Genomic DNA, 455047 nt, shown 5'->3' on the forward strand with positions numbered 1-455047 from the left:
CCCCACGTGAAGAACATCGGATTCCTCTCGTTCGGGCACTGGAACCCCTCGCCGCACTCGGGCACGCGGTCGGCCTCGGACGCCCTGCTCCAGTCCATCGACCTCGCGGTCGCGGTCGAGGAGCTCGGCGCCGACGGCGCGTACTTCCGGATCCACCACTTCGCCCGGCAGCTCGCGTCGCCGTTCCCGCTGCTCGCCGCGGTCGGGGCACGCACGAGCCGGATCGAGATCGGGACCGGCGTCATCGACATGCGCTACGAGAACCCGCTCTACATGGCCGAGGACGCGGGCGCGGCCGACCTCATCTCCGGAGGCCGGCTCCAGCTCGGCATCAGCCGTGGGTCACCCGAGCAGGTCGTCGACGGCTTCCGCTACTTCGGCTACGAGCCGACCGACGGCGACCACGCCGCGATGGCCCGGCAGCACACCGAGGTCTTCCTCGACGTCCTGTCCGGCCGGGGCTTCGCCGAGCCGAACCCACGGCCGATGTTCCCCAACCCGCCGGGCCTGCTGCGCATCGAGCCGCACGCGCCGGGGCTCCGCGCCCGCATCTGGTGGGGTGCCGGCAGCCGGGCCACCGCCGAGTGGACGGCCGAGCAGGGGATGAACCTCATGAGCTCGACCCTCCTCACCGAGGACACCGGCGTGCCCTTCCACCAGCTCCAGGCCGAGCAGATCCAGCGCTTCCGCGACGCGTGGACGGCGGCCGGGCACGAGCGGGAGCCGCGGGTCTCGGTGAGCCGCAGCGTGTTCCCGATCGTCGACGAGCGGGACCGCGCGTACTTCGGTCGCGAGTCGGCCAGCCAGGACCAGGTCGGCCACATCGACGGCGGGACGGCGCGCTTCGGCAAGACGTATGCCGGTGAGCCCGACCAGCTCGTCCGTGACCTTGCGGAGGACGAGGCGATCGCGGCCGCGGACACGCTGCTCCTCACCGTGCCCAACCAGCTCGGCGTCGACTACAACGCCCACGTCGTCGAGAGCCTCCTGACGCACGTCGCGCCCGCGCTCGGCTGGCGCTGAGCCGCCCAGGCCCGGCGGCGGCCGGTCAGCCGCGGGCGAGCAGCCGGCGGATCGTCGAGCCGTAGGCCGCGCCGGCGACCTTCGCGACGACCGGGTCGAGGAGCGCTGGCACGCCGCGCACCCCGATGCGCTGTGACCACTCGACGGTCGAGCCGGATGCCGTGGGGGTCACGAGCAGATCGATGTCTCCACGGACGACCTTGCCCTCCTTGCGGATCCGCGCGCGGCCCGCGGTGGTGGCGGCCGGGGCCTCGATGGACTCGACCACCATGACGTCGTCGAAGCCCACCGGGCCGAGCGCCGTGCGGGCGACGAAGCGCGACCCGTCGACGAGGTCGCGCGCGGCCAGCGCGTCGCCCGTCACGGTCGTCAGCGGGATGACCGCGGTGTGCGCGTCCAGGTCGAGCAGGCGCCGCCACGCCTCGGGCGCCGGGAGGTCCGAGGGGACCGTGACGGAGAAGCGTGCCATGTCCGACAGTCTGGACCACGGACTCCCGGTTGAGCAGTGACGCCCGGTCCGTTTGGGTGGATGCGTGACCGACCACACCGACAGCCCGACGCCCACTCACGAGGTCTGCACGGCCGACCTCGTGCTGCCCGACGGCCGCCCGCTCCGGGGCGGAGACCGTCGACCTGCCGCGCGAGCTGCTCGGCGACGCGCCGGGCGCCCCTGACGGGCGGCCCCGCCGCGTCTCGGTCGTCGTGGCGTCCCTGGACTCCCGGTGATCGTGACACCTGTCACGGGCAGGACGTGACGCCTGCTGCTGACGCGGTGCGCCCCGGAGCGGGAGAGTTGACTCATGACCACCACCTCTCGCCCGCTCGACGGCGCCTCGGGGGCGCCGGCGATCGAGCTGCGTTCGCTCGTCAAGAGCTTCCCTCCCCGACGCGGGTCCCAGGACACTGAGGTCCGAGCCGTCGACGGCATCGACCTGCACATCGAGCCCGGTGAGGTCGTCGCCTTCCTCGGCCCGAACGGCGCCGGCAAGACGACGACCCTCGACATGGTGCTCGGGCTGACCGAGCCGACGAGCGGCACGGCCGAGGTCTTCGGCCGCCGCCCGCGTGAGGCCGTCGTCGGCGGTCACGTGTCCGCCGTCCTCCAGACGGGGGGACTGCTGCGCGACCTCACCGTCCGCGAGACCGTCCGCATGATCGCGTCGACGTATGTCGCCCACGCCCCCGTCGACGAGGTCATCGACCGTGCCGGGCTGACGTTGCTCGCGGGCCGCCGTGTCTCCAAGTGCTCCGGCGGTGAGCAGCAGCGGCTGCGCTTCGCCCTGGCCCTGCTGCCCGACCCGCGCCTGCTCGTGCTCGACGAGCCGACGGCCGGCATGGACGTCACGGCCCGGCGCGACTTCTGGGACACGATGCACGAGGACGCGAGCGCCGGGCGCACCGTCGTCTTCGCGACGCACTACCTCGAGGAGGCCGACGCCTTCGCCGACCGGATCGTCCTCATCGCGGGCGGACGCATCGTCGCCGACGGCACGACCGCCGAGATCCGGTCGCAGGCGAGCGGGCGCACCGTCTCCGCGACGCTGCCGCCCGGCTCGGTGGCCGAGTCCGTCGCCAGGCTGCGGACGGTCGAGGGAGTGCACGACGTCGTCGAGCGCGGGAGCCGGGTGGTCGTCACGGCCGCCGACTCCGACGCGGTCGCGCGGCTGCTGCTGCTCGACCTCGGGGGCACCGACCTCGAGATCGTCACGGCCGGCCTCGAGCAGGCCTTCATGACCCTGACCGGTGACGGCCGGGACCTCGACGCCGAGAAGGAGCTCGTCCGATGAACGCCACCTTCACGCTGCTCGAGATGCGCCGGATCACCCGCGACTGGGCAGGCATGTTCTTCACCGCCGTCCTGCCCGCCTTCTTCTACCTGATCTTCGGCGCGACCGTCGACGCCAAGGACGCCACCATCGGCAACGGCAACGTCGCGATGTACGTCATGATCAGCATGGCCGCCTACGGCGCCGTCACCGCGACGACGAGCATCGGCGGCAACGCGGCCGTCGAGCGCCAGCAGGGCTGGGGCCGGCAGCTGGGACTCACGCCCCTCGCCGACTCGTCCTACATCGCCATGAAGGCGCTCATCGCGATGACCGTCGCGGCCGTGCCGATCCTGCTCACCTTCGCCCTCGGCGCCGCGACCGGCGCCCGCGGGTCCGCGCAGGCGTGGGCGCTGAGCGCGGTCCTCTGCCTCGTCGGCTCGGCCGTCTTCGCGGTCTACGGCCTGCTCGTCGGCACCGCCTTCCGCTCCGAGGCCGCCGTCGGCGCCGCGAGCGGCACCATGGTGATCTTCGCCTTCCTCGGCAACCTCTTCATCCCGCTGTCCGGCGCGCTGCTCACCTTCGCGAAGTTCACGCCGCTCTACGGGTATGCCGCCCTGGCCCGCTACCCGCTCACCGAGGGCTACCTGCCCGACGGGTCGCGCGACCCGCTGTGGCTGCCGATCGTCAACGTGCTCGCGTGGCTCGCGGTCTTCGGGGTGTCCGCCGTGCTCCTCGTGCGCCGCGGGCGGGAGCGCCAGTGACGGAGCGGACGGAAACGGAGCGGACGGAACCCGTGCCGTCCGGTCGGCCCGGCCCGCACGGGCGCAACCCGTGGGAGCGCTTCGGTTGGGTCGTCCAGTCGGTGTGGCTGGTCTTCCTCGTCTTCCCGGCCATCGCCATCGTGTCGAGCGGGCTACCGCTCTGGCAGGTCGTGCTCGGCCTGGCCCTCGTGGTGACCTTCGCCGTCGTCTACGGCCTGGGCGCCCAGCACCTCCAGCGCCTCCACCGGGACTGCGAGCCGGCCCGGCCCCGGGGCGTCGTCTACCTGCTCGTGCTCGTCGGATGCGCGGCCGCCCTGACCCCGCTGATCGGCGCCGGCAGCCTCAGCTTCCTGCCCTTCGTCGTGTCGTTCGGGATGTTCGCGCTGCCGCTCGCATGGTCGATCGCGCTGGGCATCGCGTGCGTCGCGATCGCGACGGCCGTCGCGGTTTTCGTCGACCGCGACGAGGGCACCTGGGTCGTGGCCATCATCGTCTTCGCCGTGGGCGCGATGACGGGCGCGGTCCGGCTCATGACCGACCGCGGCGAGGACTACGAGCAGATGTCCCGCGACCTCGCCGTCGTCGAGGAGCGCGAGCGCGTGGCCCGCGACGTCCACGACGTGCTCGGTCACTCGCTCACCGTCGTCACGGTCAAGGCGGAGCTGGCCGAGCGCCTCGTCGACCTCGACCCCGAGCGGGCCAAGGGCGAGCTCGCCGAGATCCAGGCCCTGAGCCGCCAGGCCCTGGCCGAGATCCGGGCGACCGTCGGGGGGCTCCGGGTGGCGCGCCTCGGCGACGAGCTCGCGTCCGCGCGCACGGCGCTCGCGGGTGCCGGGATCGAGGGCCACGTGCCCGACGACCCGGGCGCCGTCGACCCGCGTCACCGCACCGTGCTCGCCTGGGTGCTGCGCGAGGCGACGACCAACGTCGTGCGCCACAGCGACGCCGACGCCTGCTGGGTCGAGCTCGCGACGAACGGCCTGACGGTTCGTGACGACGGACGCGGCCTCGACGCGCGGCCCGAGGGAAACGGCATACGCGGGCTGCGTGAGAGGGTCGCGGCCGCGGGGGGTCGGCTCTCGATCGAGACGGGCCCGCAGGGCCACGGGACCGTGCTGGAGGTGACGCTGTGAGCGCGACCATCAAGGTGCTGCTGGCCGACGACCAGGCCCTCGTGCGTGGGGCGCTCGCCGCGCTGCTCGCGCTCGAGCCCGACCTCGAGGTCGTGGCCGAGGTGGGCCGTGGCGACGAGGTCGTCGAGGCCGCGCGGGCCTCGGCCGCCGACGTGTGCCTGCTCGACATCGAGATGCCGGGCATCGACGGCATCGCCGCGGCAGCCGCGGTGCGCGATGCGCTCCCGGGCGTGCGCACCCTCGTCGTCACGACGTTCGGCCGCCCCGGCTACCTGCGCCGCGCGCTCGAGGCGGGCGCGTCGGGCTTCGTCGTCAAGGACACCCCGGCCCGCCAGCTCGCCGAGGCGGTGCGCCGGGTGCACGCCGGGCTGCGGGTCGTCGACCCGTCGCTCGCCACCGAGTCGCTCGTCGACGGCGCCAACCCGCTCACCGAGCGGGAGCGCGAGGTGCTCGCCGTGGCGCTGCGCGGTGGCACGGTCGCCGCCGTCGCCGGGGTCGTGCACCTCTCTCCCGGCACGGTGCGCAACCACCTCAGCTCGGCCATCGGCAAGACCGGGACGTCGACCCGCGCCGAGGCCGCCCGGGTCGCCCAGGAGCGCGGCTGGCTCTAGGCCGCCGACGTTTCGGGAATCGAAGTGTCGAGCGAGGCTGCCGCTGATCGACGTCGTGGTGGAGGCTGGGACCGACCCGGCACGCAGTCGAAGGAGAGAACCGTGCGCTACCTCATGATCCACAAGATCGACGAGTCCCGCCCCGAGGCGTGGAACCCCAGCCAGGAGTTCCAGGACGCGATGGGCGCGCTCATGGGCGAGTACGCCGAGTCGGGCGTCCTGCTCGCCGCCGAAGGCGTGACGCAGAGCAAGGACGGCGCGATCGTCCGCAAGACCGAGGGCGCTGGTGTCACCGTGACCGACGGCCCGTTCAGCGAGGCACGCGAGGTCATCGGTGGCTTCGCCCTCGTCAACGTCGAGAGCAAGGAGCAGGCGCTCGAGCTCGCGGGCAGGTTCGCCTCGCTCTTCGACGAGGTCTCGGTCGAGGTGCGCCGCGTCTACGAGTTCGAGGACCTGCCGCAGCCGTCCTGACGTCGCACGTCGTGGAGGTTCGCACCCCTCGGGCGGGGTGCGAACCTCCACGCTGTCGTATGCCGTCCGGTGACCTGACGCGGTCAGGCGGTGGCGGGCGCCGTCGTGCTGCCGCTGCCGCTGCTGCTGTTGCCGGCGGCTCGGCGGGCCATGACGGCCGTGACGAGCTCGACGATGCCGATGACGATGAGCGCGATGCCGGCGATGCGGGTCAGCACCATGAGCGAGGAGCCGGGGAAGATCGCGACGATGAGGCCGCCGAGGATCGAGACGACGCCGCTGACGATGAGGAAGACCCGCGTGCCGGTCGTCCGGTCGGAGCCGAAGCCCTGGACGAGCGCGGCGATGCCCTCGGCGACCCAGCCGATCGCGATGAAGAGCGCGATGACGAAGAGGGACGCGTTGGGGCGGAACAGGCAGATGATGCCGGCGACGATGGAGAGCGCCCCGAGCCCGATCGAGACGGGCTTGAGCCAGCCCGGGTCGCTCGGGAGGTCGCGGACCATCCCGAGGCGGAGGGCCCCGGCGATGATGAGCTGGAGCCCGAACAGGATCGCGACGATGAGCAGCGTTGCCTTCGGCCAGACGAGCACGAGGATGCCGAGGACGATCGAGAGGATGCCCATGACGACCAGGGCCGTCGACCACCCGGACGGGCTCAACGGCGCCTCCCACGTGGCCGCAGCCTCGCGTCGCGTCCTCGGCGGCTCGGGAGTCGGGTCGGTCGGATCGGGTGACGCTGGGTTCGGGACGGTGCTCGACATGGCTTCCTCCTGAGGGGTGAGGTGCTGCCCGAGATGCGACACCCCCAGTCTCGTCCCGATTCCGCTCCGACGTCCGCTTTTGCCCCGCGACCCGCGCGGCGGCACACGGCGGTCCGTGGCGGTGCTCCCGGTGGACCGATAGCGTCGAGGCCGTGAACATCATCTTCGTGGAGCCGTCGTTCCCGGCGAACCAGCGTCGCTTCGTGCACGCGCTCGCCTCGGTGGGCGCGAACGTCTACGGCATCGGAGAGTCCGATGAGGCCCACCTCGGCGAGGAGCTGCTCGGCGCGCTCCGTGGCTACTACCGCGTCGGCTCGGTGACCAACGTCGACCAGATGGTCGAGGCGGTCCGCTACTTCCAGGACAAGGTCTGGATCGACGCGCTCGAGGCGACCGTCGAGGCGCACACGATGCCGGCCGCCCAGGTGCGCGAGGCCTGCGGCATCCCCGGCACGAGCGTCCGCACGACGTGGCTGTGCCGCGACAAGCCGTCGATGAAGGAGGCGCTGCGCCAAGCCGGCGTCCCCACGGCTGCCAGCGCCGCCGTCGACTCGGGCGCCGAGGCACGGGCCTTCGCCGAGCGCGAGGGCTACCCGCTCATCCTCAAGCCGCGCGCGGGCGCCGGCGCCCAGGGCACGGTGCGCGTCGACAGCGACCACGAGCTCGAGCAGGCCCTGCAGGGCTACGCCCGCGAGGGCGCGAGCTCGATCGCCATCGAGGAGTTCGTCGAGGGCCACGAGGGCTTCTACGACACGATCAGCCTCGACGGGCAGGTCGTGCACGACTGGGCGACGCACTACTACCCCAACGTCCTCGAGGCGATGCGCCACCGCTGGATCTCGCCGCAGTTCATCACGACCAACCGCATCGACGAGCCGGGCAACGCCTTCTACGCCGAGGTCCGCGAGCTGGGGCGTCGCGTCATCGAGGCGCTCGGCATCGAGACGTCGGCGACGCACATGGAGTGGTTCTACGGCCCGAAGGGCCTGAAGTTCAGCGAGATCGGCTGCCGCCCGCCGGGCGTCGGCGCGTGGGACGTCTACTCCTCGGCCAACGAGGTCGACGTCTACCGCGAGTGGGCGCACGTCATCACCCACCGCGCCCCGGAGCAGCGGATGCAGCGCACGTATGCCGCCGGCATCGTCGCGCTCCGCCCCGACCACGACGGGTCCATCGCGGGCTACACCGGCATCGACGACATCCAGTCCCGCTACGGCGAGTGGGTCATCGACGGCCACTTCCCGCCGGTCGGCCACGGCACGCAGGGAGTGGAGGCCGGCTACATGGCCAACGCGTGGGTGCGGCTGCGTCACCCCGACTTCGACACGGCGCGCGCCATGCTCGACGACGTCGGTCGCACGATCCACGTGCACGCAGGCTGAGTGCGGCTGAGCTCTCTCTCGATGTCGACGACGATCCTGCTCGGGCCCCAACGGTTCACGACGACCGTGGGCCCCACCGTGCGTTCCCTCGGGGTGACCGGGCGCATCGCCATGGTCAACTCCGGGTGGGAGGAGCGCGAGTCCGACGACGCCGAGCTCGCCGGCCACCTCGACGGGCGCGGCGTCAACCTCCGCCTGCACCACCGGATGATGGACGTGCTGGCCAAGGACGAGCACTTCGCAGCCGCCGCGCTCGCCTTCCGCGACCGGATGGACGAGCTGCGCGCGTTCTACGGCATCCGGCTCCAGGCCGCCATCGACGCCGTGCACGCCGTCGCGCACCGCACCTCGATCCACGCCGTGGGCCCGATCGCCGAGGAGTCCGCCATGGAGGCGGTCCGCGAGGTCGACCGGTGGTATGCCGCCGAGCTCGACGAGCTGTACGGCGCCGTCCGTGCCACGGCGCCCACCGACGAGAGCGGCACCATCGGCTGGCACAAGGGCGAGATCGGGGCGATCCTCGACGAGTGCGAGGCCGTCGTCATCGCGGGCGGCAACGTGCGCACGCTGCTGCGGACGATGCGCGTCTTCGACGTCGTGCTCCGGCCCGACCAGTCGGTCGTCGCGTGGTCGGCCGGTGCGATGGCGCTGACCGACGAGGTGGTCCTCTTCCACGACTTCACGCCCCACGGCGTGACGGCGGCCGAGCTGCACGACCGGGGGCTCGGGCGCCTGCCCGGGATCGTCGCGCTGCCGCACGCCAAGCGCCGACTGCTGCTCGACGACCACGAGCGCATGTCGGTCCTCGCCCGGCGCTTCGCCGAGCACCGGCTGCTCCTGCTCGACGACGGCGCCGTCGTGCGATTCCCTGACGGCGCCACCGACCTGCCCGCCGGCGCGCGCGTCATCGACCGCACCGGTCACGTCTCGGTGGTGGGGGTCGCGTGAGTGCCATGGAACGTCTTGCCGTCAACCGACTGCGTGAGCGCCTGCCGCTCGACGGGCCGACGATCGACGGCTTCGTCGAGCGCTTCGGCTGCCCGATCATCGAGGGCGAGCGCGCGACCTTCCTCTACCGGGGCGACGTCGACGAGGTCTGGGTGCGGCACCGTGTGGTCGGGCTCCCGGATCCGTTGCCGCTCAAGCGGATCGGTGAGTCCGACCTCTGGGCCGTGACGACCGTGCTGCCCGAGGGCTCGCGGGTCGAGTACCAGATCGAGATCCGCAAGGGCGATCACTACGAGCGCTTCAACGACCCGCTCAACCCGCGCCTGGCGCACAGCCCCATGGGGTCGTCGTCGGTGTGCGCGGCGATCGGCTACCGCGTGCCCGAGTGGGTGGCGTACGACCCTGAGGCCCGCCCGGGCACCCTCGTCGAGGAGCACATCCGGAGCAAGGCCCTCCGGCGCGAACAGCCCGTGCAGATCTACCTGCCGGCCCGCTTCAACAGCGCGCAGCGCTACCCGCTCCTCGTCGTCCACGACGGCACCGACTACCTCCAGTTCGCGGCGATGAAGACCGTGCTCGACAACCTCATCCACCGTCTCGACGTCGACCCGCTCGTCGCGGTCTTCGTCCCGCCGCGCGACCGGCTCAAGGAGTACCCCAACCACGCGCCGCACGCCCGCTTCATCGCGCGCGAGCTCGTGCCGCTGCTCACCGAACGCCTGCCCCTCATCGACACGCCCGAGGCCCGCTGTCTCATGGGCAGCTCCTTCGGCGGCATCGCCTCGGTGTCGACGGCGGTGCGCTACCCGGGCTTCTTCGGCTCGCTCATGCTCCAGTCGGCCTCGCTCGTCTTCACCGACATCGGCTTCGACCACGGCGGGGGGCCGGCGTTCGACCCCGTCGTGAAGTTCGTCAACCGCTTCCGCGAGAAGCCGTCCGCGGTCGTCGACCGGCTCTTCATGTCGTGCGGCGTCTACGAGCCGCTCATCACCCCGAACCGGTCGATGGTCCCGGTCTTCCGCCAGACGGGGATGACGGTGCGCTACACCGAGTCGCGCGACGGCCACAACTGGGAGAACTGGCGCGACCGTCTCGGCGACGGTCTCGCGTGGCTCTTCCCCGGACCCCAGAAGTTCGTCTACGAGTGACGAGCGCGAGAGAGGCAGGTAACCCATGAAGGTGACCGACCGGTGGTACTCCGACCGACTGGGCCAGGACATCACCGTCGCACGATGGGGCACCTACGGCGTGCCGGTGCTGCTCTTCCCGACCGCGGGCGGTGACGCGGAGGAGGTCGAGCGACACAAGATGGTCGCCCACCTCCAGCCGCTCATCGACGCCGGACGGGCCAAGATCTACTCGTGCGACAGCGTCGCCGGTAAGGCGATGGCCGAGGGGGTCGGGTCGACGGACTACCGCATGGCGCTCTTCAACGCCTTCCACGAGACCGTGGCGCAGGAGATCATCCCCGCGATCCACTCCGACGTGGGCGGCCCGATCCCCGTCGTCGTCGCCGGTGCCTCCATCGGGGCGTTCAACGCCCTCGCGATCACGTGCCGCTACCCACACCTCGTCGACGCCGCCGTGTGCATGAGCGGGACGTATGCCGTCGACAAGTTCATCGGCGGCCGGTTCACCGACGACCTGTACTTCAGCTCGCCGCTGCACTTCCTGCCCGACCTCGAGGGAGAGACGCTCGACCTGCTGCGCCGTCGGATGATCGTGCTCGCCTCCGGCAGTGGCCGGTGGGAGGACCCGAGCGAGGCGTGGGCCGTGGCCGAGGTGCTCGGCCGCAAGGGGATCCCCAACCGGGTCGACGACTGGGGCCCGGCCTACGACCACGACTGGCCGACGTGGTGGCAGATGCTGCCGACCTACCTCGACGACCTCCTCCCCTGATCGCCGGCGCCGTCCACCCCGGCGAGTGGGCGGTTCGTCGCGGGTGAGGTCGTCGGGAATCGGGAGGCCGGGGGTGGGCGCGGGGCCGTAGCGTACGTCGCATGGAGTCGAAGAGCACCGCTGCGAAGACCGCGTCGCGCCCCTCCGGTGGACACCACCCGGCCGACGTCCACGACATGATCCGCGTCCAGGGCGCGCGCGAGAACAACCTCAAGGACGTCAGCCTCGACCTGCCGAAGCGGCGGCTGACCGCGTTCACCGGCGTGTCCGGCTCGGGCAAGAGCTCGCTCGTCTTCGCGACGATCGCGGCGGAGTCGCAGCGGATGATCAACGAGACCTACAGCGCCTTCGTCCAGGGCTTCATGCCGTCGCTGGCGCGCCCGGACGTCGACTACCTCGACGGGCTGACGACGGCGATCATCGTCGACCAGGAGCGGATGGGCGCCAACCCACGCTCGACGGTCGGCACCGCCACCGACGCCAACGCGATGCTGCGGATCCTCTTCTCCCGCATCGGCACCCCGCACATCGGGCCACCCACGGCGTTCGCCTTCAACGTCCCGACGCGGGTCGCGAGCGGCGTCATGAAGACCGACAAGGGCAACCGCCAGGAGACGTCGATCGTCCGCGAGGCGGTCTACCAGGGCGGCATGTGCGCGCGGTGCGAGGGGATGGGGTCGGTCAACGACTTCGACCTGACCGCGATCTACGACGAGTCCAAGTCGCTGTCCGAGGGTGCCCTGCTCGTGCCCGGCTACAGCATGGACGGGTGGTACGGCCGCATCTTCAGCGGCGCCGGACTGCCCATGGACAAGCCGGTCGGGACGTTCACCGACAAGCAGTTCCAGAAGCTGCTCTACGGCCAGCCCGAGAAGATCAAGGTCGAGGGCGTCAACCTCACCTACGAGGGCGTCCTGTCCAAGGTGCAGAAGTCGATGCTCTCCAAGGACCTCGACGCCATGCAGCCGCACGTGCGCCGCTTCGTCGAGCGCGCGGTCACCTTCACGACCTGCCCGGAGTGCAAGGGCACCCGCCTGTCGCAGGAGGCCCTGAGCTCGAAGATCAAGGGCAGGAACATCGCCGAGCTGTGTGCGATGCAGATCAGCGACCTCGCCGAGTGGCTGCGCGACCTCGACGACCCGTCGGTCGCACCGCTGCTGCGCGGACTGCAGCACCTGCTCGACTCCTTCGCCGAGATCGGTCTCGGCTACCTCTCGCTCGACCGTCCCGCCGGCACGCTCTCCGGTGGCGAGGCGCAGCGCACCAAGATGATCCGCCACCTCGGCTCGTCGCTCACCGACATCACGTACGTCTTCGACGAGCCGACGATCGGCCTGCACCCGCACGACATCGACCGGATGAACCTGCTGCTGCTCCAGCTGCGCGACAAGGGCAACACGGTCCTCGTCGTCGAGCACAAGCCCGAGACGATCGCCATCGCCGACCACGTCGTCGACCTCGGCCCGGGGGCCGGCACGGCGGGCGGCGAGGTGGTCTTCGAGGGCACCGTCGAGGCGCTGCGCAAGAGCGACACGATCACGGGCCACCACCTCGACGACCGGGTCAGCCTCAAGGACTCGCTGCGTGAGGCGGCGGGCGCGATGGAGGTCCGCGGGGCGTCGACGAACAACCTCCGCGACGTCGACGTCGACATCCCGCTGGGGGTGCTCTGCGTCGTCACCGGCGTCGCGGGGTCGGGCAAGAGCTCGCTGATCCACGGGTCGGTCGCCAAGCGCGACGGTGTCGTCGTCGTCGACCAGGGCGCGATCCGCGGGTCGCGGCGGAGCAACCCCGCGACCTACACGGGACTGCTCGAGCCGATCCGCAAGGCTTTCGCCAAGGTCAACGACGTCAAGCCCGCCCTCTTCAGCTCCAACTCCGAGGGCGCCTGCCCGGCCTGCAACGGCGCCGGCGTCATCTACACCGAGCTCGGCGTCATGGCGACCGTCGAGTCGACGTGCGAGGAGTGCGAGGGCCGGCGCTTCCAGGCGGCCGTGCTCGAGTACCGGCTCGGTGGGCGCAACATCGCCGAGGTGCTCGCCATGCCGGTGGCCGAGGCGCTCGGCTTCTTCGACGAGGGCGAGGCGCGCACGCCGGCCGCGCACAAGGTCCTCGAGCGGCTCGCCGACGTCGGCCTCGGCTACCTCACGCTCGGCCAGCCCCTCACGACGCTGTCCGGCGGGGAGCGCCAGCGCCTCAAGCTGGCCGCGCAGATGGCCGAGAAGGGCGATGTCTACGTGCTCGACGAGCCGACGACCGGCCTGCACCTCGCCGACGTCGAGAACCTCCTCGGGCTGCTCGACCGCCTCGTCGAGTCGGGCAAGTCGGTGCTCGTCATCGAGCACCACCAGGCAGTCATGGCGCACGCCGACTGGATCATCGACCTCGGACCGGGGGCCGGTCACGACGGCGGCAACGTCGTCTTCGAGGGGACGCCCGCCGAGCTCGTCGCCGGCCGGTCGACCCTGACCGGCGAGCACCTCGCGACCTACGTCGGCGCCTGACGGCGGCGGGCCGACAGGGCGACGGGGCGACGGGCAGTGGGCGCCGTGGCGGACCTCGACCAGGAGGTCGCGGCGGTGGTCCACGAGCACGGCTTCTCCGGCGTGGTCCGGGTCGACCTCGCAGGCAGCACCGTCCACGCGTCGGCGCACGGTCTCGCCGACCGGGCCCACGGCCTGCCCAACGCCCTCGACACGCAGTTCGGGACGGCCAGCATCTGCAAGGGCCTGACCGCGCTCGCCGTGGTCGGCCTCGTGGCCGAAGGTCGCCTCGGTCTCGATACCCCGGTGCGCTCCGTCGTCGGCGACGACCTGCCCGACATCGGCGACGACGTGACGATCGAGCACCTGCTCAGCCACCGGTCGGGCATCGGCGACTACCTCGACGAGGAGGAGGGACTCGACGCCTCGTCCTACGTCATGACCGTGCCCGTCCACCGGCTCGCCACGACCGAGGGCTACCTCCCGGCACTGCGCGGGCGACCCACGAAGTTCCCTGCGGGAGAGCGTTTCTCCTACTGCAACAGCGGCTTCGTCGTGCTCGCCCTCGTCGTCGAGCGGGTGACCGGCACGGCGTTCCACGAGGTGGTGGAGCAGCGGGTGTGCGCTCGCGCCGGGATGGTCGACACGGCATACCTCCGCTCCGACGAGCTGCCGGCCCGAGCGGCACTCGGCTACCTCGAGGCCGACGGCCTGCGCACCAACGTGCTGCACCTGCCGGTCCGTGGCAGTGGGGACGGCGGGATCTACACGACGGCCGCCGACCTCCACGCGTTCTGGGACGCGTTCCTCGCCGGGCGCATCGTCGACGAGCGCTGGGTCGCCGAGATGCTGCGCCCGCGCACCGATGTCATGGACGACGGCCGGCGCTACGGCCTCGGCCTGTGGCTCGACGGGACGGGTGACGGCGTCGTGCTCAACGGCTACGACGCGGGCGTCTCGGCGGTCACCCGGCACGAGCCGTCGCGGGCCCTGACGTGGTCGGTCCTGGCCAACCGGAGCGACGTTGCCTGGCCGGTCTCGCAGCGGCTGCGTGAGGTCCTCGCAGGCTGACCGGCAGCCCGACGGCGGGCTGGTCTGCGGGCGCCTCCCGTCCGCATCGCGGGACGGTCGAACGGGTGCCCGCCCCCTGGACCGAGGGCTTCCGGGCAGCACACAGGGACCCGTGGCGGCCTGCTGCGCAGGCCCGTCCCGAGCCCCTCTCGACCCTGTTCGACGGATTGACACGTGATCGAATGTGCTCGATTGTAGTGCCGCCCAAGCACAAACGAGCGATCAGGCTTGGGTTGCCCGATGACGTGCACCGGACCGCAGCGGCGACCAGCCGTCCGCGGGCCCCCCACCCAAGGAGTCGCGAATGCGCAGAACGTCCACACTGGCCGCCACGGCCGTGCTCACCCCGTTGCTCGTGCTCGGCCTCGCCGCGTGCGGCCAGTCCACCGGTGGCGCGACCGCCGACGCCCAGCCGGAGAACGGGCCGGTCACGATCTCCTACGGCATCTGGGACAAGAACCAGGTCCCGGCCATGCAGAAGATCGCCGACGAGTTCCACACCGCGAACCCCGATGTCACCGTCAAGATCCAGGTGACGCCGTTCAAGCAGTACTTCACGACCCTCCAGACGGCCGCGGCCGGCGGCGGCGCCCCCGACGTCTTCTGGATGAACGGCCCGAACGTCAAGCTGTATGCCGCCAACCAGCAGCTGCTGCCGCTCGACCAGACGATCAGCCGCGCCAAGCTCGACCTCGGCAACTACCCCGAGGCGCTCGTCGACCTCTACACCTACGAGGGCAAGACGTACGGCATCCCGAAGGACTTCGACACCGTCGGCGTCTGGTACAACAAAGCGCTCTTCGACGCCAAGAAGCTGGCCTACCCCAAGGACGACTGGACCTGGGCCGACTTCCAGTCCGCCGCCCGCGCGCTCACCGACAAGACCAAGGGCGTCTACGGCGCCGCGGCCCCGGTCGAGGACCAGGCCGGCTTCTACGACACGATCCCGTCGGCCGGCGGTCAGGTCATCGACGCCGCCGGGACCAAGAGCGGCTTCGACTCCCCCGAGGCGCTCAAGGGCATCGAGTTCTGGACCTCGCTCGTCAAGGACGGCGCGTCGCCGACGGTGCAGCAGATGACCGACACGAGCCCGGGCGACCTCTTCAAGGCCGGCAAGGTCGCGATGTACTGGAACGGATCGTGGGCCGCGGTCGAGTACAACGGCGTCCCCGAGCTCAAGGACGCCGTCAACGTCGCCCCGGTCCCCGCCGGCCCGAAGGGCCAGGTCTCGGTCATCCACGGCCTCGGCAACGTCATCTACGCCAGGACGAAGCACCAGGACGCTGCGCAGAAGTTCGTCGGCTTCCTCGGTGGCGAGCGCGCCGCGCAGATCCAGGCCGAGGCCGGCGCCGTCATCCCCGCCTACGAGGGCACCCAGGAGGCGTGGGTGACGTCGATGCCGCAGTTCAACCTCAAGGCCTACGTCGACGAGGTGGCGACGGCCGTGCCCTACCCCGCCTCGAAGAACACCAAGGCCTGGACGACCCTCCAGACCGACATCCTCACGAAGGTGTGGAACGGCGAGGTCGACGCGGCGACGGGCCTGAAGGACCTCGCCACGCAGATGAACGCAGCGCTCGCCAAGGAGAAGTGACCGTGGCAGGCGTGCTCAGCGACACGCAGCAGGCGCAGGGGGCCGATGGCGCGACCGCGCCGGGCGGCGTCCCGTCGGGGTCGGGGAGCCGGGGCGACACCCCGGCCCCCTGCCGCCGGCGCGGTCGGCCCGGTCGGCCCGGTCGGCGCGGTCGGCCCGGTCGATCCGGTCGCGGCCTGTCGCGGATGCGGCGCAACGACCTCTTCTGGGCGGCGGTCTTCATCCTCCCGACGCTGCTCGGTCTCGTCGTCTTCTACCTGTGGCCGGTGGTGCGCACGCTGCTCATCTCCTTCACCGAGACCGGCCCGTTCGGCGGCTCGGAGTTCGTCGGGCTCGCCAACTACCGCGAGCTGTTCGGCGACGCGCGGCTCTGGGAGACGATGCTGAACACCCTGAAGTTCACCGTCGTCGCGCTGCTCGGCATCCCGGTGGCGCTCGTCATCGCGGCGCTGCTCAGCACCGAGGGCCTGCGCGGGGTGCGGATCTACCGGGTGCTCTACTTCCTGCCCGTCGTGACGATGCCCGCGGCCGTCGGGCTCATCTGGCGCACGCTCTACAACGGCGACGTCGGCGTCATCAACGCGCTGCTCGGGCTCGTGGGCATCGAGGGCACGAACTGGCTCTCCAACCCGGCCACGGCGCTGTATGCCATTGCGGGAGTGGGCATCTGGCTCGGCCTCGGCACGCAGATCGTCATCTTCCTCGCCGCGATCCAGGGCGTGCCCAAGGACCTCTACGAGGCGGCCGCCCTCGACGGCGCGGGCCGTATCCGCCAGTTCTGGTCGATCACCCTCCCGCAGATCAGCCCGAGCGTCTTCTTCATCTCGGTGCTCGCCGTCATCGGCGCGCTGCAGACGTTCGACCTGATCTTCGTCATGACGGGGCCGACGAACCCGGCCTACCCGCAGACCGAGACGATCGTCGCGCAGTTCTACCAGCGGGGCTTCGTCGAGAACCAGCAGGGGTATGCCGCCGCGATCGCCCTCGTCATCCTCGTCGTCATCGTCGCGGTGACGGCCCTGCAGTTCCGGCTCCAGAAGAAGTGGGTGCACTATGTCTGAGCTCGCGACCCGCACGCCCGCCCGGATCCGCGTGCCGCGGCGCAACCGCCTGCGCCGCAACCACCTCGGCGTGCACGCCGTCCTCATCCTCGGTTCCGTCGTCATGGTCGGCCCGTTCTTCTGGGAGGTCATGACCTCCCTCAAGACGCTCGGCGAGACGCTCACCGTGCCGCCGACGGTGCTGCCCGCGTCGCCCCAGTGGTCCAACTACGGCGACGTCTTCGACACGCTCCCCTTCGGCCAGATGTTCTGGAACAGCACGATCCAGACGATCGGCCGGGTGCTCGGCCAGCTCGTGCTCTGCTCGATGGCGGGCTACGCCTTCGCGCGGTTCGAGTTCCGCGGTCGGGGCCTGCTCTTCGGCCTCTTCCTCTCGGTCCTCATGGTGCCGAGCCAGCTCTTCCTGCTGCCGCAGTACGAGATCGTGTCGGGCCTCGGCTGGCTCAACTCGCTCCAGGCGCTCATCGTCCCCGGCCTCTTCAGCGCGTTCGGCACCTTCCTGCTGCGGCAGTTCTTCCTCAGCCTGCCGCGCGAGCTCGAGGAGGCGGCCAAGCTCGACGGCGCCAACCACTGGCAGATCTTCACCCGGATCATGCTGCCGCTGGCCAAGCCCGGGCTCATCGCGCTCGCCGTCCTCGACGTCCTGTGGTCGTGGAACGACCTCATGTGGCCGCTCGTGGTCAACAACGACCCGTCGAAGATGCCGCTGTCGGTGGGGCTCGCCTCGCTCATCGGCCAGTTCTCGGTCGACACGACGACGCTGATGGCCGGCTCGGTGCTCGCGACGCTGCCCGTGCTCGTCCTGTTCATCGTGCTCCAGAAGCAGTTCATCCAGGGGATCGCGTTCAGCGGCTCCAAGGGCTGAGACCCTCGAACCACCACCACACGGAAGGTGCCCCCGCACTCATGACCGACCAGCCCGACCAGCCCGACCAGCCCGACCTCCGGATCGCCATCATCGGCTTCGGCCTGCGGGCCAGCCTCGCGGCGTACGCCCACCGTCCCGGCGAGGGCAGCCGGGTCACCGTCGTCTGCGACCCGGCCGAGCGGGGCCGCGCCGACGCCGCCAACCGCATCGACGGCGTACGCCTCGTCGACTCCCTCGACGAGCTGCTCGCTCCCGACGTGCGCGCCGACATCGACGCGGTGCTCGTCCTGACCCCCGACCACGCGCACGCCGAGCACGCCGTGCGCACCCTGGAGGCCGGCATACCGACGTTCGCCGAGAAGCCGCTCGCCACGAGCGTCGCCGACGCCGACCGGGTGCTCGAGGCTGCGCACCGCACGGGGACGCGGCTCTATGTCGGCCACAACATGCGGCACATGCCGGTGGTCAGGGCGATGCGCGACGTCATCGAGGCGGGCACGATCGGCGAGGTCAAGGCGGTCTGGTGCCGGCACTTCGTCTCGGCGGGCGGGGACTACTACTTCAAGGACTGGCACGCCGACCGCCGCAACACGACGGGCCTGCTCCTGCAGAAGGGCGCCCACGACATCGACGTCATCCACTGGCTCGCCGGCGCCTACACGCGCAGGGTCAGCGCGGTCGGCGCCCTCGCGGTCTACGGGGACGTCACCGACCACCGCGACAACTCCGACCGGCGGATGGCCGACTGGTACTCCCTCGACAACTGGCCGCCCACCGAGCAGCGCGAGCTCAACCCGGTCGTCGACATCGAGGACATCTCGATGGCCAACCTCGTGCTCGAGGGCGGCGTGCTCGCGTCCTACCAGCAGTGCCACTTCACACCGGACTACTGGCGCAACTACACCGTCATCGGCACCAAGGGCCGGCTCGAGAACTTCGGCGACGGACCCGGCGCCCTCGTCAAGGTCTGGACCCGCCGTACCGACACGTACCGCGACGACGCCGACGAGGTCATCGAGATCCCGCCGGCCGACACGACCGGTCACGGCGGCGCCGACCCGCTGCTCGTCGCGGAGTTCGTCCGGTTCGCCCGGGACGGCGGCCCGACGATGACCTCGCCGGTCGCGGCTCGTGAGGCGGTGGCGGCCGGGGCGTCGGCGACGACCTCGCTGCGCACCGGCGGCGGCGCGGTCGACGTGCCGGCGCTCGACCCGGCCCTCGTCGCGTGGTTCGAGGGTGGCCAGGCCTGACACGCGTCGGCCGACACGCGTCGGCTGGGGGTATCACCGGCGGCTGCGGCGTGCTCTGAGGTGAAGGGCCCCGTCGTCGAGCGGGCCCGTTCCCCCTTCAAGGACGTGCCCACCATGAGCGTCACCGACGTCTTCCCGCTGATCAAGGCGCCCGAGGCCTGGCCGGTGCCGGTCGTCGCGACGATCGCGATGGTGTGCCTCGCCGGGCTCGACCTGCTCGGGGCGCTCTTCGCCAAGGAGTGGGCCGACAACGGCAGCGTCCGCGCGCTCGTGCTCGGCGCGGGCGCCTTCCTCGTCCTCTTCTGGGTGTATGCGTCGTCGCTGAGGTACGCCGAGCTGGCCCTCGTGACGATGGGCTGGGTCGTCATGCTCCAGGTCGGGCTGGTCCTCATCGACCGCTGGCGCTACGGGGTGGAGCTGCCCACCGGCAAGTGGGTCGCCATCGGGATCGTGCTCGTCGCGCAGGCGTACCTCGTGCTCGCGCCGAGCGCTGAGCGGGCCGCGTCGGTGGCGGGCGCCGGCGGCTAGACTTCGGACCACGGACAGGGGTGCTCCGGGTCGCCGTCGGTGCCACCTGCCGTCGTGCTCTCCGTGCCCGCCGCAGTCCCGTGTCCGCCTCTGGACCGGGCGCCCCCGAAGGAAGTCCATGCGCCGACGTCTCGTCCGCCCCACCGTGGTGGCGGCCCTCGGCGTGCTCGCGCTGGCCTCGGGTGCCGCGTGCACGGCCAGCACGGCGACGCCGGGCCCGACGCCGGCCACGACACCGGGCGCCACGCCCACGGCGGCGCCGACCACGGCCGTCGAGCCGCTCGTCGTCGGCGCGGTCTTCGACCACACGACGCTCGACCCGACCCGGCAGTTCGACCGCAGCGGGGCGATGCTGACGCACGCGCTCTACCAGACGTTGACGACCCTCGACCCCGACGACCCGACGAAGGTCGTGCCCGGGATGGCCGAGTACACCCTCTCCCCCGAGGGCCGGTGGCTGACGTTGCGGCTGCGCAAGGGCCTCGTCTTCTCCGACGGCACTCCCGTCACGACCGACGACGTCCTCTTCACCCTCCAGCGCGCGCGGGGGCTGTCCGGCCCCGCCTCCTCGATCCTCGGCACGGTCTCGGCGGTCAAGGTCGACGACCGCACCTTCACGCTCAGCTCGCCCGGCTCGAACTTCGCCCTCCCCGCGATCCTCGCCAACCCCGCCTTCGGCATCCTCAACGCGACGGCGGTCAAGGCGCACGGCGGCACCATCGGCCCCGGCGACGAGGCGAGCGGCTACCTCTCGCAGCACTCGGCGGGCTCGGGCCCCTACGTCATCGAGAGTGTCCGCGGCACCTCGGAGGTCCGGCTCGCGGCCAACCCGATGTGGTCGGGAGCGACTCCCGCCTTCCCCGAGATCGTCGTCCGCAACCTCGATGCGCGCCAGCAGCTCGCCGCCATCGGGTCCGGCAGCGCCGACCTCGTGCTCGACCTCTCGCCGAGCCAGGCCAACGCCGCGACCGGGCGGCCGCAGACCTCGGCCGTCACGGTGACGACGATGCGCTCGAGCTCACTCGTCTACCTCGCGCTCGCGCGCACCAAGGCCCTCAACGCGTGGACCGCCGACCCCGACTTCGCCGAGGCGGTGCGTCGCGGCCTCGACCGTGAGGCGCTCGGCAGGGCGGCCCCGGGGTCCATGCCCGCCGCGGGCCTCATCCCTGCCGGCATCGTCGGCGCGCTCGAGGACCTCGCGCCGGCGCCCGCGCCGACCCCGACCGACGGCACCGGGACCGACGGCACGGGGACCGACGGCACCGGGACGCCGGCACCCACCACGTCGTCACCGGCGGCGCCCCTCTCCACCCCGTCGGCCGGCGGCACCACGGCGACACCCGACGGCATCCTCACGACGGGAGCGGACGGCATACCCACTCCCGTGGTGACGCTGCCGGTCGTGCCCCAACGCGACCTCGTGGCCGCGCGGGCGGCGCTGCGCCGCTCGGGCTACAAGGGTCAGCCGATCCCCCTGTCGTATGCCGCCGACCTGCCGATCCAGGGCATCCCGGCGACGGCGCTCGCGGTGGCCGTGCGCAGCCAGCTCGCCCAGGTCGGGATCAAGGTGCAGCTCAACCCGGCGCCCGCGGCCGAGGCGCTCGCCGCCTACCGCGACGGGCGCAGCGCGTTCAGCCTGTGGAGCTGGAACCCCGACTACCCGGACCCCGAGAACTACCTCGCGTTCGCGCCCGGCGAGCTCGTCGGGTCCCGGGCCGGCTGGATGCGCGGCTCCGACACGCTCATCGACGACCTCACCGAGACCGCGCGCGCCTCCGTCGGTGACAACCGGGCGGGGGCGTATGCCGCGTGGCAGCTCGCGATGAACGAGCGGAGCCCGTTCGTGCCCCTCATCCAGCCGTCGACGCGCTTCGCGAGCGGCGACCGGGTCAAGGTCCTGCCGGGCAACCCGGTCTGGACCGTCGACCTCGCCCGCCTCAGCTGAGGTGCGCGACCGGGTCGCTGACGACCCGGTCGAGGGCGAGCAGCGCCGCTCCGGTGGCGCCGGGCGCGGGGTCGACGTCGGCGATGACGACCCGCGGCGTGACCCAGCGGGCCGACAGCACGCGGCGGCCGAGGATCTCCTCGACCTCGGGGGCGAGGAGGTCGCCGACCATCGCCAGGTGTCCGCCGAGCACGACGGTCGGGATGTCGAGGACGTTGACGACGCCGGACAGGGCGACGCCGAGGGCTCGCCCGGCGGATCGCGTTGCGGCACGGGCCTGCTCGTCGCCATCGCGGGCTCGGCGCGCGAGCTCGGCGGGTGACGTGGAGGGGTCGAGTCCGGCAGCGTCGAGCAGGGCGAGCCGGCCGGCGTACTGCTCGAGGCAGCCGGTGGAGCCGCAGCGACAGGGGGGCCCGTCGGGGTCGACGCAGACGTGGCCGATCTCGCCCGCCCAGCCGTGGCGTCCGGCCATGACCTCCCCGTCCACGACGACCGCGCCGCCGATGCCGACCTCGCCGCTGAGATAGAGGAAGTCGCGCGGCTCGCGGTCGCGTCCGGGGGCCGGGTGAGCGTACGCGTGGGCTGCCAGGTCGGCCTCGTTGCCGACGCGGAGGGCAAGGTCACCGAGCGCTGCGGCGAGGCCGGGAGCCGGGGTGACGTCCTCCCAGCCGAGGTTGGGGGCGCTGAGCAGGCGGCCGGCGGCGACGTCGACGATGCCGGGGAGGGCGAGGCCGGCACCGACGACGCGGCAGCCGTCCGGGGTCGCGTCGAGCACCCGGGTCGCGAGCGTGCGCAGGCGGCGGAGCACGGGGCCGGGGCGTGAGCCGGCGAGGTCGGCGGTGACGAGGCGCTCGGCCAGCACCGCGCCCGAGAGGTCGACGAGGCGGGCGGCGAGCTGGCCGACGCCGACCTGGAGGCCGAGCGCGGCGACGCGCGCCCGTGACGCCCGGAGCGGGGTGGCCGGGCGGCCCGGGCGGCCGGGCCCGCCGACGACCGACTCGACCTCGTCGAGGATGCCGCCGGCGACGAGCTCGTCCACGAGGCGCGACACGGTCGACCGGGTCAGCGAGGTGGCCGCGGCGACGTCGGCCCGCGACGGCGGGGTGTCGGCGGCGAGGACGGTGCGCGCGACGAGGGCGAGGTTCGCGTGGCGCAGGCTCGCCTGGCGCAGGTTGGCCATGCCTTGACCCTAGCCGGTCCGCGACGTAAGTTGTATGACAAAACTAATCCCCTCTAGAGGAGTCGCAATGACGCGCCAGCCCACCCCCGACGACAAGTTCTCCTTCGGCCTGTGGACCGTCGGCTGGACCGGCACCGACCCCTTCGGCGGCCCGACGCGCCCCGTCCTCGACCCGTGGGAGTACTCCGACAAGCTCGCCGAGATCGGCGCCTGGGGCATCACCTTCCACGACAACGACGTCTACCCCTTCGACGCGGACGACGCGACGCGCGCGCGCATCACCGCCCAGCTCAAGGACGCGACCGACCGCGCGGGCCTCACCATCGAGATGGTCACGACCAACACGTTCAGCCACCCCGTCTTCAAGGACGGCGGCCTCACCGCCAACGACCGCGGCGTGCGCCGCTTCGGCCTGCGCAAGGTGCTGCGCGCCGTCGACCTCGCCGCCGAGATGGGTGCCGCGACCTTCGTCATGTGGGGCGGCCGCGAGGGCAGCGAGTACGACGGGTCGAAGGACGTCCACGCCGCCTTCGACCGCTACAAGGAGGGCCTCGACACCGTCGCCGGCTACATCAAGTCACAGGGCTACGACCTGCGGATCGCCTTGGAGCCCAAGCCGAACGAGCCGCGCGGAGACATCTTCCTGCCGACCGTCGGGCACGCGCTCGCCCTCATCGCCGAGCTCGACCACGGCGACATCGTCGGCCTCAACCCCGAGACGGGGCACGAGCAGATGGCGGGGCTCAACTACACGCACGCGCTCGGGCAGGCGCTGTGGAGCGACAAGCTCTTCCACATCGACCTCAACGGCCAGCGCGGCATCAAGTTCGACCAGGACCTCGTCTTCGGCCACGGCGACCTCGTCTCGGCGTTCTTCACCGTCGACCTGCTCGAGAACGGCTTCCCGGGCCTGCCCGACGGGCCGCGCTACACGGGGCCGCGACACTTCGACTACAAGCCGTCCCGAACCGAGTACATGGACGGCGTGTGGGAGTCGGCGAAGGCGTGCATGGAGATGTACCTCCTGCTCGCCGACAAGGCGTCCGCCTTCCGCGCCGACCCGCGCACCGCCGAGGCGTGGGCGTATGCCGGAGTGCTCGACCTCGCCGAGCCGACCCTGGGCGCCGACGAGTCGCTCGACGACTTCCTCGCGACCGACGACGGCTTCGACCCGGAGAAGGCGGCCGTGCGCGACTACGGCTTCGTGCGCCTCAACCAGCTCGCGCTCGAGCACCTCGTCGGCTGAGGAGTCAGTCGACGCACAGGCAGAAGGGGTGGCCGGCCGGGTCGAGGAAGACGCGGAACGACGTGCCGGGCTGGTGCTCGTGCTTGGTCGCACCGAGTGCGAGCACCTCGGGCTCTGCCGCGTCGAGGTCCTCGACCATGACGTCGAGGTGCATCTGCTGCGGCACCTGCTGGGCCGGCCACCTCGGCGCGGTGAAGTCCTCGACCTGCTGGAAGCAGATGCACTGGCCCGTCTCGGCGTCGCGGATCTCGCCCCACCCGTCGGACGCCTTGGTGGTCCAGCCGAGCAGGGTGCCGTAGAAGGTCGTGAGTGCCTCCGCGTCGGGGCAGTCGATGACGAAGCTGGGGTAGCGAGCGATAGCCATGGCGAGAACGCTAGGCCGTCTCCCGGACGATCGGCGTCCGTATGCCGTGGGCTCCTGCTCGCGCCGCGGTCGATGCCCGCGTCCGCGGGCGTCGCTACCCTCGGAGGATGGCGCACCGCATCTTCACCACGTCCGTCGCGTCGGTCTATCCGCACTACGTCACCAAGGTGGAGCGGAAGGGTCGCACCAAGGCCGAGCTCGACGAGGTCATCGAGTGGCTGACCGGCTTCGACGAGAAGGCTCTCGACCGCCACCTCGCCGCCGAGACGACCTTCGAGGACTTCTTCGGCCAGGCCCACCTCAACCCGAACGTCTCGGCGATCACGGGCACGGTCTGCGGAGTGCGGGTCGAGGACGTCGAGGACCCGCTCATGCAGAAGATCCGCTACCTCGACAAGCTCGTCGACGAGCTCGCCAAGGGCAGGACGATGGACAAGGTCCTCCGCGCCTGACGCTGCCGCGGCTCCCCTGGGGCCACGGCTCCCCCGGGGGCCTGGGTGCCATGGGGCGTGCCCCGCGACCGACGAAGGTGGCCCCGCTGGTGCGGAGCCACCTCCCTGACGCCCCTCGTGGCGTCGTCGCCCTCGGTCAGGCGGCATCCCGGGCCTCGAGCGCGGCGACGGCCTCGGGGCGGAAGCCCTTGAACGTCATCCAGAGGCCGACGCTGAGCTCCCAGGCCGCGATCGGCAGGGTGAGGAAGAACGAGCCCGTCGACACCTGGTCGAAGATGCCGAAGAGGTTGGCGACGAACGCCGCGAACAGCAGGGGCGCGCCGACGAGGCCGATGCTCGGGATGAGGCGGGGCACGAGCCGCGAGCGGTAGAGCAGGGTGCCGAAGAGCAGCGCGTTGAAGACGGGCATCAGGCCGGGGCCGAAGAGGAAGGTCCAGTCCCGGACGCTGACGAGCGCGTTGGCCGTGACCGTGAGGGAGGCGGGGTCGGCGCCGGACCCGGCGTAGTCCTGGCGCATCGTGACGACGGCGAGCAGGCTGACGACGCCGATCATGACGACGGCCCCCTCGACGAGGCGGGAGGTCACGAAGCCGAGGGCCATCCCCCCGTTCTGGCGCTTGACCACCGAGTAGACGGCCACGGCGGAGGCGATCGCGGTGAGGGCGTTGACGGTGTCGAGCAGGCAGCCCCACAGGACGCGGGTGTCCTGGCCGGCGCCGGTGACGTAGGCCGCGTCGTTGAGGACCGGCGCGAGCAGGATGAGGGCCGGGATGGAGGACGCGAACGTCAGCAGGTAGAAGATGCCGGCGGCGCGGGAGTGGGCGCGGGTGGAACGGCGGCTGGGGACGCCGGCGGTCGTGGTGACGGTGGGTGCGGTGATGGTCATGTCAGGCTCCTGGGGTCGAGTCGGTGTGGTGGGGTGTGCGGGGCTCGTCGTCGGTCCCGACCTGTCGGACGGAGACCAGCGGGAGGCCGATGTCGCGCAGCCGGTGCAGCAGGCCGTGCAGTGCGGCCTGGTCGGTGACGGGACCCGCGAGCAGGGTGAAGCCGTCACCGGTGGTCAGGGTGAGGCCCTCGAAGCAGGCTGCCCATCGGGCGTCGAGCCGGCCCTGGAGAAGGATCTCGTAGAACCCGGATCCGTCCGGGTCGGTGGCTGCGGTGTTCATGTCCCGCACGCTAGGGACCGAGGTGGTGAGCGGGGATCACCTCATGTGGTGAGCGAGGTGGTGATCCTCAGCAGGGGTCCGGCGGGTCCGGCGGGCTGGCGGGGTCCGCGGGCCTCCCGGAGGGTCAGAGCAGGCCGAGCTCGCGCGCCCGCGTGACGGCCGCCCGGCGCCCGCCCACGCCGAGCTTGGCGTAGACGTTCTTCGTGTGCGTGCGCACGGTGTTGAGCGAGAGGTAGAGCTCGCCCGCGATCGCCGGCCCGCTGAGGTCGGTGGCGAGGAGGCGGAGCACGTCGAGCTCGCGTGCGCTCAGCGGGTCGACGAGGCCCTGGTGCCTCGGGCCGGTCGTGGCGCCCTCGAACGCCCGGAGGAGGCGGCGCGGGTAGCGCCACGAGGGGTCCTGCCGGACGAGAGCCCCGAGCAGGTCGGCCATCGGCGCGCCCTCGCCGACGAAGGTCCGCACGTAGCCCTCCGGCTCTGCCAGCCGGAGCGCGCGCTCCAGGGTGTCGAGGGCGCGCCGGAGGCCGTGCGGCCCGCGCCCACCGCCGGTCGCGGGCGCCTGCAGGGCGAGGACCTCGATGAGTGTCCCGGTCCTCCCGCCCTGCTCGGCCGCGACCCGCAACCGGTCGAGGAGGCCGTATGCCGCAGCCCGCGCCGTCCCGTCGGCGTCCTTCTGGTGCAGCAGGATCCGCGCGAGCGTGAGGTGCTCGAACTCGCGGACGTAGCTCAGGTCGTCGTCGGCCGTGAGCTCGCGCCCCCGCGCCCAGTCGAGAGCGTCGTCGGTGCGGCCCAGTGCCACGAGCACCCTCGCCCGCCGGGCTGCGACGGGGCACACGTCCGGCGAGAAGTCGCCGACGTAGACGCGCTCGGCCTCGTCGAGCAGGTCCACGGCACCGGTCAGGTCCCCCTGGGCCTCGCGCAGCCGCGCACGGGCGACCCGCCACCGATAGGGGTTCTGCGGCAGACCGAGCCCCTCGCCCAGCGCGGCGACACGCTCGAGGTCGTCCGTCGCCGCAGCGATCTCGTTGCGCTCCAGTGCGATCTGGCTCAGACCGACGAGCATGTCGGCCTCCCCGCGCAGCGGTCCGTCGGTCTCGTGGGCCTCGGCGAGCCGGAGCGCGTCCTCGTAGGTCCGCTTGGCGTCCCCGAGGCGGCCCTGGGTGACCCGGAGGTCGCCGAGCGTGATGGAGCAGCCGAGCACGTCCGCGATGTTGCCGGCCCGCTCGAGCCCTTTCACGGCAAGGGAGTACGCGCGGTGGGCCGACTCGAGGTCACCGCCGGCCCACGAGGCGAGCCCCGAGAGCGCGGAGGCCGCCGCGACGGTCAGGTCGTCGCCGGGCGCGGCCCGGGCGATCGCCAGGTCGGCATGGGCGACGGTGCCGGCCGGGTCACCGGCGACGAGCCAGAGGGCTGCCCGGTAGGTCTCCATCGCCCCGGGCACGCGGGCCAGCTCGTGCTCCTCCAGCACCACCCGGTCCGCCGGCGGGTCGGCGAGCACCTGCTCGAGCTCGTCGAGCCGGGTCGGGACCGTCTGGAACTCGCCCCTCGACATCAGGGCCCCGATGAAGCCGACCGCGAGCACCGGCCGGCGGTGCACCACCTCGTCGGGGATCGCGTCGACCCACCCGCGGACCGTCGCCTCGTCCCGCCGGCGCAGCATCCCGATGACCGAGCGCTCCATGACGTCGGCGGCCAGCTCGACGTCCCCGGCAGCGAGCGCGTGCCGGACGGCGGGCACCGGCTCGGCCGACACGGCATACGACTCGGCGGCCCGCCGGTGCAGTCCGGCGACCTCGCCCGGCCGCTCCTCGAGGAGGTGGGCGCGGAGGACGTCGGCGAAGAGGTGGTGGTAGCGGTACCACTGGCGGCTGTCGTCGAGGGGGATGACGAAGAGGCTCGAGCGCTCGAGCGACTCGAGCATCGCCTTGCCGTTGCCCGCACCGGTCACGGCGTCGCAGAGGGAGGCGCTGAGCCGGTCGAGGATCGAGGTGTCGAGGAGGAATCGGCGGACGGCGTCGGGCTGGCGGCCGAGCACCTCCTCGACGAGGTAGTCGACGACGTAGCGGTCGTCCCCGGCGAAGCCGGCGATGAAGTGGGCGGCGTCGTCACGGCCCTGGAGCGAGAGCGCGGCCAGCTGCAGCGCGGCGATCCACCCCTCGGTGCGGCCCTCGAGCATGGCGATCTCGGGGTCGTCCAGGTCGAGCCCGACGACGTCGTTGAGGTATGCCGTCGCCTCCTCGACCGTGAAGCGCAGGTCCGCGGCGCGGACCTCGACGAGCTCTCCCCGCGCTCGCAGCCGGGCCAGGGGCAGGGCAGGGTCGGCGCGGGTGCTGATGACGAGGTGCACCTGAGGGGGCAGGTGCTCGACGAGGAAGGCGACGTCGCCGGCGATCGCGGGCCCGTCGGCGAGGTGGTAGTCGTCGAGGACGAGGTCGACGCCGTCGGGCAGGGCCTCGAGCCCGTTGAGCAGGGTCGCGAGGACCGACTCCATGGGCGGGTGCGGGGCCTGCAGCAGGGGCAGCACGCCGGCGCCCACGCCCGGCGCGGCGTTGTCGAGGGCGGTGACGACGTAGGTCCAGAACGACGCGGGCTGCTGCTCGCTCTCCTCGAGCGACACCCACGCCACGGGGCGGCCCGACGCCCCGGCCCACGCCGCCACGAGGGTCGTCTTGCCGAACCCGGCGGGTCCGGCGACGAGCGTGAGCCGGGGCGGCCACTCGCGCGTGAGGTGGTCGGTCAGGCGCGAGCGCGGCACCACGACGTGGCGCGCGCGGGGGACGTAGAGCTTGGTGCGGACCAGGGGACTCGGCACGTCTGCTCCCCTCGGTGGCCTCCGCTGCGGGTCGCTCCGACCCTAGGGCACGAGCCGGAGGTCGTTCAGGTCTCTCGACGCCCGGATGTCACATCCGGGGCGCGGCCGGTGTCTTCATGTCGACGCAACCCTGACGATCCCGCGAGGAGAGATGATGACCACCAGGATCCCCCCGAAGGAGATCACCGGCCTGTACGGCGCGGTGGTGAAGAAGTTCAGCGCCCGGATGTTCGGCCAGGTGCCCGAGTCGCTGGGCGTCATGTGGCACCACGTCCCGGTGCTCAAGGCCAGCATGCGCTTCGGACAGCAGCTGCAGAAGTGGGACGAGTGCGACGAGGGCCTCAAGTCGTTCGCACACATGGCCGTGGCCTCGCTCGTCGGCTGCTCGTGGTGCCTCGACTTCAACTACTTCATGGCCAACAACCACGGGCTCGACGTGGAGCGGGCGCGGGAGATCCCGCGGTGGCGCGAGTCCGAGGTGTTCACGCCGCTCGAGCGCGAGGTGCTGGAGTACGCCGAGGCGATGAGCCAGACGCCGCCGACCGTGACCGACGAGCTCGTCGAGAGCCTGTCGGAGCAGCTCGGCGCCGCCGGGCTCGTCGAGCTGACGAGCGTCATCGGCTACGCCAACCTGACCACGCGCTCGAACGTCGCCCTGGGGATCGAGTCGGAGGGCTTCGCCGCCGCCTGCGGCCTCAAGCCGATGGCGGAGCGTGCCGCCGTACGCTCGTCGGCATGAGCCGGGACCCGTTCCTCGTCCACCGCAGCCTGCTCTTCACCGTCGCCTACGAGATGCTCGGCTCGGCCGCCGACGCCGAGGACGTCGTACAGGAGACCTGGCTGCGGTGGGCGGACCTCGACGACGACAAGCGCGCCGAGGTGCGGGACCCGCGCGCCTATCTCGTGCGGGTCGTCACCCGGCAGGCGCTCAACCGGCTGCGGACCCTCGCCCGCCGGCGGGAGGACTACGTCGGTGAGTGGCTGCCGGAGCCGCTGCTCACGAGCCCGGACGTCGCCGAGGACGTCGAGCTCGCCGAGAGCGTCTCGATCGCGATGCTGACGGTGCTCGAGACGCTGACCCCGACCGAGCGGGCGGTCTTCGTGCTGCGCGAGGTGTTCGACGTGCCGTACGACGAGATCGCGGAGGCCCTCGGCAAGGGGACGGCGGCCGTGCGCCAGGTGGCGCATCGGGCGCGGGAGCACGTGGCGGCCCGCCGCCCCCGGGTGCAGGTCGACCGGTCGGAGCAGGAGCAGGTGCTCGAGCGCTTCATGGCCGCGGTGACGACCGGCGACGTGCAGGCGCTGATGGACGTGCTCGCCCCGGACGTCGTCCTCGTGGCCGACGGCGGCGGGATCGCGCGCGCCGCGCGGCATCCGGTCCACGGGGCCGACCGGGTGGCGGCGTTCCTCTCGGCCTTCCCCAAGGTCGCCAGCGGGGCGCAGATCGCCACCCTCTCGCTCAACGGCGGGCGGGCGGTCCGGATCGACCTGCCGGCCTTCGGCACGACCGTGGTGAGCGTGGACGTCGAGGACGGCCGGATCACCCACGTCTACGCGATGCGCAACCCCACCAAGCTGGAGCGACTCGTCGAGGAGGCGGAACTCACCCGCTGACCACGGACGCGGTGGCCGCGGCTCAGGGCACGGTGCGGCGCATGACGCAGTTGGTCATGCCCTTCGGGCGGACGTAGTCGAAGCCGGTGCGTTCGAAAAGGGTGCGGGTGCCGCTGTAGAGCACGGCCTCCCGCTTGCCGCCCTTGTCGTGGGGGTAGCCCTCGACGGTGCCGCCGCCGGACGCCGCGATGAGGTCGACCACACCCTGCAGGGCGAGGTCCGACACGTGCTTCCGGCGGTGGAGCCTGTCGACGAAGATGCACGTCACGCGGTAGTCGGGCAGGACGTCGGTCTCCGCCTCGTACTGCTTGCGGTGGCGGATGTTGGGCAGCTCGGCCGGTGACCCGAACTGGGCCCACGCCACGGCCTCGTCGCCGTCGAAGACGAGCGCGGCGTGGGCCCGGCCCTCCTCGACGAGGCGCTTCTTGAGGTCCCGGTTGGCCTCGTACTCGCGCTCCTTCTCCCAGCTCATCGTGTGGAACCACGTGCACCAGCACCCACCGAAGACGCCGCCGTGCCGCTCGATCATCGCGGCGTAGGCGTCCCAGGTGTCCGGCCCCAGCGCCCTGACCTCGTAGTCCGTCAACGTCCCCTCCTCGATCGGTCCCTAGTCGTCCATGGCTTCTATGCCGAGCTCGGCCAGCTCGCCCATGCGCGAGCGGATGTGCTCGACCATCGCCGCCGGCGGAGGCTCCCAGCCGACGATCTCCTCGACGACGCGCAACGCCTCGGTGGTGCGGTAGGAGCGGGTGGGGTTGCCGGGGAAGCGCTTGTCGGTGACGTTGGGGTCGTCCTCGATCGTGCCGACCGGCTCGACCCGGTAGACCCGCGGGGGCCCGTCGCCGCGTGCGAGCTCGGCTGCGAGCGGCGCGCCCTCGCGGGTGGCCGTGAGGTAGATGTGCCTCGACTGCCGTCCTGAGCCGTAGTTGGAGCGCCAGCCCGGCGTGAGGAGCTCGCCGACAGCCACGTCGGCCCTCGTCCCGTGGAAGAAGGGGCCCGGGTCGTCGACGACGCGCGGCGTGGGTGGCGGGTCGCGGAGCAGGCTGTCGAGCCGGGTCATGAGGGACGCGACCCGGGTGCGGCCCTGCGGCGCTCGCGGGTAGCGGGAGAGCACGTCGAGGACGACGGGGGTGGCCCGCTTGGCGGCGGCGGTGACGACGTACTCGGCCACCACAGGGTCATCGCCACGGGCGAGCTCGGCCGCCCGAGCGGCATGGGCCGCCGAACCGAGGATGTGACGCACCTGCGTCGCCTTGGCCAGCGGATGGAGGTATGCCGCCGCGGCCGCATCGCCGGCAGCGGTCGCCGCGTGCCGGGCGGGCTCGGTCGACGCGTCCTTCGCGGCGCGGTGGGCGTCGGTGGCGGCAGTGCGTTGGAGGCGGGAGCGGGGCGCGCCATCGGCGAAGGCGCGCGCCGCCTCGAGCGCGGCGGCCGGGCGCGGGTCGTCGGGCTGGGCCCTCTCGAAGAGGACGAAGGAGGGCTCGGCGCACGACACGGCATACGCAACGACGGAGCGCAGCTCGTCGATCGTCAGCTCGAAGTCCCCCGAGCGTGTCGGCATCCCCCCACGGTACGACCCGCGCATCGCGCGGCGGCAACTTCACCGATCACGAATGCCTCGGCAGGCCGTCGTGAGACTCTGGGACCTCGGGAGCGTCCGCACGGACGCACGATGACCGAGGAGCACCATGCTGTTCCACATCAAGCAATCGCATGCACCGGCGGACTGTCCGTTCGGCGCCGGAGGCTCACGCTCGCTGTTCGACGGCGACCATCCTGATGTCACGGTCCACGGCTTCTGGCTCGCCTTCCCGCAGCACACCACCTACCTCGTCGTGGAGACCGACGACATCGCTCACCTGCAGGCGTTCCTCAAACCGGGCGCTGGTGTCACGGTCTGCGAGATCACCCCGGTCAGCGACAGGCCGGTCTCCCCCAACAAGTAGCTGCCGGCCCACGCGTTGCGCACCGGGTCGTGGACCGGGCTGCCGGTCAGGCGTGATGCTGTCCTTGGCGACGGCGATGGCTTTCGATGGCGACCAAGGCGATGCCGACGGTGATCACGGCTATCCACAGACCCGATGCGCCGACGTCCGCGACCAGCAGGACCGCGCCGACGAGCAACAGGGCCACGGCGACCCAGATCAAGGGCTGTCGCATGGCGATACCTCCTTCACTCCTCCCCCTTCCATCGTGTCGCTCTGGGGTGTGGAGACCAGAGACCTTCGTCCCCTGGAAGGTCCCGTCCATCCACCACGCCGGAACGCGCAGACCGGATCGGTCATGAGTCCGCCAGGCGGTGGTGCGACACACCTGTTGGGCCCACGAGGGCGGCCGGTGTCAGGCGTGGATGAGGGAGAGGGCCCGGTCCACGGTCTCCCGCACCGACGTGGGTTCGCCGGCCGCGGTGACCACGACGCCGTATGCCATTCGCTGGGCCAGCAGGACGTCGGCGGGGGTGAGGCGTGGGCTGGCGAGTCCCGCTTCCTGAGCGGGTGGGAGGGTCGCCTCCACGAGGCGCAGGAGCCGCTCGCCGCCGTCGTAGTCGGGCAGGTTGCGTCGGGCATCGACGACCATCTCCACGAACGCCGACGCATCGACGGTCAGGTCCAGCAGCCGTGACCAGAGCCATGATCCGCGGCATCGAGAAGGACAAGCTGCACATCTACGTCGGCCCGGACTCCAGGCTGATGAGCCTGGCGATCAAGGTTGCACCACGACCCGCGATCCGCTTCGTGCAGAAGCAGATGAGCAAGCGGCTCCCGGCCCCGTCCACCCCGCCCATCCCGTCGAAGCGCTGACCGCAGGCAGATCCCACGGTGCCAGGGTCGTGTCTCGCGGAAGGTCGCGATGCGAGGCGGGCCACCGGCCGGGTCGACGTCGGCAGGGTCCTAGGAGGGGTCGCGCAGCTTGCCGCTCCTGGCGAGGTCCGGGTCGGTGCACGAGGCCAGGTCGAAGCAGCACGGCCGCCGCTTCCCGCCGTCCATCTTCGAGATGCTGACCTCGACCCTCCGTTGCCGGGTCTCGGGGCTGCTCGTCGCCTGCACCCAGCGGACCCACTCCCATCGGGCCATCGGCGTGATGTCCTGCCACACCTCGCGGATCCTCGGGGGTGCCTCGGCGAGCGCGGCGGCGAGGTCCTCAGGGACGTCGGGCTCCGGCCACTCCGGAACCACCTCAAGGGTCAGCTCGGCCGTGTCGCCGGGTCCGACTCGGGCGGCCCGTCGGAGGGTCTCGTCGACGCGGATCCAGTGACCACGTCGGCCGTCAGGCTCGACGACGGTCTCGAAGTCGTGGCCGCCGATGGATGCGTGCACGGCGACCTGCCCACGCGACGGGAGCTGCTCGCTGGCATCCTCCGGCAGGCGGACGAGGGTCGTGTCCTCGATGGCCAGCAGCTCGGCGGCGAAGGTGATCGGCGCCTGCTCGGACGATCGGGGTTCGGTTGGCATGACAAACCTCCAGCGGTGTCCGGGCTCGCCGCCCCGTGCTCTGATGCCTGCTCGGACCATCGTCCGTGCCGACGAGCTCACGGGTCAACAGCTCGTCGGCGGCACCGCTGAACGCACGGAGGCAGCCCGTTGGGCGCCGTGTGACGTATCGACGAGGTCACGGGTTGATCGTCACGACGTCGTCACTGGCTGGCGGCCCGCCACTAGTCTCGTGGTGTGCCCGAGTTCAGCTGGCGACCGGCCAACGACGCGACGACCGCGGACGTCGAGGCCGTGTTCGACACCGGCGGTGCCGGCAAGTGCCGCTGCCAGGCGCTCAAGGTCCCGGGCTGGATCTGGCGCGACACGACCCAGGAGGAGCGCGACGCCGCGCTCCTGGAGCAGGCCGGCTGTGGCACGAGCGGCCCCACCTCCGGCCTGGTCGGTTACGTCGACGGTGAGCCGGCCGGCTGGGTCGCGGTCGAGCCGCGGGAGAACTACCCGAGGATCTGGGCCCGGCAGAAGGCCTGGATGCGGATGGACCCCGACCTCGAGGGCGTCTGGTCGGTCACCTGCTTCGTCGTGCGCAAGGGCTTCCGTCGACAGGGGTTGATGTACGAGCTCGCCGCCGCGACCGTCGAGTACGGCCAGCAGGTCGGCGCTCGCGTCCTCGAGGGCTACCCCACGGAGCCGCCGCCGGGGAAGACCGTGATCTGGGACGAGGCGTCGGTCGGGCTGCTCCAGGTCTTCCTCGACGCCGGCTACGAGGTCGAGGCGTCGCCCACTCTGCGCCGGAGGGTGGTGCGCCACCGACTCGGTGCGTCGTCCTGACAGTCGGTCGCGTCAACGGTTGCGAGGGAAGAGCGTCCAGTGCCCTTCTGACACGACCTCAACGGTGCCGTCGACGACCGTGATGGCGGTCTGGTCGTCCATCGCGTACGCCGGACCCGAGATGCCCGCCGCCCACTGCACCGCCTCGGCCATGGAGTTGCCCGGCATGCCGTCGGGAGCCAGATGGGGGCAGATCGAGAAGTCGACGATGCCCAGGGTGCTGTCGTCCCCGGTCGGCGGTCTCCACTGGATGAAGTCGTCCCCGACCTCGGGGGTCATCACCATGCTTCCGGCACTCAGTCCGACCCAGACCGTCTCGCTCAGCGACGGAAGCAGGTCCGCCAGCCCCGACTGCCGCATCCAATGGCACAGGTAGAGAACATCGCCCCCGGCCACCACGAGCGCGTCGGTCTCCCGGACCAGGGGCACCCAGCGCTCTTCGTCGATGCTGGGGAGCGCGGTCAGCTCCAGCACGCCGACGGACTTCCAGCCCAGGTCGACCATGGGGTTCCCGGAGTTCCCACTGATGAACTGCCACGCCTTGACCCCAGGGCCGACCCAGGGGTGTCCGTACTGGGCGGTCGGGATGCACAGGGAGCTCGAGTCGGCGATCGGCTTGCCGAGCAGATCGACCAACGCGTCGCGGATGCTCGGGTTCGTGACGCCGCCAGACGTGAGGAGAAGCTTCATCGCTTGCCTCCAGTGTGAGCGGTCCACGGAGCCGGGTTGGTCGATCCGAGGCGGGGACCGCCCGGAATGTGTTCACACCGTACACTTTCGTCGATCGCGAGGGGGCGGCGCTGATGCGGATCACGGAAGGGCTCCTCGGTCACCCGTTCACCGTCGATGTCCGGCTGCGGGTAGCACCGTGCGAGCCGCACGAGCCGTCCAGCCCGTCGATGGGCCCCACGGCTCCGCATCGTTCGTGTCCCACGCATAGGTGGGCACACCGTCTTGGACCAGACCGAACAGCTCAGGGATCGACAGCTCTGATGCGGACCACTGGTAGAGCACGCGCAGCCGTGGCTGGATCATGCCGAGGTCGAGGATGCGCCCGAACCCGCGCTCGTTCTCGAGGTACCAGGGGAACTCTTCCTTCAGCGGGCACCGGTCGGGCATCACCCGCGAGAGCGACACGAAGATGCCGGTGATACGACCATCTCGCACAGCATCCTGCTGAGCGGTCGCAGGCATTGCTACGTTGCCGTCATGACCAGGTGTGCCGGGAGACGGACGTGAAGGCGGTCGTCTACGACCGGTACGGATCCCCTGATGTCCTGGGCGTCGAGGACGTCCCGATCCCGGTGCCCGGTGACGGGCAGGTGCGGGTGAAGGTCGTGGCGGTGTCGGTGAACCTCAGCGACTGGGAGTGCCTGCGCGGGTCGCCCTCGTATGCGCGGATCGGCGGCCTGCGCTCTCCGGCACGTCGGACGCTGGGCTCGGACATCGCGGGGGTGGTCGATGCGGTCGGGGCGGGGGTCGCCCGGTTCCAGGCGGGAGACCGCGTGTACGGCGACAACCTCGCGTTGAAGGGCGGGTTCGCGGAGTACGCGGTCGCGCCGGAGTCAGCACTGGCCCACGTGCCGGCGCAGCTCACGTTCGCCGAGGCATCGACCATCCCGCAGGCGGGCGCGATCGCGCTGCAGGGCACCGATGGCGCCATGGCGGGACGACGAGTGCTCGTCAACGGTGCCGGCGGCGGGTCCGGATCCTTCGCGATCCAGCTGGCCAAGCGGCTCGGCGCTCACGTCACCGGTGTCGACAACGCCGGCAAGCTGGACTTCATGTCCGCTGTCGGCGCGGACGAGGTCATCGACTACGACCGCGACGACTTCACCCGGCAGACCAGCGCCTACGACCTCATCCTGGATCTGGTCGCACATCTCTCGGTGTTCGCGTATCGGCGGGCGCTGGCACCTGGGGGCAGGTATCGGTGCGTCGGCGGGTCGGTGCCCACGCTGCTGCGAGTGCTGACCCTCGGCACCGTCATGGGGCGGCTCACCCATCGCCGGATCGGGGTGCTCGCCGTCAAGGAGGGGCCGGTCCACTTCGAGCCGCTGGCCGCGCTGTGCGTGGCGGGCGAGGTGAGCATCCACATCGACCGCACCTTCACGCTCGACGAGGTCCCTGCCGCGCTGGCCCATGTCGGGGAAGGGCGCGCCCTGGGAAAGGTCGTGGTCAGGGTCTCCTGAGACCTGGGTCGCGGCACCACCGGCGGCCCTTCCTTTGCCACACTGAGCTCATGGGTGAGCAGAAGACGGTGCCGACGGATGCGAGTGTTGACGACTTCCTCGACGCCGCCACACCCGCTCGCCGACGTGAGGACGGTCTGCGTCTCGCCGGGATCTTCCACGAGGTCACCGGTGCTGACCCGGTCCTCTGGGGTCCGTCGATCGTCGGCTACGGCAGCTATCACTATGTGTCGCAAGCCAACCCGCGCACGCAGGGCGAATGGATGAAGACCGGCTTCTCCCCGCGCAAGGCACAGCTGTCGCTGTACGGGCTGAAGGACCTGCCCGAGGGAGCGGCGCTGCTGCCCTCGTTGGGGAGGTACACCGAAGGCGCAGGCTGTGTCTACGTCAAGAAGCTCGACGACATCGATCTCGACGTGCTGCGCCGACTGATCGCGATCGCCTGGTCGCGGGCAGCCGACCCGCGACCGGAGCCGTGAGGACGACCCCCGTTGGACTCGCACGTATGCCACTGGGACGGGTCGGGCGACCCGTCCCAGTGGCACACGGCGTCCTCTCAGACGGACCGCTGGTAGGCGGCGAAGGCCTTCGTCGCGAGCCAGCTCATGACGATCGCGAGGGCGGTGAGCGCGCCGAGTCGCGGCCAGATAGCGGCCCAGTCCGGTGCGGCGGCCAGCCCCTCGCGGCTGACGACGACGGCCCAGTCGAGGGGGTTGTACGTCGCCGCGGTCTGGATCCAGTCGGGCGCGAGCTGCGGATCCATGATCGCCGACGACAGGAAGGCGAGCGGCAGCGAGAGCAGCTGGCTGATCCCGATGAGGGCGTTCTGGTCCCGGGACAGCAGGGCCACCGCGTTGGACAGCGCGGCGAAGACGACGGTGAGCAGGACTGCGGCGGTGAAGGTGAGCACGATGCCGGGGAAGGGGCGGTCGAAGCGGGCCCCGGCGGCATACGCGATGCCGATGATGACCGCCGTCTGGACGATCGCCGTGATGCTCTGGTAGGCGATCGTGCCGCTCATCATCGCCCCGCGCCGGACCGGCGAGGCGAGCATCCGGTCCATCACGCCGAGCGTCATGTCCTCGATGTAGACGGTGCCCGCCCAGGCCGCGGAGAACAGCGCCGTCATGGCGACGACGCCGGGGGTGAGGTACTCGAGATAGGAGCGGCCGTCGGCGCCGAAGCCGGGGATCTGGACCGCCGTCTCGAAGAGTGCGCCGAAGAGGAGCAGCCAGATGGCGGGCTGGACGAGGGTGATGGCGACGAACGCCGGCTGGCGGACGAGCGCCGTCACGGACCGCCGGGTCAGCAGTGCCGAGTGCAGGGCGAGCGTGGTCACGACGCCACCGCCTCGAACGCGCGGCCGGCATGGCGCAGGTAGACGTCGTCGAGGGAGGGCCGGGCCACCGTCGCCGACGCGACCTCCACCCCGCCCTGCTCGAGGGCGGCGAGCGCGGCTGGGATCACGGTGGCCCCGCGGTCGGTCCGGCCCCGGACCGTCCGGCCCTCGTGGACGACGTCGACGAGGGCCGGGACCCGCGACAGGCGCTGTGCGGCATCGGCGCCCGCGGCCGAGTCGGTGAGCTCGATGACGATGCTGTCGCCATGGAGCTCGCTCTTGAGCGAGTCAGGTGTCCCTTCGGCGACCACGCGCCCGTGGTCGACGATGGCGAGGCGGTCGGAGAGGTGGTCGGCCTCGTCGAGGTAGTGGGTGGTGAGGAGCACGGTCGTGCGCTCCACCGTTGCCATCCGGGCGATCTCGGCCCACATCTCGGCCCGCGCCTCGGGGTCGAGCCCGGTCGTCGGCTCGTCGAGGAAGAGGACGGCGGGCCGGTTGACGAGGCCGATCGCGACGTCGAGCTTGCGGTTCATGCCTCCGCTCCACGTGCGCGTCAGCCGGTCGGCGGCGTCGGCGAGGCCGAAACGGTCGAGCAGCTCGCCCGTCCTGCGCCGAGCCGCGTCGCGGCCGAGGCCCTGGATGCGGGCAGCCATCTCGAGGCTCTCGCGTCCGGTCATCAACGGGGCCGCGCTCGGCTTCTGGGAGACGAGCCCGATGCTGTGCCGGACGGCTGCGGGCTCCCGGAGGACGTCGTGGCCGGCGACCCGGACCGCGCCCGAGTCGGGACGGGACAAGGTCGACAGGATGCGCACGGTGGTCGACTTCCCGGCCCCGTTGGGTCCGAGGAGGCCGAAGATCTCGCCCGGACGCACCTGGAGCGTCAGCCCGTCGAGGGCCCGGACGGGCGGCTTCGAGCGCCCCACGGGGTAGGTCTTGACGAGGTCGCGGGCCTCGACGGCCCACGGGGAGTGGTCTGTTCGTGCATCTGCGACGAGGGTCGCAGGGCGGTGCGTCATGGTGACTCCTTCGATGACGACCCGGACCGGGTGGTCCGGGATGGCGGGCTCTCGCCCGGATCGTTGGGGAGTCGGTCGGTGCGGCTGCCGTAGGCTCGTGGTGTGCCTTGAGTGCCGTCAGGCAGGTCGTTCGCGACCGACTCGAGGAATGGCCCCCGTGCCCGGCGTTGCCGCGCCGGGCCGGGGGTTCTCGTCAGGCCCCGTCGGGGGCCGGACCGCTCTGGGTGGCTTGGTTCGCCAGGATGCGTCCCTCCTCCCCGAGGTGGTGGACCGGGTCGGCGAGGACCTGCTCCATCGGTATGCCGGCCGCGCGCAGCTCGTGCAGCCGGCGCCAGGTCGTGGTGCCCCCGAGGGCCCCGGAGCGGATGTCGGCCGCCAGCCCGGCGGCATACGTCCGCTCGGCGCTCAGCATCGCCTCGCGGTAGGTGCTCTCCACGAGGAAGACCTCGGGGAGGCCCTGTTCCCGAGCCCATTCGTTGCCCGCGGCGATGGAGCGCAGCTCGACATCGAGCCTGGCCACGCGCTCGTCGAGCAGGCGGGCCGCCTCGTCCGGGTGGAGGCCCGCGATGAGGGAGAGCGCGGACTCGAGGGACGACGGGTCGGTCGACGGGGTGCTGAGCAGCTCGGAGAGCCAGTCCTCGAACTCGTCCATCCCGGCCGCGGTGATCTCGTAGACGGTCCGTTCGGGGCGGTTGCCCTCGCGGAGCTTCTCGCGCTCCGCGATGAGGCCGTGCTTCTCGAGGGAGGCCACGACCGAGTAGAGCGACCCGTAGTTGAGCCGGATGCTCTTCTCCTTGCCGCGGTGCCGCAGCGTCTGGCTGACCTCGTAGGGGTGCATCGGCCGCTCCCCGAGGCAGCCGAGCACGGCCAGGGCGAGGGGGTTGCTGACGCGTCGACGTGTCATGGCGAATCCTCCGGTTGGAATACTTCACTCATAGTATTCGAGGACGGGGATGCTGCGTCAAGCGTGTATCGAGACGGGAGGAGGCCCGTCGTTAATCCGGTGTCGGCCAGGCGATCGCCGGCTGGCAGGAGTGCCTACGGAGCGGTGAGGGGCCCCAGGGCGGGCCACGGTGGGCCGTCGCGGAGGATGGCCAGGATGTCTCGCCCGTGTCGGGGCCCGTGCGGGAACTCGTCGCGGACGTCCCAGCGCCAGGCGGCGACCATCGCCAGGACCAGCCGTCGACACTCTGCGAGCAGGACGCGGTCGAGATCCGGATAGTGCGCGCTGACGTCGTCCGGCACGTGCGCGACGTCGAACTCGACGGGTCCACGGCAGCACGTCTCGAAGTCGATGAAGAGCGGGCCGTCCGTGGTGTGAAGGACGTTGCCCGGGTGCGGTTCGCCGTGCAGCAGCTGCTCGTCGGCGCCGCGGCTACGGATCCGTTCCCGGGCGTCCTGCAACGTGCTCAGGAGCAGGCGCCGGTCGGCCGCAGCGAGTGTGGGGGTCTGCTGCTGGTCGGCGACCAGCCGTTCAGCCTCGGCCACGCGGTCCAGGAAGTGCGGCGTCTCGATGTCGACGCCTCGAAGGCCGGCGTGCAGGCGGTGGAGCGCGTCAGCGTAGGTGGCTGCTGCATCCAGGCCAGGCACCACCGACTCGTAGAAGGTCCAGAACGTCACGGTGAAGCCGTCGCGTTCGTGGAGGCGCGGCTCGACCCCGGGTGCGAGTGCCGCGACGGGGCTGGCTGCGGCAGCGAGCTGTCGGGCGAGCTCGACCTCGAGCGCGGCGACCGCGTGCCCACCGACGGCGACCCGCGCGACGACGTCACACGGCAACAGACGGAGGGCGAGCTTGTTCGAGCTGTGGAGCACGACGACGTCGTCGACCGGCAGCCCCAGCGCTTGGGCCAGGCCTGTGGCCGCGGTCATCGCGCGGGAAACGAGCCCCACCTCCATACCGACGATTGTCACACTCGCTCGCGTACGGCAGCCGACCTCGGCCCACCCGCCCTGCACGTGGCGTCATGACGCGCGTCGGCCGTCGGACCCGCCGCTCAGGGTCGGCTCAGCGTGGACTTCAGGGTGATCCCGGATGTGGGACCTGGTCGCGGAAAGACATCCTGTGGCAAGCCAAGGAGGTCAGCATGTCCCAGTCGTACGCGCCGGCGGTCGCCCCGAGCCGGACACCCGCCACGGGGGCGGAGCCGCGCCAGTACAGCCCGCGGGGAATCCTGGGGGTGTGGGCTGCCGCAGCTCTGCCGATGGCAGGGCTGTCCTGGCTGGTGGCCCCGGCACTGGCGGGGCGGCTGGACGGCGCGAACGCCTGGCCGCGGGCTCTGCTGGCGTGCCTGACCGTTGGCCTCATCTGGCAGGGCGTGCTGGTGCTGGTGCTGGTGCGACGCGAGACCGGGACGCTCCGGTGGCACGCGCTTGCCGACGCGCTCTGGCTGCACCGTCCCCGAAGCCCGCGCACCGGTCGCGTCGGTGGTCGGGTGTGGTGGATCCTGCTCCCGGCGGTGCTCGTCGTCGGTCTCGGGCAGCTCCTTCCTTCGGTGCCTGCCCCTGCTGACCGGGATCTGGGCGCGTTCATGCGGTCGACGAACGGACACGACTTCCTGTCCGGGAACTGGCCCTGGTTCGCGGTGATCGTGGTCATGGCCGTGTTCAACACGGTGCTCGGCGAGGAGCTGCTGTTCCGCGGGTTGCTGCTGCCCCGGATGCGTGGCGTCTTCGGGCGGGCCGACTGGCTGGCGAACGGGGTCCTCTTCGCGCTGTACCACCTGCACATGCCGTGGGCGATCCCGAAGGCCCTGCTGGACACGCTGGCGCTGGCCTACCCCACCCGCCGCTACCGCAGCGTCTGGCTCGGAATCATCGTGCACAGCCTCCAGTCGGTCCTGATCGTCGGCGGATCCCTGGCACTCGTGCTGAAGTGACCAGCCGGTGCCGACGAGACCTCCGGAGGATGCCGTCCGACCGGCGTAGGTGAAAGCCCATCGTTCAAGGGAGTTGCCGTGTCGAACCTCGTCGTGCACTTCGAGATCCATGCGACTGAGCCGCAGGCGCTCATCGACTTCTACGGGCAGTTGCTCGGGTGGACGTTCACGCCGCCGTGTCAGGGGAGCGTGACACCGCCCGTGAAGTGCAAGATCTCGCGGACCTGGCGCGGCTCGCGACCGGAGTCCGGCCCTTGGCACTGGCCGGCGACTCGGTCGCCGGAGATGTGGCGCAGCGCCCCGAACTCCCCTGAGCCCTCGGCGCCGACGTAGGCGCCGGTGCCCGATATGACGGTCCAGCGGCCGGCGACGTCGACACTCGCCTTGCAGGTGGTGAAGTCGATCCCGAGCAGGACCTCGCTGGTGATCGTGGCCCTCATCGTGACCTTCCCGGAGCGGAAGTCCAGCGTCACGACGGCGGTGTCCTGCACGATCGGCTCCGCTGTCATCCAGCCCACTCCGGTGATCGGGCCGTGGGCGACGGCGAGTGACGGGCCCTCCACGTTCGAGTTGTAGTGCACGGTCACCCTCTCTGTCCCGTCCGCCGCCTGCGCGGGAGCGGCCGTGCCCGTGAGGGCGACGGAGAGTGCCGTGATGCCGAGTCCTGCCAGCGTCTTGTTCATGATGTCCCCAACCCTTCGTCAGACGTGTCTTGGTGGCTCCCTCAGGGAGACCCTCCCCAACGATCGGGCCGCGGGCGGTCGCGCCGAATCGGCCCACGGGTGTGGGGTGCCGCACCCGGGGTTGAACCTCGCGGCACGAGCCGCAGCCCCAGGGTTGATCGGCCTCCACCCTGAAGTTGATGCGCGACGCGCGAACTGGCGGGACGATGGGCAGGTGGAGCTCCGAACGAGGCCGAACGGGCTGGACATCGCGATCGCCGCGGCGCTCTTGATCTTCGCCGCAGCCGAGGTCGCCATGATCCCGGAGATCCGCACTCGCGGGCTGGCCATCGCCGCAGAGCTCCTCATGGCCGCAGTCCTCGTCTGGCGCCGTGTCCATCCGATGGCCGTATGCGTCGCGCTCGGGATCCTCGGCATCATCGAGGCCGCCGCAGGAGTGCCCCTTCAGGCCCCCATGGTCCCGCTCATGTCCATGGTGGCGGCCCTCTACGCAGCGGTGTCCTACGGCAGTTTCAGAGTGGCCATCGCTGCGACTGCGACGATCTTCGCCTCGCTTGCGGTCCAGACCTGGATGGTCGGCGCCTCCCCCGGCAACCTCCTCTTCGGTGCCGTCTTCTGCAGCGTGGCCCTCGCGTTCGGCTGGACGGTCCGGCACCGCACGGAGGAGGCAGCCCGCCTGCGAGGTGCGGCCGTGCGGCTCGAGGCCGAGCGTGCCCAGGCCCAGCGCGATGCGGCCGCGCAGGAACGGACGCGCATCGCCCACGAGCTGCACGACGTCATCTCCCACTCGGTGAGTGTCATGGTCGTCCAGGCCGCCGCTGCCGAACGCGTTCTGCAGGCGAGTCCCGATCGGGCGCGTGAGTCGATCACGGCCATCCAGACCGTCGGACGCCAGGCACTGACCGAACTGGCCGGACTCCTCGGAGTGCTTCGGGACGGAGACACCACGGTTGGCCTGGTCCCCCAGCCCGGGGTGGCCGACCTGGGATCGCTGGCCGCGAACGTCGATCGGGCTGGCGTGCAGGTCGACCTCGACGTCGACGCCGCCGGACGCGAGCTGCCGCCCGGTGTCCAGCTCACCCTCTATCGCCTCGCGCAGGAGGCACTGACCAACGTTCGCAAACACTCCTGCGCGACGCGGGCATCCGTCACAGTCAAGGTCGACCACGGCGCCGTCGTGGCCGCCGTGGAGGACCCGGGCCCTCGCCGCACCGACGGACTTTCGCATCACGGAGGAGGCAACGGCCTCAACGGAATTCGTGAGCGGGTCCAGGTCTACGGCGGGGAGACGACCGCTTCCAGGACCGCGGCCGGCGGCTACCGTGTCGAAGCCCGTATCCCCGTCAGCTCCGTGCGATGACCCCTGCGCCGGGCCCAGCCAGCCCCATTCGGGTCGTCGTCGCCGACGACCAGTCCCTCGTGCGCGCCGGCCTCCGGCTCATCCTCGAAAGCGAGCCGGGAATAGCCGTCGTCGGTGAGGCCGAAGATGGGGACGAGGCGGTCTCCTCCTGCCTGGAGACGGACCCGGACGTGGTCCTCATGGACATCAGGATGCCTGGGCTCGACGGGATCGGGGCGACCCGCCGGCTCTACGACACCGGGGCACGAGCCCGGGTCCTCGTGCTGACGACCTTCGATGCGGACGCCTACGTCTACGCGGCTCTCCGGGCCGGGGCATCCGGGTTCCTGCTCAAGACGGCTCCCCCCGACCGGCTGGTGGACGCCATCCGGCAGGTTCACGCCGGCGATTCGCTTCTGGCCCCGAGCATCACTCGCCGTCTCATCGAGGACTTCGTACACCGTCCCGCACCAGGTGAGGCGTCTCGGGCGATGCTGGCCGCCCTGACCGAGCGCGAGGTCGACGTGCTTCGACGAATCGCGTGCGGTCTGACCAACCAGCAGATCGCCGCCGACCTCTTCGTCAGCGAGGCGACCGTCAAAACCCACGTCAACCGGATTCGTTCCAAGCTCCGGGTCCGGGACCGCGCCCAGGCGGTCATCGCGGCCTACGAGTCCGGCCTCGTCCGACCCGGTGCCCACTGAAACGATCTGCTGAGCCTCGCAGCAAACCTGCAGTGCGCAGACATGTCCCGGTTTCGTCGATGTTGATGGAAATGCCCATGGGGCAACGACTCCGGTAGTGCCATTGAGGCACGTACGACGCCACCCGGACTGGGTGAAGCCGTCTCGCGATCCACACCACATCCGTTACCGCGCGGGGGGACATGGATGGGTTGCATTTCGCCATGACGCACGACGGGCGCGGAGCCTCGTGAGCGTCCCGCGCGAGAGTCCCCTCTGACCGCCCGGCTTCCGGACGGCACCGTCACCCACGCCTGCAGTCGCTGCGGCGCTGACACCCAACGGCCCGGCCGGCCAACGACCGGGCGTTCGGCATCGCGTCTGCCTGCTCACCGGTCGAGGCGCATGCGCTGACGCGGGGGCAGTGATCGGATCGCGTCGACGAGCGCCGGGTCTGGCAGCTGGGACACATCGGCGATGCCTCGTGGTGGCGCGTCCCGCTCCGCCGCGCGGCGATCGAGCCTGCGCCGTCGTAGGGTCCGGCCGAGCTCACGTCGTGCCTTGCGAAGTACAACGCGACGCACCCACAGGTCGGGGTGGTCGAACTGCGACACCCTCGGCCATTGCCGGTACAGCTCCGCGAACGCCTCCTGAGCGATCTCCTGCGCGACCTCGTGGTCGGAGACCACGAACCACAGGCTGAGGACGAGCCTGCCGTACGACGCCTCGAACACCGCGCGGAACTCCTCATCGGTTCCGCGAAGAGGTGACTGAACGCCGAAGGCAGGCAGGCGCGCCACGTTGCTCATGATCGTCGGCTGCGGGCCGCTAAAGACCGAAATAGCACCTCCCGCTATTCACTGCCGCGGGATCGGCGGAACCTTTACCTGACCCCACGCGGGGCGTTTCGGGGTCCGTCCCGGCGTAGTCTGCGGGCATGAAGGCCGCGGTCAGCGTGCGGTACGGGCCACCCGAGGTCGTGCGCGTCGTGGACGACGAGCCCGCTCCCACGGTCGAGGACGACGACGTCCTCGTGCGGGTGCACGCGACGACCGTCAACCGGACGGACTGCGGATATCGGGGCGCGTCACCGTTCTTCATCCGCGGCATCTCCGGGCTGCGTCGACCCCGGGTCCGCGTGTGGGGGACGGAGTACGCCGGAGTCGTCGAGCGGGTTGGCCGCGAGGTCACCCGGTTCGTGCCGGGTGACCGCGTCTTCGGGTATGCGGAGGGGCGCTTCGGCGCGCACGCCGAGGTCGTGGCGGTGTCGGTGACCTCGATGATCGCGCCAGTTCCTGACGGGGTCGACCTGCCGAGCGCCGCCGCGGCGACCGAGGGCGGCCACTACGCGCTGTCGGCGATCCGACGTGCCGGCATCGAGCCCGGGCAGCGGGTGCTGGTGCACGGCGCGACCGGCGCGATCGGGTCGGCGGCGGTCCAGCTGCTCGTCGACCTCGGAGTGCACGTGGTCGCGACGGCGCCGACCGCGTACGTCGACCTGGTCACAGGGCTCGGAGCCGAAGAGGTCCTCGACCACCAGAAGGAGGACTTCACCCGTACGGGGCTGGAGATGGATGCCGTCCTCGACCTCGTCGGGAAGAGCACGTTCGGGGCCTGCCGGCGGATCCTGCGACCGGGTGGCGTCTACGTGTCCTCCGACCTCGGGCCGTACGCGCAGAACGTCGCGCTCCCCCTCGTGACCAGGCTCGGGCGCGGTCGCCGGGTCGTCTTCCCGTTCCCGATGGAGACGCCCGAGGTGATCGACTACCTCCGGGTGCGGCTCGAGAGCGGGGCGTTCCGGCCCGTCCTGGACCGCACGTATCCGCTGGCGCGGATCGTCGAGGCCTACCGCTACGTCGAGAGCGGCCAGAAGGTCGGCAACGTCGTCATCCAGCTCGCGGAGGCTGACGGCCACGAGGCGTCATCCGCGCCCGGCAGGGCGTGAACCGCGCGCCCGGTAGGACGTGAGCCGGTCACGTATGCCTTCAGGCGTGGCCGCTCAGCTGGCCCAGGCGGTCGGCGAGGGCGTCGACCATGGCGCCGGCGCGCTTCTCGGGGAGGGCTGACTTGCGGTCGCCGCCCTGGCTGGAGACCGGGAGCACGTCGATCGACAGCTTCGCGCCGCCGGCGAGGGCGCGCAGGGCGTCGACCTTGTCGCCGAAGGGCGTGCCGCTGCCGGGCGAGTAGTAGCGGACGGCCTCGTCGACGTCGTCGGGGTAGAGGTCGGTCTTCGTCACGGCGATGATGAGCCAGATCGGCTTGTGGCGGCGTACGGCCAGCGAGGCGATGCGGTGCGAGGTGATGGTCCAGTCCTCGAGCTCGGCGGCCAGCTGCTCCTCGCGGGTCGCGGTGGCGACTCCGCTCGTGCCTCCGGCGCGCCGCGGGGTCGCGTGGCCGTTGGCGACGACGTGGATGAGCCCGTCGACGGGCTCATCGTGGAAGACCTCGTCGAGAGCCGCGAGGCGGGTGGCCGCGTTGTCGCCCGGCACGACGAGGAAGCGGAAGCCGTGCAGCTTGGCGCCCTTGCGGGTCCGGCGCTCCATGACCGCGGAGCCGACCGCGGCGACGGCCTCGTCGGTGGAGCGGCGGGTCAGCCGGTCGACGAGCTGGCTCTTGCCGACGCCGGTCATGCCGGTCACGGCGACCATCGGGTAGCGGTCGCGCAGGAGCCGGCTCAGACGCTCGGGAGCCGAGGCGAGGGCGGTCAGCACACCGGTGGCGACGGTCGCACCCAACGCGGTGCGGCTCGACGTCGGCAGGATCGTCCTGATCCGGGATGAAGTCTGAGACACGGTGCCTCCTCGGCGTGCTGGTCTGGGGCCAGTTGACCCTAGAGCCTACGTTCCGTACCCATGCCGGTGGTGTGCCCACCGGTGGGCAACGAACAACACCCCGTCCTGGCGAGAGGACAGGGTGTTGCGTCTCCGACTCTAGCGGGGTGTCCGCTGAGCGAGGACGGCGAGGGCAACCTCCTCTGCGTCGACTCCGCTTCCCGGAGCGCTGAGCCGCCACGCCTGAGCCGACGCCGACTCCGCGAGGTTGCGACTTTCTCGACCGCGCGCCGTCCGACGGGAGGAAACTGCAGGTTGGAGCGCATCGAGGCACCAAGGATGGGAAGCCGCGCATGGTCAGGTCCGAAGAGGCCCCGGAGGACAGCATCGCCGTGATGTCGCGGCAGGCGCTCGTGGGGCGTCTCGCGCAGGTCAAGGAGCAGTTCCGGGCCACGAGCGACATCCTCAAGGTGTTGACGAGCTCGTCGGGCGACCCCGACAAGGTCTTCGACGCGGTCGTCGAGAACGCCCGGACGCTGCTCAACGCGGCCGTCGCGCAGATCTACCTCGTCAAGGGCGCGACGTACGTCATCGCGCGCCAGAGCGGCATGTCGGAGGAACACCGCCGACTCCTCGAGCAACACCCCATCAAGCGCGACCGCGGCACCCTCGTCGGCCGTGTGACCATCGACCGCCAGATCCACCACATCACCGACGCCGTCGCCGACCCGGACTACAACCGGTCCGACCTCCAACGGATGGCCGGCTTCCGGTCGATGATCGGCGCGCCGCTCATCGTGGGAGACGAGGTGGTGGGCGCGCTCAACGTGATGCGCAACCGGGTGGCTCCCTTCGACGACGTCGACGAACGCGTGCTCGCGACGTTCGCCGAACAGGCGGCGCTCGCGCTACGCCACGTCGACCTGTTCGCTGCGCTCGAGAGCAGGTCCGCCGCGCTCGAGAGCAGGTCGGCCGAGCTGGCACGAAAGGTCGAGCAGCTGGAGGGTCTCGCCGACGTCGGTGCCGCGATCAGCTCGACGCTCGTGCCGGACGAGATGCTCGCCACGATCGTGTCGCACGCCGTCGAGCTGTCCGGCACCGACGGCGGTTCGCTGATGGAGTACGACGAGGCGACCGGGCTCTTCCGGGTGCGCACCGTGTATGGCACGAGCGACGACACGGTCGCCGCCCTTCGGGCCGCGGAGATCCACATCGACCGGACGTGGGTCGGCAAGGCGGCTCGGACCCGCCGGGTCCTGCAGATTCCCGACCTGGACGAGGCCCGGCTCGACGACCACCTGGGCGTCCTGCACGCGGCCGGCTGGAAGTCGCTCGTCGCCGTCCCGCTCGCCAGCCCTGACCGGGTCGTCGGCGTCCTGGTCGTCCGGCGAAAGAGGACCGGTTCCTTCAGTGGTGAGACGTGCGACCTTCTCGACACGTTCGCCAGCCAGTCGGCGGTGGCACTGACGAACGCCCGCCTCTACCAGCAGCTCGAGCTGCAGAGCGCCGACCTGGCCGAGGCGAGCAGGCACAAGTCCGAGTTCCTCGCGAGCATGTCGCACGAGCTGCGCACCCCGCTCAACGCCGTGATCGGCTTCTCCGAGGTGCTCCTCGAGCGGATGTTCGGTGACCTCAACGAGCGGCAGGAGGACTACCTCAAGGACATCCATGCGGCCGGCCGCCACCTGCTCGCGCTGCTCGGCGACATCCTCGACCTGTCGAAGATCGAGGCGGGGCGGATGGAGCTCGACCTCACCACGTTCCTGGTGGACGACGTCATCGGCCAGGCCCTCTCGCTGGTGCGCGAGCGGGCGGCACTGCACGGCATCGAGCTCACGCTCGAAGCCCAGGAGAGCCTCGGGCTCGTCACCGCCGACGAGCTGCGCCTCAAGCAGGTGCTGCTCAACCTGCTCAGCAACGCCGTCAAGTTCACGCCGGACGGGGGCACCGTCGAGGTGCACGCGCGGCGCGACGCAGGCGACCTCGTCGTGACGGTCACCGACACGGGCATCGGCATCGCGCCCGCGGACCAGGAGCGCATCTTCGACTCGTTCCAGCAGGGTGAGCGGTCGGCGTCGTCGAGCGAGGGCACGGGGCTACGGTGGCGCGATGTGGGTGCGGAGCGTGCTGGGGGAAGGCAGCACGTTCGGCCTCAGGATCCCTCAGGCGGCGGTGACCGCGAAGGCGCGAGACGAGCAGTGGCCGGCCGACGACCTGTCGAGCGCCGGACCGACCGTCGTGGTCATCGAGGACGACCCGAGGTCGGCCGAGCTCGTCGCGCTGCACCTTCGGGCCGCCGGACTGAACCCGGTGACCGTCGGCACCGGTGAGGCGGGCCTCGAGGCCGTCGGCAGTTTGTCGCCGGCTGCGGTCGTGCTCGACATCCACCTGCCCGGAATGACGGGATGGGACGTGCTGGAGACCCTGAAGGCGGACCCCTCCACGGCGTCCGTACCCGTCGTGGTCGTCAGTGTCGAACCCGAGCGTGGCCGCGGATTCGCCCTGGGCGCAACGGAGTACCTCGTCAAGCCGGTCGCCGGGGAGCACCTGCTCGCAGCCGTGAGCCGGGCACTGCAACACACGCGGGCACCCGTCCCCGGGGGGACCCTTCCCGAAGGTCGTAGCGTCGTCGTCGTCGACGACGACCCGCTCGCACTCAAGCTCGTGCGAAGCACGCTGGAGCCGCTCGGCTGGACGGTGCACACGTGCTCCCGCGGCCTCGACGCCGCGGACCTGGTCCGCGCGGTGAACCCGTCGGTCGTCATCATGGACCTGCTCATGCCGGAGGTGGACGGGTTCGCGGTCATCGACGAGCTGCGGGCCGGCGACACAGACAGCGGTCCACCCATCGTCGTCCTCACAGCGAAGTCGCTGACGTCAGAGGACCTGGGCCGCCTCGAGGGCCGGATCGCCTTCGTCGCGGAGAAGGCAGGGCTCGACCTGGCGAGCCTGGCACGGCGGCTGGCCCAGGTCGCCGCTGCCGGCGAGGCCGAGACCGCGAGCGGGACCAGCCACGAGACCGGCGACGGAGGGGCGCCATGAGCGACCAGCCACTGGTCCTCCTCGTGGAGGACAATCCTCACAACCTCAAGCTCGCCCGAGACGTCCTCGAGTTCGCCGGCTTCACGGTGGCCATCGCCGACTGCGGTGAGGAGGGCGTGGCCCTCGCCGCCTCCACGCTCCCTGACCTCATCCTCATGGACATCCAGCTGCCCGGGATCGACGGGTATGCCGCGCTGGAGCAGATCCGGGGTAACCGCGCCACGACCCACATCCCCGTCATCGCCCTGACGGCCTTCGCGATGGACGGCGACCGCGATCGGGTGCTGTCGTTCGGATTCGACGGGTACATGGAGAAGCCGATCAGCGTGCGCGACTTCCCGACCGAGGTGCGCCGTCATCTCCACGAGGCTGAGCGGCGGCCCTGATCCCGGCCGCAGGCTCCTGGGCCCGACCGCCTCAGGAGCCCGCGAGGCTGGCGGCGACGGCGAGCTCGTCGACGAGGTCGTTCATCTCGTGACCGGAGTGTCCCTTCACCCACTGGAAGGCGACGTCCTCGCGCTGCCTGACCGCGTGGACGAGTGGCTCCCACAGGTCACGGTTGGCGACCGGCTTCTTCTGCGAGTTGGTCCAGCCGCGCTCCAGCCACCCGGCCCACCACTGGTCGCGGAAGCAGTTGACGACATACGTCGAGTCACTCACCACGACCAGCGGGCCCGTGAGGGCAGTGACGGCTTCGAGGGCGGCACGGACCTCCATGCGCTGGTTCGTGCTCGGTCTCTCGGACCCTGACGCGAAACGCTCCCGGTCGATCGCCCACGCCCAGCCACCGGGTCCGGGGTTCCCTGAGCAGGCGCCGTCCGTGTAGACGAAGGTCGCCCCGTCCGGGATTGTCATGGGCGCCTTGGGAGTTCGAGGCTTGCCGGCCTTGCCGCGGGTGGGTGCCGCCGACGTCCGCGTCGGCGTCAAGCCAGGGAGGGCCAGCTCCGTGCCGCAGTCCGCGTGCGCCCACGCGGTGGCGTCACGGCCGGCGCTGACGATCTCATCCCCTGGTCCGATGGGCGCCTGGCAGAGGGCACAGCGCCCCGGGTACTTGGCCAGCACGGCTCTCCTCGTGGCTCGGTCGACGTGAGGCGCGGACGGCATGCACCGGCGCCACCGATCTTCAGTTGCGAGCCTACTGACGCTGGCAGACGGCGACGCACCGCCGTCGTCCCGAGGTCCTCGCGGGGGCGGCAGGACGAATGGGCGCCGTGCGACGATGAGCCATGGCGAGTGCGTCCAGCCCGTCGGGGCGATCCCCCAGATGACGTACGTCTGGGGCGGGGTCGGCGTGATGCTCGTGCTCGGCCTCGGGCTGATCGTGTGGGGTTCGATGTCGGGGCCGGGACGGTCGGGCGGCGACGTGTCGGCGCGGCGGTCCCGGCAGATGCAGGTCGGCGCGGTGCTGGTCGCGGTCTCGCTGGGCGCGTTGGTGATCGCCTACCTCACGGCGGACTGGCCCTAGGTCGCGAGCCCCGCCGGAGTCGGTGCCCTCAGGGATGACCCGCCCGGAAGAAAGTCGTCCGTGCTGCATCCGGACGCATCCCTCGCGCGGAAGTGATGTTGATGGGTGACTCGCACCCACCAACAGAAAGGGATGTCTCATGAAGCGCATTCTCGCCACGGGGTCCATCGCCGTTCTCGCCATGGTCGGCTTCGCCGGCAGCGCCAACGCAGCACCGTCCGACTCGGCGTGCTTCGGCCAGGTGCACAAGGTCGTGAACAGCGGCGGGGTCCCCGGCGTGGACAACGTGGGGCAGCTCGTTCGGGCCGTCGGCGGGGGCCAGGCCAAGAACGCAGTCGCGGAGTCTCTCTGCTGAGGCCGGCTCCTCACCACGTGAAGCGAAGCGGCGGCTCGGCTCCTGACCCCCTCGGACCCGAGCCGCCGCTTCGCGTGCCCTGATCGGGCGGCCTGCGATCACGCGAGCCGGTCCCAGAATCGGCGGATGTGGGAGGCCAGCGCCTCAGGCTGCTCGAGCGGAACCAAGGTGCGGGCCCGCTCAACCGTCACCGCCGTGGCGCAGGGTGCCACGGCTGCAGAACCCTTCGCATCCTGCGGGCTCCAGTCGCCGCGGTCGTCGGACGCCACGAAGAGGCTCGGGACCGTGAGGTCTGCGAGCTCAGCAGTGACATCGACCCGGTTGAGGATGAAGGACCGGACGGCGAGGGCCATGCTGCGGCGGGTGGGCCGCGCCAAGGACTCCTCCACCATCCGACGCAGGGGTGCGCGGCCTCGGGAGGCGTCGGTGAGCATGGCCGTGAGGATCGCTGTGCGCACCGGCCCCACGGGACCCGCTGTCCGAAGGATCGGGAGCAGGAGCGTGATCTGCCGACGCAGTGGGGCGTCGACCGGTTGGGCCGGTGAGCTGACGGCCACGAGACTGCGGAGCAACGCGGGTCGCGCGGCGAGCTTGAACCCGACGTGCCCGCCGAAGGCGTTGCCGACCCAGTCGACCGGGCCGTCGACGCCGAGCCCGGCGAGCAGGTCGGTGGCCGCGTCTGCGGCACCGCCGATGTCGCTGGCTTCACGCAGGGGCTCGCTGAGGCCCAGTCCGGGCGGGTCGACGAGCGCGTACCGGCGGCCCTGAGGCAGTAGCGGCAGCACCGGGTCCCAGGTGTGGCTGTCGACGAACATCGACGACCACAGGACGGTCGTGAGGCCGTCACCGACGAGACGGACGTGAAGCCGGCCGAGCCGGGTGGGCACGAGGGCGGTGCTCTCGGCGAGCGTTTGGTCCCTGCCGGAGGCGGAGGTGTGGTGGTCCATCGAGTGCTCCTCGGATGAGTTGATCTTAGTGAGACTGACATGAATATATTGAGGTTAGCATTGATCGCATGAAAGATGGGGCGGCACGGGCCTACCGGATGACGGCCCGTGCAGAAGCGGCCGAGCGGACCGGCCAGCGGATCATCGACACGATGCTCGGCCTCTACGCCGACGTCCCGTACGACCGCATCCGGCTCGAGGACGTCGCCGCGAAGGCCGACGTCACGGTGCAGACGGTGATCCGGCGCTTCGGCACGAAGCACGGTCTCCTGGCCGCCACGGTCGAGCGCGAGCTCTCCCGGCTCGCCGCCGACCGCGAGGCCGCCGTGGGGGAGAGTCCCGAGGGCACGCTGCACTCGCTGGTCCGCTACTACGAGGACCACGGCGCGCTGATCCTCAAGCTCTACGCCGAGGCGGGCCAGGCGCCCGGTGTGCCGGAGCTCGCCGCCCGCAGCCGCAGCTACCACGTGAGCTGGTGTCGAGAGGCCTTCGCCGAGCGCCTCGACGGCATTGACGACACAGCGACTCGAAGGCGCCGGCTGGCCCAGGTCGTCGCCGTCTGCGACGCCACCACGTGGCGGATCCTCCGGTTCGACGGCGGGCTCTCCGCCCGGCAGACCGAGGAGGCGCTCCGCGAGATGCTGCTCCCCCTTCTCCCACCAGTCGGGGCGTGACCGGCGAACGCGCAGTCGCCGGCGAGTTGTGCTCGGCGCTCGCCGGGCTGACGCGCTTCGACGAGCTGGACCTGGTGGCCAAGCCGGCACGGGTCGTGCGCGAGGATGGGACGGTGACCTCGGCCGCGGATCGCATCCGCGTTCTCATCGTTGACGACCACGGCCTCTACCGCCGGGGGCTGCAGACCGTGCTCGCCGTCGAGGACGACATCGAGGTCGTGGCGCAGGCCGCCGACGGGGTCGAGGCGGTGCACCAGGCCGAGGAGTTCCTGCCCGACGTCATCGTCATGGACGTCGGTATGCCGAAACGCGGAGGGATCGAGGCGTGCCGGATCATCAAGCAGCGCGTCCCCTCGGTGCTGATCCTGATGCTCACCGGCTCCGATGATGACGCCGACCTCTTCGAGGCGATTCGGGCCGGCGCGGACGGCTACCTCCTGAAAAGCGTGATCGAGGACATCGGGGCCGGCATTCGGGGCGTGGCCAACGGGGAGTCCCAGCTCTCACCCGCAATGGCCACCAAGCTGCTCCTCGAGTTCAAGCAGATCAGCACGGCCCCACCGGCCCAGCCATCTTCACCTGAGCCCGAGATGCGGCCGAGCCTGACGCCCCGGGAGGTCGACGTCCTCCAGCGCGTCGCGCAGGGGCGGCTCAACCGCGAGATCGCCGTCGATCTGGGCATCTCGGAGTTCACCGTCTGCAGCCACATCCGCAACATCCTCGACAAGCTGCAGATGCACTCGCGGATGGAGGCGGCCATGTATGCCGTGCGCCAGCGGCTCATCGAGCCCGGCGCCGACTGACCAGCTGCTCCCGACCGCTCCCCAGCTGTCCTGCAGCCCGGATGGCCAGCGTCCGTGCGCTCTCGAGGTGTCCGGGGGATCGGTGGTTGGATCGAGGCATGCGCATCTTCTTCACGGGCGGCAGCGGCAAGGCCGGCAAGCACGTCGCGACGTTCCTCGCCGAGCTGGGTCACCAGGTCACGAACGCCGACCTCGTCCCGCTGCGGCATCCGGGCGTCGCGGATCTGAAGGTCGACCTGACGGACGCGGGCGAGACGTACTCGGCGCTCGCGGGTCTGGCGCGCTTCGACGAGCTGGACCTGCCGGCCAAGCCGGCCTACGACGCCGTCGTGCACTTCGCCGCCGTCCCGGCGATCCTGCTCATGTCGGAGGCGAAGACGTACGCGACGAACGTGCTCAGCACATACAACGTGCTCGAGGCCGCGACCCGGCTCGGCGTGCGCAAGGTGATCTTCGCGTCGTCGGAGACGACGTACGGCGTGTGCTTCGCCCAGGGCGAGCGGCGGCCGCTCTACGTGCCGGTCGACGAGGAGCACCCGACGGTGCCGGAGGACTCCTACGCGATGTCCAAGGTGGCCAACGAGGTGACGGCGCGCTCGTTCCAGGCCCGCACCGGCTTCGACATCTACGGCCTGCGCATCAACAACGTCATCGAGCCGCACGAGTACGCCGAGATGTTCCCGCCGTTCCTGCAGGACCCGGCGCTCCGGCGGCGCAACATCTTCGCCTACATCGACACCCGCGACCTCGGCCAGATGGTGGAGCGCTGCCTCGAGACCGACGGGCTGGGCTACGAGGTCTTCAACGTCGCCAACGCCGACATGTCCGTCGCCGCCACGACCGACGAGGTGCGTGAGCGCTTCTACGACGGGGTGGAGCTGCGGCGGCCGATGGGGCGCAACGAGACCTTCTACTCCATCGACAAGGCCCGCGACCTGGTCGGCTACTCGCCGCAGCACTCGTGGCGCGACGTCCTGACGGACCCGCACGCGTCGTGAAGGCTGTCGTCTACGACGACTACGGGCGTATGCCGGAGCTGCGGGACGTGCCCGAGCCGTCGTGTCCGGCTCGCGGGGTCGTCGTCGCTGTGAAGGCGACGGGCGTATGCCGTTCGGACTGGCACGCGTGGAAGGGGCACGACCCCGTGTCGTTGCCGCACATCCCCGGCCACGAGCTGGCCGGTGTCGTGGCTTCGGTGGGGTCTGGCGTGCGCGACTGGGTCGTCGGCGACCGGGTGACGGTGCCGTTCGTGTGCGGGTGTGGCCGGTGCTCCTGGTGCCTGACGGGTGAGGCGCAGGTGTGTCCGGACCAGACGCAGCCCGGCTTCACGGGGCCGGGGTCGTTCGCCGAGCTCGTGGCGATCCACGGCGCGGACACGAACCTCGTGCGGCTGTCGGACTCGGTCGACTTCGTGACGGCGGCGTCGCTGGGGTGCCGGTTCGCGACGGCGTTCCGGGCTCTGACGACGCACGGCCGGCTTGGTGCCGGTGAGTGGCTGGCGGTGCATGGGTGCGGCGGGGTCGGGCTGTCGGCGGTGATGATCGGTGTGGCGCTCGGTGCGCAGGTGGTCGCCGTTGACGTGAATCCCGCTGCGCTGGAACGAGCTTCGTCGCTGGGTGCTTCGGTGGTCGTCGATGCTCGGACTGTTGAGGACGTGGCTGCCGCGATCCAGGAGGTCACGGATGGCGGCGCGCACGTCTCCATCGACGCGTTCGGCTCGCCCGAGCTGGCGGTGGCGTCGGTGCGCAGCTTGCGCCGCCGCGGCCGGCACGTCCAGGCAGGACTGCTGCTCGGGCCCAACTCGACCCCGCCGCTCCCGATGGACCTCGTCATCTCCCAAGAGCTGGAGATCTACGGCTCCCACGGCATGCCCGCCCGCGACTACCCGGCAATGCTCAGCCTGATCGAGGACGGCACCCTGCGCCCAGCCGACCTCGTCGGCCACGTCATCGGCCTCGACGGAGCCGGTGCGGCCCTGGCCTCCGTGGATCGGGCGTCAGCCGCCGGGATGACGGTCGTGAGTCTTGACGACAGCCGCCCCGGGGAGGGGTAGGGCTGTGGACGTTCGGGTCGGCCTGTGCGGGTGGACGGTCTCGCAGGCGGCGTATGTGCGGCGCTTCCCCGTCGTCGAGGTCCAGAACACGTTCTACGACCCGCCCGCGGACGCCGTCCTGACGCGCTGGCGGACCCAGGTGCCGACCGACTTCGAGTTCACGATGAAGGCGTGGCAGATCGTCACCCATGAGTCCAACAGCCCGACCTACCGCCGGTTGAAACAGCCTCTGCCGGACAGCGCCCATGGCCAGGTGGGAGGGTTTCGGACGACGCCTGAGGTCCTTGCGGGGTGGGAGCGGACTCTGGAGTGCGCCCGCGTCCTGCGGGCCAGCGCCGTGCTTCTCCAGTGCCCGAAAAGCTTCCGCCCGACGACCGAGAACGTCCAGCGGATGCGAAGCTTCGTGTCGCAGGTGGAGCGGCCGGACGGTCGGCTGCTGTGGGAGCCCCGCGGTGAGTGGCCCGCGCAGCTGCTCGAGGAGCTCTGTGCCGAGCTGGACCTCGTGCACGTCGTGGACCCCATGCAGACCGAGACGGTGACACCGGAGCAGACCTACTACCGCCTGCACGGCACCACGGGCTCGCGGCACGTCCACACGGACGACGAGCTCTGTCGGCTGCGAGACCTGGTCGACGGCCGCCCGACGCCGTACGTGATGTTCAACAACCTGCCCCGCACAGGCGACGCAGAGCGTTTCCTCTCCCTGCTCTCCGGCGAAGGACGGTGAGCAGGCGGTGAAGGCGGATTCGCCGATTCGCGGCGGAAGGACACTGCCGCTTCGCGGCGAAAGGACGCAGGTGGCTCACACCGGCGCGGGGAGCGGGATCAGATCGTGGCGTCAGACAGTCTGGACCAGCGTGCCGGGCCAGAGGATGCTTGTTGCGGGAGCAAGGAGGCCGTCATGACTCGATCTGCCACCAGAGCAGCTGCAGCCTTGGCCATCGCCGGGTTAGCCGCTTTCACCGTCGCCGCGCCTGGTGCCCGGGCCGACCACCGCGAGTTCACCATTACCTTGCCGGGTGCCACCTCGGCCGAGGGCATCGCGAGTGGCGCGGGGTCCACCTTCTATGCCGGCGACCTCTTCTCTGGCGACATCTATCGGGGTGATGTTCAGCAGGGCACCGCTGAGAAGTTCATCGACAACCCTCCGGGCCGCAACGCGCTGGGGCTCCGGGTCGATCTGGCAGACCGACTGCTCTTCGTCGCCGGTGGCTTCGACGGCCGAGGCTATGTCTACGACCTGGACACGGGTGCCACTCTCGCGAGCTACCAGTTCTCTACGGGACCCTCGGTGATCAACGACGTCGCCCTTACCCCCACCGGCGCCTGGTTCACCAATTCGCTGCAGCCCGTGCTCTACTTCGTACCGATCCGTGACGGCCGGGCCGGGCCGTTCGCCACGCTGCAGCTCAGCGGACCTGCTGCTGAGGTGACCGCCGGATTCAACAACAACGGGATCCAGGCGACTGCCGACGGGTCCACCCTGCTCGTGGCGCACACCAACCAAGGTGCCATCAACGCCGTCGACCCCGCATCCGGGGCCAGTCGGGCGGTAGAAGGCGTCAGCGTGCCGAACGTGGACGGCATACTCCTCGAGGGCCGCAGCTTGTATGCCGTGCAGAACTTCTCCAACCAGATCACTGAGGTGCAGCTCAGCGGCGACCTTGCATCCGGGACGGTCAGCAAGGTCGTCACGAGCAGCAGTTTTGAGGTGCCGACCACCGTCGCCCGATTCGGCGACCGCCTCGCGACGGTCAACGCCAAGTTTGATACCGGGTTCCCACCGACGGCGAGCAGCTACGAGGTCGTGGTGGTCGACCGCTGAGCTCTCGTCGCTAAGGCTCACCTGGGCGAACGCCGACGAAGTGGGTACCCCCAGCACGTTCGAGCATGGAATCGGCCGCGACCCCGCTTCGTCGTCGCCCTCAATGCCCGGCGGCAGCCACGCCGGCTGAGCCGAACACTCGGGCCTCGAGCCACGCGCCGTGGTGGAGAGCGAGACCCTCGACTTGCGAGTTGGGGACATCATCGACAGGGACCGTCCAGCGATCGGCGCCAGCTCCTCGGGATGCATCGAGGGACACGCGGGCGGTATGACGCGGCCACGACCATCCCTTTGACGAGCGGGTGGGGGGCACTTCTGGATGTCCTTCAGTCCCGATCCGCGCTGACGCGTCTCGGTGTTACGTTGCTCGGGTGGGCGAGTCCCTGGAAGTGCCGGTGCTGGTCGTTGGCGGGGGCCCCGTTGGCCTCTTGATGGCGGTGGGTCTGCGCCACTTCGGTGTCGACTCTCTGGTGGTTGAGAAGCACGCGTCGACGTTGGACTTCCCCAAGGGCCGCCGGGTGACCACCCGCACGGTGGAGATCTTGCGCCAGTGGGGTCTGGACGAGCAGGTAAGGACCAGGTCGCTTCCTGCGGCGGCGAGCCTGTTCAGCTTCGAGGGTCACACCTTGCTCGGGGATGACTACGAGCGCCGGGCCCTGCCCTTCACGCAGTTCAAGCCCACGAGCCCCACCCGCGAGCTGATCTGCTCCCAGGAGCACTTGGAGCCGGTGCTGCGGGCACGGGCGATCGGCGACGCTGACGTGCGTTTCTCGGCCGAGCTCGTCGACTTCTCCCAGGACGACCACGGCGTCGTTGCCAGCATCGACATGGCCGGTCAACGTGTGTCGGTGCACGCCTCCTACCTGGTGGCCGCCGACGGGTCGCACGGTCACACCCGCGACAGGCTCGGGATCAGCCGGAGCGGTCCAGGCGTCCTGGGGCACCGGCTCAGCGTCCTCTTCGGCGCAGACCTCGGCGACAGGATGGCGTCACGCGCGAGCGCCGTCTACTGGCTGCGGGCGGGCCCGGCGCCGGCGGGATCCCTGTTCGTCGCGGTCGACAACAAGGATCGGTGGCTGATGTCCGTTCCGTACGACCCGGACGTCCAAGCGAGGGAGTCGATGACGGAGAGTCGTTGTCTGGAGCTGGTCCGTGCTGGCCTCGGGGACGGCAGCGTGGACGTGAGCTACCTCGGACACCGGTTCTGGGACCCCACGGCGCTGGTTGCCGATCGCTACCGGGCCGGGCGGGTGTTCCTGGCCGGAGACGCCGCGCACCTGACCACCCCCGAAGGCGGGCTCGGCATGAACTGTGGCATCGCCGACGTGCACAACCTGGCCTGGAAGCTAGCCGGGGTGATCGCCGGATGGGCTGCCCCTGCCCTGCTCGACACCTACGAACCCGAACGGCGCCCACACGCAGTAGCCTGCGCCGAGGCAAGCCTGGGCCCGGCGCGGCCGCCGAACCCGGTCGACGGTCTGGTGCTGGGACACGCCTTCGCGTCCGCCGCGATCATCGACGACGGCACGCCGGCGCCGACGCCTCGGAACCCAGTCGGTGAGTACATCCCGATGGCCAGGCCAGGACATCGCGCCCCGCACCTCTGGCTCGGCACGAGCACGTCAACCCTGGACCTCTTCGGCAGTGACTTCGTCGCCCTGACCGACCCCGCCGGCAAGCCAGCACTCGACCACGCTGTCGAGCTCGCTCGAACCACAGGCGTTCCCCTCTCAGCCCACGCCGTCGAGGCCGCCGGCTGGCACGAGCTCTACGGGGTGGGAGCAGGCGGCGTCGTTCTGGTTCGTCCAGACGGTTACGTGGCATGGCGGACCAGCACGCCACCTCAGACACCACACCTGCTCGCAGCGGCGGTGCGAACGGGCGCCGGCCACGCCGCCAGCAGCACCGCAGGCTGACCTGCTGTTGCTGCGTCTCCTGGACGCGACGGCGGTCACCCCCGCACGTGAGCCAGTCGCAGGCTCCGCGAGCGCTAACCCGAGGCATAGCACGGTCTGGTGACAGCAGGCACTACGAATCAACGCACAACTCTTGGCACGACCCGTCAACAACGTCCGAGTGCAGCGCCCGCTTGCGGCGGAATGGGCTTCGCACCTTCAACGTCGAAGTTGGAGTCAGCACGGCCCTTGGGGTGCGCATCTGCCTCGGTGTCTTGATCTGACGACGGAGCGAAATTCGCTGACTGCTGCACGAGAGGCACGGATACTCGTGACATGTCTATGCCGCCACTGGAGCTGCCTGAGGCCGTCGTCGACCGTCTTCGGATTGCCACTGCGGTGCTCCGAGACATTCGCTATCTAACTCTGGCGACCGCCGACCCCAACGGTCGGCCGTGGGCATCGACCGTCTGGTTCGGCGCCTCCCTGCGCTCACCGTCGACGCAGCGGCTCGACGTAGAGCTCCTCTGGCTCTCGAGACCCGAGGCGCAGCATTCGACCAATCTCCTCGAGCGGCCCGAGGTGGCCATCAGCGTCTTCGACAGCAGGCAGCCCGCCGACACCGGGGTCGGACTCCAGCTTGCGGCCCGCGCCGAGCCGGTGCCAGCCGACGAGCTCGAAGCGGCACTGGCTGCCTTCTCAGCGGCATCGGTGGCAGCCGGCGGCAACGCTTGGACACTGCGCCAGGTGCAGGAGCCAGCCCCTCTGCGCGTCTACCGGGCTCACCTCGACCGCGCGTTGCTCCTCGTTGACGACTCCAGAGCCGAACTGCCCCTGAGCTGAACGGAGCAGAGCGCTGACGGTGCGACGTAGCGTGTCGATGTGATGTTCAGTCGCGAACTGCGAGACGCGGTCGCCCGCGGAGAGATCACCGTGACGATCCGCCGGTGGGACCGTCCGCAGGTCAAGGTCGGGGGCCGATACCGGACCGCGGGGGTCGTCATAGAGCTCGACTCCATGGAGGTTGTGCCCTTCTCCGCCGTGACGGACGAGGACGTGCGGGCCTCAGGCGAGTCCGACCTCGAGGCACTTCGTGACCGAGCCGCCCACTCGGGGCCGATCCACGACGACACCCTGGTCTATCGGATCGAGTTCCACGTCGTGTGACCGCGGCGGGTCGCCACCGCTCCGTGATGACGGGTATGGCTCTGCCGCAGGCGGCCACCCCTCCTCGCGTGCCCCGCCACGTTCTGGTCAGTGTGTTTCCGTGCGCACAGACATGGCGCCGTGGACGGCCCACATTGGGGGATCGGAAGTTCTCGTAGGACTGGAGGTGGACTCCGATGGCCACCACGTTTCGAAGCCAAAGCGCCTGTGGCACAGAGTCCTTCACCGCAGGCACCATGCCCGCAGTGGTGAGGCAGCATGGTCCGAGGCGATTCCGACGCCGTGCATCGATCGCACTGTTCGTCGCCGTGGCGGCTCTGGCAGTGCCGCACCAGGCCGCTGCGCTCGTGCCCATCCCACCCGCGCCGGTCAGGTTCCCGATCGCGGACATCGGGCACACCATCCTGACGCTCGCCGAGCAGTACGCGCAGGTGCCGCTCACCGACAAGCGCCGACTCCACAACGAGATGGTGCTGCTGATCAACACGGGCCACGTGGCGATCTGAGCCACTGCGCAGCAGCGATGAGGGGCACCTCGACGGGTAGGTTCCGGGTGTGACCGAGAGCGACACCGCACCTCACCCGGCTGCCGTGCATGGAAGGGCGGCCCACGTCCGCGGGCTGGTCCTCGCAGCCGGCGCCGGGAGACGCATGGGTGGGCCGAAGGCCCTCGTTCGCCGGCACCCGGACGAGCCGACGCTCGTCGAGCGCGCTGTCTCGCTGCTTCACGCAGGCGGCTGCTCCGGCATCACCGTCGTCGTCGGTGCCGCAGCCGAAGAAGTCACCGCCATCGTCACGGCGCTCGGACGTGACGTCGATGTCGTCACCTGCCCCGACTGGGACGAGGGGATGGGTGCCTCCCTCCGCGCCGGACTCACGGCCCTCACCCGCTCCACCCATGAGGGGGAGGGGTGCGTCGACGCCGTGCTCGTCACCCTCGTCGATCTCCCCGACCTGACGCCCGAGGTCGTCGCCCGCGTCCTCGACGCCCCCGGACACGTCGACAACGCGCACTCGCCGCACCCCGACCCGGACGAGCACGCCGTCGAGCTCCACCGGACGAGCGGCCCCACGATCCCCGAGCTCCGCGCCACACTGCGGCGGGCGGCATACCAAAGCGTGCCGGGGCACCCGGCGCTCATCGGCCGCGACCACTGGGAGCAGGTCATCGCTTCGGCGACCGGAGACCACGGCGCCCGCCACTACTTCCGCACCACCCCGCACGAGCTCGTCGAGTGCGGCGACCTCGCGACCGGCCACGACGTCGACACCCGCGAAGAGCTCGACTCGTCCCGCTAGACGCACTTCCGCTTCCCCCAGCCCGGCCGATGAGTGATGCTCAGGGAATGGATCACCTGTTCACCAGTGCCGACGACGTCACAACCGCCCTGGGCGGCACGGGCTACCTCGCCGACGAGGCGCTCGCGACGGTGACCTTCCTCGCGACCCGGCTGAACCGGCCGATCCTGCTCGAGGGCGAGCCTGGCACCGGCAAGACCGCCCTCGCCGAGGCGCTCGCCCAGTCCCTCGACCTCAAGCTCATCCGCCTCCAGTGCTACGAGGGCATCGACGCGACGCAGGCCCTCTACGACTGGGACTTCCCGCGCCAGATCCTGCACCTGCGCACCGTCGAGGCCCTGAGCCGCGAGGAGCACCACGACGCCAAGGCCCTCGAGGCCGAGCTCTTCGACGAGCGCTTCCTCCTCGCCCGCCCCGTGCTCCAGGCCCTCCGCGAAGCCCCGTGCGTGCTGCTCATCGACGAGATCGACCGCGCCGACGACGAGTTCGAGGCCTTCCTCCTCGAGGTCCTGAGCACGTGGCAGGTGACGATCCCCGAGCTCGGCACCGTCAGCGCCGCCACCCCGCCGATCGTCGTCCTCACCTCCAACCGCACCCGCGAGCTGCACGACGCGCTCAAGCGCCGCTGCCTCTACCACTGGATCGACCACCCCGGCCTGGCCCGCGAGCTCGAGATCGTGCGCACCCGGCTTCCCGAGGTCAGCGCCGCGCTCGCCGAGCAGGTCGTCACCCTCGTCCAGCGCCTCCGCTCCTCGGGCGAGCTCATCAAGCCCCCGGGTGTCGCCGAGACGCTCGACTGGGCGCGCGCCCTCGAGACCGTCGGCGCCACCCGCCTCGACGCCGAGGTCGCCGCCGCCACCCTCGGCGCCGCCCTGAAGTACCGCGAGGACTCCGAGAGGATCCGCGCCTCGCTCGACAAGCTGCTCACCGCATGACCCTGCCCACCGCCGACACCACCCAGCCCCCGGCCGAGCCCGACGTCGACGAGCTGCTCCTCGGCTTCGCCCGCGCCCTGCGCGCCGCCGGCGTCAACGTCACCGCCGACCGCGAGCGCACCTTCCTCATCGCGGCGGCCACGGTTGGCATGGGGGAGCGCGCCGGCGTCTACTGGGCCGGCCGCTCGACGATGACGAGCACCCCCGCCGACTTCCCGGCATACGACGAGATCTTCGAGCGCTGGTTCGGCGGCGAGTCCATCACCCGGGGACGCCGCGTCGACATCCAGCGCCCGCCCGTGCGCCAGGCGACGCTCGACAGCGGCGAGGGCGAGGCCGGCGACGGCGACACCGACAGCGTCCAGGCCCGCGCGAGCGCGCAGGAGGTGCTGCGCCACCGCGACATCGCGACCCTCAGCGCCGCTGACCGCGCCGCCGCCGCACGCCTCTTCGCCTCCCTCGACCCGCGCTCGCCCCTGCGCCGCGCCCGTCGCCACGTCCGCGCTAGGAGCGGCACCGTCGACGGCCCGGCCACCCTCCGGGAGCAGCTGCGGCGGATGGGCGAGCCCGGTCGCATCCACCACCGCCGCCGCGGCACCCGCCCACGCCGCATCGTCCTGCTCATCGACGTCTCCGGCTCCATGAGCCCGTATGCCGACAGCCTCCTCCGCCTCGCCCACGTCTTCGTGCGCACGGTGCCCCACGTCGAGGTCTTCACCATGGGCACCCGCCTGACCCACGTGACCCGGGCGCTCGCCGAGCGCGACCCCGACCGCGCGCTAGCCGCCGCCGGACGCGTCGTCCCCGACTGGTCCGGCGGCACCCGCCTCGGCGAGGCGATCGGCGCCTTCCTCGACCGCTGGGGTCGGCGCGGTATGGCCCGGGGCTCCGTCGTCGTTGTCTTCTCCGACGGCTGGGAACGTGAGGGTCCGGAGGTGCTCGGTGAGCAGATGCGCCGGCTCGCCGCCCTCTCGCACCGGGTCGTGTGGGCCAACCCGCACCGCGGGAAGGCCGGCTACGAGCCGGTGCAGCAGGGGATCGTCGCGGCCCTGCCGCACATCGACGACTTCGTCGCGGGGCACTCGCTCGCGGCGTTCGAGGAGCTGATCGAGGTGGTGGCCCGTGCGTGAGGTGATGGACGAGCTGATGCAGTGGTGGTCGGCCGGCGAGACCGTCGGCGTCGGCACCGTCGTCGGCACGTGGCGCTCGGCGCCGCGCCAGGCAGGCGCCTCGATGCTCGTCGGCCCCGGCGGCGAGGCTGTCGGCTCCGTCTCCGGCGGCTGCGTCGAGGGCGCCGTCTACGAGCTGAGCCAGGAGGTCGTCGAGACCGGCAGGCCCGTGCTCCAGCGCTACGGCGTCAGCGACGACGACGCGTATGCCGTCGGGCTGACCTGCGGGGGCATCCTCGACGTCTTCGTCGAGAAGGTCTCCCGCGAGACGTTTCCCGAGCTCGGCGACGTCGCCGCCGAAATCGCGGCGGGCCGGCCCGTCGCCGTCGTCACCGTCATCGAGCACCCCGAGCCCTCGTGGGTGGGGCGCCGCGTCGTCGTGCACCCCGAGGCCGACGGCGACGACGAGGACACCTCCGTGCTCGGTTCGCTCGGCAGCGGGCGCGCGGACGATGCCGTACGCGACGACGCCCGAGGCCTGCTCGCCCAGGGCCGCTCGGCCATCCTCACCTACGGCCCCGACGGGGAGCGTCGCGGTGAGGGGATGCGGGTCTTCGTCGCCGCGCACGCGCCGAAGCCGCGGATGCTCGTCTTCGGCGCCATCGACTTCGCCGCCGCCGTCGCGCGGGTGGGGAGCTTCCTCGGCTACTACGTGACGGTGTGCGACGCCCGGCCCGTTTTCGCGACGAAGACGCGTTTCCCCGGCGCCGACGAGGTCGTCGTCAAGTGGCCGCACGACTACCTCCAGAACGAGGTCGACGAGGGCCGCATCGACAGCCGCACCGTCATCGCCGTGCTCACCCATGACCCGAAGTTCGACGTGCCGCTGCTCGAGGTCGCGCTCCGTCTGCCCGAGGTCGCCTACATCGGCGCCATGGGCTCGCGCCGCACCCACGAGGACCGGCTCGAGCGGCTGCGCGAGGCCGGCCTCACCGACGACGAGCTGGCCCGGATGAGCTCACCGATCGGGCTCGACCTCGGCGCCCGCACGCCCGAGGAGACTGCCGTCTCGATCGCCGCCGAGATCATCGCGCTGCGGTGGGGCGGCGCCGGCGAGCGGCTCGCCGCCACCGAGGGCCCGATCCACCACCACCATCCCGCGCACGACTCAGAGCCCTGAGGCGAAGCCCTCGCGCCAGGTGGGGTACCGCAGCTCCCAGCCGAGCTCGGCCTTCGCCTTGGCGTTCGACGACCCGCGTGCGGCGGTCATGAGGTTGACGCCGTGCCGTCCGATGAGCGGCCGCGCCAGCCAGACGGGGATCCGCCGCGGCGGCTTGGCTCCGAGCGCCTCGGCCAGTGCGGGGAGCCACTCCGCGACGGGAGCCGGCTCGTCGTCGACGATGTTGTAGAGGCCGGGACGGCCCCGCTCGACCGCGGCCACGGTGGCCGAGGCGGCGTCCACGACGTGCACGAAGCCCCACTGCCCCTCGCCACGACCGACGATGGGGAGCTTGCGCTTCAGGACGATGTCGATGAGCCCCTCCTCCCCACGGGCGACGCCGGTGCCCGGCCCGTAGAGCCCGCCGTAGCGCAGCACGAGCCCGTCGAGGTCGGTCGCCCCGCCCACCGCCTCCTCCACGTGGCGGATCGCCGCGAGTGTCTCGACGGCCTCGGGCGCCGGGTCCGGGTCGAGGCCGGCCTGCTCGTCGGCGAGCGGCCCGTCCACCCGGGCATTGGTCCAGCCGGTGAAGCTCTGGGCGACCACCCGTCCGACGCCGTGCTCGCGCGCGGCCTCGAGGAGGTGGTCGGTCCCCTCGGTGCGCAGCCGGTTCGTCACGGCGAAGTCGCGGTCGAAGTGCTTGGGGTCGATGCCTCCGCCGAGCGAGGTCAGCTGGTGCACGATGACGTCGGGCTTGGCCTGCTCGACCGCGGCCAGCACCGAGTCACGGTCGAGGCCGTCCATCCGCAGCGGGGCGACGCCCCGTGCCTCTAGGGTGGCGAACTGTGCTTCGTGGCGGGTCGTGCCGACGACCGTGTGGCCGGCCTCGACGAGCTGCGGCCCGAGCGTCGTGCCGATCGCTCCGGTGGCGCCGCACAGAAGTACGCGCATGGTCCTGCTCCTGTCCTGGGAAGGTGTTTCCTGCTGTTGCCCCCTCCGACGAGGCAGCCGGTCCGGTTGTGACAGCCCCGCACCGCCACGGGCCCTCCGGCGGTGGAATCCTTGGCAGGTGACCGACCTGGCCCAAGCGCACGACGACCTGCGGCCGCTGATGTTCTCCATCGCGTACCGGATGCTCGGGAGCGTCGCGGAGGCGGAGGACGTCGTGCAGGACGCCTTCCTCAAGATGCACCGCGCCCTCGCCGAGGGCACCGAGCTCGACTCGCCCGACGCGTACGCGACGACGGTGACGACGCGCCTCGCCATCGACACGCTCCGCTCCGCCCGGGTGCGCCGCGAGGAGTACGTCGGGCCCTGGCTGCCGGAGCCGCTCGTCCCCGAGCGCGCGCCCGACCCCGCGTCCCGGTTCGAGCTCGAGGACTCCGTGTCCGTGGCGATGCTCGTGCTGATGGAGTCGCTGTCGCCCGTGGAGCGGGCTGTCTTCATCCTCCGCGAGACCCTCGGCTACGACTACGCCGAGATCGCGGCCGTCGTCGGCCAGTCGGAGGCCACCTGCCGCCAGCACTTCTCGCGCGCCCACAAACGTCTCGGCGCCGGCCCGCGGTTCGAGGCGTCGCAGGAGCGACGTGACGAGCTCGCGGCCGCCTTCCTCGGGGCCGTCCAGGGCGGCGGGCTCGAGGACCTCGAGCAGCTGCTCGCGGACGACGTCGTCTTCTACGGCGACGGCGGGGGCAAGGCCCCGGCCATCCGCACACCGATGCACGGCTCGGTCGCCGTCGCCCGGTTCCTGCTCGGCCTGGTCCGCCGCGGCGGCCCGGCGGGCGTGTCCCTCCAGCCCGCCCATGCGAACGGTGGCCCGGCAGCGCTGACCATCGGCCCCGACGGCGCGCTGCTCGGGGTCCTCACCATCGAGGTCGCCGACGGACGGATCATCGCGCTGCACAACCAGATCAACCCCGACAAGCTCCAGCACCTCGGTCGCGTCGGCGACCTGAACGCCCTGATGCGCGAGGGGACGACGCCCGCCTGACGGCGCCGGATCACACGGGCGTGCGGACCGTGCGGCCCGGCTCCTGGCGGCGCCGGCCTCCGCTGTCAGGGACGCGGGCGCCAGCGCTTCCAGACGGCGGTGGCCTGCGCGCGCACCTTGCCGTCGAAGCGGAGCTCCACCTCGACCCTCATCTGCGGCTCGTCCGACTCGACGACGGTGCCGAAGAGCTCGACCTGGTCGTGCAACGGCGCCGGACGCAGGTAGCGCACGTCGAGCCCGGCCGTGACGTAGGAGAGGTCGGCCCCCGGCAGCGGCGGCCAGCCCCGGCGCTGGGCCTCGAGCATGACGGCGGCCGCGCTGTGGCAGTCGAGGACCGTGCCGATGATGCCGCCGTTGAGGTAGCCGAGCCCGTTGTCGTGCTCGGGCCACGGCATGAACGCCGCGACGACGCCCTCACCCGCGCCGTCGCCGACCGGGTAGCTCTTGAGCTGCAGGCCCTTCGTGTTGCCCGGCCCGCAGCCGAAGCACGGGAGGTTCGGGTAGAGCCGCTCCTGGATGCTGAGCGCGGCGGTGTCTGCATCGGCGGCGACGTCGGTGTCCGGCATGCGCCCAACCTACAAGCGAGCCCGTGGCACCAAATTGGTCCAACCTCTTGATGAGTTGATGTCTCCGGTGTCATCCTCGTCCCCATGAGTCAGAGTGGGTTCACCCCGGTCGCGCGTCGGTCGGTGTCCGACGAGGTCTTCGCCGAGCTGCGCGACGCCGTGCTCACGGGCCGCTTCCAGCCCGGCGACGCGCTGCCGCCCGAGCGCGAGCTCGCCGCCTCCTTCGCCGTCAACCGGCACGCGGTGCGCGAGGCCCTCCAGCGGCTCCAGGTCGCCGGCTTCGTCCGCGTCGTCCACGGCGGCGGCACCACGGTGCTCGACGTGCGCAGCAGCGCCGGCCTCGACCTGCTCGCCCACCTCGCCCGCTCGGGCGAGGGGCTCGACCCGATGATCCTGCGCGACGGGCTCGAGATGCGCCGCTGCATCGGCATCGAGGCGGCCCGCATCGCGGCCTCCCGCGCGACGGACGAGGCGCGGGCGCGCGTGGTGGCGGCAGCGGCGGCATACGGCTGTCCCGACATCGACGACGCCGACCGCGACTTCTGGCTCGCCGTCGTCGAGGCGAGCGGCAACCTCACCTTCCGGCTCGCGCTCAACTCGCTCGTCCACGCCATCGACGGCAGCCCCGAGGTCATGGACGCGCTGCTCGCCGCCGACCGCGCCGACCTGCTCCCGCACGCGCCGCTCGCCGCCGCCATCGCCGCCGGTGACGCCGCCGGTGCCGCGCGGCTCGCCGACACGATCCTCACCCAGGCCGTCGACGTGTGGGCCTCGCTCACCGACGACGGACGCACGCTCGGCCCGATGACCAAGGGGGCGTGATGGTCGACATCATCCTCACGGCGATCCCCTTCTTCATCGCCTTCATCGTCATCGAGGTGCTCTCGCTGTGGCTGGCGCCCGACGACGACGAGGTGGGCTACGAGGTCCGCGACACCGTCACCAGCCTGACCATGGGCATCGGGAGCGTCGGCGTCGGCATCGTCTACAAGGCAGCCCAGCTCGTCGTCTACGCCGCGTTGTATGCCGTGACGCCGCTCCGCCTCGACACCTCGCTCTGGTGGGTGTGGGTCGTCATCTTCTTCGCCGAGGACCTCGCGTACTACTGGTACCACCGCGCCCACCACGAGGTGCGCATCCTCTGGGCGAGCCACGTCGTGCACCACTCGAGCCAGCGCTACAACTTCTCGACGGCGCTGCGCCAGACGTGGACGCCCTTCGGGGGCATCCCGTTCTGGGCGCCGCTGGCGCTCCTCGGCGTGCCGGTCTGGGCGATCTTCCTCCAGCAGTCGATCTCGCTGCTCTACCAGTTCTTCCTCCACACCGAACGCGTCGGGAAGCTCTGGCGCCCAGTGGAACTCGTCATGAATACGCCCTCGCACCACCGCGTGCACCACGGCATGAACAACGCCTACCTCGACCGCAACTACGGCGGCATCCTCGTCATCTGGGACCGCCTCTTCCGCTCGTTCGAGCCCGAGGGCGAGCGGGTCGTCTACGGCCTGACGAAGCAGCTGCGCACCTACAACCCGCTCGTCGTCGCCACCCACGAGTACGCGTCGATCTGGGCCGATGTGCGCGCCGCCCGCCGGTGGCGCGACCGCTGGGGCTTCGTCTTCCGCGGCCCCGGCTGGCAGCCCCGCACCTGACCGAGCCGACGGCGGCGGCAGGCGCGGGGCCGCCACGGGCGGACGGGCTGCGCTGGCCGTCGCGGGTCGAGGGAGGCGACACTGGAGGTCCCCGAGCGAGGAGGACCATCGTGAGCACGTACCAGGTCGGCTACTTCGTGGGCAGCCTGTCATCGACCTCGATCAACCGGACGCTGAGCCAGGCGTTGATCCGGCTCGCGCCGTCGGACCTCGAGTTCACGGAGATCCCGATCGGCAACCTGCCGCTCTACAGCCCGGACTTCGACAGCGACTACCCCGCCGAGGCCACGGCCCTCAAGGAGGCCATCGCCGCCTCGAGCGCCGTCCTCTTCGTGACGCCCGAGTACAACCGCTCGATCCCCGGCGCCCTGAAGAACGCCATCGACTGGGCGTCACGCCCCTGGGGCCAGAACTCCTTCAACCACGTGCCGGCCGCCGTCATCGGGGCCTCTCCCGGCCAGATCGGCACGGCGCTCGCCCAGCAGAGCCTGCGTGGCGTGCTGAGCTTCTGCAACGCCCGCCAGATGACCGCGCCCGAGGCCTACCTCAGGCTCGCGCCGGGGGCGATCACCGACGACGGCGACGTCACCGACGAGTCGATGAGGACGTTCCTCACCGACTTCATGCGGGAGTTCCGCGACCACGTCGAACGCGTCCTCGCGGTGCTGCCCCGCTCCTGAGCCCCGTTCCCGGCCGGGGCCCGTTCCCGGCCGCGGCCCGTGCGGACCGCACGCGCGCCCGGTGGCACCCGGCGGCATACGGCCTCGGGTCCGTCGGGCGAAGCGGCCCACGCGGCCGGTGCGGCGGGTTACCGTGGCCAGACCTCGGGGAAAGTGCCGCGCCATGAGCGCGCCCGCCCTCGAAAGGTCACTCCATGAAGAAGATCTGGTTCGCGCTCGTCGCGGCCCTCGCCCTCGTGCTCGGCGCCTCGGCCCCGGCCGGCGCCGTCACCGACGGGACGCTCGACGGCAACGGCCACCCGTACGTCGGGCTCATGGTCGCCCAGGACGCCGCCGGCAACCCGCTGTGGCGCTGCTCCGGCACCCTCCTCAGCTCGACGGTCTTCCTCACGGCGGGCCACTGCACCGAGGCGCCCGCCGCCCACGTCGAGATCTGGTTCCAGGCCGACGTCGAGAACGGCCGTCCCGGCAACGGCTACCCGAACACGGGCCAGGTCGGCGGCACGCCGCACACCATCCCGTCCTACGACCCCGACGCGTTCTTCCTCCACGACGCCGGAGTCGTCGTCCTCGACACGCCGATGGCCATGCCGGCCTACGGCGCCCTCCCCACGGCGAACCAGCTCGACGCCCTCAAGCCGCGCCGGTCGACGACGTTCACGTCGGTCGGCTACGGCCTGCAGAAGGCCTTCCCCGACGCCGCCGCGTCGAAGGAGCTGGCGCTGCGCATCCGGATGGTCGCACACCCGCACCTGCTCCAGATCAACACCGGCTTCACCGGACCCCAGTCGCTGCTGCTGTCGAACAACGCCAACACCGGAGGCACGTGCTTCGGTGACTCCGGCGGCCCGAACTTCCTCGGCGACAGCAACGTCGTCGCAGGCGTGACCTCGTTCGGCATCAACTCGACGTGCGGCGGCACCGGCGGCGTCTTCCGCGTCGACCGTCCCGACGTCCTCGAGTTCGTCCAGGGCTACCTCGGCGACTGAGGTCCCCAGGTGGGCGACCGCTGCTGCGGAACCACCTGCGTATGCCGTGACGCCGGCTTCGCTCGGAAGCTGCTCCGTTCTCGGGAGCAGCTTCCGAGCGCGCATGGCGCGTCGGCCTACGACAGTGCTGCACGTGGTGCAGCAGTGACGTAGCGGTCGGTGGCGGGACCGCGGCGACCCGCGGTCCCGGCCACACGGCATACGCCGTCGGTCAGTGCGTGCTCGACGTCTTCCAGAGGTTGATGCCGCCCTCGACCGCGTGCTGGTCGATCCGGTCGAGCTCCTCGGTGCTGAAGTCGAGGTTGTCGAGCGAGCCGAGGCTGTCCTCGAGCTGGGCGACCGACGAGGCGCCGATGAGCACCGACGTGACGCGCTGGTCCCGCAGGATCCACGCGAGCGCCATCTGGGCGAGCGACTGACCGCGCGCCTGCGCCATCTCGTTGAGGGCACGGATGTGCGTGAGGTTCTGCTCGGTCAGCAGGTCGGTCGAGAGCGACTTGTCCTGCGAGGCGCGCGAGCCCGCGGGGACCCCGTTGAGGTACTTGTCGGTGAGCATCCCCTGCGCGAGCGGGCTGAAGGCGATGCAGCCGACGCCCTCCTCGCCGAGCACGTCGAGCAGGTCCTCCTCGACCCAGCGGTTGAGCATCGAGTAGCTCGGCTGGTGGATGAGCAGCGGCGTGCCCATGGCGCGCAGGATCTCGACGGCCTCCTTGGTGCGGGGACCCGAGTAGGAGGAGATGCCGGCATACAGCGCCTTGCCCTGGCGGACGGCCGTGTCGAGCGCGCCCATCGTCTCCTCGAGCGGCGTCGTCTCGTCGAAACGGTGGGAGTAGAAGATGTCGACGTAGTCGACGCCCATCCGCGCCAGCGACTGGTCGAGCGAGGACAGGACGTACTTGCGGTTGCCGCCGCCCTGGCCGTACGGGCCCGGCCACATGTCGTATCCGGCCTTCGTCGACAGGATCAGCTCGTCGCGGTAGCGCTTGAAGTCCTGCGCGTAGATCGCGCCGAAGTTGCGTTCGGCACTGCCGTAGGGCGGCCCGTAGTTGTTGGCGAGGTCGAAGTGCGTGACGCCGAGGTCGAAGGCGCGACGGAGCGTCGCGCGCTGGCGGTCGAGGGGGACGTCGTCGCCGAAGTTGTGCCACATCCCGAGCGAGACGGCCGGCAGGTCGAGCCCCGAACGGCCCGTGCGGCGGTAGGTCATCGAGTCGTAGCGGCTGCGGAGGGCCTGGTAGTCGTCGGCGTGAAGAGTCATGCCGACAGTCTCGTCCGTGGCCCGCGCGACGCCAAAGTGGCGCCCGTCGCGGCGCCCTTCGTCGAGCCCTTCGGGGGACCCCGCTGGGGATCGGCTGCGGGATGTTGAGGGTTCTCCCGGTTGCCCTTGTGAAGTAGTTGAACCCGAGTAAGACTCAGCCTGGGGAAGTCAACGATGTCAACTGCAGCGTGGCAGGAGGACCGACAGCATGACCCGTATCAATGTGACCGTCGACGGGGTGAGCTACTCCGACGAGGTCGAGCCCAGGACCCTTCTGGTCCAGTACCTTCGCGAAAGCCTCGGTAAGACCGGAACCGTCATCGGATGCGACACGAGCAACTGCGGTGCCTGCACCGTGCACCTCGACGGGACGAGCGTGAAGTCCTGCAACGTCCTCGCCGTCCAGGCGGACGGCCACGAGGTGACGACGATCGAGGGGCTCGCCGTGGACGGCGAGCTCCACCCGGTTCAGCAGGCCTTCCACGAGTGCCACGCCCTCCAGTGCGGCTACTGCACCCCCGGCATGATCATGCAGGCGTGTGACGTCCTCAAGAACAACCCCGACCCCAGCGAGCAGGAGATCCGCGAGGGTCTCGAGGGCAACCTCTGCCGCTGCACCGGCTACCACAACATCGTCAAGGCCGTGCAGCAGGCGGCGACCTCGATGAGCTCGCAGGCGGTGTCGTCATGACCATCACCGAGGACCGCGCGGCCGACGCCCCGACACCCGAGATCGGCAGGGCACGCACCCGCAAGGAGGACCAGCGCCTCATCACCGGCCGCACCCGCTGGACCGACAACATCCAGCTGCCCGGCATGCTGCACCTCGCGATGGTGCGCAGCCCCTTCGCCCACGCCACCATCAGCGCGATCAACACCGACGAGGCGAAGGCCGCGTCTGGTGTCCTCGCGGTGTTCACGGGGGAGGACCTCAAGGACATCCAGGGCGTCAACATCACGGCGTGGCCGATCAGTGCCGACCAGAAGACGCCCGACCACCTGCCGGTGGCCGTGTCCCACGTCGCGCACGCCGGCGAGATCGTCGCCGTCGTCGCGGCCCGCAGCTCCGCCGAGGCGCGTGATGCCGCCGAGCTCGTCGACGTCGACTACGACGAGCTGCCGGCGGTCCTCGACCTCAAGCAGGCGGCCACCGACTCGGTCCTGGCCCACCCCGGCCTCGGCACGAACACGAGTGCCACGTGGCAGCTCGACTCGGCCTCCGGCGGCACCGGCGGCGACATCGAGGCGGCCATCGCCACGGCCCGCGAGGGCGGAATCGTCATCGAGCGCGAGTACCGCCAGCAGCGCCTCATCCCGGCCTTCATGGAGCCCCGTTCCACGGTGGTCGACCCCACGGGCGAGCAGGTGACGATGTGGTCGGCGACCCAGGTGCCGCACGTCCTCCGCTTCTGCATCGCAGCCACCACCGGACTGCAGGAGTCGAAGATCCGCGTCATCGCCCCCGACGTCGGTGGTGGGTTCGGCGGCAAGCTGCAGACCACCCCGGAGGAGTTCGCCACGCTCGCCGTGGCGCGCAAGCTCGGCAAGCCCTGCAAGTACACCGAGACCCGTTCCGAGACGATGGTCTCCGGCCACCACGGCCGGGACCAGTGGCAGAAGCTCACCCTCGCCGCGGAGAAGGACGGCACGGTCACCGGGCTCAAGGTGGAGCTCATGGCCGACCTCGGGGCCTACGCGGCCCTCGTCGGCGGCGGCGTGCCGGTGCTCGGCGCGTGGATGTTCAACTCGATCTACAAGTTCGCCGCCTACCAGTTCAACGTCACCACGTACTACACGAACAAGACGTGGGTCGATGCCTATCGCGGTGCCGGTAGGCCCGAGGCGACGTACGGCATCGAGCGCCTCATGGACGAGCTCGCCGTCGAGGTGGGGGTCGACCCGCTCGAGATCCGCGAGAAGAACTGGATCAAGCACGAGGAGTTCCCCTTCACCACGGTGGCGGGCATGACCTACGACTCGGGCAACTACGAGGCCGCGACCGCCAAGGCGAAGGAGCTCTTCGGCTACGACGAGCTGCGCGCCGAGCAGCGGCGTCGCCGCGAGAGCAACGACCCGGTCCAGCTCGGCATCGGCATCTCGACGTTCACCGAGATGTGCGGTCTCGCCCCGTCCCGCATCCTCGGCGTCCTCAGCTACGGGGCCGGCGGCTGGGAGAGCGCGAGCATCCGCATGCTCGCCACCGGCACGGTCGAGGTCGTCACGGGCTCGTCCGCTCACGGGCAGGGCCACGAGACGGCGTGGAGCCAGATCGTCGCCGACCGGCTCGGCGTCCCGTTCGAGGACATCGAGGTGCTCCACGGCGACACGCAGATCGCGCCCAGGGGCATGGACACGTACGGCTCACGCTCGCTCGTCGTCGGGGCCGAGGCGGTCATCCGCGCAGCCGACAAGGTCATCGAGAAGGCAAAGCCGATCGCGGCCCACATGCTCGAGGCCAGCGTCGACGACATCGAGTTCTCGGCAGGGCGCTTCGGTGTCAAGGGCACCGACAAGAGCGTCAGCATGCCCGAGGTGGCCCTCGAGACGTGGACGTGCCACAACCTCCCCGACGGCATCGAGCCCACGATCGACGCCGACGCGACGTTCGACCCCAACACGTTCTCCTTCCCGCACGGCACCCACCTGTGCGCGATGGAGGTCGACACCGAGACCGGGGCGACGACGATGCGCAAGTACGTCTGCGTCGACGACATCGGCAACATCGTCAACCCGCTCATCGTCGAGGGTCAGGTCCACGGCGGCCTCGTCCAGGGCATCGCGCAGGCCCTCTGGGAGGGTGCCGAGTACGACGACCAGGGCACGCTCGTCACGGGCTCGTTCGTCGACTACACCCTGCCGACGTCCGCCGACACGATCAGCTTCATCACCGACCACACGACGTCACCGTCGACGACGAACACGTTGGGCACCAAGGGAGTCGGCGAGGCGGGCACGATCGCCTCGACACCAGCCGTCGTCAACGCGATCGTTGATGCGGTGCGCAGCTTCGGCGTCAACGACATCCTCATGCCGTGCACCCCCGAGCGGGTGTGGAAGGCCATCCAGAAGGGGGGGGCCGTCCCGGTCGAAGGTGAGCGCGACGCGCAGCCGCACTTCGACGAGGGTGCGCCCAACCAGGACCCCGGGGCCGCGAGTCCCGAGTCCGCGAGCGAGGGGAGCCAGTCATGATCCCGGCCCAGTTCGACTACCTGGCCCCCTCGACCGTCCAGGAGGCCATCGCGGCGCTCGCCGAGCACGGCGACGACGCCAAGGTCCTCGCGGGTGGGCAGTCGCTGCTGCCCATCCTGCGCATGCGGCTCAACGCCCCAGGGGTCGTCATCGACCTCGGGCGCATCGCCGAGCTCCAGGGCGTCTCCGAGGACGGTGACCACCTCGTCATCGGAGCCATGACGACGTATGCCGCCGTGCTCGCCTCCGGGGCCGTGTCCACCCACGCGGCCCTGCTGTCCAAGGCGATCGCGACCGTGGCCGACCCGCAGATCCGCCACCGCGGCACCATCGGCGGCGCGCTCGTGCACGCCGACCCGGCGGGCGACGTCGGGGCGCCGGCGCTCGCGCTCGAGGCCGAGCTCGTCATCGCGGGCGCGGACGGCTCGACCCGCACCGTCGCGGCGGAGGACTTCTTCGAGGACCTCTTCACGACGGCCGTCGGCGAGGGCGAGCTGCTGACACAGATCCGCGTGCCGAAGCACACCGGCTGGGGCGCGCACTACGAGAAGTTCGTCCGGGTCAGCCACCAGTGGTCGATCGTCGGCGTCGCGGCCACGGTGCGCAGCGAGGGCGGCTCGATCGCCGAGGCCCGCGTCGGGCTGACCAACATGGGCTCGACGCCCCTGCGGGCCCGCTCGGTCGAGGAGGCCCTCGTCGGGCAGCCCGCGACCGACGAGGCGGTCCGTGCGGCCGTCGCGTCTGTAGCCGACGGCACCAACCCGCCCTCCGACCTCAACGGTGACTCCGACTACCGCAAGCACCTCGCCACCGTGCTGACGCGGCGCGCGGTCCTCGCCGCGGCAGGAGCGTGATCGCCGGATGGACCTGACGCACTCCTTCACCGTCCCGACCTCGGTCGACGACGCGTGGGCCCTCTTCATGGACCTCGAGCGCGTCGGCGGCTGCTTCCCCGGGGCGACCGTGACGGAGGTGACCGACGACGGCTTCTCCGGCACGGTCAAGGTCAAGCTCGGGCCGATCGCGCTCGTCTACTCCGGGTCGGGCTCGTTCGTCGAGCGCGACGACGCGACGCACCACGCCGTCATCGAGGCCAAGGGCAAGGACAAGCGGGGCAACGGCACGGCCGGCGCCACCGTGACGATCACCCTGAGCCCCGACGGTGACGGCACCCGCGCCGACGTCGTCACCGACCTCGCCGTCACCGGCAAGCCGGCCCAGTTCGGCCGGGGCGTCATGCAGGACGTGTCCGACAAGCTCCTGGGCGCCTTCGTGGCCTGCATCGAGAAGCAGCTGACCGGTCCGGCGGACGAGCCGGAGGCCGCCCCGGCGGCGGCCGGCGCGGCGGCCGGCTCGTCGGCCGGCTCGTCGGCTGGGGCTTCGGCCGGCGCTTCGGCGGGCTACGTCGAGACGGGGTCCGACGCGCTCGCCGCAGACACCGGTCCGCAGGTGGGTGTCACGACGGCGGCGCCGGCACCCGCTGCGGCGGCACACACGCCGCCGCCCCCGCGCCGGGTCCCGGCCTCTGTCGAGGAGGACGCCCCCCTCGACCTCGGGTCGGCCGTCATGCCCGTGCTGATCCAGCGGTATGCCGGTTACGCAGCGGCTGCCGCCATCGGGGTCGTCATCGGTTGGCTCATCGGTCACCGGGGCGACTGACGCAGCACGTGCAGCAGGCCCGGTCGCGCTCCCGACCGGGCCTGCGGCGCGTTCCGGGCGGCCCGTCACCCACCGTCAGTCGTGGAGCGGCGAAGCGACCAGGACGGTGATGTCGTCGTAGTCCTCGCGGGTCGCGTCCCACAGGCCGCCGCACGTGGCGAGGAAGAGACGCTCCGGTCCGCTGCGGTCGTAGAGGTGCTCGGACGCGACGATGCGGGGGTAGTCGCGCTGGGCGTCGACGGCGGGCCACACCCGGTCGACCCGGTACGAGCAGACCGAGCCGTCCTGCTGCACGGTCTGCACGAGCTGCCCGGCCTGCGCTCGCGACGGGAAGTCCTCGCCGAAGACGGCCGACCCGTCACGGTAGGTGTGGCCGTCGAGCAGGACGGTGCCGGCGCCGCTGCCCGGTTGAGGACCGTCCGCGTACCAGCCGATCCGGCTGATGTCGGTGGGGTTGCCGAGTCGCAGTGTCCCTGCGGTCCCGGCGGCTCCGGCCGCGGCGTCGGTCTCGAGCCCGATCCGCTCGACCGCCGCGTCCACGCCGAGGTCGGGATAGACGACGCGGTGGGGCGGCCCGGGTCGGCACGTCGGCCCCGTGGCCCGGGCGATGGGCGTACGCGGCGGTGGCGGCGCGGAGCGCGCGGCCAGGTCGGCGGCAGCGAGCGGTCTGGCGAGCAGGAACCACACCGCTACGCAGGCCAGTGCCGCCGCGACGAGCGGGACGACCGCGCGGCCACCGGGCGCGCGGTCGTGCGCCCGGTGACGCCCGGTGATCAGTCGGCCTCGACGACGCGGCGTCGGCGGCGGCTGCGGGCACCGAGCAGGCCGCCGGCCACGGCCAGCAGACCGACACCGACGAGCACGTCGGCCGAGCCGGAACGCTGCGCGACCTGACCCATCCCGCCGGTGTCGGGTGCGGCGTCGCCCATCGCGGGGACGGGTGCGAGCGCGAGGGTCGTGGCGGGCGAGGCCGCTCCGAGCCCGGTCGCGGCCGTCCCCGTCGGGGTGGGGGTGCCCGTGCCCACCGCCGTCGACGTGGCGCGCGGGTCGCCGGGGACGGTGGTCGCGGGTGCGGTCGGGGTGGCCGGAGTGGTTGGGGTGGTCGTGGTCGCCGGGGTCGTCGGCGTCACGGTGCCCGGTCGGCTCACGCCACCGAACCCGCCCACCTCGTCGGCTGCAGGGCAGTCCGTCGCGGGTGCCTGTGCGTCGAGCGAGACCACGACAGAACGGAACTGGCCGTCCGAGAACGCGTCGCCCAGCTGGGGCGCGACGCCCCGGTCGTTCGTGAGTGACGCAGCATCCACGTGGATCGGGTTCTTGCCGCGCTTGAGGACCTCGTCCACACCGGGCTTCTGGACGTACTTGCAGACCCACACCTGGTGCGGGTCCCCGGGCGTCGCCGACGCGGCCTGGACGCCGAGGGTGGCGGCGCCGGCCGTGGCGAAGGCTGCGACGAGGAGGAGGGTGACGGCGCGTGACGGCGCGACGACATGGGTGGATCGGGTCATCAGTGAGAGTGCTCTCGTGGAGGGCGGCGTGACCGGGTCGGGTCACGAGCCGCGAGTTGTGGAGGGTGTTGTGACACAGAGGAACTCGGTGACCGTGAGGGTGGTCGGTGAACCATGGCGAGGGCGTGTGGCGCCTCAGCCGTGGGAGAACATACACGACCTCGCCGCCGTGGCGGGGGTGGAGGATTGTCACCTTTTGCACCGGCGCCCGACGCACCATCGCCGCCACTCTGCGATGGTGGATGCATGTCCCACGTCATCATCGTCGGCGGCCACGGCAAGGTCGCCCTGCTCGCCGCCCCGCTCCTCGTCTCCGACGGCCACGACGTCACCTCCGTGGTCCGCAACCCGGAGCACGTCGCCGCCGTCGAGGCGACCGGTGCCACGGCGGCCGTGCTCGACGTCGAGCACGCCACGACCGAGCAGATCGCGGAACTCGTGCGCGGGAGCGACGTCGTCGTGTGGTCGGCCGGCGCCGGCGGCGGCAGCCCCGAGCGGACGTATGCCGTCGACCGCGACGCCGCGATCCGCTCGATGGACGCCGCCGCACAGGCCGGGGTCGAGCGCTACGTCATGGTGTCCTACTTCGGCGCCGGGCCCGACCACGGCGTGCCCGAGGACAGCTCCTTCTACCCGTACGCCGAGGCCAAGACCGCGGCCGACGAGCACCTCCAGGGCACCGCCCTCGCATGGACCATCCTGCGCCCGAGCGGACTGACCACCGACGCGGCCACCGGCCACATCGCCGCCGGTCAGGACATCGTCGCTGGCACGGTGTCGCGCGACAACGTCGCCCACGTGATCCGTGCGGTCGTCGAGCACCCCGAGTCGACCGCCCGCCGCATCCTGCCCTTCAACGACGGCTTCCAGCCCATCGGCGACGTCGTCGCCGCCACCCCCTCCGCCTGACCCCCACTCCCACTCGAGTGCGGTGGCGGGCCTACTCGAGTGTCAGGGGCGGGCGAGGTGTTCGGCGATGACGAGGTCCTGCCACGCCATGCCGACGCTCTTGAAGACGTTGGGCCGGTCGCTCGCCCGCTCGACCCGGCCGAGCACGAGGTCCGCGAGCGTGTGGACGTCGGCCCAGTCGAGGGCGCCCTGCGCGGCTGCGAGGATGACGTCGCCGGCCTCACGGTGCGCCGTCCCGATGTCCTCGACGACGACGAGCGAGCGGCCGAGCAGCCCCGACCCGAGCTCACGACGGTGCGGCTCGTGCGAGCCGATGGCAACGACGCACGCCCCGTCGGCCACCCAGTCGTCGTCGAGCACCGGCGTCGCCGCCGACGTGGCCGTCACGACGACCTGCGCCTCGCGCACGGCCGCCTCGACCTGTGGGTCGTCGACCGTGATGCCGCGCGTGCTGAGCCGGTGCGTCGTCGCGAGCCCGGAGATCCGTTGCGCGGTCGCGCGGGCGGCGTCGCCCCGCCGACCGACGACCGTCACCGACGACGTCTCCCGGATGGCGAGCAGCGCCTCCGCGTGACCGAGCGCCTGGGGCCCGCTCCCGAAGATGACCGCGGACCCGACCTCGGCCGGGGCGAGCGCGTCCATGGCCACGGCGGACACGGCAGGGGTGCGCAGCGACGTGACCGCCGTGCCGTCGATGAGGACCGACGGCGTCAGGGTGTCGGCGTCGAGCAGGATGTAGAGCGCCTGGATGCGCTCGAGGCCGCGGGCCGGGTTGCCCGGCGCGACCGAGACGACCTTGACGCCGGCCACGCGGCCCTTTGTAGCGGGCATGACGAGGAGCTGGCCGTCGGCGACGCCCGCGACCATCCGGGCCGGGTCCGACGCTGGATCGAGACCGTCGGCGAGCTCGCAACGGATGAGACGCCGGGCACGGTCGGGCGAGACGATCCGACGGACCGCGGCGGCGTCGACCCAGCGCGGCTGCTGCATCAGCCCTCGCCCGCGCCGGCCCGGGCGCGTGCGACCCGCTCGGGGTCGCCGGCCGCCTCGACGACGGTCGCGAGGTGGGCGCGCAGCTGCTTGGCGAGAGACCACTGGGTGACCTCGTGGGTGATCGAACGCACCCAGCCCGGGTCGACGGCATACGCCAGCGTCAGCACGACGAGGGTGCCGTCGTCCTCGGCGTCGAAGCGCCACGTGAAGGGTTCCGGGGTCAGGTGCGGGGCCAGCCGGAGCGTCGGCTCGCCCACCGACCCGGCCAGCGCGCGGGCGACGGGCGGCGGGAGGGGGACGTGGACGTCGGCACTGACCTGGGGCACTCCTCGACTGTAGGGGCCGACCCTGCGAGCCGCTCGCGCGGGCTGCGCGCCGGGGCGCCGTTCCACGCATGTGCGTGCGGGCACTCCCGGGACGTAGGCTCAAGCGGATCGCCCACCACCCCGGGCGGCAGCCGTCAACGACGACACGAAGTCAGGACTCCATGGCGCTCAGCGTTTTCGACCTCTTCTCGATCGGTATCGGGCCGTCGAGCTCGCACACCGTCGGTCCGATGCGCGCCGCGGTGCTCTTCGCGGAGCGGCTGCGCGACGAGGGCCGCCTCCCTCAGGTCGCGCGGGTGCGTTCGGAGCTCTTCGGCTCGCTCGGCGCGACCGGTCACGGGCACGGCAGCGACAAGGCGGTCCTGCTCGGTCTCACGGGTGAGCGTCCCGAGCTGTGCGACCCGCGCGCCGTCGAGGGCCGCCTCGCCGAGATCCGGTCCACCCGGCGACTGCCCGTCCTGGGCGAGCACGAGATCGACTTCAACGAGGACGAGGACCTCGTGCTGCACCGGCGCAAGACGCTGCCGGTGCACCCGAACGGCATGACCTTCACGGCCCTCGACGCGACGGGGACGACGGTCGCGGCCCACACGTACTACTCCGTCGGCGGCGGTTTCGTCGTCGGCGAGGACGCCGACGGCTCGACGATGGTCGTCCAGGACACCACGCCGGTCGCGCACCCCTACCAGACCGGCGACCAGCTGCTCGCCCACTGCCGCGAGACCGGCAAGTCGATCGCGCAGATCATGCTCGAGAACGAGCTGTCATGGCGCACCGAGGCGGAGGTCCGTGACGGGCTGCTCAAGATCTGGGACGTCATGAAGGAGTGCGTCCAGAACGGCATCCGCAACGAAGGCGTCCTGCCGGGTGGCCTGCGCGTGCGCCGCCGGGCGCCTGAGCTGGCGCGCCGCCTGCGCGTCGAGGGCACGAGTGACGACCCGCTGCGCGGCATGGACTGGATCACGCTCTACGCCCTGGCCGTCAACGAGGAGAACGCGTCGGGCGGCCGCGTCGTCACCGCCCCGACCAACGGCGCGGCCGGCATCATCCCCGCCGTGCTGCACTACTACGCGAACTTCGTGCCCGGGGCGAACCGCGACGGGATCGTCCGCTTCCTGCTGACCGCGGGAGCCATCGGCGTCATCTACCTGGAGACCGCTTCGGTCTCCGGCGCCGAGGTCGGCTGCCAGGGCGAGGTCGGGTCGGCCTGCTCGATGGCGGCCGGCGCCATGGCCGCCGTCATGGGTGGCACCCCCGAGCAGGTGGAGAACGCCGCCGAGATCGGCATGGAGCACAACCTCGGCCTGACCTGCGACCCCGTGGGTGGCCTCGTCCAGATCCCGTGCATCGAGCGCAACGCGATCGCCTCGGTCAAGGCCATCACCGCCGCCCGAACGGCGCTGCGCGGCGACGGCTCGCACGTCGTCAGCCTCGACAAGGTCATCAAGACGATGCGTGAGACCGGCCGCGACATGAAGGTGAAGTACAAGGAGACCGCGCGCGGCGGGCTCGCCGTCAACGTCATCGAGTGCTGAGCCCCCTCCCGGCCCCTTCCCCCGGCGGCTCCCCCGCAGCGCCAGTAACGTCTGGTTTGCGTGCAGCAATCTCCCAGACGAGGCGCACTTCCTGCGAATATGCTGACAGTTGTGCCTTTTTCGTCTCTGGCCGCCTCGGTCGGAGCACCTTGGAGGGTGGCGCCGATCGGCGCCGCCCGACGACCTCGGGGGTCTGGCGCCGGTTGGTCAACAAGGGGAAAGGGGAGACACATGCGTTCACTGCGCAGTCGTGCCGTCATGGCCGGCATCACCGCACTGGGCACGATCGGACTCGCGGCCGGAGCCGCGGGCGCTGCACCGTCGAACGGAGGGACCGAGCACTCGTCGTTCCCTGCGGCCGGTGCCGTCTTCGAGTGCAGTGCGCCGACGGGGGACATCACGGCGGTCAGCGGCACGGTCTACATGGTCGACCACTGGACGGTCGACGGCCAGGGTGTGTTTCACGAGACGGGGACCGTGAACACGCACGGCGTCACGCTCGTCGGTGAGAACGGCGATCTCTACACGGTGTCGGGGGCTTCGTGGTTCGGCGGGAAGGTCGACGCCACGGGCACACCGCTCGTCTTCACCGACACGGAGCACTGGGTGCTGCACGACACCACCACGGGCGGCAACGTCAAGGTGCAGATCGTCAGCCACTGGTCGTCCGGTTCGGGCTTCACGTGGGACAAGGGCAGCTGCTCCGCTCCGGAGGGGTGAGCGGAGAGCCGGCCCGGTCGCCGCCCCGTCCCGCGAGGAGCGGGGCGGCGTTTCCTGTCAGGGCCCTGGTCCGGATGCGCGTCAGGGCAGCTCCACGTCAGGCAGGGGCAGCTCGACCTCGCACTCGTAGTAGCGCATCGCCAGCCGGGCGTGCTCGACGTCGATGCTGCCCTCGCCCACGGCGATGACGTCGTTGAGCCACCGGTGGGCCGGCGCCTCGGTCTGGAAGGTGAGGACGTGGACGCCTCGCCCGTCCGCCAGCGACGACAGGCCGGTCAGGGTGAACAGGACGATGCCGTCGTCGACGTGGATGACGCCGCGGGCGTCCGGTGAGGCGTAGCCCTCGCGGAGTCGCGGGAAGTTCGACCACGACGCCGTGCCGGACAGCCGACCCGTCAGGGTGCCGGTGCCCTGACCGTAGACGCGGCCGTCGCGTCTGCCTGAAGGCTCGACCTCGTGGATGAGGTCATAGGTCCAGGTCGCGTCGCAGAGCGGGTTGAGACGCATGGCAGCCTCCTCGGAAGGTCCGACACCGTCGACGGTACTCCTGCCCCTGCCTCGACGCAGCCGTCCGGGAGACCGCCGTCAGCGGTGGTGGGCCTCGGCCGAGCTCATCGGATAGGTCTGTCCCGCAACGTATCTCGCGTGCATCTCCGCCGTCGCTCCGCCCTCGCGCGTGACCTCTGCGAAGAACCGACCCGAGTCGCGGACCGTGCGTTCCTGCGTCTCGTAGTCGAGGGCGACGAGGCCGAAGCGCGGACCCTCACCCTCGTTCCACTCCCAGTTGTCGACGAAGCACCAGTGGTAGTAGCGCTCGACCGGAACCCCTTGTGCCCGAACGCTGCTCAGGACCGAGAGGTGCTCCCACAGGTAGCGCGACCGGAAGGCGTCGGCGGCGTCGCACGTCCCGTTCTCGGTGACCCAGACGGGAAGCCCGTAGGTCTCCCAGGCCCACCGCGCCGTCTCACCCAGCCCCGCGGCATACACCTCCCAGCCGAGGTCGTTGACGGGGACGCCCGGCGGGGTGCCGTCGTCGAAGCGCGTCACCGTCGTGCGCGAGTAGTAGTTGAGCCCGAAGAAGTCGGCGTAGCGCCCGGGTGCGATCCCTTCGGGCCGGCGCAGGGGCAGCGTGAACTCGCCGGTCGTCATGGCTCGCACGATCGCGCCCTGGAAGAGGTGGCGCATGGCCGGCGTCAGCACGCGGTGCCACGGGTTGCGCGGGTTGCCCGGCCGGAAGGGCCGCAGGTGGTGGGCGACCCCGACCATCGTGTCCGGCGCGGGCCGCAGCGCGTGGATGAGGACGTATGCCCTGATGTGTGCCGCCGCGAGCACGCCGTAGACGCGCATCCCCTCTCGGAGGCTGCGGTGGCCGGGCGGGAAGTCGCCGAAGACGTGCGCGCCGGTGACGTAGACGTTGGGCTCGTTGATCGTCACCCACTCCGCCACGAGGTCGCCGAGTCGTGTCACGACCTCGCTGACGAAGCGCTCCCACACCCAGAGGGCGCCGGGCGCGAGCCAGCCGCCGTCGCGCTCGAACCACAGCGGGTGGCTGAAGTGGTGCAGCGTCACGAGGGGCCGGATCCCCTTGTCGCGCAACAGCTCTAGCTCCTCCCGGTAGCGGGCGAACGCGGCGTCGTGCCAGACCCCCGGGCGCGGCTCGAGGCGCGCCCACTCGACACTCATCCGGTACACCTGCACCCCGAGCGAGGCCATCAGCTCGGTGTCCTCACGCCACCGGCGCCAGTGGTCGGTCGCACGTCGCGGCGTGGAGCCGTCGGCGATGGTCCCCGGGCGGTCGGCCCAGTCGCTCCAGCTGCTCTGGACGTCGCCGCCCTCGACCTGCGTGGCCGCGGTCGCGACGCCGAGCAGCATCCCGTCGAGCCGGAACCTGTCAGTGGTCGCCATGCGCCTCAACGTACCGGGGCCCGATGCGCCAGACTGGCGCCCGTGGGTCACGTGTCCGTCACCGATCACCGGGCCGCCGTCGAGCGGCTCCTCGGCGACGGGTCCACCGAGCGGGTGCCGCTCGACCGGCACGCGGCCGGACGCCGCCTCGCCGCCGACCTCGTCGCGGCCGACGACCTCCCGCGCTTCGACGCCTCCGCGATGGACGGGTATGCCGTGTGCCCCGGTTCGCCGGACCAGCGCGCCTACCCCGTGGTCGGGGACGTGCCCGCCGGGTCCGCTCCGGACTTCGTGCTGGCCCCGGGTGAGGCTGCCCGGGTCATGACAGGAGCCCGGGTGCCGGAGGGCACGGTCGCCGTCGTCCCCGTCGAGCGCACCGACGCGAGCCCGACCGGTCCGGCGCCGCAGCGGGTCACGGTCGAGGTCGACCCGATCCCCGGGCAGCACGTGCGCCCCCGTGGCGAGGACGTGACGGCCGGCACGGTCCTGGCGACCGCCGGCTCGGCCGTGACGGCCGCGCTCATCGCCCTCGGCCGCTCGGCCGGGTGCACCACGGTCGAGGTCCACGTGCCGACGCGGGTCGCGGTCATCGCGACGGGGGCCGAGCTCGCGCCACCCGAGGCAGACCCCGGCGCGGGCGGCATCCACGAGTCCAACTCCGACATGGTGGCCGCGCTCGCCGAGGCCGCCGGTTGCGTCGTGCACCGGGTCGAGGTCTGCTCCGACGAGCCCGACGACCTGCGGGCGCTGCTCGACGCCCTCGACGCCGACTCCGAGGTCGACCTCGTCGTCACGACCGGCGGCGTGAGCGCGGGCGCCTACGAGGTCGTGCGGCAGGTGTGCGAGCCCTTGCCGAGCTTCGACTTCGTCCACCTCGCGATGCAGCCGGGTGGCCCTCAGGGGCTCGGGCGCTACGGCTCCACGCCGGTCGTCTGCCTGCCGGGGACGCCGGTCGGCGCGTTCGTCGCCTTCCACGTGCTCGTGCGTCCCGCCCTCGACCGACGCCACGGGGTGCCGGCGACGCGACCGGGCCGGGCGGCATACGTCGGCAGGGCCCGGCGCACGCGCACCGGACGCGTCCAGTTCGTCACGAGCGTGCTCCGCGACGACGGCACCGTCACCGCACCGGACGCGCGCCACCTCACGGCGCTCGCCGCCGCGAACTGCCTCGTCGAGGTGCCCGAGGGCGTCGACCAGCTCATCGAGGGTGACGTCGTCGTCGTCCACCCGGTGTGAACGGGGCACCCGCCGGGCGCCCGTAGGCTGGTGGGCGTGAGCGCGACCCTGGTGGCCAAGGACCTCGCCGGGGGCCACGCCCACCGGACCCTCTTCGAGCACCTCGACCTCACGGTCGCCCCCGGTGACGTCGTCGGGGTCGTCGGCGCCAACGGCGCGGGCAAGTCGACGCTGCTCCGCCTCCTCGCGGGCGAGGACCTGCCGCTCGGCGGCACCGTGACGACGGCCCCCTCGGACGCCTTCGTCGGCTGGCTGCCGCAGGAGCACGAGCGCGTGCCGGGCGAGACCGTCGCCGACCACATCGGCCGACGCACCGGCGCCACCGCCGCCACGGTCGCCATGGAGGAGGCCGCCGCCGGCCTCGGTGGCGACCACCCGAAGGCCGACGAGGCGTATGCCGTGGCGCTCGACCACTGGCTCGTCAGCGGTGCGCCCGACCTCGACGACCGGATCCCGCCGATGCTCGCCGAGCTCGGGCTCGACGTCGGCCCCGATGCGCTCATGACCTCGCTCTCGGGCGGACAGGCCGCCCGTGCGGCGCTCGCCGCGCTGCTGCTGAGCCGCTTCGACCTCGTGCTCCTCGACGAGCCCAGCAACGACCTCGACCTCGCCGGGCTCGACCGGCTCGAGGCCTTCGTCCACGGCCAGCGCGGCGGCGTCGTGCTCGTCTCGCACGACCGCGAGTTCCTCGCCCGCTGCGTCACGCGCATCGTCGAGCTCGACCTGGCGCAGAACTCCGTCGCCGTCCACGACGGGGGCTATGAGTCGTACCTCGACGAGCGGGAGGTCGCGCGCCGTCATGCGCGCGAGGCGTACGAGGCGTATGCCGGCACGAAGGCCGACCTGGAGGCGCGGGCCCGCACGCAGCGGGAATGGTCGTCCAAGGGCGTGCGCAACGCGATGAAGAAGAGCCCGGACAACGACAAGATCCGGCGCTCGGCCCAGCAGGACTCGGCCGAGAAGCAGGCGCGCAAGGTGCGGCAGATGGAGTCGCGGATCGCGCGGCTCGACGAGGTGGCCGAGCCGCGCAAGGAGTGGGTGCTGCAGTTCAGCATCGCCGCGGCGCCGCGTTCGAGCTCGGTCGTCGCCACGCTCAACGAGGCCGTCGTGCGTCGGGGTGACTGGACCTTCGGCCCGGCGTCGCTGCAGGTCGAGGCGCGCCGGCGCATCGGCATCACCGGACCCAACGGCGCGGGCAAGACCACCCTGCTGTCGCTGCTGCTCGGGCGGGTCGAGCCGGACGATGGGAGCGCCTCGCTCGGCGCGAGCGTCGCCGTCGGGGAGATCGACCAGGCCCGCACCGGGCTGCGCGACGACCTGCCGCTCGGCGACGCGTTCGGCGAGGCCGTGCCCGACCTCAACCCCGCCGACCGGCGCACGCTGCTCGCGAAGTTCGGGCTCAAGGCCGACCAGGTCGGCAGTGCCGTCGGGCGGCTCTCACCCGGCGAGCGCACCCGGGCGGCGATGGCGCTGCTGCAGGCCCGCGGCGTCAACCTCCTCGTCCTCGACGAGCCGACGAACCACCTCGACCTGCCCGCCATCGAGCAGCTCGAGGAGGCCCTCGACTCCTACGACGGCGCCCTGCTGCTCGTCTCGCACGACCGGCGGCTGCTCGAGAACGTCCGCCTCGACGAGCGCTGGCACGTCGAGTCCGGCGCCGTCACCGCGAGCTGACCGCCCGCCAACCCCGCACCGGCGACACCAGCCGCACACATCGGGGTGACACGCACACTGTCTCCGAGGTGCGCCTGACCCCGAGGTGTGCGTCTCGGTGGTGTCGACGAAGGGAGCCGCATGGGGCCGTCACCCCGACGTACCCACCTGTCGATTCCGGGGACGCTCGTTCGTCATCGAGTGAGCGGCCACCAGCCCGGTGCCCGTGAACCCACGGAGGGCATCATCATGAGTCACCCCATCGTCCACGCCGAGATCCGCTCCGCCGACCCCGACGCGACCCGCGCCTTCTTCGGCGACCTGTTCGGATGGACCTACCCCACGGAGGGAGCCTTCCCCGGCTACACCTTCGTCGAGACCGGCGTCCCGGGCGCGCTCTACACGGCGATCAGCCCCCTGCAGGGCGACACCGACCTCGTCACCTTCTTCGTCGGCGTCGACGACATGGCCGACTCCATCGCGACCGCGACCCGGCTCGGGGGCCGCGTCGTGCAGGAACCGGTCACCGTCCCGGGCGTCTCGTTCGCCCTCATCGCCGACCCCCAAGGACACGTGGTCGGCCTGGCCCAGCAGTTCTGACCCGCAGACCCCAGCAACACACCGAGAAGGTCGCAACACACCCGGATCCGATCCCGGTGTGTCGCGACCTGCACGGTGTGTTGCCGACGCGTGGGCTCGGGCCGTCAGCCGGGGGAGTTGGTCGGGTCGGCGACCCACGGCCCGAGCGGTGGGTCCCACTGCCGCACGACACGTCGCAGGATGTAGCCACCGAGCCAGTAGGGGTCCTGGTCGAACGTCTCGGTGACGGACTCCAGGGACTCACCGGAGACGACGATGAGCCCGGCGTTGACGGGCTCCTGGTCGGTCGGCTCGCCCTCGCTCACCTCGTCGACCCCGTCCTGGTACATCCCGGCGACGAGCAGCCCCGACAGCCCGCTCAGCCACTCGCGGTGCTCGGGTCGGATCGTCAGCATCTCGGTCGCGTCGTCGGGGTAGGTGTAGTGGATCGCGAAGATCGCCACGGGCGGGGCTCCAGTCACTCGGGTGGTCAGGTGGTCGTGATCCGGTGCGCGCCGGCATACACGTTGAGACGGGTGCCGCGCACGAAGCCGAGCAGGCTCATCCCGGCGTCCTCCGCACACTCGACCGCCAACGACGAAGGCGCCGAAACCGCGGCCAGACAGGGGATCCCGGCCATGATCGCCTTCTGGGTCAGCTCGAACGACGCGCGGCCCGAGACCACGAGCACGCACCCGACGCCCGGCACGCGCCCGTGCTGGAGCGCCCACCCGACGACCTTGTCGACGGCGTTGTGCCGGCCGACGTCCTCGCGCACGACGAGCAGCTCGCCGTCGGCGGTGAAGAGGCCGGCGGCGTGCAGCCCGCCCGTCTTGTCGAACGACCGCTGCTCGACGCGCAGGGCGTCGGGCAGCTCGGCGACGATCTTGGCCGCGAACTCGGTCGGGTCGGACCGCACGTCGAAGGCCGACTGTGCCCGGAGCTGCTCGATGCTCGCCTTGCCGCAGACCCCGCACGACGAGTTCGTGAAGAAGGCACGGGTCGCCGAGGCGGCCGGCGCGGCGACGCCGGGGGCCAGCGTCACGTCGATGACGTTGTAGGTGTTCTCGTCGAACCCGCTCTCGCCCGAGACCACGGCGCCCTCGCAGTAGCGCGCGAGCGCGATGTCGTCGGCGGACCGGACGAGCCCCTCGGACATGAGGAAGCCGTGGACGAGCTCGATGTCGTGACCAGGCGTGCGCATCGTGACCGTGAGGGGCGACCCGTTGACCCGCAGCTCGAGGGGCTCCTCGACGGTGAGCGTGTCGGGGCGCGTGGTCGTCGACGGGGTCGCGAGGTCGATCGTCGTGACCTTGCGTCGCACCGTGACCCGTCCCATGGGGCCAGCCTGCCAGACTCCGTGCCAGACTCCGAGGGTGCTGTCGAGCCAACCCGAAGCGCCCCCGGTCGTCGTCGTCCTGACGGGCGGAGCCTCCCGGCGCATGGGCTCGCACAAGCCCGTCCTCGACGTGGGTGGCCGCCCCCTCGTCGCGCGCGTGCTCGACGCCGCGGGAGAGCGACCCGCGCTCGTCGTCGGTCCCGGGCAGGGGGTCCCCGAGGGCGTACGCGTCGTGTGGGAGCGCGTGCCCGGTGGCGGTCCCGTGGCCGGGTTGTCCACGGCCGTCGAGACACTCGTCGACGACGCCACCGTCGGCGCCGCTCCGCTGCCGTATGCCGTCGTGCTCCTGGCCGCGGACCTGCCGTTCGTCACCTCCGCCCACGTCGACCGGCTGCTCACGGCGCTCGGGTCGGCCGACCTCGCCGTCACGGTCGACCGCGGTGGACGCACCAACTGGCTCTGCTCTGCCTGGCGCCTGACCGCCCTGCGGGCGCGGCTCGACGACGTCGGCGACGCCTACGGCCGGAGCATGCGCGAGCTCGCCGACGGCCTCCGCACCCAGCCCGTCGACGACCCCGCCGAGGTGGCCCTGGACGTCGACACGCCGGCCGACCTCGAGCGGGCTCGCGACCGCGCTCGCGACGGCGCTCGAGGCCGCGCACGAGGCCCTGCCCGCGACCGCGCACGCGACCGCTCAGCGGACGCGTCGAGCCCCGACTGAGCGTTCCCGCGAGCGACTCTGGGAGATCGCCCAAGTCGGGCCCTGCAGCGAATCCCCCTGCAGCCAAGCGTTACTCAGGAGTTGGAACGCATTTGGCAAAGACTTGGTAAGCCCCGTTGACCCGTGTTCTCGGCTGCTGCGAACGTCGCGCTCGTTCCGGCCCGATCTCAAGTCGTGAGATGGCGGAACTCCCTCCAAGCGGCCCACGAGCCGCATCTCGACAAGGAGCAACCAGTGAATCGACTGAAGTCTGGGCTGGCGACCGGAGGGCTGCTCGCCCTCGCCCTCGCCATCTCGCCGGCGATCCCGGCGGGCGCAGCGGCCGGTGCAGGACGCGACAAGGCGCCCGCCCCCGAGTCGCAGAGCCTCAAGGCGACCGAGCAGTCCCGAGCCGCATCGTCCGCGAGTGCCCTCGGCCTCGCCTCGGGTGAGAAGCTCACCGTCAAGTCCGCCATCGCGGACGCCAACGGCGCGACCCACGTCCGCTACGAGCGCACCCTCGACGGCCTCCGCGTCATCGGCGGCGACTTCGTCAGCCACAAGGACTCCTCGGGTGCCGTCAAGAGCGTCACCTGGAACGTCCGCAAGAACGTCACCCCCTCGACGATGACCCCGACGGTCTCCAAGAGCGAGGCGCACCAGGCCGGCCTCGCCGCGTCGAAGGCGAACAAGGAGACCGCCACCCCCGGTGAGCTCGTCGTCTTCCAGTCGGCCACCGGCCCGAAGCTCGCCTACGAGGTCATCACGGAGGGCATCAAGGCCGACCAGACCCCGACCCGCCTGCACACCATCGTCGACGCCACCACGGGCAAGACCCTGACGAGCTGGGACGACATCAAGCACGGCACGGGCAACGGCATCTTCGTCGGTTCGGTGACCATCGGCACGACCGCCGGCACGAGCTACACGATGCGCGACACGCACGGCAACTACACGACCGACCTCAACCAGGCCACGAGCGGCACGGGCACGACGTTCACCGACGCCGACGACGTCTGGGGCAACGGCCTCCAGAGCAACCGCCAGTCGGCCGCCGTCGACGCGCACTACGGCGCCGGCAAGACGTACGACTACTACAACACCCAGCTCGGCCGCGCCGGCATCTGGAACAACGGCACCGGCGCCCGCAGCCGCGTGCACTACGGCCAGAACTACGTCAACGCCTTCTGGGACGGCACGCAGATGACGTACGGCGACGGCGCGGGCAACGCCGCCCCGCTCGTCGAGCTCGACGTCGCCGGCCACGAGATGAGCCACGGCGTCACCGAGAACACGGCCGGCCTCAACTACACCGGCGACGCGGGCGGCCTCAACGAGGCGACGTCCGACATCTTCGGCACGGGTGTCGAGTGGTACACGAACAACCCGAGCGACACCCCCGACTACCTCATCGGCGAAGAGATCAACATCAACGGCAACGGCACGCCGCTGCGCTACATGGACAAGCCGAGCAAGGACGGCGGCTCCAAGGACTGCTGGAGCAGCTCCGTCGGTGGCCTCGACCCGCACTACTCGTCCGGCCCGCTGAACCACTGGTACTACCTGGCCTCCGAGGGCACCGGCGCCAAGACGATCAACGGCGTCAGCTACAACAGCACCGCGTGCAACGGCACGACGTTCACCGGCATCAGCCACCTCAAGGTCGAGAAGATCTGGTACCGCACGCTGTCGACCTACCTCACCTCGTCGAGCAACTACGCGGCGGCCCGCACCGGAGCGATCAAGGCGGCCAAGGACCTCTACGGCGCCGGCTCCGCTGAGTGCACGGGTGTCGAGAAGGCCTTCAGCGGCATCTCGGTCCCGGCCGGCACCGAGACGTGCGGCGGCACGACGCCCCCGCCCACCGGCGGCGCGCTGACCAACGGCGGCTTCGAGTCCGGCCAGACCGGCTGGACCGGCACCTCGGGCCCGATCACGAACAACACGGGTCGCCCCGCGCGCACCGGTTCCTGGAAGCTGTGGCTCGGCGGCAACGGCACGACGGCCTCCGAGAACGAGTCGCAGACCTTCGCCGTCCCGTCCACGGCCACCTCGCCGACGCTGACGTACTACATCCGCATCGACACGGCCGAGACCACGACGACGACGGCATACGACACCGCCACCGTCCAGATCAACGGCGTCACGAAGCAGAGCTACTCCAACCTGTCCACGCCGAAGGCGTCGTACGTCGCCAAGACGATCGACCTCACGTCCTACAAGGGCACGAACGTCACGCTGAAGTTCGCGTCGTCCGAGGACTCGTCGCTCCAGACGAGCTTCGTCATCGACGACGTGTCGACGAACTTCTGACGGACCGAGCACTGTGGGCCGCGTGAGCTGCCCAGAAGGACACGCACCACAGAGGTCGGTATGCCGCCGGGTCAGCCCCGCGCATACCGACCTCGTGCGTGTGGTGGGGGCGCCGGCCGCGCGGCCGCTCAGGGAGCGGCCGTGACCGGAAGCGTGGTCGGCGTCGTGCACCGGGTCGTCGCGGGCACCGAGAGGGTGACGTCGCTGACGAGGACGCCGACGAGGCCCGAGATCTCGCCGAGCGACGGGTCGCTGAGGTCGATCGCGCGGGCCTGGTGGTCGGTGACGGAGATCGTGATCGGGTCGCTCTCGGGGACGGCGTCGGGGTCGAGCACCGTGGACCCGTCGATCGGCGGCCCGGTGGTCGAGGAGCCGAGGCGCAGCGTCGCGAGCAGCGAGACGAGCTGGCGCTGCAGCGGCGCGCTGAGCGTGCAGACGCGCCCGTGGACCGAGAGCGTGTCGACGCGGACCCGGCCGTTGGCCTCGAGGACGATCTGGTCGTCGAAGCCGGCGATGCCACCCGTGCGGCGCAGGGTGAGCGGGAACGCCGGCCCGTAGGAGGGCGGGATCGAGTCGTCGCCCCCGGCACCGAAGCGCAGCGGCGCGGTGGTCGAGGACGTGGCCGACGTCGGCGTCGAGCCCGCACCGTCGGTGGACCTGTCGTCGGGCGTGGCGACGCCGCACCCCCCGACGAAGGATGCTGCGATGGCCAACCCCACGCACAGGCCTGCGCGCCCCATGGAGACCATGCTGCCCCCCTGCGGCGGACGATGCACGCGCGACATGGTGGATCGGGGGCAACGCTTCGGTGACGGTTTCAAGTGGCGGGCCTCGGGGTGCGCGGGAATGCTCGGTGTCAGAGGTGTGTGTCGGGCTCGGGGCCGGACGCACCCATCCGCAGGGGCGCGACGCCGACGGACCCACGTCGGCGCTCAGCGGTCTGCGGTCACCAGGGATACGAAAGGGACGATCGAGTGATACCCAACTCCACACCACACCGAACTCCAGGGGCCCGCCGGGTGCGTCGGTCCGTGGCGGCGCTCGGCGCCGTCGCCGCGGTCGCCGCAGGCCTGGCCCTGACGAGCCCGACGGCACGGGCCGCGGACCCGTCGGCGGCGGCCACGGGCAGCGACCCGGCGAGTCGTGAGCGCGCCTTCGCCGCGGCCGCGTCCGAGTACGGCGTGCCCCGCAGCCTGCTCGAGGCGGTGTCCTACGCGCAGACCCGCTGGGACTTCCACCCGGGCCACAGCACGTCGGGCGGCTACGGACCGATGCACCTCGTCGACGCCGACCTCGGCGACGTCGACGGCAAGGGCCTCGGCGAGGCCTCGACGCAGCCCGAGGGCGTCACCGACACGCTCGCGGAGGCGGCCCGGCTGACCGGTCTGTCCGAGGAGGCGCTGCGCACCGACGAGCTCGCCAACATCCGTGGCGGCGCCGCGCTGCTGGCCGCCGAGCAGGAGAAGCTCGGCCTGCCCGTGGGCGCGGGCTCCGACCCGGGGCAGTGGTATGCCGCCGTGGCCGCCGGGTCCGGGTCGGGCGAGGAGCGCTCGGCCGCGGTCTTCGCCGACGACGCGTTCACCGCGCTGACGACCGGGGCCTCGCGTCGCACCGTCGACGGCAAGGAGGTCACCCTCACGGCGACGTCGACGACGCCGCAGAAGGGCCAGCTCGCCCGTCTCGGCCTCGAGAAGGCCCGGCCCGGCGTGGCCGAGTGCCCGCCGAGCGTCGACTGCGAGTGGATCCCGGCGACGTACCGCCAGACGGGACCCAGCCCCACGGCATACGTCAACCACGACCTCGCCGACCGGCCGCGCTCGCCCGAGATCACGAGCATCGTCATCCACAACACCGAGGGCACCTACTCCTCGACGATCGCCTCGGTGCAGGACCCGACGCGCGCCGTGTCGTGGCAGTACACCCTGCGGTCGTCCGACGGGCACATCGCCCAGCACGTGCTCGGCAAGGACATCGCCTGGCAGGCCGGCAACTGGTACGTCAACACCCACTCGATCGGCCTCGAGCACGAGGGCTTCGCGGCCACCGGTGCCGAGTGGTTCAGCGAGCCGATGTACCGCTCGTCCGCGCGCCTCGTGACGTACCTCGCCGACACGTACGACATCCCCGTCGACCGTCAGCACGTCTTCGGCCACGACCAGGTGCCGGGCACGATCCCGGGCACGGTCGCCGGCATGCACTGGGACCCGGGCCCCTACTGGGACTGGGAGCACTACTTCCAGCTGCTCGGCGCTCCGCTCAACGGTCACCGCTCGCCGACCTCGACCGACCTCGTGCGCATCCTGCCGGGCTTCGAGGACAACCAGCAGCAGGTGACCGGCTGCGCGACCGCCGGGGTCGCCTGCACGCCGCAGGGCACGAACTTCGTCTACCTGCACCAGGCTCCCGACGCGGCGTCACCGCTCATCCCCGACGTCGGTCTGCGTTCCAGCGGCGCGGCGTCGACCACGGGTGTCAGTGACATCGGCGCCCGGGCCGCGGCTGGCGTCGAGTACGCCGTCGCCGAGCGCCAGGGCGACTGGACGGCGATCTGGTTCAACGGCACGAAGGGCTGGTTCCTCAACCCCGCGACCGACCCGACCGCGATCTCCGTCACGGGCTCCTACGTCGTGCCCAAGGCGGGGCGCACCTCGGTGCCGGTCTACGGGCGCGCCTACCCGGAGGCCGCCGCCTACCCGACCGGCATCCCGGTGCAGGCCGTGACGCCGCTGCAGTACTCCTTCGCCGCCGGTCAGCGGTATGCCGTCGCGGACCTCACGGTGCCGACGGACTACTACCGCGCGTCGACGTTCTCGCTCGACACCCCGAACGACCACACCGACGTCGTCGGGCAGGACCGCTACTACCAGGTGTCGCTCGGCCACCGCTTCGCCTACGTGCGCGCAGCCGACGTCGACGTCGTCCAGGCCCAGTAGCCAACGGCCACCCCCAACCGTCGAAGGGCCACAAACCGGAAGGTCTGCGGCCCTTCGACGGTGCTCGGGGCCCGGTTCGTGGCCCTTCGACGGGTGTCAGCGGAGGTCGTACGCCTTGAGGAAGCTGACGATGAAGGGTGCGGCGCCCGTCACACCGTTGTCGCCGACCTCGTTGTAGGCCGCGACGGCGATGTCGCCCCGGCCGGCGACCATCCACACGTGGGTGTCGGGCGGGCTCTTCGTGCCGAACTCGGCGGTGCCGGTCTTGGCGTACTCCACGCCGAGCGGCTTGAGGACCTGGCCGGAGCCCTCGTCGACGACGGCGCGCATCTCCTGGCGCAGCACGCCCGCCTCCGAGGGGTCGAGCGGCGTGGCCGGGTTGGGCAGCGCGGTCGTGCCGGCGACGAGCTGCGGCCGCACCGTCTGGCCCTTCATGACGGAGGCGACCACGACCGCCATCGTCAGGGGCGAGGCCTCGACGCGACCCTGGCCGATGAACGAGGCCGCGTGTTCGACGACGTCGTCGGTGCTCGGCACCGAGCCGAGGAAGCCGGTGAAGGGCAGGTCGAGCTTCTCGCCCATGCCGAGGGACTGCGCGGCCGTCACGAGGTCGGCCTGGCTCACCTTCTTGTACTGGCTGATGAAGGCCGTGTTGCACGAGAAGGCGAGGGCGGTCCGCATCGGGATGTCGCCGAGCTTGTCCTTGGGGTAGGTGGTGTAGTTGCTGAACCGGCGGCCGTTGACGGTCAGCGTCTCGGTGCAGGGCAGCGTGGTGTCGGCCGTGGCGCCCTTGCGCACGTTGGCGAGCGAGCTGACGATCTTGAAGGTCGAGCCGGGCGCCTCCTTGCCGGCGAGGGCGAGCGTCGTCCCGGCAGCGGCGGGTCCCACGGCGGCGGCGAGCACCTCACCCGTCGACACGCGGACGGCGACGAGCGCGGTGGGGTGCTTCGTCTGCTTGGCGAGGGCGGCCTCGGCCGCCGACTGCGCCTTGGGGTCGAGCGTGATGGTCAGCGGCTCGCCCTCGGTCGACTGCTCGGCGAAGAGCTCGCGCTTGTCGAGGACGCTGCCGTCGGCGCCGCGCTTGACGGCGTGCACCGCCAGGCCGGGCGTGCCGCGCAGCCGGGCGTCGTAGCGGTACTGGAGGCCGTTCTTGCCGACGGTGTCGCCGGCCTCGAGGGTGTCCTTCGAGGCCTCGATCTGCTCGGCGGTGGCCTCGCCGACGGTGCCGAGGATCGGGGCGGCCCAGGTGCGGCTCGGGCCGAGCACCTGCATCGTCGGCACCGTGAGCGCGCCCTTGACCTTCTCGATCGCGGCGCCCTGCTTCTCGATGATCGGGTCGGTCGCGCGCAGGGTCACGCCCTCGACGAAGGCCTTCGAGCCAGCCGCCTCGACCTTGGCCGCGAACGTGGCGGGGTCGATGTCGAGGAGCCCAGCGAGCTTCTTCGCCGAGACCGTGGCCTGGGTCCCGGACACCTTCGTCTTGTCGATGCCGACGGCGGCGACCTCGCGCTCGGTCATGATCTTGGCGCCGGAGCCGTCGACGATGTCGGCGCGCTGGGGCCACTTGCGGGCGAGGTCGAGGGTCTCGTCGGAGGTGAGCCGGGGCGCCACGACGCCGGGCGTCCAGGACACCCGCCACTGGTCGTCGACGAGGGTCATGTCGACCTGCGTCTCGTAGGTCCAGTCCGTGGCGGACGTCGAGACGTCCCAGCGGCTGAAGAGCGTGGCCGTGGCGTGGTCGGAGCCCTCGTTGTGGCTCATCTCGCTCAGCGACACCTGCGGACGCAGCGTGCCGAGGTCCTGGTAGGCCGCCTTGACGAAGGCGGTCGCCCTGGCCGGCGTCGTGCCCTTGAAGGTGACCGTACCGAGGTCCCCCGTGGCCAGGCCGGTCGCGAGGGCGCGTGCGGTGTCGTCGGGCTTCGGCGGCGACTGGAAGAGCGAGCAGCCCGCACCGAGCGTGCCGACGAGCACCCCCGACAGCGAGACGGCGACGAGAGTCCTGGCGCGAGATCCCCTGAGCATGGCTCCACGGTACGTGCCGGGTCGCAGCGCCCGGGTCATGGGACTGTGGCGTCGGCGTGACGGTCGTCTGCAGGAACGGTCGTACGCCGGGGGTGGGCCTCGGCGGCCGACCCCGGACCGGACGGGCGGGACGGGCGCGGGGGGCGGCCCGGACGGCGCCACAGCACGAGCGACCCGAGCAGGCCGACGACGATCGCGACGAGGTGCACGCCCCAGGCCTGGTTGGCGGGCGAGAGGGCGGCGACGAGGACGTCGCGGCTCGCCTCGACGTGGTCGCGCAGCCCGTTGGGCAGGCCCGAGCGCGGCCGGAGGTAGGACGCGAGGTAGGAGAAGGCGGTCTGTCCGGCGGCGCAGACCGACAGGAGCACGAGCACGGCCGCCCACGCGACGAGGCGCCGGGCCGGGCGCAGCCCCAGACCGGCCAGGGCGAGACCCGCCGCCACGCCCACGACGACCGCGGCCCACTGCAGCAGGCCCTGCGACCGCTCGAGGCCGAGCAGCGCGACGACGACGGCGCTGACCCAGCTGCCGAGGGCCACCGCGAGCGGGGCCGCGGCCAGCGCGCGCAGCACCGGGCCACCGAGCGCGACGAGCAGGCCGAGCGCGAGCCCGAGGACCGTGCCCACGACCGCGACGGCGAGGACGCCGAGGATGACGCGGTCGTCGCGGTCGAAGTCGCTGCCGAGCTGTCGGGTGGCGCCCGCCGACTGGGCGACCGTGTAGGCCGCGGTCGTCAGGGCGCCGAGCGTCGCGAGGGCGACCAGGGCGAGCCGCCGCCCGGTGCGCCGTCGCACCCACAGGGTCGCGAGCGCAGCCGCGGCCCCGCCCACGAGCGTGATGGTCAGGAGCAGCCCGAGGCGCGCCGTGGTGAAGGGGAGCAGGCTGATGTAGCCGTCGGTCGCCGAGCCGGTGGCGACGTCGTAGGGCCAGTTGCGCGGTGACCGTGCGCCGAGGCCGTCGATGGTCCAGGGCAGCGCGCCGACCACCCACCAGGCCGCCGCCGCGAGGGGAAGGACCGGCCAGAGACGGTCGCGGGCAGGCCGATGGTGCGCCCCACTGCCCACGTCAACGCCGGTGTCCACGCGCAGATCCGATCATGACTGACCGACATCCGCCAATCGTCGGCTGGCCTGGAGCCCGCCCGCCCCGGCTAGCGCTCGGGTCGCCAGAGCTGCACGGAGGCCACCGGTTCGAAGCCGGCGGCGAGGAACGCGCGCAGCGCCCGGGCGTTGCCGGGGGCGCACGCCGCGACGACGACGTCGCCCTCCTCGATGAGCGTCAGGGCGTCGCGCACCACGTCGGTGCCCACGTGGTCCCTGGACGGGTCGGTCTCGAGGCCCAGCTCGGGCAGCCCGCCCAGCCCCGTCGAGATGGTCACGAGCGTGTGGTCGTCGGGGGCGGCATACCCGAACGTCGTGACCTCGCTGCGCGCGGAGGTGGCGTGCTCGGCGCGGGGGTGGTTGCGGAGGTCGCTGCGCGGCACGAGGGCGGGCTCGCCGCCCGTGCCGCGCGCCACGAGGATGATGTCGAGGGCGTCGATCCAGCCGGTGCCGGCGAGGCGCGAGACGAGGCGCGGGTTGCTCGCGCCGCCGAAGCCGTCGGGGCTCAGCGAGTCCAGGGTGCCGTCGGAGACGTCGTCGTCGACGGCGAGGTAGGCGTGGCCGGTGAAGGCCACGACGCCCTCGACCCCGGGACGCCACGGCTCGACACGCTGCCAGGCGCCGTCCACGGCAGGGAAGTCGCCGCCTGCGGCCTTGCTGAGGACTTCGGCAATGGGGTGCACGGCGTCCATCAAACCCGCCGCGTCGGCCGGGCGCCCGCCGGGGTCCACCTGTTGGCACCCGCCCGCTGCTCTCCCAGCGCCCCCGCCGGGTAGGTTGTGGCCATGTCCCGACCGCACGCGGCCGCCATCGTGGAGGACACCGTCCACGAGCAGATCGAGCGCGTGCTCCGCAGCCGCGGCTGGGGCAACCGGGTCATCACCCACGTCGGCTACGGCTCGTCCTCCTTCGTCCGCGTCTACGCGCGGATCCTCCTCGGGCGCAAGGGCCGCGAGGACGTCGAGGGCCCCGAGTCACGGCAGGACGCGACCGGCGCCCTCAGCCCGGCCCGCTACGACCGGGGCTGGCGCGCCTTCATCACCTCGCCCGCCACGGGGGTCCCGGTCAAGGTCACGGCGGGCGACCGCGAGGTCTACGGCCGGTCCGACCGTGGGGGTCACGTCGACATCGTCGCGCGCGACCACGGGTTGGCCCCCGGGTGGCAGCAGGTGGTGGTCGAGGTGCAGGGCACCGCCCCGGTCGCGGCCGACGTCTTCATCGTCGCCGACGGCGTGACGCGCGGCATCGTCAGCGACATCGACGACACCGTCATCACGACGATGCTGCCCCGCCCGATGATCGCGGCGTTCAACACGTTCGTGCGCCGCGGCAAGGCCCGTCACGCGGTGTCGGGCATGGCCCCGATGTACCGCCGCATCCTGTCGGCGCACCCCGGCGCGCCCATCGTCTACGTGTCGACGGGCGCCTGGAACGCCGCAGCCACCCTCAACCGGTTCCTCGTCGAGAACGGCTTCCCCCTCGGCCCGCTCATGCTCACCGACTGGGGCCCGACCAACACGGGGTGGTTCCGCAGCGGCCAGGCGCACAAGCGCACCTGCCTCGACCGGCTGGCCCGCGACTTCCCCGACATCACGTGGCTGCTCATCGGCGACGACGGCCAGCACGACCCCCAGATCTACGCCGACTTCGCCGAGGCGCGGCCCGACCGTGTCGACGCCATCTGCATCCGGCACCTGTCGCCGACCGAGCAGGTGCTGTCCAACCCGATGAAGATCGACTCGCCCATCCGCCCCTGGGCGTCGCGCTCGGTCCCGACCTTCTCGGCAGCCGACGGGCACGGGATGCTCCGCGTCCTCGAGCGTGCCGGCAAGGTGGGCGAGGCCGTCGCGACCGATGAGCAGCCCTCGCGTCCGGGCCGTCCCGTCGGCTCCGGGTGACAGACTGGGCCCATGCCTGAGCTGCCGGAGGTGCAGGCGCTCGTCGACTTCCTCGCCGAGCGGACGGACGGCCTCGCCATCACGAAGGTCGAGCTCGCGTCGTTCAGCGTGCTCAAGACGTTCAACCCGCCGCCGCAGGCCCTGGAGGGTGCGCCCATCGACGGCGTCCACCGCCACGGCAAGTTCCTCGACATCGACGCCGACGGTACCCACCTCGTCTTCCACCTCGCGCGGGCCGGCTGGCTGCGCTGGTCCGACCAGCTGCCGTCCACCGTCGTGCGGCCGGGCAAGTCGCCGATCGCCCTGCGGGTGCGCCTGTCCGACGGCTCGGGCTTCGACCTGACCGAGGCCGGCACGAAGAAGTCGCTCGCGGCCTACATCGTCACCGACCCCGCCCAGGTGCCCGGCATCGCGCGCCTCGGGCCCGACCCGATGGCCGACGACTTCACGCTCGAGCAGTTCCGGTCGATGCTCGAGGGGCGGCGCACCCAGATCAAGGGGTTGCTGCGCGACCAGGAGTTCATCGCGGGCGTCGGCAACGCCTACTCCGACGAGATCCTCCACGTCGCCAAGATCAGCCCGTTCGCCATCGCCGGCACGCTCGCCCCCGAGGTGGTCGACCGGTTGTACGCCGCCCTGCGCGACACGCTCGAGGGCGCGGTCACGACGGCGTCGGGCAAGCCGGCCAAGGAGCTCAAGGACGCCAAGCGCGCGGGCATGCGCGTCCACGCCCGCACCGGGCAGACGTGCCCGGAGTGCGGCGACATCGTGCGCGAGGTGTCCTTCGCCGACACGTCGCTGCAGTACTGCGCCACCTGCCAGACCGGCGGCAAGCCCCTGGCCGACCGGCGGATGTCCAAGCTGCTCAAGTGAGCGCCGACGGCTTCGTCCGGAATGCAACGGTTCCGTCGTCGTGGTTGTCTTCACCGTCATGAAGCCGTCCACGCCCCGCGCCCTGCGCGGCCCCCTCCACCCGGTCCGTCCCGTCGTCGCGCTCGTCCTCGGAGCCGTGCTCGTCACGAGTGCCTGCGGGCAGGCGACGCCGTCTCCCGGCGCGCCCACGCCTGCCGGTGACGGCGGGACGGCTGCCTCATCGGCCCCCGCGTCGTCCGCAGGCGATGCCGGTGCCGGTGGCGAGACGGTCACGGCGGGCGGTGTGCGCCTCGAGGCGACGATGGCGCCGGGCGGCCCGGAGGCCGGGTCGACGGGTGCCGGGATCGCGGCGGCTCCCGGCCTCGTCGTGGACTACACGCTGACCAACACCGGCACGAAGCCCGTCCTCGCCTCCGACGTCGTGCCCGCCGACCTCGGCAGCGCCACGCTCCCCGCGGACGTCGACCTCAAGCACGCCTGGGTCTACGAGCAGTCCGGCGTGCTGCGCCTCGGCAAGCAGGGCTTCGCGCCCGGCCCGAACGTCCGCTTCGCCGCCGCCCCCGTCATGGGCGGCCACACGATCGCCCCCGGCGCCAGCATCACCGGGAAGGCGTATGCCGTGTCGCCCCCGACGCTCGACGTGCCGAGTGAGTCGTTCGAGGCCCCGCGCACCCCCGTCGACCCGGGCGTGAAGCAGTGGCAGCTCTGCGTCCAGGTCGACGACCGCACGGCGCAGGCCCGTCCGTCCGCGGTCGGAGGTGGCGTGGTCGAGGCCCCCTCGAAGGCGCCGCAGGGCGACGAGCTGGTCTGCACCCCGCCGGCAACGATCCCGGTCGCCTGACCGGCCCGTCAGTCGGAGGCGTCGACGCTCGCGACGGCGGCTCGGCTGCTCGCGAGATGGTCGCTGAAGACCGCCGCCGCGCGGTCGGCCTCGCGGGAGCGCAGCGCCGCCACGATCGCCCGGTGCTCGGCGACCATGGCGCCCGGCTCCGTGTGCTGGTTGAGCAGCCAGGCCATGCGACCGGCGACCGGCTCGATGATCGAGCTGAGCACGCGGCTGTGGGCGAGGTCGACGAGGGCGGCGTGGAAGGCGGCGTTGGCGCCCACGGCGTCGGCGTGGCGTCCCGCGCGGGCATGGCCGTCGGCCTCGGCGACGAGGTCGTCGAGGGTCGCGAGACCGTCGTCGTCGAGCACGTCGACGAGCCGGTGGGAGAGCACGACCTCGAGGGACTCGCGCACCGCGAAGAGCATGGCGACGTCCTCGGGGTCGAGGCGGCGTACGACCATGCCCCGGGTGGCGCGCTCCTCGAGGAAGCCCTCGCGCTCGAGGGCGCGCAGCGCCTCGCGCACCGGCACCCGGGAGACGCCCAGCTGCTCGGCGACCTGCCGCTCGACGACGCGGGTGCCGGGGGCGAGCTCGCCCGACACGATGCGCTGGCGCAGCGCCCCGGTGACGGAGTCGCGCAGCGATCCCGGATGTTCCTCACGAGTAGGCATTGACCACCCATCCTCAGTTGGTATACCAAATTGGTATACCAAAAATGGCTCGGCCCGAGCCTAACCCCTGGAGGTCCCGAATGTGCCTGCACGACCACGACGCCGCGCCGTCCCTGCCGCCCGCGTCCCTCTCGCGCCGCAACGTCCTCGCCGGGGCCGCGGTCCTCGCGGGCGTCACGGCCGCCGGGGTCGCCTCGGCCTCGTCCGCCACGGCCGCTGGTTCGGCGACGCCCCGCGGTGCGGGATCGGTCCGGTCGACGACGGCGGTCCCGCTCGTCGTCGAGGGCGGCTGGGTCGTCGACCCGCTGACGGGCCACGTCGTCGAGGACGGCGTCGTCGTCATCCGGGACGGTCTGGTGCTCGCCGTCGGCTCGCGCGACGCGACCCGACGGGCCGTGGCCTCCGTCGGCTCCGCGGCCCGCCGCATCGACGCCTCGGGGCGCTGGGTGGTGCCCGGGCTCGTCGACGTGCACGTCCACGCCAACGCGCTCGCCGACGCCCGCGCCCTGCTCCGGGCCGGCGCCACGTCGGTGCGCAGCGGCTCGTCGTCCTTCTACCAGGACGTCGCGATGCGCTCGCTGCCCGACACCGTCCCCGGCCTCGCGCCGCGCATGCGGGCAGCCGGCATCTTCGTCTCGCCGCAGCTCGGGGACTCGCTGCTCGCCGACCCCGAGCTCGCACCGCTCGCCTCGCTTCCGGGCGGCGTCACCTCGACCGACGACATCGCCCACGTGACGCGGGTCAACGTCTCCCGCGGCGTCGACGTCGTGAAGACCCGGGCCAACCCGCGAGCCGGCCTCGCCGAGCAGGACCCGCGTGAGCTCGTCTACGACCGTGAGCAGCTCACGGCCGTCGTCCGCGCGGCGAGCGGGCGTCCGGTGCTCTGCCACGCCTACAGCGCCGAGGGCATCGACGGCGCCGTGCGGGCGGGCGTCCGGAGCATCGAGCACGGCGTCTTCGTCAGCGACGCGACGATCTCCGAGATGGCCCGGCGCGACACGCACTTCACGCCGACGCTCGCCGCCATCAGCGGCATGATCGGCTCGAGCGACCCCGTCCTCGACGCCCGTGGCCGGGAGTACACCCCGGTCCTCATGAAGGCCGTCCGCGAGGCCCACGAGCGCGGGGTCACCGTCGTGGCCGGCACCGACTCCTTCGGCACCGACGTCGACCCCATCGGCTCGGAGGTGCGCCTGCTCGTCGAGGCCGGACTGACCCCGCTCGACGCCCTGCGGGCCGCGACGACCAGCGCCGCCCGACTGCTCGGGTGGTCGCGTCAGGGCGGGCGGCTCGTGCCGGGTGGCTTCGGGGACCTGCTCGTCGTCGACGGCAACCCGATCGACGACGGCGGCGCGGTCGAGCGTGTCCGGGTCGTCGTCGCCCAGGGGGCCGTGGTCCGTCAGGACTGAGCTACAGGGAGTTGGCCACGTGCGCGACCGCGGAGCACGCGAACAGCAGCACCGAGCTCCCGGGTGAGATGAGAGCCGCGAGCAGGCACCAGGTCTTGACCGACCTGGAGGCAGCCCGTGCCCCGTCCCAGTCGCCGAGGGCCCACTTCGGGTTGACCTGGGTGGACTTGACGATCGCGACGATCCCGAACGGCATGAAGCAGAAGAGGGTGCACACGATCGCCCAGCCGAGGCGGGTCGGGGGTGGCGGTGCCTGGCCACTGCGGGGGCCGACCCACTCGGGGATGGGGGTGGCGGCATACGGCAGCGGGTCGACCCGGTTCGCGGGCGGCGGCAGCGGCACGCGCGGGGGGATCGAGGGCGCGGGGGCGCCGTCCGCTCGGGACGGCGCCGTCACTGCGGTCATCGGGGTGCTGCTGTCCGGCGAGTCGAGGTCGGGCAGCCACCCCGACCAGGTGTCCTGCGTGGGATCGGGTCGACGGTCGTCCATGGTCGGCGTGCTCCTGGCTCGGCGGGCCGGTCACTGGTGAGACCCGTCAGGAGCGACAGCGTTCCATGCAGAGTGCGGTTGCGGGCGCGAACCGGACGAATCGGGGATCAGATGATGCTGGGATCACCGTCCGCCGCGAGCTGCTTGCCGGCGCGCTCCCACTCGAGCATCCCGCCCTCGACGTTGGCGACGTCGTAGCCCTGGTGCACGAGCCACTGGACCGCCCGTGCCGACCGGCCGCCCATGCGGCAGACGATGGCGACGGTGTCGTCCGTCTCGGGCAGCTCGTCGATGCGCGCCGGCAGCTCCGCGAGCGGGATGTGGATGGCGTTGGGGGCGTGGCCCGCGGCCCACTCGTCGGCCTCGCGGACGTCGACGAGGACGGCGTCGTCGGGCAGCTCGGACACGGTCGTGGTGGGAATGCTCATGCCTTCCATCGTGACACGACCGCATCCGACCGACGACCGTTGGTCAGCGCCCGCCGGCGACACGCGGTGGGACACGCCGGGGTGGGCGTCGCGCGGCGACCAACGGTCGTCCGTCGGTCAGGACGCCCGGGCGGCGAGGGTGTTGAGCACGGCCGCGGCCTCGTCGGCGTCGTCGACGGTGACGACGACGTCGGGCTCACCGATGCGGTGCACGACGAGGGCCTCGCCGGCACGCGTGACGTAGCCGCGGCGGCCGTCGACCCCGATCCGCCAGCCCCATCCGCCGAACTCGCGCAGCGGCGAGACCGTCGTCGTGGCGGCCGAGGCCACGCGCTCCAGGGGCACGCGGGACCACGAGAGGCCCGCGCTCGACACCCGCAGCCCGGAGGCGTCGACCGTCACGCGGGCGGAGAGGGTGACGGCGAGCAGGGTGCCGAGGCCGAGCGCCAGCACCCACACCCAGGGCAGCCCGGCGAGCGCCACCCAGACGAGCGGCAGGCCCGCGACGACCGCCAGCACCGCCGTCGGACCCACGGGCAGGCTCGCGCGACCGGTCCACGCCAGCCGCGTGGTCGGCGCGACGTCGAGCCGGCGTGCATCGGGGGGCAGGGGTGGGCGGGTGCCGGTGACGTCGGGCGGCGTCGTGCGACCCCAGCGCCAGAGCCCGACGGCGACGATGGCGGTCAGCGCGAGGGTGGGCACCACCCACTGGGGTGGGAACGCCTGCGGCACCTGGCCCGGTCGCTGCGCGACGAGGCCACCGAAGAGCAGACCCCCGAGGAACACCGCGAGACCGCCGGCCACGGCAGCGAGGGGGCCGCGGGCCGAGCGGTACATGACCGCGGCGAGAGCGACGAGGGCGAGCGGCATCACGATGGTGATGACGGCCGCCGTGACGACCGCGGACGGGTAGGACTGCCAGCGGTCCGGCTCGCCGTCCAGGCCCCAGTGGACGGCCACCTGGTCCGGCACGAGGTCGCGGACGGCATACGCCAGCCCCGTGCCGACCGCGGCCACGACGGGAGCCAGCACGGCGCTCGCGACGAGGGCGTGGGTGGGGCGGCGGTCGGTGGTCATCGCTGGAACTCGCTCTCGATGAGTCGGGTGAGGTCGGTCGTGGTGGCGCCGACGCGTCGCGCCTCGGCGACGAGCTCGGCGGCGAGCGTGCGCAGGCGGGCGTCGCTCCCGGGGTCGGTCGCGCTGACGACGGCCCCGCGGCCCCGGCGCAGGTCGATGAGCCCCTCGTCGCGCAGGGACTGGTAGGCGCGCAGCACGGTGTGGAGGTTCACGTCGAGCACGGCGGCGACCTCCTTCGCCGGGGGCAGGCGGTCGCCCCTCGCGAGCCTGCCTGAGGCCATCTCGCGCCGTACGCAGGCGGCCACCTGCACGTGCAGCGCCGTGCTCGACGTGGGGTCCACCTGCCACAACATAGTTCTATTATGACTAGAACTAACTTTTAAAGCCAGACGGCTAGGGTGGGGCCGTGAAGATCCTGTCGATCCAGTCCCACGTCGCCTACGGCCACGCCGGCAACTCGGCCGCGGTCTTCCCGCTCCAGCGGCTCGGCCACGACGTCTATCCCGTCCTCACGGTGACCTTCTCCAACCACACCGGCTACGGCTCGACGAAGGGCCCGCTCATCGCGCCCGCCGACGTCGCAGCCGTCATCGACGGTGTCGAGGAGCGGGGTGCCTTCCCGGCGATCGACGCCGTGCTCTCGGGCTACCAGGGCGCCGAGTCGGTCGGCGAGGTCGTGCTCGACGCCGTCGCGCGGGTCAAGGCGGCCAACCCGTCCGCGGTCTACTGCTGCGACCCGGTCATGGGCGACGTCGGCCGTGGCTTCTTCGTGCGCGAGGGCATCCCCGAGTACATGCGCGACCACGTCGTGCCGAAGGCCGACATCGTCACGCCCAACCAGTTCGAGCTCGAGTTCCTCGTCGGCCGCGCGGTCGCGACGCAGGCCGACCTCGTCGCGGCGTCCCGCGAGCTCGTCGCGCAGGGGCCGTCCGTCGTGCTCGTCACGAGCGCCCTGACCTCCGACACCCCCGAGGGCTCGATCCAGATGGCCTGTGTCACGGCCGACGACGCCTGGGTCGTGACGACCCCGATGCTGCCGATGACGGTGCGCGGCGGGGGCGACGTGACCGCTGCGGTCTTCCTCGCGCACTACCTGACCGACGGCCCGGAGGTGGCCCTCCGCCGCACGGCGGCGACGATGTATGCCGTGCTGGAGCGCACCCACGCGAGCGGCTCCGACGAGATGCTCCTCGTCGCGGAGCAGGACGCGATCGCGCACCCCGACGAAGTTTTTGAAATCTCTTCGATCACTTGACCGTTTCGCCCCAGAGAGCGTTATAGTCGCAACGCGCCGTTCCGCATGACCACCCCTGACCGTGCGGAACGGCGCTTTTCCATGCCCTTATTCACTGGAATCCGAATCAAACGAGTTCGGATGCCATCGAGTCGGTGCCTGCGGTGGTGCCGGTGCCCGGGCTGACGACGCCCGCCGCGACGCGCCGATCGCGGTCGATCGGGACGTCTCAGGTTTTCGGTAGAGATGCGTATAGCCTCCGAGCGTGGACCCGATCACGAACCCGTACGCCCCGGGCGCGGGCCAGCGCCCGCCCGAGCTCGCCGGTCGTGACGAGCAGCTGCACACCTTCGACGTCGTGCTCGAGCGGATCGCCAGGGGTCGTGCCGAGCGCTCCATCGTGCTGACCGGCCTGCGCGGCGTCGGCAAGACCGTCCTGCTCAACGCGCTGCGCAGCTCGGCCGTGCGGGCCGACTGGGGCACCGGCAAGTTCGAGGCGCGCCCCGACCAGCGCCTGCGCCGCCCCCTGGCCGCGGCCGCCCACCAGGCCGTGCGCGAGCTGGGGCACCCGCGGGGCGAGGACGTCGACCAGGTGCTCGGCATCATCAAGGCCTTCGCGCTGCGTGACGCGCCGACCGGGGCGAAGCTCCGTGACCGGTGGCAGCCCGGCATCGACGTCCCGGCCCTCACCGGGAGGGCCGACTCGGGCGACATCGAGATCGACCTCGTCGAGCTGTTCACCGACATCGGTGGTCTCGCCGCCGACGTCGGCAAGGGCGTCGCCTTCTTCATCGACGAGATGCAGGACCTCGACCCCGACGACGTGTCGGCCCTCTGTGCGGCCTGCCACGAGATCTCGCAGTCGGGCCTGCCCGTCATCGTCGTCGGTGCCGGCCTGCCGCACCTGCCGGCCGTGCTCTCGGCCTCGAAGTCCTACTCCGAGCGACTCTTCCGCTACTCACGCATCGACCGGCTGCCCCGCGACTCCGCCGACCAGGCCCTCGTCGGGCCCGCCACGGAGGAGGGCTGCGAGTTCACGCCCGAGGCGCTCGACGAGATGTACGCCGTGACCGCCGGCTACCCCTACTTCATCCAGGCCTACGGCAAGGTCGTGTGGGACGTCGCGCCCTCCTCGCCGGTCACCGCCCAGGACATCCGCGTCGCCGTGCCCGAGGCGGAGTCCGAGCTCGCGGTCGGCTTCTTCGGCTCCCGCTTCGAGCGCGCGACGCCCGCCGAGCGCGAGTACCTCCGGGCCATGGCCGAGGCCGCCCTCGTGAACCCGTCTGCGGCGGAGGCCGGCCCCGACGGCGACGGGTCAGCGGGTGGCGACGCCACGGCATACGTCCGGGACGGGGTGACCGAGCGCGAGGCGGTGCCGACGTCGGCCGTGGCGGACGTGCTGGGACGCAAGCCGCAGTCGCTCTCGCCCGCACGCGACGCCCTCATCAAGAAGGGCCTCATCTACTCCGGCGAGCGCGGGCTCATCGCCTTCACCGTCCCGCACTTCGGGCGCTACCTGCGCACCCAGTCCTGAGGTCAGGGGCGGTCCCAGGTCTCGACGCGGCCGTCCCGGTGGGCGAAGGCGCGCAGCGCGTCGAGGTCCGACGGCGCTGACAGCACGTAGTCCTCGACCCACTGGGCGACGTCGGGGAATTCGCTCTGCTCGACGACCGACCGGGCCACCCGGTCGGGGTCGATGGCGGTCGTGCGCAGGTGGACGCCGTACGCGTCGAGCAGCGTCCACGGGGCCCCGCTGCTGCCGTAGGGCATGCCGATGCTGCCGCTGTTGACCACCCAGCGCCGGTCGACGAGACGGGCGAACGGCATGTGGGTGTGCCCGCAGCAGACGACGCGCACCGTGTCGGGGACCTCGGCGAGGACCCTCGCCCACTGCGCCGGGCGGGTGTCGACGAGCACGACCTCGTCGTCGTCGCGAGGGGTGCCGTGACAGAACAGCACGTCACCGACGCCCTCCAGAGCCACCGTGACCGGGTGCCGGAGCCCGTCGAGCAGATCGACGTGGGCGTCGGTGAGCCGGCCGGCCGCCCACAGGTCGACGGCCGGGGTGCCCTCCGGCAGCTGCCCTCCGCGGGCGGCCGTGACGAGGTCCCGGTCGGCGTTGCCGCGCACGAGCACGACGCGGTCACCGAGCTCGAGGAGCCGGTCGAGGACCTGCGTCGGCTGCGGTCCGGCGGCGAGGTCACCCGTGACGACCACGAGGTCGGTCACCTTCGTCTCGGCCGGCAACGGCCAGGGACAGTGCGTCAAGAACAACGCCGCGTCGGTCTGGAACCGCGAGAGCGCCGTCGCGACCGTCTTCTACCGGAGTGGCTACTCCGGGGCCATCGACTCCGTCGAGCCCGGCACCAAGGCGGACCTGCGTGCCGAGCTGAAGAACGAGAACGCCGGCCACATCGTCGGTGACGCCGCCGATGACACGTTCGAGTACGGCGTCTACCACGCGGCCGGTGCCCGCGTGACGGCGTGGTTCGACGGCTACCTCAACACGCCCGGACGGCACGAGGGCATCGACGTCGCCTACGCGTCCGGTGCCGACGTCTTCGCCGTCCTCGGCGGCACGGTGACCCGCGTGACGGAGGGGAGCGACTCGACGGACGCGCTGTCCACGCTCGCGGTCTACAACGCGACCTACGCCAAGACCGTCGTCTACCTCCACCTCAACCCGCTGGGTTTCGCCGTAGGACAGTCGATCTCGAAGGGCCAGAAGATCGGCGACGAGGCGGCCCGTGGGGCGCCCGCCACGCACACCCATGTCGAGATGCGCCCCGGCCGGCAGACCGCCGCGACGTTCAGCAGCGACACGACGCTCGTGAACCCGGTGCCCACCCAGTTCTGGATGGACCGCGGCTACAACGCCTGCTGCCAGTGACGCGTGGGGGTGTGGCCGACGCCCTCGGCCACACCCCTGGACGTGGACCTCAGCCCGGGACGACCAGCTGGACCGTGTGCCACGTGGTCCGCAGGGCCGGACCGAGGACGTCGACCCCGCCGGCCATCGTCACGACGAGCCAGGCAGCGGCGAGGGTGAGCGCGGGCCCGACGACGTGGCGCTCGACGGCGTGGTCCGTGCTGAGAGCCAGGTAGTTGTAGCGGTGGCCGTGCACCGGCCAGAACAGCGGGCAGCCCTGCACCGTGGCCATGTCACCGAGCAGGTGCACGGTGACCCCGATCGCCACGGCCCAGGGCACAACCCCGGCGGGGAAGGAGTCGAGCACGGCGCCTCGGGTCAGCATCGCGCCCATGAGCAGGCAGAGCAGGGTGTGGCCCACTGTCGCGCGGACCATGGTGACGCGCAGGGCCGCCGCCGCGAGGGCGAAGAGGAACGACAGGAACAGTCCGAGGGGCAGTCCGCCGACGTTCGTCAGGTGGGCGGCCAGGCCGGTGAACGCGGCGAGGCCGACGAACGAGTGCGTCCCGTTGCGGTGTCCTCCGCTGACCAGGCCCACGCACCAGGCGAGTCCGGCCGTGAGAGGACCGAGGGAGCGGGCCGGCGTCGCGTCGGCGTGGTCGAAGTCCGGCAGCACGGCGGCGCCCGCCGCCGTGACGGCCGCGACGGGGACCGCCCACGAATCGACCGTGACGCCGTGGTCGCGGAGCAGTGGCGTCAGGGCGAGGACTGCGACCGCGCCCGACAGGGCATGGGTCCTACCGAGCACCGCGGGCCACCGATCGCACGAGCGGAGACTCTAGCCAGCCGTGGCGAACTCCCGGACACCGGGGTCGAGTCGACGGCGCGTCTGGTGTGCGCGAATTCCATTGTGTGGCAGGGTTTCCGATCGTGTCTGCTCGCTACCTCCCCAGGCTTCTGCCCCCTCTCGCCGCGGTGGTCGCGGCGGTTGCCGTGCTCGCGGGCTGCGGACTCCCGCTCCCGTCGCCCGGGGCCGGTGTCACCTACGACTCGACGCGGGTCCCCGGGCCGTCGTCCGTCCCCGGGTCGTCGCCCGTCCCGTCGCTGACTCCCGCGCAGGTGCGTGACGCCGTCACGGCGGTCGCGGCCCTCCCGATCAAGGGTCGGGCACCCCGGACCGGCTACGACCGTGAGGCCTTCGGGCCGGCGTGGACCGACGACGTCGACGTCAGCGGCGGCCACAACGGCTGCGACACGCGCAACGACGTCCTCCGGCGCGACCTCACCGCCGAGCGACTCAAGCCGGGCACGCACGGATGCGTCGTGCTCTCAGGCACGCTCGCCGACCCCTACACGGGCCGCACCATCGTCTTCACCCGCGGGCGGTCCACCTCGTCACGGGTGCAGATCGACCACGTCGTGGCGCTCGGCGACGCCTGGGTCACCGGAGCGCAGCAGCTGACGCCGACCCAGCGCACGACCCTCGCGAACGACCCGCTCAACCTGCTGGCCGTCGACGGGCCGACCAACAGCGCCAAGCGCGACGCCGACGCCGCGTCGTGGCTGCCGCCGAACAAGGTGTACCGCTGCACCTACGTGGCGCGCCAGGTCGCCGTGAAGTCGCGCTACCACCTGTGGGTCACGGCGGCAGAGGCGGTGCAGATCGCCCGTGTCCTCGCCGGGTGCTCGCGCGCGCGTTGAGCGGGCCACGCCGACCGGCGGGCATGGGGGAAGGGCCGGGCCCCACCTGACTGCCAAGCCGTGAGGGAGGGGTGGAGTGGCAGCCAATCCCGGCCCTTCCAGTAGGACACGGTACGGGACGAGGCGCGCTCGTTGGGCAGAATCGCCGGACGATTCGTGCCGATTCGCCGTCATCGGGCCTGACCGGCCTGCTCACCGCGCGAGCGGGCCCGCTGCTGCGCCATCTGCTCGTCGAACTCCTCGCGCCAGCTCTCGCTCAGTGACATGCGCTGCGTCAGCGCCACCTCCGTCGACAGCTCGACGGGGAAGCCGTAGGTGTCGTGGAGCACGAAGAGGTCCGCGCCGGTGATGCCGGTGTCGCGGTGGCTCTCCAGCCGCTCGAGCCCGCGGCGCAGCGTCCTTCGGAAAGCGTGCTCCTCCCGTGCGAGCACCGCGACGACGTCGTCGGCGGCAGCGGCCACCTCGGGGTAGGCGGCGGCGTAGACCTCGGCGACCGTGGGGACGACGTGCGGGAAGAAGTTGTCGTCGATGCCCAGGTCGACGGCGAACCGGACGGCCCGGCGCACGAGCCGGCGCATGACGTAGCCCTGGGCCTTGTTGCTCGGCCGCACGCCGTCGACGGCGAGGAACGTCGCGCCGCGGAGGTGGTCGGCGATGACCCGCATCGCGAGGGTCTCGTCGTCGTAGGCGCGCCCCGACAGCTCCTCGAGCCGCTCGACGATGGGCCGCAGCAGGCTGATGCGGAAGACGTCGGGCGAGTCGATGGCCGCGGCGGCGATGCGCTCGAGCCCGCCGCCGTAGTCGACGTTGCGGCGCGGCAGCGGCTCGAAGCCGGTCTCGGTGCGGCGGTACTCCATGAAGACGGAGTTGCCGAGCTCGATGAACCGGCCACAGTCGCAGTTCTGGTGGCAGTGCGCGCCGTAGGCAGGGTCGTGCTCGACGTGCGGGAAGAGGTAGAAGACCTCGGTGTCGGGTCCACCGGGCTCACCGACCGGCATGTCATCGGCCGATCCCTCGCGACACCACCAGTTCTTCTTGCCGTAGAAGGCGATCCGTGCGCCGCCGGTGCCGACCTCTGCGGCGTGCTCCTCGGTGTCGACCTCGACCTGGTCGGCACTCACCCCGGCCTCGGCGAAGAGCCGCGTCCACACCGCGGCCGACTCGTCGTCCTTGGGTATGCCGTTCGCCGCGTCCCCGATGAAGCACGACACGTAGAGCCGGGCCGGGTCCAGGCCGACCGTGTCGGTGAGGAAACCCCAGAACTGGGGGAGCTGCTCGTCCTTGAAGTAGTCCCCGAGGCTCCAGTTGCCGAGCATCTCGAAGAAGGTCGTGTGCCGGTTGTCGCCGACCTCCTCGATGTCCTGGACGCGCAGGCAGGTCTGGCTGTCGACGAGCCGGCGCCCGCCCGGGTGCTCGGCGCCGAGCAGGTAGGGGAGCAGCGGCTGCATGCCGCTGCCGGTGAAGAGGGTGGTCGGGTCGTCGTCCGGGACGAGCCGCGCACGCGGGATGACCGCGTGGCCGTGCCGGGCCAGGTGGTCGAGGAACGCGCTGCGGATCTCGTCTGCGTCCATGTCCTGATTCGACACCCGGGACGCTCGGTCCACCAGTCGGTTTCGCGACGGGCCACTCGGGCAGGCATGCTCGTCGCATGCGCCCGCTCGTCGACCTCGTCCTCGTCGTGGCGCTCCTGGGTCTCGCGATCCACGCCGCACGCACCGATCCCCGCCGCTGGCGCACCGGGGTCCTCCTCCTCGGAGCGATCTGGGCCGCGCTCTCGGCGGTGGGGGTGGGCGTGCTCGTCCTGCCGTGGGCCGCGTCGGTCGTGCTGGGGCTCCTCTTCGTCGGCAACGGTCTGCGACTGGTGCGTCCCGAGGGCCGCGGCCCGACCAACGTCGTGGCGCTCGTCCTCGGCCTGGCGATGCTTGCCGCGACCGTCGCCGCCATCGGGCTCGTCGGGTCCGGCACGTCCGGCACGGCGGGCACGTCGGGTCCGGCCGTCGTCGGCGCGGTCGTCCTGCTGCTGCCGGGCTACCCGGCGCTCGCGTTCGCCGGCTACGCGCTCTACTGCCTGACGTACCGCCGCCACAGCGTGCGGCCCGATCCCGCGGCGGTCGTCGTGCTCGGGTCGGGGCTCGTGGGTGGCACGGTGCCGCAGCTGCTCGCCCACCGGCTCGACGCGGCCGCCGACGCCTGGCGCGCGGAGCGCGACCGTGGTCACGACCCGCTGCTCGTCCCGAGCGGTGGGCAGGGCGACGACGAGCCCATGGCGGAGGGCGTGGCCATGACCGCCTACCTCGTGGCCCACGGCATACCTCCCCAGTCGGTCGCGACGGAGGACCGGGCGACGACGACCGAGGAGAACCTGCTGCTGTCGCGCGAGATCCTGCGGTCGCGGGGGCTCTGGGCCGCCGGCCACCTCCGCGTGGTCACGAGCAACTACCACGTCGGGCGTGCAGCCCTGCTGACCCGGCGCCTCGGCATCGACGCCGACGTCACGGGTGGCCCGACGGCGTGGTACTTCCTGCCGAGCGCCTTCCTGCGTGAGTTCCTCGCGGCGCTCACGCTCCACCCGCGCACCAACCTCGCGGGGCTCGGCCTCTGGGCCGCGTTCACGGCCTACCTCTCGTATGCCGTCCTGCCCGGTTGACGTCGCGCCGCCCGGTCAGGGCGTGGCGGGCTGCTGCTGCGCCAGGTCGTCGCGCAGCACGCGCTTGAGCAGCTTGCCGCTCTGGTTGCGGGGCAGCTCGTCGACGAAGTGGATCGCCTTGGGCAGCTTGAACGGTGCGAGGGTCGCGCGGGCGTGGTCGACGAGCTCGGTCTCGGTCACCGTCCGGCCGTCGCGGAGGACGACGACGGCCGTGACGGCCTCGACCCAGCGCTCGTGGGGGGTGGCGATGACGGCCACCTCGGCGACGGCCGGGTGGGTGTAGAGCGCGTCCTCGACCTCGCGTGAGGCGACCATGACGCCGCCGGTGTTGATGACGTCCTTGATGCGGTCGACGACGGTGAGGTAGCCCGCGTCGTCGCGGGTCACGAGGTCGCCGGAGTGGAACCACCCGTCCCGGAAGGCCTCCGTCGTCGCGTCCTGCTTGTTCCAGTAGCCGGTGCACAGCTGGGGTGAGCGGTAGAGCAGCTCGCCCGGTTCGCCCGCCGGGACGTCGCCGCCCTCCGGGTCGACGACGCGCGCCTCGACGAAGAGGACGGTGCGGCCGCACGCCTCGGGTCGCTCGGCGTGCTCCTCGGGCCGCAGCACCGTCGCCAGGGGACCGATCTCGGACTGGCCGAAGCAGTTCCAGAAGCCGAGCGCGGGCAGTCGCTCCTGGAGCCGGTCGCGCACCGGGACCGGCATGATCGAGGCGCCGTAGTACGCCTTGCGCAGCGAGCCGAGGTCGGCCGTGTCGAGGGCCGGGTGGTTCGACAGCGGCACCCAGACGGTCGGCGCGAGGAAGAGCGACCCGATGCCCTGCGAGGCGACCCGCTCGAGGATCGTCGCGACGTCGGGGCGCGGCAGCAGGTGGTTCGTCGCGCCCACCGCGAGGTAGGGCAGGAGGAAGACGTGCATCTGCGCCGAGTGGTAGAGCGGCATCGAGTGGAGCGGGGCGTCGTCCTCGCGCAGGTCGAGACCGACGATGCACGAGACGTACTCGTGGACGAGCGCGCGGTGCGTCATCATCGCGCCCTTCGGCTGCGAGGTCGTGCCGGACGTGTAGAGCAGCTGGACGATGTCGGTGTCACGCGTCCCGACGTCGAGCACGGGCACGTCGCCCTCGCTCCAGCCCGGCAGCACCGCGTCGTCGCCGCCGTGGAGCAGCAGCACCTGCTCGAGGTCGGTGTCGCCGCGCACGGCCTCGACGGAGGGCCGCAGCGCCACGTCGACGAGCGCCACCCGGGCGCCCGAGTCGCGCAGCAGGTAGGTCAGCTCGGGTCCGGTGAGGGCGTAGTTGATCGGGACGTGCACGAGACCCGCCCGGGCGCAGCCGAGGTAGGCGAGCAGGTAGGCGTCGGAGTTGACCCCCACCGTCGCGACGCGGTCACCGGCGGCGAGCCCGAGACCCAGCAGGTGCGCGGCAGCGCGGCTCACGGCGTCGTCGAGGGCGGCATACGTCCACGAGCGGTCGTCGAAGACGAGCGCCACGCGCTCGGGGTGACGCGACGCGCTGCGGCGGACGATGTCGTCGACGGTGCTCGAGGTGATGGCGCTCATGGGGTGTCTCCGTGGGTCGGGCGGTCGGGATGCGGGGCGGCGAAGGCGGCGAGCAGGGCGCCGGCCTCGGCGCCCGCCGAGAGGCGCGCGATGGTCGCGGCCTCGTCGGCGAGCTGGGCGGCATACGTCCGCTCGCCCGACCGGCGCAGCAGGCGGGCCGCCTCACCGACGGCCTCGCGCGGAAGGGCGGCGATGGCGGCGACCACCTCACCGGCCCGGGCGTCGAGCGTGTCGGCGGGGCACACCTCGGTGACGAGCCCCCAGTCGAGCGCCGTCGCCGCGTCGATCGGCGTGCCGGTGAGCAGGAAGAGAGCGGCCCGCCGCGCGCCCACCGCGGCGGGCAGGAGAGCGCTCACCCCGCAGTCGGGTGACAGGCCGACGGAGGGGTAGGCCGCCACGAACGTCGCGTGGTCGGCGGCGAGCACCACGTCGGAGGCGAGGACGAGACCCACGCCCGCGCCGGCGGCCGCACCCTGGACGACGGCGACGACAGGAGTCGGCAGCGCCCGCAGCGCCGAGAGCACCTCGTGCAGGACCCCGGCCAGCTCGGCGACGAACGCCCGGCGCTCGGGGGCCGCGGCCATGGCGCGCACGTCTCCCCCGGCGCAGAAGAGCCGGCCGTCAGCACGGATGACGACCACGTGCACCCGCTCCGAGACGCTCGCGATCCCGGCGACCGCGTCGCGCAGCGCGAGTGCGGTGGGCAGGTCCACGGCGTTGCCGGCGTCGGGTCGCGCGAGCCGGATCGTGGCCACGCCGCCGGACACCGACAGCATCGGCACCGTCGTCGTCACGGGTTCATCCTGCCTCCCGCGGCGCCGGTTGGGGAGGCCCGGCCCACCCGAAGGACAGATGGCGTATGCCGTCCGGCGCGGCCCCGGGGCCCGTACAGTGACTGGGCATGGACTTCGTGACGCGAGGCTTCCAGGGGCGCCCACGTGGCCGCGACGAGCGGTTGCCCCCGGGGCAGTACCTCACCGGCGACTTCCCGGTGCTGTCGGCCGGACCGACGCCCGGCGTCGACCACGACGAGTGGGAGCTCTGGGTCGCGACCGAGGACGGCACCCGCCACACGTGGTCGTGGCAGGAGCTCATGGCGCTCCCGGCCGAGACGGTCACCGTCGACATCCACTGCGTCACGAGCTGGTCCAAGCTCGACACCGAGTGGCGCGGCGTCTCGCTCGACACGCTCCTCGCCGACGTCGAGACCGCTGCCGACTTCGCCCTGGTGCACAGCTACGGCGGCTACACGACGAACCTGCCGCTCGAGGACCTCCTCGACGGGCAGGCCTGGGTCGCCTACGCCTACGACGGCGACGACCTCCGCCCCGAGCACGGCGGCCCGGCAAGGCTGCTCGTGCCCCACCTCTACTTCTGGAAGTCGGCGAAGTGGGTGCGCGGCATCGAGCTGATGCTCGAGGACTCGCCCGGCTTCTGGGAGCAGCTCGGCTACCACGACTACGGCGACCCATGGCGCGAGCAGCGGTACCAGGGGGACTGAGCGCCCGGCGCGCGTGGCGGGACGCCGCGCTCGTCGAGCGCCGGCCCGAGACGAGGAGCGCCGTGACGCTCGTCCTCGACGTCGACGGCTGGCCCGGACACCTGCCCGGGCAGCACGTCGACGTGCGGCTCACGGCCCCCGACGGCTACACCGCGACGCGGAGCTACTCCGTCTCGGCCCCCGAGCGGGCGAACCGGGTCGAGCTGACGGTCCAGCGGGTCCCGGACGGCGAGGTGTCGGGCTTCCTCGCCGACGGGCTCGCCGTCGGCGACGCGGTGCGCCTGCGCGGCCCCGTCGGCGGCTGGTTCGTCTGGCGCCCAGGGCAACCCGGGCCGGTGCTGCTCGTGGCCGGCGGCTCGGGGGTCGTGCCCGTCATGGCGATGCTCCGGGCGCGCGACGTCGGGTCACCGCCGTTCCGGCTCGTCTACTCGGTCCGCGACCCCGACGACGTCATCTACCGCGACGAGCTCGCGGCGATCGCCGCCACGGACGGCGCCGACGTCCACCTCGTCCACACGCGCCGGGCACCCGACGGTGACGCGCGGCCGACCGGGCGCCTGCGGGAGACCGACCTCGTGGCGGCCGGCTGGGGCGGTGACGACCCGCCCACCTGCTACGTGTGCGGCCCGACGGGCTTCGTCGAGAGTGCCGCCGACCTGCTCGTCGGCCTCGGCCATGCGGCCGACCGCATCAGGACAGAGAGATTCGGGCCGAGCGGCCCGTGAAGGAGGACCTCCCATGACGATCCCGGGGCACCCAGGCGCGGAGGCGGCATACGACGGCAACCTCATGGCCGGTCCGCTGTCCGAGCTCTTCGCTCTCGACGTCACCGTGGCGGTGGTCCGGTGCCGCGGCTGCGGCTCGTCGACGGAGGTCGCGACGCTCCGCGTCTACGGGCCCGACCCCGGTCTCGTCGGCCGGTGCCCCGGCTGCGACGACGTGCTGCTCCGCGTCGTCCGCACCCCAGACGCGGTGTGGCTCGACCTCGGGGGCGTCACCTCGCTCCGCGTGCCTGCTCCTCGCGTTGCGCCCGCCGGGGACGGGGACGAGTCGGCTCGAACCTGACATCCCGACGAAACCGGGTCAGCGGACCCGTCTGGGTCCAGACTGGTGTGGTGATCGGCGCGGAGTTCGAGACCGTCCTCGCCGGCGCACGGAACGGTGACGAGGTCGCGTTCGCACGCTTGTGGCGCGACCTCAACCCACCGTTGCTGCGCTACCTGAGTCTGGGGGGAGACACCGCTGACGAGGTCGCCGCGGAGACGTGGTTGACCGTCGTCAGGGGACTCGACACCTTCACGGGTGACGAGACGGCTTGGCGTGCCTGGGTCTTCACGACCGCACGCCGCAGGGCGGTCGATGCTGCCCGCAGACGAGGGCGGGAGGCCCGGTTCGGCCGACAGCACGCCGAGTGGGTGGCGACGGTCCGGGACTGTGCTGACGACGTCGTCGACGCGCTGACGACGCAGGAGGCCGTGGCCCTCGTGCGCCGGCTCCCTCCCCTGCAGGCCGAGGTCGTGCTGCTACGGGTCGTGGCGGGGCTGCCCGTGAGCGAGGTGGCGGACGTGCTGGGACGCACGCCCGGGGCGGTCCGCGTCGCCGCACACCGCGGACTGCGTGCGCTCGCCGACCTCGTCGCTCCGGCCGGTGTAACGCTGGCCGAGGCTGCGACGCTTCGTGAGTGACATGGGCACGACCTGGTGGCACGAGAGGAACCGAGGGCGTCGCGACGACGTTCCCGCGTCTCCTGCTGGACTTCACCGGGGCGAGCCGGGACGCGACCGGATGCGCGACCCGTCGCTCGCCCCGGTGATCCGGGCGCTGACCGCCGAGCCGAGTGAGCGTGAACTCGACGGCATCGGGCCGGCTCTCGCCGAGCTCCGGGCGCGGGTCGCGCAGGCGTCGCCCGGAGCTCGGCGACGCCGGATGCTCGCGACCGCCTTCGGCGCCAAGCTGGGAGCCACCCTCGGCGGAGTGGCGGCCGGCCTCGTCGGGGTGGGCACCGTGCTGCTCGTCTCCACGCACCTGCCGAGCGGCGCCCAGCTCCCCGCGGGCCTCGACGGACCCGCCCAGCCGCACCCGGCTGTCGTCAGCGCGACGGCACCTCCTCGAGGCCCTGACGCGAACGGGCCCGCCAAGCACGGCCTGTGCACGGCCTGGACGGCCCGGTCCACCCACGGCTCCCAGGGCAAGGTCGACGGGTCTGTCGCCTTCGCCAACCTCGTCGAGGCCGCGGGTGGTGCGGACAAGGTCGCCGCGTTCTGCGCCGACGTGCTGAAACCGCGGGCGTCGGGCGGCCCCGGCAACGGCAACGGGGCGGGTAAGGCGAACGGCAACGCCAAGGGCAAGCCGAACGGCACGGCAGCGGACAAGGGGAAGGACAAGGCGGAGAAGCAGCCGGACGGCACGCCGACCGACGAGCCGACCGGCACGACGACGCCGACGACGCCTGCGCCGACGACAGCGCCGACGACAGCGCCGACGACGCCTGCGACCACGCCGACGACAACGCCGACGACGCCTGCGACGACGCCCACGACGACGCCGGCCACCACCACGGGCACGCCGGTGCCGCGGGGATCCGCGACCGTGGAGCCGGGCCAGACCGTCGGGCCCTGAGGGCGGGGAGGGGGTGGGCGTGTGCCGAGGGGTTTCGGCACACGCCCACTCGGTGGGGGTGCGCGCGGGACCCGCGCGCACCCACCCGGTCAGCCCTGCAGGCCCGCCTCGATGGCGGCGATGATGCGCGGACGCATCTCGTGCGCGTCGATGACGGCGTCGACCGAGCCGACCGAGACGGCGCGGTGGATGCTGTGCACCGCGTCGAACTCGGAGGCGACCTGGCCGAGCTTCTCGGCGCGCACCGATGTGCGCAGCTCGGCGACCTCGGTGGCCAGACGCGCGCGCTCGACGCCGGAGGCCGAGGCGAGACGTCCCTCGAGCTCGGTGACGCGCGGGTCGGACGCCGTGCGGGCGTCGACGTCGCGGGAGAAGACGACGGCCGCGGCGGGGGCGCCACCGAGCACCGACGCGAACGACCCCTCGACGGCGAGCACCGTCATGCGCGGGTTGAGCGTCTTGGAGAAGACGACGAACGCGCCACCGTGGTAGCGGGAGACCACGGTGAAGACGATCGGGCCGTCGAAGTTGACAATGGCCCGGCCGATCTCGGCGCCGTACTCGAGCTGGAGGCTGCGCATCGACTCGGGTGAGCCGTCGAAGCCCGAGAGGTTGGCGAGGACGACGACCGGTCGGTTGCCGCTCGCGGCGTTGACCGCGCGCGCCACCTTCTTGCTCGAGCGCGGGAAGAGCGTGCCGGCCGTGTAGGTGTCGGGGCCGTCGGTGGGCGGGAAGCCGCGGCGCGGCACCGACTTGGACTCGATGCCGATGAGGGTGACCGGGATGCCGCCGAGGTGGGCGTCCTGCACCACAGCCGTCTCGGCGTCGGCCATGCCGGCCCAGCGCTCGAGCGGCTCGTGGTCCTGGTCGCTGACCGCCCGCATCAGGGTGCGGATGTCGAAGGGCTTCTTGCGGTCCGGGTTGGTGAGCGAGCTGAAGATGTCGCCGACCGTCTTGAAGCCGGAGTCGGCCAGCTCGTGCGGGAAGAGCGTCACGTCGCGGTGCGAGGGGTCGCTCGTGCTGACCCGCCGGGGACCCGACTCGCCGGGGCTGACGTACGCGTGGTCGTAGTGCGCCATGAGGATGGCGCGGGCGCCCGCGAGGTCCTTGGCCCAGTACTGCGCCTGGCCGTTCGGGCCCATGACGCGGTCGTAGCCGCCGATGCCGAAGTTGTCCTCGGCCGAGACGCCACCGGAGAAGTCGAGCGACTGCTTGCCCGTGAGGACCATGGCGCTGTCGGGCGTCATGACGAGGATGCCCTTGGTGTGCATGAGCATCGTCGCCTCGGCGTTCCAGTAGGGCTGGGCTCCGACGTTGATGCCGGCGACGACGATGTTGATCTCGCCGCCCGCCTGGGTGAACTCGATGATCCGCTTGAGGGCGCGGGCCACCCAGTCCATGTTCTCGGTGCCGGAGTCCATCGAGATGCGGGCGCCGGCGGACAGGGAGTACCACTCGAGCGGCACCTGGAGGCGCTCGGCGAGGTCGATGGCCGCGATGACGCGGGCGCACTCGGCCTCGGCGACCGAGCCGAGCGAGCGGAGGGGGTCGCCGGAGAGGACGACGCGGGTGACGCCCTCGGGGTGGCGGACCGTCGGCGAGCTGACGACGGCGACGATGATGCCGGCCTTGTTGAGCCCCTGCGGGCGGTCGACCGGCACGAGCGTGCCCGAGTCGTCGAGGTCGTGCTCGACGACGGTGCCGCCGTCGCCGGCGATCATCGACTGGAGCTCGTAGGGGTAGACGAGACCGCGGCGCCGGGCGCGGACGACCTTGGAGGCGTAGTCGTCGAGCGGCTTGAGCGGCTCGGTGGGCGGCGCGCCGAGGGTGCCGGTGACGCCGGAGCCGGGCTGGTAGAAGAAGCGACCTGCGATGGGGAGCGGGGCCTCGCCGGGCGCGCCCGCGACGTTGGCCTGGACGAGCACCTCCTCGATGCCGGCGCCGGCCGTGACGGGCGCGATCCTGCTCTGCAGCGCCGTCAGCTGGCCGAGGTCGGCCTCGATGGTCGGCCAGATCTGGACCCACACGTGGTTCATGTCGAGCCTGGAGCCCTTGGCGCCGCGGCTCGCGCGGACCCGGCGGATCGCCTCGAGGCAGTTGGCGATGGCGCGCTCGACGTGCGGCAGGCCGGAGACCTGCCCCGACTCGTCGCGCACGACGACGATCTGGCGCACCTGCGCCAGCGCCACGAGGCGGTGGTCGTCGGAGTTGTCCCTGGCGACGCACTCGTAGAGCAGGACGTCCTCGGGCGCCTCGAGCCGCGTCACGTCGAACGAGGTGAGGCGCCACAGGTTGAGGCGCCGCCCGACCATCGGGTGCACGCCCCGCACGAGGCGGTCCTCGGCGAGCGTGCCGTCGACGGGGCGGAAGGTGAAGTAGCCGACGGGGCCTCCCCGGCCCGCGCTCACGGCGACGGCCACGCGACGTACGTCCTGGGCGAAGGGCAGCTGCTGGAGCAGCGTGGCGAGCTGCTCGCTCGCGGCGTCGGGGGACTCGGGCTCCTGCGGCCAGCGCAGGTAGAGGTCGACGACCGACTGGAGCCCCGTGGCGCGCGACCACACGTCGTTGGAGACGGCCGCGTCGAGCGCGCTGCCCGGCACGAGCTCGTCGACCCCGCCGATCGTCGACGTCAGGTGGGTCGGTCGGTCGTCGAGGGTGTAGTCGGCCACGGCGAAGGGCCGGCCGCCCTCGGAGAAGGTGCGCAGGCCGTGCAGCTCGTGCTCGCGGTAGTGACGCTTGATGAGCACCTCGAGCATCGGCTCGTGCTCGGGCAGCCGCTCCGGCGACTCCTCGTGGAGGCGCTCGGTGAGGAAGCGCACGATCTGCTCGGGGATCGCCGCGAGCTCGTCGATGCGGGCCGTGTGGTCGGGCGCGTCGGGCTCGGCCGCGAGCGTCGCGAGCTTGTCGCGGACGCCGGCGAGCACGCTCTGGCGCTCCTCGTCGACGAGCGGCTGGTCGAACCAGCGGAAGCGGACGCTGCGGGCGAGGTCGCCGATGACGGGGAAGCGCAGCTGGGTCGCGACGACGAGGCGGTCGAGCGCCTCCCGGGCGGCGACGTCGAGCGGCGCGGCCGGGATCGGCTCGGCGAGCCAGCGCTGGAGGATCGACGTCGCGAGCTGGACCTCGGGCGCCGAGCGCTGCTGGGCGAGGAAGACGCGGAAGACGGCCTCCTCGAGGTCGGGTGTGCGCTCGAAGTCGGTGACGCCGTAGTGGAGCAGCACGCGGGCGAGCTTGTCGCGGAAGTCAGCCGAGAGGCCGGCGCGGTCGACGTCGAGGCTCTGGAGGTAGGAGTGGAAGTGCTCGCGCGGGCTGTGCACGAGCAGCTCGGTGTGCCGCTCCTCGGCCGCGGGGCGGTTGCGGCTCAGTTCGGCGAAGTCGGTGAGCAGGTCGAGGACCGCGATCTCCTCGGCGAGCGGGATGGTGCCGCTGGCGGCGAGCTCGTCGCGAGCCGTGAGGTAGCCGGCGAGCACCCTGCGGTCACCGCTGGGGTCTCCGTCGAAGCCGAGGACGCTCGCCGAGAGGTCCTCGATACCGCGGTCGACGCGCTCGCGCACGCTCGCGTGACCCGCGCTCGAGTCGGGCAGGTCGAGGTCGACGGTCTCGGTGGCCGCTGTCTCGGCGACCTCGGCCTCGTCGCCGGTGGGCTCGAGGCGCACGAGCGGCGCGCCGGTCTCGACCTGGCTGCCGACGCTGACGAGGAGCTCGCGGACGCGCGCCGCGAAGGGCGCCGGCAGCACCGTCTCCATCTTCATCGACTCGAGGACGAGCACCGGAGCACCGGCGGCCACCTCGTCGCCGACGGCGGCCGGGGTCGCGACGACCAGCGCGGGCGCGGGCGACCGCACGACGCCGCCCTCGTCACGCGAGACGCGGTGGGTGACCCCGTCGACCTCGACGAGGTGGACGGGTCCGTGGGTGGCGGTGACGAGGCGGTGCGCGCGTCCCTCGACGACGATGCGGCCGGCATACTCGTCGATGCGGTCGAGCGTCGCGTCGACGACGTGCTCGTCGGCGCCGTTGGTGATGGAGACGCGGTAGCGGTGCGACGCCGTGCGCAGCACCATGACCTTGTATGCCGTGCCGCGCAGCTTGAGGTCGATGGCGCGGCCGACCGTGTGCTGCACCTGCGGGCGGCCACCGCGGGCCGACGCGAGCAGGCGGGCCCGCTCGATGGCCTCGGCGTCCTCGTAGGCCTCGATGCCGGCGGCGACGAGCGCGACACCGGAGTGGCGGTGCGAGACGAGGCGGCCCTCGGCGCGGACGCGGTCGATCCAGCCGGTGTCGGCCGAGCCGTCGATGATCTCGGGCTGGTCGAGCAGGTCGAGGATGAAGCTCTTGTTCGTCGAGCCGCCGTCGATGACGACGGTCGTCTCGGCCATGGCGCGGCGCAGGCGGGCGAGGGCCTCGTCGCGGTCGCGGCCGTGGGCGATGATCTTGGCGATCATCGAGTCGAAGTCGGCGGGGATCGAGTCGCCTTCTCCCACACCGGTGTCGACGCGGATGCCGGGGCCGGCGGGGAACTGGAGCAGGCTGATGTGGCCGGGGCTCGGCGCGAAGTCGCGGTCGGGATCCTCGGCGTTGAGGCGGGCCTCGACGGCGTGGCCGCGCTGGGTGGGTCGCCCGCCGGGGAGGTCGTCGAGGCGGCCGCCGTTCGCGACGTGGATCTGGAGCTTGACGAGGTCGGTGTCGGTGACGACCTCGGTGATGGGGTGCTCGACCTGGAGGCGGGTGTTGACCTCGAGGAAGGCGAAGAAGCGCTCGCCCGGGTGGTAGAGGAACTCGACCGTGCCGGCGCCGGCGTAGCCCACGGCGATGGCGAGGCGCTCGGCGCTCGTGCGGACCTCGTCCTCCTGCTCGGGGCGCAGCACCGGCGACGAGGACTCCTCGATGACCTTCTGGTTGCGGCGCTGCACCGAGCAGTCGCGCACGCCCACGGCCCACGCCGAGCCCTGGCCGTCGGCGATGACCTGCACCTCGATGTGGCGGGCGCCGGTCACGAGCTTCTCGAGGAAGACGACGCCCGAGCCGAATGCGCGCTGCGCCTCGTCGCGGGTGCGCTCGTAGGCGTCGGTGAGGTCGGCGTCGGAGTCGACGCGACGGATGCCGCGGCCACCGCCACCGGCGGTCGCCTTGAGCATGAGCGGGTAGCCGATGCGCGCGGCCGCGGCCTTCGCGTCCTCGAGGGTGTCGACGCCGCCGCGGCTCCACGGAGCGACCGGCACGCCGACCTCCTCGGCGATGAGCTTGCTGCCGATCTTGTCGCCGAGCTTGCGCATCGCGTCGGGGCTGGGGCCGATGAAGGTGACGCCGACGCGCTCGCACAGGTCGGCGAACGCGGGGTCCTCGGCGACGAAGCCCCAGCCGACCCACGCCGCGTCGGCGTTCGTCGCGCGCAGGGCGCGCTCGAGGACGGCGTGGTCGAGGTAGGGGCGCGCCGAGGCCGGCCCGAGGTCGTACGCGTGGTCGCTCTCGCGGACGAACATCGCCCGCCGCTCGCCCTCGGTGTGAAGCGCGATCGTCTCGATGCGGTGCCCGTCGCGGCCTGCCGCGGCGTTGAGGTCCCGCACCGCGTGGATGAGCCGCATGGCGGCCTCGCCGCGGTTCACGATGGCGATGCGCGAGATCATCGGTGCTCCTTCAGACGGGGGTGGTGTCGCACCCTGCAGCCTTCCACGCCTGCCGGGTGACCGGCGAGTAGACAGGCAGAGTCGTCGGGTCGCCGTGAACCGCGCGTGGGTCAGGCGAGGGTGCCGGGGACTGACACCGGAGGCCGATAGCGTTCTCGCCCGTGACCACGATCGACGACGTCAGGCAGGCCGTCCGCACCGCGTCCGAGGTGTCGCTCGACGTCGTGCTCGGGCCGATGAAGTCGGGCAAGAGCCTCGCGCTCATCTCGCTGCTGTCACCCCTGCAGTTCACGCGGGTGCGGCACCGCGTCTACCAGTCGGAGCGGCACGTCCGCGACAGCGGCGTGACGTCCCGCAGCGGCGGCGTGCTCGCGACGACGAAGGTCGAGAGCCTGCACGAGGCCCTCGACGAGCAGCTCGACGTCGTGGCCGTCGACGAGGTGCACATGTTCGACCTCGACGACGTCGCGGTCGTCGACCAGCTGTTGCGTCGCGGCACCCGCGTCGTCGTCGCCGGCATCGACCTCGACCACCGCGGCGAGCTCTTCGCGCCGGTCCGGGCGCTGCTCGAGCTCGGGCCCGACACCGTGACCTACCGGCGCGCGGTGTGCGACCAGTGCCGCGACTTCAGCGCCACGCACACGCAGGTGCTGCGCTCGGGTGAGCCGTTCCTCGACCACCTCGGCGGCTCCGAGGCGCTGCCCGACGACGGCACCTTCACCTACGAGGCCCGCTGCCGGTCCTGCTTCGTCCGACCTGCATCGTCCTGACGCGCCGGCTCGAGCCGCCGGGTCCGGCCAACGTCTCCGCGTCTGCCGCTGCCCGGGGTCACCGCTTCCGGGCGATGGTCAGGCCATCGAAGGCGGTCAGGACGACGGACTCGACGCGATCGTCGGAGACCACCAGGTCGTTGAAGGCGCGCAGCGCGACGGTGTTCGCGTCGTCGGTCTCGGGATCGGCGATCCGGCCGCTCCACAGGACGTTGTCCGCGAGCAACAGGCCCCCCGGACGAACCCGCGGCACCAGCTCGGCCCAGTAGGCGGCATACGCCGGCTTGTCCGCATCGATGAAGACCAGGTCGATGTCCGCCGCCGTCGGCAGTGCCCGCAGCGTGTCCAGCGCCGGCGCTATACGCAGCTCGATCCGGTCAGCCAGGCCGGCGGAGGCCCACGCCCGTCGGCCGATCTCGGTCCACTCTGCGCTGACGTCGCAACACAGCAGTGAGCCTCCCTCGGCCAGCCCCCGGGCGATGCACATGCTCGAGTAGCCCGTGAACGTCCCCACCTCGACGGCCCGGCGCGCGCCGATCAGTCGGGCGAGCAGGGTGAGCAGCTGTCCCTGGTCGTCGCCGATCTGCATCCCGGCCGCGTCCCCGAGCCCGGCCGTCTCCGCCTGGAGCCCCCGGACCACGGGATCGGGGCGCCAGGTGCCGTGAGCGACGGCGTAGGAGCGGATCGCGTCCGTCACCGGGAAGCTGCGCATCCTCGAACGCTACGCCCAAGGTCAGGGCCGCGCCCGGGTGATGGTCCCAGGCCGTTCGGCGACACACTGGCTGCATGGTCGAGGTCGATCCCGAGCGCTTCGAGGTGATGGTGGGCGAAGCGCTCGACGGCATACCCGGAGAGCTGGGTGAGCTCATGAGCAACGTGGCCGTCACCGTGCAGCACGACAGCGGGCCGCCAGGTCTTCTGGGGCTGTACCAGGGGGTGCCGTTGACGCGTCGGTCGGCGTTCTACGCCGGCGTCCTGCCTGACCGGATCACGATCTTCCGGCGTGCCATCTGTGCCGTGTGCACCAGCGACTCCGAGGTGGTCGACCAGGTTCGGCGGACGGTCATCCACGAGGTGGGCCATCACTTCGGGATCGGGGACGCCCGGCTGCGCGAGCTCGGGTACTGAGTCGGCAGGGATTCCCGGAAAGCAGCCATCGAGGCCCGGTCGCCGTCCTAACCTCGAATGGTCCACGATGACACCCAGGGGGTGGCGAGGATGTTCGGACGAAGGAAGCATGCGCTGGTCGCCGCGTCGGCGCTGGTCCTGGTCACCGCCGGCCCGGCGGGGGCGGTCGCCTTCTCGCCGGGAGCCCCCGGAGCCGGGGACCCGTACTTCCCCCAAGCCGGAAACGGCGGGTACGACGTCTCCAACTACTCGCTGAGCCTCGGCTACGAACCCAGCTCGAGGCAGCTCACCGGTACGGCTGTCATCACGGCGACCGCGACACAGAACCTCTCCCGGTTCGACCTCGACCTGCGGGGCTTCACGATCTCCGGACTGCAGGTGAACGGCGCTGCCGCAGCCTTCGAGCGAGTGGGCGACCAGGAGCTCGTGGTCACCCCCAGCGACGGCCTTCGCGCCGGTCGGTCGTTCACGGTGTCGGTCACCTACGCCGGCACACCTCAAGCGGTGACCGACCCCGACGGGTCGATCGAGGGGTGGGTCCCGACGGATGACGGCGCCTTCGTCGTCGGAGAGCCGCAAGGCTCGCCGAGCTGGTACCCCGTGAACGACAACCCGCAGGACAAGGCGACCTTCGACTTCGGGGTCACCGTCCCCGAGGGCCTCACCGTGATGGCGAACGGCGTGCTCGTGTCGAGCCGGTCCACCGGGGGACGCACGACCTGGGTCTGGCGTGAGAGCGACCCGATGGCTCCCTACCTCGCCACGGCGACCCTCGGTCGGTTCGACCTCACGGTCTCGCAGGTCGGAAGCATCCCTTCCTACGTTGCCATCGACCCGACCCTCCCCTCGGGGAACGTCTTCCGGAAGCTCCCGCAGATCGTCCAGTTCTACGAGTCGATCTACGGGCCCTATCCGTTCAATGCCGTCGGCTCGGTCGCGGACAACGCTCCGGAGGTGGGCTACTCGCTCGAGACCCAGACCAAACCGGTCTACGACCGGATGCCGGACGAGGCGACGGTGGCCCACGAGCTCTCGCACATGTGGCTCGGAGACTCGGTCACCCTCAGCCGGTGGCCGGACATCTGGCTCCATGAGGGTTTCGCGACGTGGTCGGAGTGGATCTGGAGCGAGCACAACGGCCAGAAGAGTGCCCAGGCCTACTTCGACACCCTCTACAACACGCCCGCCTCGAAGACCTCGTTCTGGACACCGACGCCCGGCAACCCCGGAGACGCGGCCCACCTCTTCGACGGGACGATCTACAACCGTGGCGCGATGACGGTGCAGGCGTTGCGGCAGAAGGTCGGTGACGACGCCTTCTTCCAGATCATGCGCACGTGGGTGAGGGACAACCGCTACGGCAACGTCACGACGTCCCAGTTCATCGCACTGGCCGAGCAGACCTCGGGGATGGACCTCGGTCACTTCTTCGACGTGTGGCTCTACCAGCCCCAGAAGCCCACGTCCTGGTGAGCCGTCCGTCCTCTCCGACCCCGGGGGCCGATGCCCTCACGACCCAGCCGGCCCGGTGGTGTCGCGCGGCTCGAGGACGACGACGGCCGTCTCGTGAGGGCGCCTGGCGGCGAACGCGTCGAGGTTTGTGTCGATCTCGGCCCAGCGGGCCCACAGCCGCTCGCGCTCCTCGCCCTGCGCGCGGCGTGCGCGGACCGGTCGCGCTCCGTCGCGGGTCCGGACGACGGCGTCCGGATGCGCCTGCAGGTTGAGCCACCACGCGGGCTCGGCCGGACCCCATCCGTTCATCGCCATCGTCACCAGGCTGTGCCCGTCGTCGACGTAGCCGAGGACGACCCGTCGCGGCTTCCCACTGCGTCGGCCGGTCGTCGTGAGCCACAGCGTCCCCCACCCGCCCGGTTTGGGTCTCCACAGACCGAACCGGCCGCCGGTCACGCGCAACACCGCGCGATGACCGTGCCAGAAGGCCACGATGAACCAGCGCGGCTGGAGCCGCGCGGGCCGACGACGCGTCATCGCCGCCTGAGCTTCACGTTCGCTGGACATGGTCACAGCGTGACCGCGCGGCCCCGGTCCGCGCCAGGGCCAGAAGTCCGCACTTCGGACCCTTTCTCGGTGGCCTGGTTGTCACCGGCTGTCGGTCATCGGGTCCTCGTCGGGCCTCATCGCCACGGTCGTGCGCCCCGGTGCCCAGTCGGCCTCACGTGAGCTCACGACGAGGTCGGCTCGCTCCCACGGTCGATCGCCGGCCAGGAAGGGTTCCTCGGCCGACATCCACTCGTCCCAGAAGCGCTCCGCCTCCTCGGGCGTCCGACCGAGCTCGACGTCGCGGCGCAGGCCGCGCTCACGCGCCTCGACGCGGTCCGACTGCACCCAGACGACCGCGTTCGCGTGGGTGGCCAGCGACGCGCGTCCCGCGCCGACCCCCTCGAGGACGAGCACGCGTACGTCCGCGGGCACCCTCACCGAGCCGTGGCGGTCGCGGGCGACCCAGCCCGGCGGGCGGTAGTCGACGTCCTCACCGCGTCGCCACGGCTCGATGACGTGCGGGACGGCGAGGTCGTCCCATGCGATCGCGTCGTGGTGCCACGCGAGGTCGTCGCTGTGCACGGTCACCCCACCGAGCAACGCGGCCGCGCGCTCGGCGAAGGTGGACTTGCCACTGCCGGAACGCCCGTCGACGAGCAGGACGCCCCGCCCTTCCGGGAGCAGGCGCGTCAGCAGCGCGGCGAGAGCGTCGTCACCGACGGGACGCCACGGCCCCGACTCGGTCTCCTCGGGGTGCAGCAGCATGCGGTCGAGTATGCCGTCGCGCCACCGTCCCGACCCGCGCACACTCCCGCTACCGTCCTGAGCATGAGCCGATCAGACAGCGCCGTCCACCTCGTCCGCACCGGCGCGCTCACCGACACCGCGCCGTACGCGTATGCCGCGGCGACCGACGCGGGCGCGCGGCTCGTCTTCGCAGCCGGGGCCTGCCCGCTCGACGACACCGGTGCGACTGTCGCTCCCGGTGACATCGCGGCGCAGGCCAGGCAGTGCGTCGCCAACCTCCTGACCGCCCTCGACGCTGCTGGCGCGAGGATCGAGGACGTCGCCTACACGCGGGTCCTCGTGGCCACGACGGTCCGCGAGGACCTCGTCACGGCGTGGACGGTCGTCCACGACGCCTTCGGCGAGCACGAGGTGCCGAGCACCCTGCACGGGGTCACCGTCCTCGGCTACCCCGACCAGCTCGTCGAGATCGAGGCCGTCGCCGCCCTCAGGTGACCGGTCCGGGCATCTCGGGCTCGTGGGTGGTGACGATGTCGTTGGCGGCGGCCCAGGCGGTGATGTCGCGCTTCTCGATGGCGGTCGCCATGAGGTCGGGGAAGCGGTCGGGCGTGCACGCGAACGCCGGGACCCCGACGGCCGCGAGGGCCGCGGCATGGCCCGCGTCGAAGCTGGGCCGACCCGAGTCGCTGAGTGCGAGGAGCGCGACCATGGTCGCGCCCGACGCGACGATCGCGGACGCCCGTCGCACCATCTCCTCGGCGATGCCGCCCTCGTAGAGGTCGCTGATGAGCACGAGGATCGTCTCGCCCGGCTGCTCGATGAGCCCCTCGCAGTAGGCGAGCGCCTGGTTGATGTCGGTGCCACCCCCGAGCTGCACGCCGAAGAGCACGTCGACGGGGTCGTCGAGCTCGTCGGTGAGGTCGACGACGGCGGTGTCGAAGACGACGAGGCGCGTCTCGACCGACCGCAGCGAGGCGAGCACCGCGCCGAAGACGCTGGAGTAGACGACGGACTCGGCCATCGAGCCGGACTGGTCGATGCAGAGGATGATCCGCCGCTCGACGCGGTGCGCCCGCCGGGCGTGCCCGACGAGGCGCTCCGGCACGACCGTGCCGTGCTCGGGCTGGTAGTGCTTGAGGTTGGCCGCGATGGTGCGGTTCCAGTCGATGTCGGACGCCTTGGGCCGGCGGGTGCGGGACGCCCGGTTGAGGGCGCCGGTGACGGCCTGGACCGTCTCGGAGCGCAGCCGCTCCTCGAGCTCGTCGGTGACGACGCGGACGACGGCCCGCGCCGTGGCCCGTGACCGCTCGGGGATGACGCGGCCCAGCCCGACGAGCGTCGTGACGAGGTTGATGTCGGGCTGCACGGCCTCCATGAGCTCGGGCTCGAGCAGCAGCTGGGTCAGGCCGAGGCGGTCCATCGCGTCGTGCTGCATGACCTGCACGACCGACGACGGGAAGTAGCCACGGATGTCGCCGAGCCAGCGCGCGACGCGCGGCGCCGACGCCCCCAGGCCGCTGCGGCGCTCGCCGTCGTAGAGCTCGCGCAGGGCCTCGTCGCGCTTGAGGTCGTCGGCGTCGAGGCTCGCGCCCTCGCCGATGCCGTCGGACTGCTCGCCCCCGAGGACGAGCCGCCAGCGGGTGAGCCGGTCGCGGGTGAGCCGGTCGCGGTCGGTCACGACGCCACCTCCATGCCAAGCAGGCGGGCGACGGCGGCGATCGCCGGTGCCGCCCGGTCGAGGTCGAGCGAGTCGGTCGACGACGTGGTCGTACGCGTGCCGCTCGCGAGATCCCGAAGGTGCGTCCCGATGAGGCGGCGTTCCGCGGGCTGGTAGCGCGAGAAGGTGCGGCGCACGAGGGGCAGGAGGTCCTCGAAGGCCTCCTCGGACGCGTCGACGAGCCACTCGTCGATGATCGAGAGGAGGTCGTCACCGTGGACGAGGAGCAGCGCCTCTCCGGTGAGGAAGCCGTCGAGCCAGGCAGCCGCTGCGGGCGCGGGGGTGCCGGGTGAGAGCCGGCGGCTCAGGCGCGCCGCTGCCTCGTCGTGGGCGAGGTGACCGCCGTCGAGCAGCAGCCGGTTGACGCGTCCGGCGACGGCGCCGTGGATGGTCTCGTCGCGGCCGACGGCCACGAGCGCCTCGGTCCACGGGTCGCGCAGGTCGTCGCGGTCGACGAGGGCCACGCCGCGGTGCGCTGCCTCGACGGCCGTGCGCATCGCGGCCGCGCTGTCGTCGTCGAGGCTGGAGCACGCGGCGCGGAGCCCGACGGACGTGCGCACGACGACGGTCTGGAGCACGTGGGCCACGTCGGCGACGTCGACCCCGCGCACGTCGCCGTAGCGGCACGTGCGGGCGAGCGGCTCGATCGTGCGGAGCAGGGCCTCGGTGTCGTGCTGCCGGGCCGTGCGCTCGGCCAGGGCGGCGACGACGGCGCGCAGTCCCTCGGGCAGGTCGGCGAGCAGGCACTCCTCGATGAGGCGGCCGAGCACGCCGAGGTCGGCCGCCTCGCGCGCCTCCTCGGCGATGCGGGACTCGGCGGCACTGCGCACCGTGGTGCCGTGGAGGCTCGCCTCGATGACGGCCACGGCCAGCTCGGGTGTCCACTCGAGCTGCCAGGCCTCCTTGAAGGTGCCCGTCGTGCGGCCGGCGTCGACCTGGGTGCCCCAGGGGACGTCGAGGACCGCGAGGCGGTGCAGCAGCACGGACCGGGCGAGCTGGGACTCCCGGCGCAGGTCGAGCTGCACGACCGTCGAGGTGGCGGACGCCTTGAGCCGCAAGGTCTTCTGCTGCTTGGCGAGGTCGCCGGCGAGCGGCACCATCGGGGTCGACTCCGGCACCCGGCCCAGCAGCTCACCGATGACCAGGGTGCGGTCGACGAGCCGGAGCGGCAGGTCGGAGCCGTCGGTGAGCACGGCGCGCGCGGCGTCCGTGAGCTCGGCGAGACCGACCGAGGGCCGGCCCCGCACGGCGGCCAGCGCACCCGCGAGACGGGTCGCCTCGACGACCGACGCCGTCGACGCGTCGAGGTTCTCGCCGCGCAGCGCTCGCGCGACGCGGACGAACCACGACGGCACGACCTCGTCGTCGGGGGTCACGAAGAGGTGGTGGTACCAGCCCGGCGAGCGGACCCCGGCGCCGTAGCCACTGGCGTACGACAGCCGCTCGGAGCTCCAGGGCGCCCACGTCGCGGCGACCTTGACCTTGGGCAGCTTGCTCAGCAGGGCGTTGTCGCGGCTGACCGGCGGGAAGGAGGACGGGTCCAGGGCGGGTGCGTGGTAGGCGCCGCACACGACGGCGACGCGCTCGCGGCCACCTCGCATCTCTGCGCGGATCACCTTGCGCATGAACGCCTCCCGTCGGGCGTCGTCGTCGACCTCGAGGTCACCCCGGACGCCCTCCATCGCCTCGCGCAGGTGGGCGAAGTGGGCGAGCGAGGACGTGCGGCGGTGCTCGACGGCGTCCTCCCACCAACGCTCGGGGTCATCGTAGCCCGCGGCCGACGCCAGGGCCGAGATGGGGTCGACCCGCCGGCCCGGACGGCGGGGTGTGTCGTCCTCCGGGTCGCCGCCGGCGAGGTGGTGCGTCGCGGGCAGGTCGGCGAAACGGACGTCGACCCCGTGCTCGAGCGCCCACCGCAGCGCGACCCACTCGGGGGAGAACACGGCGAACGGGTAGAACGCCGCCCTCCGCGGCTCGTCGACGGCGTAGACGAGCCCGGCCACGGGGGGCACGAGGTCGGGGTCGGCGGCGAGCGGGACGAGGGCGTCGAGCTCGGGAGGGCCCTCGATGACGACGACGTCGGGCAGCAGCTCGTCGAGGGCACGCGCCACCGACCGCGCGGAGCCCGGCCCGTGGTGCCGGACGCCGAGCACCTCGACGCGGGGATCGCTCACGGGCTCAGCCGAGCTCGCGGCACGCGCGGTAGAGGTCGGTCCACTCGGTGCGGTCCTTGACGACGGTCTCGAGGTACTCATGCCAGACGATGCGGTCCTGGACCGGGTCCTTGACGACCGCCCCGACGAGGCCGGCCGCGACGTCGTCGGCGCGGACGACGCCGTCGCCGAAGTGGGCGGCGAGCGACAGCCCGTTGGTCATGACCGAGATGGCCTCGGCCGTCGACAGCGTCGCCGAGGGTGACTTCACGGTCGTGCGCTGGTCGGCGGTCACGCCGGAGCGCAGCTCGCGGAAGATCGTGACGACGCGCTCGATCTCGGCGAGGGACTCGAGCCCCGGGGGCAGCTCGAGGGACCGGCCGAGGGAGTCGACCCGGGTGCGCACGATCTCGACCTCCTGCGCCAGGGTGTCGGGGAGGGGCAGCACGAGGGTGTTGAAGCGGCGCTTGAGGGCCGACGACAGGTCGTTGACGCCCTTGTCGCGGCTGTTGGCCGTCGCGATGACGTTGAAGCCCTGCTGTGCCTGCACCTCGGAGTCGAGCTCGGGGATCGGCAGGTGCTTCTCCGAGAGGATCGTGATGAGGGCGTCCTGGACGTCGGCCGGGATGCGCGTCAGCTCCTCGATGCGCACGAGCGTGCCCATCTCCATGGCCCGCATGACCGGGCTCGGGACGAGCGCACCGCGGGTCGGCCCCTCGGCGAGCAGCCGCGCGTAGTTCCAGCCGTAGCGCAGCGACTCCTCGGGCGTGCCCGCCGTGCCCTGGACGACGAGCGTCGACGACCCGCTCACCGCGGCGGCGAGGTGCTCGCTGACCCACGTCTTGGCCGTGCCCGGGACGCCGAGGAGCAGCAGCGCCCGGTCGGTGGCGAGGGAGGCCACGGCGACCTCCATGAGCCGTCGCGACCCGAGGTACTTCGGCGTGATCTCCGTGCCGTCGTCGAGCGTGCCGCCGAGGAGGTAGGTCGTCACCGCCCACGGCGACAGCCGCCAGCGCGGCGGCCGCGGCCGGTCGTCCGACGCGGCGAGGGCAGCGAGCTCGGCGGCGTACTCGTCCTCCGCGTGTGCCCGCAGGACCGTGGTGGGAGAGGGGGATTCGCTCATCTGAAGGCCTCGGTGATCGATCGCTTGACGGAGTGGAACTGGAGCAGGTTACGGAGGTTGGTCAGCAGGATCTGGTCGGCCCCGGTCGACTCGATCCAGCGCTCGAGGGGGTCGAGGGCAGCGGGGTGCAGCCCGGCGAGCAGGTGCGGCATCGACGCGACGACCATCGTCGACCCGACCTTCGACGCACGCAGGCGGGACACGAGCGCGACGCTGAAGTCGGCCGACCAGGGCGGGTCGACCGAGCCGACGACCGCCCCGATCTCGTGGGCGCGTTCGGACGTGGCGTCGACACGCCTCAGCACGACGCGTTCGCGCGGCTCGCGGGGCAGCGCGGGCACGAGCGCGGCGTCCCAGCCGCGCTCGAGCAGCGCGGCCGCCCACTCGGGGTCGCGGCGGGAGCGCGCCGCACGGCGTATGCCGGCCAGCACGTCCGTCGCCTGCGCGTCGGTGAGCCGCTTGAGGGTCGCTGACGGGTCGGCGCCGGCCAGCTCGACCCAGATGTCGAGCGGGGCACCCGCGCAGATCTGCTCGAGCCACCACCCACGTGCAGAGCGTCGGGGCGGGGGCTTGCCGAGACCGTCGCGCAGTGCAGCCGGGTCGGGCTCGTCGGGCAGCGTCACCTCGACGCCGCGGCCGAGCAGACCGGTGCGTCGGACGAGGGGACGCAGCCGGGCGGCCATGCGGGCGGCCCGGGCCGAGTCCGGCAGGGCGTCGAGCAGCTCGGCCGCGGCCTCGCGCACGGTGCCCGCACGGTCGTCGAGGCCGACCTCGAGGAGGGACTCGTCGTCGGGGCCGAGCCCGATGCGCAGCGCCTCGAGGTGTGCGCGACGGTCCCGCGCCGAGTCCGTGGACCACGTGAGGCGGACCAGCTCGCGGGCCGCTCCCGGGTCGTGGGCGCGGACCCCGGCGAGCACCGCGATGCGATCGGGCGAGGGCAGTCGCGCCCACTCGTCCGGGTCGGGCGGCGTGCCCTCGGTGCGAGAGGCGGTGCGCGCCTCGGCGCCCGCCGCCGCCCCTTCGACCCACGACCACTCGTCGCGCAGACCCGCCAGCCAGCGTCCACGCTCGTCGAGCACCGCGGCCGTCGGGCGGCGCAGCTCGCGCGCCCCGGTCGCCAGGGCGAGCAGCGTCGGCAACAGGGCGTGCGGCACGCGGCAGCCGGAGTCGTCGGCGGCCTGCAGCCAGTGGACGAGCAGACCGGTGCGCTGCGCCGCCCCGGCCGGCGGCTGGGTCATGACGAGCTCGAGGAGCTGCACGGCCAGTCGAGGGGCGACGGGACGCCGGTCGTCGGGCGCCGCGTCGGGTGGGTCGGCGTGCTCGAGGCGGCGCCCGGCCCGCAGGGCCGCACCTCCGAGCGCGGCGGCGTCGAGGAGGGCCTCCTCGCGGGGCCTCCCTTCAGCGGAGGCCAGCACCCCGGCCCGGCCGAGATCGGGCAGCGGTGGCACCGGTCGCCGCGCCGTGCCGAGGAGCGCCGCGTTGCCGACGTCGCGCCACCACGTGTCGAGGTCGCTCACAGGCCCACCACCTCGCCGTCGACGACGACCGTGAGCGGCCGCAGCCGCGACTCCTCGAGCTCGCCGAAGAGGCGCGCCGGACCGCCCCCGGTCAGGGCGAGCAGCGACCACACGTCGGCGTCGTCGGTGAGCGCCACGCTCGCCCCGTCCCCGTCGACGACCCGGTCGACGCCGACCCGCACGTCGGAGAGGACCACGGGGATGCGGCGCGCCCACGGGTTGAGGCCCCAGGCCTCGGCCGCCGCCGACCGCGCGTCCTCGAGCGACGCACCGGACGGCATACCGACGCCGCTGTCGGCGACGGCGGGCTCGTCGACGAAGAGGGCCCGGCGCACCGCGGCGCCCGGGTAGCGGGCGAGGGTCGCGTCGAGGCTCGAGCCGACGACGCGCGCGACCGGAAGCACCTGACCCCCCGCCGCGAAGTCGAGCACCTGCACCGTCTCGCGGGTCGCGGCGCCGCGCAACCAGGTCCGCTGCTGCTGGAGGCGGCCGTCGTCGGTGCGGTGGGCACCGAGGACGAGCCAGCGGTCGGTCACGGCGTCGGCCCGGCGCACCGACTCGGTGGTCGTCGACCAGCCGAGGTAGGCCCGCAGGTCGCCCAGCTGCGCCTCGTCGAGTGACGCGCGGGCGGACCAGGCCCGGGTGGCGGTCCACCACCGGCCGAGGGCGACGAGCAGGCGCTCGGCCCAGTCGGGTCGCCCGCTCACGGCGCCGCCGACGGAGCGCACGTCGTCGGCCAGCCCGGGCAGCTGCGCGTCGACGAGGCGCGCGGCCGTGCCGTCCCACCACGCGTAGGACTGGTGGCGCGCGGCCGCCGTGCCGCTGCGGGCGAGGTCGGTGAGCCAGCGCGCGAAGTCGTCCATGCCGTCGTCCATGAGGGCGAGCCGCTCCTCGAGCCGCTTCGCCGCCGCCACGGGGTCAGGCGTCCGCGTCGGGCGCGCGGCGTCCCCCGCGGCCTTCGCCCCTGCACGCGCCGACCGCTCGGCCGCCCACTCCAGCGCGAACCCCGCCGCCTCGGCGGCATCCGCGACCGAGCCCGACCCGTCGACCCACAGCAGCAGGAGCGCGAGCCCGTGCTTGCACGGGAACTTGCGACTCGGGCACGAGCACCGGAAGGCAGGGCCCGTGAGGTCGATGCTCACCTGGTAGGGCGTCTTGCCGGAGCCCTGGCACTTGCCCCAGAGCAGCGTCTCGGTGGACCCGGTGTCGGACCACGGGCCCGGGCGCGCCAGTCTGCGGGCAGCGGCCAGCGACGATGCGTCGGGAGCCAGGCCGGCCACCTGCTGGGAAGTCCATCGCGTCATGACTCGCACATCATGACCGACACCTCCCACACCCGGGTGGACGGGCGTATGCCGTGTCGACGGGTGCGCGTGTCCGGTGCCCAGCGCCCGCTGCCCGGGGTCAGGCCTCGCCCCCCGAGCTGCGGGTGCGGTCGGCGTCACCCTCGCGGACGAGCCGCTCGAGGTGCGCCAGCACGTTGGCCCGCTCGAAGCGCCGGTGGCCGCCGGGCGTCCGGGTCGACGGCAGGAGGCCGACGCGCGCCCAGCGCGTGATGGTGGCCGGGGATACCCGGAAGATGCGAGCGACCTCGTGCGGTGCCATGAGCTCGCGGTCGTCGTCGGACCCGTGCCGTCTCGTCATGCTGTTCGTCTCCCCCGTGTCGCGCGCCCCCCGGCACGATGGTGACGAACTTACCCACAATGGGTCCTCTTTCGGGCAGTTGGCCGCATTCTCGAGCGGAGCGCGCGTCCGGAGGCCATCGCACCGACGACGAGCGCGACCTGCCCGTCACGGCGTTCACAGCCTGACGCCGGACGCCCTGAGGAGGTAGGCGAGGTCGGGGGCGAGCTGGCGCGCGTACTGCACCGACGTGTGGAGGTAGTCGCCCTTGAGCACCGTCCCCGTCGTCGTCGTGAAGATGGGGCAGCGCCCGTCGACGCAGTACCAGTGGGTCGTGTCGACGAAGACCGCCCCCTGCACCTTCTTCTCCACGTCGCGCGTCCGTGCCCACCACGTCGGGATGCCGGTGACGCACCGTCCCGGCGACGCACCCGGCCGGTAGCAGTCGAGGAAGGCGACACCGGGCATCGACGGCGCGACGATGACGACGGTGCCGACGCTGCCGCGCACCGAGTCGACGAAGGCCTGGTCGGCGGCGAGCCACTCCTTCGCCGACGCCGTGCCCTTCGCCCTGGACTTGAGCCGCACCGCCCACGAGTAGGTCTCGGTCATGATGAGGACCTTCGGCTTCACTCGCCGCACGTAGTCGAGGACCATCTTGCGGTGGTTGACGCAGGGGACCGCCCACTCGTCCTTGCCGTAGTTGGCGTCGACGCCGTTGACGGCACACGCGATCTTCGTCATCCCGCGCACCTTGTAGGTCTTGCCGTAGGCCTTCTCGACGGTCGCGAGGAGCGGGAAGCCGATGGAGTCGCCGTAGACGATGATCTCGGGACCGGAGCGGTTGCCGAAGGTGCACGACTCGGGGTCCTCGGCGTCGGTGGCGACGCAGGCGCTCATCGCGGCGCGCTGGTCGGCGGTCGTCTGCCACTGGTCCGGCGAGGGGTTGAGGTCGGCCGGCCACGAGCCCGAGGCGAGGGCCCCACGCAGACCGTTCTCGATGCGGGTTCCCGTCCTGCCCGGAGGGATCGGCTGCCAGCCCGTAGGCGTGGGCCTCGGTGATGCGGTGGCCTTGGCGGAGGTCGTCGGCGACGGGGCGGGCGTGGTCGCAGAGGGCGACGGCGCCTCGGTCGTCGCCGTCGCGTCGGGCACCTCGCCGGCCGGGGGCGGCACCGCGCCGTCCGGGTCGTCGGCCGCGACGACGGTCCCACCCCCGAAGAGGTCCGGGCGGGCCGATGCCGCGCCGCCGACCCCGACGACGAGCAGCACGAGCGCCAGGGCGGCACCGAGCATGCCGCGCCGCCGTACCCGCGGCGCGTCGAGGACCGGGCGCTCGACGAGGTGGTGCGAGATGACGGCCAGCGCCAGCGTCCCGGCGAGGACGATCGCCGCGCTCGTCGCCCCCGCGGTCGCGAGCACGACCGGGGCGAGCACGACGAGTGGGAAGTGCCAGAGGTAGAGCCCGTAGGAGATGTCGCCGAGGTAGCCGCTCACCGGGTTCGTGAGCAGCACCGCAGCGGGTGCCGCCGCGCCGATCCCCGCGACGAGCACGAGCGCCGTCCCCAGCGCGACCCCGAGCGCTGCCGGCCAGGGGACGCCGGTCTCCGGCGTCACGAGGAGGTATGCCGTCACGACCGTCGCGAGGCCCGCCCAGGACAGCGCGGTGCGGGCTGCGGGAGCCAGCCGCACGGCCCGCGCAGGCACCGTGGCGAGCGCGGCGCCGAGCGCGAGCTCCCACGCGCGGGTCAGCGTCGAGAAGTAGGCGGTGGTCGGGTCGGACGTGGTCTGCACGATCGCCCACACGAGAGAGGCCCCGCCGACGAGCGCTGCGAGCACGGCGACCGCGGTCCGGTGCCGGCGGATGCCGCCCGCGACGGCGACGGCGAGCACGACGAGCAGGGGCCACACGACGTAGAACTGCTCCTCGACCCCGAGGGACCAGTAGTGCAGCAGCGGCGACGGCGCCGAGCCGGCGTCGAAGTAGGTGTCGGCGCGGGCGGCGTAGTGCCAGTTCGCGGCGAAGAGCATCGCCCACAGTGCATCTGTGTGGATCGACGCGACCTTGGCGCCGGCCCACGCCCACGGCGCGATCGCGACGACCGCGGCGATGACGAGCAGCGCGAGGGGCAGGATGCGCCGCGCCCGGCGGATCCAGAAGGCACGCAGGGAGATCCGTCCCGATCGCTCCCGTTCGCGGACGAGGACCCCGGTGATGACGAATCCGGACACGACGAAGAAGGCGTCGACCCCGAGGTAGCCGCCGCTCGGCCAGCCGAAGAGGTGGAAGGCGATCACGGCGGTCACGGCCACGGCCCGGAGGCCTTGGATGTCCGCCCTACGTGGTCCCCCCACCGGACCGTCGTTCATGCGGGACAGCATGCACCGTGCGAGCCTCCGGGGAGGCGGTAACGCCGGTGCCGATGCGCTCCGGGCCGGACGTCGGGCCGGGCAGGACGGTGACCGCGAGGGCCAGGGCGGCGACGGCGAGCACGACCACGGCGCCGACGACGGCCGCCCACCCGCGACCCGACCAGGCGTAGCCGAGCAGCCAGCCGACGAGGGCCGACCCGCTGTAGTAGGCGACGTTGTAGAGCGCCGTCGCCTGGGCCCGGCCGGTCGCGGCGCGGGCGCCCACCCACGCGGAGGCCGTGGCGTGGGCGGCGAAGAAGCCGGCCGTGAGGACGAGCAGGCCGACGACGACGACCGGCAGCGCGCCCGAGAGCGTGAGCAGCGCGCCGCCGACCATGGTCACGGTGCCCCCGACGAGCACGCGGCGCCGTCCGAGACGCGGCACCCAGCGGCCGGTGAGGCGCGAGCTGACGGTGCCCGCGGCATACGCGGCGAAGATGAGCGACCCGACCGTCGCCGGCAGCGCGAACTCCGGGCCCTCGAGGCGGAAGGCGAGGTAGTTGTAGACCCCCACGAAGCCGCCCATGAGGAGGGCGCCCTGGGCATAGAGCGCGAGGAGCGCCGGGTCGCGCAGGCTCGTGCGTATGCCGTCGGCGACGGTGCGCGCGGTGGCGGCGGTCGTCGGCCGGTAGCCGCGCGGACGCGGCATGAGGCGCAGGAAGACGACGGACGCGGCGGCACACACCGCGGCGACGGTGAGCAGGGCCGGGCGCCACCCGACGACTCCCGCGAGGGGTCCGGCGATGAGCCGTCCGGCCGCGCCGCCGATGGTCGTGCCAGAGATGTAGGCAGCCGCCGCGGCCGCCGTGTGGCGGGCGTGCACCTCGTCGTGGAGGTAGGTGACGGCGAGTGCCGGGAGCCCGCCGAGCGCCATGCCCTCGACGAGCCGCAGGACGAGGAGGGCCTCGATCCCGGGCGCGAGCGCGACGGCGACGCCGAGCACGGTCGAGGCGACGATGGCGACCTGCATGGCCCGCAGCCGGCCGACCCGGTCGGCGACCCACGACCACGGCAGCACGGCGACGGCGACGCCCAGGGTCGCGAGGGAGACGGACAGTGCGGCGTCGGCGGGGCTGACCTGGAGGCCGCGGGCAAGGGTGGGGAGCAGGCCCTGCGGGGAGTAGAGCTGCGCGAAGGTCGCGATGCCCGCGGCGCCGAGCCCGACGAGGATGCGGCGGTACTCGCGGCTCGCGGGGAGGTGTCCGGCCCAGGTCATGCGCTCGACGCTAGGTCGCGGCTGGCGGGCCGCACCAATGCATACCACCGGCTCGACTCATACGCTCTGGGCATGAGATCTGCCGAGTTCCGCGCCGTCGTCAGGCTGCTGCCCGTCTTCGTCGTCGTCGCCGAGGTGGGGCAGGTGACGACCGCGGCGGCCGTCCTCGGTATGCCGCAGCCCACCGTCAGCAGGGCCCTCGCCCGGCTCGGCGACCTCCTCGGCACGCCCGTGGTCGAGCGCGACGGCCGTGGGATCGCGTTGACCGCGGCCGGCCGCGCGCTGCTGCCCTTCGCCCAGGAGGGTGTCGGGGCGCTCGAGCGCGGCGTCGACGTCGTGACCCGGTCGAGCGTCGTCGGCCACGGCACCGTCGGCCTGTCCTTCCAGACCCTGCTCGGCGAGGCCGTCGTCCCGGCGCTCATCCGACGCTTCCGCGACCGCTTCCCGGGGGTCCGGTTCGAGCTCGCTCAGGGCTCACGGCGCAAGGCCCTCGACGACGTCGAGGCCGGACGCTGCACGGTCGCGCTCGTCGCGTCGCCCCCGGAGCTGCCCGGTGCGTCGACGACGGTGCTCTACGACGAGCCGCTCGTCGTCGCGGTCCACCGCTCGCACCCGGCCGCTGGTGCCGGCTCGGTCTCGGTCGAGCGTCTCGCCGCCGACGGACGCGACGAGCTCATCGTCCTCAAGACCGGCTTCGGCCTGCGCGGACGCGTCGAGGAGATCTACGCCGGTGTGGGCGTGCCGCTACGCGTGGCCTTCGAGGCCGAAGACGTCCACACCGCAAGGGGACTCGTCGGCGCGGGCCTCGGTGTCGCGATCCTGCCCGACTTCGCCCCGGAGGGTGACGTCGTGCCCGTCCGGCTCGACCACCCCCAGGCGCAGCGGACCATCGGCGTGATCGTGCGCAACCCCGCCCACGACCCGACGGTCGGGGCCTTCGAGGAGTTCGTCGCCCGGTCGGGGCGGCCGGTCGCGCTCGCCGCGCTCAGCCGGCCATCCTGAGGACCACGGCGATGAGGCCGCCGACGAGGAGGGCAGCCGCCGCGATACCGGCGAAGACGAGCCCGATCCGCTGGTCGCGGCCCCGGCGCCCCTCGCCCTCCGTGGGCTCCGAACCGACCTGCTCGACGAGGTCCTGGGGGCCGGTCGGTCCTGCGTTCATGGGAGCTCCATCGGTCGGGTCCTGCGGATCACGGTGGCTGGGCACGGCAAACGAGCCTATCGCCGTGCAGGTCACGCGAGCCGTGGACGGGTGCGTCGGTGCGACACCGGCGCGCGATCAGACTGCCGTGGACTCGTCGATGAGGGAGCGGGGCACGCCGAGGTCCTCGTGCAGGGTGCGGGCACCCCGGACGGGATCGCCGTCGAGACGGCTGGCGTGGCACAGCTCGGCGACGTCGGCGGTGGCGCCGGGGGCCGCGAGGTGGACCGTCGTGGACTTCGCGACGCGGCGCAGGGCCGGCGCGTTGGCGGCGAAGGCGGTGGCCCGGTGTGCCGCGACGACGACGGCTGCCGGCCGGAGGGTGCGACAGGTCATGGCGAGCTCGGCGGTGGGCGTGTTGGCACCGAGGTAGCAGGTGCGCCAGCCGAGGCGCGAGAGCACGATCGAGGTCGCCATGAGACCGAACTCGTGGTGCTCGCCCGGCATGCACGCGAGCACGGCGAGCGGCCCCTCGGGACGCTCGCCGGCACCCATGAGCACGGAGAGCCGCGAGCGCAGGACGTTGCTCGCGACGTGCTCCTGGGCGACGCCGATCGACCCGGTCGACCAGCGCTCGCCGACCTCGTGGAGATAGGGCAGGACGACGTGCGAGAGGGCGTCCTCGACGCCGAGCTCGTCGAAGACCTGGCTGAGGACGCGGTGGCCACCCGTCTCGTCGAAGGCCTCGAGCGTCGCCTCGAGGCGGTTCATCCACTCTCGGGGCGTGGTGCGGCGCGGCGTCGTCATGGCGTGCTCCTCGCGGGGGTCGGCGACCCGGCTCGCGGCTCGGGTCAGAACTGACGCGACGTACCCAGTGCGAGCTCGTCCCCCACGGCCGTGACCGAATCGTGCCCTGTCGTCGCAAAGTCGCTTGGCCGCGCCCCCGCGCGCCCACAGGATGGGGGTATGCCGTCCTCCGCGCCGACGCGCCCCACCACCCTCCTCGAGGTGGCGTGCGACGAGTCCGGCTCGGAGGGGGAGAAGCTCGTCCACGGCAGCACCGACACCTTCGCTCACGCGAGCGTCGACGTGACGACCGAGGCCGCGCTCGCCACGATCGAGCGGGTGCGCGTCGAGGCCCGTTCACCCGCGACGGAGGTGAAGGCCAGCGTCGTCCTGCGGCCGCAGAACCGCCGGTTGCTCGACTGGCTGCTCGGGGAGGACGGCCCGCTGCTCGGTCACGCCCACGTCCACCTCACCGACAAGGCGCTGCACCTGACCGGACGCATGGTGCTCCTGCTCGACGGGGAGTCCGCTGCGGGTCCCGACCTCGCCCGGCGGGCCGAGGTGCTGCACCGGACGGCGATGCGTCGGCTGGGAAGGGACGGCTGGGAGGCCGTGCTCGCCGACTTCAACGACGTCGTGCGGGCCCGCTCGCTCGACGAGGCTGCGGCGAGTGCGTGCGCCCTCCGGACCGGCCTCGCCGACCTCGTCGACGTCGCGCCGGACCTGCCCGCCGGCGTCCCCGCCGACCCCGAGAGCCTGCTCGTGCTCGTGGCGCGCGGACGTGGGGCGCTCGACCCGATCGTGCCGGCGCTCGCCGAGGTCCTGCGCCACTGGGGTGCGGCGGGTCGCCCCCTCTGGGTGGTCCACGACGTGCAGGCGACGCTCACCGACGCGGCGATCCGCGCGGCCGTCGGAGCGACCGCCGACGGGTCCTCGGACGCGCTCGAGGGCATCAGCTTCGTCGACTCGCAGCACGACCCGCGGGTGCAGATGGCCGACTTCCTCGCCGGCGCCGCCCGACGGATCGCCTCGCACGTGCTTGCGGGACAGGCGGATCCGGGACTCGTGCACCTCATCGCACCGTACGTGAGCGCACGCTCGACCTGGCCCGACGCCTGGCCGTGAAGCCGGGCTGTCAGGGCCTCAGAGGTCGCTCATCATCGAGACGCTGCACGACCCGGCCCGGGTGGCCACCTGGTGCGGGGTCGACGCGGACGGCAGGCGCACGTCCGCGAATGACGTCGTGACGACAGGGGCGGCAGGGGTCACCGCCCGAGGTGCGGCGGCGGCCGTCGATCCGGCCAGAGCCGTGAGGGCGACGAGTGCCGAGCCCGCGACGGCGGTCAGGGCGCTCCGACGGGTCAGCCTGCTGCGGCGCGTGTCCATCCATCCAGTGTGCGCCTGCACTGCCGCCGGGTCCATGGTCCTGTGCACCCTCGCGCGCAGGGGGACCCGACGGCATACGCAGTCGTCAAGCGGTGGGGAGGCGCGTGACCCAGAAGGGCGCGGTGTCGGGCGAGGGGATCCCGAAGCGCGCGTTGACGACCCACAGCGACCCGAGGGCGGCCGTCGCGGTCGACGGGACGTCGAGCGCGGCGTCGGTGAGCGTGGCGACCCACCGGGCCCGCCATCCGCCGCCGTCGCGGCGCAGCCGCACGACGCTGACGTCCTGCGGTCCGCTCCCGCGCACGTTGTAGAGCGTCCGGCCCACGAGCTCCAGCCCGTCGCCGCTCGTGATCGGGGGTCCTCCGGTGACGGGGATGGGACGGGCCACGCCCGACCCCGGGTCGACCTGCCAGAGCCCGCCCACCCGGCTGTGGTTGAGCACGACGGGTCCATGGGGGAGGGCGCGGATACCGTTGGCGTTGAAGGTGTTCGGAGGGCTGGTCGGCCAGTCGCCGGTGAGGGCCACGAACTCGGCCGGGGCGCCGGAGGGACGGCCTTGGCGGGTGAGCCGGACGACGGTGAGGCGGTCGACGTTCGAGTCGGTGGCCCACACGGCCTGGCGGGTGACGACGAGGTCGTTGAGGAAGCCCGCACCCGGGACGACCGTGTCGCCGACGACGGCACCCGACCGGGCGTCCACGGCCCAGACGTGTCCGACGGTGCCGAGGGAGCCGACCGCCCAGACGAGCCCGGTCCGGTGGTCGAAGTAGAGGCCGCGCAGCGACCTGCCGGCCTCCGGGGCGAGCAGGGTGCGGACCGCACCGGTGCGGAGGTCGCCGGTGACGATGCGCCCGTCGGCGACCGACCCGACGTAGAAGGAGGGACCCGGACCGGACGTGATGCCCTCGGGGCGGGTCCCGACCGGGAGGTCGATGCTCGACGGGAGGCCGCCCCCGCGGCGCTCTTCGGCGGAGGCGACGGGAGTGGTCAGGGCGGTGACGGCGACGGCAGCGGCCGAGCCGAGGACGAGGCGACGCGAAGGAGTGCCATGGTGCACGGCGTTGTGGTTGTCCATCCTCCATGCTGGGCGCACGGCCGCCCAGAAATCGAGGGTCGGGCGGTGAACCTTTGACGCGGGTGTGTCGTTGCAGTGGCCGCGGCACACCCGCGCCCGCACGGGTCGCGAACCTCGGTCAGCGGAAGAGGTCGAGCTTCCCGTACTTCTCGGCCAGCAGGTAGTAGACGGTGACGCGGTTCTTCGTGTGGTCGCCCTTGAGCACCTGACCGACCTCTGCCAGTGAGGCGTCGAGGTCGGCGTCGGAGTCGGTGAGTGCGAGCTTCTTCTTCATGAAGCCGTCGCGGACGCGGTCGGTCTCGGCCTTGTCGGTGAACGCCACGAGTGCCGAGTCGCGCTTCTGCAGTGCGATGCCGCAGTGCCGGACGATGCCCTTGATCGCGGCGTCGTCGGCGTCGGGTGCGTACTTCCTGACGTCTGCTGCCCAGTCTTCTGCCATGTGCCGTGCCCCTCTTCGTTGAATGGCTGGAACACGAGCGACGCTAAACCCGCGGCGGTCGCCTGAGAAGAGCCCCGGGGTGAATGTTCACCCCGAGGCTCCTGCACGCCGGCTCCCAGGCCGGTCGGACGCGTCAGGCGGTGAGCCTGGCCCAGGTGCGGACCCCCACGACCCCATCGGCCGTGAGGCCGCGGGACTGCTGGAAGGCCTGGGTCTTCGTCGCCGTCATCGCGCCGAAGACGCCGTCGGCCGTGAGCGTGTAGCCGCGGTGCGTCAGCAGCTTCTGCGCCGCGACGACGGACTGCCCGGTGGAGCCGCGCTTGACGGACACGACGAGCGCCGACCACGTCTTCGGGCCGACGACGCCGTCGGCGGCGAGGCCCTTGGAGCGCTGGAAGGAGATGACGCGGCTCTGCGTGGTCGGGCCGAACGAGCCGTCCACGGTGAGGCTGAAGCCGCGCTGGCGCAGCAGGTGCTGGATGGCCGTCACGCGGAAGCCGCTCGCGCCGCGCCTGACCGTCGTCCAGGCGATCGGCGCGGGTGTCGGCGTGCCGACCCCACCGCCGATGCGCTGGGCGAGGGCCGCGAGCCGGGCGTCGCCGGGGCGCACGTTGATCTCGAAGTGCATCTCGTCCTTGCGGCCCGAGTAGTCGCCGCCCCAGCGGACCACTCCGTTGCAGGAGCTGAGGATCGAGCGGATGTGCGAGCGCTGCGTCGCCGTGAAGGTGCCGGACGTGCCGAGCGGGTGGCGCGGCGCGTTGAGGTCGATGGCCGTGCCGCTCGAGTGGTTCGACAGCGACGTGCTGCCCGAGATGACGCGGTAGCTGTGGCCCCAGCACCAGCCCTTGACGAGCGCCTCGACCTCGCTGTTGAACCGACGCGCGACGTAGCCGAGCACGACGTGCACGTCGCCCCGGCGGACGCCGGCGGGGAAGGTCGCGGCCCCGACCGACAGGGTGCTGAGTGGCACGACGGACGACGATCCGGCCGGCCAGCCGTTCTGCGACGTCGCGGCCTGAGCGGCGGTCGCCGTGGCGGCGACGAGCCCGCCCCCGATGAGGAGGCCGCCCGCGCCGCGGATCAGCGTGCGGCGGCCGACGGCGGGACCGGTGGTTTCGTGGAGCTCACACATGACTACCCCTGAGCGTGTGTCGGTGGCGTGGACGCGGGCGCGTCCGCAGCGCCGACGCTAGGGGCGGGCGGCGTTGCGGTACATGGGGAGGACTCCCCGGCCGGACGCCACCAGGGCGTCGCCGAGGGAGGTGCGCCAGTAGAGCACCTCGCGTCCAGACCGTCGGCGCAGCACCGTGCCGGACGCGAGCAGCACCTTGAGGTGGTCGCCGACCGAGCCGAGCGGCATACCCGTGCGGGCGACGAGCGCGCTCGTGCTCGAGGGTCCGTCCAGGCTGCGCAGCAGCCGGGCGCGGGCGACACCGACGAGCCGCTCGAGCCCGTCGTCGGCCTGGCCGTCCACCTCGGCGAGCGCTCCGGTCACGGGGTAGTAGATGGCGTAGCGGCGTGGGAGGTCCCAGCCGACCCACGTCGCGGTCCCGTGCGCGGGCACGAAGTAGAGGTCGGCGTCGTCGTCGAGCACGCGTGAGGGCAGGTCGTAGCGGTTGATCCGCAGCTGCCCGTCGCCGAGCCACTCGCGGTCGCGGCCGAGGTCGCGCAGCACGGCTGCCCAGCCGTGGGTCGCGAGGCGAGCCGTGCGCGAGACGATGTCGGCGCGCAGGATGCGCTCCCGACGCGCCCAGTCGGTGGCGAGCGCGTGGGTCCACACCCACTCGAGCAGCTGGGCTGCGTGCTCGGCCGTGCCCGGTCGGCTCAGGCTGCGTGGCAGGGACGTCTCGGGGCTGCTCTCGCGCAGGTGAGCGCGAACTCGCTTGTCCCCCAAGGCTCGCACGTCGTCGACCTCGTCGGCGAAACTGCGGCCCGGACCGTCGGGCGGGAGTGCGAGCCAGTCGGAGATCCACCCCCGGCGCCAGCTGTGCTCGAGGACGGCCCGCCGCACCGGGTGCTCGTCGAGCATCGCCTCGAAGGACTCGCGGTGGGCTGCCGCGAAGGCCCGGCCCGCGGCGTCACTCGGACGCACGAGGTCGTTGAGGGCGGCGACCGTCTCGATGCGTGGGGACACGACGAAGCGGCTCCGCGCCAGCAGGTCGGCCGAGATCCGCCACGTTCCCATGTTTCGCCTCCGTCCGAAAGATTAGTGGGCGACGGCCCGAGCCGTCAGGGTGGAGCAAGTGAAGACCTACCGCCAGCTGTTCGCCATCCGTGAGTTCCGGGTCCTCTTCCTCGTCCAGTGCATCAACATCGGGTCGTATGCCGTCGCGTCCCTCGCGCTCGGCACCATCACCTTCGCCGCCACGGGGTCGCCGGTCCTCACGGCCCTCGCGATGTTCGGCGCGCCCCTCATGCGGATCGTCGGCCAGACCCTCTTCGGCTCCGGCTCCGACCTGGTCCGCCCGCGCACCGCGCTGCTGCTCGTCTTCACGACGACGATGGTCACCGACCTGCTCCAGGCGCTCCCCGGTCTCGCGTGGGGCTGGCGCTTCGCGCTGCTCGCCGTCGGCCCGCTCATCACCTCGGCCCTCGGCGGCAGCATGATGGCGCTCGTCTCCGACATCCTCCCGCCCGACGGCTTCATCCTCGGCCGGGCGACGATGAACATCGCGGTGGGCGGCATGCAGATCGTCGGCTACGGCATCGGTGGATTGCTCCTCATCACCTTCACGACGACCGAGCTCTTCCTCGGCTCGGCGGCGGCCCTCTTCGTCGCCGTGGTGCTGCTCCGCCTCGGCCTCTCCGACCACCCGCCGCGGCATGCAGGCGCGTCCCTCGTGCGCCGGACCCGCGAGGTGAACCGGGCGCTGCTCGGGTCGCGCGTCATCCGCCCGATCTACCTGACGTTGTGGGTCCCCAACGGCCTGATCGTCGGGTGCGAGGCGCTCTTCGTGCCGTTCGCGGGCGAGCGCGCGGGCTACCTCTTCGCCGTCACCGCCGCCGGCATGCTGCTCGGCGACGTCGTCGTCGGCCGCTTCCTCGCCGTCGCGGTCCGCGACCGCCTCATCGGCCCGTTGCGCCTGCTGCTCGCCGTGCCCTACCTCGCGTTCTTCGCCGTCCCGTCGCTGCCGTATGCCGCCGCGCTCGCCTTCGTGGCGTCGGTGGGCTACTCCGCGAGCCTGCCCCTGCAGGAGCGGCTGGTGACCCACACCGACGGTCAGGCTCGGGGGCAGGTCTTCGGGCTCCAGGGCACGGGCCTCATGGTCGGTCAGGCCCTCGGGGCGTTGCTCGGGGGTGCGGTGGCGAGCGCCCTGGGGATGGGACCGGTCGCCGCCGCGCACGCGATGGGGGTCATGGCGGTCGCCTCGGTGGTCGTCTCGCTCGCCCTCACACCGGGTCTGCGCCGGTCGCGGCCGGGGGCCGAGGTCCTCCAGGGCGCCGCCGCCTGAGGGGTCGCACCGGAGGGGCCGCCACGCTGAACCGCGCGGCGCGGCGCCGGACGAACCGGGTGCCGAGGTCGGTGGGAGCGCCGGTCGGCGGGGTCGCGGCGGCGCGGTAGAACCACCGCTTGCCGAGCTCGACGAGCACGAGGTGGCCGATGACCATGACGACGAGTGCGGCGAAGAAGCCGCCGGGAAGCGGGGCGAAGCCGAGGGGTGCCGCGAGCGGACTGGCCGGCAGCACCGCGCCGACGAGGACGACGCCGAGGGCGGCCAGCGTCAGCGGCAGGCTCGGGTGGCTCCGGAAGAAGGGGACCGTCCGCGTCCGGATGGCGAAGATGACAAGACTCTGGGTGGCGAGCGACTCGACGAACCAGCCGGATCGGGACAGCTGTGCGACCCGATGGCCACGACGACGCCCCGGCCGCTGCCGGCGTGGACGACCGTGCCCATGAGCGCGCAGCCGGAGAGCTCGGCGAGCGTGGCCGTCTCGGCCACGGGCTCGGTGGACTTCGGGACGGGCTGGGACTCCCCGGTCAGCACCGACTCGTCGCACTCGAGCCGGACGACCGAGACGAGGCGGATGTCGGCCGGCACGACCTCCCCGAGGCTGAGCTCGACCACGTGCCCCGGCACGAGCGTCGTCACGTCGACGCGGCCGAACGCCCCTCCGCGCAGCACGACGGCCTCGTGGGTGCCTGCGCGTGGAGCGAGGCGGCCGCCTTCTCGGCGCGGTACTCGTTGACGAACCCGAGCCCCACGGAGGCGATGACGATGATGCCGATGATGACGGCGTCCCCCTGCTCGCCGACGAAGGACGACGCCGTCGCGGCGACGAGCAGGCCGAGCAGGGGCGAGTTCAGCTGGTGCCACAGGACCGTGAGGACGCGCGCGTGGTGGGTCGCGATCGCGTTCGGGCCGAAGGCGATCCGTCGCTGCTCGACCTCGCCGGCCCCCAGCCCGAGTGACGGGTCCACGCCGAGCGACTCGAGCACGTCGGGTGCGGCCCGTCCCGCGGCGGCGCGGATCGACGCCGTCGCGCTGCTGGGTGCCAGCAGCCCGGAGGTCACCTCCCGGGGGTCAGGAGACGAGTCCGCGTCGTCGCGCGATGGCGGCCGCCTCGGTGCGGCCGGAGGCACCGAGCTTGGCGAGCAGGTTGGAGACGTGGACGCTCACGGTCTTGGTGCTGATGTAGAGCTGCTTGCCGATCTGGCCGTTGGTCAGGCCCTGCGCGAGCAGCGCCAGCACCTCGACCTCGCGCGGTGTGAGGTCGGGTGTGGCACCACCTGGGCGCACTGCGTCGAGCTCGGCGAGCAGCGGCTTGGCCTCGAGCCGGACCGCGACCTCCCGGGCCTGCTCGGCGACCGCGCGGTAGCCGGCGTCGTCGCCCGCCGCCCGCAGCGCCTCGGAGAGTCGCGCCCGTGAGCGGGCGGTCTCGAAGACGTGCCCGTAGCGCTCGAACGCCGCGACGCTCTCGCGCCACGCCTCGACGAGCTCGTCGACCGGCGGCGGGTCCTCGACCCCGGCGACCCGTTGCAGCCGGAGCACCTCGGCCTCGAGCCGGGCGGTCCAGGCCCAGGTCTCGCGGCTCGTGTCCTCGAGCGACTCGACCGCCGCACGCTCGAACTTCGGGCGGCTCGCCTTCTCGACCGCGGGACGCAGCTCGCTGATGAGCCGTGCGCGGTCGGCGAGCTCGTCGACGAGGGCGACGGCCCGAGCCCGCAGCGCGGGGTCGGCGCGCGGCACGAGCGCCGCGGCCTGCCCCGCCACGAGCGCGGCCAGCCGCACGACGGCGTGGTACTCGCCCCATGCCGCGTCGAGGAAGCGGACCGCCTCGTCGGTCAGGTCGAGCATCCCGGCGAGGTCGCCCGCCTCGCCGAGCACGTCGACCGCCGGCATCGTCGTCAGGACGACGCAGAGTCCGTCGACCGGCCACCACTCCCGCAGCGCGCCGATGAGGTCGGGGTCGACCGGCTCACCCCGACCGGCGTGCACGAGCAGGGCGGCAGCGGTGAAGATCGTGCGCCCCGGCTGCGGTGCCGGGCGGCCCGCGAGGTCGAGGCGCCGGGTCGCGCCGTCCCAGTCGCCGAGCTCGTATGCCGTGAGCCCGCCGAGGAGGCGGCACTCCTGTCCCCACGGTGCCCACTCGCGGTGCATCCGCCGCGCGACGTCGGCGCCGCGGTCGTAGAGCGCGAGCGACCCGGGCAGGTCACCGCGCCGGTGCGCGAGCGAGGCCAGCTGGTGCAGGGCGCGCAGCAGGAGGGGGTCGTCGGGGTCGATGTCGGCCACGACCGACCGCAGGTGCGTCTCGACCGAGTCGAGGTCCTCCTGCGCCTCGAGGACGCGGGCCATGATCGTGCGCACCTCGGCGAGCGCGCCGCCCATGCCGAGCCGCTCCGCGAGCAGCGACACCTCGTTGCCGACCACGGCGGCCTCGACGAACGAGCCGTGGTCGACGAGCGCCTGCACGCGGGCGACGAGCACGCGAACCCGGCGCTCGTCGGCCTCCTCACCGATCAGCGACAGGGCCTCGTCGGTCAGCGCGACGGAGTCGATCGGCAGGTCGAGGACGCGCGACCGGATGACGAGCGCCCCGAGCAGGTCGGCGCGCGCACCCGGCTCCTGGGCCGTGCCCGGGTGGTCGAGGCGGTCGCGGAGGAGGTCCATGGCCCGGATCGGCTCGCCGGCGACCATCGCCGCGCGCGAGGCCCGGAGGGTCACCTCGTCGCGCTCGGGGTCGTCCTCGTCGATCCAGGAGAGGGCTCGCTCGAGGAGGAGCAGCGCCTCCTGCGGGCCGCCGACGGCCATGGCCGACTCGGCCGCCGCCCGGCTCGCCCGGACCGCCGTCGGCAGGTCACCCACCGCGGCGGCGTGGCGGGCGAGCTCGGACGCGGGGGCGAGCTCGGGGCGCTCGGCCAGCACGGCGGCATACGCCCGGTGGAGCCGGAGGCGCTCACCCGGGAGGAGGCTGTCGGCGACGGCCTCGCCGAGAAGGGCGTGGCGGAAGGTGTAGGCCGGCGGCCACCTGGCCTCGAGCACGTGGTGCTCGACGGCTGCGGCGAGCGCCGCCTCGAGCGTCTCGTCGGGGAGGGCGACGACCCGCGAGAGGAGGTCGTGGCCGATGAACTGGCCGCCCTTGAGGGCGATCGCCCTGAGCACGTGCTGCGCGGTGTCGTCGAGCTGCTCGACGCGGGCTCGGAGCACCCGGCTCAGGCCGCCGGTCAGGGCCTGCCCTGCGGCGGCGCTCGCGACGAGCTCTTCGGCGAAGAACGGGTTGCCCGCGGACCGGCGGGCGATCTCGGCGTTCGTCTCGTCGTCGGTGGGGGCTCCCTCGATGCCGGAGACGAGCTCTCGGACGGCGTCGTCGGGGAGCGGGGCGAGCTCGACGTGCTCGAGCCCCGCGATGCGCGCCCACACGGCGAGCGTCTCGTGGAGGGGGTGGCGGCGATAGAGGTCGTCGGAGCGGTAGGTCACGACGAGCCCGACCGCGTGGGCGAAGCCGCGGGTGAGCAGGAGGGTGATGAGGTCACGCGAGGAGTGGTCGGCCCAGTGGACGTCCTCGACGACGACGAGCGACGGCTGCGCGTCGCCGAGCGTCGACAGCAGGGCGTGGACGGCCTCGGCGACCTGGCCGGGGTCGGTGGCCCGACCGGCGCGCTCCAGGTCGTGGGCCTCGGCGCGCCCCGGGAGCAGGTGGCCGAGGCTGGGGTGCGTGTCGAGCACGCGCTCGACGACCTCGGGGTGGCCCGCGTCGATGGCGCCGACGAGCTCGACGAACGGGAGGTAGGCGAGGCTGCTGCCGGCCTGGCCGACGCAGTGGCCGACCGCGGTGAACCAGTCGGCCGCGGTGGCGTCGGCGACGAGCTGGCCGACGATCCGCGACTTGCCGATGCCGGCGTCGCCCGACAGCACGACGACGCCACCGGGCTGGCCACCCGGGGTCGGGCGCAGTCCGATGGCGTCGGCGAGGTGGGACAGGTCGGTGTCCCGCCCGATGAGGGGGCCGGTGCTGAGCGGCATACGCGGAATCATCGCGTACTCCGCCGACAGCAGCGGGACGGTTGGCGACACGGGTCGCGTCGCCGTTGTCACCGCGTGCGGCCCGGGTTGTTCTCCTCTCGGGAGATCCGCGCCAGGGTGCGGCGCATGATCTCGAGCGACGAGTCGCGGCGGACGCGACGACGCTGCGGGTAGCGGGACTCGATCTCGACCTGGACGGTGCGGAAGTCGATGTACTGGGTGATCATGGTCTTTCCTCTGCTCGTGCCGTTTCTGGACTCCTCCAGACTCGGCCGCTGAGGTAGACCCCCACATCGGACGACCTCCCTATCCCTGCCGTCCTCCTACCTCAGGATCCGATGCCGGACTACCTCAGCCGAGGAGGAGGGTGACGGCGATGGTGAACATGACGACGGCGATCACGACGTCGAGGACGCGCCACGTGGCGGGACGCGCGAAGAGGGGCGCGAGCAGGCGCGCGCCGTAGCCGAGCGACGTGAACCACGCGACGCTGGCCACGGCGGCCCCGGCGGCGAACCACCACCGTCCGTCGGGGCCGTGCTGGTTGGCGAGCGACCCGACGAGCAGCACGGTGTCGAGGTAGACGTGCGGGTTGAGCCAGGTCAGCGCGAGCACGGTCGCGAGCACCCCGCTCCGCGACCGCTGGGTGCCGCCGACCTCCAGACCTCTGGGGTGGCGCGCCTTGCGCAGGCACAGCACGCCGTAGCCGACGAGGTATGCCGCCCCGACCCATCGCACGACGGTCAGCAGTCCCGGGTGGGCCGTGACGAGACCGCCGACGCCGAGCACCCCGGCGGCGACGAGCACCGCGTCGCTCAGCGCGCAGACGGCGACGACGAGCCCGACGTGGTGGCGCGCGAGACCGGTGCGGAGCACATAGGCGTTCTGCGCGCCGATGGCCACGATGAGCGAGGCCATGGTCAGGAAGCCGGGCAGGAAGGAGGTCACGCCCTCGACGGTAGGCCGATGGGAGACTTCAGTGAAGCGACAGTTCCTACAGCATCATTAGCATGGCTTCATGAGGCTCCAGCCCGAGCACCTCGCGACCCTGCTCGCCATCGTTGACACGGGGACCTTCGACGCCGCCGCTCGTCGGCTGCACGTGACGCCCTCCGCCGTGAGCCAGCGGGTCAAGGCGCTCGAGGCGGAGCTCGGCCAGGTCGTCGTCGTGCGCACCACCCCGTGCCGACCCACGTCGGCCGGGGAGGCCCTCGTCCGGCTCGCGCGGCAGCAGAGCCTGCTCGAGTCGGAGGCGCTCGCGTCTCTCGCCACCGACGGCCGGCCCCGCATCGACCTGCCGATCGTCGTCAACGCTGACTCGATGTCGACGTGGTTATGCGCCGTGCTGGCGGAGGCGGCCGCCTGGGACGACGTCGTGCTGCGGCTGCGGGTCGAGGACCAGGACCACTCGGCCCGGCTGCTGCGTTCGGGTGAGGTGCTCGGCGCCGTGACCTCCGACCCGACGCCGGTGCAGGGCTGCTCGACCGAGCCACTCGTGAGGATGCGCTACCTGCCCGCCGCGACACCTCGGCTCCTCGAGCGGCATCGTGGCGGACGCGGGATCGACTGGGCTGCAATGCCACTCGTGCGATTCAACGAGAAGGACGACATCCAGCAGCGCATCCTCGACCGGCACGGCGTCACCGGTGCGCCGCCGACGCACGAGGTGCCCGACGGTGGCGGCTTCGTGGCGGCGGTCCGATCCGGGCTCGGCTGGGGCGCGCTCCTCACGACGCAGCTGGCACCTCTGCTCGACTCCGGCGAGCTCGTGCGCCTCGGCGCGCGTGACCACGTCGACGTCCAGCTCTACTGGCAGCGGTGGCGGCTGCCGTCGGCTCAGCTCGAGCGGCTGAGCGACACGGTGCGGCGCGAGGCGGCGCGTGCCGGCATCCTTCCGGATCGCGGCAGCGCGCGGTTGCGCCGGCAGCCCGGCCCGCGCGGTCCTGGCTGATCATCGGCGCCGGGCCTGGAGCCGGGCTATGTTGGGCGGGACGGACGTCCCGCACGTCCCGCCCGAGCGCGGGACCCCGCGCGAGGAGGCAGACCGAGTGACTGACGCGGCCGTGCCACCCGGCTCCCCGACGGACGTCGATCCGGCGAGCATCGTCCGATCCAGGGCCTATCTGTCCGCCCTGCTGCTCGCGGCGCTGCTCGGTGTCCCGATCTCGGCCGTCGCCTACGGCTTCCTGGCGCTGACAGGGGCGCTCCAGGCGTACCTCTTCGACGACCTTCCGTCGGGCCTCTTCGAGGGTGGCACCCCGGCCTGGTGGCCGCTGCCCTGGCTGATGCTCAGCGGACTGCTGGTGTCCCTGACGATCCGCCATCTGCCGGGCACGGCGGGTCACTCACCGGCGCTCGGCTTCACGACCGGATCCGGCCCGGCCGCGAGCCGTGACCTCCCTGGCATCGTGCTCGCGGCGCTGGCCACGCTCAGCCTCGGCGCGGTGCTCGGCCCGGAGGCGCCGCTCATCGCGATCGGCGGTGGGTTGGCGGCCCTCGCGGTGCGACTGGCGAAGAAGGATGCCCCACCGATGGCGGTCACGGTCATGGCGTCGGCCGGCAGCTTCGCCGCCGTGAGCACGTTGCTCGGCTCACCCCTCCTGGGTGCCTTCCTCATCATGGAGGCGGCCGGCATCGCCGGGGCGACCCTCAGCCTGGTCGCCCTGCCCGGCCTTCTCGCGTCCGGCATCGGAGCCCTGGTGTTCGTGGGGCTGGACGTCTGGACGGGGCTCGGCACCTTCTCGTTCGCGCTGACGACCGTGCCTCCGGCGGTCACGCCCACGCTCGCGTCTCTGCTGTGGGCGGGGCCGGTCGGCATCCTCGGGGCCCTGCTCGGCTGGGCCATCCGACGGCTCGGGCTGACCGTGCGGCCCCTCGTGCACCGCAACCGGGTGCCGGTGACCGTGGGCCTGGGCCTGCTCATCGGCCTCTGTGCCACCGCCTACCAGGTCACCACCGGACACGAGTTCAGCCAGGTGCTGTTCTCCGGGCAGGACGCCCTGCCCGAGCTCGTCGCGAATGCCGGGGGCTACTCGCTGGGCGTGCTCCTGCTGCTCGGGCTGTTCAAGGCGCTTGCCTACGGTCTGTCGCTCAGCGCCTTCCGCGGTGGCCCCGTGTTCCCGTCGATGTTCCTCGGGGCCGTGCTGGGCATCGTCCTGAGCGGCCTGCCCGGCATGGACCTGGCCCCCGCCATCGGCATGGGTATCGGCGCGATGTGCTGTGCCATGCTCCGGCTGCCCCTCACCTCCGTGCTCCTCGCGACCGTGCTGATGGGCACCGACGGACTCACCATCACGCCCCAGGTGGTCGTCGCGGTGGTCGTGGCGTTCGTCGTCACCGCAGTGCTGCCGGCGTCGGGGGCACCAGAGGCAGGGGTGTCGGCGCGACCAGCGGCCCCGGACGCCGGCTCCGGACGAGCCACCGACCCGTCGACGGGGGCGAGCCGAGGATGAGGGTGCGACCAGCACGCCTGAACGCGGCGATCGCCGGGCTCTTCATGGCCGGCTCGGCGTGTTTCGTGCTGGGCTCCGTGCCTGCCTATCTGAATGCCGTCGGGGGATGGGTCGATGGCGTCACCTATGTCGTCGGCTCGGTCTTCTTCACCAGCGCCTCGTACTGCCAGCTCGTGCAGTCGCAGAGCCCCTCGACGACCGCCGTCGACGAGGTCACCCAGCACCAGCCCGTCCGGGTGCGTCTGTGGGGCTGGCTGCCGCACGACCGCAACTGGCTCGCCGCGGTCGTCCAGTTCCCCGGCACGCTGTTCTTCAACATCAGCACCATCGCCGCCCTGGCCCACAATGCGACAGCGGCCGAGTCCGACCGCTACGTGTGGCGCCCGGACCTCTACGGGTCGGTGCTCTTCCTCGTGTCGAGCGCCTGCGCCGTGCTCGCGGTCTCGGACCGGTTCCTCAGCCTCCAGCCCCAGTCGTTCCCGTGGCGGATCGCCTGGCTCAACATGCTCGGCTCCGTGCTCTTCATGGCCTCGGCGCTCGCCAGCTTCGTCGTGCCGAGCACCGACGCGCTGCTGGGCGCGCATGTCGCCGTTGCCGGGACCTTCTGGGGCGCCGCCTGCTTCCTCGTCGGCGCGGCACTCATGCTCCCGGCCTGGCGTCGTGCCGTCGCCATCGCCACGGCCGCGAGTCCCTAGACCACGCCCCTGTCCAACCGAAGGAGAACGCGCATGTCCACACCGTCCGAGATCAACGCCATCGCAGCCCTCTACGGCAACCGGTTCGCGACCGAGGAGGTGCCCAGCCGCGAGTTCCCGGCCACGGGGATGAGTGCAGTGGACGCGATGCGCCTCGTCGCCGAGGACCTCGCCCTCGAAGGAGATCCGGGGCGCAACCTCGCGACTTTCGTCACCACGTGGATGGAGCCCGAGGCGCAGCAGATCATCGCGGAGAACCTGCACCGCAACTTCATCGACCACGCCGAGTACCCGCGCACGGCCGAGATCGAGCAGCGCTGCATCCGGATGCTCGCCGATCTGTTCCACGCGCCGGGAGAGACCACCGGGGCACGCACCCAGGGCTCGTCCGAGGCGATCATGCTGGGCGGCCTTTCGCTCAAGTGGAACTGGCGCACCCGTCGCCAGGCGGAGGGAGGCTCCACCGAGAGCCCGAACCTGGTCTTCGGAGGCGACGTCCACGTCGTCTGGGAGAAGTTCTGCCGCTACTTCGACGTCGAGCCGCGGATCGTGCCGCTCCAGCCCGGGAAGTACACGATCGGTCCGGAGGACGTCGCGCCGCACGTGGACGAGAACACGATCGGAGTCGCCGCCGTACTCGGCACGACCTTCACCGGCCACAAGGACGACGTCGTCGGCATCAACGATCTCCTCGTGCAGATCAAGCAGGAGCGTGGCCTCGACGTGCCGCTGCACATCGACGGGGCCAGCGGTGGCTTCGTGTGGCCGTTCCTCTACCCGGACTCACGATGGGACTTCCGGCTCGAGCAGGTGCGGTCGATCAACGTCTCGGGACACAAGTTCGGCCTGGTCTATCCGGGCATCGGCTGGCTGATCTTCCGGGAGGTCGCCGACCTGGCACCGGATCTGGTCTTCAAGGAGAACTACCTCGGCAAGACCGACTCGACCTTCACCCTGAACTTCTCGACGGGGTCGGCGATGGTGCTGGCGCAGTACTACAACCTCGTGCGCTACGGCCGTGAGGGCTACACCTACATCATGCGCAACATGCAGGCGAACGCCCGGATGCTCGGCGACCAGCTCGAGGCGATGGGGCGTTTCGAGCTGATCGGCCGGCACGAGGAGCAGCTCCCGCTCGTCGCCTTCCTCCTGTCCGGCGAACACGAGTACGACGAGTTCGACATCGCCTGGCAGCTGTCTGCCGAGCGCGGCTGGATGGTGCCCGCCTACACGCTGCCGCCCGACGCCCAGGACATCACGATCATGCGTGCCCTGGTCAAGGAGACGATGAGTCGCGAGCACGTCGACACCCTGGCCCGTGACATCGAGGACGCCTGCACGACGCTTGCGGCCAAGGGTGGGGCACACGAGTCGGAGCGAGCCAAGATGGTCATCGGTTCGGGCCACTGACCGGCAGCTGCGTCATCGACCGCCCGCGGCGCCGGCCCGCGCCGCGGAGGCCTGCCACGCCCGCCACGCGGCATACCCCCCGATGACGTCGGTGGCGCGGTGGATGCCGAGGTCCTGGAGGGCGGCGGCTGCGAGACTGGACGTGTAGCCCTCCTGGCAGAGCACGATCACCTCGAGGTCGTGGCTGGCGATCGGCAGCGACGCGTCGCTCGCGGGATCGAACCGCCACTCGAGGACGTTGCGCTCGATGACGACCGCGAAGGGGAGCTCGCCCTCGGCCTCGCGCTGCGCCGCGGGTCGGATGTCGACGATGACCGCTCCTCGCTCGCGCGCGGCATCGGCCTCGGCCGGGGTCACGCGCGTGAGGCGGGCACGGGCCTCGGCGAGGATCTCGTCGATCGTGCGGGGGCGTGGCGGGCTCACCAGTCGATCCCGACCTCGGCCTGCTCCTCGACCTCGAGCACTCCGTCGACGGCCCGGTAGTTCGTCATGGAGGTCAGCTTGGGCCCGTACACGTGCAGGCTGACGGCCGGGTCGGACCCGGCGTTCGTCACCCGGTGCAGGTGGCGGGTGCCGAACGTCCGCTGGTCGCCGGGCGTGAGCCTGACTCCCGGGCCGGTCACCCGTCGGACGTCGTCGAGGGCGGCTGCCGAGCGGTAGCCGGCGACCTCCTCGGTCAGGACGCCCTGGAGCACGACGAACGACCCGGCGCTGCCACCGTGGTCGTGCCACGGCGTCCCCTGACCGGGCAGCCAGGTGAGCAGCCAGGCCTCGTGGTCGTGGTCGGCGAGGAGCCGTGCGTAGAAGCGGCTGATGGGGTCGAAGTCGACGAGCCCCTGCCACAGGGTGCGTTGACGGGCGAGTCGACGGGCGGTGTCGGCGAGGTCGACGGAGATGCGCTGGGCGCCGCGGGACATGGTCGTGCCTTTCGGGATGGGGGGAGTGGGCGGGGCGCTCGGGAGCGGGTGCGGCGGCGGGCTCTCGGCCTCAGCGCGCGGCTCGGCTCCCGAGCGGGCGACAGCAGGCCCGCATCTCTATATAACCAATCCTTGCCATAAGAGAAACGTTAACTTATGTATGCGTCGGGCTGCAAGGTGCCCACGGTCTGGCGGGATGTCGCCGACTCCTGACCGGAAAGCAGGCGGCGCGCTGTCGGTGCCGACGCCTACGGTCTGGGGGTGACCGTGGACTCCCGCACCGCATCCGAGGCCCCGACCGGCAGTCGCCGCGCGAGGTGGCTCGTGCTCGGCGCCGTGGCCGTGACCCTCCTGCTCTGGGCCTCGGCGTTCGTCGCGATCCGGCACCTCGGCCGCGACGTCCCGCCGGGCGCGCTCTCACTGGGGCGCCTCCTCGTCGCGTCGGTCGCGCTCGGGGTGCTCGTCTTCCGCCGACCGCGCACGTGGCCGGCCGCGCGCGACTGGCCACTGCTCCTGCTCTGCGGAGTCGGCTGGTTCGGCATCTACAACCTCGCCCTCAACGAGGCCGAGCGGCGCATCGACGCCGGCACGTCTGCTCTCATCGTGCAGATCGGACCGATCATCGTGGCACTGCTCGCCACCGTCTTCCTCGGCGAGAGGATGTCCCGCTGGCTGCTCATCGGCATGGCCGTCGGCTTCGCCGGCGTCGTCGTCATCGCGCGCGGGTTCTCCTCAGGGGACTCCGGCGACATGGTTGGCGTCTGGCTCGCCGTCCTCGCCGCGGTGACGTATGCCGTGGGGGTCCTCGCGCAGAAGCCCCTCCTCGGGCGGCTGCCGGGCCCGGAGGTCACGTGGCTCGCCTGCATCATCGGCGCGGTCGTCTGCCTGCCGTGGACCGGCGAGCTCGTCACGGTGGTCCGCGACAGCGATGCCAGCACCCTGTGGTGGATCGCCTACCTCGGGATCTTCCCGACCGCCATCGCCTTCTCGACGTGGGCCTACGTCCTGGCGCGCAGCGATGCCGGCACGCTGACCCTGACCACCTTCCTCGTGCCCTTCATCGCGACGCTCATCGCCTGGGCGCTGCTCTCCGAGGTGCCCCCACCCCTGACCTTCGTCGGTGGCGCCCTGTGCATCGCGGGCGTCCTGCTGACGCGACGCAAGCCTCGGTCCACGCCCGTCGTCGACGGCTGAGGTCGTCGAATCAGGCTGCGCTGCAAGTGGATCGGGCGACATCGGGCTGTGGGTAGCCCTTCCCAAAGTGTCGAACATGTGTTCTAATTGAGGAGTCGGCGACCCGAGTGGGAGGAGTGAGTTCGTGCCTTTCCTCGACACCGGGCGTCCGGCGCCTGACGCGACTGCCGGTGGCAGCACCCTCAATCCCCGAGTGGTCTGGCTCCTCGGTCAGGCGAAGGCCCGCGCCGAGCGTGCGCAGGCGTCCAGCACGACGGTCTCGCTGGACGACGAAGCCGACGCGGTGCTGTCGCAGATCGAGCGTCTCGAGGTCCGGAAGGCTCTTCTCGAGGGCCGGATCGTCGACGCGTACGCTGCGCTGCACTCGATCGAAGAGCAGGCGCTCGCGCGGCTGACGACGAGCTCGCCGGTCCCGATCACGTCCGAGCAGGTCGCCGTCCAGGAGATCACCTGTGCGACCGGCGTGGGTGCGACGGAGGTCGCCCGCCGACTCGAGCTCGCCCTGGCGCCGCGCCGGCATCGGGTGCTGCGCGAGCGGTTGCGGTCCGGGGCCGTCAGCCTCCAGCGGGCGCTGCGGATCGTCGTCGAGACGCGGGCTCTGGACGACGATGTCGTCCCCGACCTCGAGGCCACGGTGCTCGCTCCGGCGCCCGATGGCTCGGTGGCCTCGCAGCGACTCTTCGCGACGCGGTTGCAGCGATGCGTCCGCTCGGCGGACTCCCGTGCGGCGGAGGAGCGCCGCCGCTCGTCGGCCGTCCGTCGCACCGCCTACGGCCGCATCGTCGAGGACGGCATGGGGACGTTCACCGTCGTCGCGCCGGCCGAGCGCGTCGTCGGCGTGCTCGACCGGGTCGATGCCCTGGCCCGGGCGGCGCGCGCCGCCGGCGACGACCGCAGCCTCGACCAGCTGCGCAGCGACCTGCTCTGCGACCTCGCCCTCTTCGGAGTCGTCCCCTCCGGCGGCGACCTTGGCGTCGGGGACGGGCCCACGTGCTCGGGCGTGCTGTCCGACGCCGCGCCCGCCACCGTCCGCATCGTCGTGCCCTTCGAGGTCGCGGTCGGTCTGTCCGACGCCGCGTGCGAGCTGCCGGGCCACGGGTGGGTCACTGCCGCCCATGCCCGCCAGATCATGACCGCTCCGGGCTCCGTGTGGCAGCGCCTCGCGGTCGACGTCGACACCGGCCGCACCCTCGAGCTCTCCACCGATTGCTACACCCCGACCCGCGAGATGGTCGAGCACGTCAGGGCGGTCGACGGCGTCTGCCGCGGGCCCGGCTGCCAGGTCACCGCCGACCGTTGCGACGTCGACCACCTCGTGCCCTGGCCGGTGGGGGCGACGCACATCTCAAACGTCGACTCCCTGAGTCGGGGCTGCCACAACGGCAAGACGGCCCGGGTCTGGCAGGTCCGGCGGGTCGATGACGACGGCATCTCGTGGACCTCGCCCGCAGGCCGGGACTACATCACCTACCCGAAGGACTGGCGTGAGGCACTCCGCGACCCCGGCTCGGGACCACCCCACCGCCGCCCCGCACCACGTACGGGCCCGGCGCCTCGTCCACGTGACGATCCACCACCCTTCTGACGCCTCTCCGTCCCTCTACGTGCCTGTGTTGCGACAGGTGGGACGCCGGTGACCCGCACCGGGCTCGCCGGGTGCCCTAGCGTGGCGTGATGTCGCTTCCCGCGGACAGCCACGTGCACACCGAGTGGTCCTGGGACGCTGCGCGCGGGTCGATGGACCGCACCTGCGCGCGGGCGCTCGAGCTGGGTCTGCCCGCGGTCGCCTTCACCGAGCACGTCGACCACACCGTCTGGTCCCTCGACCGGTCGCACGTCGAGGCGGGTGCGCACCTGCTGTCGTTCACGTCGTCGGACGGCCTGGTCACGCCGCCGCCCTTCGATGCCGCGGGCTACCTCGAGGCGGTCGCCGACTGTCGGGAGCGCTACCCGGCCCTGCGCATCCTCAGCGGGCTCGAGCTCGGCGAACCGCACCTGCATGCCGCGGCGGTCGCCCGGGTGCTCGCGGCCGGCACCTTCGACCGGGTCCTCGGCTCGCTGCACTGCCTGTCCGACGGGGACGGCTGGACCGAGCCCGGCGAGCTCTTCGGGCGCAGACCCGCGGCGGAGATCGTCCGGACCTACCTGCGCGACGTCGCGACCATGGTGGCGGCGGACGACACCTTCGAGGTCCTCGCCCACATCGACTACCCCGTCCGCTCCTGGGACGAGGCGACGGACGGCCCCTTCGAGCCGGCTGACTTCGAGGTCGAGTTCCGCCACGTGCTCGCGGCCGTGGCGGACGCCGGCAAGGCCCTCGAGATCAACACGGTGCTGCCGCTGCACCCGACGGTCGTCCGCTGGTGGCACGAGGCCGGCGGTGATGCGGTCACCTTCGGCAGTGACGCGCACGAGCCGGCGGAGCTGGCCCGCCGCTTCCGCGAGGCCTCGGACCTGGCCGAGGCCGGCGGGTTTCGCGCCGGCGCCGACCTGCACGCCCTCTGGCGACGCGTCGGCTGAGACCGGGTGCCGATGTGCCGCAGTCGAACTCAGCGGATGACGGGCACGTCGTGCAGCACGCGCTCGATGTCGCGGTCGACCTCGGCGTCTGCACCGAAGGGGGCCCGGGGCAGTGAGAACGTGCGACGGTGGTGCGGCTCGAGGGCCGCGACGATGGCGATGATCATGAGGATGAAGAAGATGATGTCCATGGCAGAAAGTCTGCGCTCATCAGGATCCCGCCACGAGTGGCAGAACTGTCGTTGATCGACAAGATCCTGCCAAACGTGCCATGCTGGCCGGATGCTGCGCACCATCGCCGTCATCGCCCAGGAGCCCGTGGCCATGTTCGAGCTCGGCGTCCTCTGCGAGGTCTTCGGCATCGACCGCACCGACGACGGCGTCCCGGCGTTCGACTTCCGGGTCTGCTCGTCGCGTCCCGGCGAGGTGCTGCGCACGACGAGCGGCATGAGCATCGTCGCGCCCTTCCCGCTCGAGGCGGCCCGCGGCGCCGACCTCGTCGCGATCCCGGGCGGGGCGGTCGACGGCCCCTACGACCCCGAGGTCCTCGACATCCTGCGCGAGACCGCGGACGGGGGCGGGCGCGTCCTGTCCGTGTGCTCGGGCGCCTTCCAGCTCGCGGCCGCCGGCCTGCTCGACGGTCGTGAGTGCACGACCCACTGGAGGTATGCCGCCCGGCTGGCCGACGAGCACCCGCGCGCCTGCGTGGACCTCGACGTCCTCTATGTCGAGGACGGTCCGGTCCTGACGAGTGCCGGCACGGCAGCAGGCATCGACGCGTGCCTCCACATCGTGCGCACCGAGCTCGGCTCCGAGGTGGCGACCCGCATCGCGCGGCGCATGGTGGTCCCGCCGCACCGCTCCGGCGGTCAGCGCCAGTTCGTCGAGACCCCACTCCCGTCCGAGCCGTGCGAGGGCCTCCAGGACGTCATGGAGTGGGTGGCCGAGCGCCTCGACGAGGAGCACTCGATCCCGTCGCTCGCCAGGCGGGCGGCCATGTCCGAGCGCACCTTCGCGCGCCGCTTCACCGCCGAGGTCGGCACGACCCCGCACAAGTGGCTCACGAGCCAGCGGGTACTCCGGGCCCGCCACCTGCTCGAGTCGACGGACCTCGACGTCGAGCGGATCGCGCGCGAGAGCGGCTTCGCCACTGCTGCGGTGTTGCGCCACCACTTCCAGCGGGAGATCGGCATCCCGCCCGTCGCCTACCGCCGCGCCTTCACGAAGCAGCCGGCCTCGGCCTGACCACGCGAGCGTCGTATCACGGACTATCGACGCGACGCTAGACGACCGCAGACGACGACAGAACGCCGCGGAGCCCCGCGCCGTCTCGGCGCGACATGCATGGTTACCGCCAGTAGGTTACTGGTGAGTGGACGCCACCGACGTCGTCCCGCCGCCTGAGGAGCACGCCGCCATGCCTCGTTCGACGCTTCGCCTGTCCCGCACCCGCCGTGTCGTCGGTGTCGTCGTGCTCGCCGTCGCCGCCGCGCTCATGTCCCCGGTCACCACGGCCCGGGCTGCAGGCTTCTACGACCCGCCGAACCCCGTCACGGCGTCCCCCGGCGCGGTGCTCAAGGCGGAGCCGATGACGTTCTACGTCGACCCGCTCGGGGCCGTGCCCTCGACCGCGCGCGCCACCCGCGTCATGTACGCCACGCGCGACCGCAGAGGCGCCCCGATCGCCGTCACGGGCACCGTCCTCGTGCCCCCGGTCCCGTGGGTCGGTGCGGGCCAGCGTCCGGTCATCGGCTACGCCGCCGGCACCCAGGGCATGGGTGACCAGTGCGCCCCGAGCCGTCAGCTCGCCGCCGGGTCGGAGTACGAAGGCGCCTTCATCTCCGGTCTGCTGACCCGCGGCTATGCCGTGGCGATGACCGACTACCAGGGCCTCGGCACGCCAGGCACCCACACCTACATGGTCCGCGAGGCCCAGGCGCACGCCGTCCTCGACATGGTCCGTGCCACCCAGCGACTCCCCGGCACCGGCCTGCCGACGAACGGCCCGGTCATGCTCGCCGGCTACAGCCAGGGTGGTGGTGCCACGGCAGCCGCCGTCGAGCTGGCGCCGAGCTACGCGCCCGAGCTCCGGCTCGAGGGTGCCGTCGCCGGCGCCGTGCCCGCCGAGCTCGGGGCCGTCGCCGACCATGTCGACGGCAGCCTCTACTCGGCCTTCGCGCTCTATGCCGTCGCCGGCCAGTCCGCCGCCTACGGGGTCGACCTCGACAGCTTCCTCAACGCCCGGGGCACCTCGGTCATCGCAGCCGTCAAGGGCGAGTGTGTCGCCGAGTCGATCGCGCTGCACGCGTTCATCCGCTCGAGCGACCTGACCAGGGACGGCCGCTCCCTCACCGAGCTCGCCGCGTCGGAGCCGTTCCGTTCGATCATCGCCGACCAGCGCATCGGGCGGCTCAAGCCCGCCGTCCCGGTGCTCGTCACGCACTCGGTCCTCGACGACGTCATCCCGTACGCCGTCGGGCGCGGTCTCGCGCGCGACTGGTGCGACCGCGGCGCGAATGTCGCCTTCTCGGCCAACATCACCCCGACCCACGTCGGCGGGGCCGTGCCGTCGTTCGCCAAGCAGTATGCCTTCCTCGAGGCGCGCGTCTCCGGGCTCCCGCAGGTCTCCGACTGCTGGTGGCTCTGACCGGTCAGGTTGCCGGCAGCAAGCACCAGGGTCTCCCTGGTCCGCCGTGCGGTCGACCGCGCCACGCCATCGCCGATGTCCGCGTCAGCGGTTGCGGCGGGCGATCGCGGTCGAGAGCGCGGTCGCGAACCCGCACCACACGGCATACGGCGACAGGGCGATCCCGGCGCCCTTGCTGACGGTGCCGGCGCGCCGGGCGAGGTCGGCCGAGCTCGCGGTGAGCAGCGCGGCCTCGGCGGCGGCGACCCACGGCTTGCGCACGCGCCAGAAGACCACGCTCCACGCCGTGTTGAGGGCCAGGTTGGTGCCGAAGGCCTTGAGGTAGGCGTTGCGACCCTCGGTGTCACCGGCCTTGTCGTACGCGTTGAGCGCCGTCGCCGAGGTCGCCGCGATGTCGGCGTAGAGCGCGGTCCACACGACGGGGAAGGCGAGCGTCGGCGGCTGCCAGTCGGGCAGGTCGAGCGAGCGGTACCACGCCGAGTCCGGTTGCGTCGCAAGGGAACCCACGACCGCGCTCGCAACCGTCGCGGCACTCGTCAGGGCGAGGTTGCGCATCGCGGTGTCGGGCTGGGCCGTGCGCATGGCCGAGCGGACGGCGGTGTCGAAGTCGGTGAAGCCGCCGGGCACGTCCACGTGCTCGAGCAGGTCGTTCTCCTTGGCGACGACCTCGTGGACGAGGCTGCCGACGAGCGGTTTGGCCAAGCCCGCCGAGATGGGGGTGACGAGGCCGACCCAGTGGCTCGCGAGACGCGGGGTCAGCACGGGCACGGTCACGACGACCGGTCGGCGCCGTCCCGTCGCGTCGGAGAAGCGCGCGATCATCTCGCGGTAGGTCAGGACCTCGGGACCGCCGATGTCGAAGGTGCGGTTGACCTCCGGCGGCAGGCTCCCGGCGCCGACGAGCAGCGTCACGACGTCGTCGATGGCGATCGGCTGGATCTTGTTGTCGAGCCACTTCGGCGCGACCATCGCCGGCAGCCGGGTCGTGAGGTAGCGCAGCATGTCGAACGACGCCGAGCCGTCACCGAGCACGACGGCAGCCTGGAGCACCGCGGTCGGCACGCCCGAGCCGAGCAGGATGCGGCCGACCTCGACGCGTGAGGCGAGGTGCGGCGAGAGGACCTCGTCGTCGGGGTGCAGGCCGCCGAGGTAGACGATGCGCGAGACCCCGGCCTCCTTGGCCGCCTCCGCGAAGTGCGTCGCCGCCTCGCGGTCGCGCTCCTGGAAGTCGGGCTGGTCGTCCATCGAGTGCACGAGGTACCACGCCGCGTCGACGCCCTCGAGCGCTCGGCGCATGTCGTCGGCGGACCCGACGTCGCCCTCGGCGACCTCGACCCGGTCGACCCACGGCTTGTCGTCCATCGAGCCCCGGCGTCGGGTGAGCACCCGCACGGTCCAGCCCCCGTCGAGCAGTCGCGGGACCACCTGTCCGCCGACGTAGCCGGAGGCACCGGTCACGAGGGCCCGGCGCGCGGTGGTGTCGGGGGTGGTGTCGTTCGGGGTGGCAGTCATGGGGTCACCTGGTCAGCTCGAGGGCGGGTGGGAGGAGGAGGAGCATCCCGGTCGACCACACGACGTGCGTGATGATCGGCCCGAGGAAGCCCCCGGTGACGCGGCGCTGCAGGGCCGTCACGAGGCCGATGACGGCGGCTGCCAGGACGAGCAGCGGGATGCCGCTGCCCACGGTGGTCAGGGCGTAGAGCACGGTCGTCAGGGTCACCTGGTGGCGCGGGAGGGCGGCGTAGAGCGCGCCGCGGAAGTAGAGCTCCTCGACGACGCCGTTGACGAAGGTGATGGCGAGGACGGCCGCGAACGCCCCGAACCGCGCATGGTCGAGCAGCTGGTCGACCGGCTCGCGCAGCACCGGGATGCGTGCCACGACCAGCGCGCCGACGAGGAAGAGGAGGAGCAGGAGCACGCCGAGCACGAGGGACTGCACGATCGGCCGCGCCCTCTCACCCCGGCGCGTGTGACCCATGCCGGCGTGCAGGGGACCCGACAGCAGGGCACCGACGAGCCACACTCCCGCGAGGGTGAGCGTCGCGACGTAGAAGAGCGGGTCGCCCGGCGTGATCCGCAGCGCCCAGGCCAGCACCACGGTCCCGACGACGAAGGTGAGCGCCACGACGACCTGACGGCGCCGGAAGACGTCGTCGGGATCGCGGTGGTCGCGGTCGACCTTCTCGATGAGCGCGGCGTTGACGAACGCACGCAGCTCGGTCACGGGGCCCCGCATCTCGCCTCCTAGCCTCGGGCGCGCTCGTAGCGGGCCAGGGTCTCCCTGCGCTCGTCGTCGTGGTCGACGACCGGCCGGGGGTAGTCCTGGTCGTACCCGTTGTCATGCTTCCACGGCTCGTGGGCCGCGGCACCCGGCAGGTGCGCCAGCTCGGGGACCCAGCGCCGGACGTAGTCGCCGTCGGGGTCGAACTTCCTCCCCTGCGTCACCGGGTTGAAGACCCTGAAGTAGGGCGACGCGTCGGTGCCGGTGCCCGCGACCCACTGCCAGCCGTGGTTGTTGGAGGCGATGTCGCCGTCGACGAGGTGGTCGAGGAAGTGCTGCGCGCCGACGGGCCACCACACGTGGAGGTCCTTGGTGAGGAAGCTCGCCGTGATCATCCGGACCCGGTTGTGCATCCAGCCCTCCTCGAGCAGCTGGCGCATCCCGGCGTCCACGACCGGGTAGCCGGTGCGCCCCTCGCGCCACGCGTCGACGAGCCGGTCGGTCTCGGCGCCGGAGTCGTAGGGCAGCCTCGCCAGCTCGGGCCGCAGGTCGTGCCACGCCGAGTCGGGGTGGTGCCAGAGCACGTCGGCGTAGAACTCGCGCCAGATCAGCTCGGTGACGAAGGTGCTCGCGGCCTGCGAGCGCCCCGCGGAGTGCGCCGCGATGTCGGCGAGCAGGGTGCGCGGGTGGATCTCGCCGTACTTCAGAGGTGCCGACAGCCTGCTCGTGGTGTCGAGGTCGGGTCGGTCGCGTTCCTTGTCGTACGCCGTCAGCCCGTCGTGGAGGAAGCGGTCCCACCGCTTGAGCGCGGCGGCCTCGCCGGCCTCCAGGTGGGGAGCCTCCGGCAGGGTGTCGCTGCGCACGTCGTCGCGCAGCCACGGGATGCGCTTCGGGCGGCCGGCCGGCGCAGGCCGCCCGTGCTGGTGCCACGCCTTGGAGAAGGGGGTGAAGACCTTGTACGGCGAGCCCGACTGGTTGACGATGCGACCCGGTCCGACGGCATACGGCGTGCCGGTGGCGACGAGCCGGCGTCCCTCGTCGGCCAGTGCCTTCTCGACGGCCTCGTCACGGCGGCGGCCGTAGGGCGTCGTCTCGCGGGAGACGTGCACCTGCTGCGCACCGACCTCCGCGGCGAGCGCGGGGATGACGTCGACGGGGTCACCGCGCCGGACGACGAGGGCGCCACGGGTGTCCTTCGACAGCGACGCGAGGGAGGCCAGCAGCCGCCGGGTGCGGGGCGTGTCGGTCTCGAGCAGACGCGGGTCGAGGACGAACACGGGCAGCACGTGGCTCGCCGCGTCGACGGCCGCGAGCAGCGCCGGGTGGTCGTTCAGGCGCAGGTCGCGCCGGAACCACAGGATCGACGTCGTCGCCAGTGCCATCACGAGGCCGCGGCCGCGGCGCCCTCGCGCTCGAAGCGCACCTGGGCGACGTCGAGGTAGCCCGTCGCGAAGCCCGCCTCGCAGTAGGCGAGGTAGAACTCCCACTTGCGGCGGAAGGTCTCGTCGAAGCCGAGGGCGTGGACCTCGGGCCAGCGGGCGAGGAACGTCTCGCGCCAGCGCCGCAGGGTCTCGGCGTAGTCGGTGCCGAAGGCCTCGACGGCCGACATCCGCAGCGTCGTCGCGGCGTCGGTCGTCTCGCTCATCGCCTGGAGGCTCGGGATGAGCCCGCCGGGGAAGATGTGCTTCTGGATCCAGCCGTAGGAGTGCTTCGTCGCCATGAGCCGTTCGTGCGACATGAGGATCGCCTGGACGGCGGCGATGCCCCCCGGGGCGAGGCGCTCGTCGATGGTGCGGAAGTAGGTCTCCCAGTACTCCTCGCCGACGGCCTCGATCATCTCCACGCTGACGACGGCGTCGTAGACGCCCTCGACCTCGCGGTAGTCCTGGATCCGGATGTCGACGCTGTCGGCGAAGCCGGCTTCGGCGACACGCCGGCGGGCGAGCGCCGCCTGCTCCTTGGAGAGCGTCACGCTCGTCACCGTCGCCCCGCGGCGCGCTGCCTCGAGGGCGAGCGTGCCCCAGCCGGTGCCGATCTCGAGCACCCGCGTGTCCTGGCCGACCTTGGCCATGTCGAGGATCGCGTGCACCTTGCGCAGCTGGGCCTGCTCGAAGGACTGCGTGCGCAGCGGCTCGTCCTCGTCGAAGATCGCCGAGCTGTAGCTCATCGTCTCGTCGAGGAAGGTCGCGAAGAGGTCGTTGGACAGGTCGTAGTGCGCCTCGATGTTGCGGCGCGAGCCGAGCAGCGAGTTGTTCTGGATGCTCGGGATCCGGCGGTCGACGAAGCCCCGCAGCCGCAGCCAGCCCCCCGGGACCGCCGTCGTCATGCGCTCGGCGAAGGGCATGAGCAGCTCGGCGAGGTCGGTGCCCTCGGCCGCCTTCCAGTCGCCGGCCATGTAGGCCTCGCCGATGCCGATCTTCGGGTGGTGGGCCAGCCGCTCGAAGACCGCGGTGGGGCGCACGATCTCGAGCCCGGGGCGGTCGGCGCGGCGCGTGCAGCCGCCGAGCAGCGAGCCGTCGGGCATGACGACGTCCACCGGCACGCGCTTGGCGACCTGGGCGAGGATGCTGCGGGCGAGGCGGGCGCGCACGCACAGCACACGCAGGGTGGGTCGGCGCAGGCACAGCGGTTGGGCCATGGTGGGGGACAGGGCGGTCATCGGACAGCCTCCTTGGGGTGGCGGGGGCGGGGCACGACGGGCAGGCGGCGCAGCCACAGGCGGATGCCGTGGACCCGGATGAGGGCGGTCACCCTCTGGGTGACGAGGCCGTGACGGCGGACGAGGCGGAGCAGTGCGCGGGGCGTGGCCGGCTCCGGGGTGCCGCGGGTGACGGCGGTCATGACGCGCTCGCCGTCGCGGTCGAGGGCCACGGTCACGCTGACGGCATCGGGCTCGAGGACGAGGCGGACGGCATACTCCCCGCGGGTGTCGTTGAAGGGGGAGACGTAGAACGCCTTGTCGACGGTCGCCGTGCCGTCGTCGTGGACGTCGAGGAGGTATGCGTGGCGCTCGCCGTACGTGTTGTGCACCTCGAAGACGACGGCGAGGAGCGAGCCGTCGGGGCGCAGGCACCAGAAGACCGAGAGCGGGTCGAAGGTGTGGCCGAGGACCCGCGCGTTGGCGAGCATGAGCACGCGGTCGTCAGCGGCCAGTGTCACGCCCCGTGCCGTCAGGAAGCGCTCGACGTCACCGCGGATGCCGCCCCCGAGCCGACCCCCGTCGAGGTGGTCGCGGACGTCGAAGCGGGCGAGGAGCCTTGTCGGCCAAGGGAGTCGCGGCAGGTCGTCCACGTCGACCAGCCACTGGTAGTGGCCGTGGGTGAAGCTGTGGTGGAGCGGCGTGCGGCGCGAGTGAGCCACGGTGCCGTCGACGAGGGCAGGCACCGTGGGTGGCGTCAGGACGGCCGTCACCAGCGCACCCCGAAGGACTCGGCGGCTTCAACGCCGGAGCGGCAGCCGTCCTCGTGGAAGCCCCAGCCGAGGTGCGCGCCGGCGAAGGCCAGGCGCTCGCCGCCGCCCTCGCGCAGGCGCGACGCGGCCTCGACGGCCTCGCGGGTGAAGATCGGGTGGTCGTAGGACATCCGCGCCGTCACGAGCGACTCGTCGATGCTGCGGGCGGGGTTGAGCGTCACGACGTGGTCGTCGGCGTCGGTGATGCCGTGGAGGCGGTTCATCCAGTAGCTGACGGTGACGTCGGGGGCCGGCGCGTCGCACGCGTGCATGCGGTAGTTCCACGAGGCCTTCGCCTGGCGCGGCTTCGGCAGGACCGAGGAGTCACGGTGCAGCCAGGTCTCGTTGCGGGAGTAGCGGATCGCGGAGAGGTCACCCTTCTCGTCGGGTGTCGCGTCGGCGAGCAGGTCGAGGGCCTGGTCGGCGTGGGTGGCGACCACGACGCGGTCGAAGGTCGTCGTGTGCCCGTCGCGCACCAGCACGTCGACGCCGTCGTCGTGCCTCGTCACGGCGGTCACCGGGCTCTCCTTGCGGACGTCAGGCAGACGCTCGACGAGCCGGTCGACGTAGGTCGCCGACCCGCCGGTGACGGTGCGCCACGTGGGCGACCCCTTCACCGTCAGCATGCCGTGGTGGTCGAGGAACCGGAAGAGGTGACGCGCCGGGTAGGAGGTCGCGTCGAGGTCGCCGCACGACCAGACGCAGGCCACGAGCGGGATGGCGAAGTGGCGCACGAAGTAGTCGGAGAAGCCTTGCGCTGCAAGGAACTCGCCCCATGTCGGGTCCTGCGACTCGTCGGCCAGCAGGGCGCGCGCGGCGGCGTGGAAGCGCGGCACGTCACGCAGCATCCGGATGAAGCGCGGGTCGGCGAGGCGGCGCTTCTGGGCGAACATCCCCCGGGGTCCGCGCCCACCGGCATACGACAGCCCGCAGCCCTCGCACGTGATGCTCATGCTCATCTCGGTGGGCTGGGTCGGCACGTCGAGCTCGCGGAAGAGGCGGAGCAGGTGCGGGTAGGTCTTCTCGTTGTGGACGATGAAGCCGCTGTCGATGCGCAGGCTGCCGTCGCGACCGGGGACGTCGTGGGTGTGCGCGTGGCCGCCGAGCCGCGAGTCGCCCTCGAAGAGGGTGACGTCGTGGGTGGCGCCGAGCACGTGCGCGGCGGTCAGGCCGGACACTCCGGCCCCGATCACCGCTGCGGTCGGTCGGGTGTTGCGGTTCGGTCGAGTCACCGAGGCCTCCTGGCTGATGTGGTCCCGTGTGGTTCGGCGCGACGCCCCGACCGGATGGTTCGACTGTTCAGAGGGATGGTTCTCGAGAGGTTGCGTTGTCCATCCTTCGTCCACACCGTAGAGTGGCTGTTCAAGGTCTGTCAAAGGTTGGAGAAGGCATGGACATCGAGCGCAGCGTCACCGTCGGACATCCGGTCGACCGCGTCTTCGCCTACCTCAGCGACTTCACCAACACCACCGAATGGGACCCCGGAACCGTCCGCACCGAGCGGGTGGCGGGCGAGGGCGGGGTCGGCACGCGCTACCACAACGTGTCGAAGTTCCTCGGTCGCGAGACCCAGCTCGACTACCTCGTCGTCGAGTGCGTGCCCGGCGAGCGGTTCGCGCTCCGAGGCGAGAACGCGACGGTCGTCGCGAAGGACACCATGACCTTCGTGCGCACGGTGACGGGGTCGGGCGCCACCCTCGGTGAGGGCACGACCGTCACCTACCGGGCCGACTTCGAGTTCAAGGGCCTGGCGAAGTTCATCGCCCCGCTGTTCGCGCCGGCCTTCAAGAAGCTCGGCGACGAGGCCGAACAGGGGATGCGCGACGCGTTGGGCAGGTTGGGGTAGTCGATGTACACCATCAAGCGTGCCGCCGAGCTGACCGGGATCAGCGTCGCCACCCTCCGCGCGTGGGAGCGTCGCTACGGCGTCGTCAGCCCGCAGCGCTCCGACGGCGGCTACCGCCTCTACGGTCCCGAGGACGTCCGCGCCCTCGCGATCATGAACTCCCTCGTCAACGAGGGCTGGTCGGCCCGCGAGGCCGCTGCCGAGACGACGCGTCGGCTCTCCAGCCGCGACCCCGCCGGCCGTGAGACCCCCTTCGGCCGCGGTGACCGCGAGAGCCGGGCCAGCCGCGTCGCGCCCCTGCGCCCCGGCGGCCGCTACCAGTCCGAGGACGCCGAGGCGTTCATACGGGCGGCCGAGCGGCTCGACTCCGCGTCGGCGACGGCCGTCCTCGACGCCCGTTTCGCGCTCGGCACCTTCGAGCACGTCGTCGACGACTGGCTCATGCCGACCCTCCAGCTCGTCGGTGAGGCGTGGGCGCACGGTCGCCTCACCGTCGCTGGCGAGCACCTCGTGTCGTATGCCGTCCAGCGCCGTCTCGCAGCCGCCTACGAGGCCGCGTCGGGCCGGGTCGACGGCCCGACCCTGCTCATCGGCCTGCCGCCCGGCGCCCGCCACGAGCTCGGCCTGCTCGCCTTCGCCGTGGCCGCCCGGCGCGCGGGCTTCGCGACCGTCTACGTCGGCGCCGACCTGCCGGCCGAGGACTGGCTGCGCGCCATCGAGGCCCGTCGGGCGAGCGGCATGGTCATGGCCGTGCCGCGCGACATCGACATCACCGCGGCCCAGGAGATCGTCGACACCGTGGGCCGCGCCCATCCCGAGGTCGTCATCGGGCTCGGCGGCAGCCAGCAGAACGAGATCAGCGGTCCTTGCGTGCACCTCGGCCACTCCATCACCGTCGCCGTGGGCGAGATGACGCGCCGGCTGCGCGTCCCCGCCTGACCGTGCACGTCCTCGTCCTCGGGGGCACCGGTGAGGCGCGAGACCTCGCCGCCCGCCTCGTCGAGCGCGGGGACTCCGTCGTGTCGAGCCTCGCGGGCCGGGTCAGCGCGCCGGCGCTGCCCGTCGGCGAGGTGCGCACCGGAGGCTTCGGTGGGGTCGAGGGTCTGGCCGACCACCTGGTCGACCGCCGCTACGACGTGGTCGTCGACGCCACCCACCCCTTCGCCGCGCAGATCACCGGCAACGCCGTCGCCGCGTGCGCCCGGGCCGGGGTGCCGCTCGTGCGCCTCCAGCGGCCGGGGTGGACCCGGCACCCGCTCGCCGGCGAGTTCACGTGGGTCGACGACGTCGAGTCCGCGCGGGTCGCGGCCGAGGGTCTCGGGGTCAGGCCCTTCCTCACGACCGGGCGCCAGCAGCTCGACACCTTCGCCGTCTGGGACGACCGCTACGTCCTGGCCCGCGTCGTCGACCCGCCCGACTGGGACGTCCCGGCGAGCTGGGAGGTCCTGCGGGCCCGAGGGCCCTACCCGTATGCCGCCGAGCGCGACCTCCTCGAGAGCCGGGCCGTCGACGTGCTCCTGACCAAGGACTCCGGCGGCGCCCTCACCGAGGCCAAGCTGGGCGCAGCCCACGACCTCGGCGTGCCCGTTGTCGTCGTGCGCCGGCCACCGGTCCCCGACGGGGTCCGCGTCGTCGAGACGGTGGGGGAAGCCGTCCGGGCCATGGAGGTCACGGGGGCCAGGGGGGCCATCGGGGCGGTCGACGCGAAACCAGCCTGACGGCAGACGCCCTCGCGTACGGTTCGAGAGGTGACGGCGGACCTGCAGCAGCGGGCACGGTGGGAGCGGCTGCTCCCGGGGGTGGCCGTCCTGCGCCGCTACGACAAGGTGTGGCTGCGCGGCGACGTGCTCGGCGGCATCACGGTCGCCGCCTACCTCGTGCCGCAGGTGCTCGCGTACGCCGAGGTGGCCGGGCTGCCCGCGGTCAGCGGGCTGTGGGCCGTCGGTCCGGGGCTGCTCGTCTACGCGGTGCTCGGGTCGTCGCGACAGCTCTCCGTCGGGCCCGAGTCGACGACGGCCCTGATGACGGCCGCCGGCGTCGGCGCGCTGGTGACGGCGGCCGGCGGCATGGCGATGCGGCAGGAGATGGCGGCCCTCCTCGCGATCGCCGTCGGGCTCATCTGCCTCGTCGGGTTCGTCGGGCGGCTCGGCTTCCTCGCCGACCTGCTCTCCAAGCCCGTGCTCGTCGGCTACATGGCCGGCATCGCCGCGCTCATGATCGTCAGCCAGATCGGCAAGCTGACCGGGCTCCACGTCGAGGGCGACTCCTTCCTCCAGGAGCTGAGGTATGCCGTCACGCATCTCCGCGACGTCCACGTGCCGACGCTGCTGCTCGCCCTGGGGGTGCTCGTGGTCCTCTTCGCGTTCCAGCGCTTCGCGCCGCACTGGCCGGGGCCGCTCATCGCGATGCTCGGGTCGACGGTGCTCGTCGCCGTCCTCGACCTCGCCGACCGGTTCGGGATCACGCTCGTGGGTCCCGTGCCGCAGGGACTTCCGGCTTTCACCGTGCCGGACGTCTCGGCGGTGGACGTGTGGGCCCTGCTCCCGGCGGCCCTCGGCGTCGCGGTCGTCGCCTACTCCGACAACGTGCTCACCGGGCGGGCCTTCGCCGGGCGCCACCGCGAGACCATCGACAGCAACCAGGAGTTCCTCGCCCTCGGCGGCGCCAACGTCGCGACCGGTCTGCTGCAGGGCTTCCCGATCAGCTCGAGCGGCAGCCGCACCGTCATCGCCGACTCCATGGGGGCGCGCACCCAGCTGCACTCCCTCGTCTCGCTCGTCCTCGTCGTAGCGACCCTGCTGTGGCTCGGACCCGTCATCGCAGCCTTCCCGACCGCGTCCCTCGGCGCCGTGGTCGTCTATGCCGCCGTGCGTCTGGTCGACATCCCCGAGATGCGGCGCATCGGGGCTTTCCGGCGCAGCGAGCTCGTGCTGGCGCTCTCGACGACGGCCGCCGTGCTCCTCTTCGGGGTGCTGCCGGGCATCGGCGCGGCGATCGCGCTGTCGGTGCTCGACCTGCTGCGACGCATCGTCCACCCGCACGACGGTGTGCTCGGCTACGTGCCCGACGTCGCGGGCATGCACGACATCGACGACCACCCGAACGCCGTGCAGGTGCCCGGGCTCGTCGTCTACCGCTACGACTCGCCCCTCTTCTTCGCCAACTCCGACGACTTCGTGACGCGCGCCATCCAGGTCGTCGACGAGGCGAGGCACCACGGCCGGGTCGAGTGGTTCCTGCTCAACGCGGAGGCCAACACCGAGGTCGACCTCACGGCGGTCGACGCCCTCGAGACGCTGCGCTCGACGCTCTCGGACCGCGGCATCCGCTTCGCGATGGCTCGGGTCAAGGAGGACATGCGCCTGTCGCTCGACGCCGGCGGGTTCGTCGAGAAGGTGGGCGCCGACCTGATCTTCCCGACCCTGCCCACCGCCGTCGCTGCGTATGCCGCGTGGTACGAGCGCGAGCACGGCGCGGGGCCGCCGGGGCTGCGCATCCCACCCGTCCCGACGCAGCCGGAGACCGATGCCTAGCCTGGTCGACATGCACCCCGAGCCGCCCACCGAGACCCCGACGGTCGTCGCCATCCACGTCGCGAAGGGGCGCCGGCTGCCGACGCGCTCGGTGCCGAGCGTCGAGGCGGAGGCGGGAGCGGGCCTCGTCGGCGACCGCTACCACGGCAGCAAGCACCGGCACGTGACGATCCAGTCGCTGCCCGATCTCGAGGCGGCCGCCGCCGAGCTCGGGCGCCCGGTGGACCCGGGCCTGACGCGCCGCAACGTGACGATCTCAGGCGGCGCGATCCCGACGAGGCCGGGAGATCGCATCACGATCGGCGACGTCGAGCTCGAGGTCGTGCGCATCGCCGCACCCTGCCGGCTGCTCGACGACAACCTCGGCCCCGGTGCGGCGCGGGCCCTGCACGCCCGGGCCGGGACGGTGTTCCGCCTGTTGACGTCCGGGACGATCAGCGTCGGCGACGAGGTCGGCCTCGAACCGACCAGATGACGGCGACGGCGAGCGATCCCGCGCCCACCCGGCGGGCGAGTCGGGTGGCCGGGGCGATGTCCTGGACGCTCGCCACCGGCCCGTCGCCGAGGGTGCCACGGTCCTCGACCAGGCCGTCGTACGCGTTGGACCCGCCGAGCCGCACCCCGAGGACGCCGGCGAAGGCCGCCTCGACGACGCCGCCGTTCGGGCTCGGGTGGGCCGGGGCGTCGCGCCGGATCGCCGCCCAGCCTCGGAGCGCCCGCTCGCGCGACCCCGCGCCCGCCAAGGCCGTGGCGGCGGCAACCCGTGCCGGGACCCAGTTGGCACCGTCGTCGAGTCTCGCTGCGGCCCAGCCGAACTCGCGGTAGCGGTCGTTGCGGTGCCCGACCATCGCGTCGAGGGTGTTGACGGCGCGGTAGCCGAGCAGGCCCGGGACGCCGAGCAGACCGCCCCAGAGGAGCGGGGCGACGACGGCGTCGGAGGTGTTCTCGGCGAGGGACTCGATGCAGGCGCGGGCGACCTCGTCGCCGTCGAGCCGTGTGGTGTCCCGGCCGACGAGGTTGCGCACCTGCACGCGGGCGGCGTCGAGGTCACCACGGCGCAGCTGGTCGTCGATGGTGGCGGCCTCGCGCGTCAGGGATCGACCGCCGAGCACGGCCCACGTCGCGGCGGCGGTCACGAGGGTGTGGACGACATCGCTGCGCCGGGCGGTGCGCTCCGCCACAGCGCCGAGACCGGCCGTGGCGGCCACGAGCAGCGCGATGTGCGCGACCCCGTCGGCGCGCCGGGCGGCATATGTCCTCTGCTCGAGAGCCGTTGCGACCGAGCCGAACCCGGCCACCGGGTGCCAGCGACCCGGGTCGCCGACCGCCTGGTCGAGCGCCCAGCCGAGGGCGAGCCCGAGGGGTCGGCTCATCGCAGGACGTCGAGCGCCGCGACGTCGCCGATCACGACGACGGCAGGCGCCGAGAGACCGTCGCGTCGGGCCGTCGCGTCGATCTCCGAGAGTGGGGCCCGGACGGTCCGCATGCTCGGCAGGCCGGCGTCCGCGACGACGGCGGCGGGCGTCGTCGGCGGCAGGCCCTCGGCGACGAGGGTGTCGGCCACCGCCCCGAGCGTCGCGACGCCCATGAGCACGACGATGGTGGTGCGGCTGCGGGCGATGGCTGCCCAGTCCAGCGTGCTGCGCGGGTCGCCCGGCGGCACGTGCGCGCTGACGACGGTGAAGCCCTGCACGAGGCTGCGGTGCGTCACGGGGATTCCGGCGAGGGCGGGTGCGGCGATGCTCGACGAGATGCCCGGGATGACGACGACGGGGATGCCGCGCGCCACGCAGGCCTCGGCCTCCTCGCCGCCCCGGCCGAAGACGAAGTTGTCGCCCCCCTTGAGTCGCAGGACGTTGCGCCCCGCGAGCGCGTGCTCGACGAGGAGGTCGTTGATGCGTTCCTGAGGGGTGAACTCGCCACGCGGGATCTTTCCGACGTCGACCACGTGCACGTCGTCGCGAGCGTGACGCAGCGCGCTCAGCGGTGCGAGACGGTCGTGCACCATGACATCGGCCTGCCGGATGGCCTCGATGCCCGCGACGGTCAGCAGCCCCGGGTCGCCGATCCCGCCACCGAGGAGCGTCACCGTTCCGACCGACGAGTCGCCCTGGGCGACAAGGGGTTCGGTGGGTGGGGCGGGAGAGGTCGACGGTTCCCCACGGAGGACGACGTCGTATGCCGTCGAGTCGGCCTGTGTGTCCGGGGTGACGAGTCCGCGCTCGGCGAGGTCGCGCAGCGAGGTGGGCAGGTCGGCCAGGGCGGCGCCGACGCTCACGCGGGCCCCGTCGCGCAGCAGCGCGTGGACGGTCGCGACCGAGTGCGGTCCGATCTGCGCGACGAGGACCGACAGGCCGGCGAAGCTCAGCTCAGGCGACATGGCGCAGTCTCCTCAGGTCGTCGAGCGCCGCGGCGACGGCGCGCGAGGTCTCGGGGTCGCGGACGGCGAGGCGGACCCACGTCGGCCCGAGTCCGGGGAAGGTCTCGCCGCGTCGCACGGCGATCCCGAGACGGGCGAGGTCCTCCCGGACCGAGGCGTCGCCGAGCGGGCTCGTGTCGACGAGGACGAAGGGTGCGGCCGAGGATGCTCCGGTGCTGAGCCCGACGGCAGCGAGCTCGCGCACGAGGACGGCGCGGTCGCCGGCGAACGCGACCGCTGCGGCCTCGGCCTCGGCGACGGCGCGCTCTGACAGGCAGGCGACGGTCGCAGCGACTGCAGGGCTCGAGACCGACCACGGTGGCTGTGCCTCGCGGAGGGCGGCGACGAGGGCGGGGTCGCCCACGACGTAGCCCGCGCGCAGGCCGGCCAGCCCCCAGGTCTTCGTCAGCGACCGGATGACGAGCAGGCCCTCGAGGTCCGCTCCGATGAGCGACTCGGGCTCGCCGGGAACGGCGTCCATGAAGGCCTCGTCGACGACGACGACCCGCCCCGGACGACGCAGCGCCCGCAGGTCGTCGGCCGGGTGGAGGACGCCGGTCGGGTTCGTCGGGTTGCCGACGACGACGAGGTCGGAGTGGGCGTGGTCGCCGGACGGGGAGAAGGTGGCCGGGTCGAGGCGGAAGCCGTCGTCGCGCTCCAGCACCCACCGCATGACGGGGCGCCCGGCGGCGGCGAGCGCGGCCTCCGGCTCGGTGAACTGCGGGTGCACGACGACCGGACGGTAGCCGGCCACGGCTCGGGCGACGAGCGTGAACGCCTCGGCCCCGCCTGCGGTCGGCAGCACGCACGCCGGGTCGACGCGGTGTCGTGCCGCGATGGCCAGGACCGCGGGGGTGGGGTCGGGGTAGCGGCCCAGGTCGCGGAGCGAGCCCGCGATGACGTCGGCGAGCCACGGCGGCGGGGCGGGCAGGCGGACGTTGACGGCGAGGTCGACGAGGCCCGGGGCGGCGTCGCGGTCGCCGTGGTGGTGCAGGTCGACGAGACCTCCGCCGTCGCTCACGACGCCCTCCGGCGCGAACCCGCGCCGACGGCATACGCGTGCACGGCGTCGGCGAAGCGGACGGCGAGCCGGGGGTGGCCCGCCCAGTGGGTGTGGAGGTAGGAGGCGTGGACCGTCGCTCGGCCGGTGCCGGCGGGGTCGAGGGCGAAGCCGTCGGGTGTGCCGTCGAGCAGCCACCCCGCCGTGGCCGACCCCGCGTCGCCGCCGACCGTCGTTCGGTGGAACTCGTGGCCGGTCACGCGCGTGCCGGCCACCCCGAGCACCGAGTCGCCGGGCGCGACCGCGGTGCGGTAGCCGAGCGTCAGGCGGGGGCCCATCGCCCCGACGGCCGGGATGGCGCCGACCATCTCGTGGCCGTCGACGGACTCGGACAGGTAGAGCATCCCGGCGCACTCGGCGACCGTCGGCAGTCCCGCCCGCACGGCGCGCAGGATCTCCTGTCGCACCGCCGAGTTCGCGGACAACGTCTCGGCGTGCACCTCGGGGAAGCCGCCGCCGAGGTAGAGCCCGGCGGTGCCGACGGGGAGCGACCGCGCGTGGAGCGGGTCGAAGACGACGGGCTCGAGGCCCGCCGCCCGGAGCAGCTCGTCGGTCTCGGCGTAGCGGAAGGTGAAGGCGCGGCCGCCGGCGACGGCCACGACCGGGCGCCGGCCCACCGCGGACGTCCGGGCACCGCCCCCCAGGGCGGCGACGGGGTCCCACGCCGGGACGTCGAGATCGGGAGCGGACCGGGCGATCGCCAGCACGGCGTCGAGGTCGACGTGCTCGGCCACGCGCTCGGCGAGGAGCCGCACCGAGCGGGCCGCCTCCTCGCGCTCGGCGGCAGGCACGAGCCCGAGGTGACGGGACGGTGCCTCGATGCCCGCGTCGCGCGGCAGCACGCCGAGCACGGGGACACCGGTGGCCTCGAGCGCGGACCAGACCTCGCGCATGTGCCGGCCGGACGCTGCCTTGTTGAGCACGACCCCGGCCACGTGGACGCCGGGCTCGAAGGTCGCGAGGCCGTGGACGATCGCCGCGGCGGTGCGGGTCATGTGGCTGACGTCGAGGGCGAGCACGACCGGCGTGCGCGTGAGCGTCGCGACGTGCGCGGTCGATGCGTAGCCGTCCCCGCCGATGCGCCCGTCGAAGAGCCCCATGACGCCCTCGATGACGGCGACGTCGGTCGTCCCGTTCGCCGCCGCACCGTGGACCAGGAGTGGAGCGACGCGGTCCTGCCCGCAGAGGAAGGGGTCGAGGTTGCGGCCGGGGCGGCCCGTCGCGAGCGAGTGGTAGCCGGGGTCGATGAAGTCGGGCCCCACCTTGAACCCGGACACGCCCAGCCCCCGAGCGCGCAGCGCTGCCATGAGCCCGGTCGCGACCGTCGTCTTGCCGTGCCCGGAGCCGGGGGCGGCGACGACGAGGCGCGGCAGCACGGTGGCGCCGGTCTGCCCCGGCTCGGCCGGGAGGCGGCCGAGCGCCACGCCGACCGCCGCGTCGACCGCGCTGCTGAAGGCGCTCACCACTCGATCCCCCTCTGCCCCTTCTGCCCTGCGTCGAACGGGTGCTTCACCTTCGTCATCTCGGTGACGAGGTCGGCGAGGTCGAGGACCCCCGCCGGGCAGCGGCGGCCGGTGATGACGACGTGCTGGTGACCCGGACGGTCGCGCAGCGTCGCCACGACGTCGTCGACGTCGATCCACCCCCAGACCATGGGGTAGGTGAACTCGTCGAGCACGTAGACGGCGTGCGTCTCGGCGGCGAGCCGGCGCTTGATCTCGGCCCAGCCCTCGCGGGCCGCCTCGGCGTGGTCGTCCGCGGTGCCCTCCTTGCGGGTCCACGACCAGCCGGCGCCCATCTTGTGCCACTCCATCGGGCCGCCCCTGCCGGTCTCGCGGTGCAGCTCGGCGAGCGTCTCGACCGCGGTCTGCTCGCCGATGCGCCACTTCGCGCTCTTGACGAACTGGAACACGCCGACCGACCAGCCCTGGTTCCAGCCGCGCAGTGCCAGGCCGAAGGCGGCGGTCGACTTCCCCTTGCCGTCACCGGTGTTGACGATGAGCAGCGGCCGGTTGCGGCGCTGACGGGTCGTGAGCCCGTCCTCGGGCACGGTGGTCGGCTGCCCGCGCATCAGGCAGCACTCCCCGTCGTCGGGCGGCCGTCGACGGTGGCGCGCGCTGCCCCGACGATCGCCGCGGCGGCGAGCTCGCCGACGGGCAGGTGCTCGGCGCCGAGGTGCTCGGCGAGCCGGGCGGCCAGGCCCATCCGGAAACGCCCCGACTCGCAGTCGAGGACGACGCTCTCGACCCCCTCGTGCCGCAGCTGCGTGGCGACGCGGGCGGCCCGACCCAGTGCGTCGGTGCCGCTCGTGGCCCGGCCGTCCGTGACGACGACGAGGAGCGCGCGCCGGTTCGGGTCGCGCAGGCGCTCGACGCGCAACGTGTCGTATGCCGTCCCGAGCCCTTCCGCGAGCGGCGTCCGTCCGCCGTGGGGGAGGTCGCGCAGCCGGCGGGCGGCGATGTCGACCGATCCGGTCGGCGGCAGGGTGAGCTCGGCGCCGGACCCGCGGAAGGTCACGAGCCCGACCTTGTCGCGCCGCTGGTAGGCGTCGAGCAGCAGGGACAGCACCGCCGACTTCACGGCCTCCATGCGCCGGCGGGCGGCCATCGACCCCGACGCGTCGACGCAGAGCAGCACGAGGTTGGACTCGCGGCCCTGCAGGACCGAGCGGCGCAGGTCGCGGGGCAGCACGCGCAGCCGGGCGCTCGGGCCGGCCTCGCCGCGTGCGGCGGCGGCGCGGATCGTCGCAGGCAGGTGGACGGGCCCGGTGGTGGCGCTCGTCGAGCCGACGCGGCGGCCGGTGCTCGTCAGGGCGGCCGAGCGCCGGCCGGGGTCCCCCTGGCCGATCCCCTTGGCACGCAAGAGCTGTGGCCGGTACGGCTCGTCGGCGGCGCTCACTGCAGAAGCCGTGGGCACCTCGCGCTCGCCGCCATCGCTGCTCTCGCCGTGTCCCGGCTCGAGCTCGGAGCGCTGGGGCTCGGGCTGTCGATCCGGCTCGCGGTCCCCGGCGTGTGCCCTCTCCGACGACGTGCTCGGCTGCGCCTCGCCGTCGAGAGCGTCGTCGTGGTCGCCTGGCTCTGGTTCGCCGCCGTCGCCCGGACCCGGGTCGGGCTCGGGCTCCGGACCGGGCGCGTCGTCGCCGAGGAGCTGGTCGAGGAGGTCCTCGTCGAGGCCGGGGGAGTCGAACGGGTTGCGGCGCCGGCGATGCGGCAGGGCCAGCCGGGCAGCGGCCCGGACGTCGGCGACGGTGACCGTCGTGCGGCCCGACCACGCCGCGTGCGCGACGGCGGCGCGGGCCGTGACGATGTCGGCGCGCAGGCCGTCGACCTCGAAGGCGGCGCACACGGTCGCGATCTTCGTCAGCACCTCGTCGGTCAGCGTGACCGCGCCGACCCTCGACCGAGCGTCGGCGATCCGCCCGCGCAGCGCCTGCTGGTCGTCCTCGAACCGCGCCACGAACGCGCCGGGCGACGCGTCGAAGGCCAGCCGGCGGCGTACGACCTCGGCGCGCAGCGCGGGCTCCCGGGGCGCGGCGACCTCGACGGTCAGGCCGAAGCGGTCGAGCAGCTGCGGGCGCAGCTCGCCCTCCTCGGGGTTCATCGTGCCGACGAGCACGATGCGTGCGGCGTGCGAGACGGAGACCCCGTCGCGCTCGACGGTGTTGCGGCCCATCGCCGCCGCGTCGAGGAGCAGGTCGACGAGGTGGTCGTGGAGGAGGTTGACCTCGTCGACGTAGAGGATGCCGCGGTTCGCGGCCGCGAGCAGCCCCGGCTGGTATGCCGTCTCGCCGCGTCCCAGCGCCCGCTCGAGGTCGAGCGACCCGACGACGCGGTCCTCGGTCGCGCCGATGGGCAGCTCGACGAGGCGAGCGGCGCGTGTGCCGGCCTCGGCGCCGACGTCGTGCGGTCCGTCGGGGCAGCCGGCGCCGTCACCGGGGGCGCAGCCGAAACGGCAGCCGCTGACGACCGCCTGACGGGGGAGCACGGCGGCGAGGCCACGCACCATCGTCGACTTCGCCGTGCCCTTCTCGCCGCGCACGAGCACGCCGCCCACCTCGGGCGAGACGGCCGTGAGGACGAGCGCCAGGGCCAGGTCGTCGGAGCCGACGACGGCCGAGAAGGGGAAGATGCCGGGGCGTGACCCGGTGTGGTCAGGGTCGTTCGAACCGTCGCGCACGTGACTGCGAGCCTCCTGCGGGTGCCGCGCCCGCGTCGGTGGACCGGACGCGCCCGGCGGGCGCGACCAGCGACGGGAGATGCCCTGGCTTCCGCCGACCGCGTGGTCGGAGGTTCACAGTGGCGGGACCGCTCCGGATTCGCACCGGATTCCTCTCCCAGTCGCCACGGGCAGTCTGCCACGTCGCGGGGGTCCGGCGCAGGGCGGCTCAGGCCGACTGCGCCGCCGGGCCGGTCTCGGCGTCGGTCGGCAGGATCGAGACGATGGCCCGCCACACGGCGGTCGACGTCGTCGGCACCAGGGTCGGGCCGTGCTCGTCGGCCTCGACCCGGAGCAGTCCGGCGTCCACGTCGACCCACGCGAGCCGGCGCACGATGGTGCGGTCGCGCGCCGGAAAGGCGATGTCGACCACCGACAGCTGCCACAGTCCGGCGCGCACCGCCGCCGCGGCCGGGGGCCAGGGCGCGAGCAGGTCGGCGAGGGCCTCGCTGCCTGCGGCGCGGGCGGCCTCGGAGTTGGAGGCGAGGTCGTCGAGCAGCGACTCGTCGACGACGGCCGAGGCCGGGTCGAGCCGGGGTCGGGCCTGCAGCCCCGTCAGCCGGCCGATGGTCGTGGGCACGAACTCCGTGCTCACGGCCGCGAAGTCGTAGGTGCCGTCGGCGAGGTCGGTGAGCATCGCGCTGACGAACGCGACCCAGGCCTGGTGGAGGCGGACCCCGTCGGGACCGGTGACGAGCACCTGGAGCGAGCCGAGGGAGCTGGTGACCGCTGCGAGGGCGTTGCGCAGGACGGGGTGCGGTGCCCCGTCGGCGACCGCTCCGGCCTCCCTGAGGCGCGCGACGACGTCCTCACACGCTCCCTCGGGGTCGGTGGCGTACTCGACGAGCGTGATGAAGGCGTCGGCGTCGAGCCGAAGGCGGGAGGTGCTTGCGTCGAAGGTCACGCTCATGCGGGCACCAGTCCGTCGGCGCGCATGACGAGGCTCGCCGCGACGGCGTCGATGACGGGAGCCAGCTGGGCCAGGCGCAGGGTGCCGACGCGGGCGGTCAGGGTGACGCCGACGCCGTCGACGAGGGTGGTCCACGTCTCGGTCGTCACGGACTCGTGGGCCGGGGTCGAGTGGGTCGAGAGCCGGCGCAGCCCGAGGTGGCCGCCGATGGTGACCTCGTCGTGGTCGAGCAGGACGTAGCCGTCGAGCTCCTCGGCCTCCCGGCGCTGCGTCGTGCGCTGCCACTCGGCGAGCGAACCCCCCACGTCGGCGAACGTGAGGACGACGTTGGTGCGGAAACGGTCCGACTCGTCGGGCTCGACGGCGGCGACCACGTCCCCGTCCGGCGACGGCTCGATCGTGTCCCAGTCGGCGGGCACGTCGAACGACACGCTCCCACCGCGGGTGGTCACCGTGGTCAGTCGGGGCAGCGGGAGCCGCCCCGACCCCGGGTGGATGTGAGTCATCCTCGTGTTCCTCCCCTGTGTCGCATCTTGGTTGCCTGCCGTCCCCCGACGACGTGCGATAGGACATCATGGGGCCGACATGGGGCGTATCGGGCCGGAACGGTCACAACGAATGGCACCCGATCCGTCGCGCTAGGGTCACCGCTGTGATCGAGGTGGTCGGCGTGGGTGCGTCCGGGCTGGAGTCCCTCGGCCCCGACGGCCGTCGGTTCGTCGATGCGGCCGAGGTCGTCGTCGGCGGCGCGCGACATCTCGCCATGCTCGACGAGCGTCCCGGCCGTCGCCTCGTGCCCTGGCCGTCGCCCCTGCTCCCTGCCCTGCGACAGGTGCTCGACGAGGCCGGCACGTGTCGGGTCGTCGTGCTCGCGAGCGGGGACCCCCTCGTCTCGGGCATCGGCTCGACTCTCGTGCGCGAGCTCGGGGCCGACGCGGTGCGGATCCACCCAGGGGTCTCGTCGGTCGCCCTGGCCCGCGCCCGGATGCGCTGGGCCGCAGAGGATTCCGACGTCGTGACGCTCGTCGGACGAGACGTCGACCGACTTCGCCGTGACCTCGCGCCGCGGGCACGGCTCGTCGTGCTGACCTCGGGGGACGACGCCCCGGCCCGCGTCGCGTCCCTGCTCGTCGAGGAGGGGTATGCCGCGAGCCGCCTCACGGTGCTCGGTGACCTCGGCTCGCCGGCCGAGTCCCGCACCGAGGGCGTTGCCGCATCGTGGGACGGGCGTCCCACCCCTCGGTTGCACCTCGTGTGCGTCGAGTGCGACCCGCACCCGACGCGGAGCGCCAGGTCGCTCGTGCCGGGACTCAGCGAGACGGCATACGAGCACGACGGGCAGCTGACCAAGCGTGTCGTCCGGGCCGCGGCCCTGGCGCACCTGGCGCCCCAGCCCGGCGACGTCCTGTGGGACCTCGGGGCGGGTGCCGGCTCCGTCGGGATCGAGTTCGCCCGGGCGCACCCGCGCAACGAGGTGCACGCCGTCGAGCGCGACCCGGGGCGGGCCGCACGGGTGCGGCGCAACGCGCGTGCCCTCGGGGTGCCCGGGCTTCGGGTGGTCGAGGCGGCGTCGCTCGAGGCCGTCGGGGTGCTGCCGCGGCCCGACGCGGTCTTCGTCGGGGGCGGGGCCACGGGCCCGCTGCTCGACGCGTGCTGGGCGGCGCTCGTGCCCGGTGGACGGCTCGTCGTGCACGGCGTCACGGTCGAGACCGAGCTGCTGCTGCACGAGATGCGTGGCCGGCTCGGTGGGTCGATGACCCGGGTCGCCGTCGAGGACCTCGACACCATCGGATCGCTCCACGGCTGGAAGCCGGCCCGGTCGATCGTGCAATGGTCGGTGGAGAAGGCTGTGTCACAAGGAGACTCGGAGACCGACTCATGACCATTCACTTCATCGGTGCCGGCCCGGGCGCCGCCGACCTGCTCACGCTCCGGGCGGTGCGGCTCGTCGGTGAGTCCCGGGTGTGCCTCTATGCCGGCACCTACATCGGCGCCGAGGTGCTCGCGCACTGCCCCGAGGGTGCCGAGCTCGTGGACACCCAGCACCTCGACCTCGACGCGATCACGGAGCACTGCGTCCGCGCGCACAGGGCTGGGCACGACGTGGCCCGGCTCTGCTCGGGCGACCCGTCGCTCTACTCCGCCATCGCCGAGCAGACCCGGCGCCTCGACCGCGCCGGAGTGCCGTGGGACGTGACACCGGGCGTGCCGGCGTATGCGGCGGCGGCCGCCCTCATCGGCCGCGAGCTGACGGTGCCCGAGGTCGCGCAGTCCGTCGTGCTGACCCGGGCGCACCGCGACTCGACGCAGATGCCCGAGAGCGAGTCGCTCGCGCACTTCGCGCGGTCGCGGGCCACGCTCGTGCTGCACCTCGCGATCCGGCGCACGCGCGAGCTCATGGCGTCTCTCGTCGGCGACTACGGCCCCGACTGCCCCGTGGTCGTCGTCGCCGACGCCGAGCAGCCCGACCAGCTCGTGCTGCGCGGCACGCTCGCCGACATCGCCGACCAGGTCGAGGCCGCCGGCCTGCGCCAGGCCGCCGTCATCCTCGTCGGCCGTGCGCTCGCGGCGCGCGACACCGACGACTTCGTGGAGTCGCACCTCTACGGCACGCGGATCACCGGGATCACCCGGGCCACGCGAAACACGCCGGGCGCCTAGGGTCCCCGTGGCATGTCCGGACGGGCTGTGTCAGGATGCGAGTGCCGCAGTGCACGGGAAGTCGGTGTGATTCCGACGTGGTCCTCGCCACTGTGACCAGGGAGCAAGTCCCCACCATTCGCCACTGGTGACCGCAGGTTGACGCCGGGTCGCTGGGAAGGCTGGGGAGGCGTGACGATCTGGAAGCCAGGAGACCGGCTGCGGCGCGATCTGTCCACGAGGCATGGAACGAAAGGGTCAATCTGCCATGACCACTGCTGCATCGGCGTCTGCCGTCTCCCCGTCCACCAGCGTCCGCGTCCCCGTCTGGGCGTGGGCCCTGCTCGCGTTCGCCGTCTTCGCGCTCTACTTCGTCTCGCAGGAGAACGGCGCGCTGCTCAGCGCGCCCGCTGCGCAGATGCTCCACGAGCTGACGCACGACGCGCGTCACGCTCTCGGCGTCCCCTGCCACTGAGGTGGGGCTGAGCTTCGGCTCCGTGCTGCGGCGCGGGGTCCTGGCCGGCGTGTCCGCGGGCCTGGCGGCAGCCGTCGTCATCTGGCTCGTCGTCGAGCCCGTCATCCGCCGCGCCCTCGCCGTCGAGGACCTGCGCTCCGTGCACGGTGGCCAGTCGGCGTCGGCCGGCCTGCCCGCCCACGGCGGCGAGGAGCCGCTCGTGTCGCGGTCGGCGCAGGTCGTCGGGGGTGCCGTCACGGCGGTCCTCGTCGGGGTCGCGGTCGGTGTGATCTTCGCCGTCGTCTTCGCCCGGATGCGTGAGCGTCTGGCCGGACGGGGCGACTTCGGTCGCTCGATGGTGCTCGCGACCATCGGCTTCTCGGCCGTGAGTCTCCTTCCGGCACTGAAGATCCCGTCGAACCCGCCTGCGGTGGGTGACCCGGAGACCGTGGGCCGGCGCACGATGCTGTATGCCGTCGTCCTGCTCCTCGGGGTCGCGATCGCGCTGCTCGTGCCGGTGCTCGACCGGCGCCTCGCGGCGCGGGGAACGGTGCCGTCCACGCGCTGGGCCGTCGACGTCGTCGCGACCGTGGCGCTCGTCGTGCTGGTGCTGGTGCTCGTGCCGGGCTCGCCCGACACCGTGCCGGCCGACGTCCCCGCGGCCCTGCTGTGGGACTTCCGGCTCGCGTCCCTGGCCCAGCTCGCGACGATGTGGCTCACCCTCGGCCTCGTCTTCGGCCTGCTCATGGAACGCGTCGTCCCACCCAAGCGGGCCCTCGAGCCCGTGGCGGCGTGACGGCATACGAGCACGCCTCTGCTGACAGCGAATCCGCGCACACGTGCATCGTCCGGGTCTGCCGTGACTGCTGTTGCGGCACGGAGCGCAAGCACCCCGGGGTCGACCACGACGGGCTCCTCGCCCGGCTCGAGGTCGGCACCCGGGGTCGCGCCCGCGTGCTGCGCAGCGCGTGCCTCCTCGCGTGCGACGAGTCGAACGTCGTCGTCGTGACACCGTCGGTGGCCGGGCGACGCTCGGGAGGACGGCCCGCATGGGTGCGTGGCGTGCTCGACGACGCGACGGTCGACGCGATCACCGGGTGGGTCGCGCTCGGCGGCCCGGGGATCGCGGCGACCCCCGAGTCGCTCGCCCCGCAGGTCTTCGCGCCGAGCGGGCTGTCGCTGACGTGGACGGCGGTCTGAGGCTGGCCTGCGGACCGCCGGTCAGACGAAGGACTCGAGGTCGTCGCGCATCCGGCTCAGCTGGGGCTGCTCGCCGTGGAAGGCCTCCAGCGCGGCGAGGGCGCGCAGCACGGCTGCGCGGCCCTCGTCGTCGATCTGCCCGGTCAGGCGCAGCAGCGTGAAGCCAGCCCCGACGACGACGGTCGCGGTGTCGACCCCGTCCTCGTCGTCGAGCTCGGCGAGCATGCCGTCGACGTCAGCCGGGTGGTCGAGACCGTCGGCGAGCAGGTCGCGGACGGTCGTCGACGGGCCGAGCTCGTCCGTGCGGGCGGCCCAGTCGGCGAGCAGGTCTGCTCCCTCGTCCGTGCCGAACGGCGCGAGCTCGTCGCCCGCGTCGTCGTAGATCGGGCTCGTGAAGTGGTCGGTGAAGGCGTCGTCCGCCGGCGCGTCGATGCCCGGGCGGGTCTCGTCGTCGAGGGTGGTCTCGTCGTCCATGACATCCAGCATGCCGCGTCACGAGTCGACGCGGACGTCCAGCCCCACGTCGACCATGTCGCCGTCCTCGACGCCCTCGGCCCGACGGACGGCGACCTTGAGCGGGACGACGTAGCCGCCGTCCTTGGGCCAGAGCGACGTCGCCCACCGAGTGCGTCCGATGCGTGCGGTGACGGGGATCATGCCCCAGCCGTAGCTGACGTGGGCGACGTCATGGAGTGCAAGGGACTCGTCCTCGGGGACGGTGACGAAGTAGTACGGCGCCGGGCCGCGCCACTGCCAGACCTCGCCGGTGAACTCCAGCTCCATGCCCACAGGATGCCGCATGACAACCGGTCAGTCCCGAGTGCGGGTCCCGACCGCATCCGCGTCGCGGGGGTTGGCCGGAGTGTGCCGGTCGCGCCGGACCAGGACGATGAGGATGACGGCGGCCCATGCGTAGATCACCACCAGGCCGAAGGCTGCCGTGCTGACGAAGACCCCCTCGCCGGGGTGCACCCCGGCGAGGAACGTGGAGAAGTCCCACGACGCGTGCAGGGCCATCGCGGCGAACAGGATGCCGGTGAGCCGGCGGGCCAGGTAGAACGACACACCGGAAAGCCCGGCGAAGACGACCTGCAGGGGTGCCCCCATCTCGCCGAGGGCCAGGTTGGTCAGGTGGAAGAGGCCGAAGACGAGCGCGGTCCAGGCCAGGGCTGCGGCCTCGGTCCGCCGGCCGGTGCGGAGAGAGCGCAGCACGATCCCCCGGAACACGGTCTCCTCGGTGAAGCCGACCAGCGCTGCTGCCAGGGCGATCACGAGCACCTGTCCGGTGGCGAACTGGCTCCAGCTGACGCCCATGAGGGTCAGGACGATCACGGCGATCATCACGACCGGCAGGGAGGCCAGCAGCTTCCCCTTCGAGAGCGCCTGGAGCTCGTGGAACACCCCGTCCCACCGCGCCCATCGCAGGAACGCGATGACGAGCACGGCACCCACGGCCAACGGGAGCACGGCCGCACGCAGGGTGTTCGAGGTGGAGTCGAACAAGTGCTCGTAGCCGATCCCCGAGATCCTCATCAGCCCGACGACCACGATGGCATAGGCGGCGAACATCATCAGTCCGACGCGGGGAGAGGGTTCGATGCGAGGTGTGGCGCGGCGGGGCGGTGCGGCGGACATCGTGCTCCTACGGTGGGTGGTCGCGTCTCAGACGGCGGCGGGTCGATCTACCGGCTCGATGTGGTGGCGGCGAACGAGCAGCAGGACGACGAGCCCGATCATCGTCAGGATCGCGACGATGACGAGCGGGTAGCTCTTGCCCGGAACGACCCCGGCGGAGACCAGCGAGAAGTCCCACAGGCCGTGCACGAGCATCGGCAGCCAGATTCCCCCAGAGCGCCGGCGGATCAGGTAGAAGAAGTAGCCGGCGGCGATGGTGACCAGCACCTGGACGAACGCCCCGGGCCCCTCGCTGATCAGGTTCGAGGCGTGTGCCAGTCCGAAGATGACGGTCGACCACAGGCGACCTTGCCCTCGGTGAACCCGTTGGAGCGGAAGACGGTGACGCCCAGTCCGCGGAACATCAGCTCCTCACCGGCGCCGACGAACAGCGTCGAGAGCAGCAGCAGCACGGCGAAGCCGAGGCCGCGGTCGGCCAACCCTGCGTAGTTCGTCACGATGAGGACGGAGGCGAGCATGAGGACGGGCACGATGACGAGCCAGCGCTGGACGGGCCGGTCGTCGTGAACCACCGCTCGCCACCAACGCAGCCACGAGATCACCGCGGCCACGAGGACGACCGAGAGCCCCACCGGGACGGTGATGCTGCGCCACAGCTCGTTGACCCTGGTGGGCGCCGCGTACTTCGTGTCGAGGCCGCGAGTCAGCAGGAGGCCGAGGCCTTGGACGATGACGAGGTAGAGGACGACGAGCGCGATGAAACCGATCACGGGAAGTCGGCGGGACTCTGCCGGAAGCCCCGAGCTCGTCGGGGAGGGCGACTGGGAAGGCGACTGGGAGGACATGGCCGGACCATAGAACGCCTCCGCCCTCCGTGCACGACCAGCGGACGGACACGCTCGACTGTCGAGTGTTGCTCGCGTCCTCGGGCACGTCGCACCACCGGCACGCGCGTCAGTGGACGTAGCGGGGTGTCCACACCTGGCCGGCATCCGTGACGCGGGAACCCGAGGCACACACGATGACGAGGCACTTCATGTCGATCGTCGTCGGGTCGAGGTCGGCAAGCGTCGTCACCGTCAAGGACTCCTCGGCACGCCCCACGTCGCGGCCGACGACGACGACGGTCGCGGGGTCGCGCTCCTCGAGGAAGACTTCCCGGGCGCGGGCGACCTGCTCGGTGCGGCTGCGCGACGCGGGGTTGTAGAGCGCCACGACGAGGTCGGCCGACGCAGCGGCGCGCAGACGCCTCTCGATGACCGTCCACGGCTTGAGCCGGTCGGAGAGCGACATGACGGCGAAGTCGCCACCCAGAGGTGCGCCGGCGCGGGCCGCGACCGCCTGCGCGGCGGTGAGACCGGGCAGCACGCGTACGGGGACGTCGGCGTAGCCGTGCGTCTCGGCGGCCTCGAACACGGCCGACGCCATGCCGAAGACGCCGGCGTCGCCACCGGAGACGACGCCGACGCGCTCGCCCTTGCGGGCCAGCTCGAGGGCGTCACGGGCGCGGTCCACCTCGACGGTGTTGCCCGACGCGTGGCGGGTCAGTCCCTCGCGCTGTGGCACCCGGTTGACGTACGGGGCGTAGCCGACGACGTGACCGACCTCGGCGAGGACCGCGGACGCCTCCGGGGTGAGCCACCGCTCCGGCCCCGGACCCAGCCCGATGACGACGACCTCGCCGCGGCCCGTCTCCGGGTGAGGTTGCGGGACAACGGGATCGACGGTGCGTGGGGCCGCCGCGCGTCCGGCGGCGTCGGCACGGAGGTCGCGACCGGGGACGACGACCATCGACATGTACGGCACGGTCGAGGCGTCGACGTCGGCCACGGGAAGCACCCGCTCGGAGTCGGAGCTCGCCCGCTCGACGTAGCGCGCCTCGTCGAGCCGTCCGGCCTGGCGCAGGGCCTCGCGGACGTTCTCGAACGTGCGGCCGAGCTTCATGACCACCGCGGCCTGCGTGTCGGCGAGGCGGCGGGCGAGCTCCGGCACCGGCAGCGTGCCCGGGAGGATCGTCAGCACGTCCTCGTGCCGGCACAGCCCCGTCGCGACGGCCGCGGACGAACCGCTGACCGACGTGACGCCGGGGACCACCGCGGTGTCGTAGCGGTCTGCGAGCCGGTCGTGGAGGTACATGTAGGTGCCGTAGAAGAGCGGGTCGCCCTCCGCGAGCACGACGACGTTGCGGCCCGAGTCAAGGTGCGCTGCAAGGCGATCCGCGGACTCGTCGTAGAAGTCGGCCATGAGCCCGTGGTAGCCGAGCGGGTGGTCCGTCGCGCCCGTCGTCACGGGGTAGACGAGCAGCTCCTCGACGACTCCCTCGCGGAGGTACGACGCCGCGATGCGTCGGGCGATCGAGTCGCCGCGTGGTCCGCTGTGGAAGGCGACGACGTCGGCCTCACCGATCAGTCGCACGGCCTTGACGGTGACGAGCTCGGGGTCGCCGGGCCCGACGCCGACGCCGCGCAGCCAGCCGCTCACAGCTCCTCCTCCCGGGCGAACGCGTTGACGGCCGACGCCGCGAGAGCGGACCCCCCGCGGCGGCCGTGCACGACGAGCCACGGGATGCCGAAGGGGTTCTCGGCGAGGGCGACCTTCGACTCCGCCGAGCCGATGAAACCCACGGGGATGCCGACGATGGCTGCTGGTCGCGGACCACCGTCCGCGATGGTCTCGAGGAGGTGGAAGAGCGCGGTCGGCGCGTTGCCGATGGCGACGACGGCACCCTCGACCCGATCTCCCCAGAGTGAGACCGCGGCGGCGGATCGCGTGGTGCCCCAGGCCTGTGCGAGTGCCGCCACGCGTTCGTCGCGGAGCGTGCAGACGACCTCGTTGTCGCGCGGCAGGCGGGCTCGGGTGATGCCCGAGGCGATCATGTGGGCATCCGTGAGGATCGGCGCGCCGGCCCGAAGGGCGGTTCGCGCCGCGGTGACGACCCCGGGGTGCACGGCGATGTGCTCCGTGAGGTCGACGTCGCCGCTCGCGTGCACCATGCGGACGGCCACGACGCGGGCGTCCTCGGGGAGGTGGTCGAGGTGAGCCTCCGCGCGGATCGTCGCGAACGAGCGGCGGTAGATCTCCGCGCCGTCCGTCAGGTAGTCGTAGCGCCGCGTCGGTGGGGTGACGGTCTCGGTCCGGACGTTCACGGGGTCTCCTGGTCGTGCCGTGGTGGGCTGCTGTCGCAGATCTGTCGCAGTGCCGCGTCGACTGAGGTCGGGGCCAGCACGTCGACGTATACCGTCGCGGGCGTGCCGCAGCGACGCTCGCACCCGCTGACGTGCACAGGGAGGTGCCCGCCGGGCAGGACGGGGGCGAGCTCGCGGGCCAGGGCGCGGGTGTCGAGGGCGGACCGCGCGCAGCCCGGGAGGCCCGTGCAGGCGTGCAGTCGCGTCCACGGCGAGCCGGTGTGCGTCGCGAGGCCGGCGCCCTCCAGCTCGGGACGTGCGGCGGCGGCGTTCTCGACGACGAGGGAGCGCCACGGGGTGACGAGCACGCGATCCGTGACCCGCGCGAGCGCGGCGAGGTGGTCGGGCCGCAGCAGACCGAGCGGCACGGCCACGACGACGTGCTCCCCGACTGCCCCCAGCGGGCGCTCCGGGGCCGGCGGCAGGTCGACCAGAGCCGTCGGCTCGGGCCCGAGGGGCTCTGCGAGCTCGCTGACGTGCCAGACGGATTCGTCGCCGCCGGTTCGCTCCACGAACTCGTGGGCGAGCGCGACGAGTCGTGGGACGGCAGCGGCCAGCGGCACCTCCCAGCCCCGACTGGTGCCTCCGGCCAGGACGACGCAGCGACCGGGTCCGGTCGCGATCACCCCGAGGTCGAACGACTCGCCCACGACGTCGCCACGCCCGTCGTCGAGGACGAAGAGGAAGCGGCCACCGAGGTGCGCGAGGTCGGGGTCGGCGCGGAGCGCGGTGTCGAGGGCTCGGGTCACGGGACGCAGGTCACAGTGCCCGGCGCCGTCGAGACCTGAGAGCGGTGAGGCGACGACGTTGCGGACCAGCTCGTGGGTCGCGGACGGGACGAGGCCCGCCGCCCGGATCGCGTCGCGGATCCGCGGCGTCAGCGGGTCGGGCAGCCCTCTCAGCTGCAGCGCGCCGCGGGACGTCAGCTGGATCGCCGGATCCGCCTGTCCTGCAACGATATCCATGAGTCCAGACAGTGCATCGAGGCGCACCGGCTGAGCAGCAGGACGGAGCCGCACGATGGAGCCGTCGACCGCGACAAAGGGTCGACTGACCCCGGGACAGGCATCGCCTGCCCGGCGCTCTCGGCTCGTCGGGGCGGTCACGCGGCACATGGTAGGCCCGAGCCCGAGGAGGTCAAGACGTCCGTCTCAGGCCAGGGTGACGTCACCTTCGACGACGAGCGCGGTCATCCCGGTCGCGCTCCTGGTCTCGTGGCTCTCGCCCGGATCCCAGACGGCTGCGTGTCCGACGGCGAGCTCGACGAGCACCCCGTCGTCGCCGCTGACGAGCGCGTCGCCGGCCACGAGGAGGAGCAGCTGGCGGCCCACGGCGGGATGCCGGCCGATGATGCCGCCGTGCTCCAGCGCGAGGACGACGACGTGGGTGTCGCTGCCCCGGGCGAGCCCGGCGACCGAGAACCCCTCGCTCCCGAAGTCGGACACCGGACGTCCGGTCAGGTCGGTGAGGTCGAGGATGCGCACCCGGTCACGCTATCGAGCGGCCTCCGTCGCGACGGTGGGACGGGCACGGGCTAGGGTGGGCCCAGCGTCGTCGACCCAGGAACCCGGTGAGAATCCGGGACGGTCCCGCCACTGTGAGCCGCCACCCGTGAGGGAGGCGGTGAGTCAGGAACTGCCGGCAGCGCTTCTCTTTCCTTTCGACCGCGGGGCGTGGACACCCCGCCGAGGAGTTCCAGTGACGCGCATCGCGCTGCTCTCGACGTCTGACACCGACCTGTTGTGTGCCCGCGGGAGCGGTGCCGACTACCTGCTCGCCAACCCGTCGCGTCCCGGTCACACCTCGATGGCCGAGGCCATCGAGGCCGCCGATGTCGTCGTGGCCCGCATCCTCGGCGGGCCCCAGGACCTCTGCGAGGGCTTCCGCCGGATCCGCGCCGGCGGCAAGCCCATGGTCGTGCTCGGCGGTGAGCAGACCCCGCACGCCGCCCTCATGGAGCTCTCGACCGTCGCGCCCGGCGTCGTCGCCGGGGCGCACCGCTACCTCGCGGAGGGCGGGGCCGCCAACCTGCGCGAGCTGCACGCCTTCCTCGGCGACACGCTCCTCATGACGGGCGAGGGCTTCGAGCCGCCCGTCACCCTGCCGACGTGGGGCGTCCTCGAGCGTCGCGAGCCACGGCCGTTCGACATTCCCGGGACCCGCCCCCGCGTCGGGATCCTCTTCTACCGAGCCCAGTTCGCCGCCGAGAACACGGCCTACGTCCACGCCCTCGCCGACGCGGTCGATGCGGCCGGCGGCATCGGCGTGCCGGTCCACGTCTCGTCGCTGCGCGACGCCCCCGCCGACCTCCTCGAGCACCTCACGGCATACGACGTGCTCGTCACGACCGTCCTCGCCGCGGGCGGCACGAAGCCGGGCACCGCCAGTGCCGGCGAGGACGACGAGGCGTGGGACGTGCAGGCGCTGGCCGCGCTCGACGTCCCGATCATCCAGGGGCTGTGCCTGACGTGGAGCCGCGACCAGTGGGACGCGAGCGACGACGGGATGAGCCCGCTCGACGTCGCGACGCAGGTCGCCGTGCCCGAGTTCGACGGCCGCATCATCGGGGGTGTGTTCTCCTTCAAGGAGACCGACGCCGACGGGCTGCCCCACTACGTGCCCGACGCCGAGCGCTGCGCCCGGCTCGCCACGCTCGCCGTCAACCACGCCCGGCTGCGCCACACCCCAGCCGCAGAGCGGCGCATCGCGATCGTCCTGTCGGCGTACCCCTCGAAGCACTCACGCATCGGCAACGCCGTCGGGCTCGACACCCCTGTCTCGATCATCCGGCTGCTGCGGGCGATGCGCGACGCGGGCTACGACCTCGGCGAGCCCGGCGAGATCCCCGGCACCGGGCCGCTCGAGCCCGTCGACGGCGAGACGCCCGACACGACCGCCGGCAACGCCCTCATCCACGCCCTCATCGAGGCCGGCGGGCAGGACGAGGACTGGCTGACCCAGGAGCAGCTGAGCGGCCAGCCCGTGCGCATCCCGGCCGCCCGCTACCGCGAGCACTTCGACGCACTGCCCACCGAGCTGCGCGACGCCGTGACCCGGCACTGGGGCGAGGCGCCCGGCGAGGTCTTCGTCGACCGCCACACCGACCCCGAGGGCGAGCTCGTCGCCGCGAGCATCCGCGCCGGCAACGTCGTCGTCCTCGTCCAGCCCCCACGCGGCTTCGGCGAGAACCCGATCGCGATCTACCACGACCCCGACCTGCCGCCGACGCACCACTACCTCGCCGTTTACGACTGGCTCGCAAGGGATTTCGGCGCGCACGCCGTCGTCCACATGGGCAAGCACGGCAACCTCGAGTGGCTCCCGGGCAAGAACCTCGCGCTCTCCGCCGCCTGCGGTCCTGACGCGACGATCGGCGCGCTCCCGCTCGTCTACCCCTTCCTCGTCAACGACCCCGGCGAGGGCAGCCAGGCCAAGCGCCGCGCCCACGCGACGATCGTCGACCACCTCGTGCCGCCGATGGCGCGCGCCGAGTCCTACGGCGACATCGCCCGACTCGAGCAGCTGCTCGACGAGTACGGCAACGTCTCCGTCATGGACCCGGCCAAGGCGCCGGCCCTGCGCGCCGAGATCTGGACGCTCATCCAGTCCGCGCAGATGCACCACGACCTCGGGCTCGAGGACCGACCGGACGACGACGCCTTCGACGAGTTCGTCATGCACGTCGACGGCTGGCTCTGCGAGGTCAAGGACGTCCAGATCCGCGACGGCCTCCACGTCCTTGGCGAGGCCCCTGCGGGGGAGGGCCTCGCCAACCTCGTGCTCGCGATCCTGCGGGCCAACCAGGTCTTCGCCGGTGCCGTCGGCGCCGTGCCGGGGTTGCGGACGGCGCTCGGTCTGAGTGAGGGGCACGCCGAGCGCTCGTCCGTCGACGACGCGGAGGAGCAGGCGGGCGCGCTCGTCGCCGCGCTCGCCGAGGCCGCTTGGGACGAGGCGGCCGTGCCGGGGATCGTCCGCGAGCAGCTGGGCGCCGACCCGCAGGTCGACACCGATGGCGTATGCCGTTCGCTGGCCTTCGCGTGCCGCGAGGTCGTCCCGCGGCTGCGGGCCACGACGGGCGAGATCGACGGGGTCCTCCACGCGCTCGACGGCGGCTACGTCCCGGCCGGTCCGTCGGGGTCGCCCCTGCGTGGACTGGTGAACGTCCTGCCGACCGGGCGCAACTTCTACTCCGTCGACCCGAAGGCGATCCCGTCTCGTCTCGCCTGGGAGACCGGCCAGCTCCTCGCCGACGACCTGCTGGCCCGGCACCGCGCCGACACGGGCGAGTGGCCGCGCTCGGTCGGCCTGTCGGTGTGGGGCACGTCGGCGATGCGCACGTCGGGCGACGACATCGCCGAGGTGCTGGCGCTCCTCGGCGTTCGCCCGCGTTGGGACGAGATGTCCCGCCGCGTCGTCGGTCTCGACGCGATCCCGCTCGCCGAGCTCGGCCGGCCGCGCATCGACGTGACAGTGCGCATCTCCGGCTTCTTCCGTGACGCCTTCCCGCACGTCATCGCGATGCTCGACGACGCCGTGCGCCTCGTCGCCGACCTCGACGAGTCACCCGACGACAACTACCTGCGCGCCCACGTCGCCGCTGACCTCGCCGACCACGGCGACGCCCGCCGTGCGACGACCCGGATCTTCGGCAGCAAGCCGGGCTCCTACGGCGCCGGCATCCTGCCCCTCATCGAGTCGGGCAACTGGCGCTCGGACGCCGACCTCGCGGAGGTCTACGCCACCTGGGGCGGCTTCGCCTACGGGCGCGAGCTGGACGGCATACCCGCTCGGGCCGACATGGAACGCACGTACGCGCGGATGGACGTCGCGGCGAAGAACATCGACACGCGCGAGCACGACATCGCCGACAGCGACGACTACTTCCAGTACCACGGGGGCATGGTCGCGACGGTCCGCGCGCTCACGGGTCGCGAGCCCAAGGCGTACGTCGGCGACTCGACGACGCCCGACTCCGTGCGGACCCGCAGCCTCACCGAGGAGACGGCGCGCGTCTTCCGCGCCCGCGTCGTCAACCCGCGATGGATCGCGGCGATGCGGCGGCACGGCTACAAGGGTGCGTTCGAGCTCGCCGCGACCGTCGACTACCTCTACGGCTTCGACGCGACGGCCGGAGTCGTGACGGACTGGATGTACGAGCAGCTCGCCCGGACGTACGTGCTCGACAAGGAGAACCGCGACTTCCTCCAGCAGGCCAACCCGTGGGCGCTGCACGGCATGGTCGAGCGGCTCCACGAGGCCGTCGACCGGGGGCTGTGGAAGGAGCCGGACCCGCAGCTGATGGCCGACCTGCAGCAGGTCTACCTCGACGTCGAGGGCGACCTCGAGGACTGACCTGTCCGGCTCGACGTCGCGTGGCCATCCCGGGGTTTCCCAGACGGCGCCCCTGCCCGGTCCTCCGTTGGGGCATGGACTCGACGTGTCGCCGCGCGTGGTGCAGTTCCCGTTGGCGGCGCCGACAGCGCCGGTGTCCGTCGACCGGACGAGCCGCTGCTACACCGCCTTCGGTGGGACATTCCTCTACAACCCCTGCCTCAGCGGCGACGTCGACCCACCCTGAAGAGCGCGATCGCGCGCGTGATCACGCTCTCGAGGGTGGGGTCAGAACTGCAGGCCGCGCATGTCGTGCTCGACGACATCGACGTCACCACACCGCTTGCAGGTCAGGATCGTGCGTCCCTTCAGCTTCAACCGCGTGTAGCGGTGGCCGAGGATGAGGCACTTGAGGTTTCGTCGCGCCATCTTCCGAGTCTCCTCCGGTGGCGCCGTCGCGGGAGCGAAATCGCGCTAGCTGAGGATCCCGTGGGCGGCGTTCCAGCGGCGGGCGCCCTGGTAGGCGTCGACCATGCCCCAGACCCAGAAGCCGAACACGCCGACGATCCCGACGAGCACGATCACGAGCACGAAGCTCAGGACGTAGCCGATGAAGATCCCGATCCCCTTGGCGACATCGCCGTTGATGATGCTGCCGAGACCCGGCACGAAGAACGATGCGATGAGGGCGAGGGCCGGGTTCTTCGGGGCGACCTGGGTGTAGTAGACCGGCGTCCCGACCATGCCGGGCGGCACGGACTGCCCGGACGGTCGTGACGGTGGTGGCCACCCGGCCTGTCCCCACGGCGCGTTCGGGACGTTGTGCGGGAGCCCGTGGGCGTCCGTCGCCACCACGGGTGGGGCCATGGGAGGGCGGGTGTGCGGCGTCCACGCACGACCGTCCCAGTAGCGCTCGCCCTCACCGGCCGGGTACCAGCCGGGGGGAGCCGAAGGTCCCTCGTTCATGCTCGACTCCTCGTCAGCGGTGTGACTCCGAGCGTATGACGGGAACGGGCCCCGTCTGGTCGTTTTGTCAGGGAGCGAACGGCGTCAGGCAGAACGGGTGGCCGGCGGGGTCGAGCAGCACGCGCCAGCGGCCGTCGGGCTGCGGTGCCGCGAGGCGGGCTCCCAGAGCCACGGCGCGCTCCGTCTGGGCGTCGAGGTCGTCGGCGGCGATGGTCACGTCGAGGTGGACGACGGACGTGCCGGGCCACTCCGGCTCCACGTAGCCGGCGACGGCCTGCGGGACGAGCACCAGCCCGTCGACCTCGACCGCCGACGCGTGGTCGTGGGACCAGAGCACGGTGCCGCCGAGCAGCTCGGCGTAGAAGGCCGCGAGCGCCACGTGGTCGGCGCAGTCGATCGACACGGCGCTGACGCGAAGGGGGAGTGGCGGCTGGGTCAAGACTGCTCCTCGTCGGTCGCCACTGCCTCGGGGAGGACGGGCTGGTCGGTGGGGTAGAGGCCGACGGCGAGGCCGTAGACCGTGTCACCCGAGCGGGGCAGCGCGGTGAACTCGCGCACCAGTCCCTCGACCCGGCGCCAGAACTCCGACGCACTCTCCCTGGGGATGCGGACGTGGCGCAGGGTGCTGTAGAGCGTGTCGTCCTCGTGGGCCGGGACCGACTCGGCGGCGGCGACCGAGAGCCCGTTGACGCACACGGGGATCGTCGGGTCGCCGGGGTGGCGGGCGACACCGATGGCGATCGTGCGTCCGGTGCGACCGTAGTAGCGCTCGTCGATGGCCCGGACGCGGCGGGTGCGCACGACCCGGAGCATGCCGGCGTCGACGAGCACGCCGACGTGGTGCGCGACGGTGCTCTTGGGCCGGCCGACGGCGGTGGCCAGCTCGGAGACCGTTGCTGCCCGTTCGAGCACGAGGTCGAGGAGCGAGGACCGGAGGGGGTCGGCGATCGCGCGCAGCTGGGCAGGCGTCGTCAGCTCCACCGCGTCGGGGAGCTCGTAGTCGGGCAGCTGCGGGCTATTGATCGACATTGTTGGATCAGTCTAGATTGTTGGATCAACAGCGCGGTATCCATCGAGCACAGGAGCAAGCGTGGCTGACGTCCTCCTCCTCCACCACGCCCAGGGCCAGACCCCGGGCTTCCTCGCCTTCGCCGACGCCCTGCGCGCCGCCGGGCACACCGTCCATGCGCCGGACCTCTACGACGGCAAGAGCTTCGCCACCCTCGACGAGGGCATGGCCAACGCGCGGTCGATCGGCTTCGGGAACCTGCAGGAGCAGGGCGTCGCCGCGGCCGAGGGCCTGCCCGACGACCTCGTCTACGCCGGATTCTCGCTCGGCGTCATGGCGGCGCAGCGGCTCGCCCAGACCAGGCCCGGGGCCCGTGGTGCCGTCCTGCTCGACTCGGCCATCCCGCTCGGGGAGTTCGCGCCCGACTGGCCCACGGGCGTTCCCGTCCAGGTGCACGGCGGCGAGGCTGACGAGTTCTTCATGGACGAGGGTGACGTCGACGCGGCCCGGGCCGTCGTCGCGGCCGCCGCGGACGGCGAGCTCTTCACGTACGCCGGGTGCGGCCACCTCTTCGCCGACGCCAGCACGTCGGCCTACGACCCCGACGCTGCGGCGCTCGTGCGGGAGCGCGTCCTCGAGTTCCTCGCCCGGGTCTGACGGGACCGTCGAGGGACCCTCGTGACCACCCACGGGACCACTTCGGGTGGACCGTGGTCAGCCGGCGGGCCGGTCGGTGGGTCCGTTGGGCTCGGTGGGTTCGCCGGGTTCAGCGGGCCCGGTCGCGGCTGGTGCTTCGCGCGTCAGGGAGTAGTAGATCTCGTCGGAGCGGGTTCCGTCCGGGTTGGGCAGGCGCCCGCTGAGCCGACCCTCGGCCCGGAAGCCGGCCTTCGCGGCCACCCGACCTGACGCCTCGTTGCCCACCTTGTGACCGAGCTCGAGGCGTGCAAGACCCGCGTCCTCCAGCGCCCATTTCGAGACGAGCCGCAGGGCCCGCGTCGTGAAACCGCGGCCACGGAAGGCGGGCAGCACGCCGTAGCCCACGAGCCCGGTCCCGGGGGGCCCCATCCGCATGATCCCGATGACGCCGGCGCCCTGACCGGACTCCGCGTCGGTCATGACGAAGCGCGCCGCCCGTCCGCGTCGCCACTCGAGCCTGGCCGCGGCCGTCTTGCGCCGCGCGTCCTCGTCGGTCAGCGGCTCGCCCGCGAAGTCCCAGCGCAGCGACTCCTCGTTGTTGTGCTCGTCGCGCACGACCTCCCAGTCGGCGGCCGTGAGGGGGCGCACCGTGACGACGCCGTCGGTCAGCGGCTCCGTCTCGGGGAACGGCGGCGGGCCAGGGCGCTCCGGTGCGCCGGCCGGGGGTCGCAGGAGGTAGGTGTCCATGACCCACCCGTGCCGCTCGCGGGCCTCGGCGCGCACGCGGCGCACCTCGTCCACGACGTCGGCGAGTCGCCCGTGCACGAGCTGCTCGTCGGGCGTGCCGAGGTAGGCGCCCCACCACAGCTCGAGGTCGGGGTAGGCACCAGCGAGCTCCGCGCACGCGAGGTGCCCGTCGAGCATGACGACGACGTCGCCGAGCGAGGGGTCGTACTCGTCGAGGAGCCGGCGACCGGTCGTGATGTGGATCGGCGCACCGATGCGGTTGAGCGGGATGCGGTGGCGCGCGGCGAGCAGCTGCGGCGCGCTGATCCCGGCGATGACGTCGTGCTCCACGCGGACGCCGGCCGCGGCGTACCGCTCGACGAGCGCGTCGACGACCCGGATCGTCGAGTCGTAGAACGCCGGGTCGCCCCACACGAGGAAGCCGACCGTCGTCTCGCCGTCGGCGAGCCCGTCGATGACGACGGCGTACGCCTCGACGCGCGCCGCGTGCCAGTCCCGGACGCCGCGGTCGTATGCCGCCGCGTCGCGTTCGGCGTCCGGCCCCCGTCGCGGGTCGGTGACCTCCACGACGCGGTAGGCGTGGTCGGCGGGGATCAGGGCGTCGCAGACGGCGTCCCGGGCGGCGACGAGGTCGGACTTCGCGTCGCCCTTGTCGGCGACGAGGAAGGCGTCGACGGTGGCCAGGGCCCGCGTCGCCTCGCCGGTGACGTGCCCGGGATCGCCCATCCCGATCCCGATGACGCGGATGCGCTCGATCATGGTGTGGCTCCCATCCGGGTGAACGAGAGGAGGGCGTCGATGTCGACGTGCTCCTCGAGGGCGTCGGCGAGGGTGTCGAGCATCCGCTCGCGACGTTGCGTGAAGCCGAGAGCGTCCGCGTCGGGCTGCCAGTGCGAGCCGGCCGCTCGGGCGACCTGCGCGAGCCAGGCGCGGCGGAAGTCGTCGCTCTCGAAGGCTCCGTGCCACATCGTGCCCCACACCTCACCGACGTTCCAGCCGTCCAGGAAGGCATGCGGCTCAGGCGAGTTCGCGACCACCTGGTCGTCCGCGGGCAGTCGGCGCGCGATCCCGTGGTGGATCTCGTAGGCCGTGTCCACACCGTGGCCGGACCACGAACCCACCGGACGCGCGAGCACCTTGTCCGCACCGAACTCGACGCGGACGGGCAGGTGTCCGAGGCCCGGCACGACCCCGACCCGGCCCTCGACGTCGTCCTCGATCTCGTGCCCGAGCATCTGGTAGCCGCCGCAGACGCCGAGCACGGGCCGCCCGGATGCGACACGCCGGGCGACGACGTCAGCAAGGCCGCGCTCCCGCAACCACGCGAGATCGCTTGCAGTCGAACGAGATCCGGGCAGCACGAGCAGGTCGGCCGAGTCGGCGACGGCCGGGTCGATCGTGACCAGCACGTCGACGCCGGGCTCGGCAGCGAGCGCGTCGACGTCGGTGGCGTTCGAGATGCGGGGCAGCCGGAGGACGGCCACCTTGAGCCGTTCCCGTGACGTCGCCGACAGGGCCGTCGAGGCACGCCAGTGGCCGACCTCGAGGGTGTCCTCGCTGTCGAGCCACACGTCGAGCAGCCACGGGATGACGCCGTGGAACGGCACGCCGGTGCGGTCGGTGATGGTGTCGAGCCCCGGCTCGAGCACCGACACGTCACCGCGGAACTTGTTGATGACGAAGGACTTCAGCAGTGCCCGGTCGTCCTCGTCGAGGAGCGCCCACGTGCCGTAGAGCGCGGCGAGGATCCCGCCGCGGTCGATGTCGCCGACGACGACGACCGGCAGTCCGAACTCGCGGGCCAGTCCCATGTTGACGTAGTCGCCCGAGCGGAGGTTGACCTCGGCGGGGGAGCCCGCGCCCTCGCACACGACGAGCTCGTACGCGTCGGCGAGCTCGCGGTAGGCCGTGAACGCCGCGTCGGCCAGGTGGGCCCGCCCGGCGGCATACTGTCCCGCCTCGAGCGTCCCGGCGGGCTCGCCGCGCACGACGATGAACGACCGGCGGTCGGTGCCGGGCTTGAGCAGGACGGGGTTCATCGCCGTCGTCGGCTCGACCCGGGCGGCGACGGCCTGGAGCCACTGGGCTCGGCCGATCTCGCCGCCGTCGAGGCAGACCATCGAGTTGTTCGACATGTTCTGTGCCTTGAACGGGGCGACCCGGACACCGCGGCGCGCGAGCGCCCGGCAGAGTCCCGCGACGATGACGGACTTGCCGGCATCGGACGACGTGCCGGCGACGAGGAGGCCGGACGGGCCGGAGCGTTCGGAGGGCGCGGACGGGAGCACCCAGCCATCCTGCCGGACGAGGCCCGCATGGTCCCGACGGGTCCTACGCTGCAGGCATGCAGCTGCGCCCCGTCGACGACGCCAACCCGGTCCAGCGCGCCCTCCGACGGCTCGTCGCGTCCAAACCCGGAGCGTGGGTCTCGAAGCGCACGCTGGACCGTCTCGACCTGCTGGCCCACCGGTTCGCGCCCGGCCGGACCCTGCCGAGCCAGTGGCTCGCCGCCGTCCCCGTCGGGATGCTGACGACGACGGGCGCACGGTCCGGGCAGCCCCGCACCGTGCCGCTCATGCTCGCGCCGCTCGACGACGGGTGGGGAGTCATCGCCTCCCACTACGGGTCGGCCACCCCGCCGGCGTGGTACTTCAACCTCCGGGCCCACCCGCAGGCCTCCCTCGAGGTCGACGGGGTCGTGCACCGCGTCCGGGCCGAGCAGGTGCAGGGCCCGGACAAGGAGCGGGTGCGCGAGGCGGCGCTCGACTTCTACCGCGGCTACACGGCGTACGAGGAGCGCGCCGGCGGGCGCGACCTCGGCTTCTTCGTGCTGCACCCCGAGCGCGACTGAACGCGCTCGGGGTGCAGGCGGAGCGGCGTGCTCCGGCGTTCTCGGGCGTACTCCGGCCTACTCGGGGTCGCCGTCGGCGAGCAGGCGGTAGAGCTTGCGCCGGGTCTCCGTGAGGATCTCCGCCGCCTCCGCCCGCTGCTGTGACGTGCCGGTCGTGACGACCTGCCACATGCCGCCCATGACCTGGCCGACGAGCGGCATGAGGTCGTTGGCGCCGCCGGAGGGGCGGGGGGCCTCCTCCTCGGTCGACTCCTCGAAGGGCCGCCAGGTGGCGGCCATCTCCTCGGCGTTCTCCTCGACGTAGGTGCGACCCGCGTCGGTGAGGCGCAGCAGTCGCCGGCCCTCGACGTCGCGGCCCTCGACGAGGCCTTCGTCCTCGAGCTGCTGGACGGTCGGGTAGACCGAGCCGGGGCTCGGCTTCCACGCGCCGCCGGTGCGCTCGGAGATCTGCTGGATGAGCTGGTAGCCGTTCATCTCGTCGCCCGCGAGGACGTCGAGGATGGCGGCGCGGACGTCGCCGCGTCGGGCGCGGGGCCCGCGGCGTCCGCCGAACTCGGAGCCGAACCCGGGTCCGCCGAAGTGGCGGACGAGGTCGGCGACCCACGGGGGCGGCCCGGGGCGGCCACGGCCGCCGGGGCCGGGTCCTCCGGGACCGCCCCAGGGGCCTCGACCGGGTCCGAAGCCGGGGCCGTTGCCCTGGCCTCCCCAGCCGCCGCCCCAGTTGCCGTCCCAGCCGGACTCACGTCGGTGGTGGTGGTGTCCGTGCATGGTGGTTCTCCTTCTGTGAACGCGACTCACGAACAGTCGCGATAGGTCGACGATATATCGCGACTGTTCGCTGTGCAAGAGGCGGACACATGGGTACGGGGCGGATCGAGTCGAACGCCGGGTGTGTCGCGCCGCCTCCGTCGATGCGGCCGTATCGCCTTCTCTAGTCTCCGCGCTAGAGAGGTTGATATGGACGAATCGACAGGTCAGCGGCACGGGAAAAACTCACACTTCATTGAGGTCCGGCGCAGGTTTCGTTAGCGTTCAACGACGGGGGCATGCGAATCGCCCGTGAGGAGGACTGACGTGGCGAGCACACAGGGGAGCGGCTCGGCGTCCCACATGAACGTGGACGCCCGACGAGCCAACGCGATCGCGAGGAGATCCATGAGCAACGTCCCAGCCGTTCCGCTGGGCGAGAAGCGCACGGTCCGCATCCAGTGGGCCCCGTCCGCGGCTCCCCGCATCCGCAAGGAGCTCGTCGAGGACCTCCTGGCACGTGAGGTCTCGCCGCAGGTCATCGACGAGGCGGAGATCGTCGTCAGCGAGCTCGTCGCCAACGCCATCCGCCACGCAAAACCCCTGTCCGACGGTGCGATCCGCATCCACTGGAAGGTCAAGAACAACGTCGTCGAGGTCGAGGTCTCCGACGGTGGCGGTCCGACCGCCCCGCGCCCAGCACCGCCGACCACGTGGGCACCCGGCGGACGCGGGCTGCGCATCGTCCGCTCGCTCGCGCACGAGTGGGGCGTCATCGAGGAGCCCAACGGCCGCACGGTCTGGGCGTCCCTCGGCGGGCCCTCGCGCCGCCGCTCGCACTGAGCCGACGGGCAGCCCGCGCCGTGTCCCTTCCCGACCCGGCGCTCGTCGTCCTCGTGGGCGCCTCCGGGTCGGGGAAGTCGACGTGGGCCGCCTCGCGATACCGCGCCGACGAGGTCGTCTCCTCGGATGCGCTGCGCGGTGTCGTCGGCAGCGGCGAGCACGACCTCGACGCCTCCGCCGACGCCTTCTCGCTCCTCGAGCAGGTGGTCGCGGCCCGCCTCGGCCGACGCCTGACGACCGTCGTCGACACGCTCGGCACCGACCCCGCCCGCCGCCGCGGCTGGCGTGACGCCGCCCGGGCCGTCGGCCTTCCGGCCGTCGCCGTCTTCCTCGACACCCCTGCCGGCGTGTGCCGTTCGCGCAACGCCGCCCGCGACCGCCCGGTCCCCTCCCGCGTCCTCACGAGCCAGCTGGCGTCGGTCGCGGCGACGGTCGACCTGCTCGAGGCCGAGGGGTGGCAGGTCGTCCGTGTCGCCACGGACGAGCGGGCCGCCACCGGTGACGCGGCCGAGTCCGCTCGCGCGTCGACTTCGCCCGCTCAGCACGAGGACCTGCGCGGCGTCGTGCTCCAGCTCTCGCGCTTCCCCGCCGAGGGCGACCTGCTCGCCTGGCTGCGTGACATGGCCGGGGCCGCCGAGGAGGCCGGTCTCGCAGGCCTCGCACTCATGGACCACCTCATCCAGATCCCGCAGGTCGGCCGGGCGTGGGACCCGATCCCCGAGCCGTGGGTGACCCTGGGTGCCCTCGCCGCCTCGACGTCGCGGCTCCAGCTCGGCACCCTCGTCACGCCCGTCACCTTCCGCGCCCCGGGCATCACCGCCAAGGCCGTGGCGACGCTTTCGGCGCTCACGGGTGGGAGGGCGTTCGTCGGGGTCGGTGCCGGCTGGTGGGAGCGCGAGCACACGGCATACGGCCTCGGGTTCCCCTCCGCGAGAGCGCGGCTCGACGCGCTGGAGCAGGGCATCGAGACGATGAAGGCCCTCTGGGCCCCGGGCACCAAGCCGTATGCCGGACGGCGGGTCTCGCTGCCCGAGACGACGTCCTACCCCCGACCGGTCGGCGACATCCCGGTCATCGTCGGTGGTGGCGGTGACCGCACCCTGCGCATCGCGGCCCGCCTCGGCGACGGCTGCAACGTGCCGTCCGACGAGGCGGGTCTCGCCAAGGTGGCGCGCTACCTCGCGCTCGTCGCGGAGACAGGACGCGACCGCTCGACGGTCCACGCGACGGTGCTCGACCTCCCGCTCGTCGGCCGCGACCGCGACGACGTCTGGTCCCGCGTCGAGCGGCACCGCGGCCCCACCGCCGCAGCGGCCTTCGCGGCCCGGCACCACGCGGGCACGTCGACGGAGCACGCGGCCCGGCTCGCGGGCCTCGCCGACCTCGGCGTCACGACGGCCTTCGTCGCGCCGGTCGGGCTCGACGGCCCCGACGACGTGCTGGCCCTCGCCCCGCTCGCGACCGCGTTCGGCTGACCCCGGCCCGGCCACTAGGGTGGCGCGCATGGGTAAGGCATCACGTCGACCGCGCAGCGAGCGCGCAGACCGTTCCGCACGTCCGCTTCCGGCCCCCTTCGTGGCCCGCCCCTTCGAGGGCCTGCCCAACGAGACCGACTGGGTCGCGATGCGCGAGATCGTGCCGGCCGCGACCGCGACGGTCCGCTTCGCCGAGGGCAAGACCCCGGAGGGTGCGCCCGACGAGGTGACGATCGCGACCGTGCTCCCGCTGGCGTGGCCGGGCCTGCACCGCGAGAGCGGTGAGGTGCTCGTCGGCATCCAGTCCGGCAACGCGAGCGGCGACACGAGCCGTGACATCGCCCAGGCCATCGCCCTCGCGTCGGTCGCCGAGGCCGGCTCGCCGGTGACGACGCTGCCCGTGTCGATGGCCGACACCCCGCGCCTGCAGGACATCCTCGACACCGACTCGGCGTTCGAGATGCAGCTGCACGAGGGCTTCGACTTCTGGGTCGCCGACGCCGACCTCGACGCCGACGGCAAGGAGTCGCTCGAGCGTGCCAACGAGTCGGCCATCCCGACCGTCAAGCTCGACGCCGCGCCGTCCGCCTTCTGGTGCCGCATCGGCGAGCGCACCTACGTCCGTTGGGTGCTGCCCTTCGACGAGGACGCGGCCACAGGCGCCCTCGCGCGGCTCCACGCCGCCGGCGACAGCCACCTCGGTGAGGACGGCCGCCTGCTCGGCTGCTTCCGCTCGAGCGGCCTGCTCATCCCGGTGTGGGAGGTCGACCCCGGCTCCTCGGCCGCCGACTTCGAAGACGCCGTCGCCGCGATGAAGACGCGGATCGAGGCCGCGGCCGCGTCGACCGAGCCGCTCACCGCGGCCGAGCGCGGCGCCAAGGCCGGCCTGACCAACCGCCAGGTCACCCTGCGCTGAGAGGACGCGCCCCGATGACGACGACTCCACCGCTGTCCGTCGCCGTCGTCATCCCGGCCAAGGACGAGTCGGCCCGGATCGCCGAGACGATCCGGGGCGTGCGCACCATCCCGGGCGTCTCCGCGGTCGTCGTCGTCGACGACGGCTCGACCGACGGGACCGCCGTCATCGCCGCCCGGGAGGGTGCCGAGGTCGTCCGTCACGTGCGCAACCACGGCAAGGCCGACGCGATGATGAGCGGCCTCGGTCGCGTCACCGGGCTGCGTCGTGTCGGGCGTCTCGACGCCAGCACGTCGATCCTCTTCGTCGATGCCGACCTCGAGGCGTCGGCCCAGGCCGTCGGCGCCCTCGTCGGTCCCGTCGCGCGCGGCGAGGCCGACCTCACGATCGCGACGCTCCCCGAGCAGAAGGGCAGCGCCGGGGGGCACGGCCTCGTCGTCGGCCTGGCCCGCCGCGGCATCGAGGAGCTGACCGGGTGGTCGCCGAGACAGCCGCTCTCGGGCATGCGCTGCCTCTCGCCGGCCGCGATCGCCGCGGCCACGCCCTTCGCCCGCGGCTGGGGTGTCGAGGTCGGCATGACCGTCGACGTGCTCGACGCGGGTCTGACCATCCTCGAGGTCCCCTGCGACCTGCAGCACCGGGTCACCGGCACCGACTGGCGCGCGCAGGTGCACCGGGCCGGTCAGTACCGCGACGTCGCGCTCGCCCTCGGCGTCCGCCGGCTGCGTCGCCGCCTCGGCCCCGGCTGACCCAGCCCGCTCAGCCCGCTCGGCCCGCTCGGCCCGCTCGGGCGGCGTCGAGGTCGGCGCGGGTCAGCACCGAGCGGGTCTCGAGGCCGAGCTCGTGGAGGCGGTTCGCCCCCGGCTCGCTGCGGTCGACGGTGCAGACGACCACCTCGACGGTGGCGCCCTGCTCCCGGAGCACGACCGTCGCATCGCGGGCGGCGCCGCCCGTCGTCACGATGTCCTCGACGAGCGTGATGCGCCGACCGTCCACGTCGGCTCCCTCGGCGAGCCGGCGTGTGCCGTACGCCTTGGGCGCCTTGCGGACGAAGAGCGCCGGGAGGCCGGTCAGGCTGCTCATCATCGTCGCGATCGGCACGCCGCCGAGCTCCAGGCCGCCCAGCAGGTCGCTGTCGGAGGGCACGAGGGGCACCATGGCCTCGGCCACCCGGCGCAGCAGCACGGGGTCGGACTCGAAGAGGTACTTGTCGAAGTACTCCGACACGACGGCGCCGGACCGGACGACGAACTCGCCCTCGAGGCGGCAGACGCGGTCGATGTCACGGGCCAGCCCCACACGGTCCGGGTGCCGGTCCGGCGTCTGCGGGTCCACGGGGTCGCTCCTCAGATGTGGTGGCGGTCGCGCCGTCGGCGCACCGGGGCGTTGCGCGCCTCGATGGACAGGAAGTGCATGACCGCCGAGACGACGAGGGGCACGGTGAAGATCGCCGCGACCGGCGGGATCGCCGCGCCGGAGTCGTTGGTGAGGAAGCCGATGACGGCCATGACGATGACCGACAGCAGGCCGCGTCGCATGAGCGGGGCCTCCTCGAGCAGGCGGCGCAGCGGCTCGGTGCCGAGGATGCCGGGGCGCAGCACGATCATGACGGCGAGCACCATGAGCACGACGACGATGACGAGCAGCACCGGCAGGTGCAACGCGAGGGAGATGTTGGCCCCGAGCTTGCGCGACATGACGTCCCAGGCTCCGCCGTCGATGACGGTCTGCAGGAAGCGGCCCGGGTGCGAGCGCTCGGACTCCGGCCGACGCCAGTCGAGGTAGCAGACGAGCCCGACGACGAGGCCCGCCACGACGAACACGATGGACACGTTGCGCACCGACGTCTTCCACCCCATCACGCCCATGAGGAGGAAGCCGAGAGCCGGCACGAGCGCGATCGGGCCGCCGAAGTCGGCGCCCCAGGCCGGCAGCACGTCGACGGCCAGCGCCACGCCCCCGATGACGACGACCGCGAAGACGGCGAGCCGCGGGGAGTCCCGCCTGACGAGCGCGTGCGCGATGGCGGCGCACAGCAGCAGGACGGCGGCGGCATACAACGCGAAGGCGACGTTGCCCATGCCGTAGAAGCGGCCTCCGACGAGCGGCTGGAGGCCGAAGATCGACGAGATCTGCAGGTGCGACCCGGTCAGCAGGTCGGTGCCGATGACACCGGCCGTGACCGCCGACATCGCCGCCAGCGGCCCCAGGGCGGAGCTGCTCCACGGTCCCTTGAGGCAGCCGAGGGTCAGCGCGGAGCTGATCGCGAGGACGAGGACGAAGAGCACCGCCACGAGCACGAACGTGTTGGTCGACCAGCGCCACCACGGGACGAGGTTGGCCAGGAAGGTCGCCGCCGGCATCGCGGCCGACACGAGCCCGACGAGGCGCACCATCCGGAGCACCCGCGCCCGGGTGAAGCGGCGGTTCCACGGGCGGGCACGGCGCATCACGAGCCACAGCACGACCATCGCCAGGGCCGTGCCGACGAGCCAGATGAGCAGGAAGGGCGCGACGACGTTGTGCATCGCGTCGGCCTTGGTGTCGATGTCGGTGAGCACCGTCAGCTTGGCCGCGGCCGTCGACTCGCTGTTGTTGGCCGACGGCACGACGCTGAGCGCTCGACCCCCGATGGCGGACTGCGGCTCGACGCCACCGCGTTGGAGGATCGTGGCGGTGATGTCGGAGAGCTGGGCGACGCCGACGAGGCGGGTCGAGGCCGACGCGAGCAGCCCGGGTGCGTAGTGCGGCCCGCTCGCCGTCAGCAGCCGCAGGCGCTCCTGCTGGTCACGGTCGGCGAGGCCGGCCACGACGAGGTCGGCGCCGTTGGGCATGGCGTCCATGACGAGCTCGATCCGGCGCTCGATGCCGTTGATCTTCTCGAGGTGCCGCGTCGGGTTGGGGTCGGTCGAGTCGATGCCGCCGACGTCGACGATGCTGACCGGGCACTGCGCCAGGTCGGACACGAGGGTCGTCGCCTGGAAGGGGGAGTACTTCGCGACCTTGCCGTCGGACGTCGCGGCCGCGAGGCCGGCGCCCGGGCCGACGGCCTGGATGCACGTCTTGTCGGCCGCGAAGCTGTCGCCGAGCAGCCCGAGCTGCGCCCGGAACTCCGCCTCGCGTGACGCAGCCGCCAGGGCGTCGAAGCCGATGACGCGGTAGCCCGTGGTGGCGTCACCCGCGACCGGCGGCAGCGGGGTGCACTGGGGCCGGGACTCGGTGGTGTCCGGGCCGGCCGCCTCACCGGCCGAGACCGTGGCCCAGCCGTCGGTCGGGCACGTCGTCAGCCGCAGGCTCTTGACCGACACCGAGCCGGCCGAGCCGTCGCGGAGCAGGCCCCAGAGGATGGGGGTGTCCTCGGCCGAGACGTCGTCCCACGAGAGGCCACCGAGACCCACGACGACGAGCGACTCGCCGGGCTCCGGCGCGGTGGTGGGCGGGACGGGGACGGTGGTGCGCTTGACGTAGGCGAGCGTGAGCGCAGCCACCATCACCAGGAGCAGGACGACGAGCGTCTTGACGGGGTGGCGGCGGATCACGGGGGACAGACTACAAACCGCGGCTGTCCGTGTAGGGCGAGGTCACGGGCTGGAATCGAAGGGCCCCCCGCGACGGGCGCGGCTACCCTTGCCGATCGTGGACGCCTCGACGCTGACGACCCTGGCCATCGCCGCCGTCGTCGTCGCGCTGCTCGCCCTCGCCCTGGCCGTCGGGGCCCAGCTCCGCCTTGCCGGGGTCCGCCGCGACTTCGCCGCCCTCGGCGACGACGGCCAGACCGACATCGCGCGCGTCGCGGCCACGCAGAACCATCGCATCGACCGGCTGACGGCCGAGCTGACCCGACTGCGTGACCACGTGGCGAGCGCCGAGGACGACGTGCGCCAGAGCCTGCGCAACGTCGCGGTGGTGCGCTACGACGCCTTCGGCGACATGGGTGGGCGGCTGTCGTTCTCCGCCGCGATCGTCGACGACCTCGGTGACGGCATCGTCATCAGCTCGATCCACGCCCGCGGGGAGTCCCGCACGTATGCCAAGGGCATCGTCGGCGGGAAGTCGAGCATCACCCTGACCCCCGAGGAGCAGCAGGCGCTGGCCTCGGCCACCGAGGACGAGCCGGGCAGGGGCCGACCCCGGCGTCCCGCCGGCCAGTCCGACCGGACGAAGGACGCGTCGTGACGCCGCCCCGCACCCCAGACGAGCTGCACCGCTTCGGCTACCTCGGTCCGCGGGGCACCTTCACCCAGATGGCGCTCGACGCCTGGGACGCCGCCGAGGGTCGCGACCACCTGCCGTTCGGCTCGGTCGACGCGGCGCTCTCGGCGCTGCGGGCCGGTGACATCGACGCCGCGATGGTGCCGATCGAGAACTCCGTCGAGGGTGGCGTCTCCGCGACGCTCGACTCGCTCGCGACGGGCGAGCCGCTCGTCGTCATCGGCGAGGTGCTCGTCCCCATCACCTTCGTCCTGTGCGCCCGACCGGGTACGCCGCTCGCCGGGGTCCGCACCGTGGGCACCCACTCGCACGCGTGGGCCCAGGTGCGGGGCTGGATGGGTCAGCACCTGCCCGAGGCCGAGTACGTGCCGACCCTGTCGACGGCCGCGAGCGCCGCCGCGCTCGGGCAGCCGGGCGACGTCATGTTCGACGCCGGGGTCTGCGCCCCGGTCGCGGCACGCAACGAGGGGCTCGAGATCCTCGCGGAGGACATCGGCGACAACGCGTCGGCCGTCACGCGCTTCGTCCTCGTCGCGCGACCCGGCACACTGCCCGAGCCGACCGGCGCCGACAAGACGACGGTCGTGCTCTTCCAGCGCGACGACCACGCCGGTGGCCTGCTCGAGCTGCTCGAGCAGTTCGCGGTCCGCGGCGTCAACATGACCCGTCTCGAGTCGCGACCCACGGGCGAGGCCATGGGCTCCTACTGCTTCTCGATCGACTTCGAGGGCCACGTCCTCGACGCGCGCGTCGGCGAGACCCTGATGGGCCTGCGTCGGGTCTGCGCCGAGGTGCGCTTCCTCGGGTCCTACCCGCGCGCCGACGGCGGTCGCCCCGACGCACGGCCGGGCACGTCCGACGACGACTTCGACCGCGCCAGAACCTGGCTCGACGACCTGCGCGCCTGAGCCGAGGCCGGCCGGCGAGCGTCGTCGACCGGCGTCAGCCGATCGTCGCGCCCATCTTGAGCAGGAAGAGGGTCTCGTCGCCGACGACACCGTCGTCCCCGACCCGGTTGGCCTGCTGGAAGCGCCGGACGACCTTCTTCGTCTCGGAGCCGAAGTCACCGTCGACCGTGAGGGTGCCGCCTGCGGCCCGCAGCGCGCGCTGGAGGGTCACGACGTCGGCGCCCGTCGAGCCCACCTCGAGCGTGCCGTCGCCGAGCGACCGTGAGATGAGCAGCACCCACATGCCGGCGTCGATGCGCCCCGGCTTGGGCGCCGGCCCCTCGAGGCTCGCCTCGACCTTCTTCACCGCCGCACGCGTCTGGGCGCCGTAGACGCCGTCGACGACGACCGGGCCGTAGTCGGCGTCGTTGAGGAAGCACTGGAGCGCCCGCACCGCCGGACCCTTCGCGCCGCGCTCGAGGACGGGGTATGCCGGCAGCGTCCGTTCGCACGCGCCCACGACGCTTCCCAGGTCGGTCGGCGTCGGGGCAGCCGTCGTCGGCGCGGCGCTCGTCGTCGCCGACGCGCTCGGGGTGGGCTTCGTCGGCGTCAGCGGGTCAGCGGTCACGGTCGGGATCGGGGCCGGGTCGCTGGGGACCGGGTCGACCGCGCCCGTCGCCGTGGCGGTCACCGAGGGGGACTCGGCGGCCGACGTCGTCTGCGGCGTCGTGCCGCTGCAGGCCGTCAACGTGAGGCCGAGCACGACCAGCGCTGCAGCAGAGGCGAACCCGCCCCGTCGACCGTCACCGTTCCGAACGCCTGCCATGCCGTGCACCTGACTCCCCTGAGCTCACGTCGCGGTCCCTGACGTCCGCGCCGTCCGAGAAGTATGCGCCGACGGGAGCGAGCGCGCGAGCGCGACGCGCGGCGACGGCATACGCGGTCGGTGTCCGGTACGGCACCTTTCGTCCCATGGGCAGGGAGAAGGGGCGCCGGTGCTGCGAGGCCCGGCGCCCCATGGACGGGACCGCCCCCTGGAAGTCCCGAACCCCTGTGCAGGTCACCGGGCCTGCTGCCCCTCCGCAGCGCCCCGTAGCAGCCCGGTGACCGTTCCCCCTGACCTCCCAGAGTCGACTCGTCCGGGCTTGATACGTCTCGGGAGGAAAAAGTTCGGGAGGCCCGATGTATCAGGAAAACGAGTACGGACACTCAGTCGGGTGTAAGGGTCTTTCCAACACCATCCGCCCCTCAGGAGGTTGTCGATGTCAGAGTCGGGTCCCGACGCCCAACAGGGAGCGAACGGCGAGCACGCCACCGGCGGCTCCCGCCGCCCCGAACGCCCGCCCGTCCGCGCCCTCGACCCGGCCACGGCGATGCGCCTGACCGACGGTCGCCCGCCGCTTCCCGCGCTCTACCTCTCCGACCGCCTGCTCGTGCGCAGCGCGACGGGCGGGGGCCGGCCCCGTGGTCTCGACGACCTGCGGACGGCGCTCGGCAAGCTCGATCTCGACTTCCGGGTGACGCCGCGTCCCGACGGGGGCCCGCGCGACCTCGACCAGCCCACCTGGGGCACGAGCATCACGCTCCAGCCGACCCGCTCGATCGACCCCGTCGACGCGTGGAGCGTGCTCCAGCACCTGCGCGAGGCCGGTGAGCCGATCGCCGAGCAGCTGAGCCTCGAGCACGTCCTGCGCCCGGCCGACGGCTATTGGGGCGGCGTGGGCGGCTACTGGGGCGGCGTCGGTGGCTACTGGGGTGGCGTGGGCGGCTACTGGGGTGGCGTCGGCGGGTACTGGGGTGGCGTGGGCGGCTACTGGGGTGGCGTCGGCGGGTACTGGGGTGGCGTCGGGGGGTCCGCGCTGCAGGAGTACTCCGTGCCCGGACGCGGCGGCCGTATGCCGGTGGCCCTGGCCCTGCCCGACCCGCGGCTGCGCGCCCGGCCCGTCGACCGCAACCCCGTCGTCGTCGTGCCCGACACGGCGATCGCGGCGCACCCGTGGTTCACGGACGGCGAGGGCCTCGTGCGGCTGGAGCTGAAGGACGGCCGGCTCGTGCCCGTCAAGACCCCCAAGCCCGTCGACCCGCCGATCTCGGTGCCGGCGCCGACCGAGCCGGTCGGCCTGCTCCAGGGTCACGCGACGTTCATCGCCGGGCTCGTCCGCCAGGGCTGCCCGGAGGCCACGATCCTCTCGATCCCCGTCATGGGCGACGACGGCGTCGTCGACGAGAGCGTCATGCTCGACGTCCTCCAGGCCCTGCTCGACCGGCACGTCCACGGGCAGGAGCACGACGACACGTCCGAGGTCGTCGACGTCCTGTCCCTCTCGCTCGGCTACTACGCGGAGGACCGCACCTACACCTCGGGGCCCGTCGCGGACCTGCTCGACCGGTTCGCCGAGCGCGGCGTCGTCGTCGTGGCCGGTGTCGGCAACGACGGCACTGACTCGCCCTTCGTTCCCGCTGCCCTCGCGGCCGCGCTGCCGCAGCGGGTCACCGCGAAGTCGGTGCCACCGCTCGCGAGTGTCGGCGCGAGCAACCCCGACGGGGTCACCGTCGCCCTCTTCTCCAACAACCTCACCGTCGTCAGCGCCGTGCGGTCGGGCGTCTCGGTCGTCAGCACCCTGCCGCTCACCAACGGCATGGGGCAGCCGTCGTCCGAGGTCTCGACCGACGGCACGGTGCGCTGCACGGTCGACCCCGACGACTACACCGGAGGCTTCGGCGTCTGGAGCGGCACGTCGTTCTCCACCCCGGTCTTCGCGGCAGAGCTCGCGGCGGCCCTCATCGGCGAGGGCGGCCTGACCGACGTCGCGCCGTCCGCCATGCGCAAGCGCGCCATCCGCGCGCTGCGCACCTGCATCGGAAGGGCGCGACCATGACCCCGACCCCCACCGCTCCCGACGGCCTCGGGACGCTCGCGGGCAAGGCGTTCGCGGCCTACCGCGCGGGCGAGCGCGAGCGGCTCTCCGAGCTCGTCGACCTCGTGACCCCGGTGCTCTGGAACGCCGCGCGCTCCCAGGGTGGTGCACCGGCGACGTGCGAGGACGCCATCCAGACGGCGTTCCTCCAGCTCGTCGACCGGGCCGACTCGATCAACGAGCCGGCGGCGGTGCTCGGCTGGCTCGTCGTCGTCGTCAAGCGCGAGGTCTGGCGCCTGGCCCGCGGGGCCCGGCGCGAGTTCGGGGTCGAGGAGGTGCCGGAGGCCCCGGCACAGCAGCTCGACCCCGAGGCGCAGTCGATCCTCTCCGAGCGTCAGCGCGTGCTGTGGAAGCACGTCTCGACCCTGTCCCCGCGGTGCCAGGAGCTGCTCCGGGTCATCGCGTTCGCCGACCGCCCCGACTACGCCGCCATCGCGGAGTCCCTGGGGATGCCCGTCGGCAGCATCGGCCCGACCCGCGGCCGCTGCCTCCAGAAGCTGAGGACCACCCTCGGCACCGACCCCGGATGGGCGGTCTGACATGACATCTCACACTGACGCCATCGATGCCCGCGACATCGCCAACCTCAGCCACGTGCGCGACCTCTTCGGCCACGCCGACCCGGTGCCGAGCGACCTCGCCGAGCGGGTCAAGTTCGCGATCACCGTGCACGCGCTGCACGCCGAGGTCGCCGAGCTCATGGACTCGGCCCTGCTGACGACGCGCGGCGCGGAGGCCAAGGTCGAGCCGACGCCCACCGACTCGGTGACGTTCACGGCCGCCTCGGTGAGCCTCATGGTCTCGGCCGGGCCCGCGGACTCCGACGACGACGACGCGGACGACCGTGTGCGCGTCGACGGCTGGGTCACGGCGCCCGGCGCACAGATCGAGGCGGTGACGACCGAGGGCAGCTCGACGGTCATTTCGGATGCGAACGGGCGCTTTGTTCTGGATGATCTACCCCATGGGCCGGTGCACTTCGTCGTCACCGACCCGGGCAACGAGGACATGCGACCGGTCATCACCCCCACGATCCAGATCTGACGATCCCGACCTGACGTGGTGACCGGCCCCTGAGCGAGAGGCCGGGCGGGAGCCATCGATCTGCTCGAGAGTGCACGCACCCTGCGCGAGCAGGGTGCCGCGGACAACATGGCCGGGCGGCCGGTCGATGCGGCGCGCTCGCTGACGGCGGCCCTCGACGAGATCGACCGGGCCGCCGGGTCGGCTCCCTCGCGGGATCGCCTCGAGCTGCGGTGCAAGACCCTCATCACGCTCGCCCTGACCGAGTTCATGCTCTCCGGCGTGGAGCCCGCCCTGGCCCGGCTCGTGGAGGCCGAGGCGCTCGTCGACGACCTCGGCGACGAGGCGCTCCGGGCTCGGCTCGACTACCAGCGCGCCAACATCCACGGCCGCGTCGGTGACCTCGCCTCGGCGTGGGACGGGCTCGAGGGGGCGGTCCGCCGCCTCGACGCCTTCACCGAGAGCGAGCAGTGCTCGGTGCACCTCAGCCGCGGGATGCTCGCCTTCGAGCTGCTGCGACCGCAGGAGGCCCTCGAGTCCTTCGCCGAGGCGGCGCGCCTCGCGCACGACCTCGGCGGGGCGCCCCAGGAGTTCATGGCGCGGCACAACGAAGGGTATGCCGCATACCTCCTCGGTGACATCCCGCGCTCCCTCGCCGGCATGGCTCGGGCCGAGGAGCTCGAGTCCGACGTCTTCACCGGCCCGGCTCGTCTCGACCGCGCCCAGGTCCTGCTCGAGGCGGGGCTCGTCAAGGAGGCCGTCGAGGCCCTGCACGGGGGCCTCGAGGCCCTCGAGGGCGAGGGCCACGACCAGATGCGGGCCGAGTTCGAGCTCGCCCTGGCGCGCGCCCACCGACTGCTCGGGCACCTCGACCTCGCGGCGTCGGCAGCGGCGTCGGCGCGGGAGACCTACTCCCGCATCGGGGCGACCGCCTGGGCGGCCAAGGCGATGCTCGTCGGGCTGCTCGTCGACCTCGACCGGCAGCGGCGCACCCGTCGCGGTCGGGAGCGGGACGGTGGGCAGCGTGCTGAGGCCACGCATCCCGCCGCCGACCTCGTCCGGCAGGTGGTCGGTGTCGGGGACGCCACCGTGGCGCTCGCGGTGGCGGCGACCGCCGACGAGCTGACCGACACGGCGACCGAGCTGGGCGACTCAGAGCTCGCCGACAGCGCGCGCGTCGTCGCAGCGCAGGCGCTGCTGCTCGCCGGTGACCCGGGCGGGGCCAACACGAGGCTGCTCAGCCTCGAGCGGGTCTCCACCGGCTCGCTCTCCGACGAGCTCGACGCGGCAGTCGTCACCGCCATGACGCTCGTCGCCACCGGCGACCTGGCGTCGGCCCGACGCATCCTCGTGCGGGCCTCGCGCCGCCTCGCGGCCGGCCAGGAGGGCAGCGCGAGCCTCGACCTGCGCACCGCCCGTGCGGTCCACGGCGCCCGGCTCTCCGAGCTCGACCTCGACCTCGCCGTGCCGCGGGGCAGCGCCTCGGTGCTCGAGGCCCTGGAGCGGTGGCGCAGCGCGACCGACCGTCTGCCCTCGCTCGGCCGGCCCGACGACGAGCAGCTCGCCCAGCTCACCGAGCAGCTGCGGGCCGTCCGCGGCCACCTGCGCGGCGAGGGCGACCCGGCGCAGGTGCGGGAGCTGCACGACCACGCCTCGCGCCTCGAGCGGCAGATCCGCGACCGCGACTGGGCCCTGAGCCGCAGCGGCGGGGCCTCCCGTGCCGTGCCCGTCCGGGTCCGCGAAGCCCGCGAGCACCTCGGCCGGGTCGATCGCGACCTCGTGTGGTTCTTCCGGCACCGCGGCCGCATCGGCGCCGTGGGAGTCGTCGGCGGACGGGCGACGATGCGCGACCTCATGCCGGCCGACCGGGCCGCGGAGCTCGCCCAGCGCATACGCGTCGACCTGCGGGCCGCGGCGACCCACCACCTCGGCCCGCTCGCCGGCGCCGTCTGGTCCTCGCTGCGAGCCAGCGCGACCGAGCTCGACGACGGGCTGCTGCGGCCGTGGCGCACGGGCCGGGGCCTCGTCGTCGTGACGTGCCCCGAGCTGTCCGCGCTGCCGTGGGCCCTCCTGCCCTCGATGGCGGGACGGCCCTTCACGGTCGCGCTCTCGCTGACGTCGTTCACCCGCCGGGCATCCGTCCGTGACGAGGCTTCCCGCCCTGCGAGCGTCCACGTCAGCGTCGGCCCGTCGGTGCCCCGCGCGTCGAGCGAGGCGCGCACCATCGTCAGCACCTGGGGGGAGCGTGCCCGCCTCGCGGAGCCGTCCCGACGGGCCGAGCTCGTCGGGGCACTCGCCCGACCCGGTGTCGTCCACGTCGCCGCGCACGGCACGCACCAGGTGGAGTCACCCCTGTTCTCCTCGCTCGTGCTCCACGACGGACCCGTCTTCGCGCACGAGCTCCAGCCCACGGGTGTGGGCGCCGACCACGTCGTGCTCTCGGCCTGCGAGGTCGGGCTCACGACGCCCAGGCCGGGGCACGAGTCCCTCGGCCTCGCGCTGTCCCTGCTCTCGCTCGGTGCCCGGTCGGTCGTCGCGGCCGTGTCGCCCGTGCCCGACGACGTCGCCGCGACGACCATGACGCGTCACCACGAGCTGCTCGCCTCCGGGCTCCCCAGCGACGAGGCGCTGGCGCGCGCGGTCGCCGAGACGGACGACGTCGCCGCCGCCTTCCTCAACCTCGGCGGCCAGCACCACCCCTGACGAGCGCGCCCGCCGTGTTCGGTCGGGTCCGAGGACTCGGATCCTGCTCCCGAAAACGGAGCAGCTTCCGATAGGGAGGCTCCCGCACCGATCCCGCGGGGACTCGGATCCTGCTCCCGAAAACGGAGCAGGTTGCGACGACGGGGCCGGAGCGGACCTGGTCAGGCGGCCTTGCGACGGGCCCTGATCTCCCGGCGCTTGCGCAGCGCCATGGCCAGGGCGATCTTGCGTGCGTCGATCGACAGCTCGCGGAGCATGCCGGAGATCGGGTTCGTGTAGCCGGTGAACCACAGCCCCTTCGCGCCCCGCGCCGTGCGTCCGCCGCGCTCGACGGGGCGGCCCTTCTCGTCGAGGACGCCGAGGTGGCCGATGAGCGGCTCGAGACCCTGGCTGTAGCCGGTCGCGAGCACGACGAGGTCGGGGCGCAGGCGCGAGCCGTCGGCGAGCAGGACCTCGTCACCGTCGAACTCCCGGAGGGCAGCCACGGGCTCGACGGCCCCCGACCGGATCGCGTCGATGATGCCGACGTCCTGGACGGGGATCGCGTTGTCGCGCTCGACCCGAGTCAGCAGCCCGGTGTCGGGGCGCGGCATCCCCTGCGCCGTCAGGTCGGGGGTCTGGAGCCGTCCCACGATGGGCGCGACCCGGTCGACGAAGGCCGTCGGCAGGCGCCGCACCGCGATCCCGGTGTACTGCGCGGCATACGGCCCGGTGTTGCGGCGCATGATGTGCGGCACGGTGCGGACGGCGAGGCGCACGCGGGCGGCGCCGTGCTCGACGAGGTCGACGGCCAGCTCGGTGCCGGTGTTGCCCGTGCCCACGACGAGCACGTCCTTGCCGCCGTGCGCCGACCCGTTGCGGTAGTCGCACGCCAGCACGACCTCGCCCGCATACCCTTCGAGGCCGGGCACGTCGGGCTCACGCGGCGTGTGGTTGAAGCCCGTGGCGACGACGGCGTAGGGCGCCGTGAGCGCGGTCCCGTCGGCGAGCGTGAGGGTCCACGACTCGCCGTCCGCGGAGCGGTCGAGGCGGCTCACCTCGGTGCCGAGGCGCACGTCGAGACGGTGGTGGGCGGCATACAGCTCGAGGTAGCGCACGACGTCGTCGCGCGCGACCCAGCGGCCCATCTCCTTCGGGATCGGGAAGCCCGGGAGGCCGGACAGCTCGCGCGGCGTGTGCAGGTGCAGTCGGTCGTAGTGGCTACGCCACGACGTGCCGACGCCGTTGCTCCGCTCGAGGACGACGCCGTGCAGGCCGCGGGCCTCGAGGGCGGCGGCCGTCGCCAGCCCGCCGGGGCCGGCACCGATGATGTACGCGTCGACCGGGACGCTGCGCTGGGTCACCGGGCCAACGTAGCCGCCCACCCTCGACAGTTCTCGGCAAACCCCGCACCGATCCGAGTGGTGGGCAGCATGCTGGAGCGGTGACCCCTCAGTCGGGCCCGACTCCTCCCGAGGAGTCGGGCGCCGCTCCGAACATGTTCATGCGGGAGCGGATCGGTGAGGGCGGCGCGGCTCGCGTCGCCACCCTCGTCGCACTCCTCGACGCGCAGGAGCAACAGCCGGCCGTCCGGCGCCTGCGCGCGTGGGCGTTCGAGGCGCTCGCACCGCAGCCGGGGGAGTCGGTGGTCGACGTCGGCGCGGGCACCGGCACCGAGCTGCGGCGGCTCGCCGAGGCGGTGGCCCCGAACGGGCGTGCGGTCGGCATCGAGCCCAACCCCGGACTGCGCGAGGAGGCGTCACGGCGCGCGGCGCTGCTCGGGTCCGCCGCGACCGTCATCGACGGCGACGCGGCCGACCTGCCCTTCGCGGACGGTGCGGTGCACGTGCTGCGCTGCGAACGGGTCTTCCAGCACCTCGCCGACCCGCAGGGAGCCGCCCACGAGTTCGCGCGGGTGCTCGCACCGGGCGGACGTGTCGCGGTGCTCGACAGCGACTGGGGCACCGTCATCAGCCACCCCGGCGAGCCCGACCTCGTGCGGCGCTACGCCGAGGCCAACTGGCGACGCATGCCCAACCCGTTCGCGGCGCGACACCTGCCGAACCAGCTGCGGGCCGCAGGGCTGCTCGTCGACCACGACATCGGCTCGGCCGCGCTGATCATGCCGCCGCGCGCCCTGCTCGGCAGCGGTGTGGTCCACCGCAACGCCGACGCCGCCGTCGAGGAGGGCGCCCTGACTCGTGAGGAGGCCGACCGGCTGCTCGCCGACGCGATGGCCGCGGCCCGGGCCGGCACAGCCTTCTTCTCGGTGACGATGTTCGGCGTCATCGGGCGCAAGCCCGACTGACCTCACGCGTCGGCGCCGACGTGCTCCTCGAGCCACGCGTTGAGCGGTCGCACGGCCCGCCAGGCGTCGCGCACCTCCGTGAGCGTCCGCCCGGTCGACAGCCACGCGGGCGCACCGAAGTCGCGCACGACCATCAGCTCCTTGTGCCGGAGCGTCTCGATGCGTGGGTGGTCGGCGGCATACCCCCTCGGTGTCGTCCTGACCTGTTCCCCGAAGAGGTCGAAGTCCTGGTCGCGCAGGGACGCCAGGACGGCCTCGAGCGCGAGTCCGCTCGCGGGCGCATCGACGGCCGCCCGGAACGGGGCGGTGCGGGCGGGGCCCTCCGCGCGGAAGCCGCCACCCGCCCTCAGGCCGTCCGCGCTGACCTGCACGTAGTAGGCCCGCACGGTGCCGGCGCCGGCGAGCGCGCCCTGGTGCGTCTTGTAGGGCGACTTGTCGGCGCTGAAGCGGACGTCACGGTTGGGCCGGAAGAGCTTCGCCGCCCCGAACTCGTCCTCGAGGGCGTCGAGCAGGGCCAGCATCGGCTCGCGGACGTCCCGCTCGTAGACGTCCTTGTGCGCGAGCCACCAGTCGCGCGAGTTCACGTCCTCGAGCTCGGCGTAGAAGGACAGGGCCCCCGGAGGGAAGCCGGAGAAGGTCGGTGAGGGCTCGGGCGTGCTCATGTGGCGACTCTGACACCGGGACCGGGTTGTTAGGCAAGGCTTACCTGTGCTTTCCTGATTTCCGTCACGTCATCGTGGCGTAATTGTCGAGAACTACCTGAGAGAAGGCGCCCGTGCTCGCGAGCAACGCGCTCATCGGACTCCGAGAAGGACTCGAGGCCGCCCTCGTGGTGGTCATCCTCGTGGCCTTCCTCGTCAAGACCGATCGCCGCTGGGCCCTGCGCCACGTGTGGACGGGGGTCGGCGTCGCCGTCGCCCTGTCGGTCGCCCTCGGCGCGCTGCTCACCTACGGCACGAAGCAGCTGACCTTCGAGGCCCAGGAGCTCATCGGCGGCAGCGCCTCGATCATCGCCGTGGTCTTCGTGACCTTCATGGTCTTCTGGATGAAGTCGGCCTCGCGCACCATCTCGGGCGAGCTCAAGGGCAAGCTCGACCAGGCACTCGACATGGGCCCCTTCGCGATCGCCCTCGTCGCCTTCCTCGGTGTCGGGCGAGAGGGACTCGAGACGGCGATCTTCTTCTACGCCACGACCGAGGCGGCCGGCCAGGGCAACAACCAGCCGCTTGTCGGCTGGGTCATCGGCCTCGCCGGCGCCGTCGTGCTCGGCTGGCTCATCTACCGCGGTGCCGTGAAGATCAACCTCGCAAAGTTCTTCCGCTACACCGGGATCCTGCTCGTCCTCGTCGCGGCCGGCATCCTCGCCTACGGCATCCACGACCTCCAGGAGGCCGGCTTCCTGCCCGGCCTGACGACGCTCGCCTTCGACGTCAGCGCCACGGTCGACCCGAGCAGCTGGTACGCCACGCTCCTCAAGGGCATCTTCAACTTCACGCCGGCCACCACCGTGCTGCAGGCCATCGCGTGGGTGCTCTACGTGGGCATCGTCCTGACCCTCTTCCTGCGCCCGGCTCGCGTGACGCCCCAGGCCCCCGCCGTCACCCCGACCAGCACCACCCGCCCGTCGGTCGCCGCCTGAGCGACCCGCGTCACCCCTCCGCACTGACACCGAAGCCCCAGGAGATCCACCATGCCCCGCCCTGCCCTGCGCCCCGCCGTGCGCGTCGTCGTGCCGGCCGCGCTGTCGCTCGCCGCGGCCCTCGCCCTCACCGGCTGCGCCGACAAGCCGACGGCCACGGCCGGGTCCACCGCGGCCGGCGGTGCCGGCGGACCGATCACGGTCAACGCCACCGACACGGCGTGCGAGCTGAGCACCAGCACGGCCAAGGCCGGCACCGTGACCTTCCAGGTCACGAACTCGGGCAGCAAGGTCAACGAGTTCTACCTCTACGCCGAGGGCGACCGCATCGTCTCCGAGGTCGAGAACATCACGCCGGGCCTGAGTCGCGAGCTCAAGGTCGAGATCACCGAGCCCGGCACCTTCACGACCTCGTGCAAGCCCGGCATGGTCGGCGACGGCATCCGCGCCCCCTTCACCGTGACGGGCACCGCCGTCAAGGGCAGCGCCGACTCCAAGGTCGCCAAGGCGATCACCGACTACAAGGCGTTCGTCGCCTCGGAGGCCGATGAGTTCGTCGACGGCACCAAGGAGTTCGTCGCCGCGGTCAAGGCCGGCGACGTCGCGAGGGCCAAGTCGCTCTACGCCCAGGCGCGTCACCCGTGGGAGGCCATCGAGCCCGTCGCCGAGAGCTTCGGCGACCTCGACCCGAAGATCGACGGCCGCGAGGACGTCATCGCCGACGGCATGGCCTTGACCGGCTACCACCGTCTCGAGAAGGACCTCTGGAAGGACGGCCTGCAGAAGGACTCGGGCGCCATCGCCGACCAGCTCCTCGCCGACGTCACCGAGATCGCCGCCAAGAGCAAGACCGTCGAGCCGACGGCCCTGTCGATCGCCAACGGAGCCAAGGCGCTGCTCGACGAGGTCGCGACCGGCAAGATCACCGGCGAGGAGGAGCGCTACTCGCACACCGACCTCTGGGACTTCGACGGCAACCTCGAGGGCTCACGCCAGGCTCTCGCCGTGCTGCGCCCCGTCATCGCCGAGCGCGACCCGGCCCTGCAGAAAGCGCTCGACGCCGACTTCACCGAGCTCTCGAGCCTGCTCGCCCAGCACAAGACCGGCGCCGACTACCAGAGCTACACCGCGTTGACGGACGCCGACATCAAGGAGCTGACCGTCTCGCTCGACGCCCTCTCCGAGCAGGTGTCGAAGGTCCCCGGGGTCGTGGAGGCCACGTGAGCCCCTTCCCGTCCGAGCCCGTCGCCCCTGAGCCGCTCCACGGTCCCGAGAGCGAGCCCGTCGCCGGCATGAGCCGCCGCCGCGTGCTCGGCGTCTCCGGGACGGCCGCCGTCGCCGGTGTCGTCGCGGGCGCCACGGGGGCGTATGCCGTGTCGCGCGGTACCGACGCCACCGCGGCGGGTGCCCCGGCGTCCACCGCGGCACCCGCCCTCGCGCTCGACGCCGCCATCCCGTTCCGCGGCGAGCACCAGGCAGGCATCGTCACGCCCGCGCAGGACCGCCTCCACTTCGTCGCTCTCGACGTCGTGACGAAGGACCGCGCGCAGCTGCGTCAGCTCCTGAAGGACTGGACCCGGGCCGCCGAACGCATGACGGCCGGAGCCGAGGCCGCCCCGGGTGGTCTCGTCGGCGGTGGCCCCAACCGGGCACCCGAGGACACCGGCGAGGCATACGGCCTGCCGGCGTCCGGGCTGACGATCACGATCGGCTACGGCCCCTCCCTCTTCGACGACCGCTTCGGCCTCGCGTCGAAGAAGCCGGCCGCGCTGCAGGACCTCCCCGCCTTCACCGGCGACCAGCTCGACCCGCGCCGCACGGGCGGCGACCTCTGCATCCAGGCGTGCGCGAACGACCCGCAGGTCGCGGTCCACGCGGTGCGCAACCTCGTGCGCCTCGGCTTCGGGGTCGTCGCGGTGCGCTGGTCGCAGCTCGGCTTCGGCCGCACGTCGTCGACGTCGACCGCGCAGGCCACGCCGCGCAACATGTTCGGCTTCAAGGACGGCACCAACAACGTCAAGGCCGAGGAGCCCGAGGGCCTCGCGCAGCACGTGTGGGTGGCACCGGACGACGAGACCGGCGGCGGCGCCTGGATGGCCGGCGGCTCCTACCTCGTCGCGCGCCGCATCCGGATGCACATCGAGGTCTGGGACCGGACGAGCCTGCAGGAGCAGGAGGACATCATCGGCCGCGACAAGAAGGAGGGTGCGCCGCTCGGCCAGGCCAAGGAGCACGACGCGCTCGACTTCGCCAAGAAGGGGCCGGACGGCGGCCCGGCGATCCCCGTCAACGCCCACGTCCGCCTCGCCCACCAGAGCCACCTCGGCGGCATACGCATCCTGCGGCGGGGCTACAACTTCACGGACGGCTCCGACGGCGTCGGCCACCTCGACGCCGGCCTCTTCTTCCTCGCCTACATGCGCGACCCGCAGAAGCAGTTCGTGCCCATGCAGCGGGCCCTCGCCAAGGCCGACCTGCTCAACGAGTACATCGAGCACAACGGGTCGGCCGTCTTCGCGTGCCCGCCCGGCCTGGAGGACGGGCAGCACTGGGGCCAGGCGCTTTTCGCCTGACTCCTCGGGCTACTGGCTGACGCGGACCGTGAGGCAGGCGGGACGCACGACCGCGCTGACCTCGGTGGCCTCGCCGATGACGTCGCCGTCGATCTGGACGGGCACGGGCCGGTCGGTGCGCACGCGGATCTCCTTGCACGCCTTGTGGTCCAGGGTCGGGTGACCCTTGCGCTGCCGGGTGGCCACGCGTGTCGCGACGGGCACCCAGCCGACGACCCCGCGCGGCGACGCGATGACGGCGTCGAGCTGCGCGTCGTCGACGCGGGCGTTCGGCATGAGCACCAGACCGCCGAGGAGGCGACCGCAGTTGCCGATGACGACCATGCGCGCGCGGCGGCGGAACTCGAGCTCGTCGTCGACCTTGACGGCGATGCGGAACTCCGGCGAGATGAGGTGCTTCATGCCGGAGACCATGTAGGCGGGCCAACCGACCTTGGCCTTGAGGTTCTCGTTGGTGCCGGCCATGATCTGCGCGTCCATGCCGACGCCGCTCATGACGAGGAAGTAGTGCGTCTCGGGGTCGACCGGGGCGTCGGTGTCGTCGCCGTCCGTGGCCCCCGTCGCGGTCGCGTCGGTCGGGGTCGCGCCGGTCGGGGCGGCGCCCATGACGAGCTCGCCGACGTCGATGCGCCGGTTGCGGCCCGTCAGCGCCACCGCCACGGCCGCCTCGAGGGCGACGGGCAGGTCGAGGTTGCGCGCCAGCAGGTTGCCGGTGCCGGCGGGCAGGATGCCGAGGGCGGTCTCGGTGCCGACGAGGGCGCTCGCGACGTTGCGCACGGTGCCGTCGCCGCCGAGTGTGCACACGATGTCGGCGCCGTCGCGGACGGCCTGCGCGGCCTGCCCCTGGCCCGGGTCCTCGATGGTCGTCTCGTAGAAGAGCGGCTCACCCCAGCCGTTCGCGAGGCAGGTCGCGGTGATGCGTCCGCGCACGGCCGGCAGGTCGGCGAACTTCGTCGGGTTGATGACGATGCCGGCCCGCTTGACGGGCGTGGGGGCTTCGTCGCCGCTGCGGAAGTGGTCACGCGGTGGGCGCGGGCGGCGACGAAGGGTCGCGGTCGCCTCGGGCGCGACGCGGGTCAGGACGAAACCCCCGATGACCAGCGCCAGCACGACGAGGCCGGCGATGATCCACGGCAGGTAGTCCTTGAGCACGAAGACATACGGTATCCCCCGCCTGACCCCCCGCCTGCCGGACTCCCCGAACCGCCGGTGCTCCCGCCCCTAGGCTGTGGGCATGAGCGAGCCCCTCACCGACCCCGGGCCGTCGACGCCGGACGACGCGGACTGGACGTGGGTGCTGACGCACCCGTGCCCCGACTGCGGCTTCGACGCCGCGGCCACGGAGCCCGCCGACGTGCCGGCGATCCTCCGGGACGCCGGGCAGCGCTATGCCTTCGCGCTGGGTCGCGACGGCGTCCGCACCCGCCCTGCCGAGGGCGTCTGGTCGCCGCTCGAGTACGCCTGCCACGTCCGCGACGTCTGCGACGTCATGCGCGGAAGGCTCGATCAGATCCTCGCGGGCGGTGGCGAGGTCGTCCGCTTCGCCAACTGGGACCAGGACGAGACCGCCGTCGAGCGACAGTACTGGCGCTCCGACCCGGACGTCGTGGCGCGCGAGGTCACGGCGGCGTTCGAGGCCGCGGCGACCGCATACGCACTCCCGTCGGGTACGCAGTGGGAGTGGCCGGCCCTGCGCAGCAACGGCTCCGAGTTCACCGCCCGCACACTCTCGCTCTACTTCGTCCACGACATCCACCACCACCTCTGGGATGTGACTGCATGACCCTGCCCATCACCGTGCCCCTCCAGCTGCCCGAGCCGCGCACGCCGGACCCGCACGACGCGCCCGCCATCCGCTGGGGCGTCCTCGCCCCGGGCGGCATCGCGCACGCCTTCGCCGACGCCGTCGCGGTCGGGACGTCGTCCTCGGTCGTCGCCGTCGGCTCGCGCAGCCGCGAGCGAGCGCAGGACTTCGCCGACGAGTTCTCGGTACCGCGCGCCTACGGCTCCTACGAGGAGCTCGTCGCCGACACCGAGGTCGACGCCGTCTACGTCGCGTCGCCGCACTCGGAGCACCGCGACCACGCGCTGCTGGCCCTCGAGGCCGGCAAGCCCGTGCTCGTCGAGAAGGCCTTCACCCGCAGTGCCGCCGAGGCCCGCGAGGTGCTCGGGGCCGCCGAGCGCCAGGGGCTGCTCGCCGTCGAGGCGATGTGGAGCCGCTTCCTGCCGCACTACGACGTCGTGCGCCACGTCGTCGAGACGGGCCTCATCGGCGAGCTCGTCGCCGTCTTCGCCGACCACGGCCAGCGCCTCTACCCGGGCGGCCCAGCTCGTCTGTCGCAGCCCGAGCTCGCCGGCGGCGCGCTGCTCGACCTCGGCGTCTACCCCGTGTCGTTCGCCGACCTCGTGCTCGGCGCACCCGCTTCCGTGACGGCCACGGGCACCCTGACCGACCTCGGCGTCGACGCGACGACGACGATCACCGTGACCGGCGCCGGGGGGGCGCACGGCGTGCTGTCGTGCACGATGGCCGGCGTCACACCGGTCACCGCCGTCGTCGCCGGCACCCAGGCCCGTCTCGAGCTCTCCGGTGCCTTCTACGGCCCGGGTTCGACGATCCGGCTCGTCGGCCCCGACAACGAGGTCATCGACGAGCGGCCCGGCGGCCTCACCGAGGACGTGCGCGGCTTCTCCTACGAGGCGGCCGAGTTCGCCCGATGCCTCGTCGCCGGCGAGACCGAGTCGCCGCTCATGCCGCACGCCACGACCCTGCGGGTCATGGAGACGATGGACGCCGTACGCCGTCAGGTCGGGGTCGTCTACCCCGGCGAGTGAGGTCAGGGCGGGCATCACCCCCAACAGGTGATGCCCGTCGGGGACGGCGTGACGATGATCGAGTGTCATGACGACGACGACATCCCTCACGGCAGCGCAGGCCGACCTCGTCCGCGAGACCGAGCCCGCCCGTCTGGCGATCCTCACCGAGGACGAGCTCATCGAGCTGCACCAGAGGGTGCGTCGGGCCCGGACCAAGCACGTCGGCCTCTACCGCCGCCAGGCGAGCGCCCGCGTGCCGGCCAAGGGGGCCCGCGGCGCCGCCAGGCCGGCCAACCGGCTCAACGCCGACCGGGCCGAGGTCTTCGAGCTGGCGCTGGCGCGAGTCAGCGCGCGGCTCGGCGTCGTCGCCCGCGCTGCCGCAGCCGACCTCAAGGCCGAGCGCCTCGCGGCCGCCCGCGAGGTGAAGGCCGGCACGGGCCCCGGATCGGCGGGTTCGTCGACCGCCGCCGCGTCGGTGCCCTCCGGGAAGCGGCGCGCGACGAAGACGACCGGCGGGCTCAAGCGTGACGCGTCGTCGCAGTCGCAAGGGGCCCGCCGACAGGCCAAGAAGGACGCCCGCTGACCGGGCCCGACGGCATACACCGTCGGGCCGGTGAGCAAGGGCTCAGGCGAGGACGCGCCCGCGTGCCGACGCCAGCTCGCCGACGACGAAGTCGGCGAAGGCCTCGCCGAGCGGCATGTCCGACATGCCCTCGACGAAGAGGAACTGGCCCTGCGGGTTGACCTCGAGGAAGACCGGCTCCCCGTCGGGTCGCAGCTTGACGTCGAAGACGCCCATGCGCAGCGCCAGCCGGTCGGTCACCTCGCGCAGCTGGTCCCCGAGTCGCTGGTCGATGGCGACCGGCTCGACCTCCATGTCGTTGGCCAGGCGCCAGTCGAGCTCGCCGCTGCGGATGCGGGCCGTGTGGACCGTGTCGCCGAAGACCATGACGCGCAGGTGGTCCGTGCCGGGGACCTCCTCCTGGTAGACGGTGGCCGAGACCGTGATCTCGGCGTCGTCGTCGAGCGACTCCAGAGTCACGCGCCCGGCCTCGAGGGAGGTCCCGAGCAGGCCCGTCAGGGTCTTGGCGATCACGGTGCCGCCGTGGGCCCGGGTGAACTCGCGCACGGCGGTCGGGTCCGTGCTGACGAGGGTCCGGGGCACCGTCAGGCCGACCCTGCGGGCCACGTTCAGCTGGAGGATCTTGTTCTGCGCGCGTTCGGTCGCGTAGGGGTCGCTGATCCACGTGCCGGTGAAGCCCGCCATGAGCAGGCCACGCAGGCCGGCGCGGTTGTCCTTGACGACGAGCTTGCGCATCTGCGGGTCGGTCACGCCGACCGGCACGGTGGGTCGTCCGTGGCACCGCCGCCACCAGACGAGGTCGAGGTCGGCCACCGACACGGTGCCGCCGTCCTCGGTCGGCAGGGTCAGGTCGGGCCCCGCCACGTTGCTCCAGGTGAGTCCCCCGGCGCCCGACAGGGTGTCGGAGGCCACGACGGCCACGTCGACGTCGTGCACGTCCTGCAGCTGCCTGCGGATGACGCGTGCGTGCAGGTCACCCGCGAGGGTGACGATCGCAACGGTGCTCATGGTGCTTCTCCTTGTCGTCTGTCGGTCGCCGGGGTCCCAGTCACTCGTCGCAGTCGTCCCAGCCGTCGTCCGAGCCGGAGATCGAGCCACCGGGCCAACGCATGGCCTCGAGCTCCGGCCCCATGACGGCCTTCTCCCAGGCGTCGAGCTTGGCCGGGTGCTGGTAACCCTTGTGGCTGCGCGTGAACCGTGCCGCCATCGGTGCGAGCTGCTTCATGATGCTTTCCCTTCGTGGATCGGCCGGACTCCTTCATCCGGCACCGACGGTCAGGGGCCGAGCCCGACGCCGTGATACGACGGCCGGCCGATCTGGTATCGCGTACCTAGACGCTCGACGGAGTCGCGTGAGCACGCCGACCGGGGACGGCAAACGTCCTGCCCCGTCGATGTCGATCGGCCGTCCTCTCGTTCGTGGAGGGGGTGACGGCGCACGGCACGAGGCCAGCGCCCCCACACCGGGAGAGCACCATGACCACCACGGACCACCGACCCGCGAGCACCATCCCCGCCACGTGTGACGACGGCTGGACGCCGACGCACGTCACGCGATCGCTCCTCGGCTGGGGCATCGTCGCGGGCCCCTTCTACGTCGTCGTCTCGCTGGCGCAGGCGCTCACGCGGGACGGCTTCGACCTGACCCGACACCAGTGGAGCCTGCTGGAGAACGGCGACCTGGGCTGGGTGCAGGTCGCGAACTTCGTCCTCACCGGCCTCATGGTCGTGGCGTATGCCGTGGGCCTGGGTCGCGCGCTCGCCGGCGGCCCGGGCGGTCGCTGGGCGCCGGTCCTCACCGCTGCGTTCGGCGGCTGCCTCGTCGCGGCGGCGGTCTTGCGGGCCGACCCGGCGCTCGGCTTCCCCGTGGGGACGCCGGACGGCCCGGGCCAGGTCTCGACGCACGGGATCCTCCACTTCGCCGCCGCAGGGGTCGGCTTCGTCGCCATCGCGGCCTCGTGCTTCGTGCTGGCGCGGCGCTTCTCCGGCGAAGGGTCGCGCCGTCTCGCGCGGTTCTCGCGGCTGACCGGCGTCGTGTTCCTCGGGGGTTTCCTCTGTGTGGCCTCCGGCGCGGGTAGCGTCGCGGCCAACCTCGTCTTCACCGGCGCCGTCGTGCTCGTCTTCGCCTGGCTCGCCGTCGTCGCCGTCCACGTCTACGGCTCGCTCGCCGACTGAGCGCCCACACCGACCAGGAGACTCCGATGCGCTACATCACGATCCTCAAGGGCACGCAGCGCGCCGGCCCGCCGCCGGCAGGCCTCATGGAGGCCATCATGACCCTCGGCGCCGAGGCCACCGCCTCGGGTGAGCTGCTCGACAACGCCGGGCTCTCCCCGAGTGCCTCGGGAGCCAGGGTCGCCGTCACGGGGGGCGAGCTCTCGGTCATGGACGGTCCGTTCGCCGAGGCCAAGGAGTTCATCTCGTACGCCGTCTACGAGGTGCGCTCGAAGGAGGAGGCCGTGGAGTGGACCAGGCGGTTCATGCAGCTGCACGCCGACCTCTGGCCGGGCTGGCAGGGCGAGTGCGACGTCGTCAAGGTCATGGGCCCGGAGGACTTCGGCCCGCCGCAGTGACCCCGACCCTGCTCGTTCGAGGTGAGCGCGACACCGACGTCGGTGCCGCGATCACCTCGAGCCGCACGGGGTCGGCCCTATGGTCGGTGGGGTGACGGAGGTGATGGACGAGCGAGCCGTCGCGGCGCGGCGAGCCGTCGAGGCCGTCTGGCACATCGAGTCCGGGCGCCTCGTCGGCGGGCTGGCGCGCGTGACGGGCGACCTCGGTCTGGCCGAGGACCTCGCCCAGGAGGCTCTCGTCGCGGCTCTCGAGCAGTGGCCCGTGTCGGGCATCCCACCCAACCCCGGCGGCTGGCTGATGACGACGGCGAAGCGTCGCGGGATCGACGCCCACCGGCGGACGGTGACATTCGAGCGCAAGGCGGCCGTCCTCGCCCGCGAGGCCGTCGCCGACGAGCCGGGCGTCGACACCGACAGCCGGGTCGACTCGCTCGACGACCACGTGGGCGACGACCTCCTCCGTCTCGTCCTCACGGCCTGCCACCCGGTGCTCTCCCTCGAGTCACGGGTGGCGCTCACCCTCAGGTGCCTCGGCGGCCTGTCGACCGACGAGATCGCCCGCGCCTTCCTGGTGCCCGAGCCGACCATGGCGCAGCGCATCGTGAGGGCGAAGAAGACGTTGACCGACAAGGGAGTTCGCTTCGAGCTGCCGACCGCCGACGAGCTGTCCGACCGGCTTGGTCCCGTGCTCGAGGTCGTCTACCTGATCTTCAACGAGGGGTATGCCGCGACGTCGGGGGAGGACTGGGTGCGCCCCGCCCTGTGCCACGAGGCGATGCGGCTCGGCCGCGTGCTCGCCGCACTCGTGCCCGACGAGCCGGAGGCCCACGGCCTGCTCTCGCTCATGGAGCTGCAGGCCTCGCGGCTGCCCGCCCGCCTCGGTGCCGACGGTCGGCCGGTGCTGCTCCCCGACCAGGACCGTCGGCGCTGGGACCGGCTTCTCGTGCGCCGCGGTCTCGAGTCGCTGGCCCGCGCCGAGGGCTCCGGCCGACCGCTCGGTCCGTATGCCGTGCAGGCGGCGATCGCGGCCTGCCACGCCCGTGCCCTGCGTCCGGAGGACACCGACTGGCATCTCGTCGCCGAGCTGTACGACGTGCTCCGGACCATCTGGCCCTCACCCGTCGTCGAGGTGAACCGTGCGGTGGCCGTGGGCTTCTCGCGTGGTCCCGACGCGGGGCTCGTGGTCGTCGACCAGGTCGTCGCCTCCGGACGTCTGGCGAGCTACCCCCACCTGCACGCGGTCCGCGGCGACCTGCTCGAGCGCGCCGGACGGCATACGGAGGCGGCGGACGCGTTCGAGCGCGCGGCGAGCCTGACGCGCAGCGACGTCGAGCGTTCCATCTTCACCGGGCGGGCCCGGGCGGCCCGCACAGCCACCTGACGCAGGTCCGGTGCCTCACGGCAGCTGCACGGAACCGGTCGCGGTGACGAAGTCCTCCCCGACCAGACGGGTGTCGAAGGTCAGGTCCACCCGGCCGTGGGTGTCGGCCGGGACGGGGAAGCACAGGTGCAGCCTCCGCACCGGTGCGGCGTCGATGCCGAGGACGGCGCTCAGACCCGGCTCCGCGATCACCGCCGTGCCGCCGACGGGCGTCGCCATCGCCCGCTGGGCGGCGACGCCCCCGACCGACCGGGACGGGGACTGGATCGTCCCGACCAGCTCGAGGACGAGCTGGTCGGAGGGCAGGGGCACGTACGTCACGTCGACGGGGTTGGGGCCGGAGCACGCGGCCGCCACGAGGCTGTTGTCGCGCGACTCGAACCTGGCGCCCGTGTGGGCGTTGCTGATGACCACGGTGCCAGCGACCGGGAGCGGACGCGTCGCCACGGCGGTCGAGTTGGCATCGCGGTCTCCGAGGGCGAACACCGCCTGGTGGTCACCCTCGCCGCCGAGGACGAGCTGGGCCGTCGAGAGGTCGAAGTCGCCCGGTACCGAGGTGAAGCGAAGCGTGCTGGGCAGCGTGGTCCCGTGCGGAATGGTGTCCGAGATGTTGTCCCACCCCGTCACGTGGTCGGGGGAGCCCACCGAGATCTCGCCTCTCGTCGCTCCGAGGTTGGTGTCGACGGTGGACGTGTTCGTCAGCCGCGCCCGCACCTCGACGAGCCGGGTCGCCTCGTCGAGTCGCGCGGCGACGAGCTCGATCTCGAATCCCGACCACCACACGGGAGTGCCCGGCAGGTACGTCATGTCGGTGACCCTGCGTGCCCCGGAGGCGTTTGAGCCCGCCGCGTCGGACGAGCCATTGGTCGCCCCCGGGTCGGTGACCCCGCTGACGGCGGGAGTAGCCGGTCCCGGTGCGGGGTCCGGGTTCGGCGTGCCGGGTGATCCCCCGCAGGCCGCGAGGAGGGCGGCCAGGACGGTGGCGACGAGGGCGGCGACGCCGGTCGTGACGGACGAGACCCTGGCCGGACGCATGCGCACCATGACGGCTCCATCGTTAGCGGGCCACCCCAGTGTGCTCGTGAGAGCCCTGCCCACGCAGGGAAACCGCGACCTCGCGGTGTGGCTCAGGCCCCGGTGATGTTGGGGTCGCGCCAGCGTCGCTCGAAGGGGAGCCGCCACGTGAAGGGCGCGACGAGCTGGTGGATCTGGTTCGGACCCCACGTGCCGGGGTCGTACGGGCGCACGATCGGCGGGTTGTCGAGCAGCGGCTGGCTGATCTCCCAGAGGCGCTCGATGCCGTCGGCCGACGTGAAGAGCGTGCGGTCGCCGCGGGCGGCGTCGTAGATGAGCCGCTCGTAGGCCTCGAGCACGGCGCCCGCCCAGTCGGTCTCGCCCATCGAGAACTGCATCGAGAGCTTGTCGAGCTTCATGCCCGGCCCGGGGCGCTTGCCGTAGAAGGACAGCGACATCCGTGACCGGTCGGCGAGGTCGAAGGTCAGGTGGTCGGGGCCGTTGTCCCCGACGCCCGAGCCGGCCGGGAACATCGAGCGCGGCGGCTCCTTGAAGGCGATCGAGATGATGCGCGCGCCCTCGGCCAGCCGCTTGCCGGTGCGCAGGTAGAAGGGCACGCCCGCCCAGCGCCAGTTGTCGACGAAGCACTTGAGCGCGACGAACGTCTCGGTCTGGCTGTCGTGCTTGACGCCCGGGACGTCGCGATAGCCGACGTACTGCCCACGCACGACGTCATGCGGCTCGATCGGCGACATCGACCGGAAGACCTTGTTCTTCTCCTCGCTGATGGCGTGCGGCTCGAGCGCCGTCGGCGGCTCCATCGCGGTGAAGGCGAGCACCTGGAAGAGGTGCGTGACGACCATGTCGCGGTAGGCGCCGGTGCTCTCGTAGAAGTCGGCCCGCTGCGCGAGGCCCAGCGTCTCGGGGACGTCGATCTGGATGTGGTCGATGTGGTTGCGGTGCCAGATCGGCTCGAACAGGCCGTTGGCGAAGCGGAAGGCGAGGATGTTCTGGGCCGCCTCCTTGCCGAGGAAGTGGTCGATGCGGAAGATCTGCTCCTCGTCGAAGACCTGGTGGAGCTCGGCGTTGAGCGCCCGGGCGCTCTCGAGGTCGGTGCCGAACGGCTTCTCCATGATGATCCGGCTGCGCTCCACGAGGCCGGCCTCGGCGAGCTGGTGCACGACCGCGAGGGCGGCCTTGGGCGGCACCGAGAGGTAGTGCAGCCGGCGCGCGTCGGGTCCGAGGATCGCCTCGGACTCGTCGACGGCGGCCCGGATCCCTTCTGGCCCGGCACTGCCCGGGACCCAGTGGATCCGCTCGGCGAAGTCGCGCAGGTCGTCGTCGCTCACGTTGTGGCTGCTGTGCTCACGCACCGACGCGAGGACGAGCTCGAGGAACTCGTCGCGGGTCAGCTCGTCGAGCGAGGTCGCGACGACGCGCAGGCCCTCGAGGAGCTGGGACTCGTGCAGGTGCAGCATGCCCGGGAGCAGCTTGCGCCTGGCGAGGTCTCCGGTGGCGCCGAAGAGGACGACCGTGGTGGCTGGCATGGGTCCAGCGTGGCGCAGATCGGGCGCCAGCGGGAGGTGCGGTTCGATCCCGACGCACGAAGCCCCACCACGGAGGCGTCAGCCGTGGGAACCTCAGCCATGGCACACCAGGCCGGGCACGACGCAGACCTGCCGGCTGACAGGGGCGCGGTGGAGCCCGCATCGGGGCGTCTCGCGCGTCTGCGGTTGCGCGGCGAGGACACGGCCACCCGGTATGCCCGGAAGTACATGGAGCTGTCGCGCCGCATCCCGGCGGCGAAGGTCCCGCTGGAGATGGCGGCGCTCTACGTCGCACGCCAGGGCATGCTGCTGGCCAGCGCCGTCGCGTTCCGGACCTTCCTGTGGCTGCTCCCGCTCGCCCTGCTCGTATCCGGCCTGGTGGCGGGCCTCAGCCGTGCGATCCCCGGTGCGGCCGACGACGCAGTCGCCGTCACGGGGGTGACGAGCACCCTGCGCCAACAGATCACGGTGGCCCTCGAGGAGTCCACCCGATCGTGGTGGGTGGCCGTCCTCGTCGGGCTCGTCCTCTCCCTGTGGACGACGCGAACCCTGATGCGCAACCTCGTCATCGTCAACGCGCACGTGTGGGATGCCCGGGTGCCGCGCCGCTCGCAGCGTGAGGTGCTGAAGGCGACGCTCGTCTTCGGCGCGGCCTGGCTGGGCATCTTCCTCGGTGCCGCGCTCGTCACGAGCCTCGACAACCTCCTGCCCGGCGGCATCCTGCTGTCCTTCGTCTGCCAGGCAGCGATCTCCGGGGCCGGCTGGGTGCTCATCACGCTCCACCTGCCCGACCGGCGCCGGACCTGGGTGGACCTCGTGCCCGGTGGTCTGCTCTTCGGTGTGGGGCTCGCGACGCTCCACGTCATCAGCCGCGTCTACCTCCCGGCCCGGATCGAGCACTCGTCGGCGCTCTACGGCTCGCTCGGCGTCGCCGGAGCCGTGCTCGTGTGGCTGCTCGTCGCCGGGCAGCTCATCGTGGTCTGCGCCATCCTCAACCGGGTGTGGCTGCGCCACCAGGACCCGACCTTCGACACCGACTTCGAGGCGTCGTTCGACATGTCGATGGAGCCGGCCATCCGTCGGGTCGCCGAACGAGGCAGCGAGAAATCACAGGATTCGGGCGACACCACGGCCTGAGGCGGGTCCGTGCCCCTATGCTCGGCCCATGCTCATCATCGGCATGATCCTCTTCGGCATGCTCGTCGGCGCCGCCGCCCAGCTCATCCTGGGCCGCGAGGGCAAGAGCATCGACTGGACGATGGCCATCGTCGCGGGCCTCGTCGGCTCGTTCGTCGGTGGTCTCCTCGCGAGCCTCGTCGCAGGCGACGGCCTCGCCCTGCGGCCCAGCGGCATCATCGGCTCGATCGTCGGTGCCGTCGTCGTCACGGCCGTGTGGCGCTGGAGCCGCACCCGCAGCGTCACCCGCTGAACCGCCCCCTCACAGCGTCTCGACGCGGACGCGCCCTCGCGTCACGACCCACCGGTGGGTCAGGCGTATGCCCTCGAGGAGGCTCTCGTCGTGACTGACGACGAGCACGGTCCCCCCGAAGGCCGCCACGGCGGCCTCGAGCTGCTCGATCGCGTCGACGTCGAGGTGGTTGGTCGGCTCGTCGAGCACGAGGACGTTGACCTCGCGGCCCTGGAAGAGCGCCATGAGGGCCCGCGTCCGCTCACCCATCGACAGGCTCCGCGCCGGGCGTGACACATGCTCGGAGCCGAGGCCGAACTTCGCGAGCAGGGTCCGCACCTCAGCGAGCGGCCACTCGCTCCCCGACCTCGGGTGGGTCCCGAGCTCCCGGCGCACCACGTCGAGGACCGTGGCGTCGTCGTCGAGCAGCTGCCGTAGCTGGTCGATGACCCCGACGGCGACCCGCGTGCCGAGGGACTGGCGGCCTGAGGCGAGCGGCAGGTCGCCGAGGAGGGCGCCGAGCAGGGTCGTCTTGCCCGAGCCGTTGTCGCCGACGACGGCGATGCGGTCACCGCGGCCCACGACGAGGTTGACCGGGCCGAGCCGGAAGCCGTGCCGCTCGACGACGGCGTCGGCGAGGGTCGCCACGACGTCGGCCGACGGCCGCCCCTCGGTGATGGCGTAGCGCAGCTGCCACTCCTTGCGCGGCTGCTCCACCGCGTCGAGGCGCTCGGCCGCCCGCTCGAGGCGGGCACCCTTGGCACCCTGCCGGTCGGCACGGGCCTTGTGCTTCTCGCGGATGTGCTTGTCGGGCTCCTTGCCCGTGGCCACGTTGCGGCGCCCCTTCTCGGCCCAGTCCTGGCGCTGCCGGGACTGCGCGAGCAGCGAGTCCCGCTCGGCGGCATACCCCTCGTAGGCGGACCAGGCGTGCGCGCGGGCCAGCTCGCGCTGGGCCACGTAGTCGCTCCAGCTGCCGGTGAAGTGCCCGATGCGCTGCTGCTTCACGTCGAGCTCGACGACGCTCGTCGTCACCGCGTCCAGGAAGGCGCGGTCGTGGCTCGCCACGAGGATCGGCCCCGTGTGGCTGCGCACGAAGTCGGCCATCAGGGCCAGGCCGCGGGCGTCGAGGTCGTTGGTCGGCTCGTCGAGGAGGAGCACGTCGTACTGGCTGAGCAGCACGGCGACGAGGCACGCGCGAGCGGCCTGACCGCCCGAGAGGGTGCCGAGCGGGCGGTCCGACGCGACGTCGAGCCCGACCCGGGCGGCGGCCTCCGGCAGCCGCTCGTCGAGGTCGGCGGCACCGAGAGCGAGCCACCGTTCGAGCGCGACCGCGTAGCGGTCCTCGCTGCCCTCGTCGCCGGCCGCGATGGCGGCGGCCGCCATCTCGAGCTCGGTGTCCGCGGCGGTGACACCGGTGCGCCGACGGGCATACGTCAGCAGCGTCTCCGACGGGTCCGGCACGACCTGCGGGAGCCAGCCGATCGTCGCGTCGCGCGGGGCGAGGCGGATCGAGCCGGCCTCGATCGGCAGCTCGCCGACGACGGTGCGCATGAGCGTCGACTTGCCCGACCCGTTGGGGCCGACGACGGCGGTCACGTCGCAGTCGGCGAGCGTCAGGTCGAGACCGGAGAAGAGGGTGCGCGCGCCGAAGGCGACGTCGAGTCCGGAGATGGTGAGGGTGGAAGACATGGGGGGTCCTTGATGGTCGGCAGGGCCCCGCGGGTGACGTCGGACGGTCGTCGACAGGTCAGCGGCGGGCGGGCTCGAGGCATCAGGAGATCCACACGGGAAGGAAGATACGGGCCGCCAGCGGCGCCCGTCCACCTCATTTCGACCCCCTTTCCCCACCGAACGCCGCGTTCGGTCTCGAAAGCGGTGTTCCAACCGTGAGTTCGGCACCGAGCGCTGCGTTCGGTGGGGCTCGGGTCAGGGGAGGGCGGCGTCGTGGACGACGATGGCGATCTGGACGCGGTTGTCGGCGCCGAGCTTGTCGAGCACCCGGGACACGTGCGCCTTGACGGTCGGCACCGACAGGTAGAGCTCGCGCGAGATGTCGGCGTTGGACAGCCCGCGGCCGATGGCGAGCGCCACCTCGCGCTCGCGGTCGGTGAGCGTCGCCAGGCGGGCCTCCGCGTCCGAGCGTCGGCGGTCACCCGGGTCGGTGCCACCGCCGGTCGCGACGTGCGCGATGAGGGTCGCCGTGACGCTGGGGGAGAGGATGGGCTCGCCCGCGGCGACGAGGTGCACGGCCTCGACGAGCCGTCGCGGCTCGGTGTCCTTGAGCAGGAAGCCGTGCGCGCCGGCGCGGAGGGCCTGCACGACCATGTCATCGGCGTCGAACGTCGTCAGCACGATGACCTTGAGGTCGTCGCCCCGAGCGGCCCGCACCGCCCGCGCCGGTTCGGAGAGAAGCGTCCTCGTCGTCTCGAGCCCGTCGCGACGCGGCATCCGGATGTCCATGAGCACGACGTCGGGGCGGTACTGCTCGACGACGGTCTCGGCCTCGAGCCCGTCGCCGGCCTCGGCCACGACGTCGAGGTCGGGCGCGCCCCCGAGGATCATCCTCAGCCCCGCGCGCACGAGCGCGTCGTCGTCGACGATCACGACACGCGTACGCCCCTGGTCCCCGGTCATCGGGACCACGGTAGCCGGGCGGTGAGGACGAAGTCGCCCGCCCGGTCGGGGCCGTAGGTCAGCTCGCCCCCGGCGAGGACGGCGCGCTCGGTGAGCCCGAGCAGTCCCAGCCCGGCCCCCACGGTGACGTCCTTGCGTATGCCGTCCGGCGCGTCAGCGCCTGGGCCCCGTGTTGCGGGCGTTGCCGTGCGGGGGACGGTGTTGCGCACCGTCACCCGGACCGCCTCGTCGTCGAGGCCGCGCTCGGGGGCCGTCGACACGGTGACGCGGACCGCCGAGCCGGGGGCGTGCTTGCGGGCGTTCGTCAGGGCCTCCTGGACGATCCGGTAGGCGCCGCGCGACACCTGCTCGGGCACGTCCTCGAGGACGCCGGAGCGGTCGAGCAGCACCGTCGCCCCACCCGACCGGGCCTCGGTGACGAGGGCGTCGAGGTCGCCGAGGGTCGGCTGCGGCGGCTGCGGCGAGCCGTCGGCCGGCGCTCCCGAGCCGGGTACGTCGCGGAGCACCCCGAGCACCGCCCGCAGCTCGGTCAGGGCCCGGTTGGCGCTCTCGCGGACGACCTCGGCCGTCTCGGAGACCTGCTCGGGCGTCAGGTCGGTGCGGTAGGCGAGCGCCCCGGAGTGCATGGCGACCAAGGAGATCCGGTGGGCGAGGACGTCGTGCATCTCGCGGGCGATCCGCGCGCGCTCGGCCACCTGTGCCTGGACCACGCGCATCGCCTGCTCGCGCTCGGCGGTGAGGGCACGTTCGTGGAGCGACGCGACGAACGCCCGGCGCTCGCCCACGGCCCACCCGATGGCGACGCTGACGGCATAGCTCAGCAGGCCGATGATGACGTTCGGCAGGGTGACGACCTGGTCCTCGGTCGGGTAGATCAGGGAGTGCGACCAACCCGCCACCATCCACGGCACGAGGACGACCGCGATCTCGCGCCACCGCCGCCGGGTCGAGAGGGACACGAGCGCCACGACCGACGCCCCGACCGCGACCGAGGAGACGCCGGAGAGCACGGCCGTCACGAGGGCGACGCCCAGCGGCCACCGGCGCCGCCACAGCAGCAGCACCGTCGCGCCGAGCCCGATCGCGAGGTCGACGAGGAGCCAGTCCTTGCCGAACGTCGGCTCGGCGTGCCGGGAGTCGAGCTGGGCCTGGACGGCGCCCCAGATCGCGAGCCCGAAGAGGAATGCGACCCCGAGCCGCCACGTCTCACCCCACACGTGGCCGCGTCGGGTGCGGGCGATCCGGGGCAGCGGCACCCGGCCAGCGTAGGCGCGGAGCGGGCACGACGGCATCCGACCAAGGTCTCGTCCGCGACCGCCGACGGGCCCCGACCCTGAGCGCCGACCCTGACTCCGGTCAGGGTTGGATGCGACCTTGGTAGGGGTCGGAATCAGGCTTGTGACGGATGTGCGACCCCCTCCTCGTTCGGGAGGGTGGAGCCCATGATCACAGTGGAACGACTCACCAAGCGCTACGGCCCGTTCACGGCCGTCGACGACGTCTCGTTCGACGTCAAGCCGGGCCTCGTCACCGGCTTCCTCGGCCCCAACGGTGCCGGCAAGACGACCGCGATGCGCGTCATGGCCGGCCTGACCCCTGCCACATCGGGGCGGGCCACGGTGCTCGGCAAGCCGTATGCCGCGCTGCCCAACCCGGGCCGCCACGTCGGCCTCCTGCTCGACGCCTCCGCCCAGCACGCCGGCCGCACCGGCCGTGAGGTGCTGACCCTCGGTGCGATCCTCATGGGCGTCGGCAAGGACCGCGTCGACGAGATGGTCGAGCTCGTGGGCCTCACCGAGAAGGAGGCGAACCGCCGGGTCCGCAACTACTCCCTCGGCATGCGCCAGCGCCTCGGCATCGCGCACGCCCTGCTCGGCGACCCCGAGGTGCTCATCCTCGACGAGCCGGCCAACGGTCTCGACCCCGCCGGCATCCGCTGGATGCGCGACCTGCTCCGCGGCTACGCCAACGAGGGCGGCACGGTGCTGCTCAGCTCGCACCTGCTCAACGAGATCGAGCGCGTCGCCGACGAGATCATCGTCATCGGCCACGGCAAGATCGTCGCCCAGGGCACCAAGGACGAGCTGCTCGCCGGTGCCGGCACCTACACCCGCTCCACCGACGACGACGCCCTCATGGCCGCGCTCGCCGAGGCCTCGATCGTCGCCCAGCGCACCCCGACGGGTGGCCTGCAGGTCGAGGCCGAGCCGATCGCCGTCGGCCGCGTCGCCGTCGCCCACCAGATCGTCCTGACCGAGCTGCGCGGCGCCGACAGCCGGGGTCTCGAGGAGATGTTCCTCGACCTCACGGCCGACGCCGCCCGAGAGGAGGTGGCGGCATGACCGCGACCACGAGCACGACCACGACGACGCCCACCGCGGCTCCCGTCTCCAAGAACGCCGAGTCGGCGCTGCCGACGCACGCCACGATCCCGAGCCGCATCGCCGGTCCGCGGCCGACGACCGGGGTCCCGTTCGGCCGCCTCGTCCACGTCGAGCTGCGCAAGATGCTCGACACCCGTGCCGGCCGCTGGCTCCTCATCGGCATCGGCGCGATCATCGCGGTCGCCCTGACGATCATGTTCTTCAACGAGGGCGGCCAGCACGCCTTCGGCGAGTACCTCCAGGCCACGACGATGCCCATGGCGCTCATCCTCCCGGTCGTCGGCATCCTCGCCGTGACGTCCGAGTGGAGCCAGCGCACAGGCCTCGTCACCTTCGGCCTCGAGCCGCGCCGCATCCGCATCGCCTGGGCCAAGCTCCTGTCGGCGCTCCTCGTCGGCGTGTGCGCCTTCGCGCTGTCGCTGGTGCTCGCCGCGCTCGCGCACCAGGCCGCGATCACCTTCCGCGGCATCACCGGCGACTGGTCGATGGACGCCCTCGTGCTCCTCGGCGCCGGCGGCTACGTGCTGCTCGGCATCGCCCAGGGCGTCGGCTTCGGCATGCTCTTCAAGAACACGCCGGCCGCCGTCGTCGTCTTCTTCGTCCTGCCGACCGCGTGGTCGATCCTCGGCTCGATGGTGTCGTGGCTCGGCGATGCCGCGACGTGGCTCGACATGAACCAGACGATGCAGCCGCTCTTCGAGGGATCGCTGACGAGCGCCCAGTGGGCCCACCTCGCCACCTCGGTCGCCGTCTGGGTCGTCGCGCCCCTCGCCGTCGGCATCTGGCGCCTGACCCGCGCCGAGGTGAAGTAGCACCTCACCACGAACAAGAGGTATGCCGTGTGCCTGACGGGGGCACACGGCATACCTCTGCCTGTAGCTGGGGTGAAACGCGCTGTCAGTGGGCGGCGTTCGTCTTCGTCTCGACGATCGGGTCGTCGACGACCTTGGCGTCGTCGGCGTCGCCGCCCGGGTTCGGGCCACCGAGCCCGGCCCGGACGAGCTCCTCGATCTGCTTGCCGGTCTCGGCGTCGACGCTCTTCCAGTAGTCGAAGGCGCGCTCGAGCACCGGTGACCTCACGCCGCCGAGGAGGTGGCCGGCCACCGTCTCGGTGAACGCCTCGCGCTGGGCGTCGTCCCACACATCGCGGACGAGCATGCCCGGCTGGCCGAAGTCGTCGTCGTCCTCGCGCAGCGTGTAGGCCTGACGCACCATGGCGCCGTCGGTCTCCCAGCCCTCCTCGACCTCGCCGACGTGGTCGGCGTAGCCGCGACCCTCGCTGTTCGGCGCGTAGACCGGTGCGTCGCCGTGGTGGTCGTAGGCCATCGGTCCGTCCTGCTGGTAGGTGTTGAGGTCGTCGACACGGGGCCGGTTGACCGGCAGCTGGAGGTAGTTCGGGCCGATCCGGTAGCGGTGGGTGTCGCCGTAGGCGAAGACGCGGCCGAGGAGCATCTTGTCGGGCGAGAAGCCGATGCCGGGCACGACCGCCGACGGCTCGAACGCCGCCTGCTCGATCTGCGCGAAGAAGTTGTCGGGGTTGCGGTTCAGGGTCATCGTGCCGACCGTGATGAGCGGGTAGTCGCCGTGCGGCCACACCTTCGTCAGGTCGAACGGGTTGAGGTGGTAGGTCTTCGCGTCTTCGTAGGGCATCGCCTGGATCGACAGCGTCCAGCTCGGGAAGTCGCCGGCCTCGATCGCGTCGTAGAGGTCGCGGCGGTGGTGGTCGGCGTCCTGCCCGGCGATGCGCTCCGCCTCGGCGCCGGTGAGTCCCTCCACGCCCTGGTTGCTGTGGAAGTGGTACTTGACCCAGTGCTTCTCGCCGGCCTCGTTGACCCAGAGGAAGGTGTGGCTGCCGTAGCCGTTCATGTGGCGGAACGTCCTCGGGATGCCGCGGTCACCCATGAGGTAGGTGACCTGGTGGGCCGACTCGGGGTTGAGGCTCCAGAAGTCCCACTGCATGTGGTTGTCGCGCAGGCCCGAGCCGCCGCGACGCTTCTGGCTGCGGATGAAGTGCGGGAACTTCATCGTGTCGCGGATGAAGAAGACCGGGGTGTTGTTGCCGACGAGGTCGTAGTTTCCCTCGGTCGTGTAGAACTTCAGCGCGAAGCCGCGCGGGTCGCGCCACGTGTCCGGGCTGCCCTGCTCGCCGGCGACCGTCGAGAAGCGCGCGAGCATCTCGGTCGTCACGCCCGGCTGGAAGAGGGCGGCCTTCGTGTAGGCCGACACGTCCTCGGTCGTCTCGAACGTGCCGAAGGCGCCGGAGCCCTTGGCGTGCACGTTGCGCTCCGGGATGCGCTCACGGTTGAAGTGCGCCATCTGGTTGAGGAAGTGGTGGTCGTGCAGCAGGATCGGGCCGTCCGGGCCGACCGTGAGCGAGTTGCGGTCGCTCGGCGCCGGCGCTCCGTTGTCGGTGTGCGACCCGAGTCGCGCCTCGTCGCTCGGTGCCGTCTCGATGGACTCGCGGGACTTCGTGCTCTCACTCATGTCTGCTCCTTCGACGTCTGTACAGGGGCCATACCCAGTCGGCACCGGCGGTCCTAGAGTCGGGACATGAGGCTGCGCCGTGTCGTCGAGGCAGCGCCGGTGCTGCTCGGGGTGGCCTCGGTGGTGTTGGCGGCCGGGTGCACGACCGGCGGAGTGGCACGCGGGTCGCCGACGGGTGAGGTCTCGGTGGGGCGCACGACGCCCGAGGTGTCGTTGACGCCGGTCGACCCCGGGCCGCCGCCCGTGGTGACGGTGCCGCCGCCGGTGTCGGGCGAGGTGGCGCGGGTCGTCGTGACGAAGCAGGGCTCGGGCAAGGCGTTCCGCAACGTGCCCGGCGAGCCGGTGGCCGAGGGCCGCACCTACACGGTCGAGGTGGCGTGTGCCGCCGGTCGGGCGACGGAAGGGTCGAGCTATGCGGTCTACGACGCCGCGCCCGGCACGTGGGGCCACGGTGAGCCGCTGTACTCCCGGCCGTTCGTCTGCGACGGCGCGGTCCAGCGCACCGTGCACCTCGGCCTGCCGGCCGGACGGGTCCAGATCGACGTCCGCGGCCTCCCCGCGGACGCCGTGACGGCATACGCCCTCATCCGCCCCGAGTAGTCGAGCCATCGCCCCGCCCACTCGAGCTGGGGGAGGGTGGGGGACCGCGGGGCTGCGGGTGGGGGTGCCCACGGGATCTCGGTCGTGGGGCCGCGTGGCGCGCGGATAGGCTGGCCCGCGTGATCGACATCAAGCTCGTGCGCGACGAACCCGACCGGGTCCGCGCCTCGCAACAGGCCCGTGGAGAGGACCCGGGGATCGTGGACGCGATCCTCGCCGCCGACGAGCGTCGTCGATCGTCCCTCGGTGACTTCGAGAAGCTCCGCGCCGAGCAGAAGACCGTCAGCAAGTCGGTGGGCGCTGCCATGGGCGCCTTCCAGAAGGCGAAGAAGTCGGGCGCCGCCGACGCCGACCACCTCGAGAAGGTGGCGCACGAGGCGCGGGCGCACGCCGGCACGCTGAGCGAGCAGGTCAAGTCGCTCGAGAGTGACGCCGACGAGGCCGGGGCCGAGCTCGAGCGCCTGCTCCGCCGGGTCGGCAACGTCATCATCGACGGTGTCCCCGTCGGCGGCGAGGACGACTACGTCGTGCTCGAGACCGTCGGTGCGCCCAGGGACTTCGCGGCCGAGGGCTTCGAGCCGCTCGACCACCTGGCGCTCGGCGAGAAGCTCGGCGCCATCGACATGGAGCGCGGCGCCAAGGTCGGCGGCGCTCGTTTCTACTACCTCACCGGCGTCGGTGCGCTCCTCGAGCTGGCGCTGCTCAACATGGCGATGGCGCAGGCGACCGCGGCCGGCTTCACGCCGATGATCACGCCGACGCTCGCGCGCCCCGAGGTCATGGTCGGCGCCGGCTTCATGGATGCGCACGCCGAGGAGGTCTACCGCCTCGAGGCCGACGACCTCTACCTCACCGGCACCTCGGAGGTCGCCCTCGCCGGCTACCACTCCGACGAGATCATCGACCTGACGAACGGCCCGAAGAGGTATGCCGGGTGGTCGGCCTGCTACCGCCGCGAGGCCGGGTCGCACGGCAAGGACACCCGCGGCATCATCCGCGTGCACCAGTTCCACAAGGTCGAGATGTTCAGCTACTGCCGTCCCGAGGACGCCGAGGCCGAGCACCAGCGCCTGCTCGCCTGGGAGCGCGAGATGCTCGCCAAGATCGAGGTGCCCTACCGCATCATCGACACGGCGGCCGGTGACCTCGGTGGCCCCGCGGCGCGCAAGTTCGACTGCGAGGCCTGGGTCCCGACGCAGGGCAAGTACCGCGAGCTGACGTCGACGTCGAACTGCACGACGTTCCAGGCGCGCCGGCTGAACACGCGTGAGCGCGACCCGAACGGCTCGGGCACCCGCGCCGTCGCAACCCTCAACGGCACCCTCGGCACGACGCGCTGGCTCGTCGCGATCCTCGAGAACCACCAGCAGCCCGACGGCTCGGTCCGCGTCCCCGAGGCCCTGCGCCCCTTCCTCGGACTCGAGGTCCTCCGGCCCGTGTGAGGTGATCCGCTGCGACCTTTCGCACGCAGATCACCTCAAACCGGGGCTCTGTTGCGCGTGGCCGTGGCATCTACGCAGGTCAACGGGGTTGTTCGGCGTTGTGCTGTGAGCTGTCTGAGGCCGTGCTAGCGTTCGCCCGGCTGTCGGCTGCAGGTGATGACCAAGCACCCGCCGACCAGCCACCCAACCACCTTCGGCGCCGGCCGCTCCGGGCTGCCCACGCGCCATGACCACAGGGGACTGCCCGTGTCATCAAAGCCTGCCCTGCGACCGCCGGCGGGGGTGTCACGTCCCGCCGCGGGGCGGCGACAGTCCTCCGTCGTCGTCGCCCTCCTCGTCGCTCTCGTCGCCTCACTCTTCGGTGCCAGCCCGGCGCTCGCGGACGAGCTGCCGCCAGTGGTCCCGGCCGCGACCGTCTCCATCTCCGGTGACGCCAGTGTCGGTCAGACCGTCACGGCCGAGCCGGGGACCTGGGGCCCCGACGGCGTGACCCTCGCCTACACCTGGTTCGCGGACGATGTGCCCGTCGACGGGCAGACGGAGCCGGAGCTCGCGCTCGCGCCCGACCTGCTCGGCAGGGCGCTCACGGTCCGCGTCACCGGCTCGGCCGACGGCTACGCGCCGGCCAGCAAGGACTCGGACCCGGTCACGGTTGCTGCCGGCACGCTCGGCAGCACGCCGGTCCCGACCGTCACCGGAGTGGCCCAGGTGGGCAGTCCGCTGGTGGCCGAGACCGGCACCTGGGACCAGGGTGTCACCGTCAGCTATCAGTGGCTCGCAGACGCCTCGCCGATCCCGGACGCGACCGCGTCCAGGTTCACGCCGCACGCCGCGCACCGTGGATCGACGATCACGGTCGAGGTGACCGGCGCGCTGACCGGCTACGCGTCCGTGACGAAGAGCAGCACCCCGACGTCCGCCGTCGCGCTCGGAGACCTGGTCGAGGGTGTTCCGACGATCACGGGGACGGCCCGCGTCGGCCAGACCCTTGTCGGGCAGACGGGCACGTGGTCTCCGGTCCCCGGCTTCACCTACCAGTGGTTCGTCGATGGCAAGCCGATCTCGGACGCGACCGGGACGACCTTCGTGCCCCAGTCCGCGCACCAGGGCAAGGCCGTGACGTTCGAGGTCACCGGGACGCTGGCAGGCTACGAATCGCGTGGTGCGACCACCGCGCCGGTCGTCATCGGCGCCGGCGCCTACAGCTCCACCCCGGTTCCCACCATCAGCGGAACCGCTCGTGTGGGCACCACGCTGACAGCGGCCACGGGCGCCTGGGCCCCGACCCCGGCCTTCTCGTACCAGTGGTACGCCGATGGCGTGGCCGTCACCGGGGCGACGAACTCGTGGTTCACGCCACAGGCAGCGCATCGGGGCAAGCGCCTCTCGGTCAGCGTCACGAGCACCCTCTCGGGCTACCCGACGACCGCCCGGACCTCGGCGCAGACGGCTGCGGTCGCGTACGGCGTCTTCACTGCGGCTCCCACCCCCACCATCAGCGGCACGGCGCGGGTCGGGGTGACGCTCAAGGCGGTTCCCGGCGCCTGGTCCCCGGGAGCCACCCTGAGCTACCAGTGGCGAGCCGACGGCGCGGCGGTCACCGGCGCAACGAACTCGTGGTTCACGGTGCAGGCCGCCCAGCGCGCCAAGCGCATCACCGTGACCGTCACGGCCCGACGTGACGGGTTCACGACCGCGACACGCACCTCTGCGGCAACTGCGACGGTGGCGTACGGCGTCTTCACGACGGCCCCGACTCCGCGCATCACGGGGTACCCGCAGATCGGCTGGACCCTCACGGCCACCGCGGGCACCTGGGCACCCTGGGCATCGCTCAGCTACCAGTGGAAGGCCAACGGGGTCGTCATCAAGGGCGCCACGGCCAGCACGTACAAGCCGGTCTCCGCCGACTTCGCCAAGCGGATCACGGTCACCGTGACGGCCAAGCGTCCTGGCTACACCAACGGCGTGCGCACGAGCGCAGCGACGATCCCGGTCACCAAGCCGTTCACGACGATCGCCACCCCGACGATCTCCGGCACCACCCGTGTCTTCTCCACCCTCACCGCCAAGCCCGGCTACTGGTACCCGGCGCCGTCGTTCGGCTATCAGTGGAAGCGCAACGGAGCGATCATCACCGGCGCGACGAGCAGCACCTACCGCATGGTCGAGGCCGACTACGGCAAGCGCGTCACGGTCACCATCACGGCTCGACGCACGGGCTACACGCCGGTGACGAGGACCAGTGCCGCCTCGGCGACGATCCTCGGGCCGGCGGCGACGCTCAGTGGCGATGGCATGTACCGCGTCGGCGTCTCGCTCGGGGCCGGCACCTACGTCGCGCCCGGCGGCGACGGCTGCTACTGGGAGCGGCGCAGCTATGCGGGCTCTGACCTCGACGGCATCATCGCCAACGACCTGTCGTTCGGTGGACGGCGCATCGTGACGATCAGCTCCAGCGACGCGTACTTCGTGACCGAGGACTGCGGTTCGTGGACTCGGCTGGCCAAGCTCGGCACACCGTCCACGAGCTTCGGTCAGGGGGCACAGCGCGTGAACATCCACATCCAGCCGGGCCTCTACAAGGCTCCTGGTGGCGACGGCTGCTACTGGGCCACGCTGTCCGGTTTCGGCGGGACGCTGGACGAGATCATCGACAACGACATCTCGTTCGGCGGCGCGCAGTACGTCCAGATCGAGTCTGGCTTCGTCGGGTTCGACAGCGCCGACTGCGGTACGTGGGTGCGTCTGTCGAGCTGAGCCACAGCAGCTCACCTCCCGGGTTTGAGGTATGCGCGCCGCGGAAACGTGCGCGCGCATACCTCAAACCGTCGCGTAGGTGACGCCGAGCTGGCGGGTGACCTCGTCGAGCGCGGCCATGTTGGCTCGGACCGACGTCGCCGGGTGGAGGGGAGACTCGAGCAGACCCTCGCCGATGCAGCGGGCCACCTCGAGTGCCGAGTGGAAGAGGGCGCCGTGGCCGATCGGCTCGGGATCGGTCCACGTCACCGAGCCTGAGCCGTCGGCGGCCGTCACGACGACGTCGCCGGGCATGAAGAACGGCCCGGGCAGGGTCAGCGTGGCCGCCGTGCCGGCGATGGTCGCCGACGTGGGCGTACGCGTGAGCAGCGTCGAGTGCAGCACGCTCGTCGCGTCGCCGGCGTGGGTCAAGAGCATCGCGGCCTGGCCGTTGACGCCGGACGCTGTCATCTCGCCGGTGGCCAGGACCCGACGGGCCGGCCCGAGGACCCACGTCGCCAGCGTCGTGACGTAGGTGCCGAGGTCGAGCAGCGAGCCACCCGCCATCGCCGGGTCGAGGATGCGGTGCGGCGGGTCGAAGTGCTCGCCGTGGTCGGCGATCACGGTGCGCACGTCGCCCAGCAGGCCGGCGTCGAGCACCTGCCGCACGACGTCGAAGCGCGGCAGGAAGAGCGACCACATCGCCTCCATGCAGAAGACGCCAGCGCGGACAGCCGCGTCCGAGATCTCTTGCGCTTCAACGGCATCCAGGCCCAGCGGCTTCTCGACGAGCACGTGCTTGCCCGCGTCGACCGCGAGCAGGGCGCCCGCGCGGTGCAGGTGGTGCGGTGTCGCGACGTAGACGACGTCGACGTCCGGGTCGGCGACGAGCGCCTCGGCCGAGCCGTGACCTCGACCGATCCCCGCCGCGGCCGCGAACGCGTCGGCCGAGGTCTGCGACCGGGATCCGACGGCCACGACCCGCTGCGTCGTCGAGGCCTGCAGTGACGCGACGAAACGCAACGCGATCCAGCCGGTGCCGAGCACCCCCCAGCGCAGGCTCGGCACGCTCTCGGGCAACGGCCGGCGCGGCTCCGGGAGGGCGGCGGGCAGCGAAGGGGACGACACGGCATACCTTCTCGGTGGTCAGGCGCCGCCGGAGCGACAGCGCGGTCAGCGCTCGTCGAGCATGACCTCGATGGAGTAGTCCTGGGCGCGGTAGCAGTGGTCGCCGTACTCGACCGGGCCGCCGACGGCGTCGAACGCGGTGCGCGACATCGTCAGGACCGGCTGGGAGGGCGTCAGGCCCAGGTGCTTGCGCTCGGCCGTCGAGGGCTGTCGGGCGCCGATGCGCTGGTGGGCGACGACCGGCTTGCCGCCGCGCGCGCGGAGCAGGGCGTAGAGCCCGTCGCGCTCGAGGTCCTCGCGGCTGATGTCGGAGTAGGCCGGCGGCAGCCAGTTGCGCAGGATCGCGAGCGGCCGGTCGCCGTCGAGCCGGAGCCGGACGAGGCGCAGCAACGGCGTCTCGGCCGGTAGGCCCAGCGCCGTCGCCGCGACCTCGTCGGTCGTGATCTCGTGCGTCAGCACCTCGGTGCGAGGGTCCCCCGAGCCCTCGCGCCGCAGGTCGTCGTACAGGCTCGTCAGCTCGGCCCGCCGGTGGATCTGGCGGCCCGCGACCGTCGTGCCGAGACCACGCCGCCGGAGCAGGAGGCCCTGCCCGACGAGCTCCTGGATCGCCCGCCGCACCGTCGGCCGCGAGAGGCCGAGCCGGTCGGCCATGGCGACCTCGTTCTCGAACGGGTCACCCGGCTGGAGCTCACCGTTCGCGATCGCCGCGCTCAGCTGCTCGGCCAGCTGGTGGTAGAGCGGGACCGGCGTCTCGCGGTCGATGCGGACGTCAACGGGCTTGGGCATGGCCGCAGACTAACGAGACGGAACGGTCATGCCGCGATGTGTTCATGTCAGCACACCCTCGTGTCATCACCTCGGACTCTTGACGACGAGGATCGGCACGTCCGCGTCGAGGATGATGTTCTGGGCCACGCTGCCGAGGAAGGCCTTGCCCATGGGCGAGCGCCGCCGGGCCCCGATGACGAGCAGGTCGGGACCGAGCTCGCGCACGGTGGCGAGGATCGCCTCCGACACGTCCGCGATGTCCTGGCCGCCGGGGACGAGGCGCACGTCCCACTGGAGGTCGGGCAGGCACGCGGCCTCGAGGGCGTTCTCGACGGCATCGGAGATGCCGGCCTTGTTGGCCTCCGCGATGTCGTTGTCGAGCGACTCGACGACGTGGATGACGAGGAGGTGGGTCCCGCGGTATGCCGCCTCGCGGGCTCCCTCCTGGAGCGCGAGCGCGCTCGAGCTGCGGGTGTGGTGGGCGACGGCGACGCTCATGACGCCACCCCGCTCACTTCTGCAGCTCGTGCGAGAGCTCGGTGAGCTCGTCGCCGCCGGCCATCTGGCGGGTCAGCTCGTCGAGACCGACGTCGGCGCGCTTCTTGTCGAGCACGGCCTGGCCGAGCTTGAGGATGACGAAGTGGTTGCCGACGAGGTACGCGTGGTGCGGGTTGTGGGTGATGAAGACGACGCCGAGGCCGGCGTCGCGGGCCGCAGCCGTGTACTTCAGCACGACGCCGGACTGCTTGACGCCGAGGGCCGCGGTCGGCTCGTCGAGGATGAGCACGCGGGCGCCGAAGTAGACGGCCCGGGCGATCGCGACGCACTGGCGCTGGCCGCCCGAGAGGGTGCCGATCGGCTGGTTGATGTCCTTGACGACGACGCCCATCTTGCGCAGCTCCTCGTCGGCGATGCGCTTCATGTCGGCGATCCGCAGGGTGGCGAACGGTCCTCGACCGCTCGTCAGCTCGGAGCCGAGGAAGAAGTTGCGCCACACCTCCATGAGCGAGACGACGGCGAGGTCCTGGTAGACCGTCGCGATGCCGTGGTCGAGGGACTCGCGCGGCGAGGAGAAGCTGACCTCCTTGCCGTCGACCTTCATCGTGCCCTCGTTGTGCGGGTGGAGGCCGGCCATGATCTTGATCAGGGTCGACTTGCCGGCGCCGTTGTCGCCGAGGACGCACGTCACCTCGCCGGCACGCACCGTGAGGTTGATGCCCTTGAGGGCGCGGATGGCGCCGTAGGTCTTGCCGACGTCCTTCATCTCGATGAGCGGCTCACCCGAGTGGAGCTCCGGGTCCGCGTGCTCGGACAGGGTGTCAGTCATGTCAGCCCACCTTTCGGGCGGTCGAGAGCTTCTTGACGTAGAGGTTGACCATCACGGCGAGCAGGAGCATGACGCCGAGGAAGGCGCGGAACCAGTTGGGGTCCCAGCCGGCGTAGACGATGCAGAGGCTCGTCATGCCGAAGATGAACGCGCCGATGGCGACGCCGATGGCGTTGCCGTAGCCGCCGGTGAGCAGCGTGCCGCCCACGACCGCGGCGATGATGTAGAGGAACTCGTTGCCGATGCCGTTGCCGGCCTGGAGCGTGTCGAACTTGTAGAGCGTGTGCATGCCGACGAACCAGCCGAGGAACGACACGCTCATGAACAGGCCGATCTTGACGGCCTTGACCGGGACGCCCACGGCACGGGCGGAGTCGGCGTTGCCGCCGACGGCGTAGATCCAGTTCCCGATCTTGGTGCGCTGGAGGATGAAGGCCGACAGGGCGACGAAGAGGAACCACCAGAGGACGGTGATCTCGACGGTGACGCTGCCGATCTTGAAGCTCGAGGCGAAGATCGCGTCGAGGATCTTGTAGCCGTCCATCTGGTTGATGTTGGGCGTCGAGACCGAGCCGGTGACGAGCTTCGTGACCCCGAGGTTGGCGCCCTGCAGCACGAAGAACGTGCCCAGGGTGATGAGGAAGCTCGGTATGCCGGTCCTCACCACCAGGTAGCCGTTGAGGAAGCCGATGGCGAGGCAGAAGACGAGCGAGAGCACGGCGCCGACGATGAGGTTGATGCCGAGCTGGTAGCAGAACATCGCGTTGACGAGCCCCGCCGTGGTGACGATGACGCCGGCGGAGAGGTCGAACTCGCCGCCGATCATGAGCATTCCCACGGCGACCGCGACGATGCCGATGGTGGAGGACTGGTAGAGCACGGTGAAGAACGACGCGGGTGACCGGAAGGCCGGGGCGACGATGAGGAAGAAGACGAAGATGACGATCGCCGCGACGAGCGCCCCGACCTCGGGGCGGGCGAGCAGGCGGTTCGACCAGCCGAGCGTGACCCGGTTCGACGCCTCGGCTGGCGCCGAGGGTGGAGTCTTGGTGGTTTGACTCATGGACCTCTCCGATCCGTTTTGACGTGCGAGGAGTGAAGTGCGAGAAGGCGGCCGGCCCCTGGTTGCCCGGGCCGGCCGCCCCGGTGGGTCAGCGCGTGTTGTTCTTGGCGAACGGGAGGATGACGCCGATGTTCTTCGAGTCGACGAACGACGGTCCGGTCAGGACGGCGAGGCCGCCGCCGATGTCGTTGCCGTTCTTCTTGTTGAGGTAGAGCGACTGGATGGCGAGGTAGCCCTGCACGTAGGGCTGCTGGTCGACCGAGAACTGGATCTCGCCGTCCTGGATCGCCTGCGCTGCGTCGACGTTGAGGTCGAAGGTGGCGAGCTTGGCCGTGCTGCTGGCCGCGTCCATCGCCTTGAGGGCGTCGAGTGCGATCGGGGCGCCGAGCGTGACGATCCAGTCGATCGAGCTGTCCTGCGCGAGCTTGGCCTGCAGGGCCGAGACGACCGACGGGTCGTCGGCGCCGTTGACCTGGATGTTCTCCGTGGCCGGGATGCCCTTCTTGACCCCGGCGCACCGGGCCTCGAGGGCCACCGAGCCGGCGGCCTGGATGACGCAGAGGACCTTCTTGCCACCGGCGGCGGCGATGCGCTTGCCGGTCGCCTCACCGGCGAGGTTCTCGTCCGAGCCGAAGTACATCTTGGCGCCGACCTCCTGGTACTGGTCGATGCCGGAGTTGAAGGCGACGACGGGGATGCCGGCGTCGTTGGCCGACTTGACCGCACCGGCGAGGGCGTCGGGCGTGGCGAGTGTCGTGGCGATGCCGTCGACCTTCGAGTCGACGGCATTCTGGATCAGGGTCGCCTGCTTGGCCGGGTCGGGGTCGTTGGAGTACTTGAGTGTGATGCCGCTGTTCTTGGCGGCCTGGGTGGCACCGGCCTTGATCTTGTCCCAGAAGGTGTCTCCGGGGGTCTCGTGGGTGACCATGGCGAACGTGTAGCCGGAGTTGTCGCCGGCGCCGCTGCCGCTCCCGGCGTCCGCGGTGCTGGCGGGGGCGCCGCCGCTGCTGCACGCCGCGAGGGCGAGGGCGGCGGCCGTGGCCATGCCGGCTGCGACGGTCAGGCTCTTGCGAGTCCGAGTCGGAGTCATCGTTGATTCCTTTCGTTGCGTCGCGGTGGCCCGGTCGCCGGAGTGGCGCGACGTTCTGTGACGGTGGATCCGTCGATCAGGGTGGAGCCCGTGTGCCGTGTGCCGCCTGGCACGTGAGGTGCGGGCTGGAGGGGTGTCGGGTCGAGGTCGACCCGGGCGGTGCGCGTGTGGTGCGCGTGGGCTGAGCGGTCTGGCTGCGTCGCGTCCGGTGCGGACGGTGTGGGCGAGGTCGTCGCCCGGAAGGTGTGCGGGGGTCTCGGCGGGCTCCGGCGACGTCGTGGGTCACCGTGCTCGCACTGGCTCCTCCGTCGCGGGCGGACATCGTGGTCGATGTCTGCCGGTCCCGGCGTCGGTGCCAGCGATTGGAGGATGCTCCTCTTCCTGCAGTGCTGTCAAGAGATTGATCAAACATCAGAATGTCCTTACATTTGCTTGACACGACGAGGCCCACGGCACGACCATCGTTCTCGAAGGGACGACGACGTCGAGAGGCTCGCCGACCGGACCCCGCGGCGACCACCCCACGGCTCGCCGCCCACCGCGAACCCAAGGGAGTGTGTCCATGCGCATCGGACTGGCCGGAGTCGGCCGCATCGGGGCGTTCCACGCCGAGACCCTCCGCGACCTGTCAGACGTCGACGAGGTCGTCGTCGCCGACCTGGATGCCGACGCCGCTCGTGCCGTCGCCGACAAGCTCGACGTCGGCTTCGCCCCGTCGCCGGCCGAGCTGCTCGCCCAGGGCGTCGACGGCTTCGTCATCGCCACCGCGACGCCGGGCCATGCGCCCCTCATCCGCCTCGGCCTCGAGGCCGGCGTGCCGACCTTCTGCGAGAAGCCCGTGGCCGCCACGCTCGACGAGACGCTGGACCTCGCCCGGCTCGTCCGGACGACGAGCACGCCGGTCCACGTCGGCTTCCAGCGACGCTTCGACCGCGGCTACCAGCGGGCGCAGCAGGCCGTGGCCGGCGGCGAGCTCGGTTTCCTCCACAGCATCCGGGCGCAGACGCACGACCAGGCGCCGCCCCATGCCGCCTACATCCCGACGAGCGGCGGCCTCTTCCGCGACTGCTCGATCCACGACTTCGACATCATCCGCTTCGTCACCGGCCGCGAGGTCGCGTCCGTCTACGCGACCGGCGCCAACAAGGGTGCCGCGTTCTTCTCCGAGGCCGGCGACGTCGACACGGCCGCCGCCGTCCTGACGCTCGACGACGGCACGCTCGTCAACCTCTCCGCGACGCGCTACAACGGCGCGGGCCACGATGTGCGCATGGAGGTCCTCGGCAGCGACGGCACGATCGGTGTCGGCTACGACGACTCGCTCGCCGTCACCTCGGCCGAGCCCGGCGCCACCTACCCGTCCGGGCCGCGCCACTGGTCGTTCATGGAGCGCTTCCTGCCCGCCTACCGCGCCGAGCTGACGGCCTTCGCCGCCGTCGCCCGCGGGTCGCTCGCCTCGCCGTGCACCGTCGACGACGCCCTCCAGGCCTTCCGGGTCGCCGACGCCTGCGAGCTCTCCCGCCGCGAGGGCCGCGTCGTCACGCTCGACGAGATCCCGAGCCTGTGAAGGACGTGGACGCGATGGGCACCACGACCCCCGCAGCCGGCGACACGGCATACGACGTCGTCGCGATCGGGCGCACCGGCGTCGACATCTACCCGCTCCAGCACGGGGTCGGGCTCGAGAAGGTGCGGACGTTCGAGAAGTTCCTCGGCGGCAGCGCGACCAACGTCGCCGTCGCGGCCTCCCGCCACGGGCACCGGACCGCGCTCGTGACGCGGACGGGTCAGGACGCGTTCGGCCGCTACATCCACGAGGCGCTGCGCGACTTCGGCGTCGACGACGCCTTCGTCTCCGCCGTCCCCGGTCCGCCGACGCCGGTCACCTTCTGCGAGGTCTTCCCGCCCGACGACTTCCCGCTCTACTTCTACCGCTACCCGATCGCGCCCGACCTCTTGATCGAGGCCGACGAGCTGCCGCTCGGCGCGATCCGCGACGCGGGCGTCTACTGGGCCACCGTCACCGGGCTGTCCCAGGAGCCGAGCCGGGCCGCCCACTTCCGGGCCTGGCAGGCACGCGGCCGCCGCGCCCACACCGTGCTCGACCTCGACTACCGCCCCATGTTCTGGGCCGAGCCGGCCGAGGCGAGCGAGCAGGTCGGCCGCGCCCTGGCCCACGTGACCGTGGCCGTCGGCAACCGCGAGGAGTGCGAGGTCGCCGTCGGCGAGACCGACCCCCAGCGGGCGGCCGACGCGCTGCTCGAGCGCGGCGTCGAGCTCGCCGTCGTCAAGCAGGGCCCGAAGGGCGTGCTCGCCGCGACCCGCGACGAGCGCGTCGAGGTGCCGCCCTACCCCGTCGACGTCGTCAACGGCCTCGGGGCGGGCGACGCCTTCGGCGGCGCGCTCTGCCACGGCCTGCTCGAGGGCTGGGACCTGCGGCGCGTCCTCGAGTTCGCCAACGTCGCCGGTGCGATCGTCGCGAGCAAGCTCGAGTGCTCCACCGCGATGCCGACCTCCGCCGAGGTCGAGGAGCGCCTGTCCTCCTTCGACCGGCCCGCCGCACCGTTCGCCACCGTCGCCGAGGAGGCACGATGACCACCACCCAGCACGAGCCCGCCGCGCCCACCGCGTCCACCGCGTCCACCGCGTCCACCGCGTCCACCGCGTCCGTTCGCGTCGCCGACCTGACCGAGATCCGGGTGCGCGAGCCCGGGCGCATCGCCGCCGCGTGGGCCGCGCGCCGCCGCCGCCCGCTCGTCCGCGAGGACGGCCGGATGCTCCTCGTCGCCGCCGACCACCCGGCACGCGGCGCCCTCGGCGTCCGCGGCGCCGGTGCCGCGATGGCGAGCCGCAGCGACCTGCTCGAGCGCCTCGTCACCGCCCTCCAGCGACCCGGCGTCGACGGCGTGCTCGGCACGCCGGACGTCCTCGACGACCTGCTCCTGCTCGGCGCCCTCGACGACAAGGTCGCGATCGGCTCGATGAACCGCGGCGGCCTCCAGGGCGCCAGCTTCGAGCTCGACGACCGCTTCACCGCCTACACGGCGGACGAGATCGCGGCGCGCGGCATCGACGGCGGCAAGATGCTGACGCGCATCTGCCTCGACGACCCCGGCACCGTCGCGACGCTCGAGGCGAGCGCCGACGCCGTCACCGCGCTCGCCGAGCACCGCGTCATGGCGATGGTCGAGCCGTTCCTCTCGACCCGTGAGGGGGGCCGGGTCGTCAACCAGCTCGACCCCGACTCGACGATCAAGTCGATCCACATCGCCGCGGGCCTCGGTGCCTCGAGCGCCTACACGTGGCTCAAGCTGCCCGTCGTCGACGAGCTCGACCGCGTCATGGACGCGACGACCCTGCCGACGCTGCTGCTCGGCGGCGACCCCCAGGGCGACCCGCAGGACACGTATGCGTCATGGGGCCACGCGCTCGACCTGCCCGCCGTGCGCGGTCTCGTCGTCGGACGCGCCCTGCTCTTCCCGCCCGACGGCGACGTCGCGGCCGCCGTCGACATCGCCGCGGGACTCGTCCACGGGAGCGGGGTCTCGGCGTGAGCGACAACGAGCGCTGGGTGCGCCCCCTCGGGAGCGCCCGCACGACGGAGTGGTCGGTCGCGATCGACGACGCCGTCGACGGGTGGTCACACACCCGGCTGTATGCCGCCGACCTCGTCCCGGGCCAGAGCCGCACCGTCGCGGCGGACGAGTGGGAGCACGTCGTCGTGCCGCTGGCCGGCTCGGTCACCGTGACGGCGGTCGACGCCGACGGCGGGACGCACGAGGCGCACCTGGCGGGACGGGAGTCCGTCTTCGCGGGCCCGACCGACGTGGCCTACGCCTCGCGCGACTGCGAGCTCACGGTGACCGCCGAGGGCGGCCCGGCCCGCGTCGCGGTGTGCGGCGCCCGCGCGGCGGAGCAGCACGCGCCGCCGTTCCGCCACGTGGACGTCGCGGCCGTGCCGGTCGAGCTGCGCGGCGCCGGCGTCGCGTCGCGGGAGGTCCGCAACTTCGGGATCCCCGGCGTGCTCGACGCCGACTCGATCATCGCGTGCGAGGTCGTCACGCCGGGCGGCAACTGGAGCTCCTACCCGCCGCACAAGCACGATCAGGAGCGCCCGGGCGTCGAGACCGAGCTCGAGGAGATCTACTACTTCGAGGTCGCTCCCTCCGCCGGCGCGCCCGAGGCCGCGGGCGCGAGCCCCGTCGGCTACCAGCGGGTCTACGGCACCGACGACCGTCCCATCGACGTGCTCGCCGAGGTCGGCTCGGGTGATGTCGTCCTCGTGCCGCACGGCTGGCACGGCCCCGCGATGGCCGCGCCCGGCTACGACCTCTACTACCTCAACGTCATGGCCGGCCCCGGCGCCGAGCGGGCCTGGCTCATCTGCGACGACCCCGCACACGGCTGGGTCCGCGACACGTGGTCCGACCAGCCGGTCGACCCCCGACTCCCGCTTGGAGGCCCTCGATGACGAGCGACACCCAGACCGTGGTGGGCGGCACCACCGTGCGCCTCACCGTGGCCCAGGCCGTGGTGCGCTTCCTCGCCAACCAGTGGAGCGAGCGCGACGGCGAGCGGCAGAAGCTCTTCGCCGGCTGCTTCGGCATCTTCGGCCACGGCAACGTCGCCGGCATGGGGCAGGCGCTGCTGCAGAACGAGCTCGCGGACGGCGAGGAGCACCTTCCCTACGTGCTGGCCCGCAACGAGCAGGCGATGGTCCACACGTCCGTCGCCTACGCGCGCCAGAAGGACCGCCTCCAGACATGGGTCTGCACGGCGTCCGTCGGGCCCGGATCGACGAACATGCTGACCGGTGCCGCGCTGGCGACGATCAACCGGATCCCCGTGCTGCTGCTGCCGTCCGGCACCTTCGCGACGCGCGTGTCCTCCCCGGTGCTCCAGGAGCTCGAGCTGCCGTATGCCGCCGACGTGACGGTCAACGACGCCTTCCGCCCGCTGTCGAAGTTCTTCGACCGGGTCAGCCGTCCCGAGCAGCTGCCGTCGGCCCTGCTCGGCGCGATGCGGGTGCTCACCGACCCTGTCGAGACGGGCGCCGTGACGATCTCGCTGCCGCAGGACGTGCAGGCCGAGGCGCACGACTGGCCGGTCGAGCTCTTCGCGACGCGCGTGTGGCGAGTGGCCCGCCCGCTGCCCGAGGCCGTCGACGTCGCCGACGCAGCCGCGGTCATCCGCTCGGCGGAGCGGCCGCTCGTCGTCGCCGGTGGCGGCGTGCACTACAGCGGCGCCGAGTCCGCGTTGCAGGCGTTCTGCGAGGCCACGGGCATCCCGGTCGGGGAGTCGCAGGCCGGCAAGGGCTCGCTGCCGCACGGCCACCCGCAGGAGATGGGCGCCGTCGGCTCGACGGGGACGACCGCTGCCAACGCGCTTGCCGCCGAGGCAGACGTCGTCATCGGCATCGGCACCCGCTGGAGCGACTTCACCACCGCCTCGCGGACGGCCTTCCAGGACAAGGGAGTCCGCTTCGTCAACATCAACGTCGCGCGCTTCGACGCCGGCAAGCACTCGGGTCTGTCCGTCGTGGCCGATGCCCGGGAGGCCCTCGTCGCGCTGACGGAGGCACTGGACGGGTATGCCGTCGACGACGCGTACCGCTCGCGCCAGGCCGCGCTGTGGTCCGAGTGGGACGCCTCGGTCGAGTCGGCCTTCCACCCGGGCCCCGAGGTCACCGACCGGCTCGCCGACGGGCTGCTGACCCAGGGCCAGGTCCTCGGCGCCGTCAACGAGCTGACCGACCCCCGCGACGTCGTGCTCTGCGCGGCCGGCTCCATGCCGGGCGACATCCACAAGCTGTGGCGGGTGCGCGACCGCAAGGCCTACCACGTCGAGTACGGCTACTCCTGCATGGGCTACGAGGTGCCGGCATCGCTCGGCATCCGTCTGGCCGACGCGTCGCGTGACGTCTTCGCCATGGTCGGCGACGGTGGTTACCTCATGATGCCGACCGAGCTCGTCACGGCCGTGCAGGAGCGCATCAAGGTCATCGTCGTGCTCGTCCAGAACCACGGCTTCCACTCGATCGGCTCGCTGTCGGAGTCGCTCGGCTCACAGCGCTTCGGCACGAGCTACCGCTTCCGCGGGGAGTCGTCGGGCCGGCTCGACGGCGACGTGCTGCCCGTCGACCTCGCCGCCAACGCACGATCGCTCGGCGCGCACGTCATCGAGGTGCACTCGCTGGGCGAGCTGCACCAGGCGATCAAGGAGGCCAAGGCCGCTCCCGCGGACGGCGGCCCGGTCGTCATCCACGTCGAGACCGACCCGCTCGTCCACGCACCCGACAGCGCGTCGTGGTGGGACGTGCCGGTCTCCGCGGTCAGCGACCTCGACTCGACGCAGCGGGCCCACGGCGAGTACGTCGACCACAAGGCCACCCAGCGTCCGCTCATCACCCCGACCCACCCCTCTGACCCGGAGTCCGCGTCATGAAGCTCGCCCTCGACCCCTACATGTTCCGTGAGACGCCGCTGCTCGAGCTGCCCTCTCTCGTGGCCGACCTCGGCTACGAGTGGATCGAGCTCTCGCCGCGCGACGACTTCATCCCGTTCTTCAACCATCCCCGCGTCGACGACGCCGGGGTCGCTGCCTTCCGCACGGCGCTGGCCTCGGCCGGGGTCGGCGTCTCGTCGCTCCTGCCGCTCTTCAGGTGGAGCGGACCCGACGAGGAGGATCGGCAGGCGGCGGTGCGCTACTGGAAGCGGTCGATCCAGATCGCGAGCGACCTCGGCGTCGACACGATGAACTCCGAGCTCAACGGCAACCCCCGCGAGGCGGCCGTCTGCGAGCGGATGTTCTGGCAGTCGATGGAGGAGCTGCTGCCCGTCTTCGAGCAGGAGGGGATCCGGCTCGTGCTCGAGCCGCACCCCGACGACTGGGAGGAGGACGGCAAGCGCGCCCTCGACGTCATCCGCGGCATCAACAGCCCGAACGTGTCGTTCCTCTACTGCGCGCCGCACACCTTCCACCAGGGCAACGACTGCGACGGGATCATGGACAAGGCGGGTGACCTGCTGACGATGGTCCACGTCGCCGACGCCTACGACCACACCGCGTCGTCGGGGCTGCGCTACATCGTCAACCCGCCCGGCTCGCAGGTCACGGTGCACCAGCACCTCGACATCGGTCAGGGCGAGGTCGACTTCGGCCAGTTCTTCAGCGGGCTCGAACGCATCGGCTTCGACGGCATCGTCACCTCGTGCGTCTTCGCCTGGGAGGACCGCGCCCGCGAGTCGAGCACCTACATGCGCGACACCATCCGCTCCTACCTCGACAAGTGGTCGACGCCGCCCACGCTCATCTCGCCCTGAGCCCAGCGGATCCCTGCGGATCCCTGCGGATCCCAGCGGATCCCAGCCGTTCCCACTCGAGCCGACCACACGCATACACCCCCTCAGCCTCTTGCTCCGAACCCGAAGGACACCGCCATGAGCACGCCCACCCGCATCACCCACCTCGTCGACGGCCAGTCGTGGACCGGCACCGCCGAGCGCACCTCGCCCGTCTTCAACCCCGCGACGGGAGAGCAGTCGGGCGTGCTCGACCTGGCCTCTGCCTCACTCGTCGACGAGGTCGTCAAGTCCGCCGCGTCCGCCTGGGAGGAGTGGGCCGACGCCTCGCTCGCCAAGCGATCGGGCGTGCTCTTCGCCTTCCGCGAGCTGCTCAACGAGCGCAAGGAGGACGTCGCGGCGCTCATCACGGCCGAGCACGGCAAGGTGCTCTCCGACGCCCTCGGCGAGGTGACGCGCGGCCTCGAGGTCGCCGAGTTCGCCTGCGGCATCCCGCACCTGCTGCGCGGTGGCTTCTCGGAGAACGCCTCGACGAACGTCGACGTCTACTCGATCCGCCAGCCGTTCGGGGTCGTCGCGGTCATCTCGCCGTTCAACTTCCCGGCGATGGTGCCGATGTGGTTCATCCCCATCGCCATCGCGTGCGGCAACGCCGTCATCCTCAAGCCGTCCGAGAAGGACCCGTCGGCCGCGATCGCGGTCGCGGCGCTCTGGAAGGAGGCCGGGCTGCCCGACGGCGTCATGCAGGTCGTCAACGGGGACAAGGAGGCCGTCGACGCGCTGCTGACCCACCCCGACGTCAAGTCGGTGTCGTTCGTCGGCTCGACGCCGATCGCCAAGTACGTCTACGAGACGGGCACCGCGCACGGCAAGCGCGTCCAGGCCCTCGGCGGCGCCAAGAACCACATGCTCGTGCTGCCGGACGCAGACCTCGACCTCGCCGCGGACGCCGCGGTCAACGCCGGCTTCGGCTCGGCGGGGGAGCGGTGCATGGCGATCTCGGCGCTCGTCGCGGTCGAACCCATCGCGGACGAGCTGATCTCGAAGATCAAGGACCGCATGGGCAAGCTCGTCACGGGTGACGGCACGCGCGGCTGCGACATGGGTCCGCTCGTCACGTCGCAGCACCGCGACAAGGTGACGTCCTACCTCGACGCCGGGGTGTCGGAGGGCGCGACGCTCGTCGTCGACGGACGGCAGGACTCCTACGACTCCGACGGCGAGGGCTACTTCCTCGCGCCGACCCTCTTCGACCACGTCAAGCCCGGCATGTCGCTCTACGACGACGAGATCTTCGGCCCCGTGCTGTCGGTCGTGCGCGTCGGGTCCTACGACGAGGGCCTGAAGCTCATCAACAGCAACCCCTACGGCAACGGGACGGCCATCTTCACCAACGACGGCGGGGCGGCCCGCAAGTTCCAGCGCAACGTCGAGGTCGGCATGGTCGGCGTCAACGTGCCGATCCCGGTGCCGGTGTCGTACTACTCCTTCGGCGGGTGGAAGAACTCGCTCTTCGGCGACACCCACGCCCACGGCATGGAGGGCGTCCACTTCTTCACCCGCGGCAAGGTCGTCACCTCGCGCTGGCTCGACCCGAGCCACGGCGGCCTCAACCTGGGCTTCCCCCAGAACGACTGACCCGCAACACTTTTCGAGAGGAACGACTGACCATGGCCGAGTCCAAGGCCCGCAACACCGACGACCGCTACAGCAAGCTGACGATCGGTGTCTGTCCTGACCAGTGGGGCGTCTGGTTCCCCGAGGACGAGAAGCAGATCCACTGGGAGACCGCGCTCGACGAGATGGCCGAGGCCGGCTTCTCCGTGATGGAGACCGGGCCGTTCGGATACTTCCCCAAGGACCCGAAGCGGCTCCAGGAGGAGATGGACAAGCGCGGATTCACGGTCGTCGCCGGCACCGGCTGGGGCATCCTGCACAAGCCCGAGGCCTGGGCCGACACGGAGAAGACCTTCCGCGAGATCGCCGAGACCCACGCTGCGGTCGGGGCGACGTACATCGTGCACCTGCCTCCGATGTTCCGCGACGAGAAGACGTGGGACTACACGGACGACCGCGTGCTGTCGACAGAGGCGTGGAACGCCTACATCTCCAACGCGGACAAGCTCGGTCGCATCATGAAGGAGGACTACGGGCTCCAGATGGTGCTGCACCCGCACGGCGACAGCCACATCGAGACCCCGGACGACATCGACCGCGTCTTCCAGGCGACCGACCCCGACTACGTCGGCTTCTGCCTCGACACCGGTCACATCGTCTACGGCGGCGGAGACCCGATGGAGCTGTGCCGCACGTACCCCGAGCGCATCTCCTACGTCCACATCAAGGCGATGGACGAGGGTCTGGTCAAGCAGGCCCACGACGAGGACTGGCCCTTCGGGCTGGCCGTCGCCAAGGGCTGCTCGGTCGCGCCGCCCGCCGGGGCGCCGGACATGCCGGCCTTCGTCGAGGCCCTGGCCGACCTCGACAAGGAGCTCTATGTCGTGTGCGAGCAGGACATGTACCCGTGCGACCCGTCCGTGCCGCTGCCCAACGCCATCCAGACCCGCGAGTACCTCGCCTCCATCGGCCTCGGCCTCCGCTGAGCCCCTGCACTCGTTGACGAAGGAGTCACACCAATGACCGTACGCATCGGCATGATCGGCCCCGGCGGGATGGGCCAGGCGCACATCGACCGCATCCACACCGTCATCGCGGACGGGCGAGTCGTCGCCGTCTCCGACGTCGACCCGGCGCGCGCGGCCGAGGTGGCGTCGCGGATCGACGGGACGGCATACGCGTCGTCGGCCGAGCTCATCGCCGCCGACGAGGTCGACGCCGTGATGATCTGCAGCTACGGGCCGGCGCACGAGGTCGACGTGCTCGCCGCGATCGCGGCGGGGAAGCCCGTCTTCTGCGAGAAGCCGCTGACGCCGACGGCGGAGGCTGCACTGCGGATCATGGAGGCCGAGCAGGCGGGTGGGCGGCGTTTGGTGACAGTGGGATTCATGCGGCGCTTCGACCGGAGCTACCGCGAGATGAAGGCACTGCTCGACTCGGGCGAGCTCGGCGAGACGCTCATGGTCCACTGCGCCCACCGCAACCCGACCGTGCCCGAGCACTACACGTGGGACATGGCCATCAACGACACGGCGATCCACGAGGTCGACACGATGCGCTGGCTGCTCGGCGAGGAGTTCGTCTCGGCGCGCGTCGACAAGCCGAAGAAGACGTCGCTGCGCTTCGAGCACCTGCAGGACCCGCTCGTGCTCGTCCTCGAGACCGAGTCGGGCGTGCGCGTCGACGACGAGATCTTCGTCAACTGCCAGTTCGGCTACGACATCCGCTGCGAGGCCGTGGCCGAGAAGGGGACGGTGAGCCTCGGCGACCAGAACGCGATCGTCGTGCGCGACGGCGTCGGGGTGCGCAACGCGATCGCCCGCGACCACAACGACCGCTTCTGGGGTGCGTTCGTCACTGAGGTGCAGGAGTGGATCAGCGCGGTGGCCCGCGGCGAGCACACGGGGTCGACGTCGTGGGACGGGTATGCCGCCGCGTGCGTCTGTGACGCCGGAGTCCGTGCGCTCACCGACGAGGGCGTCGTCAAGGTCGAGATGATCGCCAAGCCCGACTTCTACGCCTGACAACCGGTCGGGGCCGGCCCGACCGACGGAACGCGGTGGACTGCTGGCGCCAGCCGCCGGGGATCCACCGCGTTCAGGCGTCCGGGGGCGCCAAGCCCGACTCCTACGCCGGGTCGGCGGTGCCGCGCCTCTACGTCGCCCGGCTCGGGCGTGCCTGCCTCCTCGGCGACGGCTCCCGGGTCGAGCTTCCGCTCGCGTGAACCGCGACCGTCACCGGCGCTGAACCCTGGGGAGGGTGGTGTCCGAGAGGCCACCGGGCGGGTCGGCCCGGGACAGCGGGCCGACGTCGCGCACGTGCACGGGCTGCCACGGCGACACGGCATACAGCCCTCCGCCGAGCAGGGCGAGCGCCGTCACGACCGCACAGACCCGGAGCATGACCGTGGCCGTCCTGGCCGCGAGCCCGTGCCGGGCGAGGGCCAGCAGGCCGAGGCCGAGCAGGCCCCCAGCCGTGTTGGCGATGACGTCGGTGGTGTCCGACCTCCCGACGGCCAGGACGTACTGGGCGACCTCGAGGGCGAGGCTTGCCCCGGCCATCACAAGCCCGGCCTGCCACCACGGACGGGCCGGCGCGACGAGACCGACGTAGACGCCGAAGGGGACGAAGAGCGCGAGGTTCACGACGACCTCGACGGGTGCGCTGGGGCCGGCCTCGGCCGTGCGCACGAACGGCACGAGCTTGACCATCGTGTCTCCGCCGACCCAGGGGACGTCGAGCTTCCACAGCACCGTCCAGACGAGGAGCACGAGGTAGATCGCGAACAGCGCGACCAGGGGCCGCGCGGGCCGCGCGGGCCGCGCGCGTGCGAGCGGGCGGGTCACTGCTGCATCCTCGGGTCCCGCGACGGGTCGGCGTACATGGCCGGGCAGCCGCGCGCTGACGCGTGGGGGCGCAGCTCGTAGTGCCAGGGCTCGTTGGCGTAGACCTGGCACAGGCCGTAGCCCGCCCCGTGCTCCGACAGCCAGGTCGTGGCGTCCGCGTCCCCGACGTCGACCGCCTCCCCCGACACGTGGGGGGACGCGTCGACGCTGGCGACCCAGCGGGCAGCGTCGTGGCTCGTCCCGTACGTCGTGTCGGCCTCGTCGAGCAGCTGCTGTTGGTAGGTCGACGAGCGCCAGCCGCTGTTGACGTAGAGGGTGACGTCGTCGCGCTCGGCGGCCCGGGCCGCCTCGCGCAGGGCGCTGAGCAGTGCGGGGTCGAGCCTCGTCACGGCGGGGTAGGTGTCGTCGAAGGGTTCGACGCCGTCGGGGAGCTGACCGTCCGCGACGCCCGACGCGCCGTGCGCCGGGCCCGGAGGTTCGTCGGGAAGCCGACCAGGGCGCTCGCCGGGCGGGTGGAGGGAAGCGCTGTCAGGGGTGCGCTCGGACGAGGCGTGTGCGAGAGGCTTCGCGACGCTCGGTGGTGCACCTGCTGAGGCCTCCTCCGGCGAACAGCCGCTGAGGACGGCCATGAGCGCGATGACGGTACCCAGCACGGCCACGGGGGTCGCTCGGGTGTGCGGGCGGGTCGGTGGGTGGTGCCGAGAGAACATGTCGCCCAGTCAAGACAGGGCGGCGTTGCGAGCACGTATGCCGTTTTCCTTACACGGACGATATGGGTCCGCTCCCTATCCTTGCCTCATGCGTGTGTTGGTCGTCGAGGACGAGCCCCTGCTCGCGGGCGCCATCCGGGACGGCCTGCGGCTGGAGGCGATCGCGGCCGACACCGCGGGAGACGGCGAGACCGCGCTGGAGCTGTTGGGCCTCAACGCGTACGACATCGCCGTCCTCGACCGCGACATCCCGGGGCCCTCCGGCGACGAGATCGCCAGCCAGATCGTGGCGTCCGGTTCGGGCATGCCGATCCTCATGCTGACCGCCGCCGACCGCATCGAGGACAAGACGTCGGGGTTCGAGCTCGGCGCCGACGACTACCTCACGAAGCCTTTCGAGCTGCGGGAGCTCGTGCTGCGCCTCAGGGCGCTCGACCGCAGGCGCGGCCACAACAGGCCCCCGGTGCGCGAGATAGCGGGGCTGAGGCTCGACCCGTTCCGCCGCGAGGTCTTCCGCGACGGAAGGTACGTCGCACTGACCCGCAAGCAGTTCGCCGTGCTCGAGGTGCTCGTCGCCGCCGAAGGGGGCGTGGTCAGCGCCGAGGAGCTCCTCCACCGCGCGTGGGACGAGAACGCCGACCCCTTCACCAACGCCGTCCGCATCACGGTCTCGGCCCTGCGCAAGCGACTGGGCGAACCGTGGGTCATCGCGACCGTCCCCGGCGTCGGCTACCGCATCGACGCAGGGCCCGGTGACGGTCAGGGCGGCGACGCGGGCAACGCCGGCGACGGCGGCGGGGGTGGCGAGGGTGGCTAGGAAGCCGGGCCTGAGCGTCCGCCTCAAGCTCACCCTCAGCTACGCGAGCTTCCTCATGGTCGCGGGCACTCTGCTCCTCGCCACCGTGTGGGTGTTCCTGCTGCGCTACGTGCCCGACCGGACCCGCGTCGGGCCGGGGCTGCCCGGCCCTTTCAACCCCACCCGCTCCGACCTCCTCGACGCCTTCGCGCCCCGAGCCTTCCAGGCCCTGGTGATCCTGCTCGCCGTCGGTCTCGTCGGCGGATGGCTGCTCGCCGGACGGATGCTCGCACCGCTCTCGAGGATCACCGAGGCCACCCGCGCCGCCGCGGCCGGCTCGCTCTCGCACCGGATCCAGCTCGAGGGCCGCAGCGACGAGTTCCGCGAGCTCGCCGACGCGTTCGACGCGATGCTCGCGCGTCTCGAGGCGCACGTCGCCGAGCAGCGGAGGTTCGCAGCGAATGCCTCACACGAGCTGCGCACCCCTCTCGCGATCACCCAGACCCTGCTCGACGTGGCGCGTCAGGACCCGGACCGGGACCAGGCAGAGCTCGTCGCCCGCCTGTACGACGTCAACTCCCGGGCGATCGGGGTGACCGAGGCCCTGCTCCTGCTGAGCCGTGCCGACCAGCGCTCGTTCACGCCCGAACGCGTCGACCTGTCGCTGTGCGCGGAGGATGCCGCCGAGTCGCTCCTTCCCCTGACGGAGGAGCGCGGGGTCACCATCGAGGCGTCAGGCGATGCCGCCCCGACCCTCGGCTCGACGACGCTCCTGCAGCAGCTCACGACGAACCTCGTGCACAACGCCATCGTCCACAACCTGCCCGAGGGCGGCACCGTGTGGGTCAGGACCACCGCCGGCCCGGCCGGCGTGCAGCTCACCGTCGAGAACACCGGCGAGCGCCTCAGCGCACCCTTCGTCGCCACGCTCACCGAGCCCTTCCTGCGGGGCGCCGGACGCACCCGCACCCACGACGCAGGCGTGGGTTTGGGCCTGGCCATCGTCGACAGCATCACCCGAGCACACGACGGGAGCCTCACCCTGACGCCGAGGCCCACCGGCGGGCTCCGCGTCACTGTGCGCCTGCCCGCCGCTGCGAGCGGCCGGGCTCAGTAGGTGCCCTTGATGATGAAGTAGGAACCGCGGATCGTGCCGGCCAGCTTCGACTTCTGCCGGGCGAACTTGAACTGCGTCGCGAGCTCCTCGGGGACCTCCATGCCGTCGGAGAGCTTGAACCCGACGGCGCGCTTCCCCGCGGCTTCGAGGGCATACATCACGTTGATCGACAGGCCGGACTCGTAGAAGACATACGCCATCTTGATCCCCTCGACCTCGAAGGCGGTCGCCTCCAGGGGTCGGGACTCGATGACGAGGTCTCGCTCCTCCTTGAGGATGCGGTGCACCCAGTCGACGGCCTCGGTCGCCTCACTGGCGGGCTCGACGGTGAAGACGTGGGAGTACTTGTTCCTGAAGTAGCGGGCCTCGTTGGCCCTCAGGCCCGCCAGCGCCGCTGCGACCGGCGACGACTCGAGCCCCTCGGTCGACACGTCCGCGAAGTCGACGACGTACGACATGGAAACCTCCTGGGTCAGGCCTTCGCCGCCACACTAACCGCCACGGGATGACCCCGCCGAGGGATGTGGTCCCTGGGCGGGGTCATGACAGACCGTGGTGCTGGTCAGTCAGCGAGCTGGAGGGCCTTGACCTCGTCGCGTGCGGCCACTACGGCCACGCGCTGACGGCTCACGACGTCCCGGAACCCGGCACTGAGGTCGTGCTTCTCAGCCTTCTCGTACTCCGAGACCGCGTGGTCCTCGCCCGTCACGGCAGCGCCGAGGACGCTTCCCGCGTCGTCACCGGTCAGGGCGTCCTTGAGCGAGATCCACCCGCGGTGCAGGGACGCTGCGACCGAGCCGCTCTCGTCGACGTCGTCGCCGTACTCGTGGCCCATCCCGACGATCTCGCGGCGGAAGCCGGCACGCTGCTCGGCCAGGCGCTGCAGGGTGGTGGCCCACTCGGCGCGGTCGCTGTCACGCAGCTTCTCGGCGGCAGCGGCGAACCCGCGCTCGCCGTCCTTCAGGGTCTCCACGAGGTCCTTGGCGACCTTCTCGTCATCCGACATGTGCACTCCTTCGGTCAGGTTGCTGGACCTCCGGGACCTACCCGACGGCGTCACGGCCCAAACGCGGGCAGCGCTGATCCGCACCATCCCGGGGAATGCCGAGTCGCCGACCACCCACCATTGCCGGCTGCACCACGAGCTGTGCGCGCGGTCACCACCTCACGCGTGACGGCCTGATCCGCTCGCCCCGACGCGTAGAGTCGAGGCAGCAGCCTGGTGTCTGGGAGGAGTCACGGCGATGACGTCGGAATCGGTCGAGGACGAGCGCCAGTGGGCTGCCGAGAAGCGCGACTTCGTCGCTGACCGACGTGACGAGCTGGCGGCCGAGCGCGACGCCGTCGCGGACGTGAGGGACGCGCTCGCCGACGCGCGACAGGTTCTCCTGGACGAGCGGGAACGGCAGCTGGACGCCCGTGCGGTCGAGCTCGGATCTCCCGGTGACAGTGTCGTATCCGCGGCTTCAAGGCTTGCCGACCGCGCGAGTCGGTCACAGGCACGCCGGGACCGCGAGGAGGTGGCGGCATCACGCGACGCCGCCGCGGTCGACCGGGACGAGGCCGCTGAGCGACGGCTCGCGGCCACGCCGACGACCAAGCTGGCCGCGGCGTTCGCCGAGGTCGCCGAGCACCTCTACGCCGCCGACTCCTTCGACGAGGTCCTGTCGCGGATCGCCCGGGCCGCGGTGAGCACCGTCGCGGGGTGCCAGATGGCCAGCGTCACGCTCCGGGAGGGCGGGACGTTCCAGACCGCCGCGACCACGGCCTCGGCCGCCTCGGCCGTCGACCAGGCGCAGTACGAGGCCCACCAGGGACCCTGTCTGGACGCGGTGGACGAGGCCATCGTGTATGCGCGGTCCTTCCCCGACACCCGCTGGCCGGCGCTGGCGTCACGACCGGCCGACTTCGGCGCCGAGTCCGCCGCCTCCTACCGCCTGGCCGCGCCGAGACTGTGGACCGACGGCGCCGGGGGATCGCTGAACACGTACGGGATCGAGCCGGATGCGTTCAGCGAGGAGGCGCAGAACATCGGGCTCATCCTCGCCGTACACGCAGGGCTGGCCGCGGGAGCGGCCCACGAACGTCGCGACCTCGAGGATCTGGCCGAGGGGCTGAACCAGGCGCTCGTGTCCCGCGACGTCATCGGCCAGGCCAAGGGGATTCTCATGGAGCGGCTGAAGCTCACCCCGGAGGATGCGTTCGACGCCCTGCGACGGGCGTCCCAGCGGCTGAACGAGAAGCTCCGGTCGGTGGCCGTCACGGTGGCGCAGACGGGCGAGTTCGACTGCCGCGACGCTCTCCGGCCGGGCTCGGGTGCGTCCCGATCCCCTGCGCGAGCCGTGGAGAGGGACGGGGCCTGAGCACCCGGCATACATCGGGGTGACGATCACGGCGCTGGGAGTCAGTAGCCACCTGAGCCGGGCCAGCCCTGGGCCCCGATGTACCAGACGGCCGACGTCAGCACGGCGCCGATGAGCAGCGCGAAGAGCAGACCCCCGGCCACGGGCAGGAACCACCCGGGTGCGCGCCTCGATCGCACCGCCACCACCTTGACGACGACCGCCCCGAGGACGGCGCAGCCGAGCACACCGTGCACGACCGTCCTCGTGGACACGGGCTCGCCGTCCGCCAGCGTGCCGGACTCGAGGCCGAGGGCCCAGAGACAGTGGTACGCGACGAAGACGAGGAGCACGACGGCGACCGCCCCGGAGATCCGGTGTGCGGTGCCGAGCCATGACGGCGCCGCGATGCCGAGCTTGCCGTAGAGCCAGAGCGCCCCGATGAGCTGGAGGACGGCCAGCACCCCGATCACGACGGACACCACGACCTTCATGTCGATGACCGTGCGGAAGCCGAACGTCGTCGTGCCGGCAAGTGTCGGGTCGTGCACCTTGCCGAACACGCCGACGAGCAACGCGACGACCGCACCGGCGGCGAACGCCGTCAAGGGGATCGCCAGGCTTTTCGTGGACGTGCTCTCTCCCATGAGGTCAGGATCCTCCCGCCGCGGCCCGTCCGACAGGAGAACGCCCCCAACCGCCCTCGGGACGGCCGGCCGCTCCTGCCGCCGTCGCGGTCGTCGCCGGTCGTCCCCGGTCGGTCAGCGGCGCCGGGTCAGGGTCAGGTCAAGAGAGCGGGTGCTGCCGTCACGAACCACGCGAGTGCCGCGCAGTTGGCGATGACGGTGCACCAGAAGATCGTGCGGAACGGCTGCTTGACCGTCTTGTGCCGGAAGAGGTGTCGCGCGACGAGTCCTCCCGGCCACCCACCGAGGACGTCGATCGTGTGCAGCCTGGCCTCCGGCGTACGCCGTCTGCCCTGGGTGGCTGCGGACTTGTCCGCTCGGTACATCGCGAACCCCACCCCGCTGAGCAGGCCATAGGCGATGAGCACCACGAGGGGCAGCTCGCCCCGAACCAGGAGCACGACCAGGAGCGCGAAGAACAGCGCCGCGGCAGCAACCGCCAGCGGTCGCCTCCTGACCCCTGGAGTCATGTCGTCCGCTCCTTGCCTCGTCGATCGCCCATCCGGACAGCGGGCCTGCGGTGCCGGTCCGCCTGCGTGGACGGTAGGCACCGGCAGGCAGGACCGCGCGTACATCATCTCTGCGATCGCCGGGGTTCGTCGCGTTTCGCGACACCCACCGGCGAGCAGTTGGCCGACGTTCTTGATCGCGTCACCCCGGGGCGGTCCCATGCTGACTCGATGGACGTAGGGTTGAGGTGGCGCAGGGCCTCCAGCGGCTCGGGCCCGCAGCACAACCTCCACTGTGCGTGGCCGGATTGGGCATGCATCGGAGCTGGGCTCGGGAGACGCAGAGGAGCGACCTGATGGATGTGCAACCACTCGACGTGGAGCGCCGATGGGCCGCCGAGAAGCGTGACTTCGTCGGCGACCGCCGTGATGACCTGGCTGACGCGCGAGACGTGGCCGGCGACGTGCGAGACCTGACGGCCGACGCGCGGGAGCAAGCGCTGGACCAGCGCGAACGGGAGCTGGCCGCCAGGGAGTCCGAGCTGGGCCTGCTGCGCGACTCTGTCGAGGCAGCCGCGCAGGGGCACGATGCGCTCGACGCCCGCGTGCGGGCGCAGCAGGACCGGGAAGATTCTGGGGTCGAGCGTCAAGCTGCTGCTCGAGCTCGCGAGGATGCGACAGATCGACGGTCGGAGGCCACGCCGACCACGAGCCTGGCGTCGGCGTTCGCCGTCATCGCCGAGAACCTCTACGCGGCGGACTCCTATGACGCGATCCTCCTGCGCATCGCCGAGACGGCAGTGAGCACGGTCGCAGGTTGCCGGATGGCCAGTGTCACGGTCAGCGAGCGCGGGGCCTACCGCACGGCCTCGACGACGGACGTGACGGCGTCGTCGGTCGACCAGGCGCAGTACGACGCGCACGAGGGACCGTGCCTGGACGCCATCGACACCCCGATCGTGTACGCGAAGTCATTCCCGGACAATCGATGGCCCGTGCTCTCGTCACGTCCGGCCGAGCTGGGGGCGCAGTCAGCCGCCTCGTACCGGCTGGCAACGATGAGCCAGTCCGCGCTGAGCGGCGGGGCATCGCTGAACACCTACGGCCATGAGCCGGATGCGTTCAGCGACGAGGCGCAGCAGATCGGGCTCATCCTGGCGGCGCACGCCTCGATGGCGGCCAGGGCGGTCCGCGAACGAGACGGCCTGGAGGAGGTGGCCGACAACCTGCACCAGGCTCTGTTGACCCGGGACGTCATCGGCCAGGCCAAGGGCATCCTGATGGAGCGGCTCAAGCTCACCCCGGAGGATGCGTTCGACGCCCTGCGTCAGGCGTCGAACCGGCTGAACGAGAAGCTCCACTCCGTGGCGCTCAACCTCTCCGAGACCGGCCAGCTCGACACCCGCGACACGGACTGACGCCCACGGGTCGAACGCGCCGCACGGCCGCGATCCGGCAGGGGGCGCCCGGGTCGCACGATCCCGACTACGCCGCCGGCGGAAGGAGCTGGGCGAGAGCGTCGGCCATCCGATCCCGGCCGGCGCCGTTGCGGCCGACGTTCCCCAGGCCGAACTGCAGGTTCGCGGAGAGTGTGACCTGCACGGTGCCCGGAGCGACCTCACGGACCCGCGCGGTGACCTTCTCGCCGAAGGCGAGGACCATCCTCCCGGCGGTGAACACGAAGATGCCCGTCGCAGGGTCCGAGGAGAGGTGCTGCATCCCCGTGCGACGAGCAGCCTCCTCGAGGGCCGTGACCGCCTCCCCGGTGCTCGCCAGGAAGGTCATCGACCTGTCGCCCTTTGCGCTCATCTCACCGCTCCCTCACGCAACGCCTTCCGCGAGCCGCCGGCAGGGCCTGACCCGAAGGTCGACGGACGGCCGACTCCTCGCGCGTACGACGAGAGTAGCGAGCCGGCGGCGTCGTGCGTGGCGCATCACCGGGCGCCGACGTCAGGACTTCGCCCTGCGCACCGGGTAGCGCAGGTGCGTCACGCCGACCCCCGAGACGACGCTCGGGTTGCCGAGGACGGTCGGCGTCCCGGCGAGGTGGTCGAACAGCCGCACCCCGGAGCCGAGGAGCACGGCCGCGATGTCGATCTGGAGGTAGTCGAGAAGGCCGGCAGCCAGGCACTGCTGGATGGTGTCGGCGCCGTGGACTCCCACGGACTTGCCGCCGGCGGCCGACTTCGCCTGCCGCACGGCGCTCTCGATGCCGTCGGTCACGAACTGGACCGTCGAGTCCGGCCGCGGCCAGCCGGCGGGGATCTCGTGGGTCAGGACGAACGCCGGTCCCCAGGCGTGGTTCCCGCCCCAGCCCTGGGCGACCTCGAAGGTGCGTCGACCGGTGAGCACTGCACCGAGAGAGGCCGTGAGGACGCGAAGGTGCTCGGCGCTCGGCTCGGACACCTTGAACGTCATGGGGGCCGAGCCTCCGGTGTGGAACTCGACGTCACCTGACGCGACGTACCAGTCGAACACCTCGGACACGTCGTCGTCCGGGCCTGCGACGTAGCCGTCGAGCGACATGGACATGATTGCGACAACGTCGGTCATGGCGATGCTTCCTCTCAAGAGACGGTGTGGCCCGCGTGCACGGGCTCTGTCTGTGCAACGAACGCAGCGGGCCCGATCGGACACCCCGCACCTGACATTCTTCGACGCCATCGCGACGAGCAGGGTCCTGGACGCTGTCGGAGTCAGCGCCAGAACTCGGCCAGCCGCTCGGCGAGGGCTCGGCCCTGCTCGTGACCGCCGCGCGCGGCCGGCAGGCGCGTCGACGGGTCCAGCGCGTTGGCGTCGAAGACGGCACCCGAGCCGGCGTCCGGGAACACCGTCTCCACGCTGCTGCCGCCGGCGCGCAGGTCGGCGACCTGGCTCGCGAGGTCCATGCGCCACTCGAGCGGCATCCGCGACCGACCGCCGAAGGGTGACAGCACGAGCACCCGCCGGCATCCAGCCGCGAGATCGGCGTTCTCGCTGCGTCGGTAGCCGCCGTTGAGGTACCGGTTCTCGCCGATGCGGTAGGGCGTCATCGCCGACGTGCTCGCGGCGACGGCGTCGACCAGGTCCACACCGCTGTGACGGTCGAAGACGACGGGCTCCCCGGTGTACGCGTCCACGGCCGGGATCAGCACCGCCCGTTGCGGCCAGTGCCGGCTGGGGAGTCGGGACGCGACGACGTCGCGCCAGCGCGACGTCTGGCCGGAGTCGTCGGATGCATCTCGCTCGAGGGCCGCGGCTCCCATCCTCCGGCGCATGTCGGACGCGTCGGCGGATGCGTCGATGATGGCGTTCGACCACGCCAGGTAGTCCGGTCCCGAGACGCCTGGAGCGCGACCTCTGGGCGACCCAGCGCCCCCGGCCGGTGGACGGGGCACCTCGGCCAGGATGGCGGCATACAGCTCGGTCGGCGACGTCACGCTGGTGATCTGCGCGGCCACCGTCGACCCTGCCGACGTGCCGATCATGAGGTCGGCCTCGGTGAGGTCGACCCCGGCCTCCAGGAGGCCGGCGACGATGCCGAGCTCCCACGCGTTGCCTGCGGCGCCGCCTCCGGCGAGCACCAGGGCTCGCCCTCTCGCGGTGGTCGCCAGCGGCGTGCCCTCGGCGTGCGGGCTGGTGGTCGGTGTGGTGTTCATGGGAATCGCCTTTCACAAGTTGCCTTTTGGGCGCTCCCAGTCGCGACTACCTCACTCGCGTCATCGCTGACCGCGGGGGAGCACCCAGTGCGGATACTGCGTACATGGGTCTCACCTCCTGCCGGTAGCTCACGGTCATCGGAACGCTAGCAGTGCGGTGACGTGGCACGCACCGGCAATTCGAGAGGCGCCCGACAGCGTGGGTGCAGCCTCGAAGGGGTGGTCTCTGACCGCCCGCCCGTCAGCGCCGAGATCTCGGCGGGCCCGGTGCGGCGTGTTCGCGTACGGAGCGAGGGCCGCGGGTCCTACATTGAGTCATGGCTGACATCGTGCTGGGCCTCTTCGCCATCCTTGCCGGCGGTTTCATGCTCGTCGCCGGACAGCTGGTGCTGCGGTTCGTCCTCCCCATCTGGGGTTTCTTCGCCGGATTCGCCTTCGGGGCGGGGCTTTTCGCCGAACTTGCCGACGAGCGTTTCCTCGGTACCGTGCTCGGCTGGGTGGCGGGAATCGTGTGCGCCCTGATCTTCGCGGTGCTCGCGTATCTCTACTTCGCGGTGGCGGTCATTCTCGCCATGGCCGCGTTCGGTTTTGCGATCGGTTCGGGAGTCGTCGTCGCCCTGGGTATCGACTGGAACTGGGTCGCCGTCCTCGTCGGCATCGTGATCGGCGCGGTGCTCGGTCTCGTCTCGGTCATGGGGAACCTGCCGATGATCGTGCTTGCGGTCGTCAGCTCCATCGCCGGAGCGGTCAGTGTGGTCGCCGGTCTGATGCTGCTGGTGGGGGCCATGGACTCCGCCGACTTCACCCAGGGCAACTTCACGCAGGCGGTCCAGGCCAGCTGGGGCTGGTACCTGACCCTGGTGGTCCTGGCCCTGCTCGGCATCGTCGCCCAGACCCGGCAGAGGCTGGCGATGCGCCGCTCCATCCAGGAGACGTGGTACGTCGAGAGTCGCTGACGACGACCCGAATCTCCAGGTGCCGCAGGCACGGACGTGTTGCTTGGGCGGCGGGTCAGGGAGTCAGCGCGTCGGTCACCGTGGAGACGACCAGGTCGGGATGCGACCGCCAGACGACGTCGTCGGCTCCGGTCGCCGTGACGACGTGGCTGCCACTGGCCAGGCTCGCCAGACGACGCTGCCCCACCGTCCAGGCTGCTGCGAACTTGTCGGCATCGACGGCAGCGGGGAGCTGCGGCCGCTGATCGCCGACGACGTCCCAGAGCGGCACGTCGAGGCGGTCGATCCGGTCGTAGGTCGTCCACGACCTCGGGTCGAGACTCTCGCGGTTGGTCGCCGGGTCGTTGAAGCGGCGGTTGGCGGCGAGCACCGAGGCCAGCTCGGGATCGCCGGGATCCGGAGGCGGCATCAGCGAGGGGATGGCCGTCTCGAATCCGGGCGGACTGGGGTCGAGCAGCACGAGTGCCCGGGCGTCCGTGTGGTGGTGCGCCGCCCACGTGACGGCGATCGGCCCACCCAACGAGTGCCCGACGAGCACGACGGGGCGGGGGAGGCGTAGTGCCGTGATGACGCCGTCGAGGTCGGCCGCGATGTCCTCGAACGTCTGGATCGCCGGCGGGGAGTCGCTCCGCCCGACCCCGAGGCGGTCGTACATGCACGTGCGTGCCGTCGCGCCGAGACGGGTGGGCACGTCTCCCCAGTCGTCCATGGTGCCGCCGTAGCCGATCACGAGCAGCACCGATGGCCCGTGGCCCGTGCACTGGGCCTTGAAGTGGTGGCCGTCGACGACGAGGTCCTGCTCGGCCTCGAGCGTGGCCCGGCCCGAGGTCCGACCTGACGTGGTCGGTGCGCCCGGCGACGGCGACGCGCCGCCAGACGTGCAGCCGGCCAGCAGGACCAGCACGCTGAGGGCGGCTGTCGCCGTTGCCCGAGCACGAGCCCGCGGGAAGTCCGCCTTGTCGCCGGTGTGCTCGCTCGATGTGTTCATCGGAGCCTCCTTCGGGGCGTCGGTTCCGTGTCGTCGGGGTCTTCACCTCGACGATGGCCGTCTGCCCACCCCGCTGTCTGTGCGCGCTACGACACTCCATGCGTACTGCCGCTCGCGGCGGGCGTGGGCGCGCAGGTCATGGCTCGCCGCGGACCTGCAGAGGACACGACAGGCCGCTCGTGTGTCGAGCGGGCCTGTCGTGGGTGACGACGTCTACGGGGCCTTGCGCGTGAAGGTCAGGTGGGTGACCCCGGTGGGGGACGAGACGGCCTCGACGTCGAAGGCGTCCTCGACGCCCTCGAGACCGTCCCAGAGGCGTACGCCGCGACCGAGCACGATCGGGACCTGGACGAGGTGCATGTGGTCGATGAGGCCGGCGGCGAGGAAGTCGCGGACGACAGTGGCGCCGCCGCCGATCCTCACGTCCTGGCCGTCGGCTGCTGCTCGAGCGGTCTCGAGCGCCTCGGCCGGGGTCGCCTCGAGGAAGTGGAACACGTTGCCGCCCTCCATCTCGATCGAGGGGTGCGCGCGGTGGGTGAGGACGAAGACCGGAGTGTGGAACGGGGGATTCGGGCCCCACCAGCCCTTCCAGTCCGGGTTGTCGTGCCATCCGGGCGGGCCGAACTTGTTGGAGCCCATGATCTCAGCACCGATGCCGGGACCGTGGCGCTCGGCGAAGGCATTGTCGACCCCATCGGTCCCGCTCGCGTCCCAGTACCGGGTGCGCATCATCCACTGGTGGAGCCGCTGGCCGGCGTGGCCGAAGGGCGCCTCCAGCGACTGCGGCTCGCCCGTGGCGAAGCCGTCGAGGGAGATGGAGAAGTTGTGGATCCGTGCGAGTGACATCCGCGCTCCTCGGTCGGTGATGGCGCTGGGCAGTCGGTGCTGGACGAACACGCGTCGCGGTCGAGGCTAGTCGGAGATGAGTCCCGGGTGCAGGCCAGAGCCCCGGCCATCTAGGGCGCCCAGCCCGCAGGTGGCGGTGGCGTGCGGTCCACACCTCCGTCCGATCGACGGACAGAGAAGTTCGGGTTCACCTGCGCCGCCTCCAGCGAGGTGTCGAAACCGAGGAGCGTCTCGGCTGCTGCGGGGGACGCGGCCGCCGTTCGCGCAGCGGCGCTGAGCACGGACGCGGCATACAGAGTGGTGTCCGCGCCCTGCATGTGGCTGCCCGAGTGCGGCTTGTCGTCGGACTGGTCGCCGGGTCGCCGGAACATTCGCAGCAGGTACGCGGGGTCATCGTCCTGTGCCCAGCCCGCAGCGCGGGCGAGCTCCGTTGGGTCGGGACTCGTCGGTCGGTGCTCCTCCGGCAGGTCGCGACACAGGCGGCGATAGACCGCGTCACGCGTGTCGACCGGAAGCTGTGCAAACACCTCGGCGTGAACCGCGTCGAACACCCGGGGCGACGCGACGCGGAGGAGGTACTTGTACCGGCCCACGTCCAGGGCCGCCTCGGCATCAGGCCCGCTCTCCTCGGACTCGTGCCGGATCATCCGCCGCAGGCTGCCTCGAAGACTCATGACCACTCCATGTAGGGGTCGACCTCGGGCCAGAGTATCGGCGCGCACGATCGGGCGTTCCGTTTCGGAGGGTCCGTGCCCGCCGTCGCGCGCCTACGGGCGATCGCCGATCCGGGTCCCGGTAGGGTCCTCGGCCATGACGAGGCGTCAGCTGGGACAGGGGTGGTGATGAGACCACCACGTCTGTACCTGACTGTCGGACTCCCCAGCACGGGGAAGACCACTGCCGCGCGGCGCATCGAGATCGAGCACGGGGCCCTTCGTCTCACGAAGGACGAATGGGTGAAGGCCCTCTACCTGCACGAGAACCCGCCATCGGCCCAGGACGTGATCGAAGGACGCCTCATCGAGGTCGGGCTGCGCGCCCTCGAGCTCGGCAACGACGTCGTCATCGACTTCGGCCTCTGGGGTCGCGACGAGCGTTCCGCTCTGCGGCAGGCGGCCGCAGACCTCGGCGCGATGGTGGAGATGCTCTACTTCGAGCTCACCCCGGACGAGCAGCGGCGACGACGTGACCAGCGCCAGGCCGAAGCGCCACACACCACCTGGCCCATGAGCGACGACGAACTCGCCACATGGGCTGCCAGCATCGACATCCCGACGTCAGGTGAGCTCGACGGCACCGAACCCATTGACGACCCGCCGGCCGGATTCGCAACATGGGACGAGTGGCGCAGGCATCGCTGGCCCCCGTCGGTCTCCTGACTCGTGGCGGAAGACGGCGCCGTCTGGTGCCGCCTCTTGGGAGACTGGTCACATGACGGGACCTGATCGTGACCGGGATACCGAAGGCCGGGCTCGCCAGGCACGGCCTCGCGACGCCCTGGGTCGACCGCTGCCCTACGGGACCGAGGGTGTCGAGCCGGTGTCGGAGGAGCCCCTGCCCCCCGAAGAGGCCCTTGCGGCCGCTCGAGAACTCGTGGGGGCAGGACGTCCGTTCTCCGCCCACGAGGTGCTGGAGGCGCGTTGGAAGGCTGGACCGATCGAGGAGCGGGACCTGTGGCAGGGGCTTGCGCAGGTCTGCGTCGCCATGACTCACGCGGCCCGCGGAAACCAGGTTGGAGCGGATCGACTCTTCGACCGCGCAGCGGAGCGGTTGGCCGCATTTGCGGCGAGCGGACGCTGGGCCTACGGCCTTGACGTGGACGCTGTCGTGGAACAGGCACGACATCACGTCGGAAAGCTGTGAGCGCCAGCCGGATCGCGGCCGGATGACGCACGCGTTGGCTCGGCCGGACTGCTGCAGCACGGCGCGCCGCAGACGACGGCTAGGGAGGCTGCGGGCGCGGAATACTCTCAGGCATGACCCTCGAGGAGACGTCGCGGCCCTTTCGGTTCGGCCTGGTGACAACGGGCGGAACCGAGGAGTCGAAGACCGCCTGGACCTCTTACGCGCGACGCGTGGAGGACCTCGGGTTCGATGTGCTGCAGGTCGCTGACCACTTTCACAACTCCACCGTGTGCACTCCGAGACTTGCGGCGGCAGCAGCCGTGACGTCAACGTTGCGGGTTGGCTCCTACGTCTACGACAACGACTTCCGGCACCCCGTGCTGCTGGCTCGCGAGGCCGCAGAGATCGACCGCTTGTCCGGTGGCCGGATGGAGCTCGGCATCGGGGCCGGGTGGTCCCGCTCGGAGTACGAGATGGTCGGAATTCCCTTCGATGAGGGCGCTGTCCGAGCTTCCCGGTACGAGGAAGCGGTGGAGATCGTCCGCCGTCTCCACCACGGCGAGACGCTGGACTGGGTGGGCGGGCACTATCGGCTGAACGGGTGCGAGCTGACCGTCGAGCCGGTGCAACGACCCATCCCCCTGCTTCTCGGTGGCGGAGGCCCACGCATGACGAGACTGGCGGCTCGGTGGGCGGACACCGTGGCGTTCGTTCCGAAGTCTCTGCCGGGTGGTGGGCTGGATCCCGCGGAGTTCTCCCAGAGCGCCTTCGACCACAAGATCAGCGTGCTGGAAGCGGCATTGCAGGAGCGATCCACGAAGCCGCCCGAGCGCGCGGCTCTCGTCTTCGGCATCCACGGGTCCAGCGACGAGATACCCCTCGAGGACTGGACCTCCCGAGAGGTTGCCTCGACCAGCCCCTACTACCTGGTCGGGGACACAGCCCGGGTCGTGGACGAGCTCCTCACGCGACGGGACCTCTGGGGGATCAGCCACTGGACGTTCTGGGAAGAGGACATCGACGCCGCCGCAGCGATCGTCGAACAGCTGCGCGGTCAGTGAGGGGCGCCAGATCTGCGAACGGCAGATGGCGAGAAATGCGACGCACCTCAACTCAGCATGCGCCGACCGGGAGGATCGGCAGGTTCGTGGCGGAAGACGCATGCCTTCGCATGGTGAAGCGCGCGGGTGGAACTCGCGGCTGACCCATCCCCCACGGTGCCGCTCCCGCAACTGGCACACCGTGTCCCGGACCCGTGCTGCCAGCTGCGCCAGTCGACCCAGCTGCGAGCGCGAGTCCCTCCGGCGGGGGAGCGGCTACGTCTCGGGCCCGTACGTCGCGAACTCCGGCTCACCCGTGACATCGAAGGTGAGCACCGACAGGCCGCTTGGCGTCGTTTGATGGCTGACGAGTTTCAGACCGGCCGGCGGCCCGTCGTCCGGGAAGAGACGTCGCCCCTGGCCCAGCACTACCGGGGCGACGACGAGCCGAAGGGTGTCGACCAGTCCAGCTGCCAAGACCGAGCGAGCCAGCCGGGCGCTGCCATGAATCTGCAGTTCCCGACCTGGCTGCTGCTTCAGTTCGGCTACCTGCGTGGGGAGGTCGCCCGACAGGATCTTGGTCGGCCTCCAAACGGGCTGGGTCGGGCCGTGGGACGCCACGTACTTCGGCAGGGCGTTCATGATGCCGCCGAAGGGATGGTCGGTCATCTGCGGCCAGTCGCGCGCGAAGTTCCGATAGGTACGTCGACCGAGCAGCAATCCGTCCGCCTCGCCGAGCCAGTTCCCAACCAGCTCGAGAAACGGCTCGTCGACGTACGGCGCGAACCAGCCGCCGCGGGTGAACCCGTCGCTCGTGTCCTCGTCGGGAGACCCCGGCCCCTGAGACACGCCGTCGAGCGTGAGGAACTCCTGGACGACCAGCCGCATCAGCTACTCACCTTCGCCGTTCCCGGGCGTTGGTCCGCCCTCGGGTCTCCGCCAAATCTGCCGAACCGGCACCCTGGTGTCCAGCAAACAGCCACCGATCCCACTCGCACTCCAAGAAGAGGACAGGCCCGCTCGTCGCCGCCCCGGGGGCCGGGAGTCTTCCTCGCGGGCGGGCGGTCTGACCTAGCCATGGTTGTGCTCGCTCGCGGCAGCGTGTTCCGTCCCGATCACGACGGGTCCTGCATTTCGCGACGGCCTCGGCCCGCCCTTGGCTCGACCGGGCTGGTGCGTGGGTCCACACTGAGTTTCCGTGGAGGGGGCTGATGGCGTGTCGGAGTTTGTTCCGGGGGCGGTGCTGAGCCGGCGGTTGTACGACGAGGTCGTGCGGCCCCTTCTGAGCGCCAACTTCCCTGACCTGCCGCACTCTGCGGCGCTGCTCGGCCGCGGGTCGGAGGTGCTCGGCTTCGACGACGAGATGTCGACCGACCACGACTGGAAGCCGCGTGTTCTGGTCTTCCTCGCCGAGCAGGACGAGCCGCGCCATGGCGCCGCGGTCCGGGAGGCGCTGGAGCGGGATCTACCGCCGACCTTCGCTGGTCACCCGATCGGCTACGAGGTCCACACCGTCCGCGGTTACGTCCGGCAGCAGCTGGAGCTGGACATGGCCCGCGACATCGAGCCGCGCGACTGGCTGACACTGCCCGAGCACGGGCTGCGCATGTTCACCTCGGGGGTCGTCTTTCACGACGAGGTCGGCCTGCAGGCGGCGCGAGACCGTCTGGCCTACTACCCCCACGACGTCTGGCTGTACCTGCTGCTCGCCGGCTGGTGGCGCGTCCACCCCGAGATGAACCTGGTCGGCAGAGCCGGAGCCGCGGGCGACGAGCTGGGCTCCTCGGTGATCGGGTCGCGTCTTGTCTCGGATCTCATGCGGCTCGCCTTCCTGATGGAACGGCAGTACGCGCCGTACTCGAAATGGTTCGGAACGGCCTTCTCCCGCCTTGCGTGTGGCTCGGAGCTGACGCCCGTCCTGTGGGACGTCGGGCGCGCGCAGGCCTGGCAGGACCGCGAAGCGGCGCTGATGACGGCGTACCAGCGGCTGGCGGAGATGCACGACGCGCTCGGCCTGACCGCTCCCGTGACGACCAAGGTCGTGCAGCTGTGGGACCGACCCTTCAAGGTCGCCTGGGCCGACATCCCCGACCTGCTCCTCCCTGTGATCCAGGACCCAGCCGTCGTGAGCATTGCGCAGAGATGGCCGGTCGGCCCCGTCGACCAGTTCCGCGAGCTGATCTGGACACCGAAGAACCGACCCCTGCTGTTGCGTCTCTTCGACTAGGGCGCCCCAACCGATCAGCTGCCCGGAAGGGCGGGCGCCCAGGTCCGCACGCCCGGCAGGCGGTGGTGTGGCTCGCCTTCGTCCGGGCGGCGGCGGGCCGCTACAAGCCGAGCTGATGGTCCACCGAGCCGTCGACGGTGAGCACGATGAGCGGGCTGTGCAGGAGCATGTCCGGCACGTCGGTGCGACCCCATCGCCGGGCGGCCGCCTCGATGAGGGGCCGGCGTTCGTCGGGGTCGGTGACGACTCGGGCCGTCGCGGGCACGTCCACGACGACCGACTGCTTCATGTGAACGATGACGTGGGGGTCGGCCTCGATGTTGTAGATCCAGTCGCGCTTACGGTCAGCCCGGGGCATTCCGGTGATGAACAGCTGGCCGTGGTCGTTGTGCAGGAAGATCTCGATGCGCCGCGGTCGACGGGTCCGCCGGCCCGTCGTCGTCAGATCGATGATCTGACTTTCGTTCAACGCCGTTCGGGTGGCTTCATCCAGCGAACGCTCGGGGTCCATGGCGCGATCCTCTCGACTGAACCGTCCCGGCCATTCTATGGAGGGCGGCGGGCGCCGCGAAGGCCGTGGTCCGGGCGCGGCGATGTGATGCAGGTCCATGGCTACCTGCCAGCCGTGGAGCCGGCCTTCCTGTCGGTGGGCGATGACAGGATGGCCGTATGTCCGACGATGAGACGCCGGAGGAGCTGGCCGGCCAGCCGGTGATCTCGTTCGCCACTGTCTCCGACTGCGAGGCATGGTTCGCCGAGCACCACTCCGACCACCGCGGCTTCTGGCTCAAGATCGGGAAGGTGGGCGCGGCGGAGACGGTCAGCTACCCGGAGGCGCTCGAGGTCGCCCTCTGCCACGGCTGGATCGACGGGCAGAAGCGGGGATATGACGAGACGTACTGGTTGCAGCGCTTCACCCCACGCGGACCGCGGAGCAAATGGTCGCAGACCAACCGGGACAAGGCCGAGGCGCTGATAAAGTCCGGTCGCATGCGGCCGACCGGGCAGGCGCAGGTCGACGCGGCGAAGGCGGACGGCCGGTGGGCGGCGGCCTACGCGGGCCAGAAGAGCGCGACCGTCCCCGATGACCTGGCCGCCGCGCTCGCCGCCGACCCGCAGGCCAGAGCGTTCTTCGAGACACTCAACGGCGCCAACCGCTATGCGATCCTCTATCGCGTTCACGACGCGAAGAAGCCAGAGACCCGGGCCGCGCGCATCGCGAACCGTCCACTGACTGCTGGCCGGATTCGACGCTGCGTCCCGGCGGTGTGACGCACTCACCGTCGCAGACAAGCGTGACGGCTCAGGGCAGGCGCTTCTCGATCCGGGTCCACCCGGTCCAACCGCGCTCGGCGATCAGCTCCCGCAGCCGCGCGACGGCGGGGTGGGCGGCATCGGCGAACGAGTCCATCAGGCGGATGAACGCCGCGTCCGGCATCTGCTCGTCCTGTCGGTCCAGCTCGCCGCCGGCCGCTGCCTCCTCGAGCAGCTCGCTCATCAGGTCGGCCGTCTCACGCAGCAGCTCCTCGTCCTGCCAGTCCTCTGCGATCCGACCGATGAGTCGGTAGAGCTGGACGACCCTCGGGTTGGCCAGCTGGGCCGTCTTTTCGGCCATGAGCGCCGGGATCGCTTCTGGCCATCGCGCCGCCATCAGGATCCAGGCATCTCGCTCGGGCTCGATGACCGCCTCCGAGGCTCCGGTGGCACGCAGCCGGTCCAGGTAGTCGACCACGTCCTTCGGGAGCGCCAACGAGTCACCGGAGCCCAGCAGCGCGATGCGCCGGCGGTGCTCCTGAAGCGCGCGGATCTGCGCACGTAGCTGCTGGTCGATGTGGGCGGTCGCATCGGCGAACGTCTCCGGGTCAGCGTCGAGCAGCTCGCGGACCCGGGCGAGCGGGACGCCGGCGTCGGCCAGGGTGCGGATCCGGATGAGTCGCACCACCGCGGCGGCGTCGTAGGTGCGGTAGCCGGAGGCGTCGCGTTCCGGTTCCGGGAGCAGTCCGATGTGGTGGTAGTGCCGCACTGCGCGAATGGTCACCCCGGCGTAGGACGCCAGCTGTCCGATCGTCAGCATGGCCTCAGCCTGCCCGAAGCAGACACTGCGTCACCAGTCCAGGGGGTGCGGATTGAGCGGAGGGCTCAGCCGTCCACGAGAAGACTGCCGAGGTCGTGAACGGTCGATGTCACCCGGCTGGCCCGACAGGCCGGGGTGTCGCAGCAGTGCGCCGACCGACCAGTTGGCGCCACGTGCGTGCACCGGCCGATCACTACTCTGGGGCCTGAGTCCGCCGCCGGGTGGGTCGTTCCTCATGGGTGAGCCGCCGGTAGGTGTCGGCGTAGTACGGCGCGATCCGCTCGGGGCTGAAGCGTTCGGCGTAGATGCGCCCCGGTCCCGGGTCGGGGACCCCGCGACCGTGCAGGAGTTCGTCGATGGCGCGTGCAAGCTTTTCGGGGTCCTCGGACGGGACGAGCACACCGCGGCCCTGCCCCAAGGTCACGGGCAGCCCTTCTACGGCGCTGCCAACGACCGGCACCCCCAGGCCCAGTGCGAGGACGGCACTCTGTGACCAGGCTTCCTCCCGGGACGGGACGACGTGCACGCTGGCTCCGGCGATGTAGGAGCCGGGCGAGCGCACCCATCCCGGCAGGTGTATCCGATCGGCCAGGCCCAGGGCGCGAGACCGGGCGGTGAGGGACTCCCGCAACGGACCATCACCGAGCAGCAGCGTTGCCGGCGGATCGGGAAGCATCGCCAGCGCCTCGAGCAGGACGTCGGGACCCTTCTCGGGGTGCAGGCGCCCGGCGAAGGTCACTCTGGGGCAGGGCAGCCCGGGCAGCGCCCGTGCATCGAAACCCTCGATGATGGAGCGTCCCTCGAGCAGCCGCCCCGCCGGGACGCCGAGCGAGACGGCGAAGGCGCGGGCAGCGGGGCCGTGGGTGAAGAAGGCCGCAAGGCGTCCGGCGGCGGCGCGAGCCTGGGTGACATGGTCGCCGTACGGCCAGGTCACGGCGTTGTGCTCGGACGCGACGAGCGGGACTCCGTCGGGCACGGCCGCCGCCGCCGCCCACCAGGCCCCGAACATGTGGGCGTGGACAAGGTCGGCGTCTGCCAGGCGGGAACGCAGCCATTCGGCGAAGTCGGTCGACGGCACCCATTGCAGATGTGCGTTCCGGGCGAAGGTCTCGACGGGCACGCCGAAGGCGGTCGCGAGGGCGATCCCTTCATCGGTGGCGTCCCCGGCGTAGAGGCGGGTGACGAATCCTTCGGAGCGCAAGGCGGCGGACAGTCGCAGGGCAGAGAGCTGGGCCCCGCCCCGCTCCAGTACTCCGATGACCCGGGCGATGGTGAGCGGCCGGCGGCCGGTCGATGGCCCGTCAGCCATGGCCGCCGCCCGGGCCCTCGGCGGCCATCCGGGCCACCGCGACACCCCCGCTCTCGAGGCTGCGGTCGAAGGCGAGCCCGGTCTCTTGCTCCCAGCGGCGCAGTACCTCCTGCTCACCGGGACGTTCGACGTCATCGAGAACGACGGTGGCGCCCGGGGTCAGGCGGCTCTCGAGGACCGGCAGGGCGGGGTAGCGGCTCAAGCCGTGGCCGGCGGCATGCGCGGGTGGGCCGTCCACCAGCAGCAGGTCGATGGGATCGGTCCCCAAGGCTTCGCCCAGTCCCTGGGCCAGGGCTGCCTCGTCGTACCAGCTCATGCCGGACTCGGCGCGGGGATGCGGCAACAGGGGCGCCTGAACGATCGTGACGTCGGCCCCGACGCCTTCGCGGTCGAGCTGAGCGCGCACCCACCGGGCCCAGAGCGGGTCGTGCTCGACGCTCGCGATCAGGAAGCCACCGTGCGGTGGGCGCTGGGTCATCAGGCGGGCCAGGAGAACGGTACTGATCCCGCTGCCGAGCTCGACGATGCGGCGCCGTTCGTTCAAGACGATGTCGTTGCAGACGGTTACGAGCCCGGCGGGTCGCATCGCGCCCGAACCCCAGGGCAGGTACGGGCCGGAAAGTGCGGTGAGCGCATGCATGGCGGCCGCGTCGGAGAAGCCACGACCTGTCGGAGTCGAGGAACTGGTCGCGGCCACAGACTGACCGTAGCGCTTGGTGACCGCCCCCACTCCGGCTCTACGTCATCGATCAGCGCAACCTCGACGAGCCCGTTCACCGATTGCAGTCAGACGACTACTGCAACGGTCTCAGCTCTCGGCACGTCCGGAGCAGGACAGGCGCCCGCCTTGCGGCGGTGCGACGCCCGCGGTCAACGCCCTCGTTAGTGACATGGACGGAGATCTCGTCCTCCGCGCGGCATGCCCGGACACGCTACGGCTGGGAGTGGTTCGCATGGCGACGCCCTTGAATCCACAGGAAACCTGGGCTCAGTCCTGGAGACGGCTATCCGGACTTCGCCAAGGACCGTCCAGGCCTGGTCCCCGCCGCGCTCGCGGCCGACCTGCAGGCCAGGGCGTTCTTCGAGACACTCAACGGCGCCAACCGCTATGCGATCCTCTATCGCGTTCACGACGCGAAGAAGCCAGAGACCCGGGCCGCGCGCATCGCGAAACTGACTGGCGGCCGGATTCGACGCTGCGGTCGCGGCCGTGGGACGCACCCTGACACCGGCGACTGAAGCGGATCTGGCGGCGCCGCGGGGCATCGATGCTTGGCAGAGGTGTCATGTGATCGTGTGGCACTATCGCCGGATGCTGCGACTCACCGACTTCATCATCGACTGCCCGGACACGATGGAGCTGGCAGCCTTCTACTCGGAGGTGACGGGTCGCCCGGTCAAGGAGGGCAGCCACGGCCACTGGGCCGGTATCCGGTTTGGTGAGATCGAACTGGCCTTCGTCCCGGTGAAGGACTACCGCCCGCCGCAGTGGCCCGACAACGAGCACCCCAAGCAGTTCCATCTCGACTTCGAGGTCGACGACATCGAGGCCGAACAGAGCCGCGTCCTGGCCCTGGGCGCGACCCTGCAGCAGGACTCCATCGGCCCCGACGGCTACGGCTGGCGCGTCTACACCGACCCCGTCGGCCACCCGTTCTGCCTCTGCCACAACAAGGGAGTCACCTGGACCGACCAGGGCCCCATCTGGCCTGAGGGCGAGTAGGGCGGGTCGGACGCAGGTCACAGCCATACGCTTGATTGCGGTGAAGAGACAGACCCGCCCGCGCCCCTCGAAGCGCTCTGGATCGACGTCGACCATGAAGCAAGCGTCCAACCCGCAGCCCAACGCCGCGGTGGCGCCCGAGTCGATCTCGTTACAGTCAAGTGTGCTGACCTTCGTTCTCATTCCGGGGGCCGGTGGCTCGGCGTGGGTCTGGAGTCGAGTCACCGGATTCCTGCGCGAGGCCGGACACGAAGTGATCGCGGTCGATCTGCCGGGTGACGACGAAACCGCCGGATTGCCCCGCTACACAGAGGTGGTGGTCGACGCGATCGGTTCACGCTCGACGGACGTGCTCGTGGCAGGGTCGCTCGGAGGCTTCACCGCGCCGCTCGTCTGCGAGCGGGTGCCCGTCCGGGAGCTGGTGCTCGTCAACGCGATGATCCCCGATCCTGGCGAGACCGCACGCGACTGGTGGTCGCACACCGGCGCCCTCGAGGCCCAGGAAGAGGCAGCCCGCGTCGGTGGCTACGGACCCTTCGACGTGGACCGCTACTTCCTGCACGATGTCGACGCCGAGATCGCGGCCGAGGGCGAGTCCTACCGGCGCGCCGAGGCCGACACCGCTTTCCAGTCGCCGTGTGTCTTCAAGGCGTGGCCAGCAGTCAAGACCCGTGTCCTGGCCGGCGCTGACGACCGCTTCTTCCCGATCGGTTTGCAGCGTCGGGTGGCTCGTGACCGGCTCGGCGTGGAGGTCGACGTGCTTCCGGGTGGGCACCTGCTGCCACTGGTGCAGCCACGGCTGGTGGCCGACTACCTGCTGCAGACGGCTGGCCCCGTCGAGGCCTGCTGAGGCCTCCCGCGCCTTGGTGGAATCTCTGCGCGTAGCGTGACGGGCATGAGCGAGTGGAACGACAAGGTCGTCGCCGAGTTCCGTGACAACGGCGGCAGGGTCGGCGGCCACTTCGAGGGTGCGCCCCTGCTTCTCCTGCACACCACCGGCGCCAAGTCGGGGGAGCCACGGACCAACCCGATGATGTACCAGGCGGTCGACGGCGGCTGGGCCGTCTTCGCGTCCTATGCCGGCCTCGACGTCAACCCGGCGTGGTTCCACAACCTCAAGGCCCACCCCGACGCGGCGATCGAGGTGGGCAGCGACGGTCATGTCGAGACGATCGACGTGCACGCCCGGGTCATGACACCCGAGGAGCGCGAGCCGGTCTGGCAGGAGCAGAAGCGCCGCTACCCCGGCTTCGCCGACTACGAGAAGAAGACCGACCGGGTCATCCCCGTCGTCCTCCTCGCGCGTCGCTGAGCCACAGCCCCGAGAGGGTCGCCGGGATCAGGCCGCGACCGCTGCCAGCTCGGCGAGGTCCTCGTCGGTGAGCTCGAGGTCGGCGACCGCCATGTTCTCCTCGAGGTGTGCGACCGACGACGTGCCCGGGATGAGCAGTACGTTGTCGGCGCGGGCAAGCAGCCACGCCAAGCCGACCCGAGCGGCAGGCACCCCGCGACGAGAGGCAACGGCCTGCACGGCCGGCTGGTCGACGACCTTGGGCAGGTGCGGGAAGGCCGAGCCCAGCGGGAAGTAGGGCACGTACGCGATCCCAGCGGCCCCGCACGCCGACAGCACGTCAGCGTCAGTCTGGTCGACGAGGCTGAACGGGTTCTGCACGCACACGATCTCCGTGATCGCTTGCGCCGCAGTCAGATCCGAGGCAGACACCGTCGACAGCCCGACGCCCGCGATCTTGCCCTCGTCACGCAGGGCAGCGAGCTCGGCCACCTGGTCCTCGAGCGCCACGTCGCCGGCACCCGGTGCATCGGCATCCATCCGGCGCAGGTTCACCGCCGTCAGGTGGTCGACCCCGAGCGCACGGAGGTTCTCCTCGACGTCGGCCCGCAGCTCCGCAGGCTTCTGTGCCGGCAGCCACGCACCGTCGGCGTCACGACGCGCGCCCACCTTGGACACGATGGCCAGGTCGGCGGCATACGGGTGGAGGGCCTCGCGGATCAGCTCGTTGCTGACGTCGGGGCCGTAGTACTGAGCCGTGTCGATGTGGTTGACGCCGAGCTCGACGGCGCGGCGCAGCACGCGCAGCGCCTCGTCGCGGTCACGCGGCGGGCCCATGACGCCGGGGCCGGGGAGCTGCATGGCTCCGAAGCCCACGCGTCGGACGGTGCGGTCTGCCAGGGGGAAGGTGTCGGTCATCTGATCGACGCTAGGCGTTCGAGCGCACTCCAACGCAAGTCTGCCTCCCGGCCCCTCCCAACCTTGGACACCGATCTCCGGATCCAGGCAGCATCAGCCGACACTTCCGACGAAAACTCCCCCTACGACGACGGATTCCGTTGATTCTGAGCAGATTCGGCCGAAGTTCATCATTTGCCTGACGCGTCGTCCAGCCGACCCATAACGTGAGTTCCCGTACCGCCCGAACGCCGAACGCCGATCTCGGCCGACGCCGGACGACCCCTCACTCCAGGCCGCCCCTCGCCGACCCTCCCACGTCCGTTTCGAGGACGTACATCTCGCTCCGGCTCCTCCACGTGCCGCGCGCGCTCTCGGACCCACCCACCGATGGGTCCGTGTGAATCGGGAGAAGCACAGGGAGTTCCACCATGGCCTCACGCAGCCTGCCCATGCCCAGCGACCGTGACGAGCAGTCGGTCCAGCCCTCCCAGTCGGTCCGCCGCCCCAGGCGACGTGGCTTCTGGGCAGTGGTGCTCGCGGCCCTGTTGGCGATGACGACGGCGATCCCGATGGCGGTGGCCGGATCACCCGGCGGCGGCATCATCGCGTCGACGCTGCCCGGCATCGCGCCGACGACGCCACAGGAGATCGGTAACGGCTCGACGGCCGACCTGCTCTACGCCAACGTCACCGAGGGCCTCTCGCAGGTCACTCCGCCGGAGGCCAACCCGAGCGGCACGGCTGAGCTGACCTACCCCCTCAGGCTGCCCAAGGGCCGCGGCATGACGCCGGACGTCACCCTCACGTACAGCTCCGAGGGCGGCCCGTCCTGGGCTGGGCTCGGCTGGGACCTGGCCGCTCCCGAGGTCGCGGTCGACACCTCCTTCGGCGCCCCGCGCTTCTGCGACGGCACGGCCAAGAGCCCGCCGTGCGGCAACGTCGAGAGCGAGTCCTACACGCTCGACGGTGACGCCCTCGTGCCCAACGCCGTCAAGGCCGTCCTCGACCCGCGCGTGGCCGAGCGACAGGACTTCACCCGCAAGGTCGAGACCTCCTTCGAGCAGGTCATCCGCCACGGCGACAAGCCGAGCAACTACTGGTGGGAGGTGCGCGACAAGCAGGGCAACATCCGCTACTACGGCGGCACCCCCGACAGCGGCGGCCCGCTCGGTGAGGCCGGCACGCAGGTCGGCATCGACGACCGGTCCCGTGACCCGAAGGGCATCCTCACCGACGCGAACGGCAACGGCGTCCGCTGGTTCATGACTGCCAAGCGCGACATCGGCGTCAACATGTTCCGCTACGAGTACGAGACCGTCACCTACAAGCAGGACGACACCAAGCCCACCGGCTGGGTCGCCCTCGCCGCGGGCGCGAGCTGCCCGGCCGGACAGGTCTGCCCGAAGCACGTCTACCTCAGTAAGATCCTCTACACGGCCGCCAGCACGGTGAGCGGCGAGCCCGAGGACCCCGCCTACGAGGTGCGCTTCATCCGCACTCCGGGCGGACGCACCGACGCCGTCCTCGACGGCCGCGGCGGCGTGCTCGACCTCGACCAGGACGTCCTGGACCACGTCGACGTCGTCTACCGCAAGACCGGTGAGCTCGTCACCCGTTACGACCTCGGCTACGACGCCGACCCCCACTTCGGCAAGACCCGCCTGCGGTCCGTCACCCAGATCGGCTGCAACGGCCTGTCCGCCTGTCCCACAACGGGACTCAAGCACACGTTCGCCTACTTCGACGACGTCGCCACCGCAGGCAGCGGCTTCGACACCGCCGCCAAGTGGGACACCGGCGCCAACCCGAGCAGCGGCGGCACGGCCGCCTACATCAACCAGAAGCTGAGCGGTCTGGGCTCGTCGATGACCGACGCCGGCGACGGCAAGATCTACGTCGGCTTCAACATCGCCGACCCGGAGAAGACCGGCTCGGTAGGTGGCTCGTTCGCCATGAACGGCACGACCAACCGCTCGGTCATCGAGTTCATGGACCTCAACGGCGACGCCCTGCCCGACAAGGTCTACCGCGAGGCGATCTCGGGCACCGGCCCGTCCGGCGAGATCCGCTACCAGCTCAACACGAGCCGGCCCACGACGTCGCGCACCGCCGACCTCACCTTCGGGCCCATGCACAAGCTCTCCGGCTTCTCCGACCTGCCCGTCCAGCGCACCATCGGCATCCAGGGCGGCATCGAGGCCTACTTCGGCGTCTACGGCGTCTTCAACGTCGGCGGCCAGTGGAGCTGGGTCGACAGCTACTTCACCGACGCGAACGGCGACGGCCTCGTCGACCTCGTGAGCGGCACCCAGGTCCTCTTCAACCACCTCGTCTGCGCGCCGGGCGCGACGGGCGTCGAGGCGTGCCAGCCCACCTTCGGCTCCTCCGACACCCAGACCCGCGTCCCGCTGACGCCGCAGACCGTGCCCGTCAGCGACCCCGCCTTCGAGGCCATGGTCGACCGCCTGCGCGAAGCCGTGCCGCCCATCGACACCGTCCGCCGGTGGATCGCGCCCTTCGAGGGCACCGTCACCGTGACCGCCAAGGCCACCCTCGGCACCCCGGTGCCTGACTCCGCCGGGGGCGCCGTCCGCGTCGCCATCCAGAAGGCCGGCGGCGAGCTCACCAATGCCACCATCACCGCCGGGTCGCCCACGTTCGCGGCGACACTCCCCGTGCACGTAGACAAGGGCCAGGCCCTCTACTTCCGCGCCGGGTCACGCCCCAAGGGCAACGGTGACGCCGTCACGTGGGAGGCCACGATCACGTATGCCGGTGGGTCGGTTCCCGATGCCAACGGCCTCAACCAGCGCAGCTACTCCCTCGCCGACGACTTCACCCTCGCTGGTCGCCCGGGCCAGTTCACCTCCGTGAGCAACGGCGGCACGGCGCACTTCAGCGCCGCGCTGGACAAGACCGCCGTGACGACCGACAACCTGCGGCCCGAGGTCGCCGTCCGCAACGGCACGACCAAGGCCGTGACCACGACCCCTGTCACCGTCACGCCGATCACCTCGACCGGCGCGATCGACACCCCGCGCGTCAAGACCGTGAGCGGGTCCGGTTCCAACTGGTGCGTCGACGACGCGACACCCACGTCGTTCGGCTGCTTCACGACGCAGGCCGACGCCAACGCACGCCTCGCGATCATCGGCCAGTCCGAGATCGGCCGCTTCCGCCTCACCGCGGACCCGACCGTCGACCCGCCCGTCACCGACGCTGACGGCGTCGTGACGGCATACGACGCCGTGCGCACCCGGATCGCCGTCGACAGCCCGATCGACCTGTCGAAGATCACCTGGGTCGAGGCTGCGAACCTCTGCTTCATCAGCGGCGGCACCTGTGACGCGTCGAAGACGAAGGTCTCGCCGCACATGGACATCGACACCTACCCGCTGACCACGCTGGCCGCCCCGGCGACCGCGTGGACCTCGACGCTGGGCCGCACCGTCACCCCGACGGTGACCGGCACGCGTGACGGCGACAACCCCGGCGGTGAGGTCATCGTCACGGCGAAGACGTCTGCCGGCCTCGTCTACAAGGAGGCCTTCACGGTGCCGTCCGGTGGTGGAGCCATCGACCGCGCGCTGCCTGACCTCGCCCTGACGAACGGCACTCCGTACTGGTTCGACGTCACCATGCGCAGCGCCGGCCTCTCGTCGCACGTCAGCGGCCTCAACCTCACGATGAAGTGGACCGAGAGCTCGGTCGCGAAGTCCGAGGACGTCCCGGACACCGTCAACTGGGCGGGCCCGCAGGGCTACTTCCCGATCGCTTACCGCGGGTGGGCCGCTGCCGGCTACACCGCCACGGCCGGTCGGGCCACGACGGCCATCACCGAGGACGACTTCAGGACGACGACCGCCTCCGGCGACCCGTTCGACAACAAGGACGACGCCTGCCAGTCGATGTTCGGCGGCTCGTGCCCGACCGACACCTCGGTCAACGACACCGGCTTCGGCAACTACCCGCCCGGCTCGGGCGCTCCGCCGGAGTTCGACTCGAGCAAGGCCACCGCGAACATCCCCAAGGCCTTCGCCTTCAGCGCGGCCGTCGACGCCGACACGCTCGCGCAGCGCTGGCAGGGCCCCAAGGCCAAGATCTACGCCGGCGAGGACGGCCTGACCGGCTCGGCCCGCTTCGGCGAGGACCTGCCGATCACCGGATCCGGCGCCGGTGCCGGCGGCGGAACGAGCGCCCCGAACCTGCTCGGCGAGACCGGACCGATCTTCATGCTCATGGCGGGCGTCGGACCGTTCGGCGGCAGCTTCGCTGCCGGCTGGAGCCGCAGCCTCGTCGACTTCCTCGACATGAACGGTGACGGCTACCCCGACACCGTGCGACCCGACGCGGTCACCTACACGAACCCCCGTGGCTCGCAGGAGTGCGGCCCGGCCGCAGCCCGCGTGGCCTGCACCGGCGGTGGCGTCGGTGTCGTCGACTCCTCGACGACGCTCGCCGTCTCCGGCGGCTTCGGCGGCGCCCCGATCGGCATCTCCGGCAACAACAAGGGCACGACGAACTCGACGAAGGGCAGCTCCTCGACCAAGGGCAGCAGCGCCTCCGACAGCTCCTACGGCGCCAACATCGGTGGTTCCATCGGTGCGGGTGCGAGCTTCACCAACCCGACGTCGCAGAACACCCACCAGGACGACAAGGCCCTCAAGAAGGTGCCGCGCGATGCGACGATCCCGGTGCAGGAGACCCTCGCCGACCTCAACGGCGACGGTCTGCCCGACCGGGTCACCGTCGACGACGACGAGATCCGGGTGCAGCTCAACCTGGGACACTCCTTCACGCCCCAGTTCCGTTGGACCGTCAGCTCGTTCAGCTCGACGAACTCCTACAGCGGCTCAGTCGGTGCGAGCTTCGGCTTCAACATCGACAACGGCGGCTTCGCCGGCGGCATCGCCGCGAACTCCAACGTCGACCTGCCCAACGTCTCGTGGGACGACGTCAACGGTGACGGCCTGCTCGACGCCGTCTACAGCGACAACGGGAACGTCAAGGTCGCCTTCAGCAACGGCACCGGCCTCGTCGACCAGGCCGTCTACGGCACGCACCAGAAGTCGAGCTTCAACGTGCTCGGCGTCATCAACGTCGACGGCAAGCCGCAGATCCGGCAGGACAGCTCGGAGAGCCTCGGCGGCGGCGCCGACGTCACCATCGGCATCCCGCTCTGCCTCGTCGCCTGCTACCTCATCCTCAACCCCGGCGGGCACTACGAGAACAGCATGACCTCCACCGACGTCGACCTCACCGACGTCAACGGTGACGGCTACGCCGATTCCGTCTCGCGGGCCAAGGGCTCGTCGGACATCAAGGTCGCCCTCAACACCCAGGGCCGCACCAACCTGCTCAAGACCGTGACGACGCCGCTCGGCGGCACCATCGGCCTCGACTACCACCGCGACGGCAACACCACGAGCCACCCCGACAGCCAGTGGGTGCTCGACGACGTCGACGTGAAGTCGACCCGCGGCGCCGACGGCATCGCCGAGCGCGACAGCACGATCTCCTACGGCAACACCGCCCAGGACTTCGTCAACCGCACCGACCTCGGCTACGACTCGGTGACGGTCAGCGAGCACTACACGAGCTACAACCACAGCGGCGACGTCAACACCCCGACGACGACCGACAAGGTGCGCACGACCGAGCACAAGTACCGGAACGGCTCCGTCTTCGAGTCGGGGCTCGAGTACGAGACGACCGTCTTCGACGGCACGACGAGCGGGCCGATCATGCAGCGCACCCGGACCACGTGGGCGCTGGGTGATCTCGACCGCACGACAGCTGGCACCGGCGCGTACGCACCGCTCGACCTCGCCGGGACCACCGTCGAGCAGCTCCTCGCCCTCCGTGCCACACCAAAGGTGTCGAAGGTGGAGCAGGACTGGTACTCAGGCGGATCGCTCCAGCAGACGACGACGATGTCGTACGCCTACGACCGCCTCGGCAACCCCGTCCAGATCCTCGACGGCGGACTTCCCGGCACGACGAGCGACGACACGATCGTCAACATCGCCTACGGCAACTGCCTGACGAGCACGTCCGAGGACATGAACACGTTCTTCGGCTGCGGTCCGACGATCAAGTACACGCCGACAGCGAAGGCGCCGTTCTGGTCGGCGACCAACTGCCAGACGTGGGACAGCCAGCCCGTCGGTGTCACCGTGACGGCGCCCGACGGCACCGTCCTGCGGGCGCGCACCGGCAACCCCGCCTACTGCGACAACAACTCGGTCACCGTCCAGCGCGAGATCCTGACGCCGACCAGCGGCGCCACCCCCGCGACCTATGCCGAGACCCGGCTGACCTACGACCAGTGGGGCAGCTACAACCGGATCGTCATGCCGCCCGACGCCAAGGGCAAGCGGTATGCCGTCCGCTACGTCTACGACGCCGACGCGAACCACGCGAACGTCGGCACCGTCACCGACTTCGCCCTCTCGGGCTCCGGTGACCCCGCCGGCACGGACCCGGCCGACACGACGCGCCGCTTCATCGAGGACGACGAGGACCCGACCGGCGATGCCGTCGGCCTGGCCTCCACCGCCGACTTCGACGGACCGACGGGACGGGTCAAGACCCGCACCGACGCGAACGGCAACGTCACGTCCTACACCTACGACGCCTACAGCAGGGTCAGGACCATCACCTCGCCCGACGGCGGCGTCGCGACCTTCGGCTACCACCCGGACAGCTCGGCCTACCCGTACGCGACGGTGACCCACACCGACGAGTTCAACCCGGGCACGACCATCGACACGGCGACGTATGCCGACGGCTCGGGACGCGTCACCGGGCGCAAGCGGGACGCCCAGGTCTACGACCCCGTCACCGGGGAGACCGGCACCGGCTTCGCCGCCGAGGGCGGCTCGGACGTCGACGGCCTCGGCCGCACCGTCCACCAGTGGAAGCCGTTCCTCCAGACCGGCGCCACGCTCGCCGACTACACGGTCGACACGAGCAACCCGACCTACGCCAAGGCGACGATCACGGCGTACGACGCCCTCGACCGCCCCACGTCGGAACGGATCTCCAACGGCGCGACGACGCGGACGGCATACGCCCACGAGGTGCTCACCGACTTCGGCACCGTCGCGACGGTCGACGTCACCGACCCGCTGGGACGGCACACGAAGACGTGGATGGACGCGCACGCCAACGTCCTCCGCAACGAGGACCGCACGGCCGCAGGATCCTCGCTCTTCACGGGCTACACCTACGACCGGATGGGGCAGCTGCTCCGCATCGACTCACCCGGTGGGCTCGCGACGACCCACACCTACGACCTGCTCGGGCGCAGGACCTCGACGACGACACCCGACGGTGGGCTCGTCAAGTGGACCCACGACCTCGCCGGCAACAAGACCTCCGAACAGAGCCCGGTGCTCCGCGAGGAGGGCGACGTCAAGACCGTCTTCGGCTTCGACTTCGGCCTGCTGACCTCCATCACCTACCCCGGTGAGAAGCCCGTGACGATGGACTACGGCGGCTACCTCGGTCACCCGACCGCGGGCAACGCGGCCGGCAAGATGGTCCACGTCGACGACAAGGCGCGACTGCAGGACTTCGCCTACGACGTCAACGGGCGCCTCGCCCAGGACGTCACGAAGATGACCGGGCCGCACCCCAACACGGGACCGTTCACGACGAGCTACGACAACGACTGGCTCGGCCGCCTCGCGACCGTGTCGCTGCCCGACGGCGAGACCGTGCGCAACGACTACGACACCGGCGGACGGCTCAAGCGCGTCGTCGGCACGAACGACTGCACCGAGCTGGGACTGCTGACGACGTCGGTCGATGCCACCGCGACGACCATCACCGTCACCGAGTACCAGCACGGCGACCCGGCCTCGAGCTGGAACCCGACCCTGCCGTTCACGATCCGGCTCGAGGGTGAGCAGCTCAACGTCACCGCGCGCACGCCGGGCGTCGTCCCGGGCACGTTCGACTACACCGTCGAGCGCGGCGTCAACGGCACCGTCCTGCTCCCGACCGCGGCACCGCACACCTCGGGTGCCACCGTCCGCGTCGACGTCGCCGTTCCCTGCGTGCACACCTACCTGGGCAACCAGCGCTACGACGTCTACGGCACGACCTCGCAGCGCCAGACCGGCGACGGCGTCGTCGACACCACCTACCGCGACGTCGACACGAGGCGGCTCACCGGTCGTTCGGCGATGTCGCCGGACGGGACGCGGCTGCTCATGAACCTGCGCTACACGTACGACCTCGTGGGCAACGTGACGCAGTTCAAGAACGTCCTGCCGGCGGACGTGCCGTCGCTCTTCGGAGGCCCGACGACGCAGAACTACACCTACGACGGGCGGTACCGACTGCGGACGGCCACCGGCACGTGGGACTACGCGCCGAAGACGACGCGCAACTTCACGTGGGCCGCGACGCTCGACGACGCGACGAGCAAGGTGACGCGGATGACCCAGCGCGACTGGACCGTCGACACCGGGTGCACGAAGAAGTGCACGGAGGCCACCGTCATCGCCAACACGTTCGACAAGAGCGCCTACACCTACGACCCGACCAAGCCGAACCAGGCCACGAAGGTCGTCGACTCGCTCAACAAGCGCACCGAGACGTACGCGTACGACTCGGACGGCGAGCAGACGACCGTCACGAACCCCGACATGATCCGCAACGTCACGTGGGACTGGGCGGGCAAGCTGACCGAGATCGTCGACCACAACCCGAACAACTCCGGGCGCAAGCAGACCGACTACGTCTACGACTACGCCGGCCAGCTTGCCATCGAGATCAAGGAGCAGGGCGTCACGTACTACGTGAACCCGTGGGTGACGGTGCGCAACGGCACGATGCTCAAGAACATCTGGGCCGGCAACGACCGCCTCGCCGTCAACATGACGACGACCGGTGACACGTTCGCGCAGAAGGTCTACTTCATGCACAAGGACCTCCAGGGCAGCACGAACATCGTCACCGACCGCGTCGGGAAGGTCTTCCAGCACCAGGAGTACTTCCCGACCGGACAGGTCTGGATCAAGGAGGACAGCACGATCTTCCGCACCCCGTGGCAGTACGCCGGTGGCTACGTGGACGAGGACCACAACATCGTCAACTTCGGTGACCGCTGGTACTCGACGACGCAGGCACGCTTCCTCACGGTCGACCCGGCCCTGACGGACGACGCCACGGCCCTGGTGGAGAACCCGACGCTGACGACCGCCTACACCTACGGGCAGTCCAACGCGATCGGCTACATCGACACCGACGGTCGGCTGCCCAAGGCTGCCAACCTCAGCGTCAGCGACATCACCAACACCATCGCCTCGCTCGAGCCCGGTGGGGAGCCGATCAAGAGCGCGCAGGTGGCCAAGCTGGCCGGCTTCTTCGCCAAGAACACCGACACGTTCCGTGGACGGGCGACGCTGAGCCTGCTCAAGGGCTTCAACACGGCCCAGGAGCGCAAGGCGAAGTACTTCAGCCGGCTCGACTCGCGGCCGGTGCTCGAGTTCGAGATCGAGGACGGCAAGCTCAAGGCGGTCAAGCTCGGCTTCGGCGTGGGCAAGCGGCTGAAGTTCGACGTGCCCGACAAGGGCGCCGGGGCGACACCGCAGCCGGCCACGTCCGTGGCGTCCAACCAGACCGGCGGCTCCGCGGTGGCGAGCGGCGGCGACGCCAACGGTCCCGGTGGCAGCGGCAAGTCGACGTCGGCCGCCACGACGGCCACGACGGCCACGGCGACCTCGGCGACCTCGGCTGCCGACACGGGTTCCGCGTCGGGCTCGACCCAGGCGGCGACCAAGCCGACGACGTCGGCCGGCGGACAGCCAGTGACCTCGGAGGGCGCCACCAAGTAGCCGTGGATCCCGGTTGAGGTGTTCGGCGCGCAGGATCTGCGAGCCGAATACCTCAACCGACGGGGGCTGAGGCGCGCTCAGCGCAGGTTGTAGAACTCACGGTGGACGTCGGCCGTCCTGACGCCTTCGCGGACGAGGTCTCGCTGGAGGGCGGTCACCATCTGCTCCGGCCCGCAGAGGAAGACGGAGAGCTGGTGGGGCTCGGCGGCGACGGTCTCGAGCACGTGCTCGGCCGTCAGCCGTGGGTCGGTCGCGGTGTCGACGAGGTGGAGGTGCAGCTCCTCGTGGTGCCCCGCGAGGTGGGCGACCTCGTCGGCGAGGGGAGCGGGGCCACGCGCCGTGTAGAAGAGGTCGACGCGGTGGGGCAGCTCACCGGGCCTCGCCGACCGGAGCCAGCTGAGCATCGGCGCGACCCCGATGCCGCCGGCCACCCACACCTGGTGCTCGGTGCCCCGCGTGTAGTCGAAGTGGCCCTGGGGACTGCTGATGACGGCCGGCATGCCGGGCTCGACGAGGTCGCCGATGCTGGACGTGAAGTCGCCGAGAGCCCGCACGGTGATGCGGATCTCCTTCTCCTGCGGGCCGCTCGCGATGGTGAAGGGGTGGCGGTGCCAGCGGTCACGGGCCTCGAGGTTGACCAGGGCGAACTGGCCGGGCCGGAAGGCGAAGCGGTCCCCGAGCGGACGCAGCCAGATCTCGAAGGACGCGTCGTCGATGGGCTCGACGGACGACACCTCGTAGTCGTGGGTGCGCGCCAGGCGCCGGGCCAGCAGCTCGCGGTAGAGGTAGAAGGCCAGCCCGACAGCGCCGACCGTGACGTAGGACCAGCGCAGCAGCTGTGAGCCGAAGACCGTTGCGTCCATCAGTCCGTGGACGACCCCGAACCCGAGGAAGACGCCGGTGAGGCGGTGGAAGCCGCGCCAGAGCCCGTAGCGACCGATCCATCGTCCGGCGAAGCGCGCAGGTGGTGTCCCGGTGAACCGCTCCACCGGCCGGCGCAGCGGACGAGGGGTGATGGAGCGCCACCGCGGAGCGATGGCCCACACGGTGAGGGTCGCCAGGCCGACGACGCCGATCGTGCCGAGGGTCGGGCCGAGCTGGGTGGGGTTCGGGTTGCCCGTCGTCGCGATGTGGATGCCGATGAGGACCGTGCCCGCCATCGCGACCCGCCGGTGCCACACCGCGGCCTTGTCGACGCCGTCGAAGAACTGCTCCACCCAGCGCAGCGTGCTGATGAGGACGAGACCGACGGACAGGAGCAGGACACCCTCGGCACCGATGAGCTGACCGACGAACTGGCCCACGTCGCCACGGGGTCGGGCGACCAGCCAGAGCAGGGCGAAGGCGAGGACGAGGGCGGCGATCGTCGCCGGCCCGACCAGGCGGGTGACGATGTGCGCCCCGCGGTAGGGACGGCGGTGGCGCACCTGCGTCTCGAGGGCCATCGTGGGTCTCGGCTTTCGGTCGGGGCACTCGGCGCGGTGCGCGGGAACACGGGTGTCGGCCCTGGTCGTGCTCCCCGAGGGGCCATCCCCAGACACGTACCCCGTCGCTGGTGCCTCGGCACGTCCTCCGGCCTACCGAGGCGTTCGAGCTCAGTGGTGGCCGTGCCGCCGGTTTCCCGGCGGCAGGCTGCCGACAGCGCTAGCGTGATCTGGCGTACCGCCGAACACATCTGGCTGGATCCGACCCCCTCCCGGAGGCCGCCAGCCGAGCCACGCACGTCCCCCACCGAGGACGCGCCGTCGGCGTGCGGCTCGTCCGTGGGCCGTGCGCATCGCGGGTCCGTGACCTGAGGTCCCGCCCAATGTCTCGGGGACCAGCAAGGAGTGACGGCTGAGCCGCCCCACACGCGACCCCGCCGGCACCCGGACGAGGAGCTGTCGTGAGAGCACACCGTTCCAGCCGCCGACTCCGCACCGCCGTCGCGTGCCTCACCGGATCGGCCCTGCTGGCCGCCTCGGTGACCGCCGTCGCGGTCGCGGCCGAGGCCCCCTCCGTCGCACCACATCGGGAGGCGTCGAGGCCGATCTTCTCGGCGCCGGTGGCGCCGGACGTTTCCCCGCCGATGTCCGCCCTCACCGCCGCGGGCGGCCAGCGGACCGTCTCGACCGCTCGAATCCTCAACGAGCGCGGCGCGCCCGGCGCAGGCAGGGCGGCGACGTCGCCATCGGCCGACGCCGCGCTCCAGACGTCCGCCCCCGCGCTCGCCGTGGGTCCGACCATCGCCAACTTCGAGGGGGTCAGCAACCAGGACAACTTCACCCTCTTCGGTGGCCGCGTCAACCCGCCGGACCCGATCGGGGACGTGGGCCCGAACCACTACGTCGAGATGACGAACCTGGCCTACCAGGTCTTCGACAAGTCCGGCACGCCGCTGATCCCGGCGACACCGATCGGGGCCCTGTGGGCCGGCTTCGCCGTCAACGACTGCACCGAGGGCTCCGGCGACCCGGTCGTCCTCTACGACCAGCTCACCGGCCGGTGGCTCCTGTCGCAGTTCACGACGAGCGGGCTCGACGACCCCACCAAGCCGTTCTGGAACTGCGTCGCCATCTCGACGACCGGAGACCCGACCGGCACCTACTACCGCTACGCGTTCAAGACCGAGAACTTCCAGTACTTCCCGGACTACCCGAAGTACGGCGTCTGGACCGACTCCTACGTGCTCACCACGCGTGAGTTCGGCCCGACGGTCGAGTACGGCATCGGCGTCTACGCGCTCGAGAAGAACAAGATGGTCAACGGCCAGCCCGCCCGGGTCGTCAGCTACTTCCTCGACGGCAACGCGCCGGGCATGCTGCCCCTCGTCGGCGACGGGTTGCTCCCGGCAGACATCGACGGCATGACCAAGCCCCGCGAGGACAGTGCGATCCCCATCGTCGGGACGCAGGACGACGGCGGTGGCTACGGCGCCACCTCGGACGCGCTCAACGTCTGGGACCTCCGGGTCAAGTGGCGCTCCACCCCCACCTCGTCGTTGACGCTGGCGACCCAGCTGCCCGTCGCGGCCTTCGACTCGCAGTTCCCGTGCGCCCCGACGGCGCGAGACTGCCTGCCGCAGCCCGGCATCACGGACCCCAACCAGTACCTCGACGTGCTCAGCTACCGACAGCGCCCGACCTGGCGACTGGCGTACCGCAGCTTCAAGGGGGTCGAGTCGCTCGTCACCGCACAGTCGGTGGAGGCGTCGCCCGGCCAGGCCGGGATGCGCTGGTACGAGGTGCGTCGCGGATCCGCGGGGACGTATGCCGTCGCGCAACAGGGCACGTACGCCCCCGCCGACGGCGTGCACCGCTGGATGGGCAGCATCGCCCAGGACAAGAAGGGAAACATGGCGCTCGGCTACAGCGTGGTCAACGGTGTGGACGTCTATCCCGGGATCCGCTACACGGGAAGGTCGGCGGCCGCGCCGCTGGGGACGATGAATCTCGCTGAGGGCACGATCATCAACGGCTCGGGCGTCCAGACGACGACGAACTCGCGCTGGGGCGACTACACCTCGATGAACGTCGACCCGTCGGACGACTGCACCTTCTGGTACGTCAACGAGTACTACACGGCGGCGGGGCAGGCGTCGAGCCCCGCGGGTTGGCAGACCCGGATCGCGAGCTTCCGGCTCCCCGGCTGCTGACGCCACGGGGGCATCGAGCCCCCCCTCCCGCCAGCAAGGGAGAGCGCGTTCACCCGGCGTCGTCACGACGCCGGGTGAACACGTCCTGGCGGCGGGTGGGCCGGTTCGGTCCACGGCGTCGCGGGGAGGGGGGCGGTCATGGTGCCTTGCCCGGGGCGCACGCGCGTCGGTGGAGGTCAGCCCCCGCAGGGAGTCAGAGGGTGATGGCGAAACCGCCTCCCGTCACCCTCACCGTCGGGGAGTGCGCGGCGCCACGGCGTGCGCCGTCAGCGCTCCACGTCCAGCCACGGCCCGGGGCCACGGCCGGCGTCGTCGACGGCGTCGTGCCGGCGTCGACGTAGAGGACGGCCGGATGCCCGTCGCCCCTCGAGTAGCGCACCGTCGAGACCGCGGGCTGGATGAGGAGGCAGTCGAGCTGCAGGTCTCCGTCGGACTCGACGACGACGGCCACGGTCCCTGAGGGCAGTGGGCGGCTCAGCGGGAAGGGCCGCAGTAGCCCCTCGGCCTCCACGACGCCGGTCTCACGCAGCCCGCCGTTGTCCAGGGTGCCGAGCAGCGTGCGATGGCCGTGCTTCGAGACCGCGGTGTAGCGGCTGGTCCCCAGCCGGCCCGTCCGACGGTTGACGACGGGATGGACGAACGCGCCGTCGTCGCCCACGACGTCGAGCCGCACCGAGCCGCCGCGAGGCACCGACACGTACGCCCCGCCCGACCAGTTGGCTGCCCCCGTCCAGGTCGACGGCGGCGTCACGACGGCCGCGCCGCCCTGCAGGGCACCCGACTCGGCCTCGACGTGGTGCAGGCCCACCCAGTGGTAGCCGGTGACGGACGCCGCCAGCGCGGCTGCCTGCGGGTGCGCGTCCAGCGCGATCATCGCCAGCAGACCGTGGATCGTCGACTCCGCGCCGGAGTTGCGGTTGACCCGCCCGTCGAACTCCACCCCGTCGAAGGTCGCTCCCGTGGCGGGGTCGTACGTCGGCGCACCGCTCGGGTTCGCACCGAAGAACCATCCGCCGGCCAGCCCGGCGAGCTGCAGGAAGCCCTCGGACCCGGTCAGGTCGGCTGCCGCCAGGAGCCCGGAGACGCGGCCCTCCGCCCCATAGGCGATCTGGGCCTCTCCGGGCAGGGGCGACCACGCGTTGTAGGGCCCGCCGGAGGCGAGGAGCGTCGGAGTGAACGACCCGGCATCGGAGAGCGCCGCCGAGCGCAGTGACGCGGCCCCCAGCACGGCGGACGACCGGCTCAGCGCCTGGGCGGCCTCGCCACCCCAGGCGTGCCACAGGCTCTGCGAGCCGACCCACGGCATGACGGCGCCGAACGGCCAGACCCCGGTCCCTCCGCTGCGCATCGCCGCGACGCCCTCGGCGTAGCGCGACAACGCCGTCCGCGCTCGCGTGTCGGTCCGAGCGACGCCGACGTATGCCGCGAGCCCGAGGCACGCCTCGGCCGTTGCGTCGGCGCCGCCCGTGATCAACCACCCGGGCACCCGGACGTCGTCCGCCACCAGCCAGGTGCCGTAGCGCCCCAGTGACGCTCGCTCGAGCGCGTCGACGGCCAGCTGGAGCCGCTCGCGCAGGAAGTCGGCGAACCGAGGGTCGACGGCGGCGAACGCGGCATACCCCTCGCCGAGAGCCCAGACGGTGCGCGCCAGCCAGTAGGACTCGTCGCTGTCCGAAGGGTCGGGCAGCTCGCGCGGCTCGGCGCTCGGGTTGAGCGTGCCGTCCGCCTGCATCCACAGCACGACGTTGCCGGCATACGGGCCCGTCGCGTCCTGGAGGAAGGTCAGCGTCCGGAGCAGCTCGGCCGCGTGGTCCCGGCTCGGCTCGCTTCCGGTGGACACCCAGTGTCGGGTGAAGACCACGGCCGCCCGGGCGACGTCGTCCGCGTTGTAGGCCCCTTGGGACCAGTACCCGGTGGTCGGGTCGAGGGAGCCGCCGCCGACGCGTCGCCAGCCGCCGGCGGCTTGGGCGTCGGCGTAGGTCCAGGGCGCCAGAGCCGTGGGTCGCGCCGCGATCTCGTAGGTCGTGTGGGTCGAGCTCGCCTGCAGCGGAACGGAGTCCAAGAGCCACTGCAGGTGCGCTAGGTTCGTCAGTGGGCCAGCCGGCGCCGAGTCCTGCGCCCCCGCGACTCCGGCGGCGCGTGCACCGGTCGAGCCCACGACGAGCCCTGCCGCTGCGGTGGATCCGGCGATGAAGGTACGACGAGTGATCATGACTGCTCCCTGTCCCTGGTGATCATGACGGCGCCAAAAGATCGGAGTGCCGCGCCCCGGGCACGAACGTCGCCACCCCGAGGGTCGAGTCGGACTGGCCGTAGTAGACCAGCCAGCGGTCCCTGAGCCAGACCAGGCCCTCGACGAACGTCACGTTCGACACGAGGCCCTCGCGCTCCTCGCGGGTCACGGGCTCGAGCCACGGACGGGTCAGCTCGGCCAGGATCTCGTCGGGCCGGTCGGGGTGGATCAGCAGCTGCCCAGCCGTGTAGCGGACCGAGCCGTCGGCGTTCTTCACGGCAGCGTTGTGCAGCAGGAGGATCAGGCCGTCGTCCGTGATGAGCGGCTGCGGCCCGACCTCGACGAGGAAGTCGCTGAACGTCCCCGGCCGCGGCGCCATGACCGGCGGCTCGGTGTCCGAGACGGTCGGCGTCCACGTGAGCAGGTCGTCCGACGTCGCCGTCCAGATGGACCCCTCACCGAAGTACATGAGCCACCGGCCGTTGACCTTGGCCGGCACGATTCCGCCTGCCTTCGACCAGGGGCCCGTCTCGCCACGACCCTGCGGCTGGAAGGTGTCGAAGTCGGGGAAGAGCGGACCGTGCTTGGTCCAGGTGCGCAGGTCGGTCGAGGTGGCCAGGCAGAGCAGCGACTGCGTGCGGTCCCACCCGCTGTAGGTGAGGTAGTACGTCCCGTCGATCGCGATCACCCGGGGGTCCTCGCACCCGAACCGGTCGTAGTCCTCGCTGGGCGAGAGCACCGGCTCCGGCTCCCGCTCGAACCGGTAGCCGTCGTCGCTCCAGGCCAGGCCGACGTGCGAGACGATGTCGTCCGCGTGTGCCCGGTAGAGCAGGGCCACCCGGTCGTCCACGACGACCGCGGCCGGGTTGTAGACGCTCCCGGACTCCCAGGTGTCGCCTTGGGGAGCCAGGATCGGGTTGTCCTCGTGCGGGGTGAACGGACCGAGCGGGAAGTGGACGGGGCCGTGGGACATCACAGGGTTTCCTTCGCAGATAGGTGGTCGACGAGTGGCCTGGGCCGAGGCGCGGTGGGAACGGCGACGGCCCGCCGGAGGGCAGCTGCCCGCGTCGCGCAGTCGGCCACGACCACGGCCGCCTCGGCCGTTCGCGGCCCGGACAGAGGCTGCCGGCCGGGTTCGGTGCGGCAGCCGTGCAGGTCACGCAGGGCGGCGGCGACGCAGGCGGCATACACCGTCTGCTTGGCGGCTTCGCCCCCGAGGGAGAGGGTGACGGTGAGGCGGCGCGAGGCGCCGAAGTGCCTCCCGCGTCCCATCGCCTCGGCGTCACCGGCGACGTCGTCGGCCTGCACGCCGACGTGCCATCCGTCCAGGCCACGGCCGAGGCCGGCGAGCTCAGGGCTGGCCACGAGGGCGCGCACCGCGCTCTCGCCGGCGGGGTCGACGTGCAGGTCGAGCACGGCCTCGACGGGGATCCACCCAGCGATCCGCGCCTCCGCGCTGCCGTAGTCGATGCGCATCAGCTGGCGCTCGCAGCGATGGGCGTGGGTGAAGGAGTGCGTATGCGTGGCCAGGCAGTCGCCGTGCGTCACCGTCGCGGTGACGAGGTCGGGCGACGGCCAGCCCTGTCGCGAGGTGGACACGGCGGTCACCGAGGTGGCCGGTTCGGTCACGAACATGGTCGCGGCGTCGAAGAAGTGCACGCCGTGCTCGACGAAGATGCCACCCGAGCTCGCCTCGTCCCAGAACCAGTGGTCGCGGGGCAGGCTCTCGTCCGCGGCGTCGTTCTCGAAGAGGAAACGAACCGGCTCGAGGCCGAGGTGGTGCTGCACGGTCTGGATCGCGCGGAGCAGGGGGTTGTAGCGCATGACGTGGTCGACGACCACGACGCGGTCGAGCGACTCCGCGAGCGCGCGGGTCTGCGCGGCCTCGCCCGGCGTGGCGGCCAGGGGCTTCTCACAGAAGACGTCCTTGCCGGCGCGGAGGGCCGCCTGCGCCAGCTCCGCGTGCGTGTGGGGTGGGGTGGCGATGACCACCGCGTCGACGTCGGCGGCCACGAGCGCCTCCTCGACGGTGGTGGCGCGGCAGCCGGCGTCGGCGGCCAGGCGGGCGCCCTGCTCGCTGGCGATGTCGGCGACGACGACGGGTGCGACCTGAGGCACGTTCCTCGTGACGTCGAGGATGAACCGACCGAACCGGCCCGCCCCGACCAGGGCGAGTCGTGTCGGGGCTCCCGGCCGGTCACCTCTCCGGGGCGGGCCCGAACCTGGGGTCGACCTGTCGCTCATCGACGGGTCACCCCTTCACCGCGCCGCCGACGACGCTGGCGACGAGGTAGCGCTGCAGGAAGACGTAGGTCGCGACGAGCGGCGCGGCCACGATCATGGTCGCGGCCGACAGGAGGCTCCACTGGCTGACGTAGGTGCCCTTGAACGCGAACAGCCCCAGCGTCACCGGCGACTTCGACGCGTCGGGCAGCAGGATCGTGGCGAGGATGATGTCGTTCCAGACGCCGATGGCCTGGAGGATGAAGACCGTCGCGAGGACCGGCTTGATGAGGGTGGGCAGGAACCCGAAGACGTAGCGCACGTAGCCGACCCCGTCGAGAGCCGCGGCCTCGTCGATCTCCCTGGGTACCGACTTGAGGTAGCCGGTCACGAGCAGCGGGCCGACGCCCACACCCGACGCCATGATGAGGATGTAGCCCAGCCGGGTGTCGTAGAGGTTGAGGCGCAACGCGAGCTGGAAGACCGTGATCAGCGTGTTGGGCAGGAAGAGCATCGCCGCGAAGGTCGCGTTCCACAGTCGCGTGTGCTTGACGTAGCCACGAGCCACCGGGAACCCGACGAGCAGCGACACCACGGTGCCGAGGCTGGCCGCGACGAAGGTGTAGAGGACGCTGTTGAGCAGGTACGACGCGAAGTTGCCCTTGTCGACAGCCGTCGCGAAGTTCGAGAACTGGGGCGCGGTGACGAGGCCGGTGGGATCGGAGATGAACTCTGCGTCGGACTTCAGCGCCGTGTTGACGAGGAACAGCAACGGGTAGAGGTACATGACCACGACCAGGACCAGGAGCGCATAGAGGACGACCTTGCCCCGCTGGGGCGCCGACCCGCCGCGGATCGGCGGGTTGTCCTCGACGCTCACGACGCCGCCACCGACCGCCGTCGGCGCATTGATGGCGCTCACAGCGCGGTCTCCTTCCGGCGCAGGTACACCAAGGTGGCCAGCGAGACGATCATCACGATGACGAACTGGACCATCGAGATGGCTGCCGCGTAGCCCTGGGACTGGGCCGTGCCGCCCTGGGCCCCGCCGAAGCCCTGGGTGAAGATCGCCAGCGAGAGCACCTGGGTCGCGGGGTTGATGGGGCCGGTCAGCACGTAGATGAGCTGGTAGCTCTGCAGTGCGCCGATGAGTGACAGCAGCGTGTTGGCGGTGATCGAGGGCGCCAGCAGGGGTGTGGTCACGTAGCGAAGCCGCTGCCAGCTCGACGCGCCGTCGATCGAGGCGACCTCGTGCAGCTCCGGTGGGATGGCCTGAAGGCCCGCGAGGTAGATGACGACCGCCACCCCGAGCCCCGACCAGACCGAGACCGCGATGACCAGCGGCATGGCCAGAGACGGGTCACCGAAGAATGCGGAGGACGAGCCGAACCAGCCCCACACGCTCGCCGCAGGGCCACCCGAGGGGTTGAAGATCAGGCCGAAGACGAGTCCGATGATGGTCACGCCCAGGATCGTGGGCATGAAGACGACGGCTCGCGCGAAGTTCCTGCCGCGCAGCCGCATGTTGAGCAGCACGGCGATGAACAGGGCGAGGACGTTCTGCAGCAGGGTCACCGCGATCGCGAAGACGAGCGTGTTCTTCAGCGCGTTGAGGTTGTAGCCGAGCTGCGCCGAGGAGAAGAACGTCCTGTAGTTGTCGAGGCCGACGAAGCTCACCGGCAGGAAGGGCAGCGAGCGGATGTCCGTGAACGAGACCGCGAGGATGCCGACCGCCGGCACGAGGGAGAAGACGACGATGAGGCTCATGCCCAGCGCGAAGAGCAGCTGGGCGGTCGATCGTCGCCCGAAGATGATGGTGCCTGACGTGCTCACCGAGCTACCTCCTGGTGCGAGTCCGAACTGGTGGTCTGAGGCCGCCGGCGCCCACAGCGCAGGCGAGCGTGCGCCCGGGGCGCAGCGAGCGGGCGTCCGCCGCGCCCGACCCGGGTCACGGACGGCCTCGAAGACCGTCCGTGACCCGAGGGCCGGTTACTTGTTGAGCCCCGCGTCCCAGTCCTTCTGTGCTGCCGCCGCGGCACCAGCCGCGTCCGTGGTGCCCATCGGCTTCACGCCGGCCCAGTTGAACGGCACGGAGGCGGCGGGGCCGGCCTTGGTGTTGGCGATCCAGATCGTGTCCCAGGCAGGCTGGAACGTGCTCGTGGCATCGGAGATGGTGTCGTAGAAGGCGTTGCCCTTGACGCCGGTGACGGCAGGGGCGAAGCCGGCCTGCTCGTTGAACAGCTGGTAGTTCTTGGCGAACGTGTCCAGCCAGGCGATCGCTGCTGAGGGGTTCTTCGCGTTGGCCGGGATCGCCAGCGACAGCTCGACCTTGCCGCCGAGGAACTTGTTGTCCGCCGCGTTGTCACTCGACGGCAGGGGGAAGTAGCCGAAGTCGAGCTTGGAGCCGCCGGCCTTCTGGATCGTGCTCGTGTTCCAGGTGCCGTCACCCATCATCGCGAACTTCCCGTTGACGAAGTCCGCCGTCATGGTCTGGTAGTTGATGCCGGCGAAGTTCGGCTGCGCGTAGCCGTAGAGGGTCTGCAGTCGCTGCAGGACCTCGAGCTGCTTGCCCTGGTCGAGCTTGACCGACCCCCCGTACAGTCCCTTGGCGAGGTCGTTCATGGCCGGGGCGCCGGGGAAGAGGCCCTGGACGATGCCGAGCGTGGTGACGCCCGCGGAGTCCTTGCCGGCGATGCCCACCGGCACGACGCCCTTGCCCTTGAGCTTGTCGCAGGCCGCCACCAGCTCCTGCCAGGTGGTCGGAACCGTGATGCCGTTGTCGGCGAAGATCTTCTTGTTGTAGAACATGCCGGTGTAGTAGCTCAGGCCGGTCGGGACCGTGTAGTTCTTGCCCTTGTACTTCGTCCCGTCGAGCACCGACTGGTTGAACGCCTTGAGGAAGGGCTGACCCGTGAGGTCGAGGAAGCCGCCGGAGTCCGCGAGTCGTGCGTCATCCCCCGCGTTCGCGGCGGGGACATAGCTCGGCACCTCACGAGGGAAGGCCACGACGAGATCGACGCTTCCGGCGGTCAGGCGTGACGAGCGGGTCTGGTTGTAGTTCTCGTTGGGAACCGCCGAGAAGTTCACCTTCACGTTCGGGTACTTCGTGTTGAACGCCTTCGTCACTGCCTGGAATCCGGCGTCAGACCCTGCTGAGCTGGAGACGAGGATGTTCAGGTCACCGCTGACTGCGCCGCCTACCGTGGGCGCGGCCCCTCCCGAGGTGCCACCGCCGCCGCCGCACGCGCTCAGCGCGAGCCCGGCGGCGGCCACCGCGGCGATCGTCATGTGGCGCATCCCACGGAACTTCATTGTTGCCATGATGCCTCCGGATCAACCGAAACGTTTTGGTTGGCGCAACGTAACACTGCGGGACAAGCGAGTGGGGGTTAGCGACGAAGCGTTTCGGTAACGTGAGCGACGGCATGCGCCCGCGCGAGGCGAGGGCGACGACGGTCAGGCGCGCGGCACGTCCACGAGCGAGTCGCGACGCAAGAGCCTGGTCGCGGGCACCGTGACGTCGGAGGGAGTCTCGCCCTGGATGACGGCCAGCAACATCGAGGCTGCTGCGTCACCGAGCAGCCGCGGAGCGGTGGCCACGGACGTCAGGGCGGGTCTCACGAAGGCGCCGAGCGGGATGCCGTCGAACCCGGTCACGGACATCTCCAGTGGCACGTCGATGCCCAGGGCACTCACTCGCGCGATGAACCCGATCGCCATGAGGTCGTTCGCACACACGACGGCCGTGGGGGTGTCGCCGGCGGCCGCGAGCAGGTCGTCGGCGGCGCGGCTGCCGCTCTCCACCGTGAAGTCGCCGTAGACGAGCGGGCCTGGCTCCAGACCGGCCTTCTGCAACGCCGACCTCCAGACCTCGACGCGTTGACGCGTGTGGAGCAGGCCACGGCGGCCTGCCACGTGGGCGATCCGGCGGTGCCCCAACGCGATGACTTCGTCCATGAGCTCGGCCAGCCCGGGCCGGTGGTCCTGGCGGACCGCGGCGACGGCGCATCTCTGCGCGGCGTTCACCGCAACCGCAGGTAGCCCCAGCTCGTTCACCAGCCGCACCCGTGCGTCGTGCTGCGACAGGTCGGTGAGGAAGACCCCGTCGACGCGGTGGTCGAGGGCCAGCTGCCGGTAGCGCTGGACGGCTGCATCCCGGTTCGAGGCCACTTGGAGCACGAGCGCGAAACCCTGCCGCTCGAGGACCGACTCCACACCCGCGATGAACCCGGCGAAGAAGGGATCCGACTCGATGACCTCCGACGAGCGCTCCAGCACCAGCCCGACGGCATACGCCTTCTGGCCGGACAGGCTCCGGCCCCGGAGCGAGGGCACCCAGCCCAGCTGCTCGGCGACGTCGACGATGCGTCGTCGGGTGTCCTCGGACACGCCAGGGCGCCCGTTGAGGGCGGCCGAGACCGATGAGATGGACACGCCTGCCCGGGCAGCAACATCAAGGATGGTGACCCTCGGATTCACTGCACCTCCCCCGATGACAGGTCGTGGACCGAAACTATCGCACCCCGTGGCGACCGGTGGCCCTGTCCGGCAACCCCGGCCGCCGCGAGGGCTGGGCACCTCGTCGAGGTGCCCGATGACGACGCGACACGGACGCCACCATCCGGTCAACCTGCGGCCGAACGCCCCGGTCGACGAGACTTCACCGACGCGTCGGCGCGATCTTCCACGCCGTTCACGGGATCCGAAGGGTTCTCCCAGACTTCGCGGAAAGTGTTGAGGCGTCTCAGTTCCTCATCCCCGGGCACTCACACCGGGCGCACGAGAGGCTTCTCCGTGAACACTCCCACCATCGTCAAGGCGGGGCTCGTCGGCACCCTCGCCGCGGCCGCCGCCTTCGCCCTCGGCGGCTCGTCGGCCGACGCGCACGGCGGCCTGCCCGTCGTCAACGTGCCGCATGCCAACCCCAGGTTCGGCGTCCAGAACAACGTGCTGACCCCGTCGGCGACCCAGACGTCCGTCGCGTGGGGCAACCTGCCGATGACCAACCCCGACACCGCCAGCGGGGTCACGCACTACGGCTACAACACGCTCGACGGCGCGCCGTTGACGCAGACGAAGAACGAGGCCCACAAGACGGAGCCCGACAAGAACGTCTACCTCGTCCTCGGCGGCAAGCACTACCTCTACCAGGGCCACGAGATCGGCCCGCGCGGCTACGTCACGCGCATCAACCTCGACGAGACCGACCCCCTCAAGCGGGTGACGCTCATCTCCGACACCGACACGGCGGGCAACGCCTACCCCACCATCGACGGCATCACGTGGAACCCGTTCACGCAGCAGCTGCTCCTCACGGCCGAGTCGAGCGCGCCCAAGGGAGGCGTCTTCGGCGTCGGCCTCGACGCGAACGGTGACCCGGTCCACGGTGGCAGGGCCACGCGGCTCGACGCACTCGGCTCGGGCGGCTTCGAGGGCATCCAGAACGACGCCGACGGCAACGTCTGGATGCTCGAGGACATCGGCGGCACCGGCGCGAGCGGCGGCAAGGTGCCCAACAGCTTCGCCTACCGCTTCGTGCCGACCGACAGGACGGACCTCACGAAGGGCGGCACGCTCCAGGCCCTCCAGATCGAGCGCGCCGACGGGACGCCGGCGACGACGTCCCAGCTCCAGTCGAACCCGTCGGACCCGTTCATCTCGCAGCTGCACACGTACGGCTCGTCGTTCGCGACCCGGTGGGTCACGATCCACACCGGCACGACCGGCGCCTTCGACGCGACGGCCGCCGCCAAAGCCGCGAACGCGACGCCGCTCAAGCGCCCGGAGAACGGCGTCTTCCGCCCTGGCACCGGGTTCAGGGAGTTCTACTTCACCGAGACGGGCGACACGAGCACCTCGAGCACCCTGCCCGGTGCGTACGGCGGTGTCTTCCGCGTCTCGCAGACGAGCTCGAGCGCCGACAGCGGACGCATCTCCATCGCCGCGGTCGGCGACGAGGAGCACACCGGCTTCGACAACATCGCCTTCGCGACGGCTGACGACCTCCTCGTCGTCGAGGACGCCGGCGACGGCCTCCACACCCAGCGCAACGCGCTCGACTCGGGCTACGTCTTCCACCTCGCCGACCGGGCGTCCGGTGAGGAGTACGCCGCCGGGCGCGGTCGCGCACCCCAGCCGGTGCGCTTCCTCGCCGAGGGTCGCGACGCATCCGCGACGTTCGACTCGATGAGCGGCCCGTCCTACAACGACGGCGACAACGAGATCACCGGCATCCACGTGTCCGACGGTGACCCCACGGTGGATGGCGTCCTCGGCGCCAAGCTGCCGCGGCCCACGACGTCGCCCGCCTGGCGGACGTTCTGGACCCAGCAGCACGGCGACAACACGACGTGGGAGATCAGCTGGAACGACTGAACGACACTCGGTTGAGGTATCCGCGCCACAAAACGTGCGGCGCGGATACCTCAACCGGGTGCGGGCGGGAGCACCGTGACGCTCAGATGCCCTTCTCGGCCTCGATGAGGGTGTTGGCGGCGAAGCGCAGGCCCTCGAGCTGGTCGAGCTCCTGGTCCTCGTGCTCGATGTTGACCGGCATGTCGGGGTCGACCTCGTGCAGGGCGCGGAGGAACTCGGTCCAGTACGCCGTGTCGTGGCCGCGGCCCACGGCGACGAAGTCCCACGACGGGCTCTTGGGCCAGCCACTGAGCGTGGACCCACCACCGAGAGGCAGGTACCCGGGCTGGCCCTCGGCGACGCGGTAAAAGGAGTCGTCGATGACGCCGTTGACCTTGGCCGCCTCGTTGATCCGGGTGTCCTTGGCGGCGGCGATGAAGACGAGCTCACCGAGGTCGGCGACGGCGAGGACCGGGTCGATGCCCTGCCAGAAGAGGTGGCTCGGGTCCATCTCGGCGCCGACGTGCGTCGCGCCGGTCTCCTCGACGAGGCGGTGCAGGGTGCGCGGGTTGAAGACGATGTTGCCGGGGTGCATCTCGATGGCGACTCGGACGTCTGCGGCGGCGGCCCTGGCCTGGACGTCCTTCCAGTAGGGCACGGCGACGCTCCACTGGTGGTCCTGCACGTCGAGGAACGGGCTCCACCAGGGGAGCGGGTTCCACACGGGGACAGACGTACCCGCCTCGCCACCAGGTGCGCCGGACATCGTGATCACACGCGGGACGCCGAGGAGCGAGGCGAGCTCGATCGAGTCGAGGAGGTCCTGCGAGTGCGGGAAGCCGGCCGCCGGGTGCAGCGGGTTGCCGTTGCAGTTGAGGGCGGTCAGGGTGAGGCCGCGGGAGCTGAACTCGCCGAGGTAGTCCTGCCGGGCCTGCTCGCTCGCGCGGAGGTCGTCGACGGGCAGGTGGATGGGCGGCAGGAAGCCACCCGAGTTGATCTCGACGCTCGTGAGCCCGAGGCTCTTGATCATGTCGAGGGCCTCACCGAGGGGCTTGTCGCCGAGGCAGGCGTTGTAGGCGCCGAGCTGCATGGTCGTACCTTCCGGAAGTGCTTGGGGTGGTGGGGGACTCGAGCGGTTCAGGCGAGGGAGACGGACGCGCCGCCGGCGGCTGCCGACCTCGTGACCGCGTCGATGATGCTGAGGTCGCGCAGGCCGTCCTCGAAGGTCGCGACGGGAGGAAGGCCGTCGATGCCGGCGACCTGCTCGAGGAAGGCCCGGCACTGGTAGCCGAAGAGGTCGCCGACGCCGTAGGACACCCCGGGGAAGTCCATCGGCAGGCCGCCCTTGACGTAGGGGTGGGCGGGACCGGCGAGCACCTGGTTGTAGCCGTCCAGGCCGTCGTCACGCAGCTTGCGGATGACGGAGAACTCGGCCGGCCGGTCCATGTCCCACTTCGCGGCGCCGTGCTCGGCCATGAGGTCGAAGGCGAGCGAGTTCGCGTGGCCCGGGGCGATGCGCGAGATCGAGAAGGTGCCGACGGCGCCGGACTCGAAGTGCGCGGTGAAGGTGGCGACGTCGTCGTTCTCGACCGGCTCGCGCACGTCGGACAGCTCGGCCTTCGCGTGGCCGTAGGTCGTGCCCAGCGGCACGGCGCGATCAGTCACCTTCGTCGTGAACGTCGCGCCGCTCACGGACGCCATCGGCCCGCAGAGGAACTCGGCGAGGTCGATGAGGTGGCTACCGATGTCGGCGAGGGCTCCGGTGCCGGGGCCGCCCTTGTAGCGCCATGCCATCGGCGTCTCGGCGCTGCGGGCGTAGTCGCACCAGTAGCGCCCGTTGAAGTGGCTCACCTCGCCGAGCTCGTCGTGCAGCAGGTCGCGGATCGCGGCGACGGCGGGCTGGCGGCGGTAGACGAACGCCGTGCCGGTCGTGAGGTCCGGGTGCTTCTCGGCGGCGGCGATCATGGCGCGGGCGTCGTCGATGCTCGCCGCGAGCGGCTTCTCGCACAGCACGTGCTTGCCGGCGTCGAGGAGCGCCTCGACGATCTCGCGGTGCAGGTGGTTGGCGACGACGACGCTGACGACCTGGACGTCGTCGGCGGTCAGCAGCTCGCGCCAGTCGGTGCCATGGCGCTCGTAGCCGTAGCGGCCGGCGGCGTCCTTGGCGACGCCCTCGTTCGCGTCGACGACGGCGGCGTACCGGATGGGCGGCAGCGGCGGGTCGAAGAGCGTGGGGGCGGTGCGGTAGCCGGCGCAGTGCGCCCGGCCCGCCATGCCGGCGCCGATGACGGCGACGCCGATGGGTGACTGCGTCATGGGATGTACCTCTCTGGACATTCCTGTTCGGTGGTGCGCAACCAGCGCTTAAAGCGCTTTAAGGCTACGATGGCTCCAGTGTGCGGAGCACCGTCCGCGCCTGTCAACCCTTTGTTCTGACAATCTGTCCCGAGCCCGTCCCGGGGCAGCCACCGAAGGAGTCGTATGCCGTCCCGCCCCTCGCGTCCCCGCCTCGAGGACGTCGCCTCCCGGGCCGGCGTCAGCACCGCCTCTGCATCGCTCGTCCTGCGGGGCCGGCCCGGACCCGGCGCCGCCACGAGGGAGGCCGTGCTCGATGCGGCCCGAGAGCTCGGCTACCGCGCCGACCGCACCGCGAGCCTCCTCGCGCGCCGCCGCACACAGCTGCTCGGCGTGACGATGGACGTCAGCAGCACCTTCCACGCCGAGCTGCTCGAGGACCTCCAGGCCGCGGCCGACGAGCGCGGCTACGACATCGTCGTCAGCCCCCTGACGCGCACGCGGGACGAGCGTCGAGCCGTGGAGACGCTGCTCGACTTCCGGTGCGAGGCGCTGCTGCTGCTCGGTCCACGGCTGCCCGACGCCGAGCTCGCCGCCCTCGCCGAGGAGCACCACGTCGTGGCCATCGGCCGGCGAGCGCAGGCCGCCGGCGTCGACGTCGTGCGCGCTGCCGACGACGTCGGTGTCGCCCTCGCCGTCGAGCACCTCGTCGGCCTGGGACACCACGACATCGCCTTCGTCGACGGTCCTCGGGGCCCGATCGCCACGCTGCGCCGGCAGGGCTACCGCCGCGCCATGAAACGCCTCGGTCTCGCCGATGCGAGCCTCGTCGTCGAGGGTGGAGGGGACGAGGAGGCTGGCGCTGCCGCAGCCGCCGCCCTCCACCTCCTCCACCACCCCCAACCGTCGAGAGGCCACGTCGCGCCGCCCGTCGGCGGTCGAGAGGCCACCTCTGGCCGATCCCGTATGCCGTCCGCCGTCGTCGCGTTCAACGACCGGGCCGCGCTCGGCCTCCTCGACCGCCTGCGGCGGGAGGGCGTCGACGTGCCGGGTGACGTCTCGGTCGTCGGCTACGACGACAGCCTCATCGCCCGCCTCGCCACCGTCGACCTCACGAGCGTCAGCCAGATCCCCGAGGCGATGGCGACGGCTGCGGTCGAGGCAGCGACGCAACGCCTCGACGACGGGCGCACCGAGCCCGTCGAGCTCGTCCTCGAGCCGAAGCTCGTGGTCCGCGGCACGACGGCGGCGCGCCGTGACACGACGACCCGACGGGACGGCATACGCGCGGACTGACGGGGCGCGCGCCGTCGGTGGATCGGGCTACGGTCGGGTCATGGCCGACAAGCTCACGCGTCAGGCAGCGTCCGACGCCCTCCCCACGTGGCGGTTCCTGCTCCAGCGGATGCACCTCACGGTGCAGGCGTCCGACGTCGCGACGGCCTTCGACTTCGTCGCACGGGTCGGCGCCGTGGCCGCGCCCCTGGGCCGGCAGCCCGACCTCGACGTCCGCGGCACCATCGTGCACCTGGCCGTGTCGACCGAGCCGGCGGGTGGCGTCAGCGACGCCGACATCGCGGTCAGTCGGGCCGTGGACTCCGTCGTCGCCGAGATGGGGCTGACGTCGCAGCCCGGGACCCTCACGGTCGTCGAGATCGCCATCGACGCCATGGACATCGACGCCGTCCGGCCCTTCTGGGACGCCGTCCTCGGCTGGGACGTCATCGCCCGCGACGACGTGCAGGACCCGCTCCGCCTGGGCCCGGCCTTGTGGTTCCAGCAGATGGACGAGCCTCGGCCGCAACGCAACCGGATCCACCTCGACGTCACGGTCGCCCATGACGAGGCGCCCGGACGCATCGAGCGGGCCCTCGCCGCCGGCGGGCACCTCGTGTCCGACTCGAGGGCTCCGGCCTTCTGGATCCTCGCCGACCCCGAGGGCAACGAGGCCTGCGTGTGCACGTGGCAGGGGCGCGACCCCGTCCCGGGCTGACCGGGGCCTTCAGTCCTCCAGGGCGGCGGACACCAGGCGTGCGAAGCGTGCCGGGTCGTCGACCCAGGGGAAGTGGGCGGCACCCGGCTGCACGACACAGCGGCCGTCGTCGAAGATCGCGGCCAGCTCGGCTCCCAGGTCGGGTCCCGGCATGAGGTCGAGCTCGCCCACGACGACGCGCACCGGTGCCCTGAGCGACGTGAGCGCCGCCCGGGTGGCCGCCGCGTCGACCGGCGCGGCGCGGAACGCCCGGGTGCCCTCGCGGTTGCGCTGGGCGTCGTCCGTGGCGGCGTGCTGCTGCGCGGTCCCGGTCCACCGGCCGTAGAGGAAGGGTGACATCGCCTGCCTCGTGGCCGGTGAGTCGTCCTCGGAGTCGAGGGCACGCCTCGCCGACGCGAACCACGGCTCGTGGGAACGCAGCGCCACGCGCGCCTCCCACTCGTCGTCGCTGATGTCGAGGCCCACGGCCGACGTGCCCGGGGTGATGAGGACGAGGCGCCCGATCCGCCCGGGGTGGCGGGCGGCATACAGCAGGGCCACCGATGCTCCGGCGGAGTGGCAGAGGAGGTCGGGGCGCTCGAGCCCGAGATGGGCGCGGAGCGCCTCGAGGTCGTCGGCGAGCCCCGAGGGGCCGTATGCCGTGGGGTCGGCCGGGAGCGGCGAGGCGCCCGTGCCGCGTGGGTCGGGGATCACGAGCGAGCGTCCGGCGACCGTCGCGAGGCCTCCGAGGTCGCCGAGGTAGGCAGGGTCCCGCGCCGGGCCGCCGGGCCAGACGACGACCGGGTCACCCGTGCCCTCGACGCGGTAGGCGAGCTCGGTGCCATCGTGGGACGTGTAGGTCGGCATGGGTCCAACCTGCCAGTCGGGATGGCCGCCGCGCCTGCTCATCGTCGTCGGGTCACCGTGACGCTCATGGCGGCGCCAGCATCACGAGGGCGTGTTGCGACGGGTGACCGGCGCCGTGCTGGCCCGCACGACGAGCTCGGGCTCGATGACGACGGGCGGGGGCGGTGTACCCGGCGGACTCTCGCCGTCGAGCCGCTCCGCGAGGGTGCGCACCGCCTCGGCCCCGAGGCGCTCGGCGTCCTGGCGCACGGTCGTCAGCGCCACGTGCGGGTAGGCCGCCTCCGTGATGTCGTCGAAGCCGACGACGGACACGTCGCCGGGGACCCGGAGGCCCGCCTGCCGCACGACGTCGACGAAGCCGATGGCGCACCGGTCGTTGAACGCCGCGACCGCCGTGGGGCGCCCGCGGGCGGTCTGGGCGAGGAACGCCCGGGCCGCCTCGGCCCCCTCGAGCTCGCTGGGTCCGCCGGGCAGGATGCTCTCGACGAGCCCCGGTGCCCGGCGCACCGCCGCACGGTAGCCACGACGCCGTTCCGCCGCTCCCGCCGTGCGACCGCCGTCGAGCAGGGCGATCCGCGTGTGGCCGAGGGCGCGGAGGTGCTCGACCGCGAGCCGCAGCCCCGCGGTGTCGTCGGTGCGCACGACCCCGACCTCTCCGCCGGGCACCGGTCGCAGCACGCTGACGACCGGCAGGCGCCTCGCGAGGCGCGCCAGCTGAGCCGTCGACTGGCTGCTGCCGAGCAGGACGATGCCCTCGCAGCGCTCCGCGAGCAGGGTCTCGACCGCGGCCGCCTCGGAGCGGGAGGGCGTGACGCCACTCAGGACGAGCTCGTAGGCCGCCGCGTCGGCATGTGTGTAGAGGCTCTCCATGAGGTCGCCGTGGAAGGTGTGCCCGACGCTGAAGGTCACGCCGAGCGTGCGGGTGCGGCTGCTGCCGAGGCGGCTGGCGCGCGTGTCGGGGCGGTAGTCGAGGTCGCGGGCCGCGGCGAGCACCCGTTCACGGGTTGCCTCGGATGCGCCGGCGACGCCGCGGAAGACGATCGACACGAGGGCGCGCGAGACGCCGGCACGTGCGGCGACGTGCTCCATCGTGACCCTCTCGCTGTCCACGTCCGCGACTCTAGAGCGCTCCATGGATCCGGGCCACCCCTTGACCGGTGTGGCGGTGGGACGCTTCAATGGGAGCCGCACTAGAGCGCTCTAGTTCACATCTGCGAAGGAGCAGCCATGACGCGCATCGACCCGGTCCGCTTCGGTCTCGTGGGAGCCGGCCGCATCGGCACCCACCACGCCACGACCCTGGCCCGTCGCCTCGGCGAGGCCGAGCTGGTAGCCGTCGCCGACCCGCGGGCCGCGGCCGCCGAACGGCTCGGAGAGCACCTCGGGGTCGAGTGGCTCACCGACGCCCAGGCACTCATCGACGACCCGCGGGTCGAGGCCGTCGCCATCACGTGCGCGAGCGCGGCGCACGCCGACCTCGTCGTCGCCGCGGCCGAGGCCGGCAAGGCGGTCTTCGTCGAGAAGCCGATGGCCCTGACCCTCGCCGACGCCGACCGCGCCATCGCCGCGTCGCGAGCCGCCGGCATACCCCTGCAGGTGGGCTTCAACCGGCGCTTCGCCCGCGACCTCGGGGCCGCCCACGAGACCGTCGCCGCCGGCGGTATCGGGACGCCCCAGCTGCTGCGCTCGCTGACGCGCGACCCGGGGCTCGCCGACCCGGCCGGGGTGCCGCCGTGGACGATCTTCACGCAGACGCTCATCCACGACTTCGACGCCCTCAACTGGTTCAACGCGGGCGCGACGGCCGTCGAGGTCTCCGTCATGGCCGACGCCCTCGTCGCCCCCGAGTTCAGGGACGCCGGGCTGCTCGACACCGCCGTCGTCACCATCCGCTACGACAACGGCGCCATCGCCGTCGCCGAGGCGAGCTTCTCGGCTGCCTACGGCTACGACGTGCGCGGCGAGGTGTTCGGGTCGGCCGGCATGGTCACCGCGGGCAGCCCTGCGCACCTCGGCACCGCCCACTGGGGCGCGGCCGGGGTCACGAGCCCGACGGCCCGCGCCGACACCGACCTCTTCACCGACGCGTATGCCGCCGAGCTCGCGGCCTTCTGCACCGCGGTCCGCGAGGGCGAGCCCACGCAGGTCGGCGGCGAGGACGCCCGAGCCGCGCTGCGGATCGCGCTCGCGTGCATCGAGGCCGTCGAGACCGGGGGCACGGTCACCGTGCGCGACTCCGACCGCGACCTCGCCGCCGCTCGGGCCGGTGCCTGATGGCGACCCCGTTCACGCTCGCGGTGAGCGCCGAGATGGTCTTCCTCGACCTGCCCTTCGCCGAGCGGGTGCGTCGCATCCACGGGCTCGGCTTCCAGGTCGAGATCTGGGACTGGACCCGTCATGACATCGACGAGCTCGTCGCCCTGCGTGACGAGGGCGTCGTCTACTCGTCGATGACCGGCTACGTCCGCGGTCGGCTCAGCGACGACGAGGGAGCCGACGAGCTGCTCGCGACGGCTGCCGAGTCGGTGCCGGTGGCCCAGCGGCTCGGCATCCCGCGCCTCAACCTCCACGGCACGGGCCTCGACGACCGCGGCCTGCCCGTACGGCCCGAGCCGGTCGCGACCGGCCCGATGTGGCTCACGGCGCAGCGCACGCTCGGGCGCATCGCCGAGCTGGGGGAGCGGGAGGGCGTGATGTTCGTGCTCGAGAACCTCAACACCGCCGTCGACCACCCCGGCGTGCCGTTCGCGACGGCCGCCGACTGCCTGGCCCTCGTCGAGGCCGTCGACAGCCCGCACCTGAAGCTGATGCTCGACCTCTACCACGCCCAGATCGGCGAGGGGAACCTCATCGAGCTCTGCCGGCGGGCGCTGCCGCACATCGGCGAGATCCAGGTGGCCGACGTGCCCGGCCGTCGCGAGCCCGGCACCGGCGAGATCGCCTACCCGGCCGTCGCCCGAGCCCTCGTCGAGATGGGCTACACCGGATCGGTGGGGCTCGAGGGATTCGCCTCGGGCGACGACGAGCTCGCGCTCAAGCGCTTCCGCGACGCCTTCACTCCCTGACCTTCCGCTCGGCCCGGCCCCCCGTTCGAGGTGATCCCGGCACCGACGCGGGTGCCGCCATCACCTCGAACCCGCGGCGGAAGGGCTGGTTCGAGGTGATCCCGACACCGACGTGCGTCGCAGGATCACCTCGAACCGCGGCGGGGGCAGTCAGCCGCGGGAGCTGACCCAGTCGGGGAGGATGCCGCTGCCCAGGGCTGCGGCTCGCAGGGGCGCCGCCAGCTCGGCGACCCGTCGCGTGCCCTCGAGCCCGAGGTGCGCCCAGCCCTCGAGGGCCATCCGGTCCGTCTCGCGCTCGAGGTCCTTGCGGAAGGCGAGCCCCTCCTCGGTGAGGGCGTCACCGTCGACGAGGCCCCGCTCGGTGAGCCGCTCGACCGCAGCCGTCCACTCGTCGTCGGACCAGCCGCGGCTCGACCGCATGAAGCCGGTGTTGCCCGCGAAGAGGCCGCCGATGACGATCGACTCCACCGGGTCGAGCCCGGCGCGCAGCAGGGCCGCCACGTGACCGTCGCCGCGGTGCTCGCGGATCAGTGTCGCGGCGTGCCAGAGCGCGAGGCGCGGCTCGTCGGGCCACGCGAGCCCGGCGTGGGCGGCATACAACGGGCGGCCGGGGGCCGTGAGGCCGGCGCAGACGGTGCGGGCGAGGTCGAGCAGCTCGGTGACGTCGGTGTCGCCGACGACGCGGTCGAGCACGACCGCCATGCCGTCGCGGCGGGCCTGCTGCACCTGCTCCGGGCTCGCGACCGACCATGACGCCGGCAGGGCCTTGGCGTGCAGCCACGGAGCGAAGACGTAGAACGTCGCCGTCGGCACCTCGGGCCCGACGGCTCCGAAGGCGGCCGAGCGTCCGGCGAAGTAGCTGAGGCGCGGGTGCAGGCCGAGGGCGACGTACGCGTCGCGCACCTCGTCGGCGAAGTAGCCGAGCACGTGGAGCGTCTCGAGGCCTCCCCAGGCCTGGCGGGAGGCTCGGACCAGGTCGACGTCGTCGGCGGTGCGGCTCATGACCAGCACCCTAGGCGCCGTGCCTCACCGGACGACGAGGGCCAGCGCCGAGACCACGGTCGCGGCGAGCACGGCCTGGTCGAAGCGGGTCTGGCTCAGTCGCCGCGCCGTGTGCAGGCCGATCCACGTGCCGACGAGGACGAGAGGAGCGAGCAGCACGGTGCGCCAGAGGGTCTCGACGCTGAAGAGGCCGAGCCCGACGCTGAAGGGCACCTTGCAGAGGTTGACGCCGAAGAAGAAGAGCGCGCCGGTGCCGAGGAAGCGGCGCTTCTCGACGCCCTGCGCGACGAGGTAGAGCGTCATGACGGGGCCGGCGGCGTTCGCCGTCATGGTCGCGAAACCCGCGGCCGCGCCGGTGCCGAGTGCGGCGGCCCGGGACGACCCGACGCGGGTGGTGTCGGGAGAGCGCCACGTGAGGACGAGCTGGAGCGCCGCGAGGACGAGGAGCAGGCCACCGATGGCGCGGCGGAGGGTCGTGTCGTCGACCCAGGAGAGGAAGAGGGCGCCGAGGACGAGGCCGGGCAGCACCGCGGGGAGGAGCCGCTTGAGCAGGCCGATGTCGGCGTCGCGGCGGTAGTGCCAGACCGCGACGACGTCGCCGATGAGCAGCAGCAGCAGGATCGCGGCCGTCGACTCCTTGGTGGGCAGGACGAACGCGAAGATCGCGATGGCGATGCTCGCGACCCCGCCGATGGCCGTCTTGGCGAACCCGATGAGCAGCGCGGCGACGCCGAGCAGCACCAGCGACGTGACGGTCATGGAAGCGCAGCGTAGGCCGACGACGCCGCGAGCGCCGGGCCGTCCATGGCGTCGCCTCGCAGACCCTGTCCGGTCAGACCCCGAGGGGTGCGCCGAGCTTGGCCAGCAGGCGGGCGAGCGTCGCTCGTTCGGTGGTCGTCAGGGGCTCGAGCAGGCGTGCCTCGTTGGCGAAGTGCTCGGGTGCTGCGCGGTCGATGAGCTCGCGCCCCGTGCCGGTGAGGACCACGATGCGGCTGCGCCGGTCGCCGTCGGAGACCCGCCGTTCGACGAGACCGGCACCCTCGAGCCGGTCGAGCCGCTTCGTCACGGCTCCGGAGGTCACCATCGTCTGGTCCATGAGCTCCGTGGGGGTCAGCTCGTAGGGCTCACCGGTGCGTCGCAGGGTCGCGAGCACGTCGAAGTCTCCCTCGCCGAGCCCGTGGGCGTTGTAGACCTTCACGAGCTCGGCCGTCAGGGCGAGCGCGACCCGGTGCAGGCGGCCGATGACGAGCACCGGGCTCACGTCGAGCTCGGGACGCACGACCGCCCACTGGTCGACGACGTGCTGCGCGTGGTCCTGGTGCTGGTCCATGGCTGGAATATATCTTCTCCGGAAGGTAGTTTACCTTCCATGGAAGACAATCGAGCGAGCTGGGCGAACGTCGCGCTGACCGCGATCCCCGCCGCCGTCTGGGGATCCACGTATGCCGTCACGCAGCAGTGGCTGCCACCGGGCCGTCCGCTCTTCGCCGCCACGGTGCGGGCCCTGCCCGTCGGGCTCCTCATGCTCCTCTGGGTCCGGCGCCTGCCGAGGGGCGACTGGTGGTGGCGCTCGCTCGTCCTCGGCTCGCTCAACATCGGCCTCTTCTACGCACTCCTCTTCCTCGCCGCCTACCGCCTCCCGAGCGGGCTCGGTGCCACGCTCGTCGCGACCGCCCCGATGGTGACGATGGGCGTCACCTGGCTGCTCATGGGTCGACGGCCCGCTCGTGTGGCGGCGGCCGCCGGGCTGACCGGCCTCCTCGGAGTGGCGCTGCTCGTGCTCCAGAACGGCCTCGACAAGCCGCTCGACCCGCTGGGCCTCGGGGCGGGGCTGGTCGCCGTGGTGCTCTCGTCGGTGGGTTTCGTCCTCACGCGGAAGTGGTCGCCGACCGAGCACGTCGTCACCATGACGTCGTGGCAGCTCGTCGCCGGCGGGCTCGTCCTCCTGCCGATCGGGCTCGTCGTCGAAGGCGCACCGCCGGCGCTCGACCTGCCCGCCGTCGGAGCTCTCGTCTATCTCGGGCTGATCGGCAGCGGCGTCGCCTACGTCCTGTGGTTCCGCGGCCTGGCCGTCCTCGGTCCGACGTCAGCCTCGATCATCGGCCTCGTCAACCCCGTCGTCGGGGTGCTCCTCGGCGTCGTCCTGCTCGGCGAGCACTTCGGCCCGGTCCACCTTGTCGCCATGGTCCTCGTCGTCGGCAGCGTCGTCGTCGCCCAGGAGCCGGTGCGTGCCCGGCTCACCCGAGGTGCCGGTCGACCACGACGACGCCCGGCGCCTCTTCCCTCCGGGGCCGGCGCGGGTAAGGCTGTGGCATGGCCACCGACACCGACCACACCTTCGACGTCATCGTCATCGGGCTCGGGCCGGGAGGTGAGCACGTCGCCGGCACTCTCGCCGAGCGCGGCCTGCGCGTCCTCGGCGTCGACCGCGGCCTCGTGGGCGGTGAGTGCCCCTACTGGGGCTGCATCCCCTCGAAGATGATGATCCGCGCCGCCGACGCGCTCGCCGAGGCCCGCCGCGTCGACGGGCTGGCCGGGTCGGTCGGCGACGTCACACCCGACTGGTCGGTCGTGGCGAGGCGCATCCGCGAGGAGGCCACCGACAACTGGGACGACCGCGTCGCCGTCGAGCGGCTGACCGGGAAGGGGGCGACCTTCGTCCGGGGCTCCGGCCGCATCTCGGGACCGGGACGCGTCGACGTCGACGGCACCGCCTACACCGCGACGACGGGCATCGTCGTCAACACGGGCACGACGGCCGCGATGCCGCCGGTCGAGGGCCTCGCGGAGACGCCCTACTGGACCAACCACGACGTCGTCGAAGCCGCCGAGCTGCCTGCCTCGATCGTCGTGCTCGGAGGTGGCGCGATCGGCTGCGAGCTGAGCCAGGTCATGGCGCGCTTCGGTGTCGAGGTGACGGTCGTCGAGGCCGCCGACCGGCTCCTCGCGCTCGAGGAGCCGGAGGCGTCCGAGGCGCTGCAGGTGGCCCTCGAGGCCGACGGCATCACGGTGCGCCCCGGTGTCGGCGCCGACACGGTCAGCCACGACGGGTCGGTCTTCACCGTGACGCTGGCCGACGGGTCGGTCCTGACGGCCGAGAAGCTCCTCGTCGCCACCGGGCGCCGCGCCGACCCCGCCGCCGTCGGGCTCGACACGGTCGGCGTCGCCAAGGACGCCCGCACCGCTCCGGTCGACGACCGCTGCCGCGTCGCCGACGGCGTGTGGGCGGTGGGCGACATCACCGGCAAGGGCGCCTTCACCCACGTGTCGATGTACCAGGCGGGTGTCGTGATCCGTGACGTCCTCGGCGACGACGGCCCACCGGCGGAGTATGCCGCCCTCCCGCGCGTCACGTTCACCGATCCCGAGGTCGGTGCCGTCGGGATGACGGAGCAGCAGGCCCGCGAGACGCTCTCGAACGTCCTGGTCGGCGTCACACCGCTCGGCGAGACGACCCGCGGCTGGATCGCCAAGGCAGACGGCCTCATCAAGGTCGTCGCCGACGCCGACCGCGGCGTCCTCGTCGGTGCCACGACGATGGGACCGGCGGGCGGAGAGGTGCTCGGGGCGCTCGCCGTCGCCGTGCACGGCAAGGTCCCGATCGAGCGGCTGCGCTCGATGATCTACGCCTACCCGACACTCCACCGCGGCATCGAGGACGCCGTCGGTCGCCTCGCCTGAGCCCGTTCCCCGCGACGTCCCAGGCGCCGACCCCCGCAACGAGAGACGTGCGTCCGGCTCCGCAGCGGCGACCCCGGCCCTACAGTGCGGACTGCAGGTGACGAGCTCGGCAGGAAGACAGGGGCAGGGGCAGTGGACACGTCCGCGCGCGCAAAGGCAGGTCAGGCAACCGAGGGTTCGACCCGGCGGGGCCGACGGCGCCTCATGGCCGCTCTCGCAGCAGCCCTCGTCTGTCTCGGGTCGGCGTCGGCCGCCGTGGCTGCCGACACTTCTGACCTCATCGAGGAGCTTCACTTCAGCGTCGTGCTGGACGCCCAGGCCGCGTCCGTGGTCGTCCCGCAGCCCGACACGCCCGCGGGAACGACCTACTCCTACGTGTGGGCCGACGAGACGGGTGAGCTGGGGCGCACGACGACGACGGAGACGCTCGCCACGACGGCCGTCGGCCGGGCCAAGTTCGGTCGCACCTTCACGGCCACCGTCACGGCTGTGGCCCCGGACGGGCGCACCGAGACCGCCACCAGTGCGCCGCTCGTGGCCACGCGGTGGCAGGTGGGGGGCATCGCCTACGACGAGTCGAGCAGGCAGTTCCAGATGCAGCTGCCGCACCTGCCCGCCCAGTTCGAGGCCGAGCTCGGCACGGTCTCGGTGACCTACCTCTGGTCGCGGGCCGGCGCGGCGATCGCCCCCGACCCCGGCCTGCCCGGGTGGGTTCACGCCCGGACCGCCGCCGACGAAGGGCGCACCCTGTCGGTCTCGGTCCAGTCCGTGCAGGCAACCACCGGCGCGAGCAGCGTCTGGTCGTCCGGGAGCACCCCACCCGTCGGGGTCGTCATGGTGTCGCTCACGACCGAGGGCACCGTCGCATCGGGCCAATTCGTCCGCGCCGCCGTGAGGATCCTCTCCTGGTATCCCGGCAGCCAGTCCGTGGTCCCGGACCTGGCGTGCAACGGCCAGTGGTACCGCAACGGGGTGGCCCTCTACGGCAGGACGGGCCTCCAACACAGGATCCACACCATGGAGCGCTCGACGACGCTCCAGGCCAACGTGCGCTGCTCGAGCCCCGGCTACCTGCCGATCAACCTCTGGACTGCGAAGCTCGCCGTCCCCGGCGCGCCGGCTCTGGTCTCGTTGTGGAACGGCGATGCCCTGCGCGAGCTCTGCGAGTTCCACCCCTGGTACGACACTCTGATGATGCACGTCGGCCGACCTGGCACCTTCGACCTCGACAACGGTCTCAGCACGTCGGTGATGCCGACGCGGTCGGTGAACTCGATCGCGCTCGCCGGGGACCTCGACGACGACGGTCGGGAGAACCTCGTCGCCAGGGACTCTTCCGGCGCGCTGTGGAGCTACTCGTCCGGGCAGAACCGCGTCCGGATCGGGGCCGGCGGGTGGAACTCGATGAACCTCCTCGTCACCGGCGGCGACTTCACGGGTGACCGGATGGCCGACCTCTTCGCCAGACGCTCGACGGGGGAGCTCGTCTTCTACCCCGGCCGAGGCCTGCAGGGGCTCGGTGCGGGGAAGGTCGTGGCCGCGAGCACGTTCCGTGCCGCTAAGAAGATCGTCACGATCGGCGATGCCAACGGGGACGGCCTCGCCGACCTCCATGTCCAGTGGGGCAACGGCGACCTCTCGTTCTACGCCGGCAGGGGCGACGGCACGTTCGCGTCGCCGGTCCGCGTCGGTACCGGCTGGGGCTCGATGACCAGGCTGCTGGCCGGGCGCGACCTCGACCGCGACGGGAAGGCCGACCTGCTGGCCCTCGACACGGCGGGCCGGCTCTGGCTCTACCCCGGCAACGGCAGGGGCGGCTTCACCGCCCGAAGCCTCACCAACTCCGGGCACCCGTTGGGCACCGGCATCTACTGAGCCCTCACGCCTCGCCGGGCGGGCCGCCCAGCGACGACCATTGGTCGTCGTCGGCGCGCAGACGCGGCGTGTCATGCGGCGTGTCGAAGTGGGTTGACGAGCAACGGTCGTCCGTCGGCAGCCGGGCGCGCGTACGTCAGTGCTGCATGGGGTGCAGCACTGACGCAGCGACCTCCGGGTGACGGGCCGGTGACGGCTGCGCGACGCGCGGGGGACGAGTGTCCGGGCCTGCTTGGGCGGCTCGAGCCGGACGATACGGTGAGCGCATGGCACAGCGACTGCTCGCCCTCGACCTCGATGGCACGACCCTCAACCACATGGGCGAGCTCTCCGACGGCGTCCGCGACGCCGTCCAGGCGCTGCCCGAGGACATCGCGGTCGTCATCGCGACGGGCCGGTCGATCATCGCCACCACACCGATCCTCGACGCTCTCGGGCTGCGGCAGGGCTACGCGATCTGCTCCAACGGGGCACTGACCCTCCGGCTCGATCCGACTGCGGCAGAGGGCTACTCGATCATCGACATGGTCACCTTCGACCCGCAGTCGGTCCTCGAGAAGATGCGCGTCGCGCTCCCCGACGCCCTCATCGCCGTCGAGGAGCCCGGCGTCGGCTTCAAGGTGAGCAAGCACTTCCCCGACGGCGAGCTCATGGGCGAGTCGCGCGAGGTCGAGTGGGACGAGCTCATCGCGCACCCCGTCACCCGTGTCACCCTCCGTCAGCCCGAGGCCACCGCCGAGGAGTTCATGGAGATGGTCGAGCGCGCCGGTCTGCACGGGGTGTCGTATGCCGTCGGCTGGTCGGCGTGGCTCGACATCAACCCCGAGGGCGTGTCCAAGGCGAGCGCGCTCGAGCTCGTCCGCCGTCAGCTGCGCGTCGAGCCGATCCACACCGTCGCCTGCGGCGACCAGCGCAACGACCTCGAGATGCTGCACTGGGCCGCGTGGGGCGTCGCCATGGGCAACGCCCCCGACCAGGTCAAGGCCGTCGCCGACGAGGTCGCCGGTCACGTCGACGACGACGGCCTCGTCCCGGTCCTCGAGGCGGTGGCGCAGGCCGCCCGTGAGGGTGTCGCCTTCCGTGACGGGGTCGAGTCGGCCGCGACCGCCCGGCTCGAGCTCTAGGCCGGACGGCAGGACCCCCGTGCCGATCGTCTTCGTCCACGGCGTCGCGGTCCGCGACGAGGACCCGGGTCTGGCCCGGGCGACCCGGGCCTTCGGCGAGGTGCCGTGGCCGACGATCGAGGCGCACCTGCGCGAGCACGTCGCGCCCGCAGTCTCCGACGACCCGGGCGGGGTGCCGATCATGCGGGTCTACTGGGGTGACCTCGGAGCGCACTTCGCGTTCGGAGGCCGCTCCCTCGTGTCGCGGCCCCTCGACGTCCCGGCGGCCGCCGAGGAAGTCGCCGCCGCCGCAGCCGACGTCGCCTCCGGTGCAGCGGCCGCGGCACTTCCGGACCTGACGGGCGCGGACGCCGCGACCGCGTCACGGCGCGTCCGGCGACTGCGCGGCGCGGCGACCTCCCTGCGGCGGCCGCTCGAGGACTTCGTGCCGGTCTTCCTCGGTGACGTCATGACCTACATCTCGACGCGAGGCAGCGCCGAGTCGCCGGGGCCCATCATCGAGCGCGTCCTGGCCGGCCTGGACACCGCGGCCTTCGCCGCCGAGAGCCGCGGCGAGCCGCTGGTCGTGCTCACCCACAGCATGGGCGGGCAGATCGTCTACGACCTCGTCACCCACTTCCTGCCCCGGATGCCGGAGCACCGGGGCATCCGCATCGACTACTGGTGCGCCGCCGCGTCGCAGGTCGGCCTCTTCGAGGAGCTCGGGCTCTTCCTCGAGAGCGCGCCCGACCGCGGACCCGGCCCGGCGGCATACCCTCCCCGCGAGCACCTCGGCGGCTGGTGGAACGTCTGGGACCACGCCGACCTGCTCAGCTTCCGCGCCGAGGGCATCGTCGACGGCGTCGACGACTCGGCGTTCTTCGCCGCGGGGAGCCTCGCGACCGACCACTACCGCTACCTCGCCAACGCCGACTTCTACCGGGCTCTCGCCCGTCGTGTCGAGAACTCGCTGTCCCGTTCGACGTAGGGATGAGGCGGGGGCCTGACCCGCACCGACAGCACGAGGAGACCGTCATGCGCTTCATGATCATCGTCCCCGCCGGCCCCGACTCGGAGCAGGGCTCGACCGGCACGCAGGAGCAGTTCGCCGACATGCAGGCCTACAACGGGGAGATGCTCAGGGCGGGCGTCTTCGTCGACGGCCAGGGCCTGCACCCGTCGTCCAAGGGTGCGCGCGTCAGGTGGGAGGACGGTGACTGGGTCGTCACCGACGGGCCGTTCGCCGAGGCCAAGGAGCTCATCGCCGGCTTCACGATCATCGACGTCAGCTCGCGAGAGGAGGCGCTCGAGTGGCTCCGGAAGTGGCCCGTGTCGTGCGTGCCCGGCCCGGGGCAGGCGCTCGAGCTGCGCCAGGTCTTCGCGGCCGAGGACTTCGGCGACGAGTTCACCCCTGAGATGCGTGGGCGCGACGAGCAGATGCGCGCGGAGGCCGCCCGCAACGCCGCGCGCGGCTGACCGTCGGCCGGGCCGGCAGCTGCACGACACCGGTCCGTGCCAGAGTGTCGGGGTGTCATCCACCGCCGACCAGACCGACGAGGGCAGGGCCCGAGAGCCGCACCCGACATCGTCCGACGACGTCCAGCGCACCCTCGAGGCCGTCTGGCGCATGGAGGCCGCCAAGGTCACGGCGATCGTGGCCCGCGTCGTCGGTGACGTCGGCCTCGCGGAGGACCTCGCGCAGGACGCCTTCGTGCAGGCGCTCGAGCAGTGGCCCCGCGACGGCATTCCGACCAAGCCGGGTGCATGGCTCACGTCGACCGCCCGGCGGCGGGCCATCGACCGCATCCGGCGCGACGTCAACCTCGCGAGCAAGCTGCAGCAGGTGGGACACATGGAGGAGCTGAGGGTGGCCGAGCTGGCCGAGGGCGACTTCGACGCCGCGCTCGAGGACATCGACGACGACGTCCTCGGCCTCGTCTTCGCTGCCTGCCACCCGGCACTCACCGCCCAGGCGCGGATCTCGTTGACCCTGAGGATGATCGGTGGACTGACGACCCGAGAGATCGCCCGCGCCTTCCTCACGACCGAGCCGACGATCGCCCAGCGCATCTCCCGCGCGAAGAAGACGCTGAGCCAGGACGGCGTCACCATCGAGATCCCGTCGGGCGCCGACCTCGCCCCGCGGCTGGCGTCGGTCCTCGAGGTCGTCTACCTCATCTTCAACGAGGGGTATGCCGCCACGTCGGGTCGCGACTGGGTGCGCGGCGACCTCATGGAGGAGGCCATCCGGCTGGGCCGCGTCCTGTCGGCTCTCGCTCCCGGCGAGCCCGAGGTGCACGGCCTCCTCGCGCTCATGGAGATCCAGGCGTCGCGCACCCGTGCCCGCATCGGCCGCGACGGCGAGCCGGTGCTGCTCCTCGACCAGGACCGCACCACGTGGGACTGGGCCCTGATCCGTCACGCCCTCGCCGCCCTCGACCGGGCCGTGTCGCTCGTCGACGCGTCGCAGGGCGTCACCGGTCCCTACGTGCTGCAGGCCGCCATCGCTGCCTGCCACGCCCGCGCCCGCACCCCGGATGCCACCGACTGGGCGCGCATCGCCGGCCTCTACGCCCAGCTCGCCGCGATCCGCCCGTCGCCCGTCATCGACCTCAACCGTGCCGTCGCGCTGTCCTACGCCGAGGGTCCGGAGGCCGCGCTCGAGGTCGTCGACGGGCTCGTCGCCGCCGAAGCCCTCGCCGACTACCACCTGCTGCCGAGCGTCCGCGGCGACCTGCTCGCCCGGCTCGGCCGCGACGACGAGGCGCGCGCCGAGTTCGCCCGCGCAGCCGGCATGACCCAGAACGACGCCGAGAGGGCCCTCCTCCTGCGTCGCGCGGCCGGCGAGGACTGAGGCCGGCCCCGACCGGACCGACGGCCGATCCGCCGATCCGCCGACGGGCTGGATGTATCAGGACTACCGTCGAACCACCCTGCACTGACAACGGCTGTCGATCGGGTGGAGGTCTGCCATGGCCGTGGTGCACCAGAGCTGCGTCGGCTACGGCGCCGAGCCCTTCGCGTCGCTCGTCGCCGACTATCCCGGCGACGACGTCTACCCCGCGGCCGACTTCCGCACCGAGTGGGGCCCGGTCTTCCACCGTGGCCGCCTCGACGGCAGCGCCCGCGTGCTCGTCCTCGGCCAGGATCCTGCGACGCACGAGGCGATCTCGCGCCGCATCCTCGTCGGTGAGGCCGGCCAACGCGTCCAGGGGCTGCTGGCCAAGGTCGGCGTCCACACGGCATACGCGATGGTCAACGTCTACCTCTACAGCGTGTTCGGGCAGGCGGCCGGAAGCCGGCACGCCAAGGACGCGGCCATCGCCGCCTACCGGCACCGCTGGCTCGACGCCCTGCTCGTCGGCACCGACGTCACGGCCGTCGTCGCGCTCGGCGACCTCGCGTCGACGGCGTATGCCGCGTGGGCGCGGACCCAGCCCGACACCGACGCGGCGCTACACCTGGCAGCGATCCGGCACCCCACGTACGCAGAGGGATTCGCGCGCGCGTCAGGCAAGCCGCTCGCCGAGACGACCGCCGCGCAGCTCGCGAACTGGAACGACCACCTCGCCGACCTCGCCGCCCACGTGACCCCCGAGGGGCCGGGCGACCTGACGCCGTACGCCGCCACGTGGGGTCCCACCGACCTCGCCCCGATCCCCGAGGTCGACCTCCCACCCGGTGCTCCGGCGTGGTGGCGGGACGTCGACGCGTGGGCGGCCCGCACCGGCGAGGACAAGCAGACGAAGCGCGCGACGATCAGCGTCGTCGTCCCGAAGGGAGCCCGCACATGGCCAGCTCTGTGACCCGCCCGGCGCGGCCAGCCGCCGGCACGAAGTCCGCCCTCGAGCACTGGGGGCCGGGCGGATCGGGCCGCGGCCCGGGGCCGTTCGCCAAGGCCTACGCCCGCGGCATCACCGAGGAGCTGCCCGAGCCGCCGCGCCGGTCTCGCGCGCTGCCCCCGGCGCCCTTCGCGCTGCACGGCGCCGTCATCACCCCCGACGGGGCCTGGTCGAGCGGCTACGTCACCGTCGCGAACGGCCTCGTCGACCGCGTCTCCAAGCGCAAGCCGACCGACGTCGCCGTGCTCGAGACCGACGGCGTCATCCTGCCGGGCCTGCTCGACCTCCACGGCCACCCGGAGTTCAACGTCTTCGCGGCCTGGGAGCCGCCCAAGATCTACGACAACCGCTACGCGTGGCGCCGGTCCAAGCCCTACCAGGCGCTCGTCCGCGACCCGCAGAACATCCTCCTGACCCAGGTGCCGCCGAAGACGCAGACCCGCTACGCCGAGGTGCGCGCCCTCGTCGGCGGCGTCACCGGCATCCAGGGAGCGTCGGGTGCGAGCAGCGCGTCGTCCGAGCCGCTCGTGCGCAACATCGACCAGTGGGCCTTCGGCGCCCACCGTGCACGGTCGATGATCGACCTGCCCTCGGGGTCGTTCGGGCTGCCGAGCTTCGAGGCGGTCATGGCGCGCATCACCGCGGGTGACGTCAACGCCTTCTACCTGCACCTGTCCGAGGGCCGACGCGGGGATGCCGTGAGCGCCAAGGAGTTCCAGCACTTCCTCACCCTCGGCGGGGCGACCCCGGCCACGAACATCATCCACGGCAGCGCCCTGACCGCCGACGACCTGCGCACCGTTGCCGGGCTCGGCTGTCGGCTCGTCTGGTCGCCCCAGTCGAACCTCCGGCTCTACGGCGAGACGACCCTCGCCGGGGAGGCCATCGCGGCCGGCATGCCCGTCGCCCTCGGCGCCGACTGGCTGCCGTCGGGCTCGACGAGCCTGCTCGCCGAGATGAAGGTCGCCCGCCGAGAGCTCGCGCGACAGGGCCACCCGGTCGCCGCCGCCGACCTCGTCGCCATGGTGACCTCGGTCGCGGCCCGGCTCGCCGGACTCGACGACCACCTCGGGTCGCTCGCCGTGGGCCGCCCGGCCGACCTCGTCGTCCTCGAGCGGCACCTCCCGGACCCCTACGAGAACGTGTGCCTCGCCGACCCGTCCTGGGTCGACCTCGTGTGCATCGGCGGCGACGTCACCTACGGCCGCGCCGACTGGTTCGGGCAGCTCTCGGGTGCGGCGACCGGCACGACGATCGAGGACCTCACCGCGTGGGGCAAGCCGATGCGTCTCGACACCGGCTTCCAGGGCGGCACGGACGTGCCCTCGCTCTCGGCCGTCCGCACGGCGCTCACCGCCGCCTACCCCGCCGTGGGCCCGATCTTCGCCTGACGGCATACGCCCCCGCAGGCGCGGTTCCACATCTGAGGCACGCCTGGGGGACGGCCACCCATCGCGTCGTGTGTGTCCCTGACCCGACGTGTGCGGCTGCGGTCGGGTCAGGTGGCCGCTCCGGGACCGGGCAGCACGTCGACGTCATCGGCGTGCATGGGGTCGCCGCAGCGGCTGCAGCGCGGGTCGACGGACGCGATCTCGCCACACGCGTGGTGGCGGTAGAGCACGGGTGGACCCGCCGAGCCCGCGAGCCAGCGGTCGCCCCACCGCGCCATGACCATGAGCATCTCCACCAGCTCGGTCCCCTTCTCGGTGAGGTGGTACTCGAAGCGGGGGCGGGCGTCGTAGGGACGACGCTCGAAGACGCCCTGGTCGACGAGATGGTTGAGCCGCTCGGTGAGCACCTTTCGAGAGATGCCGAGGTCGGCTTGGATCTGCTCGAACCTCGTCAGGCCGACCCAGACGTCACGCAGGATCAGCGGCGACCACGGCTCGCCGATGACGTCGAGCGTGCGGGCGATCGAGCACGTCATGTCGCCGAACTGGGTGCGCTGCATGGGACCAACCTAGCATTCGGGGTTCCCTGAAGGAACTCATGCTGTTACGGTCAACAAGTCTCTTGAAGGAACCTCGGAGACTCTGCCCATCTGTGAAGGAGCACGACATGCTCGACGACGACGTCCGCACCGTCCTGGACGGCACCCCCATCGCCCACCTGGCCTCGACCCTTCCCGACGGCTCCCCACACTCGGTGCCGCTGTGGATCGGCACCGTCGGAGACCGCGTCGCCTTCCTCACCGGACCCGGCTCCCGCAAGGCCCGCAACCTCCGCCGTGACCCCCGGGTCGCCATCTCGCTCACCCCGCCCGACGCCCCGTTCACGCCCGTCGTGCTGCGGGGCCGCCTCGTCGAGTGGCTCGACGGCGACGCCGGCTGGGCGGCTGTCGACGACCTCTCGATGAAGTACGTCGGTGCCCCCTACGGCCGCGACGAGGAGCGGGTCGTGGCGCTCGTCGAGGTCGAGCACCAGAAGCTGGGGATGTGACGACGATGCGTGACGGCGACGGCCTGACCGGCCTGACCGGCCTGACCGGCCTGACCGGCCTGACCGTCGCGACCGACGAGCAGGTGCAGGAGCTGGCCGGGACCGCGCGGACCTTCAGCCTGCTCGTGCTGCGCTGGGCGCCCGGACGGCACCACCCTCCCCGGTCGGACCTGAGCGCCCGAACACGATCCGAACACGACCCGCACCGAGGCTTCACCTGCGTGCGCGAACGTAGGGGCATGAACAACGACACCCGCCGGACGACCGGCCTCCTGCGCTCATCGACGGCCCTCGGTGCGGCTGTCCTCGTCCTCGGCAGCCTCGCCCTCGGGGCCTGCTCCAAGACCGACGCGACCGGCACCGCTGCCAGCGCCATCGGCGCCGCGCCGCTCGAGCAGGATGTCGCCGCGACCGATGGCGACACCATCGACCTCGTCTCGGCAGCCGTCGAGACCCCGGCCACCGCCGACGCCGCCCAGGGTGCCGACGCCGCCCAGGGCGGCAAGGGCGACCGCAAGGGCCTGCGCGTCCGGATGATGCGCGCCCTGCACGGCACCTGGGTCACCGACAGCCCGACCGGCCCGGTGACCCACCAGGCGATCCGGGGCGACGTCACCGCCGTCTCCGCGACGTCGGTCACGGTCAAGGCCAAGGACGGCTTCTCGCAGACGTTCGCGGTCTCCGGCGACACGAGGGTCCGGGTCCGCGCCAACGGCAAGGGCGCCGACTCGACGATCGGCGCCGTCAAGGTGGGCGCGAAGGCGCTCGTCGCCGGGGTCGGCGCGACGAACCCGACGGCGCGAGTCGTCGTCTTCAAGGTCATGACGTCCCAGCCCGGCGGCTCACCCTCCCCGAGCGCGACGAGCTGAGGCGCGGCACCCCGCCGGAGACGGGCCGGACGGGGTGCGGCAGACGAGGGAGGCGCCCCGCACCCGGCGGGACGCCTCCCTCATGACGGTCGGGACGGCATACGACCGCGTATGCCGTGTGGCCGGCCGGACGGCATACGTCCCCTCAGGCGTGCGGCAGCGGCGACGGCTCGTCGTCGGGCTCGTCCGCCTGCTCGGCCTCGGTCCGCCGGTTGGCGAGCAGGCTCGTCACGGTGACGACGGCGAGGATGCCGATGATGACCGCGAGTGAGAGCAGCGTCGGGATCTCCGGGACGCCCGGCCACACCCCGTGCGCCCAGTGCAGGACGAGCTTGACGCCGATGAACGCGAGGATGAGCGACAGGCCGTGGCCGAGGTGGACGAGCTTGGCCAGGGCGCCCTCGAGGACGAAGTAGAGCGCGCGCAGGCCGAGCAGCGCGAACGCGTTGGTCGCGAAGACGAGGTAGGCGTCGCCGGTGATGCCGTAGACGGCCGGTACGGAGTCGATGGCGAAGACGATGTCGGTGCCGAGGATCGCGACGGCGACGAGCGCGAGCGGCGTCAGGGCGCGCCTGCCGCCGTGGCGGACCGTGAGGCGGGTGCCCTCGTAGGTGTCGGTGACCGGGTAGAAGCGGCGGATGAGCGTGACGCTGCGCAGCTGGTCGACGTCCATGCTGTGGTCGGTGTGCGAGAGCGCGTCACGACCGACCTTGACGGCCGTCGCGAGCAGGATCGCCCCGAAGAGCAGGAAGGTCCACGCGAAGCTCGCGATCATCTGCGCGCCGAGGGCGATGAAGACACCGCGCAGGACGAGCGCCCCGCCGACGCCGATGAGCAGCACCCGCTGGCGCAGCTCGCGCGGCACCGCGAACGCCGAGAGCAGGATGATGAAGACGAAGAGGTTGTCGACCGACAGCGACTTCTCGACGATGTAGCCGGTGTAGTACTCGACGCCCTGCTGGGAGCCGTACTGCCACCAGAGCCAGCCGCCGAAGGCGACGGGGATCGCGATGTAGAAGGCCGACCAGCCGACCGCCTCGCGCATGCTCGGGTCGTGCGGGCGTCGGGTGATGAGGAAGTCGATGACGAAGAGGGCGGCGACGCCGGCGATGGTTGCGATCCACAGCGTCGGCGAACCGATCGACTCGGTGGGCGGCGCCGGGGTGGCGGCGGACAGGGCAGTGAGCATGGGTCTCCTCAGAACGTGATGTCTGAGGTCTCCTTCACCGACTGCCGTCGGCCGCGGACCGGGGTGGTCGTCGGACCACCGTACTGACCGGAGCGCGCGAGGAAGTACTCCCCTCGGGGCCTAGTCTAGGTGGGCCCGGTCCGGTCCCCAAATCCCTGTCGAGAGTTGGCCGCTCAGGCCTCGTGCGGGGCTCGGGTGGCCCGCATGGCCCGACCGGCGACCTCGTCGGAACCGGCCGGGCGTGCGCCGGCCGTCCAGTCCTTCTCGTCGGCGGCGTACTGGAGGCCGTATGCCGACTGGTCGGGCTGGGTGCGCCAGCCCTCGGCGAGCGGGCCGAGGTCGAGGGTGTCGTAGCCGATGGCGTCGAGGGCCCGGCGCACGGAGTCCTTGGCGGCGGCGTCGTCTCCGGCGATGGCGAGCGCGCTGCGGTCGTCGGAGCCCGACGGGCGGGCGAGGTCGCGCAGGTGCTGGAAGTAGATGTTGTTGAAGCCCTTGACGACGTGCGACTGCGGCAGGTGCGCCTGGAGCAGCTCGGAGCTCGTCGTCGAGCCGTCGTCGAGCACGTCGATCCGGCCGTCGCGTCCGGGGTAGTAGTTCATCGTGTCGATGACGACCTTGCCCGCGAGCCCGTCGACGGGGACGTGGCGGTAGGCCTTGAGCGGGATCGTCACGACGACGAGGTCACCGGCTGCGGCCGCTTCCTGCGCCGTCGCGGCCCGGGCGTGCGGCCCCAGCTCGGAGACGAGGTCCGCGAGGGTCTCGGGACCCCTGCTGTTGCTGAGCACGACGTCGTGTCCGGCCGCGATCGCGAGCCGGGCGACGGTGCTGCCGATGTTGCCGCTGCCGATGAAACCCCAGGTGGTCATGCCTGCTCAACCGTCGGGGTGGCCGCCCCATTCCGCCGGCCGGATGATCCGACGTCCGGTGTGGTGATCACCCCACCGGACGCCGAACCATCCGCGGCACCACGGCGCGTGACCGGGCCCGTGACGCTGGTCGACCGCGTATGCCGTCCGCTGCGCCTGCGCCTCAGGCGCGGTCAGGGAGTGCTGGCGGTGCGCGTGGTTGCGGTGGGCGTGGTTGCGGCGCGGGCGGTCGCGTCGGTCCCGGCGCGGGCCGCGGGGTGGTCCGGCAGGCGCAGCGTGAAGCGGGCACCCCCTTCGGCCGCGTGCCCGGCCTCGACCGTCCCGCCGAGGAGCTGGGCGAGCCGCCCGACGATGGCCAGACCGAGCCCGGTGCCGACGGGTCGGATGCCGCGGTAGCGCTCGTGCAGGACCGACGGCTCGAAGGCGACGGGCAGGTCGTCGTCGGTGAGGCCCGGTCCGCCGTCACGGACCTCGACGACGAAGTTGGACGGCGTGCCTGCCTCGCGGCGCACCTCGACGACGATCGGGCGGCCGGACGGCGTGACGCGCAGGGCGTTCTCGAGCAGCCCGTCGACGAGCTGGCGCACGCGGGCCGGGTCGGTGACGGCCCAGGCGTCGGCCACGGCCGGGACGAAGGTGAAGGCCACCCCGACGGCGGCGCACCGCCGCGACCACACGGACTCGACCTCCCGGCCGAGGGCGACGAGGTCGGTGCGCTCGGGACTGACGCTCGGGCTGTCGGCGCCGAGCCGGGCGAGGTCGAGCAGGTCGCCGACGAGGCGCTCGAGACGTTTCGCCTCGGTGAGCACCACCCCGCCGACCCGGGCGGTCTCCTCGGTCGGCACGACGCCGCTGGCGAGCGACTCCGCGTAGCCGCTGATGCCGGTCAGTGGCGTGCGCAGGTCGTGCGACACCGACAGCAGGAAGTCGCGCTGGCGCCCCTCGGACCGGGACAGCGAGCTCGACAGCGAGTTGAGCGCGCTCGCGACCTCGGCAACCTCGTCGGGCCCCTCGACGGGGACCTGCACGTCGCGGTGCCCGGCCGCGAGGGCATGCGCCGCGTCGGCCGTGCGACGCAGCGGCCGGGACAGGCGACGGGCCACGGCGACGCTGACGACGACGGCCACGACGGCCGCGATGGCGAGGGCGAGGAGCACCCGGCGCACGAGCCGGTCGGAGTCGGCCGTGGCGTCGGACCGGCGCTGGACGAGGATGATGCCCCCGGCGTCGGTGGGCCGCCCCTCGACGAGGACGAGCGTGCCGCCGAGGTCGTCGCGGGTCGAGATGGTGCGCCCGGCAAGGAGCGCCCGTTGCCGCGCCGGGGTGAGGGCGTCGCGGGCCAGGGCGCTCGTCGACGTCACGGCGCCGCCGCGTCCGATGCTGGCCGACTCGACCCCGAGGGCACCCAGGGTGCGGACGGCCTTGGCCTGCGAGGCCCGGGCGACCACCCCGGAGTCGGCCCGTTCGGCGCTCGCGTCGGCGATCCTCGACAGCGTGCGCCGGGCCGACTCGTCGGCCGACGTGCGGGTCAGGCCGACGGCGAGCAGGCCGGCGAGCAGGGCCGTCAGCACGGCGATGCCGACGGCGAGCAGGACGATCCGGCGTGACAGCGACCCCCGCACGGTCGTCACGGGTCGAGCCGTCCGGTGCCGGTCCGGCCGATGGCGTCGGTGTCGGTGTCGGTGTCGATGTCGGTGTCGGTGTCGGTGTCGGTGTCGACAGCGTCGGCGGTGTCGCCCCTCGCACCGGCGTCCCGGTCGGGTGGAAGGTCGGGTGGAAGGTCGGGTGGAAGGTCGGGTGGAAGGTCGGGGGCGCGGTCGGCGGCGTCGCGGGGGGCCCGCTCGGCGGCATACCCGACGGAGCGCACGGTCCGGATCGGGCTGGCGTCGCCGAGCTTGGCGCGGACCTGGGCGACGTGGACGTCGACGGTGCGCCCGCCGGCCGTCGCGGCATACCCCCAGACGTCGCTGAGCAGCTGCTCACGCGTGAAGACGACGCCGGGCCGCCGCATGAGGTGGCTCAGGAGGTCGAACTCCGTTGCGGTGAGGGCGATCTCGCGACCGGCGACCCGGACCTCGTGGCTCGTCAGGTCGATGCTCAGATCACCGACGCGGAGCATCTCGGGCGCCATCGCGTCCCCGCGGGTGCGTCGCAGCACGCCCCCGAGTCGTGCCACGAGCTCCCGCGGGGAGAAAGGCTTCGTGATGTAGTCGTCGGCGCCGAGCTCGAGGCCGACGATGCGGTCGACCTCGTCGTCGCGGGCCGTCACGAAGAGCACCGGCGTCCAGTCGCCCCGACCCCGGAGGCGGCGGCACACCTCGATGCCGTCGAGGACCGGCAGGCCGATGTCGAGCACGATGGCGCTCGGTCGCAGGTCGCGCGCGGCGTCGAGGGCACGGGCCCCGTCGCCGACCACCTCGACGCCGTAGCCGGCCGCCCGGAGGTTGAGCCGCAGCACGTCGGCGATGGCCGGCTCGTCCTCGACGACGAGCACGAGGCCGCGCGCCGGCTCCGGACGTCGGTCGGGGCTCGCGCCGGGATCGGTGGACACGTTCGCAGCGTAGTGAGCCCGGACGGCGCCCACGTCACGCTCGTGTTCGGGTCGTGTCAGGAGGCGTGGCGCTCACTCGAGTGGGACGGGGCGCTCACTCGGCTGGGTGCGGGTGCGGGTGTGGGTGCGGCGCCGGGTGGCGAGCCAAGCGGCGACGGCGACCACGACCAGCACGAGGACGGCGACGCCCCACCACGACCCGGCCTCGGCGGCGAGCCAGGCCTGCACCACGGCCAGACCCACCGTCGCGTAGAGCACCGCCCACACGGCCGACCCGGCGATGGCGGCCGGCAAGTAGTAGCGCAGCGGCATCCGCATGACGCCGGTGGTCAGGTGGATCGCGGTCTGGATGCCGACGGTGAGGTAGGAGAGCGTGACGGCGAAGGGACCGAACCGTCGGAGCATCGTCTCGGCGCGGCCGGTCACGTCGCCGTGCGTGCCACGGTGGCGACGCCAGCCGGCGATGGCACCACGACCGACCCAGTACGTGCCGTTGGACCGCACCATGGCGCTCGCGAAGAGCGCCAGGAACGCCTGCCAGAAGGGCAGGGCGGCCAACGTGTCGAGCATGGCTCCAGCCTAGGCGGGCTCGCGTCGAGGTCCCTCAGAGGTCGCGCCGCCCGGTCAGCGGGCGCGGAAGTCGACCTCGGCCGTGGGCGTCACGTCGCCCGTGCGTCCCGGAGCCTCGGACCACGACCAGTAGACGTTGGTGTGGGCGATGACCTGCTCGGGTGAGACCGGAACGCCCCACTGGCGGAGGTCCTCGGTCGTGTGGGCGTCCTCGACGAGGGTGGTGTCGTAACCGCGGACGAGCGCGCCGTGGAGGGTCGACCGGATGCACGCGTCGGTCTGCGCGCCGGTGACGACGACCCGCCCGACCTGTCGTTCGGCGAGGATCGCCTCGAGGTCGGTGTCCTCGAACGAGTCGCCGTAACGCTTGTGGACGAGCGGCTCGGACTCCTCGCGGGTCAGCTCCGGGACGTACTGCCAGCCGTCGGTGTCCATCGGCATGTTGTCGTCGGAGTGCTGCACCCAGATGACCGGCACGTGCTCGGTGCGGGCCTTGTCGACGAGGGTGTTGATGCGGCCGATGACGCCGTCGCGGTCCCAGGCGCCCGACACGACGTCGTTCTGGACGTCGATGACGAGCAGGGCGGTGTTGGGTCGTCCGTCGAGGGTGGTCATCGTGCCTCCTGGTCCCGCGACCCCGGCGCGCCGGTGCCCCGGGGTCTCCGTCGTCCCGACGCTACGCCGAGCCGCCGACAGGCAGGAGCGTCAGGGCGCGACGAGAAGGCAGAACGGGTGGCCGGCCGGGTCGGCGAGCACGACGAGCGGCTCGCTCTCGTCGTCGGTGCGGTCGAGCAGCACCTCGGCGCCCAGCGCGAGGGCCCGCTCCCGGTGGCGGTCCAGCTCGGCGACGCTCGGCACGGCGTAGTCGATGTGCAGCTGCATCGGCACCTCGTGGCTCGGCCACGTCGACCGGGGGAGTGCCACGTCGACCCGCTGGAACGCGAGGCGCCGCACCCCGTCGGCGTCGAGCAGCACGAGCCAGTCGGCGTCGTCGGGCCCGTCGGCCGGGGGCTCGTGGCCGGATCGGTAGTGCAGTCCGAGCAGGACTCGGTAGAACTCGGCCAGGCCCCGGGCGTCCGTCGTGTCGAGCGCGGTGTGCATGAGGCGCGGGAAGTCGGTCACGGGCCCTCCTCCGTCGTGGTCGACCTCCACCCTACGAGCCGAGACCGGGTTACCGTGCCCGAGTGGGAGCGCCGATCGACCGGACCGCGTCGTGGCGCCCGGACGTGGCCGGGATCGCCGAGGTCTTCCACGCGCAGTGGCACGACCACGCGTATCCGGGGCACACCCACGACACGTGGACCCTGCTCGTCGTCGACGACGGCGTCATCGGCTACGACCTCGACCGCCACGACCACACGGCCGTGCGCTCGGGCGTCACGCTGCTGCCACCGCACGTCGTCCACGACGGCCGCGCCCTGACGTCGACCGGCTTCCGCAAGCGTGTCGTCTACCTCGAGGAGGACGTCATCGCGCCCGACCTCGTCGGGTCGGCCGTCGACGCTCCCCTGCTGCCCGATGCCGCTCTGCCCGAGGCGGTTTCGCGGCTCGACCGCGCGCTCGTGGCGCGCGACGACCTCGAGGCCGAGTCGCGCCTCGCCCTCGTCGTCGAGCGGCTGAACGCCCATCTCGTACGCGGTCGCCGGGCTGCCGCGGTCCCCGCGCCGCCGGCACCCGGACCGGTCGCCCGACTCGCCCGTGAGGCCCTCGACGCCGACCCCGTCGGAACCCCCGGGATCGCCGCGGTGGCGGCCTCGCTCGGCGTCACGACACCGCACCTGGTGCGCTCCTTCGCCGCCGCGTACGGCCTCCCGCCCCACGCGTACGTCATCGGTCGGCGTCTCGACCTCGCCCGACGACGGCTACGCGACGGCGTCCCGGCAGCGCTCGTGGCGACGGAGGCCGGCTTCTACGACCAGGCGCACCTGACGCGGCACTTCCGCCGGTTCCTCGGCACGACACCCGCCCGCTACCAGCGCTCCTCCGCCCCCTGAACCTCCACACGGCAACACACCGAGCAGGTCACAACCCACCGGGTTCGGACTGCGGGGTGTTGTGACCTGCACGGTGTGTTGCGGGGGAGGGTCAACGACGTACAAGACGGTGGCCCGCGCGACCCCGCAGGCTGGGGGCCATGGACGACCTGCTCACCCCGCCCTTCGACACCAAGATCGCCGTCCTCGTGCGCGACGACCTCGAGCCCTGGCAGCGCCTCAACGTCACGGCGTTCCTCGTCAGCGGTGTGACGGCCGCGCACCCCGAGCTCGTCGGGCAGCCGTACGCCGACGCCGACGGGCACGCGTACCTCCCCCTTCTCGGGATGCCCGTCCTCGTCTTCGAGGGTGGCGCCCCGACGCTGACCGCGGCGCACGAGCGGGCGCTCCGACGGGGGACGGCGCTCGCCGTCTACACGCGCGCGATGTTCGCGACCGGGCACGACGCCGACAACCGCGCGGCCGTCGCGTCCGTGCCCGCCGCCGACCTCGACCTCGTCGGCCTCGCCCTGCACGCCCCGAAGAACGCCGTCGACCGCATCCTCAAGGGCGCCCGCCTCCACCCCTGACGTGCACGCGAATGGGATGCTGGGCCTGCCATGACGAACGCGACCCACTCCTCCCACGAGCCGACCATCACGTCCGCGTCCAACCCGCGCCTCAAGGGCCTGCTCGCCCTGCGCCGGCGGCGCACCCGCGAGGAGACCGGGCAGACGCTCGTCGAGGGCTACGAGGAGATCGGCCTCGCCCTCTCGGCCGGCGTGCGGCCCGGCACCGTCTACGTCTGCGAGGAGCTCTTCAGCCCCGCCGGCCGCGCCGGGAGCCAGGACATCGGCCACCAGACCGACCTGGTCGCGCGCCTGCGTGACGACCGCGTCGAGGTCGTGCACCTCAGCCGCAGCGCCTTCGAGAAGGTCAGCTACCGCGAGGGCCCCGACGGGCTCCTCGCCGTCGTCGACCGCATCGGCGTCGCCCTCGACGACCTGCGCGTCGACGGGGCCGACCACCTCACCCTGCTCAGCCAGGGCGTCGAGAAGCCCGGCAACCTCGGCGCCATGCTCCGCACCGCCGACGCTGCCGGGGTCGACGCCGTCGTGGCCGCAGACCCCGTCACCGACTGGGGCAACCCCAACGTCGTGCGCGCGAGCAAGGGGACCGTGTTCGCGGTGCCGGCCGCGAGCGCGACGACGGCCGAGGCGCTCGACTGGATCGCGACGAACGAGATCCGTCTCGTGGTCACGACCCCCGAGACCGACCTGCTGCACACCGACGTCGACTACACCGGCCGCGTCGCCATCGCGGTCGGCAGCGAGAAGCACGGCACCGACCGCACCCTGCTCGACGCCGCCACCCACCGCGTCCGGATTCCCATGCACGGCAAGGCGAACAGCCTCAACGTCGCCGCGTCGGCCGCGATCGTGCTCTACGAGGCGGTTCGTCAACGCGACGCGCGCTGACCGGGCGGCCCTCCGGGAGCCCGCGGGACGGCATACGAGGTGACGCCCAGGTTTCATTCATGTGACGCGTGTGACGAGCCCCGCAGGGGACAGGGAGGGGTGGTCAAGAGCACCCCTTGGCGTGTGTCACGATGTTCTGTATGCGAGTTGACCACGTCTCCTATGCAGCAGAGGCCGGTGGCCTCAAGGCCACGGCCGCCCGGCTGTCCGAGCTCATCGGCGTCGCCCCTGTCGACGGCGGGGTGCATCCCCGGTTCGGCACGCGCAACGTGATCTTCCCCCTGGCCAAGGACCACTACCTCGAGGTCGTCGAGGTGCTGGACCACCCGGCCTCCGACAAGGCGCCCTTCGGGCAGGCCGTCCGTGCCGCCTCCGAGGCCGGTGGCGGCTGGCTCGGCTGGGTCGTCGCCGTCGACGACATCGTCGTCGTCGAGCATCGCCTCGGTCGCGAGTCGGTCCCGGGCAACCGGCACCGCCCCGACGGCACCGAGCTCAAGTGGCGCCAGCTCGGCATCAAGGGCCTCATGGCGGACCCGCAGGTCCCCTACTTCATCGAGTGGGACGACATGACGGTGCACCCCTCCGCGGGCGCCGACACGTCGGTCTCGATCGACAACCTCCAGATCGCCGGTGACCCCAAGCGCGTGCGCGAGTGGCTCGGCCCGGAGGACACCTTCGACAAGGGCGGCATCGACTTCACGTTCGTCGCCCCGCACGGCACGCCGGGTCTGCTGTCGGTCACCTTCGACACCCCGGCCGGCAAGGTCACCATCTGACCGAGCCACCAGCTCGCACGCGAACGGCGGCCACCCTTCGGGGTGGCCGCCGTTCGTCGTCCCGATGTCGTATGCCGTGTCGCGCGGCGGCCGGTCGCGCCCGGGTTCGCCGGGTGGCCGGGTTAGGGTGCCTGGATGCCCCAGGAGCCGGTGCAGGAGCGCGACGGTCAGGTCCACAGGTGGGGGAGGCGCCGCCCGGTGCCGAGCCTCGACCTCGAGGCGCTGCCGCGCGACGTCCGCGCTGCCGTGGAGGCGATGGTCGCCGGGCAGGAGGTCACGCTCCGCCGCGACGGACGCGAGATCGGCGTGCTGGTGCACCATCCGAGCGTGCTGGTGGGCACCGTCCTGGGTGGGCCGGAGCCGGAGCGGGCCGGTCGCGGGGACGACGACGGTGGTGGTCCGGAGCGCGTGCCCGAGGGCGTCATGGTGGTGGCGACGGCGACGAAGCTGTCGAAGGCCGCTCGCCAGCGACTCTCCGACGAGCTGGGCGACGGCTACGTCGTGCTCGACCTGCTCAGGGCCCCGACGAGCGCCGACGTCGTGCTGACCCACCCGGTGAGCCCGCAGCTGCTCGGGTCACTGCGAGGGATGTTCCCCCAGGCCCGCATCATCGTGACCGAGATCGAGGACGACGAGCTCGGTGTCAGCGCACCGGGACCCGTGAGTCGGTTGCTCGACGCCGGGGCCTCGGCCTACCTGCCGCCGCGGCCCCTCCGCGAGGTGGCCGCCAACGTGCACGCCTACCTCACCGGCTCCGGTGCGCCGCAGCTGACTGCTGGCGGCTCGGACCCGGCACCGGTGGCGGCCCTGCCGTCGTCGGCCGAGGAGACCGCACCACCCGGTTGAGGTATTCCGCCTGCAGTATCGGCGGGCCGAATACCTCAAACCGCGGGGTCGTGAGGTGACCGGGGGCCCCGTCAGCGGTGCCAGCGCTTGAGACGCAGCGAGTTGCTGACGACGAGCACCGACGAGAGGGCCATCGTCGCGCCGGCGATCATCGGGTTGAGCAGGCCGAACGCGGCGAGCGGGATGGCGGCGGTGTTGTAGCCGAACGCCCAGGCGAGGTTCTGCTTGATGATGCGCAGCGTCGCGCGGGAGAGACCGATGGCGTCGCCGACGGCGTCGAGGTCGGTGCGCACGAGGACGATGTCGGCGGAGTCCATGGCGACGTCGGTGCCCGAACCCATCGCCAGGCCGAGGTCGGCCTGGGCGAGCGCGGCCGCGTCGTTGACGCCGTCGCCGACCATGGCGACGACCCGGCCGGACGTCTGCAGCTCGGTCACGACCGCGTGCTTCTCGGCGGGCAGCACGTCGGCGCGCACGTTGCGGGCGTCGATGCCGACCTGCTCGGCGACGCTGCGCGCGTTGGACGCGCTGTCGCCGGTCAGCAGGTAGGGCGTGAGGCCGAGCGCCCGCAGCCGGGCGATGGCGGCCGTGGACGACTCACGCACCGTGTCCTCGACGGTGAGGGCCGCCCGGGCGACGCCGTCCCAGCCGACGAAGACCGTCGTGCCGGCGTGGCTCCGCGCGTGCTCCAACAGCTCGGGGTCGACGCTCTCGAAGAGGACGGCCTTGCCGACGGTGACCTCGGTGTCCTTGATCCGGGCGGTCGCGCCCTCGCCCGGGTTGGCCTGGAAGTCGTGGATGCGCGGCAGGTCGAGCCTGGCCAGCCGCGCGCCGTCGACGACGGCCTGCGCGATGGGGTGCTCGCTGCCCTGCTCGACGGCGGCGGCCGCCGTGAGCGCTGCCTTCTTGGAGAGCTTGCCGCGCACGGCGATGCTCCGCAGCCGCAGCTGACCCGTGGTCACGGTGCCCGTCTTGTCGAGCACGACGGTGTCGACGCGGCGGGTGTCCTCGAGGACCTGCGGGCCCTTGATGAGGGTGCCGAGCTGGGCGCCGCGGCCGGTGCCGACGAGCAGGGCGGTCGGCGTGGCGAGACCGAGCGCGCAGGGGCAGGCGATGATGAGGACCGTCACGGCGACGGCGAGCGACGTGCCGAGGTCGTGGCCCGTCAGGAGCCACGCGACGAAGGTCACGACCGCGATGACGAGGACGACCGGGACGAAGATCGCAGAGACGCGGTCGGCGAGGCGCTGGACGTCGGCTTTGCCGGTCTGCGCGGTCTCGACGAGGCGCTGGATGCCGGCGAGCATCGTGTCGGCGCCGACCTTGCGGGCCTCGACGACGATGCGTCCGGTGGAGTTGATCGAGCCGCCGGTGACGTCGTCGCCGGGGGAGACGTCGACGGGCGTGGACTCGCCGGTGACGAGGCTCGCATCGACGGCGCTCGACCCGTCGCGCACGGTGCCGTCGGTCGCGACCTTCTCGCCCGGGCGCACGACGAACTGGTCGCCGACGACGAGCTGGTCGACGGGGATGCGCAGCTCGCTCGTGATCCGCGACTGCGGGTCGATGCGCAGGACGGACACGTCCTTGGCGCCGAGGTCGAGCAGCGAGCGCAGGGCGTCCTTGCCGGAGTCCTTGGCGCGGGCCTCGAGGAAGCGGCCGACGAGCAGGAACGTCGTGACGACCGAGGCGACCTCGAAGTAGAGGTGCATGCCGCCCTGGAGCAGCTCGACGACGGAGTAGCCCCAGGCGGCGAGCACGCCGATCGAGACGAGCGTGTCCATCGTCGACGCGAGGTGCCGGGCGTTGACGGCGGCGGCGCGGTGGAAGGGCCAGGCGCACCAGAAGACGACGGGCGTCGCGAGGACCAGCTCGAGCCATGGGCTCGCCGCGAACTCGGGCAGCACCATGGCGAGCAGCAGCACCGGGATCGTCAGGGCGATGGCGACGACGAGCCGGGGCTTGAGGACGTCCTGCGCGGGGGTGTGGTCGAGGTGGTTCTCGCCGGCACCGCCGTGGCCCGCGTGGTCCGCGTGGCCGGCGTGGCCGGCGTGGTCCGCGGGGGCGGCGTGGTCCGCGGGGGCGGCGTGGCCGGCGTGGCCGGCATCACCCGAGCCGTGGGTGTGCGGTGCGGGCCGGGCGTCGGACTTCACGGCTCCGGCCCCGGCTGTGGTCGCGGCCGTGGCGGCCGCGGATGCGGCGGACGCGTCACGGACCTTCTGCCGGGCCAGCTCCTGGGCGCGCAGCTTCTCGAGGAGGGCTCCGGCTGCAGGTTTTGCGGGCTCGTCGCCCGCGGTCGCGACGGGGGCACTCTCGGGCGACACGGCATACGCGGTCGGCGTGGTGGTGGCGGCGGGGCGGGCGGGGCGCGAGCCGTCGATGACGGTGGCGCCGTAGCCGGTCTTCTTCACCTCGGCGACGATCTGCTCGACCGTGACCGGGGCGGTGAACGAGACGAGGGCCTTCTCGGTGGCGAGGTTGACGGTCGCGGACTCGACGCCCGCGACCTTCGAGAGCTTGCGCTCGATGCGGGCCGAGCAGGAGGCGCAGGTCATGCCGGTGATGGCGAGCCGGACCTCGTCGGGGGTCCGCTCGGTGGTCACCGGTGCCCGGCCCATGCTCATCGGAGGCTGTAGCCCGCCTCGGCGACGGCGTCGGCGACGACGGCCGGGTCGAGGGGGGCCTCGCTGGTGATGGTGACGGGCGAGTCCTCGCCCGGGTGCAGGTCGACGGCGACCGCGACGACGCCGGGCAGTGCGGACAGCTCGCCGCTCACGGCGGAGCTGCAGTGGCCGCACGTCATGCCGGCGACGGTGATCTCGGTCTGGGTGGTCTCGGTCATCGTGGTCTCCTCGGACGGGATGGACGGTGGGGCGGAGGGCTCAGCTGCGGACAAGTCGTGCGATGGCCTCGGAGGCCTCGCGGACCTTCTCGGCGGCGGCCTCGTCGGACTCCCGGGCGGCGTCGACGACGCAGTGGGCCACGTGGTCCTCGAGCAGCCCCAGGCTGACCGCCTGCAGCGCCTTGGTGATCGCGCTGACCTGGGTCAGGATGTCGATGCAGTAGGTGTCGCTGTCGACCATCTTCTGCACCCCGCGGACCTGCCCCTCGATGCGGCGCAGCCGCTTCAGGTAGTCGTCCTTGCTGCCGGTGTATCCAGCCATGGCACCTCCTCGTCGTCAACAGGATACCCCTCTGGGGTATTCCGTCCGTCATGGACCGTCGAGCAGCTCCTTCGCCAGTCGCTTGGGCGCCTTGGTCAGCCAGGCGTCGGTCACGACCTCGCGGATCTCCTCCGCCGTCAGCCTCCCGAGGTCGCGCTCGAGCAGCAGCACCGCGTTGTAGCCGTTCCAGTGCGGCGTCGTGAACCACGGCGAGTCCGGGTCCGAGACCATCGACTCCTTGTCCTCGGCCGTGCACGTGAAGGCGAGGACGTCGTCGTACGGCTCACCCGTCTCGGGGTCGAACGCGTCCTTGCGCGGGCCTCGCGCGAACGCGAACGTCCTGCCGCGCACCGCGAACGACGGTCGCCCTCCCGACGGCGGGTCGCGCGTCACCTCGGGCAGCGCGGCGGCTGCCTCGTCGATGTCGCGGAGCCGGGCGGGGCGCGAGCGGGCCATGCCCTCGCACGTTAGCCCGCCAGACGGCATACCTGAAGGGGCCACGCGGGGCGGCCTGCAGCCGTCGGCGGATCCGGCCGAAGCGGTCACGAAACATGCGGTTCGGGCGTATTTTCTTGGGTGAGCAGCCCACCTCGATGTGTGGGGGTTAGCGTGGCCGTCTCGGGGCTCAGACTGAATCTTCTCGGTGCTCCGACGCTCGTCTCGGGAGACGATCCCGTGGCGCTGTCGCCGGGTGCCGCGGTGCTCGTCGCCTATCTCGCGCTCGCACCGCGCGAGGGGCGCCGGCGCGCGGTCGCGGCTGCCCAGCTCTTCTCCGACTGTCCGGAGGACTCCGCCCGCCGCCGGCTCAACACGGCCGTCTGGCGCCTGCAGTCCGAGGTGCGCGCGAGCACGGGCGTCGAGCTCGTCGGCCGCTCCGGTGGACGGTCGGTCGCGCTGAGCCCGGGCGTGCCGATGACGGTCGATGCCGTGCGCTTCGAGGACCTCCTCGCGCCTGTGCTGCGACGCAGCGTCGTCGACCTCATGGACGACGACGTCCGACGGCTCGAGGACGCCGTCGCGCTGCACCGCGGTCGCCTCGTCGAGGTCTGCGACGACGAGTGGGTGCTCGGCGCACGCCACCGCATCGAGACCCTCTACCTCACCGCCCTCGACTACCTCGTCCAGCACCACGGCACGCGCGGCGACGTCGCGGCGGTCGACCGCTACGGGGCGCTCGCGCTCGCCATCGAGCCGCTGCGCGAGGACGTCCACCGCCACCTCATGGGCGCCTACGCCGCGTCCGGTCGGCACGACCTCGTCGAGCGGCAGTTCGAGCAGTGCCGCCTGACGCTGCTCGCCGAGCTCGGCGCCGACCCGATGCCCGAGACGGTCGCGCTCTACGCGCGGATCACCCGTGGCGACGCCGGGCAGGCCGCCTCGGTCGCCGCGCTCGTCGCCGAGCTCGAGCGGGCCCGACGCGAGGTCGTGCGGCTCGCCGAGATCGTCGACCGCGCGCTCGACCGCCTCCACCGCATGCCCTGACGGGCACCGAGGGCGTATGCCGTGTCGCCGGGGTGGCGGCCAGACGTGGCCACTCGACGTGGCGGGGGCGGCCAGTCGTGGCCTCTCGACGGGTGCGCGTGGGCCACGAGCGGCCTCTCGACGGGTGCGGGTGGGCCACGAGTGGCCTGTCGACGGGTGCGGGGTGATCGGGTCGTGATCGGGGGCGGGGGTCGCGGTGATCGGTCGGTGATCGGCGACCGGGACGCTCGTGGCTGAGCAGAAGGGTCACGGCCTGGTGATGCGAGCGTGGAGGCGGCGATTCCTCATCGACGTGTGGGCCGAGCCCCGCGACGTCGACTCGCTCCCGGCCGTCATCAGGGCCCGGGTGCGCGACATGGCCACGGACGAGGAGACCTACGTGGGATCGTTCGCCGAGATCGAGCGGATCGTCGAGGCACGCCTCGACGACGACGGCGTGGACCCGCGGCGTTGGGAGCGACCGTGATCCGCGAGGTCAGCGAGGCGCTGCGCGACGTCGTCCACCGGGCGACGCCCGACCTCGGCTCGTGGGTCGTGCTCCACTCGCTCTCCCAGGGCGACAAGACCGCCCTGCCGGACACCAAGGGCGTCCTCGCGCTCATCGCGGTCGCCGAGCACCCGCACCTGCGCAACCGGCCCCTCGTCGACGGGCTCACCGGGCTCGTCCGCGCCCCGCTCTCGCTCCAGCTGACCTACCTCGTGACCTACATCGGCGAGCACGACGAGGCGCAGACCCGGCTCGGCCGCGTCGTCCAGGCCTTCCACACGACGCCGATCGTGCGGCCGCCGGAGCTAGCGCCACCGCTGTCCGACGAGGTCGAGAGCCTCGGCATCCGCCTGCTCGCCCCGACCGCCGACGAGCGCAACCAGGTGTGGGGGTCGCTCGGGCGCCCGGGCCGGCTCGCGCTCTTCTACGAGGTCGACGTCGCGCCCGTGCCGGTCCTCGAGCGGGACGGCCGCGGCCGGGTCCGCGAGCACCGCATCGACTGGGTGGGGGCGACGTGAGCGTCCAGCCGGCGGCCCCGCACCTCGCGACCGTGACGACGACGCTGCGTCACACGGTGCGCCTCGTCCACGCCTCGACGGGCGCGCGGCTGCGCGGGCTCGAGGCGCACCTCGAGGGTGCCCCGGCCGGCTGGAGCCTGCGCGTGCTGCCCGACGTCCTCGTCGTCAGCGCCCGCGCCGACGCGCGCGAGCCCGCGACGCCGCCGACGGTCGTCGTGACCCTCACCGACGGGGCGCTCGCCGACGTCCTCGTGGTGCCGCCGGTCGCGGGCCGGCCGCCGCGGACGCTCGTCATCGGCCTCGACGCCGACGAGGTCGAGCACGCCGTCCACCCGGTGCCGACGACCCTGACCGTCGTCCTCACGACACCGTCGACCGGAGCGCCGCGGACCGGTGCCACCGTCACCGCACGCGCCACGTCCGGACCGAACCCCAGGCCGAGCGTCACCCTCCCCGAGGTCGCGCCCGGCACCTACCGGTCGGCGCCCGTCGAGTGGACCGCCGCCTTCACCCCGCTCGACGTGCTCGTCGGGGGCCAGCCGCTGCGCACGCTCACCGTCGACGTCCGCACGACGGCCACCCGCGTCGACCTCGTCGACACGACCTGACCCCGGCACCCCCGGGCGACCGCACCACCTGCACCGAACCGCACCTCAACCGAACCGCATCGAACCGCACCCCCACCTGAACCACGAAGTGAGCACGAGCCGAGGAGGGCACCGTGACGACCTACCTTTCACCCGGCGTCTACGTCGAGGAGGTCCCCTCGGGGCCGCAGCCGATCGCAGCCGCCCCCACGAGCGTCGTCGCCGTGCTCGGCACGACGCGCCGGGGTCCCGTCAAGGAGCCGACGCGCGTCACCGGCTGGGCCGACTTCGTGCGGACCTTCGGGTCGGCGACGTCCCGTGGCTTCACGGGCGAGTCGGTCTTCGGCTTCTTCGAGAACGGCGGCCCGGCCGCCTGGATCGTGCGCGTCGACCCGTCGACCGGCGCCTCGTGGACGGCGTTCGACGTCTCCGGCACCGAGAGCTTCGACATCGAGGCGAGCTCGCCCGGGACGTGGGGCAACGACCTGACGGTCGCCGTGTCCGCCGACGAGTCCGCGGCGTCGGGGTCCTTCTACCGCGCGACGACGACGTCGGCCACGGGTGCCATCGCGAGTGGCGGCGGGGGCACGATCGCCGTCGCCTCGACGGCAGGACTCAAGCCCGGTGACACGGTCGCCCTCGTCGCCGCGCCGACGAGCGGCTCGGTCGCCGCCCCGCCCACCGCGCTCGTCACGGCTCTCACGACGACCTCGATCACGGTCGGGAGCGCCAGCGCCGGCGTCACCCTCCCGGCCGGCTCGGTCGTCGCCAGCGCGGCGCCCGCGGCCGCCACCTCGGTCTTCCTCCCGTCCGGCAAGGGCTTCAAGAAGGGTGACGTCGTCGTCGCCGTCGCGCCCAGCGGCACCCGGTCGAGTGCGGTCGTCACCGACGTCACGACCGCGGGCAGCGGCGTCACGCTGACCCTCGACGCGTCCCTCGGCGCGCTCCCGGGCGCCGCCTTCGTCCAGCGCCGCACCGACTACCGCGCGACGGCGACGATCGCGGGCACCCCCGCCGGGGCGCCGCCCTCGCTCAACGTCTCGGCCTCGGCCCTCGCCTTCGACCGTCCGCTCACGGCGCCCATCGCGTCCGAGCTCACGGCGAGCGGCGCCGAGCACGCGGCGGCCCGGCTCACCACCGGCGACGGCCGCACCGCGTCGTGGCAGACGAACCGCTTCGTCGTCGTCGGCGCCACGGCTGCCCCGAGCGGCCCGGTTACCGTCAACGCCCCGGTCACCGCGGTGCTGCTCGCGGACTCGGGCCTCGGCATCACCGGGCTGTCCGCCGTTGACGTCGGCAACGCATACGGCTTCCTCCCCGCCGGGGCCAGGGTGACGTTCACCGGCGCCGGTCCCACCCCGGCCGTCGTCGCGACCCGGACGGCCGGCGGCTTCACGCTCGCGCCCGCCCCCGTCGCGACCGACACGTACACTGACGCGACGTTCACGCTCCAGGCCGACGCCGACGACGGCATCGCCGTCCGGTGCGCCGTGGCCCCGCGTGTCGGCGACGTGGTGGGGCTCGGCACGGCGTTCGCGCCCGTCACCGCGGTCGACGCCGCCGGGGGAGACACCTACGTGCTGCGCTTCGCAGCGAGCACCGCCGTCTCCAACGCCGCGCAGGTGCGCTTCCCGCTGTATGCGGTCGAGTCGGCCTCGGTGGTCGCCGCGCGGTTCACGCTCGCCGTGTCAGTGGCCGGCGCCCTCGCCGAGTCGTTCGGCGGCCTCTCGCTGAGCCCGGACCACCCGGCGTACTTCGCCAAGGACGACGTCGTCAACGGCGTGTCCGGTCTCGTCACCGTGTCCGCCCGGGCGGGCGGTGCACCGGCCGTGTCGCTCGCGTCCGCGCCCTTCTACACGGCCGTCGACCGGATCGGCGCCGACAAGGCCCCGACCAACGACGACTTCCGCGCCGGCCTGTCCCGGCTCGAGGAGGTCGCCGAGCCCGCCATGGTCATCTGCCCCGACGCGCTCACGCTCGACGACCCCCTCCTGCAGGCCGACCTCGTCGGCCAGGTCGTGACGCACTGCGAGAACTTCCGACGCTTCGCCATCGTCGACGCCCCGGACCTCGACGACACCGACCTGCTGTCGTGGCGCAACACGACCCTCTCGAGCACGTATGCCGCGCTCTACGCCCCGCACCTGCAGATCGTCACGGTCGACCCCGACTCGATCGACCGCTTCACGACCGTGCCGCCGTCGGGCTTCGTCGCGGGGGTCTTCGCGCGCACCGACCGCCTCCGCGGGGTGCACAAGGCACCCGGCAACGAGACGGTCACCGGCATCGTCGGGCTCTCACAGGCCTACACCCAGCGTCGGCAGGACCTGCTCAACCCCGGCGGGGTCAACCTCATCCGGGCCTTCCCGGGCCGAGGCACCCGGCTGTGGGGCGCCCGCAACGCGACCGACGACACGACGTGGCGCTACGTCAACGTCCGACGCCTCTTCACCATGATCGAGACGTCCGTCGACCGGGCCACGCAATGGGTCGTCTTCGAGCCCAACACCGCCCAGACCTGGATCCGCGTCAAGGTCTCGGTCGAGAACTTCCTCGACCAGCAGTGGCGGGCCGGGGCGCTCGCGGGCACGAAGCCCGAGCAGGCCTACCGCGTGCGCGTCGGGCTCGGCGAGACGATGACCGAGACGGACATCGACCTCGGGCTCATCATCACCGAGGTCGCCATCGCGCCGGCCAAGCCCGCCGAGTTCGTCGTCTTCCGCTTCAGCCACAAGCGGCTGTCCGAGTGACCCGCCGTGACCAGCGTGCGCCCATCGCGTGAATCCTCTTGTGAGCCAAGGAGCCTGACATGTATCCCATGACCACCCTGCACTTCACCGTGAGCTGGGGCGACCGCCAGCAGACCTCGAGCTTCTCGGAGGTGAGCGGGCTGACGATGGAGGCCGAGGTCGTCGAGTACCGCGGCGGCGCCGACCCGCAGTTCTCGACGCGCAAGCAGCCCGGACTGCGCAAGTTCTCCAACGTGACGCTCAAGCGCGGCATCGCCCCGACGGAGGCCGGCAACGGGCTCTTCGAGTGGTACAACTCCATCACCATCGGCGCGGTCGAGCGTCGTGACGTCACGGTCAGCCTCCTCAACGAGGAGCGCGAGCCGGTCATGACGTGGAAGATCAAGGAGGCCTGGCCGGTCAAGATCGAGGGCCCCGGGCTCAAGGCGACCGGCACCGACGTCGCCATCGAGTCGGTCGAGTTCGCCTGCGAAGGCATCGAGATCGAGGCGAAGTAGCCGATGCTCCCGCTCGCCTCACCCGCGCTCGTGCCGTTCACGACGGCGCACTTCGTGCTGGCCATCGACGGGCTCGCGTCCGTCAGCTTCAGCAAGTGCACCGGGCTCGCGGGTGAGGTCGCCGTCGAGGAGTACCAGGAGGGCGGGGAGAACCGCTTCGCCCACCGCTTCCCGACGCGCGCGTCCTTCCCCAACCTCGTCCTCAACCAGGGCGCGGGTCCGCTCCAGGAGCTGTGGGACTGGTTCTACGAGTTCCACGTCACGGGCGTCGTCACCCCGCGCGACGGGACCGTCGTGCTCATGAGCACCGTCGAGGGTGCCCTCGCGCCGGTCCGCGTGTGGGCCTTCACCCGGGGCTGGCCCGTCAAGCTCACCGGCCCCGACCTCGACGCCCAGAGCTCGGCCGTCGCCGTCGAGGCCGTCGAGATCGCCCACCACGGGCTCGTCCTCAAGAAGGTGGTCTGAGTGCCCGTCGTCATCAGCGAGATCGTCACCGAGGTCGTCGTCGCACCGAGGACGGATGCCGCCGGGCCGGCACCCGACGCACCGCTCGGTGACGCCGCGATGGAGGCCCTCGTCCGCCGCGCCGTGGAGCGGGTGCTCGAGGTCCTGAGGCGGGAGTGGGACCGGTGAACCTCACGGCCACCCAGCTGACCAAGCTGACCATCGACGCGTACGCCGACCTGAAGTTCGAGCAGCCCACCGGGCTGCGATGGCAGGCGCTGCTCAACCCGACCGAGCTGTCCTTCTCGCGCAAGAACCTCTACCAGGCGACCCAGTCGGCCGGGACGTCCGCGCCGCAGCAGTCCTTCAGCGGCGGCGAGCCCGACCAGGTGCAGGTCGACCTGCTCCTCGACGGCACCGGCGTCGTCGGCGAGCCCGGCGGCATCGGTGACCTGCTCGAGGCGCTGCTCGCCCTGACGAAGTTCCAGGGCGACACGCACCAGCCCTACTACGTGCACTGCTACTGGGGGCGGTTCAGCTTCCGCGGCATCCTCACCCAGGCCGACGTGACGTACAAGCTCTTCGACCGGGCGGGGGAGCCGCTGCGGGCGACGGTCAAGCTCTCCCTCAAGGAGGCGCTGTCGCCCCAAGAGGTCGCCGCCGAGGACCGGCCGGCCTCGCCGGACCTCTACCAGACCTGGCTCGTCACGGACGGCGACGCCCTCGACGCCATCGCGGCCCGCGTCTACGGCGACCCGGCCTACTGGCGCCCGCTCGCCGCCGCCAACCGGCTGACGAACCCGCGCGGACTCACCACCGGGCAGCTGCTCCTGCTCCCGCCGCTGGGGACCCGCCGATGACCACGCCGACGACCCAGCGCGACCGTCCGGCCTTCGAGGTGCGGGTCGGCGGGTCGGCCCTCGAGCCGCTCGTCGCAGCGGACGTCGTCGAGGTGGAGGTGCACGAGGAGGTCGGGCGGCACGGACGCCTCACCCTGCTCGTCCAGAACTGGGACGCCGACCAGCGCGCCGTGCGGCACAGCGACGACGGCCCGTTCACGCCCGGGGCGGGCATCGCGGTCTCCCTCGGCTACCACTCGGACCTCACGGAGGTCTTCGACGGTGTCATCGCCTCCCTGACGACGCACTTCCCGAGCGGCAGTCCTCCGGTGCTCCGGGTCGAGGGCCGCTCGCGCTCGGTGCTCATGGACCACCCCCCGCGGTCACGCCAGCTCGCCGACGTCACCGACGCCGACATCGCCTCGGCGCTCGCCGCCGACTACTCCCTCGAGACGGACGCGGCCGACGGCGTGAGCCATCCCTTCTGGGCGAGCGACCGGGTCAGCGACTGGGACGCGCTGACCCGCCGGGCGAGCGAGCTCGGCTGGGTCGTCTTCGTCCGCGGCACGAAGCTGGTGCTCCGTCCGCCGTCCGTCGCCGAGGACCCGCTCGAGCTCGACTGGACCCGGTCGATCGTCGAGCTCCACCTCACCCAGGACCTCACCCGCTCCATCGAGGGTGCCACCGGGGTCGGCTGGGACGTCGACGCCGCCGAGGCGACCGAGAGCGAGCAGAGCGCGAGCGCGGCCGGCATCGACGTCGGTGACCGGCCGACCCACTCGACCGCTGTCGCCGACGCCGGGTGGCCACTGCGCGACGAGCGCGTCGAGTCGGACGCGGTCGCCGCCTCCGACGAGGCGGACGCGAGGGCCGTTGCTGCCCAACGTCGCTCGGCGCTCGGGCACATCCACGGCACCGGGGTCGTGCAGGGCGAGCCCGGCCTGCGCTGTGACGGCTGGCTCTCCCTCGCCGGCGTCGGACGGCGCATGGCCGGCCCGCACTACGTCTCGGCCGCCCGCCACCGGCTCTCGGCCCAGGGCTACGTCACCGAGTTCCAGGTGGGCTCGCCGCCGCGGCTCGTGCCGCGCGCAGGGGCCGACGACGGGTCGGCCCGCTCCGGCGACCGGGGCCCCTCGCTCGGGATCGGCCTCGTCGAGGCGCTCGACGACCCCGCGTCGCTCAACCGCGTCAAGGTGCGCCTGCCGTGGCGCACCGACGGCGGCGACGGCGTCTGGGCCCGACTCTCGAACGTCGACGCCGGCGACGGCTACGGGGCCGTCATCGTGCCGGCGGTGGGGCAGGAGGTGCTCGTGGGCTTCGTCGGCGGCGACCCGGCACACCCCGTCGTCCTCGGCTCCCTCTACAACGGCAGCCAGCAGCCGCCCTTCACCGTCGACGCGGACACGAACGCCGTGCGCGCCCTCGTCTCGCCCGACCAGCACACCGTGCGCCTCGAGGACGGGGATGCGAGCGCGGTCACGGTCAAGACCGGCAAGGGGCACTCGATCGTGCTGTCCGACAAGAACTCCGAGGTCGTCATCACCCACCAGGACAGCGGCAACGCGATCCGCCTGTCCGCCGACGGCATCGAGCTGACGGCGGCGAAGGGCGACATCACCCTCTCGTCGTCCTCCGGGACCATCTCGCTCGACTCGCTCAAGCTCGCGGCCAAGGCATCGGGCCCGTCGAGCATCGAGAGCTCGGCGACCCTCGACGTCAAGGCCTCGGGGTCGCTGGGGCTCAAGGGATCTCTCGTCACCATCAACTAGCCGGACGCCATCCGGTCCAGACCACCAGACCAACGACAGAGCCAACGAGGAGGAGACATGCCGGGGGCAGCACGCGTCGGTGACACCACGGCGCACGGGGGCACGGTCGTCGGACCGGGCGTCGCGACCGTGCTCATCGCCGGTATGCCGGCCGCCGTCGTCGGCGACATGCACGCCTGCGTCATCCCGCCGCCCTCGCACGTCCCGGCCAGCCCGTTCGTCGCGGGCTCGGCGACCGTCCTCGTGCAGGGCCGGCCCGCTCTGCGGGCCGGCGACGCCTGCGGCTGTGGCGCGTCCGTCGTCGTGGGCAGCCCGACGGTGGTGATCGGATGACCACCGACGACTACCCGCAGGTCGGGCGAGGATGGGCGTTCCCGCCGCGCTGGGAGCGCACCGGCGTCGGCGGCACCGGCGGCACCGGGCCCGTCGACCTCGTGACGAACGACGGCGCCGAGCACGTGGGTGAGGCCCTCGTCCTGCTCCTGCGCACCATGATCGGCAGCCGCGTCATGCGACCCGACCTCGGCGCGGGCGTCGACCGCTACGTCTTCGAGCCGCGCACGTCGGAGGCCTGCCACCGGCTCGCCGACGACGTCCGCCGTGCGCTCGTGCTCGGCGAACCTCGCGTCATCGTCGACGCCGTCCAGGCGGTGCCCGCCGGCGAGGCGGACGACCGCGTCGACGTCACCATCGAGTTCCGCATCGACCGGCACCGGCGGCCGACGAGTCTCGTCGTGCCCTTCTACCTCGCGGGTGCGTCATGACCGCGGGTGGGCGCACCCCGGAGCAGGTCGTCGCCGCGATGGCGGCCGCCGCGCGGCTGGCGCCCTACGACGCCGACGACACCTGGGCCGACGTGCTGTTCGCGACCGCACCGGACGGCGCGACCGTGCCCTCACCCGCCGGGACGCCCGACCGGGAGCTCCTCGCCGCCGTGGCCGCGGAGTACGCCGCCCTCGACGCGCACCTCGCGACCCTGCCGGAGCGGACCCGCCGGGCCTGGCTCGAGGACGTCCTCGAGATCGGTCGCCTGCCCGCGCTGCCCGACCGCGTCGTCGCGCACGCGACGGTCGACCCCAAGGCGGCGCCCGCGGTGCTACCCCGGGGCACGCGCCTGCGCGGCGGCAAGGACGCCTTCGGCAACGAGCGCCGCTACGTCACCCTCGACGCGTTGACGGCGCACGGCGCGGTCCTGACCGGCGTGCGGTCCTTCGCCCCCGGCGACCCGGAGCTGGCCCACGGGGTCGCCGGGGCGGCGCCCGCCTTCCCGCTGCGTCCGTCGGTCGGGCCGGAGGCCACACACTCCCTGCGCGTCCACTCGCCCGCGCTCGTCTTCGACGGGGGTGACCTCACGGCCGAGCTCTCCTTCACCGGTGCGGACGGTGCGGACGGCCTGTCCACGATGGTCTGGCGCTGGTCGCGCGCCGACGGCACGACGAGCCAGACGACGGGCGGCACGGTCTCGGGCTCGACCGTCACGGTGACGCTGACCGGTGGCTGCGGGGCCCCCGAGGGGGAGGTGCCCTGGATCGAGGGCGTCGTCGCGGCGGGAAAGGCCGTGCCTGTGGCCTTCTCGTTCACCGGGGCCACGGTCCGCGTGACGAACCGGACGGCATACGTCCCCGAGGCCGCCTTCTACAACGACGGCGCGGTCGACGTCACCAAGGAGTTCCAGCCGTTCGGGGCCGTCGCGAAGCGTGGCGACGCGTTCTACGTGCGCTCGGACGAGGCGTTCGGCAAGGCGCTCGCCACCGTCGAGGTCGCGGTCCAGGTGATGCAGGAGGGCGGCGCGCCGCTCTCGTCGTCCGCCGGCGGCACGGGCATCCCCGTCTGGCTCGCCGACAGCCTGAAGACGCAGCTGCTCAGCATCAAGTCGATCCTCGGGACGCAGTATGCGTCGGTCGAGTCGCAGTGGACCTCGATCTACGGCGCCGTGTCGACGACCACCACACCGTCGGTCGTCTGGCAGCGCCGCGAGGACGGCGCCTGGAAGCCGGTCGGCTCCCCGTCCTCGAGCTTCGCCACCCTGTCGGCCCCCGTCAGCGGGTCGGCCGTCGCCTCGGAGACGTTCGCCGTCGCGGGACAGCCCGGCCACTACCTGCGCGCCTTCCTCGCCCAGGGCGACTTCGGCTGGACGGACTACCAGGCCAAGGTCGCCGACTTCGCGACCCGGGCCGTGGCGGGCACGGGTCCCAAGCCGACGATGCCGCCCGTGCCGGTGCCGCCCATCGCCTCCGCCGTGACGGTGCGCTACACGACGACCCCGGTCGAGGCCACGCTCGTCGAGTCGAGCAGCGGCTGGCGCCGGCAGCGCCGCGTCGGTGGCGCCGCCGGCCGTTTCACGCCCTTCCGGCTCGTCGTGTCCGACCTCGGCGCGACGGCCATGGTCGCCATCGGGCTTGAGCTGCCCGCAGCCGCCCTCGGGTCGAGCGTCTCCCTCTACCTCGACGTCGACTCCGCCGCGCCGTGCGGCAGCTCGGACACGGCCCCGGCCTCGTGGCAGTTCTGGGACGGCACGACGTGGTCGCCCCTCGCCGTCGCCGACGGCTCGCGCCAGCTCCGCGAGGCCGGCCTGCTCCGCTTCGTCGCCCCGCGCACGTGGGCCGTCGGCTGCGACGACCTCTCGGCCGACACCGGGCGCTGGGTGCGGATCGAGACCGTCGTGCCGGGACGGCTCGGCGTCCTGCTCGCCGTCGTCGTCGACGCCGTCGTCGCCGAGTTCGTCTCGGGGGCGGTCGATCCCGGCCTCGACCCCAGCTCCGCGGAGGCGCTCCCGGTCGGCACGATCAAGGGCACCCTCGCACCCGTCCCCGGCGTCAAGAAGGTCACCAACCTCGCCTCCGTGCGCGGTCGGGCACCGGAGACCGACGCGGCCTACCTCGCGCGGGCCTCGGCGCGGGTGCGCCACCGCGACCGGGCCCTGACCCCGTGGGACCTCGAGCAGCACGTCGCGCTCGCCCTCCCCGAGGTCGCGGCCGTGCTCTGCCTGCCGCACACCGGCAGCGACGGGCTGCGGGCCCCCGGACACGTCGGCATCGTCGTCGTGCCGGACCGGCCGCTCGACGTCGCGCCCCGCCCGTCCGTGAGCCTCGCGGGCCGGGTCATCGACCTCGTCCAGCCGCGCGCCCCCATCGGCGCGACGCTACACGTGCTCTGCCCGGACTACCGGCCCGTCACCGTCGTCGCCTCGATCCGGCTCCGCAGCGGCGTCGCGGCCCTCACCGGCAGCCAGGCCGTCACGGGCGCCCTCGAGCGGGTGCTGCACCCCACCGGCACCGTGCCCGTCCGCTGGGGCCGTGACCTCTACGCGTCGACGCTCATCGCCTTCCTCGAGCGCCAGCCCGACGTCGACGTCGTCCTCGACTTCGACCTCCACGACGGGTCGGGCGGCTCCGTCGAGGTGGTCACCGTCGACCCGTGCCGCGGGCTGTACTGCTCGTCCGGCGACCACCACCTCTCGTGCGAGGAGCAGCTGTGAGTGCGCAACCGGCCACCGGGCCGTCCACCCCGCAGGTCACGCCGATCACGCGCTTCGTGCCGGTCGCACCCGACGCGGACTGGGAGACCGTGCGCGCCCACATGGTCGACCACCTCACGGCGACCGCCACGCCCGCGTGGACCGACCACAACGCCGCCGACCCCGGCATCACCCTGCTCGAGGTCCTGGCCTACGGCCTCGCCGACCTGCACTACCGGACGGCCGAGCGCCACCTCGACGGCTGGCCGCTCGAGGTGCGTGCGTGGGACGCCGACGCCGGACGGCACTGGCACGCAACGCTTCCCGCCGGCCGGTGGGATCCCGAGGCCGACCCGTCCGACCCCGCGCTGACGCCCGCCGACCTCGCGCCGCTGTCGGCAGTCGCCGACGCCCTCGCGAGTCCCGCGACGTCCGCGACGGTGCTCGAGCCCCTCGTCCGTGCGAGCCGCTCGCGCGCCGACGCCGTCGCGCTGCTCTCGACCGAGCCCTGGGCGAGCGCGTTCCGTCCCGGGGACCGCCCGGCGGTCGTCGCCCTGATGCGCACCCGGCTCGTGCGGCAGGTGGCGCAGGAGCAGGCCGGGGTCGTCGCCACCGCCGTCGCGTCGGCGCACGCCGCCGCTGCCGCGGCCGCACCACGTCGCTCCGACCCGGATTCGCCCCTCGACGTCGGAGCCATCGACGTCGCGGCCGCCGCCGAGCTCGCCTGGTCCCTGCCGCTCTGGGACGAGGAGGTCGTCGCCCTCGTGCGCCGCGAGCGGCGACGGCTGTCGCGCGAGGTCCTCTCCGGCCACCTGGACGCCGTGCGCACGACGACCTCCGACACGCTCGCGGCGACCCGTGCCGCCCTCGCCCTGGCCGGGCTCGACACCGACGAGACGACGTATGCCGTCGCCGCAGCCCCACAGGTGGCCGGGCTGCTCCCCGAGGACCTCGAGGACGAGCAGGGCCGGTCCCTCGTGTGGCCGCCGCACCCGGTGCAGGCCCTGACGTGCGAGCCGGTGACGGCCGACGACTACGCCCGTCGCGCGCGGTCCCACCCGGACGTCGTGCGCGCGTGGACGGTCACGGGGCGGCTGCCCGGCATCGCGTGGAACGGGCTGCCGACCGACGCCATCCCGTCCGTCGCGGTCGACGAGCACGCCGTCGCCCTGACCCTCGTCGTCGAGAGCCGCACCGAGCTCACCACCGCGCCACGACGAGCCGCCTTCCTTCGCGACGTGCTGACGACAGCCGTCGGACCCGAGGCCGGCGCGCCGTTCCCCGACTGGCGCGACGACGTCGACGACCTCGAGCCGCGGCGCGTCATCTGCGACGAGGTCGGCGCGAGCCTCCTCGAGCGGGCGCCCGTCCTCGTCCAGGCCACCCTCGTCAGCGAGGTCGGCGCCGACCGCGAGGCCGTCATCGAGGACGCTCGGGCCCGGATCGTCGCCTTCTTCGAGCGCGGTCGACCCGAGACGTTCGCTCCCACGCCGGCGCCGGTCGTCGACGGCCCCTGGCCCCGCCACGACCAGCCCACCCTCGGATGGGTGCCCGGCGCATCCGTGCGCTTCACCGAGGTCGTCGAGGCGATCGTCGGCAACCCCCTCGTGCGCGGCGTCGAGGACCTCGCGATGAAGGTCGACGGTGACCCCGACTTCATCCCTGCCAGCCACGGCTACCTCCCGATCCCGAGCAACGCGGTGCCCCGGCTCGCCGACGCCCGCTGCATCCGGGTGCGCTTCTCGCTGACGAGCCGGTGCGGCGATGCGTAGCGCCGGACCGGCCACCGCCCCCGCGCGCGGACCCGACCACACCCGTCTGGCGTCGCAGCTGCCTGCCGTCTACCAGGAGGACGAGGGCTCGTTCGCGCAGGTCGACGCCTACCTCGGCCTCGCCGACGAGCTCAGCCACGCCGTGGTCGAGCACCTCGAGGACCTGCTCACGGCGCTCGGCCCCGACGCGACGCTGCGCTGGCCGGCCGACCTGCCGCTCGACGCGGGTGCGGATGCCCTGCTCGCGCACCACCTCGCGACCTACGACGAGGTCGCCCGTTGGGCGAGCATCACCTTCCCGACGAGCTGGCCGGGCACCGAGCGGGGCCTCCAGCAGCGCCGCGAGCTCCTGGCCCGCTGCACCCGGCTGTGGCGACGCCGCGGCACGCCGCGCGGCTTCCTCAGCTGGTTCTGCCTGTGGTTCGACCTGCCCGCATCCGGCAGGCCCTACCTGCTCGAGCACTTCAAGGCGCCGGGCAACGGGCTCACGGCCGAGCCCTACACCGCGACCCTCTTCGTCCCGACGAGCGTCCCGGTGCCCAGCACCGGCGACCCGTCGACGGCGAAGGGCTTCGTCGACTGGGAGCGACGCGAGGAGGCCGTCGACTTCGTGCGCCGCTACGCCCCCGCCCACGTCGACCTGCGCGTCTGCTTCACCGACCCGGCCGTCTTCACCGACCTCGCGGTGCTCGCCTCCCCGCCGACGCTCCCGGCCACGCCGACCGCGGACGAGGTGACGGCATACGCCATCGCCGTCCAGCAGCAGCAGGCCGACCTGAACGCACTCCTGTGCTCCGTCGTGTCGGTCGTGAGCCACGCGAGCGGCATCCACCTCTACGAGTGCATCGACGCCGGCCGAGGCGTCGACCGCCTCGGCGTCGGCCTCCTGCCGACCGATTCGACGACGTGAGTCCCGAAGGGAAACCAGCGATGGCAGACAACCAGTACCCCGTCTTCGTGGACGGCCAGACCCTCACCGAGGCCGAGCTCAACGACCTCAGGGACTTCCTCCACCAGCGCGACCGCCTCGTCGGGCGCCTCGTCGGCTTCGGCGTCAACGCCGGACTGGGCGGCACCGTGTCGACGCCGACGACCCTGACGGTCGGGCCGGGTCTCGCGATCGACCAGCGGGGCGAGCCGCTGCTCCTCGGGGCGGAACAGACGCTGCCCCTGCCACCCGTCGCCGAGTCGGTGGCCTACGACTTCGTCGATGCGGCACCCGGCGGCTTCAGCGTCGTCCTCGAGGCGACCGACACCGTCGAACCGACTCCGGACTGCGGCGAGTCGGGCTGTGCCGGCCACGCCGAGCTGCACACCCGGGCCGTGGCGCTGCGGGTCGTCGCCGGTCGGGTCACCGGCACGCGGATGGACTTCGCGGCCGAGCCGCTGCTCACCGTCGAGCCGATCCGCCTCGCGCTCGACTCGACGCCCGTCAACTCCTACCCGACGCTGCGCAACGCCATCGCAGCCCGGCTCACCAACGGCACCCAGCCTCTCGTCGACCCCGCCCTCATCGCCAAGCTCCAGGCCACGTCGATCGCGAGCACCGACACGGCGGGCATCAGGGGCTACAAGTGCGGCTGGCTCAACATGGTGCTCTTCGCGACCCTCGACCTGTTGCGCGTCCGCGCCCTGCTGGCGCTCACCTGGGACCGGGCCACGACGCGCCCGGGGGTCGTGCTCGGGTGGGTCCACCAGGTGTCGAGCGCGTGGGTCTTCGACTGCGCGTACCGGCACGCGTGGGAGCCTCCGCGCGGCTTCACCGAGGCCTTCCTCGGCGGCTCGTGCTCCGACCCCGCCGGCGCGTTCCGCGACGAGCTCGAGGCCCTCCTCGCCGGCTTCGCGCCGCCCGACCCCGCGCCGGTCGGTGACCCCAAGCCACCCGTCGCCTGCCCCGTCGGCTCGATCCGCGTCGGGGACCGGTGCATCAAGATCGTGTTCCCGCCGAGGGAGATCCCCGACAAGTGGCGGCAGAAGTGGGTCTTCGACCCGCGCGAGCCGGTGTGGAACCCGCCGATCAAGACCTGGGAGCGCCCCGACGTCGTCTACGAGCGGCAGCCCGTCGACGTCCTGGGCGAGCAGGAGTTCGCCCTGACCGACTTCCTCGGCCACGACGCGACGGACGTCCAGACAGTGCTCGGCGGGTTCATCGCCGGGCAGGGCGCCATCGCCGACGTCCGGGTCATGTCGGCGAGCGAGGTCCTGACGCTCGACGGCTACGCACCCGCCGGCGGCTTCGCCGCCTCGGACTCCGTCGTGCTCGGTACCGACGCGAACGGTGTCGTCGTCTCGACCGGACGCGTCCCCACGGTCCAGAACGTCCGGACCGTCGGCTCTGCCCTGCCCGCCGCCGTGGGCGCCGCGACCGAGGCCATGGCCGCCGCGACCGAGCTGCGCGGCCTCTCGACAGGGTTCCAGACGCACTTCACCGCACTCGACCAGTCGGTGGCCGGTCTCGGTGGCACCATCTCGCTGCTCCAGACCGACCTCACGTCCTTCCGCGGCAGCTTCGACGCAGGGGCGATCACGAACCGCCTCGGTGAGCTCGAGTCGGGCTTCAAGCGCATCGACACGGTGCAGACCCGCATCGACGTCCTCGAGGGCAAGGTCGATGTCATCTCGAAGTTCGGCGACGGCACCAGGCTCGACCCCAAGGTCGGTGGCGGCGGTGTCATCGCCGTCGACCCGAACGTCGGAACGCACGTCGGCGGTGGCGTCGTCAGCGGTCCCGGCATCGGCGGCATCGGTGGGATCGGTGGGATCGGCGGCGTCGTCGTCAAGCCGTCCGGCCAGGTCGACCGCGAGCTCGCCCAGGGGGTGGCCGACTTCGCGCGTACGACGGCGGACGCGCTGCGGTCGCTGCCGAACCCACGCAACCGCAGCTTCAGCAGGTATGCCGCTGCGGCCGACCGCGCCCACGCCCAGCTCGCGCAGGCGGTGGCCCCGCCCGACACCCCCGAGGAGGCGGTGGAGGCAGCCGACCCTGCCGCCCTGACGGCGGCGACGCTCGAGGTGCTCGGCACCCTGCGCACGCTCGTCAAGGCCGCAGGCGTCTCGAAGGACGTCGGTCGGCAGCTCGACGCGCAGCTGCGCGAGCTCGGGGGTCTGGTGCCGTGACCGACGTGGCCGTCGACGTGCTGCGCCTGCGCGGGCCGGGCGCCCAGCGTCTCGCGCGCGTCGCCGCCACGACGCTGCCTGCGGCCCTCGACCGGGCGCTCGCCGACGTCGGCGACGTGCGCCTCGACCACGTGCGGGTGACCCTCGACCTCTCGGTGGACGACTACGACGACGAGACGCTGGCGTGGTTGTGGGCCGACGCGATCCGTACGCAGGTGCTCGCCGACGGACGGGGCGGTCTGGTGGTCGCGGAGGCGGGCGTCGACGCAGCGCCGTCACCGACGGCGCCCTCCGGGCGCTCGACGCTCGACGTCGTCGCCGCAGCCCGCCGGTGGGTCGCGGCTTCCGAGCCTGGCCCCGTCGACGTCCCGGCTGCGGTTCTGGCCCTCGCCGACCCACAGTCGGCGGCTGAGGCGCGAGCGCGCATGAGCGAGCCCGAGTGGCTCGCGGTGATCGCGGTACTCACGAGCGCCCTTGCATCTCAGACGGTTCCGGGTCGCGCGGCCGCTGCGCCGGAGATCTCGCCGGTGCTGTGGGCTCCGGGCACCGACGCCTCGGTGCCCGCCGCCGGTCCCGCGGAAAGCCTGCCCGGGCGCCGCGAGACGCCGCCACCGACCGGGTCGACCGGTCCTCACCACGAGGCCGAGGTGCTGGCCCGGCTCGCGGCCGTCGCGCAGGTCGCACCGGAGAGCGGGGCCCCCGTCGCGCTCGTCGACCTCACCAGGGCTGCCGGGCTGGTCCTGCTCTACCCGTGGCTGGCCGACCACTGCCGTCGCGCCGAGGCGCTGCACCCCGCTCTCGACCCGGTCGACGTGCGCGAGGCTGCCCTCGCCGCGGTCGCCGACCCCGAGGACCCGACGCTCGCCGACGACCCGCTCGTCCGGCTCCTCGCCGGACGCTCCCTCAGTCACGACGTCGGGCCCCGAGTCCGTATGCCGCTCAGCGGAGCCCGTGAGATCGCCGAGTCAGCGGGCGGCGTGCTCGCCGGCTTCGCAGCCCTGCTGCCGGGCTTCGAGCGCTCGAGCGAGGCCTTCGTCCGGGCGTCCTGGGTGGCGCGCGCCGGCCTGGTCGACACCGACCACGACCCGGTGCTGCTGACCGCGGCGACCCACCCGCTCGACGTGCTCCTGCCGCGCCTGCCCTACCCGGTCGGCCTGCTCAAGCTGCCCTGGTCGCCGCCGGTCTCCGTGAGGTTCCGATGAGAGCCGGGCCGGAGCCGCAGTCCGGGACCTCCCGCGCCGCGGGCGGTCCGCCGCAGGTCGCCGAGCTGCGAGCGGCCTTCGAGGTGCTCGACGCGCTCGTCGCCGTGCGCATCGAGGAACGACGAGGCGGGCCGGCGGGACGACCCCTCGGCATCGAGGGCGACGGTGAGGGACTGCCGTCGCTCGAGCGCTTCGCGGGGGTCGGCCCGCTCGCCGAGCTCGTGACGCTCGCCGGCCTGTCCGCGGCCGAGGCGGTCGTCCTCGTCGCGGCCGTGGCGCCCCTCGTCGACGAGCGTTTCGCGGTGCGGTACGGCGCCCTGACGGACCGCCCGTCGGTCGTCGGACTCACCGGCGAGGTCGCCCGCACCCTCGTCGCCCGGTCGTTCCGCGGCCGCCTCGACGCGACCGTCCTGCTGTCGTCGCAGGGTCGCCTCCGTGCCCAAGGCCTGCTGTCCCTCGACCCGCCGGGAGACCTCTCCGGCCTGCTGCGACCCGACCCGGCGCTCGTCGCCTGGCTGCTGGGGCTGCCCGAGGAGGTGCCGGTCGCGTCGGCGGACTTCCCGGCCCGCCCGCTCACGACCGTCCACACCCTGTCCGACGTCGTCCTGCCCGCGGCGGCCCGCACCCGCATCGACGACCTGGCCGCCCGGATCACCCAGCGCGACACCGTCGTCGACGACTGGGGCTTCGGCGCCCACCACGACAACGCGAGCGGTCTCATCGCCCTCTTCCACGGGCCTCCGGGGACCGGGAAGACGATGACGGCGGCCGCACTGGCAGCGTCGGCCGGCCTCCCGGCATACCTCGTCGACCTCTCGGCGCTCGTGTCGAAGTACATCGGGGAGACGGAGAAGGCACTCGCCAAGGTCTTCGAGCGGGCAGCGCGCGAGCGCTGCGTCCTCGTCTTCGACGAGGCGGACGCGGTCTTCGGGGCGCGCACCGAGGTCGGCGACGCGCACGACCGCTACGCCAACCAGGAGGTGTCCTACCTCCTCTCCCGGGTCGAGCAGCACCCCGGGATCGTCGTCCTCACCTCGAACCTGCTCGCCAACATCGACACCGCCTTCCAGCGGCGCATACACGTCATGGTCGAGTTCCCCGAACCGGGGCCCGGCGAGCGCGAGCGGCTCTGGGCCGCAGTCGCGCCCGCGTCGCTGCCGATGGACGCTGCGATCGACCTGCACGACCTCGCGCGCCGCTACCCGCTCACCGGTGCGCAGATCCGTGACGCGACGCTCGACGCGGCCTACCTCGCCGCGTCGAACGGCCGGGTCGTCACGACCGCGCACCTGCTCGACGGCATCCGTCGTCAGTTCGAGAAGGCGGGGCGGACGGTGCCGCGGTGAGCACACCGGTCACGACCCGGGCGGGACCGGGGCCCGGCCCGGACGCCGAGCGGGCCGGGGCCGGCTCGACGCGGTCGCCGCGGGATGCCGTCGCGCCGCGGTCGCCCGTCGGCCCGGGACAGCCGGTGCTGGGGAGAGTGCCGCGCCCGCTGGGCGATGCCGCCGTGGTCGCGCTCGACCCCGCCACGACCGCCGGTGGGCTGTCGGCCGTGCAGGCCGAGTGGGGCGTCGACGGTGGTGCCGTGGTGCTCAGTGGACGGGCGCCCTTCACCGAGCTGACCGGGCGCGCCGGATTCCGGTCCGACGGGTCGCTCGACGGCAGCGTGGAGATGCGAGCCCGGGTCGGCCTGCTCGGCCTGCACCTCGGTGAGGCGACCTGGCGGGTCGAGGGCTGGGCGCCCGAGCAGCCCCTGGCGGGGCCGGCCGTGACGCTCCGCGGGACGACGCTGGGGGTCGACCTGCGACCGCTCCCGGCGGAGGCCGGCTGGTCGGCGCCAGAGGGCGTCGACGCGCCGCGGAGCGGTGCGCAGGCGACGATCCACCTGCCCGGCGACGCCGTGCCGCCGGGACTTCCTCTCACGCCGCGGGTCGCCGAGGTCTACCGCGGGCTGCTCGGGGTCGACGTCAGTGGCATCCGGGTCCACCCGGACGCCCCGGTCGCCGGCGCACCAGCCTTCGTCACGGACGAGGACCTCTTCCTCGCGCCGGGGGTCTACGGCGTCGACAGCCCTGAGATGCTCTCCGTGCTCGACGCCGCGATCCGGGCCGCGCTGGGCGGCCTCTTCGGTGCGGTCACCGGGGATCCCGCACCGCTCGTGCCACCCGCCCCGCCCACGCCGGCGGCACCCCCGGCCGACACGACCGTGGTGCCGGCCACCGTCCCGGAGCCTGCCTCGCCGAGCACGGTCGCCGAAGGGGCGGCCGCGCGCACGGGTGAGGCGCCGGCGACCGGTGAGACCGCGGAGCAGGCCACGGCGGCCGTGGCCGGGGCGGGCGCGGTGGGAGCCGATGGAGGGACCGTGGCGGACGGCATACCCGGCGGTGACGCGGGCGGGCCGACGGCGGAGGGGGAGGCCGCGCCGCCGGTGGTCGAGCTGATCATGCCCGAGCCGCCCGCGACCCTGACCCCCGCGGCCGCAGCTCGCGGAGGGTCGGTCGCCGGGGGAGCGCGGAGCGCCGCGGGCGCGGCGCGCGACCTGCCGACCGCCGACGCCAACGTCGCCGACTCCCGCGGGGCCGTGACCGAGCCGGCGGCGGAGACGGCTGCGCGGGCGCGCGAGGAGCTCGCCGCCGAGCTCGGCGAACGGCCCGCGCCGAGCCCCGAGATCGTCGCGCTGTGCGAGCGCATCCGCACCGCGATCCGGGAGAACCGCCCCGAGGACGAGGACGCGCTCCTCGAGACCGACCCGACCCACGAGGCCCAGGCCGCCGGCGCCACGATCACCGGCTCGGTGCAGACGCAGACCGCGGAGGTGGGCAGCAGCTACGACGCGATGGCGGCACCGCCCGCCGGCACGCCCGCCCTGACACCGAGGCCGATCGCCGCGCCCTCGCCCACGTCGCCCGGGATGGGCGTGGATGCCGCTGGGGCCGCGCCGGACCCGATCCCGCCGGAGAACACGTCCCTCGACGCCGACGTCGCAGCGACCGACCAGCGCATCGCCGACTCCGGCATCGACACCCGGGTCACGCAGGAGATCCCCGACGGGCCGTTCGCCGAGGCGCGGGCCGCGCGCGGCGAGCTCGGCGAGGCGGCGCAGCGGACGCCCCAGCAGATCCAGGCCGAGCAGCAGCAGGCCATCGACACCGCCCAGGGCGACATGGCTGCTCTCCAGCAGCAGGCGGTCGCCGCCATGCGGGCCTCGCGGTCCGGCACCGTCGGAGCCGTCGGCGGCGCCCAGGGCGGCATGGTCTCGTCCGAGGAGCAGACCCGCGAGTCGGTCTCCGCCCGCGCCCAAGGCATCTACGACCAGGCGCAGACGCAGGTCAACGCCCTCCTCGAGCCGCTGAGCCGCACCGCGATCGCCCGCTGGGACGCCGGCCTCGCGCGGCTGTCGCAGGAGTTCCACGACACGCTCGACCGGGTCAAGCGCTGGATCGACGACCGGCACTCCGGGGTCGGCGGCGCGATCCTCGCCGTCGGCGACTACATCGGCGGGCTGCCCGACTGGGTGACGGACGAGTACAACCGCGCCGAGCGCGAGTTCGGCGACGGCGTCTGCACGCTGCTCACCGACATCTCGAGCGACGTCAACGGCGTCGTCGCCGCCGCGCAGGCCGTCATCAACCACGCGCGCGACGACATCGACACGGCGTTCCGGGCCATGGAGGAGGAGTTCCCCGAGTGGGCGGCGCAGGAGCGGGCGCGGTTCGCCGGCATGCTCGACGGGCTGAGCCAGCGGGTCACCGACGCCCAGACGAGCTTCGTGCGCGACGTCTCCCAGAGAGCCGTCCAGGCCGTCAACGAGGTGCACGCCGAGGCCCAGGCCCGCCGGGACGAGGCGGGCGGCCTCATCGGGAGGGTCGTCGCCGCCATCGAGGAGTTCATCGACGACCCGGTGCGGGCCATCATCAACGGGCTGCTCCGCCTCGTCGGGATCCCGCCGGCAGCCTTCTGGGCGTTGATCGCCCGCATCGAGCAGGTCATCTCCGACATCGCCGACGACCCCGAGAACTTCATCAACAACCTCGTCGCAGGGGTCAAGCAGGGCTTCGAGCAGTTCTTCGACCACTTCGGCACGCACGTGCTGCACGGCTTCTGGGACTGGCTCTTCTCCGGGCTGGAGACGCCGATCCCGATGCCCCGCGACTTCTCTGCGCGGTCGCTCTTCTCCTTCGCGCTCCAGCTCATGGGAGTCACGTGGCCGCGCGTCCGCGAGATCCTCGTGCGGCACATCGGGCCCACGGCGGTCGACGTCATCGAGGCCGCGTGGCAGCTCGTCTCGGTCCTCATCGAGCGCGGGCCCGAGGGGCTCGTCGAGCTCGTCAAGGAGCAGCTGACCCCCGAGAACATCGTGAACATGATCCTCGAGGCGGCCGTGCAGTACCTCGTGGAGACGCTCATCCAGCAGGTCGTCGTGCGCGTGATCGGGATGCTCAACCCCGTCGGTGCCATCGCCCAGGCCATCGACCTCATCTACCAGGTGTGCTCGTGGATCTTCCGCAACGCGGCGCGGATCTTCCGGTTCGTCGAGGCGATCGTCAACGGAATGGCCGACGTCATCGCCGGCAACATCGGCGGCCTCGCCGCCGCGGTCGAGAGATCCCTCGCCTCCCTCATCCCGCCCGTCATCGACTTCCTCGCCGGCTTGCTGCACCTCGGTGGGCTGCCCGGCGAGATCGCCGACGTCATCACCCGCATGCAGGCCGTCGTGTATGCCGCCATGGACCGCGTCATCGGCTTCCTCGCCGAGCGGGGACGGGCGCTGTTGGCGCGCATGGGAATCGGAGGCGACCCCGAGGACGCCGGCCACAACGACGACACCGAGCTCGGCACGACGGTGCGCTTCAGCGCCGCCCACGAGGCCCACCGCACCTGGATCGACCGCTCCGGCAACGACGCCACCCTCATGGTGGCCTCGACCCCGACCGCGATCCGTGACAAGGCCGCCGAGTGGCGGGGGCGGCTCTCCTCCATCGAGAACGTCGAGGACCGCTCGGCCGCCGATGCCAAGCTGACCGAGCTCGACGGGCTGCTCACGTCGATGGACGCCGATGCCGACGCCCTGGCCCAGGCCTTCGAGGCAGCGAACCGCGACCCGCGGGACGACCAGGAGCCGCCGTCCGACAACGCTCTCGAGTCCCGGCAGCGAGGGCTCGCCTCCGTCCTGCGCGAGTGCTTCGAGCTGTTCGAGGAGAAGGACCCGGACGAGTACCTCCGCGACATCGCCTCGCACCTCCAGGGTCACGGGACGGAGTACGCGGCGACCGTGGCCTCGCAGTGGGAGCCGACCATCGCGCGGCCCAAGCTCGCGCCGGACGGCACGACGCCGATCTGGGAGCCGAGCGTGGTCTCGACCGACGGAGCCCGCAGCTATCTGGGGCAGGCGTCGACGCACCGACAGCTGCTGCCGTGGTTCCTCGTCGGCAGCCAGCGCAACCCTCGCTCCGCCTCGTCCGGCACCTTCAAGAACCACGCCTTCGAGACCGACTCGCCCGACCCTGCCCACACGGTGCGCACCGACTTCCTGCGGGTGCTGGGCAGCGACACGGTGACGCGGATGATCCGGGTCGCGAACCGCTCGATCACGACCGAGGACAACTCGGCACTGCTGCGGCAGATCCAGACGATGACCTTCACGGCGTCCGGTGGGCGCTGGGGGTCGTTCGTCGGGCTCCCGGCCGACGTCGTTAACCCACTCATCAGGACGGCGATCAGCAGGGCCGGCGACGTCATCGCCTTCCTGCGCGCCATGGTGTCGCCCGGCAGCTCGAACGGAGTCACGTGGGCCCAGTTCATCGCCGTGTGGAACGCGAGCGCCGAGACGAAGAACTACGTCAAGCGGCTCTTCCGCAACGTCGAGCCCGCGAGCCACGAGTGGATCACGACGGGGTTCATCCCCCGGGTCATCGAGACCGCCGTCGAGACCGCCAACACCGGCAACATCCGCGACGGCCTGCGGTGGGTCGTCGCGCACAACACGCTGCGGTCGCCGACCCGCTACGTGCTGCACCCGCCCGTCGTCACGACCTCGCGCGCCCCACGAGGCATGCGCGCGGCCGACAGCACGGTGGCTACGGTGCGCATGTCGGGGCACGTCGGTGCGTTCCGAGATCCGGCCGACCCGACCTCGATGACCGGCACGATGGGCACGGAGGACTTCCATGACTGGCTTCGCAACGAGTTCAACGCGCAGAACGGCCTCGGGCCGCTGGCATACATCCAGCACCTGCAGTCCCAGCTGCCCGGGCGCGTCTGGGACGGCGGCGTCGGAATGATCCCCGAGAGCGCCCTGAGCCAGCCCGTCGGCATGCTCTTCCGGCTCGAGAGCGGTGAGGACGCAGCCCTCACGGTGGCGCAGCTCGCCTTCCGCCAGCGCCTCAACTGGCAACGGATCCAGGCCAACTTCGCGGCGTCGTCCGCTGCGGTCGCGGCGGAGACCGGCGCATGACGACCGACGTGGACCGGGCGCTCGCCGAGCTCGTCGAGGCCGGTGCGGTCGCTCCGGGGACCGCACCGGGCGAGGTCGTCGACCTCATCGTGTCGCACGCGCGCTCCCTCGACGGGCTCGAGCGCTTCACAGGTCTCGAGACCCTGTCGCTGATCGCCTGCGACGTCGGCGACTATTCGGTCCTGTCGTTCCTGAAAGGGCTCCACGTGCTCGCCGTCGAGAACAGTGACCTCTCCGACGTCTCCCCGGTTGCCGGCCTGCCCCTGCAGGTCGTGGCGTTGCGCCGCAACAGGATCCGCGACGCGTCAGCCGTCATCGCCCTGGACGGTCTGCAGGTGCTCGACCTGACGGGCAACCCCCTCGACCCGCCGAGTCGTTCGGCGGCAGGGACGCTCGGAGTGCTCGTGACCCTCGACGACCCGGCCCTCGCCGACGTGAACGTCGACCTGGCCGATGCCGGCGTGCCCCTCGTCGGCTACCGCGTCGGCGACGAGGTCTGGGGCTGCTCCACCGGCCTCGCCCTGACCGCCCATCCCGAGGCCGGCCACGTCGTCACCTCGCTGGAGGACCTCGCAGCCGTGGCCAGAGGCGAGCGCGACGCGGGCGACCTCCTCGGGGTGCGCACCGACGACGAGCAGGAAGAGACATGAGCACCGAACCCGACGAGACGGCATACGGCCCCGGGACACGGTGGGTCGCCCAGCGCACCGGGCGCACGCCCGAGGAGCTGACGGCGTCACCGGCCTCGATGGTGGCCGCGGTCGGCGACGCGGTGCGTCAGGTGGCGGCGCTCGCGGCTCGGCTCGATTCCGAGGACCCCGAGGTCAGGGCGGCGGCGCAGGCGGAGGCCGACGAGCTGGGCCGGCAGGTCGACAGCGAGCCGACCCCCGGCGAGCGGTTCGGCTCACGCGTCGCCCAGGTGCTCCGCGACGCCGCCGAGCGGCTCGACCGCCCCCGAGTCTGAGGCCGGGCCGCCGACGGACGACCGTTGGTCCGCCGCCGAAGCCCGGCCCCGGCGTGTCGTGCAGCGTGTCGCGAGGGCTCGGCGACCAATGGTCGTCGGTCGGCGCGTGACCCCCAGCCCCAGGGCGTATGCCGTCAGGCGAGGTAGTCGTCGACGAGGCGGCTCGCCAGCGCCGTGTACGTCTGCGGCGTCAACGCGACGAACCGCGCCTCGACGTCGGCCGGCAGTCCCAGACCGCGGACGAACTCGCGCAGGTCGTCGCCGTTGATCCGGCGCCCCCGGGTCAGCTCCTTGAGCCGCTCGTAGGGCTCCTCCATACCCGGAACCCCCTGTGCGCCAAGGGCCCTCATCGCCGACTGGATGGGCTCGCCGAGCACCTCCCAGTTGGCCTCGAGGTCGGCGGCCATGCGCTCAGGCACGGCGTCGAGACCGGCGAGACCGCGGGCGACGTTGTCGAGCGCGAGCATCGAGTGGCCGAAGGCCGTGCCGATGTTGCGCTGCATGGAGCTGTCCGTGAGGTCGCGCTGGAGACGGCTCTGGACGAGCGTCCCGCCGAGCACGTCGAGCAGGGCGTTGCTCACCTCGAGGTTGGCCTCGGCGTTCTCGAAGCGAATCGGGTTGACCTTGTGCGGCATCGTCGACGACCCCACGGTGCCCTGGCCGCGCACCTGAGCGAAGTAGCCCATCGAGATGTAGGTCCACACGTCGGTGCAGAGGTTGTGCAGGATGCGGTTGAAGCGCGCGACGTCGGCATAGAGCTCGGCCTGCCAGTCGTGGCTCTCGATCTGCGTCGTCAGCGGGTTCCACGTGAGGCCGAGGCCCTCGACGAAGGCGCGCGACACGGCGGGCCAGTCGACGTCGGGCAGCGCGAGGGCGTGGGCGCCGTAGGTGCCGGTGGCGCCGTTGAACTTGCCGAGGTACTCCTGCCGCTCGATGCGGCGCAGCTGCCGGCCGAGGCGGTGGGCGAGGACGGCGAGCTCCTTGCCCATCGTCGTCGGCGTCGCGGGCTGGCCGTGGGTGTGCGCGAGCAGCGGCACGTCCTTGAGGTCGCGCGCCATCCCGGACACCTGCGCGACGAGCGCCCGCGCCTTCGGCAGCCACACCTGCTCGACCGCGCCCTTGACCATGAGGGCGTAGGAGAGGTTGTTGACGTCCTCGCTCGTGCAGCCGAAGTGGATCAGCTCGGCGAGGCCCCGGTCCTCGTCGGCGGGAGCGATCGCGGCGAGGCGCTTCTTGAGGAAGTACTCGACGGCCTTGACGTCGTGGACCGTGACCCGCTCGATCTCGCCGAGCTCGGCGACCTCGTCGGTGCCGAAGTCGTCGACGACCGCGCGGAGGGCGGCGATCTCGTCGTCGCTGAGCTTGCGGACCCCCGGCACGACGCCGTGGCTCGTCTGGTGCACCAGCCACTCGATCTCGACGTGCACGCGCTGCCGGTTGAGCGCCGCCTCCGAGAGGTGGTCGACGAGCGGTGCGACGGCGCCGCGGTAGCGACCGTCGAGCGCCCCGAGCGCGATGGACGGGGTTGCGTCAGCAAGCGAAGCCATGCCCACATCCTCCCAGAGCGCGCGGGGTGGTCCGTATGCCGTCCGCCGCGGTCGGGTGGTCGCGCGCGGTCCCGGCCCGGCGGCATACGCCCTCGGTCAGTCGGTGGCGGCCTGCTCGGGCAGCTGCATGACGGAGAACGTCTCACCCCGGGTGCCGGCGACGAGCGCCATCCGGCCGTAGGGGGTGTCGAAGGGTGGCTGCATGACCGAGCCGCCGAGGGACGTGACCTGCTCGGCCGCCGCGTCGGCGTCGGGCACGGCGAAGTAGACCATCCAGTGCGACGGCACGTCGGCGGGCGCCGCTGCGGGGATGGCGCCGATGCCGCCCACGGGCTTCTCTCCGTCGAGCGTCGCGACGGAGTACTGGAAGCCGCCCTCGCCGATCTCCTCCAGGCGGTAGCCGAAGACGTCGGAGTAGAAGGCCTTGCTCGCCTCGTAGCTGCGGCTCATCGACTCGGCCCAGCAGAGCGCGCCGGGCTCGTCGACGAGGTCGGTGCCCGTGTGCTCCTTGGCCTGCCACAGTCCGTAGGCGGCGCCGGCCGGGTCGGCACCGACGGCGATGCGGCCGACCTGGAGCACGTCCATCGGCCCGAGGAAGAAGACGCCACCGGCCGCCCGGGCGCGCTCCGCCGCGGCGTCGACGTCGTCGGTCGCGAGGTAGACCGTCCACGCGTTGACCTGACCGGCGTCGTCCGGGTTCCTGGCCATCAGGCCGGCGACGACGTGACCGTCCTTGCGCGCCATGACGTAGCCGCCGGCCTCGGGCGGCAGGTCCTCGAAGGTCCAGCCGAAGAGGCTGCCGTAGAAGTCGCGTGCGTGGTCGAGGTCGTCGACCATGACGTCGGCCCAGCAGGGGGTGCCGGGCGCGAACGCCTCCTCGTGGACGGGCATGGGTCCTCCTGTGGTCGTGCCGGTCAAGGCGGCGTGAGGGCGGCGTGAGGTCGGTCTCGGGTCAGTCGAGGTCGGGCACGAGGAGCGAGAACACCTCTCCTTCGAGCCCGCTCAGCACGGCGCCGACCCCGTAGGGGCCGTCGAAGGGCCCCTGCAGCAGCGTCGCGCCGAGGTCGAGCGCCCGCGCCAGGCTCGGGACGACGTTGCGGGTGGCGAAGGACGCGACCCAGTGCGGCGGGATCTCGGCCGGCCACTCGCTGTCGATCTCCGCCAGCCCGTAGGCCGGGTTGCCGTCGCCGGTGTGCGCCGTCGCCCAGCGCGGGCCGCCGGGCTCGGTCTCGTCGGTGAACTCGTGTCCGAAGACGCCGAACTGGAAGCCCTGCACCTTGTCGTAGTCGCGGGTCAGCAGCTCGTTCCACGTGAGTGATCCCGGCTCGTCGAGGATGCCGCTGCCCGGGAGGTCGCCCGGCTCCCAGATGCCGAAGTACGAGCCACCGGGGTCGACGGCGATGAGGGTCCGGGACAGGGCGCCGATGGAGACGGGCCGTCCCAGCGTGCGTCCGCCGTAGGCCTCGATGGCGCGTGCGGCGACGTCGATGTCACCGACACGGAGGTAGGTGGTCCACTGGCTGGGGATCGGCGCCGTCTCGGGCTTGCGGCTGATGCCGGCGACGGGGTGGCCGTCGAGGAGCGCCATCGTGTAGCCGCCGGTCGCGGGGTCGCCGGCGAGCCACCGCCAGCCGAAGAGCTCGCTGTAGAACGTCTGGGCGCGTGGGACGTCGCTGACGAGCAGGTCGACCCAGCACGGGGAACCATAGGGATAGTCGGGCACAGTCAGATTCAGGTCTCGCATCGGGTCAGGGGTGCTCCGTGTCGTGCTGGTCGTGCACGCCTGCGGTCAGCCGGCCGTCCAGCTGGTCCCTGACGTGGTGAAGGATGCCACGACACGCCGCCTCCACCTCCGCGAAACACCGGACGAAGTGCTCCTCTCCGCCGTACCACGGGTCGCCGGTCTCGAGGGTGCCCGCGGCGACGGCCTCCGGGTCGAACTCGCGCACGAGTCGGATCTTGCTGCGGTTGCGCGGCGTGCGGGCGAGGCGCTGCAGGGTGCGCACGTGGCCCTCGTCCGAGGCGAGGACGAGGTCGAGGTCGTCGAACTCGTCCGGGTCGAACTCCCGCGCGCGGTGCTGCGACCCGTCGTAGCCGTGCGCGGCGAGGACCTCGACGGTGCGGGGGTCGGCGTGCTCGCCGACGTGCCAGTCGCCGGTGCCGCTCGAGCTGACCCGGACGAGGTCCGAGATGCCGGCGTCGTCGACGAGGCGCTGGAGGATGACGTGACCCATGGGGGACCTGCAGATGTTGCCGCTGCACACGAAGGTGATGTGGAGTGGGCGAGACGACATGCTGCCCATTGAACACCGCGGACACGGCCGCGAGGCCCGAAGCGAGGTCACTCCTCGTCACGGCGTCGAAGTCCTGTCGACGGCGGGCCGACGGGTCGGCCCGAAGGCCCGCCGAACGGAGCGGTACGGGGGTTGGCCCTGTGGTCGGTGGGGCTGTCGGTGGCTGGTGGGACGGTGTGACCCATGACGACGACAGCGCACCCGACCGCCGTGGGGGCCGATGCCCCCGAGGCCCTCGAGTCCCGGTTCGCCACCTGCGTCGCCGCGGGTGACCTCGACGGCATCGTGGGGTTGTATGCCGCCGACGCCGTCGTGAGCCTGCCGCGCGGTCGGGAGGCGGCGGGCGCCACCGCCATCCGCTCGGCGTTCGCTGCCGCGTTGGCAGCGGGTGCCCTCGGTGCGGTCGGCGCTCCCGCCGCCGGCGTGACCGCGCGTGCCGTCGTGACCGGTGGTCTTGCCATGACGACGTCGACGACGGGCGACGGCACGGTGCGCACCCAGGTCGCGCGGCGCACGGCCGACGACCGTTGGGTGTGGGTCCGCGATGGCTCCCGGCTGCGCGAGGTCGAGGCGTGCCTCCCCGCGCCGTCGGGCGAGCTGGCGGTGGCGTAGTTTCGCTCTGTGACCGACGTACCTCCTGGCCCTGAGGCACCCGCCCCGGCCACGCGTCGGTCGCACCTCATCGACCTGACGCCGCTGCGGGTCAGCCCACCCTTCGCCCGGCTCTGGTTCGGCAACACGCTCGCCGGCATCGGCACGTTCGTCACCAACACGGCCGTCGGCCTGCACATCTACGACCTGACGCGCTCGACGTTCATGGTCTCCCTCGTCGCGTGGTTCTCGCTGCTGCCGATGATCGTCGCCGGCCTCTATGGCGGCGCCATCGCCGACCGCTTCGACCGGCGCGCGGTGGCCCTGTCCGCCTCGACGGTGGCGTGGGCCTCGACCGTGGTCCTAGCGACGATCGTCTGGCTGGGGGCCGAGCAGGTCTGGATGTTCTACGTCATCACCACGGTCAACGCCGTCGCGGCGACCATCGCCTCGGCCACGCGCCAGGCGATCACGCCGCGGCTGCTGCCCCGGGCGCAGCTGCCGAAGGCGGCGGCGCTGCTCGGCATCTCGGCGGGGGTCATGGTGACGGTGGGGCCGGGCATCGCGGGCGTGCTCGTCGCGCGGGCGGGCTACGCCTGGACCTACACCGTCGACGTCGTGCTCTTCTTCGCCGGGTTCTTCGGCCTCTGGACCCTGCCGCGCATCCGACCGGAGGGGGAGCGGCCGACCACCGGCGGGTTCCGCTCGGTCGCCGACGGGCTCGCCCACCTGCGGCGGGCCCCCAACGTTCGGATGAGCTTCATCGTCGACATCATCGCCATGACGTTCGGCCAGCCGATGGTGCTCTTCCCCGCCGTCGGCGCGATCGTCATCGGCGGCGGGCCGGTCACGGCCGGCATCCTGCTCGCGTCGTTCGCCGTCGGCGGGATCGTCTCGAGCCTCGCGTCGGGTCGCGTCACCGGGCTGCGCTGGCAGGGTCTCGCCATCCGCAACGCGATCGTCTCCTACGGCCTCGCCATCCTCGGCTTCGGGATCGTGCTGGCCGTCACCGAGCTCGGCGGCCACGCCGTGCAGTCGATGGACTTCGGCGATGCCAACCTCTGGGCCCTCGGGCTCGCGGCCCTGTGCCTCGCCGTGGCCGGCGGGTCCGACAACATCAGCGCGATCTTCCGGCAGTCGATCCTGCAGGCCGCGGTGCCCGACCACCTGCGCGGCCGCACCCAGGGCGTCTTCACGGTCGTCGTCACGGGCGGCCCGCGACTCGGTCAGATGTTCGCCGGGACGCTCGCGACGCTGACGGCCACGTGGGTGCCGCCCGTCGTGGGCGGCGTCCTCGTCGTCGTCCTCGTCATCGCCTCCGTCGCGCGGGTCACGTCCTTCCGCGACTACGACGCCCTCGACCCGCGCCCCTGACCCTGACCCTGACCTGACCCACCGGACCCCCCGGCGCTCACTCGAGTGGCCCCGTCGTCACATCCGGTCGGGGCACCCCACCGTCGAGTGGCCCCGTCGTCACACGCCCGATGGTGGGGCTGGTGTGACGACGAGGCCACTCGAGGGTGGGGGTGGTCGGGTGGGTGGGAGTCGGGTGGGTGTGTGGGGTGGTCGGGTGGGTGGGTCGGGTGGCGGCGGGGTCAGGCGTCGGGGTAGCCGGTGGGGTTGGCGCTCTGCCACCGCCACTGGTCGACGCACATGTCCTCGATCGTGCGCTCGGCCCGCCAGCCGAGCTCGGCGTGCGCCAGAGACGGGTCGGCGAACGACTCGGGCAGGTCACCCGCACGTCGACCGACGACCTCGTAGGGCAGCTCGCGACCCACGGCCTGCTCGAACGCGTGCAGCACCTCGAGGACGCTCGTGCCGTGGCCGGTGCCGAGGTTCCACGTCGAGATCGGCTCGTCGACCTGGCTCAGCTTGGCCAGCGCTGCGAGGTGGCCGGCGGCGAGGTCCTCGACGTGGATGTAGTCGCGGAGCGGCGTGCCGTCGGGCGTCGGGTAGTCGTCACCGAAGACGAGCAGCTTGTCGCGGCGGCCGACCGCCACCTGGGCGATGAACGGCATGAGGTTGTTGGGGATGCCCTGAGGGTCCTCGCCGATGGTGCCGCTCGCGTGCGCACCGACCGGGTTGAAGTAGCGCAGCAGCGCGATCCGCAGGTCGGGGTCGGCGGCCGCGACGTCGCGCAGGATCTGCTCGATCATCACCTTCGTCCAGCCGTACGGGTTGGTCGCCGCCGTCGCCATGTCCTCGGTGAGCGGCGGGCTGTTGTGGCCGTAGACCGTGGCCGAGCTGCTGAAGACGAGCTTCGTGACGCCGTGCCGGCGCATCGCGCGCACGAGCGAGAAGGTCGAGACGAGGTTGTTCTCGTAGTACTCGAGGGGCAGCTCGACGCTCTCGCCGACGGCCTTGAGCCCGGCGAAGTGGATGACCGCATCGATCTTCTCGTTGGCGAAGAGGTGCTCGGTCTTGTCGTGGTCGCGCAGGTCGAACGAGTGCACCTCGAGGTGCGTCCCCGTCAGCGCCTCGAGACGGTTCACGACCGTGGGCTTGCTGTTGCCGAAGTTGTCGACGATGAGCACCTCGTGCCCGGCCGCGACGAGCTGGACCACCGTGTGCGAGCCGATGTAGCCGGCTCCGCCGCTGACGAGTACGCGCATGTCGCCACCCTATCGAGGCGGCTTCCGCGTGACGGGAGGCGCTCAGACGACGGTCAGCTCGGCGATCGCGCCGAGGTAGAGCGCGAGGGGCGTCACGACGAGGAGGGTCGACACGGCATACATCGTCGCGGCGACGGCGGGGATCGGGAGGCCCGCGATCCGCTCGGCGTCGAGCAGCCCGATGCGAGCGGTGGCGACGCGGGTGCTGTCGGCCATCGCCATGGCGCCGGCGGGCTTCGGCCCACCGGCCATGGCGACGATGGCGCGACCGGTGCTGACGGCGCCGGCGTGCCGGACGGCGGCGCGGTCGGCGAGCACCTCGATGAGCAGGTGCACCTCGCGGAGCGCGTCGTCGCAGCGCAGGAAGCCGGGCATCGCCTCGTGCACGACCGTGAAGAACTCCATGACGAGGTCGTGGCGGGCGCCCAGGTGGGCGCGCTCGTGCGCCAGCACCGCGGACAGCTCGTCGGCACCGAGCCGGTCGAGGGTGCCCTGCGTCAGGACGACGCGGCGGCGTACGCCGGGGACGCAGTAGGCCGTCGGGGTCGTGTGCTCGAGGACGCGCATGTGCCGGTCGGCGCCCTCACCCGGGACGCCGAGCAGGTCGACGAGGTCGCGATGGCGGCGACGTGCGGCGCGCAGGTTGCGCCCGACCCGGTCGCCCGAGAGCAGCAGCCGCACGGCGACGACCGCGCTCAGGGCAGCGGCCACGGCCAGCGTGACCCAGTGCTCCGACAGTCGCACCTGCCGGCCGACGAGCAGTGGGATCGCCGCCGGCGCCGCGAGCAGGGCGGCGAGCACCGCGGCGACGGCGGTGGACTGCCACAGCACGAGGGCGGCCCGGGGTGCGCGCCGCAGTGAGGTCGCCCGGGCCAGGACGCGCGGCACCGGCCACGCGAGCAGGACCGCGAGGACGACGAGGGCCGCGACGACGAGCACGGGTCAGCTGGTGCGGGGGTCCGCGGCGGGGGTCATCGGCCGGTCAGCGCTTCGCGGCGTCGGGACGACGGGACTCGAGCTCGGCGAGCGCCGCCTTGAGCTCGTCGATCTCCTCGGGCGTGGACTCGTCGAGGAAGTGGAGCAGCGCGGTGCGTCGCTTGTCGCCGGCGAGCTCGCCGAGCGTGTGGTGCAGCGACTCCGACGTCAGCTCGGCGCGGGTCGACGCGGCGGTGTAGCGCCAGGCGCGGCCGTCGCGCTCGCGGTGGACGAGGTCCTTCTTCGCCATCCGGTCGAGCACCGTCATGAGGGTCGTGTAGGCGAGTCCGCGGTCGACGCCGATCGCGTCGTGGACCTCACGGACCGTGCGTCCCTCGGGGTGGGCGTCCGCGGTGGTCCAGAGCTCTTCCATGACGACGCGCTCGAGGTCGCCGAGACGGTTGCGGGGTGTGCTGGGCATGGCGTTCCAATCTAGCGGCGGCGCCGGTCGGCGCCGTTCGTGCGGTCGTGCGTGTGGTCGGTGCTGTCGTGCAGGTCGGTGCCGCCTGCGGTCGTGGCTGACATCGTCCCCGATGGCCGGCGCACCTCGAGGACCTGGTCGAACAGGTCGGCGCCGTCGTCGCGGTGGGTCACCATGATGATCGTCTGCGCGGGCGCGTTCGTGCCCGCCACCCCTGTCGTACCCGGTGCGCTGCCGAGCCGTGTCAGGTCCTCGACGACGGCGCGGGCCGTGGGCGGGTCGAGGTGGGCCACCGGCTCGTCCAGCAGCACGACGGGGCGCCCGCTGACGTGGGCCCGGGCGATGCCGAGCCGGGCCCGCTCGCCGCCGGAGAGCCCGCGACCGCTGGACCCGAGGGTCGTGTCGAGTCCGTCGGGCAGACCCTCGAGCAGGTCCGTGAGGCCGGCGGCCCGGAGCGCGCGCCCGACCTCGGCGTCGTCCGCGTCGGGACGGGCGAGCGTCAGGTTGTTGCGCAGCGTGGTGGCGAAGACGTGGGTCTCGTCGTCGACGACGGCGATGTGCCCGCGGGTCTCCTCCAGAGGTCGGTGGAGCACGTCGGTCCCCCCGAGCAGGTAGGTCCCGCCCGACGGGTCGAGGTGCCGGGCGAGCACGGCGAGCAGGGTCGACTTGCCGCTGCCGTTCGGCCCGGTGACGGCGACGCGGCTGCCGGCCGGGACGTCGAGGTCGGTCGGGGCGAGGTCGGTGCGGTCGCCGGTCCACGAGGCGGTGAGCGCGCGCGCCCGCACGTCACTGCTGGCGTATGCCGTGTGCCCGGGCCGGGTGCCCGCCGTGGGGTCGTCCGCGTGGCCGGGGTCGTCCCCGGGGGCAGGGGCATCGGCGACGGCCGCCTCGTCGTCGGCGCCGGCAGCCTCGTCGGCGACGGCCGGGGCGAGGTCCAGCAGGGCGTCGATGCGGTGCTCGCTGCCCCGGGCCCGGGCGAGGGCGCGCATGGCGTCGACGAGCGGCGTGACGGCCTCGGACACCGCGACCGGGGTCAGCACGAGCAGCGCCTTGACGGGGGTCGAGACGGCGAGGTCCTGGGCGATGACGGCCGTGGCGGCGACGGCCGCGCCGACGGCGACGAGGAAGAGCGAGGCCGCGGTCGCGCGACCCGCGCTGATGCGACGGGTGACCCGGTCGAGGGGGGCGTGGGCCTCGTCGAGCCAGCCGAGCGCCGTGGCCCAGCCGCCGACGGCGCGCAGCTCGCCCGACTGGCTGGCCATGAGCTCGCTGACGCGCGTGACCTCGGCCCGGGCGGCGAGCAGCTCTGGCAGGGAACGGGACTCGAGGTACGCCGCGAGCGTGCTGATGAGGCACACGGCGACGCCGAGCCCGAGCATGACGAGGCCGACGGGCAGCGACAGCAGCATCGTGAGCACGATGGCGAGGCCCCCCGCCACGGCCGTCGAGATGACGGGCACCGCGACGCGGACCTGGGCGTCGACGACGTCGGTGAGGTCGTCGACGACCCCGGTGAGCACGTCGGACCGGCGCCGGCGACCGAGCCGGGCGGGGGTGAGCGGGACGAGAGCCTCGTAGGCCGATGTCCGCCGCTCGGCGAGCATCGCGAGGGCGGCGTCGTGGCTCGTCAGGCGCTCCCAGTAGCGGAAGACGGGCCGCGCCATGCCGAAGGCGCGGACGGCGACGATGGCGGTGAGCAGGGTGAGGATGACGGGCTGCTCCGAGGCCCGGACGATGAGCCAGCCCGAGGTCGCCGTCAGCGCCATGCCGGACGCCGTGGCGATCCCGCCGAGCAGGCCGCCGCGCACCGTGCCCGCCGACGGCCACCAGACCCGCCCCCGCGCACTCGCGGTTCGAGGTGATGCCGGCACCGACGTGGGGTGCGCGATCACCTCGACACCGGGGTCAGGGGTCGGGAACGTGCTCATCGGTCGCCCTCCTCTCCTGCGGGTCGAGGTGATCCCGGCAGCGACGGCGCCCCCGGGATCACCTCGACCGGGGAGGCGTCGGCGGCGGCGAGGACGAGGTGGTGGTCGGCGTGGGCGAGCAGCTCGTCGCGGTGCGTGACGGCGACGACCACGCGGCGCTCGGCGAGCTCGGCGACGACAGCGGCCACGTGTTCGGCACCCTCGGGGTCGAGGTGCGCGGTGGGCTCGTCGAGGAGCAGCAGCGTCTCGGGCGAGAGCCAGGCCCGGGCGAGGGCCAGCCGCTGGCGCTGGCCGGCGGACAGGCCGAAGCCGTCGTCACCGAGATCGGCGGACAGGCCACCGGGGAGGGCCGCGACGACGCCGTCGACCTCGACCGCGCGCAAGGCCTCCCACAGCTGGTCGTCGGTGGCCGGGTGCCCGATCGTCAGGGCCGATCGCACCGACCCCGTCGCGAGGAACGGCCGCTGCGTCACGTAGTGCGAGGCCGGCGTCTCGACGGTCCCGGAGCCGGGGCTGCGGAGGCCGGCGAGCAGGTCGAGCAGCGTCGACTTGCCCACGCCCGAGGGGCCGGTCACGACCGTGAGGCCGGGCCCGGCCGCGAGGTCGAGGTCACGGAGCACCGCAGCCGGCGACCCGGCATACGCGTAGGTGACGCCGACGACCCGCACCTCACCGACCCGCCCGCCCGCCAGTGCCACCCCACCGAACGCGGCGTTCGGTCGCGAACGCGTTGTTCTACCAGTGAGTTCGGCATCGAACGCGGCGTTCGGTGCGGGGGTCGAAGAGGACCGGGGTGCGGCGGGGGTGGGCTCGAGCTGGGCGAGGATCACGTCGAGGGCGACGGCGCCGTCGGCGGCCACGTGGTACTCGGCGCCGACCCGTCGCACCGGCCAGTAGGCCTCGGGTGCGAGCAGGATCGCGACGAGCCCCGCTCCGAGCGTCATCGAGCCGTGCGACAGACGCAGGCCCACGGTCACGGCGACGATCGCGACGGAGATCGTCGCGAGCAGCTCGAGCGCCGCGGACGACAGGAACGCGATGCGCAGCGTCTCCATCGTCGCGTGCCGGTGCCGGTCGCTGACCTCGCGGATCGTCGTGGCCTGACGGCGCGCCCGGCCGTAGGTGACGAGCGTCGGGAGGCCGCGGACGACGTCGAGGAAGTGCCCGGACAGCGAGGCGAGCGCAGCCCACCGGCGCTCGGTCGAGTCGGCGGTCGACTTGCCGATGAGGGCGGCGAAGACGGGCAGGAGCGGCAGCGTCAGCACGACGACGAGGGCGCTCGGCCAGTCGACGACGAGGAGCGTCCCGATGGCGAGCACCGGCACGACGGCCGCGGTGACGAGCGTCGGGAGGAAGCGGGCGGCATATGGCTCCACGGCCGCCGTGCCCGCGGTCGCGAGCGAGACGGCCGCTCCCGGCTCGAGGCGTGCGTCCGCGTCGACGGCGCCCCAGCGGCCGAGCAGCGCCGCGCGGAGCGCCGACGACACCGAGACTCCCGCCCACGCGGCGACCCGCTCGGTCGCCGCGGCGAGGACCGCTCGCACGGCGAAGAGTCCGAGCAGCCAGGCGAGCGGCGCCACGAGGTCGGTCCCCTCGACGACCGCGACGACGACCGCGGACAGCGCGAACGCCGTGGCGATCGTCGCCGCACCGCCCGCGACGCCGGTCGCGGCGAGGACGGCGACGGGCTTCCGGGCGGCAGGGACCGCCCGTAGGAGTCGTGGGTCGAAGGGCTTCACCGAAGGTGCACTCTCTCGGCTCGTCGGAGGCGTGGGATGGGTCGGATGGGTCGGGTCGGTCTGGACCGGCGCGTCAGCGGGAGACGGTCTCGCGCGGCGCGTCTTCGGGAATGTGCTTGACGGTCAGGCGCTTCCGGAAGACCCAGTAGGTCCAGCCCTGGTACATCAGGACGATCGGGGTGAAGATCAGCGCGACGATCGTCATGACCTTGAGCGTGTAGTCCGTGCTCGACGCGTTGGCGATGGTCAGGTTCCAGTCGGGGTTGGTCGAGCTGGGCATGACGTTGGGGAACAGCACGAGGAAGTACGTCGCGACCGCCATGGCGATGGTGACGGCCGTGCCGATGAAGGCCCATCCCTCACGACCGACCCGGTTGGCCGCCAGGGCGCCGAGGAGAGCGGCGGCGGCGACCACCGTGGTGACCCACGAGGCGAGCTTGCCATCCGTCAGCCCGAGCCAGAGGAGCAGGGCGACCGCGAGCACCGCGGCGACGACCCCGACGCGCTCGGCGACCTGGCGTGCCTCGTGACGGATCTTCCCGTCGGTCTTGAGGGCGACGAAGATCGCGCCGTGCGTGAGGAACAGCGTCACGAAGACGAGCCCGCCGAGGAGGCCGGCCGGGTTGAGCAGCGTGAAGAGGTTGCCGGTGTACTCCTTGTTCGCGTCGATCGGCACACCGCGCACGATGTTGGTCAGCGCGACGCCCCAGAGGAGTGCGGGCACGAGCGAGCCCCAGAAGATCGCGAGGTCCCAGCGGGCCTTCCACCGAGCCTCGGGCCGCTTGTGGCGGTACTCGAAGCCGAGGTTGCGCACGATGAGGGCGACGAGGATGAGCAGCAGCGGTAGGTAGAAGCCGCTGAACAGCGTGGCATACCAGTGCGGGAAGGCGGCGAAGGTGGCTCCACCGGCGGTGAGCACCCACACCTCGTTGCCGTCCCAGACCGGGCCGATGGTGTTGAGCAGGACGCGGCGGCGCTTCTCGGCGTCGGCGGCGTCGGCCGCGTAGCGCTTGCCGCCGAGGACGGGCATCAGCATGCCGACGCCGAAGTCGAAGCCCTCGAGGACGAGGTAGCCCGTCCAGAGCACGCCGAGGACGATGAACCAGAAGGTGGCGAGATCCATTGCAGCTCAGCCCTTCTCAGTAGGCGAAGACGAGGGGTGCGTCCTCGTCCCGGTCGGCGGGGTCCTGCGGCTCCTCGAAGGGCTCGGCCCCCTTGCGGACGTAGTGCAGGAAGAGCTTGATCTCGACGACGGCGAGCGCGCCGTAGAGGAGCGTGAAGACGACCATCGACGTGATCACCTCGCCCATCGAGACACTCGGCGAGACGCCGTTGGCTGTCGTCATGAGGCCGAAGACGAGCCAGGGCTGGCGGCCGACCTCAGTGAAGATCCAGCCGAAGCTGTTGGCGAACACGGGAAGGAGCGGAGCGGCCACGGCGGCATACGCGAGCCACCTGGCGGTCGGGGTGCGCCCCTTGCGCGTCAGCCAGAGCACGGCGATCGCGATGAGCGCCGTGACGATCCCGAGACCGATCATGAGACGGAACGTCCAGTAGGTGGTCGGGATGTTGGGGACGAAGGCGGTCGCGACGTCGGCCACCCGGGGGTTGCCGCTCGCACCGTACGTCTTGGCGTACTCGGTCTTGAGGTCGTTGATGCCCCGGACGGCGCCCTCGAAGTTGCCGGTCGCGAGGAAGCTCAGCAGGCCGGGGATCTCTATGATCGCGTTGGCGTGCGACCCGTCGAGCGAGCCGACGGTCAGCACCGAGAAGGGAGCGCCGTCACCCGCGGGAACGGACTCGTAGAGTCCCTCGGCTGCCGCCATCTTCATCGGCTGCACCTCGGTCATGATCTTGCCCTGCACGTCGCCGGTGATGGTGACGCCGACCGCGGCGACGAGCGTCAGGACGGCGCCGATGCGCGTGGCCGTGCGGTACATCGGGGCGTCGGTGCGGGCGACGTCCTGCGCGTCGTCGGCGGCCGCCTTGGCCTCGCGGCGCATGAGCCAGAGCGAGACGCCCATGACGACGCCGGCACCGGCCATGTAGGCGGCGAAGATGACGTGCGGGAAGGTGACGAGCTGGACCTTGTTGGTCAGCACCGCGAAGAAGTCGGTCAGCTCCGCGCGGCCGCTCGCGGCGTTGTAGGTGTAGCCGACCGGGTGCTGCATGAACGAGTTGGCGGCGAGGATGAAGTACGCCGACAGCACCGTGCCGATGTGCACGAGCCACATCGTCGTGGCGTGCAGCTTCTCGGGGAGCCGGCCCCAGCCGAAGATCCACAGCCCGAGGAAGGTCGACTCGAGGAAGAAGGCGAGCAGCGCCTCGATGGCCAGCGGCGCCCCGAAGATGTCACCGACGAAGCGCGAGTAGTCGCTCCAGTTCATCCCGAACTGGAACTCCTGCACGATGCCCGTGACGAGCCCGAGCGCGAAGTTGATGAGGAAGAGCTTGCCGAAGAACTTGGCCAGCCTCATCCACTGCGGGTTGTGCGTGCGCACCCAGGCAGTGTGGAAGACGGCGACGATGAGGGACATGCCGATCGTGATCGGCACGAAGAGGAAGTGGTACACGGTGGTGATGGCGAACTGCCACCGTGCCAGGTCCGTTGCATCCATGGGGGCTCCGCGAGGGTCGCACCAGAACTACATGACGTAGTAGATGCTAGCGGGTGGGTTTCTCGGGAGTGGACCCCATGTCCGGGGATGCGCGTGACACCGGTCACGGGCGGGGGCGTGGACCGCGCCCGCCGGGGCGTCGACACGCGCCCGCCGGGCGTTGACACGCGCCCACGGCACTGCGTTACTCACCGGGTGACCGAACTCGACATCGTCGTCGACCCCGCCTCCCACGAGGCCGCCTTCGAGCAGGTGCGCGCGCAGGTGGAGGCGAGCATCCGCAGCGGCCGCCTCGTGCCGGGGGACCGTCTGCCCACCGTGCGGGCGCTCGCTGCCGACCTCGGCCTCGCCACCAACACGGTGGCGCGGGCGTACAAGGAGCTCGAGGCCGCGGGCCTCGTCGAGACGCGCAGCCGCGCCGGGACGGTCGTCGCGTCGGGCGAGCACGCGGTCGAAGCCGCGCTCGGCGTGCTCGCGGCGCGCTACGTCGCGGCAGCCCGGGCGGCCGGCGTCACCGACGCGTCAGCCGTGGAGATCGTCCGGCGCGCCCAGCGCGGCTAGGCCACGACCGAGGGCGTATGCCGGGTGGCCCGGTCAGGCGTGACGGGCAGGCTTGGCGCCGAGCGGGCTCGGGGCCTCCGCGCGGACCGAACGGGTCGACGGCACGGGCTGGTGCAGGGGGTGCAGGATGCGGGCGACCGTGAGGCGGCGCGAGCGGTCGCGGCGGGACGGGCGCGTGCGCGGCGTCGGCTGCGTGGTCTGCTCGGGCCAGGCGCCGATGATGCGTGCGGCCTGCGGGGGGATGCCCATGACGTGCTCCTCGTGGCTCGTGTGCTGAGGGGTCGTGGCGGCCCCGACGGTCAGAGGTCAGTGGGGGGGTGGTGATACGTCGGCGCGCGCAGCGCCCTTACCGGTGGTAACTTCGCCGGAATCAGGAGACCCTCACTCCTCGGGGAGGCTTCGATGACGAAGCGCTGGTTCCGGACCATCCCTCGACCCCTGGTCGCCGTCGCGGCAGCTGCCGCGGTCGGGGCGGCAGGCCTGAGCACGGCTGTGGCAGCGGGTGATCCGTACGCGCCAGTCAACCCGCAGAGTCCCGACTCGCAGGTCGACGTCGCCGGACCGCCGTTCAGCGGGACGCAGCCCGACGGCACGGTGCGCGGCTACGTCGACGCCCACACCCACCTCATGTCGAACGTCGGCTTCGGGGGCAACATCGTGTGCGGAGCGACCTTCAGCGCGAACGGGATCGCCGACGCGCTGAAGGACTGCGACAACCACTACCCCAACGGCCAGGCCGCGCTCATCGAGAACCTCACCAACAAGGAGGGCGGCAACCCGCTCGCCACGCACGACCCCGTCGGGTGGCCGACGTTCGCGGACTGGCCGAGGTGGAGCAGCCTGACCCACCAGCAGATGTACTACAGGTGGGTCGAGCGGGCCTGGCGCGGTGGCCAGCGGATCATGGTCGCTGACGCGGTCAACAACAACGTGCTCTGCAGCCTGCCGACCCAGGTCAACCGCTACTCGTGCGACGACATGGACACCGTGCGGCGCCAGATCGCCGAGACCAAGAAGCTCGAGGCGTTCGTCGACCAGCAGTACGGCGGCACGGGCAAGGGCTGGTTCCGGATCGCCTACTCCGCCGACGAGGCCCGCGCCTACGTCGCCCAGGGCAAGCTCGCCGTCATCCTCGGTGTCGAGGTCAGCAACCCCTTCGGCTGCAGGCTCACCCTCGGCGTCCCCGGCTGCACCAAGGCGCAGATCGACGCCGGCCTGACCGAGCTGCACGGGCTCGGGGTGCGCTCGATGTTCCTCTGCCACAAGTTCGACAACGCGCTGTGCGGCGTGCGCTTCGACGAGGGCACGCAGGGTGTCATCGTCAACCTCGGCAACTTCCTCGACACCGGCCAGTGGTGGCAGGTGCAGACGTGCACGGGCGAGCTGCACGACCACACCGTCGCCAACGGCGTCATCCCCAAGGAGCTCGCGCCCTACCTCCCTCTGGGACTCGTCCTGCCGATCTACCCCGAGGGGCCCCACTGCAACCCGCGCGGGCTCTCGTCGCTGGGGGAGTACGCCCTCGCCGGCATGATGCAGCGCGGCATGGTCGTCGAGGTCGACCACATGAGCGTCAAGGCGGCCTCGCGCACCCTCGACCTGCTCGAGGCCGCGAACTACCCGGGCGTCGTCTCGTCGCACTCGTGGATGGACACCCACTTCACCGAGCGCCTCTACCGCCTGGGCGGGTTCGTCACGCAGTACGGCCACGACGCCGACGAGTTCGTCGACACGATGCACACGGACGAGGCGCTGCGGGCGAAGTACCACGTGGGCTACGGCTTCGGCATGGACATGAACGGCTTCGGAGGTACGCCGGCGCCGCGGTCGGGCTCGAACGTGACCTATCCCTTCACCACGCTGGGCGGATCCCAGGCCGACCGCCAGGTCACGGGCCAGCGCACGTGGGACTACAACGTCGACGGCGTCCCGCACTACGGGCTCATCCCGGACTGGGTCGAGGACATGCGCCGGATCGGCGGCCAGCAGGTCGTCGACGAGCTGGCGATGGGCGCGGAGTCCTACCTCCGGACGGCCCGCGCCGCCCAGACGTGGTCGCTGCCGACCGACCTCGCGACCGGACGTCCGGCGACGGCCAGCAGCTACCAGTGGGACCTCTTCACCGACCTCCGCGCGCCCCGCGCCGTCGACGGGCGGCGCGACACCCGCTGGGCCAGCGCGTGGAGCGACAACCAGTGGTGGCGGGTCGACCTCGGCTCGGCGCGACAGGTCGGTCGCGTCGTCCTCGACTGGGAGTCGGCCTGTGCCCGCGACTACCGCGTCGAGGTCTCGACCGACGGGTCGACCTGGACGACGGTCGCGAGCCGCACCGGCGCCGACGGCGGCCTCGACGTGCTCGCCTTCACCCCGACGACGGCCCGCTACGTCCGCGTCGTCGGCACGAAACGCGCGACGTCGTACGGCTACTCGCTGTGGGAGGTCGGCGTCCAAGCGACCTGACCCGCGCCCGCGAGGGGCAGGCGGCAGGCGGCAGGCGCGACGTGTGGACTGTCAGTCGACGAGGTCGACCTGCCAGTGTTCGTCGTCGCGCAGCCCGGGTGCCGGCCACGCCGGCTCTGGTCGCCACTGCGTCCACTCGTCCCCGAAGGGCCAGTCACGGCGGTCGAAGGATGCGCGCCCGTGCTCGCCGTTGTGCCGGATCATGTCGGCCCGCTCGGCGGAGCACCGACGCTGCTCGACGGCGGCCTCGAGCTCGTCGGCGTCCTTGACGTTGACCGTGCCGTCGGCCTCGATCCAGAGGTCGAGCACGTGGTCGCCGGTGAACGTCTCCGTGCCGCGACGCTGGTGGACGGTCTCGAGGTTGACGTACCAGCCCTCGAACTCCCAGCGGTCGTAGGCCGCCGGGTCGGCCGGGTCCGTCGGCGCACCTTCGAGGTCGGGCACGTCCCAGAAGAGCCACACCGACCACGGCGCCTCGACCGGGGCGATCCGCAGGATGCCGGCGCCGCGCCACCGCGACCGGGCCTGCACGCGCTGGGCGTCGCGGAGGAACCGCTCGCCCATCGGCACGTCACGCAGGTCCGAGCCGTCGGCATACCGCTTGGTCAGCTGCACGGTGCCCGGCGCGAGCCAGGCGACGAGGCCCCGCTCGTCGTCACGGACGACCCGCATCGGGGACGCGGTCTCGGGACGTCCCGGCTCCCACGCGTGGTCGCGGTAGCGCCACATGACGACGTCGCCGGGCACGAGGAAGGGCGCCACCCCCAGCGGGCGGGCACCCTCCGGCGCCGTGACGGCATACGGCTCGAGCACCGGTCCCGTGCCGGTCGTGCTCATGCCTTCGGCCGCTCGTCGACGATGCGGCGCGCCTTGCCGATGGAACGCTCGATCGAGCCGGGCTCGCGCACCTCGACGCGGCACGTCGTGCCGATGCGCGCCTTGATCGTCGCCTGCAGCGTCCGCGCGATCTCCTCGGCGGCCCCGGGCTCGAGCCGCGAGAGCGGCTCGACGAGGACCGTCAGCTCGACCATCCGACCCGGCTGGGTCAGGACGCACTGGAAGTACGGCGACAGCCGTGGGTCGGCCAGCACGTGCTCCTCGATCTGGGTCGGGAAGACGTTGACGCCGCGGACGATCATCATGTCGTCGGTGCGCCCGGTGACCTTCTCCATCCGGCGCATCGACGGCACGGCCGTGCCCGGCAGCAGGCGGGTCAGGTCGCGCGTCCGGTAGCGGATCACCGGCATCGCCTGCTTGGTCAGCGACGTGAAGACGAGCTCGCCGACCTCGCCGTCGAGCAGGACCTCCTCGGTGATCGGGTCGATGATCTCCGGGTAGAAGTGGTCCTCCCAGATGTGCAGGCCGTCCTTGGTCGTCGCTGCCTCCTGGGCGACGCCGGGCCCCATGACCTCCGACAGGCCGTAGATGTCGACGGCGTCCATGCCCGTGCGGCGCTCGATCTCGCGGCGCATCGACTCGGTCCACGGCTCGGCGCCGAAGATCCCGACCTCCAGGCTCGTCGCCGCCGGGTCGATGCCCTCGCGCTCCATCTCGTCGAGCAGGCTGAGGAAGTAGCTCGGCGTCACCATGATCACGCGCGGCTGGAAGTCGCGGATCAGCTGCACCTGCCGCTCGGTCATGCCGCCGCTCACCGGGACGACCGTCGCCCCGAGCCGCTCGACGCCGTAGTGCGCGCCGAGGCCGCCGGTGAAGAGGCCGTAGCCGTAGGCGACGTGGATGACATCGCCGGGGTGGCCGCCGGCGAGGCGGATCGAGCGGGCCATGAGGTCGGCCCACGTGTCGATGTCGGCCTTCGTGTAGCCCACCACGGTGGGGCGTCCGGTGGTCCCCGAGCTCGCGTGCACGCGTACGACCTGCTCGCGCGGCACGGCGAACATCCCGAAGGGATAGTTGGCGCGCAGGTCCGCCTTGGTCGTGAAGGGCATCCGGCTGACGTCCTCGAGCGACCGCAGGTCGTCGGGGTGGAACCCGTTGGCGTCGAAGGCGTCCCGGTAGTGCGGGACGTTGTCGTATGCCGCCCGCACCGTCCGCTGCAGACGCTCGAGCTGGGTGCCGCGCAGCTCGTCGACCCCCAGGGTCGGGATCTCGTGGTCCGGCAGTGCCGGGCGGCTCGCGGGTGACTCCGTCGTCATGACCCCATTCTGCCCACACCGCGGGCACCCGCCCGCCGGGCGCCTCCCCGCAACGTCGAGTGGGCACGTCCTCCCGGGGAGAACGTGCCCACTCGACGTGAGGAGCGGGAGGCTCAGGCGTCGGGAGCGTCCAGCTCGTCGGCGTCGGCGCGTGCCTCGTCGTGCTCGGTGCGCATCCGCTTGAGGAACGACTTCGTGCGCTCGTGCTGCGGGTTGCTGATGACGTCCTTCGGCTTGCCCTCCTCGACGACGACGCCGCCGTCCATGAAGACGACGTGGTCGGCGACGTCACGGGCGAAGCCCATCTCGTGCGTCACGACGATCATCGTCATGCCCTGGTCGGCGAGCTCGCGCATGACGCGGAGCACCTCACCGACGAGCTCCGGGTCGAGCGCGGACGTCGGCTCGTCGAAGAGCATGAGCTTCGGGTCCATCGCGAGCGCCCGGGCGATGGCGACGCGCTGCTGCTGGCCTCCGGAGAGCTGGGCGGGGTAGGCCCTCGGCTTGTCGCCGAGACCGACCTGCTCGAGCAGCTCGAGCGCCCGCACCTTCGCTGCCTTCTTGCCCGTCCCACGCACCTGGACGGGCGCCTCCATGACGTTCTGGAGGGCCGTCATGTGCGGGAAGAGGTTGAAGCGCTGGAAGACCATGCCGATCTCGCGGCGCTGAGTCGCGATCTGCTTGTCGGTGAGGTGGTGCAGCTGCCCGCCGTGGTCGCGGAAGCCCATGAGGTCGCCGTCGACCCAGATGCGGCCGCCGTCGATCTCCTCGAGCTGGTTGATGCAGCGCAGGAACGTCGTCTTGCCCGAGCCCGACGGCCCGAGCAGGCACACGACCTCGCCCCGGTGCACGTCGAGGTCGATGCCCTTGAGCACCTCGGTGCCGTGGAAGCTCTTCATGACGTTGAGGGCCCGCACGAGCGGCTGGTCCTCGCCGGTGCGTGAGCGCGCGTCGGGCCCGGAGGCCGTGGTGGTGTCTGACATCAGGCGCCTCCCGCCCCGGCCGGTCGCGCGAAGCGCTTGTTGGGTGCACCCGTGCCGAAGCCCCGGCCGAAGCGCTTCTCGAGGAAGTACTGCCCGACCATGAGGACCGAGCCGACGATGAGGTACCACGCGGTGACGGCGACGAACGCCGGCATGATGAGCAGCGTGCGGTTGCCGATCGCGCTCGTCTGGTAGTAGAGCTCGGTGATGACGGGGATCGCCGAGAGCAGCGACGTGTCCTTGACCATGGCGATGGTCTCGTTGCCCGTCGGGGGCACGATGACGCGCATCGCCTGGGGCAGCACGACCCGGCGCATAGCCTGGCCCCGGTTCATGCCGAGGGCTGACGCGGCCTCGGCCTGGCCGCGGTCGACCGACAGGATGCCGGCCCGGGCGATCTCTGCCATGTAGGCCGCCTCGGAGACGCCGAGGCCGATGATGCCGGCGAGCAGCGTGCTCGAGAACTGGTTGACGTTGAGCGTGAAGAAGGTGAAGTCGCTCGACAGCCCCATGAACGAGGCGAGCTGCTGGCCGAAGGGCACACCGAAGTCGAGCCTGTTGTAGAGGAAGCCGACACCGCTGCCGATCATGGCGAGGAGCACGAGTCGCGGGATGCCGCGGAAGAACCACGTGTAGACGAACGAGACTCCGCGCAGGATGGGGTTGTCCGACAGTCGGAGCACGGCGATGATGATGCCGCCGACGATGCCGATGGCCATCGAGCCGACCGTCCCGATGATGGTGCCCTTCCAGAGCCCCTCGATCACCGGCGTCTGCTGCATGATCTCGAGCGCCTTGGTGAAGTTCCAGCGCGGGTTGGTCAGGAACGAGCTGACCAGCATGCCGACGAGCACGAGGATCACGGCGAGCGCGACCCATCGGCCGGGGTGGCGCACCGGCCGGGCGTCGATGACGCCCGGCCGGTCCGAGGTGGTGTCGGTCATCTGCGTGCTCAGGGGTTGACGGCGAAGGTGTCGATGGCGCCGGCCTCGACGGAGTACTGCTTGAGGGCCGCCTCGTAGCTGCCGTCGGCCTTGGTCGCCTTGAGGGCCTCGACGAGGAGGTTGGCGAAGTCGGTCTGGTCCTTCGGCACGACGTAGCCGTAGGGGGCCGAGTCGTAGATCTCGCCGAGCGCCTCGAGCGTGCCCGTCTGCTTCACGGCATACAGCCCGACGGGGGAGTCGGCCAGCATGGCGACCGTCTTGCCGCTCGCGACGTCGGCGGTGACCTGGTCCTGGCCGGTCTGGATGACCTGCGTGATGCCGGGCTTGCCGGCGTCCGTGCACTTCTTGCTCCGCGCGGCGAGGTCCTCGGCCTGCACGGTGTCCTTCTGTGCGCCGATGCTCTTGCCGCACGCGTCGTCGATGCTGACCTTCTCGGGGTTGCCCTTGGCGACGACCCACTGGGTGCCGGCGCTGTAGTAGCTCACCATGTTGACCTGCTTCTTGCGCTCAGGGTTGATGGTGAAGCTCGAGACGCCGACGTCGTACTTGCCGCTCGTGACGCCGAGGATGATCGTGCCGAAGCCGGCGGGGACGTACTCGGTCTTGAGGCCGAGCTTGGCGGCCACGGCGTTGAACACCGAGACGTCGAAGCCCTCGACGGTCTTGCCGTCGGAGCCGAGCATCTCGTTGGGGGCGTAGGTCGGGTCGGTGCCGACGACGATCTTGCCCGCGGACTTGATCGCGGCGGGGACCTTGGCCGCGAGGGCCTGGTCGACCCCGCCACCGGCAGCCGTCCCGGTGGGCGTGCTGCCCCCGCCCGGCGAGCTGGAGAGCGAGTCCGAGCCGCAGGCGGAGAGTGTGAGGCCGGCGGCGATGAAGCCGGTGACGGCGATGAGGGGCATGCGACGCATCAAGATGGTCCTTCCGGGGCGAACACGGTCATTCCTTGGCAGGCGCGACGGTGCGCCCGCTGATGCGGCCGATCCTGCCACCTTTCGGTGCGGGTGCCCACGGATGCTGCCGAACCGTTAGCGGGGACACAGGAACGCCCCGGGCGCGCTGGCCCGGGGCGTTCCGTGACGGCATACGTGCGTATGCCGTGTCGCCGGCTACCGCTTGAAGCGGATGACGCTGCCCGGCTCGTTGACCTCCGGTCCGGTGGGTCCGAAGCTGATGTCGGCGAACTGACCCACGTACAGGTAGCCGCCGTGGACCTCGACCGCGAGCGGCCGGTCGACGGTGACGGCGGTGGACCGCTTGCCGTTCGCGAACTTCGTGACCTTCCCGCCGAAGAGCTCGGTGGCGTAGAGGGTTCCATCGGAGGCGACGGCGACGTTCCTCGCGCCGAGCAGTTCGCTCGCGACCGTGGTGCGCGCCCCGGTCGAGGCGTTGACCTTGAAGACCTTGCCGCGGGCGCCGAGGGCCGGGCTCTCGGGGCCGCCCGGCAGGATCGACACGTAGAGGGCGCCGTTCTGGTCGACCTCGACGTCGGTCGGCACGGGCTCGAAGGCGTACGTCACCCCGACGAGGCAGTCGAAGGCGTCGGCCGGTGCCCCGAACTCGGCAGCGAGGGCCTCCACCATCGGCTGGGTCAGCGTCACCGGCTGCGGCGGCAGGACCGCGACCGTCGACAGGTGTCCCGTCCGGTCGACCTTGAGCACGGCGTTCATGCCGGCGTCGGCCACGTACCAGCCCGACGGGCTCCACGCGACGGAGTACGGGTGCGTGTCCGTGATGCCGGTGTAGGTGGCGGGGCCCTCGCTGAGCTCGCCGAGGATCGCCTCGGCGCACGGGTTGCCGTTGGCGACGATCCCGTACGTGACGTCACCGTCCGGGTTGTGCACGGCCTCGTATTGGGCGAGGTCCGCCACGACATCCGGTCTGCCGTTCGAGGGAGTCGGCCCGGTTAACGTCTTCGGCGCCCGCTCCGGTAGTCTTTGTCCCAGTGGCCCGCCCAGTTCTGCCTCGGGCCGCTTCTTCTTGGCCTGGCGGAGTGTCGCCGGCCCCGTCGATTCGCTCTTGCGCCGCGACACCTCACAGCTGAGGCCCTTCGCGCCGGGCAGAACGACCGCATCCACTTTTTGGAGTACCCAACCTGTGTCCACTGACACGAACTTCGCCGCTCTCGGCGTGCCCGCCGACCTCGTCACCATCCTCGACGGCCTCGGCATCACCACCCCGACCCCCATCCAGGCCGCGACGCTGCCCGACTCCCTCGCCGGGCGCGACGTCCTGGGCCGTGGCCGCACCGGCTCGGGCAAGACGTACGCCTTCCTGCTGCCGCTCCTGACGCGCCTCTCGCAGTCGCGACGGAGCCGCCTGGCTCGCCGTCCGCGCGCCCTCATCCTCGCCCCGACCCGCGAGCTCGTCACGCAGATCGACACCGCGATGGCCCCGCTCGCCAAGGCGCTCGGGCTCAACTCGCAGACGATCTTCGGTGGCGTCGGCCAGAACCCGCAGGTCCAGGGCCTCCGGAACGGCGTCGACGTCATCGTCGCCTGCCCCGGCCGCCTCGAGGACCTGATGCAGCAGGGCCACGTCAACCTCGACAGCATCGAGGTCACGATCCTCGACGAGGCCGACCACATGGCCGACCTCGGCTTCCTGCCGGGTGTGCGCCGGATCATGGAGAAGACGCCCCGCAACGGCCAGCGACTGCTCTTCTCGGCAACGCTGGACGGCGCGATCAACGTGCTCGTCAACAAGTTCCTCCACCAGCCCGTGACGCACGAGGCCGACTCGGCGCAGTCGCCCGTCTCGACGATGAGCCACCACGTGCTCCACGTCGACAACGGCTCGCACCTGCCGGTCATCCTCGACCTCACCGCGGCCCCCGGCCGCAAGGTCGTCTTCACGCGCACCAAGCACCGGGCCAAGAAGCTCGCCAAGCAGCTCAACGCCTCGGGAGTTCCGGCCGTCGAGCTGCACGGCAACCTCAGCCAGGGCGCCCGCACGCGCAACATGGACGACTTCCACTCGGGCCGCGCGCAGACGCTCGTCGCGACCGACATCGCGGCCCGCGGCATCCACGTCGACGACGTCGCGCTCGTCATCCACGCCGACCCGCCGGTCGAGCACAAGGCGTACCTCCACCGCTCTGGCCGCACCGCCCGCGCGGGCAACGACGGCATCGTCGTCACGATGATGCTCGACGACCAGGTGCGCGACGTGCGTGACCTCACGCGCAAGGCCGGCATCAGGCCGACGACGACGCGCGTCCAGCTCGGACACCCGCTCCTGACCGAGCTCGCCCCCGGCGACCGGTCGTATGCCGGTGGGCTCGTCCGCGAGGACGCCCCGTCCCGCTCGGGCTCGAGCTCGAACTCCGCGTCCGGTGGCTCCGGCCGCGGTCGTGGCCGCAGCGCTGGCGCGTCCGGCGCTGGCCGGGGTGCTGGTGCCGGTCGTCCCGCTGCCGAGCACGGTCGCGGACCGAGCGAGGGTGGTCGCGGTCGTGGCCGCGGTGACCAGGGTTCCGACGCGCAGGGCGGTGGCGCCCGCGGTGCCGGTCGCTCCGGTGGTCGTGGCGCTGGTGCGGGCCGCGGTCGTGGCGGCCAGGGCGGCGAGGGCCAGACCGGCGGTCGCCGTCAGGGTGGCGCCGGCAGCGCGGGCGGTTCCGGCCGCCGCGGTGGCTCCTCCACGGTCTACTCGACGAGCAGCGGTGGCAGCGCCGCGTCGTTCTCCGCCGGCACCCGTGCCGGCAACCGCCGCTCCCGCTGACCTCCCCACTTTCAACCGTCGAGTGGCCACGTGTGGCCCACCGCCAACCGTCGAGTGGCCACGTACGGCCCACCGCCAACCGTCGAGTGGCCACGTACGGCCCATCGCCATCCTGATCGTCGAGAGCCCGCCGGCGCAGTGCCGGACGTGGCCTCTCGACGATCGGAAGGCGGCGTGTCGTGGCCTGTCGACGTTCGGGACGCGGCGTGTCGTGGCCTCTCGACGGTGGGAGTCAGGGTCAGGGGCGCTTGAGACTGCGGCTGCGACCGCGGAACTCGGCGATGATCTGACCGTCTGACTCCCTCTTCACCGTCACGTCCGTGATGCCGCTGCGCCCGAACGCCGAGCGCACGTGCCCCTCGGCGACGAGCACGTCACCGAGCCGCCCCGGGGCGGTGAAGGAGATGTCGGCCCCGGCCGCCACCGTGAGGCTCCCCCGCGAGTTGCAGGCGAGCGCGAAGCACGAGTCGGCCAGGGTGAAGATGTAGCCGCCGTGGCAGATGGCGTGACCGTTGACCATGTCGTCGCGGATCGCCATCCGCACGACGGCATGGTCCTGATCGAGGACGACGGCCTCCATGCCGAGCCGGCGCGAGGCCTCGTCGTCGGCCCACATCTGCCGGGCGAAGGCGACCCCCGCCTCCGGGTCCGCCCGGTCGTGGGCCCCGCCACCGGGCAGTTGGGTCTCGCTCACGAGATGCTCCCGTCGGTCAGGGCCGGGCTCGGGCGGTAGCGGCCGCCCGGGTAGGCCTCGTCGAGCTCGGCGACCTGCCGGGCGACGACGTCGAAGCCGATCTCGCGGCCCCAGGCGATGGGGCCCTTCGGGTAGCGGGTGCCGAGGCGCATCGCGGTGTCGACGTCGTCGGCGCTCGCCTCGCCGCGCGCGACGAGGTCGACGGCCTCGTTGACGAGCATCGCGAGAGTCCGCGCGAGCGGGTCGGTCGCGATCGGTCCGCCGACGAGGCGCTCGGCGAGCCCGAGGTCGGGCTCCGCCCCCGTCACCGAGCCGTCGGCGGCATACGCGTAGACCCCCGAGCCCGTCTTCCGGCCGAGCCGCCCGGCCTCGACGAGGTCGCGCTGGAAGGCCGTCGGCGCGTAACGCTCGTCGCGGCCCGTCTGCTCCCACACCGACGTGCCGACCGCGAGGTTGACGTCCTGCCCGATGAAGTCGGTGAGCTCGAGCGGCCCCATCGGGAAGCCGCCCTTCTCGCGGAGCGCCCAGTCGACGGTGGCCGCGTCGGCGACGCCGCTCTCGACGATGCGCTGCGCCTCTCCGTAGAAGGGTCGAGCGACGCGGTTGACGATGAAGCCCGGGGTCGAGCTGCACCGCACCGGGGTCTTGCCCCAGGCCGACATGAGCGCGGTGACGTGCTCGACGTAGGCCCGGGCGGTGCGCGAGCCGTGCACGACCTCGACGAGCTTCATGACGGGCGGCGGGTTGAAGAAGTGCAGCCCGAGCGTGCGCTCGGGGTCGGAGACGTCGGCGGCGATGTCGTCGATGTCGATGCTCGACGTGTTGGTCGCGAGCACCGTCGTCGGCGGCTGGCGGTCGGCGAGGTCGGCGAAGATCCGACGCTTGAGGTCGAGGTCCTCCGGCACGGCCTCGATGACGAGACCGCACTCGGGCAGCTCGTCGAGCGACTCGACGGGGGTGATCCGGGCCAGCACTGCGGCCGCGTCGTCGGCGGACAGCCGTCCCTTGTCGACGAGGCGCGACAGGGCGGCGCCGACCTTCTCGACGGCGCTTGCCGCCGCGCCCGGCACCGCGTCGACGAGGGTCACGTCGTGGCCGGCGGTCGCCGCGACCTGGGCGATGCCGGCCCCCATTGCTCCTGCCCCGATGACTCCGACGGGGCCGAACGCCGACTCGTCAGCATGGTCTTCAGTGGCCTCGGTGGTGTCCGTGTCCATGCCCGCCATCCTGCCGCGTCGCCCACCCGGTGTGCGCGGCGGGCGGTCGCGGGCCGCGCGTGACGGCATACGGCCGCACTGTCGGCCGGGACTAGCATCGACCCGTGACTGCACCGGCAACGACGCCCACCCACCCCCTGCTCGACGCGCACGCGGGAGTCCTCGACGAGATCCGTCAGGCCCTGGCGAGCCGCAGCTGGTACTCCCGCTATCCCGAGTCGCCCAGCCCTCGCGTCTACGGCGAGTCCGCCGCCGCCGAGGGGCTGGCCGCCCACGAGGCGCACCTGGGCGGGGCGTATGCCGCCCTGTCGGGCCAGCCGACCGACGGCACCTTCGTGGGCAGCGAGGTGTCGCCCTACGGGCCGACGCTCGGCATCACCTACCCGGCGCTCGACGTCGACGCCGGTCTCGCGGCGGCCCGCGCAGCGATGCCGGCGTGGCGTGACGCGGGTCCGCAGGTGCGGGCCGCGGTCTGCGTCGAGATCGTCGACCGCATCAACAAGCGCAGCTTCGAGATCGCCAACGCCGTCATGCACACGTCCGGCCAGCCGTTCGTCATGTCGTTCCAGGCCGGTGGGCCGCATGCGCAGGACCGCGCCGTCGAGGCGGTCGCGGCCGGGCTCGTCGAGCAGGAGCGCGTGCCCGCGTCGGTCGTCTGGGAGAAGCCCGGTCGCGACCGCGAGGGCAACCCCGCGGCGACGCGGATGCAGAAGGACTACCGCCTCGTCCCGCGCGGCGTGGCCCTCGTCATCGGCTGCAACACGTTCCCGACGTGGAACGCCTACCCCGGCATCTTCGCCTCGCTCGTCACCGGCAACCCCGTCGTCGTCAAGCCGCACCCGCGCGCCGTGCTGCCGCTCGCGATCTCGGTCGAGGTCGCCCGTGAAGTGCTCGCGGAGGCCGGTTTCGACCCGGCTCTGGTGCAGCTCGCCGCGGAGGCCGACGGCCAGGGGCTCGCCAAGACCCTCGCAGAGCGAGACGAGGTGGCGATCATCGACTACACCGGCGGCCCGACGTTCGGTGCCTGGCTCGAGCAGTCGGCGGCCGCGCACGGCAAGCTGGTCTACACCGAGAAGGCCGGCCTCAACTCGATCGTCGTCGACTCGACGGACGACCTGCGCGGGATGCTCGGCAACCTCGCCTTCAGCCTGACGCTCTACTCCGGCCAGATGTGCACGGCGCCGCAGAACCTCTACGTGCCCGAGAGCGGCGTCGACACCGACGAGGGGCACCTGTCCTTCGACGAGTTCGGTGACCGGCTCGCCGGTGCCGTCGGTCGGCTCACAGGCGACGACGCCAAGGCCGTCGAGCTGCTCGGCGCCACGGTCAACGACCAGGTGCGTGGCAACGCCGACTCGCTCGCGTCCATCGCCGAGGACGCCGACGGCCGCGTCGTGCTCGACTCGCGGCGCGTCACGCACCCGACGTGGTCCGATGCCGTCGTGCGCGCCCCGGGGCTCGTCGCCGTGGACGTGGCCCGTGAGGACGTCTACACGCAGGAGTGCTTCGGCCCGGTCGGCTTCCTCATCCGGACGGCCTCCACGGAGCAGTCGCTCGCGCAGCTCGCCGACACCGTGCGCGAGCACGGTGCCATGCCCGCGGCCGTCTACTCGACGAGCGACACCGTGCTGGACGCGGCGCGCGACGCGGCCGCCGAGGGCGGAGTCGCCCTGTCCGAGAACCTGACCGGGCAGGTCTTCGTCAACCAGACGGCCGCCTTCTCCGACTTCCACGGCACCGGTGCCAACCCGGCGGCGAACGCGGCCTACACCGACGCCGCCTACGTCGCGAACCGCTTCCGCGTCATCACGTCGCGCCGTCACGTCTGAGGCGCCGTGGTCCTCGCTCCAGCTCAGCTCGACCGGGCGACCTTGCAACGCAAGGTGGTTCGGACTCTCGTCGGGTCGCAGATCCTCAGCGGCGTCGGCATGGCGTGCGGCATCGCCGTCGGCGCGCTCCTCGCCGAGGACCTCAGCGGCACCGAGGCGCTCGCCGGCGTCGGCACGACCGCCCAGGTGCTCGGCACCGCGCTGCTGACGATCCCCGTCGCCCGCGCGACGGCCGCCAAGGGGCGTCGGGTCGGCCTCCGGTGGGGTCTGGCCGTGGCCTTCGTGGGTGCCGCTCTCGTGATCGTGGCCGCCGTGCTGCGGTCGTTCCCGCTCTTCGTCGTCGGCATGTTCCTCTTCGGCGGCGGGACGACGGCCAACAACCAGACGAGGTATGCCGCGGCCGACCTGGCCGCCCCGGCCCGCCGGGGGCGCGACCTGTCGATCGTCGTGTGGGCCACGACGATCGGCTCGGTGGTCGGGCCGAACCTCGTCGGACCGGGCAAGGCGCTGGCTCACGCCCTCGGGCTGCCCGAGCTGGCGGGGACCTTCCTCTTCTCGCTCGTCGGCTTCGTGCTGGCCTGGCTCGTCGTCGACCGGCTGCTGCGTCCTGACCCGCTCCTCACGGCCCGTGCCCTCGACGCCGTAGCCCGCGAGGAGAGCCGGCGAGCCGCGGCCGCAGAGCGGACGGCTGAGCGGAGGGGTGAGCGGACGGCCCAGCCGACGGCTGAGGCGGGTCCTGCTCGTCGGGTCCAGCCGGTCGACGTCGTGGCCGACCCCGCGTCCGGCGGCGTGGCCGACGTGCCCAACCACGACGGGTCGATGCGCCGTGGCCTGTCCGTCGTGCGCACGAACCCTCGCGCCCTGCAGGCGATGCTCATCATGGCCCTGGGCCACCTCGTCATGGTGAGCGTCATGGTGATGACCCCGATCCACATGAAGCACGGGCACGCCGAGCTCGAGGTCATCGGCTTCGTCATCTCGATCCACATCCTCGGGATGTTCGCGCTGTCTCCGCTCGTGGGCGCGGCCGTCGACCGCTGGAGTCCTGCACCCGTCGCGATGACCGGCGGTGTGGTCCTCACGCTCGCGTCGCTGCTCGCGTCGCGCTCGCAGGCCGGCTGGTCCGGCCTGCTGCTCGTCGCGCTCTTCCTGCTCGGCGTGGGCTGGTCGTGCACGCTCGTCTCGGGCTCGACCCTGCTGACCTCGGTGGTGACGACCGACGAGCGGCCCGCGACGCAAGGCCTCGCCGACGTGCTCATGGGTCTCGCCGGGGCCGGGGGTGGCGTGGCAGCCGGCATCGTCGTCGGCTCGCTCGGCTACTCCGCTCTCGCCACCGGGTCAGCCGCCGTCGGCGTCGTGATCCTCGTCGTCGGCGCGGCGCGTGTGAGGCGCTCCGGAGTCGACATCGACTGATCAGCGTCCCCAGCGGCCCGGGACCCCTCGAGCAGGCAGCGGAGTGCGTCGTGGACGGGGCCCCGGCGGGCGACGGGCGGACTACTCGGGCCTCACCCGAGCACCGTCTCGATCAGCGTCGGCACGTCGTCGGGACGGTAGGGCGCGTCGGTCATGACCCGGGAGTAGACGATGGCGCCGGCCAGGGCGACGGCGGCGGTGCCGGGGTCGACCCTCGCGGGGAAGCTCCCGTCCGCCACGCCGTCGGCGATGGCCTGCACGAGTGCCTGCCGCCGCGTCGCGGCGTAGGCGTGGTGGAAGGCGCGCACGTGCTCGTCGTGCTCGGCTGCCTCGATCAGCGCCGGGGTGCAGCCCGTGATCGCGGGGTCCGCGAAGGCCGCGGAGAGGTGGCGGAGCAGCCGGTCGACCCGGTCGAGCGGCGACGCCGGAACGAGAGCGGCGTCGCCGGGGGGCTGGACGTTCAGGGTCTCCAGGGCGTCGGCGACCAGCGCGAGCTTGCCGGGCCAGTGGCGGTAGATGGTGCTCTTGGCCACGCCGCTGCGCTTGGCCACCGACTCGATCGTGAAGGCCCCGTAGCCGCGTGCTGCGAGCTCCGCCAGCGCCTCCCGCTTGACCAGCTCGTGGGTGCGCTCGATGCGCGGATCCGGCGCTCGAGCCGGGCGTTCGCTGGTCACGCACCCAATCGTACGCTGTCGTTTCACTGTGAAACGCAACCGTTGCACAAGTGGGCGGGGCGGCGTAGCGTCGTCTGGGTCAGGGCATTCGACCTGAGGACGGAGGCGAGAGTTATGGCCGTCGGGGTGCGCTACATCGTCGACGACGTCGCGGCCGCCGTGGAGTTCTACACCGGGCTCCTGGGGTTCGACGTCGAGATGGGTCCGTTGCCGGGTTTCGCCATTCTTGGGCGGGACGACCTGCGTCTCCTGCTCAACCAGCCCGGCGCCGGCGGGGCCGGGCACGCGGGAGAGCAGCCCGGAGCCCCACCGTCCCCGGGCGGGTGGAGCCGGTTCCAGCTCGTGACCGAGGACCTCGACGCGGAGGTCGACCGGCTGCGCGGGGCGGGCGCGACGTTCCGAGGCGCCGTGGCCGAGGGAGCCGGGGGGCGCCAGATCCTCGTGGAGGACCCGTCCGGCAACCCGGTCGAGCTGTTCGAGCCGGCCCGGAGGTGAGCGAGCGGGGCGCCGCGACCGACGTCAGACGAGCAGGGTCAGCACCAGGCCGACGAGCGGCAACGTGCCCTGGGTCAGCGCGGCGCGCAGGTAGCGCCGCCCCGTCGTGACGAGGACGGCCGCGGCGGCGACCATCGAGCCCGTGCAGAAGAGGGCGAGCGTTCGACCGGCCGTGTCGTGGTCGGTCCACCAGAGCACCAGCCCGAGCGCCGCGCCGATGCCGAGGAAGAGGTTGTAGAAGCCCTGGTTGTACGCCATCGGCCGGGTCACGTCGGCGGCCGCCTGGTCGGCGACGCCGAAGCGCTTCCACACCTCAGGCCGGGTCCAGCCGACGCTCTCCATCCAGAAGATGAAGAAGTGCAGGAGTGCGGCCAGCCCGACGAACACGCTCGCGGCGATCTTCATGATCGGATCGTAGGGCCACGTCGTGTGTCCCGGTGGCCCCATCTGTCCCATCCGTGTGACAGCGGGGCGACTCGACGGGCCAGAGGGTCAGGCGGTGATGCGCAGGGTGCTCGTGCGGTCGGGCTTGACGAGCACCTCGATGCGGTCGGCGACCCGCGACTTCAGCTCGGTGACGTGGCTGACGATGCCGACGGTGCGGCCGCCCTCGCGCAGCCCCTCGAGCGTGTGCATGACGTCGTCGAGGACGTCGGGGTCGAGCGTGCCGAAGCCCTCGTCGACGAAGAGCGTGCCGAGGTCGACGCCGCCGGACTCGGCCCGCACGACCTCGGCGAGGGCGAGGGCGAGCGACAGCGAGACGTAGAAGGTCTCGCCGCCCGACAGCGTGCCGACCTCGCGGACCTGGTTGGTGTGCATGTCGTGGACGCGCACGCCGAGGCCCGACTTGGCGTTGCCCTTCTTGGCGTCCGTGTGCTCGAGCGTGTAGCGACCGCCGGAGAAGCGCCCGAGCTCGGTGTTGGCGGCCGAGAGCACCTCGGTGAAGCGGCGGATCAGGACGTACTTCGCGAGGTCGAGGTTGAGCTGGTTGTCGCCGTTGCCCGCGACGAGCTGGCCGACCCGCACGGCGTCGGCGGTCTCGGCGATGACGGCGGCGTTGCGTGCCATCGCGTCACGGATGTCGGTGACCCGTCGCTTGGTGCGCGTCACCTGGTCCCGGAGGCTGCCGTGCTCGTTGCTCGCTGCCTCCATGTCCTTCTTGGCCGCAGCGGCGAGGGCCTCGAGCTGCTCGATGTCGTCGAAGAGGGCGTCGAGCTGCACGTCGGCGAGCTCGGGCCCGGTGAGCCCGGCGCGCACCTGGGTGCAGGCCCGCTCGAACTCGGCGATCTCGCGCGTCTTGGCGTTGATCCACTCGGCGCCGCGGTCGGCCGCCATCCACTCGGCGACGTCGGCGAAGCCGAACTGAGCCAGGTCGGCGTCGCGCGCCGCGGTGTCCTCGGCCACGGACGAGGCAGCGACGTCGCGCTGGCCGAGCGCGTCGACGAGCGCGTCGAGTCGGGCCGCGTCGGCGACGAGGGCATCGCGTCGGGCCGTGACGCTGGGGTGGCCGTCGCGCGCCTGCTCGACGACCGCCGTCTCCTCGGTGATGCGGCCGTCGAGGTCGACGACGGACTGCTCGACCCGAGCGAGGTCGGCGCCCAGCCGACCCGCCTCGGCCGAGAGCGTGTCGACGCGGTCGCGCAGCTCGGCCACGCGCGCCACCCCGGCCTCGACGTCGGCTCGGGCCTGCACCGACGCAGCGAGCTCACGCGCGGCCGCTTCGGCCTGGGATCGGGCCGTGGCCACGTCGAGCCCGTCGCAGCGTGCCGCGAGCTCGCGCACCTCGGACCGGAGGGCACCGAGCGCCTCGGCCGCTCGGCCGGACTGCTCGCGCAGCCCGACGACGCGGGACTCCTCGGCCTCGATCTGCTCGGGAGTGACCGCGTCGAGCGTCCGGTGAGCCGGTGACGGGTGCTCGACCGAGCCGCACACCGGGCACGGGTCGCCCTCGACGAGCGAGAGCCCGAGCTCGCCGGCGATGCCGTCGATGCGGGCCCGACGCAGCTCGGCCAGCGAGGTCTCGGCCGACGCCACGGTCCCGAGTGCCTCGGTCGCGGCGGACTCCGCCCGGGGCACCCGGGCGCTCGCGGCCGTGTGGGCCACCGCCGCCTCGAGCCGACCCCTGGCCCGCTCACCCTCGGCGGCGCGCCCGTCGAGCAGCGCCGCGAGCCGGCGTGCCTCGGTGAGCGCCTCCTCGTGCGTCGTGATCGTGACGGGGAGCGCCTCGAGCTCGGTCGTCACCGACGCCACCGACCGGCGTAGGCCGTCGAGCCCCTCACGCCGTCGCGCCAGCTCGGCGATGCGGCCGGCCAGGGCACTCTCGAGGGTGATGGCCCCGGTGAGGGAGCCGACGACCTCGCGGGCCTGCGCGGCGGCCTCGCGCAGCGCGGCCGGTCCGCGGTCGCGCAGGCCCGGGTCGACGCGGGCGCGGGCCTGGGCCAGGGCCGCCTCGGCGCGCTTGAGCGTCGCCTCGGACAGGGCCAGGGTGCGCATGGCACCGGCGACGGGACGTGCCTGGCGCGCCCGCGCCACCTCGTCGCCGAGCTGCTGGAAGGTCACCGCCTGCTTGCCGAGGTCGTGCTCCTGCTGCTGGAGCAGGAGCAGCCGCTCGCGGCGCTGCATGCGCAGCCGGGCGTCGCTGACCATGTCGGCCATCTGTTTGTGGGTCTCGATGGCCTCGCGGCTCGCCTTGCCCGCGTGCCGCTCGCGGGTCGTCAGCTCGTCGACGACCTGGGCCAGCTCGGCGTCGAGGGCCTCGGGCGTCGTGCGGCTCAGGGCCTCGAGCTCGTCGCGTCGCGACGTCTCGAGGCCGGCCGACACCGCGAGCGCGTGCATCGCGAGGCGGATCTCGTCGACCGCGGACTGACGGCGGGCCTGGGCGGCCCGCCCGGCCTCGACGATCTCGTCCTGGACCCGGCGGAAGAACGCCGTGCCGAAGACCTTCTCGAGGAGCTTGCCCTTGTCCTCGGACCGGGCACGCAGGAACGTCGCGAACTCGCCCTGCGGCAGGATCACGGTCTGCACGAACTGGTCGCGCGTGAGCCCGACGGCGCGGGTGATCTCGTCGTCGCAGTCGCCGATGTTGGTCGAGAGCAGCTCGCCGCCCTCGAGGTCGTCGGGTGTCTGGAGGCGCCAGAGCTTGATGGTCGGCTGCTGCACCGTGGTGCCCTCGCCGCGCGACTTGGGCCGCTCGAAGCGGGGGGTGCGCTGGACGCGGTAGAGACCCGACTGCGTCTCGAAGACGAGCACGACCACCGGCACGGTGCGCGGGTCGGCGTGGTGGGAGTGGATGCGCTCGACGTCGGCCGAGGCCTGGGCCACCTTGCCGTAGAGCGCGAAGGTGATGGCGTCGATGATGGTCGACTTGCCCGAGCCGGTGGGCCCCTCGAGCAGGAAGAGTCCGGCGCGCCCGACGGTGGTGAAGTCGATGACCTCGGTGCCGGCATACGGCCCGATGGCGGTCATGGACAGGTGGTGCAGCTGCACGTCACGCCACCTCCTGCGACTCGGCCCGGTGCTGGGCCTTCACGGCGGCCTCGAAGCCGGCCTCGAAGACGTCGACCTCGCCGCCGCTCGCCTCGGTCTTGGTGACGTAGGCGATGAAGTCGGAGCCGAGCTCACGCGGGTCGCGCTCGCTGACGACGGTCGTGCCCCCGCGGCCGCGGTCGATCGCGCCATCGGGCTCGTGGAAGACCTGCAGGGCGTGCGGGAAGCGGGACTTGAGGCGGTCCATGAGGGAGTCCGGACGCACCCGGTCGGTGACCGTGACCCGCACCCACGCGTCCTCGGCGCCGGCGTAGGTAGCCGACTCGAGCAACTCGTCGAGGCGCCCGCGCAGGGTCGCCATGGCGCGGGGCTGCACGATCTCGACCGGGGTCACGCGTGCCGGGCCGGACGTGTCGAGGTCGACCAGGAGCACGACCTTCTCGTGGTCCTGCTCTGAGAAGGAGTAGCGCAGCGGTGAGCCGGAGTAGCGCACGACCGACCCCTTGGCGGACTCCGGCGCCTGCGGGCCGTGGAGGTGTCCCAGCGCGGCGTAGTCGAGGCCGTCGAAGACCGTGCCGGCCACCCGGTCGACACCCCCGACCATGATCGAGCGCTCGGAGTCGCTCGGCTCGGCGCCGGCGACGAACGCGTGGGCCAGCACGACCGACCGGACTCCGGGCCGCTCGGCGAGGTCGGCGCGGATGCGGTCGCACGCCGCTCCGACGACGGCCTGGTGCGACCGCGGCAGCGGCTCTCCACCGCCCGCCAGTGCCACCCGCGCGTGGTCGGGGTCGAGGTAGGGGATGCCGTAGACCGCGGCCCGCACCCCGTCGCTGCCCTCGAGCTGGACCGGCAGGTCGAGCTGGCCGAGGTCGGTGACCATGCGGATGCTGTCGCGGAAGAGGCCCGCTCCGTAGCCGAGCCGGATCGCCGAGTCGTGGTTGCCCGACGTGATGACGACGGTGGTGACGGCCGACAGGCGCGAGAGGGTCCACTCGAACAGCTGCACCGACTCCACGGGAGGCACGCCGCGGTCGTAGACGTCGCCCGCGACGAGCACGGCGTCGATCGGGATGCCGTCGGGAGGGTCCTCGACGAGCTCGCAGATGCGCTCGAGCACGGCCGACTGCGCCTCGTGGAGGTTCACGCCGTGGAGCGTGCGACCGAGGTGCCAGTCGGAGGTGTGGAGCAACCGCATGCCACGACGGTAGGACCCTGCGCCCACACCCTCGCCACCGACACCCCGACGGCCCCCGCGCCCGTCGCCGAGCGGTTGTGCGTGAGCGCCCGCGACCGTCGGCGCGGACCCCTACCGTGGTCGGATGGAGCGCCCCGTCCGTCCCCACGTCGTCGTCTACAACGAGGCCAGCATCGACGGGAGGGTCGTCGGCTTCGACACCGACCCGTCCCGCTACTACCGGCTGGGCTTCCGCTGGCGCAGCGACGCGATCCTCATGGGCAGCACGACCGCCCTCGCCTTCGGGCCGCCCGAGTCCGAGACCGACCAGCAGCGCATCCTGCCGCGGCCCGAGCGCCTGCCCGTCGTGCCCGGCTTCGAGTCGCTCGTCACCGAGCCGCGCCCGCTCCTCGTCGTCCCCGACAGCCGCGGCGTCGTCCGGTGCTGGACCCACGCCCTGTCCCAGCCGTGGTACCGCGACGTCGCCGTCCTCGTCACGCGCCACACCCCGACCGACTACCTGCGCTACCTCGACCGCCGCGGCATCGAGCACGTCGACGCCACCGGACCCGCGTCCGGTCGCGTCGACCTCGCCGCAGGGCTCGCGCACCTCACGGGTTCGCACGGCGTACGCGACGTCCGCACCGACGGCGGCGGCGCGCTCACCGGCGCCCTGCTCGCCGCCGGCCTCGTCGACGAGATCGTGGTCCTGCTCGACCCGGTCGTGTCGAGCGACCCGGGCGGCCAGCGTCTGGTCACGCTGCCCCACGCGGGGCCACCCGGCGGCATACGCCTGCGGCTCGACGACGTCGAGCGCTTCGAGGACGGCGCAATCCTGCTGCGCTACGCGACGAACGCCTGAGAGCGCGGGAGCCGCGCAGGTCGGTCCGGTATGCCGTGAGCCCGCCTCCCGAGGGGAAGCGGGCTCACGGCCGGGCCGGGTCGAGAGGGCGAGCCGGCTCAGTCGGTCTTGATGAAGCTGAGCAGCATCGACACGAAGGTGATGATGAGGCCGCCGAGGACGGCGTCCCAGAAGAAGTGCTCGACGTGGAAGGGGAGGTCGAGCTTGCCGGCCAGCCACGACGTGAGCTCGAGCATCAGGGCGTTGACGATGAAGACGAACAGGCCCAGCGTCAGGATGATGAGCGGCAGCGAGATCAGCTTGATGATCGGCTTGATGAAGGCGTTCAGGATGCCGAAGATCAGGGCCACGAGGACGACCGTCCAGATGACCTGACCCGTCGAGCCACCACCGAACGTGATGCCGGGGATGGCCCACGCGGCCACTCCCAGGGCGACGGCGTTGACCACCGTCCGAAGCGCGAAGTTGAGGAGCATGCGGTCAGTGTTCCACGGGAGCAGGCGCATCGGCGGGAAGGCCGGGGTGCTCGTCTCCGGGGATCCGCGGCTGGAACATCGCGTTGAGGCGCAGCAGGTCCGGCTCGACCATCTTGAGCGCGCCGATGGCCTCGGCGACGGGCACGCGCTCGATGCGTCCCTTCTGCAGGGCGACCATCTGGCCCCACGCACCGTCGAGCGCGGCCTCGACCGCGGCGACGCCGAAGCGGGTGCCGAGGACGCGGTCGAACGCGACCGGCGACCCGCCGCGCTGGATGTGGCCGAGCGCGGTCATCCGGCTCTCGATGCCGGTGCGGCCCTGGATCTCGCGGGCCAGGATCGAGCCGATGCCGCCGAGGATCTGGTGGCCGTACTTGTCGACCTCGGGCGCGGGGATGTCCATGGTGCCGGCCTTGGGCAGGGCGCCCTCGGCAACGACGACGATCGTCGCGAAGCGGCCCTTCTTGTGCCGGTGGACGATCCGCTCGCAGACCTCGTCGACGTCGAACGGCTCCTCGGGCACGAGGGTGATCGCGGCGCCGCCGGCCAGGCCGGACCAGATCGCGATGTGGCCGACGTGCCGGCCCATGACCTCGACGACGAGGACCCGGTGGTGGGACTCGGCCGTGGTGTGGAGCCGGTCGATGGCGTCGGTGCAGATCTGCACGGCGGTCTGGAAGCCGAACGTCATCTCCGTCAGGGAGATGTCGTTGTCGATCGTCTTGGGCACGCCGATGACGGGAAAGCCGTTCTCGTGCAAGCGGTTGACCACACCCATCGACCCCTCGCCGCCGATCCCGATGATCGCGTCGAGGCCGTGGCGGTCGTAGGCCTTGCGCACGCGCTTGAGGCCGTCCTCGTGGGCGAAGGGCTGGTCGCGGCTGGTGCCGAGGATCGTGCCGCCGAGGGGCAGGATGCCGCGGCACCGGTCGACGTCGAGGATCTCGTAGTCGTTGTCCATGACCCCGCGCCAGGCGTTGCGGAAGCCGATGACGGTGCTGTCGTACGTGACCTCGGCGGCGCGGGTCGCGCCCCGGATGACGGCGTTGAGGCCGGGACAGTCCCCGCCCCCGGTGAGGATGCCGATGCGCATGATCTGACTTTCGTGAGGCTGGGCATGAAGAAGATGTCGAGGCGGCGGTGGCGCGACGATGTGAGCCTAGCCACAGACCGGTGTCGCCGTCAGGAGAGCGTCCATGGGCCGGTCGCCCGCGTGGACACTGCCTCTACAGTTCGAGTATGAGCGAGAGCCCCGAGACTGTCAGCGAGAGCGTGACCGAGAGCGCGACGCCGGAGGAGGCGTACGCCGCCCCGAAGGCCACCGGGGCCACGGTGCGCCTGCGCGAGGTCCTCGCGCAGATGCCCGACTACAAGCCGGGCAAGCCCGCGGCGGCACCCGCCGGGGTGACGGCGTACAAGCTCTCGTCCAACGAGAACCCCTACGGCCCCCTGCCGTCGGTGCTCGCGGCGATCGACGACGCGGCGGCCACGGTGAACCGCTACCCCGACATGGCGGTCACGGCCCTGACCGCGCGGCTCGCGAAGGCGCTCGACGTCCCGACCGAGTGCATCGCGACGGGCACCGGCTCGGTCGCCGTCCTCGCGCAGATCGTCAACGCCGCCTGCGACGCCGGCGACGAGGTCGTCTTCGCGTGGCGCTCCTTCGAGGCCTACCCGATCGTCACCCAGCTGGCCGGCGCGAAGCCGGTCATGGTCGGCCTCGACGAGCAGGCCCGCCACCGCCTCGACGCGATGTTCGCCGCCATCACCGGCCGCACCCGCGTCGTCCTCGTCTGCACGCCCAACAACCCGACCGGGCCGTGCGTCCACCAGGCCGAGCTCGAGGCGTTCCTCGACAAGGTCCCGAACGACGTCATCGTCGTCGTCGACGAGGCCTACGTCGAGTTCGTCCGCGACCCCGACGCCGTACGCGGTCTCGACGTGTGGCGCCACCGCCCCAACGTCGTCGTGCTGCGCACCTTCTCCAAGGCGTACGGCCTCGCCGGCCTCCGGGTGGGGTATGCCGTGGCGCACCCTCCCGTCGCCGCTGCCCTCCGCAAGACGGCCACGCCCTTCGGCGTCAACTCGATCGCGCAGGTGGCGGCCATCGCCTCGCTCGACGCCTTCGACGAGCTGAACGCACGCGTCGAGTCGCTCGTCACCGAGCGCGACCGGGTCGTGCAGGCCCTCGGCGACCAGGGCTGGAAGCTGCCGCAGTCCGACGCGAACTTCGTGTGGTTCCCGCTCGGCGGCGACTCGACGGCGTTCTCTCAGGCGTGCGCCGAGGCCGGGCTGACGGTGCGGCAGTACGGCGACGACGGCGTCCGGGTCACGATCGGTGAGGTGGACGCGAACTCGCGGCTCATCGAGGTCGCCGAACGCTTCGGGGCTCGCTGACCGGACCGACCGGAGTGACAATGGCCTGAACCGCGCGGTGTCGCGCGGTGCTGCGCCGCAGTCGTCGCGGCGTCGTCGCGGGCGGAGGTCGCGGATGGGCACGGTGCGGGACTGGCTCGCCGACCGCCGGCTCGGTGGCGGGCTCGCCCTGCTCGGTGTCCTGCTCGTCGTGCCCTCGCTGTTCTCGCCCACCTGGGAGATGGCGGTCGCGGACCGCGAGCACGGCTCGCTCCTGTCGCGCCAGTGGGAGTGGAGCTGGGGGCGGGTCCGGGTGACGGGCCTCGAGGGGGTCGAGCTGCGGGACCAGTGGAACCTGCTCGGCCTCACCGTCCTCGTGGTGCTCCTCGTCGCTGCCCTGGTCGGCGTCGCCGTCTGGCTGCCCCGACGTGTCGCGTGGGGTCGCGTGGCGGGCCTCGTGACGATCGCCCTGCTCACCGGTCGAGTGCTCACCACCGTCTCCGACCGCGTGGGTCGCTCCCTCGGCGAGGTCGACCAGGGAGCGTCCGGCCTCACGGTGCGCACCGGGATGACGGAGGCGGGGTCGCTCGAGACGACTTCGTCGGTGCTGCTCGTCATCGCGCTGGCTCTCCTGGTGAGCACGGCGATCCGGTCCGCCGGGCGGCCCGTCATCGGCGGCACGGCGTCCGACCCGGTCAGCGGCGGCCTCGATCGTGGGGGCCAGCGCGTGCCCGGGGGCGAGCAGGTCGGCCCGCGGCCGGTGGGCGAGGAGGTCGGCCTGCGGCCGGTGGGCGAGCACCTGACCGGCCGGGCGGTGGGCCTGACGGACACCGACCGGGAGCGACGATGAGCCTGCCCGAACGCCCCGCTCCGAGGGCCGGTGGTCCGGCGCTGACGGCGCCGGTCGACACGGCCCGGCGTCGTCGGTCCAAGGGTCGTCCGATCACCACGGGGCGCCGCATCGGTGCGGTGCTCGTCCTCGGCGGGGTGCTCGCAGCAGCGCCGACGGCGATCTGGCCCACCGACGTGATCACCTACCTCGCCCCCGGCTCCGTCGCACCGTTCCAACAGCTCGCCCTGTGGTCCTGGGGGCAGGTCGCCGATGTGGTGCCCGGGCTGCTGGCGCAGGGCATCCACTTCGGGAACCCGGCGAGCCTCGTGCTGCTCGTCGTCGCGCTTCTCGCCGGCCTGACCGCGTCCGCCTGCCTCGCTCTGCGCCCCGGCTCCGACGGGGTCGTGCTGGGCGTCGCGGGCACCGCCTGGCTGACGGCGACGGTGACCGCCAACCTCGGGCAGACGGCGGGTCGCGTCTCCAGCGGCCTCTACGGAGACAGCAACCGGATCGTCCCGACCCAGACCTCGGCCGGGGTCCTGCAGTACGTGGCCGTCGGCCTGCTGCTGGCTGCCCTCGGCGTCCTGACGGGGCGCCCTGTCGCCCGCGTGGCGGTGTCGGGCGCAGCGTCGGCACGACGTTGGGCTCGTGGCCTGGTCCACCGACCGCGCGGGCCGGCCGACGAGGGCGCCGCCGCATCACCCGCAGCGGCGCCCCGCATCGGCATCGCCACCATGCGTGACGCCGCGCCCGGCTCGCGCCCCGGTTCGGGAGCCTGGTCCGGCGGCCCCGGCGACGGCTGGGGCGACGATGCCCGCTCGGGGGTCGGGTTCTCGGACGACCCCGGCGCCGACCCCGACCACGTTCGGCCGCCCCGATGACCCAGCGGCGTACGGGGTTGGGGGGCGTGGCGCTCGGAGGTGCCGGCGTCCTGCTGGCAGCGTCCACGGCGGTGTGGCCGACGAAGATCGTCGCGGTCCGCGTCCCGGAGGTCGGTGACTTCACGAAGGGCTACGAGCAGCTGATCTGGTCGTGGGGACGGGAGGTGGTCTACACGTCCGACGGGGTGCTGCTCGACGCGTTCTCCGGCCCCAACCCGGTGCCGCGGCTCGTGCTGCTCGTCGTCGTCCTCGTGCTCGCAGCGGCCGGGCTGGTTGTCCGGATCGTCGTCGACGGGCGACGCGGCGAGCTGGCCGCGGCGGTCGGGACCGCGCTGGCGCTGGCGACCGTCGCCGCGTCCGTGGTGCTGCGGCTGTCGGTCGACGACCGCTCGATCGGGCTCCAGCCGGGGCTCGTCGTCGTGACGACGACGTTCGGCTGGCTCGAGGTCGTGTCGGTCGTGCTCCTCGCAGCCGCCCTGGCCGCCTTCGTCGTGCCCGTGCTGCTGCCGCGGGTAGCGGACTCGGTGACCGGCACGGTGGGCGGCGTCGCCGGGCGGCTGCGGCAGCGTCGAGCCCTGGTGGAGCCCACCCCGCCGCTCGTCGCGACGCTGATGGAGCCGGGACCGATCGGCTCGGGTCGGGCGCCCACGGTCGGCTTCAGCGACGCTCCCTCGGCCGCGGGCGCGGACGGGGGAGCGGACGGGGGAGCGCCGCCGCCGACCGAACCCGAGGGCTGAGGGGTCGGATCGGTCCGCCCGAGAAACGGCCGCGTGCTGGGCTCCCGCACTGTGGGTGGACGGGCCTACCGTCGGAGCATGGACATGAAGCTCGAGCTGGTGGCCGTGCCCGTGACTGACATCGACCGGGCCAAGGAGTTCTACGTCGACAGGGTCGGCTTCATCGCCGACTACGACCACACGGTCAGTGACGAGATCCGCTTCGTTCAGCTGACCCCGCCCGGGTCGGCCTGCTCGATCGCGATCGGCAAGGGGCTGACCGAGATCGTCCCCGGTGGCCTCGACAATCTCCAGATGGTGGTCGCCGACGCCGACGCGATCCGGGCCGAGCTCGTCGGGCGCGGTGTCGAGGCCTCCGAGGTCGACGAGCAGCCGTGGGGGCGCTTCGTCCACTTCAGCGACCCCGACGGCAACCGTTGGTCGCTGCAGGAGCTGCCGGCGTGGTCCGCCGGTGCGGGCGGCGACGGCGTCAACCCGGAGGCGTGAGCGGGGCGGGACGCAGCACCGCCACCGGGATGATCCGACCGGCCTTCGCCTCGTACTTCGCGACGCCGGGCGCGGCAGCCAGCACGACCTCGCGCCAGACCCGGTCGCGCTCGGCTCCGACGAGCACCTCCGGCGTCACGGGCGTCGAGCTCGTGCCGATCTCGACGACCGAGCGGTCCGACCGGCGCAGGTTGCGGAACCAGTCCGGCTCGGTCGTGGCGCCGCTGCCGGTGCCCCACACCAGGTAGCCACCGTCGTGGTCGAGATAGCGCACCATGACCGACCGCGGGAGCCCGGTGCGGCGACCGGGCGAGGTCAGCATCAGCACCGTGGCCGAGCCGCCGCTGTCGAGCCGGCCCTTGAAGCGGCGATGGATCCACAGCCCGATCGCGTTGCCCGTGCGCATCATCCGGCGTCGCATCGTCGTCACGGCCGCCTCCTCGCGGACCTCAGCGCGGACCTCCCGCGGACCTCAGCGCGGTCCTGCTCGCAGCCGCCCTGCGGTCTGCCACCAGCGTCCCGCCGTGGACCGGTGCCGTCAACGGACCCGACGGCGCCGCGCCTGTCGGACCTGCGGCCTACCGTCGGGGCATGCTCACCGCCGTCGCCGTGTCCGGCTACCGCTCGCTGCGCGAGGTCGTCGTGCCCCTGCACGGGCTCGACGTCGTCACGGGAGCGAACGGCAGTGGCAAGTCGAGCCTCTACCGGTCCCTTCGGCTGCTCGCCGGGTGCGGCCGCGGAGACGTCATCGGCACGCTCGCCCGCGAGGGTGGACTCCAGTCCGCGCTGTGGGCCGGCCCGGCGACCCTCGGCGGTGCCCGCGACCGCGGCCACGCGGTGCACGGCACGCGGCGCAAGGGGCCGATCAGCCTCCAGCTCGGCTTCTCCTCCGACGACTTCGGCTACCTCGTCGACCTCGGACTGCCGCAGCAGTCGACCGGCAGCGATGCCGGCACTCCGTCGGCGTTCCTGCGCGACCCCGAGATCAAGCGCGAGATCGTGTGGGCCGGGCCGGTGATGCGGCCGGGCTCGGTGCTCGTGCGCCGCCGCTGGGGTGTCGTGGAGACCAGGGCCACTGCCGGCGACGACGACGGGTGGGGATCGGAGTGGGGCCCCGACGAGGGCGACCGGGCGGAGTGGGAGTCCGATCCGGTCGAGGCTCCGGGCGCCCGTGCCGGAGGACGTCCGGCCGCCTACCGGTCGTCGGGCGGAGCCGCCGCGCCGACGGCCCGTCGTGCGGGCCGCCCCGGCTGGACCGAGCTGACCCGCTCGCTCCGGCCGTGGGAGAGCATGCTCACCGAGCTCGCCGACCCGGAGCGGGCGCCAGAGCTGCTGCGGGTGCGCCGGCTGATCCGGGGCTGGCGCTTCTACGACGGGTTCCGCGCGGACGCCGAGGCCCCGGCCCGGACACCGCAGGTCGGCACCCGCACGCCGGTGCTCGCCGACGACGGCCGTGACCTCGCCGCAGCCCTGCAGACGATCCGCGAGAACGGCCGGTCCGAGCTCGACCGGGCCGTGGCCGACGCCTTCGACGGCGCGATCCTCGAGGTGACCGTCGAGGGCGGTCGGTTCGACCTGCAGCTGCACCAGCCCGGCATGCTCCGCCCGCTCGCCGGCGCCGAGCTGTCCGACGGCACCCTGCGCTACCTGCTGCTCGTCGCGGCGCTGCTGACGCCCGACCCGCCACCCCTCCTCGTCCTCAACGAGCCCGAGACCTCGCTCCACCCCGACCTGCTCCCACCCCTGGCGCGGCTCGTCCGGTCCGCGGCAGAGCGCAGCCAGGTCATGGTCGTCTCGCACTCGGACGCGCTGGTCCGCGAGCTCGGAGTCGTCGACCCCGACGACGATGACGAGACGCCCGTGGGTCTCGGCTCGCCCGCTCGCGGCATCACGCTCGCCAAGGACCTCGGCGAGACCGTCGTGCAGGGCCAGGGCCTGCTCACCACCCCGGCCTGGACGTGGGGCACCCGGCGCTGACCGCGCCGAGGAGCGTGGCCCGAGCACACGGCATACGCCGTCGGGACGCCGTGGCGGCCCTCCGACCACCCGCGTCTGCGCAGGTCAGCGCGCACGACCGTCCCGCATTGTGAGATTCGCAGGGCTCTCCGGTAAGTTCCGGGTCGAGGACCAAGCACGTGTCCGTCGTCACGAACGGCGGCCTGCGCCCCCAGAAGCCGACGAGCGGGTGACCCCCGTTTGCGGGCCGAACGAGTAGGCCGGTCTCACCGGCGAAGGAGCCCCAGTGAGCGACAAGGTTGTCGCCGAGCTGCAGGAGCCGACCCCCGCGGTCGGCGACGGTGGCCCGGACATGATCCAGCTGCTGACCCCCGAGGGTCAGCGCGTGTCCCATCCCGACTACGACAAGTACGTCGCGGACCTGACGCCCGAGGACCTGCGGAGCTTCTACCGCGACCTCGTCCTCATCCGTCGGCTCGACGCCGAGGGCTACGCCCTCCAGCGCCAGGGCGAGCTCGGTCTGTGGCCCAGCCTGCTCGGCCAGGAGGCCGCCCAGGTCGGCTCCGGTCGCGCCCTCAGGCCGCACGACTTCGTCTTCCCGACCTACCGCGAGCACGGCGTCGGCTTCGTGCGCGGCATGGACCCGCAGAGCTCGCTGCAGCTCTTCCGCGGTGTCAGCCAGGGTGGGTGGGACCCGCAGGAGAACAACTTCCACCTCTACACGATCGTCATCGGGGCCCAGGCGCTGCACGCCACCGGCTACGCGATGGGCGTGCGGATGGACGGCAACGTCGGCACCGGCGACCCCGACCGCGACACGGCCGTCATCTGCTACTTCGGCGACGGCGCCTCCTCGCAGGGCGACGTCAACGAGGCGTTCGTCTACGCCGCGAGCTTCGATGCCCCCGTGGTCTTCTTCTGCCAGAACAACCAGTGGGCCATCTCCGAGCCCGTCGAGAAGCAGACCCGCATCCCGCTCTTCCAGCGGGCCCGCGGCTTCGGCTTCCCCGGCGTCCGCGTCGACGGCAACGACATCCTCGCGACGTACGCCGTGACGCAGCACTGCCTCGACGAGGCCCGCAACGGCAACGGCCCGCTCCTCATCGAGGCCTACACCTACCGCATGGGTGCGCACACGACGGCCGACGACCCGACGAAGTACCGCGTCTCGGCCGAGGTCGAGGAGTGGAAGTTCCGCGACCCGATCCTGCGCCTCAAGACCCTCCTCGCCCACGAGGGCATGGCCGACGAGGCCTTCTTCGTCCGCATCGACGAGGAGGCCGACCAGTTCGCCGCCGAGCTGCGCGAGGGCTGCGTCACGATGGAGACGATGGCCGGCGAGACGATGTGGGACCACGTCTACGCCGAGGACCACCCGGTCATGGAGGCGGAGCGTGCCGCCTACCTCGCCTACAAGGCGAGCTTCGAGGAGGCGAACTGATGGCCGGCCAGCTCGAGAAGGTCACGCTCGGCAAGAGCATCACCAACGGCCTGCGCAAGGCCATGGAGGCCGACCCCAAGGTCGTGCTCATCGGTGAGGACATCGGCAAGCTCGGTGGTGTCTTCCGCATCACCGAGGGCCTGCAGAAGGACTTCGGCGAGGACCGCGTCATCGACAGCCCGCTCGCCGAGTCCGGCATCGTCGGCACCGCGGTCGGCATGGCGCTGCGCGGCTACCGCCCCGTCTGCGAGATCCAGTTCGACGGCTTCGTCTACCCAGCCTTCGACCAGATCGTCAGCCAGGTCGCCAAGATGCACGCCCGCGCCCTCGGGGCGGTCAAGATCCCGATGGTCATCCGCATCCCGTTCGGCGGCGGCATCGGCAGCCCGGAGCACCACTCCGAGAGCCCCGAGGCCTACTTCGCCCACACGGCGGGTCTGCGCGTCGTCACGTGCAGCAACCCCGAGGACGCCCACTGGATGATCCAGCAGGCCGTCGCCTGCGACGACCCGGTCATCTTCTTCGAGCCCAAGCGCCGCTACCACGACCGTGCCGAGTACGACACGACCGCGACCACCGCGCCGCGCGGCCTCTTCGAGGCCAACGTGCTGCGTGAGGGCACCGACGTGACGCTGCTCGGCTACGGCCCCGTCGTCAAGACGATGCTCGAGTCGGCCGCCGCCGCGGAGGCCGAGGGCACGAGCATCGAGGTCATCGACCTGCGCTCGCTCTCGCCGCTGCCGATCGACACGATCGTGGCGTCGGTGCGCAAGACCGGCCGCCTCGTCGTCGTCCAGGAGGCGAGCAGCTTCCTCGGCATGGCGTCCGAGATCTCGGCGCAGGTCACGGAGCAGTGCTTCTACGAGCTCGAGGCACCCGTCATCCGGGTCGCCGGCGCGAACATCCCCTACCCGCCGAGCCGGATGGAGGAGGAGTTCCTCCCCGACCTCGACCGCATCCTCGACGGCGTCGACCGCGCGCTCGCGTACTGAGAAGGGCTGCGACACATGGCAATCAAGACGTTCAACCTGCCCGACCCCGGTGAGGGGCTCGTCGAGGCCGAGATCGTGGAGTGGAAGGTGTCGCCCGGCGACACCGTGAAGGTCAACGACATGGTCCTCGAGATCGAGACCGCGAAGTCGCTCGTCGAGCTGCCCATCCCGTGGGCCGGCACCGTCAAGGAGCTGCTCGTCGAGGTCGGCCAGACCATCGACGTCGGCACGCCGATCATCTCCATCGACGACGGCAAGGGCGGCGACGAGGCTCCTGCAGCCGCACCGTCGATCCCGGGCGAGAAGGCGGCCGCTGCCGAGGGGGCCTCCGAGGCGATCCTCGTCGGCTACGGCGCGAAGGCCGGTGCAACGGCCCGTCGCGCGCGCAAGGGCGCTGGCGCTGCCGCTCCCGTGGCTGCCGCTCCCGTGGCTGCCGCACCGGTGGCTGCCGCTCCGGTGGCTGCCGCGCCGACCGAGACCGAGCAGGTCGCGGCGGCGGCGCCGGTCGCCGAGCCGGCGGCCCCGGCCGCTCGGGTCGAGTCGCCGGCCCCGGCCGTCACCGGCGCCGGTGCGGCCGGTGGGCGCCCCAAGGCGAAGCCGCCGGTGCGCAAGCTCGCCAAGGACCTCGGTATCGACCTCGCGTCGGTCACGCCGACCGGTGTCGACGGCATCATCACGCGCGACGACGTCACGAACCACGTCAGCGCAACTGCCATGAACGGCCTTGCGGCACAGGCCGACTCGGCCGCGCCGGTCGCCACGACCCCGGTGGCACCGCGTACGCCGTTCGGCTCGGGGGAGCGCGAGGAGCGCACGCCCATCAAGGGCGTCCGCAAGATGACGGCGCAGGCGATGGTCGGCTCTGCCTTCACCGCGCCCCACGTCACCGAGTGGATCACCATCGACGTCACGAAGACGATGGAGCTCGTCGACCGCCTCAAGGGCAGCCGCGAGTTCACGGACGTCAAGGTCACGCCGCTGCTCGTGCTCGCGAAGGCGCTCGTCCTCGCGGTCAAGCGCAACCCGGGCATGAACGCGACGTGGGACGAGGCCGCCCAGGAGATCGTCCAGAAGAACTACGTCAACCTCGGCATCGCCGCGGCGACCCCGCGTGGCCTGATCGTCCCGAACATCAAGGACGCCCACGCCATGACGATGCTCGAGCTGGCGCAGGCCATCGGCCAGCTCACGGCGACGGCTCGTGAGGGCCGCACGCAGCCGGCGGAGATGTCCGGCGGCACGATGACGATCACCAACGTCGGCGTCTTCGGCGTCGACAGTGGCACCCCGATCATCAACCCGGGGGAGTCGGCGATCGTGTGCTTCGGCGCGATCCGCAAGCAGCCGTGGGTCGTCACGGATGCCGACGGCAACGACGAGATCGCGATCCGCCACGTCACGCAGCTCGCGGTGAGCTTCGACCACCGTCTCATCGACGGTGAGCTCGGCAGCCGCTTCCTGTCCGACCTGGCAGCCATCCTCGCCGACCCCGCCCAGGCCCTCGTCTGGGGCTGACCCGTCCAACCGTCGAAAGGCCACGATCCGGTCCCGGTTCGTGGCCTTTCGATCTGAGAGGGGGGCGTGTCGGGTCAGCCGGAGACGGCGCGCCTCATGACGGCGTCCATCGCGCGGTCGGGCAGGAGCCGGCGGGCGGTCACGATGGCACGTGCGCCCTTGCCCGCCGGGTAGCGGGCGGCCGGGTTGGCGGCCTCGAGGGCCTTGAGCACCTTCTCGGCCACGGCCTCGGGTCCCGAGCTCATCCGTGGGGTGTCGACCCGCTCGAACATGACTGCCATCCGGCGCGCCAGGTCCTCGTAGACCGTGCCGACGGACCGCTCGACCATGCTCTCGCGGGCGATGGTGTTCCACTCCGAGATGATCGGGCCGGGCTCGACGATGACGACGTCGATGCCGAACGGCGCGAGCTCGATGCGGAGGCTGTCGCTGAACCCCTCGACCGCGAACTTCGTCGCGTGGTACCACGCGCCGAGCGGCTCGTAGATCTTGCCGCCGATGCTGGAGATGTTGACGATCCGGCCGCGACGCCGGGTGCGCATGTGCGGCGTGACGAGCTGCGTCAGCCGCGCCAGCCCGAAGACGTTGACCTCGAACTGACGCCGCGCCTCCTCGATCGGGACGTGCTCGACCGGGCCGTAGGAGCCGTAGCCGGCGTTGTTGACGAGGGCGTCGACCTGCCCCTGCTCGGTGATGATCCGGTCGATGCCGGCGACCATCGACGCGTCGTCCGTGACGTCCATCGCGAAGGGGATGATGCCGCGGGACTCCAGCGCGGCCATGCGCTCGACCCGGCGGGCGACGGCATACACCGTCCACCCGGACTCGACGAGGTGGACGGCGATGGACTCGCCGATGCCGGAGGACGCGCCGGTGACGAGGGCTACCTTGCTCATCCCGACACCGTATGCGGCGTGGCCGGCACCCGAGCGCGCGGCCACCTCCCAGCGTGGCGGGCCGACCGGCATACGCCATCTCGCTCCCGACCGTCGAGAGGGCACGTCGGACGGCCCGGACGCAGCCGAGAGGCCAGCTCTCGGCGACGAGAACTGGCCTCTCGATGTGTCGGAGGCGGTCACTGGTGGCCTCTCGACGGGGTAGGTCGGGTGCGTCGCGCGGTCAGCGCACCGAGGCCTCGACCTGCTCGGCGACCCTGGCGTTCTGCCGGTCGACGAGGTAGGCGGCGGTGAGGTCGTCACCGACGGCGGAGAGGAGGCGGATGTCGACCGCCTCGTGGCGCTCGGCGACGGTCGGCTCGACGATCGTCAGGACCGTGCGGGCGTCGCGCTCGGCCACGGCCGTGGCGAGCTCGCGCTTGAGCGCCTCGTCGAGGATGCCGCCGGGGACCTTGGCCCGGGCCGCGACCTCGACGGCGAACCGCTCGGTCTCGGCGACGAGCGCCGTGTCCTCGGTGGTCAGCATCCGCGACGTGCGGTGCAGCAGGGCCGCACCGGCGTCGAGGTCACCCTCGCCGAGGTGCGTCACCGCCCGGGTCAGCAGCGGACGGTCGGCCCGGAGCGCCGAGTCGGCGAGCAGGCCCAGGCGCAGCCCGAGCAGCCTCTCGTGCGTACGCGTGTTGCCGGCCTCACGGCCCAGCGGCACCTTGAGCTCGTCGTCGGGCGCCGACTGCGACATCGTGTCGAGCAGCTCGATGCCGGCCTCGTCGGGCGTGTGCACGGTGTCGCGCAGCGGCACCTCCTTGATGAAGAGCGCGGCGAGCAGGGCGAGCGCGAAGGGCACGAGACCCCAGACGAACACCGTGTGGAGCGAGTCGGCGAGACCCTGCTGGACGCCCGTCGCGATCTGCGGGGGCAGCTTCGCGAGGGCCGACGGGTCGAGCACCGAGCCGGCGCTGACCTGCTGTCCGGAGGCCTGCATCTGCTGCACCACGGAGGCGGGCAGGTGCGAGGCGATGTTGCCGGCCAGGCCGCTCGTCATGATCGTGCCGAAGACGGCCGTGCCGACGGTCGAGCCGACGTTGCGGAAGAACTGCGTCGACGCGGTCGCGACGCCGAGGTCCTTGCGCTGCGAGGAGTTCTGGATGATCAGGGTGAAGACCTGCAGCGCCATGCCGAGGCCGATGCCGAAGACGATCATCGAGAGCGTCAGCTCGGTCTGGCTCGAGCCGTAGTGCAGCTGGGTCAGCAGCCAGAAGCCGACGCCCATGATGAGGATGCCCGCGATGGTCTGGAGCTTGTAGCGGCCGGTCTTGGTGATGACGAGGCCGGAGATGATCGACAGGCCGATCATGGCGACGGACATCGGCATGAGGATGAGACCGGAGTTCGTGGCCGAGGCCCCGAGGACGCCCTGCGCATAGACCGGGAGGTAGATCATCGCGCCGAACATCATGACCGACACCATGAAGGCCGCGATGTTGGAGAGCGTGAAGAGCGGGCTCTTGAAGAGGCGGAGCGGCAGCACCGGCTCCACGGCCCTGCGCTCGATGGCGATGAAGACGCCGAGCATGATGATGCCCGCGGCGTACATGCCGATGATGGCGGGGGAGCCCCAGTCCAGCGTCGTGCCGCCGAGCGAGGTGGGCACGAGCAGCAGGATGAGGGTCATCGACAGGGCGACGATGCCGGCCTTGTCGACGACGGTCTCGCGCGGCGTGTGCTCGAGGTGGAGGAAGCGGCTGATGCCGAAGAAGGCGAAGACGCCGATGGGCAACGTGATGAAGAAGAGGTAGCGCCAGCCCCAGTTGTCGGTGACGAAGCCGCCGACGAGCGGGCCGAGGATGGAGGCCAGGCCGAAGACGCCGCCCATGAGGCCTTGGTACTTGCCGCGCTGCCGGGGCGGGATGATGTCGCCGATGATCGTCTGCGACAGTGGCATCAGCGTGCCCATGCCGATGCCCTGGACGGCGCGGGCGGCGATGAGCCACCAGAAGTTCGGCGCGAAGCCGGCGAGGACAGAGCCGGCCATGAAGACGACGAGGCCGCCGAGGTAGAAGCCGCGCCGGCCGTAGAGGTCGCTCATCTTGCCGACGATCGGCACGGTGATCGCGCTGACGAGCATGGCCGCGGTGGCGAGCCACGAGTAGTGGTCGATGCCGCCGAGCTCGGCGACGATGCGCGGCATGGCCGGCCCGACGATGGTCTGGCTGATCGACGCCACGAGCATGCCGAGCATGAGCGCGATGAAGATGTTGCGGGTCGGGCGGTCGAGTCCGGGCGCCTTCGTGATGGTCGTCGAGCTGGCTGTTGCGGTCGCGGTGTCCGTGGCTACCCCCTGGGTCTTCTGTGGCATGTCCTCCACGGTACGCCGAAAATGCAGTCACTGCAAAATTGCAGCCCATGCACGGAACGTGACACCATGAGGGAATGAGCACGGACCTGCTGAACGACGAGTCGTGCGGCCTGCGCGAGCGCAAGAAGCGCGAGACCCGCCGCGCGCTCAACCTCGCCGCCCTGGACCTCGTCGAGGAGAGGGGCTTCGCCGCCGTCACCACCGAGGAGATCGCGGCCCGTGCCGGCGTCAGCGCCCGCACCTTCTTCAACTACTTCCCCTCGAAGGAGGCCGCCGTCATCGGCACGACGGCCGAGGAGCTCGAGGCGTATGCCGCCGCGCTGGAGGAGGACGTCGAGGGCGAGTCGCCGCTCGAGTCCCTGCGCCGGATCCTCGCCGGCATGCTCGCGCCGGCGTCGATCGACCGCGAGCTGCGGGCCCGCCGTCGCCGCATCCTGCTCGGCGAGCCGTCGCTCGCACCGGCCCTCGTGGGCAACAACATCCGCATCGAGAACGCCCTGACGGGTGCCCTCGAGCGGCGCCTCGGCGTCGAGCCGGGCGCCTCCCTCGAGGCGCGCCTCACCGTGGCCGTGGCCATCGCCGCCGTGCGGGCCTGCATCGAGCACCAGCAGAACGGCGGCTCCGGCCGTCTCGAGCGCAACATCGACCAGGCCTTCGACCGGATTGCCGCCGGCCTGCGCTGAGCGGCCTCAGCGCTGAGTTGCCGCCGGCGCAGGCGTCACTGGACGTCGCGCCCGGCCTCGCGCACGGCCTCGCGCACGGGGGCGAGGTGCGGGGAGTCGTCAGTCATCCGCAGCCGCGGACGGCGCCGGGAGAGGTCGATGAAGTCGCCGACGCGCAGCCCGGCCTCCAGGGGGTGGCGGAAGCGCACCTCACGGCGCACCACGTAACGGTTGCGCCGGCCCTCGCGGTGCCGAGTGATGACGCGTGCGCCCTCGAGGTCGGACACGATCTGTTGGACGGCCCGCTCGGTGATCCCGACGCTCGACGCGACCTCCTTGAGCAGCATGTCGGGGTCGTCCGCAAGGCAGACCAGGACATGTCCGTGGTTCGAGAGGAAGGTCCATCCGTTCCTGCTCATACTTCGACGGTAGAACCGGTTCGGGCACGCGGCGCGAAAAGGCGAAGAGTGCTTCGTCACACCTGTTCGTCGAATGCGGATTTCGTCCGCTTCTGGGCCCTGTGGAGAGTCCCGGTTCGTCAATTCTGCGCATGAATGCACTGGAATGAGAACAGGCGAAGTCCACTTCCGGAATCCGTTGTGGCGCAAAAGATTTCGCACTTTCAATGCTCGGGAAGCGCCCATTGTCGTCCCCGATCCTGTCTAGCCTTTGTGAATTCGCAGATCATGCGATGTTTCACAGGCAGGTGGGGAAGAAGATGCCAAGCAGTAGTCCGAGAAGATGGTTGTCGGCGATCATTGCCAGTGCCGCGACGGTGCTGGCGTTGGGCATGCAGGCGGGGGTGGTGCCGGCCACGGTCGCGGCGGCGTCGCCACCGACGGGCTCCACGGACGCCTCGAAGGTGCCCCACTACTTCGGGCCGTGGCCGAACTGGGCCAACAGCCCGCTGACGCTGCCGACCGCGACGGTGAGCATCACCGACGGCGGCACCGGCACGGGCGCAGTCGCCGTCGCGCAGGTGAACCCCGACGGGACGATCGGAGCGATCACCCTGACGTCGCCCGGTCATGACTACTCGGCACCGACCGTCACCATCAACGCCCCGACCAGCTCGGGTGGGACGCAGGCGACGGCCACGGCGGCTGTCAAGACGAGCGGCGCGGTCGTGTCGGCATCCGTCACCGCTGCCGGAGGCGGCTACTCGGGCTTCGCCGCCTCCGTGACGGGAGACGGAACCGGCGCGACGGTCACGCCCTCAGGTGGCGTCGACGCCGTGGCAGTGACGGACGGCGGGACGGGATACACCATGCCCACCGTCCTCTTCGACCTCCCGGACGACCCGAGCGGCGCGCGGGCGACCGGTCACGTCGAGCAGGCGGACCTCGTCGGCGGCGTGGTCCAGAAGGTCATCGTTGACGACCCGGGCTCCGGTTACTCGGCCGCGCCGGGTCTCAAGATCCTCGACGGGACGCTCTCCGACCCGATAAGCGGGTCGACCCCCGCCACCGCGACCGCGACGCTCAAGCTCGTCGCGCTCGCCGTGGACGTCCCGGGCTCCGGCTACACCGCGGCGACGGTGAGTGTGACGGACCCGACCGGAACCGGCACGGGCGCCACCGGAACCCTGACGACCGACGTCGGTTCGCTCGAGTCGATCACCCTCACGGACGGCGGCAGCGGCTACCTGACCGCCGGGATCAAGAAGTTCCAGGATGTCCTGCCGGTCGCGTGCAACCCGGGCACCACCGGCGCCGGATGCCCCGCCGCCCCCCAGGCGCTGGGCGTGGACGCGGCCATGGGTCCCGCCGACAAGTTCATCCCGCTCGCTGTCCCGGAGGCAAAGACATACAACGGCAAGGTCGCCGACGAGTACGTCATCGGCCTCGTGCAGTACCGGACGAAGTTCTCCTCGGACCTTCCCGCCACCCTCGTGCGCGGTTACGTCCAGCTGTCGACCACCGCGGTGCCCGGCCAGAAGGTGGCCCTCTTCAACGAGCTGCAGAACGGTGACAAGCAGGAGATCTCCGGCTACACCGGCGTCACCGCTCCGCAGTGGCTGGGCCCGATCATCGCGGCGACGAAGGACCGCCCCGTGCGCATCGTCTTCCGCGACCTGCTGCCCACCGGCGCCGACGGCGACCTCTTCCTGCCCACCGACAGCTCGATGATGGGCTCCGGCATGGGCCCGATGGACATGGCCGCTCCCACCGACGACGCCACCGTGACCGACCAGGTCCGCAACCCCGAGTGCACCCAGGAGCCCAAGGCTTCAGCGTGCTTCAAGGACAACCGCGCCACCCTGCACCTCCACGGCGGCACGACACCGTGGATCAGCGACGGGACGCCCCACCAGTGGATCACCCCCGCCGGTGAGGACAAGTCGTGGCCGCAGGGCGTCAGCGTGCAGAACGTGCCCGACATGCTCGACAACCCGGCGGACCCCGCGTCCGTGACCTGCAAGGCGACGGACGACGGGTGCTCGACGTTCTACTACACCAACCAGCCGAGCGCGCGGATGATGTTCTACCACGACCACTCGTGGGGGATCACCCGGCTGAACGTGTATGCCGGTGAGGCTGCCGGCTACACCATCACCGACAACACGGAGAAGGCCCTGGTCAACGCCGGGCTCATCCCCACGGCCGCCGACACCCTCCCGCTCATCGTCCAGGACCGGACCTTCGTGCCCGGGGACGAGCAGCTCAAGGACTCGGTCGACGCCAACGGCAAGATCACGGCATACGGCCAGGACCCGACCTGGGACGCCACACGGTGGGGCACCAAGGGCAGCTTCTGGTATCACCACGTGTACATGCCCGCCCAGAACCCGGGTGACGCCGGTGGCATGAGCAGCTACGGACGCTGGATGTACGGCCCGTGGTTCTGGCCACCAGCCACCGGCACGACGTACGGGCCGATCGCGAACCCGTACTACGACCCGTCCTGCAACCTCGACGACCCGTCGACGTGGACGTACCAGACGGACCCGTTCTGCGAGCCGGAGCAGATCCCCGGGACGCCCAACGTCTCGGCCGGGATGGAGCAGTTCAACGACACCCCGATCGTCAACGGTGTCGCCTACCCGACCGTGACCCTGCAGCCGAAGACCTATCGGATGCGGATGCTCAACGCCGCGAACGACCGGTTCTTCAACTTCCAGTGGTACACGGCCGACCCGGACCCGGCCAACGGCAACGGGCAGAGCGAGGTCAAGCTCAAGGCCGCGGAACTCGCTGCGGCGCAGACTGACCCGGTCGTGTCGCCGACACCTGAAGGTGCGAACAACGACGCGTACGGCCCCGACTGGGTGCAGATCGCGAGCGAGGGTGGCTTCCTGCCCGCGCCGGCGGTCATCGACGGCCAGCAGCCGACGACCTGGATCACCGACCCGACGCGCTTCGACGTCGGCAACGTCGACAAGCACTCGCTGCTGCTCGCTCCGGCGGAGCGCGCCGACGTCGTCGTCGACTTCTCGAAGTTCGCGGGCAAGACCCTGATCCTCTACAACGACGCGCCCGCGGCCTTCCCGGCCCGTGTCCCGTCGTACGACTACTACACGGGCGGCCCGGACCTCAGTCCCGTAGGAGCACCGACCGTCCTGCCCGGCTACGGGCCCAACACCCGCACCGTCATGCAGGTGAAGATCGCGGCGGCGACCCCGGCGACGGCCTTCAACGTCACGGCGCTCGCCAACGCCTTCAAGCACCAGGCGAACGGCTCCGGCGTCTTTGAGTCGGGCCAGCACCCCGTCATCGTCGGGCAGGCGGGCTACAACTCGGCCTACGGCACGAGCTTCGCCGCCAGCAGCAACTGCAACGTCAAGACGGGCAACGTCCAGAAGTGCGACGGCCTCGTGCGCGTCAACGACACGGGCACGTTCGGCTTCAACACCCTCGCTGCGCCCGCCACGAAGATGACGATGGGACTCGAACCCAAGGCGATCCACGACGAGATGAACTCGTCGACGTTCGACGAGTACGGACGCATGCAGGCGAATCTCGGCGTCGAGGCGCAGCCGCCGACACCGGGTGCGCAGAACGTGACGCTGTACCCGTACACCAACCCCGCGACCGAGCTCATCGATGGCACCAACCTGCCGCCGGCGGACGTCAAGGTCACCCCGATCACCGACGCCAAGGACGGGACACAGATCTGGAGGTTCACCCACAACGGCGTGGACACGCACCCGATCCACTTCCACCTCTACGACGTCCAGGTGCTCAACCGGGTCACGTGGGACAACATCATCATCCCGCCGGACGCGAACGAGCTCGGCTGGAAGGACACCGTCCGGATGAGCCCGCTCGAGGACACCATCGTCGCCCTGCGGCCGGTGGTCCCACAGGTGCCCTTCGAGGTGCCGAACGCGGTCCGGCCGCTCAACCCGATGATGCCGCTCGGCTCGACCGCGTCCTTCAACAACGTCGACCCGCAGGGCAACCCGACCGGTGCCATCGTCAACTCGCTCGTCAACTTCGGGTGGGAGTACGTCATCCACTGCCACATCCTCAGTCACGAGGAGATGGACATGATGCGGCCCGAGTCGCTCGCCCTGCCTCCGAGGAAGGTGACGTGGCCGTCAACCGGCGCGGCAGTGGTCACGGGCAGCGGCAACAACCGTCACGTCACCCTGACCTGGAACGACAACTCGATCAACGAGACCTCGTTCCTCGTGCAGCGGACCTCTGACGGGACGACGTGGTCCGACGTGGGGACGGTCGCAGCCCCGCTGGACCAGGCCAACGTGCACCAGACGCGCGCCCTGACGGACTCGACATCGAGCCCGACAGCGGCCTACCTCTACCGCATCGTCGCGCTCAACACCGTCGGCTACGGTGCCGAGTTCCCGAGCCTCTCGGCGAAGTCGACGTCGGCCACTCTGGGGGTCAATGCGCCCGCGGCGCCGACGAACCTGACCGCCAATCTGCAGTCCGGTCCGAGGGTCAGTCTCAGCTGGCGTGACAACGCGACGAACGAGTCCGGCTTCGTGGTCGAGAGGGCGATGAACGGAGGGGCGTTCGCCCAGATCGCAACTCCGCCCGCTCGGGCCAACACGGGCACCGTCACGATGGTCGACAACTCGGTGTCGCTCGGCAACACGTACGACTACCGGGTGAAGGCCGTCAACGTGGCCGGGACGTCGGCGCAGTCCAACACGGTGGCGGTTCCCGTGCTCGCCCCCGGGCAACCGGTGATCGCGGCGGGCACGGCGGTGCGCTCCGGATCCAACGAGCGCGTCACCCTGACGTGGGGCGACGTCCTCAACGAGACGAGCTACGTCGTCCAGTGGAGCACGTCGAGCACCTTCGCGACGGTCTCCGGCCAGTCCGCGGCCCTGCCCGGCAACGCCACCACGTACACGACGGGCAACATCGCCCGGCAGGCCTGGTTCTTCAGGGTCCGCGCCGTGAACGTCGTGGCGACGACGGACTCGGCACCGTTCGCGGTGGCACCGGCGCCGTGACACGGCTCTAGGAGATCACGCACGCACCCAGTGAGGGCCCGCGGCCGCGGGCCCTCACTGCTGTGCGGGCCCGCTGCGGACGTGTGGGTCAGCTCACGGCGACCGTGCCGGCGTGGGTGATGCACGTGCGAGCCGTGGGCCGCGCGCTCAGCCGCTCGTCGGGGATGGCCACTCCGCACACCTCGCACTGGCCGTAGCCGCCATCGGTGATGCGTTGCAGCGCGTCGTCGATCTCGGTGAGGTGTCGCTCCGCCTGCTCGATGAGGGCCCCGATCTGGGTGCGCTCGTAGGCGATCGTCGAGCCCTCGGGGTCGTGCTCGTCGTCGGCGATGTTGGCCTTCGACGCCTCGACGACGTCGGCGAACTCCCGGCGCAGCCCGGTGATGCGCTCGACCTCGTTGGCCCGGTCCACCATCAGCTCTGCCGCGCGGGCAGTCGTCTTCGTGCTCATGTCCCCATGCTCCTCCTCTTCGGTCGGACCGGCCGGACCGAGTGGTGCACCACACCCGGTCGGGACCGACGGCGCGCTCGGCCCGTTCACTCGGCCCACCCGCGCGACGCCGTCCGTTGTCCCGATGTCGCGTGGTGGCGACGCGTCCCGCGCCTGACGAGGGTGAGCCGCCCGGTCGCCCCCGCGTCCGCTTCTCTGTGGATGTGGGTCGACCCGGTATCAGGCCCGCGTCGGGGCCATCAGACACATGAGTGGGCGCCTGCACGGCGCCCGGGAGGGGGAGTCCGCCATGGGTCGCACGCGAGCACACGGCGCGGCATCCGGTCTCGTCTGGACCATCGGCCTCGCGGCGCTGACGTGGGGAGGCCTCGGGCTCACGGGAGTCCACGGGACCGCTCTCAGCGGCACCGAGCGGGCGGCCGTGGCTGCCGCTGTCGACACGACGCCGCCGCGCGGGCTCCGTCTCGAGGGCGGCCCGAACGCCGACGGGTGGTATGCCGCACCGGCTCGCTACCGCTGGACCGCGCAGGATCCCGACAGCGGGATCGACTGGTGCCAGGGCGGATCCGTCGATCCCGTCGACTCGGCCGTGCCCCTGACCGTCTTCGGGACGTGCGTCAACGGGATGGGCCTCTCGGCGTCCTACCTCGGCTTCTCCTACCGCTACGACGGCACTCCGCCGACCCTCGATCCGGTCGCCACCCCAGCGGTCGTGGCGCGTCACGGGGTCGTCGTCGCCGTGCCACACGCGACCGACGCGCTCTCGGGCGTCGCCCGCCAGGGCTGCAACGGCGGCCGCGCGCCGAACACCCGCCGGCTCGGGCCGCACACGGTCACGTGCTTCGTGCGGGACCGCGCCGGCAACCTGGCCACGGCCAGCGTGTCCTACCTCGTCGTCGACCGGCGGCTCCGCCAGAGCTGAGGGAGAGCTGAGCGAGAGCTGAGCGACGGCGGGCGGCACCGGACACCCGGCAGGATGGACCCATGAGCGACCCCAGCGGAGTGGTCTTCCCACTCGACCCGACGTCCGGACGCCGCAGCACGACCGCCACCGGGCGGGCCGTGGTCGCCGACGCCCTGCGGGAGGTCGATCCCGTCGGCGCGGCCTCCGCCGAGCGCGAGACCAACTGGCGGCAGGGCTACCTCCCGCACTTCCGGCGCCTCGTCGAGGCGGGGATCGCGGTCCCGGGCGCCGCGCAGACCATCGCCACGAGCGGGCTCGGCTCGCTGCACGCGCGGATGCGCTGGGCGACGCCGGACGGTGACCGACTCCTCGAGGACGCCGTCACGCCCGAGGCGAACACGACCCCCTTGGGCTCCGAGACCGTCCGGGGCGAGGGCGCGCCCGACCGCACCCTCTCGGTGCCGTATGCCGGTGAGCGCCTCTCGGGGGACGCGCTGCGCCGCCGTCTCGACCTCTGGGTCGACGCGGGGACCATCGAGCCGACGTGCGCCGAGGCGGTCGGCCTCGTCATCGACCACCCGGACTGGCTCGACCTCTCCGACCGCACGGTCGTCGTGCTCGGCGCGGCCGCCGAGATGGGTCCGCTGCGTTCGCTGCTCCGCTGGGGCGCCGACGTCGCGGCGGTCGACCTCCCGCGAAAGGACTTGTGGGACAAGCTGATCGGTGACACGCGGCGGCTGGCGGGCTCGATCACGCTGCCGGTGCGTCCCGGTGACGAGCCGCTTGCCGCCCGGGCCGGTGGTGACCTCGTCCACGACCTCGCCGCCGTCACCCAGTGGGTCTCGGCCCTGGACGGCCCGCTGGCGATCGGCAACTACGTCTACGCCGACGGTGAGACCAACGTCCGGGTCTCGATGGCGGTCGACGCCCTGACCCGCCATGTCGTCGACGCGAAGGGACGCGACGACGTCGCGCTCGCCTTCCTCGCCACGCCGACCGACGTCTTCGCCGTGCCGGGCGCCGCCGTCGAGCGCTCCGTCGACAGCTACGCCCACCGGCGGACGTCCAAGGTGCTGCGGGTGCCCCTGCGCACGGTGAGCGGCGGCCGGCTGCTCCGCCGCAACTACGTGCCCGGCCAGGACCCCGGCATCAACGACAGCGTCGTGCTCCAGCAGGGACCCAACTACCTGCTCGCCAAGCGTCTCCAGCGGTGGCGCGCGACGGCATACCGCGCCGACGGCGGCCTCGTGTCGCTCAAGGTCGCGCCGCCCACTCGCACCCGATCGGTCGTCAAGAACCGTGCGCTCGCCGCCGCCTACGCCGGCGCGCACCGCTTCGGCATCGAGGTCTTCGAGCCCGGCACGGCCAACACGCTCATGGCCGCCCTCCTCGTCCACGACCTGCGCACCGGCTCGCCGGCACAGCCGACGGCGTGGCAGGACGAGGCGTATGCCGCCGCGCACGGCGGACTGTGGACCGCCGCCTACGACCCGCGCAGCGCCCTCGGGATCGCCGCCCTCCTCGGGGTCGCGTCGGCCCGCTGACCACGTGAGGCGGGGTCCGGTCGGGTGAGGCGTTGGTCGCACTCGTGACCGGGGAGTTGGCGCATGTGCCCCGGAGGCTCGATGCTGTGTCCCATGGGTGAGCGAGTGGCGCAGCAGCCACGCGTGGACGACCGGTCGCCGGAGCGCGGGCTCGGCGGCACCCTCGGCGCGCCCCGCACCCTCATCCCGGCGCTGCTGGCCGCGATCGCCTACGTCGACCCCGGCAACTTCGGCGTCAACATCACCTCGGGTGCCGAGCACGGCTACGCCCTCGTGTGGGTCGTCGTCTTCGCTAGCTGCTCGGCCATGGTCATCCAGTACCTCGCCGCCAAGCTCGGCATGGCCTCCGGCAAGAGCCTCGCCGAGCACAGCGCCGAGCGCTTCCCGGGCGTCGGACGCCTGCTGCTCTGGGCCCAGGCCGAGCTCGTCGTCATCATGACCGACCTCGCCGAGGTCGTCGGCGGCGCCATCGCGCTCAAGCTCCTCTTCGGCATGCCGCTCATGGCCGGGGCCGTCTGCGTGGCCCTCTTCAGCCTCGTGGTCCTGGCCCTCAAGGTGCGCGGGCGCAGCCACTTCGACTCCGTCGTGCTCGTGCTGCTCGTCGTCATCATCGGCTCCCTGCTGTGGCAGGTCCTCGTCGCCGACGTCGACCGGGTCGCGCTGCTGCGCTCGATCGTGCCCGGCCCGCTCGACTCGTCGGCGGCCCTGCTCGCCGTCGGCATCGTCGGCGCCACGGTGATGCCGCACGCCCTCCACTTCCACTCGGCCGCGTCGCGCGGACGTGACGACGGCACCGAGGCGAGCCACGTCGAGCGGCTGCGCAGTGGTCGGCGCACCGTGCGCAGCGTCGTCATCGCCATGACGATCGCGGGCGCCGCCAACATCAGCCTCGTCGTGTTCGCCGCGGCGCTCCCGTCCGAGGCGGGCGCGAGCATCGAGACGGCGTATGCCGCCCTGGCGGCCAACACGGGCCAGATCGCCGCGACGATGCTGGCCGTCGCCCTCCTCGCGTCGGGGCTCGCCTCGACCCTCGTCGGCGTGCAGACCGGTGACGTCGTCATGCAGGGCTTCGGTCGGCGACCCATCCCGCCGCTGCTGCGCCGGATGCTCGCCGTGGTGCCCACGCTCGTCATCCTGGGCCTCGGCGTCGAGCCGACCAACGCCCTCGTCTGGAGCCAGGTCGTCCTCTCGTTCGCGCTGCCGGGGACGCTGATCCCCCTCCTGATCTTCACGCGCGACCGCCGGATCATGGGCGTCCTCGTCAACCACCGCCTCACCACGGCGGTCGCCGTGCTCATCACCGCCGTCATCGTCGGCCTCTGCGCGTACCTCGTCGCCTCGAGCCTCTGACCACTGCCCCACCCGTCGAGTGGGGCAGGGTCAGGTGCGCGACGGGGTGTCGCGAGCGGCACCGGACCGGACGGCATACGGCCTCGGGTCGGGCGCACGACCGTGTGGGAGAGTGGCGCTCGAACCGCTGCGACGTCGCGTGAGGAAGGTGAGCATGTCGGCCCGTCTCGTCCCTCCGGGTGCCCGCGAGCTGCCCGCGCTGACCGAGCTCCGTCTCGAGGTGCGCGCCTTCCTCGCCGAGCAGGTCGCCGCCGGCGCGTTCGTGCCGCACGTCGACACGTGGCTGACCCGCTGGGACCGTGACTTCACCCGCGAGCTCGGTCGGCGCGGCTGGCTCGGCATGGTCATCCCGACGGAGTACGGCGGCCAGGGGCGCACGTATCTCGAGCGGTTCGTCGTCACGGAGGAGCTGCTCGTCGTCGGTGCACCGGTCGCGGCGCACTGGATCGCCGAGCGCCAGATCGGCCCGTCGCTGCTGCGCTACGGCACCGAGGAGCAGAAGGAGGCGTTCCTGCCCGGGATCAGCCGGGGCGAGGTGGTCTTCGGCATCGGCATGAGCGAGCCCGACTCGGGGTCCGACCTCGCCAGCGTCCGCACCCGCGCCGAGCGGGTCGACGGCGGCTGGCGCCTCACCGGCACCAAGGTGTGGACCTCGGGCGCCCACGAGGCCGACGCGTTCTTCGCGCTCGCCCGGTCGGCGCCGATCGACCCGGCCCACCGGCACGACGGGCTGAGCCAGTTCATCGTCGACCTCCGCGCGCCGGGTGTCACGATCCGCCCGATCATCTCGATGGGCGGCGACCACCACTTCAACGAGGTCCACCTCGACGGCGTCCTCATCCCCGACGACCGCGTGCTCGGCGAGATCGGCGACGGCTGGTCGCAGGTGACCTCCGAGCTCGCCCACGAGCGCAGCGGCCCCGAGCGCGTGCTCTCGACCTTCCAGCTCCTCGCTGCCGCCGCCCAGGCCATGGACGACGGACGCCTTCCCACGGACCCCGGGCTCGGACGCCACGTCGCACGTCTCGCGGCCCTGCACCACATGTCGTTCGCCGTGTCGACCGCGCTCGAGAACCACGAGGACGCCGACACCGCCGCCGCCGTCGTCAAGGTGCTCGGCACGACGGGCGAGGGCGACATCGCCGACTACGTCGACACCCTGACCGCGACCGGCTGGGCCCTCGACGAGGAGCTCGACACGCTCCTGCACGCGGCGATCCTCCAGCGGCCGGGCTTCACGCTCCGCGGCGGCACCAACGAGATCCTCCGCGGCGTCATCGCCCGCGGGCTGGGGATGCGCTGATGGCCACCGACCCGCGCGAGCTCGCCGCGCCGACCACCCCCGACCCCGACCTCGTCGCCGTCCTCACCGAGCTCTTCGCCGACTACCGCGCCACGCGCGCCACGCCCACTGCCGTCGTCGACCTCGACCGCGGCCTGTGGCGGCGGCTCGAGGGCCTCGGCCTGACCCGCCTCACGGGCAGCGAGTCCGCCGGAGGCAGCGGCGGCGGCTGGGTCGATGCCGCAGCCCTGCTCGGTCTCGCCGCCGCGGCGGCCGCGCCCGTGCCGCTCGCCGAGCACGACGTGCTCGGCGGCTGGCTCCTCGAGGCGGCCGGCCTTCCCAACGACGGCGGACTGCGGACCGTATGCCGTCCCGACCCGTCCGGGGTCGCCCTCAACGTCACGTGGGCGCGCGACGCGAGCAGCATCGTGGCGCTCTGGGAGGACCGCGACGAGTGGCGGGTCGCGGATGTGGCGATCGACCGGGTCGGCATCGAGGAGCGTCGCAACCTGGCCGGGGAGCCCTGTGACACGGTCGAGTTCGACCTCGACGACCTCGAGGGTGGCACCGTCGTCGCGCACGCGATCGGCGAGCAGTTCCACCTGCGAGGCGCCCTGGCGCGCTCGGCCCAGGTCGTCGGCGCCATGGAACGCGTCGTCGAGGTGGTCCTCGAGCACGTCCGCGCCCGCGAGCAGTTCGGCCGACCGATCGGGCGCTTCCAGGCCGTGCAGCACCTCGTGTCCGACATCGCCTGCGAGACGGCCCTCGCCCGGGCCGCCACCGACGCAGCCGTCGCCCGAGCGGCCGCGTCCGACTGGCGCGACCCCGGGATGCTCTTCGCCGTCGGTGTCGCGAAGTCGTGCGTCGGGCACGCCGCGTCGGTCGTCGTCCGCGGGTCGCACCAGGCGCTCGGGGCGATCGGCACGACCCTCGAGCACGAGCTGCACACCCTGACCCGCCCGATCCTCGCCCGGCGCAGCGAGTACGGCTCGCTCCAGGACTGGGACGAGACCCTCACGGCGCTCGCCTCGTCCGCCGGCCACGACCGCCTCTGGACCCTCATCACGACCGGCCGCGCCACACCCAGGAGGTCCGACGCATGACCGAGATCCGCTACGACGTGACCGACGGTGTCGCGCTCATCACCCTCGACGCCCCCGAGCGGCGCAACGCCCTCTCCGTCGAGATGGCGCGCGAGCTCATCGACGCCGCCCACACGGCCGAGGCCGACGACGAGGTCGGCGCCGTCGTCGTCACCGGCGGCGCCCACTTCTGCGCGGGAGCCGTCCGCAGCGTCCTCGCCGACACCGGCCGCGACCCCGTCGAGGACGAGGCCTACCGCAACCTCGAGACCGTCTATGCCGCGTTCACGACGATCGGCTCCATCGCGGTCCCGACCGTCGCCGCCGTGCGCGGGGCCGCCGTGGGCGCCGGGCTCAACCTGGCACTCGCCACCGACCTGCGCATCGTGTCGCGCACGGCCCGTCTGCTCCCCGGCTTCGCCCAGATCGGCATCCACCCCGGCGGCGGCCACTTCACGCTGATCAACCGGGTCGCCGGGCGCGAGGCGGCCGCGGCCCTCGGGCTCTTCGGTGACGAGGTCGACGGCGACCGCGCGGTCGCGCTGGGTCTCGCGTGGGCGGCATACGACGACGGCGACGTGCAGGAGCGCGCGACGGCGCTCGCCGGCCGCGTCGCGAAGGACCCCGCGCTCGCCCGCCGGATGGTCGCGAGCTTCCGCCGTGAGACGGCCCCCGGGGGCCTTCCCTGGGACGTCGCCGTCGAGCTCGAGCGCTCGCCGCAGATGTGGTCGCTGCGCCGCAAGCACGGGGTGTGAGGCGCGCCTCACCACGAATCGGGCATTTCGGCTCGTCGGGGGCCGTGGTGCAAGGATGGGGAAGTTGGCCGTCCCCCACCGCGAAGGAGCACCTGTGCTGGCGTCCTACCGACCTCTCTTCGAGGTACCGGGGGCACGCGTCTTCATCACCGGCGGGCTGATCGCCCGCACGGCGGGCTCGATGTTCGGCGTGTCGGTCGTGGCCATGGTCGCGGCGCGCACCGGTTCCTATGAGCTCGCCGGCGCCGTCGTGGCGGCCGGCATGGTCTCCTTGGCGCTCTTCGCCCCGTTCATCGGTCGCCTGGTCGACCGCTACGGGCAGCGACGTATCGCGATCCCGTTCTTCCTGTGGTCCGGCTTCTGGGCCGTCATGACGATCCTCACGTCCCTGCGCGGCTGGCCGACGTGGTTGCTCTTCATCACCTTCCCGCTCTGCGGGGCCATCCCCAACCTCGGCACGATGGCTCGGGCGCGCTGGTCGCACATCTTCGCCCACGACGCCCGGCACCTGCACTCGGCCATGTCGTTCGAGCAGGTCATGGAGGAGGTCACCTTCGTCATCGGGCCGGTGCTCGCCATCTGGCTCTCGACGACGCTGTTCCCTGAGGCGGGGTTCGTCTTCGCGACGGCGGCCTACACCGTCGGCGTCCTCGTCTTCATCTCGGCCCGCTCCACCGAGCCTCCGGTCGTGCCGCACCACGAACGCCCCGACGAGCATGCCTACCGAGTGCCCGGTCTCATCCCGCTCGCCTTCATCATGGTGATGACCGGCGCGATCTTCGGCGTCAACGAGGTCGTGACGCTCGCCGTCTCGCAGGAGGCGGGCGCCGCGAGCGCCGCCGGCGCCATCCTCGCGTTGTATGCCGTGGGGTCGGCGTCCGCGGGACTCGTCTTCGGACACGTCTCGCACGGTCGCAACCTCGGCAAGCTGCTCATCGCCGGCACCCTCGGCATGGCGGTCCTCGAGATCCCGGTGCTCTTCGCCGAGAACCTCTGGGCGCTGGCCGGACTCATGCTGGTCGCCGGCATGGCCACGGCGCCGACGCTCATCACCACGATGAACCTCATCGAGCGGATCACGCCGAAGGCGCAGCTCAACGAGGGCATGACCATCGTGCTGACCGGCCTCATCATCGGCATCGCAGCGGGGTCGGCCGTCTCGGGCGCCGTCGTCGACCGGGTCGGCGCGCAGCACGGCTACTGGGTCGCGATCATCGCGGGCGGCTTCGCCTTCGTCATGGCGCTGGGCACCCGCGCGTTCCTCACCCGCCGCGAGCTGCACAACCTCCGCTGAGCCGGCCCCACGGCATACGCCCCCCGCCCAAACCCGTCGGAAGGCCACGTGTGGCCGCCCGCGACACGTCGAAAGGCCACGTGTGGCCGCCTGCCCCACGTCGAAAGGCCACCTCCCGGGGTCGGGAGGTGGCCTTTCGACTGCCATCAGGGGGCCGTTCGTGGCCTCTCGACGGTGAGGGGGTGGGGCTGCGTCAGTGGCCGGCGGGGGCCACGACGACGTCCTCGTCCTTCGGAGCCGCCTGACCGGGCTTGGGGCCCAGGTCGATGTTCGGCAGGAAGAGCGTCGCGATGAACGCGAGGACGAGCACCCCGGCAGCGACGACGAAGACGACCGACATCGCGTCGGAGAAGCCGACGAGGAACGGCTTGGCGAGCGCCGGGTCGAGCTGGTTGATGAACGAGCTGTCCGACAGGGCCGAGCCGCCAACGCCCGCACCCGAGCCGCCGGACTGCTGCGCGGCCTGGAGCTGCTCGATGAACGCCTTGTTGGCGGCGGGGTCGCCCCCGGTCGGGTTGCGCAGAGCCGCCTGGAACTCCGGGGTCGGGGCGATCGCCGCGAACGCCTCGGAGATCTTGGTGCCGGCCTGCGAGAAGAGGATCGACAGGAAGACCGCGGTGCCGAGCGTGCCGCCGATCTGGCGGGTGAAGGTCGCGGACGACGTGGCGACGCCCATGTCGCGGCGGTCGACGGCGTTCTGCACGGCGAGGGTCAGCGGCTGGAAGTTGAAGCCGAGGCCGATGCCGAAGAAGAACATCACGATCATCGTCTTCCAGAGCGGGGTGTCCGCGCCGACGAAGTGGAAGGCGTAGAGCGACAGGACGAGGATCGCCGCACCCATGATCGGGAAGTGGCGGTAGCGCCCGGTCCGGGAGATCAGCTGACCCGAGACGATCGAACCGGCCATGATCCCGAGGGTCATCGGGAGCAGCTGGAGGCCGGCCTGGGTCGGCGACGAGCCCTTGACGATCTGCAGGTAGAGCGGGATCGCTGCGAGACCGCCGAACATGCCCATGCCGATGAAGACCGAGGCGACCGACGACGACGCGACGGTGCGGTTCGTGAAGAGGCGCAGCGGGATGAGCGCCTCCTCACCCATGGACCGCTCGAAGAGGAAGAAGGCGACGAGACCGGCGAGGCCGATGGCGTAGCAGGTGATGGAGGTCGGCGAGCCCCAGCCCCACGCGCGGCCCTGCTCGGCCACGATGAGCAGCGGCACGAGGGCGACCGAGAGGCTCAGGGCACCCCAGTAGTCGATGCGGTGGTCGAGGCGCGTGTGCCTCAGGTGCAGCGTGCGCGTCACGACGATGAGGGCGGCGACGGCGATCGGCACGTTGACGAGGAAGACCCAGCGCCAGCCGGTGACGCCGAGGATCGTCTCCTGGCCGGCGAAGAAGCCGCCGATGACCGGGCCGAGCACGCTCGAGGTGCCGAAGACGGCGAGGAAGTAGCCCTGGTACTTGGCGCGCTCACGCGGCGCCACGATGTCGCCGATGATGGCGAGGGCCAGCGAGAAGAGGCCGCCGGCGCCGATGCCCTGGACGGCACGGAAGGCCGCGAGCGACGGGATCGACCACGACAGCGTGCAGAGCATCGAGCCGATCGTGAAGATGGTGATCGCGAAGATGAAGAGCTTCTTGCGCCCGTAGATGTCGCCGAGCTTGCCGTACAGCGGCGTCGTGATCGTGGCGGTGATGAGGTATGCCGTCGTGACCCACGCCTGGCCGGCGAGGTCGTTGAGGTCGTCGGCGATGACGCGCATGGCGCTCGCGACGATCGTCTGGTCGAGCGCGGCGAGGAACATCCCCATCATGAGGCCGACGAGGATGGTGACGATCTCCTTGTGGGAGAGCACCGGTCGAGCGTCGGGGCCTGCGCCGGCGGGAGCGTCCGCGGTCGCGTCGACGCGCGGCGGTTCGGCGGTGGTGTCGGACATGTCAGTCCTCTTTCTGGGTCTTGGCTCTGGTGGAGTCGAAGGGCATCGGGGGCGGCGCTGCACCCCGGGCCCGGAGGTTGGCATCGAGCGCGTCGCCGAGCTCGCGCAGGCGGTGGACGAACTCCTCGGTGGCGGGACCGTCCCACTCGGACAGCAGGCCCTGGAACCACGTGGCGCGGCTGTCCTGGATGCGACCGAGTGACGAACGGCCGTGCTCGGTCAGGGAGACGACCCACGCCCGCCCGTCGCGGGGGTCCGCGCTCTTCTCGAGCAGTCCCGCCGCGACGAGCGTGCTGACCTGACGGCTGACGGTGGAGACGTCGTTGTGCAGCGCCGTCGCGAGCTCCGAGATGCGCACGGTCCCCTGTCCCGCGACGACGAAGAGCACGGGGTATGCCGTGACGTCCACGCCGTCCTCGAGGCGGGGGGCGGTGTGCTTGGCCGCGACGAGGAGCTTCTGGACGCGCAGGAGCCCGAGGAAGACGTCGTTCGCCTCGTCCTTGCTCACAGCCATCGCGCGCTCCTTGGTCCCCAACTACTTGCTTGCAGCACGCAAGTATTTGTCCGGCGGTCCGTCGTTGTCAACTCAACTGTCCAATGTTTGTCCAGCCCTCGGATCCATCTCGCCACGGACGCGGCTCATGTGGTTGTCTGTGGTCTCGCGCCCCGGGGAGGTGCGAGGATGACTGACGCGCCCAGACCGTCCAGCAGTGTGCGGAGCCGTAGGGCCAGATGTGCAGGAGTGCCATGACGAGCGACGTTCCCGTCGATCCGACGATCAACGACGCCTTCCGACAGATGTCGGCCCTGATCTATGCCGGCGCCGACGCCGGATCGATCCACCAGTCGCTCGTCGACGCCGCTCACCGGCTCGTCGAGGGCTGCGACCGTGCGTCGCTGCTCGTGCGCACGCGTGACCGCTACGTCACGGCTGCCAGCACCGACGACATCGCCCGACGCATCGACCAGATCGAGCTCGAGATCGGCGAGGGCCCCTGCGTCGACGCCATCGTCTCCGAGGCCTACCAGCACGACGCCGACCTCACCGACGCCAAGACCCCTTGGCCGCGCTTCACGGAGCGCATCGTCGCCGAGACCCCCGTGCGTTCGGCCATCGGCTACCGCCTGCTCCTCGAGGGCGACAAGGTCGGCGCCCTCAACCTCTTCTCGGACACCCCCGGCGGCCTGACGTCGAAGTCGGCCGACGTCGGCGCGGTCATCGCCTCGTTCGCCTCGGTGGCGCTCATGGCCATCCGGGCTCGCGAGGAGGCAGCGACCCTCCGTCAGGGCCTCACGAGCAACCGCGAGATCGGCAAGGCGGTCGGCCTGCTCATGGCCGCGCACCACATCAGCGGCCAGGAGGCCTTCGAGCTGCTGCGCAGCACGTCGCAGGAGCTCAACATGAAGCTGGCCCAGGTGGCCTCGCAGGTCATCGAGGGCCAGGAGTCGCAGTTCGGGCACGCCGGTGGCGGGGCGACGGCCGGCTCCCCGGTCTGACCGAAGTCCTCCGCGTCCGTCAGGCCCTCCGGGTCCGCCAGGCCTTCCGGGCCGGCACTCGCGCGTCGGGAACGACGAGTGGCCCCGACGCACCTCACGGGCATCGGGACCACTCAGGCAAGCGGCGGTGGGTCAGGCCGAGGCCACGCCCTCCGCGGACAGCTGGCGACGCAGCTCGTCCAGCGTGCGCCGGAGCAGGCGACTGACCTGCATCGCGCTGAGCCCCATGGACTCGGCGATCTCGGCCTGGGTCATGTCGCCCCCGAACCGGAGCTCGACGAGCCGCTGGTCGCGGG

439 protein-coding genes, 2 pseudogenes and 3 riboswitches (1 of these 444 running past the window's edge) are annotated in these 455047 nt (G+C 72.1%); of the genes and pseudogenes, 236 read left to right on the forward strand and 205 right to left on the reverse strand.

The features are described from left to right. Positions 1-6: 6 nt before the first annotated feature. Positions 7-1023 carry an LLM class flavin-dependent oxidoreductase gene (locus tag ASD90_RS09110; protein ID WP_056754918.1) on the forward strand — a complete coding sequence of 339 codons (1017 nt, stop codon included), beginning with the start codon at positions 7-9 and terminating at the stop codon, positions 1021-1023. 25 nt (positions 1024-1048) lie between these two features. Here the strand turns inward: ASD90_RS09110 and ASD90_RS09115 are convergent, their stop codons facing one another. Next, complete coding sequence (locus ASD90_RS09115; RefSeq protein WP_056754920.1) at positions 1049-1492, reverse strand: SRPBCC family protein; 444 nt, start codon at positions 1490-1492, stop codon at positions 1049-1051. 331 nt (positions 1493-1823) lie between these two features. Between ASD90_RS09115 and ASD90_RS09120 the strand changes: the two genes are divergently transcribed. From ASD90_RS09120 to ASD90_RS09140, 5 genes are all read left to right on the forward strand, one after another. Next, entirely contained in the window at positions 1824-2810 is a 987-nt protein-coding gene (locus ASD90_RS09120; protein ID WP_056754922.1) for an ABC transporter ATP-binding protein, read from the forward strand. Next, the gene (locus ASD90_RS09125; protein ID WP_056754925.1) at positions 2807-3553 is read left to right on the forward strand and encodes an ABC transporter permease; all 747 of its coding nucleotides are present in this window, start codon (positions 2807-2809) and stop codon (positions 3551-3553) included. The genes ASD90_RS09120 and ASD90_RS09125 overlap by 4 nt, the downstream gene beginning before the upstream one ends. A gap of 32 nt (positions 3554-3585) precedes the next feature. Beyond that, a complete protein-coding gene (locus tag ASD90_RS09130) occupies positions 3586-4686 on the forward strand; it encodes a sensor histidine kinase (RefSeq protein WP_056754927.1) in 1101 nt (366 codons plus the stop codon). Beyond that, positions 4683-5297 (forward strand): response regulator, encoded by a 615-nt coding sequence (locus tag ASD90_RS09135; protein WP_056754929.1) that lies wholly within the window; start codon positions 4683-4685, stop codon positions 5295-5297. The genes ASD90_RS09130 and ASD90_RS09135 overlap by 4 nt, the downstream gene beginning before the upstream one ends. 102 nt (positions 5298-5399) lie before the next feature. After that, positions 5400-5768: a YciI family protein gene (locus ASD90_RS09140; protein WP_157611068.1), complete on the forward strand. Its 369-nt coding sequence runs from the start codon at positions 5400-5402 to the stop codon at positions 5766-5768. A gap of 83 nt (positions 5769-5851) precedes the next feature. Here ASD90_RS09140 and ASD90_RS09145 read toward each other — a convergent pair whose 3' ends face one another. Continuing rightward, positions 5852-6532 (reverse strand): HdeD family acid-resistance protein, encoded by a 681-nt coding sequence (locus ASD90_RS09145; protein WP_082588598.1) that lies wholly within the window; start codon positions 6530-6532, stop codon positions 5852-5854. 152 nt (positions 6533-6684) lie between these two features. On the opposite strand from ASD90_RS09145, the gene ASD90_RS09150 reads away from it, so the two are divergent. The 12 genes from ASD90_RS09150 to ASD90_RS09205 all read left to right on the forward strand — a co-directional run bounded on the left by ASD90_RS09150 (position 6685) and on the right by ASD90_RS09205 (position 21561). Further along, positions 6685-7914: an acetyl-CoA carboxylase biotin carboxylase subunit family protein gene (locus tag ASD90_RS09150; RefSeq protein ID WP_056754932.1), complete on the forward strand. Its 1230-nt coding sequence runs from the start codon at positions 6685-6687 to the stop codon at positions 7912-7914. Further along, the gene (locus ASD90_RS09155) at positions 7915-8862 is read left to right on the forward strand and encodes a hypothetical protein (RefSeq protein WP_235506510.1); all 948 of its coding nucleotides are present in this window, start codon (positions 7915-7917) and stop codon (positions 8860-8862) included. Between the two features lie 5 nt (positions 8863-8867). Continuing rightward, positions 8868-10010, forward strand: a complete 1143-nt coding sequence (locus ASD90_RS09160) for an alpha/beta hydrolase-fold protein (protein ID WP_056754934.1) — start codon at positions 8868-8870, stop codon at positions 10008-10010. 25 nt (positions 10011-10035) lie between these two features. Continuing rightward, the gene (locus ASD90_RS09165; RefSeq protein ID WP_056754936.1) at positions 10036-10761 is read left to right on the forward strand and encodes an esterase family protein; all 726 of its coding nucleotides are present in this window, start codon (positions 10036-10038) and stop codon (positions 10759-10761) included. Between the two features lie 101 nt (positions 10762-10862). Then, positions 10863-13265, forward strand: a complete 2403-nt coding sequence (locus ASD90_RS09170) for an excinuclease ABC subunit UvrA (protein WP_056754939.1) — start codon at positions 10863-10865, stop codon at positions 13263-13265. 45 nt (positions 13266-13310) lie between these two features. Further along, on the forward strand, positions 13311-14315 hold the full coding sequence (locus ASD90_RS09175) for a serine hydrolase (protein ID WP_056756294.1): 1005 nt from the start codon (positions 13311-13313) through the stop codon (positions 14313-14315). A gap of 304 nt (positions 14316-14619) precedes the next feature. Further along, positions 14620-15909: a sugar ABC transporter substrate-binding protein gene (locus tag ASD90_RS09180; protein ID WP_056754942.1), complete on the forward strand. Its 1290-nt coding sequence runs from the start codon at positions 14620-14622 to the stop codon at positions 15907-15909. Positions 15910-15911: 2 nt separating this feature from the next. Then, positions 15912-16970: a carbohydrate ABC transporter permease gene (locus ASD90_RS09185; protein WP_235506512.1), complete on the forward strand. Its 1059-nt coding sequence runs from the start codon at positions 15912-15914 to the stop codon at positions 16968-16970. After that, positions 16963-17835 carry a carbohydrate ABC transporter permease gene (locus ASD90_RS09190; protein ID WP_056754947.1) on the forward strand — a complete coding sequence of 291 codons (873 nt, stop codon included), beginning with the start codon at positions 16963-16965 and terminating at the stop codon, positions 17833-17835. Before ASD90_RS09185 ends, ASD90_RS09190 begins: the two co-directional genes overlap by 8 nt. A gap of 41 nt (positions 17836-17876) precedes the next feature. Beyond that, a complete protein-coding gene (locus tag ASD90_RS09195; RefSeq protein ID WP_056754949.1) occupies positions 17877-19088 on the forward strand; it encodes a Gfo/Idh/MocA family protein in 1212 nt (403 codons plus the stop codon). Positions 19089-19202: 114 nt separating this feature from the next. Then, positions 19203-19616, forward strand: a complete 414-nt coding sequence (locus ASD90_RS09200; protein ID WP_157611069.1) for a hypothetical protein — start codon at positions 19203-19205, stop codon at positions 19614-19616. Positions 19617-19734: 118 nt separating this feature from the next. After that, positions 19735-21561 carry an ABC transporter substrate-binding protein gene (locus ASD90_RS09205; protein ID WP_056754954.1) on the forward strand — a complete coding sequence of 609 codons (1827 nt, stop codon included), beginning with the start codon at positions 19735-19737 and terminating at the stop codon, positions 21559-21561. Here the strand turns inward: ASD90_RS09205 and ASD90_RS09210 are convergent. Further along, positions 21554-22741 carry an ROK family protein gene (locus tag ASD90_RS09210; RefSeq protein ID WP_056754956.1) on the reverse strand — a complete coding sequence of 396 codons (1188 nt, stop codon included), beginning with the start codon at positions 22739-22741 and terminating at the stop codon, positions 21554-21556. The two genes, ASD90_RS09205 and ASD90_RS09210, sit on opposite strands and share 8 nt — an antisense overlap. A 67-nt stretch (positions 22742-22808) precedes the next feature. On the opposite strand from ASD90_RS09210, the gene xylA reads away from it, so the two are divergent. Further along, complete coding sequence (gene xylA / locus ASD90_RS09215; RefSeq protein WP_056754960.1) at positions 22809-23987, forward strand: xylose isomerase; 1179 nt, start codon at positions 22809-22811, stop codon at positions 23985-23987. 4 nt (positions 23988-23991) lie between these two features. Here the strand turns inward: xylA and ASD90_RS09220 are convergent, their stop codons facing one another. Further along, positions 23992-24351 (reverse strand): VOC family protein, encoded by a 360-nt coding sequence (locus tag ASD90_RS09220; RefSeq protein WP_056754961.1) that lies wholly within the window; start codon positions 24349-24351, stop codon positions 23992-23994. 107 nt (positions 24352-24458) lie between these two features. On the opposite strand from ASD90_RS09220, the gene ASD90_RS09225 reads away from it, so the two are divergent. Then, positions 24459-24803 carry a DUF2200 domain-containing protein gene (locus ASD90_RS09225; RefSeq protein WP_056754964.1) on the forward strand — a complete coding sequence of 115 codons (345 nt, stop codon included), beginning with the start codon at positions 24459-24461 and terminating at the stop codon, positions 24801-24803. A gap of 136 nt (positions 24804-24939) precedes the next feature. Here the strand turns inward: ASD90_RS09225 and ASD90_RS09230 are convergent, their stop codons facing one another. From ASD90_RS09230 to ASD90_RS24265, 3 genes are all read right to left on the reverse strand, one after another. Continuing rightward, a complete protein-coding gene (locus tag ASD90_RS09230) occupies positions 24940-25689 on the reverse strand; it encodes a DUF4386 domain-containing protein (protein ID WP_056754967.1) in 750 nt (249 codons plus the stop codon). Between the two features lies 1 nt (position 25690). After that, positions 25691-25969, reverse strand: coding sequence for a hypothetical protein (locus ASD90_RS09235; RefSeq protein ID WP_056756298.1), 279 nt, complete (start codon positions 25967-25969; stop codon positions 25691-25693). Positions 25970-26093: 124 nt separating this feature from the next. Next, positions 26094-28778: a LuxR C-terminal-related transcriptional regulator gene (locus ASD90_RS24265; RefSeq protein WP_056754969.1), complete on the reverse strand. Its 2685-nt coding sequence runs from the start codon at positions 28776-28778 to the stop codon at positions 26094-26096. Between the two features lie 154 nt (positions 28779-28932). Here ASD90_RS24265 and ASD90_RS09245 point away from each other — a divergent pair, with 154 nt between their 5' ends. Together ASD90_RS09245 and ASD90_RS09250 are read left to right on the forward strand one after the other, a co-directional pair. Then, positions 28933-29517: a carboxymuconolactone decarboxylase family protein gene (locus tag ASD90_RS09245; RefSeq protein ID WP_056756301.1), complete on the forward strand. Its 585-nt coding sequence runs from the start codon at positions 28933-28935 to the stop codon at positions 29515-29517. Then, positions 29514-30392 carry an RNA polymerase sigma-70 factor gene (locus ASD90_RS09250; RefSeq protein WP_056754972.1) on the forward strand — a complete coding sequence of 293 codons (879 nt, stop codon included), beginning with the start codon at positions 29514-29516 and terminating at the stop codon, positions 30390-30392. The genes ASD90_RS09245 and ASD90_RS09250 overlap by 4 nt, the downstream gene beginning before the upstream one ends. A gap of 22 nt (positions 30393-30414) precedes the next feature. On the opposite strand, the gene ASD90_RS09255 is transcribed toward ASD90_RS09250, so the two are convergent. Together ASD90_RS09255 and arr are read right to left on the reverse strand one after the other, a co-directional pair. Further along, entirely contained in the window at positions 30415-30978 is a 564-nt protein-coding gene (locus ASD90_RS09255; RefSeq protein WP_056754975.1) for a hypothetical protein, read from the reverse strand. Between the two features lie 21 nt (positions 30979-30999). Next, positions 31000-31953, reverse strand: a complete 954-nt coding sequence (gene arr, locus ASD90_RS24695; RefSeq protein ID WP_056754976.1) for an NAD(+)--rifampin ADP-ribosyltransferase — start codon at positions 31951-31953, stop codon at positions 31000-31002. A 127-nt stretch (positions 31954-32080) separates the two neighbouring features. On the opposite strand from arr, the gene ASD90_RS09265 reads away from it, so the two are divergent. Continuing rightward, the gene (locus ASD90_RS09265; RefSeq protein ID WP_056754979.1) at positions 32081-32338 is read left to right on the forward strand and encodes a DUF3303 domain-containing protein; all 258 of its coding nucleotides are present in this window, start codon (positions 32081-32083) and stop codon (positions 32336-32338) included. A 46-nt stretch (positions 32339-32384) separates the two neighbouring features. Here ASD90_RS09265 and ASD90_RS23460 read toward each other — a convergent pair whose 3' ends face one another. Together ASD90_RS23460 and ASD90_RS09270 are read right to left on the reverse strand one after the other, a co-directional pair. Further along, positions 32385-32552, reverse strand: a complete 168-nt coding sequence (locus ASD90_RS23460; RefSeq protein ID WP_157623124.1) for a hypothetical protein — start codon at positions 32550-32552, stop codon at positions 32385-32387. A gap of 180 nt (positions 32553-32732) precedes the next feature. Next, positions 32733-32969 (reverse strand): hypothetical protein, encoded by a 237-nt coding sequence (locus tag ASD90_RS09270; RefSeq protein ID WP_157611071.1) that lies wholly within the window; start codon positions 32967-32969, stop codon positions 32733-32735. 41 nt (positions 32970-33010) lie between these two features. Between ASD90_RS09270 and ASD90_RS23465 the strand changes: the two genes are divergently transcribed. Then, positions 33011-33193 (forward strand): hypothetical protein, encoded by a 183-nt coding sequence (locus ASD90_RS23465; protein WP_157623126.1) that lies wholly within the window; start codon positions 33011-33013, stop codon positions 33191-33193. Positions 33194-33283: 90 nt separating this feature from the next. On the opposite strand, the gene ASD90_RS09275 is transcribed toward ASD90_RS23465, so the two are convergent. Beyond that, positions 33284-33844: a YdeI/OmpD-associated family protein gene (locus ASD90_RS09275; protein WP_056754985.1), complete on the reverse strand. Its 561-nt coding sequence runs from the start codon at positions 33842-33844 to the stop codon at positions 33284-33286. A gap of 216 nt (positions 33845-34060) precedes the next feature. Here ASD90_RS09275 and ASD90_RS09280 point away from each other — a divergent pair, with 216 nt between their 5' ends. Beyond that, entirely contained in the window at positions 34061-34654 is a 594-nt protein-coding gene (locus tag ASD90_RS09280) for a GNAT family N-acetyltransferase (RefSeq protein WP_056754988.1), read from the forward strand. 12 nt (positions 34655-34666) lie between these two features. Here ASD90_RS09280 and ASD90_RS09285 read toward each other — a convergent pair whose 3' ends face one another. Together ASD90_RS09285 and ASD90_RS09290 are read right to left on the reverse strand one after the other, a co-directional pair. Further along, a complete protein-coding gene (locus tag ASD90_RS09285) occupies positions 34667-35344 on the reverse strand; it encodes a Type 1 glutamine amidotransferase-like domain-containing protein (RefSeq protein ID WP_056754992.1) in 678 nt (225 codons plus the stop codon). Positions 35345-35491: 147 nt separating this feature from the next. Further along, complete coding sequence (locus ASD90_RS09290) at positions 35492-35821, reverse strand: hypothetical protein (protein ID WP_056754996.1); 330 nt, start codon at positions 35819-35821, stop codon at positions 35492-35494. A gap of 161 nt (positions 35822-35982) precedes the next feature. Between ASD90_RS09290 and ASD90_RS24540 the strand changes: the two are divergent. The 3 genes and pseudogenes from ASD90_RS24540 to ASD90_RS09300 form a co-directional block, all read left to right on the forward strand. Beyond that, positions 35983-36156: pseudogene (locus ASD90_RS24540) on the forward strand (alcohol dehydrogenase catalytic domain-containing protein); the annotation flags it as partial. A gap of 3 nt (positions 36157-36159) precedes the next feature. Further along, positions 36160-36846, forward strand: a complete 687-nt coding sequence (locus ASD90_RS09295; protein ID WP_235506592.1) for an NAD(P)-dependent alcohol dehydrogenase — start codon at positions 36160-36162, stop codon at positions 36844-36846. Between the two features lie 50 nt (positions 36847-36896). After that, on the forward strand, positions 36897-37325 hold the full coding sequence (locus ASD90_RS09300) for a DUF1801 domain-containing protein (protein ID WP_056754999.1): 429 nt from the start codon (positions 36897-36899) through the stop codon (positions 37323-37325). A 77-nt stretch (positions 37326-37402) separates the two neighbouring features. Here ASD90_RS09300 and ASD90_RS09305 read toward each other — a convergent pair whose 3' ends face one another. From ASD90_RS09305 to ASD90_RS09320, 4 genes are all read right to left on the reverse strand, one after another. Beyond that, positions 37403-38185 carry an ABC transporter permease gene (locus tag ASD90_RS09305; RefSeq protein ID WP_056755001.1) on the reverse strand — a complete coding sequence of 261 codons (783 nt, stop codon included), beginning with the start codon at positions 38183-38185 and terminating at the stop codon, positions 37403-37405. Continuing rightward, positions 38182-39201 carry an ATP-binding cassette domain-containing protein gene (locus ASD90_RS09310; RefSeq protein WP_056755003.1) on the reverse strand — a complete coding sequence of 340 codons (1020 nt, stop codon included), beginning with the start codon at positions 39199-39201 and terminating at the stop codon, positions 38182-38184. Before ASD90_RS09310 ends, ASD90_RS09305 begins: the two co-directional genes overlap by 4 nt. Before the next feature lie 193 nt (positions 39202-39394). Next, positions 39395-40105, reverse strand: coding sequence for a PadR family transcriptional regulator (locus ASD90_RS09315; protein WP_082588600.1), 711 nt, complete (start codon positions 40103-40105; stop codon positions 39395-39397). A 134-nt stretch (positions 40106-40239) separates the two neighbouring features. Continuing rightward, a complete protein-coding gene (locus ASD90_RS09320; protein ID WP_056755008.1) occupies positions 40240-41097 on the reverse strand; it encodes a phosphotransferase family protein in 858 nt (285 codons plus the stop codon). A gap of 188 nt (positions 41098-41285) precedes the next feature. Here ASD90_RS09320 and ASD90_RS09325 point away from each other — a divergent pair, with 188 nt between their 5' ends. Beyond that, positions 41286-42077 (forward strand): CPBP family intramembrane glutamic endopeptidase, encoded by a 792-nt coding sequence (locus ASD90_RS09325; RefSeq protein WP_056755011.1) that lies wholly within the window; start codon positions 41286-41288, stop codon positions 42075-42077. Positions 42078-42256: 179 nt separating this feature from the next. On the opposite strand, the gene ASD90_RS23470 is transcribed toward ASD90_RS09325, so the two are convergent. Beyond that, positions 42257-42760 (reverse strand): hypothetical protein, encoded by a 504-nt coding sequence (locus ASD90_RS23470; protein ID WP_056755014.1) that lies wholly within the window; start codon positions 42758-42760, stop codon positions 42257-42259. A 214-nt stretch (positions 42761-42974) separates the two neighbouring features. Here ASD90_RS23470 and ASD90_RS09335 point away from each other — a divergent pair, with 214 nt between their 5' ends. Further along, the gene (locus ASD90_RS09335) at positions 42975-44120 is read left to right on the forward strand and encodes a sensor histidine kinase (protein ID WP_056755016.1); all 1146 of its coding nucleotides are present in this window, start codon (positions 42975-42977) and stop codon (positions 44118-44120) included. Then, positions 44117-44803: a response regulator transcription factor gene (locus ASD90_RS09340; RefSeq protein WP_056755019.1), complete on the forward strand. Its 687-nt coding sequence runs from the start codon at positions 44117-44119 to the stop codon at positions 44801-44803. Before ASD90_RS09335 ends, ASD90_RS09340 begins: the two co-directional genes overlap by 4 nt. Positions 44804-45171: 368 nt before the next feature. Here ASD90_RS09340 and ASD90_RS09345 read toward each other — a convergent pair whose 3' ends face one another. After that, the gene (locus ASD90_RS09345) at positions 45172-45591 is read right to left on the reverse strand and encodes a hypothetical protein (protein ID WP_056755023.1); all 420 of its coding nucleotides are present in this window, start codon (positions 45589-45591) and stop codon (positions 45172-45174) included. Positions 45592-45719: 128 nt separating this feature from the next. Between ASD90_RS09345 and ASD90_RS09350 the strand changes: the two genes are divergently transcribed. Further along, positions 45720-46727: an NAD(P)-dependent alcohol dehydrogenase gene (locus ASD90_RS09350; protein WP_056755025.1), complete on the forward strand. Its 1008-nt coding sequence runs from the start codon at positions 45720-45722 to the stop codon at positions 46725-46727. Between the two features lie 40 nt (positions 46728-46767). Here the strand turns inward: ASD90_RS09350 and ASD90_RS09355 are convergent, their stop codons facing one another. Continuing rightward, positions 46768-47574 carry a GTPase gene (locus tag ASD90_RS09355; protein WP_056755027.1) on the reverse strand — a complete coding sequence of 269 codons (807 nt, stop codon included), beginning with the start codon at positions 47572-47574 and terminating at the stop codon, positions 46768-46770. A gap of 332 nt (positions 47575-47906) precedes the next feature. On the opposite strand from ASD90_RS09355, the gene ASD90_RS09360 reads away from it, so the two are divergent. Genes ASD90_RS09360 through ASD90_RS09365 form a run of 3 tightly spaced genes read left to right on the forward strand, consistent with a single transcriptional unit; the run spans position 47907 to position 50981 of the window. Next, positions 47907-49883, forward strand: a complete 1977-nt coding sequence (locus ASD90_RS09360) for a GAF domain-containing protein (protein ID WP_056755030.1) — start codon at positions 47907-47909, stop codon at positions 49881-49883. Next, the gene (locus tag ASD90_RS24280; protein ID WP_235506514.1) at positions 49792-50595 is read left to right on the forward strand and encodes a response regulator; all 804 of its coding nucleotides are present in this window, start codon (positions 49792-49794) and stop codon (positions 50593-50595) included. Before ASD90_RS09360 ends, ASD90_RS24280 begins: the two co-directional genes overlap by 92 nt. Beyond that, positions 50592-50981: a response regulator gene (locus ASD90_RS09365; RefSeq protein WP_056755033.1), complete on the forward strand. Its 390-nt coding sequence runs from the start codon at positions 50592-50594 to the stop codon at positions 50979-50981. The genes ASD90_RS24280 and ASD90_RS09365 overlap by 4 nt, the downstream gene beginning before the upstream one ends. A 31-nt stretch (positions 50982-51012) precedes the next feature. Here the strand turns inward: ASD90_RS09365 and ASD90_RS24285 are convergent, their stop codons facing one another. Then, the gene (locus tag ASD90_RS24285; RefSeq protein ID WP_056756306.1) at positions 51013-51450 is read right to left on the reverse strand and encodes a ribonuclease H; all 438 of its coding nucleotides are present in this window, start codon (positions 51448-51450) and stop codon (positions 51013-51015) included. Between the two features lie 364 nt (positions 51451-51814). On the opposite strand from ASD90_RS24285, the gene ASD90_RS09375 reads away from it, so the two are divergent. Together ASD90_RS09375 and ASD90_RS09380 are read left to right on the forward strand one after the other, a co-directional pair. After that, the gene (locus ASD90_RS09375) at positions 51815-52060 is read left to right on the forward strand and encodes a hypothetical protein (protein WP_056755035.1); all 246 of its coding nucleotides are present in this window, start codon (positions 51815-51817) and stop codon (positions 52058-52060) included. A gap of 139 nt (positions 52061-52199) precedes the next feature. Beyond that, positions 52200-52415, forward strand: coding sequence for a hypothetical protein (locus ASD90_RS09380; RefSeq protein ID WP_056755038.1), 216 nt, complete (start codon positions 52200-52202; stop codon positions 52413-52415). A gap of 98 nt (positions 52416-52513) precedes the next feature. Here the strand turns inward: ASD90_RS09380 and ASD90_RS09385 are convergent, their stop codons facing one another. After that, on the reverse strand, positions 52514-53362 hold the full coding sequence (locus ASD90_RS09385; protein ID WP_082588604.1) for an alpha/beta fold hydrolase: 849 nt from the start codon (positions 53360-53362) through the stop codon (positions 52514-52516). Positions 53363-53430: 68 nt separating this feature from the next. Between ASD90_RS09385 and ASD90_RS09390 the strand changes: the two genes are divergently transcribed. The 14 genes from ASD90_RS09390 (at position 53431) to ASD90_RS09455 (ending at position 66302) form a co-directional block, all read left to right on the forward strand. Next, entirely contained in the window at positions 53431-54036 is a 606-nt protein-coding gene (locus ASD90_RS09390; protein ID WP_082588605.1) for a TetR/AcrR family transcriptional regulator, read from the forward strand. A gap of 71 nt (positions 54037-54107) precedes the next feature. Next, positions 54108-54839: a response regulator gene (locus tag ASD90_RS09395; protein WP_369793597.1), complete on the forward strand. Its 732-nt coding sequence runs from the start codon at positions 54108-54110 to the stop codon at positions 54837-54839. A gap of 98 nt (positions 54840-54937) precedes the next feature. Beyond that, positions 54938-55837: an NAD(P)-dependent oxidoreductase gene (locus ASD90_RS09400; protein ID WP_056755044.1), complete on the forward strand. Its 900-nt coding sequence runs from the start codon at positions 54938-54940 to the stop codon at positions 55835-55837. Continuing rightward, positions 55834-56892, forward strand: coding sequence for a zinc-dependent alcohol dehydrogenase family protein (locus ASD90_RS09405; RefSeq protein WP_056755047.1), 1059 nt, complete (start codon positions 55834-55836; stop codon positions 56890-56892). The genes ASD90_RS09400 and ASD90_RS09405 overlap by 4 nt, the downstream gene beginning before the upstream one ends. Before the next feature lie 4 nt (positions 56893-56896). After that, entirely contained in the window at positions 56897-57619 is a 723-nt protein-coding gene (locus ASD90_RS09410) for a DUF72 domain-containing protein (protein ID WP_056755050.1), read from the forward strand. Between the two features lie 174 nt (positions 57620-57793). Next, positions 57794-58717: a WD40 repeat domain-containing protein gene (locus ASD90_RS09415; RefSeq protein ID WP_056755053.1), complete on the forward strand. Its 924-nt coding sequence runs from the start codon at positions 57794-57796 to the stop codon at positions 58715-58717. 371 nt (positions 58718-59088) lie between these two features. Continuing rightward, entirely contained in the window at positions 59089-60633 is a 1545-nt protein-coding gene (locus ASD90_RS09420; RefSeq protein WP_056755056.1) for an FAD-dependent monooxygenase, read from the forward strand. 321 nt (positions 60634-60954) lie between these two features. Then, positions 60955-61455 (forward strand): pyridoxamine 5'-phosphate oxidase family protein, encoded by a 501-nt coding sequence (locus ASD90_RS09425; RefSeq protein ID WP_082588663.1) that lies wholly within the window; start codon positions 60955-60957, stop codon positions 61453-61455. A 42-nt stretch (positions 61456-61497) separates the two neighbouring features. Continuing rightward, complete coding sequence (locus ASD90_RS09430; protein ID WP_056755061.1) at positions 61498-61779, forward strand: ASCH domain-containing protein; 282 nt, start codon at positions 61498-61500, stop codon at positions 61777-61779. Between the two features lie 176 nt (positions 61780-61955). Further along, entirely contained in the window at positions 61956-62285 is a 330-nt protein-coding gene (locus tag ASD90_RS23780; protein ID WP_162260191.1) for a hypothetical protein, read from the forward strand. 49 nt (positions 62286-62334) lie between these two features. After that, on the forward strand, positions 62335-63078 hold the full coding sequence (locus ASD90_RS09440) for an NTP transferase domain-containing protein (protein WP_082588606.1): 744 nt from the start codon (positions 62335-62337) through the stop codon (positions 63076-63078). Between the two features lie 47 nt (positions 63079-63125). Then, positions 63126-64013 (forward strand): MoxR family ATPase, encoded by an 888-nt coding sequence (locus ASD90_RS09445; RefSeq protein WP_056755070.1) that lies wholly within the window; start codon positions 63126-63128, stop codon positions 64011-64013. After that, complete coding sequence (locus ASD90_RS09450; RefSeq protein WP_056755073.1) at positions 64010-65143, forward strand: VWA domain-containing protein; 1134 nt, start codon at positions 64010-64012, stop codon at positions 65141-65143. Before ASD90_RS09445 ends, ASD90_RS09450 begins: the two co-directional genes overlap by 4 nt. After that, positions 65136-66302: an XdhC/CoxI family protein gene (locus tag ASD90_RS09455; protein ID WP_056755075.1), complete on the forward strand. Its 1167-nt coding sequence runs from the start codon at positions 65136-65138 to the stop codon at positions 66300-66302. The genes ASD90_RS09450 and ASD90_RS09455 overlap by 8 nt, the downstream gene beginning before the upstream one ends. Here ASD90_RS09455 and ASD90_RS09460 read toward each other — a convergent pair. Next, positions 66291-67232 carry an NAD(P)-dependent oxidoreductase gene (locus ASD90_RS09460; protein ID WP_056755078.1) on the reverse strand — a complete coding sequence of 314 codons (942 nt, stop codon included), beginning with the start codon at positions 67230-67232 and terminating at the stop codon, positions 66291-66293. The two genes, ASD90_RS09455 and ASD90_RS09460, sit on opposite strands and share 12 nt — an antisense overlap. 118 nt (positions 67233-67350) lie before the next feature. Here ASD90_RS09460 and ASD90_RS09465 point away from each other — a divergent pair, with 118 nt between their 5' ends. Then, on the forward strand, positions 67351-68271 hold the full coding sequence (locus ASD90_RS09465; RefSeq protein ID WP_056755080.1) for an RNA polymerase sigma-70 factor: 921 nt from the start codon (positions 67351-67353) through the stop codon (positions 68269-68271). Between the two features lie 65 nt (positions 68272-68336). Here the strand turns inward: ASD90_RS09465 and ASD90_RS09470 are convergent, their stop codons facing one another. Beyond that, entirely contained in the window at positions 68337-68837 is a 501-nt protein-coding gene (locus ASD90_RS09470; RefSeq protein ID WP_056755082.1) for a PaaI family thioesterase, read from the reverse strand. 84 nt (positions 68838-68921) lie between these two features. Here ASD90_RS09470 and ASD90_RS09475 point away from each other — a divergent pair, with 84 nt between their 5' ends. The 4 genes from ASD90_RS09475 to ASD90_RS09490 all read left to right on the forward strand — a co-directional run bounded on the left by ASD90_RS09475 (position 68922) and on the right by ASD90_RS09490 (position 72155). Beyond that, positions 68922-69659: a FadR/GntR family transcriptional regulator gene (locus ASD90_RS09475; protein WP_082588607.1), complete on the forward strand. Its 738-nt coding sequence runs from the start codon at positions 68922-68924 to the stop codon at positions 69657-69659. Further along, positions 69659-70486 carry a sterol desaturase family protein gene (locus ASD90_RS09480; RefSeq protein WP_056755085.1) on the forward strand — a complete coding sequence of 276 codons (828 nt, stop codon included), beginning with the start codon at positions 69659-69661 and terminating at the stop codon, positions 70484-70486. The genes ASD90_RS09475 and ASD90_RS09480 overlap by 1 nt, the downstream gene beginning before the upstream one ends. Positions 70487-70596: 110 nt before the next feature. Then, positions 70597-71166, forward strand: a complete 570-nt coding sequence (locus ASD90_RS09485; RefSeq protein ID WP_056755087.1) for an NADPH-dependent FMN reductase — start codon at positions 70597-70599, stop codon at positions 71164-71166. Between the two features lie 194 nt (positions 71167-71360). Continuing rightward, positions 71361-72155: a trypsin-like serine protease gene (locus ASD90_RS09490; protein WP_056755090.1), complete on the forward strand. Its 795-nt coding sequence runs from the start codon at positions 71361-71363 to the stop codon at positions 72153-72155. Between the two features lie 211 nt (positions 72156-72366). Here the strand turns inward: ASD90_RS09490 and mgrA are convergent, their stop codons facing one another. Next, a complete protein-coding gene (gene mgrA / locus ASD90_RS09495) occupies positions 72367-73410 on the reverse strand; it encodes an L-glyceraldehyde 3-phosphate reductase (protein ID WP_056755092.1) in 1044 nt (347 codons plus the stop codon). Between the two features lie 208 nt (positions 73411-73618). On the opposite strand from mgrA, the gene ASD90_RS09500 reads away from it, so the two are divergent. The 4 genes from ASD90_RS09500 to ASD90_RS09515 are packed head-to-tail and all read left to right on the forward strand — an operon-like array spanning position 73619 to position 78258. Further along, positions 73619-74101, forward strand: a complete 483-nt coding sequence (locus ASD90_RS09500; RefSeq protein WP_056755095.1) for a (2Fe-2S)-binding protein — start codon at positions 73619-73621, stop codon at positions 74099-74101. Then, positions 74098-76599, forward strand: coding sequence for a xanthine dehydrogenase family protein molybdopterin-binding subunit (locus ASD90_RS09505; protein WP_056755097.1), 2502 nt, complete (start codon positions 74098-74100; stop codon positions 76597-76599). The genes ASD90_RS09500 and ASD90_RS09505 overlap by 4 nt, the downstream gene beginning before the upstream one ends. Further along, complete coding sequence (locus tag ASD90_RS09510) at positions 76596-77453, forward strand: xanthine dehydrogenase family protein subunit M (RefSeq protein WP_056755100.1); 858 nt, start codon at positions 76596-76598, stop codon at positions 77451-77453. Before ASD90_RS09505 ends, ASD90_RS09510 begins: the two co-directional genes overlap by 4 nt. A 7-nt stretch (positions 77454-77460) precedes the next feature. Beyond that, positions 77461-78258, forward strand: coding sequence for an SRPBCC family protein (locus tag ASD90_RS09515; RefSeq protein WP_056755103.1), 798 nt, complete (start codon positions 77461-77463; stop codon positions 78256-78258). Positions 78259-78333: 75 nt separating this feature from the next. Here ASD90_RS09515 and ASD90_RS09520 read toward each other — a convergent pair whose 3' ends face one another. Together ASD90_RS09520 and ASD90_RS09525 are read right to left on the reverse strand one after the other, a co-directional pair. Further along, positions 78334-78945 (reverse strand): class F sortase, encoded by a 612-nt coding sequence (locus ASD90_RS09520; protein WP_056755106.1) that lies wholly within the window; start codon positions 78943-78945, stop codon positions 78334-78336. 86 nt (positions 78946-79031) lie between these two features. Beyond that, positions 79032-79766 (reverse strand): hypothetical protein, encoded by a 735-nt coding sequence (locus ASD90_RS09525; RefSeq protein WP_056755109.1) that lies wholly within the window; start codon positions 79764-79766, stop codon positions 79032-79034. A 246-nt stretch (positions 79767-80012) separates the two neighbouring features. On the opposite strand from ASD90_RS09525, the gene ASD90_RS09530 reads away from it, so the two are divergent. Then, complete coding sequence (locus tag ASD90_RS09530) at positions 80013-80675, forward strand: SDR family oxidoreductase (protein ID WP_056755112.1); 663 nt, start codon at positions 80013-80015, stop codon at positions 80673-80675. A gap of 42 nt (positions 80676-80717) precedes the next feature. On the opposite strand, the gene ASD90_RS09535 is transcribed toward ASD90_RS09530, so the two are convergent. Both ASD90_RS09535 and ASD90_RS09540 read right to left on the reverse strand, forming a co-directional pair. Then, positions 80718-81665: an ornithine cyclodeaminase family protein gene (locus tag ASD90_RS09535; protein WP_056755114.1), complete on the reverse strand. Its 948-nt coding sequence runs from the start codon at positions 81663-81665 to the stop codon at positions 80718-80720. Next, on the reverse strand, positions 81665-81994 hold the full coding sequence (locus ASD90_RS09540) for a hypothetical protein (RefSeq protein ID WP_056755118.1): 330 nt from the start codon (positions 81992-81994) through the stop codon (positions 81665-81667). The genes ASD90_RS09535 and ASD90_RS09540 overlap by 1 nt, the downstream gene beginning before the upstream one ends. A gap of 161 nt (positions 81995-82155) precedes the next feature. Here ASD90_RS09540 and ASD90_RS09545 point away from each other — a divergent pair, with 161 nt between their 5' ends. Both ASD90_RS09545 and ASD90_RS09550 read left to right on the forward strand, forming a co-directional pair. Next, complete coding sequence (locus ASD90_RS09545; protein ID WP_056755123.1) at positions 82156-83529, forward strand: L-serine ammonia-lyase; 1374 nt, start codon at positions 82156-82158, stop codon at positions 83527-83529. A gap of 231 nt (positions 83530-83760) precedes the next feature. Further along, entirely contained in the window at positions 83761-84249 is a 489-nt protein-coding gene (locus tag ASD90_RS09550; RefSeq protein ID WP_157611080.1) for a hypothetical protein, read from the forward strand. Between the two features lie 81 nt (positions 84250-84330). Here ASD90_RS09550 and ASD90_RS09555 read toward each other — a convergent pair whose 3' ends face one another. Continuing rightward, entirely contained in the window at positions 84331-84756 is a 426-nt protein-coding gene (locus tag ASD90_RS09555; protein WP_056755127.1) for a DUF3237 family protein, read from the reverse strand. A gap of 78 nt (positions 84757-84834) precedes the next feature. After that, a complete protein-coding gene (locus tag ASD90_RS09560; protein ID WP_056755130.1) occupies positions 84835-86154 on the reverse strand; it encodes a glycoside hydrolase family 1 protein in 1320 nt (439 codons plus the stop codon). A 42-nt stretch (positions 86155-86196) separates the two neighbouring features. Between ASD90_RS09560 and glp the strand changes: the two genes are divergently transcribed. From glp to ASD90_RS09575, 3 genes are all read left to right on the forward strand, one after another. Continuing rightward, a complete protein-coding gene (gene glp, locus ASD90_RS09565) occupies positions 86197-87390 on the forward strand; it encodes a gephyrin-like molybdotransferase Glp (RefSeq protein WP_056755131.1) in 1194 nt (397 codons plus the stop codon). A gap of 36 nt (positions 87391-87426) precedes the next feature. Then, positions 87427-89064 (forward strand): ABC-F family ATP-binding cassette domain-containing protein, encoded by a 1638-nt coding sequence (locus ASD90_RS09570; protein WP_056755134.1) that lies wholly within the window; start codon positions 87427-87429, stop codon positions 89062-89064. 228 nt (positions 89065-89292) lie between these two features. Further along, positions 89293-89643 carry a VOC family protein gene (locus ASD90_RS09575; protein WP_157623135.1) on the forward strand — a complete coding sequence of 117 codons (351 nt, stop codon included), beginning with the start codon at positions 89293-89295 and terminating at the stop codon, positions 89641-89643. 104 nt (positions 89644-89747) lie between these two features. On the opposite strand, the gene ASD90_RS09580 is transcribed toward ASD90_RS09575, so the two are convergent. Then, a complete protein-coding gene (locus tag ASD90_RS09580; RefSeq protein WP_056755139.1) occupies positions 89748-90086 on the reverse strand; it encodes a YciI family protein in 339 nt (112 codons plus the stop codon). A 26-nt stretch (positions 90087-90112) separates the two neighbouring features. Continuing rightward, positions 90113-90961 carry a formate dehydrogenase accessory sulfurtransferase FdhD gene (gene fdhD, locus ASD90_RS09585; RefSeq protein WP_056755142.1) on the reverse strand — a complete coding sequence of 283 codons (849 nt, stop codon included), beginning with the start codon at positions 90959-90961 and terminating at the stop codon, positions 90113-90115. A gap of 37 nt (positions 90962-90998) precedes the next feature. Between fdhD and ASD90_RS09590 the strand changes: the two genes are divergently transcribed. Both ASD90_RS09590 and ASD90_RS09595 read left to right on the forward strand, forming a co-directional pair. After that, positions 90999-91682, forward strand: coding sequence for a molybdenum cofactor guanylyltransferase (locus ASD90_RS09590; protein WP_162260192.1), 684 nt, complete (start codon positions 90999-91001; stop codon positions 91680-91682). Between the two features lie 234 nt (positions 91683-91916). Then, entirely contained in the window at positions 91917-93974 is a 2058-nt protein-coding gene (locus tag ASD90_RS09595; protein ID WP_056755147.1) for a M4 family metallopeptidase, read from the forward strand. A gap of 128 nt (positions 93975-94102) precedes the next feature. Here the strand turns inward: ASD90_RS09595 and ASD90_RS09600 are convergent, their stop codons facing one another. After that, positions 94103-94714, reverse strand: coding sequence for a hypothetical protein (locus ASD90_RS09600; protein ID WP_157623137.1), 612 nt, complete (start codon positions 94712-94714; stop codon positions 94103-94105). Between the two features lie 291 nt (positions 94715-95005). Here ASD90_RS09600 and ASD90_RS09605 point away from each other — a divergent pair, with 291 nt between their 5' ends. After that, positions 95006-96907, forward strand: a complete 1902-nt coding sequence (locus tag ASD90_RS09605; RefSeq protein WP_235506519.1) for an N-acetylmuramoyl-L-alanine amidase — start codon at positions 95006-95008, stop codon at positions 96905-96907. Between the two features lie 96 nt (positions 96908-97003). Here ASD90_RS09605 and ASD90_RS09610 read toward each other — a convergent pair whose 3' ends face one another. From ASD90_RS09610 to ASD90_RS09620, 3 genes are all read right to left on the reverse strand, one after another. Continuing rightward, positions 97004-98929: a penicillin-binding transpeptidase domain-containing protein gene (locus ASD90_RS09610; protein ID WP_056756311.1), complete on the reverse strand. Its 1926-nt coding sequence runs from the start codon at positions 98927-98929 to the stop codon at positions 97004-97006. A gap of 35 nt (positions 98930-98964) precedes the next feature. After that, positions 98965-100011 carry a hypothetical protein gene (locus ASD90_RS09615; RefSeq protein ID WP_157623139.1) on the reverse strand — a complete coding sequence of 349 codons (1047 nt, stop codon included), beginning with the start codon at positions 100009-100011 and terminating at the stop codon, positions 98965-98967. 68 nt (positions 100012-100079) lie between these two features. Beyond that, entirely contained in the window at positions 100080-100712 is a 633-nt protein-coding gene (locus ASD90_RS09620; protein ID WP_200958588.1) for an N-acetyltransferase, read from the reverse strand. A 102-nt stretch (positions 100713-100814) separates the two neighbouring features. Between ASD90_RS09620 and ASD90_RS09625 the strand changes: the two genes are divergently transcribed. The 3 genes from ASD90_RS09625 to ASD90_RS09635 are packed head-to-tail and all read left to right on the forward strand — an operon-like array spanning position 100815 to position 103641. After that, positions 100815-101927: an App1 family protein gene (locus ASD90_RS09625; protein ID WP_056755161.1), complete on the forward strand. Its 1113-nt coding sequence runs from the start codon at positions 100815-100817 to the stop codon at positions 101925-101927. A 12-nt stretch (positions 101928-101939) separates the two neighbouring features. Beyond that, positions 101940-102800: an Fpg/Nei family DNA glycosylase gene (locus ASD90_RS09630; protein ID WP_056755163.1), complete on the forward strand. Its 861-nt coding sequence runs from the start codon at positions 101940-101942 to the stop codon at positions 102798-102800. Positions 102801-102840: 40 nt separating this feature from the next. Beyond that, positions 102841-103641, forward strand: a complete 801-nt coding sequence (locus ASD90_RS09635; RefSeq protein ID WP_056755166.1) for a hypothetical protein — start codon at positions 102841-102843, stop codon at positions 103639-103641. 8 nt (positions 103642-103649) lie between these two features. Here ASD90_RS09635 and ASD90_RS09640 read toward each other — a convergent pair whose 3' ends face one another. Further along, complete coding sequence (locus ASD90_RS09640) at positions 103650-104297, reverse strand: GntR family transcriptional regulator (RefSeq protein ID WP_056755169.1); 648 nt, start codon at positions 104295-104297, stop codon at positions 103650-103652. An 80-nt stretch (positions 104298-104377) separates the two neighbouring features. Between ASD90_RS09640 and ASD90_RS09645 the strand changes: the two genes are divergently transcribed. Beyond that, positions 104378-105706: an amidohydrolase family protein gene (locus ASD90_RS09645; RefSeq protein WP_056755172.1), complete on the forward strand. Its 1329-nt coding sequence runs from the start codon at positions 104378-104380 to the stop codon at positions 105704-105706. Between the two features lies 1 nt (position 105707). On the opposite strand, the gene ASD90_RS09650 is transcribed toward ASD90_RS09645, so the two are convergent. The 4 genes from ASD90_RS09650 to ASD90_RS09665 form a co-directional block, all read right to left on the reverse strand. Next, positions 105708-106196, reverse strand: coding sequence for a CD225/dispanin family protein (locus ASD90_RS09650; RefSeq protein ID WP_056755175.1), 489 nt, complete (start codon positions 106194-106196; stop codon positions 105708-105710). 107 nt (positions 106197-106303) lie between these two features. Next, positions 106304-106633 (reverse strand): rhodanese-like domain-containing protein, encoded by a 330-nt coding sequence (locus ASD90_RS09655; RefSeq protein WP_056755178.1) that lies wholly within the window; start codon positions 106631-106633, stop codon positions 106304-106306. A 108-nt stretch (positions 106634-106741) separates the two neighbouring features. Beyond that, positions 106742-107701 (reverse strand): DUF1648 domain-containing protein, encoded by a 960-nt coding sequence (locus tag ASD90_RS09660; RefSeq protein ID WP_056755182.1) that lies wholly within the window; start codon positions 107699-107701, stop codon positions 106742-106744. Beyond that, the gene (locus ASD90_RS09665) at positions 107698-108054 is read right to left on the reverse strand and encodes a GntR family transcriptional regulator (protein ID WP_056755185.1); all 357 of its coding nucleotides are present in this window, start codon (positions 108052-108054) and stop codon (positions 107698-107700) included. The genes ASD90_RS09660 and ASD90_RS09665 overlap by 4 nt, the downstream gene beginning before the upstream one ends. Positions 108055-108107: 53 nt before the next feature. Here ASD90_RS09665 and pdxY point away from each other — a divergent pair, with 53 nt between their 5' ends. Both pdxY and ASD90_RS09675 read left to right on the forward strand, forming a co-directional pair. Continuing rightward, the gene (gene pdxY / locus ASD90_RS09670) at positions 108108-108956 is read left to right on the forward strand and encodes a pyridoxal kinase PdxY (RefSeq protein WP_056755187.1); all 849 of its coding nucleotides are present in this window, start codon (positions 108108-108110) and stop codon (positions 108954-108956) included. Between the two features lie 244 nt (positions 108957-109200). Then, positions 109201-110469: an ATP-binding protein gene (locus ASD90_RS09675; protein WP_056755193.1), complete on the forward strand. Its 1269-nt coding sequence runs from the start codon at positions 109201-109203 to the stop codon at positions 110467-110469. Positions 110470-110471: 2 nt separating this feature from the next. Here ASD90_RS09675 and ASD90_RS23475 read toward each other — a convergent pair whose 3' ends face one another. Then, positions 110472-111164: a metallophosphoesterase gene (locus ASD90_RS23475; RefSeq protein ID WP_200958590.1), complete on the reverse strand. Its 693-nt coding sequence runs from the start codon at positions 111162-111164 to the stop codon at positions 110472-110474. Between ASD90_RS23475 and ASD90_RS09685 the strand changes: the two genes are divergently transcribed. Next, complete coding sequence (locus ASD90_RS09685; protein WP_056755199.1) at positions 111142-111825, forward strand: peptidoglycan DD-metalloendopeptidase family protein; 684 nt, start codon at positions 111142-111144, stop codon at positions 111823-111825. The genes ASD90_RS23475 and ASD90_RS09685 overlap by 23 nt on opposite strands. A 49-nt stretch (positions 111826-111874) precedes the next feature. On the opposite strand, the gene ASD90_RS09690 is transcribed toward ASD90_RS09685, so the two are convergent. Further along, positions 111875-112612 (reverse strand): metal-dependent hydrolase, encoded by a 738-nt coding sequence (locus ASD90_RS09690; protein ID WP_056755202.1) that lies wholly within the window; start codon positions 112610-112612, stop codon positions 111875-111877. A 122-nt stretch (positions 112613-112734) separates the two neighbouring features. Here ASD90_RS09690 and ASD90_RS09695 point away from each other — a divergent pair, with 122 nt between their 5' ends. After that, the gene (locus ASD90_RS09695) at positions 112735-113505 is read left to right on the forward strand and encodes an HNH endonuclease family protein (RefSeq protein WP_235506521.1); all 771 of its coding nucleotides are present in this window, start codon (positions 112735-112737) and stop codon (positions 113503-113505) included. 170 nt (positions 113506-113675) lie between these two features. Here the strand turns inward: ASD90_RS09695 and ASD90_RS09700 are convergent, their stop codons facing one another. After that, positions 113676-115076, reverse strand: coding sequence for an alanine--tRNA ligase-related protein (locus ASD90_RS09700; RefSeq protein WP_056755205.1), 1401 nt, complete (start codon positions 115074-115076; stop codon positions 113676-113678). Between the two features lie 77 nt (positions 115077-115153). Between ASD90_RS09700 and ASD90_RS09705 the strand changes: the two genes are divergently transcribed. Beyond that, positions 115154-116152: a YdcF family protein gene (locus ASD90_RS09705; RefSeq protein WP_056755208.1), complete on the forward strand. Its 999-nt coding sequence runs from the start codon at positions 115154-115156 to the stop codon at positions 116150-116152. Positions 116153-116167: 15 nt separating this feature from the next. Here ASD90_RS09705 and ASD90_RS09710 read toward each other — a convergent pair whose 3' ends face one another. Next, positions 116168-117709 carry an acyl-CoA synthetase gene (locus ASD90_RS09710; RefSeq protein ID WP_056755211.1) on the reverse strand — a complete coding sequence of 514 codons (1542 nt, stop codon included), beginning with the start codon at positions 117707-117709 and terminating at the stop codon, positions 116168-116170. Beyond that, a complete protein-coding gene (locus ASD90_RS09715; protein WP_200958591.1) occupies positions 117706-118503 on the reverse strand; it encodes an enoyl-CoA hydratase/isomerase family protein in 798 nt (265 codons plus the stop codon). Before ASD90_RS09715 ends, ASD90_RS09710 begins: the two co-directional genes overlap by 4 nt. A gap of 107 nt (positions 118504-118610) precedes the next feature. Here ASD90_RS09715 and ASD90_RS09720 point away from each other — a divergent pair, with 107 nt between their 5' ends. From ASD90_RS09720 to ASD90_RS09740, 5 genes are all read left to right on the forward strand, one after another. Then, positions 118611-119210 carry a sulfite oxidase-like oxidoreductase gene (locus tag ASD90_RS09720; RefSeq protein WP_056755214.1) on the forward strand — a complete coding sequence of 200 codons (600 nt, stop codon included), beginning with the start codon at positions 118611-118613 and terminating at the stop codon, positions 119208-119210. Between the two features lie 62 nt (positions 119211-119272). Beyond that, positions 119273-119935, forward strand: a complete 663-nt coding sequence (locus ASD90_RS09725; RefSeq protein ID WP_235506523.1) for a ferredoxin reductase — start codon at positions 119273-119275, stop codon at positions 119933-119935. 13 nt (positions 119936-119948) lie between these two features. Beyond that, on the forward strand, positions 119949-120275 hold the full coding sequence (locus tag ASD90_RS09730; RefSeq protein WP_056755220.1) for a DUF6510 family protein: 327 nt from the start codon (positions 119949-119951) through the stop codon (positions 120273-120275). 50 nt (positions 120276-120325) lie between these two features. Then, positions 120326-120895: an RNA polymerase sigma factor gene (locus ASD90_RS09735; RefSeq protein WP_162260193.1), complete on the forward strand. Its 570-nt coding sequence runs from the start codon at positions 120326-120328 to the stop codon at positions 120893-120895. 100 nt (positions 120896-120995) lie between these two features. Beyond that, on the forward strand, positions 120996-121829 hold the full coding sequence (locus ASD90_RS09740; RefSeq protein ID WP_056755227.1) for a hypothetical protein: 834 nt from the start codon (positions 120996-120998) through the stop codon (positions 121827-121829). Positions 121830-121918: 89 nt separating this feature from the next. Here ASD90_RS09740 and ASD90_RS09745 read toward each other — a convergent pair whose 3' ends face one another. Beyond that, on the reverse strand, positions 121919-127456 hold the full coding sequence (locus ASD90_RS09745) for a carboxyl transferase domain-containing protein (protein WP_056755229.1): 5538 nt from the start codon (positions 127454-127456) through the stop codon (positions 121919-121921). Between the two features lie 161 nt (positions 127457-127617). Here ASD90_RS09745 and ASD90_RS09750 point away from each other — a divergent pair, with 161 nt between their 5' ends. Further along, entirely contained in the window at positions 127618-128226 is a 609-nt protein-coding gene (locus ASD90_RS09750) for a thymidine kinase (protein ID WP_082588614.1), read from the forward strand. Positions 128227-128284: 58 nt separating this feature from the next. Here the strand turns inward: ASD90_RS09750 and ASD90_RS09755 are convergent, their stop codons facing one another. Beyond that, positions 128285-128938, reverse strand: coding sequence for an O-methyltransferase (locus tag ASD90_RS09755; RefSeq protein WP_056755232.1), 654 nt, complete (start codon positions 128936-128938; stop codon positions 128285-128287). A 74-nt stretch (positions 128939-129012) separates the two neighbouring features. On the opposite strand from ASD90_RS09755, the gene ASD90_RS09760 reads away from it, so the two are divergent. Together ASD90_RS09760 and ASD90_RS09765 are read left to right on the forward strand one after the other, a co-directional pair. Beyond that, positions 129013-129354, forward strand: a complete 342-nt coding sequence (locus ASD90_RS09760) for a metallopeptidase family protein (protein ID WP_056755235.1) — start codon at positions 129013-129015, stop codon at positions 129352-129354. 90 nt (positions 129355-129444) lie between these two features. Further along, positions 129445-130827, forward strand: coding sequence for a M1 family metallopeptidase (locus tag ASD90_RS09765; protein ID WP_056756321.1), 1383 nt, complete (start codon positions 129445-129447; stop codon positions 130825-130827). Between the two features lie 36 nt (positions 130828-130863). Here ASD90_RS09765 and ASD90_RS09770 read toward each other — a convergent pair whose 3' ends face one another. Both ASD90_RS09770 and ASD90_RS09775 read right to left on the reverse strand, forming a co-directional pair. Continuing rightward, the gene (locus ASD90_RS09770; protein WP_235506524.1) at positions 130864-131373 is read right to left on the reverse strand and encodes a nitroreductase/quinone reductase family protein; all 510 of its coding nucleotides are present in this window, start codon (positions 131371-131373) and stop codon (positions 130864-130866) included. An 81-nt stretch (positions 131374-131454) separates the two neighbouring features. Beyond that, positions 131455-132120 carry a uridine kinase gene (locus ASD90_RS09775; protein WP_200958592.1) on the reverse strand — a complete coding sequence of 222 codons (666 nt, stop codon included), beginning with the start codon at positions 132118-132120 and terminating at the stop codon, positions 131455-131457. Between the two features lie 63 nt (positions 132121-132183). Between ASD90_RS09775 and ASD90_RS09780 the strand changes: the two genes are divergently transcribed. Further along, positions 132184-132597, forward strand: coding sequence for a RidA family protein (locus ASD90_RS09780; RefSeq protein WP_056755243.1), 414 nt, complete (start codon positions 132184-132186; stop codon positions 132595-132597). Here the strand turns inward: ASD90_RS09780 and ASD90_RS09785 are convergent. The 8 genes from ASD90_RS09785 to ASD90_RS09820 all read right to left on the reverse strand — a co-directional run bounded on the left by ASD90_RS09785 (position 132590) and on the right by ASD90_RS09820 (position 143860). Then, complete coding sequence (locus ASD90_RS09785; RefSeq protein ID WP_056755246.1) at positions 132590-133780, reverse strand: VWA domain-containing protein; 1191 nt, start codon at positions 133778-133780, stop codon at positions 132590-132592. The genes ASD90_RS09780 and ASD90_RS09785 overlap by 8 nt on opposite strands. After that, positions 133777-135993, reverse strand: coding sequence for a DUF5682 family protein (locus tag ASD90_RS09790; RefSeq protein ID WP_056755248.1), 2217 nt, complete (start codon positions 135991-135993; stop codon positions 133777-133779). The genes ASD90_RS09785 and ASD90_RS09790 overlap by 4 nt, the downstream gene beginning before the upstream one ends. A 4-nt stretch (positions 135994-135997) precedes the next feature. Further along, positions 135998-137095, reverse strand: coding sequence for an AAA family ATPase (locus ASD90_RS09795; RefSeq protein WP_056755250.1), 1098 nt, complete (start codon positions 137093-137095; stop codon positions 135998-136000). Further along, complete coding sequence (locus ASD90_RS09800; RefSeq protein ID WP_056755253.1) at positions 137092-138612, reverse strand: DUF5691 domain-containing protein; 1521 nt, start codon at positions 138610-138612, stop codon at positions 137092-137094. Before ASD90_RS09800 ends, ASD90_RS09795 begins: the two co-directional genes overlap by 4 nt. Next, positions 138609-139916, reverse strand: a complete 1308-nt coding sequence (locus tag ASD90_RS09805) for an SWIM zinc finger domain-containing protein (protein WP_056755256.1) — start codon at positions 139914-139916, stop codon at positions 138609-138611. Before ASD90_RS09805 ends, ASD90_RS09800 begins: the two co-directional genes overlap by 4 nt. Positions 139917-140016: 100 nt before the next feature. After that, positions 140017-140256 (reverse strand): helix-turn-helix domain-containing protein, encoded by a 240-nt coding sequence (locus ASD90_RS09810; protein WP_056755259.1) that lies wholly within the window; start codon positions 140254-140256, stop codon positions 140017-140019. 156 nt (positions 140257-140412) lie between these two features. Beyond that, positions 140413-142614 (reverse strand): acyltransferase family protein, encoded by a 2202-nt coding sequence (locus tag ASD90_RS09815; protein ID WP_082588615.1) that lies wholly within the window; start codon positions 142612-142614, stop codon positions 140413-140415. Then, positions 142571-143860 carry an MFS transporter gene (locus ASD90_RS09820; RefSeq protein WP_056755267.1) on the reverse strand — a complete coding sequence of 430 codons (1290 nt, stop codon included), beginning with the start codon at positions 143858-143860 and terminating at the stop codon, positions 142571-142573. Before ASD90_RS09820 ends, ASD90_RS09815 begins: the two co-directional genes overlap by 44 nt. A 72-nt stretch (positions 143861-143932) precedes the next feature. Here ASD90_RS09820 and ASD90_RS09825 point away from each other — a divergent pair, with 72 nt between their 5' ends. Next, positions 143933-144862, forward strand: a complete 930-nt coding sequence (locus tag ASD90_RS09825; protein WP_056755269.1) for a LysR family transcriptional regulator — start codon at positions 143933-143935, stop codon at positions 144860-144862. On the opposite strand, the gene ASD90_RS23480 is transcribed toward ASD90_RS09825, so the two are convergent. Both ASD90_RS23480 and ASD90_RS09830 read right to left on the reverse strand, forming a co-directional pair. Next, the gene (locus ASD90_RS23480) at positions 144846-145022 is read right to left on the reverse strand and encodes a hypothetical protein (RefSeq protein WP_157611085.1); all 177 of its coding nucleotides are present in this window, start codon (positions 145020-145022) and stop codon (positions 144846-144848) included. The two genes, ASD90_RS09825 and ASD90_RS23480, sit on opposite strands and share 17 nt — an antisense overlap. Before the next feature lie 117 nt (positions 145023-145139). Further along, on the reverse strand, positions 145140-145808 hold the full coding sequence (locus ASD90_RS09830; protein WP_056755271.1) for a B12-binding domain-containing protein: 669 nt from the start codon (positions 145806-145808) through the stop codon (positions 145140-145142). A gap of 159 nt (positions 145809-145967) precedes the next feature. On the opposite strand from ASD90_RS09830, the gene ASD90_RS09835 reads away from it, so the two are divergent. After that, positions 145968-146912, forward strand: a complete 945-nt coding sequence (locus ASD90_RS09835) for a DUF3800 domain-containing protein (RefSeq protein ID WP_082588616.1) — start codon at positions 145968-145970, stop codon at positions 146910-146912. Between the two features lie 18 nt (positions 146913-146930). Here the strand turns inward: ASD90_RS09835 and ASD90_RS09840 are convergent, their stop codons facing one another. The 5 genes from ASD90_RS09840 to ASD90_RS09860 all read right to left on the reverse strand — a co-directional run bounded on the left by ASD90_RS09840 (position 146931) and on the right by ASD90_RS09860 (position 150872). Continuing rightward, the gene (locus ASD90_RS09840) at positions 146931-147173 is read right to left on the reverse strand and encodes a hypothetical protein (RefSeq protein WP_056755274.1); all 243 of its coding nucleotides are present in this window, start codon (positions 147171-147173) and stop codon (positions 146931-146933) included. Positions 147174-147258: 85 nt separating this feature from the next. Further along, the gene (locus ASD90_RS09845; RefSeq protein ID WP_056755276.1) at positions 147259-148248 is read right to left on the reverse strand and encodes a hypothetical protein; all 990 of its coding nucleotides are present in this window, start codon (positions 148246-148248) and stop codon (positions 147259-147261) included. A 118-nt stretch (positions 148249-148366) separates the two neighbouring features. Next, on the reverse strand, positions 148367-148687 hold the full coding sequence (locus tag ASD90_RS09850; RefSeq protein ID WP_056755279.1) for a DUF2853 family protein: 321 nt from the start codon (positions 148685-148687) through the stop codon (positions 148367-148369). A 133-nt stretch (positions 148688-148820) separates the two neighbouring features. Next, on the reverse strand, positions 148821-149819 hold the full coding sequence (locus tag ASD90_RS09855) for a peptidoglycan-binding protein (RefSeq protein ID WP_056755282.1): 999 nt from the start codon (positions 149817-149819) through the stop codon (positions 148821-148823). A 57-nt stretch (positions 149820-149876) separates the two neighbouring features. Then, the gene (locus tag ASD90_RS09860) at positions 149877-150872 is read right to left on the reverse strand and encodes a helix-turn-helix transcriptional regulator (protein WP_056755284.1); all 996 of its coding nucleotides are present in this window, start codon (positions 150870-150872) and stop codon (positions 149877-149879) included. 58 nt (positions 150873-150930) lie between these two features. On the opposite strand from ASD90_RS09860, the gene ASD90_RS09865 reads away from it, so the two are divergent. Beyond that, positions 150931-152139 (forward strand): MFS transporter, encoded by a 1209-nt coding sequence (locus ASD90_RS09865; RefSeq protein ID WP_056755287.1) that lies wholly within the window; start codon positions 150931-150933, stop codon positions 152137-152139. Here the strand turns inward: ASD90_RS09865 and ASD90_RS09870 are convergent. The 6 genes from ASD90_RS09870 to ASD90_RS09890 all read right to left on the reverse strand — a co-directional run bounded on the left by ASD90_RS09870 (position 152078) and on the right by ASD90_RS09890 (position 157098). Continuing rightward, positions 152078-152521: a cation transporting ATPase C-terminal domain-containing protein gene (locus ASD90_RS09870; RefSeq protein WP_369793598.1), complete on the reverse strand. Its 444-nt coding sequence runs from the start codon at positions 152519-152521 to the stop codon at positions 152078-152080. The two genes, ASD90_RS09865 and ASD90_RS09870, sit on opposite strands and share 62 nt — an antisense overlap. Further along, positions 152410-152811 carry a hypothetical protein gene (locus ASD90_RS23970; RefSeq protein WP_056755292.1) on the reverse strand — a complete coding sequence of 134 codons (402 nt, stop codon included), beginning with the start codon at positions 152809-152811 and terminating at the stop codon, positions 152410-152412. Before ASD90_RS23970 ends, ASD90_RS09870 begins: the two co-directional genes overlap by 112 nt. Beyond that, entirely contained in the window at positions 152775-153200 is a 426-nt protein-coding gene (locus tag ASD90_RS23975) for a cation-transporting P-type ATPase (RefSeq protein WP_056755295.1), read from the reverse strand. The genes ASD90_RS23970 and ASD90_RS23975 overlap by 37 nt, the downstream gene beginning before the upstream one ends. Positions 153201-153210: 10 nt before the next feature. Further along, on the reverse strand, positions 153211-156150 hold the full coding sequence (locus tag ASD90_RS24625) for a helix-turn-helix transcriptional regulator (RefSeq protein ID WP_304437901.1): 2940 nt from the start codon (positions 156148-156150) through the stop codon (positions 153211-153213). A gap of 68 nt (positions 156151-156218) precedes the next feature. Further along, positions 156219-156377: a hypothetical protein gene (locus ASD90_RS23485; RefSeq protein ID WP_157611086.1), complete on the reverse strand. Its 159-nt coding sequence runs from the start codon at positions 156375-156377 to the stop codon at positions 156219-156221. A 124-nt stretch (positions 156378-156501) separates the two neighbouring features. Beyond that, positions 156502-157098, reverse strand: coding sequence for a LysE/ArgO family amino acid transporter (locus ASD90_RS09890; protein WP_235506528.1), 597 nt, complete (start codon positions 157096-157098; stop codon positions 156502-156504). Between the two features lie 70 nt (positions 157099-157168). On the opposite strand from ASD90_RS09890, the gene ASD90_RS09895 reads away from it, so the two are divergent. The 4 genes from ASD90_RS09895 (at position 157169) to ASD90_RS09910 (ending at position 161707) form a co-directional block, all read left to right on the forward strand. Further along, positions 157169-158101, forward strand: coding sequence for a LysR family transcriptional regulator ArgP (locus ASD90_RS09895; RefSeq protein WP_056755298.1), 933 nt, complete (start codon positions 157169-157171; stop codon positions 158099-158101). A gap of 97 nt (positions 158102-158198) precedes the next feature. After that, positions 158199-159602 carry a chloride channel protein gene (locus ASD90_RS09900; RefSeq protein ID WP_056755301.1) on the forward strand — a complete coding sequence of 468 codons (1404 nt, stop codon included), beginning with the start codon at positions 158199-158201 and terminating at the stop codon, positions 159600-159602. Next, entirely contained in the window at positions 159599-160297 is a 699-nt protein-coding gene (locus tag ASD90_RS09905; RefSeq protein ID WP_056755302.1) for a hypothetical protein, read from the forward strand. The genes ASD90_RS09900 and ASD90_RS09905 overlap by 4 nt, the downstream gene beginning before the upstream one ends. Before the next feature lie 33 nt (positions 160298-160330). Continuing rightward, positions 160331-161707, forward strand: coding sequence for a glutamate decarboxylase (locus ASD90_RS09910; protein ID WP_056755305.1), 1377 nt, complete (start codon positions 160331-160333; stop codon positions 161705-161707). A 12-nt stretch (positions 161708-161719) separates the two neighbouring features. On the opposite strand, the gene ASD90_RS09915 is transcribed toward ASD90_RS09910, so the two are convergent. Both ASD90_RS09915 and ASD90_RS09920 read right to left on the reverse strand, forming a co-directional pair. Next, positions 161720-162130: a rhodanese-like domain-containing protein gene (locus ASD90_RS09915; RefSeq protein WP_200958593.1), complete on the reverse strand. Its 411-nt coding sequence runs from the start codon at positions 162128-162130 to the stop codon at positions 161720-161722. Continuing rightward, on the reverse strand, positions 162127-162624 hold the full coding sequence (locus ASD90_RS09920) for a cysteine dioxygenase family protein (RefSeq protein ID WP_056755308.1): 498 nt from the start codon (positions 162622-162624) through the stop codon (positions 162127-162129). Before ASD90_RS09920 ends, ASD90_RS09915 begins: the two co-directional genes overlap by 4 nt. A gap of 261 nt (positions 162625-162885) precedes the next feature. Here ASD90_RS09920 and ASD90_RS09925 point away from each other — a divergent pair, with 261 nt between their 5' ends. From ASD90_RS09925 to ASD90_RS09935, 3 genes are all read left to right on the forward strand, one after another. Further along, positions 162886-163818, forward strand: coding sequence for a DMT family transporter (locus tag ASD90_RS09925; RefSeq protein ID WP_235506531.1), 933 nt, complete (start codon positions 162886-162888; stop codon positions 163816-163818). 124 nt (positions 163819-163942) lie between these two features. Beyond that, positions 163943-165403: an HNH endonuclease signature motif containing protein gene (locus tag ASD90_RS09930; protein ID WP_082588618.1), complete on the forward strand. Its 1461-nt coding sequence runs from the start codon at positions 163943-163945 to the stop codon at positions 165401-165403. Positions 165404-165492: 89 nt separating this feature from the next. Continuing rightward, entirely contained in the window at positions 165493-166338 is an 846-nt protein-coding gene (locus ASD90_RS09935) for a PHP domain-containing protein (protein WP_056755313.1), read from the forward strand. 29 nt (positions 166339-166367) lie between these two features. Here ASD90_RS09935 and ASD90_RS23490 read toward each other — a convergent pair whose 3' ends face one another. After that, complete coding sequence (locus ASD90_RS23490) at positions 166368-166529, reverse strand: hypothetical protein (protein ID WP_157610650.1); 162 nt, start codon at positions 166527-166529, stop codon at positions 166368-166370. Positions 166530-166620: 91 nt separating this feature from the next. Between ASD90_RS23490 and ASD90_RS09940 the strand changes: the two genes are divergently transcribed. Beyond that, positions 166621-167583 (forward strand): GlxA family transcriptional regulator, encoded by a 963-nt coding sequence (locus ASD90_RS09940; RefSeq protein WP_056755318.1) that lies wholly within the window; start codon positions 166621-166623, stop codon positions 167581-167583. A gap of 127 nt (positions 167584-167710) precedes the next feature. After that, entirely contained in the window at positions 167711-168985 is a 1275-nt protein-coding gene (locus tag ASD90_RS09945; protein ID WP_235506533.1) for a lipase family protein, read from the forward strand. Between the two features lie 84 nt (positions 168986-169069). Here the strand turns inward: ASD90_RS09945 and ASD90_RS09950 are convergent, their stop codons facing one another. Genes ASD90_RS09950 through ASD90_RS09975 form a run of 6 tightly spaced genes read right to left on the reverse strand, consistent with a single transcriptional unit; the run spans position 169070 to position 175888 of the window. Next, complete coding sequence (locus ASD90_RS09950) at positions 169070-170497, reverse strand: tryptophan-rich sensory protein (RefSeq protein ID WP_056755320.1); 1428 nt, start codon at positions 170495-170497, stop codon at positions 169070-169072. A 4-nt stretch (positions 170498-170501) separates the two neighbouring features. After that, a complete protein-coding gene (locus ASD90_RS09955) occupies positions 170502-171221 on the reverse strand; it encodes a CPBP family intramembrane glutamic endopeptidase (protein WP_056755322.1) in 720 nt (239 codons plus the stop codon). A gap of 8 nt (positions 171222-171229) precedes the next feature. Continuing rightward, the gene (locus ASD90_RS09960; protein ID WP_056755326.1) at positions 171230-172588 is read right to left on the reverse strand and encodes a deoxyribodipyrimidine photo-lyase; all 1359 of its coding nucleotides are present in this window, start codon (positions 172586-172588) and stop codon (positions 171230-171232) included. Further along, positions 172588-173865: a cyclopropane-fatty-acyl-phospholipid synthase family protein gene (locus ASD90_RS09965; RefSeq protein ID WP_056755329.1), complete on the reverse strand. Its 1278-nt coding sequence runs from the start codon at positions 173863-173865 to the stop codon at positions 172588-172590. The genes ASD90_RS09960 and ASD90_RS09965 overlap by 1 nt, the downstream gene beginning before the upstream one ends. Continuing rightward, a complete protein-coding gene (locus tag ASD90_RS09970) occupies positions 173862-174617 on the reverse strand; it encodes a DUF1365 domain-containing protein (RefSeq protein WP_056755331.1) in 756 nt (251 codons plus the stop codon). Before ASD90_RS09970 ends, ASD90_RS09965 begins: the two co-directional genes overlap by 4 nt. Then, positions 174614-175888, reverse strand: a complete 1275-nt coding sequence (locus ASD90_RS09975; protein ID WP_056755334.1) for an NAD(P)/FAD-dependent oxidoreductase — start codon at positions 175886-175888, stop codon at positions 174614-174616. Before ASD90_RS09975 ends, ASD90_RS09970 begins: the two co-directional genes overlap by 4 nt. Positions 175889-176046: 158 nt before the next feature. On the opposite strand from ASD90_RS09975, the gene ASD90_RS09980 reads away from it, so the two are divergent. Genes ASD90_RS09980 through ASD90_RS10000 form a run of 5 tightly spaced genes read left to right on the forward strand, consistent with a single transcriptional unit; the run spans position 176047 to position 180510 of the window. Next, on the forward strand, positions 176047-176502 hold the full coding sequence (locus tag ASD90_RS09980; RefSeq protein ID WP_056755337.1) for an SRPBCC family protein: 456 nt from the start codon (positions 176047-176049) through the stop codon (positions 176500-176502). Between the two features lie 3 nt (positions 176503-176505). Beyond that, positions 176506-177441: a MerR family transcriptional regulator gene (locus tag ASD90_RS09985; RefSeq protein ID WP_056755340.1), complete on the forward strand. Its 936-nt coding sequence runs from the start codon at positions 176506-176508 to the stop codon at positions 177439-177441. A gap of 2 nt (positions 177442-177443) precedes the next feature. Beyond that, a complete protein-coding gene (locus tag ASD90_RS09990) occupies positions 177444-178220 on the forward strand; it encodes a cobalt-precorrin-6A reductase (RefSeq protein ID WP_056755342.1) in 777 nt (258 codons plus the stop codon). A gap of 30 nt (positions 178221-178250) precedes the next feature. Continuing rightward, entirely contained in the window at positions 178251-180035 is a 1785-nt protein-coding gene (locus tag ASD90_RS09995; RefSeq protein ID WP_082588619.1) for a SulP family inorganic anion transporter, read from the forward strand. 10 nt (positions 180036-180045) lie between these two features. Further along, positions 180046-180510: an MOSC domain-containing protein gene (locus ASD90_RS10000; RefSeq protein WP_056755347.1), complete on the forward strand. Its 465-nt coding sequence runs from the start codon at positions 180046-180048 to the stop codon at positions 180508-180510. Here ASD90_RS10000 and cbiB read toward each other — a convergent pair. From cbiB to ASD90_RS10040, 8 genes are all read right to left on the reverse strand, one after another. Further along, a complete protein-coding gene (gene cbiB / locus ASD90_RS10005) occupies positions 180470-181408 on the reverse strand; it encodes an adenosylcobinamide-phosphate synthase CbiB (RefSeq protein WP_056755349.1) in 939 nt (312 codons plus the stop codon). The two genes, ASD90_RS10000 and cbiB, sit on opposite strands and share 41 nt — an antisense overlap. After that, positions 181405-182415, reverse strand: coding sequence for a uroporphyrinogen-III C-methyltransferase (cobA, locus tag ASD90_RS10010; protein ID WP_056755352.1), 1011 nt, complete (start codon positions 182413-182415; stop codon positions 181405-181407). Before cobA ends, cbiB begins: the two co-directional genes overlap by 4 nt. After that, positions 182405-183475 carry an Rv2231c family pyridoxal phosphate-dependent protein CobC gene (gene cobC, locus ASD90_RS24300; RefSeq protein ID WP_056755354.1) on the reverse strand — a complete coding sequence of 357 codons (1071 nt, stop codon included), beginning with the start codon at positions 183473-183475 and terminating at the stop codon, positions 182405-182407. Before cobC ends, cobA begins: the two co-directional genes overlap by 11 nt. Then, positions 183472-184977, reverse strand: a complete 1506-nt coding sequence (locus ASD90_RS24305) for a cobyrinate a,c-diamide synthase (protein ID WP_235506535.1) — start codon at positions 184975-184977, stop codon at positions 183472-183474. The genes cobC and ASD90_RS24305 overlap by 4 nt, the downstream gene beginning before the upstream one ends. Continuing rightward, positions 184974-185585 (reverse strand): cob(I)yrinic acid a,c-diamide adenosyltransferase, encoded by a 612-nt coding sequence (cobO, locus tag ASD90_RS10025; protein ID WP_235506537.1) that lies wholly within the window; start codon positions 185583-185585, stop codon positions 184974-184976. Before cobO ends, ASD90_RS24305 begins: the two co-directional genes overlap by 4 nt. Beyond that, positions 185585-187690, reverse strand: a complete 2106-nt coding sequence (locus ASD90_RS10030; RefSeq protein WP_056755357.1) for a VWA domain-containing protein — start codon at positions 187688-187690, stop codon at positions 185585-185587. Before ASD90_RS10030 ends, cobO begins: the two co-directional genes overlap by 1 nt. 80 nt (positions 187691-187770) lie before the next feature. After that, positions 187771-187842, reverse strand: a riboswitch (cobalamin riboswitch). Between the two features lie 56 nt (positions 187843-187898). Continuing rightward, positions 187899-188639 (reverse strand): hypothetical protein, encoded by a 741-nt coding sequence (locus tag ASD90_RS10035; RefSeq protein ID WP_056755360.1) that lies wholly within the window; start codon positions 188637-188639, stop codon positions 187899-187901. Continuing rightward, positions 188636-189145: a hypothetical protein gene (locus ASD90_RS10040; RefSeq protein WP_056755363.1), complete on the reverse strand. Its 510-nt coding sequence runs from the start codon at positions 189143-189145 to the stop codon at positions 188636-188638. Before ASD90_RS10040 ends, ASD90_RS10035 begins: the two co-directional genes overlap by 4 nt. 146 nt (positions 189146-189291) lie before the next feature. On the opposite strand from ASD90_RS10040, the gene ASD90_RS10045 reads away from it, so the two are divergent. The 5 genes from ASD90_RS10045 (at position 189292) to ASD90_RS10065 (ending at position 192933) form a co-directional block, all read left to right on the forward strand. Continuing rightward, positions 189292-190521 carry a bifunctional cobalt-precorrin-7 (C(5))-methyltransferase/cobalt-precorrin-6B (C(15))-methyltransferase gene (locus ASD90_RS10045; RefSeq protein WP_056755366.1) on the forward strand — a complete coding sequence of 410 codons (1230 nt, stop codon included), beginning with the start codon at positions 189292-189294 and terminating at the stop codon, positions 190519-190521. Then, positions 190518-191300 carry a cobalt-precorrin-4/precorrin-4 C(11)-methyltransferase gene (locus tag ASD90_RS10050; protein WP_056755369.1) on the forward strand — a complete coding sequence of 261 codons (783 nt, stop codon included), beginning with the start codon at positions 190518-190520 and terminating at the stop codon, positions 191298-191300. Before ASD90_RS10045 ends, ASD90_RS10050 begins: the two co-directional genes overlap by 4 nt. A 30-nt stretch (positions 191301-191330) precedes the next feature. Then, a riboswitch (cobalamin riboswitch) is annotated at positions 191331-191518 on the forward strand. A 29-nt stretch (positions 191519-191547) separates the two neighbouring features. Next, on the forward strand, positions 191548-191754 hold the full coding sequence (locus ASD90_RS10055) for a CbtB-domain containing protein (RefSeq protein WP_020143588.1): 207 nt from the start codon (positions 191548-191550) through the stop codon (positions 191752-191754). Between the two features lies 1 nt (position 191755). After that, positions 191756-192529 (forward strand): CbtA family protein, encoded by a 774-nt coding sequence (locus ASD90_RS10060; RefSeq protein WP_056755372.1) that lies wholly within the window; start codon positions 191756-191758, stop codon positions 192527-192529. Further along, the gene (locus tag ASD90_RS10065) at positions 192526-192933 is read left to right on the forward strand and encodes a hypothetical protein (RefSeq protein WP_056755374.1); all 408 of its coding nucleotides are present in this window, start codon (positions 192526-192528) and stop codon (positions 192931-192933) included. Before ASD90_RS10060 ends, ASD90_RS10065 begins: the two co-directional genes overlap by 4 nt. Positions 192934-192954: 21 nt before the next feature. Here ASD90_RS10065 and ASD90_RS10070 read toward each other — a convergent pair whose 3' ends face one another. The 9 genes from ASD90_RS10070 to ASD90_RS10110 all read right to left on the reverse strand — a co-directional run bounded on the left by ASD90_RS10070 (position 192955) and on the right by ASD90_RS10110 (position 199237). After that, positions 192955-193407 (reverse strand): hypothetical protein, encoded by a 453-nt coding sequence (locus ASD90_RS10070; RefSeq protein WP_056755377.1) that lies wholly within the window; start codon positions 193405-193407, stop codon positions 192955-192957. A gap of 18 nt (positions 193408-193425) precedes the next feature. Continuing rightward, positions 193426-193716: a DUF1905 domain-containing protein gene (locus ASD90_RS10075; protein ID WP_056755380.1), complete on the reverse strand. Its 291-nt coding sequence runs from the start codon at positions 193714-193716 to the stop codon at positions 193426-193428. A 27-nt stretch (positions 193717-193743) separates the two neighbouring features. Beyond that, the gene (locus tag ASD90_RS10080) at positions 193744-194505 is read right to left on the reverse strand and encodes a CPBP family intramembrane glutamic endopeptidase (RefSeq protein WP_056755383.1); all 762 of its coding nucleotides are present in this window, start codon (positions 194503-194505) and stop codon (positions 193744-193746) included. Positions 194506-194595: 90 nt separating this feature from the next. Beyond that, positions 194596-194910 (reverse strand): CPBP family intramembrane glutamic endopeptidase, encoded by a 315-nt coding sequence (locus tag ASD90_RS10085; RefSeq protein WP_082588621.1) that lies wholly within the window; start codon positions 194908-194910, stop codon positions 194596-194598. Continuing rightward, positions 194865-195338 (reverse strand): hypothetical protein, encoded by a 474-nt coding sequence (locus ASD90_RS10090; RefSeq protein WP_056755389.1) that lies wholly within the window; start codon positions 195336-195338, stop codon positions 194865-194867. The genes ASD90_RS10085 and ASD90_RS10090 overlap by 46 nt, the downstream gene beginning before the upstream one ends. 184 nt (positions 195339-195522) lie before the next feature. Next, positions 195523-197049: a precorrin-2 C(20)-methyltransferase gene (locus tag ASD90_RS10095; RefSeq protein ID WP_056755390.1), complete on the reverse strand. Its 1527-nt coding sequence runs from the start codon at positions 197047-197049 to the stop codon at positions 195523-195525. Further along, positions 197046-197714, reverse strand: coding sequence for a precorrin-8X methylmutase (locus ASD90_RS10100; RefSeq protein ID WP_056755393.1), 669 nt, complete (start codon positions 197712-197714; stop codon positions 197046-197048). Before ASD90_RS10100 ends, ASD90_RS10095 begins: the two co-directional genes overlap by 4 nt. Further along, a complete protein-coding gene (locus ASD90_RS10105) occupies positions 197711-198718 on the reverse strand; it encodes a precorrin-3B synthase (protein ID WP_235506538.1) in 1008 nt (335 codons plus the stop codon). Before ASD90_RS10105 ends, ASD90_RS10100 begins: the two co-directional genes overlap by 4 nt. A gap of 186 nt (positions 198719-198904) precedes the next feature. Beyond that, the gene (locus tag ASD90_RS10110; RefSeq protein WP_056755396.1) at positions 198905-199237 is read right to left on the reverse strand and encodes a hypothetical protein; all 333 of its coding nucleotides are present in this window, start codon (positions 199235-199237) and stop codon (positions 198905-198907) included. A 45-nt stretch (positions 199238-199282) separates the two neighbouring features. Continuing rightward, positions 199283-199411: riboswitch (cobalamin riboswitch) on the forward strand. 40 nt (positions 199412-199451) lie between these two features. Between ASD90_RS10110 and cobN the strand changes: the two genes are divergently transcribed. Continuing rightward, positions 199452-203105, forward strand: coding sequence for a cobaltochelatase subunit CobN (gene cobN, locus ASD90_RS10115; protein ID WP_056755399.1), 3654 nt, complete (start codon positions 199452-199454; stop codon positions 203103-203105). A gap of 85 nt (positions 203106-203190) precedes the next feature. Then, positions 203191-203331: a hypothetical protein gene (locus ASD90_RS23785; protein ID WP_162260194.1), complete on the forward strand. Its 141-nt coding sequence runs from the start codon at positions 203191-203193 to the stop codon at positions 203329-203331. 41 nt (positions 203332-203372) lie between these two features. Here ASD90_RS23785 and ASD90_RS23495 read toward each other — a convergent pair whose 3' ends face one another. From ASD90_RS23495 to ASD90_RS10130, 4 genes are all read right to left on the reverse strand, one after another. After that, complete coding sequence (locus ASD90_RS23495; RefSeq protein WP_157610656.1) at positions 203373-203513, reverse strand: hypothetical protein; 141 nt, start codon at positions 203511-203513, stop codon at positions 203373-203375. Between the two features lie 45 nt (positions 203514-203558). Next, positions 203559-204050 (reverse strand): DUF2510 domain-containing protein, encoded by a 492-nt coding sequence (locus ASD90_RS23980; protein WP_200958594.1) that lies wholly within the window; start codon positions 204048-204050, stop codon positions 203559-203561. Positions 204051-204117: 67 nt separating this feature from the next. Then, complete coding sequence (locus ASD90_RS10125) at positions 204118-204489, reverse strand: VOC family protein (RefSeq protein WP_056755402.1); 372 nt, start codon at positions 204487-204489, stop codon at positions 204118-204120. After that, positions 204486-205079: a transcriptional regulator gene (locus ASD90_RS10130; protein ID WP_056755404.1), complete on the reverse strand. Its 594-nt coding sequence runs from the start codon at positions 205077-205079 to the stop codon at positions 204486-204488. The genes ASD90_RS10125 and ASD90_RS10130 overlap by 4 nt, the downstream gene beginning before the upstream one ends. A 61-nt stretch (positions 205080-205140) precedes the next feature. Here ASD90_RS10130 and ASD90_RS10135 point away from each other — a divergent pair, with 61 nt between their 5' ends. After that, the gene (locus ASD90_RS10135) at positions 205141-205716 is read left to right on the forward strand and encodes a dienelactone hydrolase family protein (protein WP_056755407.1); all 576 of its coding nucleotides are present in this window, start codon (positions 205141-205143) and stop codon (positions 205714-205716) included. A gap of 57 nt (positions 205717-205773) precedes the next feature. Here the strand turns inward: ASD90_RS10135 and cobF are convergent, their stop codons facing one another. Both cobF and ASD90_RS10145 read right to left on the reverse strand, forming a co-directional pair. After that, positions 205774-207201, reverse strand: a complete 1428-nt coding sequence (cobF, locus tag ASD90_RS22940) for a precorrin-6A synthase (deacetylating) (protein ID WP_082588622.1) — start codon at positions 207199-207201, stop codon at positions 205774-205776. Continuing rightward, on the reverse strand, positions 207198-208730 hold the full coding sequence (locus ASD90_RS10145; RefSeq protein WP_056755410.1) for a cobyric acid synthase: 1533 nt from the start codon (positions 208728-208730) through the stop codon (positions 207198-207200). Before ASD90_RS10145 ends, cobF begins: the two co-directional genes overlap by 4 nt. Positions 208731-208786: 56 nt before the next feature. Between ASD90_RS10145 and ASD90_RS10150 the strand changes: the two genes are divergently transcribed. Further along, positions 208787-209293, forward strand: coding sequence for a nitroreductase family deazaflavin-dependent oxidoreductase (locus ASD90_RS10150; protein WP_056755412.1), 507 nt, complete (start codon positions 208787-208789; stop codon positions 209291-209293). A gap of 57 nt (positions 209294-209350) precedes the next feature. On the opposite strand, the gene ASD90_RS10155 is transcribed toward ASD90_RS10150, so the two are convergent. Next, positions 209351-210061 (reverse strand): PadR family transcriptional regulator, encoded by a 711-nt coding sequence (locus tag ASD90_RS10155; protein WP_056755415.1) that lies wholly within the window; start codon positions 210059-210061, stop codon positions 209351-209353. 387 nt (positions 210062-210448) lie between these two features. On the opposite strand from ASD90_RS10155, the gene ASD90_RS10160 reads away from it, so the two are divergent. From ASD90_RS10160 to ASD90_RS10175, 4 genes are read left to right on the forward strand one after another with little or no spacing between them, the layout of a single operon-like run. Then, complete coding sequence (locus tag ASD90_RS10160; protein ID WP_056755418.1) at positions 210449-210883, forward strand: ATP-binding protein; 435 nt, start codon at positions 210449-210451, stop codon at positions 210881-210883. A 20-nt stretch (positions 210884-210903) separates the two neighbouring features. Then, complete coding sequence (locus ASD90_RS10165) at positions 210904-212358, forward strand: LLM class flavin-dependent oxidoreductase (protein ID WP_056755421.1); 1455 nt, start codon at positions 210904-210906, stop codon at positions 212356-212358. Between the two features lie 28 nt (positions 212359-212386). Further along, a complete protein-coding gene (locus ASD90_RS10170) occupies positions 212387-213274 on the forward strand; it encodes a DUF5926 family protein (RefSeq protein WP_056755423.1) in 888 nt (295 codons plus the stop codon). 14 nt (positions 213275-213288) lie between these two features. Beyond that, positions 213289-214023: a glycosyltransferase family 2 protein gene (locus ASD90_RS10175; RefSeq protein ID WP_056755425.1), complete on the forward strand. Its 735-nt coding sequence runs from the start codon at positions 213289-213291 to the stop codon at positions 214021-214023. Positions 214024-214033: 10 nt separating this feature from the next. Here the strand turns inward: ASD90_RS10175 and pyrE are convergent, their stop codons facing one another. Beyond that, positions 214034-214609: an orotate phosphoribosyltransferase gene (pyrE, locus tag ASD90_RS10180; RefSeq protein ID WP_200958595.1), complete on the reverse strand. Its 576-nt coding sequence runs from the start codon at positions 214607-214609 to the stop codon at positions 214034-214036. Positions 214610-214620: 11 nt separating this feature from the next. Continuing rightward, positions 214621-216813, reverse strand: a complete 2193-nt coding sequence (locus tag ASD90_RS10185) for a hypothetical protein (protein ID WP_056755428.1) — start codon at positions 216811-216813, stop codon at positions 214621-214623. A gap of 97 nt (positions 216814-216910) precedes the next feature. Here ASD90_RS10185 and ASD90_RS10190 point away from each other — a divergent pair, with 97 nt between their 5' ends. Continuing rightward, the gene (locus tag ASD90_RS10190; RefSeq protein WP_157623145.1) at positions 216911-217450 is read left to right on the forward strand and encodes a DUF4446 family protein; all 540 of its coding nucleotides are present in this window, start codon (positions 216911-216913) and stop codon (positions 217448-217450) included. Further along, the gene (gene pheA / locus ASD90_RS10195) at positions 217447-218394 is read left to right on the forward strand and encodes a prephenate dehydratase (protein WP_255358554.1); all 948 of its coding nucleotides are present in this window, start codon (positions 217447-217449) and stop codon (positions 218392-218394) included. Before ASD90_RS10190 ends, pheA begins: the two co-directional genes overlap by 4 nt. A 34-nt stretch (positions 218395-218428) precedes the next feature. Here the strand turns inward: pheA and ASD90_RS10200 are convergent, their stop codons facing one another. Then, entirely contained in the window at positions 218429-219199 is a 771-nt protein-coding gene (locus ASD90_RS10200; RefSeq protein WP_082588624.1) for a peptidoglycan-binding protein, read from the reverse strand. Between the two features lie 436 nt (positions 219200-219635). On the opposite strand from ASD90_RS10200, the gene ASD90_RS10205 reads away from it, so the two are divergent. From ASD90_RS10205 to ASD90_RS10220, 4 genes are all read left to right on the forward strand, one after another. Then, positions 219636-221252: a S8/S53 family peptidase gene (locus ASD90_RS10205; protein ID WP_056755436.1), complete on the forward strand. Its 1617-nt coding sequence runs from the start codon at positions 219636-219638 to the stop codon at positions 221250-221252. Continuing rightward, on the forward strand, positions 221249-221830 hold the full coding sequence (locus tag ASD90_RS10210; RefSeq protein ID WP_020143616.1) for an RNA polymerase sigma factor: 582 nt from the start codon (positions 221249-221251) through the stop codon (positions 221828-221830). Before ASD90_RS10205 ends, ASD90_RS10210 begins: the two co-directional genes overlap by 4 nt. Before the next feature lies 1 nt (position 221831). Then, entirely contained in the window at positions 221832-222335 is a 504-nt protein-coding gene (locus tag ASD90_RS10215) for a carboxypeptidase-like regulatory domain-containing protein (RefSeq protein ID WP_056755439.1), read from the forward strand. A gap of 108 nt (positions 222336-222443) precedes the next feature. Then, positions 222444-225017 (forward strand): CHAT domain-containing protein, encoded by a 2574-nt coding sequence (locus ASD90_RS10220; protein ID WP_056755441.1) that lies wholly within the window; start codon positions 222444-222446, stop codon positions 225015-225017. 161 nt (positions 225018-225178) lie between these two features. Here the strand turns inward: ASD90_RS10220 and ASD90_RS10225 are convergent, their stop codons facing one another. Further along, the gene (locus ASD90_RS10225; protein ID WP_082588625.1) at positions 225179-226360 is read right to left on the reverse strand and encodes an NAD(P)/FAD-dependent oxidoreductase; all 1182 of its coding nucleotides are present in this window, start codon (positions 226358-226360) and stop codon (positions 225179-225181) included. An 80-nt stretch (positions 226361-226440) separates the two neighbouring features. On the opposite strand from ASD90_RS10225, the gene ASD90_RS10230 reads away from it, so the two are divergent. Continuing rightward, entirely contained in the window at positions 226441-227304 is an 864-nt protein-coding gene (locus tag ASD90_RS10230; protein ID WP_157623146.1) for a methyltransferase domain-containing protein, read from the forward strand. A 2-nt stretch (positions 227305-227306) separates the two neighbouring features. Here the strand turns inward: ASD90_RS10230 and ASD90_RS10235 are convergent, their stop codons facing one another. Further along, a complete protein-coding gene (locus ASD90_RS10235) occupies positions 227307-227966 on the reverse strand; it encodes a DUF2461 domain-containing protein (protein WP_056755448.1) in 660 nt (219 codons plus the stop codon). A gap of 113 nt (positions 227967-228079) precedes the next feature. Here ASD90_RS10235 and efeU point away from each other — a divergent pair, with 113 nt between their 5' ends. The 3 genes from efeU (at position 228080) to efeB (ending at position 231516) form a co-directional block, all read left to right on the forward strand. Continuing rightward, complete coding sequence (efeU, locus tag ASD90_RS10240; RefSeq protein ID WP_056755450.1) at positions 228080-228943, forward strand: iron uptake transporter permease EfeU; 864 nt, start codon at positions 228080-228082, stop codon at positions 228941-228943. Between the two features lie 51 nt (positions 228944-228994). After that, positions 228995-230167: an iron uptake system protein EfeO gene (gene efeO, locus ASD90_RS10245; RefSeq protein WP_056755454.1), complete on the forward strand. Its 1173-nt coding sequence runs from the start codon at positions 228995-228997 to the stop codon at positions 230165-230167. Positions 230168-230235: 68 nt separating this feature from the next. Continuing rightward, positions 230236-231516: an iron uptake transporter deferrochelatase/peroxidase subunit gene (gene efeB, locus ASD90_RS10250; protein WP_056756358.1), complete on the forward strand. Its 1281-nt coding sequence runs from the start codon at positions 230236-230238 to the stop codon at positions 231514-231516. A gap of 9 nt (positions 231517-231525) precedes the next feature. Here the strand turns inward: efeB and ASD90_RS10255 are convergent, their stop codons facing one another. Then, positions 231526-232668 (reverse strand): diacylglycerol kinase family protein, encoded by a 1143-nt coding sequence (locus tag ASD90_RS10255; RefSeq protein ID WP_056755456.1) that lies wholly within the window; start codon positions 232666-232668, stop codon positions 231526-231528. Positions 232669-232750: 82 nt separating this feature from the next. Between ASD90_RS10255 and ASD90_RS10260 the strand changes: the two genes are divergently transcribed. The 3 genes from ASD90_RS10260 (at position 232751) to ASD90_RS10270 (ending at position 234916) form a co-directional block, all read left to right on the forward strand. After that, entirely contained in the window at positions 232751-233299 is a 549-nt protein-coding gene (locus tag ASD90_RS10260) for a DinB family protein (protein WP_056756361.1), read from the forward strand. Further along, complete coding sequence (locus ASD90_RS10265) at positions 233296-234351, forward strand: Gfo/Idh/MocA family protein (protein ID WP_056755459.1); 1056 nt, start codon at positions 233296-233298, stop codon at positions 234349-234351. Before ASD90_RS10260 ends, ASD90_RS10265 begins: the two co-directional genes overlap by 4 nt. A 67-nt stretch (positions 234352-234418) precedes the next feature. After that, positions 234419-234916, forward strand: coding sequence for a hypothetical protein (locus ASD90_RS10270; RefSeq protein ID WP_056755462.1), 498 nt, complete (start codon positions 234419-234421; stop codon positions 234914-234916). 42 nt (positions 234917-234958) lie between these two features. Here ASD90_RS10270 and ASD90_RS10275 read toward each other — a convergent pair whose 3' ends face one another. Both ASD90_RS10275 and ASD90_RS23500 read right to left on the reverse strand, forming a co-directional pair. Next, positions 234959-235924 (reverse strand): RimK family alpha-L-glutamate ligase, encoded by a 966-nt coding sequence (locus ASD90_RS10275; protein ID WP_056755464.1) that lies wholly within the window; start codon positions 235922-235924, stop codon positions 234959-234961. Positions 235925-235964: 40 nt separating this feature from the next. Further along, the gene (locus ASD90_RS23500) at positions 235965-236141 is read right to left on the reverse strand and encodes a hypothetical protein (protein WP_157610662.1); all 177 of its coding nucleotides are present in this window, start codon (positions 236139-236141) and stop codon (positions 235965-235967) included. A gap of 251 nt (positions 236142-236392) precedes the next feature. Here ASD90_RS23500 and ASD90_RS10280 point away from each other — a divergent pair, with 251 nt between their 5' ends. The 3 genes from ASD90_RS10280 to ASD90_RS10290 all read left to right on the forward strand — a co-directional run bounded on the left by ASD90_RS10280 (position 236393) and on the right by ASD90_RS10290 (position 238870). After that, positions 236393-237091 carry a DUF998 domain-containing protein gene (locus tag ASD90_RS10280; protein WP_082588626.1) on the forward strand — a complete coding sequence of 233 codons (699 nt, stop codon included), beginning with the start codon at positions 236393-236395 and terminating at the stop codon, positions 237089-237091. 26 nt (positions 237092-237117) lie between these two features. Then, positions 237118-237489 (forward strand): YciI family protein, encoded by a 372-nt coding sequence (locus ASD90_RS10285; RefSeq protein ID WP_056755467.1) that lies wholly within the window; start codon positions 237118-237120, stop codon positions 237487-237489. Positions 237490-237580: 91 nt separating this feature from the next. Beyond that, entirely contained in the window at positions 237581-238870 is a 1290-nt protein-coding gene (locus ASD90_RS10290; protein ID WP_369793588.1) for an RNA polymerase sigma factor, read from the forward strand. Between the two features lie 15 nt (positions 238871-238885). Here ASD90_RS10290 and ASD90_RS10295 read toward each other — a convergent pair whose 3' ends face one another. Continuing rightward, positions 238886-239914 (reverse strand): hypothetical protein, encoded by a 1029-nt coding sequence (locus ASD90_RS10295; RefSeq protein WP_056755470.1) that lies wholly within the window; start codon positions 239912-239914, stop codon positions 238886-238888. Positions 239915-239997: 83 nt separating this feature from the next. After that, positions 239998-241431, reverse strand: coding sequence for a glucose-6-phosphate dehydrogenase (gene zwf / locus ASD90_RS10300; protein ID WP_056755471.1), 1434 nt, complete (start codon positions 241429-241431; stop codon positions 239998-240000). 99 nt (positions 241432-241530) lie between these two features. Between zwf and ASD90_RS10305 the strand changes: the two genes are divergently transcribed. Together ASD90_RS10305 and ASD90_RS10310 are read left to right on the forward strand one after the other, a co-directional pair. Further along, positions 241531-242568, forward strand: coding sequence for a YihY/virulence factor BrkB family protein (locus ASD90_RS10305; RefSeq protein ID WP_082588627.1), 1038 nt, complete (start codon positions 241531-241533; stop codon positions 242566-242568). A gap of 28 nt (positions 242569-242596) precedes the next feature. Then, positions 242597-242860 (forward strand): GlsB/YeaQ/YmgE family stress response membrane protein, encoded by a 264-nt coding sequence (locus ASD90_RS10310; RefSeq protein ID WP_056755479.1) that lies wholly within the window; start codon positions 242597-242599, stop codon positions 242858-242860. Positions 242861-242869: 9 nt separating this feature from the next. Here ASD90_RS10310 and ASD90_RS10315 read toward each other — a convergent pair whose 3' ends face one another. The 3 genes from ASD90_RS10315 to ASD90_RS10325 form a co-directional block, all read right to left on the reverse strand. Beyond that, the gene (locus ASD90_RS10315; RefSeq protein ID WP_056755482.1) at positions 242870-244528 is read right to left on the reverse strand and encodes an ABC-F family ATP-binding cassette domain-containing protein; all 1659 of its coding nucleotides are present in this window, start codon (positions 244526-244528) and stop codon (positions 242870-242872) included. A gap of 237 nt (positions 244529-244765) precedes the next feature. Continuing rightward, the gene (locus ASD90_RS10320; RefSeq protein WP_056756369.1) at positions 244766-245473 is read right to left on the reverse strand and encodes a response regulator transcription factor; all 708 of its coding nucleotides are present in this window, start codon (positions 245471-245473) and stop codon (positions 244766-244768) included. Beyond that, complete coding sequence (locus ASD90_RS10325; RefSeq protein ID WP_200958596.1) at positions 245470-246729, reverse strand: sensor histidine kinase; 1260 nt, start codon at positions 246727-246729, stop codon at positions 245470-245472. Before ASD90_RS10325 ends, ASD90_RS10320 begins: the two co-directional genes overlap by 4 nt. 186 nt (positions 246730-246915) lie before the next feature. Between ASD90_RS10325 and ASD90_RS10330 the strand changes: the two genes are divergently transcribed. Then, the gene (locus tag ASD90_RS10330) at positions 246916-247815 is read left to right on the forward strand and encodes an ABC transporter ATP-binding protein (protein ID WP_056755487.1); all 900 of its coding nucleotides are present in this window, start codon (positions 246916-246918) and stop codon (positions 247813-247815) included. Continuing rightward, positions 247812-248669: an ABC transporter permease gene (locus ASD90_RS10335; RefSeq protein WP_056755491.1), complete on the forward strand. Its 858-nt coding sequence runs from the start codon at positions 247812-247814 to the stop codon at positions 248667-248669. Before ASD90_RS10330 ends, ASD90_RS10335 begins: the two co-directional genes overlap by 4 nt. A gap of 85 nt (positions 248670-248754) precedes the next feature. Here the strand turns inward: ASD90_RS10335 and ASD90_RS10340 are convergent, their stop codons facing one another. Continuing rightward, positions 248755-250341, reverse strand: a complete 1587-nt coding sequence (locus tag ASD90_RS10340) for a catalase (protein WP_200958597.1) — start codon at positions 250339-250341, stop codon at positions 248755-248757. A gap of 66 nt (positions 250342-250407) precedes the next feature. Here ASD90_RS10340 and ASD90_RS23505 point away from each other — a divergent pair, with 66 nt between their 5' ends. The 3 genes from ASD90_RS23505 (at position 250408) to ASD90_RS23510 (ending at position 255143) form a co-directional block, all read left to right on the forward strand. Continuing rightward, a complete protein-coding gene (locus ASD90_RS23505) occupies positions 250408-250941 on the forward strand; it encodes a hypothetical protein (RefSeq protein WP_157623148.1) in 534 nt (177 codons plus the stop codon). Between the two features lie 119 nt (positions 250942-251060). Then, complete coding sequence (gene serS / locus ASD90_RS10355) at positions 251061-252383, forward strand: serine--tRNA ligase (RefSeq protein WP_056755498.1); 1323 nt, start codon at positions 251061-251063, stop codon at positions 252381-252383. A gap of 246 nt (positions 252384-252629) precedes the next feature. Then, positions 252630-255143 (forward strand): hypothetical protein, encoded by a 2514-nt coding sequence (locus tag ASD90_RS23510; protein WP_157623149.1) that lies wholly within the window; start codon positions 252630-252632, stop codon positions 255141-255143. Between the two features lie 63 nt (positions 255144-255206). Here ASD90_RS23510 and ASD90_RS10365 read toward each other — a convergent pair whose 3' ends face one another. The 6 genes from ASD90_RS10365 to ASD90_RS10390 all read right to left on the reverse strand — a co-directional run bounded on the left by ASD90_RS10365 (position 255207) and on the right by ASD90_RS10390 (position 260498). Next, complete coding sequence (locus ASD90_RS10365) at positions 255207-256250, reverse strand: Gfo/Idh/MocA family protein (protein ID WP_235506541.1); 1044 nt, start codon at positions 256248-256250, stop codon at positions 255207-255209. 45 nt (positions 256251-256295) lie between these two features. Beyond that, positions 256296-257036, reverse strand: coding sequence for a GntR family transcriptional regulator (locus ASD90_RS10370; protein ID WP_056755502.1), 741 nt, complete (start codon positions 257034-257036; stop codon positions 256296-256298). Between the two features lie 66 nt (positions 257037-257102). After that, positions 257103-257516, reverse strand: a complete 414-nt coding sequence (locus tag ASD90_RS10375; protein WP_056755505.1) for a universal stress protein — start codon at positions 257514-257516, stop codon at positions 257103-257105. Positions 257517-257529: 13 nt separating this feature from the next. Further along, positions 257530-258345, reverse strand: a complete 816-nt coding sequence (locus ASD90_RS10380; RefSeq protein WP_020143647.1) for an ATP-binding cassette domain-containing protein — start codon at positions 258343-258345, stop codon at positions 257530-257532. 1 nt (position 258346) lies between these two features. Then, a complete protein-coding gene (locus ASD90_RS10385) occupies positions 258347-259408 on the reverse strand; it encodes an ABC transporter permease (RefSeq protein ID WP_056755507.1) in 1062 nt (353 codons plus the stop codon). An 88-nt stretch (positions 259409-259496) separates the two neighbouring features. Then, entirely contained in the window at positions 259497-260498 is a 1002-nt protein-coding gene (locus ASD90_RS10390) for a substrate-binding domain-containing protein (RefSeq protein WP_056755511.1), read from the reverse strand. Positions 260499-261060: 562 nt separating this feature from the next. Here ASD90_RS10390 and ASD90_RS10395 point away from each other — a divergent pair. The 10 genes from ASD90_RS10395 (at position 261061) to ASD90_RS23515 (ending at position 271640) form a co-directional block, all read left to right on the forward strand. After that, positions 261061-262065: a Gfo/Idh/MocA family oxidoreductase gene (locus ASD90_RS10395; protein WP_056755514.1), complete on the forward strand. Its 1005-nt coding sequence runs from the start codon at positions 261061-261063 to the stop codon at positions 262063-262065. A 14-nt stretch (positions 262066-262079) separates the two neighbouring features. Next, positions 262080-263093, forward strand: coding sequence for a 5-dehydro-2-deoxygluconokinase (iolC, locus tag ASD90_RS10400; RefSeq protein WP_056756379.1), 1014 nt, complete (start codon positions 262080-262082; stop codon positions 263091-263093). Beyond that, positions 263090-264052, forward strand: a complete 963-nt coding sequence (locus ASD90_RS10405) for a deoxyribose-phosphate aldolase (RefSeq protein ID WP_235506543.1) — start codon at positions 263090-263092, stop codon at positions 264050-264052. The genes iolC and ASD90_RS10405 overlap by 4 nt, the downstream gene beginning before the upstream one ends. Beyond that, a complete protein-coding gene (iolB, locus tag ASD90_RS10410) occupies positions 264049-264969 on the forward strand; it encodes a 5-deoxy-glucuronate isomerase (protein ID WP_056755516.1) in 921 nt (306 codons plus the stop codon). Before ASD90_RS10405 ends, iolB begins: the two co-directional genes overlap by 4 nt. Next, the gene (iolD, locus tag ASD90_RS10415) at positions 264966-266942 is read left to right on the forward strand and encodes a 3D-(3,5/4)-trihydroxycyclohexane-1,2-dione acylhydrolase (decyclizing) (RefSeq protein ID WP_056755520.1); all 1977 of its coding nucleotides are present in this window, start codon (positions 264966-264968) and stop codon (positions 266940-266942) included. Before iolB ends, iolD begins: the two co-directional genes overlap by 4 nt. After that, a complete protein-coding gene (locus ASD90_RS10420) occupies positions 266939-267820 on the forward strand; it encodes a sugar phosphate isomerase/epimerase (RefSeq protein WP_056755522.1) in 882 nt (293 codons plus the stop codon). The genes iolD and ASD90_RS10420 overlap by 4 nt, the downstream gene beginning before the upstream one ends. A gap of 117 nt (positions 267821-267937) precedes the next feature. Continuing rightward, positions 267938-269437, forward strand: coding sequence for a CoA-acylating methylmalonate-semialdehyde dehydrogenase (locus tag ASD90_RS10425; RefSeq protein ID WP_056755525.1), 1500 nt, complete (start codon positions 267938-267940; stop codon positions 269435-269437). A gap of 32 nt (positions 269438-269469) precedes the next feature. Continuing rightward, positions 269470-270402 (forward strand): TIM barrel protein, encoded by a 933-nt coding sequence (locus tag ASD90_RS10430; protein WP_056755527.1) that lies wholly within the window; start codon positions 269470-269472, stop codon positions 270400-270402. A gap of 33 nt (positions 270403-270435) precedes the next feature. Then, the gene (locus ASD90_RS10435) at positions 270436-271440 is read left to right on the forward strand and encodes a Gfo/Idh/MocA family protein (protein ID WP_056755530.1); all 1005 of its coding nucleotides are present in this window, start codon (positions 270436-270438) and stop codon (positions 271438-271440) included. Between the two features lie 35 nt (positions 271441-271475). Beyond that, complete coding sequence (locus ASD90_RS23515; RefSeq protein WP_157610668.1) at positions 271476-271640, forward strand: hypothetical protein; 165 nt, start codon at positions 271476-271478, stop codon at positions 271638-271640. 10 nt (positions 271641-271650) lie between these two features. On the opposite strand, the gene ASD90_RS10440 is transcribed toward ASD90_RS23515, so the two are convergent. After that, positions 271651-272262 carry a VanZ family protein gene (locus ASD90_RS10440; protein ID WP_082588629.1) on the reverse strand — a complete coding sequence of 204 codons (612 nt, stop codon included), beginning with the start codon at positions 272260-272262 and terminating at the stop codon, positions 271651-271653. Beyond that, positions 272259-272972: a M15 family metallopeptidase gene (locus tag ASD90_RS10445; protein ID WP_235506545.1), complete on the reverse strand. Its 714-nt coding sequence runs from the start codon at positions 272970-272972 to the stop codon at positions 272259-272261. Before ASD90_RS10445 ends, ASD90_RS10440 begins: the two co-directional genes overlap by 4 nt. 88 nt (positions 272973-273060) lie before the next feature. Between ASD90_RS10445 and ASD90_RS10450 the strand changes: the two genes are divergently transcribed. Continuing rightward, on the forward strand, positions 273061-273789 hold the full coding sequence (locus ASD90_RS10450) for a response regulator transcription factor (protein WP_056755537.1): 729 nt from the start codon (positions 273061-273063) through the stop codon (positions 273787-273789). Continuing rightward, complete coding sequence (locus ASD90_RS10455) at positions 273782-274885, forward strand: HAMP domain-containing sensor histidine kinase (RefSeq protein ID WP_056756385.1); 1104 nt, start codon at positions 273782-273784, stop codon at positions 274883-274885. The genes ASD90_RS10450 and ASD90_RS10455 overlap by 8 nt, the downstream gene beginning before the upstream one ends. Here the strand turns inward: ASD90_RS10455 and ASD90_RS10460 are convergent. After that, positions 274879-275343 carry a hypothetical protein gene (locus tag ASD90_RS10460; RefSeq protein ID WP_056755539.1) on the reverse strand — a complete coding sequence of 155 codons (465 nt, stop codon included), beginning with the start codon at positions 275341-275343 and terminating at the stop codon, positions 274879-274881. The two genes, ASD90_RS10455 and ASD90_RS10460, sit on opposite strands and share 7 nt — an antisense overlap. Positions 275344-275447: 104 nt before the next feature. Continuing rightward, positions 275448-275891, reverse strand: coding sequence for a PA2169 family four-helix-bundle protein (locus ASD90_RS10465; RefSeq protein WP_056755542.1), 444 nt, complete (start codon positions 275889-275891; stop codon positions 275448-275450). A 238-nt stretch (positions 275892-276129) separates the two neighbouring features. Here ASD90_RS10465 and ASD90_RS10470 point away from each other — a divergent pair, with 238 nt between their 5' ends. Then, positions 276130-277248 carry an ANTAR domain-containing protein gene (locus tag ASD90_RS10470; RefSeq protein WP_056755544.1) on the forward strand — a complete coding sequence of 373 codons (1119 nt, stop codon included), beginning with the start codon at positions 276130-276132 and terminating at the stop codon, positions 277246-277248. A 41-nt stretch (positions 277249-277289) separates the two neighbouring features. Here the strand turns inward: ASD90_RS10470 and ASD90_RS10475 are convergent, their stop codons facing one another. Then, entirely contained in the window at positions 277290-277874 is a 585-nt protein-coding gene (locus ASD90_RS10475; RefSeq protein ID WP_056755547.1) for a DUF6529 family protein, read from the reverse strand. Positions 277875-278008: 134 nt separating this feature from the next. Then, positions 278009-278383, reverse strand: a complete 375-nt coding sequence (locus ASD90_RS10480) for a DUF1294 domain-containing protein (protein ID WP_056755550.1) — start codon at positions 278381-278383, stop codon at positions 278009-278011. Between the two features lie 293 nt (positions 278384-278676). On the opposite strand from ASD90_RS10480, the gene ASD90_RS10485 reads away from it, so the two are divergent. Then, positions 278677-279780: an ANTAR domain-containing protein gene (locus ASD90_RS10485; protein ID WP_056755552.1), complete on the forward strand. Its 1104-nt coding sequence runs from the start codon at positions 278677-278679 to the stop codon at positions 279778-279780. 67 nt (positions 279781-279847) lie between these two features. Here ASD90_RS10485 and ASD90_RS10490 read toward each other — a convergent pair whose 3' ends face one another. From ASD90_RS10490 to ASD90_RS10500, 3 genes are all read right to left on the reverse strand, one after another. After that, on the reverse strand, positions 279848-280171 hold the full coding sequence (locus ASD90_RS10490) for a hypothetical protein (RefSeq protein ID WP_157610671.1): 324 nt from the start codon (positions 280169-280171) through the stop codon (positions 279848-279850). Between the two features lie 141 nt (positions 280172-280312). After that, positions 280313-280915: a dihydrofolate reductase family protein gene (locus tag ASD90_RS10495; RefSeq protein WP_056755558.1), complete on the reverse strand. Its 603-nt coding sequence runs from the start codon at positions 280913-280915 to the stop codon at positions 280313-280315. A 143-nt stretch (positions 280916-281058) separates the two neighbouring features. After that, on the reverse strand, positions 281059-282000 hold the full coding sequence (locus tag ASD90_RS10500; protein WP_056755561.1) for a patatin-like phospholipase family protein: 942 nt from the start codon (positions 281998-282000) through the stop codon (positions 281059-281061). Positions 282001-282317: 317 nt separating this feature from the next. On the opposite strand from ASD90_RS10500, the gene ASD90_RS10505 reads away from it, so the two are divergent. After that, positions 282318-282956 carry a hypothetical protein gene (locus ASD90_RS10505; protein WP_056755563.1) on the forward strand — a complete coding sequence of 213 codons (639 nt, stop codon included), beginning with the start codon at positions 282318-282320 and terminating at the stop codon, positions 282954-282956. A gap of 55 nt (positions 282957-283011) precedes the next feature. On the opposite strand, the gene ASD90_RS10510 is transcribed toward ASD90_RS10505, so the two are convergent. The 3 genes from ASD90_RS10510 to ASD90_RS10520 form a co-directional block, all read right to left on the reverse strand. Beyond that, on the reverse strand, positions 283012-283944 hold the full coding sequence (locus ASD90_RS10510) for an alpha/beta fold hydrolase (RefSeq protein ID WP_056755566.1): 933 nt from the start codon (positions 283942-283944) through the stop codon (positions 283012-283014). Between the two features lie 213 nt (positions 283945-284157). Continuing rightward, positions 284158-284790 (reverse strand): dihydrofolate reductase family protein, encoded by a 633-nt coding sequence (locus tag ASD90_RS10515; protein WP_056756388.1) that lies wholly within the window; start codon positions 284788-284790, stop codon positions 284158-284160. Positions 284791-284900: 110 nt separating this feature from the next. Beyond that, entirely contained in the window at positions 284901-285464 is a 564-nt protein-coding gene (locus ASD90_RS10520) for a hypothetical protein (RefSeq protein WP_157623150.1), read from the reverse strand. A gap of 75 nt (positions 285465-285539) precedes the next feature. On the opposite strand from ASD90_RS10520, the gene ASD90_RS10525 reads away from it, so the two are divergent. The 3 genes from ASD90_RS10525 to ASD90_RS10535 all read left to right on the forward strand — a co-directional run bounded on the left by ASD90_RS10525 (position 285540) and on the right by ASD90_RS10535 (position 287696). Further along, positions 285540-286169 (forward strand): ATP-binding protein, encoded by a 630-nt coding sequence (locus ASD90_RS10525; protein WP_235506546.1) that lies wholly within the window; start codon positions 285540-285542, stop codon positions 286167-286169. Between the two features lie 52 nt (positions 286170-286221). Beyond that, positions 286222-286653, forward strand: a complete 432-nt coding sequence (locus tag ASD90_RS10530) for a DUF309 domain-containing protein (protein WP_056755571.1) — start codon at positions 286222-286224, stop codon at positions 286651-286653. A 113-nt stretch (positions 286654-286766) separates the two neighbouring features. Next, a complete protein-coding gene (locus ASD90_RS10535; RefSeq protein ID WP_056755576.1) occupies positions 286767-287696 on the forward strand; it encodes a TIGR03621 family F420-dependent LLM class oxidoreductase in 930 nt (309 codons plus the stop codon). Positions 287697-287951: 255 nt separating this feature from the next. Here the strand turns inward: ASD90_RS10535 and ASD90_RS10540 are convergent, their stop codons facing one another. Beyond that, positions 287952-288563, reverse strand: a complete 612-nt coding sequence (locus ASD90_RS10540) for a dihydrofolate reductase family protein (protein WP_056755579.1) — start codon at positions 288561-288563, stop codon at positions 287952-287954. A 328-nt stretch (positions 288564-288891) separates the two neighbouring features. Here ASD90_RS10540 and ASD90_RS10545 point away from each other — a divergent pair, with 328 nt between their 5' ends. Beyond that, positions 288892-289902, forward strand: coding sequence for a DUF4037 domain-containing protein (locus ASD90_RS10545; RefSeq protein WP_235506548.1), 1011 nt, complete (start codon positions 288892-288894; stop codon positions 289900-289902). Positions 289903-290002: 100 nt separating this feature from the next. Here the strand turns inward: ASD90_RS10545 and ASD90_RS22950 are convergent, their stop codons facing one another. After that, positions 290003-290512, reverse strand: coding sequence for a nitroreductase family deazaflavin-dependent oxidoreductase (locus ASD90_RS22950; protein WP_162260195.1), 510 nt, complete (start codon positions 290510-290512; stop codon positions 290003-290005). 59 nt (positions 290513-290571) lie between these two features. On the opposite strand from ASD90_RS22950, the gene ASD90_RS10555 reads away from it, so the two are divergent. Continuing rightward, the gene (locus ASD90_RS10555) at positions 290572-291174 is read left to right on the forward strand and encodes a YdeI family protein (RefSeq protein ID WP_056755588.1); all 603 of its coding nucleotides are present in this window, start codon (positions 290572-290574) and stop codon (positions 291172-291174) included. Between the two features lie 31 nt (positions 291175-291205). On the opposite strand, the gene ASD90_RS10560 is transcribed toward ASD90_RS10555, so the two are convergent. From ASD90_RS10560 to ASD90_RS10570, 3 genes are all read right to left on the reverse strand, one after another. After that, a complete protein-coding gene (locus tag ASD90_RS10560) occupies positions 291206-291976 on the reverse strand; it encodes a MerR family transcriptional regulator (RefSeq protein ID WP_056755591.1) in 771 nt (256 codons plus the stop codon). A 193-nt stretch (positions 291977-292169) separates the two neighbouring features. Further along, positions 292170-293285 carry a glycosyltransferase gene (locus ASD90_RS10565; protein ID WP_162260196.1) on the reverse strand — a complete coding sequence of 372 codons (1116 nt, stop codon included), beginning with the start codon at positions 293283-293285 and terminating at the stop codon, positions 292170-292172. After that, entirely contained in the window at positions 293278-293982 is a 705-nt protein-coding gene (locus ASD90_RS10570; RefSeq protein ID WP_157623152.1) for a class I SAM-dependent methyltransferase, read from the reverse strand. Before ASD90_RS10570 ends, ASD90_RS10565 begins: the two co-directional genes overlap by 8 nt. A gap of 338 nt (positions 293983-294320) precedes the next feature. Here ASD90_RS10570 and ASD90_RS22955 point away from each other — a divergent pair, with 338 nt between their 5' ends. From ASD90_RS22955 to ASD90_RS10585, 4 genes are all read left to right on the forward strand, one after another. Beyond that, positions 294321-294524 (forward strand): YdeI/OmpD-associated family protein, encoded by a 204-nt coding sequence (locus tag ASD90_RS22955; protein WP_255358555.1) that lies wholly within the window; start codon positions 294321-294323, stop codon positions 294522-294524. Positions 294525-294597: 73 nt separating this feature from the next. Beyond that, on the forward strand, positions 294598-295008 hold the full coding sequence (locus tag ASD90_RS10575) for a VOC family protein (RefSeq protein ID WP_056756393.1): 411 nt from the start codon (positions 294598-294600) through the stop codon (positions 295006-295008). Positions 295009-295048: 40 nt separating this feature from the next. After that, positions 295049-295858 carry an alpha/beta fold hydrolase gene (locus ASD90_RS10580; RefSeq protein ID WP_235506550.1) on the forward strand — a complete coding sequence of 270 codons (810 nt, stop codon included), beginning with the start codon at positions 295049-295051 and terminating at the stop codon, positions 295856-295858. 45 nt (positions 295859-295903) lie between these two features. Then, positions 295904-296320, forward strand: coding sequence for a nitroreductase family deazaflavin-dependent oxidoreductase (locus tag ASD90_RS10585; protein WP_056755604.1), 417 nt, complete (start codon positions 295904-295906; stop codon positions 296318-296320). 27 nt (positions 296321-296347) lie between these two features. On the opposite strand, the gene ASD90_RS10590 is transcribed toward ASD90_RS10585, so the two are convergent. Next, the gene (locus ASD90_RS10590; protein ID WP_056755608.1) at positions 296348-297217 is read right to left on the reverse strand and encodes an oxidoreductase; all 870 of its coding nucleotides are present in this window, start codon (positions 297215-297217) and stop codon (positions 296348-296350) included. 410 nt (positions 297218-297627) lie between these two features. Here ASD90_RS10590 and ASD90_RS10595 point away from each other — a divergent pair, with 410 nt between their 5' ends. After that, entirely contained in the window at positions 297628-307047 is a 9420-nt protein-coding gene (locus ASD90_RS10595; RefSeq protein ID WP_082588630.1) for a SpvB/TcaC N-terminal domain-containing protein, read from the forward strand. Positions 307048-307124: 77 nt separating this feature from the next. Here ASD90_RS10595 and ASD90_RS10600 read toward each other — a convergent pair whose 3' ends face one another. Then, positions 307125-308492: a hypothetical protein gene (locus ASD90_RS10600; RefSeq protein WP_056755614.1), complete on the reverse strand. Its 1368-nt coding sequence runs from the start codon at positions 308490-308492 to the stop codon at positions 307125-307127. A gap of 440 nt (positions 308493-308932) precedes the next feature. On the opposite strand from ASD90_RS10600, the gene ASD90_RS10605 reads away from it, so the two are divergent. Then, a complete protein-coding gene (locus ASD90_RS10605; protein ID WP_056755618.1) occupies positions 308933-310681 on the forward strand; it encodes a hypothetical protein in 1749 nt (582 codons plus the stop codon). A gap of 193 nt (positions 310682-310874) precedes the next feature. Here ASD90_RS10605 and ASD90_RS10610 read toward each other — a convergent pair whose 3' ends face one another. The 7 genes from ASD90_RS10610 to ASD90_RS10640 form a co-directional block, all read right to left on the reverse strand. After that, positions 310875-312893, reverse strand: a complete 2019-nt coding sequence (locus tag ASD90_RS10610) for a hypothetical protein (protein WP_056755621.1) — start codon at positions 312891-312893, stop codon at positions 310875-310877. Between the two features lie 22 nt (positions 312894-312915). Then, positions 312916-313887 (reverse strand): glycoside hydrolase family 130 protein, encoded by a 972-nt coding sequence (locus ASD90_RS10615; RefSeq protein ID WP_056756395.1) that lies wholly within the window; start codon positions 313885-313887, stop codon positions 312916-312918. Next, on the reverse strand, positions 313887-315158 hold the full coding sequence (locus ASD90_RS10620) for a Gfo/Idh/MocA family protein (protein WP_082588631.1): 1272 nt from the start codon (positions 315156-315158) through the stop codon (positions 313887-313889). The genes ASD90_RS10615 and ASD90_RS10620 overlap by 1 nt, the downstream gene beginning before the upstream one ends. A gap of 7 nt (positions 315159-315165) precedes the next feature. Then, positions 315166-316059, reverse strand: a complete 894-nt coding sequence (locus ASD90_RS10625; RefSeq protein WP_056755626.1) for a carbohydrate ABC transporter permease — start codon at positions 316057-316059, stop codon at positions 315166-315168. Next, positions 316056-316970, reverse strand: a complete 915-nt coding sequence (locus ASD90_RS10630) for a carbohydrate ABC transporter permease (protein WP_235506552.1) — start codon at positions 316968-316970, stop codon at positions 316056-316058. The genes ASD90_RS10625 and ASD90_RS10630 overlap by 4 nt, the downstream gene beginning before the upstream one ends. Before the next feature lie 156 nt (positions 316971-317126). Continuing rightward, positions 317127-318458 (reverse strand): ABC transporter substrate-binding protein, encoded by a 1332-nt coding sequence (locus ASD90_RS10635; RefSeq protein WP_082588632.1) that lies wholly within the window; start codon positions 318456-318458, stop codon positions 317127-317129. Between the two features lie 135 nt (positions 318459-318593). Further along, a complete protein-coding gene (locus ASD90_RS10640) occupies positions 318594-319616 on the reverse strand; it encodes a LacI family DNA-binding transcriptional regulator (RefSeq protein ID WP_056755632.1) in 1023 nt (340 codons plus the stop codon). A 315-nt stretch (positions 319617-319931) separates the two neighbouring features. On the opposite strand from ASD90_RS10640, the gene ASD90_RS10645 reads away from it, so the two are divergent. Continuing rightward, positions 319932-321512, forward strand: a complete 1581-nt coding sequence (locus ASD90_RS10645) for an alkaline phosphatase PhoX (protein ID WP_056755634.1) — start codon at positions 319932-319934, stop codon at positions 321510-321512. An 82-nt stretch (positions 321513-321594) separates the two neighbouring features. On the opposite strand, the gene ASD90_RS10650 is transcribed toward ASD90_RS10645, so the two are convergent. Together ASD90_RS10650 and ASD90_RS10655 are read right to left on the reverse strand one after the other, a co-directional pair. Next, entirely contained in the window at positions 321595-322581 is a 987-nt protein-coding gene (locus ASD90_RS10650) for a sugar phosphate isomerase/epimerase (RefSeq protein ID WP_056755637.1), read from the reverse strand. A 47-nt stretch (positions 322582-322628) separates the two neighbouring features. Beyond that, the gene (locus ASD90_RS10655; protein WP_056755642.1) at positions 322629-323807 is read right to left on the reverse strand and encodes a Gfo/Idh/MocA family protein; all 1179 of its coding nucleotides are present in this window, start codon (positions 323805-323807) and stop codon (positions 322629-322631) included. Between the two features lie 165 nt (positions 323808-323972). On the opposite strand from ASD90_RS10655, the gene ASD90_RS10660 reads away from it, so the two are divergent. Continuing rightward, complete coding sequence (locus tag ASD90_RS10660; protein WP_056755645.1) at positions 323973-325082, forward strand: LacI family DNA-binding transcriptional regulator; 1110 nt, start codon at positions 323973-323975, stop codon at positions 325080-325082. 40 nt (positions 325083-325122) lie between these two features. Further along, positions 325123-325779: a VOC family protein gene (locus tag ASD90_RS10665; protein ID WP_056755648.1), complete on the forward strand. Its 657-nt coding sequence runs from the start codon at positions 325123-325125 to the stop codon at positions 325777-325779. A gap of 9 nt (positions 325780-325788) precedes the next feature. Here ASD90_RS10665 and ASD90_RS10670 read toward each other — a convergent pair whose 3' ends face one another. After that, complete coding sequence (locus ASD90_RS10670) at positions 325789-326625, reverse strand: alpha/beta fold hydrolase (RefSeq protein ID WP_056755651.1); 837 nt, start codon at positions 326623-326625, stop codon at positions 325789-325791. 81 nt (positions 326626-326706) lie between these two features. After that, entirely contained in the window at positions 326707-327735 is a 1029-nt protein-coding gene (locus ASD90_RS10675; RefSeq protein WP_082588633.1) for a LacI family DNA-binding transcriptional regulator, read from the reverse strand. A 117-nt stretch (positions 327736-327852) separates the two neighbouring features. Between ASD90_RS10675 and ASD90_RS10680 the strand changes: the two genes are divergently transcribed. Next, positions 327853-328899, forward strand: a complete 1047-nt coding sequence (locus ASD90_RS10680) for a Gfo/Idh/MocA family oxidoreductase (RefSeq protein ID WP_056755657.1) — start codon at positions 327853-327855, stop codon at positions 328897-328899. Next, positions 328899-329690 carry a TIM barrel protein gene (locus ASD90_RS10685; RefSeq protein ID WP_056755660.1) on the forward strand — a complete coding sequence of 264 codons (792 nt, stop codon included), beginning with the start codon at positions 328899-328901 and terminating at the stop codon, positions 329688-329690. The genes ASD90_RS10680 and ASD90_RS10685 overlap by 1 nt, the downstream gene beginning before the upstream one ends. A gap of 150 nt (positions 329691-329840) precedes the next feature. Here ASD90_RS10685 and ASD90_RS10690 read toward each other — a convergent pair whose 3' ends face one another. From ASD90_RS10690 to ASD90_RS10700, 3 genes are all read right to left on the reverse strand, one after another. Then, on the reverse strand, positions 329841-330692 hold the full coding sequence (locus ASD90_RS10690; RefSeq protein WP_200958598.1) for a hypothetical protein: 852 nt from the start codon (positions 330690-330692) through the stop codon (positions 329841-329843). A gap of 24 nt (positions 330693-330716) precedes the next feature. Continuing rightward, entirely contained in the window at positions 330717-331451 is a 735-nt protein-coding gene (locus tag ASD90_RS10695; RefSeq protein WP_056755665.1) for a sulfite exporter TauE/SafE family protein, read from the reverse strand. Between the two features lie 73 nt (positions 331452-331524). Beyond that, positions 331525-332022: a MarR family winged helix-turn-helix transcriptional regulator gene (locus ASD90_RS10700; protein ID WP_056755668.1), complete on the reverse strand. Its 498-nt coding sequence runs from the start codon at positions 332020-332022 to the stop codon at positions 331525-331527. Between the two features lie 39 nt (positions 332023-332061). Here ASD90_RS10700 and ASD90_RS10705 point away from each other — a divergent pair. The 9 genes and pseudogenes from ASD90_RS10705 to ASD90_RS10745 all read left to right on the forward strand — a co-directional run. Continuing rightward, positions 332062-332892 (forward strand): annotated as a pseudogene (locus ASD90_RS10705) (EamA family transporter); the annotation flags it as partial. Between the two features lie 113 nt (positions 332893-333005). After that, positions 333006-334373 carry an NAD(P)/FAD-dependent oxidoreductase gene (locus ASD90_RS10710; protein WP_056755670.1) on the forward strand — a complete coding sequence of 456 codons (1368 nt, stop codon included), beginning with the start codon at positions 333006-333008 and terminating at the stop codon, positions 334371-334373. 204 nt (positions 334374-334577) lie between these two features. Next, the gene (locus ASD90_RS10715; protein WP_056755673.1) at positions 334578-336248 is read left to right on the forward strand and encodes a VCBS repeat-containing protein; all 1671 of its coding nucleotides are present in this window, start codon (positions 334578-334580) and stop codon (positions 336246-336248) included. 266 nt (positions 336249-336514) lie between these two features. After that, entirely contained in the window at positions 336515-337372 is an 858-nt protein-coding gene (locus ASD90_RS10720) for an HAD family hydrolase (protein WP_056755675.1), read from the forward strand. 19 nt (positions 337373-337391) lie between these two features. Beyond that, on the forward strand, positions 337392-338339 hold the full coding sequence (locus tag ASD90_RS23790) for a hypothetical protein (protein WP_056755679.1): 948 nt from the start codon (positions 337392-337394) through the stop codon (positions 338337-338339). Between the two features lie 47 nt (positions 338340-338386). Then, positions 338387-338827: a YciI family protein gene (locus ASD90_RS10730; protein WP_056755681.1), complete on the forward strand. Its 441-nt coding sequence runs from the start codon at positions 338387-338389 to the stop codon at positions 338825-338827. A 52-nt stretch (positions 338828-338879) separates the two neighbouring features. Next, entirely contained in the window at positions 338880-340205 is a 1326-nt protein-coding gene (locus tag ASD90_RS10735) for an RNA polymerase sigma factor (protein WP_082588634.1), read from the forward strand. Positions 340206-340323: 118 nt separating this feature from the next. Then, a complete protein-coding gene (locus ASD90_RS10740) occupies positions 340324-341157 on the forward strand; it encodes a uracil-DNA glycosylase family protein (protein ID WP_056755685.1) in 834 nt (277 codons plus the stop codon). Further along, positions 341142-342584: an amidohydrolase family protein gene (locus ASD90_RS10745; protein WP_235506556.1), complete on the forward strand. Its 1443-nt coding sequence runs from the start codon at positions 341142-341144 to the stop codon at positions 342582-342584. The genes ASD90_RS10740 and ASD90_RS10745 overlap by 16 nt, the downstream gene beginning before the upstream one ends. Before the next feature lie 107 nt (positions 342585-342691). Here the strand turns inward: ASD90_RS10745 and ASD90_RS10750 are convergent, their stop codons facing one another. Then, positions 342692-343144 carry a helix-turn-helix domain-containing protein gene (locus ASD90_RS10750; protein WP_056755689.1) on the reverse strand — a complete coding sequence of 151 codons (453 nt, stop codon included), beginning with the start codon at positions 343142-343144 and terminating at the stop codon, positions 342692-342694. Positions 343145-343251: 107 nt separating this feature from the next. Here ASD90_RS10750 and ASD90_RS10755 point away from each other — a divergent pair, with 107 nt between their 5' ends. After that, entirely contained in the window at positions 343252-343632 is a 381-nt protein-coding gene (locus ASD90_RS10755) for a TIGR03618 family F420-dependent PPOX class oxidoreductase (RefSeq protein WP_056756409.1), read from the forward strand. Further along, on the forward strand, positions 343629-344501 hold the full coding sequence (locus tag ASD90_RS10760) for a hypothetical protein (protein WP_056755692.1): 873 nt from the start codon (positions 343629-343631) through the stop codon (positions 344499-344501). Before ASD90_RS10755 ends, ASD90_RS10760 begins: the two co-directional genes overlap by 4 nt. Positions 344502-344646: 145 nt before the next feature. On the opposite strand, the gene ASD90_RS10765 is transcribed toward ASD90_RS10760, so the two are convergent. The 7 genes from ASD90_RS10765 to ASD90_RS10795 all read right to left on the reverse strand — a co-directional run bounded on the left by ASD90_RS10765 (position 344647) and on the right by ASD90_RS10795 (position 350799). Further along, positions 344647-345690, reverse strand: a complete 1044-nt coding sequence (locus ASD90_RS10765) for a TerC family protein (protein ID WP_056755695.1) — start codon at positions 345688-345690, stop codon at positions 344647-344649. Positions 345691-345863: 173 nt separating this feature from the next. Then, positions 345864-346556, reverse strand: a complete 693-nt coding sequence (locus tag ASD90_RS10770) for an NADPH-dependent F420 reductase (RefSeq protein WP_056755697.1) — start codon at positions 346554-346556, stop codon at positions 345864-345866. 173 nt (positions 346557-346729) lie between these two features. Then, the gene (locus ASD90_RS10775; RefSeq protein WP_056755700.1) at positions 346730-348187 is read right to left on the reverse strand and encodes a HAMP domain-containing sensor histidine kinase; all 1458 of its coding nucleotides are present in this window, start codon (positions 348185-348187) and stop codon (positions 346730-346732) included. Beyond that, a complete protein-coding gene (locus ASD90_RS10780) occupies positions 348184-349107 on the reverse strand; it encodes a response regulator transcription factor (protein WP_369793591.1) in 924 nt (307 codons plus the stop codon). The genes ASD90_RS10775 and ASD90_RS10780 overlap by 4 nt, the downstream gene beginning before the upstream one ends. A 72-nt stretch (positions 349108-349179) precedes the next feature. Then, positions 349180-349677 (reverse strand): DedA family protein, encoded by a 498-nt coding sequence (locus ASD90_RS10785; RefSeq protein ID WP_056755706.1) that lies wholly within the window; start codon positions 349675-349677, stop codon positions 349180-349182. Between the two features lie 54 nt (positions 349678-349731). After that, positions 349732-350292, reverse strand: coding sequence for a cysteine hydrolase family protein (locus ASD90_RS10790; protein ID WP_056755709.1), 561 nt, complete (start codon positions 350290-350292; stop codon positions 349732-349734). A gap of 90 nt (positions 350293-350382) precedes the next feature. Further along, positions 350383-350799, reverse strand: coding sequence for a VOC family protein (locus tag ASD90_RS10795; RefSeq protein WP_056755712.1), 417 nt, complete (start codon positions 350797-350799; stop codon positions 350383-350385). A 62-nt stretch (positions 350800-350861) separates the two neighbouring features. Between ASD90_RS10795 and ASD90_RS10800 the strand changes: the two genes are divergently transcribed. The 5 genes from ASD90_RS10800 to ASD90_RS10820 all read left to right on the forward strand — a co-directional run bounded on the left by ASD90_RS10800 (position 350862) and on the right by ASD90_RS10820 (position 354750). Continuing rightward, complete coding sequence (locus tag ASD90_RS10800) at positions 350862-351671, forward strand: AraC family transcriptional regulator (RefSeq protein WP_200958599.1); 810 nt, start codon at positions 350862-350864, stop codon at positions 351669-351671. A gap of 140 nt (positions 351672-351811) precedes the next feature. Next, positions 351812-352240 carry a DUF2000 domain-containing protein gene (locus ASD90_RS10805; RefSeq protein ID WP_056755714.1) on the forward strand — a complete coding sequence of 143 codons (429 nt, stop codon included), beginning with the start codon at positions 351812-351814 and terminating at the stop codon, positions 352238-352240. Positions 352241-352270: 30 nt separating this feature from the next. Then, positions 352271-353128 carry an RNA methyltransferase gene (locus ASD90_RS10810; protein WP_056755717.1) on the forward strand — a complete coding sequence of 286 codons (858 nt, stop codon included), beginning with the start codon at positions 352271-352273 and terminating at the stop codon, positions 353126-353128. 140 nt (positions 353129-353268) lie between these two features. Next, positions 353269-353904 carry a VOC family protein gene (locus ASD90_RS10815; protein ID WP_056755720.1) on the forward strand — a complete coding sequence of 212 codons (636 nt, stop codon included), beginning with the start codon at positions 353269-353271 and terminating at the stop codon, positions 353902-353904. Between the two features lie 135 nt (positions 353905-354039). Continuing rightward, positions 354040-354750 carry a hypothetical protein gene (locus tag ASD90_RS10820; RefSeq protein ID WP_157610577.1) on the forward strand — a complete coding sequence of 237 codons (711 nt, stop codon included), beginning with the start codon at positions 354040-354042 and terminating at the stop codon, positions 354748-354750. 71 nt (positions 354751-354821) lie between these two features. Here ASD90_RS10820 and ASD90_RS10825 read toward each other — a convergent pair whose 3' ends face one another. From ASD90_RS10825 to ASD90_RS10840, 4 genes are read right to left on the reverse strand one after another with little or no spacing between them, the layout of a single operon-like run. After that, entirely contained in the window at positions 354822-357368 is a 2547-nt protein-coding gene (locus ASD90_RS10825; RefSeq protein ID WP_369793592.1) for a heavy metal translocating P-type ATPase, read from the reverse strand. Between the two features lie 2 nt (positions 357369-357370). After that, positions 357371-357592, reverse strand: a complete 222-nt coding sequence (locus ASD90_RS10830; RefSeq protein ID WP_056755730.1) for a heavy-metal-associated domain-containing protein — start codon at positions 357590-357592, stop codon at positions 357371-357373. Positions 357593-357632: 40 nt separating this feature from the next. Beyond that, positions 357633-357914: a metal-sensitive transcriptional regulator gene (locus tag ASD90_RS10835; RefSeq protein ID WP_056755733.1), complete on the reverse strand. Its 282-nt coding sequence runs from the start codon at positions 357912-357914 to the stop codon at positions 357633-357635. A gap of 48 nt (positions 357915-357962) precedes the next feature. Then, entirely contained in the window at positions 357963-358370 is a 408-nt protein-coding gene (locus tag ASD90_RS10840; protein ID WP_056755738.1) for an MmcQ/YjbR family DNA-binding protein, read from the reverse strand. A 219-nt stretch (positions 358371-358589) separates the two neighbouring features. Between ASD90_RS10840 and ASD90_RS10845 the strand changes: the two genes are divergently transcribed. The 21 genes from ASD90_RS10845 to ASD90_RS10940 all read left to right on the forward strand — a co-directional run bounded on the left by ASD90_RS10845 (position 358590) and on the right by ASD90_RS10940 (position 384256). Further along, complete coding sequence (locus tag ASD90_RS10845; protein WP_056755741.1) at positions 358590-359396, forward strand: bacterial transcriptional activator domain-containing protein; 807 nt, start codon at positions 358590-358592, stop codon at positions 359394-359396. 229 nt (positions 359397-359625) lie between these two features. Continuing rightward, a complete protein-coding gene (locus tag ASD90_RS23795) occupies positions 359626-359862 on the forward strand; it encodes a hypothetical protein (protein WP_056755745.1) in 237 nt (78 codons plus the stop codon). Continuing rightward, positions 359859-360401 carry a Pvc16 family protein gene (locus tag ASD90_RS10855; protein ID WP_056755748.1) on the forward strand — a complete coding sequence of 181 codons (543 nt, stop codon included), beginning with the start codon at positions 359859-359861 and terminating at the stop codon, positions 360399-360401. Before ASD90_RS23795 ends, ASD90_RS10855 begins: the two co-directional genes overlap by 4 nt. Beyond that, entirely contained in the window at positions 360398-361009 is a 612-nt protein-coding gene (locus ASD90_RS10860; RefSeq protein WP_056755751.1) for a hypothetical protein, read from the forward strand. The genes ASD90_RS10855 and ASD90_RS10860 overlap by 4 nt, the downstream gene beginning before the upstream one ends. Before the next feature lie 113 nt (positions 361010-361122). Next, a complete protein-coding gene (locus ASD90_RS10865) occupies positions 361123-363738 on the forward strand; it encodes a phage tail sheath subtilisin-like domain-containing protein (protein WP_056755754.1) in 2616 nt (871 codons plus the stop codon). 59 nt (positions 363739-363797) lie between these two features. Continuing rightward, a complete protein-coding gene (locus ASD90_RS10870; RefSeq protein WP_056755757.1) occupies positions 363798-364235 on the forward strand; it encodes a phage tail protein in 438 nt (145 codons plus the stop codon). A gap of 3 nt (positions 364236-364238) precedes the next feature. Beyond that, positions 364239-364700, forward strand: coding sequence for a phage tail protein (locus ASD90_RS10875; protein WP_056755764.1), 462 nt, complete (start codon positions 364239-364241; stop codon positions 364698-364700). Continuing rightward, positions 364701-364868 (forward strand): DUF5908 family protein, encoded by a 168-nt coding sequence (locus ASD90_RS23525; RefSeq protein WP_157610578.1) that lies wholly within the window; start codon positions 364701-364703, stop codon positions 364866-364868. Further along, entirely contained in the window at positions 364865-365539 is a 675-nt protein-coding gene (locus tag ASD90_RS10880; protein WP_057585879.1) for a hypothetical protein, read from the forward strand. The genes ASD90_RS23525 and ASD90_RS10880 overlap by 4 nt, the downstream gene beginning before the upstream one ends. After that, positions 365536-367287, forward strand: a complete 1752-nt coding sequence (locus tag ASD90_RS10885) for a phage baseplate assembly protein V (RefSeq protein WP_056755770.1) — start codon at positions 365536-365538, stop codon at positions 367285-367287. The genes ASD90_RS10880 and ASD90_RS10885 overlap by 4 nt, the downstream gene beginning before the upstream one ends. A gap of 57 nt (positions 367288-367344) precedes the next feature. Further along, positions 367345-367620: a PAAR domain-containing protein gene (locus ASD90_RS10890; protein ID WP_056755773.1), complete on the forward strand. Its 276-nt coding sequence runs from the start codon at positions 367345-367347 to the stop codon at positions 367618-367620. Next, a complete protein-coding gene (locus ASD90_RS10895; protein ID WP_056755776.1) occupies positions 367617-368051 on the forward strand; it encodes a GPW/gp25 family protein in 435 nt (144 codons plus the stop codon). Before ASD90_RS10890 ends, ASD90_RS10895 begins: the two co-directional genes overlap by 4 nt. Beyond that, positions 368048-370765, forward strand: a complete 2718-nt coding sequence (locus ASD90_RS10900; RefSeq protein ID WP_056755779.1) for a baseplate J/gp47 family protein — start codon at positions 368048-368050, stop codon at positions 370763-370765. The genes ASD90_RS10895 and ASD90_RS10900 overlap by 4 nt, the downstream gene beginning before the upstream one ends. Further along, a complete protein-coding gene (locus ASD90_RS10905; RefSeq protein ID WP_056755781.1) occupies positions 370762-372516 on the forward strand; it encodes a hypothetical protein in 1755 nt (584 codons plus the stop codon). The genes ASD90_RS10900 and ASD90_RS10905 overlap by 4 nt, the downstream gene beginning before the upstream one ends. Then, positions 372509-373426 carry a hypothetical protein gene (locus ASD90_RS10910; protein WP_056755784.1) on the forward strand — a complete coding sequence of 306 codons (918 nt, stop codon included), beginning with the start codon at positions 372509-372511 and terminating at the stop codon, positions 373424-373426. Before ASD90_RS10905 ends, ASD90_RS10910 begins: the two co-directional genes overlap by 8 nt. 20 nt (positions 373427-373446) lie before the next feature. Beyond that, positions 373447-375633, forward strand: coding sequence for a hypothetical protein (locus ASD90_RS10915; RefSeq protein ID WP_056755787.1), 2187 nt, complete (start codon positions 373447-373449; stop codon positions 375631-375633). Further along, entirely contained in the window at positions 375630-376835 is a 1206-nt protein-coding gene (locus tag ASD90_RS23530) for a contractile injection system tape measure protein (RefSeq protein ID WP_056755790.1), read from the forward strand. Before ASD90_RS10915 ends, ASD90_RS23530 begins: the two co-directional genes overlap by 4 nt. Next, positions 376832-378181: an ATP-binding protein gene (locus ASD90_RS10925; protein WP_056755793.1), complete on the forward strand. Its 1350-nt coding sequence runs from the start codon at positions 376832-376834 to the stop codon at positions 378179-378181. Before ASD90_RS23530 ends, ASD90_RS10925 begins: the two co-directional genes overlap by 4 nt. Next, on the forward strand, positions 378178-383292 hold the full coding sequence (locus ASD90_RS10930; RefSeq protein WP_056755796.1) for a hypothetical protein: 5115 nt from the start codon (positions 378178-378180) through the stop codon (positions 383290-383292). The genes ASD90_RS10925 and ASD90_RS10930 overlap by 4 nt, the downstream gene beginning before the upstream one ends. Continuing rightward, positions 383289-383942, forward strand: a complete 654-nt coding sequence (locus tag ASD90_RS10935; protein ID WP_056755799.1) for a leucine-rich repeat domain-containing protein — start codon at positions 383289-383291, stop codon at positions 383940-383942. The genes ASD90_RS10930 and ASD90_RS10935 overlap by 4 nt, the downstream gene beginning before the upstream one ends. Beyond that, positions 383939-384256: a hypothetical protein gene (locus tag ASD90_RS10940; protein ID WP_056755800.1), complete on the forward strand. Its 318-nt coding sequence runs from the start codon at positions 383939-383941 to the stop codon at positions 384254-384256. Before ASD90_RS10935 ends, ASD90_RS10940 begins: the two co-directional genes overlap by 4 nt. A 134-nt stretch (positions 384257-384390) precedes the next feature. On the opposite strand, the gene purB is transcribed toward ASD90_RS10940, so the two are convergent. The 4 genes from purB to ASD90_RS10960 form a co-directional block, all read right to left on the reverse strand. Then, entirely contained in the window at positions 384391-385803 is a 1413-nt protein-coding gene (gene purB / locus ASD90_RS10945; RefSeq protein WP_056755803.1) for an adenylosuccinate lyase, read from the reverse strand. A 96-nt stretch (positions 385804-385899) separates the two neighbouring features. Further along, positions 385900-386694, reverse strand: coding sequence for a VOC family protein (locus tag ASD90_RS10950; RefSeq protein ID WP_056755806.1), 795 nt, complete (start codon positions 386692-386694; stop codon positions 385900-385902). 61 nt (positions 386695-386755) lie between these two features. Next, a complete protein-coding gene (locus tag ASD90_RS10955; RefSeq protein ID WP_082588639.1) occupies positions 386756-387526 on the reverse strand; it encodes a VOC family protein in 771 nt (256 codons plus the stop codon). Positions 387527-387551: 25 nt separating this feature from the next. Continuing rightward, entirely contained in the window at positions 387552-388097 is a 546-nt protein-coding gene (locus ASD90_RS10960; protein ID WP_056756414.1) for a low molecular weight protein-tyrosine-phosphatase, read from the reverse strand. 183 nt (positions 388098-388280) lie between these two features. Between ASD90_RS10960 and ASD90_RS10965 the strand changes: the two genes are divergently transcribed. Continuing rightward, the gene (locus ASD90_RS10965) at positions 388281-388709 is read left to right on the forward strand and encodes a nuclear transport factor 2 family protein (RefSeq protein WP_056755812.1); all 429 of its coding nucleotides are present in this window, start codon (positions 388281-388283) and stop codon (positions 388707-388709) included. A gap of 9 nt (positions 388710-388718) precedes the next feature. Beyond that, complete coding sequence (locus tag ASD90_RS10970) at positions 388719-390062, forward strand: MFS transporter (protein WP_200958600.1); 1344 nt, start codon at positions 388719-388721, stop codon at positions 390060-390062. A gap of 221 nt (positions 390063-390283) precedes the next feature. On the opposite strand, the gene galE is transcribed toward ASD90_RS10970, so the two are convergent. The 7 genes from galE to ASD90_RS11005 form a co-directional block, all read right to left on the reverse strand. After that, the gene (gene galE, locus ASD90_RS10975; RefSeq protein WP_056755814.1) at positions 390284-391300 is read right to left on the reverse strand and encodes a UDP-glucose 4-epimerase GalE; all 1017 of its coding nucleotides are present in this window, start codon (positions 391298-391300) and stop codon (positions 390284-390286) included. Positions 391301-391342: 42 nt separating this feature from the next. Further along, a complete protein-coding gene (locus ASD90_RS10980; RefSeq protein WP_056755817.1) occupies positions 391343-392239 on the reverse strand; it encodes a M56 family metallopeptidase in 897 nt (298 codons plus the stop codon). A 43-nt stretch (positions 392240-392282) separates the two neighbouring features. Continuing rightward, positions 392283-392696, reverse strand: coding sequence for a BlaI/MecI/CopY family transcriptional regulator (locus tag ASD90_RS10985; protein ID WP_056755820.1), 414 nt, complete (start codon positions 392694-392696; stop codon positions 392283-392285). Between the two features lie 11 nt (positions 392697-392707). Then, positions 392708-394624, reverse strand: coding sequence for a thiol reductant ABC exporter subunit CydC (gene cydC, locus ASD90_RS10990; protein ID WP_082588640.1), 1917 nt, complete (start codon positions 394622-394624; stop codon positions 392708-392710). After that, positions 394621-396363, reverse strand: coding sequence for a thiol reductant ABC exporter subunit CydD (gene cydD / locus ASD90_RS10995; RefSeq protein WP_056755823.1), 1743 nt, complete (start codon positions 396361-396363; stop codon positions 394621-394623). Before cydD ends, cydC begins: the two co-directional genes overlap by 4 nt. 73 nt (positions 396364-396436) lie before the next feature. Then, positions 396437-397486: a cytochrome d ubiquinol oxidase subunit II gene (gene cydB, locus ASD90_RS11000; protein ID WP_056755826.1), complete on the reverse strand. Its 1050-nt coding sequence runs from the start codon at positions 397484-397486 to the stop codon at positions 396437-396439. Positions 397487-397502: 16 nt separating this feature from the next. After that, positions 397503-398981, reverse strand: coding sequence for a cytochrome ubiquinol oxidase subunit I (locus tag ASD90_RS11005; RefSeq protein ID WP_056755827.1), 1479 nt, complete (start codon positions 398979-398981; stop codon positions 397503-397505). Positions 398982-399176: 195 nt separating this feature from the next. Between ASD90_RS11005 and ASD90_RS11010 the strand changes: the two genes are divergently transcribed. Next, a complete protein-coding gene (locus ASD90_RS11010; protein WP_056755830.1) occupies positions 399177-399542 on the forward strand; it encodes a GntR family transcriptional regulator in 366 nt (121 codons plus the stop codon). A 33-nt stretch (positions 399543-399575) separates the two neighbouring features. Here the strand turns inward: ASD90_RS11010 and ASD90_RS11015 are convergent, their stop codons facing one another. Next, positions 399576-399791: a hypothetical protein gene (locus tag ASD90_RS11015; protein ID WP_056755836.1), complete on the reverse strand. Its 216-nt coding sequence runs from the start codon at positions 399789-399791 to the stop codon at positions 399576-399578. A 153-nt stretch (positions 399792-399944) separates the two neighbouring features. Here ASD90_RS11015 and ASD90_RS11020 point away from each other — a divergent pair, with 153 nt between their 5' ends. Next, on the forward strand, positions 399945-402002 hold the full coding sequence (locus ASD90_RS11020) for a discoidin domain-containing protein (protein ID WP_056755840.1): 2058 nt from the start codon (positions 399945-399947) through the stop codon (positions 402000-402002). Between the two features lie 51 nt (positions 402003-402053). Here ASD90_RS11020 and ASD90_RS11025 read toward each other — a convergent pair whose 3' ends face one another. The 6 genes from ASD90_RS11025 to ASD90_RS11050 form a co-directional block, all read right to left on the reverse strand. Further along, positions 402054-402839, reverse strand: a complete 786-nt coding sequence (locus ASD90_RS11025; protein WP_056755845.1) for a DUF402 domain-containing protein — start codon at positions 402837-402839, stop codon at positions 402054-402056. Continuing rightward, the gene (paaK, locus tag ASD90_RS11030; RefSeq protein WP_056755847.1) at positions 402836-404155 is read right to left on the reverse strand and encodes a phenylacetate--CoA ligase PaaK; all 1320 of its coding nucleotides are present in this window, start codon (positions 404153-404155) and stop codon (positions 402836-402838) included. Before paaK ends, ASD90_RS11025 begins: the two co-directional genes overlap by 4 nt. A 113-nt stretch (positions 404156-404268) precedes the next feature. After that, positions 404269-405138 carry an amino acid ABC transporter ATP-binding protein gene (locus ASD90_RS11035; RefSeq protein WP_056755850.1) on the reverse strand — a complete coding sequence of 290 codons (870 nt, stop codon included), beginning with the start codon at positions 405136-405138 and terminating at the stop codon, positions 404269-404271. Next, entirely contained in the window at positions 405138-406082 is a 945-nt protein-coding gene (locus ASD90_RS11040; protein WP_056755854.1) for an amino acid ABC transporter permease, read from the reverse strand. The genes ASD90_RS11035 and ASD90_RS11040 overlap by 1 nt, the downstream gene beginning before the upstream one ends. Positions 406083-406090: 8 nt before the next feature. Then, positions 406091-406993 (reverse strand): ABC transporter substrate-binding protein, encoded by a 903-nt coding sequence (locus tag ASD90_RS11045; protein ID WP_056755858.1) that lies wholly within the window; start codon positions 406991-406993, stop codon positions 406091-406093. Positions 406994-407191: 198 nt separating this feature from the next. After that, positions 407192-408271, reverse strand: a complete 1080-nt coding sequence (locus ASD90_RS11050) for a ScyD/ScyE family protein (protein WP_157623153.1) — start codon at positions 408269-408271, stop codon at positions 407192-407194. On the opposite strand from ASD90_RS11050, the gene ASD90_RS11055 reads away from it, so the two are divergent. Then, positions 408180-409799, forward strand: a complete 1620-nt coding sequence (locus tag ASD90_RS11055; RefSeq protein WP_056755863.1) for a DEAD/DEAH box helicase — start codon at positions 408180-408182, stop codon at positions 409797-409799. The two genes, ASD90_RS11050 and ASD90_RS11055, sit on opposite strands and share 92 nt — an antisense overlap. 238 nt (positions 409800-410037) lie before the next feature. Here the strand turns inward: ASD90_RS11055 and paaI are convergent, their stop codons facing one another. Beyond that, positions 410038-410493, reverse strand: a complete 456-nt coding sequence (gene paaI, locus ASD90_RS11060) for a hydroxyphenylacetyl-CoA thioesterase PaaI (RefSeq protein WP_200958601.1) — start codon at positions 410491-410493, stop codon at positions 410038-410040. Beyond that, a complete protein-coding gene (locus ASD90_RS11065; protein ID WP_056755867.1) occupies positions 410490-411710 on the reverse strand; it encodes a 3-hydroxyacyl-CoA dehydrogenase NAD-binding domain-containing protein in 1221 nt (406 codons plus the stop codon). The genes paaI and ASD90_RS11065 overlap by 4 nt, the downstream gene beginning before the upstream one ends. A 104-nt stretch (positions 411711-411814) precedes the next feature. Between ASD90_RS11065 and paaN the strand changes: the two genes are divergently transcribed. Continuing rightward, positions 411815-413539, forward strand: a complete 1725-nt coding sequence (paaN, locus tag ASD90_RS11070; RefSeq protein ID WP_056755870.1) for a phenylacetic acid degradation protein PaaN — start codon at positions 411815-411817, stop codon at positions 413537-413539. A 54-nt stretch (positions 413540-413593) separates the two neighbouring features. Further along, on the forward strand, positions 413594-414952 hold the full coding sequence (locus ASD90_RS11075) for an MFS transporter (RefSeq protein WP_235506560.1): 1359 nt from the start codon (positions 413594-413596) through the stop codon (positions 414950-414952). Positions 414953-415044: 92 nt separating this feature from the next. Here ASD90_RS11075 and ASD90_RS11080 read toward each other — a convergent pair whose 3' ends face one another. Then, the gene (locus tag ASD90_RS11080; RefSeq protein WP_056755875.1) at positions 415045-415626 is read right to left on the reverse strand and encodes a TetR/AcrR family transcriptional regulator; all 582 of its coding nucleotides are present in this window, start codon (positions 415624-415626) and stop codon (positions 415045-415047) included. A 114-nt stretch (positions 415627-415740) separates the two neighbouring features. Between ASD90_RS11080 and ASD90_RS11085 the strand changes: the two genes are divergently transcribed. Then, entirely contained in the window at positions 415741-416121 is a 381-nt protein-coding gene (locus ASD90_RS11085; RefSeq protein ID WP_056755877.1) for a VOC family protein, read from the forward strand. A gap of 24 nt (positions 416122-416145) precedes the next feature. Here the strand turns inward: ASD90_RS11085 and ASD90_RS11090 are convergent, their stop codons facing one another. The 3 genes from ASD90_RS11090 to ASD90_RS11100 all read right to left on the reverse strand — a co-directional run bounded on the left by ASD90_RS11090 (position 416146) and on the right by ASD90_RS11100 (position 420805). Next, a complete protein-coding gene (locus ASD90_RS11090) occupies positions 416146-416526 on the reverse strand; it encodes a DUF1304 domain-containing protein (RefSeq protein WP_056755880.1) in 381 nt (126 codons plus the stop codon). Positions 416527-416613: 87 nt separating this feature from the next. After that, positions 416614-419607 (reverse strand): AAA family ATPase, encoded by a 2994-nt coding sequence (locus ASD90_RS11095; protein ID WP_056755882.1) that lies wholly within the window; start codon positions 419605-419607, stop codon positions 416614-416616. A 1-nt stretch (position 419608) separates the two neighbouring features. Continuing rightward, positions 419609-420805: an exonuclease SbcCD subunit D gene (locus tag ASD90_RS11100; protein WP_056755885.1), complete on the reverse strand. Its 1197-nt coding sequence runs from the start codon at positions 420803-420805 to the stop codon at positions 419609-419611. Between the two features lie 124 nt (positions 420806-420929). Here ASD90_RS11100 and ASD90_RS11105 point away from each other — a divergent pair, with 124 nt between their 5' ends. Continuing rightward, the gene (locus tag ASD90_RS11105) at positions 420930-421646 is read left to right on the forward strand and encodes a dihydrofolate reductase family protein (protein WP_056755888.1); all 717 of its coding nucleotides are present in this window, start codon (positions 420930-420932) and stop codon (positions 421644-421646) included. Between the two features lie 98 nt (positions 421647-421744). Here ASD90_RS11105 and ASD90_RS11110 read toward each other — a convergent pair whose 3' ends face one another. Further along, positions 421745-422122, reverse strand: coding sequence for a phage holin family protein (locus ASD90_RS11110; RefSeq protein WP_056756425.1), 378 nt, complete (start codon positions 422120-422122; stop codon positions 421745-421747). 4 nt (positions 422123-422126) lie between these two features. Continuing rightward, a complete protein-coding gene (locus tag ASD90_RS11115; protein WP_056755892.1) occupies positions 422127-423215 on the reverse strand; it encodes a 6-phosphofructokinase in 1089 nt (362 codons plus the stop codon). A gap of 146 nt (positions 423216-423361) precedes the next feature. On the opposite strand from ASD90_RS11115, the gene hisC reads away from it, so the two are divergent. The 5 genes from hisC to ASD90_RS11140 all read left to right on the forward strand — a co-directional run bounded on the left by hisC (position 423362) and on the right by ASD90_RS11140 (position 427413). Next, positions 423362-424519, forward strand: a complete 1158-nt coding sequence (hisC, locus tag ASD90_RS11120; RefSeq protein WP_082588642.1) for a histidinol-phosphate transaminase — start codon at positions 423362-423364, stop codon at positions 424517-424519. A gap of 94 nt (positions 424520-424613) precedes the next feature. Further along, a complete protein-coding gene (locus tag ASD90_RS23535) occupies positions 424614-425327 on the forward strand; it encodes a hypothetical protein (protein WP_056755895.1) in 714 nt (237 codons plus the stop codon). After that, positions 425324-426190 carry a hypothetical protein gene (locus ASD90_RS23540; protein WP_056755898.1) on the forward strand — a complete coding sequence of 289 codons (867 nt, stop codon included), beginning with the start codon at positions 425324-425326 and terminating at the stop codon, positions 426188-426190. The genes ASD90_RS23535 and ASD90_RS23540 overlap by 4 nt, the downstream gene beginning before the upstream one ends. 26 nt (positions 426191-426216) lie before the next feature. After that, on the forward strand, positions 426217-426927 hold the full coding sequence (locus tag ASD90_RS11135; RefSeq protein WP_056755902.1) for a hypothetical protein: 711 nt from the start codon (positions 426217-426219) through the stop codon (positions 426925-426927). A 78-nt stretch (positions 426928-427005) separates the two neighbouring features. Next, positions 427006-427413, forward strand: a complete 408-nt coding sequence (locus tag ASD90_RS11140; protein ID WP_056755905.1) for a glyoxalase superfamily protein — start codon at positions 427006-427008, stop codon at positions 427411-427413. On the opposite strand, the gene ASD90_RS11145 is transcribed toward ASD90_RS11140, so the two are convergent. Next, positions 427397-427735 (reverse strand): nitroreductase family deazaflavin-dependent oxidoreductase, encoded by a 339-nt coding sequence (locus tag ASD90_RS11145; RefSeq protein WP_369793599.1) that lies wholly within the window; start codon positions 427733-427735, stop codon positions 427397-427399. The genes ASD90_RS11140 and ASD90_RS11145 overlap by 17 nt on opposite strands. A gap of 269 nt (positions 427736-428004) precedes the next feature. Here ASD90_RS11145 and ASD90_RS11150 point away from each other — a divergent pair, with 269 nt between their 5' ends. The 4 genes from ASD90_RS11150 (at position 428005) to ASD90_RS11165 (ending at position 433317) form a co-directional block, all read left to right on the forward strand. Then, positions 428005-429390: an AAA family ATPase gene (locus ASD90_RS11150; RefSeq protein ID WP_056755911.1), complete on the forward strand. Its 1386-nt coding sequence runs from the start codon at positions 428005-428007 to the stop codon at positions 429388-429390. Positions 429391-429655: 265 nt separating this feature from the next. Beyond that, positions 429656-430810, forward strand: coding sequence for a pyruvate dehydrogenase (acetyl-transferring) E1 component subunit alpha (pdhA, locus tag ASD90_RS11155; protein ID WP_056755923.1), 1155 nt, complete (start codon positions 429656-429658; stop codon positions 430808-430810). Beyond that, entirely contained in the window at positions 430810-431802 is a 993-nt protein-coding gene (locus tag ASD90_RS11160; RefSeq protein ID WP_056755926.1) for an alpha-ketoacid dehydrogenase subunit beta, read from the forward strand. The genes pdhA and ASD90_RS11160 overlap by 1 nt, the downstream gene beginning before the upstream one ends. Positions 431803-431817: 15 nt before the next feature. After that, positions 431818-433317, forward strand: coding sequence for a dihydrolipoamide acetyltransferase family protein (locus tag ASD90_RS11165; RefSeq protein WP_056755928.1), 1500 nt, complete (start codon positions 431818-431820; stop codon positions 433315-433317). A gap of 74 nt (positions 433318-433391) precedes the next feature. Here ASD90_RS11165 and ASD90_RS11170 read toward each other — a convergent pair whose 3' ends face one another. Next, positions 433392-434213: an oxidoreductase gene (locus tag ASD90_RS11170; protein WP_056756431.1), complete on the reverse strand. Its 822-nt coding sequence runs from the start codon at positions 434211-434213 to the stop codon at positions 433392-433394. A gap of 223 nt (positions 434214-434436) precedes the next feature. Then, positions 434437-436569 (reverse strand): MDR family MFS transporter, encoded by a 2133-nt coding sequence (locus ASD90_RS11175; RefSeq protein WP_056755931.1) that lies wholly within the window; start codon positions 436567-436569, stop codon positions 434437-434439. A 74-nt stretch (positions 436570-436643) separates the two neighbouring features. Between ASD90_RS11175 and ASD90_RS11180 the strand changes: the two genes are divergently transcribed. Then, positions 436644-437252, forward strand: coding sequence for a TetR/AcrR family transcriptional regulator (locus tag ASD90_RS11180; protein WP_056755933.1), 609 nt, complete (start codon positions 436644-436646; stop codon positions 437250-437252). Positions 437253-437287: 35 nt separating this feature from the next. Here ASD90_RS11180 and ASD90_RS11185 read toward each other — a convergent pair whose 3' ends face one another. Then, a complete protein-coding gene (locus ASD90_RS11185) occupies positions 437288-437650 on the reverse strand; it encodes an AsnC family transcriptional regulator (protein ID WP_200958603.1) in 363 nt (120 codons plus the stop codon). Between the two features lie 326 nt (positions 437651-437976). Between ASD90_RS11185 and ASD90_RS11190 the strand changes: the two genes are divergently transcribed. Further along, positions 437977-442656, forward strand: coding sequence for a multicopper oxidase domain-containing protein (locus ASD90_RS11190; protein ID WP_235506562.1), 4680 nt, complete (start codon positions 437977-437979; stop codon positions 442654-442656). An 88-nt stretch (positions 442657-442744) separates the two neighbouring features. Here the strand turns inward: ASD90_RS11190 and ASD90_RS11195 are convergent, their stop codons facing one another. Further along, positions 442745-443107: a TraR/DksA C4-type zinc finger protein gene (locus ASD90_RS11195; RefSeq protein WP_056755936.1), complete on the reverse strand. Its 363-nt coding sequence runs from the start codon at positions 443105-443107 to the stop codon at positions 442745-442747. Positions 443108-443396: 289 nt separating this feature from the next. Between ASD90_RS11195 and ASD90_RS11200 the strand changes: the two genes are divergently transcribed. From ASD90_RS11200 to ASD90_RS11230, 7 genes are all read left to right on the forward strand, one after another. Further along, positions 443397-444029: a hypothetical protein gene (locus ASD90_RS11200; protein WP_056755939.1), complete on the forward strand. Its 633-nt coding sequence runs from the start codon at positions 443397-443399 to the stop codon at positions 444027-444029. 62 nt (positions 444030-444091) lie between these two features. Beyond that, the gene (locus tag ASD90_RS11205; RefSeq protein ID WP_056755942.1) at positions 444092-445555 is read left to right on the forward strand and encodes a hypothetical protein; all 1464 of its coding nucleotides are present in this window, start codon (positions 444092-444094) and stop codon (positions 445553-445555) included. Positions 445556-445648: 93 nt separating this feature from the next. Next, positions 445649-446905 (forward strand): Nramp family divalent metal transporter, encoded by a 1257-nt coding sequence (locus ASD90_RS11210; protein WP_235506564.1) that lies wholly within the window; start codon positions 445649-445651, stop codon positions 446903-446905. Positions 446906-447059: 154 nt separating this feature from the next. After that, positions 447060-448208: an acyl-CoA dehydrogenase family protein gene (locus ASD90_RS11215; protein WP_056756438.1), complete on the forward strand. Its 1149-nt coding sequence runs from the start codon at positions 447060-447062 to the stop codon at positions 448206-448208. Beyond that, a complete protein-coding gene (locus ASD90_RS11220) occupies positions 448208-449290 on the forward strand; it encodes an acyl-CoA dehydrogenase family protein (protein WP_056755946.1) in 1083 nt (360 codons plus the stop codon). The genes ASD90_RS11215 and ASD90_RS11220 overlap by 1 nt, the downstream gene beginning before the upstream one ends. Then, entirely contained in the window at positions 449287-450024 is a 738-nt protein-coding gene (locus ASD90_RS11225; protein WP_056755948.1) for an enoyl-CoA hydratase-related protein, read from the forward strand. The genes ASD90_RS11220 and ASD90_RS11225 overlap by 4 nt, the downstream gene beginning before the upstream one ends. 94 nt (positions 450025-450118) lie before the next feature. Beyond that, positions 450119-451318 (forward strand): MFS transporter, encoded by a 1200-nt coding sequence (locus ASD90_RS11230; RefSeq protein WP_056755951.1) that lies wholly within the window; start codon positions 450119-450121, stop codon positions 451316-451318. A 193-nt stretch (positions 451319-451511) separates the two neighbouring features. Here ASD90_RS11230 and ASD90_RS11235 read toward each other — a convergent pair whose 3' ends face one another. Together ASD90_RS11235 and ASD90_RS11240 are read right to left on the reverse strand one after the other, a co-directional pair. Continuing rightward, entirely contained in the window at positions 451512-453254 is a 1743-nt protein-coding gene (locus ASD90_RS11235; RefSeq protein WP_056755953.1) for an MDR family MFS transporter, read from the reverse strand. A 1-nt stretch (position 453255) separates the two neighbouring features. Next, on the reverse strand, positions 453256-453768 hold the full coding sequence (locus tag ASD90_RS11240) for a MarR family winged helix-turn-helix transcriptional regulator (protein ID WP_056755957.1): 513 nt from the start codon (positions 453766-453768) through the stop codon (positions 453256-453258). Positions 453769-454001: 233 nt separating this feature from the next. Between ASD90_RS11240 and ASD90_RS11245 the strand changes: the two genes are divergently transcribed. Next, positions 454002-454751 (forward strand): GAF and ANTAR domain-containing protein, encoded by a 750-nt coding sequence (locus tag ASD90_RS11245; RefSeq protein WP_056755960.1) that lies wholly within the window; start codon positions 454002-454004, stop codon positions 454749-454751. 132 nt (positions 454752-454883) lie between these two features. Here ASD90_RS11245 and ASD90_RS11250 read toward each other — a convergent pair whose 3' ends face one another. Continuing rightward, on the reverse strand, positions 454884-455047 hold the 3' portion of the coding sequence (locus tag ASD90_RS11250) for a sigma-70 family RNA polymerase sigma factor (RefSeq protein WP_056755966.1). The gene runs 625 nt beyond the window's last position; only the last 164 of its 789 coding nucleotides appear in the window; its start codon lies beyond the right edge, outside the window; it ends in the stop codon at positions 454884-454886.

Origin of the sequence: Terrabacter sp. Root181 (assembly GCF_001428505.1) — a bacterium.
Taxonomy (GTDB): Bacteria; Actinomycetota; Actinomycetes; order Actinomycetales; family Dermatophilaceae; genus Terrabacter.

Coding starts and splice junctions, on each gene's coding strand:
- ASD90_RS09365 (WP_056755033.1), top strand. CDS start 50,592: ATGAGCGACCAGCCACTGGTCCTCCTCGTGGAGGACAATCCTCACAAC.
- ASD90_RS10530 (WP_056755571.1), top strand. CDS start 286,222: ATGACGGGACCTGATCGTGACCGGGATACCGAAGGCCGGGCTCGCCAG.
- ASD90_RS10715 (WP_056755673.1), top strand. CDS start 334,578: ATGGCCGCTCTCGCAGCAGCCCTCGTCTGTCTCGGGTCGGCGTCGGCC.
- ASD90_RS09500 (WP_056755095.1), top strand. CDS start 73,619: ATGACCCGTATCAATGTGACCGTCGACGGGGTGAGCTACTCCGACGAG.
- ASD90_RS10925 (WP_056755793.1), top strand. CDS start 376,832: ATGAGAGCCGGGCCGGAGCCGCAGTCCGGGACCTCCCGCGCCGCGGGC.
- ASD90_RS09760 (WP_056755235.1), top strand. CDS start 129,013: ATGGTCGAGGTCGATCCCGAGCGCTTCGAGGTGATGGTGGGCGAAGCG.
- ASD90_RS10490 (WP_157610671.1), bottom strand. CDS start 280,171: ATGAGCGCAAAGGGCGACAGGTCGATGACCTTCCTGGCGAGCACCGGG.
- ASD90_RS09850 (WP_056755279.1), bottom strand. CDS start 148,687: ATGGCAGAAGACTGGGCAGCAGACGTCAGGAAGTACGCACCCGACGCC.
- ASD90_RS09720 (WP_056755214.1), top strand. CDS start 118,611: ATGGACTTCGTGACGCGAGGCTTCCAGGGGCGCCCACGTGGCCGCGAC.
- iolD (WP_056755520.1), top strand. CDS start 264,966: ATGACGAGCGACACCCAGACCGTGGTGGGCGGCACCACCGTGCGCCTC.
- ASD90_RS09860 (WP_056755284.1), bottom strand. CDS start 150,872: ATGGGAACGTGGCGGATCTCGGCCGACCTGCTGGCGCGGAGCCGCTTC.
- ASD90_RS10285 (WP_056755467.1), top strand. CDS start 237,118: ATGCGCTACATCACGATCCTCAAGGGCACGCAGCGCGCCGGCCCGCCG.
- paaK (WP_056755847.1), bottom strand. CDS start 404,155: ATGACGACGGAGTCACCCGCGAGCCGCCCGGCACTGCCGGACCACGAG.
- ASD90_RS09180 (WP_056754942.1), top strand. CDS start 14,620: ATGCGCAGAACGTCCACACTGGCCGCCACGGCCGTGCTCACCCCGTTG.
- ASD90_RS11220 (WP_056755946.1), top strand. CDS start 448,208: ATGGCCACCGACCCGCGCGAGCTCGCCGCGCCGACCACCCCCGACCCC.
- efeO (WP_056755454.1), top strand. CDS start 228,995: ATGCCCCGCCCTGCCCTGCGCCCCGCCGTGCGCGTCGTCGTGCCGGCC.
- ASD90_RS09645 (WP_056755172.1), top strand. CDS start 104,378: ATGTGCCTGCACGACCACGACGCCGCGCCGTCCCTGCCGCCCGCGTCC.
- ASD90_RS10685 (WP_056755660.1), top strand. CDS start 328,899: ATGGCGACCCCGTTCACGCTCGCGGTGAGCGCCGAGATGGTCTTCCTC.
- ASD90_RS09195 (WP_056754949.1), top strand. CDS start 17,877: ATGACCGACCAGCCCGACCAGCCCGACCAGCCCGACCTCCGGATCGCC.
- ASD90_RS09630 (WP_056755163.1), top strand. CDS start 101,940: ATGCCTGAGCTGCCGGAGGTGCAGGCGCTCGTCGACTTCCTCGCCGAG.
- ASD90_RS11025 (WP_056755845.1), bottom strand. CDS start 402,839: ATGAGCACGACCGGCACGGGACCGGTGCTCGAGCCGTATGCCGTCACG.
- ASD90_RS11110 (WP_056756425.1), bottom strand. CDS start 422,122: ATGCTCCTCAACTTCGCGCTTCGGACGGTGGTCAACGCCGTCGCCCTG.
- ASD90_RS09250 (WP_056754972.1), top strand. CDS start 29,514: ATGAGCCGGGACCCGTTCCTCGTCCACCGCAGCCTGCTCTTCACCGTC.
- ASD90_RS11145 (WP_369793599.1), bottom strand. CDS start 427,735: ATGCTGACCTCGCCCGGTCGCCGCACCGGGCTCCCGCGGTCGGTCATG.
- ASD90_RS10840 (WP_056755738.1), bottom strand. CDS start 358,370: ATGGCCCGCTCGCGCCCCGCCCGGCTCCGCGACATCGACGAGGCAGCC.
- ASD90_RS09315 (WP_082588600.1), bottom strand. CDS start 40,105: ATGACACGTCGACGCGTCAGCAACCCCCTCGCCCTGGCCGTGCTCGGC.
- ASD90_RS10075 (WP_056755380.1), bottom strand. CDS start 193,716: ATGGAGCTGGAGTTCACCGGCGAGGTCTGGCAGTGGCGCGGCCCGGCG.
- ASD90_RS10615 (WP_056756395.1), bottom strand. CDS start 313,887: ATGTCCCACGGCCCCGTCCACTTCCCGCTCGGTCCGTTCACCCCGCAC.
- ASD90_RS10830 (WP_056755730.1), bottom strand. CDS start 357,592: ATGACCGAGACCACCCAGACCGAGATCACCGTCGCCGGCATGACGTGC.
- ASD90_RS09525 (WP_056755109.1), bottom strand. CDS start 79,766: ATGACCCGATCCACCCATGTCGTCGCGCCGTCACGCGCCGTCACCCTC.
- ASD90_RS10745 (WP_235506556.1), top strand. CDS start 341,142: ATGGCCAGCTCTGTGACCCGCCCGGCGCGGCCAGCCGCCGGCACGAAG.
- ASD90_RS10820 (WP_157610577.1), top strand. CDS start 354,040: ATGCCCCAGGAGCCGGTGCAGGAGCGCGACGGTCAGGTCCACAGGTGG.
- ASD90_RS10720 (WP_056755675.1), top strand. CDS start 336,515: ATGGCACAGCGACTGCTCGCCCTCGACCTCGATGGCACGACCCTCAAC.
- ASD90_RS09910 (WP_056755305.1), top strand. CDS start 160,331: ATGTCCACACCGTCCGAGATCAACGCCATCGCAGCCCTCTACGGCAAC.
- ASD90_RS10755 (WP_056756409.1), top strand. CDS start 343,252: ATGCTCGACGACGACGTCCGCACCGTCCTGGACGGCACCCCCATCGCC.
- ASD90_RS23470 (WP_056755014.1), bottom strand. CDS start 42,760: ATGAACAAGACGCTGGCAGGACTCGGCATCACGGCACTCTCCGTCGCC.
- ASD90_RS10540 (WP_056755579.1), bottom strand. CDS start 288,563: ATGCGGCTGGTCGTCCAGGAGTTCCTCACGCTCGACGGCGTGTCTCAG.
- ASD90_RS10210 (WP_020143616.1), top strand. CDS start 221,249: ATGACCCCGACCCCCACCGCTCCCGACGGCCTCGGGACGCTCGCGGGC.
- ASD90_RS11140 (WP_056755905.1), top strand. CDS start 427,006: ATGGACATGAAGCTCGAGCTGGTGGCCGTGCCCGTGACTGACATCGAC.
- ASD90_RS09780 (WP_056755243.1), top strand. CDS start 132,184: ATGAGCCGATCAGACAGCGCCGTCCACCTCGTCCGCACCGGCGCGCTC.
- ASD90_RS10370 (WP_056755502.1), bottom strand. CDS start 257,036: ATGCCCAAGCCCGTTGACGTCCGCATCGACCGCGAGACGCCGGTCCCG.
- ASD90_RS10505 (WP_056755563.1), top strand. CDS start 282,318: ATGGCTGACATCGTGCTGGGCCTCTTCGCCATCCTTGCCGGCGGTTTC.
- ASD90_RS10740 (WP_056755685.1), top strand. CDS start 340,324: ATGGCCGTGGTGCACCAGAGCTGCGTCGGCTACGGCGCCGAGCCCTTC.
- ASD90_RS09145 (WP_082588598.1), bottom strand. CDS start 6,532: ATGTCGAGCACCGTCCCGAACCCAGCGTCACCCGATCCGACCGACCCG.
- ASD90_RS10395 (WP_056755514.1), top strand. CDS start 261,061: ATGCGCATCGGACTGGCCGGAGTCGGCCGCATCGGGGCGTTCCACGCC.
- ASD90_RS09810 (WP_056755259.1), bottom strand. CDS start 140,256: ATGACGAGACGGCACGGGTCCGACGACGACCGCGAGCTCATGGCACCG.
- ASD90_RS10660 (WP_056755645.1), top strand. CDS start 323,973: ATGCCGTCCCGCCCCTCGCGTCCCCGCCTCGAGGACGTCGCCTCCCGG.
- ASD90_RS09460 (WP_056755078.1), bottom strand. CDS start 67,232: ATGCGCGTACTTCTGTGCGGCGCCACCGGAGCGATCGGCACGACGCTC.
- ASD90_RS09600 (WP_157623137.1), bottom strand. CDS start 94,714: ATGGGGCGCGCAGGCCTGTGCGTGGGGTTGGCCATCGCAGCATCCTTC.
- ASD90_RS10150 (WP_056755412.1), top strand. CDS start 208,787: ATGCAGCTGCGCCCCGTCGACGACGCCAACCCGGTCCAGCGCGCCCTC.
- ASD90_RS23485 (WP_157611086.1), bottom strand. CDS start 156,377: ATGATCACCCAGTACATCGACTTCCGCACCGTCCAGGTCGAGATCGAG.
- iolC (WP_056756379.1), top strand. CDS start 262,080: ATGGGCACCACGACCCCCGCAGCCGGCGACACGGCATACGACGTCGTC.
- zwf (WP_056755471.1), bottom strand. CDS start 241,431: ATGCCAGCCACCACGGTCGTCCTCTTCGGCGCCACCGGAGACCTCGCC.
- ASD90_RS09730 (WP_056755220.1), top strand. CDS start 119,949: ATGACGATCCCGGGGCACCCAGGCGCGGAGGCGGCATACGACGGCAAC.
- ASD90_RS11045 (WP_056755858.1), bottom strand. CDS start 406,993: ATGCGTCGCATGCCCCTCATCGCCGTCACCGGCTTCATCGCCGCCGGC.
- ASD90_RS09200 (WP_157611069.1), top strand. CDS start 19,203: ATGAGCGTCACCGACGTCTTCCCGCTGATCAAGGCGCCCGAGGCCTGG.
- ASD90_RS11040 (WP_056755854.1), bottom strand. CDS start 406,082: ATGACCGACACCACCTCGGACCGGCCGGGCGTCATCGACGCCCGGCCG.
- cydB (WP_056755826.1), bottom strand. CDS start 397,486: ATGGATCTCGCCACCTTCTGGTTCATCGTCCTCGGCGTGCTCTGGACG.
- ASD90_RS09385 (WP_082588604.1), bottom strand. CDS start 53,362: ATGGACCACCACACCTCCGCCTCCGGCAGGGACCAAACGCTCGCCGAG.
- ASD90_RS10390 (WP_056755511.1), bottom strand. CDS start 260,498: ATGACTCCGACTCGGACTCGCAAGAGCCTGACCGTCGCAGCCGGCATG.
- ASD90_RS24625 (WP_304437901.1), bottom strand. CDS start 156,150: ATGCCGCTCAGCACCGGCCCCCTCATCGGGCGGGACACCGACCTGTCC.
- ASD90_RS09560 (WP_056755130.1), bottom strand. CDS start 86,154: ATGGCGACCACTGACAGGTTCCGGCTCGACGGGATGCTGCTCGGCGTC.
- ASD90_RS10825 (WP_369793592.1), bottom strand. CDS start 357,368: ATGGGCCGGGCACCGGTGACCACCGAGCGGACCCCCGACGAGGTCCGG.
- ASD90_RS11200 (WP_056755939.1), top strand. CDS start 443,397: ATGGGTCGCACGCGAGCACACGGCGCGGCATCCGGTCTCGTCTGGACC.
- ASD90_RS10585 (WP_056755604.1), top strand. CDS start 295,904: ATGAGCGAGTGGAACGACAAGGTCGTCGCCGAGTTCCGTGACAACGGC.
- ASD90_RS10695 (WP_056755665.1), bottom strand. CDS start 331,451: ATGACCGTCACGTCGCTGGTGCTGCTCGGCGTCGCCGCGCTGCTCATC.
- ASD90_RS11225 (WP_056755948.1), top strand. CDS start 449,287: ATGACCGAGATCCGCTACGACGTGACCGACGGTGTCGCGCTCATCACC.
- ASD90_RS10310 (WP_056755479.1), top strand. CDS start 242,597: ATGCTCATCATCGGCATGATCCTCTTCGGCATGCTCGTCGGCGCCGCC.
- ASD90_RS10665 (WP_056755648.1), top strand. CDS start 325,123: ATGGCCGACAAGCTCACGCGTCAGGCAGCGTCCGACGCCCTCCCCACG.
- ASD90_RS09985 (WP_056755340.1), top strand. CDS start 176,506: ATGTACACCATCAAGCGTGCCGCCGAGCTGACCGGGATCAGCGTCGCC.
- ASD90_RS09165 (WP_056754936.1), top strand. CDS start 10,036: ATGAAGGTGACCGACCGGTGGTACTCCGACCGACTGGGCCAGGACATC.
- ASD90_RS09845 (WP_056755276.1), bottom strand. CDS start 148,248: ATGGACAACCACAACGCCGTGCACCATGGCACTCCTTCGCGTCGCCTC.
- ASD90_RS09655 (WP_056755178.1), bottom strand. CDS start 106,633: ATGGAAGGCATGAGCATTCCCACCACGACCGTGTCCGAGCTGCCCGAC.
- ASD90_RS09545 (WP_056755123.1), top strand. CDS start 82,156: ATGGCGCTCAGCGTTTTCGACCTCTTCTCGATCGGTATCGGGCCGTCG.
- ASD90_RS09380 (WP_056755038.1), top strand. CDS start 52,200: ATGAAGCGCATTCTCGCCACGGGGTCCATCGCCGTTCTCGCCATGGTC.
- ASD90_RS09965 (WP_056755329.1), bottom strand. CDS start 173,865: ATGACCGCCCTGTCCCCCACCATGGCCCAACCGCTGTGCCTGCGCCGA.
- ASD90_RS09360 (WP_056755030.1), top strand. CDS start 47,907: ATGGTCAGGTCCGAAGAGGCCCCGGAGGACAGCATCGCCGTGATGTCG.
- ASD90_RS10470 (WP_056755544.1), top strand. CDS start 276,130: ATGACGTCGGAATCGGTCGAGGACGAGCGCCAGTGGGCTGCCGAGAAG.
- ASD90_RS10870 (WP_056755757.1), top strand. CDS start 363,798: ATGTATCCCATGACCACCCTGCACTTCACCGTGAGCTGGGGCGACCGC.
- ASD90_RS11105 (WP_056755888.1), top strand. CDS start 420,930: ATGGAGCGCCCCGTCCGTCCCCACGTCGTCGTCTACAACGAGGCCAGC.
- ASD90_RS10650 (WP_056755637.1), bottom strand. CDS start 322,581: ATGCAGCTCGGCGCCTACAACGCCTGCCTCGGCGACAAGCCCCTCGGT.
- ASD90_RS11090 (WP_056755880.1), bottom strand. CDS start 416,526: ATGAAGATCGCCGCGAGCGTGTTCGTCGGGCTGGCCGCACTCCTGCAC.
- ASD90_RS10405 (WP_235506543.1), top strand. CDS start 263,090: ATGACCACCACCCAGCACGAGCCCGCCGCGCCCACCGCGTCCACCGCG.
- ASD90_RS09535 (WP_056755114.1), bottom strand. CDS start 81,665: ATGCAGCAGCCGCGCTGGGTCGACGCCGCCGCGGTCCGTCGGATCGTC.
- ASD90_RS10460 (WP_056755539.1), bottom strand. CDS start 275,343: ATGTCGTACGTCGTCGACTTCGCGGACGTGTCGACCGAGGGGCTCGAG.
- ASD90_RS09955 (WP_056755322.1), bottom strand. CDS start 171,221: ATGCGGGGCCCCGTGACCGAGCTGCGTGCGTTCGTCAACGCCGCGCTC.
- ASD90_RS09120 (WP_056754922.1), top strand. CDS start 1,824: ATGACCACCACCTCTCGCCCGCTCGACGGCGCCTCGGGGGCGCCGGCG.
- ASD90_RS09205 (WP_056754954.1), top strand. CDS start 19,735: ATGCGCCGACGTCTCGTCCGCCCCACCGTGGTGGCGGCCCTCGGCGTG.
- ASD90_RS10785 (WP_056755706.1), bottom strand. CDS start 349,677: ATGCTCGACACGTTGGCCGCCCTGCCCTTCTGGCAGGCGTTCCTGGCG.
- ASD90_RS09935 (WP_056755313.1), top strand. CDS start 165,493: ATGTCGCTTCCCGCGGACAGCCACGTGCACACCGAGTGGTCCTGGGAC.
- ASD90_RS10270 (WP_056755462.1), top strand. CDS start 234,419: ATGACGACGACGACATCCCTCACGGCAGCGCAGGCCGACCTCGTCCGC.
- ASD90_RS09225 (WP_056754964.1), top strand. CDS start 24,459: ATGGCGCACCGCATCTTCACCACGTCCGTCGCGTCGGTCTATCCGCAC.
- ASD90_RS10595 (WP_082588630.1), top strand. CDS start 297,628: ATGGCCTCACGCAGCCTGCCCATGCCCAGCGACCGTGACGAGCAGTCG.
- ASD90_RS23505 (WP_157623148.1), top strand. CDS start 250,408: ATGAGGCTGCGCCGTGTCGTCGAGGCAGCGCCGGTGCTGCTCGGGGTG.
- ASD90_RS10275 (WP_056755464.1), bottom strand. CDS start 235,924: ATGAGCACCGTTGCGATCGTCACCCTCGCGGGTGACCTGCACGCACGC.
- ASD90_RS11185 (WP_200958603.1), bottom strand. CDS start 437,650: ATGAGCAGGAACGGATGGACCTTCCTCTCGAACCACGGACATGTCCTG.
- ASD90_RS11165 (WP_056755928.1), top strand. CDS start 431,818: ATGGCAATCAAGACGTTCAACCTGCCCGACCCCGGTGAGGGGCTCGTC.
- ASD90_RS10575 (WP_056756393.1), top strand. CDS start 294,598: ATGCTGCGACTCACCGACTTCATCATCGACTGCCCGGACACGATGGAG.
- ASD90_RS10765 (WP_056755695.1), bottom strand. CDS start 345,690: ATGCTCACTGCCCTGTCCGCCGCCACCCCGGCGCCGCCCACCGAGTCG.
- ASD90_RS10690 (WP_200958598.1), bottom strand. CDS start 330,692: ATGAGCCGCACCGCCGACGACGTCGACCTGGTCCGAGCCTCCCGCCAG.
- ASD90_RS09640 (WP_056755169.1), bottom strand. CDS start 104,297: ATGCCTACTCGTGAGGAACATCCGGGATCGCTGCGCGACTCCGTCACC.
- ASD90_RS09515 (WP_056755103.1), top strand. CDS start 77,461: ATGGACCTGACGCACTCCTTCACCGTCCCGACCTCGGTCGACGACGCG.
- ASD90_RS10750 (WP_056755689.1), bottom strand. CDS start 343,144: ATGCAGCGCACCCAGTTCGGCGACATGACGTGCTCGATCGCCCGCACG.
- ASD90_RS10465 (WP_056755542.1), bottom strand. CDS start 275,891: ATGTCGGATGACGAGAAGGTCGCCAAGGACCTCGTGGAGACCCTGAAG.
- ASD90_RS10815 (WP_056755720.1), top strand. CDS start 353,269: ATGCGAGTTGACCACGTCTCCTATGCAGCAGAGGCCGGTGGCCTCAAG.
- mgrA (WP_056755092.1), bottom strand. CDS start 73,410: ATGACTCTTCACGCCGACGACTACCAGGCCCTCCGCAGCCGCTACGAC.
- ASD90_RS10885 (WP_056755770.1), top strand. CDS start 365,536: ATGACCACGCCGACGACCCAGCGCGACCGTCCGGCCTTCGAGGTGCGG.
- ASD90_RS09480 (WP_056755085.1), top strand. CDS start 69,659: ATGGTCGACATCATCCTCACGGCGATCCCCTTCTTCATCGCCTTCATC.
- ASD90_RS09775 (WP_200958592.1), bottom strand. CDS start 132,120: ATGCTGCTGCACCCCGAGGAGACCGAGTCGGGGCCGTGGCGTCCCGTC.
- ASD90_RS10280 (WP_082588626.1), top strand. CDS start 236,393: ATGACCACCACGGACCACCGACCCGCGAGCACCATCCCCGCCACGTGT.
- ASD90_RS09270 (WP_157611071.1), bottom strand. CDS start 32,969: ATGGTCGTCGATGCCCGACGCAACCTGCCCGACTACGACGGCGGCGAG.
- ASD90_RS09705 (WP_056755208.1), top strand. CDS start 115,154: ATGCGCCCGCTCGTCGACCTCGTCCTCGTCGTGGCGCTCCTGGGTCTC.
- ASD90_RS10080 (WP_056755383.1), bottom strand. CDS start 194,505: ATGATGTTCGCCGCCTATGCCATCGTGGTCGTCGGGCTGATGAGGATC.
- ASD90_RS10565 (WP_162260196.1), bottom strand. CDS start 293,285: ATGGCTGACGGGCCATCGACCGGCCGCCGGCCGCTCACCATCGCCCGG.
- ASD90_RS10555 (WP_056755588.1), top strand. CDS start 290,572: ATGTCCGACGATGAGACGCCGGAGGAGCTGGCCGGCCAGCCGGTGATC.
- ASD90_RS09235 (WP_056756298.1), bottom strand. CDS start 25,969: ATGAACACCGCAGCCACCGACCCGGACGGATCCGGGTTCTACGAGATC.
- arr (WP_056754976.1), bottom strand. CDS start 31,953: ATGCCGACACGCTCGGGGGACTTCGAGCTGACGATCGACGAGCTGCGC.
- ASD90_RS09510 (WP_056755100.1), top strand. CDS start 76,596: ATGATCCCGGCCCAGTTCGACTACCTGGCCCCCTCGACCGTCCAGGAG.
- ASD90_RS11175 (WP_056755931.1), bottom strand. CDS start 436,569: ATGCCACAGAAGACCCAGGGGGTAGCCACGGACACCGCGACCGCAACA.
- ASD90_RS10380 (WP_020143647.1), bottom strand. CDS start 258,345: ATGACTGACACCCTGTCCGAGCACGCGGACCCGGAGCTCCACTCGGGT.
- ASD90_RS11015 (WP_056755836.1), bottom strand. CDS start 399,791: ATGGGCATCCCCCCGCAGGCCGCACGCATCATCGGCGCCTGGCCCGAG.
- ASD90_RS10265 (WP_056755459.1), top strand. CDS start 233,296: ATGACCCTGCCCATCACCGTGCCCCTCCAGCTGCCCGAGCCGCGCACG.
- ASD90_RS10535 (WP_056755576.1), top strand. CDS start 286,767: ATGACCCTCGAGGAGACGTCGCGGCCCTTTCGGTTCGGCCTGGTGACA.
- ASD90_RS09340 (WP_056755019.1), top strand. CDS start 44,117: ATGACCCCTGCGCCGGGCCCAGCCAGCCCCATTCGGGTCGTCGTCGCC.
- ASD90_RS10910 (WP_056755784.1), top strand. CDS start 372,509: ATGCGTAGCGCCGGACCGGCCACCGCCCCCGCGCGCGGACCCGACCAC.
- ASD90_RS09350 (WP_056755025.1), top strand. CDS start 45,720: ATGAAGGCCGCGGTCAGCGTGCGGTACGGGCCACCCGAGGTCGTGCGC.
- ASD90_RS11085 (WP_056755877.1), top strand. CDS start 415,741: ATGGCCGTCGGGGTGCGCTACATCGTCGACGACGTCGCGGCCGCCGTG.
- ASD90_RS09265 (WP_056754979.1), top strand. CDS start 32,081: ATGCTGTTCCACATCAAGCAATCGCATGCACCGGCGGACTGTCCGTTC.
- ASD90_RS09555 (WP_056755127.1), bottom strand. CDS start 84,756: ATGCGTCTCAACCCGCTCTGCGACGCGACCTGGACCTATGACCTCATC.
- ASD90_RS09505 (WP_056755097.1), top strand. CDS start 74,098: ATGACCATCACCGAGGACCGCGCGGCCGACGCCCCGACACCCGAGATC.
- ASD90_RS10475 (WP_056755547.1), bottom strand. CDS start 277,874: ATGGGAGAGAGCACGTCCACGAAAAGCCTGGCGATCCCCTTGACGGCG.
- ASD90_RS22950 (WP_162260195.1), bottom strand. CDS start 290,512: ATGGACCTGCATCACATCGCCGCGCCCGGACCACGGCCTTCGCGGCGC.
- ASD90_RS10950 (WP_056755806.1), bottom strand. CDS start 386,694: ATGCCCGTCCACGAGGAGGCGTTCGCGCCCGGCACCCCCTGCTGGGCC.
- cydC (WP_082588640.1), bottom strand. CDS start 394,624: ATGAGCACGTTCCCGACCCCTGACCCCGGTGTCGAGGTGATCGCGCAC.
- ASD90_RS09895 (WP_056755298.1), top strand. CDS start 157,169: ATGAGGCTCCAGCCCGAGCACCTCGCGACCCTGCTCGCCATCGTTGAC.
- ASD90_RS23480 (WP_157611085.1), bottom strand. CDS start 145,022: ATGAACGCAGGACCGACCGGCCCCCAGGACCTCGTCGAGCAGGTCGGT.
- ASD90_RS09805 (WP_056755256.1), bottom strand. CDS start 139,916: ATGACGCGATGGACTTCCCAGCAGGTGGCCGGCCTGGCTCCCGACGCA.
- ASD90_RS10510 (WP_056755566.1), bottom strand. CDS start 283,944: ATGAACACATCGAGCGAGCACACCGGCGACAAGGCGGACTTCCCGCGG.
- ASD90_RS09415 (WP_056755053.1), top strand. CDS start 57,794: ATGACTCGATCTGCCACCAGAGCAGCTGCAGCCTTGGCCATCGCCGGG.
- ASD90_RS09825 (WP_056755269.1), top strand. CDS start 143,933: ATGAGATCTGCCGAGTTCCGCGCCGTCGTCAGGCTGCTGCCCGTCTTC.
- ASD90_RS09125 (WP_056754925.1), top strand. CDS start 2,807: ATGAACGCCACCTTCACGCTGCTCGAGATGCGCCGGATCACCCGCGAC.
- ASD90_RS10200 (WP_082588624.1), bottom strand. CDS start 219,199: ATGGCAGGCGTTCGGAACGGTGACGGTCGACGGGGCGGGTTCGCCTCT.
- ASD90_RS23535 (WP_056755895.1), top strand. CDS start 424,614: ATGGGCACGGTGCGGGACTGGCTCGCCGACCGCCGGCTCGGTGGCGGG.
- ASD90_RS10050 (WP_056755369.1), top strand. CDS start 190,518: ATGACCATTCACTTCATCGGTGCCGGCCCGGGCGCCGCCGACCTGCTC.
- ASD90_RS09115 (WP_056754920.1), bottom strand. CDS start 1,492: ATGGCACGCTTCTCCGTCACGGTCCCCTCGGACCTCCCGGCGCCCGAG.
- ASD90_RS10340 (WP_200958597.1), bottom strand. CDS start 250,341: ATGAGTGAGAGCACGAAGTCCCGCGAGTCCATCGAGACGGCACCGAGC.
- ASD90_RS09210 (WP_056754956.1), bottom strand. CDS start 22,741: ATGGCCAACCTGCGCCAGGCGAGCCTGCGCCACGCGAACCTCGCCCTC.
- cbiB (WP_056755349.1), bottom strand. CDS start 181,408: ATGAGCCGACCCCTCGGGCTCGCCCTCGGCTGGGCGCTCGACCAGGCG.
- ASD90_RS09770 (WP_235506524.1), bottom strand. CDS start 131,373: ATGTCCAGCGAACGTGAAGCTCAGGCGGCGATGACGCGTCGTCGGCCC.
- ASD90_RS09815 (WP_082588615.1), bottom strand. CDS start 142,614: ATGCTGTCCCGCATGAACGACGGTCCGGTGGGGGGACCACGTAGGGCG.
- ASD90_RS09245 (WP_056756301.1), top strand. CDS start 28,933: ATGACCACCAGGATCCCCCCGAAGGAGATCACCGGCCTGTACGGCGCG.
- ASD90_RS10670 (WP_056755651.1), bottom strand. CDS start 326,625: ATGCCGACCTACACGTCCCACGATGGCACCGAGCTCGCCTACCGCGTC.
- ASD90_RS09745 (WP_056755229.1), bottom strand. CDS start 127,456: ATGATCTCGCGCATCGCCATCGTGAACCGCGGCGAGGCCGCCATGCGG.
- ASD90_RS10070 (WP_056755377.1), bottom strand. CDS start 193,407: ATGGACGACGAGACCACCCTCGACGACGAGACCCGCCCGGGCATCGAC.
- ASD90_RS09610 (WP_056756311.1), bottom strand. CDS start 98,929: ATGCTCAGGGGATCTCGCGCCAGGACTCTCGTCGCCGTCTCGCTGTCG.
- ASD90_RS09755 (WP_056755232.1), bottom strand. CDS start 128,938: ATGCGCAGCTTCCCGGTGACGGACGCGATCCGCTCCTACGCCGTCGCT.
- ASD90_RS09445 (WP_056755070.1), top strand. CDS start 63,126: ATGGATCACCTGTTCACCAGTGCCGACGACGTCACAACCGCCCTGGGC.
- ASD90_RS10560 (WP_056755591.1), bottom strand. CDS start 291,976: ATGCTGACGATCGGACAGCTGGCGTCCTACGCCGGGGTGACCATTCGC.
- ASD90_RS10495 (WP_056755558.1), bottom strand. CDS start 280,915: ATGACCGACGTTGTCGCAATCATGTCCATGTCGCTCGACGGCTACGTC.
- ASD90_RS10700 (WP_056755668.1), bottom strand. CDS start 332,022: ATGGACCAGCACCAGGACCACGCGCAGCACGTCGTCGACCAGTGGGCG.
- ASD90_RS09795 (WP_056755250.1), bottom strand. CDS start 137,095: ATGAGCGAATCCCCCTCTCCCACCACGGTCCTGCGGGCACACGCGGAG.
- ASD90_RS10055 (WP_020143588.1), top strand. CDS start 191,548: ATGACCACTGCTGCATCGGCGTCTGCCGTCTCCCCGTCCACCAGCGTC.
- ASD90_RS09920 (WP_056755308.1), bottom strand. CDS start 162,624: ATGTCCCGCGGCGCCCAGCGCATCTCCGTCGACCTCGCCGACACCGCC.
- ASD90_RS23780 (WP_162260191.1), top strand. CDS start 61,956: ATGGCCACCACGTTTCGAAGCCAAAGCGCCTGTGGCACAGAGTCCTTC.
- ASD90_RS09530 (WP_056755112.1), top strand. CDS start 80,013: ATGTCCCACGTCATCATCGTCGGCGGCCACGGCAAGGTCGCCCTGCTC.
- hisC (WP_082588642.1), top strand. CDS start 423,362: ATGAGCGAGAGCCCCGAGACTGTCAGCGAGAGCGTGACCGAGAGCGCG.
- ASD90_RS10940 (WP_056755800.1), top strand. CDS start 383,939: ATGAGCACCGAACCCGACGAGACGGCATACGGCCCCGGGACACGGTGG.
- ASD90_RS11115 (WP_056755892.1), bottom strand. CDS start 423,215: ATGCGCATCGGCATCCTCACCGGGGGCGGGGACTGTCCCGGCCTCAAC.
- ASD90_RS10040 (WP_056755363.1), bottom strand. CDS start 189,145: ATGACTCACATCCACCCGGGGTCGGGGCGGCTCCCGCTGCCCCGACTG.
- ASD90_RS09490 (WP_056755090.1), top strand. CDS start 71,361: ATGAAGAAGATCTGGTTCGCGCTCGTCGCGGCCCTCGCCCTCGTGCTC.
- efeB (WP_056756358.1), top strand. CDS start 230,236: ATGAGCCGCCGCCGCGTGCTCGGCGTCTCCGGGACGGCCGCCGTCGCC.
- ASD90_RS09400 (WP_056755044.1), top strand. CDS start 54,938: ATGCGCATCTTCTTCACGGGCGGCAGCGGCAAGGCCGGCAAGCACGTC.
- ASD90_RS23500 (WP_157610662.1), bottom strand. CDS start 236,141: ATGAAGCAGCTCGCACCGATGGCGGCACGGTTCACGCGCAGCCACAAG.
- ASD90_RS09625 (WP_056755161.1), top strand. CDS start 100,815: ATGTCCCGACCGCACGCGGCCGCCATCGTGGAGGACACCGTCCACGAG.
- purB (WP_056755803.1), bottom strand. CDS start 385,803: ATGGCTTCGCTTGCTGACGCAACCCCGTCCATCGCGCTCGGGGCGCTC.
- ASD90_RS23490 (WP_157610650.1), bottom strand. CDS start 166,529: ATGGACATCATCTTCTTCATCCTCATGATCATCGCCATCGTCGCGGCC.
- galE (WP_056755814.1), bottom strand. CDS start 391,300: ATGCGCGTACTCGTCAGCGGCGGAGCCGGCTACATCGGCTCGCACACG.
- ASD90_RS11100 (WP_056755885.1), bottom strand. CDS start 420,805: ATGCGGTTGCTCCACACCTCCGACTGGCACCTCGGTCGCACGCTCCAC.
- ASD90_RS09300 (WP_056754999.1), top strand. CDS start 36,897: ATGGGTGAGCAGAAGACGGTGCCGACGGATGCGAGTGTTGACGACTTC.
- ASD90_RS10420 (WP_056755522.1), top strand. CDS start 266,939: ATGAAGCTCGCCCTCGACCCCTACATGTTCCGTGAGACGCCGCTGCTC.
- ASD90_RS10515 (WP_056756388.1), bottom strand. CDS start 284,790: ATGTCACTCGCACGGATCCACAACTTCTCCATCTCCCTCGACGGCTTC.
- ASD90_RS10590 (WP_056755608.1), bottom strand. CDS start 297,217: ATGACCGACACCTTCCCCCTGGCAGACCGCACCGTCCGACGCGTGGGC.
- ASD90_RS09575 (WP_157623135.1), top strand. CDS start 89,293: ATGAGTCACCCCATCGTCCACGCCGAGATCCGCTCCGCCGACCCCGAC.
- ASD90_RS10835 (WP_056755733.1), bottom strand. CDS start 357,914: ATGGCTGGATACACCGGCAGCAAGGACGACTACCTGAAGCGGCTGCGC.
- ASD90_RS10320 (WP_056756369.1), bottom strand. CDS start 245,473: ATGACCGGGGACCAGGGGCGTACGCGTGTCGTGATCGTCGACGACGAC.
- ASD90_RS10385 (WP_056755507.1), bottom strand. CDS start 259,408: ATGAGTCAAACCACCAAGACTCCACCCTCGGCGCCAGCCGAGGCGTCG.
- ASD90_RS09830 (WP_056755271.1), bottom strand. CDS start 145,808: ATGACGACGCCGCGCCGCACCACGCCCCGAGAGTGGATGAACCGCCTC.
- ASD90_RS09475 (WP_082588607.1), top strand. CDS start 68,922: ATGAGTCAGAGTGGGTTCACCCCGGTCGCGCGTCGGTCGGTGTCCGAC.
- ASD90_RS10000 (WP_056755347.1), top strand. CDS start 180,046: ATGCACCCCGAGCCGCCCACCGAGACCCCGACGGTCGTCGCCATCCAC.
- ASD90_RS10035 (WP_056755360.1), bottom strand. CDS start 188,639: ATGAGCGTGACCTTCGACGCAAGCACCTCCCGCCTTCGGCTCGACGCC.
- ASD90_RS10220 (WP_056755441.1), top strand. CDS start 222,444: ATGGCCGGGCGGCCGGTCGATGCGGCGCGCTCGCTGACGGCGGCCCTC.
- ASD90_RS09940 (WP_056755318.1), top strand. CDS start 166,621: ATGCTGCGCACCATCGCCGTCATCGCCCAGGAGCCCGTGGCCATGTTC.
- ASD90_RS10160 (WP_056755418.1), top strand. CDS start 210,449: ATGAGCAACGTCCCAGCCGTTCCGCTGGGCGAGAAGCGCACGGTCCGC.
- ASD90_RS10960 (WP_056756414.1), bottom strand. CDS start 388,097: ATGTCGTCTCGCCCACTCCACATCACCTTCGTGTGCAGCGGCAACATC.
- ASD90_RS09430 (WP_056755061.1), top strand. CDS start 61,498: ATGTTCAGTCGCGAACTGCGAGACGCGGTCGCCCGCGGAGAGATCACC.
- ASD90_RS10215 (WP_056755439.1), top strand. CDS start 221,832: ATGACATCTCACACTGACGCCATCGATGCCCGCGACATCGCCAACCTC.
- ASD90_RS10890 (WP_056755773.1), top strand. CDS start 367,345: ATGCCGGGGGCAGCACGCGTCGGTGACACCACGGCGCACGGGGGCACG.
- ASD90_RS10305 (WP_082588627.1), top strand. CDS start 241,531: ATGGCACACCAGGCCGGGCACGACGCAGACCTGCCGGCTGACAGGGGC.
- ASD90_RS10425 (WP_056755525.1), top strand. CDS start 267,938: ATGAGCACGCCCACCCGCATCACCCACCTCGTCGACGGCCAGTCGTGG.
- ASD90_RS10330 (WP_056755487.1), top strand. CDS start 246,916: ATGATCACAGTGGAACGACTCACCAAGCGCTACGGCCCGTTCACGGCC.
- ASD90_RS11170 (WP_056756431.1), bottom strand. CDS start 434,213: ATGAGCAAGGTAGCCCTCGTCACCGGCGCGTCCTCCGGCATCGGCGAG.
- ASD90_RS09450 (WP_056755073.1), top strand. CDS start 64,010: ATGACCCTGCCCACCGCCGACACCACCCAGCCCCCGGCCGAGCCCGAC.
- ASD90_RS09740 (WP_056755227.1), top strand. CDS start 120,996: ATGCGCGACCCGTCGCTCGCCCCGGTGATCCGGGCGCTGACCGCCGAG.
- ASD90_RS10130 (WP_056755404.1), bottom strand. CDS start 205,079: ATGTCGATCAATAGCCCGCAGCTGCCCGACTACGAGCTCCCCGACGCG.
- ASD90_RS10600 (WP_056755614.1), bottom strand. CDS start 308,492: ATGGCCCTCGAGACGCAGGTGCGCCACCGCCGTCCCTACCGCGGGGCG.
- ASD90_RS09275 (WP_056754985.1), bottom strand. CDS start 33,844: ATGCCAACCGAACCCCGATCGTCCGAGCAGGCGCCGATCACCTTCGCC.
- ASD90_RS09660 (WP_056755182.1), bottom strand. CDS start 107,701: ATGACCACCGACCGCCGCCCCACCCACGCCCTCGTCGCGAGCGCCGTG.
- ASD90_RS10480 (WP_056755550.1), bottom strand. CDS start 278,383: ATGACTCCAGGGGTCAGGAGGCGACCGCTGGCGGTTGCTGCCGCGGCG.
- ASD90_RS09170 (WP_056754939.1), top strand. CDS start 10,863: ATGGAGTCGAAGAGCACCGCTGCGAAGACCGCGTCGCGCCCCTCCGGT.
- ASD90_RS10620 (WP_082588631.1), bottom strand. CDS start 315,158: ATGAGCGACAGGTCGACCCCAGGTTCGGGCCCGCCCCGGAGAGGTGAC.
- ASD90_RS10485 (WP_056755552.1), top strand. CDS start 278,677: ATGCATCGGAGCTGGGCTCGGGAGACGCAGAGGAGCGACCTGATGGAT.
- ASD90_RS09160 (WP_056754934.1), top strand. CDS start 8,868: ATGGAACGTCTTGCCGTCAACCGACTGCGTGAGCGCCTGCCGCTCGAC.
- ASD90_RS10170 (WP_056755423.1), top strand. CDS start 212,387: ATGGGTAAGGCATCACGTCGACCGCGCAGCGAGCGCGCAGACCGTTCC.
- ASD90_RS10730 (WP_056755681.1), top strand. CDS start 338,387: ATGCGCTTCATGATCATCGTCCCCGCCGGCCCCGACTCGGAGCAGGGC.
- ASD90_RS10915 (WP_056755787.1), top strand. CDS start 373,447: ATGGCAGACAACCAGTACCCCGTCTTCGTGGACGGCCAGACCCTCACC.
- ASD90_RS09230 (WP_056754967.1), bottom strand. CDS start 25,689: ATGACCATCACCGCACCCACCGTCACCACGACCGCCGGCGTCCCCAGC.
- ASD90_RS10520 (WP_157623150.1), bottom strand. CDS start 285,464: ATGAGTCTTCGAGGCAGCCTGCGGCGGATGATCCGGCACGAGTCCGAG.
- ASD90_RS11065 (WP_056755867.1), bottom strand. CDS start 411,710: ATGGACACGGACACCACCGAGGCCACTGAAGACCATGCTGACGAGTCG.
- ASD90_RS09840 (WP_056755274.1), bottom strand. CDS start 147,173: ATGGACACGCGCCGCAGCAGGCTGACCCGTCGGAGCGCCCTGACCGCC.
- ASD90_RS11205 (WP_056755942.1), top strand. CDS start 444,092: ATGAGCGACCCCAGCGGAGTGGTCTTCCCACTCGACCCGACGTCCGGA.
- ASD90_RS23460 (WP_157623124.1), bottom strand. CDS start 32,552: ATGCGACAGCCCTTGATCTGGGTCGCCGTGGCCCTGTTGCTCGTCGGC.
- ASD90_RS10445 (WP_235506545.1), bottom strand. CDS start 272,972: ATGTTCTCTCGGCACCACCCACCGACCCGCCCGCACACCCGAGCGACC.
- ASD90_RS10105 (WP_235506538.1), bottom strand. CDS start 198,718: ATGGATATCGTTGCAGGACAGGCGGATCCGGCGATCCAGCTGACGTCC.
- cobA (WP_056755352.1), bottom strand. CDS start 182,415: ATGTCGCCTGAGCTGAGCTTCGCCGGCCTGTCGGTCCTCGTCGCGCAG.
- ASD90_RS09285 (WP_056754992.1), bottom strand. CDS start 35,344: ATGAAGCTTCTCCTCACGTCTGGCGGCGTCACGAACCCGAGCATCCGC.
- ASD90_RS10805 (WP_056755714.1), top strand. CDS start 351,812: ATGGACGACCTGCTCACCCCGCCCTTCGACACCAAGATCGCCGTCCTC.
- ASD90_RS11050 (WP_157623153.1), bottom strand. CDS start 408,271: ATGGGGGTCGGGGTGGTGATGCCGAGGCCGTCGAGGATGGTGACGAGG.
- ASD90_RS10710 (WP_056755670.1), top strand. CDS start 333,006: ATGGCCACCGACACCGACCACACCTTCGACGTCATCGTCATCGGGCTC.
- ASD90_RS11150 (WP_056755911.1), top strand. CDS start 428,005: ATGCTCACCGCCGTCGCCGTGTCCGGCTACCGCTCGCTGCGCGAGGTC.
- ASD90_RS09390 (WP_082588605.1), top strand. CDS start 53,431: ATGAAAGATGGGGCGGCACGGGCCTACCGGATGACGGCCCGTGCAGAA.
- ASD90_RS10935 (WP_056755799.1), top strand. CDS start 383,289: ATGACGACCGACGTGGACCGGGCGCTCGCCGAGCTCGTCGAGGCCGGT.
- ASD90_RS11215 (WP_056756438.1), top strand. CDS start 447,060: ATGTCGGCCCGTCTCGTCCCTCCGGGTGCCCGCGAGCTGCCCGCGCTG.
- ASD90_RS09855 (WP_056755282.1), bottom strand. CDS start 149,819: ATGTGTGAGCTCCACGAAACCACCGGTCCCGCCGTCGGCCGCCGCACG.
- ASD90_RS11240 (WP_056755957.1), bottom strand. CDS start 453,768: ATGGCTGTGAGCAAGGACGAGGCGAACGACGTCTTCCTCGGGCTCCTG.
- ASD90_RS09425 (WP_082588663.1), top strand. CDS start 60,955: ATGCCGCCACTGGAGCTGCCTGAGGCCGTCGTCGACCGTCTTCGGATT.
- ASD90_RS23980 (WP_200958594.1), bottom strand. CDS start 204,050: ATGAACGAGGGACCTTCGGCTCCCCCCGGCTGGTACCCGGCCGGTGAG.
- ASD90_RS10790 (WP_056755709.1), bottom strand. CDS start 350,292: ATGACCACCCTCGACGGACGACCCAACACCGCCCTGCTCGTCATCGAC.
- ASD90_RS09950 (WP_056755320.1), bottom strand. CDS start 170,497: ATGACTGCCACCCCGAACGACACCACCCCCGACACCACCGCGCGCCGG.
- fdhD (WP_056755142.1), bottom strand. CDS start 90,961: ATGGGACGGGTCACGGTGCGACGCAAGGTCACGACGATCGACCTCGCG.
- ASD90_RS09650 (WP_056755175.1), bottom strand. CDS start 106,196: ATGGACGACCGTCGACCCGATCCCACGCAGGACACCTGGTCGGGGTGG.
- ASD90_RS10500 (WP_056755561.1), bottom strand. CDS start 282,000: ATGAACACCACACCGACCACCAGCCCGCACGCCGAGGGCACGCCGCTG.
- ASD90_RS09345 (WP_056755023.1), bottom strand. CDS start 45,591: ATGAGCAACGTGGCGCGCCTGCCTGCCTTCGGCGTTCAGTCACCTCTT.
- ASD90_RS10435 (WP_056755530.1), top strand. CDS start 270,436: ATGACCGTACGCATCGGCATGATCGGCCCCGGCGGGATGGGCCAGGCG.
- ASD90_RS10810 (WP_056755717.1), top strand. CDS start 352,271: ATGACGAACGCGACCCACTCCTCCCACGAGCCGACCATCACGTCCGCG.
- ASD90_RS10610 (WP_056755621.1), bottom strand. CDS start 312,893: ATGATCACTCGTCGTACCTTCATCGCCGGATCCACCGCAGCGGCAGGG.
- ASD90_RS09220 (WP_056754961.1), bottom strand. CDS start 24,351: ATGGCTATCGCTCGCTACCCCAGCTTCGTCATCGACTGCCCCGACGCG.
- ASD90_RS09980 (WP_056755337.1), top strand. CDS start 176,047: ATGGACATCGAGCGCAGCGTCACCGTCGGACATCCGGTCGACCGCGTC.
- ASD90_RS10235 (WP_056755448.1), bottom strand. CDS start 227,966: ATGAGCACGCCCGAGCCCTCACCGACCTTCTCCGGCTTCCCTCCGGGG.
- ASD90_RS10965 (WP_056755812.1), top strand. CDS start 388,281: ATGACGACGACAGCGCACCCGACCGCCGTGGGGGCCGATGCCCCCGAG.
- ASD90_RS11180 (WP_056755933.1), top strand. CDS start 436,644: ATGAGCACGGACCTGCTGAACGACGAGTCGTGCGGCCTGCGCGAGCGC.
- ASD90_RS09710 (WP_056755211.1), bottom strand. CDS start 117,709: ATGAGCGCCATCACCTCGAGCACCGTCGACGACATCGTCCGCCGCAGC.
- ASD90_RS10295 (WP_056755470.1), bottom strand. CDS start 239,914: ATGGTGCGCATGCGTCCGGCCAGGGTCTCGTCCGTCACGACCGGCGTC.
- ASD90_RS10335 (WP_056755491.1), top strand. CDS start 247,812: ATGACCGCGACCACGAGCACGACCACGACGACGCCCACCGCGGCTCCC.
- cobO (WP_235506537.1), bottom strand. CDS start 185,585: ATGCGCGGGCAGCCGACCACCGTGCCCGAGGACGGGCTCACGACCCGT.
- ASD90_RS09550 (WP_157611080.1), top strand. CDS start 83,761: ATGCGTTCACTGCGCAGTCGTGCCGTCATGGCCGGCATCACCGCACTG.
- ASD90_RS09765 (WP_056756321.1), top strand. CDS start 129,445: ATGTTCGGACGAAGGAAGCATGCGCTGGTCGCCGCGTCGGCGCTGGTC.
- ASD90_RS10155 (WP_056755415.1), bottom strand. CDS start 210,061: ATGCACGGACACCACCACCACCGACGTGAGTCCGGCTGGGACGGCAAC.
- ASD90_RS10895 (WP_056755776.1), top strand. CDS start 367,617: ATGACCACCGACGACTACCCGCAGGTCGGGCGAGGATGGGCGTTCCCG.
- ASD90_RS10205 (WP_056755436.1), top strand. CDS start 219,636: ATGTCAGAGTCGGGTCCCGACGCCCAACAGGGAGCGAACGGCGAGCAC.
- ASD90_RS10635 (WP_082588632.1), bottom strand. CDS start 318,458: ATGGCAACAATGAAGTTCCGTGGGATGCGCCACATGACGATCGCCGCG.
- ASD90_RS09960 (WP_056755326.1), bottom strand. CDS start 172,588: ATGGCACTGGCGACGACGTCGATCCTGTGGTTCCGGCGCGACCTGCGC.
- ASD90_RS24285 (WP_056756306.1), bottom strand. CDS start 51,450: ATGACAATCCCGGACGGGGCGACCTTCGTCTACACGGACGGCGCCTGC.
- ASD90_RS10655 (WP_056755642.1), bottom strand. CDS start 323,807: ATGACGCAGTCACCCATCGGCGTCGCCGTCATCGGCGCCGGCATGGCG.
- ASD90_RS23540 (WP_056755898.1), top strand. CDS start 425,324: ATGAGCCTGCCCGAACGCCCCGCTCCGAGGGCCGGTGGTCCGGCGCTG.
- ASD90_RS10680 (WP_056755657.1), top strand. CDS start 327,853: ATGACGCGCATCGACCCGGTCCGCTTCGGTCTCGTGGGAGCCGGCCGC.
- ASD90_RS09375 (WP_056755035.1), top strand. CDS start 51,815: ATGAGCCATGGCGAGTGCGTCCAGCCCGTCGGGGCGATCCCCCAGATG.
- ASD90_RS09190 (WP_056754947.1), top strand. CDS start 16,963: ATGTCTGAGCTCGCGACCCGCACGCCCGCCCGGATCCGCGTGCCGCGG.
- ASD90_RS10450 (WP_056755537.1), top strand. CDS start 273,061: ATGCGTGTGTTGGTCGTCGAGGACGAGCCCCTGCTCGCGGGCGCCATC.
- ASD90_RS09700 (WP_056755205.1), bottom strand. CDS start 115,076: ATGGACGCAGACGAGATCCGCAGCGCGTTCCTCGACCACCTGGCCCGG.
- ASD90_RS10875 (WP_056755764.1), top strand. CDS start 364,239: ATGCTCCCGCTCGCCTCACCCGCGCTCGTGCCGTTCACGACGGCGCAC.
- ASD90_RS10900 (WP_056755779.1), top strand. CDS start 368,048: ATGACCGCGGGTGGGCGCACCCCGGAGCAGGTCGTCGCCGCGATGGCG.
- ASD90_RS10375 (WP_056755505.1), bottom strand. CDS start 257,516: ATGAGCGTCGCCGTCGCCCACCACACCCGCAGCTCGAGCGCGCTCGCG.
- ASD90_RS23495 (WP_157610656.1), bottom strand. CDS start 203,513: ATGGCGCGACGAAACCTCAAGTGCCTCATCCTCGGCCACCGCTACACG.
- cobF (WP_082588622.1), bottom strand. CDS start 207,201: ATGATCGAGCGCATCCGCGTCATCGGGATCGGGATGGGCGATCCCGGG.
- ASD90_RS10770 (WP_056755697.1), bottom strand. CDS start 346,556: ATGACCACCTGGGGTTTCATCGGCAGCGGCAACATCGGCAGCACCGTC.
- ASD90_RS09665 (WP_056755185.1), bottom strand. CDS start 108,054: ATGTTGTGGCAGGTGGACCCCACGTCGAGCACGGCGCTGCACGTGCAG.
- ASD90_RS11245 (WP_056755960.1), top strand. CDS start 454,002: ATGACGAGCGACGTTCCCGTCGATCCGACGATCAACGACGCCTTCCGA.
- ASD90_RS10260 (WP_056756361.1), top strand. CDS start 232,751: ATGAGCGAGCCCCTCACCGACCCCGGGCCGTCGACGCCGGACGACGCG.
- ASD90_RS10985 (WP_056755820.1), bottom strand. CDS start 392,696: ATGCCCAGCACACCCCGCAACCGTCTCGGCGACCTCGAGCGCGTCGTC.
- ASD90_RS11160 (WP_056755926.1), top strand. CDS start 430,810: ATGGCCGGCCAGCTCGAGAAGGTCACGCTCGGCAAGAGCATCACCAAC.
- xylA (WP_056754960.1), top strand. CDS start 22,809: ATGACGCGCCAGCCCACCCCCGACGACAAGTTCTCCTTCGGCCTGTGG.
- ASD90_RS10175 (WP_056755425.1), top strand. CDS start 213,289: ATGACGACGACTCCACCGCTGTCCGTCGCCGTCGTCATCCCGGCCAAG.
- ASD90_RS09325 (WP_056755011.1), top strand. CDS start 41,286: ATGTCCCAGTCGTACGCGCCGGCGGTCGCCCCGAGCCGGACACCCGCC.
- ASD90_RS11020 (WP_056755840.1), top strand. CDS start 399,945: ATGACGAAGCGCTGGTTCCGGACCATCCCTCGACCCCTGGTCGCCGTC.
- ASD90_RS09905 (WP_056755302.1), top strand. CDS start 159,599: ATGAGGGTGCGACCAGCACGCCTGAACGCGGCGATCGCCGGGCTCTTC.
- ASD90_RS11035 (WP_056755850.1), bottom strand. CDS start 405,138: ATGTCAGACACCACCACGGCCTCCGGGCCCGACGCGCGCTCACGCACC.
- ASD90_RS11195 (WP_056755936.1), bottom strand. CDS start 443,107: ATGAGCACGAAGACGACTGCCCGCGCGGCAGAGCTGATGGTGGACCGG.
- ASD90_RS11005 (WP_056755827.1), bottom strand. CDS start 398,981: ATGGATGCAACGGACCTGGCACGGTGGCAGTTCGCCATCACCACCGTG.
- ASD90_RS09820 (WP_056755267.1), bottom strand. CDS start 143,860: ATGACCTGGGCCGGACACCTCCCCGCGAGCCGCGAGTACCGCCGCATC.
- ASD90_RS11210 (WP_235506564.1), top strand. CDS start 445,649: ATGGGTGAGCGAGTGGCGCAGCAGCCACGCGTGGACGACCGGTCGCCG.
- ASD90_RS09310 (WP_056755003.1), bottom strand. CDS start 39,201: ATGACGCACCGCCCTGCGACCCTCGTCGCAGATGCACGAACAGACCAC.
- ASD90_RS09835 (WP_082588616.1), top strand. CDS start 145,968: ATGCCGTCCTCCGCGCCGACGCGCCCCACCACCCTCCTCGAGGTGGCG.
- ASD90_RS10430 (WP_056755527.1), top strand. CDS start 269,470: ATGGCCGAGTCCAAGGCCCGCAACACCGACGACCGCTACAGCAAGCTG.
- ASD90_RS09320 (WP_056755008.1), bottom strand. CDS start 41,097: ATGGAGGTGGGGCTCGTTTCCCGCGCGATGACCGCGGCCACAGGCCTG.
- ASD90_RS11235 (WP_056755953.1), bottom strand. CDS start 453,254: ATGTCCGACACCACCGCCGAACCGCCGCGCGTCGACGCGACCGCGGAC.
- ASD90_RS09470 (WP_056755082.1), bottom strand. CDS start 68,837: ATGCCGGACACCGACGTCGCCGCCGATGCAGACACCGCCGCGCTCAGC.
- ASD90_RS10315 (WP_056755482.1), bottom strand. CDS start 244,528: ATGTCTTCCACCCTCACCATCTCCGGACTCGACGTCGCCTTCGGCGCG.